Below are 461,373 nucleotides of genomic sequence, written 5' to 3' on the forward strand. Positions count from 1 at the left end.
GTGTCATTTTCACTTTGGCAGCAATGTCTTGCCCGATTGCAGGATGAGTTACCTGCCACAGAATTCAGTATGTGGATACGCCCTCTCCAGGCAGAATTGAGTGATAACACATTAGCACTCTATGCTCCTAACCGTTTCGTATTAGATTGGGTAAGAGATAAATACATCAATAATATTAATGAATTATTGAGTGATTTTTGTGGTTCTGATGTGCCTGCATTGAAATTCGAAGTAGGTAATAAACCGCAAATAACGCCAAGCGGTGCTTCAACGCATACCGCTGCAAATAAAACCATTTCGACACCAATAAATTCAACAATACGGCCTAGTTGGGACAATACACAGGTTCAACCTGAAATCGCCTATCGTTCAAATGTGAACCCTAAGCACACATTCAATAACTTTGTCGAAGGTAAATCAAACCAACTTGCTCGTGCCGCTGCCAGCCAAGTAGCAGATAATCCTGGCGGAGCTTATAATCCACTTTTTCTTTATGGTGGCACAGGATTAGGTAAAACTCACCTGCTTCATGCAGTAGGTAATAACATCATGGCGCGCAAAGCGAATGCCAAAGTGGTTTATATGCATTCTGAGCGTTTTGTCCAAGATATGGTAAAGGCGTTACAAAATAATGCGATTGAAGATTTTAAACGTTATTATCGCTCAGTAGATGCATTATTAATTGATGACATTCAGTTTTTTGCTAATAAAGAGCGTTCTCAAGAAGAATTTTTCCATACCTTTAATGCTTTACTCGAAGGTAATCAGCAAATCATTCTGACTTCTGATCGCTATCCTAAAGAAATTAATGGGGTTGAAGATCGACTAAAATCCCGTTTTGGCTGGGGATTGACAGTTGCGATTGAACCACCAGAATTGGAAACACGCGTTGCTATTCTGATGAAAAAAGCCGACGAAAATCAGATCCAATTGCCTGATGAAGTCGCTTTCTTTATTGCTAAACGCTTGCGTTCAAACGTTCGAGAGCTGGAAGGAGCATTGAATCGAGTTATCGCCAATGCTAATTTTACCGGTCGTGCAATTACCATTGATTTTGTTCGCGAAGCATTACGCGACCTACTCGCATTACAAGAAAAACTTGTCACTATTGATAATATTCAAAAAACCGTTGCAGAATATTACAAAATTAAAGTTGCTGACTTGTTATCCAAGCGCCGTTCCCGTTCTGTGGCGCGTCCGAGGCAAATGGCAATGGCATTAGCAAAAGAGCTGACAAACCATAGTTTGCCCGAAATTGGGGATGCCTTTGGTGGACGAGATCATACAACCGTACTCCATGCTTGTAGAAAAATTGAGCAACTACGGGAGGAAAGTCACGACATCAAAGAGGATTTTTCTAACTTAATCAGAACATTATCATCCTAATGCTATGAAATTTACTATTGAACGTGAACAATTACTCAAACCACTGCAACAAGTCAGTGGTCCACTTGGTGGGCGGCCTACATTACCTATATTAGGTAATTTATTACTGCAAGTTAGTGAAAATATACTTTCATTAACAGGTACCGATCTAGAAGTAGAAATGGTCGCAAAGGTAACACTAACACAACCAGGTGAAAGTGGTTCAATCACTGTACCCGCCCGTAAATTTTTCGATATTTGGCGTGGGTTACCCGATGGCGCAGAAATCAAGGTCACACTTGAAGGAGACCGTCTGCTTGTACGTTCTGGCCGCAGCCGTTTTTCGCTTTCTACTCTTCCTGCCGCTGATTTTCCCAACCTAGACGATTGGCAAAGTGAAGTCGAATTTGAACTGCCTCAAGCTACCTTAAAACGCCTAATTGAAGCTACCCAATTTTCAATGGCACATCAAGATGTGCGCTATTATCTTAATGGCATGCTATTTGAAACTGAAGGTCAAGAGTTACGCACTGTTGCTACCGATGGCCATCGTTTAGCTGTTTGTTCACTCAATATTGATAAGGATTTACCAACCCATTCAGTGATTGTTCCTCGCAAAGGGGTGGTAGAATTTATGCGATTACTGGATAGTAGCGACGAGTCACTTAAGTTACAGATCGGTAGTAATAATATCCGAGCTCATGTTGGTGATTTTATTTTCACCTCCAAACTGGTTGATGGCCGTTTTCCTGATTACCGACGTGTTTTGCCGAAAAATCCGGATAAAACATTGACCGCGGATTGTGATAAACTAAAACAAGCATTTTCACGAGCTGCGATTTTATCTAATGAAAAATTTCGCGGTGTTCGCCTTTATATAAGTGAAAATCAACTTAGAATTACCGCCAACAATCCCGAACAGGAAGAATCAGAAGAGATTGTTGATGTCAATTATCAAAGTCCGATGATAGAAATTGGTTTTAACGTCAGTTATATCCTCGATGTATTAAATACACTAAAATGCGAGCAGGTTAATTTGTTGTTGACTGATTCAAATTCAAGCGTACAAATCGAAGATGCGGCCAATAACGCAGCAGCTTATGTTGTTATGCCTATGCGTCTATAATATTCAAATTCTATGATGCTTTCGCGTTTACTTATCCGCGACTTTCGTAATATTGAAAGTGCGGATCTATCATTAGCAACGGGTTTTAATTTTTTGATTGGGCCAAATGGCAGCGGAAAAACAAGTATTCTTGAAGCGATCTATACATTAGGGCACGGCAGGGCTTTCCGTAGCATTCAAGCTGCACGTGTCATTCGACATGAACAAGATAATTTTGTTTTACATGGTCGTCTTGTTCCTTTAGCGCCGGAATCACATGAACTGACTTTGGGGCTAAGTAAAGATCGTAATGGTGATAGTAAAGTTCGCATTGATGGTAGTGATGGGCATAAAATTGCTGAATTAGCCAAATTATTACCAATGCAATTAATAACCCCTGAAGGTTTTACCTTATTAAATGGTGGCCCTAAATATCGTCGAGCTTTTCTTGACTGGGGATGTTTCCATAATGAACCTCAGTTTTTTGCTGCCTGGTCTGATTTAAAACGGCTATTAAAGCAACGTAATGCAGCATTACGCCAAGCAACACGTTATAATGAGCTTCGTCATTGGGACTATGAACTGATCCCGCTGGCCCATAAAATAAGCGAATGGCGAGCCAATTATATTGCAGGTATTGCGAAAGATATTGAAAACACCTGTAAACAGTTCTTACCTGAATTTTCACTTAGTATCTCATTTCAACGAGGATGGGATAAAGAAACTGATTATTCAGATATACTAGTAAGGCAATTTGAACGTGACCGAATGCTAACCTATACCGCATTAGGACCACACAAAGCTGACTTACGGCTCCGTGTAGGAGGAATTGCCGTTGAAGATATTTTATCCCGCGGGCAGTTAAAATTATTAATGTGCGCACTAAAATTGGCACAAGGTGAATATTTCACCCGACAGAGTGGGCAACGATGCTTATATCTATTAGACGATTTTGCTTCTGAGTTAGATAAGGATCGCCGTCAATTATTAGCCGAACGGCTTAAAGCGACACAAGCTCAGGTCTTTGTTAGCGCGATTACCATCGCGCAAGTTAAAGATATGTTAGATGGAAATAGCAGGATGTTTTGCGTAAAACATGGCAAAATAGAAGTTCAACCATAGGATCAGAAATTAGCGAGAAACGTTGATGTCGAATACATATGACTCCTCAAGTATCAAGGTATTAAAAGGGCTAGACGCGGTGCGTAAGCGCCCAGGCATGTATATCGGTGATACCGACGATGGTACAGGCCTTCATCACATGGTCTTCGAGGTTGTCGACAACGCTATCGACGAAGCCTTGGCAGGGTATTGTACCGATATTATTGTAACTATACATACCGATAACTCCATCTCTGTTCTCGATAATGGTCGCGGTATTCCAACCGATATCCATGAAGAAGAAGGCGTCTCTGCCGCAGAAGTCATCATGACGGTTCTCCATGCTGGAGGCAAATTTGATGATAATTCCTATAAAGTTTCAGGTGGCCTACATGGTGTTGGTGTTTCTGTCGTTAATGCCTTATCCGAAAAATTATCGTTGGTGATCCGCCGTGAAGGAAAAATCCATGAGCAGACTTACCAATTAGGTGTTCCGCAAGCACCTTTAACGATTGCCGGTGAAACTGAGGAGCGGGGAACTTATATTCGTTTCTGGCCAAGTTTGGAAACTTTCAAAACGGTTACCGAATTCGAATACGATATTTTGGCAAAACGGTTACGGGAGCTCTCTTTTCTCAATTCCGGCATCTCCATTCGTTTATTCGATAAACGTGATAATAAAGAAGACCATTTTCATTATGAAGGTGGAATTAAAGCTTTTGTAGAATATTTAAGCCGAAATAAAACCCCAATTCATCCCAGTGTTTTCTATTTTTCGGCTGAAAAAGAGGGTATTAATGTAGAAATATCCATGCAATGGAATGACGGCTTCCAGGAGAATGTTTATTGCTTTACCAATAATATTCCACAACGAGATGGAGGAACGCATCTGGTTGGTTTTCGTACCGCAATGACACGTACACTAAACAGTTATATGGATAAAGAAGGTTACCAGAAAAAAGCCAAAGTTAGTGCTACTGGTGATGATGCCCGTGAAGGTTTAATTGCCGTTGTGTCAGTTAAAGTTCCCGATCCAAAGTTTTCTTCACAAACAAAAGATAAACTGGTTTCTTCCGAAGTAAAAACCGTTGTTGAAACATTAATGAATGAGAAGCTGGTCGAATATCTATTAGAGAATCCTAATGACGCCAAAATCGTTGTTAGCAAAATTATTGACGCCGCCCGTGCCCGCGAGGCTGCTCGTAAAGCACGTGAAATGACTCGCCGCAAGGGTGCACTGGATCTAGCGGGATTACCAGGCAAATTAGCAGACTGCCAGGAACGTGATCCGGCGTTATCAGAACTTTATTTAGTGGAAGGTGATTCCGCAGGCGGCTCTGCTAAACAGGGACGTAACCGAAAAAATCAGGCAATTTTACCGTTAAAAGGTAAAATTCTTAATGTGGAAAAAGCCCGTTTCGATAAAATGCTCTCCTCACAGGAAGTCGCTACCTTAATAACCGCTTTAGGCTGTGGTATTGGACGCGATGAATATGATCCTGATAAATTACGTTATCATAGCATTATTATCATGACCGATGCCGATGTTGACGGCTCTCATATTCGGACATTATTATTAACTTTCTTCTATCGTCAGATGCCAGAAATCATCGAACGAGGCCATGTCTATATTGCGCAGCCACCTTTATATAAAGTGAAAAAAGGTAAGCAAGAGCAATATATAAAAGATGATGAAGCCATGAACGAATATTTGATCTCAATTGCATTAGACAATGCCGCTCTCTATACTAGCCCTCATGCTCCAGCATTGAAAGGCGAACCATTGGAGAAGTTGATTATTGAATATAATGCGGCGCAGAAAATTATCAAACGGTTAGAACGTGTCTATCCACTTGCTTTATTAAATAATCTTATTTATCAACCTACTTTGGTAGAAGATGATTTGAAAGATAAAGCAAAAGTAGAGGATTGGATCAACACATTAGTTAAACGTCTAACTGATAATGAAGAACATGGTAGTACTTATAGCTACCACATTAATGAAAATAGTGAGCGTCAATTATTTGAACCGGTTTTACGTATTAGAACCCATGGCGTTGATACCGATTACAATCTAGATTTCGATTTTATTCATGGTATTGAATATACTCGCATTACTAAAATCGGCCAGCTAATAGGCGATCTGATTGAGGATGGTGCGTATGTGGAAAGAGGAGAGCGTCGCCAGACTATTTCTTCCTTTGAAGATGCATTGAACTGGTTATCAAAAGAATCACGCCGTGGCTTAATGGTGCAACGCTATAAGGGATTGGGGGAAATGAATCCAGAGCAATTATGGGAAACAACAATGAACCCAGATACCCGCCGCATGATGCGTGTTACTGTTAAAGATGCGATCGCAACTGACCAACTGTTTACCACATTAATGGGTGATGCGGTTGAGCCACGTAGAGCTTTTATTGAAGAAAACGCATTAAAAGCCGAAAATATCGACATTTAATTTTAAATAATAAAATAAAAGCCCCATGCCTAACTTGGGGCTTTTTATTAAATAAAGTTATCTAATATTTTATAATATTTTTAACATACGGCGTAACGGTTCTGCCGCTCCCCATAATAGCTGATCACCAACTGTAAAAGCTGATAAATATTCTGGCCCCATATTTAATTTACGCAAACGTCCAATCGGAACATTCAGGGTTCCAGTCACTGCCGCAGGTGTTAACTGTTGAATGGTTAATTCACGTTCATTAGGAACAACACGAACCCAATCATTATGTGCAGCCAAAATTTGCTCAACATCAGCAATAGCAACATTTTTTTTCAATTTTAAAGTAAATGCCTGACTATGGCAGCGCAATGCGCCAATACGAACACATAAACCATCGACAGGAATAACATGACTAGCAGTATTTAAAATTTTGTTAGTTTCAGCCTGTCCTTTCCACTCCTCACGACTTTGACCATTAGGCAGTTGTTTATCTACCCAGGGGATCAAACTACCGGCTAATGGTGCACCAAAGGATTCAGAGCTGATTTTTCCACTACGCGTGAAGTCAGTGACTTTTTTCTCGATCGATAAAATCGCCGCCGCCGGATTTTGCAATTCATCAGCAACCTGGGAATGTAACTCACCCATTTGCAGTAATAATTCACGCATATTACGCGCGCCCGCACCAGAAGCAGCCTGATAGGTTGCGACCGAAACCCACTCAATCAAGTTTTCAGCAAATAAACCAGCTAATGCCATTAACATCAAACTGACCGTACAATTACCACCAACAAAGGTTTTTATCCCTTCATTTAAACCTCTATCAATATGTTGGCGATTAACCGGATCAAGAATAATAATACTCTCCTCTTTCATCCGTAACGAAGATGCTGCATCTATCCAATAACCTGTCCAACCAGTAGCACGTAGTTTAGAGTAAATTTGATCGGTATAGTCGCCTCCCTGACAGCTAATTATTACCTCTAATTCCTTCAGACTATCAAGATCTAAAGCATCTTGCAGTGTTCCTTGCTGTTGACCATAGTTTGGCGCCAGCTCACCATGCTGAGAGGTGGTAAAAAAAACAGGATTGATATTATCAAAATCACCTTCTTCAGCCATTCGTTGCAGCAATACAGAACCAACCATTCCTCGCCAGCCAATAAATCCAACATTTTTCATTTTTGTTATATCCAATCTGAACGTTGAAGCTCAAGTAAAGTTATCGTCATTTATAAACAATAATCGCAAATTGAAATCATTTTCGCCATTCATTAACACTAATTATTTAATAAATAAAAATCTATTTATAACTGATAAAAACAAAAACACCCCATATTAAGGGTGTTTTACTTAAAATAAAGGTAAACAACTTTATTGCGCGGATTGATGCCAATGAGATCTAAGATATGTTACTGCCTCTTGCGTTTGCGGAGAAGACTGGAGAAGTCCCTCTCTAAATAGGATCTCGCCTTTAATTTCCGGTAATTGATCGTTAAGATCGAGCTGCCTTTTTAGTTCCGGGACACCGCCGTCAAGAGACCAATCAGGCTCGACCTGAGATGGCACGCCAACTTTATACAATGCCATTCCAATATACAATTTAGTGTTAGTCGATTTCACCACATCAGCCCACCATTTTGCGATCACATCATATCGCACAATTTCGCGGGCAAAAGGCCAGTAAATCTGTGGGGCGATATAATCTAATAAACCTTCTTTTACCCATAATCGAGTATCGGCATAGGCTTTGTCATAAGTAGGTCCACCCGCCTTAGTATCGGAGCCTCGTGGATCATCAGAAATATTTCGCCAAACACCGCCAGGGCTAATACCAAATTCAATATTGGGTTTTAACGCACGGACTGTTGAAGAAACCTCTCGAATCAACAACAAAGTATTGTTTCTTCGCCAACTGGCTTTATCTAAAAATCCCTGACCATATCGTTGAAATGTTGCATCATCATTAAGTTTGGAGTTAGGTGTTTCATAATAGAAATAATCATCAAACTGAATTCCATCAATATCATAGTTTCTAACTATTTCAGCCACAATACTGGTGATCCAATTACGAACCTCTGGTAAGCCTGGATCAAGCACAAAACGGTCGTAGGCAGTACCTATCCAATCTTTATGTAAAACATAAACACTAGCAGGTGGAGAAGAAAGTGTCTTTTGCAGTGAAGCTATAGTTTCTGGCTGCGTATCCATTGAAACACGGTAGGGATTTAACCAAGCATGTATTTTTAAATTTCGCTTATGCGCCTCAGTAATAATAAACGCTAACGGATCATAACCTGGGTCTTTACCGACTACACCGGTAAGCATGTCAGACCAAGGGAGAATATGAGAACGATAAAGCGCTGTACCATCGGGTTTAACCTGAAAAAAAACGGTGTTAATGCCTATTTTTACTAAATTATCCAGTTTATCAGTTAGCTCTTTTTTCTGTACTTCAATTCTACGCTGATCTGAATCAAGGTTAACCGATGAAAGGGAGGGCCAATCAAGCCGAGATACGGTCGTTAACCATACCCCACGTACTGGTATCTCTGCTTTAATCGTTGTTTTCTGCTCATCAGCGACTTTTTTATTGTTACAACCAACGACTAAAAACAAGCAAAATAACGAAGTAATAAACCACCCTATCCCCTTTAATCGCAATCGCATCCTTCATTCCTTATTTTGTTATCGTTCAGAGCTCGATAAATTGTGAGTATTGTTTAATTGATGGTATTGTATTAATGACCTTATTAAATATAAAAATATTTATTTTCGGTAATCAATAACAAAAATAACTTAATAATAAAAGTTTAGCTTGCTATCTTTTAATCTTATAAAAAAACACATTAGAACAAAGCGCATTTTTCAATATAAAAATAGGTAACAAAATATAAAAAAACTATCTCGGACTATTATATACAATAATTTATGACGATAGCCTAAATATAGCTATTTAAACCCAACTCACTCTACAGTCACAGATTTGGCTAAATTTCTTGGTTGATCCACATCTGTGCCTTTGATTAAGGCTACATAATAAGATAATAATTGTAGTGGAATGGTATAAAAAATCGGGGCAATTAACTCTTCAACATGGGGTAATGGGATAATTTTCATATTTTCACTGTCAACAAAACCGGCGTCTTTATCAGCAAAAACATAAAGTGATCCTCCACGAGCACGAACTTCTTCTATGTTTGATTTAAGCTTTTCCAATAATTCATTATTCGGCGCAATAATAATCACGGGCATATCGGCATCAATCAAGGCTAGTGGGCCATGTTTCAACTCACCAGCTGCATAAGCTTCGGCATGAATATAAGAAATCTCTTTTAGTTTTAACGCTCCTTCAACCGCTATCGGAAATTGATCACCACGACCCAGAAAAAGAGCATGATTTTTATCAGAGAAATCTTCCGCTAAAACTTCAATCATTTTTTCTTGCGATAACATACTGTCAATACGAGCAGGTAGGGCGTGTAATGCCTGAACAATGTCTCGCTCAAGGGCAATATTTTTATCTTTCAAACGGCTCAGATAAGCAACCAACAATAATAAAACTGTCAATTGGGTGGTAAATGCTTTGGTGGATGCTACACCAATTTCTGCGCCGGCTTTTGTCATTAATGCAAAATCTGATTCACGAACTAAAGAAGAACCGAAAACATTACATATCGCCAACGATGCCAGATAACCAAGCTCTTTCGATAATCTTAATGCCGCTAAAGTATCGGCTGTTTCACCCGATTGAGAAAGGGTGATCAATAAACTATTTTTCCGCCGTGCCGGTTTGCGGTAACGGAATTCAGAAGCAATTTCTACATCACAAGGTATCCCCGCTAAAGATTCAAGCCAGTAACGGGCAACCATCCCAGCATTATATGAAGTCCCACAAGCAACAATTTGAATATGTTCAACCTGAGATAATAGATTTTGGGCTTTTTTATCTAATTCGGTAAAAATAACACTATCATGCTGATCAAAGCGACCTTCCAGGGTATTTTTTATTGCTAAGGGCTGCTCATAGATCTCTTTTTGCATATAGTGGCGATAAATTCCTTTATCTCCAGCATCATATTGAACATTAGATTCTATTGACTCTCGTTCAACTTCTATGCCTTGCTGATCAAAAATTCGCACTGTTCGACGAGTCACTTCAGCAATATCACCTTCCTCTAAATAGATAAAGCGACGTGTAACCGGTAAAAGCGCTAATTGATCAGATGCTAGAAAATTTTCACCAACACCTAAACCTATAATTAAAGGGCTACCCGAACGCGCAGCCACCAGTAGTCCAGGAGTACGGCTATCCATAATGACGGTGCCATAAGCGCCCTTTAACTGGGGGATAACACGCTGTACCACTTCAAGCAAAGTGCCACCTTTTTGTAATTCCCAATGGGTTAAATGCGCGATAACTTCAGTATCAGTTTCTGAAGTAAAAACATATTTTTGTTTTTTAAGTTTTTCACGTAGTTCTTGATAATTCTCAATAATTCCATTGTGAACAACCGCAATATATTCCGATGTATGCGGATGGGCATTTTTTTTGCTTGGCTGACCATGAGTGGCCCAACGAGTATGGGCAATACCTGTGCCACCAATCACCGCATGTTTTTCTACTTCATCAGCTAGGATCTGAACTTTACCGGTTTCACGTAATCGTGTCAGATTGGCTTTATCATCAACTACGGCTAAACCGGCAGAGTCATAACCTCGGTACTCCAGTCGACGAAGTCCTTCAATAAGAATTTCAGCTATATCACGTTGTGCTACTGCACCAACTATTCCACACATCGATTTTCATTCCAAAATAGAGGAGCATATTGCTCTTATGCTGTCGTAACCTGATTAATATATTCGGTTTTACCGTTCCCAAAGCCTGTAGATATTGGGTTTATTGTTTATAAAATAGATGATCAATCGTCATTATTATTTCTTTTGTGGCTATTTTTTTTTACTGGGCGTTGCCAATTGAGAATATGCCGCTGTTTGATACGACTGATAACGAGTTCATTTTCTTTAACATCGTGAGTTAAAGTTGTTCCTGCTCCAATAGTTGCCCCATCAGCAATGGTAACCGGGGCAATTAATTGCGTATCAGATCCAACGAAAACATTATCCCCAATAATGGTTTTAAATTTATTAGCCCCATCATAATTGCAAGTTATTGTTCCTGCGCCAATATTAACATCAGCACCAATTTCAGCGTCGCCTAAATAACTTAAATGGCCAGCCTTAGAGCCTACACCTAAAGCGGCGTTTTTAACCTCAACAAAATTACCAACATGCACTTTATCTGCTAGCCTAGTTCCCGGACGTAAACGAGCAAAGGGGCCAACAGTACAGGCGGTAGATAATTCTGCTCCTTCTATAACTGAGTAAGGGCTAATAATTGAATTATCATTGATAATACAATTTCTTAATATACAACCGGCATGAATATGTACATTATTACCCAGTACAACATTCCCTTCAATAATAACATTAGTATCGATAATTACATTACGCCCGTGCTTTAATGTCCCACGCAAATCAAAACGAGCAGGATCAATAATCATAACACCCGCTAATAATAATCTTTCTGCTTGTTCTTGTTGATAAATACGTTCAAGCGTTGAAAGCTGTAAACAGTTATTCACTCCTTCCATTTCACTCAATTTGATAGGATGAACAGCATTTATTTTACAACCTTCTTCATGTGCCAATGAAATGATATCGGTTACATAATATTCGTTTTGCGCATTGTTATTATTAAGCTTTTTCAGCCATCGTTTTAAATCACCACCATTAGCAACTAATATACCGGTATTAATTTCGTTAATTTTAGCTTGTTCTTCTGTTGCATCTTTTTGTTCAACAATACCAACTACTTCACCTCTTTCACGTATAATACGCCCGTAACCTGTCGGTTCATTAACAATTGCCGTCAATAAACCTATTCCGCCGTCGGGCTTAGCGTCTATTAATCGTTCAAGTGTTTCTTTTGTGATTAGTGGAGAATCACCGTAAAGCATGAGGATATCTTCATTATCAGCAAAATAAGGTGCTGCTTGCTGCATTGCATGCCCTGTTCCTAACTGTTCTGTCTGTAAGATCCAATTAACAGGTTGATTAGCTAAAGCTAATTTAATTAAATCAGCTCCATGACCATAAACTAAATGAATATTAGCTGCCCCAAGGGATAATGACGTGTCGATAACATGCTGCACCATTGGTTTGCCTGCCAGTGGATGTAAAACTTTTGGTAAGTCAGAATACATGCGGGTACCTTTCCCCGCCGCGAGGATCACAACACTTTTTGCGTTCATAGACATAAAAACCTAATAACTCCATCAGTTAGGTAAAAGTAAAACTATTTATTAAGCAAATTACTACATATTTCGTTCAAATAAAAAAGCTTACTATCTATATAATAGAAAAGGAGCGAAACATAAATAAATTGTCTCACTCCCTGTATTTACCTAATTTTTATAAAAATAATTGTAAAGAGACAACTATTTTTTTTAATAATTACTTGGGATTATCTCATTTTTTCATCAGCTCGATGACACGTAATTTAGCAATTGCTTTCGCTAATTCAGCCGATGCTTGAGCATAATCGACATCAGCATGGGCTTTACGAATATGCTCTTCCGCTTTACGTTTAGATTCTAATGCCTTAGCTTCATCCAAATCCTTGCCACGGATTGCTGTATCAGCCAGTACGATAACACCATTTGGTTGAACTTCAAGGATACCACCAGAAAGATAGATCAATTCTTCTTCACCAAACTGTTTAGTAATACGTATCATACCAGGCTTAATGGCAGTTAACAGCGGCGTATGTTGTGGATAGATCCCCAACTCTCCTTCGCTGCCTGTCACCTGGATTTTCTGGACAAGGCCGTCAAACATCTGCTTTTCAGCGCTTACCACAACCAGATGGTATGTCATTGCAGCCATATCAACCTCCCACCAGCGACATTATAAATTTTTCGCTTTTTCTACCGCTTCTTCGATAGTACCTACCATATAAAATGCTTGTTCAGGCAGATGATCATAATCACCATTCAAAATGCCTTTAAAGCCATGGATAGTATCTTTTAAAGAAACAAATTTTCCCGGTGAACCGGTGAAAACTTCAGCCACAAAGAATGGCTGAGACAGGAAGCGTTGGATTTTACGAGCACGCGCAACAACCAATTTATCTTCTTCAGACAACTCATCCATTCCCAGAATAGCAATGATATCTTTCAATTCTTGATAACGCTGTAAAATAGACTGAACACCACGTGCTACGTCGTAATGCTCTTGTCCTACAACCAATGGATCAAGCTGCCGACTAGTTGAGTCCAATGGATCAACCGCAGGATAAATACCTAATGACGCAATTTGACGACTAAGAACGACTGTTGCGTCCAAATGAGCAAAAGTCGTTGCTGGTGAAGGATCGGTCAAATCATCGGCAGGAACATAAACTGCTTGAACAGACGTAATGGAACCCGCTTTAGTGGATGTAATACGCTCCTGTAATACACCCATCTCTTCCGCTAAGGTCGGTTGATAACCTACTGCCGAAGGCATACGACCTAGCAAGGCCGACACCTCTGTTCCTGCTAATGTATAACGATAGATGTTATCGATAAATAACAAGACATCCCGTCCTTCATCACGAAACTTCTCAGCAATCGTCAATCCCGTTAACGCAACACGTAGACGGTTTCCTGGTGGTTCATTCATCTGTCCATAAACCAGAGAAACTTTATCCAATACATTTGAATCTGTCATTTCGTGATAGAAATCATTACCTTCACGAGTCCGCTCGCCGACACCGGCAAAAACAGAATAACCGGAATGCTCAATCGCAATATTACGAATAAGTTCCATCATGTTTACTGTTTTACCAACCCCAGCTCCACCAAATAATCCTACTTTACCCCCTTTAGCAAATGGGCAAATAAGATCCATAACTTTGATACCGGTTTCGAGTAATTCTGTTGAATTAGATAAATCTTCATAACTGGGAGCGGGACGATGAATAGCCCAACGTTCTTCTTCACCGATCTCACCTTTCATATCGATAGGATCACCTAGCACATTCATGATGCGCCCCAAGGTCGCTTTACCGACAGGCACTTCAATTGGGTGAGCTAAATCAACAACGTCTAAACCACGTTTTAAACCATCAGAAGTCCCCATCGCAATGCAACGAACGACACCGCCACCTAATTGCTGCTGAACTTCTAAAATTAGTTTTTCTTTACCATTTATTACCTCAAGCGCATCGTACACTTTAGGTACCGCATCTTGAGGAAATTCGACATCCACTACGGCGCCGATTACCTGGATAATCTTTCCAGTAGCCATCTTGAATCCTCTACGTAATTCGTAAACCTAACCATCAAACTGCGGCAGCTCCCGAAACTATTTCGGTAAGTTCCTGAGTAATGCTGGCTTGACGAGCCTTATTGTAAACCAACTGCAACTCCTTGATCAGGTTACCACCATTATCAGTAGCCGCTTTCATTGCTACCATTCGAGCAGCCTGTTCACTAGCTAAGTTTTCAACGACGCTCTGATAAACCTGTGATTCGATATAACGACGCAGCAGGGTATCAAGTAGTATCTTAGGATCTGGTTCATACAAATAATCCCAAGATTTCTTTTTCAATGTTTCATCATCACCCGCAGGTAGAGGCAATAATTGAGTAATCGTTGGTACTTGAGTCATGGTATTAACAAATTTGTTAGTTACCACATACAACTTATCTAGACGCCCTTCATCATATGCTTCTAACATAATTTTCACGGGTCCGATAAGATCAGACAGAGAAGGATCATCTCCCATTCCGGTTACCTGAGCAACGATATTACCACCCACCGAATTAAAGAATGAAACCGCTTTAGAACCAATTAAAGCCAGATCAACCTGAACACCCTTATCAGTCCATATTTTCATTTCTGTCAGTAATTTTTTAAATAAATTAATATTTAAGCCACCACATAAACCACGATCAGTTGAAACAATTAAATAACCAATACGTTTAACATCACGTTCTTTAAGATACGGATGTTTATATTCCAAATTACCTAATGCTAAGTGGCCAATTACACTACGCATAGTTTCTGCATAAGGACGACTAGCTGCCATACGATCCTGTGTTTTTCGCATTTTGGATGCAGCAACCATCTCCATCGCTTTAGTGATCTTTTGTGTGTTTTGTACACTACCGATCTTAGAACGTATCTCTTTTGCGCCCGCCATTTTCAGCTCCTCCTTATTAACCAAACGGTCTCAATAAAGGCCGAATAGAATTACCAGGATTGAGTTGCTTTAAAAGAATCGAGCAAGGCATTTAACTTGGCTTCGATTTCATCGTTATATTTACCTGTCTGATCAATTTCTTTCAGCAAGATAGAATGCTCACGAGTAGCATAAGCCAGCAATGACGTCTCAAAATCACCAATTTTTGCTAGTTCAACATCTTCCAGATAACCACGTTCAGCAGCGAATAAAGATAACGCCTGCTGCGCAACTGACATTGGTGCATACTGTTTTTGTTTCAACAATTCAGTAACTTTCTGTCCGTGGTTAAGTTGCTTACGGGTCGCATCATCTAAATCAGAAGCAAATTGTGAAAATGCAGCTAACTCGCGATACTGTGCCAACGCGGTACGAATGCCACCAGATAATTTTTTGATAATCTTAGTCTGAGCCGCACCACCTACACGTGATACTGAAATTCCTGGGTTAACTGCCGGGCGAATCCCCGCATTAAACAAGTTAGACTCCAAGAAAATTTGTCCATCGGTGATTGAAATAACATTAGTAGGTACGAATGCTGAAACATCACCTGCTTGCGTTTCAATAATCGGTAATGCCGTTAATGAACCCGTTTTGCCTTTTATTTCACCATTAGTAAATTTTTCAACGTATTCAGCATTAACACGCGCAGCACGCTCGAGTAAACGAGAATGGAGATAAAAAACATCACCCGGGTAAGCTTCACGTCCAGGAGGACGCCGTAGCAATAGCGAAATTTGTCGATAAGCAACCGCTTGTTTGGAGAGATCATCATAAATAATTAATGCATCCTCGCCACGATCCCTAAAATATTCACCCATTGCACAGCCAGCATATGGCGCAAGGTATTGTAATGCAGCAGATTCAGAAGCGGTAGCAACAACAACTATCGTATTCTTGAGTGCACCGTGCTCTTCTAGTTTGCGTACCACATTAGCAATAGTTGAGGCTTTTTGCCCAATTGCTACATAAATACATTTTATTTCTGAATCACGCTGATTAATAATGGCATCAACAGCTAATGCCGTTTTACCGGTTTGGCGATCACCAATGATTAATTCACGTTGACCACGTCCAATAGGAATCATAGCATCAACCGATTTGTATCCTGTTTGTACAGGTTGATCAACCGATTGACGATCAATAACGCCAGGTGCAATAACTTCAACGGCAGAGAACCCATCGTGCTCAACAGGCCCTTTACCATCAATAGGCTCACCCAGCGTATTAACAACTCGCCCAAGTAATCCTCTACCTACAGGTACCTCAAGAATACGACCTGTACACTTGACTTTCATACCTTCCGCTAAGTCGGCATAGGGTCCCATGACTACGGCACCAACTGAGTCACGCTCTAAATTCAGTGCAATAGCATAACGATTACCTGGTAATGCGATCATTTCACCTTGCATAACTTCAGCTAAACCGTGAATGCGGATGATCCCATCATTAACAGAAACAATTGTACCTTCATTGTGAGCTTCACTCACTACATCAAACTGAGCAATACGTTGCTTGATCAGTTCACTGATTTCGGTGGAATTCAGTTGCATATGCTCCAATCCCCTTAAGACTGCAAGACGTCAGTTAAACGCTCAATACGACCACGCACGCTACCATCAATAACCAGGTCTCCGGCGCGGATAATGACTCCTGCGATAACAGACTTATCAATTTTGCAATTCAGCTTAACTTTACGTGACAGACGTTTTTCCATCGCTGCAGAAATTTTAAATTGCTGTTTTTCATTTAGCTCAGTGGCAGAAATGACGTCAATATCAACGGTTGACTCCAGAAAAGCGCGTAATTGTATGAATTGCTTCAAAACCTCTGGTAACGTACTAAGACGCCCGTTTTCAGCCATAATGCGAATTAGATTTCGAACATGTTCATCGATTTCATCACCACAAATAGTGATAAATGTTTTCGCTAATGTTTCTGGCGCTATTGAACCAGAAAGCAGCTCACCTATTTGTTGATTACGGGTTGCTTCAGCAATAAAACTGAGCATATTTTGCCATTTATCAACACGCTGGTTTTCTACAGCAAAATCAAAAGCTGCTTTGGCATAGGGGCGAGCAACCGTAGTAATTTCAGACATGCCCCTTTCCTCCTTTACAGTTCGTTGACCAATTTATCAACGATGTCGCTATTAGCAGCTACATCAACGGAACGTTCAATTATTTTTTCTGCACCTGAAATTGCTAACATAGCAACTTGTTTACGCAACTCTTCACGTGCACGCTTACGCTCAGCATCAATTTCAATTTGCGCCTGAGCAACGATCTTGTTACGTTCAATTTCAGCCTCTGCTTTAGCCTCTTCAATCATTTGAACACGTTGCTTATTAGCTTGCTCAATAATGATTTGTGCTTCTGCTTTTGCTTTTCTCAGTCGTTCGGTCGCATCAGCTTTTGCCAAGTCCAAGTTTTTTTTAGCTCGCTCTGCAGAAGATAAACCATCAGCAATTTCTTTTTGACGTTTTTCAATCGCCGCCATAATTGGTGGCCATACATACTTCATACAAAACAAAACAAACAGGACAAATGCAATAGCCTGGCCGAGGATTGTCGCATTAAGATTCATCGCACAATACCTCTTTAAAAATTAACATATTAATGTTCTTTCCCATTTAGCTTGCGTTATCAAGCAACTGCGAACATCACATATAGCCCTAGACCAACAGCAATCATCGGAATGGCATCAACTAAGCCCATAACAATAAAGAACTGCGTACGTAATAGAGGAATCAAATCTGGCTGACGAGCAGCGCCTTCTAAGAATTTCCCCCCCAGGATGCCAATACCAATTGCAGCACCAATCGCTGCTAATCCCATCATTACAGCGGCAGCCATGTACAGCAGATCCATATTTAGGTTTTCCATGACAGTCTCCAGTTTGTTTCAGTTAAATAAAAAAATTTATTAGTAAGTTGAAATTAATGTTCTTCTGACGCCATCGATAAATAAACGATGGTTAGAACCATAAAAATAAAGGCTTGCAACGTAATAATCAGTATATGGAAAATCGCCCAGGGTAGGTTAAGTATCCACTGTGACCACCAAGGCAACAAAGCTGCAATAAGAATGAAGATCAATTCACCTGCATACATATTACCGAACAACCGTAAACCTAGTGATACCGGTTTAGACAGCAGACTAACACCTTCTAAAATCAAATTGATAGGAATGAAAATAGGATGATTGAATGGTTGTAAAGTTAACTCTTTCGTAAATCCACTTAATCCTTTCATTTTGATACTATAGAAAATGATCAAGATAAATACACCAATCGCCATTGACATAGTAATGCTTACATCCGCGGTTGGAACAACACGCAATGCAGGCAAACCCAGGTAATGTTCTCCGATATAAGGAAGCAAATCGATTGGCAACAAATCCATGGTATTCATTAATAACACCCAAACAAACACCGTCAAAGCTAAAGGTGCAATAACTTTGCTCTTACCATGATACATATCACGAACAGTATTATCGACAAAACCAATGACTATTTCTATTGCAGTTTGTAATTTACCAGGTACGCCACTGGTTGCATTAACAGCAATTTTTCTAAATAGCCACAAGAAGATAATTCCAAGGACAACTGAGAAAAAAAGCGAGTCAATATTTAACGTCCAAAACGTTGGATCATTGTTGTTATGGGGATCAACTAATTTGAAGGTACGCAGATCCAACTGAAGATTATTTAGATGGTGTCCTATGTAACTTCCCGCAGTCATCACTTCTCCTGATGCAGACATGATGTCTTTTACCCTTTTGTTGTTTAAAAATGATCACTATCTAATTACAGCTGGTGTAATGATGTGAATAATCAACATAGCTAAATAGGTCAAACCTAATGGCAAAAATGCTGCTTTAAATATACCCAAAGCAATTACCAATACAGTTATTGTTATAATAACTTTGACTCCCTCACCAATGGTAAAAAACCATGCAATGTGAATAGGAACATCTTTTTTCACTGCCTTTTGATAACGTATTAACAGCATAAATAAAGCATTAGGTAACCAACATGCGAACCCGCCCGCAAAAGCAGATAAGCCCCATTCTACACTATTCATGTAGAAAGCTATACTCAGGATTACAAGCGCCATTAACTGAAATAACAACAGTTTTAAAGCAATTTTACCGTTGTAGAGTGATACAGACATGACTCTTATATTTTCTCCCAGTATTTTGAATCTTAAATTGCAGAGTGCGTATAAAACTGCCTTTGCTCAAGAGTGTCAAGAGACAAAAACCTGCAAATTATACGACCCAAAAAAATGAATTCAATCTATAAGTAGCGAAAACGTGAACAAATATTTAAATTTTTCGATCCAACACGAAAATAAACAAATTTAAGTCAATTTAATTACCATTATTTAATTATATTAATTTTTAAAATATGATCTTTATCACATTTTAATGTGGTTAATTACTTACTTAAAAAGAAATAGAGTAAAAAAAATCGAAAAATCAAAGATAAAAAATTAACTCTGAAATACTAATTATTTTTTATTGAAAATAAATAGGAAAAATACATTTAGATATTTTTATGTAACTAATTAATAATAAGAAGAATACAATATAACTATTTTCCTTTTTGGTTACCTAAATGTAACAAAGAAGTTAATATTATTTGTTTTTAAAATTTTAATACAAAAAATAACAGTAACATTTAAAATTTTATTTTTTTGACTAAAAATGTCACTTTTTTTGATCAAAAACAAAATTAATTGAACCCTAAAATCACTAAATGTCGCTGTTCATGAAGGCCAGGTACATCCAACGAAATAATTTTATTTAGTTTAAAATTAGCAGGAAAAGTTGATATTTCACTTGCGGAAAGTGTACCTTTAAGTGCGTAGAATTGTCCTCCATTTTGCTTCGGAAGATGCTGACACCATGAAAGCATATCCTGTATTGAAGCAAATGCCCGGCTTATTATGCCATCAAATTTTTCTACCGGTTGGTACTGTTCAACTCGTTTTTGGATAGGCTCTATGTTTTTAAGCATCAATTCATGTTGTATTTGTCGCAAAAATCTGACCCGTTTTCCCAAACTATCTAACAGTGTGAAATGAGCATTGGGGCGAACAATAGCAAGTGGTATACCCGGTAATCCTGGACCTGTTCCTACATCAATAAATCGTTTACCAACAAGATATTTATCAACAATTATGCTGTCCAAAATATGACGAATAATCATTTGTTCAGGTGATCTAATTGAAGTTAAATTATATGCTTTATTCCATTTATTTAATAATTCAATATAGGCAATGAGCTGTTGTATTTGCTGATCGGTCAAAATAATATCTGTTTTATCTAATAAAGTTTTAAAATAGGTTACTAAGCTCATTTTAAGCACTCCGACGTAATAAACCTTGTTTTTTTAACCAGACTAATAATATGGATATTGCGGCTGGTGTAATACCTGATATACGCGATGCTTGACCAATAGAACTAGGTTTATGATCATTGAGCTTAGCAATGACTTCATTAGAAAGGCCGGTAATTTGCTTGTAATCTAAATTAGTCGGTAATGTTGTATTTTCATTACGGAGTTGTCTTTCTATTTCTTCTTGTTGACGAATAATATAACCTTCATACTTTACTTGAATTTCAACTTGATTTGTAACTTGAGGATCATCAATTGCAGGTGAAAAATATTTTAATGAAGTAAGTAATTTGTAACTCATTTCAGGACGTCGTAGTAAATCTTCGCCATTCGATTCTTTTGAAAGCGGAACAGCTAACACTTTATTAAGATCACTGATTTTATCTGAATTAGGATGTAACCAAAGGTTACGCAATCGTTGACGTTCTTGTTCTATTAATTCAACTTTACGACAAAATTTTTGCCAACGATTTTCATCAATTAAACCAAGTTGATAGCCTTTTTCAGTTAAACGAAGATCAGCGTTGTCTTCACGTAGCATGAGACGATATTCTGCTCGTGAAGTAAACATTCGATACGGTTCTTTAGTTCCTAATGTACAAAGATCATCAACTAAAACACCAATGTAAGCTTGATCACGACGAGGGAACCATCCCTCTTGTTCAAAAGCGTAACGAGCTGCATTAAGTCCAGCTAATAATCCTTGTGCTCCTGCTTCTTCATAACCAGTCGTTCCATTGATCTGGCCAGCAAAAAATAATCCTTTGATAAATTTACTTTCTAAAGTTGGTTTTAAATCCCGAGGATCAAAAAAATCATATTCAATAGCATATCCCGGTCGAATAATACGAGCATTTTCTAGACCTTTCATCGAATGTATAATTTGCATTTGTACATCAAAAGGCAAACTAGTAGAAATTCCATTAGGATAAATTTCATTACTTGTTAGTCCTTCTGGCTCAAGGAAGATTTGATGTGCTGAACGATCCGCAAACCGCATAACTTTATCTTCAATAGAAGGGCAGTAGCGAGGACCTATTCCTTCAATGATACCTGCATACATAGGACTGCGATCTAAGTTATCACGAATCACCTGGTGAGTTTTTTCATTGGTATAGGTGATGTAGCAAGGTAATTGTTGTGGATGTTGCTCCGCAGATCCAATAAAAGAGAAAATGGGCGTAGGATCATCACTAAATTGCGGCGCTAATTGGGTAAAATCGATAGTTCTTGCATCTATCCTAGGCGGTGTACCTGTTTTAAGTCGATCTACCCGTAGAGGCAGTTCTCTTAACCTATGCGATAGACCAATGGCAGGAGGATCACCAGCTCTGCCACCGCTATAATTTTCTAATCCTATATGGATCTTACCGTCAAGGAAGGTGCCTACGGTTAGTACAACAGATTTTGCGTGAAATTTTAATCCCATTCGGGTTATCACGCCAATAATTTTATCGTTTTCTACGATCAGGTCTTCAACAGCTTGTTGAAAGATCATTAGATTATTTTGATTTTCTAGTGCTGTCCTAATCGCTTGCTTGTAAAGTATGCGATCAGTTTGAGCTCTTGTTGCTTGTACTGCTGGCCCTTTACTTGCATTGAGCGTCCTAAATTGGATCCCTGCTTTGTCAGTTGCAATAGCCATAATGCCACCTAAGGCATCAATTTCTTTAACCAGATGTCCTTTACCTATTCCTCCGATAGCTGGATTGCATGACATTTGACCCAACGTATCAATATTATGGGTTAGAAGTAAAGTTTGCCGTCCCATACGAGCAGCAGCCATAGCTGCTTCAGTACCAGCGTGGCCCCCACCAATAATAATGACGTCAAATTGATCTGGGTAAAACATGTATGAACCTTAGTGTTAGATATGACTTGGGGAATGAATTTTACTCGAGTTTTGCAAAGAGGCAAGTTATATGACCCTTGCTTAATATAAATAAGATCTTTTTATTTAAAGATCTCTTTATTAGATCTTTTATTAGGATCGCGATCTTCTGTGGATAACCGTAAATACCCTAAGAAGATCATTATGTTGTTTATGATCTTTAGCTGTGAATGATAAGTGATCCTACTCCGTATAAGCTGGGATTAATATAGCTAGTTATACACAACGATTCCTAACATTTAAGCTTATACTCTGGATAACTACTGGTTACCCCCTACTTTTAAGCAAAGTTATCCACATTTATTTGGGTTTTATTTATTCAAAACGATAATATTATCTTTCCATTTTTCGATCCAAATTTCTGCGGGTTCTTCTGGCACATCATATTCTTGAATATCAATCTCTAATGGTTCTCCTACGCGTTTTGCATGATGATCCTTTAGTAGTTTATCTAATGTATGGATTGCCCCACAAAAAGTATCATATTCCTTGCTACCTATCCCTATCGCACCATAACTAATCTGGCTAAGATCCGGTTTTTCTTCGCTTATCTCTTTTGCTAAAGGTTGTATATTTTCAGGTAGATCTCCTGCTCCATGGGTAGAGCATACAATTAACCAAATACCTTTTGTTGGTAGATCTTTTAAGGATGGACCATAGGTGACTTCAGTGTCGAAACCAGATTTTTCCAATATTTCAGCAATATGTTCAGCCACATATTCAGCACTGCCCATAGTGCTACCTGTTATCAATGTTACTTTTGTCATTATGAACCTCATTATTTAAAACTATACTATTGTATGTTGTGAATGAGTTGGGATCTACCTGTGGATAATATGGTTATTATATTTTTTATGGATTAATAGTACGCATTATTGGATTTTGTAAAGAGATCAAGGTTTCAGTAGATTGGATCTCATCAATTGTTTGTATCTTGTTGATAAGTACGTCTTGTAATGAATCAATCGATCGACACATTACCTTGATAAATATACTATATTGTCCGGTTGTGTAGTAGACTTCAACCACTTCGTCTAGTTCATCAAGTTTTTTCAGGGCAGTATGATAGTCTTTTGCGCTTTTTAAAATAATGCCGATAAAGCAACAGACATCAAAACCTAGTCGTTTCACACTAATATCTACCCGCGTTCCTACAATGATCCCTGCTTGTTTCATTTTTTCGACTCGGACATGTATCGTACCAGGACTTACCGCAAATTTTTTAGCCATTTCAGCGTAAGGGATCCGTGCATTTTTCATTAGTTCATTAAGTATGTCACGATCCAGATTATCGATCTGATAATTTTCAACCATTTTAAAACACCATTTTTAGCGATTATCTATTTTTAAGGGATATATTTTGGATATTATAAATCATAATGACTTTTTTTTGTTAAGTATATTGAATTTGTGACCTGATCTATTGCTTAATCTGTATAACAAAGCAAATAATGCTACTGATTATGGGGTAAGAAAATGGAAAAGTCATTCATCGAAAAACAACAACAAATTAGTTTTGTTAAGTCATATTTTTCACGTTTATTAGAAAAAGAGTTAGCTTTAATTGAAGTTCAAGCACCTATCTTAAGTCGTCTCGGTGATGGGGTTCAGGATAACCTTTCTGGTCGTGAAAAAGCAGTGCAAGTTAAAGTAAAATCGATGCCAGATTCTGTTTTTGAAGTTGTACACTCATTGGCTAAATGGAAACGTAAAACGTTAGGCCGTTTTGATTTTAAACCCGGACAAGGGATTTATACACATATGAGAGCATTGCGTCCAGATGAAGAGCGTTTAACACCTATTCACTCTGTATTTGTAGATCAGTGGGATTGGGAAACAGTAATGCTTAAGGATGAGCGCTCTCTTGAATATTTAAAACAGACAGTAATTAAAATTTATCAAGCCATAAAGGAAACAGAGAAAGCAGTTAACACAGAATTTGGTTTAGAGTCATTCTTACCTGAGCAAATTCATTTTATTCATAGTGAAGAACTATTACAACGCTATCCTGATCTTGATGCTAAAGGAAGAGAACGTGAAATAGCTAAAGAATTAGGTGCAGTTTTTCTTATTGGTATTGGTGGAAAACTATCCAATGGTTTTGTTCACGATGTACGTGCTCCTGATTATGATGATTGGACAACACCTAACAGTGAAGGGTTTGCCGGTTTAAATGGTGATATTATTGTTTGGAACCCTGTATTACAGGATGCATTTGAAATTTCTTCGATGGGGATCCGTGTTAATACAGAATCCCTTATGCGCCAATTAGCAATAACGGGTCATGAAGATAGAATGTCTTTTGAGTGGCATCAAGCACTGGTAAAAGGCCATATGCCGCAAACAATAGGTGGTGGTATCGGACAATCTCGTTTAATAATGTTATTACTGCAGAAAAAGCATATTGGTCAAGTTCAATGTGGTGTCTGGTCAGCGGAAAGCCACGCAGTCATTGCTGATATGCTGTAATTATTTACAATAGCGTATTAATCGACTTTTTAGCCCGGTATCAAAATGCCAGATATAATCGAAAATGTTTAGGATACCGGGTTTTCCATATTTAGATAATGTAACAGCATGAAAGCGTTGTTGTTGAGTTTGGTGAATTTTTATTCTTTTTATTAAATTATCAGGTAGCCGTTGAGCAATAAAATCTGAAATTACAACCACATCTGAATCTTTCCATTGTTGTTGTTGCATTTTTTCTAAACATTTATTTAAACAGGCCGCTAAATCGGTTCCTCCACTAAATGTTTGATTAAGAAATTGCATTAATTGCTCTAATCCATCAATATTTAGTAAATCGTAATGAATAACTTCCATGGAAAATAGAATAATGTGACACTGACGGTTGTCATTCATGGCTATTTTCATTAAAGCAAGACAGAAAGCTTTAGCACAATGCTCATTAAATTTTCCCATTGAACCTGAAGTGTCAATGCATACAATGAATGGCCCTTTTAGTTGTTGTTGTTTTTGATGCTTAATAGTTGGACGTAATATTTTTCGTTGCTGCCAATTATCGCCTTGTAGCCGGTATGTGAGTAACTGTTTTTCGACTAATTTGCGATAAAATTCAAATTCAAGTTCTTCTAATCCAAGCAAAGCTAATTCACTTGGTAAAAGACGCAAAATATCATTACCGTGGTTTATACCACTAATTTGCTCTGGTATTTGGTCAGGTATTTTTTCCACAGAGATTATTGACTCTAACATTTGTTGTTGTTTTTGTTTAGATTTCAACGATTGGCTTCTACCTAAAAGTTCGGCTAATTTTTCTAATTCAGGTTGTTGTTGTAAAAAATGACTATACTGAATTAACAATTGAATATTATTAGAAGATTGCGTTAAAACTCCTTTACTGATATTCCATAATTTACCAGCAGAATGATTATTTTGATTAAAAATTTCTATCAAATTTCCGGTTAATTTCAATCGTTGCTCTAATTCAGCCAATAATTGTTCTTTTTCTTGCTCTAATATCAGTTTATTAAACGTTGTCACTTCAATAATAAGGTTAAGACGCCAACGTTGAATAAATAGCGATTGTCCAGCGGGATCATGAGATATTCTTTCCTGTAAGTAATTAGCTTCTTGCACAAAAGTAGAATCTATTTTTGTTAATTTATTAATAGTTACCGGAAGATTGCTAAAAAATTTTGTGGTATCAATGGCTAAATTTTGCTGATAAAGTGCAAATTCATCGGTTAATTTGATTGGCACCAAGGTCTCTTGCAATTGACGATATAAATTTTTTTTCCATGCTAAAAGATCATTTAATAAAATAGATTTTAGATTAGGATACTTTTCGAAAAAAATGACTAATTGAGGTGTGGCAAGTAATGTTAAAACAATTTCTTCTATTAGCTCCATCTCATTAATGGAGAGTAACATATCAATCGTAGTTATATTTAACATAGATTATTTGCTCATCATCTGCTTTCTTAATTGAGATAATTTATCTGTTAGAGTTAAAAAGCTTTGCTCAATAGTTGCTAGCCAATGATTTTCAATAAAAAAACAAGGCTGATGATGACTAAATAAAGATTTTTGTTGTTGAATTAAATGATTAAGTTGTTCAAGTTTTTCCAACCATTTATTATCTAATTTATTTTCATCCATTTTTTCGTTTAAATAAACTGTTGATGATTTTCTACTTGCATCCAGCACTTGCAATTGATTTTTGCTATTAACTTGCGCTGAAATTAATTGAGGATAACCAATGCCATTAAGTTGAGCAGAAATTTTTCCTTTGTTTAATGTATCGTTGATTGAACTCTTATCTATGGTAATAGAAATAACTTTTATATTATGTAAAACAAGCGGGGTATGTAAAAATAATGTTATGTTTTTTTCATTAATTTGCTTGGATACAGAATAATATGGAATGCGATTGAATAGACGATTTTCTTTCTTTAATTTAAAAGCGGTTTTATTGTTATTAATTTGAGTTGATTGCTGCCAATCATTATGTAGATCATCTATTTTTTTATTGATAGCTTGTTGTTGCCAACCTTCTTCTATTAATAATGTAGTAATTAATTGTGGCAATAGCTGAAGGCCTTGCAGATCATGCCAAAGGCAATCTTTAAATAAAATAATATCTAAAGGTGATATTGCATCACGCCCATTAAAGAAAGCGCTAGCTTGGAGTAAGTGAATCGCTTTTTTCCACCGCCGATCAGAAATATAAGGTGATGGAACTAAATTATCAATTTGTTGCCTTAATTGATAAATTATTTCAAAGCAATCATCAGGTAGTTTTATTTGGCAAATTTTTACTTGACATTCTTCATATTCTTCATTACTTATTTGTAGTTGTTTGGGAACAATATTTTCATTTTCTTCTTTTTTACTATTTAATAATGCCCTAAAATTCTGTTTTTTCTGAACCTTATTTAGCCATAAACGAATAAGCATACGATCATATAAAGCTTCAAGACTACTATCTGATTCTGGTAGCTCATTGGAAGCAGTCACAAGTAAGCGCATGGGAATATTTTCTTCGTGAAAGCCATTTCTAAACTTTTTTTCGTTAATTGCCGTTAACAGCGTATTTAATATAGCAGGGCCGGCTTTCCAAATTTCGTCAAGGAAAATAATTTCGGCATTAGGTAAATAGCCAGTCGTTAAACGCTGATAACGTCCTTCTTCTTTTAATGCTTGAATGGAAAGAGGACCGAAAATTTCTTCTGGCGTTGAAAAACGAGTCATTAGATATTCAAACGAATTAACAGTTTTAAAGGCTTGCTTTATCCGCCTGGCTATCATACTTTTAGCAATACCGGGTGGACCTAGTAGAAAAACACTTTCTCCGGATAATGCGGCTAATAAACAGAGGCGAATAGTATGCTGCCGTTCATATAGACCAGTTTCTAGGTAGTTACTCAATTGAGCGATGCGTTCAGCTAATTGCATATACTCTTCTCCTGTTAAAAAAGAATTATTGCAAATTAATTTATTGAATTTTAGTAAATGCAATAAAAAAAAATAAACATAATTTATTTTAGGTTTGTTCTATTTACATGAAATGTTTACTGTTGGGGATCTTTTTTATTAATTAAATTTTGTCCATCTTCTTGCTGTAACAGAATGAAAATAAATGAAGAAGAAAGCGTAATTATACCTATAGTAATAAATGTATAATGAAAATTATCAATATGATCACCATAAGGTAGCGACTCAAAAAAATGTAAAATTGCGGCGCTACTCGCAATACCAAAACTGATAGCAAGTTGTTGGGTTACAGCTAACAAACTATTACCAGAACTGGCATTGTTTTCAGTTAAATCCGCTAGCGTAAGTGTATTCATAGCTGTGAATTGAGTAGACATTGCTGCTCCCAGTAAAAATAAAGGAATTATCAAAAAATAAATTGGCATATTAGGTGATTGCAATGAAAATTGAGTAATAATTAAACCAATAATAAATGTTATTGTAAAAAGTGTTTTTTTATAGCCATAGTTAGTTAATATTTTTGTCACAACAGATTTTGCCGATATAGAGCCTATCGCCATTGGAGCCATCATTAAACCAGCTATAACTGCTGGGTGTCCAAATCCTACTTGTAACATTAACGGCATTAAAAATGGAATACAGCCTGTTCCTAAACGGGTCATAATGTTACCGGCTATGCCGATAGAAAATGTTCTTGTGCTAAACAAACTTAATGGAATAATTGAATAAGAGATTTTTCTTGCGTGTAATACATAAAGAAAAAGTAAAAAAATGCCGCCCATAATTATAATTAATGGTGCATAATTAGTTAATTTTTCGTTATTAAAAAAATCTAAACTCACCGTTAACATGACAATACTAGTACCAAAAAGAATAAACCCTGTAGTATCAAAGGTACGTTTAGGCATTTTAAAGTCAGGCATATGTTTTAGTGCATATAAAATACCTAATAAACCAATAGGAATATTAATAATAAATATCCAATGCCAGCTGGTATAAGTTACTAAAAGACCACCTAGTAAAGGTCCTAATATAGGTCCAACTAATCCTGGAATAGTAACAAAATTTAAAATAGGTAGTAATTCACTGCGTGGGTAAGCTCTCAATAATGCTAAACGTGCAACAGGCATCATCATTGCACCGCCTATTCCTTGAATGATGCGAGAAAAAACCAAAAATTCTAATGATAATGACATTGCAGATAAGAAAGATCCTAAAGAAAATAGACTAACTGCAAAGATAAAAATTTTTCTTGTACCAAAGCGATCAGCTAACCATCCACTGACAGGTATAAGGAGAGCAACGGTTAATGTATAACTTATTACAGCAGATTGCATTGCTAAAGGAGAATGATTAAGACTTTTAGCTATGTCAGGCAATGCAGTATTTAAAATAGTTGCATCTAGGCTTTGCATAAAAAAAGCCATTGCGGCTATAACTGGTAGGCCAAACATATTTTGTGTTGTTTTTAACATTTAATAACCTAAAAAATAAGGTAAACCAAAATAAATCAGATTTTAAAATAGATTATCTTTTATTTATTTTAGAAAATTATAGCACTAACAGATATCTAATGAACCATTACTTATATAACTTTGTTCTAGATAATTATTTCTAAATAATTACCACTAAAAATTTAAAATTACAGAGAGCTAAAGCATAAATAAATTGTTTTGTCGAAAAAAACAGCAAACAACTCAAGTTTACAAATTATTGCTTGCTAGTCACATAAAACTCCCTATAATGCGCCCCCACTGAGTCAGTATAGAACCAATCAGTTGAAGTGGATTTTAGCGACGCAGGGTAAAGAAAAGTAGAAATAACTACTTGACTTTACAGGTGAAAAGCGTAATATACGCCACCTCGCGACTCCGGTCGCACGCTCTTTAACAATTAATCAGACAATCTGTGTGGGCACTCGCAAGACATCATCAAAAACTATTTGAAGATTAAGTCTTGAAGAGTGACAAAACAGTTAATTCATATATGAACTAATAAGCAGTAACGTTATTTTGGGCAACGGTGAAGGCAGTAAAATGTCGACAAAGTAGCAAAAAAAAGCGTTACGGCCAGTAAAACATTCTTTGAGCATCAAACTTTTAATTGAAGAGTTTGATCATGGCTCAGATTGAACGCTGGCGGCAGGCCTAACACATGCAAGTCGAGCGGCAGCGGGAGAAAGCTTGCTTTCTTGCCGGCGAGCGGCGGACGGGTGAGTAAGGTATGGGGATCTGGCCGAAGGCGGGGGATAACCACTGGAAACGGTGGCTAATACCGCATAATCTCTAAGGAGCAAAGTGGGGGACCTTCTGGCCTCACACCTTCGGATGAACCCATATGAGATTAGCTAGTAGGTGGGGTAAAGGCTCACCTAGGCGACGATCTCTAGCTGGTCTGAGAGGATGATCAGCCACACTGGGACTGAGACACGGCCCAGACTCCTACGGGAGGCAGCAGTGGGGAATATTGCACAATGGGCGCAAGCCTGATGCAGCCATGCCGCGTGTATGAAGAAGGCCTTCGGGTTGTAAAGTACTTTCAGTCGTGAGGAAGGTGTTAAGGTTAATAGTCTTAGCAATTGACGTTAGCGACAGAAGAAGCACCGGCTAACTCCGTGCCAGCAGCCGCGGTAATACGGAGGGTGCGAGCGTTAATCGGAATTACTGGGCGTAAAGGGCACGCAGGCGGTTAATTAAGTTGGATGTGAAATCCCCGGGCTTAACCTGGGAATGGCATTCAAGACTGGTTAGCTAGAGTCTTGTAGAGGGGGGTAGAATTCCATGTGTAGCGGTGAAATGCGTAGAGATGTGGAGGAATACCGGTGGCGAAGGCGGCCCCCTGGACAAAGACTGACGCTCATGTGCGAAAGCGTGGGGAGCAAACAGGATTAGATACCCTGGTAGTCCACGCTGTAAACGATGTCGATTTGGAGGTTGTGGTCATGAACTGTGGCCTCCGGAGCTAACGCGTTAAATCGACCGCCTGGGGAGTACGGCCGCAAGGTTAAAACTCAAATGAATTGACGGGGCCCGCACAAGCGGTGGAGCATGTGGTTTAATTCGATGCAACGCGAAGAACCTTACCTACTCTTGACATCCAGCGAAGCCTTTAGAGATAGAGGCGTGCCTTCGGGAGCGCTGAGACAGGTGCTGCATGGCTGTCGTCAGCTCGTGTTGTGAAATGTTGGGTTAAGTCCCGCAACGAGCGCAACCCTTATCCTTTGTTGCCATCGAGTTATGTCGGGAACTCAAAGGAGACTGCCGGTGATAAACCGGAGGAAGGTGGGGATGACGTCAAGTCATCATGGCCCTTACGAGTAGGGCTACACACGTGCTACAATGGCGTATACAGAGAGAGGCGAGCCTGCGAGGGGAAGCGGAACTCAGAAAGTACGTCGAAGTCCGGATTGGAGTCTGCAACTCGACTCCATGAAGTCGGAATCGCTAGTAATCGCGGATCAGCATGTCGCGGTGAATACGTTCCCGGGCCTTGTACACACCGCCCGTCACACCATGGGAGTGGGTTGCAAAAGAAGTAGGTAGCTTAACCTTCGGGATGGCGCTTACCACTTTGTGATTCATGACTGGGGTGAAGTCGTAACAAGGTAACCGTAGGGGAACCTGCGGTTGGATCACCTCCTTACCGAGATAGATGGAATGTGAGTGTTCACACAGATTGTCTGATGAAATCGAGAGTAAAGCCAATCTAAGATTGACTGAAGACCTTGAAGTCCCCTTCGTCTAGAGGCCTAGGACATCGCTCTTTCACGGCGGTAACAGGGGTTCGAATCCCCTAGGGACGCCACTTCGGTGATTAGAAAGGCCGCACATCAATATTTTGGTGTGTTGTGAAGCTCATGCTGGCTTGCTATGGACTTTACTCAATAATGATTAAGCCAATTCAACGAGTTGGTTTAACAATTATGCTCTTTAACAATCTGGAACAAGCTGAAAATTGAAACACACATTATTGAGAAAAATAATGTGGAGAACTCTCAAACTCCAACGTGAAGTGTATTCGCTGTCAGGAAGGCAGGCATTATGAGCGAGCAGTCAGGAATTCGAGGCGGCCAGCGCGCAGCAAGCGCAGCGTACAAAGTACGTGAGCATTGCGAGCACTGCCCAACAAAGAATTGCTGCACGCGCAGCCATAACCTATCAGAATGATAGTGAAATAAAGACATCTTCGGGTTGTGAGGTTAAGCGAACGAAGCGTACACGGTGGATGCCTAGGCAGTCAGAGGCGATGAAGGACGTGCTAATCTGCGAAAAGCGTCGGTAAGCTGATATGAAGCGTAATAGCCGGCGATGTCCGAATGGGGAAACCCAGTGCATTAATGCACTATCGTTTGATGAATTCATAGTCAAACGAGGCGAACCGGGGAACTGAAACATCTCAGTACCCCGAGGAAAAGAAATCAACCGAGATTCCCCTAGTAGCGGCGAGCGAACGGGGAGCAGCCCAGAGTCAGCATCGATATTAGTATCAGGAGAAGGGTCTGGAAAGGCCAGCAATAAAGGGTGATAGCCCCGTATCCGAAGATGTTAGTATTGTGAGCTCGAAGAGTAGGGCGGGACACGTGTTATCCTGTCTGAATATGGGGGGACCATCCTCCAAGGCTAAATACTCCTGACTGACCGATAGTGAACCAGTACCGTGAGGGAAAGGCGAAAAGAACCCCGGCGAGGGGAGTGAAAAAGAACCTGAAACCGTGTACGTACAAGCAGTGGGAGCCCCACCACCAAAGTATTTCTGCACGCTGTTTGGCGGTTGGCGGAGGAGCGTAGCGACGCCCAACCAATCCAATCAAGCAGTGTAAGTCCCAACGAATCAAGGCGCGTGATTTAGATTGAATCAGGTAAAATCTGATTTAAGACGCATCAGGCCAATTGACTGGGATGGGGTGGGTTGCCGAAGGCAACCGCCGCAAAGTACGGAGTACTTTGGGGTGGGGTGACTGCGTACCTTTTGTATAATGGGTCAGCGACTTATATTCTGTAGCAAGGTTAACCGCATAGGGGAGCCGTAGGGAAACCGAGTCTTAACTGGGCGTTAAGTTGCAGGGTATAGACCCGAAACCCGGTGATCTAGCCATGGGCAGGTTGAAGGTTGGGTAACACTAACTGGAGGACCGAACCGACTAATGTTGAAAAATTAGCGGATGACTTGTGGCTGGGGGTGAAAGGCCAATCAAACCGGGAGATAGCTGGTTCTCCCCGAAAGCTATTTAGGTAGCGCCTCGTGAATTCATCTTTGGGGGTAGAGCACTGTTTCGGCTAGGGGGTCATCCCGACTTACCAACCCGATGCAAACTACGAATACCGAAGAATGTTATCACGGGAGACACACGGCGGGTGCTAACGTCCGTCGTGAAGAGGGAAACAACCCAGACCGCCAGCTAAGGTCCCAAAGTCATGGTTAAGTGGGAAACGAAGTGGGAAGGCTTAGACAGCCAGGATGTTGGCTTAGAAGCAGCCATCATTTAAAGAAAGCGTAATAGCTCACTGGTCGAGTCGGCCTGCGCGGAAGATGTAACGGGGCTAAACCATGCACCGAAGCTGCGGCAGCAACAGCAATGTTGTTGGGTAGGGGAGCGTTCTGTAAGCCGTCGAAGGTGGACTGAGAGGTCTGCTGGAGGTATCAGAAGTGCGAATGCTGACATAAGTAACGATAAAGCGGGTGAAAAACCCGCTCGCCGAAAGACCAAGGGTTCCTGTCCAACGTTAATCGGGGCAGGGTAAGTCGACCCCTAAGGCGAGGCTGAAAAGCGTAGTCGATGGGAAACGGGTTAATATTCCCGTACTAAGGGTTACTGCGAAGGGGGGACGGAGAAGGCTAGGCTATCCGGGCGACGGTTGTCCCGGTTTAAGCGTGTAGGTGGGTCGTGCAGGCAAATCCGCATGGCTATAACACTGAGGCGTGATGACGAGCCACCAAGGTGGTGAAGTAGTTGATGCCAAGCTTCCAGGAAAAGCCTCTAAGCGATAGGTAACCGTTAATCGTACCCCAAACCGACACAGGTGGTTAGGTAGAGAATACTCAGGCGCTTGAGAGAACTCGGGTGAAGGAACTAGGCAAAATGGTGCCGTAACTTCGGGAGAAGGCACGCTGGCGTTAGGTGAAGTGGTTCGCCCATGGAGCTGAAGCCAGTCGCAGATACCAGCTGGCTGCAACTGTTTATTAAAAACACAGCACTGTGCAAACACGAAAGTGGACGTATACGGTGTGACGCCTGCCCGGTGCTGGAAGGTTAATTGATGGGGTAAGCCGTAAGGCGAAGCTCTTGATCGAAGCCCCAGTAAACGGCGGCCGTAACTATAACGGTCCTAAGGTAGCGAAATTCCTTGTCGGGTAAGTTCCGACCTGCACGAATGGCGTAATGATGGCCAGGCTGTCTCCACCCGAGACTCAGTGAAATTGAACTCGCTGTGAAGATGCAGTGTACCCGCGGCAAGACGGAAAGACCCCGTGAACCTTTACTATAGCTTGACACTGAACATTGAGCCTTGATGTGTAGGATAGGTGGGAGGCTTTGAAGTGTGGACGCCAGTTCGCATGGAGCCAACGTTGAAATACCACCCTTTAATGTTTGATGTTCTAACTTAGGCCCGTAATCCGGGCTGAGGACAGTGTCTGGTGGGTAGTTTGACTGGGGCGGTCTCCTCCCAAAGCGTAACGGAGGAGCACGAAGGTTGGCTAATCACGGTCGGACATCGTGAGGTTAGTGCAAAGGCATAAGCCAGCTTGACTGCGAGCGTGACGGCGCGAGCAGGTACGAAAGTAGGTCTTAGTGATCCGGTGGTTCTGAATGGAAGGGCCATCGCTCAACGGATAAAAGGTACTCCGGGGATAACAGGCTGATACCGCCCAAGAGTTCATATCGACGGCGGTGTTTGGCACCTCGATGTCGGCTCATCACATCCTGGGGCTGAAGTAGGTCCCAAGGGTATGGCTGTTCGCCATTTAAAGTGGTACGCGAGCTGGGTTTAGAACGTCGTGAGACAGTTCGGTCCCTATCTGTCGTGGGCGAAGGAAGATTGAGGGGGGCTGCTCCTAGTACGAGAGGACCGGAGTGGACGCACCACTGGTGTACAGGTTGTCATGCCAATGGCATAGCCTGGTAGCTAAGTGCGGAAGAGATAACCGCTGAAAGCATCTAAGCGGGAAACTTGCCTCAAGATGAGTCTTCCCTGACAGCAATGTCCTATAAGGGGTGTTCGAGACGAGGACGTAGATAGGCTGGGTGTGTAAGCGTAGCGATACGTTGAGCTAACCAGTACTAATGACCCGAGAGGCTTAACCTGACAACACCGAAGGTGTTTTGAGAAGAGAGAAGAAATTTTAGCTTGTTCGGAGATTGACTCCTGTAGGAATTTACGTGAATGGCAGTGAGCTGGCGCTAGGTGCATACTGAGGTATGTGAATGAGGCGAAAGGCTGGCCGAGATAGCAGCGTAATGAAACAGGATAGCGAAAAAAGAATTTGTCTGGCGGCAATAGCGCGGTGGTCCCACCTGACCCCATGCCGAACTCAGAAGTGAAATGCCGTAGCGCCGATGGTAGTGTGGGGTCTCCCCATGTGAGAGTAGGGAGCTGCCAGACTTTAATTTAATGCTAATAGCTAAGGCTGTTAGTGAAATAAATATATGATAGAACAGTTTGGTTAGTCGTTATTTATCTATAAATTTAATTATTAATTCGATTAATGCACTGCTTAAACGTTCGATAGAATATAAATAGAAAAGAATTTGCTTAGTAGCTATAGCGCGGTAGCTCCACCTGATCCCATGCCGAACTCAGAAGTGAAATGCCGTAGTGCCGATGGTAGTGTGGGGTCTCCCCATGTGAGAGTAGGGAACTGCTAAGCTTAAAATATCAAGGCCACCTAATTAGGGTGGCTTTTCTATATATAAATAATAAATCTATGTTAATGAATAATATATTTTATATTTAAATTATATCTACTTTATCAACCATCTTTGTCAATATTTTTAGAGTTTATTATAAGTAATTGTCTAATCTAACAAGAAATATTGATCGAATCCTTTTCTTCTAATAATTTTTCGACAACACTAGGATCGGCTAAGGTGGATGTATCACCTAGATTATTTATATCGCCAGTGGCAATCTTTCTTAAAATACGTCGCATAATTTTACCTGAGCGAGTTTTTGGTAATGCATCAGTCCAATGAAGAATATCTGGTGTGGCTATTGGCCCAATTTCTTTACGCACCCAATTGCGTACGTCATTATAGAGTTCTGCTGAAGGTTCTTCACCTTGATTTAGTGTGATATAGGCGTAAATTGCTTGCCCTTTAATATTATGAGGAACACCAACGACGGCAGCCTCAGCAATTTTAGGAAAGGCTACAAGTGCAGATTCGATTTCGGCTGTACCTAGACGATGACCAGAAATATTTAAAACATCGTCAACACGACCAGTTATCCAATAATAACCGTCTTCATCGCGGCGAGCACCGTCTCCGCTGAAATACATACCTTTAAATAGTGAAAAATAGGTTTGTTCAAAGCGTTCATGGTCATCATAAATTGTTCTAGCTTGTCCTGGCCATGAATCCATAATAACAAGATTGCCTTCAGCAATACCTTCAAGTAAATGACCTAAATTATCAATAAGCGCGGGCTTAATGCCAAAAAACGGTAACGTGGCTGAGCCAGGTTTAAGTTCAGTTGCTCCCGGTAAGGGTAAAAGCATAAAACCGCCGGTTTCAGTTTGCCACCATGTATCAATAATAGGGCAATGGCTATTACCTATTTTTTTGTAGTACCATTCCCAAGCTTCCGGATTAATAGGTTCACCCACAGAGCCTAAAATTCTTAAAGAATTGCGTTGAGTACCTTCAATAGCTTTATCACCTTCGGCCATCAAAGCACGAATTGCTGTTGGTGCGGTATATAGAATATTTACTTTATGCTTATCAATTATTTGCCCCATGCGATTTATACTTGGATAATTAGGCACACCTTCAAACATTAGCGTAGTGGCGCCGTTGGATAGTGGACCATAAATTAAATAACTATGTCCTGTTACCCAACCTATATCAGCGGTACACCAATAAATTTCTTTCTCTTGATAGTCAAATGCGTATTTGAATGTGAGAGAAACATAAACTAAATAGCCACCAGAGGTGTGTAAGATGCCTTTTGGTTTGCCTGTTGAACCAGATGTATAAAGAATAAATAAAGGATCTTCTGCATTCATTTCTTCAGCCGGGCAGTCAGCGTTGAGTCCTTTAATAATTTCATGCCACCAGTGATCACGTTTTTCCTGCCAATCGATTTGATTACCCGTTCGCCTAAAAACAATAACATTATTAATCGTTTCGACAGTCTGGTTTTTTAACGCTTCATCAACATTTTTTTTCAGTGGTATAGTACGATTTGCTCTTAACCCTTCATCTGCTGTAATGATAAGTTTAGCTTTACTATCAGTAATGCGTCCTGCAATAGCTTCTGGTGAAAAACCAGCAAAGATAACAGAATGAATAGCGCCAATGCGCGTGCATGCTAGCATGGCGATAGCCGATTCAGGTATCATCGGCATATAAATAGCAACAACATCGCCTTTTTTGATACCTAGTTTTTTTAATGCATTGGCAAATAGACAAACATCATGATGAAGTTGGCGGTAAGTTATATGATAAGATTGTGATGGGTCATCGCCTTCCCAAATGATTGCAGTTTGATCACCACGTAATTGCAAATGGCGATCTAGGCAGTTAGTACTTAAATTTAAAGTGCCATCTTCAAACCATTGGATGTTAATGTGTCCCGGATCAAATGAAGTGTTTTTTACTTTGGTATAAGGTTTTATCCAGTCAACAATTTGCCCTTTTTCTCGCCAAAATGTATCAGGATCTTCAATTGATAATTGATAATCTTGTAGATACTGCATTTTATTAACTAAGGTATGTGCGGCAATTTTAGTAGGAATGGGGTACTTGAATGTTGATATCATATTTTTCTTCTCCTCATTTGAGGTAATCATATGCTATATAGCGATTAACTAAGCTTATGAGTAAGGATTTGTTTTTTTTTTGTGTTAGTGATCACGTAAATGTTGGTGCTATATTTTATATTTATTGTTTATTGATTAATTATTCTATTTAAATTTATTAAATTGATGTTTTTTGTCAAAATTTTTATTTGAATGTAATTAATATATGTATAGATAAATAAAAACCTTAAAAAATGTATTGTTTATAATTGTTTTCATTATGATGGCAATCCTTGTAAAATAAGTATTGATTGAAACATTTATTTTATATTTAAGTAACAGGAGTTAATGCAAATGAGCTATACATTACCTTCCCTGCCTTATGAATATGGGGCATTAGAGCCACATTTTGATGAAAGGACAATGAGAATCCATCATACCAAACATCATCAAACATATGTCAACAATACCAATGATGCGTTAAAAGATTTTCCTGAGCTTGCCAAACTTGATATAGATGATTTGATTCAAAACTTAGATAAAGTACCAGCAGATAAACGTACTTTTTTACGTAATAATGCAGGCGGTCATGCCAATCATAGTATGTTTTGGATTGGATTAAAAATTGGTACTGAACTACAGGGTGAGCTGAAATCGGCAATTGAACGTGATTTTGGTAGTGTAGAGAATTTTAAAGAAATTTTTGAAAAAGCGGCAGCAACTCGTTTTGGTTCTGGTTGGGCGTGGTTAGTCTTGAAATCGGATGGAAAATTGGCGGTTGTTTCGACAGCTAATCAAGATAATCCGCTAATGGGTGAGTCTATTTCTGGTGTTTCTGGTTATCCTATTTTAGGGCTTGATGTTTGGGAACATGCTTATTATCTTAAATATGAAAATCGTCGCCCTGAATACATTAAAGCTTTTTGGTCAGTTGTTAACTGGGATGAAGCTGCGAAACGTTTTGCGGAAAAAGCAAAATAACATTGACCTTATCCTGTTTGTTTCTTATCAATGTTAGTGGTGCCAGATTAGTTACTGGCCTACTAATATTTTTGGATAGCTAGTTGAAAATATAACAATAAAAATTACAAGGTACTGTTAATTGTTTATGTAATTAGTTAAAAAAATGATTAGTTTTACTAAATACTGTTTCCTTGTTTAATAAATAAAGATTAATTCTTATTTTATTATTTATTGTTATTAATTTTTTATAAATGATTTATTCTTAGTGTCAATCTCCCTCGTGTTTTACGGGGAGAAGAGAATTATTTTTTTATAGGATTAATAAAACCAATAGCGTCATAAACTTTATTAAGCGTTATTTGAGCGCGAGTTTCTGCTTTGCTAGCACCTTCCGACATAATATCATTCAATAATTTTTCGTTATTACGAAATTCATCAAAACGACTTTGGATATTTATTAACATATCTGAAACAGCTTCAGCAACGGTGTTTTTAAGATCGCCATACATTTTTCCAGCAAATTGTTTTTCTATCTCCGAGCTAGATGTATCTGTGACGCCAGAAAGGATATCTATCAGATTAGAAATACCCGGTTTATTTTCTGAGTCATAATAAACGCGTGGTGGCTCGTCAGAATCAGTAAGGGCACGTTTGATCTTTTTAGCTGCTGATTTAGGGTTTTCTAATAACGTTATGACATTATTGCGATTATCATCTGATTTTGACATCTTTTTTTGCGGTTCTTGTAGAGACATAACCCGCGCTCCTTTTTCCGGAATAAAAGGATCGGGTATAGTAAATATTTCACCATAGAGCGAATTAAAACGTTGAGCGATATCGCGGCTTAATTCTAAATGTTGTTTTTGATCGATACCAACCGGGACTTGGTTTGTCTGGTAAAGTAAAATATCGGCAGCCATCAATACCGGATAATCAAATAATCCAGCATTAATATTTTCAGCATGACGGGTTGATTTGTCTTTAAATTGTGTCATGCGGCTTAATTCACCAAAATAGGTATAACAGTTAAGAGCCCAGCTAAGTTGAGTATGTTGTGGAACATGGGATTGAACAAAAATAATGCTTTTTTTAAAATCGATACCGCAAGCAAGATATAAGGCTAACGTATCAAGCGTACGCTTTCTTAACTCTTTGGGGTCTTGACGGACTGTAATGGCATGCTGATCAACAATACAATAAATACAGTCATAATTATCTTGCATGTGAACCCATTGGCGTAATGCGCCAATATAGTTGCCGATGGTCAACTCCCCTGACGGTTGAGCCCCACTGAATACGATAGGTTTTTTGAAGTTATTAGTCGATTTTATCGGGGGTGTATTCATATTATGATTCCAGAATTGTAAAATGTGGTAGTCCTAACGCAGGAAGCAGATCGGCAAAGTTATCTAATACATAATTTGGTTTACTTAATGCGATAGATTCACCATAGTTATATCCATAAGTTAAACCCACACAAGGACAGCCAGCCGCTTTAGCAGCTAAGATATCATTATGAGAATCGCCGACAAATAATAATTGATTTTTATGTAGGCCAAATTTTCCCATTGTAAGATATAGTGGAGCCGGATGTGGTTTTTTCTTTTTTACGTCATCTCCACCTAATATTAAAGAAAAATAAGAATTAATTGCTAATTTTTTTAATAAAGGGTCAATAAATGGTGTTGGTTTATTGGTGACGATTGCCATTGGAAAGGGTTGTTTGGCTAATTCTGCTAATGTTTCTTTTACTCCAGGAAAAAGCTGACTACCTGTCATTACTGTTGTTGCATAAATTTTATCAAATAATTGACGAGTATTATTTTTAATTTTTGGTGTAATTTTAACATTTGCCCAAGTTAATGCGCGTTCTATCATAATATCAACACCATTACCAACCCAAGTGGAAACAAGTTCTTTACCGGCAGCTGGTAATTGCTGATTAATTAAAGCATGATCTAAGGCATTAGCTAATCCGCCAACACTGTCGACTAATGTTCCATCCAAATCAAATGCGATAGCTTGAATATCGGTTAATTTTTTAAATGTCATTAAATTGCCTCAGCTAACTTTTTACGCATAGCATCAATGACAGTTTTGTAATCTGGTTGATTAAAAATGGCAGAACCTGCGACAAAAGTGTCAGCTCCTGCATTTGCAACATTAATAATATTATTAACATTGACTCCGCCATCAACTTCTAGGCGAATATTATAACCATTACTATCAATCATTTTACGAACTTGACGCAATTTATTTAGGGTTTGTGGAATAAAAGATTGCCCACCAAAACCAGGATTTACCGACATAATTAGGATCATATCTAATTTATCTATCACGTAATCTAAAAAATTTAATGGTGTAGCAGGATTAAAAGCTAAACCAGCTTTACATCCGTTATCTTTAATTAATTGTAACGTGCGATCAATATGCTCACTTGCTTCAGCGTGAAAGGTAATATAGGTTGCACCAGCTTTAGCAAAGTCAGGAATTATTCGATCTACAGGTTTTACCATCAAATGCACATCAATGGGAGCCTTAATACCATAATCTCGCAATGCTTTACATACCATTGGGCCGAAAGTTAAATTTGGGACATAATGGTTATCCATAACGTCAAAATGGACAATATCAGCTCCAGCTTTAATTACTTTCTCAGTATCTTCACCTAAACATGCAAAATTTGCGGATAAAATAGAGGGGGCAATCAGAAAATCTTTCATTATTATCTCCGATTTGTTTTTTTACCTTTTGCGTTTTTTTTATAAGTAGGATTATAGAATGCCAAAAGTTCGTCGACTTTTCTACGAGCAAGGCTGTTACGACTAATTGTTCTACGTACTTTAACAACATTTAGCTTGGCGTGATGATACCATTCTCTAGTTGCTGGTGTATCATGATTTGATATTAATACTGGTATTCCGCGTGTTGATGATAAGTGATAAGCGATCTGAGCTAGATTATATTGTTCTTTGTTGCCAAAACTATTTGTATGATATGCGGTAAAATTAGCCGTATCTGAAAGAGGTGTATAGGGTGGATCGCAGTAAACAACAGCACTTTTGTTTACTGATAGCAATGTTTCTTGATAGGTTTGGCAGACAAAAATAGCTTTTTGCGCTTTTTCAGCAAACCAATAGAGTTCATCTTCGGGAAAATACGGTTTTTTATAACGCCCAAATGGAACGTTAAATTCCCCTTTCGAATTATAGCGACAAAGACCATTGTAGCAATGACGATTAAGATATAAAAATAGTTCACTACGACGCAGAGAATTATTACATAGGTTAAACTCAGTTCGTAAACGGTAGTATTGCTCTGGTGTATTAAATTCAGGGTTAAAAAGCTTACGTGAATGCTGTACAAATGTATCAGCATGATATTTTACAGTATTATATAAATTGATAAGATCATTATTAATGTCAGCTAGGATGTAAGCATTATAGTTGGTATTCAAAAATACTGAACCTGCCCCGACAAATGGCTCTACCAGACAATCACCTTCTGGTAGATATTTTTTAATTTCTTCTACCAGAAGATATTTACCGCCAGCCCATTTTAAAAAAGCGCGTTTTTTCTTCATGCCGCCAAATTTTATCTAAATGTTCCAGAGTTTTTGGTATATCTCTGTTTAGGACAGCATATTTGCGCCTAATGATTCTTTATTTTTGATCTTGCTTCACTTGCTGAAATTTTCTAACCCAGGGTTTTTTTTCCTGGACAGAAGTGGGCAAAGTTGAAATTGCATTTTTTGCTTCACTGATTGAGCGGTAATTACCATGGATAAGAACATACCATGGTTGTCCATTACGTACGGTCTTATAGATTTTATAATTAGTTAAGCGATTTTTTTTAGCAAATGCTTCTAGGGAGTCAGAACGGCTTGCGCTACTTAATTGTAGGGTGTAATTACTCGCTGGGGACGATAATAAATCACTACTATGGTTCGTATTTGTTCGAACTATGGGTTTTGTTTTTGTTTCGGGATTAGTTTTAATTGGTTCCACGATCTTAGGGGGGGTAGTCGAGGGAAGTATTGTTGCAGAAGGTGTTGATACTGGATTTTCAACCAGTTGTTGCTTTGTAGTCGGCAATGTTTGGCCCTGCCGTAAAGCATCAACAACGTCACCAGGAATTTCAATACGTTTACCTTGCCCTTGATTGGCTGGAGGCAAGGATCCTTCAGTCGGTGTATCACTAATTGAAGGCATGGTTACGTTTTGTGGTTGGCTTTGTTCTTGCGATAAAGGAGACTCATTTGACAGTGATGTTGATTTTGAAATATCGATGTTACGTTCAGTATTTGTTATAGAGGCATGTTCTTTCTCATGATCAGTTGGTGCTTTGAGTGCTGAGCTAATCGCGATAATGAGTAATAATAGAACCAAAACAGCGATACCTATCATGACATGTTGCCGAGAGGCTAGGTGGTGTTTAGATCCTTGCTGACGTGAACGTAATACAGGCCTATCTGAAGTATCTGGCCGGAAGTTACTCTGATCTTGAGGATCTCTTTCTGGTTTAAACTCGTCCATTTCCCCTCCCTTTAAGGTGAATGACCTCATATCATGGATAAAGATGATTTTTAATACAGTTTAATTCTAAAATACGGATATTTATTATAGTGTCACTATGGCTATCTTGCTATCTCAATCACGGTTTAATCTGTATGTAGGCATTGTTTAATTGCTTTTAAAACAACCTCATGGCTTATATTATTGTATAACTGTGCATTGCCAATAGATTTAGGTAGTACCAGATTAAGTTGATTATTAACTATTTTTTTATCTCTCATCATGTGGGGTAAATAAGCTTCAGCAGCCATTTTTGCTGGTCCTTGGGTAGGGAGATTTGCTTGCTTCAGTAAATTTAGAATGCGATGAGTATTATTATTATCAAATTGGCCAATTAACTCTGCAGTTTTTGCAGCCATCACAATACCTACAGCAACTGCCTCACCATGTAGCCAGGAACCATAGCCTAATTCTGTTTCAATCGCATGACCAAAGGTATGTCCTAAGTTCAATAATGCACGTTGTCCATTGGTTTCTTTTTCATCTAAAGCAATGATTTTTGCTTTCAATTCACAACAATGTCGGATGCAATAACATATTGTTTTTTCGTCAAATTCAAATAGTTTGCTAATGTTTTTTTCTAACCAACAAAAGAAATCATAATCTAGAATAATGCCATATTTAATAATTTCTGCTAAGCCAGAAGAGAATTGACGTACAGGTAATGTTTTTAGACTATCTAAATCAATAATAACCGATATTGGTTGATAGAAAGCACCAATCATATTTTTACCTAACGGATGATTGACAGCTGTTTTTCCTCCAACAGATGAGTCAATTTGAGATAGAAGTGAGGTTGGTGCTTGGATAAAACGAACGCCTCTTTGGTAGCAGGCGGCAGCAAATCCTGTCAAGTCACCAATAACTCCGCCCCCAAGGGCAATAAGTGTGGTACTTCGAGGATGATTTTTTTCCAATAAAGCAGTGAAGATCGTATCAAGAATAGCTAATGTTTTGTATTGTTCTCCATCAGGTAGAATGATCTCATCAACGTTGACGCCCATTTTTGTAAGAGTAGATTTTACTCTTCTAGAATAAAGGGTATGTAGCGTTTTGTTCGTTACAATCATCGCGTATTCGCCACTTTTAAGCGGCAAAAATGCGTCAGGTGAGTTAAGTAAACCAAAGGCAATGCTAATAGGGTAACTCCGTTCACCAAGTGTAACTGTCAATTTTTCCATATTGATTTTACCTTTATGGCATGGTCAATCAGTCATTCATATTGATTTATTGAAGTTAAATATTTTCCAATAATCCAATGATTTGGTTAGCCACTACTTTTGCACTTTGATCGTCGGTATGAATAGTAATGTCTGCGATTTCTTCATAAAGCGGATTACGTTCATGAGCGAGTTTTTCTAAAACTTCACGAGCAGGCTGATCTACTTGCAATAAAGGTCTTTTTTTATCGCGTTGAGTTCGTGCCATTTGTTTTTCAATCGTTGTTTCAAGATAAACGACTACTCCACGAGCAGACAGACGGTTGCGTGTTTCTTTTGATTTTACCGATCCTCCTCCTGTTGCTAGGACAATTCCCTGTTTTTCTGTAAGCTCATTGATAATTTTTTCTTCACGTTCCCGAAAACCTTCTTCGCCTTCCAAATCAAATACCCAACTCACATCAGCACCTGTACGTCGTTCAATTTCTTGATCGGAATCAAAAAACTCCATACTAAGTTGCTGCGCTAGCTGGCGACCAATAGTACTTTTTCCGGCGCCCATAGGCCCAACCAGAAAGATATTACGTTTCTCTGCCATGTTTTTGGTATTACTAAGATTATTCGTTAATGATAACCCGCCCCGCCAATCAAATTAGCAACGGGACCTATAATTGAAACCTCATGAGTATTGACATCTTTTCTTGCATATAAAAGCAAAAAAATCCCAAATACATTCAGTTTTTTCTGAATTATATCGGAAGGGCCTGTTTTTGGAACATAATTGATAGCAGTATTTCTTCACAGGTTTAAAATCCCAAATGTCGCGTAATACGTAATATACAGTATTACGAAGCTCAAGTATTCGTCTTTAAGTTTGTTTGCGCACTAAGTTTAACATCAATCAATTTGAAAACCACGCCGATATCTATACGGAATGCGTATTATTTGCTGCCAATTATGAATGATATTAAATTGGATATAAAAATTATCGCAATAGATTAGCTAAAAATGCAACTCTAATCGAACATATAAAGGTTTTATCATCGAGTGTACGCATTTAAATTGTTTATTTCGCTAAATAACTAACCTTGTAAGCTAAATCTTTCTTATCGTCAAATTTATAATCCATTATTCACAATAATCGGATGATTTTTGCTCTTTTTAGTGCTGTTTAGTATGAAGTTATATTATAAAAAATAATTATTGCTTACTATATTTTATTAAATATTAATTAATTTAGGTGTTATAAATATGACTAATTCTCTATGGTAAGTTTGTTTTCCATTTTTGGTGAATAACTGGCCAAATAAGGGAATGTCTGCTAGGTAAGGAATTTTTTGTTGTTGATTGTTTTTTTTCTGTTGAAAAATTCCACCTAGAATAAGTGTTTCTCCATGATTAATCGTAACTTGTGTTGATATTTCTTGTTTATTGATTGCAATATGTTGGTAAGTATTTGCTAGCAAACTAGTATTGGGGGTATTTTGACTAATTTTTAGCGATAGACGAACTTTACCTCCTCGCAAAATGGTAGGCGTGACTTCCATGCCTAATATTGCTTCTTTAAATTTTATCTGACTTCTATTGTTACTTTGAATGACATAAGGAATTTCAGTGCCTTGTTTAATGCTGGCAGATTGGTTATGAGAGGCCATTAATCTGGGGCTAGCAATGATAGATAGCTGATTTTCTTGTTCTAAAGCACTTAATTCCAGTGACAATAAGTGACTTTTAATTTTGGCAATATTAAAAGCGATATGCGGAATTGAAGATGGTGCTGGTTGATGAATATTTAGCCGGCTGATCCCGACGTGGTTCATTTTATCGGTACTGAGTTCCCAAAATATACCTAGTTCATATAAAGCCTCTCGACTTGTATTAATAATATAGGCTGTGATTTGTACTTGTTGTTGCGGTATATCAATTTTTTTTAACCAGGATTGAAGACGTTCAATGTGTCTCTGAGTATCTTCAAAAATTAAGTTATTGGTTTGTTTATCGGCAAAAACTTTTCCTTTTTTTGAAAGTAAGGGTGGATTATTTTGTGAAAGTTGAGATGCTAGTAATTCTGCTTCGGCATATTGCAGGGGATAACTTAGATAATGTATATCACTCTTTTCTTCAGGTATTGGTAGTGTATGAGTAACATTTTTTTCAATAATTTCTTCTCTTTTTGGCGGCGTAAATGGTTCTCTGGCGGCTATAGCGTTAACACTAAATAATGTTATTAATACTAGAATTAATATTAAATTAAGTAAATTCATTATGTTAGGCTTTTTGTTAGGGATGAAAGAATGAACTCACAATATAAATTATTTTTCTTTGGGGTTATTTTTAGCTGATGAATAAGAAGTAGTGGATGTGTTTTTTGTAAGCTTTCGATAAAAGCGATTAATTGATAGTAGCTTGCTAAAATTGTGAAATAGTAATCTACACGATTATTTTGGTTTTGTTGTTGCCAATGAATGAGTTTTTCACCTGAAGTCGGTAGCGGAAATTTGAATTGCGCAGAAACCAGAGGATCAGTCTGTATTGAAGTAAGTAAGTCTTTTATTTGTTGTTTTTTTTTGTTTATCAGAGTTTTTAATTTGCTTTTTGTTATGTTTTGTATGAGTTGTGTTTTTAATATATTGATATGCTGTCTGTTGTTTTTCCGTTGTTGATTCAATTCATCAATAATGAAAGAATTTTTTGACCAATAAAAAATAAAGAAAAAGAGAAAAATTAAAAAAAGCGTTAACCATTGTGGGATAAGTTGTTTCCATAATGGCCTATAAAACCATTCATATACTTTATTTTTTATCATGTTGTTTCTCCGTACGTAGCCACTTTGCATTTAATGTAGTTTTTTGAATATTTTGTGAGGTTAGTTGTATTGTTTGTAATTGGATTTGAGTTACTAACTTTTGCTCGCTTAATTGGCGCATGAACTGTAAAATTTCATGATAATCATGGCTATTTGCTTTAATTATTAATTCATCTCTTTGGCTTGAAAGCGCTTCTAACCAACTACCTGTTGGCAGAATATTCGGAATTTGTTGTAGTAAATAAAGCTGTTGTTTGTTGTGGTTAGCGATTTGAATTAACGTATTAAATTTTTCAGTCAATTGATTAAGTTGCTGTCGCTGTTGCTCAATGTTAACAAGCTGTTGTTCAATGGCAGCAATTTCTATATTTTCATTATCAAGTAAATATTGTTGATGAAGGTATTGCTGTTTATGCCTATCAATTATAAAAAACAGAATTAATATCAAACTTGAAATTTGTATAAAAAAGAGAGATAACCATACATAATAGCGTTGTTTAAGGCGTTTTTTCTGCCATGGCAGAAAATTAACTTGATACATCATTTATCTCCCTCGCGAAGTGCTAAACCTGCAGCAATCGCAAAATTATGAAAATCTTTTGGTAACTTGATAGAGTAATATTGAAAAGAATCTAACAGAGACCAAGTAGAAAAATGATGATGCTTTATATCGTTACCGAGGTAAAAAATAGTTTTAGGTTGTTGTTGAATTTCTTTAGGTAGTAATGATACCAGTTTTTCTATAGAGTCTACTTCAGTTATCTCAAGTGGTTGATAGTGTATTGATTGATATAAAGGACCAGCACATATCCACTCTTGTTGTCGCCGATAAATAAGCCAGGTGTTATCAGGAATAGAGGCTTTATGTGCTAAGTAACGAAGTGCATTAGGAGATATATCGATGACAGAAAGTGAAAAACCTACTTCATGTAATAATTCAGACCAAAAAACAATATCACTACGTCTAGTAGCACAAAGATATATTTGCTTTTGATAAATACGATAATCCAAAATAAGTTCACGGATGTCCATAGGAAATAGTGTTTCAGCTTTACTGTGGACGAGCCACCCAAGTTCTGGTTCAGTTAGTGTTATTTTTTCGGGTAAAAGAAAGTGAGATTTTAGGATTTGTAATGTGGATAAAGAGAATCTTGCATCACAATTATTAGGTAGTTTTTTGCACCATTGTTGCAGGATATTTTTTAACGTGGTTATACGAATATTTTGGGTTTCAGTATCTTGGGTTTTAGTGATTGGTAAAGAATGTTGCCAACATTCGCGAAGTTGCCAGCCATGTCTGTGTTGAGTAGCCGCCACAAGTTGAATTTTATTATGATGTATATCAAGGCCAATCTGCCATTTTTGTAAAAACATAGACGATTTCCCTATTGTTAATGTATAAAATTCCATATTCAAGGTAATTTCAAACATTTATACTAAGTATTCATTGTTTATAAACCACCCAATAAATTGTAAATGGGAATTTCAGGTGAAGATCGTAAAGTTTTTTCTTTTTTTTATAGTTTGTTGTCTTGTTTTGGGGGCTGGATCTATTTTTGGTTTGTACAAATATGTCGAATCAGAACTGCCTGATGTAGCAACATTAAAAGATGTTCGATTGCAAGTACCTATGCAGGTGTTAAGTGCAGAAGGTGAGTTAATCGCGCAATTTGGAGAGAAACGTCGTCTTCCATTGTCATTAAAGGAAATTCCCCCACTAATGATAAAAGCTTTTGTTGCGACGGAAGATAGCCGATATTATGAGCATCATGGTATTGATCCTATAGGAGTTTTTCGCGCTGTTTCGGTTATAGCTGCTTCCGGTCGTGCTTCGCAAGGGGCTAGTACAATAACGCAACAGTTAGCCAGAAATTTTTTCCTAAGCCGAGAAAAAACATTGATGCGTAAAGCTAAAGAGATGTTTTTAGCTGTCCGGATTGAGCAATTATTGTCAAAAGATGAAATTCTGGAACTTTATTTAAATAAGATTTATTTAGGAAATCGCGCTTATGGTGTAGGTGCAGCTGCTTATGTTTATTTTGGTAAGTCTGTAAATGAATTAAGCTTAAGTGAAATTGCGATGATTGCAGGTTTACCAAAAGCACCTTCTACTTTTAATCCCCTTTATTCCTATGAACGAGCGATAAATCGTCGCAATATCGTATTATTACGGATGTTAGAAGAGGGGTATATTACTCAACAGCAATATAATGAAGCAAAGCGTGAAAAAATTATAGCCACTTATCACGCACCAAAAATTTCGTTTTCAGCGCCCTATGTGGCAGAAATGGTTAGGCAAGAGCTCTATAAACGCTATGGTGAGAATGCCTATACCGATGGTTATAAAGTCTATACTACCATCTTCAGTAAAGATCAGATAGCAGCAGAGAATGCTTTGCGTAATAACTTAATTAATTATGATATTCGTCATGGTTATCGAGGAGCAGAAAAAACTCTTTGGACGCAGCAACAAACGCCTTGGACACATGAACAAATTAGTGAAAAACTGAAAAAAACACCTACTTATGGGCCATTAATTCCCGCCGTAGTTATTGCGACAAATAGAAATAAAGCTGAAGTTATAATGTCAAATGGTGTTTCTGTTGAGTTGGCAATCAATGGTGTTTCTTGGGCACGTAAATATATTTCTGATGAGCGACAAGGTGTAACACCTAAAACGGTTAACGAAGTTGTTAAAGTGGGAGAATTAATTCGTATAAGACAGGTTAAAGATAGTTGGTGGTTAGCGCAAATACCGGAAGCAAATTCGGCTTTTATTGCTCTCAATCCAATCGATGGCGCTATTGTTGCGTTGGTTGGCGGGTTTGATTTTGAGTTAAGTAAATTTAATCGAGTAACCCAGTCGTTACGTCAAGTAGGTTCCAATATTAAACCTTTTCTTTATACCGCAGCATTAGATAAAGGATTAACGTTAGCTTCCTTATTAAATGATATGCCTATTACTCGTTGGGATGCTGGAGCTGATTCAGATTGGCGACCTAAAAACTCTCCCGCCAAATATGCAGGCCCAATCAGTTTGCGGCAAGGATTAGGCCAGTCGAAAAATGTTGTGATGGTACGAGCTATGCGTGCTATGGGGGTTGATTATGCGGCGGATTATTTAAAACGGTTTGGCTTTCCTGAAGAAAATATTAATCGAACCGAGTCATTGGCATTAGGAGCTCCGTCATTTACGCCTATGCAAATAGTTCGAGGTTATGCCGTTATGTCTAATGGTGGTTACCTTATCGATCCTTATTTCATTAGTCGAGTTGAAGGGCTACAAGGTCAAATTGTGTTTGAAGCTAAACCCAAAATCGCTTGTCCTAACTGTAAAGATATAGCTGTTATTTATAATGATGTACCAAAAATTGAAGAAATAAATGCAGAATCTATTGAGAATATAGTTAAATCTACAACGCCTATGAAGGGTCTTGAACATAGAGTAGATATTAATAGTGAAACACCAATAACCGTTCAACAAGAAAAATATGCTCCACATGTTATTAGTACACCTCTGGCTTTTTTGATTAGTAATGCAATGATGACGAATATTTATGGAGAGCCAGGTTGGATGGGGACAGGCTGGCTTGCGAGAGATTTTAAGCGTAAAGATATTGGCGGAAAGACAGGAACGACTAATAGTTCTAAAGATGCCTGGTTTTCTGGCTATGGCCCTGATGTCGTTGCTACAGCTTGGATAGGCTTTGATGATAATAAACGCAGTTTAGGGCGTACTATTACAGGTGGTGAAGCAGGTGCAAAAAGCGCTCAACCTATCTGGAATGATTATATGAAAGTTGTTCTTGATGGAGTTGTTGAAAATAAAATACAACCTCCTGATGGAATTATTTCTATTACTATTGATAACAAAACAGGTAAATTAGCAACAAATAATTCAGTAAGTAAAAGTTTGGAATATTTTATTGAAGGAACTGAACCTAAAAAAGCAGCTATTCGAGAGGTAGGTACAATCGTTATTTCTGAAGATGGAAATAGTCAGGAACTTTTTTAACAGTAATAATATTCTTTAATTTTTGTCTTTGAAATTAGGGTTATTAGATAGACCCTATTTCATTTTACAATATTAGGACTTAATTGAGGTTAGCGAATATTTTTGAGATAACGCTGAGCATAAAATAATGCGCTAATATTTCTTGCTTCGTTAAAATCTTTAACATCGAGTAGTTGCATCATATTGTCTATTGGCCAACGAATTTGTTCTAGTGGTTCGGGTTCATCGCCTTCCAGTTTTTCCTCATAAAGATTTTGTGCAATGAATATATTCATTTTACTGGAAAAATAGGCCGGTGATATTGTTAGTTTTGCTAGTAATTCAATATGTTTTGCGCCATAACCAATTTCCTCTTTTAATTCTCTTATAGCAGCTTGTATGGCACTTTCCCCTTTATCAATTGCTCCTTTAGGAAATCCTAATTCATACTCTTCAATCCCAACAGCATATTCACGTATTAAAATTAGTTCGTTATTAATGATAGGAACAATCAGTACGGCTTCATTTATTGTCGGCTGCATTCGTTCATAAAGACGTTTAACGCCATTACTAAATTCAAGATCAACAGATTGGATACGAAAAAGTCTAGATTCAGCAATATTTTTTATATTCAGTATTTTGGGTTTTTTCATTTGTTTCATATACTGTGTCCCGGACAAATTTTGTTGAATAGATTATAACTTTTTATATTAAAGGCAAGGATAGGCTTTTGATTTTTTGCTGAAATCAATTGTCATTCAATCTATCTATTTAGTGATAATATATCAATAAATTTAATCAGAGTTGATTATTATAATAAGGGTGTTTTAGTAATATTTTTATTAAATTATTTATTAATTGAACTACTATGTTGTTAAAATAAATAATGTTAAATCGTAACTCATTGTTATTAATATTAAAAACAGAAAACTAGAATAGGAATTACCTTATTTAGAGCTAAGGAAAGGGTTGTTATTCTGCACAGGCATTATTCGTTACATCGGGGAAGAAATGAGCTTACCTTTTGTTATATTGGTTATTTTAATTATTTGCTTGTTTATATTAATTTTCTTTTTGTTTATGAAAGGAAAAAAAGGTAATGATGTAGATAGATTACCTTTCTTAATACATGCTAATTATCGCAAAATTACATCTGATGAATATCAGATAATTTGTGACTATCTTAAATATACCAATTCTGAACAAATCTTAATAAAGACAAAAGAGGCGACAATAAGAAAGTTATTTGATTTCCCTAAAAGAAATGCTTGGGTTTCTACGGGCTGTAATGCAATAACACGTTTTTCTTTAATCAACGAGCAAGATAATTTATGGCGCTATTTTATTGATTCTAAAGAAGTTCATTTACCCCGACAATTAGAACCTTACTTAACAACGCAGAATGTTATGGATGTTGTTGATACGGATACCTTACCACTTGTTATATCAGTAAATAATCATTTTTTGGCTGATTTTAAGCAAGATTTTAAACAATTTCATTTTGCTAGAGAAATAACATTTCCACCAGTTAATGCTTTAATTCAAGAAAGTGGTCAACAACTGGTAAAATTTATTAAGGTCAGAAAAGAGACGTTGGAAGAGTATAAGCTTAATCGATCGTTTAGTTTATGGGGCAGTGGTGTTATTTGTGTTGGGCTAATTGTTTGTGCACTTTCGTTATTTGTTATTGCTATTTTTTTTCCTTGGTTAATGTTGTTTGGTGGACTTACTTTTTTTGTTGGAGTATATCTTCTTTATCGACCATATATTTTTCGTAAGAGATATCAACAGGATATTCGTTGTGTAGTAGGTAAACCTAAACGATTGGGTTTATTCGGCGAATTTGATAAAGGTAAAAAACATAATATTTCATTGGCTGGAATCGATCTTATTTATCCATCTCATTGGGAGCCATTCCTGGAATATGAGATTAATCAAGCTATTAATATTGACATGTATGCAAACGGTTACGTTGTTCGTCAAGGACGTTATCTATCTTTACATGAGGAGGCTCGTCGTTACCCATATAAAAGATATGGCAAAAATTTAATGTTGATGATAACTAGTTTTTTCCTCATGTTACTTCTTCATTTTTATGAACCGGTGCAGTTACCAGCTAGGTTAATTTTTCATTGGCTTAATGGAGAAAATTATCGACATACAACAAATTATACCGAATTGGAAGTGATGCCGTTACAGATTGGTGATTATATTGCAGTTAAAGGTGTGGGTATGTGCTATGTACCCATTGATCTTATAGAGAAAGGGAATCGGTTTGATTTTCTCCCTTTTGATTGTTCCGGTATTTATTGGAATAATATAAGCCCCTCCCCTATACCTGAATCTGATATAGTTGAAAAAGTCTTTTCGCTTTCTACAACAGTTAAACAGCAGCTTTATTTTAATAATCTGGATCATAAAGTTAATCAGCAACTTAGACGCGAGATTATGAAATCTGGCATGAATTTGCTTGATAATTTTGCTGATATTATTTTAAAAACAAATTCATTATGCCCACTTAATAATGAGTGTTTTCGTTTAAAGAGCGCTTTAGTTAATTTAAGTGATACCTATGAATGGTCGGTACTTGTTGCTCGAGCTAAAAATGGAAAATTAGCAGGTACAAATGTGATATTGCGGCCAGGGGGAGCAGAAACCTTGGAAAAACTGGTTAATGAAACGACCTCCTTTTATATTAATAGAGAAATAGAAAAAGCAGCAGCATTATTGAATTCACCGCCACCTAGAGGTGTATTACTTATTAGTGAAGAAGGAAAACAGTTTGTCGATTTAGTTTCATTTCACACTCCTGTTATTGATTCTTATACTCCATTACAAAAATGGCAAGAGCTGCAAAAATTGTCAGATATTTTGATGCATACTCCTTTTGAAGCAGAAGGTATTATTACTAAATTATTTGTCGATGCAAAAGGTACGCGTCATATTATTTTACATAGTAAACCTAGTTCTATGTTACTTTTACGCTATATTAGTGCTTTTCTATTAAACTTGGTTTTAATGGCAACTTTTATATTGAATCTTATTCTGGTTATTACACGTAAACGTATAAATAAATGGCGATTAAAAAGTATTCGACAATATTATGAGCATTGTTTCAATATCGTTTCTTCCTCTGACCAGCAAAAAAATATTTAACGTAATGAATAGAATATGAAAATACAGTCAGATATGGATTTGATTATCCGTTTAGATAAATGGTTATGGGCTGCACGTTTTTATAAAACTCGCGCAATTGCTCGTAAAATGATTGAAGGTGGCAAAGTTCACTATAACGGGCAGCGAAGTAAACCGAGTAAAGTCGTTGAAAAGCATGCCATTATAAAATTAAGACAAGGTAATGATGAGCTAACTATAAAAGTATTGGCCATTAGCGATCAACGACGGGGCGCATCTGAAGCTAGAGCGTTATACCGTGAAACACAAGACAGTATTGTAAATAGAGAAAAATTGGCATTAGTGCGGAAGACCAACTCATTAACAATGCCAAATCCAGAACGTCGTCCTGATAAGAAAGAACGACGTAACCTAATTAAATTTAAGCATACAAATTTAAGTGAGTCATTTTGATGACTAACTTTAGCAATGAGAGAAAATATGTCTAAACATGACCAGTTACACCGTTTTTTGTTTGAAGATGATGCTGTTCGTGGTGAACTAGTTTCAGTTAATGAGACTTATAGAAAGATACTTCATCAACACAATTATCCGCCAGCAGTTAATTTATTATTGGGTGAATTGTTAGTTGCCACCAGTTTATTAACGGCAACTTTAAAATTTGATGGTGATATTACCATACAAATTCAAGGTGATGGCCCTGTAAAAATGGTGGTAATAAACGGAAATAATCATCAACAAATGAGAGGTGTTGCTCGTGTCGAGGGTTCAGTTACTAATCAATTATCATTAAAACAGATGGTTGGTCAAGGCTATATGGTGATCACGATTACACCAACAAATGGTGAGCGTTATCAAGGCGTTGTTGCATTAGAAAGTAGTACAATAGCAGAATGTTTGGATGATTATTTTAAACAATCAGAACAGTTGCAGACACGTTTATTTATTCATTCAGGTGAGATAAATGGCCAGCCTGCTGCCGGTGGAATATTATTGCAGGTATTGCCCTCTGCAAGTAGTGAAAGTCAGCATAAATTTGATCATCTAGTACAGTTAACCGCTACGATTAAGGGTGAGGAGCTATATACCTTAGAAACAAAGGAAATTCTTCATCGCCTTTATCATGAAGAAGATGTGACTTTATATGATCCACAGCCAGTCGCCTTTCATTGCAACTGTTCAAAAGAGCGTTGTGAAAATATTTTGCTATCTCTGCCTGATGAAGATATTGAGCATATATTACATGAACAGGGTGAAATTGATATTGAATGTGAATTTTGTGGGGCTGATTATCTGTTTAATAAACAAGATATAGAGGAATTGAAGCGAATTAAAAAACAACAGATTCATTGAGTCATCCGTGCTTATTTTATGTCGTAATAAAGGATATAAACACATTTTTTTACTGTAGCGTTGATCGTGCTCTAGATCGCATTTCTAGTTGAGAAAATAGTTTAGATGAAATTTATTGATTTTTATCGCTGTTAATTTCGAGTAAAAATTTATGATAGGTCCTAATTAAGGTTAAAATTCATTTAGGAGCATAAATTAATGAGTGCAAAAAAAAACATTACTCCAGAAGAGATGGCTAGGTATGGTATTCATCAAGTTACTGAAATCGTTTATAACCCAGGATATGAACAATTATTTGCAGAAGAAACAAAACCTTCTTTAAAAGGCTATGAACGCGGTATTGAAACTAACCTAGGCGCAGTGGCGGTTGATACCGGTATTTTTACCGGTAGATCACCTAAAGATAAATATATCGTTCGTGATAACGTCTCTATGAATACCGTTTGGTGGGCGGATCAAGGTAAAGGAAAAAATGATAATAAACCGATGACCGAAGCGGTTTGGAAATCATTAAAAGATTTGGTGACTAACCAATTGTCAGGTAAGCGTTTATTTATTATTGATGCTTTTTGCGGGGCGAATGCAGATACCCGTTTGAAGGTGCGCTTTATTACCGAAGTGGCTTGGCAGGCACATTTTGTCAAAAATATGTTTATTCGCCCTACTGAACAAGAATTGATTGATTTTCAACCAGATTTTGTTGTCATGAATGGTGCAAAATGTACTAATCCCAACTGGCAGGCTCAGGGCCTAAACTCAGAAAATTTTGTGGCGTTTAATTTGACTGAGCGTATGCAACTGATTGGCGGTACTTGGTATGGCGGTGAAATGAAGAAAGGATTGTTTTCTGTCATGAATTACTTGCTGCCATTAAAAGGCATTGCTTCGATGCATTGTTCAGCCAATGTTGGTGAAAAAGGTGATGTGGCTATCTTCTTTGGTTTGTCTGGTACAGGAAAAACAACCCTTTCTACCGATCCCAAGCGTAAATTAATTGGTGATGATGAGCACGGATGGGATGATGATGGTGTATTTAATTTTGAAGGTGGTTGTTATGCTAAGACAATAAATTTGTCTGAAGCGGCAGAACCTGATATTTATCATGCGATCAAACGTGATGCATTATTAGAAAATGTCACTGTTTTGACTGATGGTACTGTTGATTTCAATGATGGAACAAAAACAGAAAACACGCGAGTTTCTTATCCTATTTACCATATTAATAATATTGTTAAACCAATTTCTAAAGCAGGCCATGCGACGAAAGTTATTTTTCTGACAGCCGATGCTTTTGGTGTTTTGCCACCGGTATCTTGTTTGACGCCTGAACAGACTGAATACCACTTTTTGTCAGGTTTTACCGCTAAATTAGCGGGTACCGAACGCGGGATCACTGAACCAACACCCACTTTTTCAGCCTGTTTTGGGGCTGCTTTTCTGACATTACATCCTACTCAATATGCTGAAGTATTAGGTAAGCGTATGAAAGCCGCTGGTGCAAAAGCGTACCTGGTTAATACCGGTTGGAACGGAACCGGTAAACGTATTTCGATTAAAGATACTCGTGCAATTATTGATGCAATCTTAAATGGGGATATAGATAAAGCAGAAACTATAAATTTACCTGTTTTTAATTTAGCTATACCTACCAATTTGCCGGGAGTCGATAATAATATTTTAGATCCGCGTCATACTTATGCAGATAACAGCCAATGGGAAGTTAAAACTAAAGATTTAGCTACGCGATTTATTAATAATTTTGAGAAATATACTGATACCCAAGTTGGTGCTGCACTTGTGAAAGCAGGTCCTAAATTGTAATTTTTGATTAAAGGTTACTAATAATAAAATAAAAAGTGCATAGAATATAATTAAAGCTATGCACTTTTTATTTAATTGTGAATATGTGTTGCGGTATTAATGAATTGAAATCGGATGGCGAAAATTTTTTTTAAAGTTGTTTCTATGGCTTGCTGTTCTGTTATATCCGATAGTATATAAGTCAAAAAGCGGAGTTTATTAAAACATTTCGCTTTATAATGAAATCTTTATTAAGTACCCGCGATGATAAAATTGATTGGAAAATATTAAAAATAGAAAAGTGCTAAAAAAGTGCCAGCGCTAGGCTGGCATAAGTAAACACTGGAAGCAATGTGAGCAATGTCGTCCTTTCATATGATCCAAGAAAGGTTCATCTGAAAGTGTTTTAATGATAATAGTTATCACTATCATTTGTAAAGTGATTTTTTTAATATAAATGTAAAAAAATTATTTTCCATGCTAATTTATTGATAATAATCATATATTTTTATGATGATTTAAATTACAAACTTAAAACAATAATTTTATAGTTAGACAATAAATGAAAAATAGCGAGATCACTTTAGCTGACAATATCAATAATATTACTATAATAAAAGCGTTAGGATTTTGTCAGGTGTTGGGCGCATGCCCAAGCTGAACTCCATGCCCATTGAAAGTTATATCCCCCTAACCAACCAGTAACATCAACAACTTCACCAATAAAGTAGAGTCCGGTTACTTTTTCTGATTCCATTGTTTTTGATGAAATGCTACTCGTATCAACACCACCAAGAGTGACTTCTGCGGTACGGTAGCCTTCTGTACTATTTGGCTGTATCTGCCAGTTGTGTAACCCTTCTGCAATGGTGTTTATCTGACTTTTATTAAGTTGTTTTAACGAGTTATCTGGAATTTTTTTTAATATTTGTAGTGTCTCGATAAAGCGTTTAGGTAGATATTTTGCTAATAGGTTTTTTAACGATAGATTAGGATTAATGGTTTTTTCATGAGTTAAGTAGTTGATAAGATTAATATTGGGAAATAAATTAATACTTATATGCTCTCCTGGCTGCCAGTAACTTGAAATTTGCAAAATGGCTGGGCCTGATAATCCTCTATGCGTAAACAGAAGATTTTCTTGGAATGTCATTGCATTTTGTGAACTAACTTTTACTGAAATTGCAATACCAGAAAGTAATTGTAAAACGTCAAGCAGTGTCTTATGTAATGTGAAAGGCACTAAAGCTGCTCTTGTGGGGTGGATGTTATGTCCAAATTGCTCGGCTATACGATAACCAAAAGGAGTAGCCCCTAATTTAGGCATTGAAAGGCCACCGCTAGCAACAATTAATGCGTTTGAACTAATAACTTTTTCATTAACATAGACTAAAAATTTGTTATCTATTTTTTTTATCTCAGTTATTTTGCTTTGAAAACGTAAACTAACGCCAGCGGCTTTGCATTCAGTTAATAGTAAATCGACGATATCTTGTGCGCTATTGTCACAAAAAAGTTGACCTAATGTTTTTTCATGATAAGGGATATGACGTTTTTGTACTAATGCAATAAAATCCCATTGAGTGAAACGAGCGAGGGCTGATTTACAAAAATGAGGATTAGTAGATATATAAGCAGTAGGATCAATATAAAGGTTGGTGAAGTTGCATCGCCCGCCACCAGACATTAAAATTTTTCTACCCGCTTTTTTGCCATTATCCAGGACCAGTACTTTTAAACCTTTTTGACCCACATTGGCTGCACAAAATAGACCAGCCGCTCCTGCACCTATAATGATTACGTCAAATTTTTCCACAAAATTTCTCTTTTATCTGAAAAGATATTTATTAATAATACAAATAGCGCGTTTTTTATTAAATAGGGTAAAATATTTATTACGCTTTAAATTTGAGTAGACAAATGTCAGTAAGTGCTAAAAATCTACTTATCTTTTACTTTAGTAACTTAATGAAAGTAAAGAATATTTTTGTTTTATTTGTTTTTTTTGTCAATTAAAGTCAAAAAAGATGTAGATTTTGCTTCCACCGCTAACGATTGTCACTGATAATGCATTGAGTTCATATTCAACAAATTGGCTTAAGGTTTATGCTACATTTATTTACTGGTTTGGATTTCTACACCGGTCTGTTATTAATACTAGCGCTATTATTTGTGCTATTTTACGAAGCAATTAATGGTTTCCATGATACCGCAAATGCAGTAGCAACGGTTATTTATACTCGAGCAATGCGAGCTCAATTTGCGGTTGTTATGGCGGGTGTTTTTAACTTTTTTGGCGTTATTTTAGGTGGCTTAAGTGTTGCTTATGCCATTGTGCATTTGTTGCCAACAGATCTTCTCTTGAATGTAAGTTCTGCTCATGGTCTAGCAATGGTTTTTTCTATGCTATTGGCGGCTATTATTTGGAATTTGGGTACCTGGTATTTGGGATTACCGGCTTCGAGTTCACATACATTAATAGGTGCTATTATTGGTGTTGGTTTAACTAATGCCTTAGTGACCGACTCCTCTATAGTGGATGCATTAAACATCCCAAAAGTCATTGAAATTTTTCTTTCTCTAATTCTTTCTCCTGCGATTGGTTTTGTTATAGCAGGATTGCTGATTTTCTTTTTACGCCGTTATTGGAGTGGTACGAAAAAACGTCGTCGTATTCATTTAACACCGGCTGAGCGAGAGAAGAAAGATGGTAAAAGAAAACCGCCTTTCTGGACACGTACTTCATTGATTTTATCTGCGGTTGGCGTCAGTTTTTCTCATGGCGCTAATGATGGTCAGAAGGGTATTGGTCTTATTATGCTGGTATTAATCGGCGTGGCGCCAGCTGGGTTTGTGCTTAATATGAATGCTAGTGGTTATGATATAACTCGTACCCATGACGCAATAGTGCATTTACAACATTATTATGAAGAGCATCAGTCAGCAGTAAAACATATTGTTAATAAGTCACAACACGAGTCGGAATTGGAAATTTTAGATGAGAAATTCCATTGTGATAATTCACGTCCTATTAATGTGTTAAAACAGACATCACTGATGTTGACGGATATTCAAAGTTATTCAGCGCTTAAGCCTGAGCAACGTAGTCAAATGCGCCGATTATTAATGTGTTTATCTGATACGGCATTAGATGTAGCTAAACTACCTGAAACGTCCTCTTCCGATGCACGTTTTCTGCGTAACTTGAGTAACGATTTACTTAATACAGTAGAGTATGCACCACTGTGGATTATTATTGCCGTTGCTTTGGCGCTTTCTGTCGGTACCATGATTGGTTGGCAACGTGTTGCTATAACGATCGGTGAAAAAATAGGTAAAAAAGGTATGACTTATGCACAAGGGGTTTCTGCACAAGTGACTGCTGCAGTTTCTATTGGTGTTGCAAGTTATACTGGTATGCCTGTATCAACAACTCAGGTTCTATCTTCCGCTGTAGCAGGTACAATGGTTGTTGATGGTGGTGGTGTACAAGCTAAGACAATTAAAAATATATTACTGGCTTGGTTCTTTACATTGCCTATTTCTATTATACTTTCTGGTCTGTTTTATTGGCTATCATTAAAACTAATATAGACTCGTGAGCCAAGGTATATAACAAAAAAATAGTGATGCTTAATTATTTGGGCATCACTATTTTTGTTCGTTTAATAATATATTATCTATATAATTTTAATGTTATGTAAGCCGATTAAAATCCCCAAATAGCCCATATTAAACTGATAAAAACAATAATACTTAATCCACTAATTAACATAAATTGTTTGCGAATGCGTTCACAACGTAAAATAACCTCCGGATCGTGGTGATTAATATATTGCTTAGTATTAATGTATCCAATTAGTTTTATATGCTTAGTCCATTGGCCATGGGCTGTAAAGAATCCGTTGCCATCAACAGATTGATAGAGCAGGGGATCAGATTCCCGCAGAATAAAAAGTAATACTCGGATTGAAGAAAAATATCGCATCATATTTATGATGCAAAGTATACATAATGCCCAAAACCATGCATGCATATTAAGATAATGACCTCAAAAAATACAGATTTAGCCGCTGATATTGTTTTTAACAATCACAAAAGAGAATATTTGCTCATCAGTTGCCGGTTTATTTTAATTGTAGAATAATCTAACAACTTCACAAAATGACCCTTTGGGATTATTTTTATCGATTTAATTTTTATGATATGTATTTTTTAACGAATAATTAATGTCTTCAACACTATGATTTTTATGCTAAATTATGGAAAAATTAGCTGGTTTGGTCTATGCTAATTATTAGTAAGGAATCTATTTTTCATAATTTAATGGGTAAAATTTTTGTTAAACTATGTTCAAGGTGATATTTAAGTATCAGGTTTGATCGCTAAATATTTATCATAAAAACAGCTATTCTTTTGTAAGAGCGACGTTTGAAAGGAGCTAAATATGGCTTACAAACATATTCTTGTTACGGTTGATTTGTCCCCAGAGAGTAAAATTTTAGTAGATAAAGCTGTCTCCATGGCAAAACCTTATAATGCAAAAGTTTCTTTAATTCATGTTGATGTAAATTATTCTGATCTTTATACCGGATTGATTGATGTGAATCTCGGTGATATGGAGCAACGTATTACCAAGGAAACTCACCATGCATTGACCAAATTAGCAAAAGAAGCAGATTATAAAATTGAAAAAGAATTGAGTGGTCGAGGTGATCTTGGGCAGGTTTTGGTCGATGCAATAAAAGAATATAAGGTAGATTTAGTGGTTTGTGGTCATCATCAAGATTTTTGGAGTAAGTTAATGTCTTCGGCTCGTCAACTAATTAATACTGTTCATGTTGATATGTTAATTGTGCCATTAAAGGATAGTGATTAATAATACTTATTGATAATTCAATTTTTTCAATAAAAACACTTGATTAATCAAGTGTTTTTTTGTTGATCTCCGATAATTTAAATTACTTATATTTTGCCGGAAAATGTGATTAAGACACAAAAAATCTCATTAAAAATAGAGATAAATTAGTGATATATTCAATAAGTGAATTCACATATAGCAGGTCGTTCTGAAAAATAAATGTTAATAAGTATGAAAATATCTTAATTTATCTTTTAATCTAAGGAATTTTGTATGAAAGGTTGCTTATCTTTAGAGACATTTCTAACACCAATCCAATCACGTTATGCTGATCAACCTGAATTCTTACAAGCCGTGCAAGAAGTTTTTACTTCCTTGGCACCGTTTTTACGCGATAACCCTCAATATTGTGAGCAGGGATTACTGCAAAGAATAGTAGAGCCTGAAAGGGTGATTCAGTTTCGTGTTTGCTGGGTTGATGATAAGGGAAATGTTCAAGTTAATCGAGCCTGGCGGGTACAATTTAATTCGGCAATCGGTCCTTTTAAAGGCGGAATGCGTTTTCATCCTTCTGTTAATTTATCAATTTTAAAATTTCTCGGCTTTGAACAAACTTTTAAAAATGCGTTAACCACTTTACCTATGGGCGGCGGTAAAGGGGGCTCAGATTTTGATCCCAAAGGAAAAAGCCATGCAGAAGTTATGCGTTTTTGTCAGGCATTGATAACAGAGCTTTACCGACATTTAGGTCCTTATACTGATGTTCCTGCTGGCGATATTGGCGTAGGTGGGCGTGAAGTCGGTTTTATGACAGGTATGATGAAAAAGCTGTCTAACAACACTTCCTGTGTTTTTACCGGTAAAGGCATGTCTTTTGGTGGTAGCTTAATTCGACCTGAGGCTACCGGTTATGGTTTGGTTTATTTTACTGATGCGATGTTAAAACATCATGGTTTATCGTTTGAGGGAAAACGCGTATCTGTTTCTGGGGCGGGGAATGTTGCTCAGTATGCTATTGAGAAATGTATGTCATTAGGTGCTAAGGTGGTTACTGCTTCCGATTCAAATGGCACCGTTGTTGATGAAGCAGGTTTTACACCAGAAAAACTTAAACGATTGGAAGCGATTAAAAATCAATATGGTCGGGTTGAGGCATATGCAGAAGAGTTTGGTTTGACTTATCTTAAAGAAAAAAACCCATGGTCGGTACCAGTAGATATTGCCTTACCTTGCGCCACTCAAAATGAACTTGATATAGATGATGCAAAAATTTTAATTAAGAATGGTGTCAAGGTGGTTGCTGAAGGTGCAAATATGCCGACGACTATTGAAGCTACGGATGCATTTCTTGAGGCTGGTGTGCTGTTTGGGCCGGGAAAAGCAGCTAATGCAGGGGGAGTAGCAACATCAGGTTTAGAAATGGCACAAAATGCGGCCCATTTGAGTTGGACTGCAGAAAAAGTGAATACCCGTTTGAAACATATTATGTTAGATATTCACCAGCATTGTGTGAAATATGGTGGAGAAGATAAGCAGACTAATTATGTGAAAGGCGCAAATATTGCTGGTTTTGTAAAAGTGGCCGACGCGATGTTAGCGCAAGGCATCCTGTAACAAATTAATAGTCATTGAGCAAAATAAAATTAATTATATAGCTAAATAACGTAACATTCTGAATATTATTTTGTTTATTGTACATCGCCTGCAACTATCCTTTCAGGCGATGTTTTTAGTAAATATGTCGATTATTATTTATCTATCATCTCACGTATAGCGCTATTAATCTTCATTTAAACTCATATGTAGGCGATCAAATAAAGGTTTAAATAAGTAATTTAGTAGTGACCGTTCACCGGTACGAATAAAGACCTCTACTGGCATACCTGGTTTGATGGTTAACTGATTAAGGCGTTGACGATTTTTGTCATTTACTTGAACCTGTAATAAATAATAGGGCTCGCCAGTTTGCTCATTAAGTAGCCTATCAGCAGAGATCATCGTCACATTTCCTTCCACTTTGGGAGTTGTGCTTTGATTAAATGCAGTAAATTGTAACTCTACCGGTAAACCTAATTTTACTTGATCAATTAATTGTACCGGAACACGTGCATCAACTAATAGTGGTTGATCATCGGGAACAATCTCCATCATTTTTTGTCCGGCAACGATTACGCCGCCCTCAGTAAAAACTGACATACCAATTATGGTGCCAGCAACGGGGGCACGTATTTGTGCATTAGCTAGTATAAACTTCGCTTTAACGAGTTGGCTGTTGGTATGATTAATCTTAGTTTGTGTGTCAGCTAGTTGGGCATGAACGTCTTTTTGATATTCTTGTTGGAGTTTTTCGCTAAGCAGTTTTTGCTCTAATATTTGATGTTGTATTCGACTAATATCACCAAGTGTTTGTGCTAAATTACCATCAACTTCAGTATATTTATTTTCAGTTTCTAGTAATGTATTGCGAGCAATATAGCCATTTTTTTCTAATTCCCTTAATCCTTCTAATTGTTGCAATAACATTGTAAGCTGTGTTTTTTGGCTTTTTGCTTTTTGTTGTTGGGCATATAGAATAGCGTTTAATCCGGTTATTTTTTCTTTAATACCGGCCAACTCTAATTGTAAAACTTGATATTGGTTTTCCAGCAATTGTTGATTTAATTGAATAAGCTCGCTTACATCATGTTCTTTCATTTCACTTTGTAAAGCGGATGAGATAATTAACCGTTTTTTGCCCTGCTGTTCTGCTAATAAACGGGCTTCTCTAACTAACAATTCGTGGTATTGTTTTAGTTTTATATTGTATTCCGAATGCACTTCAACGGTATTGAGTGTTAAAAGAATTTGTCCCGCTTGTACTTTTTCACCATTATTGACGGAGAGTTGTTCGATGATCCCGCCATATTGATGTTGAATAGTTTTATGATTGCCTGCCACAATCACATTCCCTGATACAGGAACGCCTTTATCTAAAGGAGCGAGTGCTGACCATAATAAAAAGCCACCAAATCCAATAGTCACTAATGACCAGCCTAAGTATACAGCTCGTTTTTCATTACTGATTAATTTGTCTGTTAAGATAGGAGATGATTTGTGATATTTACCTTGTACTGACATATTTTTTTCCATTAATTGCTATTATTTTTACCGGTGAAATATTGAAGGATCATGTTGTTAGTTGTGAAGTTTTATGTTCATTTAATAACGTTTGTGGTGTTCCAAAACGAGGTGACATGCCGGCTTGTAAAATTAGAACATGCTCTACATATCTGATCAGAAAAGGGCGGTGGGTAATTATAATAAGGGTGCAATGTTGTTTTTTAAGTTCTTCAATCGCAAGGCACAGTGCTTTATCTCCTTCGCTATCAAGATTAGAATTAGGTTCATCAAGAATAATTAAACGTGGAAGGCCATAAATAGCACGCGCCAAAGCTAAGCGCTGTTTTTGTCCGCCAGATAAGCCACGGCCATACTCACCTAATCGTGTATCATATCCATTGGGTAAAGCCAGAATTAAGTCATGCACTCGGGCAATCTTAGCAGCACTAATCACTTTGTCTACATCAATTTCACCAAAGCGAGCAATATTTTCTGCTATTGTGCCATCAAATAATTGTATATCTTGCGGTAGATAACCAATGTGAGGCCCTAAAATTTCTCTATCCATTTGGTGAATATTTGCACCATCCAACCGAATGTATCCTAAGGTAGGTGGAAGCGCTCCGACAAGTATCCGCGCTAATGTTGATTTTCCTGCACCAGATGCGCCAATAATAGCCAATGTTTGACCAGCAGAGAGTGAGAATTGAATATCAAATAACAGCGGTGGATATTCAGGATCAGGACGATAAAGAACATTTTCAACGCTTAATTCGCCAGTTGGAGCTGGTAAGGTCATCACTTGTTTACGGGGGGGATGCTGTTTGAATAACTGATCTAAGCGTTGATAAGCCTGCTTAGCATTATTGTATTGTTTGCTAACTGCAATAAGTTGATCGATGGGACTGAGTACACGTCCCACCAGAATAGAACTGGCAATCATCATGCCGGCGGTTAATTCATTGTTAGTGACTAACCAGGCACCCATACCTAATACCAGGGATTGGAGCATTAAACGTGCTATTTTTGACCAGGCGCTGCTAGCTGAAGTTCTTTCGCTGGCTAAATTTTGATGGGATAAAAAAGCGTGATGGTAAGTTGACCAACAACGACGAATATTACCTAACATGCCCATTGCCTCGATTACATCTGTATTACGCAAGTGGGTAGAGGCTTGATTAATGGCTTTGCGTGCCATCAGATTGGCTTGCGCCAGTGGTTTATGAGTATAGCGTTGATTCAGCCAAGCGAGTAGGGAAATAAAGGTTGCACCACCTAAGGCTAGATATCCTAACCAGGGATGAAGTAAAAATACCACACACAGAAAAAAGAGAAACCAGGGAGCATCAAATAAAGCAAATAAAGCATTACCTGTTACGAATTGGCGTAATGTTGTTAGATCACTTAACGCTTGGCTGGCCTGTGAATCACTATATTTTAAGCTTTGCTCGTAAGCTGCATTGAATACCGATTGATTAACTGATAAGTCTAGACCTGTGCTAATACGTATAACAATCAGATTACGCACCCATTCGAGTATGCCAATAAATGAATAAATACAAATAACAAGAAGTGTCAACATTAATAACGTCATTTTATTATTTGACGCTAAGACACGATCATAAACTTGTAACATATAAATTGAGGGTGCGATCATCAGTATATTGATAATAGCGGTAAATATTCCAATACTATAAAACGCTTTTTTATATGTTTTTATTTCATTAATTAATATGTTGGTATTTTTAGTTTTTGAATTGTCTATCATATTATTCCCATTTTTATTTTTATAAGATCCAATCCTAATACCTATTATTTAAATAATTAAAATATTGGAAAATGCTTTGCATTTTCCAATGTATTTAAAATTAGTAATCGAAGTTATTTTTATTAGGTTATATTATCTATTCCTATATATACATAATCTCTTCAGAAATAATCATTCCATTATCATTGTCCGTACACTCATTAATCTCATCCTGATAACCAGCATAGCCTATATTCGAATGTTGTCTATAATAAGACACATTTTCATTAGATTGTTTGTTGGCTAATAGTTGATAGGAAGGGTAATAACTGGAAGATTGTTCATTATAAAGAATTTCAGTGGTAATTTCATAGTCTAAATTTTTATTTTTTACAAAATTAATTTTTTTATAATCAGTATATCCTCGATTTGTATCGCCAATATCACCATCACCTTGTTCGAACAATATTGTTTCATCAATAATATCAATTTGTGGAGAATAAGAAGCAAGAAAATCATTGTAACTGTAGTTATAATCAATGGAAAAGAAAATATCACCTTGAAAATTATGATGATCATTCGATAACATGCCAATTTCAGTGTCATTATGGAATATTTTTACTTTAGTGACATATTTTTGATTATCAGAACTTCTTAATATTTCATTATTTTTATCTCTCGGAATTTGATAATCATTTGGATCATATTTAAGTTTAAACAGAGTACCTTCTGTATATTGTTTAAAATCTATTAAGCCAATATTAAGATGCTTATTTGAATGATCTTTTTTTTCGTATTGGTGGGCAAAAATGGGATCGATAAGTCTATATTCATCGGGTATGTCAGTATATTCAGTACCCTCTTGGTCACAAACAGCTAATTTATAAGCATTATCTTTTTTTATTAACTTAAGATAAGTTATTTCCTTTGGTAATTGATAGCGAATGTTTTTACCATGATCATGAATAAATAAATCACTTCCATCAATAAGGTTATTGTTTTGGTCTCTTAACTCTTCATTAATATAAAATCCGATAGTTTTGAAATCATAAAATGCCTTATTTTCTTTATGGAGTACTGCTTTATGTACATCATCTTCTGTACTTGCACTGCCTTTATTATCTAATAATTCACCTTTCTTGATGGTGTGACCATGTTCTTTTTGAAAGGCTGAATATTGAGCAAATGTAGAATCCTTATGATTGTATATTTTAGTATTTTTAAGTTGTAAAACTGGAAGCTTTTCTTGATTAATATGAGTAATATTCGGACTTAGTAATTCGTTTTTGTGTAAATGCGAAAAATCAAAATAGGGATCGTTATTAACTGCTCTACCATCGATAAATGCGGCTTTATATTGTCCATCTTCATTTTCAATCGCTAGGTAAGCTTTGTTATCATAATTAACATGAAATCGTTGTAGGCCATTATGAAAAATAAACATTTCATTATTTTCTTGGCCTTCAATTTGTTTAAATATACCGCTTTCACAAAGTAATTCGCTAACTTTTTCCTCTTCATTATATAAAGATAATGCACTAGCCATACCATTACCTAGTTTTTTAACGCTGAAAATGGTATCTAAAGGTCTATTGGTTAAGTCCGTATTGGTGACTGTATTGGCATTAATCTCTATTAATTCAGCGATTATTGCATCTATTTTTTCATCAGTTATTGGTTCATTAGAGTTTTGTTTAGCGTATTTTGATTTTACAATTTGGTGTTGATATTGATATTCACTACTTTCAGTATAATTTTTACTACCGTCTTTATTGGTAAATATTAATTTAAATTCATTGTTATTTTTTTTAATTAATTTCAAATGGCGATAATCACTGTCTAAACTGATATCGATATGGATATTCTTTGCGGCTGAAGAGCAACGAATGTAATTACCAAAACCCATATATTCTACAGTAGCAAATTCTCCAACCAATTCTTTTGTTGTTAAATTTTTTATATTAGCGGTGTAATAATTTACATCTTTAATTTCACCATCTATTATTTCTTTTTTGCTAGCAATAAATCCACCTTTAGTTACTTCTAATGCATTTATTTTTTGCATGGCATTATCAGTATTATTTTCAGTAAGCCAATCTTTAAATTTATTATTTTCTTTTTTAATTTGATCTAAATATTGTTCTGGATTTTTATTATGTAAGATTTTTTTTAATAATTTAGGGTTCTTATCATTTAAATGCATTATAATAGCATGCCCTGCTTTATAAACCATGTCATTATCATAAAAGTTATCTGAATATTTTAATTCTAAAAGCTGAGTTATATTTTTGGTTTTTATTTCATCTTCAGTCAGATCAATGCTATTTGATTGCGAATTAAATTTTTTATCGGATAAATGCTCAATATACTCAGCAATACCTTCTGTTAATACAGTAGGCAAACTACCAGCATTAGGTATATTAGTATGAGTTAAATAGTGGGTAAATTCATGTTTAAGATTAAGAATGTTGCCTTGTTGATATACATAGATGGTTGGTGGGCTATCTAGGTTTTCTTTATAGAATTTACCTCCTTCAGTACCTAAACCTTTTTTTTCGCCATAATATTGGTAATCTTCTTTATTATCGAATATATATATTTTTAGTGGCTGTTGGCTTGGTTTAATATCTTCTAAATTAGCAAATATTTTAAAATTATCTACAGTTTGTTCAAGTTCTTTAATTATTTTATTTTGTTTTTTTATGGTGAGATTTTTATAATGAAGAATAACCTTTATTTTTCCTGTTATAGTTATTTCTTGTTTTGAATTGTTGGTGTCGAAATAATAATCAAATTTGTCCTGTTGTTTTATTTTATAATCCACAAATTATCTCCAATTACATTAACAAATATCCATTTAAACAGTAACATTTGTTAAGCTACATTTATTTTTGTGTTATTGCAAGTTTATTTTAATGTTTATAATATGAATATTATTTTTAAAAAATTTGTTTTTTTAGGGCTACATACGGTGAATATTTTTATAAAATTGTTAACAAATAGTAAGTTTCACTATTTATTAACATTTTTGGTTGTTAATTATTTTTATTAATATTTAACAGGATGAATCTGTTGAACATAAATAAATATCAAAACGATGATTTTTAGTTTTGATCGTCGTTTGTGGTGAGATTTCTGCGAGGGGGGATGAATAATTGGGTCGTTTAACAACAACACGGCGTTTAGCTATCGTCATTGCCGGAATTAAAAGGTTATCGGCATCTTCATCATTACCAACAAGAGATTGAAAAACGCGCATTTCTTTTTTTACTAAGGCACTTTTTTGTCGATGGGGGTACATAGGATCGAGATAAACCACATCTGGGGCGGGTGATAGCGTTGCTAATGCATTAATACTTGAAGCATGTAGCAATGTCATTCTTTGTCTTAACCAGCTTCCTATTTCAGCATCAGCATAACCCCGCTCTAATCCGTCATCAAGCAGTGCCGCAACAACCGCATGACGTTCATACAGCCGTACTTGACAGCCTAGGGCAGCAAGGACAAAAGCATCTCTACCAAGACCGGCAGTCGCATCAACAATAGTGGGTAAGTAGGATTTTTTAATGCCAACCGCTTTGGCGATAGCTTCATTTCGTCCACCACCAAATTTACGCCGGTGTCTCATTGCACCTGAAACAAAATCTACATAAATGCCGCCTAATTTAGGTTCGTCTAATTTTTTTAGCTGTAAATGCGCTGGTGTGAGTACTAATGCCATTAATGCAGTCGGTGAGTGTTTAAGTTGCCATTTATCTGCAATAGACGATAAGGCGCTTTGAGAAGCGCCGGGTTCACAAATTAATTGGATATCAATTGCCATTTATTCATTAATACCATAACTGTGTAACATTGCATCTAGCTTTGGTTTTCGTCCGCGGAAACGTTCAAAAAGTACCATGGGTTCCTCTGAACCACCACGACTTAAAATATTATCAAGAAATGCTAATCCAGTACTGCGATTAAAAATACCTTCTTCGCTGAATCGTGAGAATGCATCGGCGGCTAAAACGTCGGCCCATAAATAACTATAGTAACCGGCCGCATAACCACCAGCAAAAATATGGCTAAATGCATGCGGGAAACGACTCCATTCTGGAGACGGTACTACTGCAACTTGTTGTTTAACCGATTGTAAGGTTGATAAAATTTGTCCGCTTTTTTGCGGCGAATATTCTGTATGTAAACGAAAATCAAATAAGCCAAATTCTAATTGACGAAGAATAAACATTGCAGCCTGATAATTTTTGGCTGCTAACATATTATCTAACATTGATTTTGGTAATGGTTCACCAGTTTCATAATGACCTGAAATAAAAGCAAGTGCTTCCGGTTCCCAACACCAATTTTCCATAAATTGACTTGGCAGTTCGATAGCATCCCAGGGTACACCATTAATGCCAGCAACATCCGCTACTTCAATTTGGGTTAACATATGGTGTAAACCATGGCCAAATTCATGGAATAGGGTAATAACTTCATCATGGGTAAACAGCGCCGGTTTATCACCAATGGGTTTGTTAAAATTACAGGTTAGGTAAGCCACCGGTTTTTGTTCGCTACCATCGGCATGTTTTAATTTGCCTGCACAATCATTCATCCAGGCACCGCCACGTTTATGTTCTCGGGCATAGAGATCTAAATAGAAGCTACCGCATAAATCACCGCGTTCATCATATAATTCGAAGAAACGCACATCGGGATGCCATATCTCCACATCATGACGTTCTTTAGCTGTCAAACCATAAATTCTGTTAATCACCTCGAACAGACCGTTTATAACCCGTTGTTCTGGAAAATAGGCACGTAGTTGTTCATTATCAATTGAAAATTTATGCTGTTTTTGCTTTTCACTGTAATAACCCAGATCCCAGGGCTCAAGTTTTTCAATCCCGTAGTGATCCTTAGCAAATTGGGACAATTCAGCAAGCTCTTTTTCACCTTGGTGGTAAGCTCGCTGGGCAAGATCGGTAAGAAAATCTAGCACCTGTTTGGGTGATTCGGCCATTTTAGTGGCTAACGATTTTTCAGCAAAGTTATTAAAACCAAGTAATTGAGCTAATTCGTAGCGTAAGGCTAAAATTTCGTCCATAACCTCGCTATTATCCCATTTACCAGCATTTGGCCCCTGATCAGAAGCACGGGTGTTATAGGCATGATGCATTTCTTGGCGTAGCTCACGATTATCAGCATAAGTCATAATCGGCAGATAGCTTGGCATATCTAACGTGAATAACCAGCCTTCTTCTCCTTTAGAGTTAGCTAATGCTTTTGCTGCTAACAGCGCACTTTCTGGTATACCAGCAAGCTTGTCGCTATTTTTAATCAATTGTGTCCAACCCATTGTTGCATCTAGGACATTATTGCTAAATTTAGTTTTTAATTCGGCAATTCGAATAGCAATTTCGCCATAACGCTTCTTTTTTTCTACAGGTAAACCAATTCCGGATAACTCAAAATCACGTAACGTATTTTCAATCGATTTACGTTGTGCTTGATTGAGTTTATCAAATTCAGCACTATTTTTTAGTGACTTATAAGCTTGATAAAGGCCGGTGTGTTGCCCCATCCAGGTACTAAATTCTGATAGCATAGGTAAACAGTTATCATAAACTTGTCGTAACTCATCACTATTTTTTACTGCATGGAGGTGACTAACGGGTGACCAAGCGCGGGAGAGTCGGTTGTTAGCTTCTTCTAATGGTTGGCATAAATTGTTCCAGCTAAAGGTGCTATTTTCTTTAAGTATGGTCTCAATTGTCTGTCGATAGCCATTTAATACAGTGTTTACCGCTGGGATCACATCTTGCGGTGTGATGGTGTAAAAATGGGGTAACACCGATTTTGTTAGTAAAGGATTTGTCATAATAAAAACATCCTGTGATTAATTATCCTATTTGCTAGGTAAAATTAAATATATAAGAGATGTGATTAAGATATGGCCACATACGGCTGAGTTCAATATTAGGCTAGATATTTTATCTGATTTTTTGCGAGATTGTTTAAATACATAGGTTTAGAATTTCTGCAAATAGGATTATAATGATTACCAATTTTTCCATGGAAGATCATCGTCCCCGGTGGGGTGGCTGGACTTCAAATCCAGATGGGGCCGCCAGCGGTCCTTGGCAGGTTCGACTCCTGTGGTCTTCCACCAATTGAGTCAATCTAATTCTACTAATCTCTTATCAATATATCTATTTTTAATTCAACGGATATCAACTTAGTTCAACCTAAATCAATAGGTTTGTGGCGGCACTTTTGGGTATGTTTATTTTTTCGGAGAAAATCGGGGAAATAGTTATAAATCAATAAATAGTGTCACTCAAACCATACAAATTTCCTGTAAGGAAAGGGCTATATCTGTTAGTGAAACCTGGTGGTGCTAAATACAGGAGTATGGGATACCTCTTTTTAGGCAAAGGGGAATGATTAGCGTTTGAGGCTTATTGTGAAATCACGCCTAGTGCAAACAAGGAGAGAAAAAAGGATGCAGCAAGGAAGTTACTTGTTTCAGAAAGTAACCCTGCCCAGAAATTCATTTGCGTCAATATGCCTGCCTTTTTCAGTAAGAAAAACCGATACCATGTTTCTTTTCAAAATACACCTCAGTCCCTGTATACCAGTATTCTTTATAGGATACATTTATCTTTACTTATTTTTTGTTTAGGTGGCTAAGCTGAGGGATCCAGAGTGTATAGAATATCTGTTAATCTAACCCTTTGAGACTATTAAAATTAAATTTTCCTTTAGCTATACAGGAGCTCAGTTATTCAGGAATCTGTTCTGTACTCATCCAAACCGGATACCAAATAATCCGCCATCCTCGGTAGCATCAGTAAGGTGTGTGGGGAGTACATATTCCTGAAGATCGAAACCTTCAATAGCTTCCTTAAAAGCATCATCTTCATTCATTGTGACGATATACTGGAAACCGATCTCTTGCGCTATTTCAGCACCGAGGCGTAATGCACTGATCACCTGACGTCCATCAACACCATCGAATAAATGGCTATCGTGTATTAGAAATCCGGGTCCAGTCTGACGTTTGGTACACAAACGCATAAGCATCATATCAAAGCAAAATATTTGCATACTCTTAATACCTTTACTACGTTCTCCCTGCATAGGAAATCTGAATACAGGGCCATTGGATGTTTCATCGATGGTCATGCTACCAGCTGATTCGTACAAACGTTGAGATGTTTCTTCATAAGCTACAATAGCTTCTGCTAAGAGATCTTTTTGCTCAGTAAAGTCACGCCGCAGACGGATCATCAGACGATTACGTTCAATTTCGAGTTCATTCTTAGTTCCTTCAAGTTGCTCTGCAGCTTCAAAACGTTGTCGCAAGGTTTTTACTTCAGACTCCATTCTTCCCAGTTCACCCTGTAGTTTGAGAAATTGCTCTAATGCCCCATGACTACGGAGAATATTTAGAATTTCACTACGTCGGTGGTCAAGTTGTGCTTTTTTTGTATCACGTAATTCAATCCGTAATTTTGCTGCTTCTAGCTCACTGGAAAGATAATCTTTGCGGTTACGTATCACTGATTCGTGGAAATTTTTCACATCTTCATACTGGCGTTTAACTAACCCGGGAAGTATGAGACCAACTTCTTTATAAACCGCCTGTAAATCTTCATGATCAGGGGGAACTTCAGATGAAAGTGCATTTTCAAGATCACTAATTGCAGAAAAATCAAGCATATTAGCATTAGCTAATTCATTAAGCTGGTGAGTTAGTGTAGTACTCTCCATTTCCAATTCTCGGTATTCTGGCAATACGCAGAATACATCAATTTCTGAGCGAAGCTTTTTAAGGCGTGCTTCCTGAATAGTCAATTCAGTACGTAAATCAGCAGCTTTACCAATGATTGAGCCGAATACGCCGTTGCCTGCTGCTTTTTTAAGCTCAGCAAGGGTTTTTTCCCGCTCCCGAACAGTCTGCCAATCACGTGCAATTTGCCAGTCTAATCCGAGTAAAAACATTAGAGCCATCTGCATATCACCAGTACTCTGCATCGTGGCTTGCTTTTCTGGGCTCATAAAAGCGCCATTTGCTTGCCTGCGAGCAAAGTAGGAAAATAGAGATCTGAATGAAGGTGGTTTACTGCCAGCGGCTTTAGGGCTACTCAAACCAAATATTTGTTCTCCAAGAAGTGAGCACCACTCAGTAGGTGAGTATTTAATTTTTTCTGCGGATGGGGTCGTAACAAAAATTTTAGCCTTTGAACCACCGCTGCGTTCTACAACTGTAGATTCTGAGCTCAGATCAAAGTCTAGGCCAAACGTGTATTCAGCCAGTTCGGGAGTACGAAATATTGATTTTGGATCTGCTTCCGCTCCAAATAAAAAATGCACCAACTCAACAAAACTAGTTTTACCAGCACGATTACGCGTTTGCTTACTGGTGGCACCTTTCGTTTTTTGAGCTATCAGTATATTCAGTCCCGGCTTCAGCTCACCAATATTCTTGAAGCTCGGCAGCGTACTATAAATGTAATGAATCAAGCTGACCTCCGAGCCATAAGGCCATTTTCAAGTTCAATAGCTCCAAGAGTGTACAAAAGATCGAGAGCAAGCAAGAACCAGTCGTAGGTTATCTTTCTGGGTATAACTGTGATATCTGTATCAGGTATATTCAGCTCTTCCCAGATTGCAGAAACTGTCTTGGGGCAAGTAATCAATGTGAGGATTTGTGCGCCTACTGTTAATAATGCTCTGTCTTGTGGCAAATGTTTGGATGGCAGGATCATACTGTCCTCATTGCTTTTGCATCTTCAAAAATTTCACACTTATCAAACAGGTACGCCATAACAGCTAATACAGCCGCCTTATGCAACGGTGTTGTATTAGTGGTGCCTCCAGCCCATGCTTCTAAGCGACCAAATATCTCATCAGGGTGAAGTATTGGCGTCTGCTCTCGTAATAGTATGTATTCACGATTAAACGCTTGTGCAATTTGTTCACCATACGTTGGATTTCTCCAATTACCAAAAAACTGTGCAACAAGAGGTGATTTTTGCATACCAATTTTCAGAAAATCAGCAACTTCTTGAGATAAAAAATTAGCTTCAATCTTTCCTTGCGACACTTCTTTTACTTCTATTGTAGTTGGTGCCGACCTAATACTAATATGCGTAAGTACAGCTGCTAAGTCACTGAAACCCAGATTAACGTTGGCCTCCATTGTCAGTGAGGGCCCGAACCATGATTCAAGATCCTGCAGACTCAGTTGCCGAAACAGGAGCAGCATGTTCTCATATCCCCAATGACTGATCCTGATAGCTGGATTATTTTCTCTGAGCTCAGCTAAGACTTCAATTACGTGAGGACCGAGGCGTCCATCAGGAGCATTGTGGACAAAAATCCATTCGTCAAAATATTTTTCCCAGTGTTCTTTTGCACCTTTAAAATCTTCATTGATTTTCCTGATGGCTTCGGCCGCACTCAGTTCGTTAGGAGCATATAACTGGAACAGCATGCGCATAGAAAATAAATACCCGTCATTCTTTCGGTCACCAACATTACCCCAAGGGCGGCAAGCCATGAAATCGTCGTGATATACTTTCGACATTAGTTTTTCAAACAGATGCTGAAATCCATCCCCTTTGGATTCAAGGAAAGCAATACGAAAATCTTTTTCATAGTTAAGCTGTTGTATACGATCCATTCGTTTATATTCCGATCTTAATATTCACTGAATGTATTAAATAAAGACAGATATCCATAGTCTATGTCGTTATAAGAGATAGCACATCTAACGTATGTCTAAAAATACTTCCACATCTTTGTAGTATTTGTTTGCATATTCTTGTCTGTCTCAGTCCATATTGCTTTATTGTATGTTACTTTAGTTATTGCGTCATGGACTCTACTTCATATATTCAAAGCTTTTTCACTCAAAATTTTCTGCAGTTTTCTACGTCAAAGATCTGTGGTGAGATTCTTTTTTGTCTAGTATTCGGGGAATACTCGTCATAATCACTGACCAAGCGACACATAATCATCCATTATCCGCTCCAACCCCGAGTTTTCCAAGTCTTCCAACCAGCCATTCCCTCAGTTGTTTTTCCGTTTTCATCTTTCAAGATATTATTCAGCTAATCATCTTATGGAAAGCCTAGCAGCAAATATACCAAAACAACCACATCAGTTTGGGACGTAACTTAGAGTATTGGACGATTTAAACAGGCTAATTAGTTTATTAGCAAAAGAACGTTACCCAAGCCAGATGTATTTGTTAAGTAGAATGACTTCTAGCATCGGCTGATAGCGTAATAGTCAGTCATCAACCTCTAAGTTGATATACAATCAGATTGAATAGATAAGGGCTCAGGAAGCGTTTTACTGTGTATTAAGCGATACAGGTATACAAGGACAGCGGGTGTACTGCCGATATCAGGAAAGCGCATGTTAGCCATCCTCAGTTGGTGGTTGTTTTGAATAAGTGGATAACACATTCCCTGGCAAACAGCGAGTTTGGTAAAGCCATCCAACTAGAGTTGATAATGGCGTAGGCGAGCATGATATTTTTTAACGTTAATCTGATGTGATTTAAAGGTGGGCACTAATGTTGTAGCACGGGATCGTTATTCGTTGATTAAATTTTGGATTCAGTAATTCGATCCTGTAACCCGTTTTCAACTAGGCTCTTCAGCTAAAGAGCTACGACCTAATTTTATCGGCTTGAGGAATTCATTATCTTGCATGAGCTTATAAAACTATTTATCCAACCCTGTTAATTGGGAAATGAATTTCATATCAATAAATTAATCATTCAGAATAGAAGTAGATAATGATGTAGAGCTAAAATTTGTCATGAGGAATTTAATAGGTTAAGTCAGAAGTGATATCAATTGAGTTAAAGGGATATCATATTGCGTCATGACATCCTTTGTTTAGTAATTAATTATTGACTATATCCCACCATTCTATTTCCATCTTTATATGCTTTACTATAGTTTTTAACGAAATACGAGAAATCGTCAATCAAAAGTTAGGTTATTATTTATTGTGAGATTTATGTTTAACATTGTAGATCTTAACATTACTAAACAAACCACTATTTTCAATTAAGTTATCGCTGTGTTTAACCACAATTTTATTTTTAATAAAATAAATAAAAGTAAGCATATAACAATCCCTTATCTTAATAAATCAAAGAAATAATCAAATATTAACTTGTAATGAGTAAAAATAGTTATTTTCATTAACAATTTAGCCAGGTGACCAGTTTTAGTTGTTTATAAAACGCCAAATACATTGGGAAATGTGAAACTATGCACAAAAATAAACAAATAAAGAAGATAACGTATTAAAACCGTTATTTGCTCTAGGTTAATGATATGTATATAGATTTTTAAAAATACTAACGATAGCTGCCATTTTGTTCTGGGTTACTAATCGTGTTTCAAATTGGTAGTGAAAGTGAAAACTCTCAACTCTCAGAGGTTGTAACGCTACAACCTGAAAAACCTTCATATCTAATACTTCCCCGCACAAGTGAGGTTTGAAGATGCTTGATATCGTCGGTTAACTGAGCAAATACAAATGAAATGTTGAAATGCCAAATCGGCTTGAGAGGCAGTTTGTGGTTAGTCAACGATGGTTAAGTTTGGTGTGGTGGCTTCCTTTTCCAGATTGATTAGCGGTGTGTTGGTGATGTTGCCGCGCTCGTCCAGCATGATGCTGACAGCGAGCATGTAATAGATTGTTTAGGTGTTATGCGGCCGATTAGTAGGTAAGAGCGCCACTATACCAGCCGTAAGTATTAAGAAATGTTCTGGCATTAGCGGATAACACAAAGGTGTGAGTCGAAGTAGTAATTGCTGGGATAACAGTCTGATGGAACGTTTGTTACCAAGATTGGTGAGTGAACACCGCAGCGACTGATCAAACAAACTGGATAATTTGGGCTAACCATTACAGAACCTATGACGCAATGTATTTCATGTGATTGAGCATGCATCAGATTGATAAGTGTTTTTGCGATTAAGCAAATGTAATAACCACCTGCTATTTACTATCAACGAAAATCTAGCAATGCAGCGGAGTTACCCTTTCTCACAAAATATAAGGAAAAAATAGACCATGACACAATGGGTTGCGACTAAGTGGGAAAATGCGTTTTATTTGTCCGATAAATCATCTGATAACGCTGAAATTTCCAATACCCTTTTTTCAATAAAATTAACCGGTAAACTTAATCGTGAAATGTTTATGTTGGCTGTGTCCCACGCACTAAAGCAACCAAGCTTTCAGTGGACGTTTTTATGGCAAAACGAATTAATCAAACGTCAGGTAGAGGTGTCGACACAAGGTGAGTATTATGATTTTTCACAGCACCATTCACCGCAGCAGTCTGGCAAAGATAATCTTAATACACTTTACCAACAGCGATTGGTGCCTGGAGTGACGCCACTATTTAAATGGTGCTTATGCTATCTAGGTGAAAACGATCAGCAGATGGTGCATGTTTTAAATCTTGTCATTCATCATCTAATTATTGATGGCACTTCATTTCGTCAGCTTATGTGTAATGTCCAACGTTTTTATCAATTATTAATAGAATCTCAACCATTACCTGGATGGCCATCTCCAGCGTGTTATTTTACCAGTGAACAGCCAGAAAATAGTTTAACTCAATCAGAGTTGGCGTTGGCCGAACAACGTGCACAAGATTTAATCGGCCAACAATGTCAATTAATGCTACCCCGCAATGCGAAACAAAATGAAAAAGTAGAAAGTAAAACGTTATCTTTATCTGAATATATTGTGAAGGGTATTCAGGTTTTAGCTGACCAGCACAACGTAACTCGGCATATTATTTTACAGGCAATATTTGTTGGTTTACTTCACCGATTATCGGGTCAAAATGATATTTTCATGCTCTCACCAGTAAGTATGCGCCCACCCTCTCACCGGGAAGAAGGCGGATGCTGGGTCAACACGGTCATTTTAGGTCACCATTTTACCGCAGATTTGAGTTGGTCTAACCTCTTTGAACAAATCATTTTGCAACGCAAACACTGGAAAAAGGCAAAGCATATCCCTTTGGCAAATATCATTGGCGCGTTGCGTAAACAGAAAAAAGATCATTCATTTGAGCGGTTCAATCTGATGTTTGCTGAAACGGTTGCATTAAACCATACCTATCGTTTCAGTGATGGCGTCACTGTTTGTGAAAATTATGAATTTATCGAGAGCAGTAATGACCTGCAACTACTGTATTGCCAGGCAGAAAATGGTGAAATCCATTTACGTTTAAATATAGCGCCAAGTATTAATCAGGATGGGCTATTTAGCGCTTTTATGGCGCAATATCAATTAGCGTTAGATACGGTATTGGTAAATTCTGACCAGCATATCAGCGATTTGCAACTGCTTACGCCGAACATGATAGCCAATATACATCAACGTAATGCGACCACTGTAGCTTGGCCTGCCCATACGTTGGCACAACAATTCTATACCCATGTGTTAGAACAACCTGATCATATTGCGCTTATCGATGATGTGACCGGTCAAGAGTGGAGTTATGGCCAGCTTCATCATCTTGCTACCCATATCGCGACACATTTAAACACGACGTTTACTGATCCACGCCAAATGATTGTGATGTTGCATATTGAACCTCTGGCGCAGTTGGTGATTGCTATTCTGGCGGTGCAGTATGCAGGCATGATTTATTACTGTATTGATCGTAGTGCGCCGGAGGAGCGTAAAGCAGTAATGAAGGGGGTAGTACAGCCAGATTTATTGTTAGTTGATCAACCACAAATGTTTGCTCTAGCATTACCACAATTGGAAATTTCCCTCCTGCTAGAAGAAGCTCAAGCGTCGCTGCTTGCAGCCAGATCTTCCTTAGGCCAGAGACCGAAAGGGTCGGTCGAAGATCTGAGTCACCTAATTTTTACCTCCGGGACCACAGGCACGCCCAAAGGTGTGGCATTATCACACCGTTCAGTGATGAGTACTTTATATCAGCCGTTACATCTACCAATATCGCAGCGTGTTCTCTATTCCGCTAATGAAACCTTTGATTGTGCAACGCTACAGTTATGGTCAGCTTGGATTCATGGCGCGACGGTTATCACCCCGGAACGAAAAGCCATTGCTGATCCACACCGTATGCAGCAGCTGATTGTGAATTATCAACCGGACAATATTTTCTTAACGACGGGACTATTTGATAGCTACATGCAATCTGGTAAGGCCGCGCTTTTCTCAACCGTTAATACGTTGATTTTCGGCGGTGATGTTGTCAACCCTACAGCGGTGCGCGCTGCCCAGCAGGCCGGTATCAAAAATTTGTTTAATATCTACGGTCCGGCGGAAACTTGTGTTTACAGTTTTGCATATGCTGCATATGGCGAAATCAACGGCCCGGTTCCGCTTGGCTGGGTTTCCAATAATATGCAGGTCTATATTCTTGACTCGCACCAGCAACATGTTCCCGATGGTGCGATTGGTGAACTCTATTTTGCCGGGCAGGGATTAGCACGTGGTTACCATCATCGGCCAGATTTAGATAAAAATGCCTTTGTTGAAATTATCCTACCGGGCGCTAAGGAAGAAAAAGTTAGGGCTTATCGCAGCGGTGATTACGGTTACTGGAGCGAAGAGGGATTGATCTTTGTAGGTCGACGCGATGATCAGGTCAAAATCAGGGGCTATCGTGTTGAGTTAAAAGAGGTGCGCCTGGCACTGGAAGATGTACCGGGTGTTATTCTCGGTGTGGTAATTGCGCCGGGAGAAGCCGGTCATCGGCAACTACATGGCTTTTATATCAGTAATGATGCGTTGGATAGCAATCAAGTGCGTAGAGAGCTAGCTAACAAATTGCCAGAATATATGATTCCGCGGTATCTGCAACAAATTGAAAAAATGCCATTGACGGTGAACGGTAAATTTGATTTGCGTGCCTTAGAAGCGATGCGGGTGATTGAAAGGCCGCGAAACGACAAATTTATTGCGCCTCGTAATGACATTGAGATGAAACTGTATACGCTTTTTTCGCAGCTTTTTCTTAACGTGACGATTGATATCCATAGCCATTTTTTTGAACTAGGTGGTTCATCGCTGGATGCATTAAGGCTGGTAAATCTGGTTGAAAAAGAGATTGGCCAACTCCTTACTTTGACTGAATTAATTCGGTATCCAACTATTGAGCAACTCGCGGTTTTACTACGGACACGCGCTAGAGGTAGCCAACCACAAAATACGCGCGCAGAAAATTTAATGACCTTTCGTGACGGCAAGCGCCACCTTATCTGTATCCATCCAGGTGGCGGTACCGCTTATTGTTATCTCAAATTGGCTAATGCGCTCAATCGTGATCTCGGCATACATGGTATTCAGGCGCAAGGTTTAAAAGAGGGAGAGTCATTTTTACCCAGTTTTGATGCAATGGCAGACCATTACCTCACTCAAATTGAACATCTGATCAATCAACCGCATATACTATGCGGATGGTCATTAGGTGGGTTGATGGCATTATTAATGGCGCGCAAGCTTCAACAACGAGGCTTCCACCATAGCAAAATTATTATGTTTGATACCGGCTACCCTTATCCCGAAATGGTGCGTTGTATCCCACAAATGGGATTGGATGAATTTAAACAGAAACTATGTCGTTTTGATGGCATATTTCCAGATATTCGTGAAGAGGATATTGATCGTTATCACAGCTTATACAATCACCACCGTCTGTTACTTACCGGTATAACTGAGGTTCCCCATTTTTCTGGCCGTGCCTGGTTGATTCAGGTACGTGACAAAGAGTACACCTTTGATATTGAACGTGCTGCCGCATCCTGGCGCCAAGTTATCCCTCAGTTAATTGCGTTGCCTACCTCAGGTAATCATTGGTCGTTAATGGATCCACCCCACGTGCAAAAAGTGGCGGCGATGGTGGAAGATATCATGGCCGAACATTGTCAAGAGATGGTTGAGGATGTATGCCTATGAACATCGAAAAACCGCAGAATTTACTGGCTGCTTTTCACCATTGGCTGCAAACAACACCTGAGGCCGATGCTTGGGTCGATGCACAGCAGTGTTTGAGCTATCGTGAACTGGATGAGAAAAGTGCTATGTTGGCGGCCAAACTGGCTGTTTTGGTTGGAAAACCTGGCGATATTATTGTCCTGCATTTGGAAAAAGGTGCCGATATGGCGATAGCGATATTGGCTGTACTAAAGCTGGGGGCAAGTTATCTTTGTGTTGAACCCCATACACCTCAAGCCCGTTTAGAACAACTATTAGAGGATGTAGCGCCGGCGCTGGTGCTGACGTCATCTGTTATAAATTGTGCTGTACCGCAGACTATACACTGGGTTCATTACAGTCAGTTACCTAAAGCCAGTCCTGTCAGTACATTTCTGGGATACCATTCAATACCACAGGCATGTGCCTGCCTATTTTATACCTCAGGTACCACTGGAAAGCCGAAAGCAGTGGCTGTTAGTCACCAAGGGATCCTTCATATGGCCTGGCAGCCAGATTATGTCACTATCCTACCTGGTCAGGGGGTAGGCTCGGTTTCGACGCCCGCTTTTGATGCTTTCAGTTTTGATTTTTGGGCAGCGTTAACCAATGGGGCATATACAGTCATGCTCACGCCAGATATGCTCTGTTATCAGGGAACTGATAGTGACCTGAAGCCTGCTGCTGCGGTGGATGTACTATTTATTACCACTGCATTATTCCACTCATTAATATTAGGTTCAGCCCCTTTGCTGGCCTCGATAAGCTGCTTATTAGTGGGAGGAGAAGCGCTGAGGCCAAAAGCTGTTCGCCAGTTTTATCGTCAGTTTATGCCAAATCCACCCCAGCTGATCCAAGTTTATGGACCTACGGAATGCAGTACTTTTGCTACTGCTTGGCCAGTACCACAAGATTTCACTGGTGACCGACTGCCGATCGGGCAAGGGATAGGACAAACGCAGTGTTGGGTTTTGACACCGGAAGGGGAACTGGTTAGCGATGGCGAAAGTGGTGAGCTTTATCTTTCTGGCCCTGGTGTGGCTCTGGGCTATTACGCAGATGAGCAAACCACTCGTCAAAAGTTTGTCGATTGCCATTTTACGTCCACACCAATTTGTTGTTATCGCACCGGTGACAAGGCACGCTGGAACAATCAAGGTCAACTGGAGTGGTTGGCACGCATTGATAGTCAGGTCAAAGTTCGTGGCTTTCGCGTTGATCTTAATGAGTTGGAACAACATATTCTCTTGGCACCGAATATTGAAGCGGCAGTCGTGTTGACGCGTGAAAATGAGGTATCCATTGAGTTAGTGGCGTTTGTCAGTGGTAAAGCCGATCATCTAATAGATTTTCTTAAATCACGTCTTCCCAGCTGGATGCTTCCCCATGAAGTCCACAGCTTACCCGCTTTGCCATTGACACAAAATGGTAAGATTGATCGTCAGGCTTTATTTCAAACACTGACGATGCAAAATCAGTCAAAAGAGTTACAACTGGGTAGTGAACAGGATGCTGAGGCGGCACTGAGATCTCTGCTGCACCACGACAATTTCAACCCGCAACTTTCTTTAATAGATAACGGCGGTGATTCGCTGACGGCCATGAGAATGTTATCGGCCTGGCAAGTTCCAGCAGGGCAGGCGGTGGTGACAGCTGCTGAATTACTCTATAACACACCCGTCAGTAAGGTACTAGCTAGGCTACAGCCTGTTGCAGCACAGGCAACCATTACGTTTGATAACGATATTAGCCATGTGGCCTCGAGCGAACAATTGCGAATGTGGTTTATACAGCAGCGTGATCCCAGTCTTTATGCTTATGCAACCCCTTTTCTGTTTGAATTTCAGGGACTGATAGACGACAAATGCCTTGAACTGGCGTTAAATATACTGGTAAAACGCCATGGCGCTTTCCGCACTCGGCTTGAGTTTGACATAAATTCGCAACAATTATTGCAACGGGTTGTTCCGTACACTGATTTCACCCTTGTGCATCAACAAGTGAGCGATGATTGCTGGTCTAACTGGGCTAAAGCGTGGTTCAGACAACCTTTTCAGTTAGGTCAAGAGATTGCTCTGCGTGCTTGTTTACTCACCACAGATAGAGATCGGCAAGTGCTGTTGCTGAATATGCACCATGCGCTCATTGATGGTGAGTCGATGAATATTTTACTCCGTGAGCTGAGTCAGTGCTATGCGGCGCTACAGCGCGACCAACAAGTTGGGTTGGTTCCACTAAACTACTCACTATTACATCATACTGCCGCATTAAATCTTTATTATCAGAAAGATAGTTATAAGCAGAGTCTAAATTTTTGGCGGGAAAGACTGCCAGAGATACTAGCAATACGGCGACGCTATGGTTTAACTCCAGCTGCAGATATGGCGGGTGAGCGTCAGCAGCTAATCATCGACCCACAGACGACTCAGGCTATAAAAGTGCTGGCAAAAAAACAAGGGATGACACTAGCTGGATTGCTACTTAGTGTGTTGGGATGGTGCTGGGGACAGTGGCGAAAACAGAGTGCTGTCACTATCGGTTTCCCTGATGCCGGTCGTTTTTTGCCAAATAGTGAAAAAATCATTGGTATGCTAGTCAATACGCTGGTATGGCATGAACAGATATTGCCGGATGACACATTGGCTAGCTTCCTGGATCGTTCGGGGCAAGAGTTAAAAAATATTTTCCGCTATCACACGGTGAACTATGCAGACTTAACCGAACTGGCTTGCGCTATGCAGGCGGAGGGAAAATCCCTATTCGACCTGGTATTTGTTATGGAGAACACCGATTTTTCTTGCCTAGAATTGCCAGGCTTGAAGATAAAAGGCAGTGTACCAGACATCGGCAGTGCCAAATTTCCATTTTTGGTCTGTGTGACACCACAGGGGATGGCAACAGAAGTGATTCTGGAGTATCAGACGGCGTTGTTCAGTCGTGAGGAGGCCCATTTTTTTGCTAGCCAGTGGATCCGTCTGTTACAAAATTTAACCTGCGAGTCAGCTGTTATGAACACACTTTCAACCCAATTTTGCTTTCCCCCTTCATCCGCTGCCACTGTTATTGTTAATCAGGGACAGCAACAGGCGCTCACCTTTGATACGCTTCGAGTCTGGCTTGATCACCAGCGAAATCTGACTCCCAATGCTTTGGCCTTGGTCGATAATAATGGTGTGACGCTGACCTATTCCGACTTAATGGAACAGGTAGCGCGCATGGAAATATTTCTCAGTCAACAGTGGAAATTGCCCTATGGCAGTGTAGTGGCAATCCATGCTCATGCAGACCGGCACGCGATTATTGCCATTTTAGCTATGGCTAGTCGCGGTATCTGTTTTGTCGGGTTAGATGTAAACTACCCAGATAAACTTATTAACCATATTTTAACCACCGCTGGAATCGATGCGGTGATGGTGGATCAAGCTCATGCCGCTTCGCCGTTATTAATAGCTCAATCAAAATTGCCATTAATTCCGATTGATGGTTATTTGCAAGTTATAAATCAGTCACCGTTATCCCCTGATGAAGCGGTTAATGCAGATACTTTGATGTATAAGGTATATACTTCTGGCTCCACTGGGTTGCCCAAAGAACTGGCAGCACGCCACAGTCTGATGCTGAATATTGTTCAATGGCAAAATCGTATCGGGCTGGACAAACCAGCGCGTACCTTACAGTTTACCTCTCTCTCCTTTGATATTTCTCATCAGGAGATCTGCACTACGTTGTGTACTGGCGGGACACTGTTGTTAGCCCCACCCGCTTTTCGTCGTGACCATCAGGCTTTGCTGCGATTTATACAAACTGAGCGTGTTGAGCGCTTGTATATTCCCTATATCGTTTTGCAATCTTTAGCTGAGACTGCCCAGGCATTGAAAATTGAGCCTAATTGCCTTTGCGAAATAGTCAGTGCTGGAGAGATGCTTTTTTGTACTGAGGCGATTAAAAATCTGTTTCGTCAATCCCCCGGTTCCCGACTTATTAATATGTATGGTACTTCAGAAACTCACGTCGTCACCAGTTATACCTTGCAGGGTGAGCCAGATAACTGGCCAACAGCGGTTCCAGTCGGTTATCCGGCAGATAATTGCGGGGTGTATATCGTTGATGAAAGCAATCAATTGTTGGATGATCAACAACAAATCGGTCAGATTGCGATTACCGGGATGCACGTATGGCCCTGCTATCAAAATAATCCCAGCGCTAATCAGCAAAAATTCTGCCAGCTCTCACTGAACGGACAGCATCAGTTAGCTTATTTGACCGGAGATATAGGCCATTATGATAGCCAAGGGCGACTTAATTACCTGGAGCGGCTCGATCATCAAGTCAAAATTAATGGCTATCGAGTAGAATGCGGGCAGTTGGAAACACTACTGCTAGAAAGCGGCTATTTCCATTCAGTGGCAGTGATGGCGCAGCAAGGACAGTTGCTAGCCTATTTGCGTCTTAAATCACCAGAGACCCAAGTATCAACGACCGAGTTATATCAACGATTACAGCAGTGGTTGCCAGCCGGCGCTTTAAAAATGGAATTTCGTGTGGTAGATGCACTTAGTACGACTCCGAGTGGCAAAATAGACCGGGCGGGTTTAGCCAGGTTGTTATGGCACCCGCTACCAGATGATAATCTCAGCGTACAACACATTATCAGACGGCAAGCAACAAATCAGCGATCGGTGGCAGACTGGCGCTATTTATTAAGCCAGCTAATAGAGAAAGAGTTGGGTAGGAAACCTAGTAGTGAGCAGACTAAGTTTTTTGCCCTGGGATTAACATCGTTACGACTGATAAAAATCCATGTAGCGTTAATTCAGGCTGGCGCAACTACTCTCAAACTTAACGATCTGTTTGAGCATGCAAGTATTGATGAATTGAGCTATTTTTTAGCGGGTGAAACAATGACGCCGCCTTCTATCCTATCAACCGCAACGGAACAAACCAGGTTGACCGAAAGCCCAACAGACGAAAACACCATTGCGGTGATTGGAATGGCAATCAATGTCAGTCAATGTGCTGATCTGGCAACATTTTGGCATGCTGTTATGGATTCTCGCGAGTTGGTAGAGCGTGATAGATCGTTGCTTACTATTGGCAGCGATGATGAAGAGCGTAAAGTGGCAGTACGTTCATCGCTATCAGGCATTTTCGACTTCGATCCAAATTGGTTTGGTATTTCGCCACAAGAAGCAAAACGTATGGATCCACAACAGCGCCATATGTTGATGAGTGTAGTACAGGCGTTAGAAAATGCCGGCTATAGTAGCAGGGAAGATCTGGCGTCGGTTGGTATAGTGGCTAGTACAGGCGATGCATTTTACCAGCGCTGGTTAGAGCGGAGAAATTGCACTGAAAGTCGTAATAGCGATCCTTTTTTCTTAGGTTTATCTTATCAGAAGGATTTTGTGGCAACGAAAGTGGCTTATTACCTTGGCTTAGGTGGCCCGGCGCTAACGGTACAAACTGGCTGTTCAAGCTCTCTGGTGGCAGTGCATCAGGCATGCAATGCATTAAACATGGGTGATGCTGAAATGATGGTAGTGGCTGGGGTAAATATCGATCCAGATGCCGTGCAGGGGTATAAATGGGCGCCGGGCCATATCTTCTCTAGACAAGGTAGTACTAATCCGTTCAGTGACAATGCGGATGGCACGCTGACGACCAATGGGTGTGGCGTCGTGATCCTTAAACCATTGGCGGCAGCTCGGCGCGACAATGATCGCATTTATGCCGTTATCACTGGTAGTGCAATTAATAATGATGGTCGCGATAAGGCGGGATATACCGCGCCTTCTGTTGCTGGACAGGCAAAAGTGATTAGTTCGGCATTAACCCGTGCTGGAATAGCTGCCGATCGAATTGGTTATGTTGAAGCTCACGGCACAGCAACACCGCTGGGTGACCCGATCGAAATTGCTGCACTTAGCCGAGCATTCTCATCGACAACCCACAAAACAGGTTTCTGCCATATCTCGTCAGTAAAAAGTCAGCTCGGTCATGCCGGGCCAGCAGCCGGTATCTTAGGGTTGATCCGTGCTGCTTTAGCACTCTATCATCAGGTACTGCCTGCTAATGTAGGCTATCAACGTGCTAATCCATTGCTAGAAATAGATAAAACACCGTTTACTACCAGTGCCACCAGTCGCCAGTGGAAAAGTGATACACTACGTTATGCTGGCGTCAGTAGTTTTGGCATGGGTGGAACTAACGCGCACCTTATCTTGCGTGAGCCGCGGCAAGAAGAGCGCTGTTCGCATTCAGTTAAGCAACAAGGGAGCTGTCTGGCACCCTTCTCTGCCGCGACGCCACAGGCGTTACAACAGCTTATCGTTCAAGTGTTGAATGTCATGCGTACCTCTTCGCTGGATTTATCTACCCTTTGCGCACGTTTATCACTGCATAAACCGCAGCCAATACGCCATCTCGGTATATGGAACGATTTGGCTAAAGCGCAGGCAGAAATGGAAAGTTGGTTAACACAGGGACAAAACAATCAGCAGATATTACGGCGAATTGATAGACTGCAAAATAATCAGCAACTATCTCCTGCTCAGGCTCAGCAGTGCCGTGATTGGTTGCTGGACGAAGAAAGTAGTTGGCCAGTCAGCCGGGTCAATAATCATCCTGCAAGCTGGCAGTTTTCTACCACCAATTTTAACTTTGCTCCTTTTATGTTACTTCCTGCTGAGGTTCCGGCAAAACTAGCCACTAAACAGTGGCGTTACACGCCTTGCTGGCAAGTAGTAGCTCAACCTCAGATGACGGTCGCAGATCTCTGCCTGGTGATTGGCATATTGCCCGATAATGTACAGCTGACGGCACGTCAGGTGCTGGTGTTATCACCAGAAGAGAAACTCGACCATCTATTAAAACAGGCAGCAAACACTGCAGGAAATGTACAAATTCTGTGGGTTTCTTCTGTTGGTGAGAGCGCTGTTGAGCTGTTGTTAAATCTAACTCATGTCATACAGGCAGCTAGCCAGTGCCTGCCGAATCGCACGCTAGAATTGAATCTACTCACCGTCAATGCATTAAGTACGGCAGCAGGGGAAGTTATTCTCCCGGAACAGGCGATGTTAACCAGTGCACTGAATGTTATTATGCAGGAACACCCACAGATACATTGTGCACTTTTTGATTGCTGTGCTAATAGTCCTACTGTTGCTATCGGATATGGTCTGAGTCAGCATGGCATAGTATATGCACGGCGCAGCAAGCAATGGTTAAAGCTCAGCTATCAACCGCTGGTAGAGCAACCACTACATCAATTACCCATGCTTTTGCCATCAGGCACTTATGTTGTACTCGGTGGTAGCGGTGGTATCGGCCAAGCTTTAGTACAGGCAATTGCTGCCATTGCACCACATAGCCAATTTGTTCTTGTTTCACGCCGTGTAAATAAAGACCCGGTCACTTTACATTTAGCCGGTCAGTGTGAATACGAATCGCTGAGTTGCGATATCACCGACATAACCGAGGTGCAATCACTAACCAACTTGTTGCAAGCGCGTTATAACCATATACAGGGAATTTTACACTGTGCTGGCGTGCCAGCGGGTGCGCTTATTGCTCGTCACCAGTGTGTTGACGATTTCTCCGTGGTTGAGGAAAAAATTCGTAGCTGCGCAGCGCTGGAGATCCTACAAACACTGGAGCCACGTTGGATTATTTGCTCCTCCTCTATGTCAGCTATTCATGGTGGTGTTGGACAGCTGAGTTATGCTTGTGCTAACGGATATTTGGATGCGTGGGTAGCAGCTAAAGCCGCAAGCCAGCAAAATTGTTGCTATCGAACAATCAACTGGGATATCTGGCAGGATGGCGGTATGTCAATTCATGAACTTCCGGCTGGACTGCGTCGTCATGATAATCTGCTGCATTTGAGTATCGGTATCACTCGTCGTGAGGGGGCTGAAATGCTCTATCAAGCAATGAGTTCACCGCAAATCCAGCAGTTAGTATGCACAACGGGTTTTGCCGAATCCCGTTGGTTTTATCAACAACATATACCATCCCGTCCATCGGTGGTCGCCAGTTTTGATACCGCTGATAAATTTTCATTACCATTGATTAGAAAACTGTACGCGGAACATCTTGGTCTTGCAGAAAGTAACAATGACACTTCCTGGGAGAGTATGGGGGGTGACAGCATTCAGGCGCTAGAACTACTGGATGAGTTGAATAATAAATCGCCTCGCCCATTTACGCTTGCTGAATTTATGCAACTTGATACACCTGAGGCACTTTATCGTTTTATTACTGAGGATACGGCCAAACCAGCACAGCAGGTCAATAAGGTAGAACTGGCTCAGATCGTTTTACTTCACCCGATTGGCGGAGATCTATTGGCTTATCGGGAAATGTTGAAAATGCTGGATAGCCGGATCGGCGTTATTCAGATCCAAGATCCTATGTTAGGTGGACAGATACTTACCGAAGACACGCTTGTTGAACGAGCCGCGGTTTACTGCCGCCAGGTATTACCACAGCTGAAAGAAAATTGCCCTCTGATTATTGTGGGATGGTCATTTGGTGCGCTGTTAGCCTATCAGATGGCAGCTATGTCCGAACTCCAGAGCAAAAAACCGGTTTTAGTCATGCTAGATCCGCCTGCTGCCAGCGCATGGCAAACGCCACCAACGGATGACTCTCAACTGCATGGGTTTGCTAAGGAACTGAATTACAAACTGCATGACATTACTCTGCCACAGGTGAAACTTTTGATGATGGGGGAAGAGAGTGATGGATTAGACCTGTCACCCTTTACGCGAAATTATGTCGGCAATCTACTACAAGCTTTCCGGCGTAACCTCACTTGCCTACGTAGTTTCATTCCGAGTTGCCCGCCGCGAGTAATTACCTATCTGATTTATGCTAGTCAGAGCCAACAGGCGATGCAATTCTGGCGTCAGCAACTTAAAACAGCCGAGTGTATTTGTATTGAAGGTAACCACTACTCAATTTTGAACAGCAACAACGGGAAACAATTATTCAGTCAACTAAATCGAATTATCGCCAATGTCATCAACGATAGCGCCGTGACTACGTATTCGCCTATGCTCGAGCAGGCATTAACCTAACTTGCGAGGGATAGCCTTGCTTGCAAAACCAATGAATGTTGAAGGGAAAGTGCAAAACAAATCTGACAACATTGATTGGTTATGTAAAGAGTTTTGACCTTTGTGGCAAAGAGTGTGTGCTAGGTGCAGCTTTACCAATCGTACAGAAAAAAGAAAGGCTATTGGTTAAAAAAGTGTATTGGAAACAATATGACGCAAGCTGACGCGAAGAAAAGGTGGAGCAAAATTAAACCTTCACTGGAGATGAAAAATGGCTCACTTTTAAGTGGCTATTCATAATGGCGTAATTAATTGTTTTATAGATTTTTATTTTGGTTGTTATTAGCGATAGATTAGTTAAATGCTCACTTCAATCACGACTGGCTCTGCTCCACCTTTTATTCGCTATTTTGAGGTGGGGATGGTTATCCATTTACCTTGCTTACGTTACTGTTTGGTTAATTTTGATATTCGCTGTTATCAGGACGAATTATTTGCCTATTTTGCTATTCCTTTTCCTCAATCACTAAATTCCGCGGTGGTTAAACGTCGAGCAGAATATGTGGCAGTACGATATGCAACTAAAATACTGCTTCAAATTGAAGGATGTAATAACACACCCGGTATTGGGTGGGATCGCGCACCAGTTTGGCCATCAGGATGGTGTGGTAGCCTTTCTCATACCGATGGATATGCTATCGCGTTAGTGACGTCACAGGAAGCAGGCCTGATACCAGGCGTCGATATCGAGACATTCTCTTCGTTAACAATAAGAGAGACAGCAAATCTTTTTTCTTCTTTGGATGAACAAGCACTGCTGGTGGATAGTGGTATTGATTATGAAATCGCATTATTAATTACGTTTTCCGCCAAAGAAAGTTTATTCAAGGCACTCTACCCTGAAGTCAGACATTTGTTTGGTTTTGAAGCAGCCAGAGTTTGTAAAATAGAGGTTTTACATCAACGAATTACACTCGAATTGACCCAATCGCTCACTCAGTATCGAGCAAAAGGTAGCCAGATAGTGGGCTATTATATCTTGCGCGACAATCAGGTTATTACTTTCTTTGCCTGAAATATCAAGGTTATCTCTCAGGATAACAACGTTTATAGCTAGGTGTAAGTAAAAGAAATTTTTTAGGCAGTACTAATGGAGAGAAGAACCTAAATTAGTAACATTATTTAATATGCCTTGCGGGGGCAAGGCATATTAGTTATCGCATATTGAATCATTTTCCGTTGTTCACATCCCTTTTGTCAGACTAGATTTGGTTTAACGCTTTTTGCTTTTAAATCATTTTTCAGCTTATTAATTTGTGATGAGTATATCGCTGAACCCTTTTTTTCCTGAGTTCTTTGTTGATTAAAAAAACATATGCTTTGTGGTTAGTTTTACTTATTTTTTAGCCAGCCACGGTGATTTTGTACTCCAAAAAATGATATCGGCTCCGAGGTAATCTTCAGCAAATTGTACAAACTCGGCCTTGCTGAATGGCTTACCCGTCTTTTTATTTATGTAGGTTAAGGTTGGCTCCTGCACTGCCATGGCAACAAGGGCTAATTTATTTTTGTATTGATTGAAGAAGGGGTATGAGTTTTTCATTTGCGCCTTACGATTGGGGACAATATCAGGTCCACCGAGGCCAATGTCATGAGTACTGGCGAACTTGAATAATCGGCTCATATAATTTTTGTCATTGTTCCATTCGCACGGCCAGAAATTAACATATTGCACTACATGTGATTTGGTAAACACCTTTCGTGCAAAGGCGAGATTTTCTATTTCACTGGCGAAGTAGTTATCACAGGAAAATCCTTTAGGTAGAGCATTCTCATCTAAATCAATGGCAGTTTCAGGTAAGTTCACTCCATATATCTGGCCATCAAAACGCTTAGCAAGTGCAGCCAATAGCGCTTGATAACGATGACGTACCGCAGGATCCCATTGCTGTGCCACCCAACCAGAGCCTACCATATTTCCCTCACCTGGATTATCAAACTGTGGTGACACTCCACCGTTATAAATTGGATCATTCAACAGATAATCAGGAACGTAGCGGGCATTTGGTTCGAAAAATCGATCTTGAATCTGGATAAATAATTTTTTTCTAGCTTTCTTAAGGCGTGACAGATCCATTTCAATCTTCGAGAAGTCGTATTTGTCTCTTTCTGGTTCGAGTAAACGCCAATTGTAAACAATCTGTACGCCGTGAATATCGCTACGTTCTAAAATGGCTGATACCGATTCGAAATCATCGGAACTGGTATAAATGAAGTTTTTCGGTTCTTTAGCAAAGGTTGATAAGGGCGTTACGATAGTGAGGCTAACCGCTACGATGATGAGTTTTTTTCTCAATATCTTTTTGATGATAGTAAACATGATATCCACAAGTTCGTTACTTATAAGTCAAAATCTAGCACAAAGAACACGTGACGCGCTATGTTTTTAATTTGGGGCAACAGCCTTAGTTTAATGTGCAGAAAGAAGATGATTTATACGCGTATACAGCAAAGAAAATTCTGATTCTTATTGAACAAATAGCAATTAAAACATAACTATGAAAATTTATTATGTGAAATTTAACAAGAATATAAATATAAACATACTAAATAACTAAAGCTTATTATTGATTCTTGTGATCCTTATAAAACTCAATCGTCATTTTTAATCAAGAAAGATAACTGAAGAGTAATTGTTGTAATGGACAATCTAATAGCGATTAAGTAATTAATGAATATAAACGACAAATTTTTTAACAAACACAAAAGATATGCGAGTTCTTTTTTACTATTGCTTAGTGAATGGTAACCTCTTTTTTAGCTAATTTATTATAAAAAATATTTTATTATAATATTAGTGAATAATGTTTTTATTTTATATGTTAAAAATATAATTATTTTCAGCATAAATAACCAACTATTCATTTATGAGATGGATATTTCTTTACACTATTAATAGATTTTTGATAGGGTAATTTTACAATTTTACTTATTTCTTTAGTATGAAGTCGTTACATGATTGCTCATTTTTTATTCAATTGAGGCAAGTAAATTTATACTGTAAATTAAAATAGCGTTAAAAAATTCATAGCAAGAATATTTTTATTTTAGTGTCAGGGAGTGATTTTATGAGGGTTTTTTGCTGTTTTCTCATCGTAATGAAAACTTGTTTATCAATATTTAAACGTAAGCTTCTATTATATTTTCTCTTGATAAATAAATTATTAAATAATGTTATTCAGATTAATTATTTTGAAAATCTATTTTGTCTAGATGCTTTTCTATTAAATGATAAGCAAAATTATCAGGTTAATTCTGCTGGTGGGCAATATCAATGGATGCTTTTTACACTGATTAACGATGAAGACCCCTGTTCTGCCGATTAAATTTTTGCATTGGGGAGCAGTTATCTGGCTCTTTATTTGTTTGCTATTAATAGCATTATTAGCATTGTTACCGAATGTACGATTTAGTGACAATATTCTAACGTGGTTACCGCAAAAAAATTTAAACCATCCATCTCCTTCGCTTGATAATGATTTTATGCAGCCGGTCGAGCAACAATTACTATGGTTAATAAGTCCGGGAAAGCAGCCAGATTCATCGGTGGCAGAACATTGGTTAGCATTGTTGCGTTTAGAACCTGGTATTAGTTATGTTAAAGGCCCGATTAATACTCAACGACAGAAACAACTAGAAGGAAGCATACTTTCTCATTGTCGTAAAGATGAACAATTTCCAGCGGAACCAGTATTACAAAATCATAATAATGCTCATGCTCAGTGGATATTTTCTCAAATTTATGACGTTTTATCTGATAATTACAAAAATTCTCTTATTGATCCTCTAATAATAATGCCTAATACTTGGCAAAAATTAGCACAAAATACCAGTCAGTTATGTCTACAAAATGGCTGGATTATAATACAAGATTATCAAGGGCAATATTGGTATCTTATTTATGGAGAACTGATAGATTCGTCTTTTAATATGCATAGAATCGATCAGCTAGTAACAAATTTAGAAACCAAAGCGAAACAATTTACGGCTGATTATCCACAGGCACAAATTTTATCACGTGGTACTATGCTATATAGTGATTATAAGAGCCAGCAGATAAAAGAGGATATTTTTACTTTTGGCATTATTACCGTATTGGGAATGGGTTCACTAATCTTGGTTATTTTTCGTTCATTTCGTTCATTATTACTTTGTTTTTTATCAATTGGCATTGGTGCGTTAGTTGCAAGTATTACTACATTATTCGTGTTTGGTGAATTATATTTAATTACGTTAGTAATGAACATAAGCATCATAGGGCTATCGGTAGACTATTCTCTTTACTATCTCACAGAACGTATGGTTTATGGCCATCAAGCAGATCCTTGGCAAAGTCTTAAAAAAATACAAGCGACATTATTATTAGTACTTATTACTACTGTAACTGCTTATATTATTATGATGTTTACGCCTTTTCCTGAAATTTGCCAAATGATATTTTTCGCTGCAGTAAGTTTTATTGGCTCATATTTAACGGTTGTTTTTTGGTTTCCATGGTTATGTCGTGGCATACCAGTAAGAGCAGTACCCGCTAAAACTTTTATATTGTTCTGGTTTAGAGCTTGGCAACGATACAAAATGTTACGTATTGGATTACCACTTTTTGTTGGTATAGCGTCATTAGTTGGATTGGCAATGTTTAAAATTAATGATGATGTCTCTTCGCTTCAAGTGTTGCCTCCAGTGATTTTATCTCAGGAAACTATCATTAGTTTAACCACTAACAAGAGTGATCAAAAATGGTTTATGATCTATGGTGATAATTCTAAAGAAACATTCAAGCGTCTTAAAGCTTTTATTATGAAACTTAATATAGCGAAAAAACGTGGTTGGTTAACAAATTATCATCTTATTCCATTTGATTCAGAACAAAATCAATATCGCGATACGACCCTTGTTCGCAATCTTACTTTAACAGAAGACCAAGCCAATCATCGTACAGGAAATGTTTTAGAAAAATTAAAAATGACTTTAATGCTAAGTCAAATTGAGCAATATGCTGAAAATTCAATCAACGAGAGTTGGCGTCTGATATGGACAACTTTGGCAGATGGTAGAAATGGTATTTTGATTCCGGTAGATGGTGTTAACAATAGCGCTGCGCTTTCAGCCTTAGCTGAAGCACTTCCAGGGGTAGAATGGATAGATAGTAAAGCGGTTTTTAATGAAATATTTAGCCTATATCGTATGATTATTGCGGGGTTGTTATTTGCGGCACTTGGCGTGATTGCTGCTTGTATGATAGCTAAATTGGGTCTATGTCATGGGGTGATTAGTTTATTACCTTCAATATTGTCATTAGTCAGTAGCCTTGCCATGCTAGCGTTTACTGGACATTGCCTAAATATTTTTTCACTATTAGCTTTGGTTTTAGTGCTGGGCATTGGTATTAATTATACATTTTTTCTGACTAATGCAAATAATGAACCACTTAGTGCTTTATTTACGATTACTTTAGCTATGATGACAACACTTTTGACTTTAAGTGTACTAGTTTTTAGTAATAGCTTAACAATTAGTAGTTTTGGAATTGTTTTATGTAGTGGGATTTTTGTTGCTTATTTGTTATCACCCATGGTGATGTTTAAATGTAAAGAAAAAATTACTATAAAATTTAGTAGCTAACTCATCTTAATATTACTTTTTATTTATCATAAACTTATATTCTATAATCAGCTGCATCTAAAGACTGACGTCATAAATTTTATAACATTAAACTAATTTATAATTAGCTAAAACTGCATTAATGTTAAATTTTTGTTGACATAAATCTTTTTGCTAAGTAGATTTCGAATGCCGCAATGGTTATTTCATCGTTTCAGGAATTAAATTCATTTTATCTGGTTAGGAAAAGTTTTTATAGTATTGATACTTTGCGGTGTAAATAAAAGTTAAAGATCGCATGTTACTTAGAACGTATAATTTTTTATTATATTAATCTTTATTAGTAGTTATGAAGTAGGTATTTATTTAAAGAATGGAATTTAATATAGCATTTGTAGGTGTATACGGTAAATGTTCTAAAAATTATTTAGTTTGGGATAATTGATGGTTAGAAAATATTAAATTACATGTTTTCATAAAAATTTAGGGGGGTAAATAATGAAATATAAACAAATGACCCATCAGGAAGCTGTGAAAAGATGTTATGAACTTACACCACAACTGCGTGAATATGATGAATTTATGTACTTAAGCGTTCGCTGGCTTCCTTACACTATGTTTTTTCACCAAAAGAATTATCGATCAGCTGTGATTAATACCGATGAAATGGGCTTCCGAATAAGTAAATCATTTTCTGGTTGGGTTTCACCAACTAATTTTCCAACCGATGAATTAGTTAACATTGTTATTGGTGGTTCGACTGCAATGGGAACCGGAGCTACTTCGGATGCATATACAATTTCTTCGATACTTTCTAAGTTGACTGGAGAAATCTGGCTTAATTTTGGTGGTAGTGGATATAATTGTGTGCAGGAAGCAATTCTTTTTATGCTGAATCAGCATCGGTTTAAAAAAATAAAAAATATTATTATCTTAAGTGGTCTTAGTACATTAACTTTTGAGGGGCTTCCCGACGATTTTACCTCAGAATATGGTAAATATTATTATTCTTACGAACTGGTTCATTATATGAATAAATATAATGAAGATTTAACGTATGGAATGAATTCTAATGCGCTATGCGATAATAGTGCTGCAAAAAAGTTTATCCCAAGGCTTGCTGATAGATTAAATAATTGGCTTGATGATCTTGCTCAAAACCCAATGGAAAAGGAATATACTGATACCTACGTAGATATTAAGGAACGTATCAATCGAGCAGTTAAAATGACGGTTCAATCAGCAGTTCAGATAAAACAATTAGCCAAAAAGCATGATGCTAAAGTGTATTATATCCTTCAGCCACTATCTCGATGGAGCAAAGAGCAATTTCATAAAGAGGAAGAAGCGATGTTTTATGCAGTAAAGGCTTGTGCAAATAAGTTTTGGCAATTATTTGATCATTTATGTGCCTTAGACTTACATAAAAAGTATTCCTCACAGCTTGAAGCGGGTTGCCAAAAAGAAAACATACCTTATTATGATATGAATTTTTTAATGAGACTATCACCTAAAATTCACGATAATATTTATGTTGACCACCTTCATTTTAATAATTTAGGATATGGAGAGCTAGGAAGGTTAATTTATGAAAAAATTCTTAATTAAATGATGGAGATTTTCAGCAATATTCATGTTATTTTATTTTTAATAATAGAAAATAATTAAATTAGTCTATTTTATGTTAACTATTAATATATTTATATGATTTTCAATGTAGTATTAATTATGAACATCTCTTTTATCAAAAGATAGAACAGAAATTCCTTATATAGTCAGCTACATGACATCTTGTCTTTTCGTGAAGTTATGTCTTTTTGACGAGCAAATTTATTTACTGATATATTGTGTCGCCTTGTTGTCGATCTTAATAATGCTTACAGCAAATATAAGATAGTATTAAAAAGTAATTGGTTAAAAAATATTGTCGACTGAAGAGAAAATAAAGCTCTTTTCTGCCTGCATAAAGAATAAATTTGTTCCATACAATAGGGTTCAGAATATAGTTAGGCAAAAATATTTTCTTAAATTTTGAATAGATCTATCAAGTTATTCCATGTTTAATTGAAAAATTGGTTATTTTGTTAGTGCAAATTGATTTGGCAATTGCTAGATTTGGAAATTAATCCCATTAGTATTGTTGGTTCCATTTCCACGTAGTAATTATCTTATTACTACTATAAATAACAAATTTTTGCTAATCAAAATGCCTCACCTACTTGGAAATAAAAGCCAGTACTATTGCGACCCATACCAAAATCTAATCGAATATTCATTCTAGGTTTAAATTCGAATCGATAGCCTATACCAACAGTGGGTAACCATTGATTAGCGCCTAGTTTTGATGGTGAGTCACTAAGTGTGCCTGCCCCAATCCAACCAACGATACCATGGCGCCAATCTAACTTGCGACGATACTCTAATTGGGTAGTAAAGACATTATTATCACGATAACGCCCTTCATAATAACCTCTCATCTGATTTGCATTACCTAATAAAGAGAGATGATCCCAAGGAACTGAACCTGAAGTAAAACGGGCATAATTATCAACGGCTAAAACGCTATTTTCTGATAGTGTGTAATAGGCAGAATATTGTAACTGTGTGCTTTGAAAACGATTGTCGCTAGCTAGTTCTGGAGAAAAATAGCTATATATAACTTCAAGGGCTTGACCATGTCGGGCGTTAGGTAAGAAATCACGTGAATCATAATTGAAATGGGCACTAATTCCAGAACTACGTATAGAGCGACCACCTACTGTTTTGGCAAAATAATTTTTACCACGTTCATCTAAATCACTAGCATTGAGTGATGAAAAATCCCAACCTAACCCTATATAAGTGTTATCGACTATGCGATAAAGTACTCTTGGCCTGATAGCAAATTCTTGAGATTTATATTCCACTTTGTTGTGGTCATTTTTACCGGCAGAATAACCTTTTCCCCAATAGTAGGTGGGGATATTATTTACCGTACCGGAAATAAATAAACGCCATTGTTCTGCAGATAAAAAATTATAATTATTAAAATTTAGTCCGAAAGCGCCAGTCGCTGATGCAAATCCACTTACACCTAATGATGAAGGTTGACTAATTTTATCATTTTTATCAATACGATATAAACCAACTAATGCTACACCAACGCCGACGCTCATTTCTGGTGTATAAAAAGGGCCTGGCAATAATCCCCAGTCGATAGTTTTAGTTTCATCAAAACGGTTTGCTCCACCCAACTTTTCAAGCTCGCGATCGATATTTTGTCGTTCGGGCAAAATGTTGGCGTTGGCCGTCGTCGACACAGCAAGTAAATTAATTAAAATTAATCTTATGATGTTACGATAGAAACTCATTAAAAAACTCAGCTCCCCTGGGAAATAAAGTCATTACGGCTATTATTGGCGCCGATTTTAGAAAAAATATTACAATTAGTATTAATCCAAGCCTTACACTTATCGTTATAATTTGATTTATTTTCTAGATATTATGCGATTTTGTAGTTGGTTTCTGAGCTTTTTATGTGGTGTTTTTATATTGTGTCACTAAAGTTCGAAAAACATAATGATGACGATGATATAGGGATTTTATCACATTATCAAACATTCTAACTTAGTGTGGCATGTTATTGTGAATATTTAATTAAAAATAGGTAATAATATTGCCAGAATGATAAATTTATTATTGCGGGCAAAATTAACTTTCAATTAATAGTGAAATTTTATTATTATGTTATAAATAATTTTTTTTAATTTTATTGGTGAGCATTTAATTAGCACAAATATTACAAAATTTTTTTGTTTTATTTATTACTATAAATAAACGGATGTTTATAATTTTTTATTGTTAATTAATAAAAAGAGTTTAATAAATGATGATGGCTTAAACTTTTTTGTTCGTTACAGGAGTCTAAAAATTGACTAATCGTTATATCAAATATATCACAAAAAATATAGATTTTATCAATAGTAATCAGGCTAATACCATTTTCGTAACGTGATAATTGTTGTTGTGATATGCCAAGGTTAACCGATAATTCTTTTCCTGTCATTCCATTATATTTTCTGATTTTTTTAATTTTTCTACCTAATAAACAAGCTATCTCTTGGCGTCTTTTCATCAAGTGCTCCAATTAATATTGGGTTTATTTTAATTCTAATTAATCGTCTAAGAAAATAAATATGGAAAAATATTTGGAAATCAGAAAATAAATTATCTGATTTCCAGATAAAAATTAGCAAAAAAATATTATATATTTTAACTTAGGTTAAAAAATTACTAATTATAAAAAATAAATCAAATTAGAATAGATATGTCATTCCTAACATGATGTCATGGCTATGTAATCTGGACTCTAGATTGCCTTTTATATTTATTGGACCTAGATTTGTTACACCATTTGTTTTGGTTTTTCCAGCATTGATATAACGGTAGCTAAGATCTAAAGCCAGATTACTATTAATATCATATTTTACACCCGCACCAATACTCCAGGCAAAATTATAATTGACTTTTTTACCCGACAGTAATTCAACGTTATTGTTCTGATAATCAGCACTAATATTCGCAGTTCGATTATTTTGCGCAACACCCACGCCAGCTAAGACATAAGGTGTAAATTGGCTACTATTCTCTAAATCATAAATTGCATTTACCATTAAAGTATTGATTTGAATTTTATCTTTCATTTCTATATCTAAGGGCTGACTTGCAATTTCTGCACCAGTTGAACCATTTTTTTTCAGATTACTTCTGGCAGTAAAATCTAATTCCACTCTGACCGGCAATTGAAACATAGGTTTAAAGTTATAACCTAATGCAATTCCGCCTCCTAAGGCACCAGAAGGAATATTATCTAATTTTCCACTTTCATCAAAGATGTTATTACTATTCATTGCAGCAGAAATTGAACCCGTAGATTTTGTTGATTGTACAACAGAGCCACCAATTTTACCGGTGACATACAATCCTGTTTGGTCTGCTGCATTTACCATGGTGGCAGGCAATCCCGTTATTAAAAATAAAACAAGACACTTTTTCATACAATGATTTCTCCGGTTTAATTGATATCAGAATATATTAATAATCAACTGACTAACCTTTCTAAATTAATCAGAATAAAGCCTGTAAATAATGATCAGAAATAATCAAGTATGCTCTGATTAACTATTATTATATGGCTTATATTTTTTATTATGTTGAGTAATTTTTGTCACATGAAAATTACTTAGCGGTAATATAAAGTTAACTTGATGAGATTTAAACAAGAGTACTCTCAAAAATAAGAAAATAGAAAAATGGAATATGTTGTTTTTTAGTCAGAGATAATCATGATTAATTAGAATCATTTTTTTTATGAGTTAAAGCTTCTAATTGGAACAATAAGGTTTTTATAGCCTCATTGTTTTTTATATCAATGCTATTTTTTTTAATTAAATTTTCAATTGAAGATATTAAATTCGCTATGGTATGATTATTATTTTGTAAAGCTGCTCCTTTCATTCGATGTAAATAGTAGTTGATATTATTCGTATCATTCATAGTGCTAGCTAAACTTAAGTTTTTAAAATCTACGGTTAATATTTTATAAAATAGTTCATCGTTATTATTAGTATTAATATTTTCAGATAGCTCTTCTATATTAGAATTTAAATAACTCCATTTAGTTAAACATATGGCTAAGTCTTTTAATGTTATCGGTTTTGATAAAATATCATTGCCACCATGATTAATGAATTGTTCAATATGCTGATTGCTGGTATTCGCAGAGATGGAAATTATTGGTGTAGTAACCCGATTTTGTATTTTTTCTAAATTTCTTATTGTATTACATACTTCATATCCCGTCATGTCAGGCAGAAAACTATCTAATAGTACTAAATCATAATAATTTTCTTGTTTGAATTTTTCTATTGCATCATTACCATTTAATACATATTCCCAATCACAGTTTAAAATATCTAATTGCTTAGTGATAACATCAATATTATATATATTATCATCAATAATAAGAATCGATAATTTACTTAGTGTACTGATTTTTTCGATACTTATTTCTTCATCTTTATTAATATTTATTATTTCATTAGATTTATCAGCTGGGATAACAATTTTTATTTCTGTACCAATATTTTTTATACTTTTAATTGATAAATCAGCCTTCATAATCTTAGAAAATTTTTTGCAGATGAATAATCCAAGACCACTACCCGTTTGATTATAATTTAATTGTTTATTGGCATCTTGAAACCATGGTTGGAAAAGTTTTTTTTGTTTTTTTTCATCGATGCCTATGCCAGAGTCTTTTATTAATAAAAATAATTTATTTTTTGTATATTTAGCAGTAAATAAGATATATCCTTGTTCTGTAAATTTTATTGCATTAGATATGATATTTCGCATGATTTGACGTAATTTATCAGAATCAATATTAATATATGTTTTTTCAGGAATAAATGATTTATAAATTAAATCTATTTTTTTTGATTCAGATAAAGGAGTAAATTCATTTTTTGTTTCAATAAGTAACTTATTGATATCAATTGTTTTGTTGTTTAATTTTAGTTCTTTTGCTTCTAATTTAGAAGCATCTAATACATTATTTAGAAATGATAGTAAAGCTACGGATGAATTACTTGAGATAGTTGTAAACTTCTCCAGATCCTTATTTTTTAATTTCAATTTTAATATTTCTAGTGATGCTATGATTGCATTTAATGGTGTACGAATTTCATGACTCATCATAGAGATAAAAAGTGATTTTGATAATTCATTATTTTGAGCTGATATTTGCGCTTTTCTGATATAAAAAAGTAATGTTAATAGGAATAAAAATATTAAAATAGCGGTAATTATTTCAAGATAATAATATTTTAATATCATATTAAATGGTGGTGCGGTGATATCTAATTCATCAATCCATTTTTTATATATTTCATCACTTCGTTTGGCAGAGATACTATTTAGCGATTTATCAATAATTGATTTTAATATTGGCATATCGGATGAAATAGCCATAGTGATATTGGTGTTTAATTCAGGAATAACACCGGAAAAATTTAAATGATTGGCATAATATTTGTGGACCAGAGGCCAAAATATAAGGTTTGGACCTATAACGGCATATGCATCACAGGTATCACACAGCTGATTTAAGCTTGAAATTGCATCTTCTTCTGGGATTAGTATTATCTGGGGGTAGTGTTCTTTTAAAAAAGCTTCATAAGAACTATTTCTTTTTACCACAACTTTTTTCCCATCAAGTTGATGAGGTGTAAACATAGATGGTGCATCTGGTCTTGTGACGATTACTGCTGAGGTGAAGATATAGGGATAGCTTTGTAACCATTTTTTATCATTAGACGTTTTACTAATAAAATTAGCAATAATTTTTATATTTTTTTCTTTTTGATCACGATAGATAAATTTTAATCCGGTTTTTTTTTCTATTTCATTTAAATATTCGCGAGATATGCCATGATGAACATTATTATCAATATACTCTATTCGATTATTAGGAATGATAGTATAATAAATGACAGGGTTATGCTTTAACCAATCCCGTTCAATTTGATTAAATTCTGTCGCTAAAGTAGTAGTCGGTAAAATTAAATTAAAAATTAGGCTAATTAATTTAAATTTTTTCATTTTTCAATATTTCGTCTTTTATAATAAATAATTGATGATCGGCAGTTAAACCTAATTTTCTAAGTGCGGTTTGTTTTTGTCCACTTATTGTTTTTATACTGCGATTATATTTTTGGGCAATCATTGAAACAGTTAAACCATCGAGAAAACAGCGAATTACTTCTAACTCTTTTTTAGATAAATCAGAAACGGAGACATTTGATAATATAGAGTTTGGTGAATTATCAGTGATACTTTCATAGTGAAACTCAAGTTTTTTTAAACTGTCAAATACCTGATTAAAATAATATTTTCCTTTATATATCGCATCTACTGCATTTATTAGCTGTTGCTTTTTAGCATTTTTTTTACTTATAAAACCTTTTGCGCCACATCTGAAAATTTGTCCTATTATGGCAAGATCTGAATAGGCAGATATAACTAATATTTTTAATTTGTTATATCTTTTATGGAGATCCTTTATCAGGGTAAGTCCATCTAAATCTTCAGGTGATAAGGCATAATCCATGACTATTATATCAGGTGTATTGGCAGCTAAATATTTTTTTAAGTCATGAGAGTTTGTGTAACTATTTAATACTGAAACATGAGTTGATTCCAGTTCTTTTTCTATGCCTGATAAAATTATAGAATGATCATCAAGTACAACTACTTCTATTTTTTTCATACACATCCTTTACAGTAGCAGAAACTGGAATAGTTTTAAGAATGTCACTTTTCTATTTTAAACAAAATCTTCAATAATTAATTTTTAATTATAATGGAAAAATAACTATTATAAACAAATTATTATATTTTTTTTAATAATGTTTTAAGTAGATTGTTAAATGGGTAATTATTGACGTGAGAGACAGCCCCCAGCTTTAATAAGAAATTTTATTATTTTAACACTTAAAAAATAATCAAAATGTTGCTAATTTAGACTGTGATTTATCTAGATGGAATTATAAATTTAAATATTTTCTTCATTGTTAATTTGTTAGCTGAAAATTAATTAAACATATTGCTATAGAAGTAGAATTTATTTAGGAACTTGAAGAAATTAAGAATTGTTAAACCTATTTTATACTAAGTAAATGATTTAGTGTTATAGAACATATTTTTAAGTTATGTAACAATAAAAAACTATTATGTTAAAATACAATGCCTAGTTATGTATTAATTACCTTAGGGTAAGAAATAGAAAATTATTTTGTTAGATTATTATAACTTCACTTTATTTTTTAGAAGGTTATAGTATTTTAGCTATTTAATAATTAATCCTCATTTAACATAGAAAAAAGCCCTCTATAATAGAGGGCAACAAAGACAGGGATGGTGTCTATGGCAAGGAAAAACTTCAATGATTACTTGCTACTTATTGCTACTTATTGCTAAGTTTGTTACGAAATACTCAATACTTTGATCGTGATAGCTGTTTTTGATGTTGTTTCTCCAGTATCATTTTTTGATCGTGTGTTAATAATTTATAAAATTGATGATAAATACGAGCCATCTCAATTTGTTGTTCAACAATTTCTTGTGACAATTTTTCTGCTGTTGCGCGAAAAGCGACTTCATCAAAAATATCTGCTGTCATTAAATCATGTAAAGTTTCTCTTTCTTGTCGTGAAACTTTCTTTTTAAAACTTTGTTGCCGCTGTGAAGCCATCAGGTCACGCATTTGCTGGCGTTGTCTCTCGCTTAATGTAATACCTTTTATTAAAGGAACAAATATATCATAGGGATTACATAGCTTGTCTCTTGTTATGTTCCGCTTAGAAATAGGGCTATCATGTTTTACAGCCTGTATTTGTTCGGCGGGTTGTGTTGCTGCTAAATTAACATCTGCTGTTTCGGCTAAAGCCGATGTTGAGCCAACAATAAATAGCGATGATGTAAAAGTTATCATTGCCCAGTGACGCATTAATAATTTACTCCCGCCCTCTTTGGATAAAAATGTTAATATTATACTAACTATATCCGTGTGGTTGAAAACAAGCGTCAGAGCATGTAAAAGAACGTAAAGTCATGGCATCGCGGCGATTCTTGTCGTATTTTGCTCTTGGAGGATATGACTAATGCATAAAATCTTACTTGTTGATGATGACCGCGAACTGACTTCGCTGTTAAAAGAATTACTTGAAATGGAGGGCTTTAGTGTGATTATCGCCTATGATGGCGAACAAGCATTAACGCTTCTCGATTCAACAATTGATCTACTATTACTTGATATCATGATGCCCAAGAAAAATGGTATTGATACATTAAAAGAGATACGTCGACAATATCAAATTCCGGTGATTATGTTAACCGCTCGCGGCAGTGATTTGGATCGTGTTCTTGGTTTGGAATTAGGAGCAGATGATTATTTACCTAAACCATTTAATGATCGGGAATTAGTTGCACGTATACGAGCCTTACTAAGGCGCTCAAATTGGAGTGAGCAAAGTCAGGATAATCTTAATTCGTCAATCTGTCAGGTAGATGGTTTACAGTTGAATCCAGGACGGCAAGAAGCCAGTTTTAATGGAAAGGTTCTTGATCTCACTGGAACAGAGTTCACTTTACTCTATTTATTAGCACAACATCTTGGTCAAGTTGTTTCCCGAGAACATCTTAGCCAAGAGGTTTTAGGGAAACGTTTAACACCGTTTGATCGTGCTATTGATATGCATATCTCAAATTTGCGGCGTAAATTACCTGAAAGAACCGATGGTTTGCCTTGGTTTAAAACTCTACGTGGACGAGGATATTTGATGGTTTCAGCGACATGATAAATAGTTTAACAGCCAGGATATTTGCCATTTTTTGGTTTACGCTGGCTTTAGTATTGATGTTGGTGTTGATGGTACCTAAGCTTGATTCAAGGCAAATCACACCGCTGCTGGAGAGTGAATACCGTCAAGGTATTATGTTAGAACAGCATATAGAAGCTGAGTTAGCTGGCGACCCGATTAATGATCTTATGTGGTGGCGCCGGCTCTCTAACGCCATTCAAAAGTGGGCTCCTCCAGGTCAGCATCTTATTATGGTGACTAGTGAAGGGCGGGTTATTGGTGCTATGCCTAATGAAATGCAGGTAATTCGTAATTTTATTGGGCAATCAGATAATGCAGATCATCCGAAAAAGAAAAAATATGGTCGGATAGAGATGTTAGGGCCCTTTTCAATTCGTGATGGGGAAGATCATTATCAACTTTATTTGGTTCGACCTGCTAGTAGTCCCCAGTCTGATTTTATAAGTTTACTTTTTGATAGACCATTTTTGTTACTAGTTGCCACGATGTTGATTAGTGCTCCCTTATTGTTATGGTTAGCGTGGAGTTTGGCAAAACCGGCTAGAAAATTGAAAATGGCCGCAGATGATGTTGCTAATGGCAATTTACGTCAACACCCTGAATTGGAGTCTGGGCCCCAGGAGTTTTTGGCGGTAGGAAACAGTTTTAATCAGATGATTAGTGCGTTAGAAGGAATGGTTAGTGCGCAACAGCGTATGATTTCTGATATTTCCCATGAGTTACGCACCCCATTAACACGCCTACAATTAGCGACCGCATTACTACGTCGCCGACATGGCGAGAGTAAAGAGTTAGAACGGATTGAAACTGAAACGTTGCGTCTTGATGGTATGATTAATGATTTGTTGGTACTGTCACATAGTCAGCATAAGAATGAAATATTGAGGCAAAATATAAAAGTTACCGATCTTTGGAATGATATTTTGGATAATGCCACTTTTGAAGCCGAACAAATGAACAAAACACTGAATGTTACGGCTCCGCCTGGTTCTTGGACGATTTATTGTAACCCTCCTGCCTTGGGTAGCGCATTAGAGAATATTGTTCGCAATGCCTTACGTTATTCCCATAACCGTATTGAAGTTGCATTTAAAGAAGAAAATCAAGGTATTTTGATTACAGTAGATGATGATGGTCCAGGAGTGTCAAAAGAAGATCGAGAAAAAATCTTTCGTCCATTCTATCGAACTGATGAAGCGCGAGATAGGCAATCTGGCGGGACTGGTTTAGGGCTAGCGATTGTCGAAACAGCGGTTTTTCACCATAAAGGGTGGGTAAAGGCCTCGGATAGCCCATTAGGTGGGTTACAATTAAGGATTTGGTTACCATTGCATGGGCGTTAACTGTTTTAAGTGGAAAATTGTAACAGTTAATAATGTTTTCAATAGTATTGAGTTTGTAATTAATTGAAAATATATTAGTATTATTAATGAGTTAAGGGAGGTTCTTTACTGAAAGGCAGGCTTGTTATCGTGACTGTTAGCCATATTTTAGCTTCTAAAAGTGTAGATTAAATTAGTTTAATGAAGAAAAAAGTTGAAAGATAGCTTAAAAGATAATAACTATTTTATTTTTATAGTTAGATTAGATAAAAAATAACTATCTTATTCTCTTTATGTTTTATTCCTTTTTATAATAAATTGATTTTAAAGTGAATTTCTATTTGATTTGCGTTAAATCATAATTGCTTGAAAAAATGATTATATCTTTATAATGTATTAATAATTAATATATTATTCTGCTGAAATAACATTTTAGTATTTTTTGTCTTACTTGTTTCAGAATATTTCATAATGTAAACTATTTTATCATATTAGCATTAATGGCATTTGATCATGTTATGAATTAAAATCCTGCCCTCAGGCTGTAAGCTACGGAGATTATACCACCTAGCTTATAGTTGTATTTATAACTAGTTAAATGTATTGAATGATTTAATTACTTATAACTATGGGTTGTTGCTCATAATTTAGGTGATAAAGATAGCTAATTGTTTAACAGCAGCAAATTTCTAGAGTGATAATTAAATTGGTTAAAAAAACCGTGATAGCTCTGGTTTGAGCTAGGGTTTGCAAATTCAATGCGGTAAACATTAAACACATATCTAACATGGCCCATTAAATCTCTTAGCATTAAGTTTATGTTAGGGGGCAAAGATAGCTTAAGACAGTTAACTTGTTATCAAAAATGGTTTTGCAGAAGATTAGTAATGATAAAAATAATTTTTTAATGATGAGTAAATCAAAGTTTATCATATCAGTAAGTGATAAAGTAAACGGTAAGAATGTAGATTGAGGCCTAAGACCACTTAATGCATACTCTGTAAGGCTTAGGAAATAGCAAAATCATATAACTTTTTTATAAAAAAAGGATTGATATTCAAAAGGATATATGATTGATAAGGTTAAAGATGGTGCTCTGGGAACCGATAATCCAGTGCGGTAGCTATGAATGATTACTTCTTTGCTTAGTTCTAGTTCTAACTATAATAATTGGTTTTGTGGCTAAAATTATTCAACGTAAACAATATCAAATTAATAGGTATTGTTTGATAGAGGAAAAAGTGGGCGAGTATGTTTATCATAGCTGGAAAAAATAATATCGCTGTACATACTTTGAATTTATTAAAATTTAAATACAATATTAAGGATATAGCTGTTGTTGTTAATAAGACAGATAATGGAATTAATGATTGGCAATATTCATTAAAAAAACGCGCTAATGAATTAGATATCGCAATATTGACTTTAGAAGAAGCGGAAAAAAGAGCAACAGTTTTTTTGTCACTTGAATTTGATAAGTTAGTAAAAATAGAAAAATTTAAAACGAAGCGTCTTTTCAATATACATTTTTCTTTATTACCTAAATATAAAGGAATGTATACTTCAGTTTGGCCAATTTTAAATAATGATAATAGCGGTGTTACATTACATTTCATTGATAATGGTATTGATACTGGGAAAATTATTGATCAAATAGATTTTTCAATTGAAAATAATTACACATCAAAAGATGTTTATTTAAATTATATTGACTATGCTATTCAATTAATAGAAAAAAATTTAAAAAATATTATTGCAGATAATCTTGATGGTTATCCACAATCAGTTGAATATTCTTCTTACTATTCAAATAAATCTATAGATTTTTCCAATAAAAATATAAATTTTTACCGTACGGCATGGGAAATAGGCAGGTATATTAGAGCCTTCTCTTTTAGAAATTATCAACTGCCAGTACACAATAATGTAGTGTATTGTAATTATGAAATTACTTATGAACGTTCATCGGCTTTACCAGGAACTATGCTTGAAAATAATCAGTTCACTTCAAAATTTTCTACGATTGATTATGATATTGTTCTATATAAAGACAAGTTAGAGCTGGTTTTTCAATTATGTCAACAAGGTAATTTAGGTGAATTAAAGAAATATATTCGTAATATATCAAGTATTAATGATAGGAATCAACAATCATGGAGTTTGTTAATGATTGCTGCCTATAATGGTTATTATGATATAGTTGCTTATTTAATAGAAATGGGTGCAGATGTCAATGCTACTAACTATAAAGGTACTACCGTATTAATGTATGCAAAAGAATATGCTTTAAGAACAGGCAATAAGAAATTATTCGATTATTTACTTATGCTAGGTGCCAATGATAAAAAAGTTGATATGTATTATAAATTTTTAACAGATTATTTAAATAACAAAGAAAGGCATTTTTTATATTCCAATAATTAAGCAATAATTTTCTAAATTAATCATAGTAGTATTTAATTACAATTAGCGTAAGAGAAAAATAATGAATTTAGTGCAATATATCAATTTCCCTCCCTTAGGTGATGATAGAGGCTCACTTGTTGCATTAGAAGAAAATAAAACAATCCCTTTTAATATAAAAAGAGTTTATTATATTTTTGGCACCCAGTTAGGGGTATCTCGTGGTTTTCATGCTCATAAAAATTTAAAACAAGTGGCTGTATGCGTCACTGGCAAGTGTCGAATGACTTTGGATAATGGAAGAGATCGAATAGATATTGTTTTAGATTCACCAACCAAAGGTCTTTTAATTGAAAATAATATTTGGCGTGAAATGCACGATTTTAGCCCTGATTGTGTACTATTAGTGTTAGCAAGTGAACATTATGATGAGGCAGATTATATCCGAAATTATGATGATTTTTTATCCTTAGTATTATCTTAACTTAATTTACATTATTATTTGTTTAAAATAAAAATATGAGAATAATATATGGATGATAATCAACTTATTCATTTTTTAGATCTAAAAAAAATAAATGAAACCTATGAGAATCAATTAATAGAGGCTGCAATTAAAGTTATTAGATCTGGATGGTATATACAAGGAACAGCAGTCAACGCTTTTGAAAAAGAATTTGCCCAATATTGTGGTACTAAATTTTGTATTGGTGTAGCTAATGGGTTAGATGCATTGACGCTAACACTGCGTGCATGGAAAGAGCTGGGTAAATTAAAAGAAGGTGATGAGGTTATTGTTCCTGCTAATACTTATATCGCTAGTATTCTTGCTATCACTGAAAATAGACTTATACCTATTCTTATTGAGCCTAATGAGAACAGTTATAATATTGAACCGACGAGAGTAGAACAAAAAATAACCAATAAAACTCGTGTAATTCTCCCGGTACACCTTTATGGCCAATGTTCTGATATGTTAGCCATCATGGATATTGCCAAACGCTATGATCTGCTGGTATTAGAAGATGCTGCTCAAGCTCATGGAGCTAGTATTAAAGGCAAAAAAGTTGGTAGTTGGGGTCATGCCAGTGGGTTTAGTTTTTATCCAGGAAAGAACCTGGGTGCATTGGGTGATGCGGGAGCGGTCACTACTGATGATGAAGAATTGGCGCAAGTTATTCGTGCATTAGCTAATTATGGCAGCCATGTTAAATATGAAAATATTTATCAAGGCGTAAATAGTCGATTAGATGAATTACAGGCTGCTTTTTTGTCAGTAAAGTTGAAGTATCTGGATAAAGAGACAGAGTATAGACGGAATATTGCCAGAAATTATTTGGAAAAAATTAAAAATCCCGCTATAAAACTTCCGACAATCAGTAGTAAAGAAGAGCAAAGTCATGTCTGGCACTTATTTGTGATAACTTGCGCAGAAAGAGAAAAATTAAAAAAATATTTATTAGATAATAATATTCAAACAGTGATGCATTATCCTATTCCACCGCATAAACAATTAGCTTATTCACAGTGGAATAATTTAAGTTTGCCAATTACAGAGCAGATCCATCAGCAAATTTTGAGCCTGCCGATTAGTCCTGTCATAACGGACGAGCAGGTTGAAAAAATAATATCTGTCTGTAACAATTTTTCAAATAAATAAAATGACACTAATCAAAACATCAATACTCAGTTTGATAGCAACTTTTTTTAGGATGTTATCAGGTTTAGTAATAAATAAGGCTGTATCAGTATATATAGGTCCTACTGGACTAGCAGTTATTGGACAATTTCAAAATTTTAGTCAGATAGCATTAATTTTATCGCAAGGAGCTATAAACAGTGGTGTAGTAAAATATACGGCCGAATACAGAGAAGAAGAAAAAAAATTATCAATATTGTTTAGTACAGCGTTAAAGATTAGTTTGTTTTCCTCATTAACAGTTGGCATATTATTAATAATATTTTCTTCCTATTGGGCAGTTCAGGTACTATCAAATATAGATTATGCATTTGTTTTTATTTTATTTGGTATAACAATAGTTCTATTTGTCGTTAATAATTTGTTTTTATCTATATTAAATGGATTAAAAAAAATAAAATATTATATAAAAATAAATATAATACAAAGTATTTATTCTTTGATTTTTACCAGTTTGTTTATTGTGTTATTAGGATTAAAAGGCGCACTGATTGCACTTGTTACTAATCAGTCTATTATATTTTTCATATCATTGTTTTTAATAAATAAATATAAATTGATAAACTGGCATTTTTTTACTCAAAACATTGATAAAGGGATGGTTAAGCGGTTAATTGCTTTTTCAATAATGGCAATTACTTCTGCAATCTTGGTACCATCATCACAATTTATTGTCCGTAATTATATTAGTTCAACACAGGGACTGGAACAGGCTGGGTATTGGCAAGGTGTTTGGTATGTATCAACAACATATCTATTAATAATCACGACTACTTTAAGTGTTTATTACTTACCTAGATTGTCAGAAATAAAAAATTATATAGAATTAAAAAGAGAAATATTACAGGGCTATAAGATATTGTTGCCATTAACCATTTTTTTGGGAGTTATAATTTATTGTTTAAGAGATCTTATAATATTTGTTTTATTTACAAGTAACTTTGAACCAATGAAGCCTTTATTTACCTGGCAAATTATTGGTGATGGTTTTAAAATAGCCTCATGGTTATTAGCTTATATAATGTTAGCAAAGGCTATGACTGTTATTTATCTAATAACAGAAATTATTTTTTCTCTTGGATTTGTTTTTTTATCAATAATATTGGTAGATAATTTTCATACTATAGGTGTTACTTATGCCTATTGTCTTAATTATATTATTTATTTTATTGTGATATTGATAATAATAACTATAAAATCCAAAAGTAGTGGAATTTTATGACTTTTTATATTAATTAGAGTAATAATATAGGATATAAGCTATATAATGAAGAAGAAAAAATCTGTTCTTATATATGGAGAATACAGTGGATATGGAAAATCATTAGTTAAGGGTTTTTTAGATTTAGGTTATCATTCTGAAGTATTTAGTTTATTTGGCGATGGTTTTAAAAAAATAAATGGTGATTTTCAATTAAAAGGGAAAAGTCGTTTTACTAAACTGTTCTCATTATTGATGCTTATACCAAAAATGTTACGCTTTAAAAATATCTTGATAATGAACCCTGCTTTTTTTAGATTCGGCCTTCTGGGTCCGTTTATATTATTTTTATTTAAAATTACAAATAAAAGAATAATTTTGTTATGTTGTGGTGATGATGTTGAATTTATAAAGCGAGGTAAATTGAAACAGATCGAGAACTGGCCTTACATAGATATTGAGTTACCAGAACAAAACTATTATAGCAAGAAAAGTGATATTTTTATTAATAATATTATTGCATTATGTGCATATAAGATTATTCCGGCAATGTATGATTATAGAAAAGCTTGGATACTATCTAAATTTGCAGATAAGGTTACCGTAACTATTCCCCTTGCCTGTGATGGTGAAATATTACCAATAAGAGAAATAAAAGATAAAATTGTTATCATGCATGGAGTAAATAGAGAGGGATTTAAAGGAACGTCTATAATTAGAAAAGCTGTAGATAAAATAAAAAAAGAATATGGTAATGAAGTGAAAATTTATTATCCTGAAAGACTCCCTTTGGATGAATATTTAAAAATATTAGAAAAAGCAGATATTTCAATAGATCAGACGAAATGTAATTCTTATGGAATGAATGCTATATATTCCATGTTATCAGGTCATATTGTTTTAGCGCCAGCAAATAAATATTTTTGTAATGATTTGAATATAAAAAAATGCCCAGTGGAATCTATTAGTAATAATGTTGATTCTATTTATTTAAAATTGAAAGAACTGATTGATAATCGTGAGACGTTATTACAAAAAAAAATAGATTCTCAGAAATATGCAATTGAAATGCATACTCCTGTGAGAGTGGCGGAAAAAATAAGTAAATATCTTATATAACTTTATCTATTTATTAATGTTATTCCATTAGTTCATAATAGAAATTTTTTTAAAAGGGTTAATTGTAAATTCCATCATTGGTAAGATAAAGAATGAGTGATAATATTAAATCATCTGATATTGATTTTGTTTTAATTTGGGTGGATGGTAATGATCCTAAATGGCAACAAAGTCGTAAAAAGTATGATGTTGAAAATAAATTGGATACAGGTAATCATATTTCACGCTATAGGGATTGGGATAATCTTCGTTTTTGGTTTCGGGGAGTTGAGTTATTTGCGCCATGGGTTCGAAAAATTCATTTTGTTACTTGTGGACATTATCCTGCATGGCTAAATAAAAAGTGTGATAAATTAAATTTAGTTAGGCATTCCGATTATATTGATAATAAATATTTGCCTACCTTCAGTGCGAATCCAATAGAAATAAATTTACATAAAATTGAAGGCTTAGCTGAGAGATTTGTATTTTTTAATGATGATTGTTTTTTGTTAAAAAATATAGAAACTGATTATTTTTTTAAAAATGATTTACCTAAAGATCAAATGATTTTTAATGTTATTACCGGAAATGATATACAAGAATTAATGCCTCATTTTTTGATTAATAATAATCAAATTATTAATAAATATAATAATAAAAAATTTTTTATTAAAAGGAATTTATTTAAAGTATTCAATTATAAATACGGTTTGGATATATTTAGGAATTTTAGTTTATTAATGTGGCCTAATTATACTTCTTTTACTTATCCTCATTTAGCACAGCCTTTTTTAAAGCAGACGTTTATTGATGTTTGGCAAAAGGAAAAACTATTTTTGGATTCTATTACATCCCATAAATTTAGAAATGCCATGGATGTAACTCAATATTTATTCAGAGATTGGCAATTAGTTAATGGACTATTTCATCCAACTAAATTTAAGGGTAAAAGAAAATCTTTATTCCTTAACAGTGATAAGGATGTTCAAGAGGCATGTGATATAATAAAAAATCAAAAATATTATGATATATGCATTAATGATAGTGTTAGGTTAAATAATTTTAATGAAAATAAAGAATTAATTAAATTAGCTTTTAATAAAATTTTACCAAATAAGTCAGTATTTGAATTATGATATTCTCTTTTTTTCTATATAATAGTATTGTTTTCTTAGCTACTTTTTTTGCTTGGCTGTCAGAAAGATATAAATCAAAAATTTTTTATATTATCTCTTTTTTGATTGTTTTTATTCCATCAGCAATAAGAGAAAACATTGGTGGAGATTATAATGGATATGTTAATTATTTTAATAATATCTATTCGATTAATTATTTGGAACCTGTATTTACTTTATTAATTAAATTTATAAGATTATTTAGCGTCAATAGCCAATGGTTATTTGCCATAGTTGCTTTTATTACATATTATTTAATTTGGTTTTTAGCTGCTAAATTCAGGAAAAAATATATTATCATATTATCTTATCTATTGATTTTATATTTAAGTAGTTATTCTGGAATAAAATTGGGTCTAGCTCTTACATTATGTTTATTAGGGTTATATTATTTATGTATTAATTGTAAAATAAAATATATTATTTTTATGTTATTAGCCGTAGGTACACATTATTCTACTTTTGTTATTTTTATTATTAGTTTTTTTTATAAAATTCGATTAACATATGTAAAACTGATATTTATTTTTATTGGGTTAATAGTAATAGCATTTTTACCAATGGCTGATATTATATTAAATTCACCATTACTTAAGTTAACTCAATATTCAAATTATATTAATTCTAGATTTAATAGTAGTGTCACTATTTCATTATTAGGGTATATGTCACTTTTGTTAATACCCTTTATTATATTAGTAAATTATTTTTTAGAAAAATATTTTTTAATCCAAAAACAAGCTCAAGATTTTAATTTTACCAATTTGTCAATAATACTGTTAATTGGTTTTGTTTTTTCTGTTATATTGTCTGGGGAAATGTATATTTTTACTCGATTTAGAGACTTGTTTTCTATATATTTAATATTTTGTATTATGTATATAACTAACTTTAATTTAATTAAAATAAAATTAAATATGTTTACAGTAAATGTCAGCTATATAATTTGTGCATTACAACTTTTAGTATTTGAACGTTCAATTTATTTTGCGACATACTATATTACTACTGGATTAAGAATAAACCCCTATCAGACTTTTTTAACTCATTATTTTAATTGAATATTTTTATAATGGGTTATCGAGTGAGTATTATAGAATGAAGTCAGTATCTTTTATTATTCCAGCATTGCGTAATGCTGGTCCAGTCATTGTTGTTAAAGGTATTATAGAATTTATCATTGCAAATCATAAAAATATGGTGATTAACGTGTTCTATTTAGATAGAATAGAACCTGAATTGTCATTTGGAGTGAACTGTTATCATATTGAAGATAAAAAGAATATTAGTAAACTTTTTAATAGTGATATAGTGCATTCACATTGTTTACGACCTGATTTATACGTTTTTAAGAATCGCAGTAAAATTAAAGGAAAATGTTTATCAACGCTGCACACTGATATATATAAAGAATATAAAAATAATTATAATAGTATATATGGATTTATTTTGGAATGGGTGTGGGTTAAATTAATTTTGTCAAAACATGATAATATAATCTGTTTGACTGATTGTATGCGAAGAAAGTACGATAAAAAGATAAAAGAAGCTGAGTTAATTACTATTAATAACGGCAGGAATATTGATAAAAATATAGGTTTAAATCGATTAGAATTATCAAAGGAAGAAAAAGAAAAAATATCTTTTTTTAAAAAAAATTATAAAACTATAGGTAGTGTTTCTGTATTATACAAGCGAAAAGGTTTGGCTCAAGTTATTGAATCTTTAGAAAAACTGTCTGATTACTGTTTTGTAATAATTGGTTCTGGCCCGGAAGAGGAAAATTTAAAAAAATTAGCTGATAAAAAAGGTGTTTCTGATAGATGTTTATTTTTAGGTTCTAAAAAAGATGGAAAATTATTTTATTCTTTATTTGATATAGCTATTTTTCCTGCTTTATCTGAAGGTTTTGGATTATCGTTGATTGAGGCACTATATTATTGTTCTTGCGTTTGTTCCGATATTGATACCTTTAATGAATTATTTAATGTAGATGAAGTTAGTTTTTTTCAGTTAGGTAATATTACTAGTTTAGAAAATGCAATACGATATGCAGATAAAAATAGAGATGAATTTATAAAAAAAGCATATAGTAAATATCTTTCACATTACACTGCGGATATAATGGGTAACCATTATTATAAATTATATCTCCGATTAATGGATTCGTAAGTGCTTTTTTTCATAAATTTTAATAATAGATATGTTAAACTGAAACATAAAATATTTTAATAATTTTTAATATAATAATTATTGAAATTTAAACATTAAGTTTTGATGTTAGAAACAATTAGTCTGTATTATTTATAAATAGTTATTACTATAATCTTTTGAGTTAAATTATGATCCCATTCTCAGTACTATTATCTATATATAAAAATGAAAAACCACAATTTTTATTTGATTCTTTAAATAGTATAATAGAGTTACAGATATTAAAACCAAATGAAATCATCTTAGTTAAAGATGGTTTATTATCAAAAGAATTAGATGAAGTTATATTATTTTGGGAAAATAAATATCCTAATATTATAAGAGTAATTAATTTAGATGTGAATATGGGATTAGGCAAAGCATTAAATGAAGGATTAAAATATTGTTCAAATTCATGGGTATTCCGTATGGATACTGATGATATTAGTGTGCCAGATAGATTTTTAAAACAGCTCATATTTATTAAAGATAATCCAGATATAGTACTATTAGGTTCAGGAATAGAAGAGGTTAACCGATCGCTAACAGTTTCCTTCGGCTATAAATCTGTTCCAATTACATTGATTGAAATAAAAAATTATTTAAAGAAAAGAAATCCTTTTAATCATGTGACAGTTGCATTTAATATCAATGCTATTCGATCTGTCGGCGGCTACCAACATCATTTATATATGGAAGATTATAATTTATGGTTAAGAGTAATTGCAGCAGGATATAAAGTGGCTAACATTGATGAACCGCTCGTTAAAGTAAGAACTGGAGATTCGATGGTTAGTCGAAGAAGGGGATTAGGTTATATCAAAAGCGAATTTCAGTTAGCTAAATTGAAAGTTAATCTGGGTTTTGTTAGCCCTTTATCATCTGTTTGGATTTTTTTCTTACGAAGTTTTCCTAGATTATTACCCACCTTTATTTTGTCCAAAATATATAAAAGATTAAGAAAGTAGAAGGATATTTATGCTAACAATCCTCGGAGGTTCCGGTTTTATCGGTACCCGTCTTGCTAATCAATTAGCATCACAGCACATTGACTTTAAAATTATTGATATTAATAAAAGCCAAGCGCATCCAGATAAATGGGTATTTGGCGATGTGACTAAAGCAGAAACCCTATTGGAGCCATTAAAAGACGCTTCCATTATTATTAATCTAGCGGCGCAACATCAAGATAATGTTCATCCTATCAGTCTCTATTATGACGTGAATGTGGAAGGGGCGAAAAATGTTTGTCAGGTTGCTGAACAATTAAATATTAAACAGATTATTTTTACTTCTTCGGTGGCGGTATATGGTTTTGTTGAACAAGAAACCGGCGAAGATGGTAAATTTCAGCCATTTAATGATTATGGTAAATCAAAGTTAGCGGCGGAGCAGGTCTATGATAGTTGGCAAGCTAAAGATAGCCAACGGACATTAGTGACTATTCGGCCTACTGTGGTTTTCGGTGAGGGTAATCGCGGTAATGTTTATAATCTATTTAGGCAAATTGCTGCCGGGCGTTTTTTGATGATTGGTTCAGGTAATAACCAGAAATCGATGGCGTATGTGGAAAATGTGGCTGCATTTTTATATTTTGTCACTAAATTAACAGCTGGTCGTCATATTTTTAATTATGTTGACAAACCTGATTTCACCATGAATCAGTTAACAGAAATTATTTGTCTGGCATTACACAAACAGAAATCTAATCTACGTATTCCTTTTTCGCTGGGCCTTTTGGCAGGTTATTGTTTTGATCTGCTCGCTAAAATAACGGGTAAAAATTTTCCTATTAGTAGTATTCGGGTGAGGAAATTCTGTGCGCGTACGCAATTCAAATCTAATACTATCGCTGAAACGGGATTTGAAGCGCCGTTAACCTTGGCAAAAGGGATAGAAAATACCGTTCAGTTTGAGTTTAAAACATCATTAGATTGATAAAAAACTTTTTGCTTAGTTAAACGCAATTGAAAAACTTAACAGTAGCGATGACTATGTTAGAATACCGCGCTTATTGTTGAGGGCTGTATGTTAAACATCGTTTTATTTGAACCGGAAATTCCACCCAATACTGGCAATATTATTCGTTTGTGTGCTAATACCGGTTGTCAGTTACATTTAATTGAACCGTTAGGTTTTACCTGGGACGACAAACGTCTACGTCGTGCTGGATTAGATTATCATGAGTTTGCTAATATTCAGCACCATCATGATTACTTTGCTTTTCTAACCTGTGTAGGCTTGTCTCAAGAGCATGGTCAGACACCATCTGGTAACCGATTATTTGCTTTAACAACCAAAGGAATGCCGAGCCATAGTAGTGTGGCATATCAGCCGGGTGATTATTTAATCTTCGGACCGGAGACGCGCGGTTTACCTGCTTATGTTCTTGATGCACTGCCAACTAGTCAAAAGATCCGTATCCCAATGTTAGCGGATAGTCGCAGTATGAATTTGTCCAATTCCGTTGCGGTGGTGGTATTTGAAGCATGGCGCCAGTTGGATTACTCAGGTGCGTTGTTGCGTGAGTAGCTTTATTGTTCACCGTTTGGAGATGGTTAGATACCCTCACCAAAACCATGGATTGAATTGCTAAAGTTTTGATCCATATCCAGCGAAGGTTTTTTGCTCTTTGGCGTTCCGACTTTGCGCGCCGGTACTCCCGCCACGGTAGTGTGCGGCAGCACAGCATGAAGTACTACGGAACCCGCGCCAATTTTGGCGCCCTTGCCAATTTCTATATTGCCTAAAATTTTTGCTCCTGCTCCGATCATCACCCCTTCACGAACTTTAGGATGCCGATCTCCTTCAGTTTTTCCAGTTCCACCGAGCGTGACCGATTGCAATATTGACACGTCATTTTCCACTACCGCTGTTTCACCGATAACGATACCGGTTGCGTGATCAAGCATAATGCCGTAACCAATACGAGCAGCAGGATGGATATCAACCGCAAAAGAGACAGATATTTGGCTTTGCAGATATATTGCTAATGTCTTGCGGTCTACCTTCCATAACCAGTGGCCGATGCGATAAGCCTGTAAAGCATGAAAGCCTTTTAAATATAATAAAGGGATTGAATATTTGTCGACGGCCGGATCACGTTGCACGATGGCTTTAAGATCACGTGCTGCATAAGCGATCATTTGTTTATCGTTTTTATAGGCATCTTGAATGATCTCTCGAACAGCAATCGCCGGCATAATCGGGGTAGCTAACTTATTGGCTAGTATATAGCTAAGCGAATCACCAAGATTGTCATGTTTGAGTAGTGTTGCATGAAAAAAACTGGCTAATATTGGCTCACAATTGGCAAAAGTTTTACCTTCTTGTTTAATTGCCGTCCAAATCTCTTCAAGTTCTTGTCGTGACATATTCACACTCTGATATTTTAATAATTAAAAAGCACCTGTATCATTCATTTCATCTTTAGTTGCGCGGCTAAGTAATGTATTTGCCGCTTCGAGTACATTTTTATTACCGTATAGAACTTGATAGATTTGCTCGGTAATTGGCATTTCTACGCCAACACGTTGCGCTAATGCACGGACTTCTTTGGTATTTAAGTAGCCTTCAACTACCTGACCAATCTGTTTTTCTGCCTCTTTAGTTTGCATGCCTTGGCCGAGTAGCATGCCAAAGCGGCGATTACGCGATTGATTGTCGGTACATGTCAAAACCAGATCGCCTAAACCAGCCATTCCCATAAATGTAGAGGGTTGGGCACCCATAGCGACGCCTAAACGGCTGATTTCGGCTAATCCTCGGGTGATCAGAGCTGTGCGAGCATTGGCGCCATATCCCATACCATCAGACATACCCGCACCAATCGCAATGACATTTTTGACTGCCCCTCCTAACTGAACACCGATCATATCTGGATTTTTATAGACGCGAAAAATTTTTCCACAATGAAAAAGTTGCTGTAGCTCTTCACCAAATTGCGCATTAGAGGCGGCTACCGCAATGGCTGTCGGTAAACCGGCAGCTAATTCTTTGGCGAAGGTTGGGCCAGAGAGGACAGCGAGTGGAATTTTGTCACCGAGTATTTCGCGGGCAACGTCTTGTAACAGGCGCCCAGTACCATGTTCTAACCCTTTTGTTGCCCAAATAATGCGTGAGTGTGGCGTCAAGTAAGGTTGGATATTTTGCAAAACTTGATTAAAAACATGACTTGGGACGACGATCAATATATTGCTACTCGCGGTTATTGCTGTCTTCAAGCAAGCTTCAGGTAACAAATTGTCTGGGAATGGAACGTCAGGTAAAAATGCGTGGTTGCAGCGGTCTTGTTGTAATTTTTTAATGTGCTGAGGATCATGTCCCCAAAGTAAAACGCTGTGGCCATTACGGGCAAGTGTAATGGCTAATGCGGTGCCATAAGAGCCGGCACCGATAACTGTCATCGAAACAGTGTTCATTAAGCTTCCTGATGATTTGCCGAATTTTCAGTTTGGGCGGTATGCTGTTGTTGTAGATAGTTCATAAACAAGGCATCAAAATTAACAGGTGCTAAGTTTAGTTGAGGAAAAGTTCCACGGCTAACTAAATTGGTAATACATTCGCGCGCATAGGGAAATAAAATATTTGGGCAGTAAGCGCCTAAACAATGAGCCATTTGGCTTTGTTCGATACCATCGATAGAAAATATGCCAGCTTGTTGCACTTCGCAAAGGAAAGCAGTTTCATCAGCGACGGTGGCGGTAACAGTGACGCGTAAGATAACTTCATAAACATGCTCGGCCAATTCACTAGACGAGGTGTCTAGATCTAATTTGACTTCGGGTTGCCACTCTTGCTGAAAAATATTAGGCGCACTTGGTGTTTCAAATGAAATATCTTTGGTGTAAATTCGCTGGATCTGAAATACCATCTCTTCATGACTTTGTTCTGACATAATGTTAATTACCTTTTAAATGTCCTTATGATATTGAATTGTATAAACATAATTTCTAATGTGTCCGATGAATTACTTTTTACCGCGGGCTAGAGGTAAATTTTCGTTAGACCAGCCTGTAATTCCTTCTTTTAGAATAAAGACACGTTCAAAACCATATTGCACCAGTTGTTCAGCAGGTTTAGATGCTTCCATGCCATTTGTTGAGACAACAATAATGGGGTTTTGCTTATGTTTTTCCAATTCTCCGATATTATTGTCTTTAATTTCTGATGGAGTCAGGTTAATTGAATCAATAATGTGTCCTTTACGAAAATCGTCACGGGAACGTAAATCAATAGTGACCGCTTCTTCTTTATTAATCAGTTGTATCGCTTGGGCACGGGTGATGTTTTTTGTTTTGGCGAACAAGCCCTTAAAGGTTAAAATAATCACAATGATCAATAAAGCGATCCAGGCCAGACTGAGTATTGGATGCCGGCTAATAAATTGCATGATTTCTTGCATCATGTGGGGTAATTACTCCCGTAGTTAATAATAGATAGATCTAGTTTGCAAAGTATACCTTTGTCGCTGCGCAATTACAGCCAATTTGCATAAATTGGCTAGAGTTTTTTTGCAAATAGGGTTTATACCGGTGATATTTGCTATCGATATCCGTTAATTGGTACCCCTTAAAAGGTAGCTGAATGAAAGCAATATTAATAATAACCTATAGTTATTTTGTGATTTGTTGTATAAATGAAGAAATTAAGTTTTTTCAGTATTATCCTAAAAGAAGCAAAAATGTTTACTAATCATAGTAATTGTCAATAATTTTAAGTGATATTGTTTCAGGATGCTGAACTAAGATGAACAATACCAGCCGATATGGTTCAATCCTAATCCTTTTGGCTCTACTAAAGAGAGTAGTGGTTAAGCCGTTACTCTTTGTCTCGCTATTTTTTATCTTGCCATCGATTACCATTGCTAATCCTATCAGTGACAATAAAGTAAAACTGAAAGATCTGTTATCAAATATTGCCGAAAAAGAGAAAAGTGTTAAACAGCAGCAAGCTGAGAGAAACCATTTACTTGATCAATTGAAAAGTCAGGAAAAAAATATCGCTGCGGCTGGACGTGCATTACATGAAACACGTAAAAAACTTTCGCAGTTAGCAAAAGAACTAGCTCAATTAAATGAAAATATTAGCCGTTTACAACAGCAAAAACAGATCCATGAATCATTGTTAGCTAAGCAGCTTGATGCCGCGTTTCGATTAGGCCAGCAAAAAGGGATTGAATTGTTATTTAAAGGTGAACAAGGGCAACGAGAAGAGCGTATTCTAGCCTATTATAGCTACTTAAATGAAGCTAGACAGCAAACGATTATTAAATTGCAGCAAACCACGACCTTACTCGCTGAGCAGAAACAACAGAAACAGCAAAAGCAATTGGCACAGAAAAAAAACTTAGCCAAACAAGATCAAGAAAAGAAAGCGCTCGATTCGGCCCAGGATGCTAGAAAGAAAACCCTGTTATCGTTGGAATCGACGCTAAAAGCGGATCAAAAAAGTTTGGCGGTGATGAAACGTAATGAAACACTGTTGCGTAGTAAAATTGCCAAGGCTGAGCGAGACGCAAAAGTTAGGGCGGAAAGGGAAGCGAAAGAGGCAGCGCGTATTAGAGCAAAACAACGGCAGGCGCAGCAAAAAGGAACCACTTATCGTCCAACCGAAGATGAACGGGCTTTGATGGCGCGTACTGGCGGTTTAGGCCGTCCTGTTGGTCAAGCTCTGTGGCCAGTTCACGGCCAGATCCTACATCACTATGGTGATAGTATTTCCGATGAATTACGCTGGAAAGGGATGGTGATCAATGCCGCTGAAGGAACAGAGGTTAAAGCCATTTCTGCTGGCCGTGTTTTACTTGCTGATTGGCTACAAGGCTATGGTTTGGTGGTAGTTATTGATCATGGTCAGGGAGATATGAGTTTATATGGTTATAACCAGAGTGCATTGGTGAATGTGGGTCAACAAGTTCGCTCAGGTCAGCCGGTTGCGTTAGTGGGTAGCAGTGGTGGACAGCAGCGCTCCTCGCTTTATTTTGAGATCCGCCGTCAAGGTAAAACCGTTAATCCACAGCCTTGGTTAGGGAGATAACCGTGCTAAAACGGATTGTTTTGATAATCATGGCGCTAATGTTACTTGTCAGTGGACAAGTCAATGCTGGCAAATTGGCCATTGTGATTGATGATATTGGTTATCGTAAAAAGGAAGACAATCAGATATTAGCTTTGCCGGTGGTAATTTCTATTGCCATTTTACCAGACTCTCCTTATGGCAGAGAAATGGCCGAAAAAGCTAATCAACAAGGGCGAGAAATTTTAATTCATATGCCCATGAAACCGATTAGCCAGCAACCACTTGAAAAAAACACCTTAACACCGCAGATGAGTGCCAGTGAAATAGAGCAGAGAATTGTCGCTGCCATTAAGCAAGTACCTTATGCTAAAGGTATGAATAATCATATGGGTAGTGCGATGACGGCTAATTTAATGGCTATGAAAAATGTTATGCAAGTGCTCTCGCATTACGATCTCTATTTTCTTGATAGTGTGACGATAGCAAACACCAAGGTCAATGAAGCAGCTAAAATTTTTGCGCTGCCAACCTTGCGTCGCAATGTTTTTTTAGATGATGTAAAAACAGAAGCACAAATTCGTAAACAGTTTGCCCATGCTATTTCATTAGCTCGTAAGCAGGGTAGTAGTATTGTTATTGGCCATCCTTATCCTTCTACCATTGAAGTATTACAACAAACATTATTTGAGTTACCTAGCGATATTGAACTGGTGGCGGTTAGTACGCTGCTTAGCAATAGGACAAAAGATAAATTAGTTAATCGAACGATTAAACATAATCCAGAGAAAGCGCCAGCGCAGCCCGTGGAATTGCCGAAAGTCGTCATCGGTTACTGCAAAATATCGCCAGTAACAAAAGCATTATCAGGTATTGATTTAATGATATATATTGTGGATGCTATTTATCATGATCCTGACTTTAAAAAATTATTTACTGAACAGAGAAAGCCACTGTTTGGCAAAAAAATTTCCTCATCCCCATAAAATAATACCTGACAACCATAACACATCACTTTGTTGGTGTGAAAAGACGCGTCATGATATTTTTTTCTATATCTTTAATAAATAATAGGAAATTGCGCTGACTGGTTCTGCTGTGATTTATTTTAATGTAGAAGCTAATTGAGAAACTTATTGAGGATTCTAACTGCTTTGTTACCTCTGGTTAGTTATCCGATTTAGATAAATCCTATGAGTTACTGTGGTTAACCCGGGATAAATGTTATTATCAGATCAATATAAGCAACAATGATCTCGATTGAATAGAGGTAAATCCAATGATCATAGTCACGGGTGGTGCTGGTTTTATTGGCAGCAATATTGTTAAAGCACTGAATGATATAGGACGTAATGACATTCTGGTGGTCGATAATCTTAAAAATGGGGCTAAATTTGTCAATTTAGTCGATTTAGATATTGCAGATTACATCGACAAAGAAGATTTTATCGCCAGTATTATGGCTGGTGATAATCTGGGTGATGTTGAAGTGATTTTTCATGAAGGCGCTTGTTCATCAACTACTGAGTGGAATGGTCAGTATATGATGAATAATAACTATGAATATTCGAAAGAGTTACTTCATTACTGTATTGAACGTGATATTGCGTTTTTGTATGCTTCTTCAGCTGCGACTTATGGTGGGCGTAGTGAGTATTTTATTGAAGAGCGGCAATATGAAAAGCCATTGAATGTATATGGTTATTCCAAGTTTTTATTTGATCAATATGTTCGCAAAATTTTACCGCAAATCACTTCACAGGTATGTGGATTCCGCTATTTTAATGTTTATGGTCCACGTGAAGGTCATAAGGGGAGTATGGCAAGCGTCGCTTTCCATTTAAATAGCCAGATAAATCAGGGGCAAAAGCCAAAACTTTTTGCAGGTAGTGAAAAATTTAAACGTGATTTTATTCATGTGAGTGATGCAGCGGCAGTTAATTTATGGTGTTGGCAAAATAAAATCTCCGGCATATTTAACTGTGGTACCGGTAAGGCTGATTCTTTTCAGGCGGTGGCCGATGCGGTAATCGCTTTTCATCAAGAAAAAGATCTCTCAGTAGAATACATTGCCTTCCCAGATAAATTAAAAGGTTGTTATCAGGCATTTACCGAAGCCGATCTGAGTAAATTACGCGCTGCAGGTTATGATAAACCGTTCAAAACCGTAGCGGAAGGGGTTGCTAATTACATGCAATGGTTAAATTGCGATGATTAAATGGAAATAGCATGAAGATATTGGTCGTTGGCCCTTCATGGGTGGGTGATATGATGATGTCGCAGAGTCTTTATCGTACTTTGAAGACCCTACACCCAGAGGCAGAAATTGATGTTATGGCACCTGATTGGTGCCGGCCACTATTAAATAAAATGCCCGAAGTCAACCAGGCCATATCGATGCCTTTGGGTCATGGTCGTTTAGCTATCAGTGTACGTCGTCAGCTTGGTATTCATTTACGTACTCAACGTTATGATCAAGCCTATATTTTACCCAATTCTTTTAAATCTGCGCTGGTGCCTTTTTTTGCTCAAATACCTATACGTACAGGATGGCGCGGTGAGATGCGTTATTGGTTGCTGAATGATATTCGTGTATTAGACAAAGCCGCTTTTCCGCAAATGGTTCAGCGATATGTTGCTTTGGCTTATAAAAAAGATTCAGTTAATAACGCCGATGAGCTCCCTAAACCGATTTTATGGCCGCAGCTTTCCGTGACAGAAATGGAAATTAGCCAGAGTAAACGGATTTTTCATATTCCCGCGCCGCTACCTATTATTGGCTTTTGCCCAGGTGCAGAATTTGGCCCAGCTAAACGCTGGCCCGCTTATCATTATGCTGAGTTGGCGCAATTACTGGTTGCTGCTCACGGTTATCAAATTTTAATCTTAGGTTCGCAAAAAGATCATCATATCGGTGAAGATATTCGACAATCGCTTTCTGCCGATTATCAGCAGCATTGTTTTAATCTAGCCGGTAAAACAACCCTTGAGCAGGCGGTTAATCTATTGGCATCTTGTCGAGCGGTGGTTAGTAATGATTCAGGCTTAATGCATATTGCAGCAGCATTAAATCGACCGCTGGTTGCGCTTTATGGGCCAAGTAGCCCTGATTTTACGCCTCCTTTATCAAATCGGGTAGAAATTATTCGTTTAATAACTGGCTATCATAAAGTTAGGAAAGGGAGTGGAGAGAGTGGTTATCATCAAAGTTTGATTGATATAAAACCTGAACGCGTGATGACCGCATTAACTAAGTTATTGGCGGAGAGTCAGTAACAATGAAAGTGTTGATCGTTAAAACCTCGTCGATGGGTGATGTATTACATACTTTACCCGCACTGACTGATGCAGTTAGACACTATCCTGATGTCCAGTTTGATTGGGTTGTTGAAGAAAATTTTGCCGAAATTCCACACTGGCATTCTGCCGTTAAGCGAGTCATTCCGGTAGCTATTCGACGATGGCGAAAAAACTGGTTGGCAAAATCTGTCAGGCAGCAAAGAGCATTTTTCCGTGCTCAATTACAACAGCAAAAGTACGATGCGGTGATCGATGCACAAGGACTATTGAAAAGTGCTTTTTTAATCACACGCTTAGCTCGTGGTGTAAGCCATGGTTATGATTGGAAAAGTGCTCGCGAGCCGCTAGCAAGTCTATTTTATGATTATCGCTATCGCGTCAATAAACAGCAACATGCCGTTGAGCGTATCCGACAATTATTTGCTGAGAGCTTACATTATAGTAAGCCGACTATTGTCGGTGATTATGGTATTGCACCCTATTTTTCACCACCAGTTTTGGCAAAGGAAAACGCTGCTTACATTATTTTCTTCCATGCTACCACACGTGACGAAAAGCATTGGCCTGAATCTCATTGGCGACAATTGATCACCGCTGTACAAGCGAAAGGATTAACGGTTAAATTACCGTGGGCAACGGCTCTGGAACATCAACGTGCCTTAAGGCTTGCCGCCGGTTTTAAGCATGTGGAAGTTTTACCCAAACTTTCATTAAACCAATTAGCTCAACAGATTGTCGCAGCCAAAGCAGTCGTTTCCGTTGATACAGGTTTAAGTCATTTAACTGCCGCACTGAGCAAACCGAATATTACCCTCTATGGCCCGACCGATCCGGGATTAATTGGCGGTTATGGTGAAGCACAACAAGCCATTATTTCTGCTGATGGCAATATGGCAACCATTGAACCTAATGATGTCTATCAACGATTAATTTTAAAAATCGATAGTAAATAGTGAAAACGATTATTTTTTGAAAGATGAAATTTAGTCAAATAAAGGTAGCTTAATCGATTAACTTGAAGCTAGCTTTAGCAAAATTGTTAGGTTGGGACTAGGATGGGTAAAAACGATGTGACAATGAAAATGTTTTTCGTATTTCATTGTCACGTGGTTTTTAATAATTGTTTTTTTCTGGCGCAATAAATCCTAAGCACATGGATTGCGGATCAGCGCTTGGTTCTGACTGGTAAATAATCGCTTCTTTTTCAATAGTAAATTGTGGCCAATGTTTTGACATCCGAGTAAAATTTTCTTGGCTGCAATCTTTACCTTTTCGCCCTAATAGTAAAGCACCGTGTTTTTTGATTGTTTCAGCGGTAATATCGCGATAATAAACATTCGGTGGCTGAGCTTCACTGGTATCCCAAGGCTGGATAGTGTGCGGCCTATCAGAAGCATAAATAATAAACCATTGATAAAGATTATCTTCGCCACCAACATATTTTAATGGTTGGCCATATTTTTGCCGCCAGCGCTGTTGTCCTTCTGCCGTGAGTGCTTTAATACCGATCATTTTCTGGCCAGCGCCACGAATATTATAATTTAACACTAGGCAGTAACCTAAAAAGATCAGGCCGCCAATAATAATCAAGCCAAAAAATGTCTTTCGTAATGATTTCTTCGGTTGGACGGAGATAGAACCAATCAACAAGGGTGCCGCAATCATCATAAATGGTTGCAGCCATTCTGTCATCCTCCCTCCATCATGAAACAAAAACCAACCGAAAATTACGGCTAAGGGAAGTAGCAAAATAATGTTAACTAATTGATTAGGTTGCTCTTTAGGCCAGCTAATTTTACCGCCTAATAGATAGAGAATAATAGTGGCAATAATTAATGGATAGAAAACAGATAATGTTGAACTAACAACATGGAGGTTAAATCCTTGGTCGATCTGTGAATCAACCCATTTAAAGGCGGAAAAATCATTTTCTATTAACCAGAAAAGATTAGGTAAGATCAAGGCAAACCAAAGTGCAATTGCAATATAAAAAAATGGTTGTTGGTAACTTTTTCGCACCTTAGGCACGAAAAGGGTTAATAAAAAAACGGTGCCAACAAGGGCCAACGTTGAATATTTACCCATTGTCGCTAAGCCAGACACCAGTGCAAAGGCAAGCCACCATTTAGGATGATCATAGACAGCACGTAGGAAGAAGAGCAGCACCCAAGGCCATAGCGTGACCAGAATATAGTTATCATTATAAGGGATGATATCAAAATTAATGATGCCTGATAAATTGAGTATCAATAATGCAAACCAAGCTAATTCAATATTGTTGCTGAGGCGGTAAGCCAACTGCCATACGCCTATCATACCAATCGATATACCAACAAAATGAATAAAATACCAATAAAAACTGTAGGAAAGATTTAAGTAGATGGCGGGCCACATAACGACACCAACAAACCAAGGGTTTTTAGGGGAACCCCATTCGCCATTCATTCCCCAGTTAACCGCTTCAACAGCGTCGTAAGGTACAGTTGGATCTAAAGAATAACTTCCACAAATCCATAAAATTGCATAAACCGACACCCACAAGTAAAGCAATATTTTTGAGTTTGTACTAAATAAAGGCATATTATTTTTCATCGTCAGTTATAAAATTGGTGGGTAAAAAATCCCATTTATTTGAATTAAACCAGTAACACTATAATGAAGAAAAAATAAAATATGTAGTATTTGTTAAGTTATTACTGTTTAGTTAATTATCATAAACGCTATTTCGCTATGGGGTTTAGCGATATTAATATATTAATAATACTCGTATTTAATGGGTTACTGGGGGCAGGTAGGGTTCCAGTAGTTTTAGTAATTTTTGCAATGCCCCTTGATTCTCATGTAAAACTTCTGCTGCTTGACGACCATGGTATAGACGGTAATCTTCATCCTTGAGCAAATGGGAAACAGTAAGAATTAAGGATTTACTATCATTAACGGTAATAAGGCCATCTGCTTGTTTTAGTTTGGTACAAATATCTTTGAAATTGAAAGTATAAGGTCCCATTAAAACTGGCAGAGCATGTGCGGCTGCCTCTAAAGGATTATGCCCGCCTTTTTTGACTAAACTACCGCCAACAAAAGCGAGATCTGCAATACCATAGAGTAACATGAGTTCACCCATCGTATCGCCGATAATAACTTGAGTATCTGTATTAGGAAGGAGGTTTTCACTACGGCAAATATAGCGTAATTTAGCTTTTTGGGTTAACTCTTTTGCCTTTGCAAAGCGTTCCGAATGGCGAGGAACAAGAATCAGTAACAAGTCGGGAAATTGTTTTAAGAGTTTAGTATGAGCCTGCAAAATAATTGACTCTTCTCCTTCATGAGTACTGGTAGCAATCCAAACTGGACGATGTGGAGCCCATTGTCGGCGTAATGTTATAGCTTTTACGGCCAATTCAGGGGTGACAGAAATATCAAACTTTAGACTACCTGTAACATACAAATTTTTTCTTGCTAAACCCAGCTTAATAAAACGTTCGCCATCTTCTTGGTTTTGTGCTGCTATTAAGGTGATTTTTTGCAATAGCTTTTGGATAAAATAACCCAATTTTTGATAACGTGCCGCTGAACGTTCAGATAGACGGGCGTTAGCAATAATTAATGGAATTTTACGTTGTCTTAATTGAAAAATAAGATTTGGCCATAGTTCTGTTTCCATAATAATAGTTAATTTAGGATCGGCATGATTAAGAAAACGGCGTACAGAACCAGCTAAATCATAGGGTAAATATACATGTTGAACATCATCACCAAATGCTGATAAAACACGTTCTGAGCCTGTTGGGGTCATGGTTGTAACGGTAATTGGTAGTGTTGGATAATGATGGCGTAATGCTCTAACTAACGGAACAGCTGCTAACGTTTCTCCTACTGAAACAGAATGTAATAATATACCGCCGGGAATTACCTTACCATTACAAAAACCATATCGTTCACTCCAACGTTTGCGATAAGCGGGGGATTTGCGACTACGCCATAATAAACGTAACCAAATAATAGGTTGAATAAGGTAAATAAGTATTTGATATAGACGTAATAACATTCTATCACATTGACTGATTGAGATTAGCACTATAGTAGCATATTGCACATAAGAAAGTGCAATGAATATCTATTTAAATAGCGTTTTTATTCATCATTAAAGATAAAAATTTTTTAAAATTTTGTTAATTAATTTAAATTAAACTAGTGATTAACTAAAAATATAATAGTAATTATTATTTATTTTCAAAAGATAATAATTTATAGCTATTCTTATCAATGATAAGGATTTATTTTGTCAGCATAATTGTTCAATATGCTTAAATAATACGATAATATGTGTTCAGTTGCTCGTTATTAGTGAAAAGAACTTTATGAAAAACAAAGCAATTTACCCCGGTACTTTTGATCCTATCACTTACGGTCACTTGGATATTATAGAGCGTGCCGCCTTAATATTTGAGCAGGTAATATTGGCTATCGCGGATAGTTCACGTAAAAATCCGATGTTTACCCTCGATGAACGTATTGTGTTTGCTAAAGAGCAGACAAAGCATTTAACTAATGTTGAAGTAACTGGGTTTTGTGAGCTCACGGTAAATTTTGCGCAAAAACACCAAGCTAATATTTTGATTAGGGGTGTGCGATCTGTGTCAGATTTTGAATATGAATGTCAGTTGGCAAATATGAATAGTCATCTAATGGCTGATCTGGAAACTATCTTTTTATTACCTTCGCCGAAGTTATCGTTTGTTTCTTCTTCTTTGATTAAAGATGTCGCCAGACATGGTGGTGATGTTTCATCTTTTTTACCAGAGCCAATAGCAAAAGCCATGTTGCAAAAAATTGAACAATAAAAACGAATTACGCTTAAGTTTATTTTTGGCAGTTATAGCAGAAAAAAGTACTGCGTTGTCCTAGTTTTATTGATTCAATCAGTTGACCGCAATATGAACAAGCTTCACCTTTTTTACCATAAACAAACAGTTGTTGAGCGAAATAACCTGGTTTTCCATCTGATTGTAAAAAATCTTTCAATGTTGTCCCCCCCTGCTTTATTGAACGCTGCAGGATCTGTTTGATCTGGATAACTAAATTATCTATCTCTTTTCTTGTTAGTGAATGGGCGGCTCTGGTTGGCAAAATTTTGGCAGCAAATAGCGCTTCATTGGCATAAATATTACCCACTCCAACCACTATCTTATTATCCATTAACCAAGGTTTGATGGCGGTTTTTTTATTTTTTGCTCGTTGGTAAAGATAATCTGCATTAAAGTCGGTAGAAAGGGGTTCCGGTCCTAAATGGAAAAGAACCGGGCAATTATCCAGGTCATTAGTCCATAACCAGGCGCCAAAACGTCTGGGATCGGTATAACGCAATATTTTGCCATCGGCTAGAACCAAGTCGATATGATCGTGTTTTTCGGCTAATTGCTCTTTTGTTAAAATGCGTATACTACCTGACATACCTAAGTGAATAATTATCCAGCCATGCTGGAGTTGAATGAGTAAGTATTTAGCACGCCGTTTAACACTTAAGACTGATTGGTTGGCGATATGTAAAATTTCTGTCGCAACCGGCCAGCGTAATTGGCTATTGCGTACTATGCTATATTGTATTTTATTACCAACCATATAGGGCTCAATTACACGTCGGCTGGTTTCAACTTCAGGTAGTTCTGGCATAGTTTCCTTAATTATGTAACTAGTCGTTAATCTTAATACATACTACTGTATCTTGTGTTGCTTAGTCGATAGAATAGCATGCATTAATATGTTATCTGGAGTAGAAATGAAGGTTATCCCTATAATTAATAAACTATTTAATTGTCGCTCTTATTGGAATTTAGGGATAGTATTTTTTTTTATTGCTATTTATTTTCTTGATGGGGTTACGCGTTATAAGCATGGCTTAGCAGGATTAATTTATCTTACTGCGATTGTCTATTTAATTAAAGATAGAAAGTGCGTTTTCAGTATATTTAAGAATAATTTATTTTTGTCTTTACTGTTTTTTGTTATAGCAATGCTTTATTCATTAATTATCTCTAAAGATGTTAACATTTCATTAAAGGCTATTAATAAAGGTGTTATTGAAAAATTATTTATTACCGCAGTAGCTATTGCCATTGTTCTCTATCAAGAAAAAAAAGAGCATATAACTAAGCTATTGATTTTTTCTTTAATTTTATCTATTTTGCCATTAGCTATTAAGGAAATTCTGCAATATATTGACGAATATCAACAGGATATCCTGCCGTTATCAGCATTTGAACATCGATATATTTCCGATTGGTTAATTTTTATTCTACCCGCTTTACTCTGTTTTTGGTTTTATAAAGGAGTGAAAAATAAAATCTTATTTTTCTTGCTTTCGGTTACTTTTGTTGCTATTGCAATCGGGACATTACAACGTGGTACTTGGTTATCTATTGCGGTAATATTTTTTATCTGGTGTATAGTAAAAAAAGAGATTAAGTTACCCAGCTTTGCTGTTATTGGCCTAAGTGTCTTGTTATCCTATTTGGCAATGATTAATCAAGGTCAGTTTGATAAATTATTTTATAAATTAGAACAGACAAATAGCAGTCATCGATATGATAATGGTACTCAGGGTTCAGCCTTAGATCTTATTAAAGAGAATCCAATAATAGGTTATGGCTATGGAGAGCAATTATTTTATAAAATTTATAATGAAAGAGTAAACGATTATCCTGACTGGATTTTTAAACAATCGATTGGGCCTCATAATACAGTTTTGTCAATTTGGTTTGCCGCTGGAATATTTGGACTAGTAGCTATCTTCTATCTTTTTATTTCGATTTTTATACACTTATTTAATGGATATCGTAATAATACGGTAAAAGACGGTTTTTTGATCCTGATGTTAATATTTATTGGCGATATAATTGTTAGGGGTTTATTTGAAACGGTAAATGTTTCAAATATGGCTATTATAATAGGAATAGCATTATCACTAAATAGTGATGAAAAATTGATTAATTAGCTAAACTAAAGCACCTATCTATGAGGTGCTTTAAGATTATTTTTTTAATAGTTTATATTTAATTAAGCATAAAAAACCTTGCATATATTTATGTTGTAAAAATAGATGCTTGTATTTTTCTTGCAGCTCCGTTCTCTTTTCTGCCATTTTTAATGGCTGATCTTTCCACGGTGAGTGAATATATGAATTGAAAAAAAATTGACTGGCAGGGTAATTAATACCCCAAGTATGCCAGGGTTTTGTAACGCCAGTATAGTGGATAAGAATGGTGCTATTTGTAATGGTATTTTTGTATTTGGACAAATCGTGATAAGCCAATTCATTTTTCAACTTATATATACAGTTATAATCGCGACATAAATAGATATTTTGCGTCTGAAATAATATATTTAGGGCATCTTGATCAAGATATTTTAATTTACCGAAATTTGTTTTTCCTCGTACCAACTCTAATGATTTTTTGGAAAAATCATTCTCAATCCATTTCTGTAAATTCACATAGATTACGCCGGCATTAAAATATTTGCCATTTAAATCGGCTAAATTTAGTCGAGTAGCACTTGATTGCTGCATGCTGTCAACATCGAGTACAACAGCGGCAAAACAATCAGCTAAATTTAGCTGAAATAATTCTTTTAGGCTGTCTTTACAAATAACATCAGCATCTAGATATAAAATAGCGTTTATGTTAGTACTCAAATATTCAAAAGCGATTAGCCTAAAATAGGTGGCGTAAGACCAGAAGTCTGAGGTTGATAGTTGTTTTAATTCTTCAGCATCTAGTAGGTAGATAATTATATTAGAATTATATTTTGCTATCATTGTTTGAAAACGTTGTATATACCCGTCATCAATATAATCAGTGAATAGATGAAAATTGAAATCTGTATCAGTATTATTAATTAATACGGAATTAATTGATATCGCTGCACCAAGTAGAAAATTTTTATCGACACCATAAGCAATGTTAAAATTTTTATTATTTTCAGTAAGCTTTTTTTTCCCCGCAATATTAAATTTTTGTTTTATAAAATGCCTCATGATAAACATAGCCCTTTAACTCTTTTAAAGAGAATTCTAAATTTTGCTAAATAGTAGTGAGTATAATTCTTTAAACCTTCGTGGTATTTTTTTTGTTTGAATTTATGTTTAGCGCAATATCTTAAAAGATGTACGCTTTCTGCTTTTAATAGCGGTTTATTTTGCCAGGGGGAGGCATTTTTTGCTTTTATAAAGGGTTGGGAAAAGGGAGATATTGCCCATTCATGCCATGGCTTGGTCGAGCCAATATAGTGAATAAAAATTGTATCAAGAGCAAAAGCATCATGTTTAACACTTTGCAGACCATAATTTATACTATATTGAGTATTATATTTTTTTGCCAAATAGATTACTTTATTTGTTAACAGAATGTTTAAAACATCTTGATCTAGAAAAGAGAGTTTATTTCTTAACGTATTATTTTTAAGCAGTTGCATTGCCTGTGTTGAAATATCTTCTTCTGCCCAGCGAATAAGATTAATCAGTAAAAATCCAGCATTAAAATATCCTTGTGAAATATTTGCTATTTCTAATTCGGATGCTCTTTTTTGCCACCATTTTTCATCTTTTTCTGTTACAACTGCAGCAATTTCATTATTATTGAATTGAATTTTCTGTAATTTATCTAAATTATTATTACATATGATATCTGCATCTAAGTATAAAATTTTGTCTATTTTATTTGTAAAATAGTCAGCAATGATGAATCTAAAGTAGGTGGCATAGGACCAGTTTCTAGTGCTGGGCAATGATTTTAAGCTCTGATCGTTAACTAAATAAATATTTATTTCAATTTTATATTGCCGCGCAAGGGTATCGAATAGCGCTTCTTGCTCAAAATCAAAATAATCGGTAAATATATGGAAACAGTAATTAATATCAGAATTGTGCAGCGCAATTGATGTTATTGAAATTCCGCAACCGTATAAAAAATTTTTATCTACTCCATATGCAATATGGAATTTTGGGTGACAATCATCATGCATATTTTGCGTTAAGCAGAGTTTTTGTGTAATAACTTTGTGCTTGTCAAAATACATGTACTATACCCATCTTTATAGAATCTTTTATAAAAACAAAACGTTTAGAGTTATAATCCTCTCCTAACGGTTCTTTCTTTTATTTTTTCTGCTTTAATATTAGCGCTGAATATTAATTTTTGTTCATTATTAAGGATATTTCTTAAACTATCACAAAAATAAATTTGCATAAAACGAAAAATATCTCGTTGCGTTAATCCAATGTTTAGTGAAGAAAAATATAACCCAATCAAATCCTTATCTTTCCAACGTTTTGGTACACATTGCCGTATTTGGGCGCGATGTAAGTCAATGATTGAAATTTTTAATTTTTTTTCATCGCCGTCAAAAGGCAAATGTAATAAAAAATGGCAAATATAGCAATCGCGATGATTGACACCACATGCATGCATTTTACGCACTATTTCAGCCATTCGACAAATTAATGTTTTTTTAGTACTAAATTTGGGGGCTGAATTTTTCCAATTTACGCAGTACTCTTCTAAGCTAATGGTTGGAATAAGCGCTTCGGTAATAATGAATGACTTACGGCATACAGGATTAATTCCTTTTTGGCCGAAAGCTTTACCATGCATCGTATTAATGCCTGCCTCAGCTAAACGATGGATGGCTTTCCATTCTCTATCCGCGCCTAATACTGGTGTTCGTAAAGAAAATAGGTTTTTTAGTATTTCTTTTAAAGTAGTGCCATAATGAATTTTGAGAAAATAACTCTTTGCATTAAGCGTAAAGCATAATGTTTTGCGTGTCTCTAATTGACGAAAAATTTTACCATCTAATTTTTCTATTTCAATAAAAGGATCTTTATCTTGCCATAAGTTTTTAAAAGGTTGTTTTAGTTCAAGCATGCTGGCATCCCAAAATAATATCTGCAGCTTTTTCAGGCAAACTATATAAGTCTTGAGTATCAGCAAAGTGGCGTGCAGACTTCGCCCATTTATTTAATAGAGACTTATTAGCTAAACTTGTTGCCAAAGCATTATTAAGATTTTTTTGTCTATAAGGTTCATTTATTACTATGCCACAATCCGCGTGTTTGATATAGGGCGCATAGCCACAAATCTCTGTTGTAATGACGGGTAAACCCGCTGCGATAGCTTCGATTAATACTATGCCGGCAGCTTCTTGATAGGCAGGATGAATTAATAGATCAGCAGCAGCCATCAATTCAGCTATATCATTACGCCCATGAAAAAATAAAACTTGCTTATCTATAGCCAGTTTTTTTGCTAATCGTTGATAGCGGGTAGGTGAGTCTTGCCCTACCACCATTAACATAGTTTTATTTTTTATGCTGTCAGGCAAGGAAGCTATTGATTTAAGTGTTCTATCTACACCTTTACGTTTAAAATCTGAACCAACTTGCAATAAAAGAAATTGATCTTTAGAGATGGCATTTTTTTTACGATATATCTCTTTTGCGTTAGTAATTTGCTGGTCATATTTTCTACTGAGATCAATGCCCGGTGGTAGCAGATAAAAACGTGCGTCAGGTGTTTTGTAATGTTTTTTAAAGTCATCAACTTGATGTTGGGTCAACATTAATAATTTAGTGTGACTGTTTACATCAAAGACCGCTTTTTCATAAGCGATATAATGCTTGTACCGTTTGGTCAGTTTATAAAAAAAGCCTTTTTCATTTTCAACTTTTTCTGCATAACAAACATCTGCTGCATAATAAATATCTAATCCTGGCATCTTATTAAAACCAACAATAACATCAGCAGGATGTTGGGTTAAATGTATTTTGACCTGATGATAAAATGCTTCATTATGCCCATGATTTGTATATGCTTTAACAGGGAGGATGATAACGTTAATATGAGCAGGAATTTCACCATCCCATACCATTGTGTAAACACGTATTTGATGTCCGCGTTTTTGGCAAGCAGAAAGGATCTGGATGAAATCTCTTTGTAGTCCACCAAAAGGAAAATATTTATATAAACAAAATGCAATTTCCATGGCGTTATATCTCTATCTCAGATTTAATGGTTTGTATATCCATTGGTAACATTTTTTTTGTAGCGGCGATAATATCTTTAGCGGGAATTATTGATAGATACTTTTTATTACGATCACGCTCATGTCGTTCTGGCATTTTTTCATAATTGCCAGCCCAAATTTGAATAACGTTTTTACTCCATGGTTTCCAATATTGATGATCTGTAGCACCGAATAAGCAAATAATAGGGGTTTCTAATGCTGCCGCAATGTGCATTGGTGCTGAATCTACACCGATAAATAAAGCGGCATGACTAATTAGAGCACCTAATTCTGAAAATGTTGTTTTTCCTGCAAATTCTGTAACGGGTGATTGACGACATTGTTGTGCAATATTAGCCACACAGGTCAGGTCATCTTTACTGGGACCTGATGTTAGTATAACTCGATATCCTCTAGATTGTAGATTATCAATCACTTCCGCAAATTTTTCATCATCCCAGCACTTAAATTTTTGTCTAGCTGTTGGTTGGATAACAACATAACTACTATGTACACCTAGAGAAATTAATTGATGATTAATTTTTTCCCAGTCAGTTGGTTGGTAAGTCATTGTTGTACTGGAATACAAAGTTTTAAGTTGAAGAGGTTCTAAAATAGAGAGATTTTGTTCAACAACATGTTTTCCCGTTGGTTTAACAATATGTGTAAAACTTCTAGTCCAATAATTTGTATCTCTATGATTGAATTGATGAGAAATTTTTATCTTGGCAGGAATACATCTTACCAAAAAAGGCACAATCCATTGATCGGCTAAATTTATAATTAAATCATAATGATTTTTTCTTAATTTATTGATTAATATAATAAAATTAACTAATTTGGCTATATTGTTATTTTTTTTGTTTTTAATGCCATAAAGTGCATGAATTTCTCTATTCTCAGACAAGATTGGTATTGTATCTTGATAGAGAAGAATATCAATTTTAGCGGCTGGATAATTTTTTTTGAGTGTGCTAATGACAGGTGTTGTCAACAACATATCTCCATGAAATCGCATTTTAATGATCAGAATTTTTTTAAATTGTTTATCCACTTGCTACAGTCACTCTTGAATTGTTTGTTTATAAGTTTATCTGATTTTTGACCAATGTTATCTCTATAAATTCAACAAATTTAAGATAGTTAATTTTATTAGAATAGTCTAAAGGGTTACCTTTTTAGCCTTGAAAATAATCTTTATTTTAAAAATTTTTAGTAGATTTGAAAAAATAATAAAAATTTGAAGTTGTACAAAGTAAAGGATTTTAAATATTATCAATGAATTTAACAATAAGATTACTGATTTGTAATTTACTATATGTTATTTTTTACTACACATAATGGTATGTGACTATTTTTAAAAAGAAATATCATAAAATATTTTTAGCGTGTTCGGTTCGATAGTGGTGAGAGATTATATCTGGGTAGTATAAAAGTTAAGATAAGTCGATGGTATAAAATAGTTTATTATAACAAAAAAATTGAATGATTTTTGTTATTCCTCAGCCTTTTGTTAACAGTTTGAATAATTATAGTAATAATTTTTTAAATTACTGATTATCTCATTTCAGATAAAAATTTTGGATGGTTATTTTATTATCCCGAAAAATTGTGCTTCTCAAGCGTCTAAATGATGTTTTATTCAAAGAAAAATTATATGAATATATGAGCTCAAATTTAATAAATAAAATAATAGAATTTTTTCTTTTTTGATAATTATTTATATTCGCTAAGATTTTCAAAAGGTTATTTATTATATTAACGAAAAAATTTTTAATTGATTATAATACAAAATTAATAAAGATATTTGCTACTGAGGCATTAATTAAAATTTTATTGTTATTCATAATGTTCATAGCATTGTTCGGCTCTCAGTCTGTATTCCTGGCGTACAGTATTGAAAATACGTCTAATAGTTACTTTTCTCTTTACTGATGTAAACACATGATAAAATATTTAGGTCGGCTGTTTTCTATATAATCGATTAGACATCTATCAATCAGCAGTTTGGTTGTCGATGTTCTTTCATTAGAGGTAATACGCTCTTGTCTAGGTCGTTTATATTTTATCTTAATTATCAAAAAAATACATTGGACTATTACTATTATGCTACCTACAGTAGTAACAATTACTATCGATAAATTAATAAATACCTGATATCAGAGAAAGCCGAGAATTTAAGCTTACTTAAATCGTGACTAACCAATTTAATTGGTTTTACTGACCCAAAGGCTAAAATGTCTTAATATTTTTAATAATGGAACTTTATGACAGCTTTTCTTAGGTGGCATACTTTTAGTCAGTGAGAATAACTTATATGTATTTTAACCCATTAACAGTTTATTTCTTGATTAAAAAGAAGTAAAAAATATAAAAAGTGAGATGTAAATTTCTCAAATGAGGGCGCAGATCTTACTGTGAATAAAATAGAACAGAATGGAATGAATAAAATGCGAATAATATAAAATTCTCTTTTATACACCAAAGATACTATGCAAAAAAACCCAGCTTGCGCTGGGTTTTTTATTAAAGAAGTTATTTAATTTTAGCTTCTTTATAAATCACATGCTTACGAACAACTGGATCGAATTTTTTCATTTCCAATTTTTCAGGCATAGTGCGTTTGTTCTTCGTTGTAGTATAGAAGTGGCCTGTACCTTCAGAAGAAACTAGTTTAATTTTATCGCGAATACCCTTAGCCATTTTTAAGCTCCTTAGTATTTCTCACCACGGGCGCGAAGTTCAGCAAGAACTGCGTCGATCCCTTTTTTATCGATTATACGCATGCCTTTTGCTGACACACGAAGCTTTACGAAACGTTTCTCAGACTCAACCCAGAAACGGTGAGAGTGCAGGTTTGGCAAAAAGCGGCGTTTAGTTGCATTCATTGCGTGTGAGCGGTTATTACCACTCATCGGGCGCTTACCAGTAACTTGACAGACTCGTGACATGTCTATTTCTCCAAAAATCTAATCAGCTCGAGCTCTATGTCGGGAATGACTGCCTCGTCAGACTTAGGAGCCTATCTCAGCAAATTTTCTTAATATAAAAAACAACTTAACTTCAGTAAAAACTCACTGAGATAGGCCCTTCTTGTCAAACCCGAGATCCTAAAAGGTGGCGTAGTATACGCCCTCTAGCGTTTTCACTCAAGCCCAGAACTAATAAAGTTGCTATTTATTAGTCAAAATATGGTACTAGAGTAGTCCAAGCTCAACAAATGAAAGGCATTTCTTATGGGTGATGACAAAATGGTCAAGTAATTTTATGTCTATCAAACGGCAAGCATTGGCGATTCTTTCGGTGACAACTTTATCAGCTAAACTGGGTTCTGGGTTACCCGATGGATGATTATGCGCTAGAATAATGGATACCGCATTTACTTTAACAGCCTGTCTTAAAATTTCTCTTGGATGTACCTCTACTCGATTTATGGTACCTTTAAACATTTCTTCGTAGCAGATAATTTGATTTTGGTTGTTTAAGAATAATACAATAAAAATTTCTCTATCTTGTCCAAGATAAAAATCAAGTAGATATTTTTTCAAGTGCTTAGGGCTTCTCATAATACTTTGATTAATAAGTTGTTGTGTAAAAAATCGTTTAGCTACTTCACCAATCGCTTGTAATTGTGAATACTTACACACCCCCAGTCCTTTATGTGCTGAAAATTGTTGATAATCAGCCGTTAATAGTTTGTGAAGCGAACCAAATTCTTTTAATAAGTTTTCTGCTAGCATTAAAACCGGAAATCCAGGCAACCCTGTGCGAAGAAAAATGGCCAAAAGCTCTTTGTCACTTAATGATGATGCCCCATAAGCTAAAAGCTTTTCTCTAGGTTGAAGTGCATAATTTATTTCGTCCATATGTTTTTCCTATCTATTTCCCTATCGCTTTAACAGGTTATAGTATGCCAAAATATGCGCCAAAATTTTCTAGCGTAGTTGCGTAGTGTTTTGCAAAAAAGTTTTTTTATGGATAAAAATTGATGCTATTCTCACCTAAACTTCAGCTTATGGTAATATCAGTAAATTCATCATTTGAATTTGGATAGATATGATGGCAGAACTTACAGGTAAAAATATCGTACTTGGCGTTAGTGGTGGTATTGCAGCTTATAAAACTCCGGAATTAGTTCGTCGTTTGCGTGATCATGGTGCAATTGTACGTGTGGTCATGACGAATGCCGCTAAATCTTTCATTACACCGTTGACACTACAGGCTGTTTCGGGCTATCCAGTTGCTGATGATTTATTGGATCCTGCCGCAGAGGCGGCAATGGGTCATATTGAATTAGCTAAATGGGCGGATTTAATTATTTTAGCGCCTGCAACCGCAGATTTGCTTGCTCGTTTATCTGTTGGTATGGCTAATGATTTATTAACAACGGTCTGTTTAGCTTCAAAGGCAAAAATAGCTGTTGTACCAGCAATGAATCAACAGATGTTCCGCGCTAATATTACTCAGCAAAATATCGCAATACTTAAAGAGCGCAATGTTTTAGTTTGGGGCCCTGATGAAGGTAGTCAAGCTTGTGGTGATGTTGGCCCAGGTAGAATGCTAGATCCGTTAGCTATTATCGAGTTAGCTGAGAATAGTTTTCAGCGTAAGCATGATATGGTAAACCTGCATTTAGCAATTACGGCGGGGCCAACCCAAGAGGAAATCGATCCCGTTCGTTTTGTTACTAATCATAGTTCGGGAAAAATGGGTTTCGCGATAGCACAAGCGGCTGCAGAGCGAGGCGCTAATGTAACACTTATTACCGGTCCAGTTAATTTATCAACGCCAATAGGCGTTAAACGTATTAATGTTGTTAGTGCGTTGGAGATGTATAATCAAGTACATAATATAATTGATAAACAAGAAATTTTTATTGGATGTGCTGCAGTTGCTGACTATCGACCAAAAGCGTTTGCAAAAGAAAAAATTAAAAAGCAGGCAGATGAAATTACTCTGACATTGGTAAAAAATCCTGATATTGTGGCAAGTGTTGGTAAATTGACTAAAAATCGTCCTTATGTTGTTGGATTTGCAGCAGAGACACAAAATATGGAAGAATATGCTCGTAATAAACGTATCCAAAAAAATCTGGATCTTATTTGTGCAAATGATGTTTCATTAACTGATCACGGATTTAATTCAGAAAGCAATGCTCTGAGTTTATTTTGGGAAGATAAAGAGATACATTTACCACATAGTCATAAATTAGAGCTTGGCCACCGTTTACTCGATGAGATACTTCAACATTATGAAGAAAAAAATAGACATTAAAATTCTTGATCCTCGTGTAGGAAATGAATTTCCTTTGCCCACTTATGCGACAGAAGGATCTGCTGGATTAGATCTGCGAGCTTGCTTAGATCAGGCTATTCAATTAGAACCAGGACAAACTAAGCTATTACCTACAGGATTAGCAGTACATATTGCAGATCAACAATTGGCTGCGGTTATTCTTCCTCGTTCAGGTTTAGGACATAAGCATGGTGTAGTGTTGGGAAATTTAGTCGGTTTAATCGATTCTGATTATCAAGGTGAATTGATGGTTTCGGTCTGGAATCGTGGTGATAGAAGTTTCATTATTGAACCGGGTGAGCGTATAGCACAAATGGTTTTTGTACCAATTGTTCAAGCTGAGTTTGAGCTTGTACAAGATTTTGAAACGACAAAACGTGGTAGTGGTGGTTTTGGTCATTCAGGCCGCCAATAATATCTTGTTATTTATGAATATTGTCAATTTGTTAATTTTTTTGCTTTATAAATGATGAAAAGCAAGGATTGCGTGGTCTGTTTTGTTGTTTTATCAGGGGTCTTGTTTAGCCATGGCAGGAAAAGAGATAGCAAAGAAGAAAAACAGGCGTGAAGAAATCTTGCAGGCGCTTGCGCAAATGTTGGAAACGAGTGATGGCAGCCAGCGCATTACCACCGCTAAGTTGGCAAGTCATGTTGGTGTATCTGAGGCAGCACTTTACCGACATTTTCCGAGTAAGGGAAAAATGTTTGATAGCCTTATTGAATTTATTGAAAATTCTTTAATTTCACGTATTAATCTGATTCTGCAAGATGAGAAAGACACCATTAGGCGTATTCGATTGATTTTAATGTTGATACTCGGTTTTGCGGAGAAAAATCCTGGATTAACACGAATAATGACGGCACATGCGTTGATGTTTGAGCAGGTTCAGTTACAAGATAGGATTAGCCAATTATTTGAACGTATCGAAGCGCAATTTAGACAGGTTTTAAAAGAAAGAAAAATACGTGATAAGCAAAGTTTTAGTTATGATGAGAGTTTATTAGCATCTCAATTATTAGTGTTTTGTGAGGGTATGTTATCACGGTTTGTACGTTCAGAGTTTCGGTATTACCCAACTAAAGAATTTGATGCACGCTGGCCTATGATTTTGGCGCAGCTACAATAATTAATTGTACTACTCACTCCGCCTGATATTTGGGCGGAGTTTTTTTTATGCTAGTGGGTTAAAAAATTACTAATTTTTTATTTGGTAAGAGGGGTGGTGGTACCATAGTTCTCACGATAAGTTTTCATCGTAGCCAAATGGGTTGACATATTCGGATTTTCACTTAAATAATCAATTAAATCATTCAAAGTGATAATAGAAAATACTTGGCATTTAAATTTTTTTTCGATTTCTTGCACGGCTGATAGGTTCTTTTCACCTTTTTCCTGACGATCTAGACTTAATATAACCGCGCTAAGTTTAGCTTTATGTCGTTTAATTATTTCTGCAGATTCTTTAATTGCCGTTCCTGCTGTAATAACGTCGTCAACGATCACAACATTTCCTTTTAATGGACTACCGACTAATTCTCCACCTTCTCCATGTTTTTTAACCTCTTTACGGTTGAAACAGTAAGGTTTATCAAAGTGATAATGTTCAGATAGTGCAACCACCATTGTTGTTACGATCGGGATACCTTTATAGGCTGGACCAAAAATAATGTCACAAGCAGGATTATGATCCATAAACGCTTGGGCATAAAAATGACCTAGTGCAGCTAAATCTTTCCCTGTATTAAAGAGGCCAGCATTGAAAAAATAGGGGCTCTTGCGACCAGATTTCAACGTAAATTCACCAAATTCCAATGCTTTTTTTTTCATGGCGAGTTTAATAAATTCGCGCTGATAGCCTTTCATTAAATTTTCCTCTTTAATTATTTTCTTTTAATTCAACAGCTATAAAAGACAGCTAGTAAGATGTAACAGTTTATTATTCTAATGCTTCTTTCTGTGCGGTAAAAATGGTTTGTAAGCCATTTTTTGCTAAAGAAAGTAGCGATAGCAGTTCCTCATGACTAAATGGTTCACCTTCGGCAGTACCTTGAATTTCGATCATTTTACCATTATCCATCATGACAACATTCATATCTGTTTCTGCGACAGAGTCTTCACTATATTCTAGATCACAAATAGGTTTGCCATCCACTATACCGACAGAAACCGCAGCAACCATCGATTTAAGCGGACTTTTTTTCAATTTTCCTTCTGCGACCATTTTATTTAATGCATCAGTTAAAGCGACACAGGCACCAGAAATTGCAGCGGTACGAGTGCCTCCATCAGCCTGGATGACATCACAATCTAGTGTAATGGTATATTCCCCTAATTGTTTTAAATCAACAGCAGCGCGTAGAGAACGTGCGATAAGGCGTTGTATCTCCATGGTGCGACCTGTTTGTTTGCCTTTTGCCGCTTCGCGTATATTACGAGAATTTGTTGCCCGTGGTAACATACCGTATTCCGCTGTTATCCATCCTTGTGATTGGCCTTTTAAAAAGCGGGGGACGCCTTCATCAATTGTGGCGTTACATAATACTTTGGTATCACCAAATTCAATCAAAACAGAACCTTCCGCATGTTTAGTATATTGGCGGGTGATTTTTATAGGGCGCACTTGATCAGCTTCTCTATTCTCTCGACGCATGGTGTTATCTCCGTAGTTAAATAATGTTGGTGGCGCATTATACGTTCTTCGATATTGAATGCCTATCCTATGCTTTCACTCAAGGTTATAATCTAATTTTTATTTATAGGAACGAAATATGATCCATAGTATGACCGCTTTCGCACGACGAGATATAAAAAGTGAATGGGGAAATGCGGCTTGGGAGCTGCGTTCCGTTAACCAACGTTATCTTGAAACTTATATTCGTTTGCCGGAACAATTTAGAAGTCTGGAACCGGTGATTCGTGAGCGTCTACGTGCCAGATTAACACGAGGGAAAGTAGAGTGTAGTTTACGTTTTGAACTTAGCTCACATCAGCAGAGTGAATTAGTCCTGAATGAAGAGTTAGCTAACCAATTGATCAGAACTGCTAACTGGGTAAAAAAGAGTAGTGGTGAAGGCGAAATAAATCCATTAGAAATTCTTCGCTGGCCTGGGGTTATGTCAGCTCAGGAGCAGAATTTGGATGTTATTTGTACACATTTACTTAAAGAGTTAGAACTTGCTTTAGATGATTTAATTCTCAATCGGGAAAGAGAAGGCAAGATGCTAAAGATAATGATTGAGCAACGGCTAGATGCTGTTTGTCTGCAAATTCAAGACGTTCGTCGTCAAATGCCTGAGATTTTAAAATGGCAGCGTGAGCGCTTACAAACAAAATTAGAAGAGGCAGAAATGCAGATAGATAATAATCGATTAGAACAAGAACTAATCATGTTAGCCCAACGTATTGATGTTGCAGAAGAACTTGATAGGCTGGATGCTCATGTTAAAGAAACACGTAATATTCTTAAAAAGCAAGAAGCTGTCGGCCGTCGGTTGGATTTTATGATGCAGGAATTTAATCGTGAAGCAAATACCTTGGCCTCTAAGTCTATTAATAGCCAAGTGACTAATTCTGCTGTTGAATTAAAAGTATTAATAGAACAAATGCGTGAGCAAATCCAAAATATTGAGTAGCATTACATAGCGATTCACAAAAAATTATAAGCCAGAAGATACCTTGTACTGACTGGCTTTTTTACTATCGGAGTATGGTAGAAAGAAACACAATTTTAGTTGAACATTACATTTTAATCGTTATGGGGGGTTACGAGAAGGTTATTCTTGGATTGCATAAACAGTATTTGAATTACACTACAGGTAAGTTGTCTATATTATCAATCTATACCACTAATAAATATGAGAGGTTCGATACATGGTTCAACACACCAGCCATTTAAGAAATAAAAAGAATTGATGAATCTGGTATTAATTTGGTCGGTTAAAGAGCTTTCTAAGCTGCTAGAATATTCGAAATACCATCATTTACGCCTGTTTTAGAATGAGCGAAAAATGCCTATTCCCATATAGGACACAATCTTGAAGACCATTTAGAAGATATTCTCGATACGGTCAATATTGGCTCAGGTGCACAACAAAATTAAAGGATACAATACTGGCTCGCTATTGCTTGAGGTCATATCTTTAATGAAAGGAATAAGCACTCAGTATTTTTTGTTACCATGACTTTTCTCGACCACTATGGTATCCAGGATCTATGATAATACGTTCGAAAACTTAATGGTAGAAGCGACTATGGGAGCAAAACTGTTGAATAGTTGGCACGCTAGTTACGTGAGTACATAAATTGTATTGATTTAAATGGTTGAATAGTCATTGTCTAGCATGTCGTTAATCAAATCATATAATTAATCAAAAATTAGCTTAGTAAAAATATATTAAATAATATTGCTAAGCCTCTATTCAGTATTCTAAATCATACCAGTTTATTAAGTTAAGGGGATTTTCTAAAATTGTTAGCATGGTTAAATTACGCACTTGCGTTGCTATTATGGTGTTTTTTGTAAAAAATTATTAATTAGTGACATTGTATTAAAAAATTTAATTATGAAAAGCGTCTATCGGAAAAATGTTACTTATTTAGCACATTTATTTTCATAAAGATTAAATATTCTTAATGTTTTTGTATCGTAAAATCCTTAGATAATTTGAATATGTGGGATATTCAATATATAACTGAGTGAAGTTTACAGCGCAATTGATATGCAGTTTAAATAGATTTTTAGAATGAAATATGGCTAATTAGCCGATATGTTGATTTTATTATAAATAAATTTGTAAGCAAAAGTTTATTTCTTTGTTAAGGTTAATATATTGATATATAAGTGAAAATTAAAGTTTTAAGCAAGAAAAAAGAATTATTAATAGCAAATTATGATGAAAAAAAGCTATAAAGCCAGTAGAGACATCTTGCTTCTACTGACGATATGGCTTTATGATATTAAGAAATAAATTTCCCTGGTGTTGGCCAACTTGGCAGCCTGACCTTAAATGAGGTCAGGTTTTTTTATTGTTTTTATATAAATCTAGTAGTGACTTTACCTTTTTTTATACTTCGATTGTAGTTAGACTTAAGTCTAGTTTTGCACTATACTTTTGTCTTTACACGGAAGTTGATTGTTTTACTTAGAAGGTAATATTTAGATGTCAGGGTTATTTTATGGTGATGAAAGGATCGATAACTCAATAAAAAGTTATTTAGATAGAAAATTAGCTATTTTTGGGGATTTCAAATATGCCTATACTGTTTTAAATAAGAAAGACCCAATGCAAATGTTAATCATCTCAAATTATCCACCAGAATGGCTTGAGATATATAAGCGAAAGCATTATCAACAAATAGATCCAGTAGTTTTATCTGCTCTTAATAGGATTTCTCCTTTTGCTTGGGATGAGAATTTCTCTGTTAGTGATTTAATTGGTTTTGCGAAGATTTTTAATATCTCAAAAAATTACAATGTTATGAATGGTTATACTTTTGTGCTTCATGATTGTAATAACTACCTTGCTGCATTGTCGATTTTGATGGATGAAGAGAACGTCATGGATATAGGAGAGAAGATAAAAAAGAATAGGGGTGATTTGCAAATGCTTTTGGTAACTGTTCATGAAAAGTGCACCTCTCTATATCGAGAGATGACTCAACACGCCTACTGTAATCCAGTAGGTGGAAAAGATTTATTTTCACCACGCGAAAATGAAATTTTATATTGGTCTAGTATAGGTAAAACCTACTCGGAAATTGCAACCATACTAGGTATAAAATTGGGTACAGTAAAATTTCATATTGGCAATGTTGTGAAAAAATTAGGCGTTGTCAATGCTAAGCATGCAATACGGCTTGGCGTCGAATTACAGCTCATTAAGCCTGTCTCCAAATGATGGATATATTAACGGCCATTGTTTTAATTTATTATTAATAAGACTGTCATAATGGTTCCTTATTTTTCCAATTAGTTGATTTTGGCTTTCAGAGTCTACAGGTAAAAGCATTAAATACACTTTTTCATTTTTTTCCGATATACCTTGTTCGACGATTGAAATACCCCAACCTGAACGCTCTAAAATTTTTAACATTGCGTGACTAACAATTGTGAGAATTCCATCATATTCACATTTTTTGGCGTAGTTAAGCATTGCTAAAAATAAAATAAAACAGACGGGATCTTTATTGTAATTTCCATTGCGTGTTTGATTTTTGGCCACAAAAAAGCGGCTTGATTCAATATAATTTCCTTTAGGAAGATTAAGATGTTTAAAAAAAGGCGCAAATGTGCCTGTAATCATATTAGGAAATTGCATTTCAATAAATCTGACACTACAGATAATGTTGTTATTTCTTACACCAAATAGATAGTTAGTCTTGTCATTATCGTATTCATCAAACTCCATGCCATTAATACAATTGACTGCCCAGTTAAGCCGATCTTTAAATGTTTCCTTTCTTAACGTAAATAATTCTTTTGATTTTTTTTCAGTCAAAAGGTTATAGTTCACATCGAATATTTCTAACATTTTTTCTCCATTATTTCATTTACTCGCAGATCCTATATTTAAAATTACTAAAATATTTCTATCTAGCGATACTATTTTTCGATTCCCACTATGGGTAACAATGCCTATTATATTTTGCCTTCTCTATAATTTTTTGTACACTAGTGATGTTAAGTTTATATGTGAGTTTTGCGATGGAACTAACTGACATATAAGGAATATTTTTGATGAAGTGTAAGTCGTAAATGTAGATTAATCAGACAGTTTTTAATTAAAGGTTAAAAATTTTTATAGATGAAGTTAGCTATACTAAAAAGACATAAAAAGCGTTTTATTGATAGCGTTGGTGTTAAAAAGTATTCTATATATTTGTAGTATAAAAAAATTAAAGTATTTATTAAGATAACTGAATTATCCGCTAAATATATATTTTATTAACATAGTGATTAGAAATTTTTTTATTTAATTATTTTAATGAGAGTATTTGCAATATTTATAATAAATTTCACCTTTATCAAAGAAAGTTAATAATTAAAGCACACGGGAAAAGTTTTATCGTATAATGTAGTAAGCCGCATCAATTCAACCCGCCAGGGTTATAAGTAAAATAAATGATATGGTTTTTATACATATGGCAATATATTAAATCAGAGGTCACCATGAATAAAAAAGGAATAAAAAGAGTTGGCGTTTTAACCAGTGGTGGTGATGCGCCAGGAATGAATGCTGCTATTCGTAGTGTAGTGCGAATGGGACTCTCTGAAGGTTTAGAAGTTTATGGTATTTATGATGGCTATATGGGGCTTTATGAAAATCGTATAAAAGAACTTAACCGTTTTAGTGTTTCTGATATTATTAATCGTGGCGGCACTTTCTTAGGCTCTGCCCGTTTTCCTGAATTTCGTGATAGTGAGAAGGTAAGAGCCCAAGCTATTGATAATATGAAAAAACATAATATTGATGCCTTGGTTGTCATTGGTGGAGATGGTTCTTATCGTGGTGCAAAGAAGATCACTGAAGCGGGCTTCCCTTGTATCGGTGTACCCGGAACGATTGATAATGATGTTGCCGGTACTGATTATACAATTGGTTATTTTACCGCTTTGGATACCATTGTTGAGGCAATTGATCGTTTACGTGATACCTCAACTTCCCATAAACGTATTTCGATAGTTGAAATAATGGGGCGCCACTGCGGTGATTTGACTTTATCTGCGGCGATTGCTGGAGGCTGTGAGTTTGTAGTATTGCCCGAAATACCTTTTGATAAGGAAGAGTTACTAACAGAAATTAAATCTGGCTTAGCAAGAGGTAAACGTCATGCGATTGTTGCTATTACTGAACATATTTATGATGTTAATGAATTGGCAAAATATATTGAAAAAGAAACGGGTCATGAGACACGGGCAACTGTTTTAGGTCATATTCAGCGGGGTGGTAGCCCAGTAGCGAGTGATCGTGTTCTGGCATCCCGTATGGGCGCTTATTCTATTCAGTTACTTTTACAAGGATATGGTGGTCGCTGTGTTGGTATCCAAAATGATAAACTTGTTCATCATGATATTATTGATGCCGTTGAAAACATGCAACGTAAGTTTAAGCAGGATTGGTTAGATACGGCGAAGAAACTTTATTAACTTTCTTGAACGGATTGTAAGCGGTAAAGTTGCGATATAAGCCTCATAAATTTATGAGGCTTATATGGTTTTATTGCGTAATGGTTGGATGTTTAGTTAGCCATTGTGTTATGCGCTGTTTCTCATCATCATTGAGCCACATGCCTAATTTAGTTCTACGCCAGATGGCATCATCTAACTCTGTAACCCACTCATTTTCGACTAAATAACGTAATTCAGCTTCATATAAATTATGTCCAAAAGCTTCACCTAGATCTGATAACGATTGTGCTTGGTTTAAGATCAAATTGCTGTTACTACCGTAAGTACGGGCATATCGCAATGCAATTCCTTCTGGTAACCATGGATAGCGTTTACGTAATAGTTGAGCATAACCATCACGATCATAACCTTCAATATCACCACCAGGTAGTGTTGCTTCTTTAGTCCATGCTTTGCCAGTATTAGGGTAGTAATGCGCTAATTTATCGACAGCATGTTCTGCAAGTTTACGATATGTGGTTAATTTACCACCAAAAACAGATAATAAAGGTGCTTTTCCTTGTTCATCATGGATATCAAGTGTGTAATCACGTGTAATAGCTTGAGGTGAATCAGATTCATCATCACATAATGGACGTACCCCAGAATAAGTCCAGACAATATCTTGCTGGGTTAACTGTTTTTTGAAATGATCGTTGTAAACTTTTAGTAAGTAATTAATTTCATTATTATCAATGTGAACATCTTTTGGATCACCTTGGTATTCGACATCGGTAGTACCTATAATAGAAAACTCGTCCATCCAAGGAATAACAAAGACAATACGGTGATCTTCATTTTGTAAAATATAAGCTTGTGATCCGTCGTGGACACGAGGTACAACAATATGGCTACCTTTAATTAGTCGGATACCGTAGGGAGATTTTAATTGTAACCCTTCATCAAAGAAAGATTTAACCCAAGGTCCAGTTGCGTTTACTAATCCTTTTGCTTGCCAAGTTTCTTTTTTACCCGTACGTAGATCTTCTGCTTCCACGACCCAGAGCCCGTTCTCACGCCAGGCTCTCGTCGCTTTAGTACGAGTTCGAACTTCACCTTTATGTCTGATAACTTCTTGTGCATTGAGGACGACTAAGCGTGCATCATCTACCCAACAATCTGAATATTCAAAACCTTTTGTTAATTCTGATTTTAAGACAGAGTTTTTACCAAATTTTAGTCCTTTACTGCCAGGTAGACTGGTACGTTTACCTAGGTGATCATAAAGGAAAAGGCCAGCACGGATCATCCAGGCAGGGCGAAGATGAGGTTGATGAGGTAGGCGAAAACGCATAGGAAAAGCGATATGGGGAGCAAGCTTAAGCAAAACTTCACGCTCGGCCAGGGCTTCACTAACTAAACGAAATTCATAATGTTCTAAATAGCGCAATCCGCCGTGGATCAGTTTGGAACTAGCAGAAGAAGTTGCGCTAGCAAGATCTTGAGCTTCTAGTAGTAATACTGATAATCCTCGACCAGCAGCATCAGCGGCAATACCAGCACCATTTATACCACCACCTAGCACAATTAAATCTTTTATTTCCATGCGTCCCCCAATGTTCGAGATTGCTCAAATATGTTCGTTTTCGCTCACAATTTTAATCAAATTAGATTCGAAAGCCAACTATTATTAAGCGGAAAAAACCATTAAATTGATGCTATTTATCGTTTGATAGAAAAATAGTTCAAAAATAGCAAACTAATTTAGAAAATGAGTATTAATCTGGAGAGAATATGAGCTTATAAAGAAGTATAGCCACAGAACAGAGCAGGAAATGAGAAAATTTCCTGCGATAAGGGGAATATTAGCATATTTCAAGGGTTACATTATGATGCTCAATCATTTTTTGGATATTTGCAGGAGGAGCTTTATCAGTAAAGAGATAATCAATCATCTCCATACTGCCTAGGTTAACCATTGCATTACGACCAAATTTTGAGTGATCAGTGACCAGCATAACGCAACGAGAATTTTCAATAATTGCTTTTTTTGTCCGTACTTCATGGTAGTCAAATTCGAGTAATGAACCATCCTCATCGATACCACTAATGCCTAAAATACCAAAGTCAAGACGGAATTGAGATATAAAATCTAATGTTGCCTCACCAACAATTCCTCCATCACGGCTACGAACTTCTCCTCCTGCTAAGATCAAACGAAAATCTTCTTTTGGCATAAGTAGGATTGCAACATTAAGATTATTAGTGACGATCCTTAAATTTTTATGATTTAGCAAAGCAAAGGCGACAGCTTCTGGTGTGGTACCGATATCGATAAATAGTGTAGCCCCATTAGGAATTTGGCGCGCAACATGTTGGGCAATCCGTTCTTTTTCGTTCGACCACATTATTTTGCGATCATGGTAAGCCGTATTAACAGAACTCGAAGGAAGCGCGGCACCTCCGTGATGGCGCTGAATTTTATTTTTTTCCGCCAGTTCATTGAGATCACGACGAATAGTTTGTGGGCTGACATTGAAATATTCAACTAACTTTTCAGTACTTACATAGCCTTGAATACGGGCAAGTTCGATAATGGCATTATGGCGTTGAGTTTGCTTCACAAAAACCTCAAGTATCACTATATATATTGGTTATGTTTTGTATTATCTGGTTTATGTCTATTATCCCATAATCCCATTAATAAACCGATAATTAGACCGGCAGTGTGTGCCGTGTTAGCTATCTTCATGCCAAAAATATCAAAGTAACCAAGAAATAACCATAAAACAGCAAATATCATTAAACCTCGAGGAATAGAAATACCTTTTGCTGGGTGACGTTCACCGGTTAACCAAACGTAACCTATTAACGAGAAAACCACGCCGGAAAGGCCACCAAAAGCAGAGCCACTAAAGAGCGATTGTCCCCAATTACTAAAAAGAGCTGATACAATAGTAATGACAAATAGCTTACCTGTACCCAATTGGCGTTCTACTTGACTACCTAAATACCACCACCACATTAAATTAAATAAAATATGCATTAATGAAAAATGGAGTAAGGCAGGAGTGAATATTCGCCAGATTTCAGTGTATTGAGTATTTGATGGCCAAGCAAGATAAGCCATTACGGCGTCATTACCGGAAATTAACATCCAAATATAAATAAAAATTGCTAAAAAGAAAACGATGATGGTTAGTGGTCCAGATTGTTTTTTTAAATAATCGAAAGTAAGATAATTACGGTAGCCAAATTTTTTATCAATATGTCCAGTTTGCCAACTTGCCGCCTGATAACGGGAGTTAAGAGGATCTTGCATAAACAGTTTTAGTTCTTGTTGCGCTTGCTCGAACTTATTTTCATCCTGCAACCAGAGATCAAAGAATTTCCCTTGTGGTTCAGCGCGCATTTCAATAACAATGTTTTGCATTGCCATATAATCAATAAATGCTTGTGCTAATCTAGGATTAGCTATAGAAATTAAATGGATCATAGCCTGTTATATCGCTTAAGAGAGTGAATTGATAGTGTGTGGATATTCTCTCGACCATACTTCAAAACCACCGTTTATGCTATAAACAGTTTCAAAGCCGGTATTAATCAAATATTGTGCTGCGCCTTGGCTACTATGGCCATGGTAACATATTACCATTACCGGTGTGTCAAAGTCTGTTTGCGCAATAAAGTTATTCAAGGTCTCATTTGTAAGATGGTAAGCACCTGTAATATGGGCTGAATGAAAACTTTGTGGGTCACGAATGTCGACCACTATGCTATTACCTGTTTGCCAAAGTTTATAGGCTTGTTCAACTGTAATTAATTGAAAATTATCCATAGTAATCTGTGCTATATTATTTTACGTTTGGAAAAACAAGATACTCTTTATACTCTTAAAGAGTATCTATCTTTAGCAAAAAGGGGTAATTATTTTAATAATAAGAGTGATCACCGCGCTGATGTTCAGTTAAATCTTTCACGCCTTTCAATTCGTCTGGAAACATATTTAGCAACTGCTTTTCAATACCTTCTTTTAAGGTGATATCGACCATTGAACAGCCATTACAACCTCCACCAAATTGTAGGATGGCATATCCATCATCAGTGATTTCCATTAATGAAACCCGTCCTCCATGGCCAGCTAACTGTGGATTAATTTGTGATTGAATAACATATTCAACTCGTTCAATCAATGGGGCATCATCAGCAACTTTCCGCATTTTAGCATTAGGTGCTTTTAAAGTAAGTTGAGAGCCTAATTGATCCGTTACAAAATCAATTTCAGCTTCTTCCAGAAAAGGTGCGCTAATTTCATCAACATAGGCTGATAGTTTAGCAAATTTAAGTTCAATATCAGTCGATTCGATAGCATCAGGTGGGCAATAAGAGACCCCACATTCTGCAGAAGGTGTGCCAGGATTGATAACAAATACGCGAATTTGTGTACCAGGTTCTTGATTTGCCAATAGTTTGGCAAAATGAGCTTGTGCTGCTTCAGTAATATTAATCATCGTCGATGCTCAACTTTATCATTTTAGTATGTTTATCATACGCTCTTTTCATTACTTTCTACAAGGTTCTGCATATTGCCCAGGCTTGGACTGAGTTTGCGCCAGCACTAATGAGTAATTTAGCCACTTCGTTCATCGTTGTCCCTGTTGTTATGACATCGTCAAGTACGGCAATATGGCGATCTTGAAACGATTTTTTTATCCTAAAAGTGTTACTAAGATTTTGTTTGCGTTTTTTAGCAGAAAGTTGAGTTTGTGGTAGTGTAGCACGAGTGCGAGTAATTGAATTAGTCTGATATTGGCATCCTAACCAATAAGCTAATTGCATAGCTATTAAACTGGCTTGATTAAATCCACGTTGCCAATGTTTACCATGATGAAGCGGTATTGCTATTATGATATCTGGTTTGCGCCAGCGTTGTTGGCGATACCCTTGTTGCCAATAAAGTAGAAATAAGCGCGCAAGAATATAGGCGATTTGAGGAATTTTTCCAAATTTGTACTGCTGTATTAGCTTACTCAATGGTGGCATATAGGCAGTAATGGCAACAAGATTGTGCCAATAGGGTGGCGTTTGTAAGCAGCGACCACAAGTAAGGGTGAATTGTTCGATGGGTAAAGCACAGCGATGACAAACTTGTTTTAGATAAGGCAAGTGTTTTAAACAGTAGTGACAAATGCCATGAAAGCGATATTTTAGTGTTTGGTGGCATAGCCAACAGTATCCAACCATTGTTAACATAATGATGTCCTTTTTTATAAATATAAAGAGAGAATAACTATGACGACACTGTTTTGGCAGCAGTCGGGTAAAGGAAAACAAGATATTGTGCTATTGCACGGATGGGGATTAAATGCAGAAGTTTGGCGTACCATTGAAGTGGAATGTGGTTCCCATTTTCGTCTGCATCTTGTTGACTTACCTGGCTATGGTCGTAGTAATCTTTTTCCGCCGATGTCGTTACAACAAATGGCAGAAGTCATTTGGCAAAAGGCGCCGAAGCAGGCTATTTGGTTAGGTTGGTCTTTAGGCGGATTAATTGCCAACATCATTGCTCTTAACCATCAAGTTGAAATTGCGGGTTTAATAACCGTGGCTTCGACGCCATGTTTTAGTCAGCAAGAAAACTGGCCAGGTATTAAATCGGTGGTGCTAACAGGCTTTGAACAACAATTACAGGCTAATTTTCATCGTACAGTAGAACGTTTTCTGGCATTGCAAACATTGGGCACTAAAACAACGCTTGAAGATATACGTTTATTAAAAACCGTGTTACTGAAACAGCCGTTACCTTCCGTTGCTGTGCTAAACGCAGGTTTAGAAATTTTGCGGACAACTGATTTACGGCAATCTTTATTAACGCTAAATAAGCCTTTTTTGCGCATTTATGGTGATCTTGATGGTTTAGTGCCCAGAAAAGTCGTACCAATAATAGATGGATGGTTACCAAATTCGCACTCGGTGATAATAAAACATGCTGCCCATGCCCCTTTTATTTCCCATCCTAAGCAGTTTATTCAACTGTTAGTGGATTTCTCTAGCCAATTGGAGAAATAAATATGGTGAGTCAGAATAGAATTAAAAACGTTATTTATGCTAATAAAGTAAGCGTTAATTTATCAAAAATTAACGCTTACTTGCATAAATCAGAGAGTAGTCACTTGATAAATTTTTAGGTTACACTTTTTTGTTTCAGGGCATAACTTACAACTATAACCCGTCAAACAGGATGATTGATCAATTTGTTCTAATTTTCCCATGGCGGTTAATTTATCTAACATAGCTTCAATCATAGGTAATGACGCAGAGTATTTCTGACTAATTTGGTAAGCATCCGTTCTACCATACAGCGCAACCATATCTCTGACTTGCAATAAACTGATCATCTAGCTCCTCCTAATGACATGAGCCACGTTCACGGTGGTTACATTTGTGGACATTATGATTAAGTTTTAGTGTTATGCGTTTACGTGAATGGCGCAACAATGTGATTAGCAGCAGGTTAAAGACGACGAGCAAGCCAATAACCACGGCACTATACTGTGGATGTTGTGAGAAAGTTGCTATTTGGTAGAACAAGGCAGAGACTGAATAAGCGACATTCAAGCCCCATAGAATAGAAAACGTCATCCAGCTTCGATTTGTTTCGCGGGCAATAGCGCCTAATACAGAAATGCAAGGAACATAAAGTAGAACAAAGATTAGATAGCTATAGGCAGATAAAGTCGATCCGAATCGTGCCGCCATGGCGCCCATTGTACTGTTATCCATCTCACCATCACCTTTACTTGCTTCAATAGGATTGGATAAGACACTTAAGCTAAATGTTTCTTTCAGGCTATCCCAAGTTTCATTCACGGCATCCTTTAATTCATCTAATAAATTAAATTGCTCGGCATCAAAAGGTGCTTGGGTAATATTTTCGGCGGTGTACAGGGTATTCAATGTACCGACAACAACTTCTTTAGCTAATGCGCCTGTAATGAGCCCAACGGTTGCTTGCCAATTATTATCGTTGATGCCAATAGGTTTTAGTAGCGGGGTAACGGTTTTACTTACTGACGCTAATGCTGATTGGTTAATGTTATCAACAACCTTACCGGATAAAGAAAAACTATTAAGTGCCCCGATAATCATACTAGCAATAATAATTACTTTTCCTGCTCTTAACACAAAACCTTTCAGTCTTTGCCAGGTCTGTAATAGTAATGTCTTTAAGTGTGGTACATGGTAGACCGGTAATTCCATGATAAAAGGCGAGGAAGCGCCCCGTGCAATAGTATATTTCAATAATAACCCGGTTAGGATAGCAATAATGATACCTAATAAATAAAGAGAAAAAACAATACTTGCCCCATTTTTGCCAAAAAAAGCAGCTGCAAAAACAGCAAAGATAGCTAATCTTGCGCCACAAGACATAAAAGGTGCCATCAAAATGGTGATTAATCGTTCACGCGGGGTATCTAATGTCCGTGCTCCCATGATAGCTGGCACATTACAACCAAAACCGACAATCAAAGGAACAAAAGATTTGCCAGGCAGACCTAGCGCTTGCATCAGCCTATCCATGACAAATGCCGCGCGTGCCATATAACCTGAGTCTTCCAATATAGAAAGGAATAGATACATTAAACCAATTTGAGGAACTAAAGGTAATACCGTGTTGATACCTCCGCCTACCCCTTGGGCAAGGAAAACCGTCAGCCATTGTGGTAAATTAAAAGTATGGCCAATCCATTGAATTCCATGAATGAAAATGGCTTCTGAGCCACCTTCAAAGAGGGGTTGTAATGCACCACCAATATTGATAGCAAGTATAAACATTAAATACATGATAAAAAGAAATGTAGGCAGCCCAAGCCAGCGATTAAGGACGATCTTGTCAATAAATTGCGTTAAGGTATTAGGTTTTGCCGTTTCAGTATTAATGACTGCTTCGCAAATGGTTGCAATAGTTTGGTAGCGTGCATCAGCGATGATAAGTTCAGGCTCTTCAGGTTGTTGGGACTGCAAATGTGCTTTGATTTTACCTAATTGATCAGCGGGAATAGCGGTACGTTCGAGGCTATATATATCGCCTTCTAATATTTGTAGTGCTAACCAACGGCGCTGTTGATGACTGAATTTATTATGGTCGATAATTTGAGTTAATTTTTCTACTTCAGTGAGCAAAATATCGGGATAGTGGATGAGGGTTGCAATAAGATTATTACTATGTTGATCAATCGCTTGTTTTAATTTACCAATACCTTTTGCGCGAGTCGATACTAGAGGGATAACAGGGCAACCTAGGCGTGTTTGTAGCTCATCAATATTAATGTGAATATTTTGGTTTTCAGCAATATCCAACATATTAAGTGCGACAATACACGGTATACCTAATTCAATAAGTTGTATTGTTAGATAAAGATTACGTTCAAGGTTAGCGGCATCGATAACGTTGATCAACATATCCGCTTCGCCACTCAGGATGAAATGACAGGCAATTTGTTCATCGAGTGAGGTTTGTTCTGAAATCGTGGTTAATGAATAGGTGCCAGGCAGGTCAACTAATTCAATATCATATTCCGCGGTTGCAAAGCGGCCAACTTTTCGTTCAACGGTGACACCAGCCCAATTTCCCACACGTTGGCGAGCGCCTGTTAATTGATTAAAGAGTGTTGTTTTACCAGCGTTAGGGTTGCCAATAAGGCCAATAGTTAATGATTTCATAGTCCTGGGGTCAGATGAGTAATAAGCAATAGGCTATTTAATTATCATAAAAATATTTTTATACCGCTTAGTTGCCGGCATCGTCTAAATTTAATAGTGCAAGATCTTTTTTTCTTAAGATCAAGTTCATACGGCGAGTTTCTATTTGAATAGGATCACCAAGCGGCGCTATACGAATAACGCTAAAAAAAGATCCAGGTAACATGCCTAAAGAGAGTAACTTCTGACGGTAAGCTGGATTTATTTCTGTTGAAAATCCGACAATTTTGTATCGGTGATTAGGAAGAATTGGCATAGACACTTCCACTATAAAGCCCAAAAAACAAAGATACCGTAAATGGGTACCAGACGAATAGCAAATTTAATAAGAAATATTATCATTATCACATTAATAATGATAATCATAATTATGTGCTACTCGAATTAATTTAGCGCTTTTTTTAAATGACAGCAATTGATATTGATCAATAGTTCCCTAGTGAATGAACTATTGGCATTAAAATTAGTGTTAATTCATTATTTTTTATTAAAAAAAACGATTTTCTAAAATTGAATAGGGTAATAGCCTGATGCTAGATCAGACTATTAGTTATATACATATTGACTATTCGCGCTTTTTATTTAGTGCTGCCGCCAGCGCATCACCCATAACACTATTACCTAATAGCGTATTGTTTGGTTGGGATGTTTTAGTTGAACTGGCTGAGGGGGTATTTCTGCCTGTTTGTTGTTTATTACGATGTTGTGGTGTATCTACTGTTTTCTCATCTAGGCGCATGGTTAGCGCAATTCGTTTACGGTTTAAATCAATATCGATGACTTTAACGGTAATAATATCCCCTGCTTTGACTAAAGAATGCGGATCTTTAATAAATTTATCGGACAGAGAGGAGATGTGTACTAAACCATCCTGGTGAACGCCAATATCGACAAATGCACCAAAATTGGTCACATTAGTTACCGAACCTTCTAATATCATGCCTACTTTAAGATCTTCCATTGCTTCAATGCCATCGACAAAAGAGGCTGTTTTAAATTCTGGTCGCGGGTCTCGTCCAGGCTTTTCTAATTGTTTTAAAATATCAGTTACTGTTGGAATACCAAATTTGTCAGTAGTAAACTGTTCTGGTTTGAGATTATTGAGTACGCTAGTGTTACCCATAATCGTTTTCAAGGGTTGCTTAGTGGTTAATAAAATTTTTTCTACAACCGGATAAGCTTCGGGATGAACTGTTGAGGCATCGAGAGGATTATTCCCTGTCATAATGCGTAAAAAACCCGCACACTGCTCAAAAGCTTTTGTGCCAAGACGCGTAACTTTCAATAGTTGTTTGCGGTCATTAAAACGCCCGTGTTCGTTACGCCAATTAACGATATTTTGGGCAATTGTTTTACTTAGCCCTGCAACATGTGAAAGAAGAGCAACAGAGGCGGTATTGAGATCGACACCAACTGCGTTTACACAATCTTCGACTACCGCTGCCAATTTTTTAGCGAGTAAAGTTTGATTAACATCATGTTGGTATTGGCCAACACCAATTGATTTAGGATCGATTTTTACTAATTCCGCTAACGGGTCTTGTAAACGGCGAGCAATAGAGACTGCTCCACGTAAAGAGACATCGAGAGTAGGAAATTCTTGTGCCGCTAACTCAGAGGCTGAGTAAACTGAAGCGCCAGATTCACTAACGATCACTTTCTGTGCAGTAATATTTGGGTACTGTTTTTTAACTGCGGTAAAAAAGCGTTCCGTTTCACGCGAAGCAGTACCATTACCAATGGCGACCAAGGCAACTTTATATTTCTCACATAAGGATGCAATAGTTGCTGCAGATTTTGTTGCTTGACCGGTGTGAGGATAAATAGTGTCGGTAGTAATGAGTTTGCCTGTCGCATCAACAATGGCAACTTTAACGCCAGTGCGTAAACCAGGATCTAATCCCATAGTGGTATGCATACCGGCAGGCGCTGCCATTAAAAGGTCATGTAGGTTACGTGCGAAAACATGAATCGCTTCTTCTTCTGCTTTTTCACGCAAGGTACCCATCAATTCTGTTTCAAGGTGTAACAGAATTTTGACTCGCCATGTCCAACTAATAACGGCTTTTCGCCATTTATCTGCTGGTGCATTATTTAGATGTAGGCCATAGTGGCGGGTAATAATTTCTTCACAATAACTTTCTTTTGGCGATGGTTCAAATTGTGGATCGGCATTAAGTGATAATTGTAAAATACCTTCGTTACGGCCACGAAACATGGCAAGTGCTCGGTGGGATGGGATATGCGCAATAAGCTCATGGTGATCAAAATAATCGCTAAATTTTGCCCCTACTGTTTCTTTACCTTCGATAACTTTGGCTGTTAAGTGGGCATTTTTCCACAAATAATCACGAATTTTGCTAAGTAAATTTGCATCTTCAGCAAAGCGTTCCATTAGAATATAACGGGCACCATCAAGTGCAGCTTTAGTGTCATTAATATTTTTTTGTGGATCAATAAAGGTTTCGGCTATCTGTTCTGGTATCTGCTGGGGGTCATTCCATAATTGTTCCGCGAGTGGCGCTAAGCCAGCTTCAATTGCTATTTGGCCTCGTGTACGTCGTTTGGGTTTATAAGGTAAATAGAGATCTTCGAGCTCAGTTTTACTAAAAGTGTTATTAATCGCTTCAGCAAGTTCAGCGGTAAGCTTTCCTTGTTCATTAATCGACTTTAGAATAGTTTGGCGGCGCTCGTTTAATTCACGTAAGTAACTTAAACGCGTTTCAAGTTTACGCAGTTGGTTATCATCGAGCCCGCCTGTGACTTCTTTACGATAGCGGGCAATGAAAGGAACGGTATTTCCTTCATCAAGTAATGTAATAGCTGAAAGTACTTGTGCTGGCGTTGTATCTAATTCATATGCAATAATTTTGCTTAAGGATTTATTCATCATTTTAGTTTCTTCAATACTTAAATAGGACGCAATTAACTGCTTATGTGCACATTTATACGTGTTGAAAACAATAATTTCCAGTTAACATTATATTTGGATATTAGAACCTGATGTAGTCAACAAAAACTTTTTTTGAATTATATATAGTAATTAGTTTAAATTAAGGTTAATCATACTGAGTTTTTATTGTGAAAAATAATTATATTACTCGTGAAGGCTGGAACAACCTCGAAAAAGAGTTGAAGTTTCTTTGGCGAGAGGAGCGTCCGAAAGTCACCCAAGCTGTATCAGAGGCCGCGGCGCTTGGTGATCGCTCAGAGAATGCCGAGTATATTTATGGTAAAAAACGATTACGAGAAATTGATCGACGTATTCGATTTTTATCTAAACGTCTTGAAGTATTAAAGATAGTTGATCCCGATCCTCGGCAGGAAGGTAGAGTTTATTTTGGTGCTTGGGTAAAAGTACAAGATGAAAATGGTGTTATTAAAGTTTTTCGCTTAGTTGGAGCCGATGAATTTAATCCGATTAAAAAATGGATTTCTATTAATTCACCCGTGGCAAGGGAATTATTAGGTAAACAAATTGATGATGAAGTTACGGTGAATACGCCAAATGGTATTATTACTTACTGGATACTGGAAATTAATTATCAAGGGATTGAGTTGTAAATGATATAAAATTAAAAAGATCAATAAAATGTAAATATTAATTTAAAAAAGTCTAATAGGAATTAGTTATATTATTATATGGTCTTATTTGTTATTAAGGCACTATATATAGGGATCTTAAAAATATTTATGGAGTCAAAAAATGCAAGAAAATTATAAAATTCTTGTTGTGGATGATGATATGCGTTTGCGCTCTTTACTGGAGCGTTATTTAACTGAACAAGGTTTTCAAGTACGTAGTACTGCTAATGCCGAGCAAATGGATCGTATTTTGACACGTGAATCTATTCATTTGATTGTATTGGATTTGATGTTACCTGGTGAAGATGGCTTATCTATTTGCCGTCGTTTAAGAAGTCAAAATAATCCTATTCCGATTATTATGGTAACAGCAAAAGGTGAAGAGGTAGATCGGATAGTTGGGTTAGAAATTGGGGCGGATGATTATATACCTAAGCCATTTAATCCTAGAGAATTATTGGCTCGTATTCGTGCCGTATTGCGACGTCAGGCAAATGAGCTGCCGGGTGCGCCGGCACAGGATGAGGCGGTAATTCGGTTTGGTAAATTCAAATTAAATCTAGGAACAAGGGAAATGTTTCAAGATGATGAGTCTATGCCATTAACTAGTGGTGAGTTTGCTGTTTTAAAAGTACTGGTCTCTTATCCACGTGAGCCTCTATCTCGCGACAAACTGATGAGTCTTGCTCGCGGGCGTGAATATAGTGCGATGGAGCGTTCGATAGATGTGCAAATTTCACGTCTACGTCGAATGATTGAGGATGATCCGACTCACCCACGTTATATTCAAACGGTTTGGGGATTGGGTTATGTATTTGTGCCGGATGGTAATAAAGCATGAAACGATTGCGTTTTTCCAGACGTAACACGTTTTCTCGTTCATTATTTGTTATTGTTACTTTACTGTTTGCTAGTTTAGTCACCAGCTATTTGGTTGTACTTAATTTTGTTGTGATGCCGAGTCTTCAGCAGCTCAATAAAGTCTTAGCCTATGAAGTGCATACGTTATTAACAGAGAAAATTGAATTACAAGATGGAAATGCAATTTTGATGCCTCCATCATTTAAGAAGAAAATCTATAAAGAGCTAGGTATTAATTTTTATACTAAGTCACTTGCTATGGAGAAAGGCTTACGTTGGGCGAGACATTATGAGGAATTAAGCCAACAGATGGCGGAATATATGGGTGGCAAGGCGGATGTTCGTCTTGAAATCGCAAAAGAGCATCCTTTTCTATGGTTAAATTCTTACCTTGCCCCAAATGTATGGATACGACTTCCTTTAACTGAAATAGGACAGAATCAGTTCGCTGTTGTATTTCGTTATACACTGGCTATCTTTTTAACTATTTTTGCTATTACATGGCTTTATATACGTTATCAGAGTAGGCCATTATTTGTGTTAGAAAACTATGCCAAGCAAATGGGAAAAGGAGTCATGGTTCCAGCAATCAAGGAAGAAGGTTCATTAGAAATACGTTATGTCATCCGCGCTTTTAATCGCATGTCATCAGGGATAAAAATGCTGGAAAATGATAGAACGATATTAATGGCCGGCGTGAGCCACGATTTGAGAACGCCGTTAACACGGATTCGGTTAGCGACAGAAATGATGAATGAAAAGGATCAGTATCTCGCAGAATCAATTAACAAAGATATTGAAGAGTGTGATGCTATCATTGAGCAATTCATGGACTATATACGTACAGGTCGGGAAATGAATATGGATTTTTGTGACTTGAACAAAGTCCTACTTGAAGCTGTTAATGCTGAGAGTAGTTTCCTGCCTAATATTGAGACGCAGATTAGTTCATCACCAATCATTATTAATGCTAATGTAATTGCTATTAAACGAGCAGTAACCAATATGCTGGTTAACGCTTTCCGCTATGGCAATGGTTGGGTAAAAGTCAGTAGTGGTGTAATAAAAGATCATGCCTGGTTTCAGGTTGAGGATGATGGTGCAGGAATTAAAAAAGAGAGCATTCAACATCTTTTTCAACCTTTTGTGCAAGGCGAAAGAGCAAGGAGTAATGGTGGTACAGGACTAGGATTAGCAATTATTCGCCGAATTATTGATGCTCATGATGGTGAAATTATTATAGATAAAAGTAAACGGGGAGGATTATCTATACGGGCAACTTTACCATTAATGGAAAAATAAAAATTTATATTTTTATTTAGCCGTAATTTAACGGAAAATTTTTATTATATTTTATGAAATCATATAATTCTTTGATTTTAAAAATTTATTATATCTATTTTTAAAGCTATATTATTTAAATAAATTGGATATTAATTTAACGGTCATAAAACTGTCATAAATAATACATCTTTCTGTCATCTAACTAACCTATTTTTTCCTCGTATTTTTTTAACTCGCTACAATTAACAGAGTAATTTGTTTCTCTTTCATCCCAAATAGGAGGGATTATGAAATTGATGCGTTCTATCATCGTTAATGTTATAGCCATGTTCTCTTTGACGACAATGTCAGTTTATGCAGCGACTAGTCTTACTGGCGCTGGTGCCACATTTCCTGCACCGGTTTATGCAAAATGGGCGGATAGCTACCAAAAACAAACGGGCGATCAGATTAACTACCAGGGGATTGGTTCATCCGGTGGGGTAAAACAGATTATAGCTAAAACAGTTGATTTTGGTGCTTCTGATGCACCTTTAAGTGATGAAAAACTTCATCAAGCCTCTCTTATTCAATTTCCAACTGTGATTGGTGGCGTTGTTCCAACGGTCAATATTGCCGGTATTCAATCTGGACAATTGGTATTAGATGGCAAAACATTGGCTAACATTTATCTAGGTATCATTAAAAAATGGAATGACCCAAAAATTGTTGAATTAAATCCGGGTTTAAAATTACCGGCACAAAATATTACCGTTGTCCGCCGTGCTGATGGTTCAGGAACGACTTTTGTTTTTACCAGCTATCTAGCCAAAGTAAATGCTGACTGGAAAAATAAGATTGGTACAGGTTCTACCGTTAGGTGGCCAACGGGCATTGCTGGAAAAGGTAATGAAGGTGTTGCTGCTTTTGTTCAACGTCTACCTGGCGCAATTGGTTATGTAGAATATGCCTATGCTAAACAGAACAAATTAGCTTATACCAAATTAATTTCTGCCGATGGGGAAGCCATTGCGCCAACCGCAAGTAGTTTTAGTGCCGCTGCAAAAAAGGCAGATTGGACTAAAACATTTGCGCAAGATCTCACCAATCAAGCAGGAAAAAATGTATGGCCAATTACTTCGGCAACTTTTATCTTATTACATAAGAAACAGAAAAATATTGCGAAGGGAAAAGCCATATTAGCATTCTTTGACTGGGCATATGACAAAGGCGCTGACCAGGCTAAGGCTTTAGATTATGCGACATTGCCGAATGAAGTTGTGGCACATATTCGGGCAGCATGGAAAAGTAATATAAAAGATGCTAATGGTAATCCTATATACTGAATTGAGTGTGACATCAGCAGAAAGTAAAAATCGCGCTCTAATATAAATGAATGATTATCCCCTTTTATAGAAGGGGATTAAAATGAGAAAAAATAATGGCTGAGAAATTAACGACATATAAAGCACCGGGGAAAAAAGGTGATCTCATTTTTGGTGCTCTCGTTAAGTTAGCTGCATTAATTACACTATTAATGTTAAGTGGAATTATTATTTCTTTGATTATTGCATCGTGGCCGAGTATTGAAAAATTTGGTTTTTCTTTTCTTTGGTCAAAGGTTTGGGATGTCCCTGCTCAGGAATTTGGGGCATTAGTAACCATTTATGGCACGGTAGTAACGTCATTAATTGCCTTGATCATTGCGGTACCGGTCAGTTTTGGCATTGCGCTATTTTTAACAGAATTATCACCAAATTGGTTAAAGCGACCGCTAGGAATTGCGATTGAACTATTGGCGGCCATACCGAGTATTGTTTATGGCATGTGGGGATTGTTTGTTTTTGCGCCGCTATTTGCCACTTATTTTCAAGAGCCTGTTGGTAATGTTTTGGCAGGAATACCGATTATAGGTGAATTATTTTCAGGTCCGGCTTTAGGTATTGGTATCTTAGCTGCTGGCGTGATCCTGGCAATTATGATTATTCCTTATATAGCTTCAGTGATGCGGGATGTTTTTGAGCAGACGCCAGTTATGATGAAAGAATCTGCTTATGGTATTGGTTGTACGACGTGGGAGGTTATTTGGCATATCGTATTACCCTATACGCGTAATGGCGTGATTGGCGGTGTGATGTTAGGGTTAGGACGAGCTTTAGGGGAAACGATGGCAGTCACTTTCATTATTGGTAATACTTATCAGTTAGATAGCTTTTCACTTTTTATGCCAGGAAATAGTATTACCTCCACGTTGGCAAATGAATTTGCTGAAGCGGAAAGTGGATTACATACTGCTGCATTAATGGAGTTAGGCTTAATTTTATTTGTTATTACCTTTATCGTGCTTGCGTTTTCTAAATTGATGATTATGCGTTTGGCCAAAAATGAAGGGCGCTAACATGTTGACGACAGATACCACAAAAACTATCGATATTAAACAACGTCAACGTCGTCAGGCATGGCGGAGACAAAAAAATCGGATTGCACTATTGCTCTCGATGATCACAATGGCATTTGGTCTGTTTTGGTTAATTTGGATCTTATTTACAACATTAACCAAAGGAGTAGAAGGCATGTCTTGGAATTTATTCACTGAAATGACGCCGCCACCAAATTCTACTGGTGGGGGATTAGCTAATGCTATCGTAGGTAGTGGTTTGCTGATTTTATGGGCCACGGTGCTAGGTACACCACTTGGCATTATGGCCGGTATTTATTTAGCCGAATATGGGCGTCGTTCTTGGCTGGCGGAAATTATTCGTTTTATTAATGATATTTTGCTTTCTGCACCATCAATTGTGGTTGGATTATTCGTTTATATGATTGTTGTTGCCAGAATGCAGCATTTTTCTGGTTGGGCTGGTGTTATTGCTCTGGCGTTGTTACAGATCCCGATTGTTATTCGAACAACGGAAAATATGCTAAAACTTGTGCCAGATAATTTGCGTGAAGCAGCTTATGCTTTAGGTGCACCAAAATGGAAAATGATTTTATCCATTACCTTAAAAGCGTCTGTCTCAGGGATTATTACCGGAGTATTACTTGCCATTGCTAGAATTGCTGGTGAAACAGCGCCTTTATTGTTTACCTCACTTTCCAATCAATTCTGGAGTACCGACCTTAGCGAACCGATTGCTAATCTACCAGTAACTATATTTAAATTTGCAATGAGTCCATTTTCAGAATGGCAGCAATTAGCTTGGGCAGGTGTTTTATTGATTACTTTATGTGTATTGTTAATCAATATTTTAGCGCGTCTATTATTTGCCAAGAAAAAATATTAGTTCTTTAGTAACAGATGACAAATTTAAGAGATAAATTGATGATTAAAGTTAACGATAGGGTAGAAAGTAAAATTCAAGTTCGTGACTTGAACTTCTACTATGGCAAATTTCATGCGCTAAAAGATATTTCGTTAAACATTGCAGAGAATAAAGTAACGGCTTTTATTGGCCCTTCAGGCTGTGGAAAATCTACCCTTTTACGTACATTTAATAAGATGTATGAACTCTATACTGAACAGCATGCAGAAGGTGAAATTTTGCTGGATGGTGCCAATATTTTGACCGATGAACAAGATATTGCCTTATTACGCGCTAGAGTAGGCATGGTTTTCCAAAAGCCTAAGCCTTTTCCGATGTCAATCTATGACAATATTGCTTTTGGGGTGCGTTTATTTGAGAAACTTTCTCGCGCTGAAATGGACGAACGTGTTCAATGGGCGTTGACTAAAGCCGCCCTTTGGGAGGAAACAAAAGATAAACTTTCGCATAGTGGCTATAGTTTATCAGGCGGTCAGCAGCAACGGCTATGCATTGCTCGTGGTATTGCGATCCGGCCAGAAATATTGCTATTAGATGAGCCTTGTTCAGCACTTGACCCTATCTCAACAGGGCGTATTGAAGAGTTGATAAATGAACTGAAATCGGAATATACCGTGGTAATGGTCACTCATAATATGCAGCAGGCAGCACGTTGTTCCGACTACACAGCATTTATGTATCTAGGTAAATTGATTGAATTTAATGATACAGATACTTTGTTTACCACACCTACAGTAAAACAGACTGAGGATTATATTACTGGCCGCTACGGTTGATATAGGGTATTACCATGGATAATTTAAATTACAACAAACATATTTCCGGCCAGTTTAATGCTGAGTTGGAGCATATTCGTACTGAATTAATGAAAATGGGTGGCTTGGTAGAAGAACAACTTAAAAATGCCATTGAAGCTTTACATAACCAAGATCAGGATTTGGCAAAAAAAGTGATAGAGGGTGATCAAAAAGTCAATATGATGGAGGTAGCAATTGATGAGGCATGTGTGCGCATTATTGCTAAGCGGCAACCTACTGCCAGTGATTTACGTTTAATTATGGCAATCTCGAAAACCATTGCCGAGCTTGAACGTATTGGTGATGTAGCTGATAAGATTTGTGAGGTTGCATTGGAGAAGTTTTCTGAGCAACATCAATCGTTACTTGTCAGTCTGGAAGCACTTGGCGGGCATACTATTCAAATGTTACATAATGTGTTGGATGCGTTTGCCCGTATGGATTTGGATGCAGCAATTCAGGTTTATCTGGAAGATAAAAAAGTTGATGAAGAGTATGAAGGTATTGTTCGCCAACTCATGACTTATATGATGGAAGATCCTCGCACTATTCCTAGTGTATTAACAGCCTTGTTTTGCGCGCGTTCTATCGAGCGAATAGGAGATCGTTGCCAAAATATTTGTGAATTTATTTTCTATTATTTAAAAGGGCAAGATTTTCGTCATTTAGGTGGGGATTTTGTGGAAAAAATGTTGACCAAAGGCAGTCATTAACACGTTTTTCAGCCCATTATTCGATGATTATTTTTAGCTTATCGTTATTCTATTTTTGAATAAATATAGATTTTTATATTATTTCCTGTTCTAACTGTGAATTGATAATTTGATTTGAATAAATATACAAAAATTTACAGTAAGGGGTAATAGTGAAATGAAATCCAATCTTATTGCAACTGTATTATCTGTCGCATTAGCCTTGGTTGCTGGGTTGGCAAAAGCAGATAAATTGGACAGTATCAAAAAATCCGGTGTGATCCGTATTGCTGTTTTTGATAGTAATCCACCTTTTGGTTTTATTGATGCTAAAACTAAAAAATTGGTGGGTTATGATATTGATATCGCTGAAGCGATTGCCAATGATTTTGGTGTTAAATTAGTATTACGTCCAACTAACCCAGCGAATCGAATACCTCTATTGACTGGAGGTAAAGTGGATCTGATTGGTGCTAATTTTACTATTACCAATGAACGGGCTAAACAAGTTGATTTTTCAATTCCTGATTTTGTCACTGGACAGAAGTTTATCGCACGTATTGGGGTATTAAAAACGCCTGATGACATTATTCCTTTACGTATCGGTGCGGATAAAGGAACAGTGCAGGAAATTACCCTACGTGAACGCTATCCCAATACTAAAGTAATATCTTACGATGATACTCCACTTGCTTTTGCAGCATTACGAAATGGCAATGTACAAGCTATTACTCAAGATGACGCCAAACTGGTTGGTTTATTGGGGAACTTACCAGCAAAAATTAAAGCAGATTATGAGATTTCACCTTTTAGTCTTACACGTGAATATCAGGCATTAGCAGCCGCTAAAGGTGAAACGAATTTGATCAATGCAGTAAATAATACTTTATTAAAATTAGAAAAAAGTGGTCAGGCGGAAATAATTTATAATCGTTGGTTCGGGCCAGCAACGAAAGCAGCACTACCACGTGGTGATTTTAAATTTGCGCCATTAGAAAAATAAACAATATTATTTTTTAATAAAAATACCTAAATGAGTAACTTCATCATAAATAGGTTATATCAATGTTTGAATACTTTTTTTCTACCCAGCCATTAGCACCTGAGTATCTTGATTGGATTTGGCAGGGTTTACTCATTACTATTTGGATCTCATTTTGTGCCATAGCCTTCTCATCCCTGTTAGGTTTTGTTGTCGTTGCTGCTAGAGATAGCCATGTCATTTTTTTGCGTTGGTTGGCAATGATTTATATCTCACTATTTCGTAATACCCCATTATTAATACAGCTTTTTTTTTGGTACTTTGCTGTTGGAGGAATATTACCGGAATCAGTTATGCAATGGCTAAATACACCACATCAACTCACTATTCTCAGTATTCAGTTAGCATGGCCATCATTTGAGTTTTTGGCTGGTGTGATTGGGTTAATTCTCTACTCTACCCCTTTCATTGCTGAAGAATTAAGAGCTGGTATCTATGGTGTAAAGCAAGGGCAAAAATTTGCTGCATTAGGATTAGGTTTATCTGGCTGGCAAGCCATGCGATATGTTGTTTTGCCCCAAGCGTTAAAAATCGCGATGCCGCCTTTGCTGGGGCAGTATATGAATATTGTGAAAAATTCTTCCCTAACTATGGCAATAGGTGTTGCTGAACTTTCTTATGTTTCTCGTCAGATTGAAAGTCAAAGTTTACAAACCTTTACGGCATTTGGCGTGGCGACAATCCTTTATATTGCCATTATCGCTGTGATGGAAGCCTGGGGACAATGGCGTCAGCAGCGCCTATTAATAAAGGGACATTAACATGAATTTTGCAGTCATTACTGAAAATTGGCGCTATCTGTTATTTGGTACATTTCCTGATGGCCCTTTAGAAGGCGCAGCACTGACACTGTTAATAAGTTTATTAGCAGGAGGTATCTCTATTTTTCTTGGCATTGCTGGTGGAATTGCATTAGCAATGTTAAAAGGTTGGTGGGCAAATTTATTGGCAGCTGTGTTAGGTTTTTTTCGTGCTATACCTGTCATCATGTTGATTTTCTGGAGTTACTTTTTATTACCTGTTTTATTAGGCACGGATATTCCTGAATTGACGACGGTAATTTGTGCTTTAACTTTGATCGCGTCAGCTTATTTGGCACATGGAGTAAAAGCCGGTATTTTGGCGATTGGACAGGGGCAGTGGCAAGCGGGGATGTCGTTAGGTTTTACCCGTTGGGCGGTATTATGGCATATTATATTGCCGCAAGCGTTACGGATGATGCTCCCCTCCTTTATTAATCAGTGGATTGCATTAATTAAAGATACTTCATTGGCTTACATTGTCGGAGTGGCAGAATTATCATTTTTAGCAACTCAAGTGAATAATCGAGAAATGATCTATCCAATGGAAATTTTTCTATTTGTTGCCTTAATCTATTTCATTATGTGTTTTTCACTTGAGATGATAGCAAATCAAGTCTTACGTCGTTTAGAGAAAAATCGGTCGTCACTGGCTCCCTTGTCTGGCAAACAACTAAAACAGTTGGCTTTCCTATAGTGTCCACTATTTTATTTTTTTCCTTATTTAGAGATAAATGAAAGATTGGTAACAAATAGTGATTTATTCGTTGGAATTTATGCCACTCTCTTTTTGATTCCGCTAAGCTTTATTTTCAGAGTGATTACTGAATTGAATACTCATGCACATTATTATGTCAGATAATTGTTTTTCTTTTTTCTATTTTATAATTAACTATTTGAATTAGTTTTATTGTAGGATAGAGCAAAAAAACTTTTTTTATTATTAGGCTATGTATATGAACAAAACAGATCCGATCAGACAACAGAGTCTGCTTCAGCGCATGTTTAAATTACAAGAACATGGCACGACAGTTCGAACAGAAATCATTGCCGGATTGACGACATTTTTGACAATGGTTTATATCGTTTTTGTTAACCCGCAAATTTTATCAATGGCGGGAATGGATATTAAAGCTGTTTTTGTCACTACCTGTCTAGTTGCGGCATTAGGTAGTATTATGATGGGCATCGTGGCCAATCTACCGGTTGCTGTCGCTCCTGCGATGGGATTAAATGCCTTTTTTGCTTTTGTCGTTGTTGGTGCCATGGGATATTCCTGGCAAGTAGCAATGGGGGCAATCTTCTGGGGAGCTGTTGGTTTATTTCTCTTAACGCTTTTTCATATTCGTTACTGGATTATTGCCCATATCCCCTTAAGCTTACGGGTTGGTATCACGAGCGGTATTGGTTTATTTATTGCCCTGATGGGATTAAAAAATGCGGGCATTATTGTTGCTAATCCGGATACCCTGGTAGCAATTGGTAATTTTTCTCAATCTAATGTGTTATTGGGTATCTTAGGATTTTTTATCATTGCTGTGTTAGCGGCTCGTAATATTCATGCTGCCGTCCTTGTTTCTATTGTAATCACCACGATTATTGGCATGATTATTGGTGATGTCCGATATAATGGTTTATTTGCGTTACCACCTAGCATCATGACAGTGGTTGGACATGTTGATATGCTTGGCTCATTAGATATTGCTTTATCTGGCATTATTTTCTCTTTCATGCTAATTAACCTTTTTGATTCTTCTGGAACTTTAATTGGTGTTACCGATAAAGCGGGCTTGGCTGACAAGACGGGTAAATTTCCACAGATGAAACAAGCGCTTTATGTTGATAGTTTAAGCTCAGTCGCCGGCAGCGCAATGGGAACATCTTCAGTCACTGCCTATATTGAAAGTAGTTCTGGGGTAGCGATAGGTGGGCGTACTGGATTAACCGCAATTGTGGTTGGTTTGCTATTTTTATTAACCATTTTTATTTCACCGCTAGCCAGTATGGTACCTGCCTATGCAACAGCTGGCGCACTGATCTATGTTGGTGTTCTGATGACATCGAGTCTAAAGCGTGTTAAGTGGCATGATTTAACCGAGTCAGTGCCCGCTTTTATCACAGCAGTTATGATGCCTTTTAGTTTTTCAATCACTGAAGGTATCGCGTTAGGTTTTATTGCTTATTGTGTAATGAAAATAGGGACAGGACGGTGGCGTGAGATTGGTTTGGCAGTCGTTATTGTTGCACTATTATTTGTTGCAAAAATTATTTTGGTTGATGCGTAATAGCATTAATCAATTAACTGGATAATGAATTTATTTAAATCACTTCGGTAATAATTTTATCGAAGTTTTTATTTATTCTAATTTTAACTTAGCTAGTATAAGGCATCTATATATCATACTATTGTGTTAAATTGAGTATTAAAAATCCGCAATGAGAGAAATGAAGTTATGTCGGGGCACAAGAAAAAACCAGCTGTAAAAGCAGCAAATAAAATGAAAAAAAACCGTGAATCGCTAAATTTAGCCAGCCGAGAACGAAAAAAACAGAAAAAAAAGCGTGGCCACGTAGCAGGTAGCCGTTATCAAGATAGAACTGACGCGCAAAATAGCAATCATCCGTTAATGGAGAAAGATCCTCGTATTGGCAGTAAGAAACCGATATCACTATTGATTGATGCTAAAGAAGAAAAAGACTTAAATAGCAACAAGCCAAAAATAAGCAAGATAGAAAAATCAATATTATCACCAGAAGAAGAGTTGGCATTATTGGAAAATGACGAGCGTCTAGCCACGTTGTTAACTCATCTTGAAGAAGGTAAAACATTAGCCAAAGAGGAAATGGCTTACGTAGATAAACAACTGGAGCGAATTGATTCCTTGTTGAAAATAGTTGGTATTGAGCTTGAGGACGAAGAAGATGATGATAAACCGGATGATATTATGCGGCTTTTGAGAGGGAAGTAAGCATTGTTTATCCCATGATTATTTAATCGTAAAAAAGCCTGTTATTACCAAATAAAATAGTAATATTAGTTGCTGATTAGGCATAAAAACTTATCAGTCATGATTTTTGATTAATATATTATTTGCATTAAATTAAGATAATTTTTTATCGCTTTAGATGGTAGTAAGAAATAGAGTAATGTGAGTTTGGCTATAAGATAGAAGATAGCCATTTTTGAAGGATAAAAATATGTCAGAGCAGAGTATTATTTGGGATCTTTCCCTCATTCAAAAATATAACTATGCTGGGCCCAGGTATACCTCTTATCCTACTGCATTAGAATTTAACCACAACTATAGTGATAGTGATTTTACGATTGCCGCCAGTCGCTATCCTGACAGGCCACTATCTCTTTATGTACATATTCCGTTTTGTCATAAGCTGTGTTATTTCTGTGGCTGTAATAAGCTGGTGACTCGCCATAAACATAAAGTAGATAACTATCTGCTGGTTTTAGAAAAAGAAATTATAAAACAAGCGAGATTGTTTACCAACCGAACTGTGATCCAAATGCATTGGGGCGGAGGAACACCAACCTATTTGGATAAATCCCAGATCAGTCAACTAATGGCAATGTTAAAATCACACTTTAATTTTGCCGCGGATGCCGAAATATCAATTGAAATTGATCCGCGAGAAATAGAATTGCATGTTATTGATCACTTGCGGTGTGAGGGTTTTAACCGCCTGAGTATGGGCGTGCAGGATTTTAATAAACAGGTACAAAATTTAGTTAACCGTCAGCAGGATGAAGCGTTTATTTTTGCTTTGATGCAACGTGCACGTGAGGTGGGGTTTAACTCTACCAGTATTGATTTAATTTATGGTTTACCTAAACAGACAGCGGAAACTTTTGCTTTTACTTTAGAGCGAGTATTGGCACTTTCGCCTGATCGTTTAAGTGTTTTTAATTATGCCCATATGCCTCATCTCTTTGCTGCACAACGCAAAATTAAAACCCAGGATCTACCTACAGCAGAACAAAAACTGGCTATTTTACAGCAAACGATTTTCACCTTGACACAAAATGGTTACCAATTTATTGGTATGGATCATTTTGCTAAACCTAACGACGAATTGGCTATCGCACAACGTAATGGCGTCTTGCATCGTAATTTTCAGGGCTATACCACCCAGCAAAACTGTGATCTACTGGGATTGGGCGTATCAGCAATTAGTATGTTAGGTGATCATTATGCGCAAAATCAAAAAGATTTAAACGCTTACTATCAGGCCATTGAAAATCATCAGCATGCATTATGGAAAGGTTTATCCTTGACACAGGATGATTGTATTCGGCGTGATGTTATCAAAACTTTAATCTGTAATTTTCAGCTGGCTTACAGTGATATTGAAGAGCGCTATCAAATTGATTTCAAGGATTATTTTTTTGTAGATCTACAGTTATTACAACCGATGATAGCAGATGGCTTAGTGATTGTTGGTCAAAGAGAGCTACAAATTACCGCTAAGGGTCGATTGTTGATCCGTAATATATGTATGTGTTTTGATATTTATTTGCGCAACCAAATGCGTCAACGTCAATTTTCACGAGTGATATAGTTGATTAAAGGGGATAGCATAGTTGTATATTGCAGCTCTTTTTTACTACGACATACCAAATTCTTTCAACTTACGGGTAAGAGTATTTCTCCCCCAGCCGAGTAAGCGAGCGGCTTCTTGTTTATGACCTTTGGTATAGGTTAAAGCACATTCAAGCATGGTACGTTCAATCTGCGGCAATACTTGCTCTAGTAAATTTTGTCTATTATTTTCGAGCGCTATTTTTGTCCAATTAGCAAGTGGATCAAGCCATTTTTCGCTATTTGTCGCTAGTGTCTTTTTAGGTGAATAAAGAAATTGTTGATTTTGTTGCAGATCGCTTGGCAGATCTTGCGGTAATATCATTTGGCTGGAAGACATCACAGTAAGCCAACGACAGACATTTTCTAACTGGCGCACATTACCCGACCAAGGTAAAGACATTAAGATCGTTTCTGTCTGAGGCGCCAAAATTTTGCTCTCCACACCAAGTTGTTGCGCTGTCTGGTGGAGGAAATGGCGGGCTAAATGCGGAATATCTTCAGTCCGTTCGCGCAATGGTGGCAGAGGAATACGGATGACATTGAGACGATGAAAGAGATCTTCTCTAAATTTTCCTTCTTGTACTAATTGTTCAAGGCATTGATGGGTAGCGGCAATGATACGGACATCAACTTTAATTGGTATATAACCACCAACTCGATAAAACTGGCCTTCAGCCAATACGCGTAAAAGGCGGGTTTGAATATCAAGTGGCATATCACCGATTTCATCGAGAAAAAGTGAACCGCCATGCGCTTGTTCGAAACGTCCCTGCCTGACCTGACTGGCACCAGTAAAAGCGCCTTTTTCATGACCAAATAACTCAGATTCAATTAGATCTTTAGGAATAGCTGCCATATTTAGCGCAATAAAGGGCCCAGTTGCTTTAGGGCTATGACGATGAAGTGCATCCGCAATTAACTCTTTACCGGTGCCAGACTCACCATTAATAAGTACACTAATTGAGGAGCGAGATAAGCGACCGATAATTCGATAAACTTCCTGCATGGCCGGTGCTTCACCAATAATTTTGCTGACAGGAGCCGCTGGTGGAGAATTTGATCCGGTATTTGGTTGTTGATTGCGATAATAATTAAGTGCGCGTTTAACTAACGATATCGTTTCGTCAATATCGAAAGGTTTTGGCAAGTAATCAAAAGCACCTTGTTGATAGGCATTAACTGCCGTATTTAGATCTGAATGGGCAGTCATAATAATAATCGGTAATTTAGGATGGCTCTGTTTAAGTCGTGTCAACAGCGTTAACCCATCGTTATCTGGCATATGTATATCGGAAATTAAAACATCCGGACAGGTTTTTTCTAATGCTGTCAATACACTTTGGATATCCTCAAAGCTAGTACATTCCATGCTGGCATTGTTTAACGCGCGTTCTAAAACCCAACGAATGGCACTATCATCATCAACGATCCACACCTTACCTTTTTGCATATCAGTTACCTAATTTTTAATAGGAAGATAAATCGAAAATTGCGTATGGCCAGGCCAACTAGAAAATTCGATTCTGCCAGCATGCTGGTCAATAATATTTTGTGCAATTGAGAGTCCTAAACCATTGCCACCTTTATGATGACTTACCATCGCATAGAACAGCGTATCTTGTATCTGTGATGGAATACCCGGGCCATTATCTTCAATATCGATACGGGCGGCAAGCCGATACGTTTTTCCGTGTAATGTCACATGAAATGCTGTGCGAGTCCGCATAGTCAAGGTTCCGCCGTTTTCTTCCATTGCTTGTATCGCGTTTTGGCTTATATTGAGTAACACTTGTTCAATTTGCTCGGGATAGTGTGGAAATTCAGGTAAGCTAGGATCATAGTCTTTTATTAATTTAATATTTTTCGGTAGTGTCAGTGATATCAAATGGTAAGTACGTTCAACAACCTGGTGGATACTTTGTGTTGTTTTCGCGCCGGGATGTTGAGGGCCGAGTAGACGATCAACGAGATTGCGTAAGCGATCGGCTTGCTCAATAATAACTTGGGTATATTCTAGCTGCTCAGGTTCAGAAAGGGTTTTGGCTAACAGCTGTGCTGCGCCACGTAAACCACCTAACGGGTTTTTTATCTCATGGGCTAAAGTTCGGATTAAGTCACGTGATAGGATTTGTAATGATTGTTCTTGCTCTAAACGGCGATAGTGATTGACTGGCAAAAATTCTAATAGAATAAAGCCTTGTGAAATGGGCTGCGCACTGATAATCACGTTATAAGAGTGATTATTGATAACCAGAGTGACTTCATTATCGGTAAAACTTAGATTTTTTTTTATTTTTTTTTGCATTAAATCCATATCAAGCGAACAATAATCAAAAAGTATTGGTAACGGTGTACCCAGCAATTTTCTTGGATTAGCTAAAAAAAATTGGCGGCTAGCATGATTAGCGTATTGGATGATGAGTTTATTATCCAGTAATAGAATATTATGCAACAAGCAATCTAAGATATGATCGGCAATGGGTAATATATCAATTTTCACGTAGTTTTACTCCTGCACCTTTTTAGTGCATATTAACATATTTGAGTATAAACCAAGTATTTTTGTTCAATAAATAGGCAGAAAAAACCTCATCAAAAGATGAGGCAATATGACACAATAAAAAAACCAGCGGAGAATGGATTATCAGACGCTGTAGTACATTTCGAACTCTAATGGATGAGGTGCCATCTGAATACGTTGAACATCATTTTTTAATAAGTTGATATAGGCGTCTATTGTTTCATCAGTAAATACTTCACCACGTTTCAAAAATTCGCGATCAATATCCAACGCATGTAGGGCTTCTTCCAGTGAACTAGCAACAGTTGGGAGCTCTTGTGCTTCTTCCGCAGGTAAATCATATAAATTTTTATCCATCGCTTCGCCGGGATGAATTTTATTCATAATTCCATCGAGACCTGCCATTAATTGTGCAGCAAAAGCTAAATAAGGATTAGCCGCCGGATCGGGAAAACGAACTTCAATCCGTGATGCTCTCGGATTGGCAACCATTGGAATGCGAATAGAAGCTGAACGGTTACGCGCTGAATAAGCCAACATTACCGGTGCTTCGAAACCAGGCACTAGACGCTTATAGGAGTTGGTGGTTGGATTAGTAAAGGCATTTAAAGCACGCGCGTGTTTAATAATACCACCAATGTAATAAAGGGCTGTTTCAGACAGCCCACCATATTTATCACCGGCAAACAAGTTGGTGCCATTTTTTTCCAGCGACATATGACAATGCATGCCAGAGCCGTTATCACCAACAAGTGGCTTTGGCATAAATGTCGCTGTCTTGCCAAAAGAATGAGCAATATTATGTACTACGTATTTGTATATTTGTGTTTCATCGGCTTTTTTGGTCATGGTATTAAAACGGGTAGCGACCTCGTTTTGACCTGCGGTGGCAACTTCATGGTGGTGTGCTTCGACAATTAAGCCCATTTTCTCCATGGTGGAACACATGGCGGAGCGCATATTTTGTGAGGAATCAACGGGCGGGACAGGAAAATACCCCCCTTTAACGCTTGGCCGATGACCTTTATTGCCATCTTCATAGTGTGCGCCAGAATTCCAGGCTGCTTCGATATCATCGATATGATAATAAGCACCAGAAATATTGTTGCCGAAGCGAATATCATCAAACACAAAGAATTCAGGTTCAGGTCCAAATAATACCGTATCGGCGATGCCGCTACTTTGTAAGAAATTTTCGGCGCGTTTAGAAATTGAACGTGGATCTCGTTGGTAGCCCTGATGGGTATTGGGCTCTAGGATATCACAGCGAATAATTAAGGTTGAATCACTAAAAAAAGGATCTAGCACTGCCGTCCCGGGATCAGGCATAAGCATCATATCTGATTCATTAATTCCTTTCCAACCGGCAATAGAGGAGCCGTCAAACATTTTTCCCTCTTCAAAGAAATCTTCATTAATTTGGTGAGCAGGAATAGTGATATGTTGCTCTTTACCTCTGGTATCGGTAAAGCGTAGATCAATATATTTAACATGGTGCTCTTTGATCATGGATAAAACATGCTCAACAGACATAAAGCTTCTCCTGATTGGATCCTATTTTGAACGATAGCGCCAAAAAGTTTCATTAAAGTGGTTAATTAATCATTAAGCGAAAATCATGCCAAATTATTTATAACCGAGAATAAAAGCTTTTTGAATGATTTTTTAGTAAATAATCATAAATTGAATAGTAAATTGCACTATTTATGTGCGTTTTAGGCACCTTAAACGCACAATGATGGTGCAATAAACGACAGGAACAGTAACTTAGCTTATTTGATTTTCTATGTAGTAGTTTATTTTTTCAAACAAAAATGAGATATCATTTGTGAAAGTAATTCAATTGTTGGTTTTATATATTTAATTTCAATAAATTCATCCGGTTGATGCGCTTGTTCTATTGAACCAGGCCCTAATATTAATGTCGGACAGCGCGTTTGAATAAAAGGTGCTTCGGTACAGTAATTAACGGTTCGTGCTTTCGTATTTAATAAATTTTCAATTATTTTCAACATCTTATGATTTATAGGGCATTCAAAACCTGGAATAGCAGGATGTAGTTCCTCAATAGTAATGCGATTAGGCCAACGATGGTTAATCGGTTCAAGCGTGGCATGCAATAATTCATCCAAATTTTGTAGTGATAGACCAGGTAGTGGGCGAATATCGATATGTAATTCACAACAGCCACAAATTCGATTTACTGCATCCCCGCCATGAATATGGCCAAAATTCATTGTTGGGTAGGGAATAGCAAATGCCTTGTGATGGTAATCAGTTTTTAGTCTATTTCTAAGCATAATTAACTGACTAATGGTTTCATGCATCAATTCAATCGCATTGATACCCTGGGCTGGATCACTTGAATGGCCTGATTGACCGGTAATACGGATGGCATTGGCAATATGCCCCTTATGAGCGCGAATGGGTTGCAGTGAAGTTGGCTCGCCAATAATCGCTAATTCAGGCTGAATTTCAGCAGTTGTAGCAAAAATAACGTGCCCCTGCCATGGTGGTTTCTTCATCAGCAGTTGCCAAAATATAGATGGGATGTTGTAGCTGATGAATATCGATATTGCGTAAAGTATCAATAATAAAAGCAAAAAACCCTTTCATATCCGCGCTGCCTAAACCATATAACTTGTTGCTATATTCCGTTAATTGGAAAGGATCTTTTGTCCAGCGCCCGTCATCAAAAGGAACCGTATCAGTATGCCCACAGAGTAGTAATCCCCCCTCTCCTTGGCCAAAAGTTGCCAGTAAATTGAATTTATGGCGAGTTTCTGGCACTGGTTGAATGGTGATTTTTCCACCTAGCGTCTTTAGCCATTCTGCCAGTAGATTAATTAATGCTTCATTACTTTGATCGCGTCTTGCATCGACAGAACTAATTGATGGTATGGCAATTAATTGACGATATAACTCAATAAATGTCGGGAGTTTCGCTTTCACTGCTACCAGCCTTAATGACTAAAATTTCAATACTCATGCATTTCTTTGAATAAAAATACAGTAATTAATATTAGTTCAGTGTACAAGATTTATTAATGAGAATGTTAATGATACTAATTTTTCCTTTTAATCCATAACCCCAATATATACATGAAAAAGGAAAATTAATGGTGTATAGGTTCGTCGTTATAATATATATTGCGATATAAAGATTTTATTTAAGGATATAAAAAAATTTGCCATAACGTAATAATACTATTAATAAAATAATTATCGCAATGGATCGATTCAAATTAAGTAATGGCAATTAATTTGACCATAAGAGTTCAGACAAGCCTTTATTAGTGATGTACCCAATCGATGCTTAGTGAGTCTGAATATTCTGTAAATATGGAGTTGAGGCTGTGTTTTATGGTCGCAAGTTAGTTGTGCAATTTTAGCAACTCAGCAGAATCAGTCATTGGCGATAAACAACTCATCATGCAACCGTTTAATTTCATTGCTTTTATCTATGAATTACAAAAATAAATTTTATTGCTGAATTTTTTCGTTGATAGGAAAACTGGATCCATTATGATGAATAGATAGGTTGATTCTATCAAATTTATATTTAGGGAAGGAATAGGCATGAATATTCGTGATTTGGAGTACCTTGTAGCATTAGCTGAGCATAAACATTTTCGGCGTGCTGCAGATGCCTGCCATGTTAGTCAACCGACCCTAAGTGGTCAAATTCGTAAATTGGAAGACGATTTAGGTGTTATGTTACTAGAGCGAACAAGCCGAAAGGTTTTGTTTACTCAGCAGGGATTATTATTAGTTGAACAAGCTAGAACAGTACTGCGAGAAGTTAAAATATTGCAGGAAATGGCTTCCTTACAAGGTGAAAGCATGTCAGGTCCGTTACACATAGGATTAATTCCTACCATTGGCCCTTATCTTTTGCCTCACATCATTCCAGAATTACACCGTTTATTTCCTAAACTGGAGATGTATTTACATGAAGCACAGACACACCATCTGTTAGCGCAATTAAATAATGGTAAACTGGATTGTGCAATATTAGCGCAAGTGAAAGAGACTGAAGCTTTTATTGAAATTCCTCTCTATGAGGAACCTATGCGATTAGCCATTTATGAAGGGCATCCGTGGTTCAATCGTAAGGAAATTGAGATGCAAGAGCTTGTTGGGCAGAAATTACTCATGTTGGAGGATGGTCACTGTTTACGTGATCAAGCGATGGGATATTGTTTTCAGGTTGGAGCCAAAGATGATACCCACTTTCGAGCCACCAGTTTGGAAACATTACGTAACATGGTGGCAGCCGGCAGTGGTATAACACTTTTGCCAGATTTATCGGTGCCGAAAGAGATAAAACGTGATGGCGTCTATTATCTTGATTGTATTAACCCTGTTCCTTCACGTTCGATTGTTTTAGTTTATCGCCCTGGTTCACCGCTTAGAAGTTGTCATGAACAATTTGCTGAGGCAATACGTAAACAAATGCAGCGATACTATAGTAAAAATTAATTGTTTACTTACTTCTAATATTGGGTTCTATTTGGTTAAAACAGACGGTTCAATCCATTTAGCGCAGCAACCCGAAATGCTTCTGCCATAGTTGGATAATTGAAGGTAGTATTAACGAAATATTCAATAGTATTACCTTCACCTTTTTGCTCCATAATTGCCTGTCCAATATGAATAATTTCTGCTGCACGCTCCCCGAAGCAGTGAATACCTAAAATCTTTAATGTTTCGCGATGAAATAGAATTTTTAAACTGCCTACATTCATCCCTGCTATCTGTGCTCTGGCTAAGTGTTTAAATTGGGCGCGCCCGACTTCATAAGGAATTTTCATGGCAGTCAATTGTTGTTCGGTTTTACCGACAGAACTGATTTCAGGAATGGTGTAGATCCCGGTTGGAATATCCTCAATTAAATGGGTATCACCGTGACCTGTTGTTATTGCACGGGCTGCGAGACGACCTTGATCATAAGCTGCTGAAGCTAAACTGGGATAACCAATAACATCGCCGACAGCATAGATATTTTCATTATGAGTACGATAGGTAGCGTCAACTTTAATCAGACCTCGATTATCAATAGGAATAGCGATATTTTCTAAATTTAGATTATCGGTATTTCCTGTACGGCCATTAGCATATAATAGACAATCGGCTTTGACTTTTTTACCTGATTTCAGATGAATAATTACGCCATCATCTGTTCCTTCGATTTTTTCATATTCTTCATTATGGCGAATAACAACACCATTATTCCAAAAATGGTATGATAAAGCATCTGACATTTCTTGGTCTAGAAACGAGAGAAGGTGATCACGAGTATTAATAAGATCAACTTTTACCCCTAACCCTCTAAAAATTGAAGCATATTCACAGCCAATTACCCCTGCACCATAAATAATAACATGACGGGGTTCATGATTGAGTGTTAAAATCGAATCGCTATTGTAAATGCGTGAATGCTGAAAATCGACATCGGGTGGACAATAAGGACGAGAGCCGGTTGCGATAATAATTTTTTCAGCATATAGCGTATCGTCAGTACCATCATTATAAAGAACTTTTACGGTATGTTCGTCAATGAAAGAGGCTTCACCAGCAAACATATTACAACCATTCCGTTCGTAAAATCCTTGTCGCATATGTGTTTGTTGATTGATTACGGTTTCGGCTTGTTTAAGAATGTCGGAGAAAGAAGAGCGTAAAAGTCGGGACTTATCGCTATATAATGGATTTTGATTAAATTCGATAATTCGGCTGACTGCATGCCGAAGTGCTTTAGAGGGAATGGTTCCCCAGTGGGTACAACCACCACCAATTTTATTATAACGTTCAATGACGGCAACTTTTTTCCCTTGTTTTACCAACCCCATTGCTGCGCCTTCTCCCCCGGGGCCGGAACCAATAACGATAGTATCAAATTGAATCTGTGGCATTCGGTATAACCTATATTATGTAAATACGAATAGACAACTCACATTAACATTATCTTCTTTAATCATGCTTAAATATAAGATTCAGGCTTTACATTTTAATAAATAAACAGAAATTCCTTATATACTAGTTAAACTTAAGAACACTGCAAATCTGTTAAAATTTGGTATAGTGGTCTAGTTGCATTATTATCGAAGAGGTATATTAATTACTGTGAGTAATATTACAGGCATTAGAGCAAAGCAGAAAGAAAAAACGCGTCGTTCTCTGATAGAAGCGGCTTTTAGTCAATTGAGTGCTGAGCGTAGCTTTACTAGTCTCAGCTTACGTGAAGTTGCGCGAGAAGCAGGTATTGCACCCACTTCTTTTTATCGACATTTTCGTGATGTTGATGAATTAGGATTGACCATGGTTGATGAAAGCGGGCTCATGCTCCGTCAATTAATGCGTCAAGCTCGACAGCGAATTGCAAAAGGTGGTAGTGTCATTCGAACATCTGTTGCTACTTTTATGGAATTTATTGGTAATAATCCGAATGCCTTTCGGTTATTGCTGCGTGAACGTTCAGGCACATCGGCTGAGTTTCGTGCTGCAGTTGCCAGAGAAATTCAGCATTTTATTGCTGAATTGGCCGATTACTTGCAACAGGAAAGTAGTATGCCTCGATATTTTACTGAAATACAAGCAGAAGCCATGGTTACTATTGTATTTAGTGCGGGGGCTGAAGCATTAGATATTGAGCAGGAAAAAAGGCAACTTTTGGAAGAGCGGTTAGTTTTACAACTTAGAATGATCGCTAGAGGCGCCTATTATTGGTATCGTCGCGAACAGGAAAAACATAATATCAAATTATAAATAATTTTTTGCAGTAAACTCCAAATTGCAATTATTTATTATTATTTTCTATATTAGCTTTTTAAATGGTTTTTAATATTATAAGTATTAGAGAGATATTATTTATATTAATATTATTTAATATTTATTTTAACAGTAAAATTATATTCGCCATCGCTAGATAGATTCTTTGCTATTATGACTTATAAAACGCCATATTTTTAATGGCGTTTCTCTCTCATTTAAATATCTTTATTCTCAAGTAAAACTCCACACTCAATATGGTGGGTATAAGGAAATTGATCGAATAATGATAATCGATGAATTTTATGGGTTTTATTAAGTATATTTAGATTGTGACAAAGTGTATTGGGATTACAGGATATATAAAGAATACGTGGATATTTTTGTACTAATTCAAGTGTTTTTTCATCTAAACCACAACGAGGAGGATCAATCAAAATTGTCTTACATTTATAACTCATTAAATCAACATCCTCGAGGCGTCTAAACTGACGTTCACCTTGTATTGCTTGGGTGAAATCTTCTGCTGACATGCGAATAATTTTTACATTATTAATTTTATTAGCTTCAATATTATATTGAGCAGCAGTTACTGATGGTTTGGCAATCTCAGTTGCCAGTACGCGATTAAAATTTTGCGCTAGTGCGATAGAAAAATTACCATTTCCACAATAAAGCTCAAGTAAATCTCCTTTTGCGTTTTTAGTACAATCAATTGCCCATTCTAACATTTTGATATTTATTCCGGCATTGGGTTGGGTAAAACTATTTTCAATTTGGCGATAAATAATTGACTTACCAGCAATAGGTAATACCTCATCAATATGATCCTGTTCTAATATAATTTTTGTTTTTGCCGCGCGTCCGATGAGCTGTATATCAAAACCTTGATTAATTAAAGCGATACGTAATTGTTTAGCTTGTTCAATCCATTCCTCATCCAAATTTTTGTGGTAAATTAACGAAACAATAATCTTATTACTTAATGTTGATAAATAATCTACTTGGAAAAGTTTATAACGTAAAACAGATTTACTTTTAATTAAGGGAATTAAGGCAACCATCATTTGATTAATTAATTTACAAGCAACAGGAAATTGATCAATTCTTATACGTTGTTTAGTTGTTTGATCAAACATTATATGAAATAAATCTTGTCCTTCATGCCAGAGGCGAAATTCAGCGCGCATTCTATAGTGGGAAAAATCAGAACGAAAAATTTCTGGCTTAGGTGCATTATAAGGCAGCATAATACTGTTTAAATATTTAATTTTTTCTGTTAACTGCGAGTTGTATTGGGTAATTGATAAATTATTTAGCATGTATTCAGATTCATATTATAAAAAATTTTCTATCGTGAGATTGTAGGGAAAGAGAAAGAGATGTCTAGCTTTGATGCACGATTTATGGATCCTAGTTAAAATAGTTTTCCTAAGCTTATTTTTCCAATATTGATAGTAAGAGTCGTAAAATTTTAGGCCATCGATATTGGAAGGTAATGCAAAAATAAAAATAAGTTATAATATTGTCTTAAAACAAGTGGGCAGTTATACAACTGCACATGGATTTATTCAATCTAATATTACTGTATAATTACTCATGACTATTTTTACTAACAATTCTCTTATCAGCATATTGTTCATTATTGTGATGAAATGAATGAAAAATGAAATAAAAAAAGTAACCTCTGCTCAGTTGAAAACGGCTCGGCCAACTATTCTAATTTTTGATTCTGGTGTTGGTGGGTTATCTGTTTACCGTGAAGTCAGACAATTATTGCCAGATCTACACTATATTTATGCTTTTGATAATGATGCTTTTCCTTATGGAGAGAAGAGTGCCGAATTTATTATTGAACGTATTATTCGCTTCATCGATCAAATTCAACAAAAACACGCATTGGCAATAGCAATTATTGCTTGTAATACGGCAAGTACGGTCAGTCTACCTATTTTAAGAGCACATTTTCAATTTCCAATTATAGGCGTTGTTCCCGCAATAAAACCAGCAACTAAATTAACACGTAATGGTATTATTGGATTATTAGCAACCAAGGCGACTGTTAGTGGAAACTATACTAGAGAGCTTATCGACCGATTTGCTGTTGATTGTAAAGTTGAGATGATTGCCTCATCAGAATTAGTCGAATTAGCAGAAAAAAAACTTCATGGTCAAATAATCTCAAAAGAAACATTAGTGCGCATTGTAAAACCGTGGTTAAAAATGAAAGAACCTCCTGACACCATTGTGCTCGGTTGTACACATTTCCCGTTATTATCGGCAGAACTAAAAGAAGTGTTGTTTGACGGAACCAGACTCATTGATTCTGGCGCAGCAATTGCTAGACGAGCGGTTTGGTTAATCAATAATCATCCAAATCTGATTTTAACAAAAAATAGAAATATCGCTTATTGCACTAGAATGGATGTTGAAGCTGAAAAGCTTATCCCTGTATTGATGAATGAAGGTTTTAATCAGTTAGAAAAAATTTCTATTTAAGCCGATTTGTCGAAATATAAACCAATTAGACAATTTTTTTTAAATAACGGTTGCCAGCGGCGTAAAACCGCCTATAATGCGCTCCCACTGGTTGAGAATAAACAATTACATTTTTAATCAGTGATAAAAAAGAAAAGTAGAAATAACTACTTGACTTTACAGGTGAAAAGCGTAATATACGCCACCTCGCGACTCCGGTCGCACGCTCTTTAACAATTAATCAGACAATCTGTGTGGGCACTCGCAAGACATCATCAAAAACTATTTGAAGATTAAGTCTTGAAGAGTGACAAAACAGTTAATTCATATATGAACTAATAAGCAGTAACGTTATTTTGGGCAACGGCGAAGGCGGTAAAAGGCCGACAAAGTGGCAAAAAAAAAGCGTTACGGCCAGTAAAACATTCTTTGAGCATCAAACTTTTAATTGAAGAGTTTGATCATGGCTCAGATTGAACGCTGGCGGCAGGCCTAACACATGCAAGTCGAGCGGCAGCGGGAGAAAGCTTGCTTTCTTGCCGGCGAGCGGCGGACGGGTGAGTAAGGTATGGGGATCTGGCCGAAGGCGGGGGATAACCACTGGAAACGGTGGCTAATACCGCATAATCTCTAAGGAGCAAAGTGGGGGACCTTCTGGCCTCACACCTTCGGATGAACCCATATGAGATTAGCTAGTAGGTGGGGTAAAGGCTCACCTAGGCGACGATCTCTAGCTGGTCTGAGAGGATGATCAGCCACACTGGGACTGAGACACGGCCCAGACTCCTACGGGAGGCAGCAGTGGGGAATATTGCACAATGGGCGCAAGCCTGATGCAGCCATGCCGCGTGTATGAAGAAGGCCTTCGGGTTGTAAAGTACTTTCAGTCGTGAGGAAGGTGTTAAGGTTAATAGTCTTAGCAATTGACGTTAGCGACAGAAGAAGCACCGGCTAACTCCGTGCCAGCAGCCGCGGTAATACGGAGGGTGCGAGCGTTAATCGGAATTACTGGGCGTAAAGGGCACGCAGGCGGTTAATTAAGTTGGATGTGAAATCCCCGGGCTTAACCTGGGAATGGCATTCAAGACTGGTTAGCTAGAGTCTTGTAGAGGGGGGTAGAATTCCATGTGTAGCGGTGAAATGCGTAGAGATGTGGAGGAATACCGGTGGCGAAGGCGGCCCCCTGGACAAAGACTGACGCTCATGTGCGAAAGCGTGGGGAGCAAACAGGATTAGATACCCTGGTAGTCCACGCTGTAAACGATGTCGATTTGGAGGTTGTGGTCATGAACTGTGGCCTCCGGAGCTAACGCGTTAAATCGACCGCCTGGGGAGTACGGCCGCAAGGTTAAAACTCAAATGAATTGACGGGGGCCCGCACAAGCGGTGGAGCATGTGGTTTAATTCGATGCAACGCGAAGAACCTTACCTACTCTTGACATCCAGCGAAGCCTTTAGAGATAGAGGCGTGCCTTCGGGAGCGCTGAGACAGGTGCTGCATGGCTGTCGTCAGCTCGTGTTGTGAAATGTTGGGTTAAGTCCCGCAACGAGCGCAACCCTTATCCTTTGTTGCCATCGAGTTATGTCGGGAACTCAAAGGAGACTGCCGGTGATAAACCGGAGGAAGGTGGGGATGACGTCAAGTCATCATGGCCCTTACGAGTAGGGCTACACACGTGCTACAATGGCGTATACAGAGAGGCGAGCCTGCGAGGGGAAGCGGAACTCAGAAAGTACGTCGAAGTCCGGATTGGAGTCTGCAACTCGACTCCATGAAGTCGGAATCGCTAGTAATCGCGGATCAGCATGTCGCGGTGAATACGTTCCCGGGCCTTGTACACACCGCCCGTCACACCATGGGAGTGGGTTGCAAAAGAAGTAGGTAGCTTAACCTTCGGGATGGCGCTTACCACTTTGTGATTCATGACTGGGGTGAAGTCGTAACAAGGTAACCGTAGGGGAACCTGCGGTTGGATCACCTCCTTACCGAGATAGATGGAATGTGAGTGTTCACACAGATTGTCTGATGAAGATTGAGCAGAAGGTATCATTAGGCTTGTAGCTCAGGTGGTTAGAGCGCACCCCTGATAAGGGTGAGGTCGGTGGTTCAAGTCCACTCAGGCCTACCAAGATTGCTGGCAGATATTGCCTAAAGGCGAAGTTAGCGGGAAGGAGTAATGATACAAGAATCTTAATGGGGCTATAGCTCAGCTGGGAGAGCGCCTGCTTTGCACGCAGGAGGTCAGCGGTTCGATCCCGCTTAGCTCCACCATATTGCAAGATAAAACTAGATAAAAAGTTATTCAGAGCAGGCTGGCAACAGTATGCTGCGAATAATAATGCTCTTTAACAATCTGGAACAAGCTGAAAATTGAAACACACATTATTGAGAAAAATAATGTGGAGAACTCTCAAACTCCAACGTGAAGTGTATTCGCTGTCAGGAAGGCAGGCATTATGAGCGAGCAGTCAGGAATTCGAGGCGGCCAGCGCGCAGCAAGCGCAGCGTACAAAAGTACGTGAGCATTGCGAGCACTGCCCAACAAAGAATTGCTGCACGCGCAGCCATAACCTATCAGAATGATAGTGAAATAAAAGACATCTTCGGGTTGTGAGGTTAAGCGAATGAAGCGTACACGGTGGATGCCTAGGCAGTCAGAGGCGATGAAGGACGTGCTAATCTGCGAAAAGCGTCGGTAAGCTGATATGAAGCGTAATAGCCGGCGATGTCCGAATGGGGAAACCCAGTGCATTAATGCACTATCGTTTGATGAATTCATAGTCAAACGAGGCGAACCGGGGAACTGAAACATCTCAGTACCCCGAGGAAAAGAAATCAACCGAGATTCCCCTAGTAGCGGCGAGCGAACGGGAGCAGCCCAGAGTCAGCATCGATATTAGTATCAGGAGAAGGGTCTGGAAAGGCCCAGCAATAAAGGGTGATAGCCCCGTATCCGAAGATGTTAGTGTTGTGAGCTCGAAGAGTAGGGCGGGACACGTGTTATCCTGTCTGAATATGGGGGGACCATCCTCCAAGGCTAAATACTCCTGACTGACCGATAGTGAACCAGTACCGTGAGGGAAAGGCGAAAAGAACCCCGGCGAGGGGAGTGAAAAAGAACCTGAAACCGTGTACGTACAAGCAGTGGGAGCCCCATCACTCAAGTGCCTCGGCAGTTGGGTGATGGCATACCATCACAATAACAGCGCAGGCTTTGCCAACAAGGTTGTTCGGTTTTTTCAAGCCGCAGCGCAGTGTACCTAAAAGTACACGAGCAGCGGAAGTTAAAAAAGCGGACAAGATTGGCCGCAAAGACAAGCGGGACATTTGAGGATGGGGTGACTGCGTACCTTTTGTATAATGGGTCAGCGACTTATATTCTGTAGCAAGGTTAACCGCATAGGGGAGCCGTAGGGAAACCGAGTCTTAACTGGGCGTTAAGTTGCAGGGTATAGACCCGAAACCCGGTGATCTAGCCATGGGCAGGTTGAAGGTTGGGTAACACTAACTGGAGGACCGAACCGACTAATGTTGAAAAATTAGCGGATGACTTGTGGCTGGGGGTGAAAGGCCAATCAAACCGGGAGATAGCTGGTTCTCCCCGAAAGCTATTTAGGTAGCGCCTCGTGAATTCATCTTCGGGGGTAGAGCACTGTTTCGGCTAGGGGGTCATCCCGACTTACCAACCCGATGCAAACTACGAATACCGAAGAATGTTATCACGGGAGACACACGGCGGGTGCTAACGTCCGTCGTGAAGAGGGAAACAACCCAGACCGCCAGCTAAGGTCCCAAAGTCATGGTTAAGTGGGAAACGAAGTGGGAAGGCTTAGACAGCCAGGATGTTGGCTTAGAAGCAGCCATCATTTAAAGAAAGCGTAATAGCTCACTGGTCGAGTCGGCCTGCGCGGAAGATGTAACGGGGCTAAACCATGCACCGAAGCTGCGGCAGCAACAGCAATGTTGTTGGGTAGGGGAGCGTTCTGTAAGCCGTCGAAGGTGGACTGAGAGGTCTGCTGGAGGTATCAGAAGTGCGAATGCTGACATAAGTAACGATAAAGCGGGTGAAAAACCCGCTCGCCGAAAGACCAAGGGTTCCTGTCCAACGTTAATCGGGGCAGGGTAAGTCGACCCCTAAGGCGAGGCTGAAAAGCGTAGTCGATGGGAAACGGGTTAATATTCCCGTACTAAGGGTTACTGCGAAGGGGGGACGGAGAAGGCTAGGCTATCCGGGCGACGGTTGTCCCGGTTTAAGCGTGTAGGTGGGTCGTGCAGGCAAATCCGCATGGCTATAACACTGAGGCGTGATGACGAGCCACCAAGGTGGTGAAGTAGTTGATGCCAAGCTTCCAGGAAAAGCCTCTAAGCGATAGGTAACCGTTAATCGTACCCCAAACCGACACAGGTGGTTAGGTAGAGAATACTCAGGCGCTTGAGAGAACTCGGGTGAAGGAACTAGGCAAAATGGTGCCGTAACTTCGGGAGAAGGCACGCTGGCGTTAGGTGAAGTGGTTCGCCCATGGAGCTGAAGCCAGTCGCAGATACCAGCTGGCTGCAACTGTTTATTAAAAACACAGCACTGTGCAAACACGAAAGTGGACGTATACGGTGTGACGCCTGCCCGGTGCTGGAAGGTTAATTGATGGGGTAAGCCGTAAGGCGAAGCTCTTGATCGAAGCCCCAGTAAACGGCGGCCGTAACTATAACGGTCCTAAGGTAGCGAAATTCCTTGTCGGGTAAGTTCCGACCTGCACGAATGGCGTAATGATGGCCAGGCTGTCTCCACCCGAGACTCAGTGAAATTGAACTCGCTGTGAAGATGCAGTGTACCCGCGGCAAGACGGAAAGACCCCGTGAACCTTTACTATAGCTTGACACTGAACATTGAGCCTTGATGTGTAGGATAGGTGGGAGGCTTTGAAGTGTGGACGCCAGTTCGCATGGAGCCAACGTTGAAATACCACCCTTTAATGTTTGATGTTCTAACTTAGGCCCGTAATCCGGGCTGAGGACAGTGTCTGGTGGGTAGTTTGACTGGGGCGGTCTCCTCCCAAAGCGTAACGGAGGAGCACGAAGGTTGGCTAATCACGGTCGGACATCGTGAGGTTAGTGCAAAGGCATAAGCCAGCTTGACTGCGAGCGTGACGGCGCGAGCAGGTACGAAAGTAGGTCTTAGTGATCCGGTGGTTCTGAATGGAAGGGCCATCGCTCAACGGATAAAAGGTACTCCGGGGATAACAGGCTGATACCGCCCAAGAGTTCATATCGACGGCGGTGTTTGGCACCTCGATGTCGGCTCATCACATCCTGGGGCTGAAGTAGGTCCCAAGGGTATGGCTGTTCGCCATTTAAAGTGGTACGCGAGCTGGGTTTAGAACGTCGTGAGACAGTTCGGTCCCTATCTGTCGTGGGCGAAGGAAGATTGAGGGGGGCTGCTCCTAGTACGAGAGGACCGGAGTGGACGCACCACTGGTGTACAGGTTGTCATGCCAATGGCATAGCCTGGTAGCTAAGTGCGGAAGAGATAACCGCTGAAAGCATCTAAGCGGGAAACTTGCCTCAAGATGAGTCTTCCCTGACAGCAATGTCCTATAAGGGGTGTTCGAGACGAGGACGTAGATAGGCTGGGTGTGTAAGCGTAGCGATACGTTGAGCTAACCAGTACTAATGACCCGAGAGGCTTAACCTGACAACACCGAAGGTGTTTTGAGAAGAGAGAAGAAATTTTAGCTTGTTCGGAGATTGACTCCTGTAGGAATTTACGTGAATGGCAGTGAGCTGGCGCTAGGTGCATACTGAGGTATGTGAATGAGGCGAAAGGCTGGCCGAGATAGCAGCGTAATGAAACAGGATAGCGAAAAAAGAATTTGTCTGGCGGCAATAGCGCGGTGGTCCCACCTGACCCCATGCCGAACTCAGAAGTGAAATGCCGTAGCGCCGATGGTAGTGTGGGGTCTCCCCATGTGAGAGTAGGGAGCTGCCAGACTTTAATTTAATGCTAATAGCTAAGGCTGTTAGTGAGATAAATCGGGTGGTGCGGTAGTTCAGTTGGTTAGAATACCGGCCTGTCACGCCGGGGGTCGCGGGTTCGAGTCCCGTCCGCACCGCCACCTATTTAGGGGCGTAGTTCAATTGGTAGAGCACCGGTCTCCAAAACCGGGTGTTGGGAGTTCGAGTCTCTCCGCCCCTGCCATTTATAGCTTTATAGATAGTGTTATTAAATATCAAAAAACCCAGTTTAACTGACTGGGTTTTTGTCTATGAGCCGTCCAAAACTATATTCTTATCTTAATATTCTAATTTTTATTTATTAAAATTGATAGATTTTGTCCTATCATTTTATTTTTGCTAGATATTATAGACAAAAAACGATCGTAGTTTTTTTGTACTTTTTTGCCTTAATAAATATTTTTTGTTAATGATTAGTTATGAAACTAGAAGTTTATATTTTTACTTATTCATAATTAGTTATTCCTCAATAGGTATTTTTACTAATTTATTAATAAACGTTTCTTGTTCATTATTTTGTAACCAAATAGCATAAATTGGTTTGCTGTAGATAACTTTCGATAGTGTTTCTAATTCATGATGTTGATTAAGCCAATGAATGGGTAAAACAGCGGCAGATTTGGTTGGATATAATAGTTCCCGTGCAAGATTAGCTGATGTTGTTAGCAGTGTAGGCGAATTTTCAAGTAAAGATGATTTTTCAGTGGTATTGAAATCAGCACTCCAGTCAAGTTTGATAAGATTGAATTTCGATAAAGTTAAATTTTTTTTATTTGTCATCAGTTGTAATTTTATTTCACCAATGATAGCGCTTTCAAACTCATCCATTTTTGGTGGTTCGATCGCAATAAGTAAATCAAGTTCGCGTGAATGCAGTTGTTTTACTAAAGATTGTCGTGTTGATATTCTACATTCTAGATGAAACTCTTTATGTTTTTGATAAATAAGTTGAATCCAATTTGTTAAGCATCCTTCCCATAGTGATATTGTCGAGCCTATTGAAAATTCTGTTTGTAATGATTGATGAGAAATTTCTTTTTTAGCTTGTAGCCAGGTATTTATTAACGATTTAGCGTAGGGGATCAAGCGTTCGCCTGCCGCAGTTAAACGAATATTATTGCGATGACGAGCAAATAAAACGGTCCCTAATTGAGTTTCTAATTGGCGTATTCGAAAACTTACCGCTGATTGTGTTAGGTATAACGATTCGGCTGCTCGACCAAAATGTCGGGTTTTACTAACTTCTAAAAAAGTTTTTAATAATTCAGTATCCACAGCAATCTCCAAAATTTTTAATCTTAACGATTTAAATGTTTTGTTTTACAGAATGCAATTGCTAACTAATACTCCGCGCCATAATGAGTTGACATTAGAGAGGTAGGAGTGTGTTAGATGGCAGAAAGCTTTATCACGACTAATCGTTTTTTTGATAATAAAAATTATCCTCGAGGTTTTTCTCGTCATGGTGATTTCACCATTAAAGAAGCTCAGTTGTTAGAACGTTGCGGTCAAGCTTTCAATGAACTTGATTTAGGTAAGCGCCAACCTCAGACAGAAGAAGAAAAACTTTTTGTTGCTATGTGTCGCGGTGAACGCGAACCTGTGACACCAGAAGAAAAAGTATGGTCTAAATATATGTCTCGTATTAGCCGACCTAAGCGTTTTCATACCTTATCAGGAGGTAAACCACAACTGGATCCTTCAGAAGACTATACCGATACTGATGATTAATATCATCATAGATCTAAAAAAAGGGGTTTTAATACCCCTTTGTTATGCAATTTGTTTTTGTAACTGAATAAGTAGCTTATCCATACTGCGATAGCTAATTGCTTCAATAATATCAATTTTTTCAATTTGTTGTTGCTGTTTTAAATCAGCAATAGTTCGTGAAACTTTCAATATACGACCCCAAGCTCTGATTGAGAGGCCAAGTTTATTTAATGTTGTTTCTAAAAAAAGAGCGTCATTCGGTTTTAGTTTACAAAAAAGTGTGGCTTCTTTGCTATTTAGTTTTGCATTAATTTTACCCGAACGTTCAATTTGCTGTTTTCTTGCTTGTATAACACGTTGTTTTATATCGAAACTGGTTTCATTCGTTGGTGTAGAATGGCTTAATGTACCTAGTGGTAAAAGTGGTACCTCTATAGAGAGATCAAAACGGTCTAAGAATGGCCCAGATATCTTTGCTAGATAACGGAGGATCTGTTTTGGGTTGGCTCGGTTATATATACCTTTATAGTGACCCATAGCGCTGGGATTTAAAGCGGCAATAAGTTGAATATTAGCTGGAAAATTAACTTTAGCTTTTGCACGTGAAATTGCTATTTCACCAGATTCTAGTGGTTCCCTAAGTGCATCGAGCACTTTTCGTTCAAATTCGGCCAGTTCATCAAGAAATAAAATACCATTATGAGCTAAAGATATTTCCCCAGGTTTGGGTAAACTGCCGCCACCGATCAATGCTGCCATAGAAGCACTGTGATGAGGAGCTCTAAATGGCCGTGTAAGCCATTTTTCGTTATCAAATGAAATATCACACAAACTTTTTATTGAAGCTACCTCTAGCGCTTCTTGATTGGTGAGATCAGGTAAGAGAGTAATTAGGCGGTTGGCAAGCATGGTCTTACCTGTGCCTGGTGGCCCAATCAATAAAAGATTATGTCCTCCTGCGGCTGTGATCTCTAATGCGCGCTTGGCGTGCTGTTGACCAATAACATCATTGATATCTGTTATGTTAGTGTGCTTATGGTTGGTAATAGGCATTTCTTGATTGTGAGGTAAAGTATTTTGATCATGTAAGAAATGACAAACAGCGAGTAAATGTTCACAAAAATAGACACTTTCTGTTGGTAACAAATTTAATTCATTTGCGTTTTCTATCGAAGTAATCAATTTACGTTGATTTTTTAATGCAGCTTGTGCTGCGGTGATTACCCCTGTTATTCGACGAATTTGGCCAGAAAGTGCTAATTCGCCAAGGAATTCGAATTGATTTAATTTTATCGATGTAATTTGTTCCGATGCCGCTAAAATGGCAAGTGCGATAGCTAGATCGTAACGCCCGCCTTCTTTTGGCAGATCTGCAGGCGCTAAATTGATGGTTATTCTTTTAGATGGATACTGAAAACCACTATTTATTAAAGCACTTCTAACACGATCACGGGCTTCTCTTACAGCTGTTTCAGGCAACCCTACCAGAGTAAGTCCAGGTAGTCCATTACTAATATGTGCCTCAACTGTTACTCGCGGTGCATGCATACCAATTGAAGCTCTGGTGTAAATAACAGCTAGTGCCATATTGCCTCCCTAAAATGTCATATTACTATTTTCTTTGTTAGTAAATTAAGCACAACTAGGTTTTAGTGAATATGAGAAGGTTGTTAGAGAAGTGCCCGAAACTTTTACTTTTGTTGTAATTTTTTAGGACGGTGCTGTCATTATTTATAATAAAAAACGGCTATTAATTAATTTAAAATGATCTGGATTATTAATCTATGCATAACTAATAAAATGAAACTAATCGTTTTATACAAAACCAAATAATATTTGTATTTTAGTGTAACTGTCTTTATTATTTGAATTTTATAGTTTTTTATTTCAATTATTTTTTAAAGCTGTTAAATAATTTCATTATGAAAGAAATTTATTGATTCTAATCGTCATTTTTTATTTTTCGATAAAAAAATAAAATAACTATTGTCAAATCAGTGTCAACGTGTTAACACTAAATAAGTAAATAAATTATCGAGATCAAAGAACGAATATTATGACGAATGTGTTTGCCCTAATAATTAACCTAATTATTGTGAGCGTGGTGGTGATTATTCCACCGTGCGGGGCAGCACTTGGAAGAAGAAAGGCAGAATAACTAGCCAGATTTCACAAGAACCCCGCACCGAAAGGCGCGGGGTTTTTTTTTAGCTTTAAATTTGTGTTAGTTACCGGTGAGAGTTCAGAAAAATAAACAAATACATTAGGTTGCTGGAGTAAAACAATGAATGGAGCGCAATGGTTAGTTCAGGCATTAATTAGCGAAGGGGTTGAACAGATTTTTGGTTATCCTGGGGGAGCCATTATGCCTGTTTATGATGCTTTGTATGATAGTGATTTGCAGCATTTGTTATGTCGTCATGAGCAAGGTGCTGTTATGGCTGCAATTGGTTATGCAAGAGCAACGAATAAACCAGGAGTCTGTATCGCAACATCAGGGCCAGGAGCAACAAATTTGATCACAGGCTTAGCTGATGCATTATTAGATTCAGTGCCTATCGTTGCCATAACAGGACAGGTTGCTTTGGAGTTTATTGGCACAGATGCCTTTCAGGAAGTTGACGTTTTAAGTCTCTCGTTAGCTTGTACTAAACACAGTTTCTTAGTGGATTCTGTTGAGATGTTGCCACAGGTTATTACTGAGGCTTTCAATATTGCGACAACGGGGCGCCCAGGACCCATCTTAATTGATATACCCAAAGATATACAGTTACAAACAACCCATTTGCTGCCCTATTTTATGCCAGCTGAAGAAAAATCATTTTATTCTGCCAATCAATTAGCAACCGCATGTGAAATTATGCAGCAAGCGAAGCAGCCTATTTTGTATGTGGGTGGTGGGATTGGTATGTCAGGAGCGGTCGCTGAGTTGAGAGATTTTATTGCTATCACCGGATTACCCACTGTTGCTACGTTAAAGGGACTTGGTGCTGTCACACCAGATGAGCCTCATTATTTGGGGATGTTAGGTATGCATGGTAGCAAAGCGGCAAATTTTGCTGTACAGGAATGTGATCTATTGTTGGCGGTAGGCGCAAGATTTGATGATCGTGTGACCGGCAAATTGAATACATTTGCGCCTAATGCCAAAGTCATCCATTTAGATATAGATCATGCTGAATTGAATAAATTGCGTCAGGCGCATGTTTGTTTACCCGGTGATGCAAAACTATTGTTACCACAATTAGCTCGTCCATTAAATATTGCATCATGGCAAGCCAAAGTAAGCGCATTGAAAAGCGAATATGAATGGAATTATAACCATACTGGGGAAGCTATCGATGTCCCTGCTTTGTTAAAACAAATCTCAGAACGTATGCATGTAGATACGATAGTTACAACAGATGTAGGACAACATCAGATGTGGACAGCACAGCATATGACATTTCGAGCACCGGAAAATTTTATTACCTCAAGTGGATTAGGTTCAATGGGATTTGGCATTCCTGCCGCAATCGGCGCTCAGTTAGCTCGCCCTAATGCAGCGGTTATCTGTATTTCAGGTGATGGTTCTTTTATGATGAACATTCAGGAATTAGCTACCATAAAGCGCCAACGATTAGCGATCAAAATTGTGCTTATCGATAACCAACGTCTGGGTATGGTACGTCAATGGCAAGAATTATTTTTTCAACAACGCTACAGTGAAACCCAGTTAACGGATAATCCAGATTTTATTGCATTAGCAGCATCATTCGATATTGCCGGTCAGCGTATTACGCAAACATCAGAAATTAACGACGCACTGGATAGATTATTTAGTCATGCTGGCCCTTATTTGCTACAGGTATCTATTGATGAGTTAGAAAATGTTTGGCCGTTGGTTCCTCCTGGCGCCAGCAATGAAAAAATGATGGAGAAACCCTTATGAGACACTATCGATTAAATATTGAAGCGCGCTTTCGACCAGAGATTTTAGAGCGCATTTTGCGGGTAACTCGTCATCGTGGATTTCAGGTTAATACAATAAGTATGAATCAAGTATTGGATAGAAATAACGTTAGCATTGAAATAACGGTTAATAGTCAGCGTCCACTGAATCTACTTTGTTCGCAGTTAATTAAATTGGTAGATGTTTTTGATATTGAAATCAAGCAACAAGCTGTCAAACAATCAATCGTAATGTAAGGTAAAAAAATGACAAAAAAGGCAGATTATATTTGGTTCAACGGAGAAATGGTGCACTGGGCGGAAGCAAAGATACATGTTATGTCTCACTCTTTGCATTATGGTACTTCGGTTTTTGAAGGTATTCGCTGTTATCACTCTCATCAAGGCCCAGTAATTTTTCGCCATCGTGAGCATATGCAGCGTTTACACGATTCAGCAAAAATTTATCGCATGCCTTTAAACCAAAGCGTTGATGAATTAATGGTAGCCTGTCGCGAAACCATTCGTAAAAATAAGTTAGTTAGTGGCTATATTAGACCACTCGTTTTTATTGGTGATGTTGGTATGGGAGTTAATCCACCACCAGGTTATAAAACGGATGTCATTATTGCGGCTTTTCCATGGGGAACGTATCTAGGTGAAAAAGCACTAGAACAAGGTATTGATGCGATGGTTTCGTCTTGGCATCGCGCCGCACCCAATACCATCCCGACAGCGGCTAAAGCCGGTGGTAATTATCTATCGTCTTTACTGGTAGGTAGTGAAGCGCGTCGTCATGGCTATCAGGAAGGCATAGCGTTAGATGTTAATGGTTATATTTCCGAAGGTGCGGGTGAGAACCTATTTGAAGTTAAGGATAAGGTACTTTTTACACCGCCATTTACCTCGTCAGCACTACCAGGCATCACACGTGATGCAATTATCAAATTAGCCACTGAATTGGGATTTGAAGTTCGTGAACAAATGTTATCACGTGAATCGTTGTATCTGGCGGATGAAATTTTTATGACCGGTACTGCAGCTGAGATTACGCCAGTTCGTAGTGTTGATGGTATTCAAGTCGGGGTTGGTCATTGTGGCCCAGTAACTAAACGTATCCAGCAGGCTTTTTTTGGTTTATTTGACGGTTCGACAAAAGATAAATGGGATTGGTTAGATCCTGTCAATAGTTAGTTCAAATTGATAGATGTTTATTGGCGACTCGTTCTCGTCAATTTTTATACCAAGGGAGCAAAAATGCCGAAATATCGTTCTACTACAACGGTCAATGGCCGTAATATGGCTGGTGCAAGAGCACTTTGGCGGGCAACCGGAATGACCGATGCTGATTTTGGCAAGCCAATTATTGCGGTTGTCAATTCATTTACGCAATTCGTCCCTGGACATGTGCATCTACGTGATCTTGGTCAGTTAGTGGCTAAACAAATAGAAACTGTTGGCGGCGTGGCAAAAGAGTTTAATACTATTGCGGTTGATGATGGTATTGCAATGGGGCATGCCGGTATGTTGTATTCGCTGCCGTCTCGCGAGCTTATTGCTGATTCCGTTGAATATATGGTTAATGCTCATTGTGCCGATGCGATGGTCTGTATTTCTAATTGTGACAAAATTACACCAGGCATGCTGATGGCAGCATTGCGCTTAAATATTCCGGCTGTTTTTGTATCGGGCGGCCCGATGGAGGCAGGTAAAACCAAACTTTCTGATCAGATTATTAAACTTGATTTGGTCGATGCCATGATCAAAAGTGCGGATCCGACTGTGAGTGATCAAGAAAGTGAACAAATCGAACGTTCAGCTTGCCCAACATGCGGCTCATGCTCAGGCATGTTTACTGCTAATTCAATGAACTGTTTGACCGAGGTATTAGGATTATCTTTGCCTGGTAACGGTTCTTTATTGGCGACGCATACCGATCGTAAACAGCTGTTTTTGGCTGCCGGTAAACGTATTGTTGAGATCACGAAAAAATATTATGAGCAGGATGATGACAGTGTTTTGCCACGTAATATTGCCACTAAAGCGGCATTTGAAAATGCGATGACACTCGATATTGCAATGGGAGGATCGACGAATACGGTATTACATTTATTAGCGGCAGCTCAGGAAGCTGAGGTTGATTTTACTTTGGCAGATATTGATCATTTATCACGTAAAGTACCACATTTGTGTAAAGTAGCACCCAGTACGACCAAATATCATATGGAAGATGTCCATCGGGCCGGTGGGGTGGTCGCTATTTTAGGTGAGTTAGATCGCGCGCAATTACTTAATCGTCAGGTAAAAAATATTCTTGGTTTAAATGTCGAGCAAATGTTAACGCAGTATGATGTCATATTGACGCAGGATGATGCGGTGAAACAGATGTACGCTGCAGGGCCGGCCGGTATTCGTACTACCCAAGCATTTTCACAAACCTGCCGTTGGCCATCCTTAGATCTCGATCGTCAAACAGGATGTATTCGCAATTTAGCGCATGCTTATAGCCAGGATGGCGGATTGGCTGTTTTATTTGGTAACCTGGCAGTCGATGGCTGTATTGTCAAAACCGCAGGAGTTGATGAAAATTGCCTGACATTTCGTGGTTCAGCCAAGGTGTTTGATAGTCAAGAGGAGGCGGTAGCAGCAATATTGAACGGCAAAATTGTTGCTGGAGATGTAGTGGTAATTCGCTATGAAGGACCGAGAGGAGGGCCAGGTATGCAGGAAATGCTTTATCCTACGTCTTATCTCAAATCAATGGGATTAGCCAGTAGTTGTGCATTAATTACTGATGGCCGTTTTTCTGGTGGTAGTTCAGGATTATCCATTGGCCATATTTCGCCAGAAGCGGCAAGTGGTGGTTTGATTGCCTTAATTGAAGATGGCGATATTATTGATATTGATATTCCCGCTCGCAGGATTGCCTTAAATATTGATAACACATTATTAGATCAACGTAGACAATCTGAATTGCAACGTGGCGACAAAGCATGGATGCCACGCAAGCGTAAACGTAAAGTTTCATTTGCCCTACGCGCTTATGCTGCATTGGCAACAAGCGCAGATAAGGGAGCGGTGCGTGATAGAGCTAAGCTAGGAGGATAAAATGGTGATGTCTTGTTTGCAGAGTTCACCTTCAGCTGCGGATTATTTAAGCGCAGCATTAAAGGCACCCGTTTATCAAATTGCACAAGTCACCCCATTACAGGAGATGAAAAAAATCTCTGAGCGGTTTGATAATACAATTTTGGTTAAGCGTGAAGATCTGCAATTAATGCATAGTTTTAAGCTACGTGGCGCTTATAACATGATTGCTAGTTTGTCAGCCGAGCAGCGAGCGAGTGGTGTTATTACCGCTTCGGCTGGTAATCATGCACAAGGTGTTGCGTTATCTGCCAGTCGGATGGGGATCCCGGCACTAATTGTGATGCCATTAGCTACATCAGATATCAAAGTTGATGCTGTTCGATGTTTACAGGCTGAGGTGTTTTTATATGGGGCGAATTTTGATGAGGCAAAAGCAAAAGCGATTGAAATTGCGCATCAGAAAGGATACACCTATGTGCCACCGTTTGATCATCCGGCAGTGATTGCAGGTCAAGCAACAATAGCGATGGAATTATTACAACAAGCTCCTCACCTTGATCGTATTTTTGTGCCCGTTGGCGGCGGAGGATTGATTGCTGGTATCGCGACCCTGCTCAAACAACTAATGCCTGATATTAAAATTATTGCTGTTGAGCCCGAAGATGCGGCTTGCCTCAAAGCCGCTTTAGCAGCGGGTCATCCGGTAGATTTACCTACTGTGGGTTTATTTGCTGAAGGGGTAGCCGTTAAGCGTATTGGCGATGAAACTTTTCGTCTATGTCAAAAATATCTCGATGATATTATTACGGTTAATAGTGATAATATCTGTGCTGCCATTAAAGATTTATTTGAAGAGGTACGCGCTGTAGCAGAGCCAGCAGGTGCATTGGCGTTGGCCGGTTTGAAAAAATATGTTCAGCAGCATGGTATAAAAGGTGAACGTTTAGCCCATATTTTATCGGGCGCCAATATCAATTTTCATGGCTTGCGTTATGTTTCAGAACGTTGTGAATTAGGCGAACAACGAGAAGCATTGTTAGCTGTTACCATTCCCGAGCAAAAAGGCAGTTTTTTGCGCTTCTGCCAAATTTTGGGTGAGCGTAGTGTGACAGAATTTAATTATCGTTATAACGACATAAATTCAACGCAAGCGTCTATTTTTGTTGGAGTTCGATTAAGCTATGGGGTTGATGAATGTGCTGATATTGTTGCAGATTTACGGCGAGCCGGTTATGGCGTAGCTGATCTTTCCCTTGATGAAATGGCCAGGCTTCATGTACGTTACATGGTGGGCGGACGTCCGTCAAAGCCACTCAATGAGCGGCTATTAAGCTTTGTCTTTCCAGAATCTCCCGGCGCGCTACTGAAGTTTTTATTAACGTTAGGTACCTATTGGAATATTACACTTTTTCATTATCGTAGTCATGGGACAGACTATGGACGTGTTTTGGCGGCCTTTGAGGTGTCTGGTCCAGAAGCCCTTTTTGAGCGTCATCTAGCTGCATTGGGTTATGAATATCGTGATGAAAGCAATAATGCCTCATACCAATTCTTTTTAGCGCCGCCAAGCCAATTATTGACTGCGCAAAGTGGCATCAGGCAGCAATTGCCAGAATACCCGTATTAATGGTTCATTAAGGCGTTTTTTTAAAACACAAATACCAATATCAAACGGTTCAACCAGTGAAATAGGGTCAAGTTGCCAAATACGATTGCGGACAGATTCTGGGCAATTATCAACGACCACTTTGGGTATTAATGCAATACCGCAACCGAGTGCTACCATCGATACAATAGCTTCATGGCCGGACACGGTAGCATAAATTACTGGATTATTAATAGTATGGCGTTGAAACCAAAGCTCTATTCTTTTGCGGGTAGGTCCATGTTCAGGCAGAATAAAAGGGATCTGTTGCCAGTTCGGTTGCGGTTGTGAAACTTGTTGCCGAATTGTGCCAGCAAGTGATGGAGCTATCAAGACGAGAGGAATTTCGCCTAATTTGTTAAATAACATATTATCAGGTAATTTTTCAGGTCTAGCGGCAATCGCCAAATCGGCAGCTTGTCTAGCAACGTTATTGACGGCATCCGCTGCGTCGCCAGTGGTTAATTTAATTTCGATTAAAGGATTTTCTAACCTAAAGTTATCCAGGATCTTAGGTAAATGACTATAGGCGGCAGTGACTGAGCAAAAAAGGCGTAATTCGCCGGTCAATAAGGCGCTCTGTTGGTTAAGTGAGTGGCGAAGTTGCTGATATTGAAGCAGTGTTTGTTGGGCAAATTGTTTAAATTGTTTTCCTGCCTCGGTGAGGCCTACTCTTCTATTATCACGCATAAATAAAATATGACCAAAACTTTCTTCCAGTCGTTGTATTTGGCGAGATAATGTTGATGGACTGATATGCATTGCATTAGCCGTGCGTCCGAAGTGACAGCTATCAGCTAGATGTAAAAATAGCTTTAGATCGCGAATATCCATCATGCCTCCTGTGATAAAAAGTGATAAATTAATATTGCAATTCTTGCAACATGTTATTTTAAATATATCAATTTACGCAATATGTTTGATCACATATAGTCATCATAGCGATACTTTTTTGTTAAGTAATCTGACAATAAAATAATTGAAAATATACCATAACATACTGAAGTTATAAGGGAAATTAATCAATGGCTAATTATTTTAATACCTTAAATCTGCGCCAACAATTATTACAATTAAGTCAATGCCGTTTTATGGCTCGTGATGAATTTGTTGATGGGTGCGGTTATTTAAAAGACAAAAAAGTTGTAATTGTTGGCTGTGGGGCGCAAGGTCTTAATCAGGGATTAAATATGCGCGATTCCGGTCTGGATATTGCCTATGCATTGCGTAAAGAAGCTATTGATGAAAAGCGCCCTTCATGGTGTAAGGCGATAGAAAATGGTTTTACCGTGGGTAGTTATGAAACATTAATTCCGCAAGCGGATTTAGTTATCAATTTAACACCGGATAAACAACACTCTGCCGTCGTGCAGGCCATTCAACCATTAATGAAGCAGGGTGCTGCACTAGGTTATTCTCATGGTTTCAATATTGTTGAAATGGGTGAGCATATCCGCCATGACATTACCGTTGTTATGGTTGCGCCAAAATGTCCAGGAACTGAAGTTCGTGAAGAGTATCTGCGAGGTTTTGGCGTTCCAACGTTGATTGCCGTTCATCCAGAAAATGATCCGCAAGGCGAAGGGATAAGTATTGCTAAAGCATGGGCAGCTGCCACAGGCGGTCATCGCGCTGGTGTGCTTGAGTCCTCTTTTGTGGCTGAAGTAAAATCAGATCTGATGGGTGAACAGACTATTTTATGTGGCATGCTACAAGCCGGCTCATTGCTTTGTTACGACAAAATGGTTGCCGAAGGTATCGAGCCGGGTTATGCGGGAAAATTATTACAATATGGCTGGGAAACGATCACCGAAGCATTAAAACAAGGTGGCATTACGCTCATGATGGATCGTTTATCTAATCCGGCTAAATTGCGGGCATTTGCATTATCTGAACAACTAAAAACAATTATGGCGCCATTATTTCAGCAACATATGGATGACATTATGTCCGGCAAATTTTCAGCGACAATGATGGCAGATTGGCAAAATAATGATAAAGATTTACTCACTTGGCGGGCAGAAACAAGGCAAACGGCGTTTGAAAATTATCCAGCCTATGAGGAAGAAATTTTAGAGCAAGATTATTTTGACCATGGTCTTTTGTTAGTCGCGATGACCAAAGCTGGCGTTGAATTAGCCTATGAGACTATGTTGCAAGCAGGTATTGTCTCAGAGTCTGCTTATTATGAATCGTTACATGAATTACCATTGATAGCGAATACCATTGCGCGTAAGCGTTTATATGAGATGAATGTCGTTATTTCCGATACCGCAGAATATGGTAATTATCTATTCTCTTTTGCAGCAATTCCTTTGCTGAAGGATTTTATGGCGGCTTTACAGCCAGGCGACTTAGCAAAAAATATGCCTGTTATCCACATTGACAATAGACAACTACGGGAAGTCAATGAAGCGATCCGTAATCATCCTATTGAAACCATAGGTAAAAAGCTGCGTAATTATATGACTGATATGAAACGCATTGAAGCTGTTACATTAAGATAGCATTCCACGGTGATTTTATTGTCTCTGCTATTGATAGGATAATGGTACAGTTACGTAACTTTTAAGTTTGTCCATTATTCGATTGAAGTTAGAGAGCAGATGCGAAGTCAGAGTGTGATGCAAACGGGCAAAGATTTTCCATTTGCTACAACAATACAAACCTTTATCGGGTATTGCTATATACCCGATAAAGGGAGTTCTAAGCTAAAATACCTGTCGATATAGTCAGAGCTTTACGAGTAGAAAGGACATTTTAAGCGATATGACAGAACATTCACTGATCGTGATTGACGCATCTTATTAACACAATGAGCAGCAAAAAACGACACTAGAGTGATGGATGGAATAATAAGAAAATAAAAAATGTAACCAGATAGACAATCTTTTATCTAGTACCGTAAATGATTTACATAAGCAATTTGATGTTAGTTATATCATTCATTTCACCGAGATGTTAATTTGAAATTCGCCTACTCCATCACCATCGTGATCCAATATTAATTTTGTTAGATTTTCTTCTTTACTGTAACTAAGTAATATTTCATTTTTTACTGCTAGTAAAAAGAGCGACTAATTGAATAGCAACAAATTTATCATTAGAGTCTATGTTAAATGTGGAAATATCAATTTTATCTTTACCCATCTCAAAATCGGTAATGGTATCTGGCGATTGAGACAAAGAGTCATCTATTGATAAGTAGCTAAAGGTATCATTACCCTCACCACCGGTTAATCTATCAGCGCCGCTATCGCCAAATTATCATTACCACTACCGCCGAATAATATATCGTTCCCCTTACCACCAGATAATTTATCATCGCCGTTATTACCAAATAATGTATCATTATCATTACCACCCGGTAGATTATCGTTTTTATCAGTACCTTGGAGTATTAAATTATTTAGCATTTAAGTATTCCCTTTATTGAGTTGTAACTTAATAAATTAGAAATTAGGTTAAAAATATTCATAATTTTTGCCGCATTTGATCGGATTTTTCAAATTTTGATCTTTTTAAAAAGAGGGAGCTAACGGGTAATTGTGACAAGCACCCGCTTTTAAGTAATAACTACAATGCTAGTTTTGCAGCCATAGTTAATTCAAATTTACTCTAAGTTTTAGCTAGCGATAAATCAACAGTAATAATTCGTTAACTAATTGTTTTTAAGCTTTTTTACTAGCCGTATGAAATAGCGGTGGAAAAATGTACCCTGATTTTTCATCATACAATGGGTTTGAAACTTTATGCCGAATTTGAGTTTTCAACAATGATATTTTAATAACTAAATAGCGGGTTTTTTATGCCATTTTTTACTTATCTGCTTTCTGATACAATTTTATCTTATGACAAATAATGGAAAATGCTCATTTAACACCCTATGCGATTAAATTACAATCAACAACAAGCAGTCGAATATGTTGACGGCCCCTGTTTAGTCTTGGCTGGAGCGGGGTCAGGTAAAACCCGGGTTATTACCAATAAAATTGCCTACCTAATTCGTCAGCGTGGCTATTTACCGCGTCAGGTGGTGGCGGTCACTTTCACCAATAAAGCGGCTAGAGAAATGAAGGAGCGTGTTGGGCAAACCTTAGGGAAAAAAGAGACTAGAGGATTAATGGTTTCCACTTTTCATACCTTAGGATTGGAAATTATTAAACGCGAGCATGGTGCATTAGGCATAAAGGCCAATTTTTCATTATTTGATGAACACGACCAAATGGCTCTACTGAAAGAGCTGACCTTTGATTTACTGGAAGAAGATAAAGATCTATTACGGCAATTGGCGTCAACAATCTCTAACTGGAAGTGTGATCTATTAACTGCCAGCCAAGTGGTGGCACAGGTAAAATCGGAACAAGAACATCGGTTCGCTGAATGTTATCGGCGTTATGAATTACATTTATCAAGTTGCAATGTGGTTGATTTTGATGATTTAATTACTAAACCGACTCGTTTACTGGCTGAGAATGAAGAGGTACGTTCGCGTTGGCAGCAAAAGATCCGTTATCTGCTAGTGGATGAATATCAAGATACTAATACCAGCCAGTATCAACTGGTTAAATTGTTGGTAGGTAAACGAGGACGTTTTACTGTTGTTGGTGATGATGATCAATCAATTTATTCCTGGCGTGGTGCCCAACCGCAAAACTTAGCGTTACTTAAAACTGACTTCCCTCAGCTTAATGTGATCAAACTGGAGCAAAATTATCGCTCTTCTGGCCGTATTCTGAAAGCAGCTAATATATTGATTGCTAATAATCCACATGTTTTTGATAAAAAGTTATTTTCTGAATTGGGTTATGGTGAAGCATTAAAAGTTATCACCGCTAACAATGAAGATCATGAGGCAGAGCGTGTGATCGGCGAATTAGTTGCCCACCATTTTGTCAATAAAACTCAGTATAAAAATTATGCTATTTTATACCGCGGTAACCATCAATCCCGGTTATTTGAAAAATTATTATTACAAAACCGTATTCCTTACCGTATTTCCGGTGGAACTTCGTTTTTTTCACGTGCAGAAATTAAAGATATTTTAGCTTATTTGCGAATACTGACTAATCCTGAAGATGATAGCGCCTTTCTCCGTATAGTTAATACACCTAAACGTGAAATAGGACCGAAAACAATCCAGAAATTAGGTGAATGGGCGATTTTGCGCCAAAAAAGCCTGTTTGCAGCCAGTTTTGATGTCGGCCTTGAACAAACACTAACGGGTCGTGGCTTGACGGCATTACAACATTTCACTCATTGGTTAGCTGAGATTGCCCAACGAGCAGAACGCGAGCCACTGCTTGCGGTTAGAGATCTCCTACATGACATTGATTATGAAAGTTGGTTATATGAAACATCAAATAGTAGTAAAGCGGCTGAAATGCGGATGAAAAATGTTAATCAACTATTTGGCTGGATGGATGAAATGATCAATGGCAATGATATTGATGAGGCGATGACGTTATCTCAGGTTGTATCACGTTTTACCTTGCGGGATATGATGGAGCGTGGAGAAACAGCCGAAGATTTAGATCAGGTGCAATTAATGACTTTGCATGCTTCTAAGGGACTTGAATTTCCTTACGTTTTTTTAGTCGGTATGGAAGAAGGATTATTACCCCATCAAACTAGTATTGATGAAGATAATATCGATGAGGAACGCCGGCTTGCATATGTCGGCATAACCCGTGCTCAGCGAGAGTTATTTTTTAGCCATTGCCGAGAGCGACGGCAATATGGTGAGCTTATTCGACCGGAGATTAGTCGCTTTTTACATGAATTACCGCAAGATGATTTGATTTGGGAGCAAAATAAAAAAATAGTAACCGCCGAGCAGCGAATGGAAAAAGGGCAGTCTGCGATTGCTGATATCAGAGCCAGATTGGGGTTAAATAAAAAATAAATTTTGCTAACTAAAATAGATTGAGCTTATTGTGTTAATTCAGTTTGTTCTTCTAGTAGCAAAGGCCAATTGATATTACTTTGCCATTGGATTTCTTGCTGTAAATTTTCATAACAGAGCGGATGTTCCAATAACCATTGATGGGGTAATGTAAGGATTAAGGTTTCTTTACTTGCTCTAAGACGTAATAACGGCATGGTATTGTCACGACGTGGAAGAGTAAAAATAATCGCCAGTCTTAAAAGCCGACAAAGAAGAATAGCATGTTGGACAGGGATCGCATTTTGTTGGGTTAGTTCTGTTAACTCAATCGGGCCAGTTTGGTTTTTAAGTAAGGTCGCTAATAAGCGTTTTTGCGTAAGTGTATAACCTGGCATATCAAGATGACTGATGAGATAATGGGCATGGTTAGTAACATGACGAGCATCAATACTTAAGCCAATTTCATGCAGCGCGCTGGCACCTTTTAATAGCTCATCAACTTGGTGATTATCACGATAAAAGCTTTTCTTTAATTGTGAATAAAAATATTCTGTTAGCCTCTTTACCCGGTTAGCCTGCTCAATATCAACTTGAAAACGATGTTGAATATTGGCAAGTGTAACTGCGCGTATATTCTGTTTTGCAGGCAAATCAAGCATGTTATAGATTAACCCTTCACGCAATGCCCCGCCTGCTAATATCATATAATCGATTTTCAATTCTGCAAATATGGCAATTAGAATAGCTAAACCACTGGGAAAAACCAGTGCTCGTTCTAGCGTTAATCCTTTGATTTCCAATTCTTCTAATTTTCCAGAGGTGATCGCCGCTTTTTTTAACAATTGTAATTTATCTAGCGTAATACGCTCATCCATGCCAGCAGCCAGCATAATTTCTTGAATAGCCTGTATTGTACCTGAAGCCCCGACACAAATTTGCCAACCTTGCTTAATAAGTCGGCTCGCGCTAGGTTTAATAATCTTATGGGCGGCAGTTTCAGCTTGTGTGAAATTTTCTTCGGTCAAATTGCGATCATTAAAATAGTGTTCAAGCCAAGTAACACAACCCATATTAAGGCTAACAAGTTGACTATGTTTAACATGGGTACCGGTAATGATTTCAGTACTGCCACCGCCGATATCTATCACTAGTCGTTTATCTGAACCGCCAGTGGTATATGCTACCCCTTGATAAATGAGTTGAGCCTCTTCTTCACCAGTAATAATTCTGATGGGATGCCTTAGAATACTTTCTCCTTGCTTAATAAAAAGGTCAGCATTCTTAGCGAGACGAAGGGTTGCTGTAGCAACAATTTGCACTTGTTCAGTCGGAATATCTTGTAAATACTCGGAAAAAAGATGCAAACATTGCCAGCCACGATCCATTGCTTGTTGAGATAAATAGTTACTTTCATCAAGACCAGCGGCCAGTCTGACTTTACGCTTTATGCGGGCAAGGGTTTGTACATAACCAGAAATTTCTCTTACTACTAACATATGAAAGCTGTTAGAACCAAGATCGATTGCTGCGTAAAGCGATGATTTTAACATATGTTTATTAACTCGGACGTTTGCGATTGTTGCGTGAATTGTTCTGTCGGTTTTGGCTACTATTGTTACGACGTGTTCCGCTAGCGCGTGGACGACGACGTGGTTTTGGCGTCGGTAAATCTTGTAATAATGCCTCACTGTTGTATTTGCTGACCGGGATTTGATGCTGAATATACTCTTCAATAGCCGGTAGATTTAAAGAATACTCTTCACAAGCCAAACTAATCGAATGACCACTTTCACCCGCGCGCCCAGTACGACCAATACGATGGACATAATCTTCACAATCATCAGGTAAATCGTAATTAAATACATGCGTGACAGATGGAATATGTAAACCTCTAGCGGCAACATCTGTGGCAACTAAAATATCTAAATGGCCTTGAGTGAACTGTTCAAGAATACGTAACCGTTTTTTTTGTGCCACATCGCCGGTCAGTAAGCCAACACGGTGACCATCAGCAGCAAGATGTGCCCAAATATCTTCACAGCGATGTTTGGTATTAGCAAAAATTATACATCTTTCGGGCCACTCTTCCTCGATTAATGTTTGTAACAGACGCATTTTTTCTTCATTAGAAGGATAGAAAAGCTCTTCTTTAATGCGATGACCTGTTTTTTGTTGAGGTTCTACCTCAATATATTCGGGTTGATTCATTTGTTCAAATGCCAGTTCTTGAACACGATAAGAAAGTGTTGCGGAAAAGAGTAAATTCAAGCGTTGGGTGGCGGGTGGCATTCGACGAAATAGCCAACGAATATCTTTAATAAAACCAAGATCATACATGCGGTCAGCCTCATCAAGTACAACCACCTGAATGAGTCCTAAATGAATATGGCCTTGTTTAGTATAATCGATTAAGCGCCCAGTCGTACCGATGAGAATATCTACTCCCGATTGGAGTACATGCAGTTGTTCGTCGTAGCCATCACCACCATAAGCTAAACCCATTTTTAAGCCTGTTATAGCGGCTAATTCTTTTGCATCAGTATATATCTGAACCGCTAATTCCCGTGTAGGAGCCATAATTAGCGCTCTAGGTTGATTAACTTGACGTTCTGTATTTGTTGGATGTGTTAGTAAATAATGAAATGTTGAGGTAAGAAAAGCCAATGTCTTACCCGTTCCTGTTTGTGCTTGCCCCGCAACATCACGGCCTTCGACAGTAAAAGGCAATGTTGACGCTTGTATCGGCGTACAATTATGAAAGCCATTTTTATTAAGGGCTTCAATAACTTTAGGGTGTAGGGCGAAGTCTATAAACTTCTTTTCTGTCAAATGTGTTTTACTCATAGTGTGTTAGAATATCAGTTAACGGTTGCTTTATGAAAGAAGATTGTTTGAAATAAAGCAAACATGGTTAAATTAATGTTAGACTGAAACGACATAAAAACTTGATCCTTGGAGTATCGCAATGAGCGGCAAAGTTATTCATCTATCTGGTGTTGATTTTGAAAAAACAATCAAAGATGCAAAAAAACCAATATTAGTTGATTTTTGGGCTGAATGGTGTGGCCCTTGTAAAATGATCGCCCCTATTTTAGACGAAATTGCTGATGAATATACAGCTAAATTGGTTATTGCCAAATTGAATGTTGATGAAAGTAGTGATATAGCTACTAAATATGGTATTCGTAGCATTCCTACTTTAATGCTTTTTAAAAATGGCGAGAAGATTGGCCAGCAAGTTGGTCTGCTGTCTAAAACTCAATTAAAAGAATTTTTAGACAAAAACATCTAACTTTGCCATATAATACTAACAGCAGGCGTTTAGTAGGCCAATATTTTTCTCAATTTCTTGTTAGACGTCTGCTTTTTATGCAATTCATAGCTAGACGTCTGCTTTGAAGCATGGTAACTTAGCGCCATTACTTAATATGATACGCTTTTTTATCTTAATGTGTACATATTGAATATGCTATTGTATAGACATATTTGTTATCTCTGGATAATCTATATCCTACAATGGTTTGAATTCCATTGACTCCCATAGAGATAGTTCTTTTAGACAGACATGTTCCATTTGTTATTTGCTTGGTGCTGTTGTGTAGGGCCTAAGAAGTATAAAGTGAGATTTTCTCATCAACTTTGAGATGAATTCTTATAGTCTTATTCTGTCTTTGCTGTATAAAGAGTGTTATCTAAGGTAGTAAATTAACAAATTACTGCTACTACATGAATTTATATCCTAATGAAATTGATATATTCATCAAGAATCGTTAAGGTTTTTGTATTTTTATTTAAACAGGCATTTAGAGATTGCTATACTATTTATTGTTCATAGTTCAAAAAATATACCCCGAGTTTAAGAACCCACCATTATGAATCTTACCGAATTAAAAAATACGCCGGTATCTGAATTGATTACTCTTGGCGAAAGTATGGGGCTAGAGAACCTAGCCCGCATGAGGAAACAGGATATTATTTTCTCGATTTTGAAGCAGCATGCGAAAAGTGGAGAAGATATTTTTGGTGATGGCGTGCTAGAAATTTTGCAGGATGGATTTGGATTCCTTCGTTCTGCTGACAGCTCTTATCTAGCCGGTCCTGACGATATTTATGTTTCTCCCAGTCAGATTCGTCGCTTTAATCTACGAACGGGAGATACCATATCAGGAAAAATTCGTCCTCCTAAGGAAGGAGAACGCTATTTTGCCCTACTAAAAGTTAATGAAGTTAATTTTGATAAACCTGAAAACGCCCGTAGTAAAATCCTGTTTGAAAATCTGACACCGCTACATGCTAATAACCGTCTACGTATGGAGCGTGGCAATGGGTCAACAGAGGATTTGACAGCTCGTGTTTTGGATTTGGCCGCACCGATTGGGCGTGGGCAGCGTGGTTTGATTGTTGCTCCACCAAAAGCAGGTAAGACCATGTTATTGCAGAATATTGCAGCTAATATTGCCAATAACTATCCAGACTGTGTTTTGATGGTGTTGTTAATTGATGAGCGACCCGAAGAAGTGACCGAAATGCAACGTCTAGTTAAAGGTGAGGTCATTGCATCAACCTTTGATGAACCTGCATCCCGTCATGTTCAGGTTGCTGAAATGGTAATAGAAAAAGCTAAACGTTTAGTTGAACACAAAAAAGATGTCATCATTCTTTTAGATTCGATTACGCGTCTTGCTCGTGCTTACAATACAGTAGTTCCTTCCTCTGGGAAAGTATTAACTGGTGGGGTGGATGCAAATGCATTGCATCGTCCAAAACGTTTTTTTGGTGCTGCACGTAATGTAGAAGAAGGTGGAAGCCTAACTATAATTGCTACAGCACTAGTTGATACTGGCTCTAAAATGGATGAAGTGATCTACGAAGAGTTTAAAGGCACCGGAAATATGGAGTTACATTTGTCGCGGAAAATAGCGGAAAAACGTGTTTTCCCTGCGATTGATTATAATCGTTCCGGTACGCGTAAGGAAGAATTATTAACCTTACCCGATGAGTTACAGAAAATGTGGATATTGCGTAAAATTATTCATCCTATGGGTGAAATTGATGCAATGGAATTTTTAATTAATAAATTAGCAATGACGAAGACTAATGATGAATTTTTCGATTTCATGAAACGTTCTTAAGTTGCTATTGTTTAATGATTTATTGAAAAACGCCACTTTTACGTGGCGTTTTATTTTGTTTGTTTTTATTATCCAGTAGTCTCTATTTTGGTATAGATTTTGCTTATTAATAAGCGGTACAAGATGATAGAAATGTTTCGTTATTGTTACATATACGCTAACTTAAAGTACACTTATAGTCTATACATGGAAATGGATGCAGTGGATGATGTCTAAAAAAATTATAAGAGAGTAAATATTGTGCACACACTAGATTTACTAATCGATGTTTTTTGGGTTTTCTTGTTTTCGTTGATCTTTATATTTATTGCGAGAAAAGTGGCAAAAAGATTTGGTCTGGTAGATGAACCTAATCATCGAAAAACACACCAGGGAGAAATTCCTTTGGTTGGTGGCATTGCGGTTTTTTTTGGTATTAGTTTAGCATTCATGATTACAAACGAATATATTCCACATAAATGGTTGTATTTGATTTGTGCTGGGATTTTAGTATTTGTTGGTGTATTAGATGATCGTTTTGATATTAGTGTTAAAATTCGAGCAACTATTCAAGCGATTGTTGCGCTTGTCATGATTTATTTTGCAGGTCTAACGTTAGATAACTTAGGCTATGTCCTTGGTCCATGGCAAATAAAATTGGGGCCTTTAAGCTATTTGACGACGTTATTTGCTGTTTGGGCAGCTGTTAATGCTTTTAACATGGTTGATGGTATTGATGGTCTGCTTGGTGGGCTTTCTTGTATTTCCTTTGCTGCGTTAGGTATTTTGCTTTATCAAAATGGCAATATGGCATTAGCTTTTTGGTGCTTTGCTGTTATTGCTGCCATTCTTCCTTATATATTCCTGAATTTAGGTTTATTAGGAAAGCGCTATAAAGTGTTTATGGGAGATGCAGGTAGTACATTAATTGGTTTCACCATTATTTGGTTGCTTTTGATGTCGACACAAGGTGAGCATCGTTCAATTAAACCAGTGACTGCCCTTTGGATTATTGCTATTCCTTTGATGGACATGATTGCCATTATGTATCGGCGTCTTCGTAAAGGAATGAGTCCTTTTTCACCCGACAGACAACATATTCATCATTTGATTATGCGTTCAGGTTTTACTTCAAGCCAGGCTTTTATCTTAATTACTTTAGCGGCAACTATTTTAGCAGCGATAGGCATGATCGGTGAACGTTCAAGTTTTATTCCTGAATGGGTGATGTTGGCATTTTTTTTGCTTATATTTGCTATCTATGGCTATTGTATTAAACGTGCTTGGAAAGTGGCACGTTTTGTGAAACGAGTTAAACGTCGGATGCAACGTACAGCAAAGTAAATAAACAAATGTTTAAAGGAGTGTCATACCAGTGACAAAATCAGAAACACAACCCAAACCTAATTCTCACTTACAGTCTGTTGAATATGAGTTAGATATCAGAAGGTTATTTTGTTCGCTATGGCAGGGAAAAATATGGATTATCTCCTTAGCATTTATTTTTGCGACTGTTGCATTGATCGTTTCTTACATGATGCAACAAAAATGGAGTGCTAATGCTGTCACTGATTTACCTACAGTTAATAATTTAGGAGTATATTATTCCCAACAGCAATTTTTGCGAAATTTGGATTCGCATATTAATGAAGCGCAAGATAATCAGTTGCCAACCATTGCGAATCAGGTTTATCAGGAATTTACTGCTCAAGTTGGTTCTTATGATACCCGCCGAGAATTTTGGTTAAATAGTGATTACTATAAAACACGCATGGAAGGAAATGCTAAGGCTGATGCTGTATTACTTGATGAATTAATTGATAATATTCAATTTACCCCGCAAGATAACAACAAGATACTTCATGATAATATAAAATTAGTGGCTGAAACGGCTTCTGATGCGAATCAATTACTACGTGAATATATTTCTTTTGCCAATAAGCGAGCTACTTTTAATCTTAATGAGCAAATTAAAGGCGCCTGGGCAGCAAAGGAGCAATCTTTTAAAACATTAGTTAAACGTCAGGAAATGGTCGCAAAGGCCAGTTATGAACGGCGTTTAAATAACCTACAGCAATCGTTAAAAGTTGCTCAAAAGCAAGGCATTTCACGTAATAAAGTCGATGTCCCGATTGATCAACTACCTGATTCAGAAATGTTTCTATTAGGTACTTCCTTATTACAAGCACAAATTGAGACATTACAGGCAACTGGGCCTAATTATGATGAAAGCTATGATCAAAATATAGCGATGTTAGCGACATTAAATGTAGAACCCGTTCTCGAGAACAATTTTCAAACTTACCGCTATTTAAGAACGCCAGAAGATCCTGTTAAACGTGATAGTCCCCGTCGAGTGTTAATGATGGTCATTTGGGGAATGATTGGTAGCTTAAGTGGGGTCGGTGTTGCATTGTTAAGACGCAAAACCTAATTACTAGCTATACATACAACAATAGGGGACTTCAACAAACTATTAATATGTTGAAGGTAAAATCATTATTGAAGATACATCTCATTAGTAGATGAAGTTAAAATAAAAAAGAGAGTCACTGTGAAAGTGTTGACTGTGTTTGGTACTCGTCCTGAAGCCATAAAAATGGCTCCACTTGTACATGCTTTGACAAACGATAAGGCTTTTGAGTCGAAAGTTTGCGTAACTGCTCAACATAGAGAAATGTTGGATCAGGTATTGCACCTTTTTGAGATCGTACCTGATTATGATTTAGATATTATGACTCCAGGCCAAGATTTAACTGATATTACTTGTCGTATTCTTGAAGGGATGAAACCCATATTGCTATCTTTTAAACCTGATGTGGTATTGGTTCATGGTGATACGGCAACCACGATGGCGACCAGCCTCGCTGCCTTTTATCAGCGTATTCTGGTTGGTCATGTTGAAGCTGGATTACGTACTGGTAACTTATATTCTCCTTGGCCAGAAGAAGCCAATCGTAAAATTGCCAGTCATCTGGCTATCTATCACTTCGCACCTACCGAGTACTCACGAAGAAATTTACGAGGCGAGTCGATCCCTGATCATCGCATTTTTGTTACTGGTAACACGGTAATAGATGCATTGTTCTGGGTACGTAATAAAGTGATGAATGATGCCACAATACAGGCAAGCCTTGCCGCGCAATACCCTTTTCTTGACCAAAATAAAAAGATGCTGTTAGTTACAGGACATCGGCGGGAAAGTTTTGGTAGCGGATTTGAACGTATTTGCCATGCATTAGCTGAAATTGCTAGAAATCATGCGGATGTTCAAGTTGTCTATCCGGTTCATTTCAATCCAAATGTCAGTGAACCAGTACAACGAATTTTGCAGGGTATTAATAATATAATCTTAATTGATCCACAGGATTATTTACCTTTTATTTATTTAATGAATAACGCTTATTTGATCCTGACAGATTCAGGGGGTATTCAAGAAGAAGCGCCAGCTTTAGGTAAGCCTGTATTGGTGATGCGTGATACTACTGAGCGTGCAGAAGCGGTTAAAGCTGGTACGGTACGTTTAGTCGGTACACAAACAGAAAAAATTGTTCAAGCCGTAACGCAATTATTAACGGATGAAAATACTTACCAGAAAATGAGCCGTGCACATAATCCTTATGGTGACGGTAAAGCTTGCCTGCGAATTCTTGAAGCGTTGAAAACAAATCAGGTGACATTATGAGTTTTGAAACTATTTCTGTTATAGGTTTAGGTTATATCGGTTTACCTACCGCCGCCGCTTTTGCTGCTCGACAGAAAAAAGTGCTTGGGGTTGATGTTAATCAACATGCGGTTGATACGATAAATCAAGGCAAAATTCATATTGTTGAGCCAGATTTAGATAAGACGGTAAAAACAGCAGTAGAAGCTGGTTATTTGAAAGCGTTTAACACACCTCAGAAGGCGGATGCGTTTTTAATTGCGGTTCCTACACCGTTTAAAGATGATCATAAACCTGATCTCTCTTATGTTATGGCAGCAGCAAAATCAATTGCTCCGTTTTTAAAAAAAGGCGATTTAATTATTCTAGAGTCTACCTCACCGACCGGAGCGACGGAGCAAATGGCAGAGCAACTGGCTGCTATACGTACTGATCTGACATTTCCACAGCAACAAGGTGAAAATTCAGATATTGATATTGCTTATTGCCCTGAGCGTGTTTTACCAGGTAAGGTCATGGTTGAGCTGATCGAAAATGATCGCGTTATTGGTGGTATGACAATGAAGTCATCCCAACGAGCCAGTGAATTGTATAAAATTTTCCTGGCAGGTGAATGTGTGCTCACCAATGCGAAAACGGCAGAAATGTGTAAATTGATAGAAAATAGTTTTCGTGATGTGAATATTGCTTTTGCCAATGAACTGTCTTTTATTTGTGCCGAGCAAGGGATCAATGTTTGGGAACTAATTAGTTTGGCCAATCGTCATCCACGGGTCAATATTTTACAACCGGGCCCTGGTGTTGGAGGCCATTGTATTGCTGTTGATCCCTGGTTCATTGTTGCTCAGAATCCAAAGCAAGCCCGTTTGATACATACTGCGCGTTTAGTGAATGATAGTAAGCCAGTTTGGGTTGTTGAGCAGATCAAGACAGCATTAGCGGATTGTGTTACTGAGACAGGTAAACTGGCAAATGAAATTAAAATTGCCTGTTTTGGTCTCGCTTTTAAAGCGGATATCGATGATTTACGAGAAAGTCCCGCTATGCAAATTACTAAAATGATTGTCGATTGGCATAGGGGCTCCACTTATGTAGTAGAACCCAATATTGATGAGTTACCAAAAGTATTGAATGGCCATTGTCAATTGGTTTCTACTGAAGTTGCCATTGCTAATGTAGACATTATTTTGTTGCTGGTTGACCATCAACAATTTAAGGCAATTAATGGTGAACAAATCCCGCAAAAATGGGTGATTGATACAAAAGGAGTTTGGCGTTGAAACGTATTTTAGTGACAGGAGGGGCTGGATTTATTGGTTCAGCAGTCGTGCGTCATATCATTGAGCATACAGACGATAGTGTGCTAGTTGTTGATAGTTTGACTTATGCCGGTAATCTGGAATCGTTAGCGTCAGTGATAGAAAGCCCTCGTTATGCTTTTGCCCAGATAAATATTGGAGATAGACCGGCAATTGATAAAATTTTTGAACAATATCAACCTGATGCTATTATGCATCTAGCGGCAGAAAGTCATGTTGATCGCTCGATTGATGGTCCAGCTGCCTTTATCGAAACCAATATTGTCGGCACTTATCTTTTATTAGAGGCTGCTCGCAACTATTGGAATCATTTAGACCAGCAGAAAAAACAGTTATTTCGCTTCCATCATATTTCTACCGATGAAGTTTATGGCGATCTGCATACAACTGAGGGGCTATTTACCGAAACAACCTCTTATGCACCGAGTAGCCCTTATTCTGCTTCAAAGGCTTCCAGTGACCATTTAGTTAGAGCTTGGCAGCGTACTTATGGCTTACCAACATTGGTGACCAATTGTTCTAATAATTATGGCCCCTATCACTTTCCTGAAAAATTAATTCCATTGATGATATTGAACGCGATAGCCGGTAAATCATTGCCTGTTTATGGTCAAGGAGAACAGATCCGTGATTGGCTGTATGTTGAAGATCATGCCCGTGCATTGTACTTAGTCATCAGTCAAGCAGATGCAGGTAAAACTTATAATATCGGCGGGCATAATGAGCGTAAAAATATTGATGTGGTAAAAACAATTTGCGATCTGCTAGAAGAATTACGTCCGGTTAAACCGAATGGAGTGATTCATTATCGTGATTTAATTACCTATGTCACTGATCGTCCAGGTCATGATATACGTTATGCAATTGATGCTAGCAAGATAGAGCAAGAGTTGGGATGGAAGCCACAAGAGACCTTTGAATCGGGTATGCGTAAAACCGTTGAATGGTATTTAAGTAATGAAACTTGGTGGCGTCATGTGCAAGATGGTTCATATGCCGGTCAACGTTTAGGTATTGCCAAATAATTGAAAACGAGGAAAAGTGATGAAAGGCATTGTTTTGGCTGGTGGTTCTGGAACTCGTTTGTATCCCATTACACGCGGTGTCTCAAAACAACTATTACCTATTTATGATAAGCCGATGATTTACTATCCGCTTTCGGTACTTATGTTGGCTGGCATCCGAGAAATATTGATTATTTCGACACCTGAAGATCTGCCTGATTATCAGCGTTTGCTTGGCGATGGTGATGCTTTCGGTGTTCATTTCAATTATGCCATACAAGCTTCGCCTGACGGCTTAGCGCAGGCATTTTTGATCGGTGAAAGGTTTATTGGAGGGGATGCTTGCTGTTTGATATTAGGTGACAATATCTATTTTGGGCAGGCTTTTAGCGGTAAATTAAAAGCTGTAACGGCTCGTATGTCAGGGGCAACGATTTTCGCTTATCAGGTGATGGATCCTGAACGTTTTGGGGTGGTTGAATTTGATGAGCAATCTAAAGTGCTCTCTATTGAAGAGAAACCACTGCGACCTAAATCTAACTGGGCGGTTACTGGGCTCTATTTTTATGATAATCAAGTCGTTGACTTTGCAAAACAAATTAAACCTTCGCCACGTGGAGAGCTTGAGATCACTTGTCTGAATCAAATGTATCTTGAGCGTGGTCAACTAAATGTTGAGCTATTAGGCCGCGGATTTGCCTGGCTAGATACCGGCACTCATGACAGCTTGATTGAAGCGAGTATGTTTGTACAAACCGTTGAGAAAAGGCAAGGATTCAAGATCGCTTGCCTAGAAGAAATCGCATGGCGTAACGGCTGGTTGACTGATGAACAGGTTAGAAAATCAGCGGAAAAACTGGCGAAAACCGGTTATGGTCAATATTTACAGGATTTGCTGCATGTCTATCCACGCTAATATTGAAATACTCAGCTGGGAAAGTGATTTTTTTAAACGTAAAACGGCAAAATTGCATTTTACACCTGATGCACCGGTTGTTTCATTAGATCAATTAGCCGACTACGATATTGTGCAAGCCAAAATTGCGACCGCTGATACTGAACTGATTGACGCAGTGTTAGCGATGGGTTTTTGGTTGGTAGAAGGGGAAGTCGATTTTTGTCTAAATATTGCTAGCCGCGTAAAAAATCACAGTTTAGGTATAGCTGTGGCGGTTGTAAAGGATATTGAATTATTGAAAAGTATTGCTGCTACAGCTTTTTCACATAGCCGTTTTCGCACACCCTGGTATCGATTGGCAGATAATGCCCGTTTTTATTCTATTTGGCTTGAAAAAGCCGTTAAAGGCACTTTTGATGACGTCTGCTTGTTAGTCAAGAATGTGCAAGGAGAGATTCAGGGCTTTGTTACAGTAAGAAAAATAGCCGTGGAAAAAGAGGCGCGGATTGGTTTATTAGCCACTGCTCCAGCTCATCAGGGTAAAGGGGTTGGTAAACAATTACTAACAGCAGCATGCCAATGGTGTGAGCAGCAAGGGATAGAGCAACTAAGGATAGCGACGCAAATCAGTAATATTGTCGCTATGCGTCTTTATACACAAATGGGTGCACGAATTGAAAGCACCGCTTATTGGTTATATCGAGGACGACATGATCCCATTTAATAAACCACCGATTATTGGTACTGAATTAGGTTACATGCAAGAAGCTATGCAGAGTGGCAAGTTATGTGGTGATGGGCACTTTACTCAGCGTTGCGAAAAGTGGCTGGAAAGCCATTTTCAATGTCCGAAGGCGCTGCTAACCCCTTCTTGTACAGCAGCTTTGGAAATGGCGGCGATTTTGCTGGATATTAAACCTGGTGATGAAGTTATTATGCCAAGTTTTACCTTTGTTTCTACCGCTAATGCATTTGTGCTAAGGGGAGCGACGATTGTATTTATCGATATCCGGCCCGATACCATGAATATGGATGAAAATAAAATTGAAGCGGCGATCACCGCCAAAACTCGCGCCATTGTCCCTGTTCACTATGCTGGTGTGGCTTGTGAGATGGATACCATTATGGCATTGGCAGAAAAACACCATCTTTATGTGGTTGAAGATGCCGCTCAAGGTGTTATGTCGACTTATAAAGGGAAAGCGCTTGGCACGCTAGGTCATATTGGTTGTTATAGTTTTCATGAAACGAAAAATTACTCTTCCGGTGGTGAGGGTGGTGCTGTATTGATTAATAATCCTTCGCTTATTGAGCGAGCAGAGGTTGTGCGGGAAAAAGGCACGGATCGCAGTCAGTTTTTCCGCGGGCAAGTTGATAAATATACCTGGCGAGATATTGGTTCCAGTTATTTAATGTCAGATCTACAAGCGGCTTATTTATGGGCGCAATTGGAGCAGGCGGAAAAGGTTAATCAGCGTAGGTTAGATTTATGGAAAAACTATTATCAAGCACTTAAACCTTTAGCTGAAATTGGTAAGCTAGATTTACCTGTTATACCCCCAGATTTGCAACAAAATGCCCATATGTTCTATATCAAACTGAAAGATATTAAACAAAGAACAGCATTTAATAAGCATATGCAAGCAGTGAATATTTTAACGGTATTTCACTATGTTGCTTTACACTCCAGCCCAGCAGGCCATAAATTTGGTCGTTTTCATGGTGATGATTGTTTTACGACGAAAGAAAGTGAACGTTTAGTTCGTTTACCAATGTTCTATAATCTTACCGATGAAGAACAGCACCAGGTAATCAAGCAAATCCGATGTTTTTTTGCGTGATATGTCATTAGCTAAAGCGTCTGTATGGACAGCGATTTCAACCTTGATAAAAATTGGGGCAGGGTTAGTCGTTATCAAATTGTTGGCTGTTTCTTTTGGTCCGAGTGGTGTTGGTCAAGCAGGAAATTTCCGTCAACTGATTACTGTACTTGGTGTTTTATCGGGTGCAGGGATCTTCAATGGTGTGACCAAATATGTTGCCGAATACCATCAGACACCCACAAAATTAACTGCTGTAATAGGCACTTCATCATCCATTATTTTGGGTTTTTCAACTCTATTAGCGCTTATTTTTTTACTATTTAGCTCATTTATTAGTCTGGCTCTATTTGGTCATACACATTATCAAACGGTTATTTGTGCCTTAGCATTGATACAAATGGGGATTGCGTATGCGAATTATTTTCTGGCTATATTAAAAGGTTTCCGTGATGCCAAAGGTAATGCGCTATCGATTATTATTGGTAGTTTAGCAGGAGTGATTGCTTACTATTTTTGTTTTAGATTAAGTGGTTATCAAGGAGCGCTAATAGGATTAGCTTTAGTTCCTGCATTGATTGTTGTGCCAGCAGCGATCATGATTTTACACCATAAACAACTCAATTGGTCGTTTTTAAAACCAAATTGGAATAAGGCTATTGCTCATCACTTAGCTAAATTTACCTTAATGGCGTTAATAACTTCAGTAACGTTACCGGTTGCCTATATTATGATGAGAAATTTATTGGCTGAGAGATATAGTTGGGATGAGGTGGGTATTTGGCAGGCAGTGACTAGTATTTCAGATGCTTATTTACAGTTTATTACTGCATCTTTTACCGTCTATTTATTGCCAACTTTAGCTAAATTGCAGCATAGAGATGAGATTAGTGCAGAAATTTTTAAAGCGCTAAAGTTTGTTTTACCGGCGGTAGCGTTAGCTAGTTTTACCGTATGGCTATTGCGAGATGTGGCAATTTGGTTGCTTTTTTCCGATAAATTTCTCGCCATGCGCGATCTTTTTGCTTGGCAGTTGATTGGTGACGTATTGAAAGTCGGCGCTTATGTGTTCGGTTATTTAGTTATTGCTAAGGCAGCATTACGATTTTACATTTTAACGGAAGTGACTCAATTTGCGTTGTTAACTGGGTTTGCTTATTGGTTAATACCTGCTTACGGCGCTTTAGGTGCTGCCCAGGCCTATATGGCAACTTATATCGTTTATTTTATGCTTTGTAGTGGCATATTCTATCTTTACCGCAGGCGGACATGAAAACCTTAATCCATGTATTAGGCTCTGACATCCCACATCATAATCAGACAGTGTTAGCATTTTTTAATGATGTTTTATCTTTGTCAATGCCATCACGAGAAAAGAGACAGTTTATGGTTGTTAGTCGTGATCTCACGCTAGCATCACACTATCCACGTCTTCACATTCAGCAATTTGATAATAAAAAAGCAATCGCTAAAATTATCGCTAAGCAAGCAAAAGCAAGTAGAAATTGCCAATTCTTTTTTCATGGTCAATTTAATGTATCTATCTGGTTAGCATTATTGTTTGGCAAGATCCGTCGACAACAATTTTTATGGCATATTTGGGGCGCTGATCTCTATGAGGACTCAGCTGCATTGAAATTTAGATTATTTTATTATTTACGGCGTCTGGCATTTAAACGGGTAGGGCATGTTTTTGCTACCCGAGGAGATTTAAATTATTTTTCTCATTCAAATCCAGCGATAGCAACATCTTTGCTCTATTTTCCAACCAAAATGGATCCGGCCTTAACCGTTTATGAAAAATCGATTAACCAAACCGATAAAGTAACAATTTTGGTTGGTAACTCAGGTGATCAGTCCAATCGACATATTGAAGCATTACAGGCGATCAAAAAGCAATTCGCTGATCAGCCAGTTGAAATTTTTGTTCCTATGGGATATCCCGATAATAATCAGATGTATATTGCAGAAGTCGCTCAGGCAGCGGAAAATTATTTCCCTAATGGCGAAGTGATAATTATTAAGGAAAAAATCGCTTTTAATGATTATCTCACTTTACTGCGTTGTTGTGATCTAGGTTACTTTATTTTCAAAAGACAGCAGGGTATCGGCACATTGTGCTTATTAATTCAGTTTGGAATTCCTTTTATTATTAGCCGTCAAAATTACTTTTGGCAGGATCTTATCGAGCAAAATGTCCCTTTTCTATTTTATGATGATCAATTAGATGAACGACAACTAGCTGCTATTCGACAAAAAATGATCTTAATTGATAGAAGCCAGGTAGCCTTTTTTAATCCTAATTTTATTAAAGGGTGGCAAGCTGCATTGACATCGATAGGAGAGCAGTAATGACTTTAGCGGAATTTGGTGGCTTATCGATAGTCTATTTTATCTCTCTAATATTAATTTTGGCGCTAACTTATCGAGAATTTCGGCGCGTACGTTTCAATTTTAATATCTTTTTTTCTTTACTTTATTTATTAACATTCTATTTTGGTTTCCCATTAACGGGATTACTTGTTTTTCAATTTGATGTTAATGTGGTACCAACCAATGCATTATTGAATGCACTGCTCTCATCTATCAGTTTTTATATTGTTTATTATATTGCTTACAAAACCCGCTTGCGAAGTGGTGTTCAGCAATCTAAACAGCCATTATTCACTATGAATGGGGTAGAAACACGGTTAACGTGTTTCTTGTTGATGTTTATTGCTATTATGACCGTGGCAATATTTTTCATACAAAATGGCTTTTTACTGTTTCGTTTACAATCCTATAGTCAGATTTTTTCTCGTGAAGTTTCTGGTGTGGCATTAAAACGTTTTTTTTATTTCTTCATCCCGGCAATGTTGATTGTCTATTTTTTAAAGCCGACTCAGTATCGCTGGTTATTTTTTCTACTTAGCACGGTTCTTTTTGGGATACTCACTTATCTGGTTGTGGGTGGAACACGGGCTAATATTATTATTGCCTTTGCACTTTTCCTATTTATCGGCATCATCCGTGGCTGGATTAATTTATGGATGCTAACTATTGCCGGTGTTATCGGCATTGTTGGCATGTTTTGGTTAGCATTAGAGCGTTATGGGTTGAATGTTCGTGGCGCGGAGGCTTTTTATACTTTTCTTTATTTAACCCGTGATACCTTTTCCCCTTGGGAAAATTTGGCACTATTGCTAGATAACTATGGCAAAATTGAATTCCAAGGATTAGCTCCTATTGTACGTGATTTTTATGTTTTTATTCCCAGTTGGTTATGGCCTGAACGACCTAATATGGTATTGAATTCAGCTAATTATTTTACCTGGCAAGTGCTTAATAATCACTCTGGTTTAGCCATATCGCCAACATTAATTGGTTCTTTAGTCGTGATGGGCGGTGTTGTTTTTATTCCTATAGGCGCGATTGGCGTTGGTATGATTATTAAATGGTTTGATTGGCTTTTTGAAAAAAGTAAGCTTGAAACCAATCGTTATAAAGCCGTTATTCTGCAAGCTTTCTGTTTTGGCGCTATTTTTAATATTATTGTCCTTGTCCGTGAGGGTGTGGACTCTTTCGTGTCACGAGTTGTGTTTTTTGGTCTGGTATTTGGACTTTGTTTGTTTATGGCGAAACTTATTTATTGGTTATTTGCCAAAGCTGGTTTAATTCGCATATATATCACCAATGATTGTAAAAAATAAACTAAATAATAGCTACTGGAGTAAAGTATGAAGCAAAAAGTGATCCCGAAATATGATATTCGAGGTCATCTTATTTGGGGTTTCCATAATATAACTCATTTCCTCAATTATCTGTTTTCTGATCAACAGGTTAAGCGTGGAACATTAGTGGCTATTAATGCGGAAAAAATCCTAACAGCAGAGCAAGATCGTGACTTAAATACACTTTTAGCTGAAGCGGAATATCTGTATGCCGATGGGATTAGCATTGTCAGAGCGATTCGTCGTAAATATCCACAAGCAAAGGTTTCACGTATTGCGGGTGCTGATTTGTGGGAAGCCTTGATGGAAATCGCAGGTCAAAAGTCTGTACCCGTATTTTTGGTAGGTGGAAAAGCGAAAGTTCTTAAACAGACCGAAAATAAACTTCGCACTCAGTGGCAAGTGAATATTGTTGGTAGTCAAGATGGTTACTTTAAGCCTGACCAACGTAAAATATTATTTAATCGCATAAAGGCCAGTGGTGCGAAAATTGTTACAGTAGCGATGGGTTCACCAAGGCAAGAAATTTTTATCCGAGAATGTCGGCAAGTTTATCCTGATGCACTTTACATGGGAATAGGTGGTACTTATGATGTTTTTACTGGACATATAAAACGCGCACCTAAATTATGGCAACGATTAGGATTGGAATGGTTATATCGATTGCTTGCTCAGCCAAGGCGTATCAAAAGACAGATAAAATTATTGCGCTTTTTAGCTTACTATTATGGTGGCAAACTTTAGACATTTATTTGTATATTATTTCTATTGCAATAGCTCGCTTTGACAGCTAATGAATGGCAATTCCATCTGCTAGATCTTCTTTAAAATAGGTTTTTTAGCTTACAATTGTTTTTTCATTGTTGAGCAATTACCACTATTTTGATTACATTTATAAATTTTTATTTCGTTATTATTAAAAACATGTTTTCATTACGGAACTATTATCTGTCATTTTGACCATGAAGGTCATATGGTATTAAGTGATTATTGAAAGGGCAGGAAATTGCTATGGGGAAACCGGAACAAGGCCTCAGTCGTGGCCTTGAAGCGAGGCATATTGAACTTATTGCATTAGGTGGAACAATTGGTGTTGGTTTATTTATGGGATCCGCCAGTACGTTAAAATGGGCAGGACCTTCTGTATTACTGGCTTATATTGTTGCTGGATTATTTGTTTTTTTTATTATGCGCTCAATGGGAGAAATGTTGTTTCTTGAACCCGTTACTGGCGCCTTTGCCTCGTTTGGATATAAATATTTGAGCCCATATTGGGGATGTTTAACGGCATGGGGTTATTGGTTCATGTGGGTCGCTGTTGGGATATCAGAGATCACAGCGATTGGTGTCTATGCGGAATTTTGGTTTCCTGAGGTGCCACAATGGGTTTTTGCGTTGATTGCGGTTGTACTTGTTGCACTAGCTAATCTGGCCGCAGTGCGTTTGTATGGTGAATTGGAATTCTGGTTTGCTATGATCAAGGTTACCACGATTGTTGTGATGATCTTGATTGGATTAGGACTGATTTTTGTTGGTATTGGCAATAATTTTGAACCAATAGGTTTAGCCAATTTGACTGAGCATGGTGGCTTTTTTGCTGGTGGTTGGCAAGGCTTTTTATTTGCGCTTTGTATTGTAGTGGCCTCTTATCAAGGTGTTGAATTAGTTGGTATTACTGCGGGCGAAGCGAAAAATCCGCAAGTCACATTAAAAAAAGCGATTAATAATATTTTATGGCGAATCTTAATTTTTTATGTTGGTGCTATTTTTATTGTTGTGACGTTATTTCCTTGGACAGAGATTGGTCAAAATGGTAGTCCATTTGTGCTAATGTTTGCCAAAGTAGGCATTGTTTCGGCAGCTGCAGTGATTAATTTTGTAGTACTTACAGCGGCATTATCAGGCTGTAATAGTGGCATGTATAGTGGCGGGCGTATGATTTATGCTTTAGCGCAAAATGGTCAACTGCCAAAATCTTTATTGAAAGTGACAGCAAATGGTGTGCCAGCACGGTGCATAATGCTAACAATTTTGTGTCTTATTGTTGGCTCAGGTCTCAACTATATTATCCCTGATCCACAAGCAGTTTTTGTTTATGTTTATAGTGCGAGCGTATTGCCTGGAATGATACCTTGGTTTGTTATTTTATTGAGTCAATTGCGTTTTCGGCAAGTGCATCAACAGCAATTAGCCCAACATACTTTTAAATCGGTATTGTTTCCTTACGTGAATTATTTGACCTTGCTTTTTTTGGTGTGTGTACTTGTTGGCATGGCGATTAATCCCGATACGCGTTTGTCATTAATTGTGGGTGGCGTGTTTTTATTGATTGTTTCTGTGATCTATTTTTTGAATCATATTTTTTGCCGTAAAACGATGAAAAAATGATTAGCAATAGCCTGTTTAACTGGCTAAAAAATGATGATAAGGTTAATTTTTTGATTGAAATGTATAAAGCATAAGCAAATAACCTTTTTATTTAAAAAATCACTGGACAGCATGCTATTAAATCCGTACTATCCTCACCCGCAACGGCGTTAAGCGCCCGTAGCTCAGCTGGATAGAGCGCTGCCCTCCGGAGGCAGAGGTCTCAGGTTCGAATCCTGTCGGGCGCGCCATTTACTGCGTGCTCTGCTACGGTGTAGTGGATTAGTGTTGTATTCAATAAATTGAATTTTTAAAGATTCTATGGTGGCTATAGCTCAGTTGGTAGAGCCCCGGATTGTGATTCCGGTTGTCGTGGGTTCGAATCCCATTAGTCACCCCATATTTGTTTTATGCAGTTTGCGAGGGTGGCGGAATTGGTAGACGCGCTAGCTTCAGGTGTTAGTATCCTTACGGATGTGGGGGTTCAAGTCCCCCCTTTCGCACCATAATATAAATAAGTTTTAAAAGTTATATAAAAAACATTATTAAAACAGAACTTGTTTTTTTCGGCGAGTAGCGCAGCCTGGTAGCGCAACTGGTTTGGGACCAGTGGGTCGGAGGTTCGAATCCTCTCTCGCCGACCAAATTTAAAAAAACCCTGCACACTATTGCAGGGTTTTTTCTTTTGTAGCCCCAGCGTGTCACAATGGCAATCCCACAATATTTAATCCGTGTCAGTTTTATTTTTTGTGCCCAGCATCGCGCATTCCTGCGGATGAAAGTCTCGTCATAAGCTGATCACGGCAAATCAAGTAGAGCACAACTGTTTGCGGGCGACCAAATGTCGAAATGACGTTCTCACATAATCTCAATTTTTTGAACCGCTCGGTGCGGCCCACATTCTGGTTGGTCTAGAAGCGGATTGGCTAGATATCTAGTTGTCCCTATGCCGTTGATACCCTTATATTCAGCTAAACAAATGAGTGTGGATAAATCAGTTTATATTCATTATCTGACAATGCCGATTGCCACATTTTTATAGCGAAAAATGGCATAATTGTATTTAAAATGTTGTTTTTTTTGTATTTATAAAGGTTTGTCGTGTTTTAACAACAAAATTAACTTTTAATGTCTCCATAAAGAGACATCTTATTACATGAAAAATAAAGAAAAAATATAAATATTTCTATAACGTCTCTAAAGAGAGACAGTTTAGCAATGCGTATTGTGGGTTGTGACAATCAAAGTAAGTAAAATCATTTTGTTAAAAGGCAATCAATGATTGATTGATGAATATCTGTTCATCAATAGGGATAAAAAGAGTGTCTTTGAATATAAAAATGATATCTGGCATGAATTATGCTTTAGATAGAGTGTAGATGCTCATCCAGCTTCTTGTGATTGCGTTTCGCATCATAAACTATAGGATGACGCAGAGCCAATTTAATGTGCCTATTGTCCACGTTATCGATGCAATAATATCCATCACCAACCGGACGCAACGTTGAGTGAGGCACAAGCCGTCTGTAGACCTGATTGTATTTTGACACCTATCTTTTGATGGGTGTTTTTTTATTATTTAACAAAGCTAAAATTCTATCCAATGGGAATCATTGAATGGGATCATTGAATGGGATCATTGATGCCATTTAATTTAGATAGCTTTATGTCAAAAATGTCAAATTAATCGATGAAAGTAAAAAGCCCCTGAAAGTTAGAGGCGAGGTCAAAACAATACAGAAGAGATAGCTATCAATTTACATGCTTTAATGAAAAAAGTAAGCCATGTTGGCGAATTTGTGCAGCTTCTTCAGCTTTATGTTGTTTATCTAAAGCATCAGCAAGCCAAGCAAAGTCGTGAGCATCAGGGCGTTGTGCTAAAGCAGACTTAAGGTATTTTTCCGCTTCTTGCCATTCAGCATGCTGTAATGCAAGTTGACCTAACGTACTATTTAGTAAGGGAGTGGCACCATTTGACTGTTTTATTAGATTGTGCAGGATTTTATTCATTGCTTTGCTATCGCTGATTTGTAAACGAGGGACCAGCAATAAAAGATGTTCATCATATTGCTGTTTTAGTCCATCAGTAATAATTTTTTCAGCTGCTTCACTATCGTCACATTCAATAAGGCGAGCAGCCACGATCGATTGTAGTACCGGATCATGACGTATTTTACGTCCTTGAGACCGCCACCAATCTTTTAGATTTTCGCTGCCACCTTCAGCCGTATATTGATTAATCAAACCTTTATAGGCATCTTTGCGTAATTTATCGATCTCTTCTGCACTATATAACTTTTCTTTTTGCATAATAGGCAAAAGTTCAATAAGCGCTTGATAAGCCCCGGACCGCTGATAGGCTTGTTCTGCCATTCTTAAGACTTCAGGGTGGCGCGGTGCCTGATCCAGTAATTTGTCGACACCGTGACGTGCTGCGTAAATTTTATCTTCGGCAAGTTGTATACGGACGCGCGTAATATCAACAGGAAGTTGATGATTGCCCGCGACTTCAGCTGCGCGCTCAAGGTACTGATTGGTACGATATTCATCGCCGCGTTGTTGAGCAGCTTCGGCTGCCAGTAGATAGTTTACAACGGGTTGTTCTGCATAGTCAGCATGACGTGTCAGTAGTTTTTCAACTTGTGAAAAATCACCTTCCACTAATTTTAGTAATGCTTTTTGCGTTTGATTATGTGCTTTATGATATTTACGGCCTTTTAGCCAATTATGGGTAAATGATGTCGTGCCACGAATACGACGATAGCACCAGCCAAGAAAACAGAAGATAAATTGTAAAATAATAAAACAAATGATTAAACCGGTTACACTGGTTTCAATATCGTAGTTGTTGGTTTGAATTAGTACATAACCTTGGTGCCCTGCGACAATGGGACCAATAATAATGCCAGCAATCAGTACAATAAAAAGGATCAGTACTTTTATCATGCAGTTCTCTCCTGCGCGGTTTTATTGCATGGCTTCACCGCCTCTTCTGTTGGTGTAGGGGGCACTATTTTTATGTCTTGATTTTTTTTCTTTTCATTGGTTGGTTGAGTTTTATGCGGTATCGGTGTTGCAGAAGAAGGGATTTGTCCTTGAATACGTTTTTGTAACGCTTTATCGAGCAGTAATAAACTTTTTAATTCGCCAGGAATATCCATCGTAATAGGTTGTTCAATTAGCTTATCAACTTCGGTAAGGAAGGCTTTTGTTGCTGCGTCGTTGGTATTGAAGTAGATCCGGATCCAAGTTGAAACTTGCTCTAAAGATTGTTTGTAAATTTGCTCTTGATAACGAGGTACGGCTTGGGCGGCAATCAGTAGTTGTGCTCGAATATTAGCGCGTAGGTAAATATCCTGATTAGGGGCAAGTAAAGGAGTCTCATGAGAATCTCTACGACGAATGGTAATAAAATTTTTACTAAAACTTTTCCAACTTTGGCTAAGATTTTGTTTCCAATCAGTAATATTGTCGGAAAGTTCGGTACTATCTTCATCCATGGGTTTACCATCCGGGGCACTATCATTTATGCGTAAATTATCGATATCACTGCTCAACTGATTAAGTCTTAAAATTATTCCGTCATAATCAATTTGGGTAATGGCTGATAGCGCACTGATATCACTGTTAATCGTTTTTCGGATCTCAATTAAATTAGGATCATTCATTTCTGCTAGGCTTGAATCAGCACTTTTTAATAAGGCAATTGCCGTAACGGGATCATAGTCATTCCAAAGTTTTCGGCCAGCCATTTTGGCCAAGAAATCAGCTTGGGCAAGTAACCAGCGTTTTACATCTGTACTTGAAAGCGTTGTGATTTGTGCTTGTAATTCTTCAACCCGCTGTTCAAGTTGTTGCTCATATTCTTTCTTATCTAACTGGGTAATACGCTGAGATTCAGCTAATTGGTTAATTTGCTGTTTTTCTGTTTCTTGTTGACGTAGTAGTTCACTTATTTGTTGTTGTAGTTCGCTGCTTTCATTGACTATTTGTTGATGCTTTAGATTAAGATAATAATAGAAACAACCACCCAGTATGATAATAAGTACGATAGTAATTATACTAGCAAACAGACCAGAACGCTTTTGCCTATAAGAGGTACCATTTTTGGCTGTAGATTGCGTTGCTGTTGTTGAGGCATTTGATGTGTTTTCATTTGCCGCATTTGGTTTATTCTGTTCCGTCATAATTAATATCTCAATATCGGTTTATATTAATGCCTGAATTAAAGCATCATTATTAGCACTTTTGGCTACTTTTACTGATTGCCATCCTAATTGGTAAGCAGTACTAGCCAAACGTTCACTGACAACAATTAAATGGCGAGAAAGAAACCAAGGTTTAACATCATCTGTAATTAAGTTAAATAATAAATGCAACATTTCGCCACTGGTAACAATAATTGTTCTAATATTTGCCTGTTGCCATTGCAACTGTAAAATTTGTCGATCATATTTTATTGGTTGACGTTGATAACACTCACAATAATCAATATGGCTTCCGCGCGATTTTAATGTGGTGGCGAGTAGTTCACGTCCACCGTTACCCCGCAATAACAAAGATTTTTTGCCTAATAGTGATTGTAAACCAGGTAATTCAAGTAATGTTTCACTCGTTTCACCTTCTTGAGATAGTTGAATAGGCAAATTAGTTAATTGGTGAAAAGCGGATGCTGTTGAGTGCCCTATACCATAATAGGATAGCGTATCAGGCCATTTTCGTCCTGTTAAATGAAGAGCTGAATTAGCATGCCAAACTGCGTTTGGCGATAAGAAAAAAACCCGATCACCGTTAGTTAGCTTGGCTAATTTAGTCGGTAGAAGGGCCAGTTCATTACCGGGTATAATTTTAATCAGTGGGGCATGAAAGGCCTTTTTTCCTAATGACCTAATACGTTGAACAAGTTTTTCACCGCTGGGGTTTGGTCTGGTGACCAATATACTCATCGAGAAAATGCTCCTGGGAAAATTTTGTTAAGAATTTGTTTGGCGCCATTATTGAGTAACTCTTCAGCAAGTTCAATACTCATTTGTTGAGTATCTTCAGGCCTAAAAGATCTTTCTGCACGAATAATTTGACTACCATCGGGCGTACCAACCAGTGCTCTAAGCCAAATTTGTTTATTTTGCCAAATAGCATAGCAACCTATTGGGACTTGGCAGCCACCTTGCAATCGATTATTGACGGTTCGTTCTGCTTGAATACAGATAGCCGTATCATGATGATGTAACGGCGCTAAAAAATGTTGTGTATGGTGGTCATCAAGACGGCATTCAATACCAATTGCGCCTTGGCCAACAGCAGGTAATGAGTGCTCTGGTGGCAGAGGCATACGTATCCGTGTTTCTAAATTAAGACGTTTTAGACCAGCCACAGCGAGAATAATACCATCATATTCCCCATTGTCTAATTTACTCAGCCGTGTTCCCACATTACCACGCAGATCTTGAATAACTAAGTGGGGATAAGTATGACGTAGCTGGCATTGGCGACGTAGGCTTGATGTTCCAATAATACTCCCAGCTGGAAGCGTAGCAAGGGAATCATACTGATTGGATACAAAAGCATCACGAGGATCCCCTCGCTGGCAAATAGCCATTAATCCTAAGTTATTAGGAAAGGTAGCGGGAATATCTTTTATGGAATGAACAGCAATATCCGCTCGATTTTCTAGTAGTGCATTTTCTAATTCTTTGACAAAAAGCCCTTTGCCACCAATTTTAGCCAGGGGAGTATCAAGTAGGATATCACCCTGAGTACTCATGGGAATAAGTTCGATCGTTAGTGTTGGATGATGTTTTTCTAGTTGTGTTTTTACGAAAATCGCTTGCCACATTGCTAATGGACTTTTCCTTGTTGCGATACGCAGTGTTTGTATTGACATGTTTTTATTTTTCTTAGGTAGTTAGATTATGAGTGAATTATAAAGGAAAGGTAGCCAGTTTTAACATTTTGGTAAGTTTTTTTCCAGTTATAGCTGAGCACTTAATAAATATAGCTAATGTATAGTACAGCTTGTAGACAGTAAAAAGGAGGGTTACAATGGCGGCAAAATGATTTTTTGTTATTGAATGTAAGCAAATAAAAACATATTTAATTAAATTTTTTATATTTATCTGAATATTTATCATGGGAAATAGTTATAAAAAATTTAATAAGAAAATTTAACTAATTGTTTTCTTTTTTTATATGGATCATCTATTTGAAATTCTTAGAAACGAAAAAAATTTTTTATGTAAAAGAATGGAAAGCATTTAGTGTGAAAAATAAACAGTTGACGTAGAGGTAATGTACTTTACGCTTTGGGTACAAAATGTTAAATTGATCACGTTTCTAGCAACCTATTCCAAAAGCTTATCGCTGTTATCGTTCCCTAATAATAAAGGAACCAATGACTGAGTTAAGGTTATTCATTTTTTAAAATTAATTCAGGCAAAACTTTTGTATCTTTATATTGAGACACTGAAGCAAAGATTGGATGCGATCAATCAATTACGACTGGAACGAGCATCATCTTCTATGAATGAAGCGTTCAAGCATGTATATGGATTGCTACCAGTTTTATTAAATTATCATCATCCTATGTTACCTGGTTATATTGAAGGTAATGTACCTACTGGTGTCTGTTTTTTTGCGCCTGATACTCAACAAATTAATTGGTTAAAGCAGTTTGAGGCATATCTCTTTTGTGAACTACCTTCACAACAAACTAATGGTGAATTACCTATTACAGGTATTTATTCCATGGGAAGTACATCATCAATCGGGCAAAGTGATGTTTCTGATTTGGATATTTGGGTATGTCATCAATCGTGGTTAGATCAAGAAGAAAGACTACTTTTACAAAAAAAATGCACATTAATTGAGCAATGGGCATCCTCGCTTGGTATAGATGTTACTTTCTTTTTAATTGATGAAAATCGTTTTCGCCACCATACGAGTGGTAGCCTAAGTGGCGAAGATTGCGGAACGACACAACATATATTACTGTTGGATGAATTTTATCGTACAGCGGTTCGTATGGCTGGGAAACGTTTACTATGGATGATGGTACCGGCAGAAGAAGAAACCAATTACGATGAATATGTTTTATTGTTGTATGCACGAGGAGTCTTAACCCCAAATGAATGGTTAGATTTAGGTGGCTTAGGCGAATTATCAGCTGAAGAGTATTTTGGTGCAAGTTTATGGCAACTGTATAAAAGTGTTGATTCTCCTTATAAAGCTGTGCTGAAAAGTATTTTACTTGAAGCTTATTCCTGGGATTATCCGTGTGGTATGTTGCTTGCAATGGAATTTAAGAAACACTTGCATGCAGGAGAAATTGTTTCTTATGGCCTAGATGCCTATTGTTTAATGTTAGAACGTGTTACGCGTTATTTGATAGAAATCGGTGATTTTAAGCGTCTTGATTTGATTCGTCGCTGTTTTTACCTCAAAGTTTGTGAAAAATTGTCGGGTGAAAACAATAACTCTGCGAGTGATGGTTGGCGAAGGCATGTATTATCACAGCTTGTTACTTCATGGGATTGGAGTACAGAGCGATTAAATATCCTCGACAAGCGAAATTATTGGAAAATAGAGCAGGTTCGAGATGCGCATAATGAATTACTTGATACCATGATGCAAAGTTATCGTAACCTTATTCGCTTTGCACGTCGTAATAATTTACGAGTGAGTGCAAGTCCACAAGATATTGGCGTGTTGACGCGGAAGTTGTATGCAGCCTTTGAAGTATTACCAGGCAAAGTCACTTTGGTTAATCCGCAAATTTCGCCAGATTTATCTGAGAGTCATCTCACTTTTATTTATGTTCCTGCCGGGCGCGCGAATCGCAGTGGTTGGTACTTATATAATAAGGCGCCGACGATAGATTCTATCATTGGACATCAACCGTTAGAATATAACCGTTATCTTAGTAAATTAGTGGCCTGGACTTACTTTAATGGTTTATTGACAGAACAATCTCATATTTATATTCATAACGGTGGATCACAATGTGATGAAAATAAATTACATCAATTTGTTAATGATATAACCACAAATTTCCCTACTCGCTTACAGGCTCCCACACCAAAAGCTTTATATAGCCCCTGTGAAATTCGCCACTTAGCCATTATTGTTAATTTAGAGAAAGATCCGACAGCGGTGTTTTCTGATCAAATAATCCATTTTGATTTACGTAAATTAGACATATTAAGTTTTGGTGATCCACCACAATGCTTAGTCAGCAGTATTGATCTACTGTATCGCAACTCTTGGAATGAGGTGAGAACACTACATTTCTCCGGTGAGCAATCTATGTTGGAAGCATTAAAAACTATTTTGGGCAAAATGCATCAAGATGCTGAGCTACCAGATGTGGTTGAAGTTTTTTGTTATAGCCAACATATGCGAGGGTTGATTGGTACACGTGTTCAACAGCTGGTTTCAGAATGTATTGAACTCCGTCTCTCAAGCAGTTGCAATGACTCGGGGCGTTTCAAGGCATTACGTATTGCAGGTCAAACCTGGGGATTATTTTTTGAGCGGTTGAATGTTTCAGTGCAGAAATTGGAAAATGCGGTCGAATTTTATGGTGCAATTTCTAATAATAAATTACATGGTTTACCGATAAAATTGAATGTCAAAGAAACTTATCATCTACCTTTAGTTGTTGATGGTTATGCCAGTGAAGGGATTGTACAATTCTTTTTTGAGGATACAGAAGATAATCATGGTTTTAATATCTATATTTTAGATGAAAAAAATCGGGTAGAAATTTATTCACATTGTGAAGGAAATAAAGAAGAACTTGTTAGGGATGTAAGCCGTTTTTACTCATCATCACATTATCGTTCTACCTACCGTACAAATTTAGTCAATTTTAATTTACCGCAATTTTACCAGATAATAAAAGTAGAAGATAAAAATCAAGTCATTCCTTATTTGTCTGGCTCATTTTCTAATTCACAGTTCAATGAAAATGTCTGTCGTGAAGAATCAGGCGTTAGTTTTTATATACATTAATAATAAAGAATGATATTTGTTTTTTTTAGTTGTTAGAGATCAAATGAAAATGGTTCACCACTTTGTTCACTAATCGCATAGGCTAATATTTGGATAAAATTTTTATTGCTGCGAGCACAATACCAATTGTCTGTCTTATAATTAAAGTGGTAACCCCCTGAGCGCGTAGCTAGCCATATTTGATGGAGTGGTTCTTGGCGGTTGATAATAATTTTACTGTCATTTTCGAAGCTTAGCGTCATAATACCGCTATGGGTTTCGCAATCGATATCATTATTACCATCATATTGATCAAGTTGTTCTTCTATTCTATCCATCAATTTATCAACCAATTGATGAAATTCTGTGTCTGTCATCTTCAATTTCCTATTTGCTTTTTTGTGCCTAACTGCGATTATAGATTATAAAGGATAATGATTTAAGAATGCAGACTTTAACATAATGAAAAAATTAATTTGGCTATTTATGATATCGATATTATTAACCCTACTTTCTGCCTGTGGTTTGAAAGGGCCACTCTATTTTCCAGCAAAAACAACAGCTGAACAAAAGGCTGAAAGTACGATATCGTCTAAAGAGACAGAACATCAATCGATACAGACAGACACACTTCACCAATAGATTAATGAAAAAATAGTCAATTGATTATGATGGAGTAGAAAATGCAATTCTCCAAAATGCATGGTTTGGGTAACGATTTTATGGTGGTAGATGCTGTTACTCAAAATGTTTATTTTTCTCCTGAGCTTATTTGTCGTTTATCAGATCGACACAGGGGGATTGGATTTGATCAGCTTTTAGTTGTTGAAGCACCTTATGATCCTGATCTTGATTTTCATTATCGTATTTTTAATGCCGATGGTAGTGAAGTGGCTCAATGTGGTAATGGTGCTCGTTGTTTTGCGCGTTTTGTTCGGCTTAAAAAACTGACAAACAAACGCGATATTAAGGTAAGTACTCAATCCGGTAGATTGACATTATCGGTAGCAGAAAATGAAGATGTTTGTGTCAATATGGGAGTTCCTGAGTTTGAGCCAAATAAAGTACCTTTTAAAGCGCAAAAAGCCGAGAAAACTTATATAATTAGAACTCAACAACAAACAATATTATGTGGAGTCGTTTCTATCGGCAACCCTCATTGTGTATTACAGGTTGAAGATATTGACACGGCTGAAGTGGCTTTATTGGGACCGATGCTTGAAAAACATGAACGTTTTCCTGAGCGGGCTAATATAGGCTTTATGCAGGTTATTGATCATGAACACATTCGATTACGTGTACATGAACGTGGTGTAGGAGAGACACAGGCTTGTGGAAGTGGTGCCTGTGCTGCTGTTGCTATCGGTATTCAGCAAGGTTTATTAAGAAAAAGTGTCCGTGTTGATTTACCTGGTGGCATGCTAAAAATTCGTTGGAATGGATTGGGTCATCCTCTGTTTATGACAGGCCCAGCGACACATGTTTATGATGGTGTTATTCATTTCTAGGTTTTGTTTGGTTAAAAGGTCTTTTATTATGGATAAAAAAGAAGCAGCATTTGATCCTCAACCTCTGTTAGATGATCAGACTGTCGTGGAATATCTGAAAAGCAATCCTCATTTTTTTATTCGCAATGCCGCTACTGTTGAACAGATGCGGGTTCCTCATCCTGTTCATCACGCGGTTTCATTAGTTGAATGGTCTATGAAGCGTCAACGAGTTTGTATCCAAAATCTAGAGCAGGATATGCAACTCTTGGTTGAGCAGGCTCGCAATAATGAAATACTCTTTAATCGACTGTTAAAATTGGTTATTCAGCTATCAACGGCAGATGACTTTGCCGATTTTCAGCAACGTTTATATGCCTGGTCAAGAAGTTTTGGTTTGAGTGGTGCTTATATTCGTTTGTTTAGTGATTGTTGGCAGCTAGGTGTACCGATGGATGCACAAAAAGTTATGATTTCACGTCAAGCTTTTGAGCCTGTCCGTATTCAGCGATTTGGTGAAAAAAATCACTATCTTGGTACGTTAAATAATCCCGAAATAATGTTATTAATGCCAGACGCAAATCATGTTGGTTCGGTGGCTGTTTCTTTATTAGGACTTTATGGTAATTTAGGGATGGTGATCTTTACTAGTCGTGATATCCAACATTATCAAAAAGGTATGGGAACGACCATGCTTGACCATTTAGCCAAATTATTACCCGATCTGCTTTTGCGCTGGGTAACACGGGCATGAATGCAACACGGCAAAGCTTGCAGCAACAAATTGACGATTTTTTACGTTACTTACGTGTAGAACGGCAGCTAAGCCCAGTGACGATTATTAATTATCAACGTCAGTTAGCCGTATTAGTGGATATGGCTATAGATATGAACATCAATGTTTGGACACAATTAGAGACATCACATGTTCGTATGATGGTTGCAAAGTGTCGCCGGCAAGGATTGCAGGCCGCGAGTCTTGCTTTACGTCTTTCGTCATTAAGAAGTTTTTTAGATTGGTTAGTTGGGCAGGGCATAATAACCGCTAATCCAGCTAAGACAGTCAGAACACCAAAAAATAAACGTCATTTACCTAAAAATATCGATGTAGATGAAGTCAATCAGTTGCTAAATATTGATTTAGCAGATCCTTTATCTGTACGTGATCGAACCATGTTGGAAGTAATGTATGGTGCAGGATTACGTTTATCTGAGCTGATTAATTTAAATTGCCAACATTTGGATTTACAAAGTGGTGAAGTTCGCGTTATGGGAAAGGGTAGTAAAGAGCGGAAAGTACCATTAGGACGTATAGCTGTAGAATGGTTAATTCGCTGGCTTGAGATGCGTCAGCAATATGCTAGGCAAGACGAGGCGGTTTTTATCTCAATACAAAGAGGCAAACGCATTTCTGCTCGTAATGTACAAAAGCGTTTTGCGTTATGGGGAATTCGTCAGGGGGTTAGAAGTCATATTCATCCTCACAAACTTCGTCACTCTTTTGCCACTCACATCTTGGAATCAAGCGGAGATTTGAGGGCAGTTCAAGAGTTACTTGGACACGCTAATCTTTCTACCACCCAAGTTTATACTCATCTAGATTTTCAGCATTTAGCCAAGGTTTATGATGTGGCTCATCCAAGGGCAAAAAGGGAGAAACCTTGAATGCGCATTTATCGGCAATTAGCGCCTATTGCAGCGATTACTTTTGATTTGGATGATACACTGTATGATAATCGTCCTGTTATAGATAAAACGGAACAGGAGCTGTTAAATTTTATTCGTTGCTATGACTATCGCTTTAATAAGCTTCAATTTGCTGATTTAAAGAACTATCAAACGTTAATTGTTAATCAGTATCCTGAAATTTATCATGATGTCACACAGTGGCGTTGGTTAGCAGTGAAAGCGTTGCTCTGTCATTATGGTTACGATCGAGAAGGATCTGCTAGTGGTGCTGACGATATAATGGCACACTTTTCTTATTGGCGTAGTCAAATCGTCATCCCAGAATTAACCCACAAAACTTTATCTACCTTAGCCGAAAAAGTCCCACTAGCGGCCATTACTAATGGCAATGCAGATCCTTATGCTTGCGGATTAGGCGATTATTTTCAATTTATTTTAAAAGCGGGGCCAGATGGACGCGCTAAGCCGTTTAGTGATATGTATTATCTTGCCGCGCAGAAATTTAATATTGTATTGGATAAAATTTTGCATGTAGGTGATGATTTAACAACGGATATTCAAGGGGCTTTACACAGTGGCATGCAAGCTTGTTGGATCAATACTAATAATAGCAACTTACTAACCGCCAATAAGAATGACATATTGCCTCATGTTGAGATAACCGGTTTGGCTTCACTCATTACGCTGGTATAATCTTCTTATCTGGTTAAAAACACAGTAGTGATTCATTGACTGCACTCTTAATTTAATGGTAACCATGAACGCCTCATATTTACTTGAAAACTTAAATGATAAGCAACGCGAAGCCGTTGCGGCACCTAGAACGAATATGCTAATACTTGCCGGCGCTGGTAGTGGTAAAACACGGGTACTTGTTCATCGAATAGCTTGGTTACTGGCGGTTGATAAGGTTTCGCCTTTCTCTATTATGGCAGTGACGTTTACCAATAAAGCGGCGGCTGAGATGCGTCATCGTATCAATGCGTTATTAGGTGGCGATCAAGGCGGTATGTGGGTAGGAACTTTCCATGGCCTGGCCCATCGCCTGTTGCGCGCTCACTACTTGGATGCCAATTTACCGCAAGATTTCCAAATCTTAGATAGTGATGATCAATATCGCTTATTACGTAGAATTATCAAAGCCCTCAATTTAGATGAGAGTAAGTGGCCACCACGTCAGGCTATGTGGTACATCAACGCAAAGAAGGATGAAGGATTAAGGCCCCAGTATATTGAGAGTTATGGTAATCCAACTGAAGCAACTTGGTTGCGAGTTTATCAGGCTTATCAGGAGGCGTGTGATCGGGCCGGATTAGTTGACTTTGCTGAACTTTTATTGCGTGCCCATGAGTTGTGGCTGAATAAACCACATATACTACAACATTATCGTGATCGCTTTACCAATATTCTGGTTGATGAATTTCAAGATACTAATAGTATCCAGTATGCCTGGATACGTGTTTTGGCCGGTGATACCGGTAAGGTGATGATTGTTGGCGATGATGATCAGTCAATTTATGGTTGGCGTGGCGCGCAAGTAGAAAATATTCAACGTTTCTTGCAAGATTTTCCGGCAGCGGAAACTATTCGGCTGGAACAAAATTATCGTTCGACTAATAATATCTTGAAGTCGGCTAACGCATTGATTGCAAATAATAATAATCGATTAGGGAAAAATCTCTGGACAGAAGGGGCTGATGGTGAACCTATCTCGCTTTATTGTGGCTTTAATGAGTTAGATGAAGCGCGTTATGTAGTTAGTCGCATTAAGCAATGGCATGAGAAAGGTGGCCATTTAAAACAGTGTGCGATTCTTTATCGTAGCAATGCCCAATCACGTGTACTTGAAGAGGCCTTGTTGCAGTCTTCAATGCCTTATCGAATTTATGGCGGCCAACGCTTTTTTGAGCGGCAAGAAATTAAAGACGCGCTCTCTTATTTACGTTTGGTTGCCAATCGCAATGATGATGCATCATTTGAACGAGTGGTTAATACGCCCACTCGCGGCATAGGAGAACGAACATTAGACACTGTTCGTCAGGCGGCACGCGAGAAACAACTCACGCTTTGGGAAAGTTGTGAATATTTATTAAGAGAGAAAGTCCTTGCCGGCCGGGCGGCGGGGGCAATTGAACGGTTTCTTGAGTTAATTGATGCATTGGCTAAAGAAACGATGGATATGCCGTTACATGTTCAAACTGACCGAGTGATCCGCGACTCAGGTCTGCGGGCAATGTATGAGCAGGAAAAAGGTGAAAAAGCGCAAGCGCGTATTGAAAACCTTGAGGAGTTAGTCACTGCTACTCGTCAATTTAGCTATCAAGAAGAAGATCAAGATCTCATGCCACTACAAGCATTTTTGTCTCATGCTGCGTTGGAGTCGGGTGAAGGGCAGGCGGAGCTACATCAGGATGCCGTTCAGTTAATGACGCTACATTCGGCAAAAGGTCTAGAGTTCCCATTGGTCTTTATTGTGGGTATGGAAGAAGGTATGTTTCCAAGTCAAATGAGTGCGGAAGAGAGCGGACGGCTGGCAGAAGAACGACGGTTAGCTTATGTTGGATTGACTCGAGCAATGGAGAAATTGACGCTGACTTATGCGGAAAGCCGTCGATTATATGGTAAAGAAGTTTACCATCGTCCTTCGCGTTTTATTGCTGAATTACCCACAGAATGTATCGAAGAAGTTCGTTTACGTGCAACGGTTTCACGTCCAATTAGCCATCAACGACTTGGTACCCCAATTAATCAGAATGATAGTGGATATGCATTAGGTCAACGGGTGCGTCATCCTAAGTTTGGTGAAGGAACTATTATTAATTTGGAAGGAGATGGTGAGCGTTGTCGCTTGCAGATAGCATTTCAGGGCGAAGGGATTAAATGGCTGGTTGCCGCTTACGCCAAATTAGAGTTGCAATAACTGAACACATTATTGCTTGCAGGATCTAGTATTTTTGTGACTAATTAATCCTCTATTTATTTTACTATTTGGGGTTCTAAAGGAGGCGCCATAATATGCTGCTGGCATTTAAATTAGACAACCATCGTTTGTCTCGTCTGGAACTTGATGAAGGTGAAAAACTGATAGATGCTGTATGGATTGATTTAATGGAGCCTGATGAGAAAGAGCGGCAAACAGTACAAACTGAATTGAAACAATTATTAGTAACCCCATCTGAATTAACCGATATTGAAGCTTCGGCTCGTTTTTTTGAGGATGAAGATGGTTTACATATTCATTCATTTTTTTATTATCAAGATAGCGATGAACATGTTGGTAATTCGACAGTTGCTTTCACTTTTCGTGATGGTCGCTTATATACGTTACGGGAGCGTGATCTGCCGGCTTTTCGTTTGTATCGTATGCGTTCAAGAAGTCAAAAACTGATCGATGCTAATGCTTATGAGTTATTTTTAGATTTATTTGAAACTAAAATTGAACAACTTGCTGATGTAATAGAAAATATTTATAGCGTTTTGGAATCGTTAAGCCGAATTATTCTGGAAGGTAAACAAGGTGATGAACTTGATAGTGCGCTTTCTAATTTAGCGGAACAAGAAGATATTGGCTGGAAAGTGCGATTATGTTTGATGGATAGTCAACGAGCATTAAATTTTTTGATCCGCCGGGCAAGATTGCCGGCAGGTCAGTTAGAGCAAGCAAGAGATATTTTACGTGATATTGAATCACTGTTACCCCATAATGAATCGCTATTTCAAAAAGTAAACTTTCTTATGCAAGCAGCGATGGGTTTTATTAATATTGAACAGAGTCGTATTATTAAAATTTTCTCCGTTGTTTCTGTGGTTTTTTTACCGCCAACGCTGGTGGCGTCCAGTTACGGTATGAATTTTGAATTTATGCCTGAATTAGGATGGCGTTTTGGCTATCCGGCAGCAATTATATTGATGATTATCGCCGGGCTGGCACCCTATCTTTATTTTAAACGTAAAAATTGGCTCTGAATTTATCAGACGATGAAAGAAAACTTGAATACAGCGAAAGGCCAACTTGATAACTTAAGCTTCATATAGCGTTTATTTAATATAGATTTTATGGTTTGCTAGCTTGGTTATTTTAACCCACTAAGTAAGTGGCTATGCCGGTTGCGATATGTTTATTTTCTTCATTATGCAATTCGGCTCGGGCAACGGAGATCTTATTACCCGTGCGAATGATTTTTCCACTAGCAATAAATTTTTTACCACGACCAGGATGCAAATAATTAATATTTAAATCGATGGTGCCAATCGTTGATAAGCGTTTTCTGAGCGCTTCTTTTGAAAATGATGTCATTCGGTTTAATACATTACCAATGCAAACTAAGCCGCTGGCAACATCTAATACTGAAGCAATGACACCACCATGTAAGATCTGCTGTTCAAAGTTTCCTATCAATTCTGGTTTATTGTTAAAAACTAACTTGATCTGTGTTTTATCAAAGCATAACACCTCAAGACCTAATAATTGGTTGAACGGCATCTCATGAATAAATTTTGCAATGATAAGTTTCTGTGCATCGTCAAATGTAAAGGTAGGCGTATTCATAAATATTCTCTTATTATTAGATATTATGTTAATTAATGGTTGATACTATGCAAAGATTAACGGTTTTTCTATGATTTGATGCATAAACTGGCAAAAATAAATAGTTATTTAGTACGGAGTGATCTTTTTTCTTTTAACGTTTTATTTTTTAGCGGAAACTAATGAGATGCTGTAATTCTTATCAGAGTCAGGTAGCATATATTTATTTACCGCTTTTTATCAAAATTGATTAGTCACGTTTATTAAGGATACCAGTGTCTACTGCGGAAATTATCAATATTACATCCCCGGCTCGGCAAGTGTTGCAGCAGATTTTTGGTTATCAGCAATTTCGGCCAGGCCAAGAACAAATTATTAATACTATACTTACAAATCAAGATTGTTTGGTCGTCATGCCAACTGGGGGAGGAAAATCTCTCTGTTATCAAATACCTGCTTTAATTTTACCCGGCTTAACAATAGTGGTTTCCCCCCTAATTTCATTAATGAAAGATCAAGTTGATCAGCTTTCTCAGTATGGTATTGAAGCTAGTTATCTTAATTCAAGCCAAACTGGGCAACAGCAAAAGCAGGTTATTGAGTATTGTCGACAAGGCAAAATAAAATTACTTTATATTGCTCCAGAACGGTTGGTTATGGATAATTTTCTTGATCAATTGCCAAAATTAAATCCGGTTTTATTGGCTGTCGATGAAGCCCATTGTATTTCACAGTGGGGACATGATTTTCGTCCTGAATATCAAGCATTAGGGTTATTGCGGCGTCGCTTTCCACAGTTACCGGTTATTGCCTTAACCGCCACTGCGGATCAAACAACGCGTAATGATATTATTCACGGGCTTGAGCTGTGTGAACCACTTGTCCATATTAGCAGCTTCGATCGACCTAATATTCGTTATACTTTAGTAGAAAAATATAAGCCTCTTGATCAACTTTGGTTTTTTATTAAAGGACAAAAAGGTAACAGTGGTATTGTTTATTGCAATAGTCGCAGTAAAGCGGAAGAGACAGCTGAGCGATTGCATAAACGCGGTTTAAGTGCGGCGGCTTATCATGCTGGTCTTGATAATACGCAACGCGCCAAAGTACAGGATGCTTTTCAAAAAGATAACTTGCAAGTGGTGGTAGCAACGGTGGCATTTGGTATGGGAATTAATAAGTCCAATGTCCGTTTTGTCGTCCATTTTGATATTGCCCGTAATATAGAATCTTATTATCAAGAAACGGGAAGAGCTGGGCGTGATGGCTTAGCTGCAGAGGCAATCTTATTTTATGATCCTGCTGATTTATCTTGGTTGCGTCGTTGTTTAGCTGAAAAGCCGGCCGGACAATTGCAAGAGATTGAACGTCATAAATTGAATGCTATGAGCGCTTTTGCCGAGGCGCAAACCTGTCGCCGACTAGTATTGTTAAATTATTTTGGTGAAAATCGGCAGCAACCTTGTGGTAACTGCGATATTTGTTTAGATCCACCGAAACGGTATGATGGCCTAATTGATGCTCAGAAAGTACTTTCTTGTATTTATCGAACAGGGCAGCGTTTTGGTATCGGCTATATTGTTGACATTTTGCGCGGTGCGAATCATCAACGTATTCGTGAATTTGGCCATGATAAGTTGCCAGTTTATAGCTTAGGTAAAGAACAGAGTCATGAGCATTGGGTGAGTGTGTGTCGGCAACTTATACATATGGGGTTAGTGAGCCAAAATATTGCCCATTTTTCAGCATTACAATTAACAGAAGCTGCTCGACCTGTATTGCGTGGCCAGGTGCCATTACAGCTGGCTGTTGCTAGAGTCTTATCGAAAAAAAGCCGTAATCAGCAAAATAAAAACTACCAAAGCCATTACGATAAAAAATTATTTGCTAAATTACGTCAATTGCGAAAAGTCATTGCGAATGAAGAAAATATTCCACCTTTTGTTGTTTTTAACGATGCCACTTTAATAGAGATGGCGGAGCGATATCCTGTCCAGCCGAATGAATTACTATTGATTAATGGTGTAGGCCAAAGAAAATTAGCGCGCTTTGGAGAAGCATTCATGACATTGATTCGTGATCATCTGGCTGGTTTTGAATGAATTTAGGAGCAATTATGACGCCTGACATGCTAAAAGCGAGTTGGCTGACGCGTGAATCTCAGTTTTTAGCTTTTGCTAATGGCCCGCTTTTAGATTTTTGGAAAATGCGTGATGAAGCAGAATTTATTGGCGTCGATAATATCCCTATTCGTTATGTAAAACTTTGTTCGGCTCAGCATGATAAAGCGATTGTTATTTTGCCCGGACGTAGTGAAAGTTATGTAAAATATCCTGAAGTTGCTTATGATTTTTATCATCTTGGTTATGATATTTTTATCATAGATCATCGTGGACAAGGTCGATCGGGAAGAATGTTGGCCGATCCTCAAAAGGGACATGTCGAAAAATTTACTGATTATATTGATGATTTTGAATCTTTTATCACCCTTGAGATTAAGCCACGATACTATTCACGTCGTTATGCACTCTCCCATTCAATGGGAGGGGCTATTCTCGGTGGCTATCTGTTAAGAGATAGTCTGACTTTTAATGCCGCGGTTTTATGTGCTCCGATGATGGGCATTAATTTACCGGTCTCACGTTGGTTGGCAAATTTTATCATTCAATGTGCAGAGGCGAGCGATAATACCCGTGATGATTATGCAGTATCAACCGGTAAATGGCAGCCATTACCCTATATTATTAACATATTGACCCATAGCTATGAACGTTATCGGCGTTATTTACGTTATTATGCCGATTATCCTGAATTACGTATTGGTGGTCCAACTTATCATTGGATCGGAGAAAGTCTACAGTTTTGCACTAGTTTAATTGAAAAAGCGGGAGAAATTGAGGTTCCGCTTATGCTATTACAAGCGAGTGAAGATAAGGTTGTTAGTAATCGGGATATTCAGAAATTTTGTATCGCTCGACAAAAAATGCAGATGGGAAGAGAGGAAAAGCTACCTTTAATTATAGAAGGGGCAGACCACGAAATATTATTTGAAAACGATGTGTTACGTGCTATGGCACTTAATGCAATTTGTGATTTTTTTGATCAACATTGATTAACCAAGGAAAAACAATGACGTATTCTGTTGTTGCTTCAGATTTAGATGGTACTTTACTATCTCCTGACCACACTTTACCGCTTTATACAAAAGAAACGTTAAAATTATTAGCAGAAAAAAATATTCATTTCATTTTCGCTACGGGTCGCCACTATATTGATGTTGATCAGATCCGTAATGGGTTAGGTATTAATGCTTATATGATCACATCTAATGGTGCTAGGGTACATAATACTAATGGCGAGCTTATCTTAAAGCATAATCTTGATCCTAATATTGTTCATGAGCTCTGTCTAATGGAGTTTGATAATCCAAATATTCTGACAAACTATTATTCTAGCAATAATTGGTTAATTAATCGGGAGAGCCCAGAACAAAAAGCATTTTTTCAAGAGTCTATTTTTCACTATCAACTTTTTGAGCGCGATAATTTTTCTACGACCGATGTGAGCAAAGTCTATTTTACTTGTGAAGATCATCAGCAATTATTGCGATTACAGGAACAAATAAGAAATCGTTGGGGCGACAGTGTCAACGTTAGTTTTTCGTTACCAAGTTGTTTAGAGGTTATGAATGGTAGTGTTTCCAAAGGAAATGCACTAAAGCAGGTCGCGGATTTATTAGGCTATACTTTGCAGGATTGTATCGCTTTTGGTGATGGAATGAATGATTATGAAATGTTAACGATGGCGGGAAAAGGCTGCATTATGAAAAACTCACATCAATTATTGCGAGATAATTTACCCGATATGGAAATAATTGGTTCTAATGAAGAAGAAGCCGTTTCTTATTACTTGCGTCGACTTTATAGTGGTATTTAAATATTTGCTGCAGATAAAAACCATCTAAATTGAGGTTACGAAAATTCACTTTAGAAAAAAACAAAATAATTTATTATTAATTTGCTAAAGTGATTTTGTTTTTTAATTATATCAACAAGTCAATTAATAATGAATTTTTAAAATTTATTATGACTTATATTTATATTATGGAAAATAAATTGCTTAAATCTATTTTTGCTTTTTATAGTGCGAAATAAAGGGATACTAAGATTAACTATTATCTTAGTATAATTTTTGAAGCGTTAGTTATAAAAAGGAGCTGGCGATATGAGAAAATTAATTCTGGTATTTACGCTAGGAATATTGAGTTATGGTTCTTTAGTCTCTGCTGATATAACAAATACAAAATCTAATGTAATAACGCAATTACAGCAATTAGCTGAACAAGGTAATGATAAAGCACAGTATGAATTGGGGGAAAAATATTTTCGTGGACAAGGAATTTCTCAAGATTTCAAACAGTCTGTTGTTTGGTATTTGAAATCTGCTGAATTAGGTAATGCAGATGCTCAGTTTAGGCTCGCGACCATGTATGTTAATGGTTTTGGTGTCAGGCGTAATTATGATCAGGCAATAGAATGGTACCAAAGGGCAGCAATCCAACAGCATGTTCGTGCGCAAAGCAATATGGCTACTATGTATGCTCATGGATTAGGTGTGAAACGAAATTTACCAGAAGCGGCATATTGGTTTGAGCAAGCATCAAAAGGGGGTTATGCATTGGCACAATTTAATTTGGGATTAATGTATAGTATTGGCAACGGTGTGATAAAAGATTACAAAAAAGCCGTCTATTGGTTCAAGCACGCCGCAAAACAGGGGTATGCTAAAGCTCAGGATCGTTTAGGTGTCATGTATGCAGAGGGATACGGTGTTAATAAAGATAATAAAAAGGCCTATGCATGGTTAGCTACTGCCGCTTGTAATGGTAATAAAGAAAGTCAAAAATTTCATGATAAGATCGGAAAATTATTTTCTGTTAAAGAAATGAAGGCAGCAGAGGCATTAGCTGAACGTTATATTAAAAAGTACCCCACCCCAATTGATTAAAAATAAATTAATTACTAGATTAAATTCGTTATATATTAAAATTATATTATATTTATTTTAAAAATAAACATGATATATTTGGTTTAAATTTTATGCGATTTATTCCTATTATTTAATGGCGAAAGTTCATTGCAATTTATAATTCTCCTGCTTTTCTTGCCGGATTGCGCCTGGCTCTATTTTTTGTTGTACTTTTTAATAGGTTATTACTGGCTATATCAATTCGGGCTTGAAAGGGAGGAAACGGTAGCGTGATCCCATGCTGTGCAAAACCGATTAATATATTTTGATGAACTTCATGGCGGGCTGGCATCCTATGCCCCATTTCTGCCGCATAGATACGTAATTCAAAGATTTGAATGCCTTGTTGTAAATCAACTAGATATACCTCAGGTGCCGGGTTAGTTAAAATCATCGGCGTTTTCTCAGCAGCATTCAGTAAGATCTGACTGATCTCGGCACTATCTATATCTGCGGGTGCTGGAATGGTTAAAACAATACGCGTGATGGTATCGGATAACGACCAGTTAATAAATTGCTCGGTAATAAATGCTTTATTAGGAACAATAATTTCTTTGCGATCCCAATCTGTCAAAGTTGTCGCCCTAGTATTGATTTTGGTAATGCTACCTGTTAAGTCACGGATAGTGACAGTATCGCCAATACGAATTGGTTTCTCAAATAAGATCATTAAACCTGAAATGATATTGGTAAAGATTTCTTGTAGACCAAAACCTAGTCCAACACCCATGGCAGCAATTAACCATTGTAGTTTTGACCACTCAATCCCAAGCATCGAAAATGCAACTAAGCTACCTATAAGAGCAATAGTATATTTAGTTAAAGTGGTGATTGCATAACCTGTCCCCGGAGTTAAATCAAGGTGTTGTAACAGGGCGAGTTCCAATAATGCCGGTAAATTTCTAATTAGTTGTGCAGTAATTATAATAATAAGAATAGTAATAAAGAGAGAACTGAGGGTAATAGGTTGAATGGTATCTACACCATTTATCGTGGTAGTTACATTCCAAAGCCGGACATTTTCTAGAAAAGAGAACGCTGAATGTAGCTCAGACCAAATTAAAATCAGTGAGACTAACGCTATCATAGTGAGAATAGAACGCACTAGCCCTAAAGATTGGGCACTGATTGTATCTAAGTCAATTGTACTTTCTTCGATATCAACTAAGGCTTCACCACTACTATTAATATTACTATTATTGTCACCTTCATTTTTTGCTCGTTGAGCGAGAATGTCAGCGCGCCGCTGTTTTGCTCTTTCGAAAGCAATTTTACGCCGTTGGATAGACATCCAGCGGCGGATAATGTGATAAATAATCAGTAAAAAAAACCAGATTGCAACAGAGGTTTCTAGCCTAGCTAAAAGTTCTTCGGATGTTGAAAGATAACCCAAGAGTGCCGCAACCGCAGAAAAAATTGGTGCTATGATCAGTAATAACCACAATAAATTGCTAATTGCATTCTCGCCTGAGCCGTGGCGATCTAAATAAAGTGGTACGCCAACCCGTTTGAGGTTATGGGTAATTAGACTTAGCGCAATACACAGTAATAAGAAGCAAAGTCTACCTAAGCTTGGGGCAAATTCACGGTCATTGTAATATTCAAACGTAATCAAGGCCATCATCAACGGCACTATGACAAAAACTGATAGTTGATAATAACGCATTGCTCTTTTTACGTTTTCTTCTGACCAACCAAAATGAGAAACAAACAATCCATTTGGCAGTGCAAAAGTGGCACTAATCATAAAAACCCATAAAACCGGTGTTGTCGCTCTCACCCCTGAGCCAATAGCTGTGGCCATTGGCAATTGCCAGGCGCTTTGTAGGCCGTAACCAATCGCTGACCATAAAATAGGTAAAGGAAGTGCAATGAGAATAGACCAAAATACGGTTCGTAAGGTTAGCGCAAAGCGATCCTGGGTTACTTTACCGATACGTGTGCTCGCGCGAAGAAGAAAATTATTGTAATGCTGATGGGTACTAATGCTAAAGATGACGATAGCAACAGCAGCGAGCAGGTATAATAAGCTATCCTGGCTGGCGAAGATAACGCTAATTGCTCCACTCAGTTGAGATAGCGTATCTAACGATAGTAAGCGAGTCAGATCTTTTACTATCGTAATTGGATAGTTGAGATTTATAGGATCGGTATCTGCGATCCAAAACATATAACGATGGGTCGCATCTTTGATATCTGTTAATGCATCTGTTAACTGGGTTGCTGCAACGTTGAGCTTGGTTAATTCCAATATTTCACTGTCATAACCAGAAATTATTGAGCTTAATAATTCTTTCCGAGTTTGGACGAGTGACTCATAAATTTGCGTCTGTTCTGCTGTGAAATTTTTTGTTTCGGCTTGCTTTTCCTCGTTCTCTTTATTGTTGGGGTTGAGATTTTCCAACATATCTTGGTACTTAAGGCGATCAATACGCTTGTTGACGATTTCTCTGTCAATTTGCTGATTTTTTGGAATTTCTGGCAAATGGTATAACTGCGCGCGTAATGCTTCACCCAAAGTAGTTGAACCACTTAACCATTGGGCTTGCTCGCGAATTGTGCCAAGAGCTTGACGAACGGTTAGTATATCACTGGAAGTCTGGCGTTGCCTTTGTTCAATATCATTTATTCTGTATGCTTGTTCATTAAGCCGTTGTGATAATTTACGGTTTAGTTGCAATTGTTCTGTTAAAAATTTAGGAAGTTCCCCGCCTTGAGCAGCAAGCATTTCAGTGTGTTTAAGTGCCAATTGTGCTTTCTGTTGGCGCTGAAAGTTTAGATGATTTCGCAGTTGTTGAAGCTCTTGATCAATTTGCTGATAACGTTTTTTAAAAAGCTCAATGCGTAAGCGTGCAATTTCTTGGCGATTATTGGCTGAAAGCTGTGCTATTTCTAGTTCATTGGTTTTTGACTTTCTTGCCGTGACTTCTGTTTGCGCTAAATTATATTGTGCTTCGGCTAAAGGAGAAACCGGAACAGGCAGGGATTCCAGTCTTACTATAGAGTCAGAAAGCAGGCGGCGAGCCTCTAATAATTGTTGAGGTAATGTTACAAGAGAGTCGCTGATTTCACGATTTCTATCCTGTTCTTGCTGAATTTGTCTGCCTTGCTCAAGTAATTGACTACTAGCCTGAACAATACGTTGCTCTAGTTCCAGAATAGTTATATTGGTTGGTATAGTAACTGTTTTATTACTCTCAATAAGAAATTGTTGTTGTAATTCTTTTATGATTTTGGGGAAATCATCAATGGCTTCTTGATAAGCGCGGGTTTTTTTTTCTGATTCTTGCGCCTCTGATAACCAATTAAGCGCAACTTGTAATGCCTGAATAATCTCTGCATTTTTGGCATTTTTATTTGCTTCAAGTTGTTTAATCTCTTTTTTAATCTGTATTTCATCAAGATTAATCGCTGCAAATACAGGTAATGTGGTGAATAAGAGACTAAATAGCATGCAGACTATCAGGCGCACAATATGATTCCTCAGATAAAATTATTCAGATCCATCTATTAAATTATGTGGACTAGTATGTTCCCCAGTATTTGCATAAATTGATTCTGCTAATAATTCACCTACTCGAGTGACGGTTCCTGGCTCTAATACAGAATTAAGTTTAATGTGGTTAGATTCAAACAAATTGATAACGGTTGAACCCAGTTTGAATTTTCCCATTTCTTCGCCTTTTTTCAGATAAACGGCTCCTGTCTTATCTTTTTCTGGGTAAGTCCAGCGTTTGATAATCCCTTCGCGTTCACTATTGACGCAGCCACACCAGATAGTATCTATGCTTCCGACAATTGTTGCACCTATTAGAATTTGTGCCATTTTCCCAACCGGCGTGTCAAAAATACAGATTAGACGTTCATTACGAGCAAAAAGATTGGGAACATTTGTTGCAGTCAGTTGGTTAACGGAAAAGAGATCACCAGGAACATAAATCATTTCAGTTAGTAAACCGTCACAAGGCATATGGACCCGATGATAGTCACGTGGAGATAAGTAAGTAGTTACAAATGCCCCATTACGAAATTTATCGGCCAGTATATAATTACCGGCTAATAATGCCACTAAACTATAAGAATGGCCTTTAGCTTGTAAGATCTGATCATCTACAATTAATCCTAATTGGCTTATTACACCATCGGCAGGTAGGGCAAGTTGGTTGCTGCCTACAACAATAGGACGAATATTTTCTTTTAATGGGCGAGTAAAAAATTCATTAAAGGTAGAATAAGCTGAAAATTCGCTTTCTTTTGCTTCCGTCATATCAACTTTATAAAATTTGGCAAAAAGCTTAATCATTAACTGAGTGAATCCAGCCGCTTTTTGATCTGCCAGCCAACCAGCTAAATGTGTTAGCCCTTGTTTTGGTAATAGATATTGTAGTTTGATCTTTATTTTTTCCAGCACATTAACCTCTAGCCTGATTCTAATGTTATTGGGTTGTAATCAAAAAAGATAGTTATTGTACCTATGCTTTTTATGAATTCCAGAGTTATATTTATAACTATTTATTATCTATAAAAGATCTACGGGGTTTTATTTGTTCCATGCTTGCTAAAATACGATGATAATTTTCAAAACGTGATTTTGCTATTTTTTCAGCGGTTACTGCTTGTAGTAAAGCGCATCCAGGATCATCTAAATGCTTACAATCACGAAATTTACAGTATCCCAAGTATTGCCTAAATTCGACAAACCCTTTAGTTATTTGTTCCTTTGTCAGATGCCATAAGCCAAACTCACGGATACCTGGTGAATCGATAAGATCGCCTCCTTTGGCAAAATGATAAAGGCGCGCAGTTGTGGTTGTATGTTGACCTAATCCTGAATTATCAGATACTTGGTTGGTTAAAATTTTTTCTTCATTATTAGGTAGTAAGTTGTTTATCAAACTAGACTTACCAACACCTGATTGTCCAACAAAAATAGATATTTTTCCTATAAGGATCTCAATAAGCGTATCAATTCCTTCATTAGTATGGCTAGAGACCTCTAAAACTTCATAACCAATATTATGATAAAGTTTTATTACTTTACTTATCTCTTTTCTGTTCTCTATATTGAGCAGGTCAATTTTATTTAAAATAATAATTGGTGCAATATTAAGTGTTTCGCAGGCAACTAAATAACGATCAATAATATTTAATGATAATTGAGGTAAGATTGCTGAAACAATGATCGCTTGGTCGATATTAGCCGCGATCGGCTTGAGTCCGTCATAGTAATCGGGGCGAGTCAAGAGAGATGTTCGTTCATAGACTGCTTCAATGACACCGTTAACTTTTATATTAGATTGCTGATATAGCGCGGGGCGCCAAATAACACGATCACCTGTGACTAATGAATGAATTGTTCTACGAATATTGCAGCGTTGAATGTCACCTTCATTTGTCTCGATATCTGCATGCTGACCAAAACGGCTAATAACCAATCCGTCTTGGGGAATGCCAAGCTGATTATCATCAATATCTTGCTGAGATTGTTTTTTTAGCTTAGTTTGATGGTTTGCATCTATTCGGCGTTGTTGGCCTTTGGTAAATTTCTTTTTAGCCACCTGACCTCACTAGTTTTATTGGTTTGTTAATTGAGTTCATTATCAAGAGTTATCGTAGTTGTGCTTTTAAGAAGCTATCATACACTAAGTATTGCATGCTATCAGTTTAGAATGGAACCCAGGATATAACATGGTAAATCGTGAGAACAATTTAATTTGGATAGATTTGGAAATGACAGGATTAGATCCAGAACAGGATCGTATTATTGAGATCGCAACAATCGTCACTGATTCCAATCTGACAATTTTATCCGAAGGACCAGTAATTGCCATTCATCAATCGGCGCAACAGTTATCTCTTATGGATGAGTGGAATATTAAAACGCATACTGAAAGTGGGCTGATTGATAGAGTTAAATCTAGTCAATATGATGAAAAAAAAGCAGAGTTAGCCACAATAACTTTTTTAGAAAAATGGTTACCTAGGGGCGTTTCACCTATTTGTGGTAATAGTGTTGCTCAAGACCGACGTTTTTTATTCAAATATATGCCTGAGTTGGAAAAATATTTCCACTATCGTTATTTAGATGTTAGTACCCTAAAAGAGCTGGCTCGCCGTTGGAAGCCTGATATATTGCCCGGTTTTACAAAAAGGAATACCCATCTGGCTTTAGAAGATATACGGGAATCTATTGCAGAATTAGTTTATTATCGCCAACACTTTATCAATCTTTAAGTCGAGTTATTATCATGCTGATTATGAGCGATTTGCTGTTTTAATCAGCATTTAGATTAAAAATAGATTTTTTATGGCTAAAAGTACTTGTCTGTTCGGCAATTTTTCGTATAATTCGCAACTCATAGTGATTGGTAATATTGTTGTTATAAATATGCGGGAATAGCTCAGTTGGTAGAGCACGACCTTGCCAAGGTCGGGGTCGCGAGTTCGAGTCTCGTTTCCCGCTCCAATATTGTATTTATTTTTATCTCTTATCAGCATTTTCTTATGCGGGAATAGCTCAGTTGGTAGAGCACGACCTTGCCAAGGTCGGGGTCGCGAGTTCGAGTCTCGTTTCCCGCTCCAAATTCTCCTTTATCGTAATTAACTTAAAGATCTGTGATATAATTTATTGTTTTTTTACATATTTTTCATTCTGTCCGCTTCTTCGTCACTCAAAGTTTAGTGGCCATTTATACCTATTTTGTTGGTGAATTTTATTTTTCTGTTTGGATTTTATTTAATTATAAGAATAAAATTTTATGTTGCACTCTGATAAAAACCGTCTATTTTTAAATAGGAGATTAGCTACTGAAAGAAGTCACAGTCTTGCTTCATAGTCAACAATTATATAGCTAGTCCAGATAAAATTTATTTGAAAATCGGGCACATAGGACTTGCAAATCGTATCTGCTAGGCATAGAATTCCACTCCCCCAATTTTGAAGTAGGTGTTACGGCATATACTTTATCAGTGAAGTGAACCATGTGGTGTCATTCTTGGCAGGGAAATTGTTTTCGTATTTAAAATGTATTTTAGGTGAATTGATGTTGTTAGCTACATTAATCTTAGAAATTTTATGGCTAAAGCTGCTACATTTTCTTAGTTAAAATGTTTTAATAACTTATTCATTTACAATTGAATTTTGGTTATGGCACACCGTGTCTCTTTTGCTTTGTTGCACAGAGTTATCCACAGGCAAATACATTTTTTTATCGCTATCACTATTGATACTTTTCTTCATAAATATCATTTAACCTATTGAAAACATTTTAAAAAATATTTATATTTTTTGATGATTGATTATATAATTATTTTTTTATGATCAATGCATTTTTATTTTATACACAAGTAAAATTGAAGTATCTAACTCTTGAAAATATTGATGTTAGTCACTAGATATTGCACGCAAGACGCTATTATTATTTGGATAAGGTTTTATTTATAATAGAAGTATCATTTTATTGATATATTTCAAGGTGTAACTAGGTAGAGCAATATAATATTTTTTAATTAGCGGATATTTATCTATGTTTTGATATAATATAGTGCTTTCTTGGTCATGTAAAAAAGCTTCTCTCAACTAAATAATTTTAATTGTTTAAGACAAAAATATTTCATGGTTTTATTTGACGAAGTCTGTTTTATAATTATTTGCAATAATTTTAGATGATAAACGCTAATTATTTGATATTAATGAAAAATTTTGTATGTTTATTTTTATATAAATTTGTTCAGATCAAACGATAGAATATTGATAAAAGTAACCAACTAAAAGAGATTAATTAGTTAAATCATAAGCATATGATGTAAGTTTTATTGGCAAAAATAACATTAAATATCGCTATAATATTCGGTAAGTAACAGTATTTTGTGATATATTTTATGAGTTAAACTATTAAATAAAAAATTACAAAAAATGGCAATATTTTTATGAAAGAACTTATATTATTGCTTGCTAATGAAAAAGCAACAATAGCTTTAGGGCATCGTTTAGCTCATCTTTGTAACCAACGTTTTATTCTTTATTTATATGGCGATTTGGGTGCAGGGAAAACGACTTTTAGTCGCGGTTTTTTGCAAGGTTTAGGTTACCAAGGGCATGTAAAAAGTCCAACTTACACGTTAGTTGAATCGTATTTATTGGCTCCTAATCCCGTTTACCATTTTGATTTATATCGTTTAACTGATCCTGAAGAGCTTGAGTTTATGGGTATCCGTGATTATTTTGATTGGCAGGCAATATGTTTAGTGGAATGGCCAAAGAAAGGTGAAGGGATATTACCATGCGCTGATCTTGAACTCTATCTATCATATGACAATAATGGAAGACAAGCACGCTTTGTCGCGTTATCAACATATGGGGAAATGTTATTAGAAAAATTGTCGTAATAGGAATACTAATCATGATGACGACTTCGATGATTAATATAATAAAAAGATGGCAAACTCATGTATTTCTTTTATTAATGACAATGATATTACTTAACAACTTGTTGTCTAGTGCACAGGCTGCAACTTTATCCAATATTCACGTCAATGATAATTTATCCGAAGCAAAAGTCACTTTACACTTTGCTGGAGGTAATCCAGAGTACCGCTTTTTTCCACTCCATGAACCTGAGCGTTTAGTTATCGATTTTCGTCAATCTGATCAGGTAGCTGGATTGCCAATGAAGTTTATAAATAATAATTTGGTTAAAGGGGTTCGTACTAGTCAGCCACCAAATAGTCAGTATCAACGTATTGTTATCGAACTGACAAATGCTGTGACAGCAAGTGCGGTGGTTGAACAAATAAATCATCATTATCAAATAGTTTTTACGTTAAAGAATAGTCGTGATGGCGCGTCACAGTCTCAGATATCTCAGCCAGCAACTGAAGTAACCAATAAATCGCTAGCAATTAATTCACAAACTGAGAAAAAATTAGTCAATTACTCTCCGGCCTCCTCAATATATAAAAATTTACCTAAAGGAACCCGGCAAGTTGTCGTGGCAATTGATGCTGGGCATGGTGGTAAAGATCCAGGCGCAATTGGGCAAAATGGTCATCGAGAAAAAAATATAACAATGAGTATCGCGCGTAAATTAGAGAACTATTTAAAGACGGATCCGATGTTTAAGCCAGTGATGACTCGCAATGGCGATTATTTTATTTCTGTAGCGGGTCGTTCAGAAGTGGCGCGACAAAAAGCAGCTGATATGCTTGTTTCAATTCATGCTGATGCAGCACCTAATAATCGTGCTCGCGGTGCTTCTGTTTGGGTGCTTTCTAATCGAAGAGCGAATAGTGAATTGGGTAATTGGCTTGAACAACATGAGAAGCAATCTGAATTATTAGGTGGTGCAGGTGATGCGTTAGCTAATGGTGCAGATCCATATCTTAGCCAAGCTGTTTTAGATTTGCAATTTGGCAATTCCCAGCGTGTAGGTTATTCTGTCGCGGTAAAAGTACTGAGAGAATTAAATAAAATTGGTAATATCCATAAATATGATCCGGAACATGCTAGTCTTGGTGTACTCCGTTCTCCTGACATTCCCTCTATTCTTGTGGAAACAGGTTTTATTAGTAATATTTCTGAAGAACGTCTTTTAGTTTCCGATGATTATCAGGAACGTTTGGCAATAGCTATTCATCAAGGATTACGCAATTATTTTACCCAGCACCCCTTACAAGCAGCGCCAAAATGATGGAATACGGCAGAGGTTATTATGTCAACAATACAAATTCTTTCTCCTCAGTTAGCTAATCAAATTGCTGCAGGTGAAGTTGTTGAACGTCCATCATCGGTTGTGAAAGAGTTAGTCGAAAATAGTCTTGATGCTGGCGCTAGTCGTATTGATATTGAAATTGAGCGTGGTGGTGCAAAGCTTATCCGTATCCATGATAATGGTAGTGGTATTGCCAAAGAAGATTTAACCTTAGCGTTAGAGCGACACGCTACTAGCAAAATAGCTACGCTAGAAGATCTCGCCGCTATTATGAGTATGGGATTTAGAGGAGAAGCGCTAGCTAGTATTAGTTCAGTTTCTCGTTTAATACTAACTTCACGCGTCGAGACACAAACAGAAGCCTGGCAAGCTTATGCTGAAGGGCGTGAGATGAATGTTACGCTAAAACCTGCTGCTCACCCAATAGGAACAACAGTTGAAGTTCTTGATCTGTTTTATAATACACCAGCTCGACGTAAATTTTTACGTACAGAGAAAACCGAATTTAGCCATATTGATGAGGTGGTACGTAGAATCGCTTTAGCGCGTTTCGATGTTGCAATCAACTTGCATCATAATGGTAAATTAGTTCGCCAATATCGTGCGACAAAGAGTGAAGAGCAATATGAACGACGTCTGGCGGCTATTTGTGGCAGCAGTTTTATGCAACATGCGTTGAAATTATGTTGGCAACATGGTGATTTAGCAATAAAAGGCTGGATAACTAATCCCTATTTAGGCAAGACTGCTGAAATTCAATATTGTTATGTTAATGGCCGCATGATGCGTGATCGATTAATCAATCATGCCATTCGCCAGGCCTATGCTGATCGTCTGCCAGATGAGCAGCAAGCTGCTTATGTTCTTTATTTAACGATTGATCCTCATCAGGTAGATGTTAATGTTCATCCAGCCAAACAGGAAGTCCGTTTTCACCAAGCAAGATTGGTGCATGATTTTATCTATCAGGGTGTGAACACGGTACTAAGCCAACAACAAAACCAAAAACAATTTAATCAAGTAACTGTTAGTTTAAAACAGGAAAGTCATCCTGTTTTAGGATTGCAAAATCGGTTAGCTGCGGGTGAAAATTTTTTTTCCTCAGATAATTCAAAACAGGGTTTAGTTGTTGAAGAGCAAAAAGCGCAAGTAATAACAGAATTAAGGGCGAGTAACCAAATTTCGCCATCTGAAACGACATCATTTTCTTGCTACAATAATGGAAAAATAACCAAAAAAACCTATAACAAAAAACAGGGTGAGCTTTATCAGCAATTGATGCAAAATGAGGCATGTAAACAAGAAAAAATCCCACTTTTTCCAGAGCGAAAACCCATAAAAACTGAAAAATTGGCAGTAAAATCGGTTTTTGTTGAAAAAAATGATAAAAATTATACATTTGGTAAAATACTAACAATTTATTCTAAAAATTTCGCATTTATTGAATCATCATTTGGAATAGGTTTGTTATCATTAGCGGAAGCTGAGCGATATTTGAAACGAAGTCAATTAATTCCTACTGATAAAGGATTAAAATCTCAGCCGTTACTTATACCAATAAAGCTCGCATTAACAGAAAAGGAAATTGAAACTTTTTATCGAGTAAAGGTATTATTAAGTACATTAGGTTTTGACATCAATATTTCTCATAATAAAGCCACAATTAGTGCTGTATCTTGTCCCTTGAGATCGCAAAATTTGGCTGAATTATTTCCAAAACTGTTGAAATATCTTGCTCAAAATACTTCTTGTCAGGTGAAGGAATTAGTTGTTTGGTTAGCAGATCATTTAGTAAATGAAAAACAAGTATGGACGGTTGCACAAGGGGTACAGTTACTAGCGGATCTTGAGCGGGCTCACCCTGAATTAGTTAAAGAACCACCGAAAACATTACTACAACTAATTGATTTTGAATCGGTGATAATGGCTTTAACTCATGAGTAAACAAATTTTTCAACCTAAACCGCAAGCGATTTTTATAATGGGGCCTACGGCGTCGGGAAAGACAGCATTGGCAATGGCATTGTGTCAAAAATTACCCGTTGAAATAATTAGTGTAGATTCTGCATTGATTTATCGAGGTATGGATATAGGAACAGCAAAACCAACACTGGAAGAGCAACAAATTGCGCCACACCGATTGATTGACATTTTGGATCCGTCACAGTCGTATTCTGCGGCAGACTTTCGTCGTGATGCTTTAGCTGAAATGGAAAAAATTGTCGCTTCAGGTCGTATTCCCTTACTCGTTGGAGGGACTATGCTATATTTTAAAGCGTTACTAGATGGGTTGTCACCCTTACCTTCAGCCGATGTTACAATTCGGGCAGAAATTGAATTGCAAGCGAAGCAATCTAGTTGGGGGGCAATTCATAAACGTTTGCAAGAGGTTGATCCTATATCGGCAGCTAGAATCCATCCTAATGATCCGCAACGATTGTCTCGTGCCTTGGAGGTTTTTTTAGTTTCTGGAAAGAGCCTGACAGAATTGACTGAAATTGTAGAAGCAGAATTACCTTATAATGTGTTACAGTTTGCGATTTCACCGCAAGATCGTAAAATTCTTCATCAACGTATCGAGATGCGTTTTCTACAAATGTTGAATGCGGGTTTTGAGGATGAAGTTAGCGCTCTTTATGCTAGGGGAGATCTCCATCAGGATCTACCTGCTATTCGTTCTGTTGGTTATCGTCAGATGTGGTCCTATTTGTCTGGTGAAATCAACTATGATGAAATGGTTTATCGTGGTATATGTGCAACACGTCAATTGGCTAAACGTCAAATTACATGGTTAAAAGGATGGAAAAACGTGCATAGACTCGATAGCGATGATATTAAGGGAGCACTTAACACAATATTGCATCTTATTAGTGCATAGGTTTGCTATTTATGTACAATTGGTAGTAAAGGCACAATTTTTTGAGTAGTTAATTTTTTCGAACCATAAAAGGTTCTTAGTTAAAAACAACAAAATAAGGAAAATAGAGAATGGCTAAGGGGCAATCTTTGCAAGATCCGTTCCTAAACGCGTTACGTCGTGAAAGGGTTCCGGTTTCCATTTATTTGGTCAATGGCATCAAATTACAAGGTCAAATCGAATCATTTGATCAATTTGTTATTTTACTGAAAAACACAGTAAGCCAAATGGTATATAAGCATGCTATTTCTACTGTAGTACCTTCTCGTCCTGTATCTCACCATAGTAATCAAGGGGGTAATACAGGCCTAGGTAATTACAATACAGGTAATGTGGCAGTTCCACAGGATAGTGATGCGACTGAATAATACAGTTAATTATCTGAACAAAAAAATACAGATAAAGGGAACTTTATCTGTATTTTGCCTGTTTGGTATTTTTTAAGTCTAAGGAGTTGTACTTTTGTTTGATAGACATGAAGGTGGGGAATTAGCTGTTCTTGTGCATGTTTTTTTCGCTAATGAAAAAGATACTGAAAACCTCATTGAATTTGAATCATTAGTCATCTCTGCGGGCATTAAGCCAGTACAGATAATCACAGGTAATCGCAAATCACCCCAGGCTAAATATTTTGTTGGCGAGGGTAAAGCGGAAGAAATCGCGGCAGCAGTTAAAGTCAGTAATGCCGATGTGGTTCTTTTTGATCATACTTTAAGCCCTGCCCAGGAAAGAAATCTTGAGCGATTATGTCAGTGTCGAGTTATTGATCGTACGGGTTTAATTTTAGATATATTTGCACAGCGCGCCCGAACCCATGAAGGTAAACTACAAGTTGAATTAGCTCAGTTAAGGCATATTTCTACCCGTTTGGTACGTGGTTGGACTCATCTTGAACGACAAAAAGGGGGGATCGGCCTACGTGGACCTGGTGAAACTCAACTTGAAACGGATCGTCGATTGATCCGAGGTAAAATTCGGCAAATCCTTTCTCGGTTGGCAAAGGTTGAAAAGCAGAGAGAGCAGGGTAGACAAGCAAGAAGTAAAGCGGGTATTCCCACCATATCATTGGTAGGTTACACTAATGCAGGCAAGTCTAGTCTGTTTAATCAAATGACAAAGTCTGAAGTGTATGCTGCAGATCAATTATTTGCGACGTTAGATCCTACATTACGGCGTATTGATATAGATGATGTTGGAGCGATAGTGTTGGCTGATACTGTCGGTTTTATTCGTCATCTTCCTCACGATCTTGTTGCTGCATTTAAAGCAACATTGCAGGAAACACGTGAAGCCAGTTTATTATTACACGTTGTTGATGCTGCGGATAACCGTATGGAAGAAAATATCCAAGCAGTTGAAAGTGTATTAGAAGAAATTGAGGCTAATAAAATTCCAGCACTGTTAGTCATGAATAAAATTGACATGTTGAATGGATTTATCCCCCGTATTGATCGCGATGAGAATAATGTCCCTATTCGGGTCTGGCTCTCAGCCCAAACCGGTGAAGGAATTCCATTATTATTACAGGCGCTGACAGAACGTCTTTCTGGTGAAATTGCACACTATGAATTGCGATTACCGCCAGAAGCGGGTCGTTTACGCAGTCGGTTTTATCAACTTCAGGCAATCGAGTATGAAGAAATGGATATAGATGGCAGTATCATGCTTGAAGTGAAGCTGCCTATTGTTGACTGGCAAAGACTTTGTAAGCAAGAACAACCTTTACTTGAGTACATTGTTAAGTCAACATATTGAATGTGGTCAATAAATTGAACAAATTAAGAGTAAATATTTTACTCTTAGCCCTGAAAAACCAATCATAACGAATGGAGCTATAACATGGCGTGGAATCAGCCCGGTAATAACGGACAGGACCGCGACCCGTGGGGAAGCAGCAATAGCGGCAACTCCAGTGGTAAGAAAGGTAATCGGAAAAAAGGGACAACTGATCTTGATGATCTGTTCCGCAAGTTAAGTCGCAAACTTGGTGGTTTAGGTGGGAATAATAAAGACAGGAATGGTTCGAGTAATCCAAATGGCATCAATATAAACGGCCGTTTTATCGCAATTATTATTGCAGCAATTGTGATTATTTGGGCTGCAAGTGGTTTTTATACGATAAAAGAGAGTGATCGTGGCGTTGTATTTCGTTTTGGTAAATATAGCCATACTGTTGAACCGGGTTTAAATTGGAAGCCAAATTTTATTGAAAAAGTCATTCCGGTTAATGTTGAAACCATACGTGAACAAGCGACTAGTGGTATGATGTTAACTTCGGATGAAAATGTTATTCAAGTAGAAATGAACGTCCAGTATCGAGTAACGGATCCTGCTCAATATTTATTTAATGTTACTAACCCCGATAATAGTTTACGTCAGGCAATAGATAGCGCAGTACGTGGAATTATTGGTCAATCAGCAATGGAACAGGTGCTGACGACGAAACGTGCTTTTATCCGTGATGAAACACAAAAAGAGTTAGAAAATACGATAAGACCTTATAATATGGGTATAACGATATTAGATGTTAACTTCCAAGCTGCTCGTCCACCGGAAGCGGTTAAAGCGGCATTTGATGATGTTATTGCAGCAAGAGAAGAAGAGCAGAAGACCATTCGTGAAGCGCAAGCTTATCGTAATGAAGTCCTACCATTAGCGAAAGGTAATGCGCAGAAATTGATTGAAGAAGCGACTGCTTATAAGTCAAGTGTGGTTTTCAAGGCTGAAGGTGAAGTAGCCAGTTTTGCCAAAATGTTGCCGGAATATCGAGCGGCTCCTCAAATTACTCGTGAGCGTTTATATATTGAGACAATGGAGCGGGTACTAGGTAATACGCGTAAGGTCATTGTTAACGACAAGAGCAATAGTATGTTAGTGTTGCCGTTAGAGCAAATTCTACGCAATGGAAGCAAAAATAATGCAGCAGATGTACAAAAAATAACGCCACCAAAAGTTATTCAGCAATCAGATATTTCTACTGAATCGCCTTATTCGTATAGCTATGGAACGCGGGATAATGCTCGAGGCAGTAATTCAGCTCGTGTAGGGAGACAATAATCATGCGTAAATCAGTGATTGTTATTATTGTTGCTGCATTAGTTGTGTTGTATATGTCAATTTTCACAGTTCAACAGACAGAGAGAGGCATCATTCTACGCTTTGGTAAGGTGGTACGTGATGGTGACAATAAACCTATTATTTATGAGCCAGGTTTGCATCTCAAAATACCATTTATTGAAACGGTAAAAATGTTGGATGCTCGTATTCAGACATTGGATGTTCAGGCAGATCGCTATCTGACTAGAGAAAATAAAGATTTAATGGTTGATTCTTATTTAAAATGGCGAATTACTGATTTTAGTCGTTACTATGTTGCGACCGGTGGCGGCAATCCTTATCAAGCTGAAACCTTACTGAAACGTAAATTTAGTGATCGGCTGCGTTCAGAATTTGGCCGTTTAAATGTGAAAGATATTATTACTGATTCTCGCGGACGCTTAACCGTCGATGTACGTGATGCACTTAATAAAGGTTCAGATACTGAAGCGACAAAAGAGGCTGATCAGGCTATTGCCTCGGCAGCAGCCCGTTTTGATAAAGAGATCAAAGGTAATTCGCCAGTTGTGAATCCAAACAGCATGGCGGCATTAGGGATTGAAGTTGTCGATGTTCGTATCAAACGTATTGAATTGCCAAGTGAAGTTTCGGAAGCGATATATCAGCGTATGCGTGCTGAACGAGAGGCTGTAGCGCGTCAGCATCGTTCACAGGGTCAAGAAGAAGCAGTGAAGATCCGTGCTGCAGCAGATAAAACCGTGACCGAAACATTGGCTGAAGCGGAGCGCACTGCGTTGAGATTACGCGGTGAAGGTGATGCGATGGCGACTAAACTATTTGCTGATGCATTTAATCAAGATCCTGATTTCTATGCTTTCATTCGTAGCTTACGGGCATACGAGAAGAGTTTTAGTAAAAATGGTGATGATGTGATGGTATTAAGTCCAGATACAGATTTTTTCCGCTACATGCGAGCACCAACTAAACAAAGAGCGGTACAGTGATCATTTAAAAAATAAGCAAAATGATTGCCAAATGACTCTGGATAAGCCCGCATTAGGCGGGCTTTAATGTGTTAAGATTGTGATGAAAAGAGGTATTGGTATTATAAAAATTGCTGGCAGCTAATGATTGAAATGGTAGAATTCTTTTTTAAGCAATCGAGTGAATTTTGAAATGGGTAAAAACGTTGTCGTATTAGGTACTCAGTGGGGTGACGAAGGTAAAGGCAAAATAGTCGATTTACTAACTGAACGCGCTAAGTATGTTGTTCGTTATCAAGGTGGCCATAATGCTGGTCATACTCTTGTGGTAAATGGTGAAAAAACTGTACTCCATCTTATCCCATCAGGTATTCTGCGTGAAAATGTCATAAGCGTCATTGGCAATGGTGTCGTGTTAGCACCTGATGCATTAATGGATGAAATGAAAAAATTAGAAGCGCGTGGCGTGCCAGTGCGTGAACGACTCAAAATTTCAGCAGCTTGTCCATTAATCTTGCCCTACCACGTTGCTTTAGATAACGCGCGTGAAAAAGCGCGCGGCGCGAAAGCGATAGGCACGACCGGCCGGGGCATTGGACCGGCTTATGAAGATAAAGTTGCCCGCCGTGCAATACGTGTTGGTGATCTGTTTAATAAAAAAACGTTTCCAGTCAAACTTAAAGAAATTGTTGATTACCATAATTTTCAATTAGTGAATTATTATAAAGCGCCTGCAATCGATTACCAAAAAACATTAGATGATATTATGGTTATTGCCGATATTTTGACGGCGATGACCGTTGATGTTGCTGATTTGTTATATAAAGCGCATCAAAAAGGCGAATTAGTGATGTATGAAGGGGCACAGGGAACATTGCTGGATATTGATCATGGTACCTATCCCTATGTGACTTCATCAAACACAACGGCGGGTGGTGTTGCTACAGGCTCTGGCTTAGGTCCGCGCTATATTGATTATGTTTTAGGCATATTGAAAGCTTATTCTACCCGTGTTGGTGGAGGTCCTTTCCCAACCGAGTTATCCGATGAAACGGGCGAATACCTGCGTGAAAAAGGGCAGGAATTTGGTGCAACAACCGGTCGTTGCCGCCGTACCGGCTGGTTAGATATTGTTGCTATTAACCGAGCTGTTCAAATCAATTCACTTTCTGGTTTCTGTTTAACTAAATTAGATGTATTAGATGGTTTGGATGAAGTGAAACTTTGTATTGCTTATCGCAAACCAGATGGGACTGAATTGACAATAACACCATTAGCGGCAGAGGAATGGGAAGGTTTAGAGCCGATATATGAAACGTTACCAGGCTGGAGTGAAAGTACTTTTAGGGTAAAAGAATATAATCAATTACCTAAAGCAGCAATTGATTATATTAAACGGATTGAGGAATTAACCGGCATCCCGATAGATATTATTTCGACCGGGCCTGATCGTGCTGAAACAATGATATTACAAGATCCTTTTGATGTATAATTTTACCTCTAAATAATATCGCTCAATGAGTGACGCCTGAACATTCAGGCGTTATTTTTATATCGATTAATTCATGTTACCGAATTTACTGAGCAATTTTGCTTAATAGGATGAAAATTTACATAATAGATATAACCAAATGAATTAATGTCAAAAAAGTGTCCTTCCATTTTTGTTTTATAACCAGAGGTTGATGTGCAGTTAACAAGTTTTACAGATTATGGCTTAAGAGCATTGATTTATATGGCGTCATTACCTAAGGATAAAATGACTAATATTACTGAAGTCACTAATGTTTACGGTGTCTCACGTAACCATATGGTAAAAATTATTAATCAATTAAGCCGAGTTGGACTTATTGCTGCGGTGAGAGGCAAAAATGGGGGTATTTATTTAGGCAAGCCAGCTGATCAAATTCGGATCGGTGAGGTTGTTCGTCTGTTAGAGCCCCTGGCATTAGTCAATTGCTGTAGCGATTATTGCCATATTACCTCTGCTTGTCGATTAAAACAGATATTAAATCAAGCGATTGATCATTTTTTAAATGAATTAGATAAATATACACTGGCTGATCTAATAAAAAATAACGAGCCACTGTATAAGTTACTGTTAAAATAAACAATAGACCTAGTGTATTTGTAGGTATATTAATCGATATAGTAGCGGAGGTGGGTGATGGCAAAAGATCCATATAAAGACCGAGAGGCTGAGAAATATCATTCACCAATTGCAAGTCGTGAATATATCTTAGAGGTATTAGCAAAATTTACTACACCTGTGAGTCGACAGGAAATCGCTCGAATATTAAAGTTAACCAAAGAAGAAGAATTAGAGGCCTTGCGTCGCCGTTTACGTGCTATGGAACGTGATGGACAATTAGTATTTACTCGTCGTCAATGTTATGCCTTACCTGAACGCCTTGATTTACTCAAGGGTTCTGTTATTGGTCATCGTGATGGTTTTGGTTTTTTACGCGTAGAAGGGCAGAAAGAAGATTTTTACCTCTCTTTGGAAGAAATGAGAAAAGCGCTGCATGGTGATGTTGTGCTAGCTCAGCCATTGGGCAAAGATCGGCGTGGACGTACAGAAGTTCGCATTGTTCGAGTGCTTGTTCCACGCAATAATCATATTGTAGGACGTTATTTTTTAGAATCTGGCATGGGATATGTAGTTCCTGATGATAGTCGCCTATCTTTTGACATTTTGATCCCTAAAGAACAGGTTAACGGTGCCAGGATGGGAAATGTGGTTGTCGTTGAGATGACAACCAGGCCAGCACGCCATACTCAGGCAGTAGGCAATATTGTTGAAGTATTAGGCGAAAGCATGGGTACTAACATGGCGGTAGAGATTGCATTAAGAACCTATGAAATCCCTTATCGTTGGCCGCCACAAGTTGAGAAACAAGTTGCTGATTTATCCGAACAGATCCCTGCTTCAGCAAAGAAAGGGCGAGTAGATTTATGTCATCTACCTTTAGTCACGATTGATGGTGAAGATGCCCGGGATTTTGATGATGCAGTTTATTGTATGCCAAAAGAAGACGGTGGTTGGTGCTTGTGGGTCGCAATTGCAGATGTTAGTTATTATGTACGACCACAAACGGCTTTGGATAATGAAGCGGTTAGTCGGGGAAATTCAGTCTATTTTCCATCACGGGTGATCCCCATGTTGCCTGAAATTCTTTCTAATGGATTATGTTCATTAAACCCTGAAGTCGAAAGACTTTGCATGGTATGTGAAATGCAGTTATCGGCGGAGGGGCAAATTACTTCATCTAAATTCTATGAAGCGGTGATGCGTTCTCATGCCAGATTGACTTATACCAAAGTTTGGAAAATTTTACAGGGTGATGAACAATTACGTCAACATTATCAAGATCTAGTGCCACATCTAGAACAACTTCATCGATTATATCAAGCGTTAGATAGCGCGCGCGTGAAACGAGGCGCTATCTCTTTTGAATCTGAAGAAGCAAAATTTATTTTTAATGCAGAAAAACGCATTGAACGGATAGAGCCGGTTGAACGGAATGATGCGCATAAATTAATTGAAGAATGTATGATTTTAGCCAATATCGCTGCCGCACGTTTTGTTGAGCGGAATAAAGAACCTAGCTTGTACCGTGTCCATGATAGGCCCAAACAAGAGAGTATTGTAAACTTACGGACGGTATTTAGTGAATTGGGTTTGACATTGCCGGGTGGTATGAAACCTCAGTCGGCTGATTATGCCAAAATCATGGACGAAGTCGCCGAACGTCCGGATCATGAATTGCTGCAAACAATGATTTTGCGTTCAATGAAACAGGCTATTTATGATCCTGAAAATAGAGGACATTTTGGCTTAGCATTAAAATCTTATGCTCATTTCACTTCACCGATTCGTCGTTATCCTGATTTAGCCCTACATCGTTCGATTAAATATCTTTTATCTGCACTACATGGAAACAATCAACATCGCTCGACGCCAACCGGTGGTTGGCATGCTGATACTAATGAAATGTTGCAATTAGGTGAACGTTGTTCAATGACAGAACGGCGGGCTGATGAAGCGACAAGAGATGTTGCTGATTGGTTGAAATGTGATTTTATGCAAGATCAAGTTGGCAATGTATTTACTGGCATTATTACCAGTGTCACTGGTTTTGGTTTTTTTGTCCGTTTAAAAGATCTTTTTATTGATGGTTTGGTGCATGTCTCTTCACTGAATAATGATTACTATCGCTACGATAATGTAGGACAACGACTTATTGGTGAGTCTTCGGGTATGGTTTATCGCCTTGGTGATGAAGTTGAAATTAGCGTTGAAGCGGTACATATGGATGAGCGCAAGATCGATTTCGCGTTGATATCAACTTTACGCAAGGCAAAAAATCCAGGTAAGACAGCAAAAGAAAAAGCCAAAAAGCAATTTAAAAAAGCAATTTCAACTAATGGCCAGCTAGATCACAGCCAAGACAAAAATTTTGAATCTAATAGTGCATTTGTTAAACCTAATAAGAAAGGCAGCAAGAACGCTAAAAAAGCAGATAAGAAAGGGAAAAAGGTTTCTGATAAGAGCACAAAAATTACTGCAAAATTGAAAGCAAAAAAGGTGCGCAAAAAAGCACAAAAAAAATCTTAGTTATTTTTATTAATGTTTTTTCATTGGCAGTGGTTGACTATCTTTAAGAGTTATTTAAGTAATTGATAAATTTATGAGTGAAATTATTTATGGTATTCATGCAGTGCTTGCACTGCTGGAACGCGATCCTTCGCGTTTAAAACAAGTTTATATACTCAAAGGGCGTGAAGATAAACGTTTATTGCCGATTATTCATCAGCTTGAAAAATTGGGGATTATCATCCAGTTAGCTAATCGTCAATGGATGGATAGGCAGACAGAAAACGCTGTTCATCAAGGTATTATTGCCCAGGTAAAACCTGGGCGGCAATATCAAGAGAGTGATTTAGATATTATTATTTCTCAGGTGCAATCACCCTTTTTGCTTATATTAGATGGTATTACCGATCCACATAACTTAGGTGCTTGTTTACGTAGTGCAGAAGCCGCCGGTATTGATGCGGTTATTGTACCAAAAGATAAATCTGCTCAGCTCAATGCCACCGCTAAGAAAGTTGCCTGTGGCGCAGCAGAGAGTATGCCATTAATTCGGGTTACCAATCTTGCACGGACGTTACGTCACTTGCAGCAGCAGCATATCTGGATTGTTGGTACCGCAGGTGAAGCCAATCATACTTTATATGAGAGTAAATTAACCGGGGCTATTGCATTGGTGATGGGCGCAGAAGGTGAAGGTATGCGTCGATTAACAAGGGAACATTGTGATGAACTGATTAGTATTCCAATGGCAGGTGTGGTTTCGTCTCTAAATGTTTCTGTTGCGACGGGTGTTTGTTTGTTTGAAGCAGTACGTCAACGGCGTAGTCAGTGAGAAAAACGCCAGATCATTGATAATCTTGGCAGATTACCGGCTTCAATTCAATATGCGATAAGTGATGATTTAATCTAATACTTGAGTTTTAACTAAAGGATAGGTATAGTTACGCGTCAATTTTTCAGCCGCAATTAAATAAGTTCCTTGCCTCCATGGGATGCGGTTGACCCTGACAGGAGGCTGATTAATCCGTAAGGAGCAAAACTCATGCGTCATTACGAAATCGTTTTTATGGTTCACCCGGACCAGAGCGAGCAAGTTGCAGGTATGATTGAGCGTTATAGTGGTTCTATTACCGAAGCGCAAGGTCAAATCCATCGCTTGGAAGACTGGGGTCGCCGTCAATTGGCTTATCCAATCAATAAATTGCACAAAGCACACTATGTTCTGATGAATGTTGAAGCGCCGCAAGAAGTGATTGATGAGTTAGAAACAAACTTCCGCTTCAATGATGCCGTTGTCCGCAGCATGATTATGCGTGTTAAGCATGCGGTTACTGAAGCTTCTCCAATGGTTAAAGCCAAAGACGATCGTCGCAGTCGTGATTTGGTTGATGAAGACCTGGAAGGAATTGAGGGAGCTGAGGATTCTGAAGAGTAATTTTGGTTGTGAATACTAATCGATTGGTGCTGTCAGGCAAAATTTGTAATGCACCGATAAGAAAAGTCAGTCCAGCTGGAGTTCCACACTGTCAGTTTGTGCTAGAACATCGTTCACAGCAGCAGGAGGCCGGTTTTGATCGGCAAGTATGGTGTAGAATAACCATTATCGCCAGCGGACAAAAATTACAACAGTTTACTCACAGTATAACGGTCGGTAGTCGGATCACTGTTATAGGTTTCATTAGCAGCCATCAGGGCGCTAATGGCTTGAATAAATTAGTGCTTCATGCCGAGCAGATTGAATTGATAGATTCTGGAGACTAGCCAAATGGCACGTTATTTCCGTCGTCGTAAGTTCTGCCGTTTCACAGCGGAAGGCGTTCAAGAGATTGATTATAAAGATATCGCAACGCTAAAAAACTATATCACTGAAAGTGGTAAAATTGTACCAAGTCGTATTACTGGTACTCGTGCAAAATACCAGCGTCAGCTCGCTCGTGCGATCAAGCGCGCGCGTTACCTGTCTCTGTTGCCATATACTGATCGTCATCAGTAATTGGTATAGTCCATTAACGACTTAGAGAGGATAAGGTAATGGAAATTATTCTACTGGATAAAGTAGCAAACCTGGGTAGCCTGGGTGATCAAGTTGATGTTAAAGCGGGTTATGCGCGTAACTTTTTAGTTCCACAGGGAAAAGCTGTTCCTGCAACTAAAAAGAATGTTGAATTTTTTGAAGCACGTCGTGCTGAATTAGAAGCTAAATTAGCCGACGTTCTGGACGCTGCAAAAGCGCGCGCTGAGAAAATTAATTCATTAGCAACAGTAACCATCGCTTCTAAAGCTGGTGATGAAGGTAAACTGTTTGGTTCTATCGGGACTCGTGATATTGCTCAGGCAGTCACAGCTGCCGGTGTCGAGGTTGCGAAAAGCGAAGTTCGCTTACCAAATGGTGTATTGCGTACTGTTGGTGAACACGAAGTTCATTTCCAAGTGCATAGTGATGTATTTGCAAAACTGAATGTGAATATTATTGCTGAATAATTGCTTTCTGAATTATCAGGCACAAATAAAAACACCAGCCAATGCTGGTGTTTTTATTTCTATTTTTGTGGGCTAAATCATCATTGCAATCAATTAATAGTATAAAGTTAATAACTTTACATTAGTATATCTGCTACAGTTAAGGGAATTTCTGGTTGGTAGTAGATAATTTTAATTCATGAAATTGCCACTGTTCATCAATTATTATTTATAAATATTATTTTTGGAATAAAGTCTATTTTTCAAATTAAAGTCCGATCTGTCGGTTTTTAGTATTAAAAAATTAATGAATTGATATAAAATTATAATATTATTTTTGACTAAAATTATTTTATACGGTTATTTACCGGTTTATTTGTGACTGTTATTCTTTATTATTATTTAATAAATAGGTGCTGTTATGACAGATCAGGCATTTGATTCAATTGAAACTCAGGCAAGTTATGGCATTGGTCTTCAAGTTGGTCAACAGCTTTTAGAATCAGGTCTGGAAGGCATTCAGCCAGAAGCTTTACTTGCGGGCTTATGTGATGCATTAGATAGTAAAACGCCAGTTGTTCCTATTCAAGCCTTGCATAGAGCATTACGTGAAATCCATGAACGTGCGGATGCGCAGCGGCGTAAATTCCAGCAAGCGTCGGCAGTTGAAGGACAACAGTTTCTGCATAACAACCAGCAACGTGAAGAAGTCAAGACGACAGAATCAGGATTACAATTTAGTATATTAAAACAAGGTGAAGGACCGATCCCGGCTAAAGCAGATCGGGTTCGTGTGCATTATACTGGTCGATTAATCGATGGTACGATTTTTGATTGTTCAAGGGAACGAGAACAACCAGCAGAATTTCCTGTTAACGGTGTTATTCCTGGCTGGATTGAAGCGTTGACATTGATGCCTACTGGCTCAAAGTGGGAACTTTATATTCCACATAATTTGGCTTATGGTGAACGTGGTGCTGGCGCCGCTATTCCGCCTTTTAGCACGCTAATTTTCGAAGTTGAATTACTCGAGATTATATAATTAAGTTTTACTTTTCATCGAATTAGTTGGTTTATAAATAAGCTAATCCAATAAATAATTTATGCCGTTTTCCGAGATATATTATGCTTGAGCAAATATGTGATTTGGCAAAAGAAGCGGGTAGAGCAATTATGACTATCTACGAAAGTGGACAACAGCTTTCTGTTAAGCACAAAAAAGATAGCTCACCGGTGACTGAAGCCGATCTCATTGCTCACCAAATTATTAAAACTGGATTGGCAAGTATAACACCGCACATTCCACTACTCTCTGAAGAAGCTCCACCGGCTTGGCAAGAGCGTTGTCATTGGGAGTGTTATTGGTTAGTCGATCCACTTGACGGAACTAAAGAGTTTATTCAAAGGAATGGTGAATTTACCGTTAACATTGCTTTGATCAAATCGGGTTCTCCTGTTATGGGAATTATTTATGCGCCAGCAAAAAATGCGCTTTTTGCTAGTGAGCATGGCAAGGCATGGAAAATAGTGGATGGTGTAAAACAATCACTTCATGTTGCTAATGGGTATCCCCCGCTGATTATCATTAGCCGCTCTTATCAGGATAAAGAATTGGCCGATTATTTAGCGCAATTGGGGCAGCATGAAGTTATGGTGATGGGCTCTTCATTAAAATTCTGCCTCATCGCTGAAGGTAAAGCACAGCTTTATCCGCGATTTGGACCCACTCATATTTGGGATACTGCCGCAGGACATGCGATCGCCCAGGCGGCAGGTGCTAAAGTGACAGATTGGTATGGTAGAACATTAGACTATTCCCCTAGAGAATCATTTATTAATCCGGGATTTAGAGTGTCAATATTCTGATGGTTTAATTAATTATTTTTTAATTGTGTTTCAATCAGTTTGATAACTTTGTTTGTCTCTTCAGATGTTAGTGCGCCATCTTTAGCAAATAATACATTACCATTTTTATTTAATACGATGATGGTAGAACTCTTGGGTTTTAGCCGCCAGGTTTTTTTAACTACACCATTATTATCAACAATGATTTGAGAAAACGGGAATTCTCGTTTGCTGTCTTCAATACTACTGCGGACAAAAAAACCGGTTCCAAGGATTGTATCATCAGTATTTATTATTGTCGTTGTCTGATATTTTTTCTGATCAAATTTCTGTTGTTTAATTGCCTCTATTAATGGTTCATTGAGCTCTTTAGCGGAAAGACGCCCGGCAATATGTAGAATTGTTCTTACTTTGCCAGCAAGTCCTTTGCTGCTCCAATCTTGATAAATCAGCTTACCATTTTCGTTCAACAGCAGTTCACCTCGATCGGTAACAGTTACAGTAGGCACTGGCTTATTGATTTCGAATGTAGCAGTTAAGGCAGAGATAGGGAGAGTTAATAAAATTACTATTGCTATGATCTTTTTTAACATAGTGCTCCTCGTTAATTTTTTCTAAACTGGTTATTGATGATTGTCATCGTTTATTAGCATAGTCAATCTTAAATATAATGTCTTTACTACAGAGAGCGGCTCTAGCACATACAGCAAAAGTTGTTAAGACATCAAATGAAAAATATTGTAATAATTATTCAAAACTATTTAACCAGTTATCATGTTATGTAAAATCGTTAAATCTTATTGGAAAAGGAGAACTAAAGCTTGTAACGAGAGTCTATGACTATAAAATGTGTCATGAATCACATTTTTGTGACTTCAAGATCAACAAAGGGGAGGAAAAAGTTGAATGAAGATTTTTCACCGTTATAACCCACTGAAGATTGCGCGTTACGTTAAAATATTATTTCGTGGTCGATTGTATATCAAAGATATGGGAGTATTTGAATTTGACAAAGGAAAGATATTACCCCCTAGAATTAAAGATAAGCGGCATTTCAACATAATGAATGAAATTAATAAAGAAGTCCTTATCCTCCAGACAGAAATAGGTTAACTCGTCTGATAAGTGGTGCGCCACATCCTCAGTGGCGCAAATAAAATATTAATTAATCATGACATAACGGTTTTAATACATAAGTTTTGCTTCAGAACAGATTAGCAAAAAGTATTTTACCATTCCTCATTCTACTCGCTTCATGTTAGATTGGATGTTTAGCAACCGCATTTTATTTTGTGGCTGGCATTTGATAATTTGGTTTTGGCTATGCAAACAGCGATGTTTTGATTGCGATAAAGATTATAATTTTGAAGAAAATTAAATTTATATGTACATTTTTGTTAAAAGATTGAAGTAGTATAGATAACTTATCAGCTTATCAACACTAGTTGATGGAACATATCAATCTCAAAGAAGAGAAAGGTTTTCTCCTATGCAAAAAACTGTGTTAGCACTACTTATTAGTCTGTCTGCTCTGACAACTTCCTCCTTTGCTGTTGCCCAAGGCGTTACTTACGGCGAACAAAAAATCACACTGACTGATTCCATTTCTCCAGGTAATGATTTTTATCAGTATGTTAATCAGGATTGGATAACCCATGCAAAAATCCCAGCTGGAATGTCACGCATTAATTCCTTTGTTGAGTTATATCTCAAAACAGAAAAACAGCTGCAAGCACTGATAAATAAACTTGAAGTTCAACCGGAAAATGAGCTTAATCATAATCAACGCAATATTCGTAATCTTTATCGCAGCTATTTGAATGAAACGGCGGTTGAAAAAGCAGGTTTAATGCCGGTACAAAATGCGCTTAATAATATCAAGCAGGCAAGAACTCATGCTGATATTACTAATCTAATGGCAAAACCGGGTTATATGCCATTTATTTCCTATTGGGTTGGGTTGGATGCAAAAGTACCTGATACTTATGTTCTTTATCTAGGACAAGGGGGTTTAGGCTTACCTAATAGAAATTACTATCTGGATAAGACTAAACAGATGGAGACTATCCGTCAGGATTATGTCGCTTATATTGCCACTATTTTACAATTAGCTGGAGAAAAAGAAACGCAATTAAAGGCTAAACAAATTTTTGCGTTAGAAAAATCGTTGGCAAAAGTCCATTGGACACCAGAAGCTGCACGTGAAACGTTGAAAAATTATCATCCAATGTCGCTTAGCCAACTGAACAAGTTTACGCCAGATTATCAATGGCAAGGTTTTATTCAACAATGGAAACTTTCAGAAGAACAACTGGCCAAAGTTATCGTAGAAAATGACAGTGCAGTTCAGCAACTGGCTAAAATATTGTCTAATACCCCGGTATCTACCTTACAAAACTATTTACTTTTCCATTATCTGAGTAGTAAAGCCAATTACCTGAATGAAGCTTTTTCTGATGCTCGATTTAATTTTTATTCAAGCCAATTAAATGGTATTAAACAACAGCGTTCTCGTAAAGAACGAGCATTAGAAATTGTTAATAAACTACAAGGGGAACCATTGGGGCAGCTTTATGTTGCAACTTATTTTGATCCTGAGGCTAAAAATAAGATCCAAAATTTGGTGAGCTATGTCAAAGGGACTTTTAAAACCCGTTTGCAAAATAATGACTGGATGGATAAACAAACCCGCCAGGAAGCACTAAAAAAGCTTAACCAATTTACCGTTAAAATTGGTTACCCTGAAAAATGGCATGATTTTAGTACGCTGCACTTGCAACCAGACACATTATTCGACAATTATCTGCAAGTACAAAACTGGCTCTATCAAGATAATATGAGCAGGATCGGTGAAAAAGTCAGGAAGTGGGAATGGGGGATGACGCCACAAACAATTAATGCTTACTATAATCCCGTTCAAAATGAAATTGTTTTCCCGGCAGCTATTTTGCAAGCGCCATTTTTTGATCAAAAAGTTGATCCTGCTTATAACTATGGTGCCATTGGTGCTGTGATCGGGCATGAAATGGGACATGGCTTTGACGATCAAGGCCGTCTTTATGACGGAACTGGGCAATTAAGAAACTGGTGGTCAGCGGCTTCACAGCAGCATTTTAAAGAAAAAACCGCCAAACTTATTAAGCAGTATAATGGGTTTAAAATTGATGGTTTAACGGTTAACGGTGAACTCACTCTAGGTGAAAATATTGGTGATCTCGGTGGGTTAAATATTGCCCTCAATGCTTATAAGCAATTTTCTAAAGAACATTATCCGAATGGTGAACCGCCGATTATCGATGGAATGACGGGGTTACAACGCTTCTTTATCGCTTGGGCGAGAACTTGGCGGGAGTTAGCGAATAAAGAGTCCGAGCGTAATAAGATTATGACTGATCCCCATAGTCCGAATCCCTATCGTGCCAATGGCGTGGTACGTAATATGGATGATTGGTATGCAGCCTTTAAGGTAGAAAAAGAGCATAAGCTTTATTTGGCACCTAAAGAGAGGATCCATATCTGGTAGACTTCAATATCAGGCTCTAAAGCATAGAGCCTGATAAACTTGCTGCTTTTGGGTAATAACATTAGTAAGCACTTCATTTGTATAATCGCAAACATAAATGATATGCGACATTCAACTATGAGGTGAATTAATAATGGATAAATCAATCACCGTTGCCTGTGTACAGGCAGCTCCGGTATTTATGGATTTGGCAGGAACTATCGATAAAACTATCGATTTAATAAGAGAAGCGGCACGTAAGGGGGCAGAACTGATCGCTTTTCCGGAAAATTGGCTACCTGGTTATCCCTGGTTTCTTTGGTTGGACTCACCTGCCGCATTAACCCCACTGGTTTATCAATATTATCAAAATTCTTTAGTATTAGGCAGTGAACAAGCAAAGCGTATCGCTTCGGTTGCTAGAGAGAATAATATTTGGCTGCTATTGGGTTTGAGTGAAAGAGATCATGGTACGCTTTATATGGCTCAATGGCTTCTCAGTAATACTGGAGAAACGATCGGTGTGCGGCGAAAACTTAAACCGACCCATGTGGAGCGCACTCTATTTGGTGAAAGTGATGGTTCATCGCTAAAAACATTTACCACTCAGTTAGGCGTGATTGGGGCATTGTGTTGTTGGGAACACATTCAACCATTAACGCGATATGTTATGTATGCTCAGCATGAGCAAATTCATATTGCGGCTTGGCCTAGTTTTAGCCTTTATCGCGATGCAACAGCGGCTTTGAGTCCGGAAGTTAATGTCGCGCTTTCACGATCCTATGCAGTTGAAGGGCAATGTTTTGTTATTGCGCCGTGTGCTATTGTGTCAGAGCAGATGATTGAACAGTTATGTACAGATGAGACTAAGCGGAACTTGTTAAAAGTAGGTGGTGGTTATGCGCGTATATTTGGTCCTGATGGCAGTGAGCTAACAACACCTCTGGCAGAAAATGAGGAAGGACTACTGTTGGCTACGCTCGAACCAGCCGCAATTACTTATGCCAAAGCAATCGCTGATCCGGTCGGCCATTATTCACGCCCAGACGTGACTTGCTTACTATTTAACCCTGCGGCTAACCTTCCGTTAGCAACTAAAACGGCTTCCTTTATTGCCTTAACAGATACAAAACAGATTGTATTGCCCGGGAATGAAGAAGTTCAGACTAATTAGAATATTCAGACTATTATTTGAATAGATGTAATGATGAATTCTAATATATCCACTTGACCGCATTTAGCTGTTTTAGCAATGATATAATTACCAAATTTTGTGGTTACTTGGTAATTATTTTTCAGTCTACCCCCTATTTATATCCCTTTCTAAAATTTTTATGAAAAGAAATTTTTTGCATTTCGTTTTTTCGAAAGAAAGTTGCTATTTTTAATAAGGTATTTGGTACAAAAATTTTGGCTTAACGGTATAAAAATAAATAACCAATAGTGTTATTAGTTAAAAATGTTTTAGCATGCTATTCAACTACTGTTATTGCGCCTAAATCGAGAGTTAAAGATTGCATTATTTATTATTAATATCTTGTATATCTTGTTTAATTTAACCAAAATGAGTGAGTTTTTATCGTTATTTTCCATTAGGAGTTGGCGTGCCAAGATATTCTTTGCTTTGTTTTCTTTGTATGTCGATGGTAGTGCCTATTGCCAATGGTGCCAATCTTCGTTTAAAAGTTGAGGGTTTGACAGGAGAACTTGAAAAAAACGTTCGTATTCAGCTCTCGAGTATCACTCAGGATGAAATTGCCACTGATGGTCGTTTTCGCGTGAGAGTTGATAAAGCAATTCGTTTAGGGTTAAGGCCGTTAGGTTATTATGAACCCACTATTGAATTTTCTTATCAGGAATTTCAACCACCTTCTCGACCCGTTTTAACCGCGAAAGTTGATCCTGGAAAACCGGTTCATGTGGCAGATGTAAAGATAACACTAAAGGGAGCGGCCAAATATGATAAAGACTATGCGGAAATGATAGCCCGTAATACGCCCCCAAAAGGAATTATTCTTAATCATGGCGATTATGAAGATTTGAAACAGGGCTTTAGTCGCCTGGCAGTCCGTAAAGGTTATTTTGATGCAGAAATGGAAAAAAGCCAGTTAGGTGTCTCATTAGCTCATCGAGCTTCTTACTGGATATTTGATTTCAATAGTGCTGAGCGTTATCGTTTCGGCGCTATCAAATATGAAGGCGCACAAATTCGCGAAGATTATTTAAATAATATTGTTCCTTTTAAGCAAGGAGACTATTACGCTTCTGAGCAATTGGCTGAATTCAATCAACGGTTAGTCAGTACGGGTTGGTTCAATTCCGCCATTGTTACACCTGATATTAATAAAGCACGTGAGAAAGGCACGCATATTCTGCCAATGGATGCAGTACTAACGCCTCGTGCGCGTAATCATGTTGAATTAGGTGGTGGTTATTCCACCGATGTAGGACCTCGAGTCAAAGCTACTTGGAATAAACCTTGGATTAATTCTAGAGGACAGAGCTTTACTTCCAGCCTTAGTCTTTCTCAACCTGAACAAATTATTGATGCAAGTTATAAAATTCCACTCAAAAAGAGTCCCTTAGAACAATATTATGCCGTTCAGGCCGGTTTCAAACGTACTGACTTAAATGATACCCAGTCTGATACGACAACCCTCAATTTATTAAGGAATTGGGATTATTATCAAGGTTGGCAATATGGTGTTAATTTGCGCTGGAGTCTAAGCCATTTTACCCAGGCAAATGTAACCAATACTACTATGTTGTTGTATCCTGGCGTCAGTCTTAGCCGCATGCGACAACGAGGTGGCGCTATGCCCTATTGGGGGGATAGCCAGCGATATACTATTGATATTTCTAATACTACCTGGGGTTCAGATATCGATTTTATTGTATTACAAGCGCAAAATGTTTGGATAAGAACACCCTGGAAAGGGCATCGTTTTGTTGTAAGAGGCCATCTGGGTTGGATAGAAGCTAATCGATTTGACAAAGTCCCTCCCGATTTACGTTTTTTTGCTGGTGGTGATCGCAGTATTAGAGGTTATGGTTATCAAAAAATTTCCCCTACTAATGACCAAGGAAAATTGACCGGTGCTTCCAAATTAGCCGTCGGCTCACTGGAATATCAATATAATGTGACGGGCAACTGGTGGGGTGCCATATTTGTTGATGGTGGTGAGGCAGTCAATGATTTTAATAAGGATGATTTTAAAGTCGGCGCTGGCGTTGGTATTCGCTGGGTTTCACCAGTTGGGCCAATTAAACTGGATATTGCTGCACCGGTTGGTGATCCTGATCATAGCAAAGTACAATTTTATATTGGATTAGGTGCTGAGCTATGAAATGGATAAAAGGTATTAGTCTGGCTCTATTGTTTTTGTTATTAATATTATTAACGATGATTGGTTGGATAGTTACCACACAATCAGGCTTACATTTTGCCCTTAATACAGCCGTGCGTTGGTTGCCAGGATTAGAAATTGCGACCATTTCCGGCGGCTGGAGTGATTTGAATTTGCAAGGAGTTCGTTATCGAACCAAGGGTATTAATGTTGATGTTGATAAATTTAATCTTTCACTCCAAGTTAACTGTTTAAAACGTTTTCAATTGTGCGTTAATAATATTTCAACTGAAGGCGTCAATGTTAAGATTGATAGCAAAGCCTTTCCATCAGCCAAAGAGCAAGCCAGCTCAAAACCCTTAACTAAATCGTCGACGCCTTATCCTATTTTATTAAATCAGTTAATCTTAAAAAATATCAGTATCCAGCTTGATAACACCCAGGTTTCACTGGCTGAATTAACCATGGCAGCTGATTGGCAAGCTAATCTATTGACAATTAAACCAACGACAATTAATGGATTAGTGATTAATTTGCCAAAAACCTCAGTGGCAGCAAATAAAGCGACAGAAAAAACAGTGACAAAAACCCCTAATGAGGTAGCAGATAAAACACCTGCTGAAACATTAAAAGCCCTGTTTGCTGAGCCCTTATTGGCTAAATTACCTGAAGTCGTGTTGCCTATTGATATTAATATTGAGCAGATCCGAGGGATAAACTGGCATTTAGCTGGTGATACTAAAGTAGTGATTGAGAATTTGACATTAATAGCTAGCGTACAAAATCAGCAGATAGCTATTAAGCAATTTGATGTTGTGGCGCCTGAAGGCAAGATTACTCTCACCGGTGATGCTAATTTGGTTCAGCAGTGGCCGGTCAATATAACCGCTCAAGCCGTATCCTATCTGGATAATCTTAAAGGCCAACAAGTTAATTTGAAACTAGAAGGGGCTTTATTACAACAGCTTAAATTAATGTTAAGTTTAACAGGTCCCATCAAGGCTAATTTGGTCACAGAAGTAGCCTTATCACAGGCAGGATTGCCAATTCAATTAACCCTAGAAAGTCAGCAACTAAATTGGCCACTGCAAGGCGAGCCCAAATATAGTTTAAAGGATCTGCGTTTACGTATGAATGGTAAGATGATGGGTTATGATCTCTCATTGCGAACCAATATTGATGGACGGGATGTGCCACCGACCTTATTAACGCTTGATGCTAAAGGGAATGAACAACAGTTTCGTTTAACGAGTTTGCGATTGAATGCATTGCAGGGAAAAACAGAATTAAGCGGTATTATTGATTGGAGTAAAGCAATAAGTTGGAATGGGTTATTAACTTTATCCAATATTAATACCGCAAAACAGTGGCCACAATGGCCAGCTAAATTGCAGGGCAAAATCGTCATGACAGGTAGTGTACATGGGGGTAGCTGGCAATTAAAAGTCCCTGAAATTACCTTGGATGGTAATGTAAAAGGTAATTTATTACGCACCCGCGGACAGATAAGCGGCAATGCCGCAGGTCAATGGAACATTCCCGTGTTCAATATTTTACTCGGCCGCAACAAATTAGCTATTAATGGACATGTGAATAACAAATGGCAACTGGATGGAATAGTTGATGCACCTGGTCTCGATGGTGTATTACCTGGTTTAGCGGGTGTCATAAAGGGACAATTAAAATTACGAGGTGATTTAAAGTCACCACAATTAATGGTTGATCTCGCAGCTCGTAAGGTTAAATGGCAAAATAACTTAGCTATTGATAAAGCAATTATTCAAGGTGATATCCGTTCTGATAAACAGATCCATGGTCAGTTAACCGTTGCTATTCATCAGTTGAAACAGGCAGATTTAGTTGTGCACAATTTCAACCTAGATGCTAAAGGTGATGAACAACAGCATAGCGTTAAAATGATTATCGATGGGAAACCCATTTCGGGTCATTTAACCCTAAAAGGCCGTTTTGATCGACAGAAAGCGTTATGGCAAGGCATGTTAGATAATACATTATTTAATACACCGATTGGTGAATGGCAATTAAGTCGGCCAGTAGCGATTGAGTATGCTAATCAACAACAGGAAGTCACGCTGTCCCCTCATTGCTGGTTAAATACTAAAGGGCGTTTTTGTCTGTCTAAAACGGCTAAAATTGGTAAATCAGGTAATGTAGATATTCTACTACAGCAGTTTGATTTAGCGCTGCTCAAACCCTTTTTGCCCGCTGAAACTCAACTCACTGGCAGTTTTGATGGTGATGCAAAAGTGAGTTGGTATGCGGATGGTCGTTCGCCTCAGGCAAAAGTAAATTTGCTTGGCAATGGTGTGAAAATCAAGCAATTGATTGAAGGATCATGGTTACCCGTTGAATTTCAAACGCTAACATTAAATGCAGACATGAGTAATGGTAAGGCGGTATTACAGTGGTTAATACAAATTAACAATAATGGTAAATTTTCAGGCAATATACGGATTGACGATCCGGAACAAAGTCGTAAATTATCAGGTAGTGTTAATATTGAAAATATTACATTAGCATTAATTCGTCCAGTTCTAAGTAAAGGTGAAGGGTTAGATGGCAATCTGAATGCCGATTTAAGGTTAGCTGGCAATATGAAGCAGCCGCTATTAAATGGTAATTTGGCACTTTCTAATGTGACAGCAAAAGGACACTGGTTTCCATTTGATATCAATCAGGCTTTCCTCAAACTGAATTTTATGGGAACTCATTCTCAATTAACAGGACGTATTAATACACCAGAAGGTTATTTAAAGTTAACCGGAGAGGCGGATTGGCGTAATATTAAAGCTTGGCAAGCGAGAGTTTCCGCCACAGGTAATAAATTGCGGATAACATTACCGCCAATGGTTCGTATTGATGTGGAACCGGATATTGTTCTTGAAGCTACACCTAATTTATTAAGTCTCAATGGTAATGTAAATATTCCTTGGGCACGGATTACGGTACAAGAATTGCCGGAATCAGCAGTAGGCGTTTCATCAGATGAAGTGATGTTAGACGCAAATTTGCAGCCAATAGAGAAAAAAGGTATATCAATACCAATCTTAACTAATCTACAGATTAAAATTGGCAATGATGTTCGTCTGGATGCATTTGGTTTAAAAGCTCGATTAACAGGAATGTTAAAAGTTATCCAAGATAAACAAGGATTGGGTTTAAATGGCCAGATTAATATTCCTGAAGGACGATTTCATGCATATGGGCAAGATCTTATTGTACGGAAAGGACAAATTTTATTTTCTGGTCCCATTGATCAGCCATTCTTAAATGTAGAAGCGATCCGCAATCCAGAGAGTACCAATGATAATGTGATTGCGGGTGTAAGGGTTACAGGTTTGGCTGATAAGCCAAAAGCAACGATTTTCTCTGAGCCAGTTAAATCGCAGGAAGAAGCGCTATCTTATTTGCTTAGAGGTGAAGGGTTAGATAGTAGTGGTGCAGATAGTACCCATATGGCTGCTTTGCTGATTAGTATGGGAGTTTCCAAAAGTGGAAAATTATTGGGAAGTATTGGTGAAACATTTGGCGTTTCCGACTTAGCATTAGATACTCAGGGGGTTGGTGACAAATCTCAAGTTGTAGTGAGCGGTAAGATAACTAATGATTTGCAAGTTAAATATGGTGTAGGGATATTTAATTCTCTTGCTACATTAACGCTACGCTATCGTTTGATGCCAAAATTGTATCTAGAAGCTGTGTCTGGCGTTGATCAGGCACTCGATCTGCTTTATCAGTTTGAGTTTTAATTATGCGTATAATTGTTTATGGTAGTTTAAGACGTAAACAGGGAAATCATCATTGGATGACCTATGCTCAGCTGTTAGGAGAGTATAGGTTGGAAGGTTATGAGATTTATGACTTAGGTTATTACCCTGCAGTAATACGTGGTGAAGGGACGATAGAATGTGAAGTTTATCGTATTACACCGTCGATTTTGACTGAGCTTGATGAATTAAAAAGGAATTCCCAAGATTATGAGAGAGAGTTGATATCTACACCTTATGGTAATGCATGGATCTATCTTTATAAACTTCCGGTAGATGGTTTACGGCGAATTGAAAGTGGTGATTGGCTAAAACGTGATGGAAAAAGCAAATAAATTTTTCTAACTAGATCCCATTTATTAATAAAGGGGATCTGTTAAATCTATATGATGTTTATTTTTTAGCTGCGCGTTCAAAAGAAGAAAGAATTTCAGCTTTTGCCGCATCAACATTTTCCCAACCTTCCACTTTTACCCATTTGCCTTGTTCTAAATCTTTATAGTGTTCAAAGAAATGTTTAATTTGAGCGCGTAATAATTCAGGCAAATCGTTAATATCTTTAATGTGATCATATTCTTTAGTTAATTTAGAATGAGGCACAGCAACTAATTTTGCATCTTCACCGGATTCATCGGTCATTTTTAATACACCGATTGGGCGACAACGGATTACTGCTCCTGGTTGTAGCGGATATGGTGTCGGAACCAAAACATCAACAGGATCGCCATCTAGTGAGAGAGTATGATTGATATAACCATAATTACAGGGATAAAACATAGCAGTCGACATAAAACGATCGACAAAGATGGCGCCGGATTTTTTATCTACTTCATATTTTATCGGATCAGCATTGGCTGGAATTTCTATAATGACATAGATATCTTCAGGCAGTTCTTTCCCTGCCGGTACGTTATTTAGGCTCATAAAAAATGTCCTTTATTTAAAGCTAAAAATTGACTAGCGGCTATTATAGCCGTAAACGAAAGAAAAACTCACTATCAGATAGGATCTTATTATAAAAATAATCTTAACAATAAAGGCCGGATCGATTGCCTTTATTGTGTTGATAGGGCGTTATTCATTAACTGAAAACTCAAGCATAAAGCTTTCTGCTTTCTCTACCATAGATTTTGTTCCAACGAAGAAAGGTACACGTTGATGTAGCTGTTCTGGAACAATATCTAAAATCCGATTAGTACCATCACTTGCTTTACCTCCCGCCTGTTCGGCTAAAAAGGCGATTGGATTACATTCATATAGCAAGCGTAATTTACCTTTAGGATGACTTGCTGTACTTGGATAAATATAAATACCACCTTTTAGTAAATTTCGATGAAAATCTGCCACTAGAGAGCCAATATAACGGGTGGTATAAGGGCGAAATGTAGCGGGATCTTGTTCCTGGCAATATTTTATATATTTTTTTACCCCTAATGGAAATTTACTATAATTTCCTTCATTGATTGAATACATATTACCTTGTGTCGGAAACATTACTTTTTCGTGAGATAGACAGAAGACGCCCAGAGAAGGATCATAGGTAAAGGCATGCACGCCATAACCGGTTGTATAGACCAGCATGGTTGAAGAGCCATACACAACGTAGCCGGCTGCGACTTGTTGATGGCCCGGTTGTAAAAAATCTGCTTTAGTAACCGGTTGCCCAATCGGTGTAATGCGGCGATAAATAGAGAAAATAGTTCCTACAGAAACATTTACATCAATATTTGATGAACCATCTAATGGATCCATTAATACAACATATTTGGCATTTTCTGCCCGATCACCATCAAAAATAACGATTTCGTCTTCTTCTTCAGAGGCAATGCCAGCAACCTCTCCTCGCGCTTTCAAAGCAGCTTTTAATTTTTCATTCGCGTATAGATCAAGTTTCATTTGAACTTCACCTTGAACATTAGAGGCACCACTTACGCCTAAAATATCCACCAAGCCGGCTTTGTTAATATCGCGGTGAATGATTTTTGCACCTAATTTAATTGCTGACAATAATGCAGTAAGTTCACCAGTAGCATGAGGAAAATCATGTTGTTTTTCAACGATAAATTCGTCTAATGTTTTCATGACCAAGATCCTGAGTCAAATTTTATAGAAGTTTTTTAAGGAATTGTGTTCCTTGTGTGCGTGCAGTTTAGCCAAATTAGGCCAAGATTAATAGTTGGATTATTTTTGTTAGTTAAGATAGCAATTCATTTCATATTATCGCGCTAATCAGCGCGATAACTTTGACTTTTACAACTCTTGTTCAAATAAATTTAAGATGGCTTCATAAAGTCGTTTGGTGGTAAATCCCAGAGTTGGGGTAGAAAAAATAGTATCATCGCCAGCGATGCTACCTAAAATTCCTTCTGAAGTTCCTAAAGAATCCAATAAACGAGCAATGAGTTGTGCAGCGCCAGGACTAGTACGAATAACTACAATTGATTCATTGTAATTAACATCTAATACCAAATTTTTTAGCGGGCTAGTTGTTGTAGGAACTACCAGTTCAGCGGGTAGGCAATAAACCATTTCCATTTTAGCATTACGGTTACGCACCGCGCCAAACTTAGTCAGCATTCTAGAAATTTTTGATTGGTTTATATTTTCAAAGCCTTGCTCTTGAAGTGCTATAACAATCTCACTTTGTGAACTAAATTTCTCTTCCTTGAGCAGAGCTTTAAAAGCTTTCACGAGATCTTCTTGTTTAGAAGAAGCATACATAAATCACCTTTTTCAAGACGTTAAGTAGGGCGATATTATGTATAAAGGTGAATTTTTATGCAACAAGGAGTCTAGCTATAGTGCTATGAAAATAATAAAAATAGCAATAATAAAAATTATTTGTTAGTTATTTGTCTACTTTGTGGAAATTGAAGATAATTTTTTGTTTAAAAATGATGTTAATTGTAAAAATCACCCTTGTGTCTATACCTTATGCTGCTACCTAAGCAATATTAAAAAAGTGTCCCTTATCGCATTAGTCGGTAAGGATTTTATTTAAAATGAAAGAAAAAATTTACAAGTCTTATCTATTAACAACTATTAATCGTAATTAATAGACTGTCGTATAAATAACGTATGTAATAGATTGAAAGTTTTAAGCCATTTCGAAGTGTCATCATATAAAGGAGTATCAGCATGAAATTAGCTATTCTTGGGGCGGCAGGTGGTATCGGTCAAGCACTTGCTCTTCTTCTTAAAAACCAGCTTCCATCAGGCTCAGAGCTTTGTCTTTATGATATTGCTCCTGTGACCCCTGGTGTTGCTAAAGATTTAAGCCATATTCCAACAGATGTAAAGGTAATTGGTTTTGCTGGTGAAGATCCGACACCTGCACTTGACGGTGCTGATGTAGTATTAATTTCAGCAGGTGTTGCCAGGAAACCGGGAATGGATCGCTCAGATTTGTTTAATATCAATGCCGGTATCGTGCGTAATCTGATTGAAAAAGTTGCTCATAGCTGTCCTAAGGCGTTAATTGGTATTATTACTAATCCGGTTAATACCACCGTTCCGATAGCAGCAGAAGTATTAAAAAAAGCTGGTGTGTATGATAGAAATCGACTATTTGGGGTAACAACCTTAGATATTATTCGTTCTAACACTTTTGTTGCTGAATTAAAAGGTAAAAAACCGCAAGAAATTGAAGTGACGGTTATTGGAGGCCATTCTGGCGTAACGATTCTACCGTTACTCTCTCAAATTCCAACGGTTAACTTTACTGAACAGGAAGCCGAGGAGCTAACTAAGCGTATTCAAAATGCGGGTACTGAAGTGGTTGAAGCAAAAGCGGGTGGCGGATCAGCGACACTTTCTATGGGACAAGCTGCCGCACGGTTTGGTTTATCATTAATTCACGCTTTAAATGGTAAAGAAAATATAATTGAGTGCGCTTATGTAGAAAGTGATGGTGAATATGCGCGATTTTTTGCTCAGCCAATACGTTTAGGTAAAAATGGTATTGAAGAAAGATTACCTATTAATATTATGAATACACATGAAAAAAATAAATTGGAAAATATGTTAGTGACACTCAATAAAGATATTAAATTAGGCGAAGATTTTATTAATAAATAATATTATTAACTTCATTAAATAATAAACCGCAGATATGAGTCTGCGGTTTTTTTTATAATTTATTCGTTATTTTTATTAGTAGGCTGACGAATATTTCGTTCTAATAATTCTCCTGTATTGAAATCGTAATAACGGCTGGGCCATATTTCAGAAGGATGAAGGTTTAAAAAGTTTGCAATTATCCATTCTCCTTTTGGCCAGGGCCGAGATAAAGCATTGGCTAGGGTTGAAGAGCTTAAACCTGCTTGTCTTGATATAGCTGCTAACGTTGTTCCGCGTTTTCTTAGCGCTGCAATAATATCCGCAGGATGCCAATCAGATTTCTGTGAAATCATTTTTAATCCTTTTTCTATTAAATATATTGCTGTATTAGTGGTATAAATAACAGATAGTTCTCACATGTATTTCGAACTAGAACTTGTTATTAGAAATAAAATAACATTTTTTTTCTTTAATAGTTTCTTATTTTTTTCTTAAAAATCTCTTTTTTGAACTTGATTACAAAAAATAGAGAAATTTTACAGATATTTTAGGAAATATAGTGAGGTTCTCTTCAATTTATTAGGAGTGTAAATAATTAATTCTAGTTATATTAATTCAGTATAATAGAATGGCAAAAATAAAAATCTTTAATTCATATTAATTCCTTAGAATTAATAGTTATAAAATAATTTGTCCGATATTAATAGAAAAAAAATTAGTTAATAATGATAGTAAAAAGGAGAACAATATTTGCAAGACATAAAAAAAGAAATAACCCTGCGATTTTATTCAATGATTTTTCTATGTTTAAGAAATTTGGAGGATTTTAAAAGAAAAACATAATCAAGAAAGCCACCATTTTTAACAATTAGATTTGCAGAATTAGGTTATGTATTAATACCAAAAGTGATGCGAGAAAATTATGAAAAAAGAATGGTATACCGCGAAAGAACTCGCTGGATTGGTTGGTTTGCCTTCATCACCACAAGGTATCAACCTAATGGCTCGCAGGGAAGGTTGGGAGCAACGTCGAAAACGTGGAGTCCAAGGCAAAGCTGTTGAATATCATGTCAGTAGTCTGCCTGAAGATGTATTTAATGTATTATCGCTAAATGATAACTCTATTGATTATCGTGGCAAAGGAAAACGACAAGATGCTTTTTTAATTTGGGTCGAAGCTTATAAACAATTAACAAAAAAAGAGCGTGAAAAGATTATTAAATTTATTTTACGGGAAGGATTGGAAAAGTTAATTGGTTATATCAATTGTTGTGAAGTGATATTAGTGGAAGAAGATCACTCTGGAACAGGATGAGCTGTTCCAGAGAAGTTTTATTACGAGGGGCGTTGAACGGAAATGCAAGCCAAGCTGATCAGAGCATCTTTATAAGATGTATCAGGTAAGATATCGAGAGCTTTAATCGCTTTATCGGCTTCCTCACTAGCTCGGTCGCGGGTATATTCAAGAGAGCCACAGCGTTTCATGGTAATTAATATAGCACTAAGTAAATGGCGCCCATTACCTTTTTCTATTGAGTTACGAATAAGTGCGGATTCTTCTGCGGTGCCTTTTTTCATTGCATGAAGTAGAGGTAGTGTTAACTTTCCCTCATCTAAATCATCGCCGATATTTTTGCCAATAGTAGTACTATCCGCGTCATAATCCAAAAGATCATCAATCAGCTGGAAGGCAGTACCAAGATAACGACCATAATCACGTAAGGCTTGCTGTTGGGTTTCATTGGCCCCTGATACTATTGCTGAAGCATGTGTCGCTGCTTCAAATAGGCGTGCAGTTTTACTATATATTATTTGCATATAGGTACTTTCGGTGATGTCTGGATTATTACAATTAATTAATTGTGAAACTTCACCTTCTGCGATGACATTTGTTGCATCAGACATCAGTTTTAAAACAGGCATAGAATCAAGCTCTGTCATCATTTGAAATGAACGGGTGTAAATGAAGTCTCCTACTAATACACTGGCAGCATTACCGAAAACAGCATTTGCTGTTTTTTTACCGCGCCGCAGGGTCGACTCATCAACAACATCATCATGTAGTAATGTTGCGGTATGAATAAATTCAACCAATGCTGCTACATTAATATGCTTTTTTCCTTCATAACCTAGGGCTTTTCCAACCAGAATAGCAATCATGGGCCGAATTTTTTTTCCGCCACCACTAATAATATAGTGACCTAGTTGATTAATGAGGTGGACATCTGAATTTAATTGATTCAAGATTGCTTTATTAACCGCTTCCATGTCTTTTGCGGTTAGATTGATAATTGATTCTAAATTCATTTTATAAATTCTTTTATCAATTTGGTTTTACCTAAACATAATATTTAGTCATGTGTTCTTGTGTTGTTAATCTGTCACCGATTGTACTGTAAAATTAATTACAAATGAACGGCTAAGGAATAAATACACTTTATAAAGTAGATTTTTTATTATTAGATTGAATTCTAGGCTTGTCTTCTGATGCTTTTTTGCGTAGAATTCGCGCCCTATTGTGAATATTTATAAAATGCACTCTGAAATCAAATATGCTAAGGGAGTGTGTTAAGCGGAGTTTATATGTACGCGGTTTTCCAAAGTGGTGGTAAACAACACCGAGTCAGCGAAGGCCAAACAGTTCGCCTGGAAAAGCTAGACATTGCGACAGGTGAAACTGTTGAGTTCGATCAAGTATTGATGATCGCCGACGGTGATGATATTAAAATCGGTGCTCCTGTCGTTGAAGGCATCAAAGTTAAAGCTGAAGTTATTGCGCATGGTCGCGGTGAGAAAATTAAAATTGTTAAATTTCGTCGCCGTAAACATAGCCGTAAACAACAGGGCCACCGTCAGTGGTTTACTGATGTTAAGATCACTGGTATTGCTTAAGAATTAGGAGAGCAGATTAATGGCACATAAAAAGGCTGGCGGCTCAACGCGTAATGGTCGCGATTCCGAAGCAAAACGCCTAGGTGTAAAACGTTTTGGTGGTGAGTCTGTGTTGGCAGGTAGCATTATTGTTCGTCAGCGTGGTACTAAATTCCATGCTGGTAGTAATGTTGGTTGTGGTCGCGATCATACCCTATTTGCATTGGCTGACGGAAAAGTTAAATTTGAAATTAAAGGACCAAAAAATCGTAAATATGTCAGTATCGAAGCTGAATAAGTTTTTTTGATCTTTAAATAGAGTTTAAAAAAGCCCTGCAAATTTGCAGGGCTTTTTATATTACCTTATGTGATACCATCTCTGGGTAAAACTACCATCTAGCGTATAATGTCTAGTATGCGGAGAAAAGATAATGAAATTTGTTGATGAAGCCAAAATATTAGTTATAGCTGGCGATGGTGGCAATGGCTGCGTTAGCTTCCGCCGTGAAAAATATATCCCTAAGGGCGGGCCTGATGGTGGAGATGGTGGAGATGGTGGAGATGTTTACCTGTTGGCTGATGAAAATCTTAATACGTTAATTGATTATCGATTTGAGACCATCTTCCGAGCTGAACGGGGACAGAATGGCCAAAGTCGTGATTGTACAGGCAAACGTGGTCAAGATAACACCATTAAAGTCCCGGTTGGCACGCGGATACGTGACTTTTCAACCAGTGAAATTGTTGGTGATATGACCCGTCACGGGCAGCGTTTAATGGTTGCGAAAGGGGGATTTCATGGTTTAGGTAATACTCGATTTAAATCATCAGTCAACCGTGCTCCCCGTCAAAAAACCATGGGAACGAAAGGAGAAACAAGAGAATTGCTACTTGAATTGATGTTACTTGCTGATGTAGGCATGCTAGGTATGCCAAATGCGGGTAAATCGACTTTCATTCGCTCAGTCTCAGCAGCAAAACCCAAAGTTGCTGATTATCCATTTACTACTTTGGTACCGAGTTTGGGTGTAGTACGTATGGATAGTGAGCAAAGCTTTGTTATTGCAGATATTCCCGGTTTAATTGCGGGAGCAGCAGAAGGTGCTGGTCTTGGAATTCGTTTCTTAAAGCATTTGGAACGCTGCACGATACTTCTGCATCTTATTGATATTTGCCCTATTGATGGTTCTGATCCGGTAGAGAATGCCAAAATAATTGATGCAGAACTGGAAAAATATAGTGAAAAATTAGCACAAAAACCGCGGTGGTTAGTTTTTAACAAAGTTGATCTTTTGACCACTGAAGAGGCAAATGACCGCGCAAAAACCATTATTGAAGCATTAAAATGGCAAGATAAGTATTATCAAATTTCTGCAGTAAATCAGCTAGGTATTAAAGCGCTTTGTTGGGATATTATGACGTTTATGCAAGCCCATCCTAAAAATATATCGGTAGATAATACCGGAACAGATAAAGCTGAATTTATGTGGGATGATTATCACAAAGAACAACTATTGGATAATAAAACGGATCTGGATGATGACGATTGGGATGAAGACGATGAAGAGGGAATCGACTTCATTTATAAGCGTTAATTAATGCGAATTATTTTTTAGCGGGTATCGAGTAGATACCCTTTTGTTTCTTTTAGTAATTGCGATAAAGATCTTTATAGAGATGGCCTTCAAACCGGACAAGCGGAATACGGCGACTATTATATTGTGCTGGTGGTAAGCTATAAGCTGAAATAAACTGTACAAAAGCGATACGCTGACCACTTTGTGCGGTAATGAAGCCGACGAGATTATATACTCCTTGCAATGCACCGGTTTTAGCAGAGACCTTACCATTTACGCCGGCATTGTCTAAGCCCCCACGATAACGTAGCGTGCCATCATGACCAGCTAATGGTAACATAGCAATAAAGTTTAGTTGACTATCATGTTTAGCAATATATTGCAAAATAGACATCATAGCTGTTGGTGTAATTAAATTGTGGCGAGACAGCCCTGAGCCATCTACCATAGTCGTATTAGCTAAGTTAATATTGGCTTTTTGTTTTAAAATCTGGCGGACAGCATCGGAGCCAGAAGACCAAGTACCTGGGACACCATAATATTCACGGCCTATGGTTCTAAAGATCGCATCAGCTATCATATTATCAGATTTTTTTAACATTATTGTTAACAAATGATGTAGTGGTTTAGATTTTGTTGTGGCCAAGATATTTCCTGCTATGGTAGGCAAGTGGCGCCGTTTAATATGCCCGGTGATCGTTATCTTGGCATCAGTCAGGCTATTTTTTATAATGGCTCCTGCATAGCTTGCGCCATTTTGAATGGCAAATGCTAATGGTAACGGTTCAGCGCGTTGAATTAAGCAACCAGTTAGTATATAACGGTTTAGTTCTCCTGGTATAACGTCTAATGCACAATAACGTGCATCAGTAGAACCTTTTGCTAGCGTAATAACTTGGCTGAACATATTAATAGGGTAAAAAGGGGCAGTATGAACATAAGCAATATCGCCAGGTTTCTGACCACTATGTAAAGTGACTGAGAAACAGTTTTTATCGATAATAGCGGCGCTTGGTGGAGCACTAAAACATTGTGTCATATCATTCCATACCCACCCAGGAGCCTTATCTTGGCCAGCGAAGGCTGATATATCAATAATTAAATCGCCATCAATTTGTTCAATGCCTAGCTGCTTTAATTCAGCTACCATATTGCGAATTTGTTGGCGTGTTAAGGTTGGATCGCCTGTGAAGCGTACAACTAAATCACCATTTAAACGATGGCCGATAATTTTTCCTTCAGTTTCAAAATGGGTGACAAATCGATAATCGCTACCTAATTGAAGCAATGCAGCTAATGCGGTAATAATTTTTTGAGTACTTGCAGGCAAAGCCATTTGTTGGCTATGGTAATCAATCAACGGAGTATCACTCCCCACTTTTTGTGCGATAAAAGCGAGATTTGTGCCTGCAGGCAGATAATTAATATAGGTTTCAATTGGCGCTGATAGCGCCTGATTGAATATGAAAAGTAGGTTAAATAACCAATATGATCTTCCCATTTTTTTTAAAAAAGCCATAAGTGCAGTATATAAAAGTAGACATAATACACATACTAAAGTGTAATGCAGAAAAAAGTAAACGGTGACCTAGCATTAAGTGTGAGTTAGAATGGTTAATTAAATGATAGAATAATAAAGTTGCAAATTAATAGTTAACAAGGTTTACCCCTTTTTTGTTTGCCTAGAATGTTGTTTTGTCAGAAGTGCTAATTTGCTTTAATGACAGAAAAATCAGGAAGATATTTAATTTTTTATTTAGGAAAGAATCAGAGGCATTTATTAATGAAACAGATTCCAATGACGGTACGTGGCGCAGAAAAGTTGCGTAAAGAGTTAGAATTTTTAAAGAATATCCGCCGTCCTGAAATTATTGCTGCTATTGCAGAAGCTCGTGAACATGGTGATTTGAAAGAAAATGCAGAATATCATGCAGCGCGTGAGCAGCAAGGGTTTTGCGAAGGGCGTATCCAAGAAATTGAGGCTAAATTGTCTCATGCGCAAGTTATTGATGTAACAAAAATGAAAAATGAGGGTCGTGTAATATTTGGCGCGACAGTCACGGTATTTAATGTAACGACAAATGAAGATCAGATTTATCGTATTGTGGGTGATGATGAAGCTGATATCAAAGAAAATCTCATTTCTGTTAATTCACCAATAGCTCGAGGCTTGATCGGTAAGACTATGGATGATGTTGCAGTCATCACTACCCCTGGCGGTGAAGTTGAATATGAAATTTTGAAAGTGGAATATATTTGATTTTCCTTTTATCTTAAAGCGTTATATTCTTGAGTTAATTTTAAAATAAAAGTAAAAGAGGCCAATATGGCCTTTTTTACCCTGAAATGAGATGGCATTTTTGTATAAATGTAGAAGACTTATTTAGGTAAAATGATCTTGTGTGTTTCAGAAGGACGATAGAGTATCAAGATTTTACCAATAATTTGTACATTGATAGCATCGGTTTCTCTAACAATAGCGTTTGCTATCAAATTTTTGGTATCTCGATCTTCACTCGCTATTTTGATTTTGATAAGTTCATGATATGACAAGGATTGTTCGATTTCAGCTAAAACACCTTCAGTTAAACCATTGTTACCTATCATTACAACAGGGTTTAGATGATGAGCAAGGCTTTTTAGATATTGTATTTGCTTTTTATTAAGAGTCATTGTTTTTTGCTTTAGTGGGATTGAAAACGGTACATTCTACCGCCATCTTTTAGTTATCACCATAAATTCTATAATTTTGGTATAGCGAAAATGGCAAAGATAGATGTTATTTTATAAGTATAGTTGGAAAAACAATGGCTAATAAAAAGCGTTCAGCAAGCTCTAGTCGTTGGCTACAGGAACATTTTAGCGATAAATACGTTCTTCAAGCACAAAAAAAAGGGTTTCGCTCACGTGCATGGTTTAAATTGGATGAGATCCAGCAGAGTGATAAAATATTTAAACCTGGTATGACCGTTGTTGATTTGGGTGCAGCGCCTGGAGGTTGGTCTCAATATGCAGTAAGTAAAGTTGGCCTGACGGGGCGGGTTATTGCATGTGATTTATTACTAATGGATCCCATCGTTGGTGTTGATTTCTTGCAAGGAGATTTTCGAGATGAGCAGATATTAAAGGCATTGCTTGAACGCGTTGGTGATAAAAAAGTCCAGGTTGTTATGTCGGATATGGCTCCCAATATGAGTGGGACACCTGCAGTCGATATTCCTCGCTCCATGTATCTGGTTGAGCTAGCGTTGGATATGTGTCGTGATGTACTGGCTACCGGCGGAAGTTTTATTGTTAAAGTATTTCAGGGAGAAGGCTTTGATGAATATCTGAGGGAAATTCGCTCTCTATTTTTAAAAGTTAAAATTCGTAAACCAGATGCTTCGCGGTCACGTTCACGTGAAGTGTACATTGTAGCGACAGGACGCAAATTATAGTACCCTGTACGTTATTTATTTAACATAGTTGTAATGAAGAGGTTCATCCCTTGAGTGACATGGCGAAAAACCTGATTCTCTGGGTAGTCATTGCGGTAGTCCTGATGTCTCTATTCCAGAGTTTTGGTCCTAGCGATTCAAATAGTCGCAGGGTGGATTATTCTACCTTTATGAATGAGTTAACTCAGGATCAGATACGTGAAGTGCGCATTTCTGATCGTGAAATTAGTGTTAAGAAAACGGATAACAGTCGTTATACGACTTATATTCCAGTAAGAGAGGATCCAAGATTGTTGGATACCTTGCTTGAAAGGCATGTCACTGTCATTGGTGAACCACCTCAAGAGCAAAGTTTCTTAGCAACTATTTTCATTTCCTGGTTCCCAATGTTATTACTGATTGGGGTTTGGATCTTTTTTATGCGTCAGATGCAGGGAGGAGGTGGCAAAGGTGCTATGTCCTTTGGTAAGAGTAAGGCGCGCATGCTGACAGAAGATCAAATTAAAACAACTTTTGCTGATGTTGCCGGTTGTGATGAAGCGAAAGAAGAAGTGGGTGAATTAGTTGAATATCTGCGTGAGCCTGGACGTTTTCAAAAATTAGGTGGTAAAATTCCTAAGGGAATTTTGATGGTAGGACCACCGGGAACGGGTAAAACTTTATTGGCAAAAGCGATTGCTGGTGAAGCAAAGGTTCCTTTTTTTACTATCTCCGGCTCAGATTTCGTCGAAATGTTTGTTGGTGTTGGTGCTTCTCGCGTTCGCGATATGTTTGAGCAAGCCAAGAAAGCAGCGCCTTGTATCATCTTTATTGACGAAATAGATGCTGTTGGTCGTCAACGTGGTGCAGGTTTGGGAGGAGGACACGATGAACGTGAACAGACTCTTAACCAAATGTTGGTAGAGATGGATGGATTTGAAGGTAATGAAGGTATTATCGTTATTGCTGCTACCAACCGCCCCGATGTGCTAGATCCGGCATTATTGCGTCCTGGACGTTTTGATCGGCAAGTTGTTGTGGGTCTACCTGATGTACGTGGTCGTGAACAGATTTTGAAAGTTCATATGCGCCGTGTACCTTTAGATCCTAGTGTTGATGCTTCGGTATTGGCACGAGGCACACCCGGTTTTTCTGGTGCAGATTTAGCTAATTTAGTTAATGAAGCCGCCATTTTTGCGGCGCGCGGAAATAAGCGTGTTGTCACTATGGTGGAATTCGAAAAGGCAAAAGACAAGATCATGATGGGTGCTGAACGTCGCTCTATGGTCATGACAGAAGAACAAAAAGAATCTACTGCTTATCATGAGGCTGGTCATGCAATTATAGGACGTATTGTTCCAGAGCATGATCCTGTTCACAAAGTGACAATTATCCCGCGTGGTCGTGCGTTAGGTGTCACATTCTTCTTGCCAGAAGGTGATCAAATTAGTGCGAGCCGGCAAAAGCTAGAAAGTCAAATTTCTACCCTTTATGGTGGCAGGTTAGCGGAAGAAATTATTTACGGTTCAGAAAAGGTATCTACTGGTGCCTCAAACGATATTAAAGTAGCAACTAATCTTGCCCGTAACATGGTGACGCAATGGGGTTTTTCTGAGAAACTAGGACCATTGCTCTATGCTGAGGAAGAAGGTGAGGTTTTCCTAGGCCGTTCGGTTGCTAAAGCTAATCATATGTCAGACGAAACTGCGCGAGCAATTGATGAAGAGATCAAGGCAATTATTGATCGTAATTATAAACGGGCTCGTCAGATTTTGAATGATCATATGGATATTCTGCATGCGATGAAGGATGCATTAATGAAATATGAAACCATTGATGCACCTCAAATTGATGATTTAATGAACCGCCGTCCAGTCAGGAAACCAGCTGGCTGGGATGATAATGATAGTAGTAATCCTACTGCAACATCCTCATCACAAGGAGAGTCAGAAAAGAATATTTCTGCCGCCCAGGGTGAAGATAGTGTGCATGGAAATGATAATGGTAGTAACACAGAGAATCGTTAATGCTCATCGTTTCTCTATGTGAAATGAATAAATAATTGAAACCCCAGGATAGCCTGGGGTTTTGTTTGGTTGAGTAAGGTAATTATGAAAATTACTGCCCGAAAAATAGAGCTTGATCTTAATCATCCTATTGTCATGGGAATATTAAATGTTACTCCAGACTCTTTTTCTGATGGTGGTATATACAATCGTTACGACTATGCGCTCAAGCATGCAGCTAGTATGGTTGACCATGGTGCGGCAATTATCGATATTGGTGGTGAATCGACTCGTCCAGGTGCTAGTGAAGTTAGTTTACAGCAAGAACTTGACCGGGTTATCCCAATAATTGAAGCCGTAACTGACCGTTTTGATGTTTGGGTTTCTGTTGATACATCGAAAGCTGTTGTCATGGCAGAGGCAGCCAGAGCAGGTGCGCATATTATTAATGATGTTCGGTCGTTACATGAGCCGGGTGCATTAGAAGCCGCAGCTGCAACAGGGTTACCTATCTGTATTATGCATATGTTAGGTCAACCTAAGACAATGCAACAAACACCTGATTATAAAAATGTGGTTGCAGAAGTAAAACAGTATTTATCAGATGAAATTGACCGCTGTAAAGCGGCTGGCATTGCGAAAAGTCGTTTGATTATTGATCCAGGTTTCGGTTTTGGTAAAAATTTGGCGCATAATTATCAATTATTAGCAAAATTGAATGAATTTCATGCTCTAGGAGTGCCGCTACTAGTTGGTATGTCGCGTAAATCTATGATCGGTGAATTATTAGATGTACCACTAGAGGAACGGCTTATTGGCGGTATCGCATGCGCTGTTATCGCAGCTATGCAGGGAGCACAGATTATTCGTGCGCATGATGTGAAAGAAACTGTACAGGCTATGAAGATTGTTCAAGCAACCCTTTTAATAAAGGAAACAGATGATTATGAGTAAGCGCAAATATTTTGGCACCGATGGTATTCGTGGCAAAGTAGGAGAAAACCCCATTACCCCTGATTTTGTTTTGAAATTGGGTTGGGCAGCGGGTAAAGTTTTAGCGCGGCATGGTTCTCGTAAAATAATCATAGGTAAAGATACACGCATTTCAGGTTATATGTTGGAGTCATCTTTAGAAGCGGGTCTTGCAGCAGCTGGATTATCTGCTGCATTTACAGGTCCTATGCCAACACCAGCAATTGCTTATTTAACACGTACATACCGTGCTGAGGCGGGTATAGTCATTTCTGCTTCTCATAACCCCTATTATGATAATGGTATTAAATTCTTTTCGATTGATGGAACTAAGTTACCTGATGACGTAGAAGAAGCAATAGAAGCTGAGATGGAGAAACCTCTTACTTGTGTAGAATCTGCCGAATTAGGACGAGCGAGTCGTATTGTTGATGCTGCTGGGCGTTATATAGAGTATTGCAAAGGGACGTTTCCCAGTGACCAAAGTCTAAGTGGATTAAAAATAGTTTTAGACTGTGCTAATGGCGCAACATATCACATTGCACCGAATGTTTTAACTGAGCTTGGTGCTGAAGTCATCGCAATTGGCTGCGAACCAAACGGACTGAATATTAATCAGGGCTGTGGGGCGACTGACGTTGCGCTGCTGCAAAAACGTGTTGTAGCAGAAAAAGCGGATATTGGCCTTGCGTTTGATGGTGATGGTGATCGGCTAATAATGGTTGATCATCGGGGCAATAGGATAGATGGCGATCAAATTCTTTATATTATTGCTCGCGATGCACTTCGACAAGGTCAATTGCATGGTGGTGTTGTTGGCACTTTAATGAGTAATATGGGGTTAGAATTAGCCTTGCAACAGTTGGATATACCTTTTATCCGGGCAAAAGTCGGCGATCGTTATGTTCTCGAAAAATTACAAGAACAAGGATGGCGGCTTGGTGCTGAAAATTCAGGTCACATTATTTTGTTAGATAAAACAACAACAGGTGATGGTATTATCGCTGGTTTACAAGTTCTAAGTGCCATGATCCGTAATAATACGAGCCTTTATGATCTTTGCCGAGAGGTGAAGTTGATGCCTCAGGTATTGGTAAATGTGCGTTTTTCTGGTAGCCATAATCCATTGGTTACAGAAGATGTTTTAAATGTGGTAAATCAAGTGGAAAATGACCTAGCAGGTAGAGGGCGGGTTTTATTGCGTAAATCAGGTACCGAGCCTTTAATTCGCATCATGGTGGAAGGTGAGAATGAAAAACAGGTTACTGCAATGGCTAATCGTATTGCTGAAGTGGTCAAGCAAGTAAAATAGATCATAATATTTTTAGAAAAAATCATATGGTTGTATAAGTATTGTGTTATTTTTCACAGTTGTCTTCAGGTAACGATTTTTGTTGTTTTTTTCTACAAATAGTACAATGAGATAAAAATAATCTTGCTTGTCAGCTAAGCTTTGGTTAGTATTCAAAGCCGCTCCTTAAAGTAACGACGTAAGGAGCAAGCTGCAGTAGATAGGTTTTCCCAAACTTTATTGTCAAATAGGTAGTTAGCTATGTACATAACCCTTTTGGTTATCTTTTTATTAGTCTCAATTGCGCTGATTGGTATGGTCATGTTGCAACAAGGGAAAGGTGCTGATATGGGAGCTTCATTCGGTGCAGGCGCTTCTGCAACATTATTTGGTTCATCAGGATCAGGTAATTTTATGACGCGGATGACGGCTATCTTTGCAACATTATTCTTTGTTATCAGTTTAATTTTAGGGAATTTAACCTCCAATAAAAGTGTGACTGGCAGCAAATGGGAAAACATTGGTGAACCGGTTAAAGTTGAGAAACCAGCTGGAGTACCTACAGCGCCTGTAGCACCAACAAGTGATATCCCTCATTAATTAAACAACAGTTTGTGTAGTGAGGCGGTTTTGTCAAAAAAATTGTCTTACTGGTGTGCCGAGGTGGTGAAATTGGTATACACGCTACCTTGAGGTGGTAGTGCCTATAAAACGGGCGTACGGGTTCAAGTCCCGTCCTCGGCACCATTTTAAAAGATAACTTGCGTTTCGCATATTATCAGCGTAAAATTTGCGAAGTTTTTCGAACGCGGGATGGAGCAGCTTGGTAGCTCGTCGGGCTCATAACCCGAAGGTCGTCGGTTCAAATCCGGCTCCCGCAACCACTTCTTAGCATGTGATCTATCTCAGGCGTTTTATTGGATTATTTTCGTTTGGAAGAGTGCTGAGTCAGGGGTTAAACCTACTGGCAGTGTATAGGGTCCAGTTGCATAAAGCCCCGGTTTTCGGGGTTTTTTGTTATTTAAAACAGAATTACTGGGCTTTTAGCCCTTTTTTTATGTCTGGGGGTGGGGTTTGTCCACATTAGAGCAAAAATTAACATCGATGATTTCAGTGCCGGTAGAAGCATTAGGTTTTGAATTTGTTGGGCTGGAATTTATTCGAGCACGTGTTTCGACATTACGCGTTTATATTGATAATGAAAATGGTGTTACTGTTGATGATTGTGCCGATGTTAGCCACCAGGTCAGCGCAGTACTGGATGTTGAAGATCCGATCTCAGTGCTCTATAACCTGGAGATATCTTCACCAGGACTTGAGCGCCCACTTTTTACTGTTGCACACTATCAGCGTTTTATTGGTAAAGAAGTGAATTTAATATTAAGAATAGCAATGCAGAACCGTCGTAAATGGCAAGGTATAATTAAGGCTGTTAATGACGAAATGATTACGGTTACTGTGGATGGCAAGGACGAAGTGTTTGCACTAAAAAACATCCAGAAAGCTAACCTGGTACCCCACTTTTAATAAAGTTCAATGAGGCAACTAGGATGAATAAAGAAATTCTGGCTGTTGTGGAAGCGGTTTCTAATGAAAAATCTCTTCCTCGCGAAAAAATCTTTGAGGCGCTTGAAACCGCATTAGCAACAGCTACTAAGAAAAAATATGAACAAGAGATTGATGTTCGCGTTAATATTGATCGAAAAACGGGAGATTTTGATACATTTCGGCGTTGGTTGGTAGTTGAAGAAGTGACGCAGCCAACACGCGAAATTACATTAGATGCGGCAAAATTTGAAGACTCAGAGATTAAATTAGGCGATTATGTAGAGGATCAAATAGAGTCTGTTACGTTTGACCGCATTACCACTCAAACTGCAAAACAGGTTATTGTTCAAAAGGTACGTGAAGCTGAGAGAGCAATGGTTGTTGAACAATTTCGTGAGCATCAAGGTGAAATCATTACCGGAGTGGTAAAAAAAGTAAATCGTGAAAATATTACGTTAGATTTAGGAAATAATGCCGAAGCGGTAATTTTGCGGGAAGATATGTTACCACGTGAAAACTTTCGCCCAGGTGACCGTGTGCGTGGTGTATTGTATGATGTACGTCCAGAAGCACGTGGGGCGCAGCTATTTGTTAGCCGTTCTCGTCCTGAAATGTTAGTGGAATTATTTCGCATAGAAGTACCTGAAATTGGTGAAGAAATTATAGAAATTAAAGCTGCTGCGCGTGACCCAGGATCGCGGGCAAAAATTGCCGTAAAAACGAATGATAAACGCATTGATCCAGTAGGCGCTTGTGTTGGAATGCGTGGCGCAAGGGTGCAAGCAGTATCAAGCGAACTTGGTGGTGAGCGTATTGATATTGTTTTGTGGGATGATAATCCTGCACAATTTGTGATCAATGCGATGGCGCCAGCTGATGTTGCTTCTATTGTCGTTGATGAAGATAAATGTACGATGGATGTTGCCGTTGAAAGTAGTAATTTGGCTCAGGCAATTGGTCGTAATGGACAAAATGTTCGCTTAGCTTCTCAGTTACTAAAAAAGCATCGTGGAGATGACAGATGGGAATTGAATGTCATGACTGCGGAAGAACTTGAAGCTAAACATCAAGCAGAGGCACATGCATCTATTAATTCTTTTGTGAAGCATCTTGATATTGATGAAGAATTCGCTACTGCTCTCGTTGAAGAAGGTTTTTCTACATTAGAAGAATTAGCTTATGTACCAATCAACGAACTATTAGAAATTGAAGGACTTGATGAGACAACGATTGAAGTTTTGCGTGAAAGAGCGAAAGCAGCGCTGACGACATTAGAATTGGCTCAAAAAGAGAGTATGGGGGATAATCAGCCAACTGAGGATCTGTTAAATCTACCAGGTATGAATCATGTTTTAGCAATGAACCTAGCTGCTCATGGTATTTGTACATTGGAAGATCTTGCCGAGCAGGGGATCGACGATCTGAGAGATATTGAAGAAGGGCTGAATGATGAACAGGCTGGTGAAATTATTATGGCTGCGCGCAATATTTGCTGGTTTGGCAACGATCCAAAATAATTTGTAGCAGGAAGGAACAGAATGGCAGATGAAACTGTAAAATCATTGGCAGCAGAGATTCAAACTTCAGTTGAACGCCTGGTACAGCAGTTTGCTGATGCCGGAATAAAGAAAACTGAAAATGATGCTGTTACTCAAAATGAGAAAGAAACTTTACTTGCATACTTAAATCGTGAAGATGGGACTACAGGTAACCAGACTGGCAAATTAACACTCCAGCGAAAAACTCGCAGCACACTAAGTGTTCCTAGTACAGGCGGAAAAAGTAAATCAGTCAATATTGAAGTCCGTAAAAAGCGCACATATGTTGACCGCGATGCATTGGAAAAAGCAAAAGCTGAAGAGCAAGTGAAGCAAGAAGCGGAAGAGCAAGCAAAGCGCGAAGCAGAAAAAAAAGCAAAACGTGAAGCCGAAGAGAAAAAAGCGAAACGTGAAGCAGCTGAAAAAGCCAAGCGCGAAGCAGCGGAAAAAGAGAAAGTGAAACAAAGTAAAAATAATCAAAAAACAGCTAAATCGAATCAAGATTCGGCTGCTTATACTGAAAAACAGCGTCGCGAAGCTGAGGCAGCAGAGCTTAAGCGTAAAGCTGAAGAAGAGATGCGACGTAAGGTTGAAGCTGAAGCTAAACGAGTTGCTGAAGAAGCGCGCCGGATGGCAGAGGAAAACTCCAATCGTTGGAGTAGTAATGATGAAGTGGAAGATAATGTAGATTATCATACCACGACTTCTCGTCATGCTCGTGAAGCAGAAGACGAAAATGATGCCCAAGAAGAAGGCCGTCGCGCCCGAAATCGAGGCGGGAAGGCTACTCGGCAGAAAAAAAATAATAAACATTCTGAGAAAGCTGATCGCGAAGAAGAGCGAGCGGTTGGTCGTACGAATAAAACCAAAGGTAAACAGAAAAAAACCAGTTCATTACAGCAAAGTTTTACAAAACCGGTCGCGGTGATTAATCGTGATGTTGTTATTGGTGAAACCATCTCGGTTGCTGAATTAGCGAATAAGATGGCAGTCAAAGGCTCTCAAGTTGTCAAGACTATGATGAAAATGGGCGCGATGGTGACCATTAATCAGGTTGTTGATCAAGAAACAGCGCAACTTGTGGCAGAAGAGATGGGGCATAAAGTCATTTTGCGTCGTGAAAATGAGCTGGAAGAAGCGATTTTAAGCGATCGTGATACCGGTGAAGCAATCGCAGAACCACGAGCGCCAGTTGTAACGATCATGGGACATGTTGACCATGGTAAAACTTCATTACTTGACTATATTCGTTCGACTAAAGTGGCATCGGGTGAAGCCGGCGGGATCACACAGCACATAGGTGCTTATCATGTTGAAACAGATAAAGGCATGATTACCTTTTTAGATACACCAGGACATGCTGCATTTACTTCAATGCGTGCTCGTGGTGCTAAAGCAACCGATATTGTTGTTTTGGTTGTTGCGGCGGATGATGGTGTTATGCCTCAGACGATAGAAGCTATTCAGCATGCCAAGGCCGCTAATGTGCCTGTTGTCGTTGCAGTTAATAAAATTGATAAACACGAAGCTGATCCTGATCGCGTTAAGAATGAACTATCGCAATATGGTATTGTGGCTGAAGAGTGGGGTGGTGAAAACCAATTTATCAATGTATCTGCCAAAAAAGGGACAGGTATTGATGAATTATTAGAAGCTATCTTATTGCAAGCTGAAGTATTAGAACTGAAAGCGGTTCGTACTGGTATGGCAAGTGGTGTTGTCATCGAGTCGTATTTGGATAAGGGTCGTGGTTCGGTTGCGACTATTTTAGTTCAGGAAGGCACCCTTAATAAAGGTGACATTGTACTATGTGGTTTTGAGTATGGCCGTATTCGTGCAATGCGTAATGAATTAGGCGAAGATATTCAGTCTGCTGGGCCATCAATTCCAGTTGAAATTCTCGGGTTATCAAATGTACCTTCAGCAGGTGATGAAGCAACGGTTGTCCGTGATGAAAAGAAAGCACGTGAGGTTGCACTTTATCGTCAAGGTAAATTCCGGGAAGTGAAATTGGCGCGCCAGCAGAAGTCAAAACTTGAAAACATGTTTGCAGACATGGAAGATGGTAAGATTTCTGAGTTAAATATTGTATTAAAAACCGATGTACAAGGTAGCTGTGAAGCCATTATTGATTCATTGCAAAAACTGTCAACTGATGAAGTGAAAGTAAAAATTATTGGTTCAGGTGTTGGTGGTATTACAGAAACGGATGTTACATTGGCTGCTGCTTCTAATGCGATCATCATTGGCTTTAATGTTCGCGCCGATGCTGCGGCAAGACGTATTGTCGAGAGTGAAAATTTGGATCTGCGCTACTACTCCGTTATTTATAGTCTTATCGATGAGATCAAACAGGCGATGAGTGGTATGTTGGCGCCTGAATATAAACAGCAAATTATCGGATTAGCGGAAGTGCGTGATGTCTTTAAATCACCTAAATTTGGTGCAATTGCTGGTTGTATGGTTGTTGAAGGCATAATTAAGCGTAATAATCCTATCCGTGTATTACGGGATAATGTGGTTATTTATGAAGGTGAATTGGAATCATTACGTCGCTTTAAAGATGATGTTAACGAAGTACGCAATGGTATGGAATGTGGTATAGGTGTGAAGAATTACAATGATGTTCGTGTTGGTGATATGATAGAAGTATTTGAAGTCATTGAAGTGAAACGTTCTATTGATAATTAATACCCCCTTTACTGTTGCTTATTAAAAGGCCATAACATCAGTTATGGCCTTTTAACTAAAGAGTTATAGATAACCATTTAGATCTTACATATTGGTTATCGATTGTGACGATGGCATTAATTCTATGATGAGAAATAATATTTAACAGTTATTATGTATTTTATATAAAAATCAAAAAGATATAACTATTGAATTTTATTTTTCTAATATATATGTCATAATAATGAATGGTTATTATATTTTAGATTTACCCCTGTGAGGAGATATCATAATGGCAAGAGAGTTTGGTCGTGCTCAGCGTGTTGCTCAGGAAATACAAAAAGAGATCGCCATTATTCTGCATCGAGAAATTAAAGATCCACGTGTTAAAATGGCTACTGTTTCAGGAGTGGAAGTTTCTCGTGATCTGGCTTATGCCAAAGTGTTCGTGACTTTTTTAAATATATCAGCTCAAGAACATGAAACAGAAATGGTTAAAAATGGTATCAAAGTATTGAATGGTGATATGGCGAAACATATTCGTTCTTTGCTGGGTAAAGCAATGCGTTTACGTATCGTTCCTGAATTAACTTTTTTTTATGATAACTCTTTGGTTGAAGGTATGCGTATGTCTAATTTAGTTAGCAACGTGATCCGTGATGATGAAAAACGCCGTCATACTGCCAAAGATAAAGAGAGGAAGTAATGAGGCGTCGTCGCGGTCGTGAAGTTCACGGGGTATTGTTATTAGATAAACCGGCAGAACTTTCATCTAATGATGCTTTGCAAAAAGTACGTCGGTTATTTAATGCTAAAAAAGCAGGTCATACCGGCGCACTCGATCCTTTGGCAACCGGCATGTTACCGATTTGTCTGGGTGAGGCAACAAAATTTTCTCAATTTTTACTTGATTCGGATAAACGCTATCGTGTTGTTGCTCGTTTAGGACAGCGTACTGATACTTCAGATGCGCATGGCAAAATAATTTGTCAACGTCCGATCGAAATAACCCAGCGGCAACTTGATAAGGCATTAGATAAATTTCGTGGTAATTTAATCCAAGTACCGTCTATGTATTCTGCGCTTAAATATAAGGGTAAACCACTTTACGAATATGCCCGTCAAGGTATTACTATTGAACGTGAAGGCCGCCCAATTACTGTTTATGATTTACAATTTGAGCGTTGGCAAGAGAATGAATTGGAATTAACAATTCATTGTTCAAAAGGGACTTATATACGGACTATTATTGATGATTTAGGTGAATTGTTGGGTTGTGGTGCTCATGTGATTTATCTAAGGCGCTTACAGGTAGCTACTTATCCTAGTGAACGTATGGTAACGCTAGAGCAACTATATACTCTTAAGCAGCAAGTGGAATTAGGAACAACGTCCCTAGAGGAACAATTAGATCCTTTATTATTACCTATCGATACCGCGGTTAGCCATTTTCCGGTAGTCAATATTTCATCGATTGTTGCAACCTATTTTAAACAAGGGCAAGCAGTTGTTGCTAATCATCGATTTTCCGAAGGTAATAAAGTTCGCGTAACAGAAGGTGATATTGATAAATTTATTGGTATTGCTGAGATAGATGAACAAAATAGGATAGCCCCTCGTCGTTTAGTCGTGGAAAGTGTCTGATAGGATTTAGATGTTATCTTGCGTTATGATTGATTGAAGCGTAAAATAGGTGAGCATTTGTTCGGGAAGGCTGAATTAGAGATCGGCTTTCCTTATGTTTAATGGAAAATTTGGAGTTATTTTATGTCTCTAAGTACTGAAGCAAAAGCGCAAATTATTGCAGACTATGGTCGTGATAAAAATGATACGGGTTCTAGTGAAGTTCAAGTTGCTCTATTGACTGCGCAAATCAATCATTTACAAGATCACTTTGCAGAGCATAAGAAAGATCACCATAGTCGCCGGGGCTTGTTGCGTATGGTTGCTCAGCGCCGTAAACAATTGAACTATCTGAAGCGTAAAGATGTTGCTCGTTATACCGGACTTATTGAGCGCTTAGGATTACGTCGCTGATTAGTTGGTTTCAAAAGAAAAGGGGCCTGAGGCCCCTTTTCTGCTAGAAAGCGTAAAAAATTTTTAGAATTGGTTTACACTTACAAAATAATTTTAGGAAATAGATTTTTGCCAATTTATTTCTAAAGAAAGTGAGCTTCTATAGCTACAGCCGGTTCGCGCGGCTAATGAGAATGCTGATATTCACAAGATGAATAAAAATATTCAGTATTGTCATTAGTCGTGAGGATGTAGCAAGAAGGGAAATATTGGTGTTGTTATATAAATAATCAGCTATTAAAAGGGTATTATTTTGCTTAATCCTATTGTTCGTAAATTTCAATATGGCCAACATACCGTCACTATCGAAACGGGTATGATGGCGCGTCAAGCGACTGCTGCGGTTATGGTTAATATGGATGATACAGCCGTATTTGTCACTGTTGTTGGGCAGAAAAAAGTGAAAGAAGGGCAGGATTTCTTTCCTCTGACCGTTAACTATCAAGAGCGATCTTATGCTGCCGGTCGAATTCCCGGTAGTTTTTTTCGTCGCGAAGGTCGTCCTGGTGAAGGTGAAACACTGATTGCTCGGCTAATTGATCGTCCACTCCGTCCCTTGTTTCCAGAGGGATTTTTCAATGAAATACAAATTATTGCTACGGTTGTCTCTATTAATCCCCAAGTGAATCCAGATATTGTTGCTATGATTGGTGCATCTGCTGCATTATCTATATCAGGTATTCCCTTTAATGGTCCAATTGGTGCAGCGCGTGTTGGTTATATTGATGACCAGTATGTTTTAAATCCCACCGTTGATGAATTGAAAAGCAGTCGCTTAGATTTAGTTGTCGCAGGCACGTCGAGTGCGGTACTAATGGTAGAGTCTGAGGCTGATCTATTGACGGAAGAGCAGATGCTTGGTGCGGTTGTTTTTGGTCACGAACAGCAACAAATCGTGATTGAGAATATTAATGCCTTGGCAGCGGAAACGATTAAAGAAAAATGGGATTGGCAGCCAGAAGCGATTAATGAAGAATTACATAGTCGTATCGCTGAATTAGCTGAACAGCGTTTGGGTGATGCTTACCGTATAACTGAAAAACAAGAACGTTATACTAACGTTGATGCAATTAAAGAAGATGTCACTAATACACTTTTGGCAGAAAATGAATCTTTAGATGTTGCAGAAATAAACGATATTCTTTCCGGTTTAGAAAAAAAAGTCGTCCGTACTCGGGTGTTAAAAGGTGAACCGCGAATTGATGGTCGAGAAAAAGACATGGTACGTGCCCTTGATGTACGTACTGGCGTATTACCTCGTACCCATGGTTCAGCTTTATTTACGCGCGGAGAAACTCAGGCGTTGGTCACGGCCACGCTCGGTACTGAACGTGATGCGCAAGTTATTGATGAACTTATGGGTGAGTATACCGATCGTTTCCTATTCCATTATAATTTCCCACCTTATTCAGTGGGTGAGACAGGCATGGTCGGTTCGCCAAAACGTCGTGAAATTGGCCATGGACGTTTGGCTAAGCGTGGAGTATTGGCGGTTATGCCGAACCAATCAGAATTTCCTTATACTGTACGTGTAGTGTCTGAAATTACCGAATCTAATGGCTCTTCTTCAATGGCTTCCGTTTGTGGGGCATCACTAGCATTAATGGATGCTGGTGTTCCAATTAAAGCAGCGGTCGCTGGTATTGCAATGGGGTTAGTGAAAGAAAACGATGATTATGTTGTGCTTTCCGATATCTTGGGTGATGAAGATCATTTAGGCGATATGGATTTTAAAGTTGCAGGTAGTCGTGAAGGTATTAGTGCTCTGCAAATGGATATCAAAATTGAGGGCATTACACGTGAAATTATGCAAGTTGCATTAAATCAGGCAAAAGGGGCTCGTTTACACATTTTAACAATTATGGAAGAAGCGATTAATCGCCCCCGTGAAGAGATTTCTGAATTTGCACCACGAATTCATACTATCCACATTAATCCTGACAAGATCAAAGATGTGATAGGAAAAGGTGGTTCTGTCATTAGAGCATTAACGGAAGAGACCGGTACTACGATTGAAATTGATGATGATGGCACCGTAAAAATTGCTGCAACCGATAGTTCTAAAGCAGAAGCGGCTATTCGTCGTATTGAAGATATTACCGCAGAAGTTGAAGTGGGTCGTGTCTATCAGGGCAAGGTCACACGTATTGTTGATTTTGGTGCTTTTGTTGCCATTGGTGGTGGCAAAGAAGGGTTGGTGCATATCTCTCAGATAGCAGAAAAGCGTGTTGAAAAAGTTACTGATTACTTACAGTTAGGTCAGGAAGTACCGGTTAAAGTACTGGAAATTGATCGGCAGGGTCGTATTCGCCTTAGTATTAAAGAGGCGGTTTCTACAGAAAAACCGGCTGAAACGGAAACACAGATTTCTGCAGAATAATTTGACGTAAGGCTCGATGTCCTGTAAAAAGAGCACCTACTCAGTTTTTTAATAGCTGAGTCTCCGGTAATTGTGGGGATTGACGGGATATATTGATTAGTTTCTGTCTTTGGGAGAAGGAAATGAATTCTTTTCTGCGCTGGCTTTATACTGCTGCTATTGTTTTTGTTGTCGGTTGCAGCAGTGGAAACTGGCGTAAAAGTGAAGTTTTTGCTATCCCATTGCAACCCACATTGCAACAAGAAGTAATATTGGCTCGTATGGAACAGATCCTTGCGAGCCGGTCATTGTCCGATGATGAATATGCACAGCTTTTATATGAACGCGGTGTATTGTATGATAGTCTCGGATTAAGGGCGCTAGCGCGTAATGATTTTACTATGGCGCTAGCTATACGTCCTGATATTCCGGAAGTTTTTAATTTCCTAGGAATATATTTTACACAGGCAGGCAATTTTGATGCTGCCTATGAAGCGTTTGATTCTGTTTTAGAGCTTGATCCAACTTACAATTTCGCGCGCATGAATCGGGGTATTGCACTGTATTATGGTGGGAGATATCGATTGGCGCAGGGTGATCTGCTGGCGTATTATCGACAAGATCCAAATGATCCTTTCCGCAGCTTATGGCTTTATTTAGTGGAGAAAGAGATAGAACCAAAAATGGCACTAGCCAATTTGTTATCTCGTTATAACCAAGCGGAAAAAGGGCAATGGGGCTGGAATGTAGTTGAATTCTATTTAGGTAAAATCAGTGAAAAAACATTGATGGTTCGTCTGAAAGAGAATTCAACAGATAACACTTCGCTCGCTGAGCATCTTAGTGAAACTAACTTCTATTTAGGTAAACATTACCTAAGTCTGGGGGATAATGATAGCGCTATAGCGTTATTCAAGCTTACGGTAGCTAGCAATGCACATAGCTTTGTTGAGCACCGCTATGCTCTGTTGGAACTGGCTTTGTTAGGTCAGGCACAAGACGACCTTTCAGAATCAGGCTAACAGTAGCGACGAACATATCATCACTGCTTTTTTTAAGTCTTCATCGATTGTGATGAGGGCTTGTTGTTCGTTTAATAACATAATTTGAGCCAGTTCACATTTTAAATGAAAATGACCGAAATTTTTTTCGCAGAGTTATGTAAACTGGCCGCCATAATGAATGAGGCACTTTTACATGACTAATGAGACTGAAATCTCTTTTGCTGATTTAGGTTTATCAACACCAATTCTTTCTGCACTAAATGACCTTGGTTATGAAAAACCATCGCCAATCCAGCAGCAATGTATCCCCTATTTATTAGACGGGTGTGACGTATTAGGTATGGCACAAACTGGTAGTGGTAAAACAGCAGCTTTTAGTTTACCGCTATTACATAATATAGATATCACATTGAAAGCCCCGCAAATCTTAGTGTTGGCACCAACACGTGAGTTAGCCGTACAAGTTGCGGAAGCCATGAGTGAATTCTCCAAACACATGCGTTCAGTCAATGTGGTAGCACTCTATGGTGGGCAGCGTTACGATTCGCAGTTACGCGCACTAAGACAAGGTCCGCAAATTGTAGTGGGAACACCAGGTCGCTTATTAGATCACTTGAAACGTGGGACATTAAATTTATCCCATTTACGTGGCTTGGTTCTTGATGAAGCGGATGAAATGTTACGCATGGGGTTCATTGAAGACGTTGAAAATATTATGAGTCAGATCCCAAGCGAGCATCAAACGGCACTGTTTTCTGCCACCATGCCGGAAGCGATCCGTCGTATTACTCGTCGCTTTATGAAATCACCAAAAGAGATCAGCATTCAATCCAGTGTGACGACGCGCCCAGACATTACCCAAAGTTACTGGTCTGTCTATGGTATGCGTAAAAATGAAGCATTGGTTCGTTTTTTGGAGGCGGAGGATTTTGATGCGGCAATTATTTTTGTGCGCACTAAAAATGCTACATTAGAGGTTGCTGAAGCGCTTGAACGTAGTGGCTATAATAGTTCGGCATTAAATGGCGATATGAATCAAGCTTTACGTGAGCAAACATTAGAGCGTTTGAAAGATGGCCGTCTTGATATATTAATTGCCACTGATGTGGCAGCACGTGGTCTAGATGTTGAACGTATTAGTTTAGTTGTCAATTATGACATACCGATGGATGCCGAGTCTTATGTGCATCGAATTGGTCGTACCGGTCGAGCAGGCCGAGCTGGGCGCGCTATTTTGTTTGTGGATAATCGTGAACGTCGACTATTACGCAATATCGAACGTACCATGAAGCAGCCAATTACCGAAGTTGAATTACCAAGTGCGGCGGTTTTAAGTGAGCGTCGCCAAGCTAAATTTGCTGAAAATATTCAAAAGCAATTAGAAAGTGGTGACTTAGAGAAATATCGTGCATTACTGACTAAATTAGTTGCTAATGATGAACTGGATATGGAAACTTTAGCTTCTGCGCTATTAAAAATGGCGCAAGGTGATCGGCCGTTAATATTGCCACCTGATCCTGTTCGTCGTGCAAAACGTGAATTTAATTCGCGTGATGAGCGTCGTCGCAGTAATAGTAATGGTGCTTCGGAGCGTAGTCCGCGTCGCGAGCGTCGTGATGTTGGTGATATGGAATTGTACCGTATTGAAGTTGGTCGTGATGATGGCGTAGAAGTTCGCCACATTGTCGGTGCAATTGCTAACGAAGCGGATATTAGTAGTCGTTATATTGGTAATATTAAGTTGTTTGCCTCGCACTCAACGATAGAGTTACCAAAAGGAATGCCAAATGAATTACTTAATCATTTGACACGTACACGTATTTTGAATAAACCAATGCAAATGCAATTGTTAGGTGAAGCACAACCGTTTGAACGTCGCGGCAATGGACAACGTAATGGTGGTGAATTACGTGAGCGAGGACGTCGCTTTGGTAACGAACGTCGTAGTGAGCGTGAACAGTTCCGTGGACGTAATGAAGGACATAATAACGCTGGATTACGTCGTCGTAGTAATCAAAATATCTAATGTAATAAGATTAATATCTTATTTGACGCCAAAAGCTGAATTCAATTGAATTCAGCTTTTTGTTTATTAAAACGACATCAACCAAATCAACATAATCCTAACACCTCTTTGAATACTTTTAGATAGCGACCGCTGATCGGAATTGGTTGACCATTACTTAATACTAATTTTGCCTAACTATTTTCAGCAAAAGTGTCGTGGTCCAAAAAACAGCAGCTGCGGCTGCCCAACTTTTTCATGTACCTCCCTCGACGATTGCAAGGTAATTGGCAAAGCAGCCACTTACCATGCAAAGGCCTTAGCATGTTTTAAATTCCGTTTTCTGAACAAATGCTTATCAGGGCGTCGTTAACGCAAAGCGTTACAATGGTAAAGGGTATTAAGAGACTTATGCTAAAAGATGTCAATTTTATCTTTATAGATGAAATTAAATATCATCTATTGATAAATATTATTTCGTTATATTATTCTTATCAACTTAACAGGATGTTAAAAATAACGTTACAATTGAATAAAGCGAATATAGGAAGCTATGAAACGGAATTTATTGAAATATCGCCTTTTTTCTCTCGTTGTTTTACCCCCTTTCGCCGCGTCAGCTTCACACCTAAAGCCTGAGAATGCAGATAGATTGTTGCAACAGCAGGCGCAGCAGCAACAAGCTCAACAACAGCAATTGGCAGCCAGGGCACCGGATCTACATTTGTCTGTGCCGATGGTTAAAACCACATTACTGTTTCCAGATGAAAAACCGTGCTTCAGGCTTGAACAAGTCAGCGTGACAGGGCAAGCGGCGTTACCGCATTGGGTTCCCGTGCAACGTTTAGCGGATCAAGCTATCGGCCATTGTCTCGGCGTGAAGGGTATTAATTTACTTGTCACTAATATCCAAAATCGCTTAATCAGCCATGGTTGGATAACCACTCGGGTACTGGTGACAGAGCAAGATTTATCCTCTGGTGTATTGAAATTGGTGGTGATGCCGGGGAAAGTTCAAAAAGTTCTATTGACAGAAGACTCATCAAAATACACCACCTTATATACGGCGATGCCTGCCCGTCGAGGTAATTTATTGGATTTACGTGACATGGAGCAAGGTTTAGAAAACTTGCAACGTCTATCGACCGTACAAGCTACACTGGAAATGGTGCCGGGCGATGGGCCTGGAGAAACTCAAATTGTCATCAGGCGTCAGCAATCACGTTTCTGGCATGCCAGTGCATGGATGGATAACACGGGGGCAAAAAGCACAGGCAAACACCAGGCTGGTGTGATGTTGGCGCTCAATAATCCAACATCGCTAAGTGATCTTTTCTATATTGCGGCAACGCGTGATTTAAGCTTTTCGAGCAGTAAAGACAGCACTAACTACAGCGCTCATTACTCGCTACCATTTGGTTATTGGCAGTTTGCCACCAACGTCAGTGACTATAAATATACCCAAACAATTGCCGGATTCAGTGATGATATTCAATATCGGGGTAAAAGCAAAAGTCTCAGCCTGCAATTAAGCAATGTGCTCTATCGCGATGCCACTGCCAAAATGACAGTGACGTATGATGTGAATTTACGCGAAACGCGTAACTTGATTTATGATACCGAAATTGAAAATCAAAAACGCCGGACGACTTGGTGGAAATTGGCACTTAATCATCAGCAATATGTCGGACGAGCGACACTAACGGCGCGTGTGAGCTATCAACATGGTACGCGCTGGTTTGGTGCCATGCCGGCGTTTGAAGAGTCTCGTGACCGTGATTCAATGGATTATGCAACGGCACTGGCTAAAGTCATCCAATTTTCAGCGTCAGCCAGTGTCCCCTTTATGCTTGCCAACCACGTATTGCGCTTTGACAGCCAATATTTACGCCAAATTAGTCACACCCCACTCACCCCACAAGACCAGTTTAACATCGGTAACCGCTGGACAGTTCGCGGTTTTGATGGTGAGCGCACGCTGAGTGCGGATAGGGGGTGGACAGTACGTAACAGCTTGTCTTGGGTAATACCAGTACCGGATCAGGAGCTCTATCTAGGAGCTGATTATGGTGAAATTGGAGGAAGAGGGGCTGATTTCAACCTCGGTACACACCTTGCAGGAGGCGTTATCGGTTTGCGTGGCGCGATAAGCCCTGCCAATTTGAGTTATGACTTCTCTGTTGGTATGCCATTTTCTAAACCGGATGGATTTAAAACCGATCCGGCGACATTGGCTTTTTCTGTAAACTGGAATTACTAAGGCTAATCAGGATGAATAAATTATTTTATCGTTTAATTTTTAATGTCGCGCGCCAAATGGTGATGGTCGTTGCTGACATTATCACTGGTCACCGTACCGGCCCGGTAGGCCAAACAGAAAATTCCATGGAAAAAGCCACAGATAGCCGCCTGCGTTGGGTCATTAAATCCATCACCACCTCATTATGGTTAACCTTCGGCATGGTGAGTTTTAATGTGCAATCCTCTACTATCCAAGCAGATAGCAATGCACCGGCTAACCAGCAGCCAACGATTGTCAACAGCCAAAATGGCTTACCGCAAATCAACATCCAGACACCCAACCGTGATGGCGTTTCACGCAACCAATACCGTCAATTTGATGTTGACCATAAAGGTGCGATCCTCAATAACAGCAGTACCAATGTGAATACTCAGCTTGGTGGCATTATTCAAGGTAATGATTGGTTGGCAAAAGGGCAAGCTAAAATCATCTTGAATGAAGTCAATAGCCGTGACCCAAGCCAGCTCAATGGTTTTATTGAAGTTGCGGGTAAAAAAGCGGATGTCATTATTGCTAACCCAGCAGGGATTACCTGTAATGGCTGTGGTTTTATCAACGCCGACCAAGCCTTACTATCAGCGGGTAAGACTCTGATAGAAAATGGCAAAATTAAAGGTTTCGCAGTTGATAAAGGCAATATAAATATTGCTGGAAAAGGTTATAACGGCAATGATATTAACTACACTGCCTTAATTGCTCGCTCAGTAAAAATTAATGCCAAATTACACGCTAAAGATCTGGTGATCACCACGGGTAAAAATCAGCTCGCAGCTGATGGCAAAACGATCCTTAAAACCGATCATTCAGCGCAGGATGAACCCCCTGAATTTGCTCTCGATGTCTACGCACTCGGGGGTATGTATGCTAATCGGATAACCATGCGCGGCACAGAGCATGGCGTTGGAGTGCGTAATGCCGGCCATATTGCTGCTCAAGCGGGCGATATTTCCTTATCTGCTGATGGTAAAATTACTAATGTGGGGGCTATCATCGGCAACCAACATTTAGCGATTAAAAGCCAGCAAATGGTTGCTAACGGTGGCACACTAATGGCTGAGCAACATATTAATTTAACCGCTAAAAATGCGATTAACAACACAGAGAAAGGCCAAATCGTCGCGGGTGAAAATATTGTTGCCCATGCTGAGTGGATTAACAGCGATTATGGCACACTGGTTGCTGCCGGTGTGGATAGCAAAGGGAAATTAACCAGCACGGGCTCACTGATGGTTAGGGGCCAAAAAACGGTTGCACTACAAGGTAATATTGTTGCTAAACAAAATATAGTGCTGACTGGCAGTGCAATTGATTTATCTGGCTCCGCTATCAAAGCGAAAGCAATGATATTGACCGCTACCGAAGCAAATATTGACACAAAACAAGCCAATATTTTGGTTGATAATAAAGCGCTATTGACGGCGAAAAAAGGGCTTGATAATCAAAAAGGTCAGCTTGTTGCCAATCAAATAGTGCTAATTAGCCCTGAGTTTATCAACAACCGACAAGGTAAATTAATTCAACAAAGCAGATTTGATAATCGATGGCACACCCGTACCTTGCACAATCAGCAGGGAGAAATCAGCCTGGCAGGCGACACCAATATAGTAGTTAATGAACTGGATAATCAATCGGGTCGTCTGTTGATCCGTGCTAGTAAGTTGGATATTGATAGCCAAATACTGAATAACCAGCATGGTCATCTAACCACTACTGGCAAGGATGCTACTCACATTAAAGCCAACCTGCTTACCGGCCAACAGGGTGAGATCCTAACGAATGGCGCACTAAAATTAAAGAGCCAATCAATTAACCTCGATCAAGCAACCACGCAAGCTAAAAATATTACTATTCAAGGGCAAAACCTGTCACATCAAGCTGGGCAGATGCGGCAAACAGGTGCAGAAACAGGCCAGATCACACTGAGCGAAACCTTAAATAATCAATCAGGCAATATCAGCAGCCAAGGTGATCTAACGCTTAATATTAATAAACTTGAAAACCAGCAAGGGACAATAATTACCGAAAAAACGGCTTCATTAAGCGTGGTTGCCCGACAAAGTATTGATAATAGCCAAGGCAGCCTGATTGGTGAAAAAAATGTTTTTTTAAATACCCTGGCGCTGACGCACGATGATGGAAAATTAATCAGCAACCAAGCAGATATGCTAATTCAGACTCAGATGCTGCAAGGACGGCGTAGTAACATTTCATCCAACGGGCAGCTGCGGTTAACTGCTACAGAGGTTGATCTGACGGAAGCGAATACTCAGGCTGATAATATCCAATTTATAGTCAATAGCCTGAACCATAACCGAGCGAGCTTAACCCAACTGGGCGAACAGCAAGGTTCAATTCAGGTTGCTCAGCAGTTGACCAATCGTGCTGGGGATATCAGTGCTAATGGTTCATTTGTGATTAAAGCCAAACAGCTGGATAACCTGCAAGGTAAATTGATCACTAAGCGGGGAGATTTGGAGCTTATCATTAATGAGGATATCAATAACCAGGCGGGTTTGATTACCGCTGAACAGTTATTGATGATGAGTAATCAAGCACTGTTCAACCACCAGGGTCATCTACAAGCAACCAACATTGATATTAATACTCATCAACAACAGTTTGATAATAGTGAAGGCAGATTGCATGCTCTGAAAAAACTCACCTTACACTCGGGTAAGCTTGCAAATCAGCGAGGTGTTATTCAGTCAGGCAGTAACATGCTGATTGATACCCACGGTCAGCAACTGAGTAATAGCCAAACAGGTGATCAGCAAGGTATTGATGCCCAAGGCAGCTTATCTATTTATAGTGGCGTGTTAAAAAACCAACAGGGTCGCATTTTTGCCAGGCAACAACTGAATATAGACAGTCAAGGGTTAGATAACCGCCAAGGACTGGTGACTAGTCAGTCAGACATCAAGCTGAACACCACCCAGTTTGACAACAGTCAAGGGACTATTAAAGGGCAATTAATCACCCTTGATACCCATGGGCATTCCTTAACCAACCTGGCGAAAACAGATGAGCAAGGTATCTTTGCCAGCCAACGACTAGCCTTAAAGATCGGCGAATTAATCAATTATCAAGGACATATTCAAGCCAATGATATCGCGTTAGATACGCAGCAAAAGCGGGTTGATAATCGCCAGGGAGAAATTATCGCCGACAATACCTTGGATGCCAAAATCGGTGAGCTTCAAAATGTACAAGGGCGAATACAAGCGGCTAAAAAATTGCAGCTTAATAGTCACGGACAACTAATTAATAATAACCATAGCCAGGCAACCGGCGGGATCTTAAGTGGTGGTAGTTTATCGCTCGAAAGTGGCAAATTGAGCAACCAGCATGGACAGATCCAAGGCGCACAGACCACGAAGTTAATGACCTTACTGCTTGATAACCAACAGGGGCAAATCTTTTCTGCTAATGCATTTTCAATCGATACGCAACAACAACCGCTATTGAACCAAAAAGGCATTCTGGAGGGGAAAGGACAGGTTGAATTGCAATTGGGTGATTTTATCAATTCACAGGCAATTATTCAGGGCAAGGAAGGACTGAAGATTGATGCACTGCGTATTGATAACCAAAATGGTACCCTGTTGAGCCAATCAATAATGAATATAAACGGGTTAGCGCTAAATAATAGCCAAGGGCTGCTCAAGTCACAGCAAAATACAGCGCTATCCATCAAGCAGAATATCGACAACCAGCAAGGCCAAATCTTATCTGCCGCAGATTTAACTATTCATGGGCAAGCGATAAACAACATTAAAGGCGTGATCCAGGGGCTTAATTATGTGGCGTTATGGGCACAAACGCAGATTGATAATAGCCAGGGTTGGCTCAAAGCGAATAAAAAATTGCTTATCAGCAGTCAAAAAATAACTAATCTAGCGACAGCCCAGGCGGGCAAAGGGATCGAAGGCCAGCAAATATCACTCGATAGCGATAGTTTGCATAACCAAGGCGGTGTAGTGCGTGCTGCTCAAACGCTGGATGCTATTATCCGCCAACAACTGGACAATAGCCAAGGCATGCTATCGGTCGGTAGCCAACTGAATATCAGTGATGATGGCAACGGTCAAAAATTGCGCTTAGCCAATCAGCAAGGCGTCATGGTGAGTGATGGCTCGGCAACCATCATCGCTAACCAATTAGCCGGCGCGGGTAAGCTTAGCGCGCAAAAAGAGTTATCCCTTTCCCTAAGTCAATGGTTTGAAAATCAAGGCTATATTCAAGCCGGTGAGCGCCTGGTGGCCAACTTTAAACAAGGTTTTAGCAACCATGGCTTATTATCCAGCTTAGGTGATTTACTGCTTACCAGCCCAATGGTGATTAATAACCTGTCAGGCGAAATTAATGGGCAAAAGAGCCATATTAGCGTGAGTGGCAATATGCGTAATAGCGGCTTAATTGATGGTGGATTAACCCATATCAGCGCCCAATCCCTCGATAACATCGGCAGCGGTAGAATTTACGGTGATTTGCTCGCGCTTGCTGTTTGGCGCTTGATTAATGATAAACAGGCAGACAAATCTGCTGTTATTGCCGGCCGCAATGCAGTCAATATTGCTGTTGGCGACTTATTAAATCGCGACCATGCGCTGATTTATAGCGAGGGTAACCTGGTGATTGGCCAGGCATTAGATCACCAACTGCAGGCTACCGGCCGCGCGCAGAGTGTCAAAAACCACAGTGCTAATATTGAAGCCGCCGGTGATCTGATACTAGCCACTGAGCGGCTGGAAAATAAAGATATCCATTTACAACTCTCGGATCAGCCGCTTGAAGTGAGTCGTGAACATTTTAATTGGTTTGATTTTGGTAATGGCCGACGTTACAAAATTGCGCCACGTAATGGTAATCAAACTCGTCATGCTATTAATGATGATGGCACATTAAACCTAGACGTGGGGATTGATTATGAAAGTTCTAACCGCTGGCGCATGTTTGAAAATGGCAACTGGACCAAGTATTTCTATGAATATGACTATCAGCGTATCACTTATAAAACGCAGCTCATTAACCGTGATCCTGCGTTGATCACAAGTGGCAAGCATCTCACCCTGGATGGCCAGCAACTTAATAATGAAAATTCACAGGTAGTGGCTGGGCAAAATTTGATTTTAACCGGTGAAGAACTCAATAACCAAGAAACGCAGGGTGTGCTTCGCATCACTGAAAAGGGTGATACTATCTATCGTTATAAAGGTGGCGGTAAATGGAAAACGCGCAGTAACCACTCTCAATATCAAGGTGTCAATAGCGAACAAAGTTTATCATTCAATCTAATCGAAGTGACGGAACAGGCCGGAGAGATTAACAAGCCCCAGCTAGATGCCGCTAAGGTAAATAAACTGACTGAACAAACAGATGCGACTGCTGATGCCGATCTGGCGCCGCATTTTGTTGCTAATATTGCTCAGCAAGCCTTAAAAGATCAGCCGAACAGACCGTTGGATCTGCCGGCTCAGCAGACAGCCGTCATTCAGTTGCCAGCAATCAGCGGCAAAGTTGATTTTACTACTGATAAATCCGTTGACTCATCACCAACCATTTTGGCTAGTGTGATCAAAACCATAGAGCCAAATATTAAACTGCCAGATAACAGTCTGTTTAAGTTGACACCGGATAGCGACAGCCAATATCTGATTGAAACCGATCCCCGTTTTACCCACCATAAAAAATGGTTATCGAGTATCGAGGTTGTTACTCACGCGCAGCTGCATAAGCGGTTAGCTGATGGTTATTATGAACAGCGTTTAGTGCGCGAGCAACTGATGGAACTCACCGGTCAACGGCGACTGGCTAACTATCAAAGTGATGAACAGCAATACCGAGCGCTCCTGACCAGCGGGGTAGCTTATGGTGAGCGGTATAATTTGACACCGGGTATTGCCTTATCGCCAGCGCAAATGGCTAATCTCACCAGCGACATGGTGTGGATGGTGAATAGAGAGGTGTTGTTGCCAGATGGTCGTATTGAGAAGGTCAGTGTTCCACAGCTGTATGTGCGCGCTCGCCAGGGGGATTTAAATGGCAATGGAGCACTGCTGGCAGGAGGCAATGTTTCTGCCGATATCACTGCTAAGCTGTTAAATAGTGGTGAAATCGCGAGTCGTCAATTGACTGATCTGCAAAGTGAAACTATTCATCACAGTGGGCGTATGCAGGCTAAAACAGTTCAGCTTAAGGCATTAAAAGATATCCAAAATCTGGGCGGCGAAATTGGCGGCGCAGACCGCGTTTCATTAGCCGCCGGCGGTGATATTCGTAGTGAAACGGCGCAACTTGGCGATGGCCAATCGTCATTGCTAGATCGCCCAGCCAGTATTTATATAACGGGTGATAATGGTCAGCTGACGTTAAAAGCCCGCCAGGACATCAAGCTGATTGCCAGCCAAATTGCTAATTTGGGCGCGGGTGGCAAAACGGATATTCAGGCCGGGCAAAATATTCAGTTAGCCACCCGTAATGTGCGTTCAGCTTTCGATTATACGCGCAATTCCAACAACTATTATCGGGGTGAAAACGCCACGGAAATTGGCACCCATATCCAAACGCAAGGTGATTTAGCCTTATCGGCAGGGCAGGATTTATCAGCACGTGCTGCCAATCTATCAAGCGGTGGAGCGCTCTCTTTCAATATCGGGCGCGATATCCATATCACCTCAGGTGTTGCAAGCAGCGACTATGCTAAGCACAGTAAACATACCGATAAAGGATTTTTATCGAGCACCACCACCGAAAGGCACCATCAACTGACTGAACGCAGCGCCATTAGTAGTCGCTTTAGTGGTCATTCTATCAATGCGACGGCGGGCAATGAGATAGATATTCATGCTAGTAATCTATTTGGCACCAACAGCGTCACGCTAAAGGCGGGTGCTCAACTCAATGTGAGCACGTCAGATGAAACGTTGCATGAAACCCATATATCGAAAACCCACAACTCAGGTTTAATGAGCACGGATGGGCTGGGTTTCAGCTTAGGCGCAAACCGGCAAAAAATCACTCATGATACGGATAACACGCAGAAAAAAGGCAGCGTGATAGGCAGTATGGCCGGTAATGTAACCTTAACTGCGGGCGCGCAAGGGACGATTGCAGGCAGTGAACTGATTGCAGCAAAAGATATCACTATCACCGGCAGCGATGTGACTATCACTGCGGCAGAAAATAGCCGCACCGATATCAGCCGGCTAACCACTCAAGCCAGTGGTTTAACGCTTTCATTGGGGGGAACAACCGGCAGTGCCCTTGATAGCATGGTGCGCACGGCAAAATCGGCTAAACAAGAAGAGGATAGCCAACTGGCTGCCCTTAAAGGGATGAAAGCGGGATTACAGGGGGTGCAGGCGGGGCAAGCGGCTCGCTTGGCGGCAGCGCAAGGTAAAATGCCTTCTGTGGCTATCAATCTGTCTTATGGTCGCCGCTCGTCACAATCCACCATCAAAACAGAGCAAAACACGGCGTCGGGTAGCCGTTTAAGTGCGGGTGACAATCTTACGCTGACGGCAACGGGCAGGAAAGAAAGCAGCCAAGGACAGTTAACGGTTGAAGGCAGTCAGTTGGCTGCGGATAAAAACATTAGCCTGCTGGCCAAAAATAATATCGACCTGATAAGTGCCAGCAATCGGCAAAAAGTAAATAGTAAAAACGCCAGTCAAGGTCTGTCAATGGGTATTGGCTATGGTACAGACGGTTGGAGTGCTAACGTTGGGGCTAATAAAAGCCAAGGGTTTGAAAAAGGAAATAGCCAGTTTTTCACTGATAGTCAACTCAATGCTGGCCAGCAGCTAACAATGGAAAGTGGTCAGGACACGCGCTTAACCGGCGCGCAAGTGAGCGGTGAAACGGTTAAAGTGGATGTTGGTGGTGACCTGAGGTTAACTAGCCAACAACTTATCGATAAATATGCTGCCAAACAGACCAGTTCAAGCCTGGGCGCGAGTATTAGCCAGGGCGGCGGCTCACTGAATGTGTATGCCAACAAAAGCGAGCTGCACAGTGACTATCAATCGGTCGATAAACAAACCGCTATCAATGCCGGTCAAGGCGGTTTTGCTATTAGGGTGGGCAAGCACACGCAATTGGATGGAGCCGTGATTGGCAGCACGGCCGGGGCGGATAAAAATAGACTCGACACGGCCACATTAGGTTTTAGGGATAGCACCAACCGCGCTGAATATAAGGTGGATAGCCAAAGTGGCGGCTTTAGTTCAGGCGGCGCCACGGTGGGTGAGCAGTTTGTTACCAATGCAGCGGGTTCGTTGCTGACCAATATGAATAACCAAGGCAAAGCGAGCAATACCACCCACTCAGCGGTGTCGGAAGGTCAACTCATTATTCGCCACCAGGACAAGCAGCAACAGGCTGTGGCAGAGCTGAGCCGTGATGTGGACAAGGCGCATGTAAAACTGAAACCGATTTTTGACAAACAGCAAGCGCAAAAACGGATCGAACGAAATCAGCTGCTAGGAGAGTTAGGTCAGCAGCTTACCGATATTGCGGTGACGGAAGCCACGATTAGGGCGACGCAAGAAGTCAACAAAAACCCGATGCCCCCGAGTGATAAGGAACGCAAGGTTGCGAGGAAAGCGCTAAAAGAACAAGGAGTTGAAACCAATGACCCAACTGTTATTGATAACTACATCTATAAGCAAGCTATCCAGGCAACAATCAATGGTTCAGGCTGGGGTGTCGGCGGCAGCAACCGCCGCATCGTCGAGGCGGGCACCGCCTTAATTCAAGGCCTGGCCAATGGTGATGTGAACCAAGCGGTAGCGAATGCCAGTGCGCCCTATATTGCCAATCAAATCGGCCAGCATATTGGCGAAGATAACAAAGCCGGTCGCTTGGCCGCCCATGGAATTGCTAACGTTGCATTAGCGTTGGCAAAAAATGAAAATGCAGGCGCGCAGTCGCTGGGCGCAATGACAGCGGAGGCGGTTGGTATGTTGTCGGTCGCCCTGTATAAGAAAGAAGTTAGCCAACTGACAGAAGACGAAAAATCGACCGTCAGCGCATTTGCCAGCTTATCGGCAGCTATTGCCGGCGGGTTGATTGGAGGAGATAGCCAAAGTGCAGTAAACTCAGCTCAGGCGGGGAAGGCGTCGGTTGAGAATAACTTTTTGAGCACCAATCAATTAGAAAACTTTGCTCATAAAGCAAGGACTTGTGTTGGTGATGAATGTCAGAAAGTTATTCGAGACATGGTGGATACCAATGTTCGTCAACAGGAAGAAATCAAGGCTGTTTGTTCGACATCACCTGAACAGTGCCAGCAAAAATATGGTTACCTAGTTGAGCAATGGGAAGCGTTTGATACAACGATTAAGAACCTTGCGAAAGATAAATCGTTGGCTGATGAGTTTCGTAATTATATGCCTGCAGCCTATATGTTGGGCATGGAAGCGGAAGGTATCACTGTTGAACATGGCTGGACAAAGCGTTTTGAAGCAATGGGGTTCGATGCTGAAACGGCACAAATGATAGCAACAACACTTCCGGCTATGATAAATGGAGCAAGTGGAAAAGGTGGTAAGGGAACAACCGGTAAACAAACAAATACTTCTAAAGTGGAAGCAGAGAAAAAAGCTTTAGAAAAAATAGGTAGAATCTCTAAAAACGCAAAAGGTCTCAGTCAAAAGGAAGCTAATTCTGTTTATAATAAACAGTTGATTAAGAATGCAGAGAAAATCTCAACGGCTAAACCCGGTCAGCAAACAGCAGTACCGAGGGATCTAAATGAACAAACATTTTGGAAGGAAGTACAAGCTAATCCAACGCTGGGGAGTAAATTGTTGGGTATGAATAAAGACCCTCGTTTTCCAGCATCTGCAGGCTTTCAAAAAATGGAGGCAAAACATAGGCTTCCTGATGGTCAAACAATAACCATACACTATCAGTACAATTCAACTACTGGTAAAGCATATGATATGAAAATTATTACATCTCAAAGGGTTCAACAAGATCCGAAACAAGTTATAGATACAATAAAGGATAAAATTAAATGAGAATACTAGAATCGGATGGCTCAATTGTTGATATTTTTGCTATATATTGGTTTGGTGATGAAACCTATTTTTACGGAATGCCTAAGAATTATGGTGGGTTACAGGCATATAAAGCTGATGAAGTGACGGTTATTGATAATAAAATCGATTTTAAAACAGTTTTCTTTTCAAATGATGACGCTAAAAGTGTTCATCACTGGGCTTTAATCGAAGAGTCATTATTAGATGATTTACTTGAGCTAGATGAAACTGCCTATAAAAGATTTTTAGATATATTAAAATCTGAAGGGCAATTAGATGATAACTTTTATTAATGGTAGGAGACCCAACCGCACACTGGGCTCTCCCTTAACCGCCCTCACTCCCCCTCAGCCAGCCGGATAATAAGTTGTCCGGCCTGGCGGGTGAGGGTGTAGTGGTTACCGACAGTAAACCCTAATTTATTCAGCCAGTTACCGCTAATTACCATCTGTGGACTGGGGTTGGGTTTACCGCGGTTAGGTGAATAACCCACTGTATAGTGTCTGGATTTTGCCGCTTTATCTTTAGCTGACTCGGTTTTTACCCTACAATCGCCTCTAGCCATCGTGACTACCTCCATTAGTTGCGTGGTTAGCGGTGGTTCCGTGCTTCAACACGGGATCGCCGCATCTGTTTTACATCTTACTTCTTGGTGCTCGCTCTATTGTTGTTACGGGCAAAACGGTTAGCATCGTGTTTTAAAATCAATGACTCCAGTAACACTCTTGCTACTTCTTTCTCTTCCGGTGTGAATTGGCTGATGGCTTCAAATTGCAAACGTAGTTCTTCATCGGGATTACGTTCATTCTCGTCAAAAACTAGCGTATCTGCGCTTACAGAAAGTGCACGAGAGAGCTTGCGGATAATCTCCAGTGTGGGTTGTACTTCGTCAGCTTCATAACGCCGAATCATTGTTACGTGACAACCGGCTTTCTCCGCTAGTGCAGCCTGAGTAAGCTTACGATCTTTACGTAGGGTTGCCAGACGTTTACCAAAGTCCATAGAAATTACTCGTCAAGGAAACAGAGCTAGCATTTTAACCCCCCTTATTTAAAATGACGCTTAAATATACCATATGTGCATTTAAAAAGAAACCATAAAAGGTTGCCGGAAAGATTTTAAAATGAACTTTTTATTCTTCTCATCCCTGAATTTGATAGCGATGAATTGAAACGCACGGTATCTTTATTTAAATGCGACGCTTAAAATACACCATATATGCATTTATAAAGAGTCCATTAAAGCGTATTGACAAGGTTTTAAAAGGAACTTTTATGCCCCGCATCGCAAAATCTGAACTCGATGAACTCAAATGTACGGTATCTTTGTTGTTATTGGTGAAATTGCAGGGGCATACAGTGAAAAAAGCAGGGCAAGTACAGTGTGCTGCGTTGTCCGTTCCAAGACGAAAACACGCCCTCGATGGTGATTAATCCGACTAAAAATCTGTATCACTGTTTGGTTGTGGGCGACGGTTTTGGTGATTGACTGGTAGATATAACCGGCAGTGCCCTTGATAGCATGGTGCTCACTGCAAAATAACCAAGGTAAAGCGAGCAATACCACCCACTCAGCGGTGTCGGAAGGTCAACTCATTATTCGCCACCAGGACAAGCAGCAACAGGCTGTGGCAGAGCTGAGCCGTGATGTGGACAAGGCGCATGTAAAACTGAAACCGATTTTTGACAAACAGAAAGCGCAAAAACGGATCGAACAAAATCAGCTGCGAGGATGTCAATCAGGCAGCAACATATAGCTATCTTCATCTATTGGAGTCGGTTCCGGTAGGGGGCGAAATGATACACTAAGCATGAGTGCGTTCCCGGCGAACAATTTCAGTGACCGTATTTTTACTTATTCCCAGCTCTTTCGCTATCCAACGATAACTTTTTCCCAATGTGACTAACTCCATCACTTTTGGTGATAATCGGCCTGACTTGGGGCACTCTCCTTTTTCGCGGCTGTAGTGGCCAAATTCAGTATGCCACTACAGTAAATCAATTTTGCATAGCGTAGACGTTTATGTTGTGCGCAAGAAAAACCGGACACTTTTTTGAAAGAGTTTTACTAACCATCCAAGCGATATTAAATAAAACACATATTTGTTGGAGTAATAATAGTAATAAATCAAAGACATACCTAGTTAATCCAGTAAAAAACACATTTCATGGTATCGCATAACTGGATGAGCGAGACTAAAATTGAATGGTTACCAGCCAAATATGCCTAGGATAAAGATTAGATTGTGCTTGTAGTAAAGGTATATCGTCTGCTTTATGCGATTTAGCGCACGAATTTATTAACAACTTACATTTTAAAAGCGCATACTGAATTGTTTGTTAATTGCAAACAGTATAGTTGCACATAAAATAGTTAAGGTATATTAAAGTTAATATGAAAAGAAGAATATCATTTTTAGTGCTAATCATGCTGATCGTTGTTGCGATTGCAGTGTTACTTTATACACAAAATAAGCACCTTTTATTACAAGGGGAAGTGGATGCGCCTGAAGTCATCGTGACCTCTAAAGCGAGGGGACGCGTAATTGAGCGTCATATTGAACGCGGTGATATGGTAAAAAAAGGCCAATTATTGATCACCTTGGAAAGTCCAGAATTGCAAGCGCAACTAGCGGCATTGAGCGCAGTACGTGATCAAGCTAAAGCGCAACTTGATTTATCCTTAAACGGTACTCGCGAAGAGACCATACGCAATGTTCAAGCGGTATTAAAACAGGCCCAATCTCAGTATACCAATGCAAATAACGAATATATTAGATTGAATAATTTATCGGGTAAAGGCTATGTTTCGGCTAATGAATTAGATAAAGCACGGCGGGCCAAAGATGTCGCTTTTCATCAGGTAAATAGTGCTCAGGCGCAATTAGATGAAGCTAAAAATGGTGATCGCATTGAATTGCGGAATAAATATGCCGCTGCATTACGACAAACCGAGCAACAAATGATTGAGTTACAGGTGCAAGTTGATGATTTACTTGTTAAAGCGCCGGTTGATGGTGAAGTTGGCCCTATACCGGCTGAAGTTGGTGAATTATTTAATGCCAATAGCCCATTGCTAACACTTGTTCGTTTACCGCAGGCCTACTTTATCTATAATTTACGCGAAGATATTATGGCTTATGTTCGTAAAGGCGATAAGGTATCGATACGTGTTCCTGCTTTGCAAGACAAAATTATTACAGCGGAGGTACGCTATATTGCCCCGATGGGAGACTATGCAACTAAACGTGCAACACGAGCAACAGGAGATTTTGATTTAAGAACATTTGAAGTACGCCTTTATCCACTAGAGCCTATTGATGGACTGCGTCCTGGTATGAGTGCACTGTGGGCTTGGGATAAATAGGTGTTTTTATGACCATAAAAGCGATATGGCCTAATTTTAGGTTTGCTTTTAATCAAGAAATCCAGATTGCTATTCGTAGCCCGATCCTACATTGGCTAAGTTGGATATTCCCATTACTGCTATTTATATTAGTAAGCGCTAACTTTTCTGAAGGAACCTTGTTAAATCTTCCTGTTTCAGTCGTTGATCATGATCATAGTCTACTGTCAAAAAAGTTAATTCGTAATTTAAATGCAGCGCCACATGCTGATATTAAAGCGATTGATGGCACACTTAATACTTCGTTATTAGGTTTAGGCAGCGCTAAAGATTATGCTTTGCTCTATATTCCTTATCATTTTGAAAAGGATGTTCTTACGGGTCGGCAACCGACAGTCAGAATGTATTACAATGCCTTATTTTATGCCTCTGGTAGTTATGCTATTCAAGATTTTAGCGGGGTAATTGCAGAATTGAATGCACAATACCGTCCGATATTAGCTTCATCGATGGGGCGCAACATACCTCCCTTGGCTAGAGTTAGCCTGTCTTATGATAGTTTGTTTAACCCTAGTGGAAACTATATCTATTATCAGCAATTTGCCGCTACCATTCATATGTTACAACTGTTTGTTATCACTTGTACTATCTATGTTATGTCGCGTGGAACAGCATTATTAACCAACAAAACATTTATCAGTGCATTATTAGGCAAACTGGCGCCTTATACGCTGTTTTTTACCACATTATTATTAATTGAAATTGCTGCACTCTCTTTTTTCTTTGACGCGAGGGTTGCAGGTAACCCATTTTACCTTTTTTTGGTGGGCTTTTTTTATGTAACGGCTGCTCAAAGTATTGGTATGCTGCTGTTTGTTTTTACCAAGAGTATTTTTACAGCTTATAGTTTGATCGGAATGTTAGTCAGTATTGCACTGGCTTTTTCCGGTTTTGCGATGCCAATAATGGCAATGGCTTGGCCGGCACAGATCGTGGCAAATATTCAACCGCTTACCCATGCATTAAATGTGATGTTTGATATTTTTCTGCGAGAAGTTTCTTTGCTACGTGTCATACAAGTCTGTTTAATATTGTTACTTTATCCTGCTATTTGTGCCCTTTTGATCCGTAATCGCCTGTTAACAAGGTTAAGAATGCAGGAGGCATTTTGATAAAACAATATTTGATAACTTTTTATCGGGTATTACTTGGCATGTTGGCAAAGCCTATGTGGTTATTGTTGTTGGTTTCATTATCAATAATGAGTTTGGTTTACATTCGGCCAGTATTGTGGGGTTTGCCGGTAGCGATTATTAATCAAGATCATAGTTCTGCTAGCCGTTTACTCATGGATCGATTGGATACGATACCGAAAATAAAATTACACAGTTATGATAATTTGGCCAGCGCAAGGGCTGATATGCGTGAACGAAAATTGTTTGCCATTATTCTTATCCCTATCGATTTTGAAAAAAGTTTACTAAATGGTAAAAATATTACCGTACCGGTTTATGGTGATGGTACTAACCGACTTGCCAGTGGGCAAATACAGCAAGAAATTTCCTCCGCTTATCTTCAGTTATTAAACGAATATAATACTCAACGGCTTAGAAATGCAGGATTTACTGATCAACAGGCTAGTACATTATTAACACCTATTAAAGGAATAACAGACCCTTTATTCAATCCAGGCCCGAGTTTCGCTGCGATTGTTTTTCCAGGTTTATTGGTCATGTTATTACAACACTCACTATTAGTCGCTTGTGTGAAAGCCTATATTGACGTTCACAAAATGGCAAACGGCAAAGTCTCTACTGCTGTTTATCTAGGTGCATGGTCAGCGTTGCTGCCTATTTGGTTATTCTTGTCGGCTATTTTTTTTGCGCTCTGGCCTTGGGTATTAGGTTACCGACAAGAAGCGCCACTTTATCAGCTTTTGATCGTCACTTTACCGTTCTTATTGGCTGTTTTGGCATTAGGTAAGTTTGTTACCGAATTTTTACGTAGTGTTGAAATGATTTATCTGACACTGGCTTTTCTAACCACGCCGGTATTTTATATTTCAGGCGCCATTTGGCCATTACAAGCAATGCCCGATTGGGTAAGAATGGTGGCTTATTCTTTACCATCAACCTGGGCAATAAAAGCGATAGCGGGTATTAATCAACTTGATTTAAGTTTATCTGACGTGGGTATTGATATCGTGATGATGCTAATGTTAGGCACAATTTATGCATTGCTGGGCATATTGATCAATATGCTACGTAGTGGTGAACTGCGCCAGTTCAGCCACCATGTGCGTTATCTATTGAAAAGAAAAAAACGTTCTTAATTTTTTATGGTATAAGCGATAAACCGGCTGCACGTCGCCAATAACCGTTGCAATTTAAATCATTAGTTAATGTTAGTGGATACTCACCTTGTTGATTGGCTCTAAATTGTTCCAAAATGGTGAGTGAATCTAGATTTTCGGCAGAGATGCGGACAATATCGACTAATCCGGCCATTGAAGTTTGTTCATTGCCTAGATTATAACAGTAGCCACTTTGCGTCTGAATGCCATTAAGGGTAAAGAGTAACTGATTTTCCTGTGAAAAGACTTTTCTGCCCTGGGGATATTTTTCGCAACAAGTCTCACAGTTATCTTTATGGCGATTTTCTGAGCGGGCAGTAAAGCAGCGAGCTGATAGTGCCAGTGGTAAATGCCCATAGCCAAATACTTCGACTTCAAACTTGTGGCGAAATCCTAGCTGTTCACATTGATAAAGCAGATCTTGTAACCAATCACGAGAAAGTTCAAGCGGTAAACACCAGCGTATCATGCCTTGGCGATAGAGTAGTCGTAATGCATAAGCATTGTAGCAATTGAGTCCATATCCTGCCATAAAGGGTATTTTTTGCTCAATAAGCTGATTAACCACACCGAAATCGTGCGCTTCCACTAAAAATTCACCATTGTCGACCAATTTAGCGATTTGTCTAAGTTCGGCCGCGCTTTGCAATAAAGACAAGCTAGAGATTACCACTTGTTTACCATGTAAAGTTATTTCTTTTGCCAGTTCAAGCCAGTCAGCTACTTGCATTTCCCGACGTTTACTACACACCGTTTCACCGAGATAAATAATATCTGCGCTACTATTAATCGCATGTTGATAAAACTGAATTAATGTTTCTTTTGACCAATAATAAAGTACCGAACCTAAGGAATATTTCATTTTTTTGCCTTATCTTACTGCCATTTACGATGATAAGCTCCTAAGGTGGTCTGTTGACCTTCGGAGAGATTTTCCAATACATTCATCCAGTTTTGATTGGTGATGAATTTTTTAGGATCATTTTTGCAATGATCAATAGCTTGTCGCCAGATATGGGTCACATCGCCAACATAAGTTGGGCTTCGTTGGCGGCCTTCAATTTTGACAGCGGCAATATCTGCCAGCATTAATTCTGGTAACAATTCCAGCGTATTTAGGCTGGTAGGCTCTTCTAAAACATGAAATTTTTTTCGATTGATACAGTATCTTCCTTTACAAAGAGTCGGGTAACTTGCATTTTCATTATTTGAATAGCAATCGATTAAAATATTATTTAAGCGTGACTCCATACCTTGGTCGGTTTGTTGCCAGCGTACAAATCGGGCTGGTGAACAAGCGCCTACGGTATTTGGTGATTCTCCTGTCAGGTAAGAAGAAAGATAACAGCGTCCTTCTGCCATGATACAAAGGCTGCCGAAAGCAAAAACTTCCAATGCGACAGGGCTAATTTTGGCTAATTGTTTGACTTGATGTAAAGACAGAACACGAGGAAGAACGATTCGTTGGACAGCGAAATTACGGTGATAAAATTGAATCGCCGCAATATTTGTCACTGAAGCTTGAACCGAAACATGACGTTCAATATGGGGATATTTATTAGCAGCATATTCTAAGATAGCCAGATCAGCCTGGATTAAGGCATCAACACCGATTTCCGCTGCCATATCAACGGCGGATAGCCAGCGATTAAAACCATTCGGGTGAGCAAAAGTATTGATAGCAACATGTAATTTGCAAGCATGATCATGAGCATATTTGACTGCTTCAACTAATTTTTTTTCGCTAAAATTTAAACCAGCAAAATGACGTGCATTAGTATCGTCTTTAAAACCAATATAGACCGCATCAGCGCCATTATCGACAGCTATTTTTAAGGCAGGTAGATTGCCTGCAGGACATAATAATTCCATAGGTGATCCTAGCGTATAGTTAGATGTCTATCGATTGTAGTCAAGGTGTAATATTGCTGTTTTGACTTAAACCAGATTACTTTCTTTTGTGAATTGATTTTGCTAGATGGAGCATAAAATTGAATGGGATTAATTGATTGTTGGTTAAATTTTGATGTGGATTCAAAGATATTAATTAATAATTTGGCAGAATGGATTATTATCATTAATGCTTAAAAATATATCATAAAAGTGTAAGAGGAATTTGGATCGTGTTAAAGAAAATTCGTCAGCAGATTATCCAACAAGGACCTAAATTGATGCGTTTACCATTAAAAGTTACGCCTTTTATCATAGAGCGTCAAATTCTGGAGCAATTACTCAGCTGGCAATTTCAGCAGGCATTAAACGATGGTGAACTGGATTTTTTGCACAATAAATGGCTAAAAGTTGAAGTACTTGATGTGCAACTTGTTTGGTACATTAGCTTGCAGGCAGGTAAAATCATTGTTAGTAAAAATCAACAAGCAGATGTTAGTTTTTGCAGTGGGGCGAATGATTTAGTTTTAATTGCAGCGCGGAAAGAAGATCCTGATACCTTATTTTTCCAACGTCGCTTACACATAGAAGGCGATACAGAGCTTGGTCTGTATGTAAAGAATCTGTTAGATGCCTTTGAATTAGAGACAATGCCTGCAATTTTACGCTTTGGTTTATTGCAATTAGCTGATTTGATTAAACTAGTACAAAATGAAAGTATTGATTATAAAGAGCGTGCATTATCATGCTAATTCGCGTTGAAATTCCGGTTGATGCGCCAGGCATTGATCAATTATTACGCCAATCATTTCCCACCGGGGCTGAGGCTGATTTGGTGCAAAAATTGCGTCAGGACGGTTTATTTGTATTGGAAATGGTGGCTACTGATGATAAAGGACAAATTATTGGTTATATCGGCTTTACCTTAGTTGATGTCAATGGTGATAAGGAGTGTCAATGGGTGGGATTAGCGCCATTAGCTGTTAATAGCGCTTATCAGCGACAAGGTATCGGAGCAAAATTGGTTTATGACGGATTAGATAGTCTAAACGAATTTGGTTATAAAGCGGTAGTGGTGGTTGGTGATCCGAACTATTACCGTCGTTTTGGTTTTACACTGGCTAAGGAGCATGGACTTACATGTAAATGGTCTGGAATGGAAGCCTATTTTCAAGTTTATGCGTTAGAGAATGGTAATTTAGCCGATTATGCAGGGCTAGTTAATTTTTCATCTTATTTTGATGATTGCTAATTTAGCAAGATAGCCAACCAGATCTAAAGGTTGGTCTGCGACAAGTTGCTCTTTTTGTACTTTGGACAATTGTTTTATTTGATATTCTAAGGACAATGCGTCTGAATGGCTGGCTAACTGGCATTGGTATACTAACAAAAGAGGCGCTTTACCTCTTAACGCTTTAGCCCCTTTGCCTAAATGATGTTGTTGCAAGCGGCGCGCGATATCGGTGCTGATGCCAGTATAAAGCGCATTTTGTCCATTTCTGATCAGATAAACTGACCAAGGCTTTTTCGTCATATCGGATTGATTCAATTAGATTTTTAGTTAAGTTAATAGAAAGATTCTCTACCTATTTTGTCGTGATAATGTACCCTAATAAGGCGTGTAAACGCTATTTTAACCAAGTTAAAACAATTATTTTTATATGTTATTCATTTTTTTTGAAAGACAGCAACAAAAAAAACTAATCCAAAATTTTAACTAGTGCCTATACTATGATCTATATCACAGGAATAACCAATAATATTTCTGAATGATAATAATCAATTAAGGAGTTTATGATGAAAAAATTACCAGCTGCTTTAATTTTGGTTTTAGGTGCGTTGTCATTTGGTGCAATGGCTGATCAGGCAAAAGAAGTAGTAGAATTCCCTGCTCAACAGCCAATGGGAACTGTATCTGTTGTTACCGGAGAAACACCTACTAGTGCCGTTGAACAGTTAGCTGAAGAAGCTACCAAAAGAGGGGCAAATAGTTATCATGTTACCTTTGTAGCTTATACACAAAATAAAGTACAAGCTAATGCTAGAATCTATGGTAACAGTCAAGTTACTGCGCCAGTTTATAGATAATTGGTAGTATAAGTTATCGGATGATGATGGCAGCTTTGATTTTTTGATAAAAACACGCTGAAGAATTATTTTTCAGCGTGTTTTTACTTAAGGAGATATATTATCCACTATGTTTGCTGATCAACCATCATTGACTATTATGCAACAATACCTTTCACGTCAGCATGTTTTTTCGCTATTCACCTCTTTTCAATCAGATAGTTGGCCTGCTATCTGTTTTTATATCTTCAAAGCCCAAACGATGTCGTTATATTTTCTGACCGAAACGACTACTCGTCATGGTGAGTTAATGCTTAAAAACCCAATTGTAGCCGGAACTATTTGTTGTCAAAGCAAAACCGTAGCCAACATTCAAGGGATACAATTTATTGGTAAAGTCCATTCCCTAACTGGCAAACAAGAACAGCAAGCCAGGCAAGATTATAATCGGCGATTTCCGGTCGCTATGGCGGCCAGTATCCCTATCTGGCAATTATCTTTACAACAGATCAAAATGGTCAATAATAAGTTAGGTTTTGGCACTAAACTGATTTGGCATCGTGATAGTTAACCTAATTTATGGATCACTTGATTATGACTACCTCGCCATAATAGATTGGGTTCATGAAGCGCTTGAATGAATTTACCATCGACTAATACATCAAGATAGTTAACGACGGCGCGTTGATTAGCGGTTAATTGGTCAAGGGTATAACCGGTCCACAGCCAAATATCTTTATCTGGGCATTCAAGTTTGATGCGTTTAACCAGCTGTAAAACTGCTGCTATATTTTGTGGATGCAGTGGGTCGCCGCCAGAGAGGGAAAACCCCTGACGAACGATCCTCTGGTCTTGCAGATCAGTAATAATTTGATCTTCTACTGCTTGGGTAAACGGTTTACCAGAGTCAATTTTCCAGGTGCTTTTATTGTAACAACCTTTACATTGATGGAGACAACCCGCGACAAATAACGTACAACGTGTTCCTGGGCCATTAACCACATCAACCGGGTAATATCGATGATAGTTCATAATGTTATCCAAGTTGACCATTTTTTAAGTGTTTAACGCGTCGTTTAACTTCTTCTTGTTTACCGCTATTGAATGGTCTGGCATCGGGGCTACCAAGATAACCACAAACACGGCGAATAACCGAAACGCGGGTTGGATCATGATTATCGCAAGATGGGCAGACAAACCCTTTACTAGTACAGGCAAATTCACCCGTAAATCCACATTCATAGCACTCGTCAATCGGGGTATTGGTACCATAATAGGGAATATGATGATAGCTGTAATCCCAGACATCTTCTAATGCTTTTAAGTTATGTTGTAAGTTTGGATATTCACCGTAGCAGATAAAACCACCATTAGCTAACGCTGGGTAAGGTGCTTCAAAGTCAATTTTATCGTAAGGATTGACCTGTTTTTCAACATCCAGATGAAAACTATTGGTATAGTATCCTTTATCAGTAACACCCTCGATTAAACCAAATTCAGCCACATCTAAGCGACAAAATCGGTCACATAAATTCTCACTGGGTGTACTATATAAGCTAAATCCATAGCCAGTCTCAGCTTTCCAACGATCTGTTGCTGCACGCAGCTGTTTAATGATCTGATAGGCTTTTTGCCGCAGAGCTTCATCATCAAAAACATGTTTTTGTGTGCCATAAAGTGCATTGATTGTTTCATGCAGACCGATATAACCTAAAGAAATCGATGCACGACCACGTTTAAATATTTCAGCAATATTGTCTTCCGCTTGTAAACGAACGCCACAGGCACCCTCCATATAGAGAATAGGGGCGACACGCGCTTTGACATTCTCTAGTCTGGCGATACGCGTCATCAGCGCTTTTTTGCTAATTGCCAATCTGCTATCTAGGATTTGATAAAATTGTTGTTCGTTACCTTTAGCCTCAATGGCTATCCGAGGCAAGTTAATACTGATCACACCGAGATTATTACGTCCTTCATGGATAGCTTGGCCTTGCTCTTCATAAACGCCTAAAAAACTGCGACAACCCATCGGAGTTTTGAAGGAGCCTGTGACATTGACCACCTGATCATAGTTAAGAATATCTGGGTACATCCGTTTGCTGGCACATTCTAGTGCTAGTTGTTTAATATCGTAATTTGGATCGCCATATTGGTGATTGATCCCCTTACGGATAGCAAAAACTAATTTTGGAAATACCGCGGTTTTACGATTTTTACCTAGTCCAGCTAAACGATTTTCTAAGATCGATTTTTGGATTAATCGCGACTCTTTTGAGGTTCCTAAGCCAAATCCAAAGGTAACAAAAGGTGTTTGACCATTTGCGGTGTGCAGTGTGTTGACTTCATATTCTAGTGATTGAAAAGCGTCATAACACTCTTTTTCTGTTCTGCTGTCAGCGTAGCCCAATTGATCGGCAATTTGCCATTCTTTGGCAATTTTTAAGTGTTTTTTATAGCTCGCCTGGACAAATGGCGCTAGTACTTCATCGATACGATTAATTGTTGTACCACCATAAATATGGCTGGCCACTTGGGCAATAATTTGTGCCGTCACGGCGGTGGCGGTTGAAATCGATTTAGGTGGCTCAATTTCAGCATTACCCATTTTAAAACCTTTGGTTAACATCCCTTGCAAATCGATTAGCATACAGTTAAACATTGGGAAAAAGGGTGAGTAATCAAGATCATGATAGTGAATTTCACCACGTTCGTGTGCCATAACGACATCACGCGGTAAAATATGTTGTTTAGCGTAGTGCTTAGCAACAATGCCGGCTAATAAATCGCGTTGAGTTGGAATAACCTTACTGTCTTTATTTGCATTCTCATTGAGTAACGAAACATTACTTTGCTCAATCAAGCCGCGAATTTCGTGATTAAGGCGACTACGTTGTTCTCTGGCAATATCCCGTTCATGGCGATATGCAATGTAATTTCTGGCCAGATCTTTATAACGACCGGCCATCAGTTGATTTTCAACCGCATCTTGGATTTCATGAATATCAACGGTTTGGCGGTTGCCTAATTGTTGTTCGACGACTGAGGCGACAACTGCACAATATTGTTCATCGCAAATCCCAGTGGCAGTGGCTGCACGCATGACGGCTTCTTTGATCCGATTTTTGTCAAAAACGACCTGACAACCATCGCGTTTAATAACTACTGTTTTCACAATAGGCTCCTCCAATAGTTATCCACAATTTAATCACAGTTAATGATGCAGCATTAATTTGTGGATAAACCTGTCTATAAATTCTATATATAGTGCTTTACTATATATTAAAGCACAATATATAGTATCTAACGTTTATTTAGCAGGACTTTTCTTGATCTAAAACAAGGAAATTGGATGTTGTTTGTTTTTTAGCTAAATGTTAATAACAACAGCGAGGTTTAAGTAGCTAATTATTTAAAAATCTTTATAGAAAAAGTTTCTATAAAGATTTCGTTAAGTAAATGGTTAACTCCCTGGTGCTGACTAGGTTTCATTAGCCATAACCAAAGTGAGTGAAATTTATTAGCGAATAGCTATCGCTTCAATTTCTATGCGAACATCTTTTGGTAAGCGAGCAACTTCGACGCAAGAACGAGCAGGATAAGGCGCATTATGTTTGTTAAAAAAAGCTTCATAAGTAGCATTTACACTCGCAAAATCATTCAGATCTTTAACAAAAACGGTAGTTTTAACAATATTAGCTACATTGAGACCTGCTTTCTCTATAATAGCTTGAATGTTTTCCAGTGACTGTGTTGTTTGAGCAGTAATGTCGTCAGCTATTTCACCGGTTTTTGGATCAACAGGAATTTGGCCGGATGTAATAATCATGTTGCCAAGATCAACACCTTGTACATAAGGGCCGATAGCTGCTGGCGCGTTTTCAGTTTTAATTTCGTAGGACATAAGTTGTTCTTTACCTTGTAGTCTAAAAGTTAATCATCAATTTACTAGCACTACTAACTTAGTGGTCGACATAAATGAGTGTTATATAATACCGCATTACATATTATTAATTACCGCATGTCGATCAAAGGTTTTTTCACAATATTTGCATGTTAGAATGACTTCATTATGCCGCTGTTTAACGTTAAAACTGCTACTGACGGGCTCATTATGGCTAATGCAATTACTGTTAGGGCAGATCAAAACCGCATCAATTTGTTCAGGTAAGCTAATTAATAGCTTTTTTTCCACTTTATAGTCTTTAATACAGTTAACGGTGGCATGGGGGGCATACATAGCCAGTTCGTTTGCTTGTTCAGGTGTGAGAAAGGTATTTTCAATTTTAATTAAATCTTTTTTACCTAAGTGATTAGAAGGTAGATTTAAACCTATAGTAATACGTTGATCCGTTTGCGTTAATTTAAATAGCGAAAGTAATTTAAAACCCATTTGGGCAGGGATATGGTCGATAACAGTGCCACAGCTAATTGCTTCCACTTGTAATTTATGGTTATTTGCCATAATAGAATGCCTCAGAAATTAATAGTTTTGTTTAGTATCAACGCTAAAAGTGCTTGTCGTGCATAGATACCATTACCAGCTTGCTGAAAATAGTAAGCATGAGATGTTTTATCAACATCAGTAGTAATTTCATCAATACGTGGTAGAGGATGTAAAACTTTCATGCCAGGTTTAGCGGTGGTTAATTCATGGCTGGTTAAAATAAATTGGGCTTTAACATTGGCATATTCTGAAGGATCTAAACGCTCTTTTTGCACTCGTGTTATATACAGAATGTCCAGTTTTGGTAATACCGCTTCTATGCTGTCATGTAAGCTATAAGTTATCCCTTTTTCTTCTAACAGATGTAGGATATGGGCTGGCATGGCTAAAGCTTCAGGCGCAATAAAATAGAAATGATTATTGTCAAATTTCGATAATGCTTGGGTTAATGAATGAACGGTTCGGCCATATTTCAGATCGCCAACCATCGCAATATGTAAATTATTTAAACTGCCTTGGCTCTCTTGAATGGTGAACAGATCGAGTAGCGTCTGTGTAGGATGTTGATTGGCGCCATCACCGGCGTTGATGACCGGTATTTTACCTGCAAACTGAGCTGCTAAACGTGATGCGCCTTCTTGTGGATGGCGGATAACAATGGCATCAACATATTGGCTAATAACCGATATTGTATCTGCCAGGGTTTCGCCTTTTTTTCCTAACGAAGTATTATTGCTATCGGAAAACCCCACCACAGAAGCCCCTAAGCGGTGAATAGCGGTTTCGAAAGAAAGGCGTGTACGGGTGGAGGCTTCAAAGAAACAACTGGCAATCACTTTATGTTTTAGCAGCTCCGGTTGGGGATGTTGCTTTAGTGATGTAGCAACTTCAAGTACAGCGAGTAGATCTTCACGTTTTAAATCATTTATCGAGATTATGTCTCGAAGATACAACGGATTAACCATCGTGTTGTTCCTCCTTTCTTTATGCCATATCTAATTGTTATGCCAAAAAAAAGCCCCTCATTGAGGGGCTTGAATAAATAGGGTTGGTCGAGGAGGAAATGCAATAACTAAATAGCCCATTGGCAGCAATGCATATATTGATTCTTTTAAGCATTGGTTATGCATTTTTTCTCCCACAAAAATTGTGGCGCATTATACGCCGCTCTGTCAGTATAGCAAGTGATGGCGGAAAAAAATTGATAAAATTTTTTAAAAATACAATGCATTGAATTCAGATGAAATTTTTTGCAGCCTAACAAAATAATTTTTGCTAGTCGTATTGAGGCATTTTTTGGCAAAATTAGCCAATAATGCTTAGCTGTAAATAATTTGGGTGATGGTTTTTTTTGGTGATTTACCAATCAGAAATAATTTTATTAATCAACCTTTTTTTGTAGATATTCACGCAAATAATTATAAACAGGTTGCTATTGATTAAACATAACTCTGTAATTTTCCTCATTTTTTTAGATTTAAGTCATATTCAAAGCATGATCATAAAAAATCCAAATCAATCCGGATATAAATTTCTTTGTTGTAATAGTAGCTCTCCTTCGTTGGCTATGGGAGAATGCAAAAGTTACTGTCATATTAATACAGAGGGAGCGCGACATGGTTAATAAAAAAGTACTAGGAGAGCAGCAGGAAGATACCCGTTTGGATGTTGAAAATGTAGCGACGGATAGCAGTGATCCTAATGTGTTTTATGAAATAGAGCATTACCTTTCAGCTGAAGAGTTGATGTCGTTTAAAAAAGCCTTAACAGAACAGCAAATTTCCACAGAAAATTTGTTACTAGAAAAAAAAGCAGTCGCAGAGCAGCGAGCAGAAACGCATTCAATCATTGAAGAATTATTGGAAGATGGTAGTGATCCGAATGCTCTGTATGAAATAGAACATCACTTTTCGGCCAAAGATTTTAAATTACTGGAAAAAGCGGCAATAGTGGCATTTAAATTAGGTTATGAAGTGCACGATGCTGAAGAGCTAGAAATTGAAGATGGTACGGTATTGATGTGTTGTGATGTTTATCGGGATAGTCCGCTTGATGCAGAATTAATTAATAAGCAAGTTGTGCAATTGATGATGTTAACGGAAAAAATTGGCATTAACTACGATGGTTGGGGGACTTTCTTTGAAGACCCTAATTATGATGATGCAGAAGAAAAGCCCGTTGAACCTAAGGCATTACATTAGAATCAAATTGTTAGAATGGAAAGGACAGGGATTATCAATCAGTTGATAAAGCGGATTAAGCTGAGTAAGTACTGGTTAGAGTAAGTTTGTGAGTCAACAGCACTGATACACAAGATAGCAGTGCTGTTGCTTATTCAAAGTGAGCTAATAGTTACTTTTTGATTAGTCAGTTTTTGTTTTGCTGCTAAATGGACTGCTAGGCGTTCACGCTCTTTTTCAACAACAGCAGCTGGTGCTCGGCCGACAAAGCTATCATTAGCTAATTTTTTTTCAATTGCTGCTATCTCTTTGGTCAATTTATCCAGCTCTTTATCTAGCCGCGTTAATTCGGCATCTTTATCGACGAAATCTGCCATTGGGATCAACACTTCAGCGCCATCTATCAGTTTAGTCACAGCAAGGGGTGTTGGTTGCATTTCATCCAAAACAGTAATAGCGCTAAGACGAGCCATTGCTTGAATAAAATTCAGATTTTCTGTCACACGTCGTTTTGTTGCATGGTTAGCGCCGCGTAATAGCAGATCTAATGATTTAGCGGGTGAAATATTCATTTCTGCCCGAATATTACGTACAGCGATAATGAGTTCTTTTATCCATTCCAAATCATGGCGTGCTGCTTCATCAACCTTGTCGGCTGCAAAGATTGGAAAAGGCTGTAACATGATAGTGTCTTCTTGAATGCCCTTAACCACTTTCACCCGTTGCCAAATAGTCTCGGTAATAAATGGAATAATAGGATGTGCCAGCCGTAATAAGCTTTCTAGTATTTCAATCAAGGTATAACGTGTCGCACGAATTTCTGCTTCATTTCCCTTATGAATTGCGGGCTTAGACAGTTCTAAATACCAATCGCAAAATTGGTTCCAGGTAAATTCATACAAAATATTGGCCGCGATATCAAAGCGATAAGAATCCAGTGCTTCACGGTACAGTTTTACCGTTTGGTTAAATTCTGCCATGATCCAGCGATCAGCCAGCGAAAAAATCATTTCTCCACCATGCTGACCACAATCTTGTCCTTCAGTATTCATCAAGACATAACGACTCGCATTCCAAAGTTTATTACAGAAATTGCGATAACCAGTAAGGCGTTTCATATCCCAATTGATGTCTCGCCCGGTCGATGCTAATGCTGCCAGCGTAAAGCGTAGAGCGTCGGTACCATGCGCTTCAATGCCTTGTGGATATTCTTTGCGCGTACGTTTAGCAATTTTTTCGGCTAATTGGGGCTGCATCATATTGCCAGTCCGTTTCGTCAGTAGATCTTCCAAGGAAATACCATCGATCATATCAAGCGGATCGATGACATTGCCTTTGGATTTTGACATTTTTTGCCCTTCTTCATCGCGGATCAATCCTGTCATATAGACTTTTTTAAAAGGAATTTGCCCTTGGCCATTTTCATCTTTGATGAAATACATTGTCAGCATGATCATGCGGGCTATCCAGAAAAAGATAATATCAAAGCCACTGACCAACACATCCGTTGGATGGAAAGTTTTTAACGCCTCGCTATTTTCTGGCCAACCTAATGTTGAGAAGGTCCAAAGACCGGAAGAGAACCAAGTATCTAATACATCTTCATCCTGATGTAAACTAATCTCAGCACTGAGATTGTTCTCTCGACGCACTTCATCTTCGTCATGACCGACATAGACATTACCGGATTCATCATACCAAGCGGGAATTCGATGCCCCCACCATAATTGGCGTGAAATACACCAATCTTGGATATCCTGCATCCAGGAAAAATACATATTCTCATACTGTTTAGGAACAAACTGAATACGGCCATCTTTTACCGCCGCAATGGCTTGTTCTGCTAATGGTAGAGTACGAACGTACCATTGATCAGTCAGCATAGGTTCAATAACAACGCCACCACGATCGCCATAAGGAATAGTAAGTTGATGTGGCTTTATGGCAACTAATAAACCTAGTTTTTCTAATTCGCTTACCATTGCCTTACGAGCAGCAAAGCGCTCTATTCCTTGGTAGGATGCAGGGATTGTCGTTGAATAAATTGTGCTAAGGTTGCCAGCGCTGTCAAATACTTCAGCTTGTTGGCGGATATGTCCATTGAAATCGAAAATATTGATCATTGGCAACTGGTGACGTTTACCCACTTCATAGTCGTTAAAATCATGCGCTGGGGTGATCTTCACACAGCCGGTGCCTTTTTCCATATCGGCGTGTTCATCACCGACGATAGGAATACGACGATTAACCAAAGGTAGTAAAATTTGTTTGCCAATTAAATTCTTGTAGCGTGGATCGGCGGGATTAACTGCCACGCCCGTATCACCAAGCATGGTTTCTGGTCGAGTAGTCGCAACAACTAAGTAATCTTGGCCATCTGCGGTTTTTACACCATCAGCCAGGGGATAACGTAAATGCCACATAAAACCGTTAACTTCTCGATTTTCAACTTCTAAATCAGAAATAGCGGTATGCAGTTTAGGATCCCAGTTGACTAATCGTTTGCCTCGATAAATAAGATCATCTTGATAGAGCCGAATAAATGCTTCTTTTACTGCTTTGGAGAGGCCTTCATCCATGGTAAAGCGTTCACGTTGCCAATCAACAGAATCACCCAGCCGTCGCATTTGCTGAGAAATATTACCGCCTGACTCTGCTTTCCATTGCCATATTTTTTCAATAAACGCTTCTCTGCCATAGTCATGGCGAGTTTTATTCTCTTCAGCGCCAATTTTGCGCTCAACCACCATCTGCGTGGCGATCCCCGCGTGATCTGTGCCACTTTGCCAAAGTGTGTTTTTCCCTTGCATGCGCTGGTAGCGAATTAAGGTATCCATGATTGTTTGCTGAAAAGCATGCCCCATATGCAGGTTACCGGTCACATTTGGCGGAGGTATCACGATACAAAAACTCTGTTTGCTGTTATCACCGTGCGGTGCAAAATAGCCATTCTTTTCCCAGTGTGCATATAAAGGTTGTTCAATTGCAGCTGGCTGATAAGTTTTGTCGAGCGATGGCTCAGACTGAGTTTGATTTGCGGGTTTCTTTTCCATCTTGCTTCGTTATTTATTAAGTTGTTGGTGGTGCTGCCATGATCAAATTAAACCCCATAGTGCGATAAGTTTTGTATCGTTCACGCGCCAACTGTTTCAAATGTTCATCAGTAGGTACAAAGTCTATCACTTCATGGAATGTTGTGGCAAAGTCTGCAAATGTTGATTGTAGATTTATCAATATATCTCTTGCTGAGCTACCCCTTTTTGTTGGCCAACAAAGCTCAACAGGTGCGCCATAGCGAGGGCCTTCACCGGCTAAATTATGTGGGACAAATTGATAAGGTTCTCTTTGCCAAAGTATTTCATCCAATTTTTCGGCTTGTATTTGCTCCTCACAAGCAATTAAAACACGTTTACCTATCCGCCAGTTTTCTGCTGCTAGCTGACAGGCTAACCATTCATGACTTTCAAGTTCTGCTTGTGAAGATAGCTGCTCTATTAAATAGAAAGTTGCTTTTTTCATCGCATTACGGTTATGGGAAAAGGGTATTGCTTACAATACCCTATTATTAAATTCACTGGTGCGATTTTTCGTCACAGTTTATATAAGCACGATTTAACAGAAATTGAGCAAGTAATGCTACAGGACGGCCTGTTGCTCCTTTGGTTTTTCCAGATTGCCAAGCTGTTCCTGCAATATCTAAATGTGCCCAGTGATATTTAGTGGCAAAACGCTCTAGGAAACAGCCAGCGGTAATTGCACCACCCGAACGGCCTCCTATATTAGCAAGATCAGCAAAGTTTGATTCTAACTGCTCATAGAATTCTTCTGCCAGAGGTAGTTGCCATGCTTTATCGCCTGTTTGCTTAGCGGCACTAAGCAATTCATGGGCTAAAGGATTATGATTTGACATTAATCCACTATAGTGATTACCAAGTGCAATAATACAGGCTCCGGTTAAAGTTGCAACATCAATTACCACATCAGGATCAAAACGTTCTATATAAGTTAGTGTGTCGCAAAGAACTAATCTTCCTTCTGCATCGGTATTGAGGACTTCTACTGTTTGTCCTGACATGGTAGTTAAAATATCACCAGGTCGATAAGCTTTACCGCTTGGCATATTTTCACAACCAGCTAATACGGCAATAACGTTAATCGGCAGTTTTAGTTCAGCAACAAAGCGCATAACGCCATAAACAGTTGCGGCTCCGCACATATCATATTTCATTTCGTCCATGCCATCGGATGGCTTAATAGAAATCCCGCCAGAGTCAAAAGTTAATCCTTTACCGACCAACACAATCGGTTTAGCCGCTGGTTCGTTACTTCCTTTGTATTCCATAATCGACATTAGCGATTCATTTTGTGAGCCTTGGCCAACGGCTAAATAAGCATTCATCGCTAGCTCTTTCATCTGTTCTTCGCCAATTACTTTGGTGGTAAGATTTTGATAATTGTCGGCTAACTGACGTGCTTGTGAAGCTAAATAGGCAGCATTGCAAATATTGGGCGGCATATTAGCCAGATCTTTTGCTGACTTAATACCTATCGCTACCGCAAGGCCGTGTGAAATAGCGCGCTCGCCATTGGCTAAATCGCGGCGTGTCGGGACATTAAAGACGATTTTACGTAATGGTCGTCGCGGCTCGCTCTTATTGCTTTTAAGTTGATTAAATACATATAACGTTTCTTTGGCGGTTTCTACTGCTTGGCGAACTTTCCAATAATTATTGCGGCTTTTTACATGCAATTCTGTTAGAAAGCAGACGGCTTCCATTGAGCCGGTTTCATTTAAGGTATTAATTGTTTTTTGGATAATCTGTTTATATTGACGCTCATCGAGTTCACGTTCTTTACCGCATCCAACTAACAGAATACGTTCAGATAATATATTAGGAACATGGTGAAGTAATAGCGTTTGGCCAACTTTACCTTCCAGTTCTCCGCGGCGTAGTAAGGCACTGATATAGCCGTCACTGATAGTATCCAGTTGTTCGGCTATAGGGGATAAGCGGCGAGGTTCAAATACCCCAACAATAATACAGGCGCTACGCTGTTTCTCTGGGCTACCGCTTTTTACACTAAACTCCATGCATTCTCCTGAATTTTAAAGACAAAGATTGATACTATCGCTAAAATTAACGAACAGTATAAATTTACCTTATGAAATAGCTGCTTTATGTTAAACTAACCCAATGGTTTACGGATAGTAATAGGTAACGATTTAGCATATTCTGTTTGGTGTTCCAATAGTTAATGCTACATTTATCATCATGATACATTGTAACGATTAAGAAAACCAAAATATTGTACGTAACTGTAACTATACGATGAAGTTAGCTATTTTGCTGCAAAAAACAAGTTTTTCACAGGTGTAATTAGTGTGATTATAATTCGATATTTAGTTAAGGAAACGCTGAAAAGTCAAGTTGCAATACTTTTTATCCTGATTTTAATTTTTTTTAGTCAGAAAACAATCAATATATTAAGTTCAGCGGTTCAGGGAAATATTCCTTCCGATTTAGTTTTTCCTCTGCTGGGGCTTGGTATCCCTGAAATGGCACAATTGATTTTGCCCTTAAGTCTATTTCTTGGACTGTTAATGACCTACAGTAAACTCTATATCGATAGTGAAATTACTGTCATGCATGCCTGTGGCTTAGGTAAAAAGGTCTTAGTCATAGCAGCTTTAATTCTGGCATTATTTACCGGCCTGATTGCGGCCGTCAATGTAGCCTGGATGTTACCTTGGTCGGCAAAATATCAAGAGCAGGCATTAGCTGATGCGCAAGCCAATCCTGGTTTAGCTCATATGGTTGAAGGGCGATTTAAAACAACCAAGGATCAAAATATTGTTCTGTATATTAGTAATGTAAAAGGCAAGAATTTTACTGATGTCTTTATGGCACAATTACGGCCGGCTAATAACCAGCGCCCTTCCGTGGTAATTGCAGAAAGTGGACGTATCCGAGAGGATCAAAACGGTAATCAAATCGTGGTATTAGATAAAGGAACTCGCTATGAAGGTACTGCGTTATTACGCGATTTTCGCATAACGGATTTTAAAGATTATCAAGCGGTGATCGATCATAAAGAAACGGCAGTGTCAGGTGATAAAATCGAGCAAAAGGATATGTTGCAATTGTGGCATGCCACAGATGCTGAATCAAAAGCGGAATTTCATTGGCGTTTAACATTGGTGGTAGCGGTACTAATTATGGCCTTGATGGTTGTGCCATTAAGTGAAGTTAACCCCAGACAGGGCCGAGTCTTAAGTATGTTACCCGCCATGTTGCTTTATTTAATTTTCTTTCTATTACAAAGTACTTTGCACTCTAATGCAGAAAAAGGTGAAATTGATCCCAGGATAACCATGTGGCTAGTTAATGCGGCTTTTCTACTATTAGCGATCATATTGAATATTTGGGATACCGTTTTTATGCGTCGACTACGTGCTAAGTTCTATAAAGGAGCCGCCTGATGTTTGGTGTATTAGATAAATATATTGGGCGTACAATTCTCTCCTCGATCCTAATGACCCTTTTTATGTTGGTGTCATTATCAGGCATTATTAAATTTGTTGAGCAATTAAGAAAAGTTGGTGATGGTGACTTTACCACCTGGAGCGCAGGGGTTTTTACTTTATTAACTGTTCCCAGAGATATTGAAGTATTTTTTCCGATGGCGGCACTGTTAGGCGCATTACTTGGCTTGGGAACCCTGGCAACTCGTAGTGAATTAGTGGTAATGCAGGCGGCTGGTTTTTCTCGCTTACAGGTTGCGATGTCAGTGATGAAGACCGCGATACCTTTAGTGATCCTAACGATGGTTATTGGGGAATGGGTTGCCCCTGCAGCGGAGCAGTGGGCGCGTAACTATCGGGCGGAAAAAATTGTTGGCCGCTCATTAATGGTGACAGATCGTGGTTTATGGGCTAAAGATGGTAATAATTTTATTCATATTCAGCGTGTTATCGATCAAAATGAAATAAAAGAAGTTTCCATCTACCAATTTGATGCGCAGAAGAAACTGCAAGCGGTCATTTTTGCTGCTTCAGGTCGTTATAATTCTGATACTCACCAATGGCAATTGTCACAAGTAGATAAATCATTGATTAACAATGAAAAGGATATTACTGGCTCACAGAGTTTATTGATGGATTGGAAAACCAATCTAAACCCAGAAAAATTAGGGGTGGTTTCTCTGGAGCCGGATTCTTTAGCAATAAGAGGCCTATATAAATACGTTAAATATCTTAAGGAGAGCGGGCAAGAAGCGTCAGTCTATCAATTAAGTATGTGGAAGAAAATCCTATCACCGCTTTCGGTCGCTGTTATGATGTTAATGGCGCTGTCATTTATTTTTGGGCCGCTGCGAAGTGTTACAATGGGGGTAAGAGTATTGATCGGTATTTCTGGCGGATTTATTTTTTATTTGCTCAATGAGGGTTTTGGTAATCTAAGTTTAGTCTATGGTGTTCCGCCACTCATAGCAGCAATGTTACCTAGTGTACTATTCCTTGGATTTAGCATTTTATTATTAATGCGGCGGCAATAATGCGCTTTTACAACATGGCTAGGTATAATCCGTTACCATGCTGAAAAAAATTTATTGCCTATTGTTTGGTTTAACCATGATCAGGACTTTCTAGCAGTTTTTTAACCAGATTTACCGCAAAATCTTGTTTAGTTGGCTGGAAAAGATCGTTATTGTGATTGATGGTGAGAGCCGCGGTTAAATCATTGACACCTTTGGTTAACCGACTAAATTTACTCCCTTTTTTGCGCGAAATCACCGCAAATATACCAATGCGTTGTTGTGGGATCATGGTCATATAGGTATTAAAACCCCCACCGCCACCGGTTTTTTGATAAATGCCGGGAATGCCATCTCGTGGATTCATATAAACCCATCCAAGGCCAATACCATCGGCATGCCCAGCAACGTCCATCCCTTTTATGTCGGTAAGCATATCGCGAGCAAAATAGATCGCTTGTTCACGTTGAGCGGTTTGTTTACTAACTTGGGGATGGGTTGACAGAAATTGTTGCATCCATCTTTGCATATCAGCTGGTGTTGAATAAACACCTCCACTGCCGGCGGCAGCTAAAGTACTAATACATGGACTGGATTTATAACCGACCATTAGGCGAGAACATTGATAGGTAGTTGGTGTAAAAGTTGTATCATACATTTCGGTTGGTAGGGTTATTTTTTCGGCAAAAAGTTGTTTATAAGATTTTCCTGCTGCTTTTGCCAAAGCATCTGCTAGTAGATCATAAGCCAGATTAGAATAGGCGGCTTTCGTTCCTGGTAAACACTTAATTTTTGCCTTTTTCAACCATGCCCAACGATTTGTCTGGGTTGGCCAAACAAATACCGGCCGGCCGATTTTACCGCCAGGTTGTTCCCTGGGTAAACCGCTGGTATGACTAGCCAGGTGATATAATCGAATTGGTTCTTTGCCATTATAAATTGGGATATGAGTACCGAAATAGCTGTAGTTTTGTAGTGGATCAGTAATTCGTAATTTTTTATCCGCTTCTAATTTGATCATCACTGCACTGGTCATCAATTTTGTTAATGAAGCAATGCGGATCAATGAATTAGGGCCAGGGGTTTTTCGGCTACCTGGAGCAGTTTCACCATAATAACGGGTGACTATCTGATCATTGTCGATAACAACGATTGCCATCCCTTGTGGATTTGTTTCAGTAAAAATTTGGCTAGCAAAACGATCTACTAAATCAGTCGTTTTTTCAGTAGTGGGTTGATGACGATTAAGAATTTCCAGTGCTGTTGGCGAAGATGATGCAGTTTTGGCTGATGGAAATTTTGTTACTGTTGTCGATGACGAGCAACCAGTGAGTGATATAAATAGAGTAAAGGCTGAAAAGAATTTTAGGCAAAATGGTTGCATTCTTAATAAACCAATATGAATAAATTTTTTAAACAATCGCCTGATAAATGTTCAATTTTCATTAAAGCCTTTGCCAGGCACCTAAATAAAAATCAATTATGTTATCGATGCTATACGTTCTATATACTATAACACTCTAATTATAGAGAAATTATGAATATAAGCTACAAAACTATTCTCTGATGTTCTATTGTTAGCATAATAATCTGAAAAATAGATCAATAAAAGAGTAGTCATAAAATACTACTCTTGATTATTCAAACGAAGATAAAGCTGGGATTAACGTAAAAAGCTTTTGGCGCTATCTTGCATCGCATTGATGGTACTGCTTAGAATTTTAACGAAGTTATCATAGTTAGCATTGGCCGTATTGTAACGTTGTGACAACTCATCTAGCATGGCTTGATAATCTTTTTTAGTCGTATCAATTGCAGTGTTGATTAGATTGAAACGTGCCTGGGAGATCTCTAGTCTGTCTGTGGTTTTTTTTTGCAGATTTTTCACTACTTGAATAACACGCGTTAATGGTTGGGGATCAATTTTTATTTTAATTGTAATACCTGTTGTTAAACTTTTTGCATTGATTTCTGCTAAATCAGGCGCTTCAATCAAGGTGCCAGTAACTTTTTGTTCAAAGGATTGGCGATAGCTTTTCATTAGTGCTAAAGCTTGTGCTTCGGTGTAACGCACACCGCTATTATCGCCGACTTTTTGATAATCATCTTTTGCCAGTTTAGTAAATTTAATTTCTTGTTGATAAATAATCGCATCAGGTTCTTCTTGCAATAATTTAGTGCGTAATTGCTTTAAATCCTCCAGCATTTTCTTCTGCTTAAAAGTAATAAAGTTATCTTTTGAGCTTTCGCTGACGTAATTACTGACATCAGAAAGTGAGCCGCTAATCTGCTGAAATTTTTCCATACTGTTTTTAAATATATCGCGGTAACAGTGCAGATAACTCTTCTTGGCATCGCTAATGGTCTGTTTAATATCATTAAACAGCACCATTAATGAATTATAATTATTTTCTGTTAATGTTTGTTGCTGTTGTGTAAGTTGTTGTGCTGTAGGTAATAACGCATTACGTGACTGATAATAACTTTTGCTAACAGGAGGGGGATTTTTATCAGATAATAGTCGAGCAAGGTTAGTTTGGCCGCGATCTGTTAGCGTCTTACCTTTTTCTACTAATGCTTCGCCTTTTTTTATTAGCGCCTGATCTTTAATTATTCTTCCATATATTATATTTTGCGTTCCATTTTCTATCTCTTTATTGCCATTTTTTATATCGTTGAGCGCACTTTGTGTGGCAAAAAGATACGCTTTTTGTTTGTTTTGTAATGCATCATTTTGGTTATTATCGCTAAGATCATATTCGATTGTCTCAGACAGTAAAATAGTTAATTCTGATGGTAAGATAGGTGAAATATTATTATTCAATGCATTATTATTTAATGAAATATTAGCATCGATAACTGCATGACTAGAGTCATTATGTTTTATCTCAGTAGAAAATGCAGCCGAGTGTGGTGTTGAATTTGTTAAAATTACCATAAAAATTTCGTCTAGTTATTGTTCATTGAATACGTGCTAACGTTAAGCTCTAATATTACCTGAGATGGTGGATACGGTTTGTTGGCTATATTCGATCATCTTATTGAGAATTTGCATCATTTTATTCTTTACCTCTTCATTGATATTTTCTTCCCGTTGATGGGTTTCGCCGGTAGCATTATTAATTTGTTGCTCAGTTTCTAAAATACGCTGGTTACCCTGTTCTTTAATTTGCCCAGAAGCTAAGGGCTGCTGAGTCATTTGGCTGATTGGGTTTGATAAGTTGCTGACGGCATTTCCGGCTATCAGTGAGCTATTTTGAGGACTGCCAATAGTGTTGCTGGTAGTTTGCGACAGCCCTTTAAGACTGATCCCTGCACCGGCGATTGTCATTCCCAGATTTAAAGAGCTACCGGCGATAGCACTTGTCAATAGTGAGCCGGCTTCTGTGTATTTACTGTCTTTAACTTTTTCGCTGGATTGTAATGTGGTAATTTTAAGTTTATCGCCACTTTGACGGCTTTTGGCGTTAAGTTCTCTTAATGTTGCTGATATTTTATTAAGTAGCGCTAGTAATTGCACATCACTAGTACCTAATAAATTCATTACTATAGGCGGTGATTTTTCTAAACGATCGATTAACGCCTCGGCATCTTTTTCCACTGTTGGTGGTGTGAGAAGTGGTAAATTGGTTTGATTGATTTGTTCTTTGGTTGTTTGTTCAATCTGCTGTTGTGCTGTTTTGCTAGCCAAGATCTGAGAGGCTATTTTGTCAGACGTTGAGTTAGGTTCTGTAATGTTTTTAACATCCAATGGAGTTATTGGCGCAACAGAATGTTTAGTGATTGCAGGAGTAATAGTTGTCATGATTAAGTCCTTTTTATACCATGGTGTTTAAGTTATGAGTAATATATTTACCGGTATGTAGGCTTTGGCTGCCCATTTCGCCAATTTTGCGCATTAACTCAGCCAAAGTTTCCATCTCCTTGGCAAAGTTATCCATCACTTGGTTGAGCAGTTTATCCAGTTGAGCCATTATTTGGTTAATGACCGTTAAATCGCCTAACCGTTTGATAACATCAGCTTCTAAATTTGCAGCGTGGAGATTTAAGCCGGCACTAGTATTAGCATTAACAACAGAAAGACCGATTAAGCTTTTTTGTACCATTGAGGTATTGATATATTGAGCCAATTTATTTTTCATGTTACTGATTAATGTATTATTGATAGTTTTATCCAGTAAGTTATTGCATGCTTGTTTGATAGCAATAGCAATCATTTTGCTGGTATCGTTACCGACGATGCGTGCTAAGTTACTCAATAGATTGTTGATCATTTTATCCAATAATTGATTTAGGGCGCGTTTAAGCTTATCAGCGATAATTTTACCAATCATTTTACCCGCCACACTGGCTAATTTAGCTGAGCCAATGGCAGCAGCAATCATTGTCACTGCAACAATAATCGTGGCGACAATGTCGGTTATCTCTTTGGCCTGTTTTTTCAGTTCGGCGATTTCACTTTCTGATGCTCCATTTAATTTAGCTTCACTAACCGCGATTTGGCATAGAAAGTCAGAGATCGATTCTGCTATTTTCATCATTGCTTCACCGACTGGCGCTAATGCTTTATTCATAAAAGAGCCCCCACCGGCTGCCTGACAGATGGTATCCGCGGCCAATAAGGCGATCCCGATCGCGGCTAAAGCCAGGCTGGCACCACCAGTAAAAGCAGCGGCCACAACACCAACCGCTGCAATTAACCAGGAAAAAATTTGGCTACCAATCGCCATCCATTTACGCGCTTCTTCTGCTTTACGGATTTTTTCATCAATATCCTGTGCGCGTTTTTCTGCCTGGATTTCAGTCATGCGTTGCATTTCTTGCAAAATTTCTCGTTGGCTATTCATGCTCTCCAGTGTAAGTGAGCCAAGCAACTCACGCATTTTTGCCATCAGATAAGTGAGTTTGGCGCTGCCTTGCAGATGCTGTGATTCCAGTTCGATTAATGTTTTAAAGGTGGCTAGTTTTAAACTGAAAATACTTTTTTCAGCTTCATTCAGTTGCTCGGCGATGTCAGTGTCATTTTTAAGATTAGCCAGTCGATCACGCTGATCTTCTGTATCACGCACCAGGCTTTTATAAGCGCCTTGGGCGTAAGAGATAGAGCGTAATGTCCGCTCATCATAATCCATCGAATAACGCATAGCGTTATACCATTCTGTACCGATAATACCGTTGTCACGCCATTTCTTATTGGTTTGACTAATGCTATCACTAAAAATAGGTTTCAGACGATTATGTTCAATACCTTGGCAGAATTGTTTAATGGCGAGTTTTTTTGGTTAAGTTCATCAACAGATAATTTGGCATTAGTTAAATCTAACTTCAACCATGGAAACTCTTCTTCTAACAGTTTGCTCATCTTTTGTCGATCGGTGAGCCGATTTTTTCCGGCGATAGCTTGTCTAAACCGCTCACTGAGCCCATGATTTTCAAAGAGATTGTCCAGTGCATTAGCATCAGCTTTAGTTTGTTCATGTAACCCACTTGCGACACGTAGCCAACTGTCAATAAAATCATCTCGATGCTGATTGAGGTTTTTTTCAACTTGTAGGTAGATGTGTTCAACTTTTTTAGCTTGTTGAATCTGATGATTCAACTGGGCTTGAATTTTCCATTGGGTAAGATTTTCGCGTAGATTTTTGATCTCATTTTTACCGATCAATTGTTGATATTGTTTCATTAATAACAGTAATTGAGCATTATTATCTGCGGTAGATAAAGAATTATCTGTGGGTGGAGTAAGGATCGGTATATTTTTATCAGATTGATTTTGACTGGCAGTTTTTTTTTGTTCGTTTTCAATTACACTATTGACTTGTTGAATGATATTTTTTTGTAGCGTGGTTAATTGGTTGACCAGATTATTATCCGCGCTTATATCTTGCTTTACAGCAGTAAAAGGATGTGCTTTGTTAGCTGTTAATCGGTTAATTTCTACCATCTTTAGGTCATCCTTGATTATCGTCATTTGATGGAGAGGTTGTTAAGAGTTCAAGATAGGCTTGCGCTCTATTCTTTAACTCTTGATCGCTGCTATGTTGATAAACTTTCTGAAAGCAGTATTTAGCTTTTTCTTTTTCACCGATAATAAGATTACATTGTCCACCGTAGAACATTGGGCGGTAGTCATTATCCCCATGTACATAAGCCAGCGCGTAGAGATCAAGCGCTGTTTCATACTGTTTTTGTAGCTGTTTAACCGCTCCTAATCCCATAATGTAATCGCTATTATTGAAATCATATAAGCAGAGAAAACGAAAAAAGGTTTCAGCTTCTTCTAATTTACCTTGTTGATAAAAATCATATGCAAAGCGGTAAACACCATCCATCAGTTCAGCGGGTATGCCTTCTAAATCCTTCAAGCTGGCACCTTGCTGTAGGGCTTCTGTTACCAGTTCAGTATACTCATCCAATTGAACATCGGTGTTATTATCATTTCGGTTGGTCGTATTTTGCTGTTCCATAGCATCTTCTCGCTTTATTTATAACAGAGTAAAGGAATTTAAGCGGTTTAACTTGCAAAAATCCGCCAAGTTAACAAAAGCATTAAGGTTTTTGCTCACTGTTTTCTGTCTCTATTGGTGAATTTTCCAGTATGGCGGCCATTTCAACCTGCTTTAACCAGATAAAAATATCAATCACATCAAGTAAATCCTGTTTTACTACGGTTTCGTATAATCTGTAGCGGTGATAAATTTGGCGTGCCAGTTTGACGTTACGCACAATTGGGATACCTATCTCTTTGGCATAGGCTTGTACCGCCAGTGCATATTGGTTCGCCATGCGAACCGCGACTAGCGGTAATATGCTGTTATCAGGATCAAAATAGATACCAATGGCAATATGAGTCGGATTGGCTAATATCATTGATGATTGTGCTATTGCTTGTTTAGTTTCAGCGTTGAGTAGTTCTTGATGAGCACCGCGACGGGCCGATTTTATTTCTGGATTACCTTCGTTTTCTTTGTATTCCCGTTTTACTTCATGCTTTTCCATTTTCATCTCGCTGTGATGGAGAAAATATTCACACAGGGCATCTAGAAACAAGATAGGGAGTGAAAATAGCAGAAAAAATGAGACAAATTTCAGCGTTAAAATACGCCAATCATAAATAATATGCCAAATCGTTTTTCGTTGGGTGAATAATAGTGTCGATTGGTATGATTGAATAAAAAAATAACAGCTACTAATAAAAATAGCTAAAAATAGTAATGCCTTGAATAGGTTTTTGAGAGCCCGTTTATCCACGAGACGTTTTATTCCTTGCACGATATCCAGTTTTTTAAAATCTAACTTAATAGCCTCAGTTGCCAGAATAAATTTTGACTGAATCAGTGATGGAATAATGGCCGCTAATGCACTGATAAATATCACCGGTAGCACAATCGATAAAAATAACGAAATTAATGCATTGATAAAACTTTGCGGGTTAATATTGTGAGGATTTAATAAAATATGCTGATAAAAATAAATAAATTGATCAAATTCGAGATAAAACCCTAATACACAGGTGCCAGCAAAGTAGGCACAACCGGAGACTAAATCTTTGCTTTTAAAGGATTGACCTTTTTTAGCTGAATCACGTAATTTTTTGGCCGTTGGTTTTTCTGTTTTTTCTGCCATCAGTTGCCCACTATAATTATTGCTGAAATTGAAGGTGGGAGCGCTGAAATAAGTGCTTGAGGTAGTGTCGTATTAAACAGAATAAATAGTAGGCCAAAAGCAACGATACTTTTAAGAGTCAATGATAAAGAGAAAGCATTTAATTGCGGGCAAAATAGTGAATAAACGCCCAATCCGATTTCTAGCATAAACAATGCGATTAATATCGGAGCTGACAGGGTTATTGCTAACAAAATGAAACGAGTTAACCATTTCCCTAAGGCGAATAAATCAACATGATTAATTGGGCGACCGATAGGCAGTTGTTGATAACTTTCGATTATTGTTGCGACAAATTCAATCATGCCGCCTTGATTGAGAAACCATGCAACACAGAACATATTGATTAATGATGCGAGTGAAGAAGATTCAGATCCAGTCGTTGGATCAAGCATATCACCAATACTGGCTCCCCTTTGGTTATCAATAAATTCACCTATCGCTGAGGCTAGCCAAAAAGGTGTCGCCATTAAGATGCCCATAGTTAAACCGATGAAGAGTTCAACAACAAATAACGCAATAAATTGGCTGGTTGATTGCCATGTTGGGATGACTATCAATGGTGATAAACAAAGGGTAAGTAATAAAATGATAATCCCTTTTAAGGATAAATTGGTTAGTATGCGATCACTTAAAAAAGGCAACATAAAAAATAGTGGCGCCAGACGGGCAAAAATTAGTAAATAATTGAGTAATAAATTTTGTAGCGCTAAATAAAGTTTCATCATCGCACTCAGATCCCTGCGCTGAAACCAAGATTAAACATTTCAGTGGCATAAGCGATAACTTTTTCCGTTAACCAACTGGCTTGCATTAATAAGCAGATAAAAACGGCCACTAGTTTTAAACCGAAAGGTAATGTTTGCTCCTGGATCTGGGTAACGGTTTGTAATAACCCAATAATCAAACCAATAGCGGTAGCGACCAGCACAGGTAATAATGACAGGATCAGGATCAAATAAAGCCCTTTACTCATTGCATAACTCATATCCATATTATTTGACTGCCATTAAGTCTAAGTATTGCGAAATTAGCCCTTTTGATAATAAAGACCAACCATCCATGGCAACAAATAACACCAGTTTAATGGGTACCGATAGGGTAATAGGGCTCATCATCATCATGCCTAAAGCGAGTAGAATGCTTGATACAACTAAATCAATGACCACAAAAGGTAAGTAAAGATAAAAGCCGATAATAAATGCGCTTTTAATTTCACTCAGGGCATAGGCGGCTAGTAAAGGAATAAGAGAGCCATTTTCCATCGAGTTATCGATTTGATTTTCTGGTTGGGGAACACGTTCTTGCGCGGCGACAAAAAATTTAATCAGTTCTGGATCGGCATATTTATGTAGATATTGACGATAATCCTGTAAACTTTCATCTAAAAACTGATCAAGTAGCACTGGATCAGTAAAAGCATGGGGATTTTCTGTTTGATAATTAACACTATAGTGATAAAAATTTTTGGCCAATGGTGCCATGATAAACAGTGACAAAATTAAAGCAATTGCATTTAACACCATATTGGATGGTACTTGCTGTACCCCTATGGCATTCCTTACCATGACAAACACAATAGAAAACTTTAAATAACAGGTTCCTGCTGCAATCAAAAAGGGAAGTAGTGTGGCAATTGACAGTAGGATGATGATAGAAACAGGATTATCTGTCATGGTGGCTAACCTTCTTGCTTGCTAGATAACAGTGTGTGTAATTCAACAGCAAGTTGTTCACCGACCTGAATCAATTCGCCTTTGGCAAAAATTTGGCCGTTAATTTCTAAAGCGATTGCACAATGTGCATCACTATTAAGTACAAGTTGTGTGCCACTTTGCCAGGATTTTATGGTATTCAAACTAAAGGTCTGCCGCTGTAAAATAAAATTTACTTTCAGCGATAACTGGTTTAAATCAAAAATAGCCGGAGAGGATTCGGAGCTGGCATTATGATCATCCTGATCAGTAACAATGGGTTGAGCTAACATAATATTTCCTTGAGGTTGCCAGGTGTAGTGAAATAACGGTATTGTTTCCACGCTAAGATAGGTTTGGGATTGTTGCAGTAATAAAATATCTCCCGTTTGTAAAGTGTGAAAAAGTGGCTGTTTTAGTCGACTATAACCAATAGAAAATCTAACCTGTAAGGGTAAGTTGGCATAGCCGTTCTCCTTTAGAGGTGCAGTACCATTGGCATCAACAATCAATATCTGGCCTAATGAGCTCGTTATTCTAATCGCATCAATCGGTTGTTGCAGGTAGTCAAACTGGGTGACTTGAATTTCAAATTCACCTAATTGCGGAATTAAGATAGTGGTAAGTTGTTCTTGTAACAATTCAATTAGATAGCTGGCCGGAATAGAAAGCCAGGGCAGTGGCGCTAACATCGTTAAGTACTGGCTGAGTGCAATCTCAATCGGTAAATAAACGGTTAACTGTAATTTCGGTTGTTGTAACAGTAAGATGAAGCAGTAGCTATCAGTAATAATCTCTTCACCGGGATAATGCGCTGAAAGTGCGATAAATGCTGGTTTTTTATCTGCATACCTGCTGGTTCTAAGTGATAATTTGCCCTTCATGATGATTCATCACCTGATTCATCACTGTTATTGAGTGTGATATTGAACGTGTCAAATAAGGATACTGCCGATGGAGATGCCTTTCGTTTAAATGGCGTTGAAGTATCGACATAACATGGCTATTTGATGCCATAAGTTGAAGATGGTGATTAGCAATCCGATAAATATCAACGTGATGAGTACCTTGCCATTGAGTGAATGTGTAACGTAATTCTGCTTCAGGCAATGAATGGTTAAATGACATAGCAGTTGTTGCTGTTTTGGCGGGAAGCTCTGCCGTTATGTCACTTTGATAACTGGCTGCCGTTGGCGGGGTTGGCCAGCTAGCAAAAGGAGATGAACTGTCGCTATTAGCTAAGTTATTACTATTATCGGTAAGTGATTGGCAATTTTCTTGCTCTGCTAGTTCTATGTTATTTAACTCATTTGTAATCGTTGGCGGTAAGTCGTCTTCTTTTACCGTTTTATGACTAGCACTTTTCAAATCAGTATCACCCGCGGTTAAAAATAATTTAGCAACGGTCTCTTCCTCGATTGGTACAAGTCTATCGTTATCATGATGTTTGGCGGCCGTGGTCAGTTTGATTTTTACATTAATTTGTTGGGTTTCCTCGGGATCACTGATTAGAGTCTGTTTTTCTATCGTTCGCTGATTAATCGGATAGCTTTTTTGATCGGTATCGACGGTTACCGAATGAGGCTGGCAGCTTGAGCGAAAGAAATTTGTTGTTTCAGTATTGGTGAAAGGTAGGTTAATAGGAATCACTAACTCAGTGGCAAGCAACTCTTGTTGTTCTTGTTGTTGATCATAAATCGTTATTTCAGTTGGTAGCGCGCTAATAAGAATGGATTGTAATAAGGTTAATTTTTCATCAATTGCTTTTGATAAATAGGTATTATTTATCTGTGCATTATGGCAATCCGATGAAGAAAAGGTAGTGCACGGATTATCTGGTAAATAAGATGAACTACTAATAATCTGTTGGGGTTGATGAGTATCAATATTAACCATAAATTGCTAATTCCTGTAATTGTATCTCTTCTCGCGAAGCGGTTTTTAAGCGATGGCATTTTTTTGCCTGCTGATAGCAATGCTTTAATTTTTTCTCTTTTTTTATCAAGTTGTATTGCTGCTGTTGAAGCAAATTTTTTTGTTGATCCAGTTGGGTTATCTTCTGTTCAATTAATGCTATTTCTGCCTGCACTTGATTCGTTTGTGCTTTGACTATCGCTTGCTTCCTTTTACTGTCAAACAAGGCGTTATAGGCTAATTGCCCGATAGGCTCTAATGTTTTGGCTTGTTCGATTAGTTGAGTAAATAAAAAACAAGCTTGTTGATGCCGTTGTTGTTCATTGGTTATTTCTCTATTAATTTGGACGATGGCTAACGCTAATCTAGTTTGTTTTTGTTGTAGTAATTTGAGCGGAGTTTCAAATTTACGCCACGATGCCATAAAGCTCCTTAAGCGATTGAGAAAACGAACAAGATTGATGCCATGATTGCTGTAGAAATTGCTCGATGGCACTTTTCTTCTTGATAACTTGGTCATGATCATGATTTTCTCCAGCGCGATACTCCCCCAATTCTTGTAAGAGTTTTAGTGATGCTAATTGGGTAAGATAATGACGAAAATCTCGTGCAGCGGTTTGCTGCTGTTGCTCAGTGATTTGTTGAAACAGACGGCTGGTACTGCGTAAAATGTCGATGGCCGGGTAATGTCCTTGTGCTGCTAATTGTTGAGAAAGGTAAATATGGCCATCGAGAATAGAACGTATTTCATCGCCAATCGCATCGGGTTCTTCTTCATTTTCCAATAAAATGGTATAAAAAGCGGTTAATGTGCCTTTATTATTTTAATAATCTATTGATTTTTAAAATATAATTAATTTTAATTGCCACAATTTGACCACAGCTTTAGTGGGCTTTATCCTATTATGAGCTCACTTATAGACATTAAATGTAAAGTGAAGATTCATATCAAAAATAAATTATTTATATCGTCGTGATTTATATTTGGTATTATTTGCTTATCTCTTAATCGAGAGGATCAAACATTTATGAATCAAAATACTCCACAAGTTATTCCCAAGGGTTATTGGTGTGATGCAAAAGGTAGGCTGATCCCTGAATCTATTATTAAAGACATTGACAAGGAAAGAGACACATTAGTTTCTGATTTAGTTAAACAGGCTAAATCTGTTAGTCATGATTTAAGCAAGTTTAAATTTCGTGCTTTTTCGGATATTCAGGCACTCATTGACTTGTCTGGTGAGAAATATGGTGCCGCTATGGGTGGCAAGAAGGGTAATATCACGCTGTATTCCTTTGATGGTCGCTATAAAGTGCAAAGAGCGATGCAAGACCGGATCGCCTTTGATGAACGCTTACAGGCGGCCAAACAGCTTATTGATGAATGTCTAGCGGATTGGACAGAGGGTGCCCGCCCTGAAATCCATGCTATTATCAGTCAAGCATTTGCTACCGATAAAGAGGGTGAAATCAATACAGCGCGCGTCTTAGCATTGAGACGACTGGAAATAGAGGATGAACGCTGGAAAAACGCCATGAACGCAATCAGTGAAGCATTGCAGGTAGTGGGTAGTAAATCTTACATTCGTATTTATGAACGGATTGGCAATACAAATCAGTATCGGCAAATTGCTTTAGATATTGCAGCTGTTTAATCCCAATAAATATTTTTTGATAAGTTATAGCTGATGTTTATCTTTTAATAATCATAAATTATAATAGTTACTAATTTTTATTTAAAGATTAGTAACTATATTTATAAATTTAATAAATAGTGATTACAAAATATTGGTTCTTTATTCAAAAAAACACAGTGTTTAAATTGTCTTAAATTAGCATATGAAGTATTTATTTCTTCTAATTCACCTAATTTTAAGTTATTACTATTAAATATTTTTACATCAATTGAACGAATATATTGATTATATTTTTCAGAAAAATTATGAAAATTATTTCCTATATAATATATTATTAATATGGTTTGCCTCACTCCCGATGGATTATAATCTATTATTAATTTTTTATAATGAGAATTTATATAATTTACATTTAAAGACTTTAATTTCATTGCTTCAATGATACAGTATAATTTAGCCCTATTTAAAATTATTAAATCTAATTCACCACTATTGTTACCTGTCTGTGATTTACCTTCACGAGTTTGATCTCTTATAACATATTTTTTTAATTCAAGTTTTTCTTTGACAAAGTCATTCAGTTCATCTTCTTTTTTAGCACGATAACTTTTCCTTGATAGTATATTTAAAATAAATTGAATATCGTTGTTTAGTTGTGTATAAGATAAAAAGCTACCAGATAGATATTCAGGTAGACCATACCATAATTGTTGTATATGACAAAAGTTAAAAAGATGAATTTCTTTATTCTTTAATTTCTCTAAATAATCAGTAAAATCATTATTATCATAAGCTAGATAACTTTTATTAAAAGTTGTTGTGGCGTTTTTAGTTATTTGAAACATTAATTCATTAATTTTATTATCTTCATTATTATTCAATTCACACTCTAATAACTTACCCTTATTTGCTCTTAAAAGAGTGAATATAGCTTTAATTATTTCGAAATTTTCAGGACTATTTTCTTTAATTCTATAATAGTATTCACATTCTAATATACCAAAGTTATCAATTAAAATAATTGCTCCTGAACTTACTAAGTAACTACTAAAAAATGGATTAGATATGTAATTTTCCATAAATTTAGGACAAATACAATGTGAATGATTCATTTTATTAAATCTCTTTACACTTTTTCATTTTTTCTAATTTCATAGATTGAATAGCTAACGTATCATTTATTTCTACATCCATAAAATCTTTAGGATAAGAAATATCACCATTTGAATTAATAGATATTTTTTTTAATTCACTAGATGTATTTTGACCATTTCTTTCAACATGATAAATTGCAGTGTCATCTAAAGTTAATCTATTTTCTTTATCAACAATTCTTAATCTTATTCTTCTGATAATGGTTTCGCTATGTGTTTCTATCAAAAATCTTTTTTTATCATCTAATGCTATATTTATTAGTGCATCAATAAGCCATGCTTGCATTCTTGGATGTAAATGGATTTCTGGCTGTTCAATTATAGTTAACGAATTTTTTGGAGAAAGAAAACATTGTACTAATATTGGCAGTGCCTGTGAAATTCCAAAACCAACATCGGTCAATTCTAAATCTATAGATGAGTTTTGATTGACTACAATTTTATGTATAATATCATTTACTTTTATAATTCTAATCTCTATATTAAATTCTAAAAAAAGATCATTTATTTTATCAAGGATAGTAGGATTATTTTTTAGTACTTCAGCAAGTTCTGTACCATTAGAAGAGTCAAGTTGTTCATGATGAATAGATTTATCCAATAAATAGTATCTTTGAGGAAATGCTCTTAACGGAGTAACATGGTTTACTGCATTATCAACAAAACTGGATATTAAATTATCTATTGAATATTTAATAATCATAGTTAAATAAAGAGATATGTAATTATTTGTTTTTTTTATAAAAGTTGATGGGTGAAATATATTCGTATCTATGTCTTTTACTATATGAAAATTATTTAGATTAATTTGATTATAAAATTCTTTTTTTGAGCTATGCAATACTTTGTTTTCAATCAATTCTGAAAATAAAGTTGTTTTGTTTTTTTTATTATCAATGCATATTATTAGTTCATTTTTTGAGTTGAATAATTCTATTTTTTTTATTTCTAGTTTCTTTTTCGAGTTTTTATATTCATATTGATAAGATATTTTTTTTGCAGAAAGATTTTTGGATGATATATTTATTATTTTTGTTAAGAAATAATTTATTTTAGATGTAGACATGTCATTTAAATGACTTAATATTTCATTATAAATTACTTTATCTTTGTTTTTGAATTTATCTATATTATTATGGCAAATATTAATTGCTAGCTTTAAAAAATTATTTAACTTTACTAAATTTTCTTCTTTGAGTATAGAGTCTCTAAAATAAAAAATTTGCATTTTACGAATGAAGTTTTTATGTTTTTTAAAATTTTCTTTTGATATTTTATCTAGTTTTACATTATTTTCATATATTCGAGATACAATTCTAGCTATTTCATAGTGTGACATAATCAATTCTTTTTTTAACTCATCAATTAACACTTCTATGTTTTTAGTGTTATTTACTTCAATAGAAAAAGACATTTTATTATTTTTGTCTTTATTTTTTAGTATATTTAATGCCTCTCCCATTACGATTCTTTTACCATTCAATCTTAATACAGAATCAAATGTATGAGTAGATTCACATGTTTGAGATAACAATAAGATTGAATTTATTATAGCGCTTTTGCCACAACTATTTGCACCTAGTAGTATGGAGATGGGTTTTAGTTCCAAATCGAAATAATCAAATGCTTTATAATTTTTGCTACAAAATTTGTCTATCATAAAGATCCTCCAAGATATTAACTATAAAACAATAGATAAATGACGCAATAATATTTATTATTTTTTGTGATTTAATTCCCATCTATATTAGCTATACTATATTTTTTAAAGTTTTTTATTAAAAAATATACTATTTAATGTTTTCATTGATGGAAATATTTTAATTAATTAGATAATGCTTTAAAATATAAACATAATATTTAATATTTCATAACAAATAGCTATTTATTTTTATATATAAAAATTTCATTTACTAATAAATAAGTGATTATCTCTCTAAATGATGATCAATGATTTTAAAATGATCACCATACTTATTCAGACAGTGGATAGTCGGCTGATGAGGTAGGGAATTGGATTCTTCCTCTTTTTCGATGTTCTGTTCGCCCTTTTTCTCAATTTCATCCGGTGCCAGTGGTCGTCGGATAATAGCGTAAAGACTCTCCAGTGTTTTAAAGGTACAGGAGCACTCAATATTTCTGCACTGATGATAGCTCTCTTTAGTTGTTTTAGACGCATAATAACTGGAACGCACATGCGCCGTTTCACCGCAAACAGGACATCGCATCGCCATAGATAAGCTCGCTCTTAGTTAATTAAATCACTTAAGTGATTCTATTGTTAATAATAACAGCATTTAGGCTTTTTTAGAAAGATGTGCCTTTTTAGTTTCCCAGGGTGTTGGCTGATATTGCCGGTCAAGATAGACGTTATCGTCCAGTTGAAAATTGATTTCCAAAGGCAGCGCTTTTATGTCATCACCGCTTAAATCCGTCTGCCAGTGGGTCATCAGCTTGTGAGTAAAATTATTAAACATGACCTGTTTATCATTGACGCCCTCATAAACACAGGATAGCCCCGCTTTACGGGTTTCATTCACATTAAGGGCATAGTAATAAAAACGCATCACACTATTTAAAGTCTGACCATGTTCACGCATAAAGTGTTGAAACAGATAGTCGGCATAATGGGTAAGCAGTTCACTGCGTGCATCGATTAACTGACCGGCCGCAATGCCAAGTTGATGCTGGTAGGGAGTGATGTCTTTTTCTGTGGCCGCAATCAGTTTGTCGAACTCTTCTAGCGTCTCTTTAGCTAACACGCATTCTGTGCGTAACGCTTTCATTGGTTTGGTCATTTCACCCTTATTTTGGTGAAAGAGCTGGCGCCATTGTGCATTGTTCGCTTTGAGTGTTTTTTCTGTTTCGGCTTTTCTGTTTTTAATCTGTTTAATTGTATTTTCTTTTTCAGCTAAAACCTGTCCGGCCTGTTTATAAGCCTGTTCTTTTTTCCTAAAGTCCGCCACATAAGGTTGAAGGGTGGCAGGTAATTCGCTATGGCTGGTCATGATGAAATCTCGAAGGGATATTTTTTCGCATTGTGCGGCTAACAATACAAAAAAGGTATCAACCGGATTTGTATGATGAATATTACAATAGGGGAACTTTCGTTAACGGAGTAGTGATAATGATAGAGATAAATATTGATGGCAAAAGTGTGACATTGAGTGAACAGGAGGCTTTTTCCCTGTGTCAAAAAATTCAACAGGAATTAACCGAGCCACTTAAAAATGGACGCGTGCATACCTTTGGCCATAGCACAATTCACATCAGCCAGAAAAGTAACCCTTCCGATAGCGTTCTGACCGACTGTTAATCACGGACAAAAGACTGTCTGAACAGTAAATAGCGACCTGACAAGGTGGCTATTTTTTATGGTTTTCTCCTCTCTGATAGCCTTTGTATTACTTCCTGTCATATCACATCGATAATGTTGTTTTTCTGTTAATGCTAAAAATCACAAAATCTCAGGGGGATGGGGGGTACGTCGGAAAACCCTTACAATCCTTACAACCGGTAAAACAGGGTCTAACTTATTGAAAAATAACAAACTGAATGTAAGGATAAAACCCTTACAAACGCTTACTAAATCCTTACAGTCAATAAAATCAATGAGTTAGTTATTTTAGTTGTAAGCGTTTTTAATCCTTACACGTAAGGGTTTTGTAAGCCTTTTGTAAGGGTTTGCGTGATGAGAATAATTATTTAAAAACAGTAAGTTATTGGTTATTTTTTCAGTTGTAAGGATTGTAAGGGTTTTCCGACATATACCCTAAAATTTTGAAGTCTATTAATAATGATTAAAAAATAAACTTAAATGATTTATTTTTGTTATTTATTTATTATTTTTTTGTTTTTGACAGTAATTTGACCATGATGGCCTAAAAACCACTTATTAAGGTTAAAACATGAACAAAAATGTCTAGGCTCAGGGGCACAAATATTGGCGTGTATAAAAGTGCAAGTTTTTGCGTAATTTTGCGTAATTTTTTTGCACTTGTTAACCGCAAGGTAGGCCAGATATAGTCTTGGTTTACGACGGTTATGCAGGTGCATAGAAAACGCTACATTTAGTGGGCAGGCGTGGCGGGGCTATGACTGCGATTTTCTACGTTTTTTTATCATTCGCTGCGCAAAATTTCGATATCAAAAGAAAATGTTGTTTACTAAAAACGATGAATGGTTATTTGTGAATATTAAATCTATTAGGGTGACTTGATGAAAAACAAAAAAATAATTCAATTTTATTGTGCAATTAAAACGGCCATAAAATAAAAAACGATTAACATTTAATATCATAATTTTATTTTACTTTAATAAATATAAATTTATATTATTTTTAACATAAGTACAATGATTTTTTAAATATAACAATTTGTTACTTAAGTGAAATTTATTTATCATGGTTTTTATTTTTAATTAAATGGGAAAGTATAAAATATTATGTGAACATAAAAATGAAGAATTTAAAAAGTTCTTTAATTAAATTTCTTGAAAACAAGTTTTCTTTATTTTTTATTTCTGGAGGTTGTTATGAGTTCATCTAATATTTGGGATGATTTTTATCGCCTAACTCATTTAAGTATTGATTTTCCAAATTCAGTTAATAATAAAGCTGCAATTTATGGTAATGGTAGGAATCAAGTAGAGGTTATGGTTACTCTACGCATAGTAGATAAAAATCTTTCACCTATTTTATTAAAAGAAAATGATGTAAAAGAACATATTTTTCTTTGTGACTTTTTTTCGGGTAATGACCTGAAATCGGGCTGGAAAATATCCGACAAAGATAATGGATATAATAAAGTGATTGAATATATCCAACGTGCTGATAGTCAAAATGAAAAAATTGAAGTAATGGATGATGGTTTTATTAGTATCCATAAGTTTGTTTCCTGTGACAGACAGGATAATGGAGTTGTTATTGCCGGTGGTGTTGACATTCCCGGTGTAGGTAAATTTAATACTTCTCAATTTGGTACATCGACCAAAAATGGGCCAAATGGCAAAGAAGGCAATGAATTTAAAAACCCGAAAAACATTACCATTACTGCTAGAGAACCCATTCGTTACAGTGATAAAGATAATATTACGATACAAACAGGTATATTATCTGAAATTGCTGATTTAAATTATCAAACTTTTTATTCTAGTAACTCTCCTTCTTCCTATAAGGGAAAAATGATGAGTTCGATTATTAAAATTCTTCCAAGTAAAGAAACTGGCGTAAATAATTTTTTTAAAGAACATGTTATTTCTTATTATCCAATAAAAAATAAGGATATAAGTCAGGAAATGCATGTTGTAAGAAGTCCACAGGTTTTTAAATGTTTTTCTATCTTTAAAGAGCCTCATTATCCTTGTGCGGTTATTGGAAAATATCAGGAAAATAGTTATCAGGTGAATTTATGGTATTCAATGAACGATATTATCGATATTGATGGCTTTTATATACTTGATGATAAGAATAGTAATTATCCTACTAAATATCTATGTAATCCAAAAGTAAAAAAAGAATATATCGATGATAAAAACGGTGCTGTTAACTTAATTTTATATAAGAATACCATTCCGGTTACCAGTAATTTATATCAACAAGGTTGGAAAGATTTAGTTAATAACCCTGTCATTAAGGTTGTTGATAGTTTTGGTAATGAAGGAAATATCGAATTAACATTCGATAACAAAGATCACTTTGATGTACCGGCTATTGTTTAGTTTAAATTGAGTTTTTAAACACAATAAAAAAGCCCTGTCTATCAGGGCTTCGTTAAACAGGGTAGCATCATTCAGGCTGTCCGCTTTTCAAAAATCCAGCATTCAACCACCTCGGGTTTTTTTAGTGTGCTGCCAATGGGTAACGAGGTATTATAATTAGCATTGACTCTACTTCGCATACTTTTGGTGCGTATAAATTTCCGCACCTTGCCCATTTTAAGCCGTTTTTTCATGGCCACAATATCCAGGAAAGGCTGCCGCTTTTCACTGGCAACCTGTGCCAGTTGATTGAAGTTAACGGCATAAATACCTGCTTTGCTGGCATGATTGACGCCGAAAACACCTTCACTGTCCAGATAATCAAACATTGCCCAAAACTCATTAATATCGTCCGGGTCTTCCTGCACGGCTTTAACCCGTTCTCTGGCCAACTGAACGATAAACGCACGGGTCGCTTCAATCCGTTGTGGGGTGATTGGGATAACCTGAGGCAGCATTTCCAAGAAGGCAATAATTTGCGCATGATTACGGGCAATACGGGTATGATTGATTGCTGGGTCAGCATATAGCTGTTGGTCAATAACTTCATAACGCTGACAGGCTTGATTAAAAATGGTCTCGGCTTTTATCAATGCTTTAGGGACAAAGCCCGACAGGGACTCAATAGCATAACGCTCCAGACGAATAGCGGCCGCTTTGGTGATGGCGGTATGATGGTTTTTATCGGTAGACAGATGAATCAAGCGCTCAGGGATGGCGGTGTCTTCGGTTAAAATTGGGGCATTCTGCGCAATCACAATCGCCCCTCTAAAAATCAGCTCTTCGGTGTCATTACTGCCCCCTTTGCGCCCGACACTGCGTAATAGTCCACTGTCATAAATGTTTTTCAGTTCATTCCAGTCAAATGCCCGTAGTTTGGCATTACCCTGATTACGGTCACTCTCAATTAAGCACACCGGCAGGTTACTGACCTGTGCAAAACTGCGGGCACGTCCGGCTGCGGTAGCCTTCGATGGGTCAAAGCCTTCATAGTTCTCACGGCCAAATAAGCGCCACATAAATTCAAGTAAGGTACTTTTTCCGGTACCCGGTTCACCAAAGATTTCTAAAAAGGGATAGGTCTGTAAATGTTCCCGGATTTGTTCAGCAAATAGTGACCCTAACCAGAAGGCCAGCACCACGTAGCCTTTCACCCCAAATGCCAGCCATAAATCATCAATCCATTGGGTGGTAAACTGCTCGAAATTGAGATTGAGCCGTAAAGCCGGTTGAGAGGCCAGTGTTTTAATGTCTAACTTATCGAGGGAAAAATAATCTTCCTGATTAAGCGAATAGGCTCGGCCATTTTGGATGGCCACCTGATTAAAAATATAGGCATTAACTACCCGGTTATAACCGATATAGTTTTGGGTTTTCACTTCCTTGATAAGCGGTAAGGACCGTTTCAGTATTTTATCCAGTTGTTGGGTGTTACCGGTATAGACGGCTCCTTTAGCAATATGCAGTAACCGTTTTTTAAATTCAGAGGCGCTGGTTAGTTGTGCTGCGGTAAAAGTAGATTTCACCGGTGGCAGACTGCGGGGAAAATCAATATTCAGGTAGTACCAGGATTCGTCGGTCTCTTCGGATTTTTGAAAATAAAGCGGGGTTGGGTAACAGTTGGCAATTTCGGTCACCGCGCCGGATTCCTGCAAGGCTTTTTTCCGGGCAGCGGCTTCGGATAAATGCGGGTCTGAACTCTGGATACGCTCTACGGCTTTCATATGACGTTCAACATCCAGTTTAAACCAGTACAGGCGGTTATCATGTTCAAAGTCGAACTCATGGCGCTCGGTGTGCTGAAACAGCAACAGCGCTTTATCAGAGGCGCTTTTGGCCAGCAATAAATCCCCATAGTAACGGTAACGAATTAAATCTCTACGCGTTAACTGGCCTTTGAGGTGTAAATCATTCCAGTCATACTGCTCACCCCTTTCAGCCGGTCGGGCAGCAGTAGCCGCCCAGCCCGCCTGCTGGCTGCGTGCCACGTATTTTAGTATGGCGTTTTCGCCGGCCTTACCATTATCCAGTGCCCAGACCAGTAAGGGCGGTTTTTTATCGCCCAGTGCGGCTCTGAGCGCCTGTAACGACTGTTCCGGGTAATTGTGGCAACTCATCAGTGACACCGCTACACAGCCATTTTGGGCAAGACTTATTGCATCAAAAATACTTTCCGTTAGCCAGATTTCACTGGCCGTCACCAAGTCCTGTTGGGGTAGCTGCCACCAGACCCCTTTATAGCGGCCAAAAAAGTTAGCTTTGCGGTCAAAGCGGTCAGGCTGGTCAATAATCCGCTCCCAGTAAGCGCCATTGGGTAAGGCAAATTTTACCGTTGCAGCCCCCAGCCCTTTAGCGTGATAACTGGATTCGGTATACAACCCTTTAAGTGGTACAATGTCTAACCCACGTGCTTGTTGTAAATAAGCATCCGCCGCTGCATGCGGGGCGTATTCTGTTTTCGGGTAATGGGCTGACCAGTTATCAAAAATCTCAGGGTAAAGGGATTTAACCATAAATTCCGCCCCACATTTATTTTCACGGCCACAGCGTAATACAAAGGGTTTCTCTGCTGAGGTAAATAATTCCCGCTTTTTGCAATTCGGACAGACCCCTTGGCGTAAATAACCATTTTGTTGTTTAAACTGGAAATCGTGCAGTAATTTTGGTATAATTAAATCTGCAAAAATATGACAGTTCATACGTAAAACTCCTCTAAGCGCCTTATTGTCCAAGGCGCTTTTCTTTTAGATTTTTATTAATTTATTCAGGAAGCGAAAAATTTATTTTTATTTATTAACCGTCACATTAACGTTATTTTCCTGTCGCTCAATATCCAGGCCATGCCGGGATAAATGAATAGTTGAGGTGATGGTTTCGGTTTCCTGATAAATGAGGTGGAATAAATACCCGATAGCGGTATTTTGATAACAGGTAATCGATTCAGACTGACAATCAAATAATGACGACAACATATTGGTCAGTTTTTTTATCTCATTAATTTTATATACGGATTCTTCTTCAATAATATGATGTGCGGTAAAATGCCTGCGTAACGGGGGTTGCGTTGCCATGACTGACCTCATCTTAATACGTTACAGGTAATGCCCGTATTTTTCATCCCGCGCCGATGATGGGAGCGGACAGGCATAACGAAACAAAATGTTAATGTCATCAAACTGGATAGTTTCAGCGGTTTTTTTATAAATTACCTGAAACCATGCCAGTGGAATTTCAGAATATAACTGTGTCTGGCTGTCGACCAAGCACACTTCATAGTGAGAAACGGCTTTTTTATCCGTGAGGTGTTTATATCCCAGCGTGTACACTTTCCGGCCGGTTTTATGACTCTGATAGACTTCACCGTATTTAGGTAACATAAAAAGACTCAATGTAGTGTCCGGTTAGCATAAAGGGGATATTTTTTCACCGAATCTGGGCTGACGATTTCACTGCTGATAATGTGAATCTGTTTACAGCCGGACAGATAGAGAAACATGATTGCCCGAAGGCCGGCCTGCGTTTCAAAACACGCCTCAACCAAAAAGTGCCATGTTTTATTTTTGCCGCCGGGTAAACAAGCAGTAATTTCAAAATGAAATAACGACGTCATCTCACCTCTCCTTACACCGGGACTTTGCCGGCAAAGACGCTAAACATGTGCATGGCCATAAATCTTTTAGCCGTTGGATAATCAGGGGCAATGACGGTCTGCTTTTCGGGGCGCTCTGCTTTATTATTCTGCTGTACAAAGAAAGACCATTTGAAGAGACCTGAATAGTCAGCCGGTAAAAAATGCCAGGTAAAATGCTGGGTAATTATCATATGAGTTTCCTTTAATTAGTGTTCATGCTGGCGAATAAACTCTTCTGCTTTATATTTGGCGCGTAAATAAAGGGCATACAGATTTACTTCACGCTTTGCCCCGCGTTTACGCTGAATAATGGGAAGCGTACCGTTATCACATTGTGTCCTAACGGTTCCTTGTTTTACGCCAATTCGCTGAGCGTAAGCTGAGATAGGTTCAGAAACTTTATCACCATAGGGATAATCGGAGGGGAAGATCACAGGAGCACGAATCCGATCAGGTTTTATGTGTTTCCTTTTCTTCATTTCAGTCATCATGTACTATTTCCTAATGAACGCAGTTTTACGCAATTTCAAATAATTTCAGGGTTGTAATAACTACCCCTGATATGATTTTAGGGTTGGGATTACTACCATGTCAACTAATATTGGTAAAAAAATTAGAATAATTAGAGAAAGTGAAAGATTAACTAGAGATCAATTTGCTGATTTAACAGGCATTCCTGCTAGTGCTCAGAAATTTTATGAAACAGGCAGAGTTGAGAGTATTGGTAGCGAAACATTAATTAAGATAACGACACACCCACAATTTACAAAGTATACACTTTGGCTCATGACTGGAAAAACAAATGAAACAGCGGGGCAGATAGCTCCATCTCTCTCCCCTGATGGGCAAAAGAGAATCAAGAACTTATTAAAGGCGTCAAATGTTGGAAAATGATTAAAAAAATCATGATACAGCATCAAATAAAAATAGCTTGGGGGAATGGTGGTATTTGTGGAGGTAAGGAGTTTAATTTGTGAGCATTAAATCTACTGGAAGCGGTTATCTTGTCGATATTCGTCCAAATGGACGCAATGGAAAACGATTCAGGAAAAAATTCGCGACTAAATATGAGGCAATGCAGTTTGAAAAATGGATACTGGCAACACACCATAGTAAAGAGTGGTTAAGTAAACCCACAGATAGGCGAGATTTATCCAGTCTTATTGATTTATGGTGGAAGTTTCACGGTCAACTGATGAAATCCGGCCATTCTAATTTATTAAAACTCCAGCGTATCAACAGAGGAATGGGGTTTCCTTCTGTTAACCATATTAATGCGAAAACGGTTTCAGAGTATCGTATTAATCGAATAGGCCAGGGTGTAAAGCCGAATACGATGAATCGGGAACTTGAGGCATTAAGTGGTATGTTTGCGGCATTGATTGATGCGGGTCACTTTAAAGAAAAAAATCCCATCAGAGAAATTTCCCGATTAAAAACATATGAACATGAAATGGGTTATCTAACAAAAGAACAGTGTAAACAGTTGATAAGTAAATTAAGCGATAACGAACAGTTAGCAGTGAGATTATTTCTTTCTACGGGAGCAAGATGGAGCGAGGTGATCAAATTATCAAAGCATCATATTAAGTGCGATCGGGTTACTTTTATTAATGCAAAAAATGGAAAAAACAGAACTGTTCCGATATCAGAATATTTGTTTAATATATTGCATCAATCAACTAAAGAATTTTTATTTTCAGATATTAACTATTTTCTTATTCGGGATGCGATACATTCAGTTGCACCAGAGCTGCCGAAAGGTCAAGCTGTTCATGCCCTTAGGCATACTTTTGCAAGCCATTTTATGATGAATGGCGGAAATATTCTCACTCTCCAAAAAATTCTTGGTCATTCCAATATTCAACAGACGATGAAATATGCGCATCTTTCGCCTGATTATCTTTTTGAGGCGGTAAAATTTAGTCCTCTTGCGGATGAAGAAAAGAATCAGGAACAGTAATTAATTTTGATCCACATTTTGTCCACTTTAGTCACGCTATACTAAGTAATTCAATGCAATATAAAGCATTTAATTTATTGATTTTAAAGTAACTATTTGATTTTCTATTTTTTATAATGGCAGTTAATGCGCCTTTTTGTGTATTGCCAGGCCGCTCAAGTAAGGAGGGGAGTTGTTCAACAACCGAAGCGGGGAAACCTTTGCGAGCAGGCAGCTCACCCGAAGCTAAGGCAACATCACGTAAGGCACGGCAATAGCGGGTAATTGAATCGATAAAAAGAATGACATGTTTATTTTGATCACGAAAATATTCTGCTACGGTGGTAGCCACTAAAGCGGCATTACAGCGATCAACGGCTGGCTGATCGGAGGTTGAACTAATAAGAATCGTTCGACTGCCACGAGGTGAGCGTTTTAATTCATCAACAAACTCAGTAACTTCTCGGCCTCTTTCACCAATCAATGCGATAACGAAGATATCAGCTTGCGCATAGTTAATTAGCATATTCATTAATATGGTTTTGCCACAACCCGCGGCGGCAAAGATGCCTAATCTTTGTCCTACACCGCACGTTAATAACCCATCAATCGCGCGAATACCGGTGGCAAAATAGTTAGTGATAGGTTTTCTGCTTAAGAAATCTGGCGCGTTGGTATTAACTGAGCGTCGACAGCTAGTAGCATTCGATGCTATTGGCGGCGCAAAGCGTAAGATGGGGTGCCCTGCAACATCTAACATGGTTCCTAATAACGTTTCATTTAGTTGAATAGAGAGTGTATGGCCTGTTGGCTCAATGGCTGTTGTTAAAGAAAGTCCATGGGAAGAACCCATTAAGCTAAGTAATGTTTGTTGGTGGTGAAAACCGATCACTTGAGCTTGCCCGATAGTTTGCGGGCTGCCAGGATAGGGTTTTAATAAGCAAATTTCGCCAATAAACACTTTTTTTAATGGCGCCTCAATCATGTTTCCCTGAATGCGTACCGGATAGGCAGCAGGATAAAAGGGTATAAAGTTGATGTTCATTGCCAGTTAACCAATCAATAATTTGTTGATATTGAGCATATATTGAAAAAAATTGTCGATGGCTTCGGCAAATTGCGTCGCATTTTCTATTGCTGTGGTTGAGAAGTTTGCTCGTAACTCAAGTATATTTTCATCATTGAGAAAATAAGCGGGTTGCCCTGGATAAAAAAAAGACAAATGGTTACTTATTATGCATGCCAATAAAGGTTCACTTAGTTGTCGAATAACATTGGGCTCTACATATCCCAGGTTAGCCCATATGATGGGTAAATCATTTACCATAGCGATATGAATATCAGGTAACTCTTCTAATTCAAGCGTGATAGTAGAATGATTATTGAGTTGATGTCCTTGAGGAAATAAATCCGGTTTTCCCATTGTTTTGATTGCATCTGTGACAAGTGAAGCAAGATCCATTTGCATAATTCAGTCCTTGAATTGATTAAATTGTTTTTATGATATTGACCTCAGTTCCTTCCGTGATCTCGGCAAAAGAGAGCACATTGATACCAGGATAATGTGTTGCTAAAATTTTTGTTATAAAACGACGTACATCGACTGAGCAGAGTAAAACTATCTTAGGGGTAATATAATTCTCTTTAATTGCGACTAATAACCTATCTTGTACCAGATCCAATTGAGCAGGTTCGAGATTTAAAAAAGAGCCAGCCGAAGTTTGTCGTATTCCTTGCCGAATAATTTCTTCCAGCTCTGCTGAAACGATTAGTACATGTAATTTTTGTTGAAAGATAAAACTAGCTGTAATGTAACGTGCTAAAAGTGTTCGAATTTGTTCAACTAACATAATCGGATCTTTTTCTTTAGGGCCCCATTGCACCAGCCCGCCTAAAATTATCTTAATATTACGAATCGATATCTGTTCTTGTAGTAGCCGTTGTAATACTTCGGTAATACGTTGGATCGATACATGGCGATAACACTCTTTCAATAATTCAGGATATTTCCTTTCTAATTGATCTAATAAATCTTTCGTTTCTTGAATACCAAAAAACTCGCTGATATTACGAGTTATCACCTGACTGAAGTAACAGTAAAACTCGCTAATATCACTTGCAAACAGATAGCCTAGCGGTTCTAATTTATTTTTCTCTTCTTGCTGTACCCAGTAGTAGATTTCACCTTGTTTCTGGGTTATTTGGTTTTTAAGACCCAACTGACTAAACTCACTGGTTTTATTAAGCACCCGATAACTTTCAAAGATAATATGAAACTCTTCGCTTTTAACTTCATTGACTAAAATAATGACCTTATAGGGCTCTAATTTGGCAGAATAATTAATAATAAATTCAGGTAATAACAAACCATATTGGATTAAAATCTGATTTTTTAACCACTGGGTTAATCGATTATTTTCAATATAATCTTTATGTTGCTCAGAGATTGAAATAATCAATGGCACCGCTTCATGATAAGAGATATCCTCATTAGATTCAGATTGAACATTATTTTCTCTATTATTAATACTACTATGTTGACTACTAATTTTTTTCTGATTTTTAGCTATTTTTTTATTAGCTAAGGTTTTTCTTAAATAGGAGGCGCTGATTAATATTGATAGCAAAATAAATATCAGGGTTGGAAAGCCAGGTAAAAAACCCATAATAAACGTTAAAACTGCGGTAATAATTAGAGAAAAATCATGGGAAAACAGCTCTTTGATAATATTTTGACCCAAATTTTTCTGCGTACCTCCCACTCTGGTGACAATAAAACCGGCACTAATTGAGATCAGTAAAGCCGGGATTTGGGCGACTAATCCATCACCGATGGTTAGCATGGTATAAGTTGTCAATGCTTCGTTAAAACTAAAGCCCATCTGTATCATACCAACAGAAATGCCGCCTAAAAAGTTGACAAAAATAATCACAATGCCAGCAATAGCATCTCCCTTAATAAATTTCATGGCACCATCAAATGCACCGTATAATTGACTCTCTTGTTCAAGCTCAATGCGGCGGTGCTTGACACCCTCATTGTCAATAATGCCAGATTTTAAATCAGCGTCGATGCTCATCTGTTTACCCGGCATGGCATCAAGCGAAAAACGGGCAGCAACTTCGGCCACTCGTTCAGAGCCTTTGGTGATTACAATAAATTGCACTACGGTTACGATAGCAAAGATCACCAATCCCACGACTAAGTTGTCACCAATCACAAATTGACCAAAGGAAGTAATAATGTCGCCGGCATCGGCATCGAGTAAAATCAGGCGGCTAGTGCTAATAGATAATGCCAGTCGAAATAAGGTAGTAATCAACAACAGAGCGGGGAAACTGGTGAAATGAATGATCTTGGTAATATAGAAAGAGCTCATTAATACTAATAGTGAAATGACAATGTTTAAGCCGATCAGCAGATCAACAATATAAGTCGGCAGTGGCAGTATTAGCATGGCAATCACTAAGATCATGATGCCAAGTACGATAAGTTCCGGCTTGTTTCTAATTTGCAACAAAACTGATTGCAACATATTGCGTTCCCTGCTTTGAAAATTAAAGACGACTTAAGCTTTTTTCTTTTTGATAAAGTAAATCAAGTAATGAAAGTAATTGTGACAAGGTTTTTTCCCTGATCTCAGGGCTTAAGTAGATTTCTATGGTTATCGCTTTAAATGCTGCTATCAGTTGTTGAAGCAATAAAATGTGTTGAGTGATAACAATAGTTAGCTGTTTATTAGCAATAATATCTTGAATGATCATCATCATCGCTTCAGGATCACTTAATCCCTTAATAAAAATGGGTAACCAACACCCTTGAGCATCTGGCTGTATTAAAAAGGGTAGATTAGAGCAGTAAGCGTAAAAGATTTTGTCAGCAGAAGAGAGTTGTTTGATTCTTCCTAGAGATGATAAATAGTCAGCAAACTCGGGCATAAAAAAGCAACTGGGCGACAATGCTTGCATATCACAGAGTAATGACTGCAAAACAAAATCAATAATTAAAAAACGTTTATCATAGCCATATTGATTAACCCATTCCTCATAAAACCATAGCGGCTCAATATCTTGGCTAATGAAATCGCGGTATAACTGGCGGAGTTCCATGGCGCTTAAGGCCGTTTGATAACTAAATTGTTTAGCTTTTAGCGCAATATTGATACCTGCACGGGTTGTTTTTGCTCGTTGATGACTACCCTGGCAAAGTGAATTGATCTCGGCTTCAATTTCAAGGGCCAATGAGGCAGAAAAATAACGCCGGCGTAAAAGCTCCTTTAGCACTGAGACAAAGTCACTATCATCAGGGAAAAATTGGCGCAGTAAGGCTAAAATATCGGCTAACTTATTTTTTTGATTGTTTAATAATTTTATTGCTATGGCCAGTTTTTTATCTGCATTATCTTCCAAAATACGGCTATTTATGTCACTGCTATCGTGCTGTTTCTTTTGTAGATCTTGTCGGCGATTAAATTGACTCATTGCCATTGACATATCATCCATAATATCTAACAGCTGGTGGTGGTGATTTACTACTGTTGCTGTAGGTTTGGTTGTTTCAATGTCAGATGAGTGTTGCGTCTTTGGCTGCTGGCGTAACAAAACTGATGAGTTAATTTTATTGATGTCTACCATTTTTATTACCTATTCTCTTCATTGATATAAGTATAAAGTAGGTCAATAGCCGCCTGGGTTTGAGCATCAACCGGTTTAAATGGATTTTTGCCTAACGAATCATTCAACAGATTTTTTCCCTTAACCAATCTGGGCTGCAGCATAAAAATACGCACCATTTTTTTATTGGTTGTACTGCTAAAACGAAATAAACCACCTATCCATGGGATATCGCCAAGTAATGGGATCTTACTCTCACTGGAATCAATATCTTCTCTAGTATAACCACCAATCAGCAGGCTATCGCCTTGGGCAACACGAGCCACTGTACTGATATTGGTGCGATTAATGACAGGCAACGCATCGATTTTTTCTGTTTCACCGCTGTTGGTTTTTTTTTCAGCGCCATCTTCCAAATTGATAACCATCTCAATTTCATCACCGGTAGGCGAAAGGCGAGGGACGACACTTATCATTGTGCCAAATGTGGCTGACTCTAACGTGGCAATACGTTCTCCACGTATTTGAGCATAGAAGGTGGTGCTATTATCAAAGATCGCAGGTGTATTTTCTTGCGTTAGGATTATAGGACGGGAAACCATATGGGCACTTCCTTCCATACTCATTGCCCGTATTTTGGCTAAAAAATGTATCCCGGCTGCTGCACTAATATCGCTGGTATTAAGTAAAAAGTTACCATCTTTAGAGTGATAACTGCTTTGCCAATCAATGCCTAGCCGATCCGCTTCGTGTTTAGCAATATCGATGATCCACAATGACAGCTCAACTTGCCGTTTCGGTTGATCAAGACGTTGGATCATTTCATTGATCAATTGAATACCTTGAATACTGCCCTTGGCTAATAGACTGTTAGAACCGGGTAATGGTACTAATTCGATCGATTCTTTGCCAACACGAGTAACAAAGGAGGGTTCTGGTTCATATTGTTCGTCAATGTTTGTGATTTTTTTGTCCGTTTGGCTTGCTGTTTGCGTGTTGGATTGAAAAAGTTGTTGTAGAACGCTACTGATGCCAGGTAAGACTAATTTTTCCCCCCGGATAGAGTAGCTTCTATCGTTGACAAAGGTATTTTTTAAAGCAAAGATGTGAACATAATCATTACCAAAGCGCTTTTCTTCAATAATATCCTGTTTTAATTGTAGTGCTTCTTGATCTAGATATTCTGCCGCAGCTTGAACCAGTTTCACATAAATTGGCGGCCCAGAGACATAAAAGGTTTTATTATTGCTACCTCCGCGTAAAGGATAACGTGGATCGTAAAGCCCAATGGCATGTAAATATTCTTTTACGCGCTTAAAATCGATCTTTTTCAGATTAAGCATCTGTTGTTTCATTTCACTGCCATCGTAAATATAAATGACATTACCATCATTAAAATAGATAAATGCCATGCGACGGACGAAGGTATCAAAAGCGGTTCTCGGTGACGAAACATCAAATCGACCTGAAATTCGTTTCTTTTTTACTGCTGAACTGAGAATAAAAGGTTTATTCAATTTATCGGATAATACGTCAAAAAATTGTTCAACCCGACTATCAACCGCAATAAATAGATCATTGTCCGGTTCGATTTTATCTTTAAGTAAAACATCGTCTTTTAAATTTGAAAATGTCGTTGCTTGATTAGGAAAAACAATCAATAAAAAACAACATGAAACGATGGCCTGCAATAACGGGCTAATCTTCATAGAATGACTTCCTTATCAATCTAAATGACTTAGGTGTGGCACCAAAAATAACTTTTATCTCTTTTGATAGATGTGAAGCGGAACTAAAACCGTAATCCAGAGCGATATTGGTTAGGGGTTTATTTTTTAGAATTATTGATAAGATTGCTGAAGTAGCGCGCCATGAACGTAACTGTTTTTTACCACAGAGACCTAAATATTGATGACAAAGGCGCCGAAAATGGGTCTCTGAAACGCCATACTTCAGGCGAATTTCCGTTATATTATTAACATTTTGTTTCATTTGATTAAGTAGGTGACGGGTTATCCAGTAGCATTCATGATTTCTCATCGCTTCAATTAATGGCTGCAATTGAGTTTTATAAGGGGTTAGCAGTGAATTGATGAGTAAAGTTTGAATATCCTTTCCCGCGCAAGCATCGAGAATATACATGTGATTTTTAGTAATTACTGATTGATTAGAATAATTGGGAAGATTGTGGTTAGCTAAAGCATAATCGATGTAAGCAACCAGTTTTATACAAGAAAAAATATCTGCTTTTTCTATTGTCCAGTGGTTATGGCTAGGTTCTATTGCTGAAACTTGTTCCAGGGATAAAAATATTTGTTTATCAGTTAAATGATAATATTGATTCTGTTTGTCTTTTACAATCCCAAATGAATTATTAGGAATATATAAAAATAAAAAATATTTAATGTTTATATTATTAATATCTATTTTATTTTTAGGTATAAAATAATTCATATATTCTTTCCCTGATAAATCTAATTTATAATATAAGTAAGTTTTATAATATGATGTTTAACTTGTTAGCTTTAAATTTTTTGTTAAAATGATACACTACTCTTCATAAGAAAAAAAATATAAATATATAAATAAAAAAATCAAATTTAGTCTTTGATGTATTTTTTTTATTTATAATTTTTCAAGATAAATAATGATAAAGGTATATTAAATATTTTAATAATTTCAATATAGATAAATTACATGAATATAAATGATAACTATGTGATTCGTTTTTTTACTGGGAAACTCAGTGGTATGTTTTTTTCGTTAATACCCGGTCACTATCAAATTATTGTTGGCAATGAACAAAGTATTCGACAATGGTCAGAACAACATAATAATAAAAACGATAACGATTTTATACAACTTTATGTCCCACAAATCAGCAAAATAAGTTGATTATAATTGATGTTATTTTGCCTAATCTAGATAACCAACGGGATAGTTTTTGCTATAGTATAAATGAACAAAATAAGCCGGCTAAGTCATTTGAAACTAAATTCAATTACCCAACTTTCTGGCAAAAAATACCACTATTTGCGATAAAAAAAGTTGATGAAAAATGGTGTGATGAGTGTGAGAATTTGTCGTGTTTAATTGAGAAATCCCATAAATCAAATAAAAATTACTTGCTAAAAATAGCAACCACTTTTTTATTGCTTGTCTTATTTTTATTCTGTTATTATGTATTCTCTTATGAAGTCAATATTAATAAAAAATCTTTATTTTCTAGAGGAGTAATTAATCACTCACAATCATTTAATTGTGAGCAATTTTTGAATAAAACAAATAATATAAAAAAAATTGTTGATGAAATTAATAATTTAATTCTTAATAAAGAATATTTTTATTTCCATATAGTAAATTATAATAGTGTTTCCTTTATTTATCAGAATAAAAAAACTAAAGAAATGATTAAACAATTATTGAATAAATATCAGCCATGTCAATTTAATGTGAATGCTATTTTATTATCTGATTTAATTAATTATGTGGATAATGAAATTTTAAATAGAGTAAAAAGTTATAAATTATGGTTATCTGAGAAAGGATTAATTATTCAATTGGGTGAAGTGCTTACGGAAGACGCAATTTATCAGTTGAAATTGCAATTAAAACCTTACCAGACTCAACTAGGAAAAAATTTTTTCCAATTTCTATTACCTGAAGAGCAGGAAACTGAAGCAGAAAAAACGCAACTTAAAAGTACCAAGGGATATATTTTTGTTCAGCCGGAACACCGATACTTTCCCGCTGGTTAGATATTAACATTATTGGAAAGGAGCGCCTTTTATGGCAATCGAAAAAAGTACGATTGGAAATATACTTGAAAAGACTAAAACGAAATCTAATGAGTATCAAGCAGATATTAATAATGCTGTTGCAAAATTGAAGCAAGATCCATCTAATTCAGCAGATTTGGCTGCATTTCAGGCAGCGATGGCAGGATACAGTGTTTTACTGAACTACATGTCAACGACCATTAAGACACACAAAGAGAATGCACAGACTATATTGGGTAATATGCGTTAAGGATAGATGATGAATATTAATAGCATAAGTAATATTTCTGCCATGACTGAATCTGTTGAAGGGGAATCGATGACGTTACAACAAGTCATTAGTCAGGCATATCAACAACATTATCAAGTTGAACAGCAAGTTATTGATACATTGCAAACAGACGATCTCTTTTCACTGCTTGCTATACAGCAAACTACACATGATTATCAGCTGGAAATGTCATTGTTGAGTACCTTAGCACGTAAGGCATTAACAACCGTTGAAACAGTTATAAAGGCGCAATAACCGTGACAACACTCTTTCGCCATATGCACGCTTTTATCACGCTATCTCTTCTCATTTTGCTTTTATCTGGTTGTCATGATGAAGCATTACTTAATTCGCTGAATCAACGACAGGCAAATGAAGTACTGGCAGTTTTGCAAAAACATCACATAACGGTCAGCAAAAGTGCACAAGGAAAAGGGCTCTATAAAATTAATGTGGCGAAAGAGGATTTGCCTGCTGCGGTACAGCTATTACAAGAATATCAATTACCTTCGCCAGAACGGCTTGAGATTTCCCAATTATTCCCAGCTGATGCCTTAGTTAACTCACCACAAATTGAGAAAGCCAGGTTAATTTCAGGTATTGAACAGCGGCTTGAACAATCTTTGATGGCACTGGACAAAATAGCTGATGCGTGTGTCCATCTTAGTTACCCTATTGCAACTAATAGCCGTAGTCAGGCACCGATGAAAGCCTCAGTGATCGTATTTTATCATGATGAAAACCAAGATATTGATGAATTAAAATTGGGTATAAAAGCATTTATTAAAAATGCGATCAGTGAATTGGAGCCGCAATATATTACGGTGTTCTTAATTCATAAAATATCACCAACAATTCCTTCTTATGCTGAAAAAAACGTATCTGGCGGAGCATATTACTTATATATTCTATTACTCTTTATCATAATAATAGTGGGTGGCCTGATCTATTGGGGCATTAAACGTCGATCAGCAACCTCAGCTCAACAACAATGAAACAACAAACTTTTAATTTGATAAAAACAATAATGTATCAACCAGCCAGTTATATTCATCACTCATTTGGTTACCCTCCCTATGATAAGTTAACGATGGCGGAAAAACGGATCTATGATCAACAGGTAATAGTGCGCTTTCAATTGCCAACTGCGCTCGATTTTGAACTTAATGATAACTTACCCGTACAGTTATATATTAATTATTGGTCGAGGCTACCCATAGCCGCTTTGTATTTAGGTGGTTTATATCAATCGCCGCAGTTGATGATCGCCAATCAACTCAAACAATTGCCAGAGCCATTCAGACAATTTTTATCCTGGGCCCGATTGCTGTTACCGCCGCAAAAACAACAAATTGTCCCGCTAATCGCCTCATCCTATTCACCAGATGAACTAACCAAATGTGGTATGTCGGCAATGATACCATTAATTGAAAAATGTTCTTTGACATTAGCTGCCCGCTTTAGTCTACTGTTTAATAAAAATTACCCACAGCGGCAAGCCAGTACTGTTTTACCAGTTAATTACTCATTATTAAAAGCAACGCTTAATTATGTTACCTACACGACCTGAAAAATTATTGACTCAAGCGATTGATAATGTCTTGATCCGCGCTAAGTTCAAACAGAGCCATGATTATCATGAGCGACTGATCAGCCAGGCTAAAAAACAGGCGAAGAAAATAATTATTGCCGCGCAGACAGAAAAAGAAAAAATATTTAACCAGGCCAAAATTCACGGTTATTGCCAAGGTATCAACCAGACATCTACTGCGTTAGCCATATTTATTCAGGCATATCAAACCCTAAATCACACCCTTTACAACGATATAATTAAACAGATAGAGCAAACATTAATTCAATTTCTATTAACCGAACCGGTGATTGAACAACTGCTACTTAATCTAATGGCTAAAATTGACCTACAACAGCAAAGCAAAATTTATCTACCAGAAAAACTGGCAACCGCATTCTCTGAACGCTGGTCAGACAAATTTAGCAATATAAAACTCACTAGCCACAAAGAAAACGGCATAATGCTAGAAATGGGTAATGAAATTCTCTACTTCTCGCCGGAAAAAAGTGTTACCGAAATGATGAAAAACATCATCGCCGATAAACAGATCGCCGCCAGCAACCAGCAGCAAATAGAGTGCATCACTGAATTGAAAGAAAACTTAGCCAAAACGCTACAACAACAGTTTGAGCACTATCTGACAGCCAGCGAGCAAAGCTTGCCCAAAACAGATAGATGATTGCTTTTTAAGCACTTAACCCAACCGGCCAACAATAACAGTTGCGCCTGACGAGATGACAAGTATAATAGCGCCGTTTTCCACAATTCTCCCTCAATGCCGAAGTGGCGAAATTGGTAGACGCAGTTGATTCAAAATCAACCGCCTTCGGGTGTGCCGGTTCGAGTCCGGCCTTCGGCACCATAAGCATGTTTTTTACCATCTATTACTGTCTACAAATACCCATAAAACCATTATAAATAAACAATTCTTAGTATTTTTACGTCTACATTAATCTATTGCAATCCATCTGCAAATGGGGGCATAATTGGGGGCACCATGAATGCGATTTCAAATGTGCCCCTAAAATGAAGCTTAAATCAAGACAAATAGAGACCGCAAAACCTAAAGAGAAAACGTATAAATTAGCCGATGGTGGAGGATTATATTTAGAGATTACTCCCCGTGGCTCAAAATACTGGCGTATGAAGTATCGTCGTCCTATAGATAAGAAAGAGGACAGGTTAGCTTTTGGCGTATATCCGACAATATCTTTAGCTGATGCTAGAACTAAGCGGGATGAAGCCAAGAAATTACTCTCAAAAGGAGTTGACCCTAAATTAGAACAAAAAGGGGCACAATATGAATCAATGGGTGCATTCACTTTTGAACATATAGCTCGTGAATGGCATAGAAACAATAAAAGATGGGGTGAGATACATAAAAATAGAATCATGCGTAGCCTTGAGCAATATATTTTTCCGCATATTGGTAATCATGATGTTCGTTTCTTAAAAACAAGTGATTTATTAACCCCGATTAAAGCAGTTGATTTTGATGGAAAACATGATGTTGCACAGCGATTACAACAGCGAGTGACGGCTATTATGCGCTATGCTGTCCAAAATGATATTATTGAACAAAGCCCTGCTAATGATATGTCAGGCGCTCTTGCTACAGTCAAGTCGCATCATCATCCAGCACTACCTAATAACCGTTTAAGTGAATTCCTAGATAGACTATTTTCTTATCATGGTCGTTTGATTACCCGTCTAGCAGTTGAGCTTACCTTGTTAACATTTGTCCGTTCCAGTGAGATACGGTTTGCACGTTGGGAAGAAATAGATCTAAACAAAGGTATATGGAATATTCCGGCAGTAAGAAAACCGATTGAAGGTGTTAAATATTCTCAACGTGGAATGAAAATGAAAACAGATCATCTTGTACCATTAAGTCATCAGGCCATATTAATAATTAAGAAATTACATGATTTTAGTGGCAATGGTGAGGTGATGTTTCCCAGCGAACGTGACCCTAAAAAAGTCATGAGTGAAAACACCGTAAATAATGCTCTTCGGGCAATGGGCTATGACACAAGAACAGAAGTGTGCGGTCATGGATTTAGAACTATGGCTCGAGGGGCTATGGGTGAATCTGGCTTATGGAGTGATGATGCAATTGAACGACAATTAAGCCATATTGAAAGAAACAATGTTAGAGCTGCTTATATACACACATCTAAGCATTTGGAAGAACGCAGGAAAATGATGCAATGGTGGGCTGATTACTTGGATGCAAACAGGGATATGTATATAACCCCTTATGACTTTGCTAAAAAACACCCAAAATAATTTATCAGCTAACAACCAGAGCCCGCCAAGAAAAGGCTAGTTTTTTATACCTAAAATACTGTATTCAACATTTTTAAAACAGTAATAAAAAATATATAAGCAAAGCTTAGTAAGATAAATCTTAATATTAGCTATGACTTTACCGGAGTAGACCACGATAGACTATGTGGATAATTGATGCTCACATTTTGTTTTTTACAATCGTGAATTTTTATTTTATAGTGTATAATATAGCTATCTGTACAGCAGTAGATGTGTGCGGACTTTGTTATTTAATTCAATGCACTGTAAAAGTGTGCTATAGCTCTTTATAATCTGGTATTCCGCCCTTGTGGAATAATATTAGTATCTAGTTCTTTAATAATTTCTGCTCCTTGAAAACGGGAGCAATAATATGTCCTTACATTAGGGCATTTATTTATGTTTTGCGGCACGGTATGTGCTTTCCTGTTGAGGAGCGATGCAGTCAGATCATCAGTTGAAGCAGGAACACTTGAAATGATTCAGACTATGGTCTGAACGTAGTAGGAATCCTCGTTCTTTAGGACGGGGAGAATGTCAAAACAACTATATTCATATCTTAATGAAAATTAATATTTTCATCTAGTTAGTCATTTATATCGTAAAATGTGTTTATTAATGGTAAACACCACAAAATATCTCTAATTAAATAAAATTTATGTAATTAACCCTATGCATTTATGCATTAGGGTTTTTTGCGTATCGATTTCATATCACATGAAGGATAATCCTATGAATAAGCTTATTCGACTTTCTGAGGTTTTACATCGAACTGGCTATAGTAAGGCTTGGATTTATAAGTTAATTAAAGAAAATGAATTCCCACAACAAGTAAAAATTGGGGCTCGTTCTATTGCTTTCATTGAGTCAGAAGTAGATGAGTGGATTGCTAATAAAATTGCCGCTTCTCGTACTGGTGAGTTAACTAATAATTAACGCTGTTTCCTCATGTAATTAAAGAAATTACACAAATCAATTAAGGTATATTTTTCTGTTAATAGAACATCAGTCAACGCCTGACAAACTCATGGCGTGGCGATTAATGCGTTATAGTATGATTGCCATGCAAAAACACCTAGAGGCCGGACATAGGGAATTTCCTATCGTTTTTCCTGTCCTATTCTATTATGGGAGAGAAAAGCCCACATTCATACAGTACGGATTGGTTTGATTGTTTTCGTGGGTGAGATATCGCAGAAAAGATATATACAAAACTATTTAAGCTAGTTGATGTGACAACGCTTGATGACGGTGAAATTATGCAGCACAAGCGGATCGCGCTATTAGGTTTGCTACAAAAACATATCTGATGGCGAGACATGACTGAATTCGTGAATGAAATTGTAAAACTGTTATTGTATAATTATTATACCGATAATCAAGTTATTACCATGTTTAACTATCTCATTCAAGAAGGAAACGCTCAAAAACCAATGGAATTTATTACTGAGATAGCTAAACAGTCAGAAAAATATGAAGGAGCACTTATGACCATTGCTCAACAAATTGAAGAAATTGGAATACAAAAATAACATTTTCTTAATGTATATATAATTAAGAAGGGCACAAGAAACACAAGCCCTAAGAAAACTTATTAACAACAAAATAAACCCGCTTAAAAAATTCATATACCAAATCATCTTGATAAACATTCTTTTCATCAAAAAACTACTTAAATAGCTTAAATATTAAGCGTTTTTGATATTGATTATTAATTCATAAAACATAAATCAAGGAGGAATTATGTTAAACATTAAGAATTTTTTTAAATCTATAAAATTTAGTTGTAACCCTAATTTTAACTCTAATAATACGATCATTAACGACAATTCAACTAATTACATAACAAACAATTATTATACTGGAAAAGAAACAGAGATAAAAACGAAACCCGAAAACTGCGTAGTGCGTACAAAACAAAATACACCTACGCAATAAAAAGATTAAAGTTTACGTTGTCGATCAATTGGTTTGCCTTTGCTATCAAAATAGCGACTTGGCCAGATTTCAGAAGGATGAATACCTAAACGATTGGCAATGATAAACTCAGCTTCTGCCCAGGGTGTCAAAAAAACATTTTCTAATTCAAGAAGTTTACAGATAGTTTTATTGGCAAGCGCATCTAACGTGGTTCCACTTTTAAGTAATGCAGAAATAATCTCTTTTCTCGTCCAGTCTTTCTTAACTTCAACCATGCCTGTCACTCTTCTCTCTATGTGGTGGCGATCCAGACAGGGTTAGCAGACTGGGACTTATTCCAGCGAGCCTTCCGGCTCCCCTGCCTGAACCGCCATATCAATGATAGAAGGCGATAGCAAGTTGAACACTGGTAAACATGCTTACCAGTGTATAAGTCCTCAAGGCTGCTAAACCTTGATCACTGGAGTTCTTCCAGTGACTTTATTACATTAATAGATTTATGGATATTACTCAACAATCAATTATAAATCTGTTACGCTGATAAGTAACGCTAAGACGGAAAACACCTAATGAGCAAAAAATTTACGCCTACACCTCATGATACAATTTTTAAGCAATTTCTTAGTGAAAAAGAGACGGCCAAAGAGTTTTTTGAAATCTGGTTACCAGACGAGATAAAGTCAGTCTGTAATCTAGAGACAATCCGTGCCGAATCAAGTTCATTTATCGATGAAGAAATGAAAAATTACCAGAGTGATATTCTCTACTCTGTCAATACCAAAAGGGGAAAAGGCTATTTATATCTTTTGATTGAGCACCAATCTACGCCTGATAAGCTCATCGCATGGCGATTGATGCGGTATAGTATGGCCGCCATGCAAAAACACTTGGAAGCGGGTCATAAAAAATTACCATTGGTGTACCCGATATTATTTTATGCTGGCGAGAAAAGCCCACATCCACATAGTACCTACTGGCTGGATTGCTTTAACGATAGTGAACTTGCTGAGAAGATATATACAAAACCATTTAAATTGGTTGATGTAACGACGCTTGATGACGGTGAAATTATGAAACACCGTCGGATAGCGTTACTGGAACTCGTACAAAAACACATTCGACAACGTGATATGTCAGAATTATTGCACGAAATTGCCAAATTATTGTCGTATGATTATTATACAGAAAAACAAGCTGTGACAATGATGAATTACTTGATTCAAGAGGGTAACGCCAAGAATCCAATAGAATTTGTCACAGATATTGCTAAAAATTCAGTGAAACACAAAGAGGCGCTTATGACGATTGCACAAGCACTTAGGCAAGAAGGACGCAAAGAAGGAATTCAAGAAGGGATGGAAAAAGGAAAACTTGAAGAAAAAACGGCTATTGCATATCAACTTATTAAAAACGGCGTAAATTCTGAAATCATTAAGTTGTCAACAGGACTTACCGATGCAGAATTGAATAAGTTAGAGAAAAAACGTTAATTTTCATTAGCTAATCAGTTGACAAAAAAAGATTTAAACTGTTATATTTGGATTGTCACCCCTCATGGGTGATCAGGTTTGATAGCCTGAGTACTAGAGCGGGTATGCCGCTTAAAATAGCGGTTTTTTTATGTCCGTAATAACCACAGCTACACACCTAATAATCAATGGTGGGGCGTAGCGGGGGAGCTGAAAAGCTCGCCGGCTTCTCTAGTTCCGGTCTATCAATCCTGTTACGTCTCGCCACCCCGTTTGATAGCGGGAGCGAGGTTCTTATGAACTTACTAGAGAGGCCGTAACTATGGTTACTACCTGTATTGAAAATTACCCTAAATTTATCGATACCTACTGGATTATTCCAAACCACTCAAGCAAACCCGCAACAAAAGCATCACTAACGCAAGACACGTTAAATTTACTTAAAACCTACTCAAATGCCCGTCTAATCTGGTCAGGTCGTTTACCTGTTCGGATGGTGGCAGCATGAAAACGATTGATATAAGACAACTTAAGAACCTCAATGATTATTTTCCAGAATTAACGCCTGATCAGCTTGAAACGGGTATGCTGTTTTCGATGGGAATATCGAAAAAAGAAATTGCTTTTCATCGTTCAGTGACCTATTCCACAGTTAATAAAATGCTTGACACAATTAAACAAAAATTTGAGGTAGGTTCGCTCACTCAATTGTTGTCTGTTTTTCAGTCAAGATTATACTTTATTATCTTAATTAAAATTACACAACAAGTTGAAAATTAAACAATATTAATAAACCAGGGCTCAATAAAAAGTTGAGCCTTATTTGTTTTCACTTATCACAAATTCAATATGACTATGAGATTAACTGGCTTTACTGCCAGCGGTATTGCTTTACCTGAAATTTACGCCGGTGACAAATGGCAGGATAAAAAAGGTGATTTGTTGCCGTGTATTTATCCTTATTCACGTTTTATTAACGCGTTTCAGGCAGTGGAGAACACGCACCAATGAAAAAAGCACCTAATGTTAAAAAACTGCCAAAAGACCCGCTGTCTGAGGCAATTATTTTTGCCGGTGATGAAGCATGGACACACGCGAAAAACTGGCAGAAGGATAATCCGGCAAACGATGAGATACCGCCCGTAGTGCTGGCTGAAAAGCAACTGGCGGAACTGGATGACCTGATAATTGTGAATCAGGGACAACGGTATGCCAGTGTATATCGTGCCGGAACACTAACGCAGGAGCAGACAACGGCGATTGCAACAAAGCTGGCATTAGCTGGCGTCAAGAAAGCGCTATTTTACGCTGAGGACTATGCGTTACTGGAGGACTGGACTTCACAATTACCCCGTCTAAAAAGCGATGCTGAAAGGGGTAATAGCCTTGTTGTTAAAGCGCCATATGAAGAAATTAACCTGTTACAGATGGCAGACAATGAAAAAGCCTTATTACTGGCGGCACGTTATGAAGGGCTTGCCATACATCCTGACAGCGAAGCCTTTTATCGCTACGTCTCAGGCGTATGGGAAAAAATTTCACCGCTTGAACTGAGTCGTGAAATGGGAAACATCTATCGTCAATATAATACCAACTTTAGCAAACGAGCGGTGAATAATGTTGTGGAGGCATTGAAGATAATTGTCCCTGTATTGGGTGAACCCTGTAAAAATGTGATCCCTTTTGTTAATGGTGTTTTTAATATTGAGACAAAAGAGTTTTCACCACACCAGCCGGATAACGGGTTATTAAATCATAATAGGATTGAATACAGATCCGCCACGTCGAATGAGAATTTGCTCGATCATGCACCAAACTTTCACAAATGGTTAAGTGACACCGCGGGCAGAGACGCACTTAAGATGCAGCGTATTTTGGCTGCGTTATTTATGGTACTGGCTAACCGCTATGAGTGGCAGTTATTTCTTGAGATAACAGGGGAAGGGGGCAGCGGGAAAAGTGTATTTACACAGATAGCAACCTTGTTAGCGGGTCAGCACAATACCGCCAGTGGTAATATGGCGGCGCTCGATAGTGCGAGAGGTCGTGCGCAGTTTGTCAATAAGAGCATGATTACTTTACCCGATCAGCCCAAATACACAGGGGAAGGAACGGGGATAAAAGCCATAACGGGGGGTGATGCTGTTGAAATTGACCCGAAACATGAGCACCAATATACCGCGATATTAAGAGCGGTTGTCATCGCAACAAATAATACCCCGATGATATTTACTGAACGGGCAGGCGGTATAGCGCGTCGTCGGGTGATTTTCCAGTTTAACCACCGCGTCAAAGAAGAAGATAAAGATCCTGAACTGTCTGAAAAAATATCGGCTGAAATTCCGGTGATCGTTCGTCAGTTATTAGTGAATTTTGCTGATCCAGAAAAGGCCAGACGGTTATTACTGGCGCAGCGGGACAGTGAAGAAGCACTTGAAATAAAGCAGAATAATGATCCCCTTTACGCTTTCTGCGCTCACTTGAAAAAACTAGCGGAGTGTACCGGTATGCTGGTGGGTAATCGTAATATGCCTTTCTACCCAAGAATTTACGTTTATCACGCTTATTTATCATTTCTTGAGGCGAATGGGTTTGATAAACCGATGACGCTAAATAAATTCTCAGAAGGGATGAAAATTGCGATGCGCGAATTTAACCACGATTACCGGCGGGAGAAAACAAGGAAAGGATTTATTACTAATGTTGATCTTTCAGAAAGTGCAGAGGAATGGTTACCACAGACATCTTCTAAAACTTTTAAATAGTTTTTTATAAAAAAGGGCTTAAGGTATTCACGGTATTCACGGTTGTAAAAAATATTTTATTAAACAATGAGATATACTGTGAACACCTTTGTTTTAAAGTGTTCACAAGTATTCACGGTGTTCACACTATTGGTGTTTGTTTATTGTTATTATTTTAATTTTTTTTAACATAAAAGGTGAACACTGTGCACACCCTGTGATGACGGGTATTCACACTATAACTAATTGTGATTTAATGATTTTATTGTAACCGTGAACACGGTGAATACCTTGAGAGCCATTTCCTAAAAACGCAACGTAAAAACCCCATTTTTGATTAGAATGAATGGATTATAACGGAATAAAGAAAGAGTTAGTAAAATATCTACTAAATTTTTAGCAAGTGTTAAGATTTAAAAAAACTCAAGCATATTGAAGGTTTTTCCGTCATCACTACGCGAGGGAAAATTATGAGTTCAAAAGAAAAAACCAAGAAAAAAAGAGGTGCGCCTACCCTATACAAAGAAGAATATGCAGAGCAGTCTAGAAAAATATGCTTATTGGGCGCTACAGATAAGCAGATAGCTGATTTTTTCGAAGTCTCAGAACGGACACTTAACTATTGGAAAAAAGTGCATCCTGAATTTTTGCAGTCCTTAAAAAAAGGGAAAATTTTAGCAGATGCGGAAGTGGCCGAATCTTTGTACAAAAAAGCAATTGGATTTCAATATACAGAGAAAAAAATAAGAATCGACAGCGAAGGAAAGAAAATAGTTGCAATATACGAGCGTCAATCATTACCTGATACAATAGCTATGTTTTTTTGGCTAAAAAACAGACATTCTAAATATTGGCGAGAGAAGAAAGATATTCCAACAGAAAAAGATAACTTTGTTTATATTCACAACTCTTTACCCAATACCAAATGAATAGGATTAAAATCGATCAAAATTAGGTAACAAAAATTCATTTGGGGGCATAAAAAGGGGCATAATTAAATGACGTTATAAAAATAAGTTTATATTTCATGATAATAAACTATTATTCGAGTCCGGCCTTCGCACCATAAGTGTGTAAATGTAAGTTAGGTGGTTTTTTGTGTTTGGGATCCAGTAGTTACAAGTTTCTTCTCGCTTTTTCATCTAATACCTATCAATCTGGTTCAACCTATATCAACCCCCTGTGGCTGTATTTCTCTTCGATAACATTTGTATATTAATTTTGAGGTGACGGTGTTAAAGAATATGGCATATATCGATATGCAACTTTATGCAATTAAACTAGAAAACAAAACTGACTAGATTGCAAATAATGATGCTTTATTCTTTTATATTGTCGGCTTTTTACCCTAGTGGAATAGATCAAAAGTGAGAGTCGAAATCGCGCTGGTTTTTGTGGGTTTGGGGTTGGGGCGATGGGTTATTAGGGGATGTGAGTTCAATATGCGTAGTCTATATTCAGGCACCATATTTTTCAATGGCGTTATTAGGATCAGTTGCATAGTTTACCCGAAATATAGGATTGGATTTGCTTATGCAAAAAAGTGCAGTTGCGCTAATGCTAATGATTAAAGTGTTAATTAAATCAATAGGCATAGTTATTTTCCTGGGGCAAAGTTTCAAGGTTGTGTAATCGATACATCATAACGCAGGAAAAGTATTTCAGTCATCAGAAGAAACCCACATTAATAAATTATTGCCAACAGAAATTAGTTTACTTATCAACAATATCAAAAATAAACTTACATTTTTCCTTTATATATAGTTTCATATTTTCTATTTCTTTTTTACTATTTATTAATTTATTGTCTAGCTTAGTTACAGAACTCTCATGTAAAGAAATTATTTCATAAAGGCATGATATATTATCCAGCAATACCTTTTCTTTATTTCTAATATCAAGAAGATATACTTCATTCTCTGTTGCATAAGATATCTTAACTTTAAAATAACTTTCTTTTTTTATTCGTATAGCAATCCTCCGTTCATCTGGAAATATTCTTAGAATAGCAAGATGGATTTCTTTTAATGACAAATATTTTCTATATTCTTGACGTCTACGCTCATAGTAAGAGTCATTTCCATAGTATAAATAGCTAATATAAACATCATTATTATCACTTTCTGATATATGTGGCTGATAAGGATTTTCTGCACGAAGCTTAAATGAGTCCACAGTGATTTCATAGCCATCGTCGACTTTGTCGATTAAAGAACTTTCATCAAAATCGGCTTCTGTTTTATCTAAAATATATGTACCCACTTACTCCTCCTCCCTGTGCTTAATTTAATACGCGTTATGAATCAATCATTCAAACGAATTATAATTCATTGAATGTTAAAAGATCACCAACCAACGTATCGAAGAACTTAACTATTTCCGTCATTTTATCTTCTTGTTTTTTTACAAGAGATGCATGGAAATCAATCAATCTGGTGTAAGCAAGTTGTTTTTCCAACGGAGGTACAGGAATCCTGAGTGTAGATAAGGTACTTTGGCTGATATTCTGAATATTCGCTCCCTTGCCCCCACTCAACATCTGCTGTTTCATTGAAGGTGTACGGAAAAGAAAATTAAGATATTCTGGGATAATTTCAGGTTTCTCTATTCTGAAACGGATACAAAACCCACTAAATGTTACTTTTGCTTTGTTTGGATAAACAGTAAGACATCTCCCAACCAAGGCTTTATTACCATTAGAACGGACAAAAACGATATCACCATTTTTCAAAAGATAATCATCAGCAGGAAGATTGTTTAATTTAATTTCACCGATATTGTACATAGAGTTAATTGTTGCCAGTGATTTAAAATCACCTACTCCAAGACATTTAAGAGTCGTTCCTGATTCACCTTTCGAGAAATTCATTCCATTTTTAAAAGAACCATATTCTAATAAAAGAGAAGTATCCCATCCCTTCGGATTCGTTACCGGATCACCAAACATCTCCAAAAACGTTGCCCGTAAAAAATCATCAGCTAATTTTATGGCTTGCTTGCGTTTTTGGCGGATATTATCAGCTTTATCGAGAATATTGCTTATTTTTTTCTGTATATTTTTTTCGGGCAGAGGGATGGATAAGTTTAACAAAAAATTTTTACTAACATGAGGAATTGTTGCCCCTGTACAATGCTTTCTAATTTCTCGAAACTTAGATTTTAAAAAATATCCGACATAACGTGTTTCAATATCATATTTAGGATTTATTCTCAGTCTTGCCAAAGTGCTTCCAATTTTACCTATCAACCCATAGCCAACAGTCCCAGCATTAGCTCCATCCCATGCGATAATGAGATCATTAGCTGTAACTGTAATCCCATTTAGGTCATCGGTAAAAACTAAATTATTATTATTTCTCAAATCATCTATCTGGATATATCTATGGCTTGTAGATGAAGGAGACTGAGAAATAGTATATTTTTTCCCTTTTGAAACTGTAAGAAAACTTCCCAAGGGCATTATTTTTATTGAACTCACAGCATCCCCTCCAGCTCATTCAAATCCGCTAGGATCTCTTTTTCCAGCTCTTTTAACCGCTGTAGTATCACTTTTGGATCTTCATATTCCTCCACTTGATACACGATTTCTTTATAACGGTTAATTGATAGATCGTATTTCTGCGCGGCTAAATCTTCTTTTGGCACTATAAATGCTGCTTGTGTGCGATCTTTAAAATCAATATCAGTATCAATGCCTTCCGGGTATTGCTGTTTCAGTAATGAGGTAAATTTTTCGCCCATAAAGTTATCAACTGGCAGTCCGCGCAAAGTACGATAGTGTTTCCAACTGGCTAGCAGATGCGGCAGGTCGTTATCTTTTATCGGATTACGCTTGTCATCTAGGCTGTAACCGTCATTTTGCAGGTCGTAGAACCAGACTTCATCCGTTTGCCCACCTTTGGTGAAGATGAGGATTGCTGTCGCTACGCCAGCGTAAGGTTTAAAGACGCCTGAGGGCAGGTTGATGACGGCTTCTAGCTGGTTATCCTCTACCAGCGTTTTACGCAGTGACTGATGCGCCTTGCTAGAGCCAAATAGTACGCCCTGCGGCACAATGGTCGCGCTGCGTCCGCCCACTTTCAGCATTTGTAGGATCCGCGCCAGAAACAGCAGCTCGGTTTTTTTGGTTTTTACCATTGCCGATAGGGTAGGATCAATATCCTCTTCATCCAATGAGCCAGTAAATGGCGGGTTTGCTAGGATCAGATTAAAGGCGTTTTTACTGGATTGTGGGAAGTTGCTGCTGAAGCTCTGGCTCATGGTGTCCTGATAGTGGATGTCCGGCTCTTCCACACCATGCATAATCAGGTTCATGGCGGCGATGCGCAGCATGGTAGTATCAAAATCGTAGCCGTGGAACATGTTGTTATCCACATGGTTACGCCACTGCGTCAGTAAATCGCCGGTAAATATTTTTTGTTCTTCCAGTTCGCCACGTTCATTGATACCTTTTTCGGTATGGATCGATTCTAGTGAGCTGTATTTTTCCAGCAAATATTCATAGCTGGTTGCCAGAAAACCACCGGTGCCACAGGCTGGATCACAAATTGTCTCACCACGCGCTGGGTTAGGCTCCATCATTTCCACTATGGTGCGGATAATGTGGCGCGGCGTGCGGAACTGGCCATTGATCCCGGCAGTCGTGAGTTTGCTTAATAGGTATTCATAGAGATCGCCTTTGGTGTCGCCTCGATCCAACGGCAGGTTTTTGATCACTTCAACAGCTTTCGTTAATAGCGATGGTTTAATGATCTCCAGACGGGCATCTTTCATAAAGTTACCCAGCAGCGTTACCTTCATACCATCAGTTTGGCCAAGTTGGCGGAAATGCTGGAATACGCCGTCGCGTACCACTTCCATCATCTCATCCGAGCCAAGGTTACTGTAGTGGCTAAAACGAAATTCCTGTTGCAGAGGGGAAAAGCGTGGTTTGAAATCAACATTAGCAATTTTTTTGCGTTTTTCGTCTCTTTGCTCTTGCGTATCTAGCATGCGGGAATACATTAAATAGGTGATCTGTTCGATAACGGTCAGCGGGTTGGTGATACCACCGACCCAAAAATCTTCCCATAGCCCGTCAATTTTACTTTTTAAGTCACCAGTAATCATTTATTAGTATCAATCCTGTTATAAATACAAAAACCCCGTTGCCGGGGCTTGCCATGAACGCATTATAGCGTCGCTACGTCGGTCACAACAGCCAATTCTTCGATTATCTTTTGTAGTCGAGTGATCTGTGACGAGTCCGGAAACACGCCTGTAACGCCTTCGTTGTGAATGTGGGTAAAGGGTTGCTCAAAAAGCTGTCTCATCTCGATTGTACCGTAATCGCGAATATGATTTTTTAGCAGAGACAAGAAGCGTAGCTGTTGGCTGGTTAAATTGCTATCAGCAGCAAATTGCGCAAAACGGCTCTCTACCGCCTCATTGTCCATACCGATAATGGTTCGTAGTAGTTTATCCAGACTGGCGGTTGTCTGTGGGTAGAACGCTTTCAGTGCACGGATATCGATATTGGGGTTCTGAATTAGCACCAGTTTTGCTAGTTCATCCAGCTCGTTTGGCGTTACTGGTTCGCCGTTGCGAATTTTTTTCAACACTGGATTTTGCTGGAACAATGGCTCGAGCGCGCCCTGAACCTGCTGGCGATAAAGCTTAAAATCAATCGAGCGAATATTGGTTTTGCGGGTTTCGGTCTGTATCAGGTTGGCATCTTCCGTAATATCTACCTGTATTGAAGGGAATTTTGCTATCTCATCTCTCTCCATCAAATGCATAAGGCCGCGCAGATGAATGCGGATATCTTCTAGTTCCTCTAGGCTGGCTTTCTTCCACCAGCCCAAATTACGGAGTTGGTTAATGCGTTGTCCTTGCTGCTGTACTTGGGCCAGGTGTGGCGGTAACCGCTCCACTTTCTCCACGATTGCAGGCCAAAGCATATCTAACTCTTCCGGATTGGTATAACGGGCGGTTTGTGCCGCCAGAATGTCCATATCAAAATGCATAGCTTCGCTTTGACCGCGAACATCCACCCATTGCATCAAAGGTGCTAGAACAGAAAGCAGATCCTGCTGCGTTTTAGGCGAAAGCTGACGCAGGACTTTTTCATCGCTGTACTGCGCTTTCTGTTGCCATTTTTCATGGACTGCAATCGACTTTTCATCCAGAGAATTGATCTGCTGACGAAGTTGATGGGCAACCAGATCTACCGCCTGCTTGTCGAATTTACGCTGGGCTGCAGCGCCCAACATTACCCATGCCTCGAAGCGTTTTTGCGCTAAAGATTTTGTCGGTTTGACCTCGGCCTCTTCGCTGTGCAGTTCGTGGTAGTCGAAGTTGCCCCAGTGATCGAAGATGCGAAATTTTTGTTTATCCAGTGACTTGCCGTTGTCGTCATTGCCGTACAGTCCTGGACAAAGGCGCGTACCGCGACCAATCATCTGCCAGAACTTCACTTTTGATTTAACCGGTTTGGCAAAGACCAGATTTACAATTTCCGGGACATCAATACCGGTATCGAGCATGTCAACGGAAATGGCGATGGTGAGCTCTTTATTGGTACTTTCGTCGAGACCTTTAAAATCATCGATCAGTTGCTCGGCACGGGGATCGTAGTTATCAATCACCTGGCAGAAACGTCCGGCAAACTGTGGGTACATTTCATCGAATAATTCATTGAGTAGCAGAGCATGCTTATGGTTGCGTGCAAAAATAATGGTCTTACCGGGTAATTGGCTATCTAGATCTTTCAGTCCATTTTCCATCAGGTTGCGCAGAATATAGCGGTTGGTATCTTTGTTGTAGATTGCCTCATCTAGCGATTTTCCTTCAAACTCCAGCGTGTTGGGATCAATACCTTGTTCTTCCAGTTCACGGATTTGCTGATCGCTCAATTTTTCCCGTTTAATGCCTTCGCGCAGAAATTCTGTCGTGTGCGTGACAACCTCATAAGGCACCAAGTTGTTATCAGCAATGGCATCTTCTAGGCTATAGTTCGCAGTAGGAATACGTCCTTCACAGCCGAACAGGCCGAAAGTCGTTTTACTCACCATATCGATTGGCGTTGCCGTTAGCCCAATTTGGAGCGCATCGAAGTACTTGAACAGATCACCGTAGACGTTATAGATAGAACGGTGGGATTCATCGGCAATGATGAGGTCGAAATAGCCCACATCGAAATGGTCCATAATTTTCATCATGCCGGGATAGGTAGCGATGTAGATCCTAGCATTCTGCCGGTCTGCTTTCTTCGATTTACCAACTACATACAATGGCTCACTAGTAAACTGATTGAAGGCATTTGCCGCCTGTTTACGTAACTCTTTACGGTCGCAAAGAAATAGAACACGTTTTACCCAGCGAGCATCAATCATCTGCTTGCTGAGCGCAATTGCTACACGAGTTTTACCTGTGCCGGTGGCCTGAACGATTAACGACTGACGATATTTATTGGTGAAACGTTCACTGACGCGGGCGATGGTTTCCAACTGATACAAACGCCCTGCCACCGCGTTGCCTTCGTTATCTTTAACGTGTGACACACTATTTAACGGTAATCGTGTTTCGCGCTGCTGGATAAGATATTGCAGACTCTCCTTACTATAAAAGCCAAATACCCGGCGCGGTGGATAACCTTGGGTTTTATGATCGTCCCATAGCCATATGTCGTAACCATTGGTGTAGAAGATAACTGGGCGCTGGCCATATTCTTTCTCCAGCCAATCGGCGTATAGCCTAGCCTGAATTCGCCCCTGTTCGGCATTTACGTTAGTTTTTTTGGCTTCGACTACAGCCAATGGTTTATGTGCTTCATCCCACAATACATAATCTGCATAGCCATCACCGGTTGATGTCGGTTGCTCTTTGACAGGATGTTCTTGGGTCACCTGATCAGTATTTTTGAGTTCTTCCCCTACATCCCAATTGGCTGCCAGCAGGCGAGAATCTATCAGTCGGCGGCGAGTTTCTGCCTCATCTATAGAGAGAATATCGGCAACATGCTGGTTGCGATTTTTGGCTTCATTCAGACGTTGGGTGAGAAGCTCAGCCTTTTCCTGCTCTTGCTGTAGGGCGCGTTGCAATGCCAACTCACGCTCACGACTTTCATTCTGCGCTATGATAGCTTGTTCCAGTCGTTTTTCATCAGCACGCGTAAGTGATTGAGTTAACGGAGGAAGAGTAAATTTAGGGCTGTCATCAACATTGCCGTTTGCATAGCGGACATAGAGCCAAATGCCTAACAGATATGCTTCTTTGAGTAGCCAGTAGGTATCTTTGGCTTTAATGCGTCCGCCGTGTGCAGCACGGTTACCATGGATACGCAGAGCATCCATTTTTATGATGATGGCTTCTGGCATCATGCTGGTAAATATATTGGCGTTCATTAGGTCGTACAGATTTGCCTTAAAACCTTCAGGCAACCGCTCCTGACGATACAACCAACGCACCATCAATTCTGTGTAGTTACGTAGCTTCACAAGACAGCTTTCAGGATCGGAGTGAACATATCGTTCGGCGGTAAATCCGAGTTCAGCCAGTTCTGGCCACTGGCTACGCAACATTTCAAAATTGAGAGACTGCTCCATCAATTATTGCCTTATGTCGAGGATATAACAGGATTTCTGGAAAGAATATCACATTCAATCGGCTGGTTAGGGAAGTATATAACACATCTTCCTAATCATGGAAGAAGGTAGGGTACTTTTTATTATGACTGGTGGTTTCACTAAAGCTGAAATGGAAGAGGTTGGTCGTGACTAAGTCTCTCCGATTGATTTGATTAATGGTGACTAGCTAGTTGATCAATATAAAGCGCTATCTCTAGAGGGTAACACCGGTGCAAGTAGAGCGGTTACAGTATCAGCAGATTAGTTTATATATATATCGATATAACTGCATCATGCCGCCTTAGCAACCTAAAACTAAAACCCAACCCACATCCCCCTCCGCCCTGATCAAAAAGAGATCAAATCATTAAATTGGGTTGAGTATTGCCATTTTTTAGCCATCAAAAAGCTAACTTTTATTTAATTATGCGAGATAAAAAATAAAGGTATTGGAGCAGGTATTTTGTATCGAGTTATATAGTACTGTTAATTAACAAATCAATTTGTTAGATAAGCAGTGTTATATATATCGTAAAGATGAATATCCAGAAATTTCTTTTTGCCATGGTTATTATAAATATGATGTTATTAATAAATTTTTTTAAATTAAAGAAATAAATTATATTTAATTTGATTAGAGAAAATAAATAATAAATATAAGTTATAATAAAGATTAATTATTAATCTTTATTATTTTTATTTTTTGTGGTAACGAATTTAATAGCTAGGCTATTTTTTATAATATAAATAGAAAATTTAAATAGCCAAAAGCAATAATATGCATTTTAGCTATTAATTTATAAATAATTATATTAATTTTATTATGTTTTTATGCTCTACATACACTACAGTGTAAAAATATGAAAGCGATAAAAAGAGAACACTTTTAGATGATTATAAATAAGATGTATAGCTTGGTTTTTTATCCGTTAAATATTTTAATGTTTTTCTTATCTCTTTTTGCATAGTCAAATCTATTTCATAACACATTGTATCCTCTGCTTTTTCCGAGGCGCTAGCAATAACTCTTCCTCTTGGATCAATAATCCGACTACCACCAAACAGATTTATATTATTTTCATTTCCCCAGCGATTGACTGCCACTAAATGGGTTGTGTTTTCTAACGCACGACAAGCGGTGTTTATATACCAAATATCTTTGTCTTTTTCTGACCAAGCTGATGGCATGAATAAAATATCAGCCTTTTTAGTTGCCAGAGTTCTGGCAACTTCGGGAAATCCAGCATCGTAACAAATCATGATTCCTATACGGCAGATACCAATATCAAAAACCGGCAAGCTATCACCGGGCGTAAACCATAGTTTTTCATAATGGAATAGATGCATTTTTCGATATACAGCCAACCAGTTTTCTCTATTGGGTATCCAAATACCGGCAGAATTATAAATTTTACCGGTTGTATCATCGCGTTCTATAAAACCACAAATAATGACTAAATTAAGTTTGCTGGATAATTGGCTAAATAGCTTATCTGTCTGTTCATTTTTGGTTTCACTAAGTGAATAATATTGTTCTCCTAGTATTGATGGTGAATATCCAGTAGTCGCTAATTCAGGAAAACAAATAATTTGCGCATTGTTTTCCTTAGCCTTATAGCAATGATGCTCTAAACATTGTAAATTTTTATCTTTGTCACCTAAAATTGCGTCCGTCTGAGCTATTGTAGCTTTGATCATTTTTTATCTCTTTGGGTATTTTATTGAAAAAATTCTTTAAAATAGATAAGCAGAAATATATCACAGCAGAGATAAATATCGAGTTAACTGATGGGATACCCATAGTTATGGTCATCCCAGCGATAGAGCCTAGCGCCCAGGCAATAATGGAAGCGTAATTTATCAATGGTGTTGCAGCATTATTTGGTAGCTTGCCTTCTCTACGCGTTGAATCAAGCAAATCTCTATTAGTGCGCAGGATATAGTAGTCAGTAAGCATAATCCCAGCTATCGGTGGGAAAATAACGCCAGCTATTATCAAAAATTCAACAAAATTGTCTAAAATACCGATAACGGTAAAGAAAGTTCCTATAGCACCAGCGATTAGCGTCAATATAACATAATTGGTTTTCTTGCCAGTTAGACACTCAATAACATTGCTCATGCTAAGAGAGACACTATAAAGATTAATATCATTTATTTTAACCACTGCCAGAATGGTACAAATTACGCCGATCCAACCTGCATTTTGAATAAGGATGTTCACTACATCACTTGTACCCATCGCTTTAGCGATCAATATAGAAACACCATTGACGATAAATTCCCCAACAATGATGGAAATTGTTAACATCCAAAAAACATCTTTTGAATTCTGACAATATCGGCTGATGTCAGGGGTTACTAGTATTGCGACAATACATCCACCGGCGACCATGGTTGCCCCAGCGCTTAAGGTCATCGTGTCCTTTTCTGCTGGAATAATATTGATTAATTCTTTAATGTCGATTGTCGTTAACGTATTCAATGTCACCCAAATCATAACAACAAAAAATAAAGGTACCGCTATTTTGGCGGTTAGACTTAATCCTTTGAATCCGTAAGCAACTAGTACGGTAATAAATATGCCTGAAATTGTGGCACACCAGCCGAAATCAAGCTTGCCGTTTAATACATATTCTAAGGCTTTGGCACAAACACCATTTTGTACACCGAACCAGCCGAGCGAACTTATTGCGATAGCAAAGCCAATCATAGTAGAGCCTATTCGGCCAAAGCCGCACCATCTTGACAGCACACTGGTAGGTAATCCCTCCCGGCATCCTATAAGACCCAATCCTAGACCTATAAATTCCAGAATTAAGCTACCCAGTAGCGTTGCTAACATTGCCTGCCAAAATGTCATTGCGTGGCCTAATGTTGCACCCAGGATAAACTGCGATAATGAGGTATTGGCACCGATACGAATTAAAACAACAGAAAATAAATCAGAGCGTGCTGAAGGTGGAATCCTTTCAAGGGAGTGTTCTTTATCCATGTCTATATTTCTCTATATTATTTAGTCAAATAAATAGCTGCGCGGTCTGAGGAATCGCATCGGTACTTTATTATGAATATTTTTATTAATACAATATTCTATAAGTTGCTCCCGAAAGCTAATCCCCAATTTTTGGTAGATAGATTGTAATTTATTGCTAACGGTATGATGACTAACACAAAGCATTTTAGAAATTTCTTTTGGGTTAAATGAATGGGCAACCAGAAACATAATTTCTAATTCTTTTTTGGTAAATTTAGTTTCAATAAGAGTATCTGTTGTGCCATGAATTTTACCAAAATTTTTAAATTTCCTAAAAGGTAATAATTCCATCTTTCTTGAATGAAACATAACGCCAACACATTTTCCATCGATAATAAACGGAAATTTTTCACAAACGTAAGGTTGTAATAATGAATCTTCGCCATAAGGATAAATATCAATGGAAATGATATTTCTTTTCTGTTTTAGTGTTTCAAAATCATGGACTTGAAAGTATTCTGAGAATTCAGCAATGGGATGGGGTATTTCGCCATCACTTTTGCCGTATAAGTTAAAATTGGTAGGTAAATTAAATAATCTGTAGTTTTGAGGATTACTATAAAAATGAATAGATTTGTCGCCGTCAAAAATTTTTATTCCCCATGGATCGCTATTGTTTTCAAACATAGCAATCAGCTGAGGTGATATTTTCACATCCATTATTTCCTCCCGCCGATAGGACTCAATAATACTCATGAATTACCTATAAATAATCTATTTATTCCTTGTAGGATAGCGTCTTAATATAAATAAATTCTGGACATAATGGAAATTTTTCTAATAAATTATTTGTTTATTATTGCAGCAAATTAATGTAATTATTTGTTTTTATTAATTAATTTTTTTATTAAAACAGTTAATCGAGCATTAGTCATATTAATGAGTTTGTCTGAACAATCAAAATAATATATTGCACAAATTTTAGCCATATAAATACCTATCTAATAAGCAATATGAATAAAAAAATAATGCGCTCGCCGATTAAAAAATAGCAATAAAAAGTCACTATCTATTACCTTTAGCAAGAGCAGATTACGGCAAAATTTAGTTTTTTATTATCTGCAATACCGATGGAAATAAAATATTAACTAAAAACTTATAAACAAATATTAAAAAATCACTCATTGCAAGTGTGCAGTGAAATAGTATTGTGCCAATCTCTTCTTAATAAAATAATGGCTAATTGCGTAAATTTGAAATAACGTTATTTGTGAAGAATGGAGCAGTTGGTTATTTTGTTTATTAGCTAAAACTGAATAAAAACCAGACAAAATCAATATGAGGGAATTAATTTAGCGGTTGATACCAATAGGCAACAAAAAAATAGCTCAACGAAAAATAATTATATGATAGTTAGGTAAGCTCTGTTTGAGGTTGGTTTTTTGTGCTAATTCTGAGTTAGATTTGTTTCATGGCACAGTTGAATGTCAGAGGTGCAAAGGAATATTGCTTGTTTTTAATCTTAATTTTTTAGTTAAGTAAGAATGATATTAAATAACTGACTTATTCAAAATAATCCGTATCTATTTTCGGTAATTTTATTATTCTGGAACTTACGCCAATTTCATTATCCATCATTAAGTTTACTAAACGGTTACCATCAACAAGTACCATTCCTTCAACCGATTTTGCAAAGTTTAAAGCGTGTATCGTGAATGAGGATGTGGTAATAAATATTCCTCTTTTGGCTTTTTGCCCCGCAAGGGCACCATAGAAGGTTTGTAAATCAGGCCTACTAACAGTAGATTGCCAGCGTTTAGCTTGCACATAGATTTTTTCTAATCCAAGTTTATCTAATGAAATTATTCCATCAATGCCACCATCCCCGCTACTACCAACGCGCTGTAAATCCTCACGATTAGCGCCATAACCGAGTTGATGGAGAATGTCGAGAACAATGATCTCAAAGCGGTTAGGAGAGATTTGTAGTAGGTTATTAAGTAGTTCTTCAGCAACTGCATGACGAATTTCTTGATAGGCATCATCAAGTCGATCATCAGGGCTGCTGGTTTCATAAGCAGCAATTTTTGTTAAAGAAGGAATATCATTATTCAATGAAGCAATATCTGCATTTTTTTTAAGTGAAATATCGACAAAATCGAAAGTAATATGATCGACCAGTTTTTTATCTAAAGGAGTGGGGTGTTGCTCAGCCCATTGAAAACCTTTGTCGGTTAAACACCATTTTCCACGGGATAGGCTTTGAGAAAGTCCGGCTCTTTTCAGACGATCGTGTGCCCATCCAGCTCGGTTTTTATAAATGAGTTGACCACTGGCAATAAATTCAGAACGTTGTTCATCGTTTAGCCCTAGAAAATCAGCAGCGTATTCGTGTACCTCTTTTGCCGGCAGCCCGTGTGGATACTTTTGTAAAACTCTCAATACAGGCTCAATGAATTTGTCATAAGTAGGTACTGACATAGAATCCTCTTAACTAACATGTCCGATAGAAATAGCTGATAATCGATAGTTTGATGTCCAATTTCATTGGTTATAGCATATATAATTTTACTATTTGCACACTAAGGCCAACTATTATTGGCCGGTGATTGCTTCCAAGAACTAAAAGGTCATTATATAGTTAGCAATGCCAGCTAAAAAATCGATCTACTTTTTCATCTTATTTATAAGTCGCCGAGCCAGTTATTTTACTCTGGTAGAGGTAAGCTAACCAGTAAAATAGATCAATTTCTCTCATTATATTGCAGTAATAATAGCCGTAATGGCTGTTAATAATACGGCCAGCAAGTAAGGTATTATTTTTGCGAAGAGGGGAATCAACCACAGCAGCATCCAAAAAAACGGTGAGCCAGGCTCACCGTTTTACTATTATGCCAGCATAAAATCGCTTTCTTTGACAACGCCATAGATATCCAGCGCAAAGTCGGGAATGTCATCATTGTCAGCATTTAAGTACAAGTGACTTATCTTAAGCTGTGAATCATAAGTCAATTGCATTTCTCCTGTTTTTTGCGGAAGGTGGTCGATGAAATGGGGGGCAATACGGTAATGGTCAGAATTAAGCAATATAATGGCAGACAGATCAATTTTATCAATGCCGGTTTCAAAATCCATGATTATATCTGGATTGTCGAAAGGGGAATCTTCGATGCTGGCAAAAACAAAGGTATCTTTGCCGCTGCCATTGCCCATTTTTTGCGCTTTTTGTTCATTGTAATAATAAGAACTATTATTATCTCCGGTATTATTATCAATAATCTGGTTAGTACTTGTTGATTGCTTACAGTAACCGTAGTTGTTGTTATTGCAATAACCTTGTTGATAGGAGTAAGCGGCATTATAAAACATATTGTTGCCGTAATATTGCCAAGGCGAGTTATAGCTATAAGTAAAGCCATTGAACATTGGTGCTGAATAGTATGATGAAAGATAACCATTATTGTTGCACGATGGATTTGTCCAAGGACAGTTAGAATTTCCGTTGTATCCTCCCCATGGTGAGGTTGTCCAGCAAGGATTAGTGACCTCATTATCACAATAATCCTCTACTGGCTGTTCATCATCATCACCATTGTGCTGTGCATCATCATCACCATTGTGCTGTGTATCATCACCATTGTATAACACGGTCTCTTCTACCTCGATAGCTGGCAGGTCAACTGTTTTTGTATTTGGTACGACATCGTTACGATTGCCACCCCATAATATATCTCTACCTTTGCCGCCATAGATAATATCGTCACCTTTACCCCCTTCAAGGGTATTGTTAGCATCGTTGCCGACAATCACGTCATTACCCAAACCGCCTATCGCATTTTCAATCGTGGTGTGCTGCGCGATGGAAACATTGGCTTTTAAGCCTCCGACATCGGAAAAAGAACCTTCATTTAAGTTAATGCGTTGATTTTGGGAATATTTGGAAAAATCTAGGGTGTCGATACCGCCGCCGTCCCAGACACAAAAAACTGCTTTCTGGTTACTATCGGTGAGGGTATAAAAATCTCTATCGGTGTTAGAGTTGAACCCGTAAATGTCATGGCCAGTTCGGGTGGAGGTGTTGGCGCCATGAATTTTTTGGATGGCGGCAATATCATGCATCAGTGGCGCAGCAGAGTAATAGGTCTTGTTATAGATATATTGATTGTCAGTCTCTATATAATTGTAATTTGCGCCAGTTTTAGTTTCGTCCCAATAGCTCATCACGCTGTATTGGAGTGAGTCTTCTTGATACCGCGCATTGTATTCATAACCACCGTTCATGGAGTTATATGTTCCGGGATGACTCAGTCCTAATGCGTGTCCTAGTTCATGAATATAAGTATGACGTCCATGATTGCCTAGTGTCGGAAGTTTGTTGTCATTCAGATCGGTATTGAGCCAGATTTTGTTATTGATGTCCGAATTGAAAAAAGAGTTTCCGCTGAAATACATTGGACCATAAATTGTAACACCACTATTAGAAGCACCATGATAATTACCGAAAGTGATCATGGCCTTTTCCGCCGAATCGACTTTAACCAGTTTTATATTAGCCACATCTTCCCAGGCTTGTAAGGCAAGTTTGGCTTGCTGCTGTTGATAGGCATTTAGACCTTCCGGAGCAGGATAATGACTATAATAATATAGATTGGAGTAGTCTTTTTCCCTTAGTTCAGTCGAATCAGGAAAAGTGTAAGTAATAGTTAGCGGTTCACTGTTTGTATGTTTTTTTGTCCATTCTTGATTATAAGCGTCTCTTAATAATTGTTCTGCCGCTTTATCGATATCGTAAGATGGTTTGTTGTTGTTAATTAATTTAGCATTATTTTTTTGATAATTAAGTAAATTTTTAACGCTGTTCCACCCTTTATTTTTTCCATATAAGAAATTATCCATAATTCTAACTGTCTCCAATTTATAAATTAAAAACTATTAATTTTGATTGCTCCCTTTCGTGCTTATGAGGTTTCTTATTTTATGATTATTGCTATTGATAAGCAGTAATCTAGAACCTTTTTGCTTTCTGTTTATAGATTTGAATGTTTAAAAATCGTTATTAAAATGCGCTATTAATAGTTTAATTACGATCAACCTAGTGGCCGGTTAGTTATCGCATAAGCCACCGTTAGCGAATAAAAACTTATCATCAAATTCTTTCTGTTTTTAGATTAAAATAATATCTTTTTTATCCTATTGAATAACAAAATGACCACACTGGTCAGACCTTATTTTATTTTATTAATCAATGGGTTATAACTAAAAAAATCACCTATTTAGTGTATGGTTATTGTTGTCAGGCTTGGGGATTGGTTAAATTGAATAAAAATTGACATATAAAATGACTGCGGATTTAATTTTATTATGGATAATAATCTGTAACATTATTGCAATAAAAAAGTCGTTCAGCCGACGAGAAAATTTTTCCGAATCCTCTGGCAGATTCGGAAAAAAACTAAATCGCTAAGCCGCCATAGTAAAAAATGACCAATAGTAGGGTTAGGATCAGGGTACTGGTATTGAGCCGATGCCATTCTTTGGCAAAAATACGGCCGATAACCAGAGTCACAAAGCCAAACATAAGCCCCGTTGCTATATTGCAAGTGAAAACAATAAAAACCGCACACACTAGGCCAGACATGGTGTCAACAAAATCGTTGAAGTTGAGTTTTGATACATTCTGTAGCATCAGCAAGCCAATATACATTAGCGCTGGCGCCGTGGCGTAATGCGGAATTAACAGTGATAGCGGCGCTAAAAATATCATCAATAAAAAAAGCATACCAACCATCACGGCGGTTAAGCCGGTTTTGCCGCCAGCGGCTGTGCCTGCGGTTGATTCTAGATATACCGCAGCGGGGGATGTGCCCATTAAGCCAGCAAAAATCGCACTTAGCGAATCAACAGTAAATGCTCTTCCGCCATTGATAACTTTATCATTCTTATCGAGTAAGTTGGCTTGACTGGCTACTGCGCGTAGGGTGCCTGTCGCATCAAATATGGCGGTGATAATAAGGGCTAATGCATAGGGTAACATTTGCGGCTGTAAGGCAGCACCAATGTTCAGGCTAAAAGTTAGTGATTGTCCACTATTATCTGTCAGTTTGGGTAGGGCAAATAAGCCTTGAAATTGGATGTTGGGATCAAATATTAGTCCGACAATAGAGATGCCAACAATTACCAATAAAATGCTGCCTGGGATGCGGTGTTTTTCTAGACCAAAAATAATAGCCAGACCCACTAGTGACATAATGGCAGGGAATGAGGTAAAAGCGCCAAGGGCAACCGGTAATCCCGCTTGCAGATTTTTGCTAATTAATCCAACGCCATTAGCGGCAATAAGTAGAATAAACAACCCAATGCCGATACCGGTGCCATGAGCAATACCTTGCGGTAAATTGCGTAATATCCAGGTACGGATGCCGGCAATTGAGATAATGGCAAGAAAAACCCCCATAACGAAAACAATGCCAAGTACAATTGGAATGCTAATTTGTTGTCCTAGTACCAGACTAAAAGCGGTAAAGGCGCACATTGAAGTGGTGCAGCCGATAGCCATCGGTAAGTTTGCCCATAGCCCCATCAATAATGAACCGAGACCGGCAACTAAACAGACGACAGTGAAGGTGGTGTCAGGTGGAAAACCAGCCTGGCTCAACATGTTTGGAATAACGATCACCGAATAAACCATGGCTAGAAAAGTGGTGATGCCCGCTAAAATTTCCTGGCGAACATTGCTGTTACGTTCAGTAATTTGGAAAAATGTTGCCAGGGTTGTTGCCGTCTGGGTTTCGCTTGGTGCCTCCGGTAAATTGGCAGACATAGTAATGACCTCTTATAGTGATTAGCTGAAAGGCAATAAGTTTGCGAGTGAATGATTTAACGTGACGATTAGCTGTTTTAGGCCGGCTTTGATAATCCCGTTGGCTTGTTTGAGCCAATAGGCTTAGGATGGTAATTGTGATTAATCGGAGCGCATGAGTGATGATGGAGATTGAATCATCTAGGTTATTTTTATCCATCGTAGCAGACCTATTTTTTATTGTAACAATAAGCTTTAGCTGATTTTGTGGCGCCTTGGTGAGCAAACAATGACAATATTCGCCTGTTACTGCTATTTGTCAGCTAAGTAAAGCAAATTAAAATAGTTAATTTATTATTGTATGGTGAGTGAGAGGCTGTTTGAGCAGCCTCAATCAATTACAATTTCCCTAAAGCAGTTAATATTTTCTCTGGTGTAAAAGGCCAATCCCGCAACCAAATATTACAGGCATAATGGATCGCAGTGGCAATAGCCGGTGCGGCGCCATTAACACCAATTTCAGAGATAGATTTGGCGCCAAACGGGCCGACCGGGTCGTCACTGGGAACTAAAAAAGCACCAAAGTCAGCCGGTAGATCACCGATTTTGGGTGCACCGTAGCTACGGAGATCCCGTGTTAAGGGAATACCTTGACTATCATATTGGATCTCTTCGGTTAGGCTGTGGCCGATGGCGCGTAATGTTGCACCATAGATTTGACCAAGTGCTAAGTCTGGGTTAATCGGGGTGCCACAATCGAGTAGGGCATAGAATTTGTTAAGCCGAATTTGGCCAGTGCGTAGATTAACCGCGACTTCGGCAAAATTGGCACCAAATGGAAAGGCAAAATCATTGGTGACATAGCTGGCAGTTGCTACCAGTACACCAAATCCAGTGCCGGTTTCCGCTTGATGGGCGATTTGGCCATAACTGATTTGACCTTGTTTACCACGGATGATACCTGGATGTACCAAAGTAACATCTTCTTTGGGCTCGTTAAGGATTTGAGCGCCGTAAAAAAGTATTTTTTCGCGTAAGTTTTCCGCCGCTTTTTTGGCCGCATTACCTGAGAAACAGGTACCGGATGAGGCGTAAGCTCCTTTATCAAATAGAGCGTGATCGGTATCGCCAGAAATGACATGGATTTCGCTCAGCGGGCAGCATAATACTTCGGCACACAGTTTTGCCAGCACGGTATCTAAACCGGTACCAATATCGGCACCGCCAGAATGAACAATAAAGGTGCCGTCAGATTCTAGCTTGATCATGCAGTTTGCCTGATCAATTTCGGGAATACCCGATTTTTGCATAATGATGGCAACACCTTTACCAACCCGCCAATCGCCGGCAACGGGTTTTCGCCCGTGCCAGTCAATTAATTGGCGTCCTTTAGCCAAGATCGGTGCTAAGGCACAACTGGCAGCAGTTGGTGCATTGGTGGGTGTTTTTCCTTCGCCAATGGCACCGAGGATCTTCAACTCTTGACCTTCTTGGACCCGATTACGTTCAATCATATCCAACTGATCAATGCCTAATTTCTCCGCCAATTCAGCCATCGCCATCGTGAGCGCATAATTACCTTTTGGCGCACCATAGCCTTGATAGGCACCTGCCGGGCAGATATTACTGTAGTAAGTGGTGACTTGAAAATTAACATTATCACAGGGGTAGAGTGGCAGTGATAGCGCCGGGCCATTACTGGGTACGGTTAGCGCATGATTGCCATAGGGACCAGTATTGGCGCGGAAATTCATGTCAATCGCAGTAAGTTTTCCATCCTTGGTAGCACCCAGTTTAACGGTTACCTTTGCCACATGGCGTGAGGTATTAGCAATAAACTCTTCTTCACGGCTATAACGGAAGTAGACCGGCCTACCGGTGACATAGGTAGCCCAGGCACAAACTTCTTCTAACAGTATATCTTGTTTGGAACCAAAGCCGCCCCCGACTCGTTCTTTAATGACATGGACTTTATGCTGTTTTAGCCCAACGATACGTGCAACTTGGCGACGTAGGTGCCAGGGGACTTGAGTGGAGGCATGGATCACTAAGCGATCACCGTCCATATAGCTATAGCAAATGTGCGGCTCGGCAGGACATTGCTGTACCTGTTTAGATTGATAGGTACGTTCGATAATCACATCAGCTTTAGCAAATCCGTCAGCAATATCACCGATGCTACCATGAATACTGGCCGCAATATTGTTGACCGGGCGGGCACCGATCGGGAAGTTGATAAACATCTGCTCGCCACGTTTTATGGCGTGTTGATTTTGTTGTGCCAGATCAGCGGGAGCACCGTTGATATAGACAACCGGTTCATCGTGGACAATTGGGGCATCTTCCGCCATTGCTTCGTCAATTGAGATGACCGGTTTTAATACTTCATATTTGACGTCAATAAGTTTTAGCGCTGCTAGGGCAATCTCCTCATTTTCTGCGACGACGGCAGCTACCCGATCGCCAACATGGCGTAGTTTTTTGCCAAACATTCGGCGGTCAAGGGGCGAGGGTTCCGGCGCGCTTTGTCCGCCAGGGGTGTAGTAGATATCTGGACAGTTAAGGTAGGTAATGACATGGATCACACCAGGTAATGCTTCGGCTTTGCTGACATTAAGTTGACTGATGACCGCATGGGCATGAGGACTGCGTAGCATTTTTATTACACAGGCGTTGTGGGCAATGCGATCTTCGACATAGCAGGGTTTAGCTTGCACCATTTTCGCTGCGTCTGTTTTAGGATGGATTTTGCCGATTAAGGTCAAATCGTTGCGGAAAATAGGAGCAACGGTTATCTGGTGAGCAGGATCGAGCAGCCGTTTTTTGGCTAAATCAACAACCGTATAAAACTGTTGGTAACCGGCATCACGACTGAATAAGCCAGACAGTGCGTCATCGATCGCTTCACGATCAGGATCAGCAATGCGATTTAGTAGATCAGTGATGATTAAGGCTGCCGCAGGATCATTGTAACCAGATTGCACAATGCCGACATCGATCATGGCTTGCTGCACAATACTCAATTGATCCCAACTACCGAGTGATTCCGCCGTCATAATGGTGGCGTTATCCAGTTGAGCGGCGATCAGTAGTGAAGCATTATGAATGGTATGATTAAATAAGATAGCATCAGAGCCAGCAAAGCCAAATCCGTCATCACTATTACGGACTGAATGCATGCCAAGATTGAAAAGCAGTTGCTGAACATTGTCACCTGCTCTGCATTCCAATTCTTTGAGGCAGCCATTTAGCGTGAAACGAACCATCATTTGCTTCTCTCCTCTTTTTGCAGGCAATCGGTCAACAGATCAGTGATTAAAATACCGGCAATGTAACGTTGGTATGCTGCACTTCCTAACAAGTTATCTACTGGCCGAATGGCATTACTGATCGCCTTTTCCAGCTCTGCTCCTTGTAATGCTAATGATTCGATAGCAGGTAAGCGGCGCGCTTTTTCACCGACACCATCTAGGGCAATGCGGTATTGTTGCTTATCGGTGATAGCCACTGCTGCCGTAATCACTGTCCAACCGGCGGCTGAGTGACTGATTTTGCGGGTGGCACAATGGCGAAAAGGTTTTTTGATAATAATTTCACTTAATAGTCGATCATCGGGGGTGGCTAAATAATCTTCCAGGCTTAAAATTTGCCCATCGGCACAGACTACTTCTGTCTCTAACACTAGTAAAACCGGAAGTAGTACAGATTCTGTTTGTTGAGCGGCGATCTCGCCGCCGACAGTAGATTGGTTGCGTAGATGGCGAGAGTAGATAAACCCTAATGCATCATACAGTGCTTGAGGAATAGAGGGCATATCGCGTAATTGCTGTAACTTGGTTAATGCGCCAATACGTAATGTGCCATTATCCCAATCAACATTATTCATCGGCAAGTTTTGTAGCGAAATGGCTATTTTGTGTTCAGTTTTTGTCGGGGTGGCGTTTAATTTGCTGCCACCAGCAAACCAGACCGCTTGATGTTGAAAACGGCGTTTAAGATCCATTGCCTGTTCAATGGTGGTTGGTCGGAAAAATTGCTCAATCATAATCCACCTGTTAATCGCTTTTTTTGTTGTGTTAGGTTTTTTATTTCAGTGTGTCCATGCGCTGCCACAATTTAGCGGCAACTTTTTTGGCTTCAGCGTAAATAGGTTGATGATCGAAAGTAAATTGTCGATTTTCATAAACAATAACACCGTCTATCATTACGCTATCAACACTGGCCGAACTTAAGCCAAAGGCCAGATGTCCTGGGATATTTTCTGCTTGCAGTGGTGTGGGTGCTGCATAATCGCAAATGGTTAAGTCAGCTTTATAACCACTTTCTAGTCGGCCAAATTGGGCATTGAAGTTGCGTGCCAGTAAGGTATTACCACTCCATAGATAGCGAGTAAAACTATCTGGCCATAGCTTTCCACCGGCATCGCGATGTTTAAAAAAGGCAAATTTCAACTCTTCAAACATATCTGAACCGATGCCATCCGTGCCTAAAGCGACATTATGATAATTAGCTAATTGCGCGTTATAGCCGACATGATTATTCATATTAGAGCGGGCGTTATGCACCAGAAAAGCATCATTTTGGTTGAGGATCTGAATATCGTTGGGCGACAAATAGAGCCCGTGAGCAATTAAGGTTTTGTGATCGATAAGATCGTATTCGGCTAAACGGAGTAAGGGATCTTTACCATATTTATCATGGCTATGGGAGACATCATAGTGATCTTCTGCCACGTGAATGTGCAAACCGCGTTGGGTTTCTTTGATGGCGCTTTGTAATAGACCAAGCCCGTCATTAGATACGGTAAATGGAGCATGAGCACCAATGTGGGCTTCTACCAGATAACGTTCTTTGCCTTTCGTGCTATCAATATATTTGGCGAAGTTAATATTTTCTTCGACTCCAGCCTCAAGCTCGGCTAGCCCACCATTACGATCAGTAGTTTCAAAGCAGGTCATGCCGCGTAATCCGGCTTTTAAAAAAGCGTTGCGTAAAGTGTGTAGCGATCCATGAATAAAATTAGGTGAGGCGTGATGGTCGATAACGGCAGTACAGCCACTTTTAATCGCTTCCAGTGCGGAAATTAGGCCACTATAGTAAAGTGCTTCTTCATCCAACACTCTATCCAGTCGCCACCATAGATTTTTTAAAGTAGAGATAAAATCCGGGCAGGGGGGGATTTGCGCAAGGATGCCACGGGATAATCCAGAATAGAAATGATTATGAGCGCAGACAATACCAGGCATAACAATGCGGCCATTCATCGGTTTAGTTTTTGCTGCTGAAAAACGGGCAGTCAAATTGGGGCCGATAGCCAAAATTTCGCTATCCTTGATGGCGATATCAATATTTTCTCTTATCTGGGCAGGCTCAAATTCTATCGCGGTGGCATTTTTTAAAATTAACATGATCAGGCCTCCACATGAGTTAATAGATATTGATGGTGTTTGTGTACGTGGCTAATGATTTGACACATGTCGTGCAGTTCGGGCGGTATCTTTTGAAATTGGCTGTCATTATTGATGCGTAATAGCCAGGTTTGGCTGTTGAGTCGAACAGAGATGCGATCGCCTTCGGCCCAAAAACCAGGGTTAGTGCTATTAATAAAGTCCTCTTCCAGGCTAAAAATAGTCAGCTTATCTCGGTATGGTTTACCTTGCCAAGGACAGAATTGCGCACAATTACCACACTCATTGCACATGGCATCTAAATGCAACGTTTGGTAGCGATTTTGAAAGCCAGGTATCGCAATCGAAACATTGGCGCGATTTGGGCAGACATCAACACACTTACTGCAAATATAATTACATTCCAGACAGCGATTGGCTTCCTGTTCAACGAAAGCTTCACTGTGTTGTTGGTCAATTAGGGTGACGGAAATTTGACCTTTACGCTGATAAAGATGTTGCGGATCAACATTACTCCAGTACTTATTACCATGATGGCTATAAATATTTTCTCGCCGTAAAATGGTATCGACAGCACGACGGGCGGTACTGATCGCTGCAACAATGGAAGAAGGCCCTTGTTGCACATCGCCGATTAAAAATACGCCGGATTGCGTAGTTTCTCCGCTCACCAGATCAATAGCCGGCTTGCCATCTTGAGCGAGTGGAACGCCCATTGCGGCTAGCATTTGGCTATCTTGTTGCTCACCTATTGCGGTAATTATGCTATCAATTTTTAAGCTGGTGGTTTGTTCGGTTGCCACTGCCTGACGACGCCCGGAGCTATCAACTTTACCTAAAGTCATCAATCTGACCGTCAATTTACCATCAATAGCGAAATGTTCAGGATTGGCAAGGAACATAAATTTTACGCCATCAGCTAAAGCTTCTTCATATTCCTCTGGCCAGGCGGGCATTTCGGCTTTTGAACGGCGATAGATGATAGTGACTTGTTCTACATCCGGTATGCGCAGTGCTGCCCGGGCACAGTCCATGGCGGTATTACCGGCACCAATTACCGCCACATGTTTGCCCATCTTCGGGGTAAAACCACGATTATAGTCACGCAGGAAGGGTAGAGATGGGTAGATGTGATGATTTTCACCAGTCAGTTTGATACCACTGTTTTTGTCGGTGCCAACGCCAATCAACACATAATGAAAGCCAGCCGCTTTCAATTTCTCCACGGTTAGATCAGGCTGACAGCCAAATTCAAATTTGACACCGTGTTCAGCAATAAAGTTGATATCATGCTCGATAAGTTCTGCCGGGATGCGAAATTGCGGGATAATATTTTTTACTACGCCTCCGGCATTGGACTCTCGTTCATAAATGGTTACTGGATAGCCTGCTCGGGCTAAAAAATAGCCGGCACTGAGGCCAGCAGGGCCGGCACCGATTATGGCAACCGGATGACGACTACCCGTACCGGCCGGTTTATGCCAACGCTGTTTATACTCCTGCCAGCCTTTTTCTAACGCAATTTTTTTCAGTTGACGAATATTTAGCGCACTATCATAGTCCAAGCGAGTACAATTGTATTGGCATTGATGATCGCAAATATGACCGGTAATGGCCGGTAGCGCGTTGCGTTGGTAGATAAGTTCTAACGCATCGGTATAACGCTTTTCACCTAATAAACGGATATATTCAGGGATATCCTGTTTAATTGCACAGGCATTAACACAAGGCGCCACATAGCAATCTGTTAATGGCAAAGAGTTATCAATATTGATCTGTTGGTTGGCTTTCCACTCTTTTTGGCTATAAGCCATATTAATGGCTTGTTTTGCCAATTTGTCTAATCGTTCTACATCAATTTTTTCTGCCTGCCAGGCAGCGCTATCGGTTAATTGTCGTAGGCATTCCGTCATACGGAGATAGCCACCTGGTTTTAATAGATCGGTTGCCATGGTGATGGGGCGAATGCCGGTAGCAAAAATATCACGGATATTGATTTGGCTAGCACCACCTGAATAGGAGATAGGCAGCATGCCATCAAAGGCGCGGGAAAGAACCGCCGCGACATTGATTGATAGTGGAAACAGTGCGCGGCCGGACATATACATCTCTTCGCCGGCCAGTTTACCTTTATGATTGATAACGCCTAAGGTATTAGTCAGTTTGACGCCAAATCCTAACTGTTTTTCACTGGCCAATGCCATTAACCGCTGTAACATGGCCAGGGCTTGTTCCAGTTGTAGATCGTGCTGGAATGAAGCCTCTTTTAGGCCGATATAATCAAAACCGCAGCTATCGAGGATTTCTCTTACTCGTTGATAACCCAGTAGAGTGGGATTGAGTTTGACAAAAGTATTGAGCTTTTTATCTTGCAACATATAACGGCAGATAGCTTCGATTTCATCAGGTGGGCAGCCGTGCATGGTAGAGAGGGTGACACCACTTACCATTTGAGCGGGAATAGTGTCAGCTAATTTTGTCAGTGCAGTTTGGCGATGTTCGGTAGCCAATTGATGAATAAAATCGGCCTCTTCGATCCATGACTGTAATAACTGCCGGTAGCGGTTAAAGGTGGGATGACGAGATGCATCCATCATGCTATCGATAAATTGCTGCATAGCCGGTTGCTGAATACCGGCTAAATCGTAACCGACACTCATATTAAATATAAAGGATTTTGCTTCGCCGGTTTTACGGGGCTCAAAAATGGCTTCGAGTAGATGCAGAATAAACCAGGCTTTGAGATATTCATCCCAGGCTTTAATGAGCGTAAATTCAGTTGACCACTCAGTATTGAAACATTCATCTTCCGCATCGATACAGGGTTTATCTATTTCTAATTGATCGAGGATTTGCACGGTTTTCAGTTCGATAAAGCGGCCGCCAGTTAACCAAGAGACAATAATATTTTGGGCAAGCTGGGTATGTGGTCCGGCAGCCGGTCCAATTGGCGTGGTACAAGTTTCACCAAACACCTTAATTAATGGATATTGATTTTGCTGACGATAAAATTGTTGTTTGTGAATACCAAATATTGATTGGTTTTGTTGGTATTCATCAAAGATGCGCTTCAAAAGTTTATCGAATGGAATTGGGCGCATGATATCTCCCATGAGACTCTCCTTGCTGCGATTTAATTGGGAAAATAGACAGATAGTTGTCATAAACTTTGCAACAATCACGCCAGAAACCAATAACCGAGGAATGGTTAATAAGAAATGTGATTAATATCTAATCTTGTTTTTTATTTGTGAAATAACTCACGCTCAAACAAATAAGAATGATAATCAATAGAAAATAGCCAAGTTCGGCAGATAGTTATCTATTTCATAATTCTCAAAAAAATAATTTCACTATCACTTTGATAAACCTAACGGGCTACAGATGTATTATTGCCCTTAAACAGAGCCAGCCAGATTTTCTATTGTGCGTAACGCCAAATAAATCTCCGGAGTATCAATATCTGCGATTATTGCCGGTTGATTCAGATCTATATATTGCCACTGACCCTTGCGTACAGCTTGCTGCATAGAGCGACAATCGGTTTGTCTTACCGCCCTATTAAGACAATGACGGGATAATAAAACCGGATGACCCGGTGTTTTTTGATAGCGAGGGATCAGCGCATAAGCACCGCGTTGGCACCAAATTTGCTGAAATATAGTGTTAGTTAGACAAGGCATATCACCGTGGGTAATAAAGCAGTAGTCACTATTAACAGCCTGAGCGCCGGCTCTAATCGAGCTGAATAGCCCCTGCTGATAATCGGCATGATAAATTAAACTGATTGCTGGGTGTTGTTGATAGCGCGCCATCAATTCTTCAGCCCGATAGCCAATCACCAGAATAATGTGAGAACAGAATGCTAATGCATTTTTGATACTGGCATCAAGTATTGTTCCATGTTGCCAGGGTAACATCATTTTCCATTGTCCCATACGAGAAGAAAGACCGGCAGCCGGAATAATGCAATCAATAGTTTTGCTGATTTGTGCCGGTTTTTTGGTTAGTTGCGTAAGCGGGATAGCAGATCTATTCATTTTAATGGACTCCTAAGCAATGCCACAGGCCAATATACCCGAACCGCTCACGATGTTTTGTGATAGAACATTGAACTCATCCTCTGTGGTTATTAGTTTGATTGGTGCAGGGGGTAAAACCAGTACGCTATTTTGGCTGGCGCGGCAATTTTCTGTTTTAGGTAAAAAAGTGATTATCAGTACTACCACAAGGATGTATTTGCCTGATGAAAATATTCCCCTATTAATATGTCGCGATCCGGCTCAGTTGCCTGCGGCGGCTTTTGCCTCACCCATTTGTGCGTGTTATGCCGCTTGGCAAGCCAGTAGTGGCAAAGTGCGTGGTTTTTCCCCACAACAAATCGATGCTCTGGGTGAGCGATATTACGCGGATATCTTACTGATCGAAGCCGATGGTTCGCGCGGTCTGCCATTAAAAGCGCCTGCTTTGCACGAACCTTGCATACCGGTTAGTAGTCGCTGCGTAATTGCCGTAACAGGAGGACAGGTTTTAGCCAAACCATTAGGCCCTGACAATGTACAGCGCTGGCCTCTATTTGCTTCCATAACGCAAATTGAACCAGGAGATAAAGCAGATATTGCGGTATTTGAACATTTTATTCGGCATCCGGCAGGAATGTTTAAAAATGTTCCACTGCATGCCCAGCGTATTTGGTTAATTAACCGTTTTTCTCAATCTGAGAATTTTATCACTAACCAATTATCTGCATTGTTACTAACAACAGGACTAGATGCGATTTGGTTGGGAGCAGTCAGGGAGTCTCCTCCTATCAGGAATGTATTGCAGCGTCAGTGAAATTGAATGGATAACTCATTGAGGTAGGTATGAAAATTTTTGTCGAAGCAGCAAAACTGGAGCAGCAGAATCGCCCTTTTGCTATGGCACAAATTATTGAAAGTCGAGGTTCTACGCCGCGCCATTCTGGGCAAATGTTAGTACTCGATGATGGCAGTGTGATTGGAACGATTGGTGGTGGGATGGTAGAGCGTAAAGTGATTACTGAAGCCCTGTTAGCGTTGGCAGAGCGTAAGCCGCGTATTTTTCATGGTCGAATGACCCGTAATGGTCAGCATGCGGTTGGCAGTGATTGTGGTGGCTCAATGTCAGTTTATATTGATGTTCATGGTTTAGCTAGCCGTTTAATCTTGATTGGTGCTGGCCATGTTAATCGTGCTATCGCCCAAACGGCTGCTGCTTTAGATTTTGAAATCGTGGTGCTGGATGTTTATGCCGATAGCCTTAATGCTGCTTATTTTCCAACCGATAGCAAGTTATTGCAGGTAGCGTCTTTTAACCAAGGGATCGAGCAATTAGCTATTAAAGCGGATGATTATGTGGTGATTGCGACTAATAGCCAAGATTGGGAAGCGCTATCATTGTTGATCCACTTACCCGTCAAATATCTTGGGCTTTTAGCCAGCCGTAGAAAAATACATACCTTTACTCGACAATTATATGAACAAGGGCTGAAGGCAAGTCAATTGGCTCACCTTCATGCGCCTGTTGGTCTCAATATTGGCGCAGAAACGCCGGCAGAAATTGCTATTAGTATTGTCGCTGAAATGTTGCAAATTAAACATCAAGCCGCCGGTGGCTCAATGAAGTGCAGTACTTTTCCTTATCGTCAGCGGGTAGTTATTCGGGGTGCTGGCGATATTGCAACAGGCGTTGCGTTGCGTCTTTATCATGCTGGTTTTCACGTCATTATGTTAGAGGTTGCATACCCTACAGTTATCCGCTGTACGGTGGCTTTTGCTCAGGCTATCTATGCCGGAGAAATGACGATTGAAGGTGTGAAGGCTAAACATGTTACTAGACCGGAGGATGTCGATCCGCTTTTGCAGCAGGGAATTATTCCCATCTTGATTGATGCAGATGCTAGCCTATTACCCGCTTTGCAGCCCGATGGTGTAGTCGATGCCATTTTAGCTAAACAAAATCGAGGAACCCATCGAGCAATGGCGCCGGTGACGATTGCTTTGGGGCCCGGTTTTGAGGCGGGTAAAGATTGTGATGCGATTATAGAAACCAATCGCGGACACAATCTAGGGCGAGTGATTTACCAGGGATCAGCACAAGCTAATACCGGTGTGCCAGGCAATATTAATGGCCATACCACGCAACGTGTTGTGAGAGCGCCGGTCGCCGGTGTTATGCATCGTCGTGTTAATATTGGTGATATTGTTAATGTCGGTGAAGATATTGCTTATATTGATGATACCCCAATTAAAGCACCATTAAGTGGCCTGGTTCGTGGTTTATTAAATGATAATTTAGCGGTGACGGCAGGGTTTAAAATTGGCGATATTGATCCTCGTGGCGCCGCAGTCGATTTTACTGCCGTGTCGGATAAAGCGCGCGCCATCGCGGGCGGGGTGTTAGAAGCATTGATGGCCTTGATGGCAAAACCGGTTTAGTTGCTAACGGATTAAGATAGCCAACTATGATTAAGGGCGCATAGCGCCCTGTAAGAGGATAACCGGTTCGGTTATAGGCAAACAATTGTACCTGTTTTTCCTTCAATCCCTTGTTTGGCTTTATTTAGAACGGTAATTAACGTTTCACGTCCAGGCCGACTACAGGCGAAAGAGAGGGCAGCTTCAACTTTGGGTAGCATTGAACCTTTGGCAAAATGTCCCTCATTGATATAGCGTTGCGCTTGGTCTAGATTAAGTCGTTCCAGCCATTTTTCATTATGTTTGCCAAAATTAATTGCTACTTTTTCTACCGCCGTCAAAATAATTAACATATCCGCATCGATCATTTCGGCTAATTTAGCACTTGCCCAGTCTTTATCAATGACGGCACTTACACCGCGTAAATGATTGCCTTCACGCACCACTGGTATCCCACCACCACCAACGGTAATAACGACCTGTCCAGCATTGAGTAAGGCTTTGACGGTTTCTTTCTCAATGATAGCGATCGGTTTAGGTGAAGCAACCACCCGACGATAGCCTCGTCCAGCATCTTCTTTTAGATGATAGCCATTAGCTATCAATTTTTCAGCTTCTTGCTGAGTGAAAAAAGAGCCAATCGGTTTAGTGGGATCAAGGAAAGCCGGATCGTCGGCGGCAACTTCAACTTGGGTAATAATGGAAGCAACGGGAATGGCTAAACCACGATTGAGTAACTCTTCACTTAATGCATTTTGTAGATCGTAGCCAATATACCCTTGGCTCAATGCCACACATACCGACATAGGTAACATCGGCGTGTGAGCGGCTGTTTTAGCCGCTGCTTCAAATGCCCGGTTGATCATGCCGACCTGTGGCCCATTACCGTGAGTAATGACCACTTTATGTCCCTGCTCGATCAAATCGGCAATAGCCTGTGCGGTGGTTTTTACGGCGACCATTTGTTCGTCTAATCCATCACCTAATGCATTACCGCCCAGGGCAATGACGATTGTTTTTTTCATAATATTCATTATTCCTGTTATTTATGGTTATTTACTATCAGGGAGGTGTCGGTTATACAGCAAGGGTTAGCTTATCTGGAAGGGTTGGCGATGTAAGAATTGTCCCCAACCTGCACTGCCTATAAATTGTCCTTGACTGAAAACCGGTTTTCCTCGTGATAGGGTATGGAGGATTGCTCCTTGGCAAACCATTTGTTCATATGGGCTGTAATCAGCGTTATCATGTAACTCTTCATGACGAATAGTGGTGCGTTTATCGGCTGCAATGATAACTACATCAGCATCTGAACCGGGGGCAAGGCAACCTTTGCGTGGCCAGAGGCCGAATAATTGAGCGGGTTTGCTGCTGGTTAGTGCGACAAAGCGTTCTGGACTAATGCGTCCACTCATTACACCGGCAGAAAAGAGTAATAACAGCCGATTTTCTACCCCAGGTAGCCCGTTTGGGCAGCGGCTAAAATTGCCTTTAGCGAGCTCAAGTCGTTGCCAATAAGGAAAAGTACAGTGATCGGTTGCAACTACATCAATGGTGCCATCACTAATACCACACCATAATGCATCTTGTTCACGAACATTGCGTAGCGGTGGCGTGAGAATAAATTTCATCGCATCATCACGCAGATATTGGCGTTCATCTAGCAGCAGGTATTGAGGACAGGTTTCTATCCATACTGCCCGCTGGTGGGCTTTAGCCAGGCGTAAATAGTCGAGTCCAAGACCATTAGATAGATGCACAATATACAAGGGGGCATTGTCAGCCAGTTGTGCCAGGTTGATTATGCGGGCGATAGCCTCCGCTTCACATTCAGGTGGTCGACTAAGGGCGTGATAACGGGGTGCAGTCTGACCGGCAGCAAGAAATTGGTTGCGTAGATAGTGAATAACGGCATCATTTTCTGGATGAACGGTGGTTAATGCGCCAGCTGTTTTCAATTGTTTTAATGCTTGTAATGTATCACTATCATTCAACTTATATTGATAAGTCAGATAAAGTTTAAAGCTACTAATTCCATCTTCAACCATCGTAGGAATTTCATCGATAATCGCTTGATCAATATGTTGGATAACACCATGAAAACTATAATCGATAACCGCTTTGTTGGCCGCATATTGATGGTAGGTTTCCAGTTGATGATGCAAGCAACATCCTTTTGGGCCAAAACCCATATGATCGATGATGGTGGTGGTGCCACCGCAGGCAGCTGCACGAGTACCGGTAAAAAAATCGTCACAACTACGCGCGAGCCCAGTATCAATATTGAAATGAGTATGGGCATCAACGCCACCAGGCATCACATAACACGCTTTAGCTTGAATAACCTCGCAAGGTTCTGATGGGATAATATTGGGGCTAATTTGTTTGATAAGACCGTTTTCGATTAGAACATCACTTTGCTGTTGTCCATCAGCATTGACCACAATACCATCTTTGATCAGTAGGTTCATGCGCAAACTCCATAATCAGCCCTAATGCAGCGTCATTAGGGCTAAGCGAGTAAAAGGATTATTTTTTCAATTCAGATAGATAGGTTAGCGGAATTGAAGCATACATTGCGGCGCAAGTAACCAGATGTTCTTTCCAGGTTTTTTCGTTAGGCGCATGGGCCTCAGCCTCTTTACCTGGACCAAATCCGATCACTGGAATACCATGGCGCCCCATAATCGATACACCATTAGTTGAGAAAGTCCATTTATCTACCACCGGTTGGCTATGGAATAAGCCTTGCCAGGCCTTACTGAGGGTTTTTACTGTAATATGATCTTCTTCTACTTTCCAGGTAGGGAAATAGCAGTCAGTTGGATAAACTAAACCAGTCCAAGACGGGCGTTCATAGCGATACATGGAAACCGTCGCTTTGGTCTCCTTAACCGATGATAAGGCGCGGATCTCTTCTAATGCTCCTTGCCAAGTTTCACCCCAAGTTAATCGTCGATCAATTGAGATAGCACAGCTATCGGCGACCGCACAGCGACTCGGCGAGGTATAAAAAATTTCCGACACTGTAAGTGTTCCTTTACCCAAGAACTCATCATTACCTAGCTGTTGGGTGAGTTGTTGTAGTTCTATCAATATTGGGCCCATTTTGAAGATGGCATTATCACCACGTTCTGGAGCGGAGCCGTGGCAGCTGAGCCCTTGAACCTCAACGCGAATTTCCATCCGTCCACGCTGTCCACGATAAATTTGGCAATCTGTTGGTTCGGTACTAACGACAAACTCGGGTTTTATACCTGATTCTTCGATGATATATTGCCAGCAGAGACCGTCGCAATCCTCTTCTTGCACCGTACCCGTTACTAGCAGCGTGTATTGGTCATCCAGGCCAAGATCTTTAATAATTTTACCGGCATAAACCATCGCTGCCATGCCGCCTTCTTGATCCGATGCGCCACGGCCGCCAATAATATTTTCTGTCTCCATACCTTGATAGGGATCGAAAGACCAATTCTTAACATTACCTATCCCGACCGTATCAATATGTGCATCCATCGCAATCAAATGAGGTCCATGGCCAATATAACCAAGAATATTGCCCATTGGGTCGATATCAATTTTATCAAAACCCACTTTTTCCATTTCTTGTTTAATTCGGTGGATAACTTTTTTTTCATCACAACTTTCACTAGGAATAACGATCATGTCACGCAGAAAACGGCTCATGTCATCTTTATATTTTTTGGCGCTATCCAGAACTTTATCGAATGGAACTTGCTTAACCATGTTGTTTACTCCCGTTATAAATTCCTATTTTTCAGCAATCATAAGATGCGTTTTAAAGGTCGTGCCTTATGCTAATGATGGGTGTTTGCCTTGCCAGACGACTTCGCGGTAGTGTTTAACGTCTGTATCCCCTTCGGTATTGATTAGCAATACAACGGCATCTTTAGTTAGTGCTAATTTTTCTCTTAACGCATCGCGTTGTGGGTGGTAATGCACCGCTGCCAATACCCCTAAACCGACTGCACCCGATTCGCCGGATATAATGCGCGGATCTTTTTGGTATGGGTTACCCAATACACGCATGCCGAGGGCAGCGACGGCATCTTGGCAAGAGAGAAATTGGCGGGCGCAGTTACGTAGTACCGTCCAGCCGAGTGGATTGGGCTCACCACACGCTAACCCGGCCATAATTGTTGGCATATCGCCATCAACATTTACGATCTCGCCTTTTATACCGGAACGATATAGACAGTTAGCTAACTCAGGTTCAGTCACGACCGAATGCAATTGGTTAGCATCATAGACATCAGCCAAATAACCGAGTACGCCGCCGGCCATGGCACCAACGCCAGCTTGCAGAAAAACATGGCTCGGTCGAGAGATCCCCATTTGGTTCATTTGCTCGACCGCTTCATCGGCTAAAGTGGTATAGCCTTGCATGATCCAGGTAGGAATTTGGCTGTAACCTGGCCAGGCAGTGTCTTGAATAACTTGCCAGCCATGCCTTTTGGCGGTTTCCATTGTCATGCGGACGGTATCGTCATAATTCATATCGGTGACGATACACTCGGCACCAAGCGCCAGAATATGCTCAACCCTCTCCTGGGCTGAACCTTTGGGCATATAAATAACACTGTGCTGACCGAGTTGTTGGGCGGCCCAGGCAACACCACGCCCATGGTTACCGTCCGTTGTAGTAGTAAAGGTTATTTTTTCTGTCAGACTGTTTTTTAACTTTTCGAAAGAGAAATCATCGATATTAATATGGTATTTTTCACACAATAACTGGGCGATAGCATAGGTACTGCCCAACATTTTAAACGCATTCAGGCCAAAGCGTTGCGATTCATCTTTGACCAATATTTTGTCAACTTGAAACAGCTTTGCCAGTCCCTCTAGCGAATAGAGTGGTGTTGGTTGATAGTTGTCTATCTTTTGATGAAAATTCCGCGCCTTACGTGCTGCTTTACGCGAAAATAAGTCGGATTTTTCACCAGTAAAGAAGCGATTTTGCGCGATATCTAACTTTAATGCAGAAATTGACATAGCCAACCTTATTTATTCATGAAAATACTTTTATGCTGTTAGCAGCCAATAAATGGCCGGACAGCAGCATTATTTGACGCGTTTGTCAGCGTCTTTTATTAATTGCTCGAGGATCAAATCAGGTTGAGCGAATTTTCGTGCTAGGATCATGGCGGAGATGATATAGGGTTTCCAGCTAGCTTCTTTATAAGTCGCAATGCGATATTTTTCGAATACCCCTTCGGTGACTTCCCCTTCTCGGCAGGAAACACCAGAGATATCTGCCGGTAAGCAGTGCATATAGAGTGCTTTGCCGTTATGAGTAAGTGCCATCATTTCTTCTGTGCAGTGCCAGTTTTTATGATTCGCATTTTGCGCTAAGCAATGTTTTTCTAATGCTTTTAAGCCATCATGATCACTGTTTCGTAATAATGTTGTGCGTTGTTCCATCACTTTATAAGGTGCCCAAGATTTAGGGTAAACAATGTCCGCATCTTTGAAAGCTTGTTCCATACTATTAACCTGACGGAAAGTTCCGCCTGATGCTTGGGCATTGTTTTGCGCGACGGCGACAACTTCAGGAATAAGTTCATAACCTTCAGGATGGGCTAATGTTACATCCATACCAAAACGCGTCATTAATCCAATAATACCTTGGGGGACGGATAGTGGTTTGCCATAACTGGGTGAATAAGCCCAGGTCATGGCAATTTTTTTGCCCCTTAGGTTTTCCAGCGAGCCAAAGTGTTCACGTAACCAGGCTAAATCAGCCATTGATTGGGTTGGATGATCAATATCACATTGTAAATTAACTAACGCTGGACGTTGTGGTAGTACACCTTGTTGATAGCCTTCATCCAATGCGTCACCGACTTCACGCATATAAGCATTGCCGGCACCAAGATACATATCATCTCGAATCCCGATGGCATCGGCACAGAAGGAGATCATATTGGCAGTTTCACGAACTGTTTCACCATGGGCAATTTGCGATTTACCTTCGTCTAAATCTTGTTGGGTTAACCCTAACATATTCAATGCGGAAGCATAGGAGAAACGGGTTCGAGTGGAGTTGTCGCGAAAGATAGAAATACCTAAGCCATTGCGGAATACATTGGTTGCAATATTATCTGACCGCAGGGTTTTGAGTATGGCGGCAATATTTAGCACCTGAATTAACTCATCCTGACTTTGTTCCCAAGTCAACAAAAAATCTTTTTTGTGAAGGTTGGAGTGCAGTGCTTTGATATCCTTGAGCAATTTATTAATTGTTTTCATCATAAAATCCTAATTTAAAATAGCTAGTCAGATAGCGAATATGCTGTGCAGAACTAAGCCAAGGATCTGCATAAGCTATTGAAGTGATATCAATAAGCATGCCAATTTTTTAGCGTAAAATAAGAAAGGAGAGTTGATAGATAATAGCGTGATAATAATCACAGATAATGATTATTAAGGTAAGGGAATGAAAGCAAACAATAAATTTTTGCGTTATTGCTAGTATTTCCAGATTGATATTTCATGTACTGTATAGATGATAACTCTATCATTAAGAAATGATTCTATCCTTAATCAGGATCGGAGGCTAAAAATGACATCGTTGGCGATAAAATAAATAAAAAAATTAATTAAAAAATAACAGAGTTATCTTTATTAATATGTTCATTGAAATAATAAAAAACAATAAAATTACAATTTATAAATATAAATTTAATTTTTAATTATCGATATTTATTAATTCATAATGATAATTTTGATACAGAATTATCATTTTAATAATGAGCCTTGATATTTTACGATGGACGGTAATCGGGAAGAATCATTTTCTATCATTTAGGCTATAGGGAGCGATGTGATGTTATTGCACATGCCCTATAGTTTATTAATTACGATATTAGTTGTGTAATAATTTAGAACATAAGGAAAATGATCATGTTGGGTGTAAGTTCTCAATCTACTTTAATGCAGATCCAACCAACTATCCTGCGATTTACGAAAGTTCTTTCCCGTGTATTACAACTTGAAGTTGAAATTGTAGACGGTGCTTTAAGACGTGTGGCTGGATCAGGGCCTTATGGAAAGTATTTAGGGCAGAAGCTGGAACGAAATTCGCGTTTGTTACGTTACGTCATGCAAACTGGAAAAGAAAAGGTTGTCATCCAATCTCGCTTGGATCCATTGTGTGACGATTGTGAAAATAAAGTAAATTGTAAGGAAAAAGCGTTTTTAGGCACACCAATATTTTTCCAGGATGTTTGTGTCGGGGTAATCAGTTTGGTGGCTTTTACTCATGAGCAGCAGGAAAGAATAAAACATAATTTACATGAATTTTCTGATTATGTGCAGCATATTTCGACAATTTTTATTTCAAAATTATTAGACGAACAAAGTGGTGTAAATCATACCAGTAAAGCATTAATGACCTTAATTGATAATATTGATCAGGGGGTTTTGATATTAAGTAGTCGGAATAAATTAAAATTCGCCAATGCTATTGCACTTAATATACTCAATCTCAATTATGAAAAGATGATCGGCAAGACATTTACCATTCGGCCGCTAATTTATCAGGAAAGTGTTAACGGTGGTCATATGCAATATGTGATCTCTTGCGGAGATATATCAGAAATATTAACAGGACAACTACATAATATACAAGATTATCAAATATTTTTAATGGCTTTTCATCAATTACCGCTTTATGCCAATTCTGCATTTGAATCTGATGAGCCCCACATTGAGCATCTGGTTGGTGAATCACCACCAATGCGTAAATTGAAAAAATTAATTAGCCGTATTGCGCCTAGCCCTTCTAGTGTTTTGATTACTGGTGAAAGTGGTACTGGTAAAGAGGTGGTTGCCAGAGCGATTCACAAATTAAGTCATCGTAGTAACAAAGCTTTTATTGCCATCAACTGTGCCGCTATTCCAGAACAGCTACTGGAAAGTGAGTTATTTGGCTATGTTAAAGGAGCCTTTACCGGTGCTTCAACTAATGGTAAACAAGGATTAATTCAGGCGGCTAACCAAGGAACACTGTTTTTGGACGAAGTCGGCGATATGCCACTGGTTATTCAGGCAAAGTTATTACGTGCAATCGAGGCGCGTGAAATTCAGCCAATTGGTGCCAGTAAAGCGATTGCGGTAGATATTCGAATTATTTCGGCCACCAATCAAAATCTAGAAAAATCTGTTCGTGAGGGCAAATTTCGCGAAGATCTCTATTATCGTTTGAATGTTATTCCTTTAGCTTTGCCACCATTACGAGAGCGTCAGGGAGACCTGCTATTACTTATTCACTATTTTCTTAATCTCCACACTAAGCGTCTTGGGCTCGTGTATCCAGGGGTTTCACAAGAGGTGTTAGAGTGTCTCAAAGTTTATCATTGGCCAGGAAATTTACGTGAACTGAGTAATTTGATGGAATATTTAATTAATGTTACTTCTTCGGGAGATGTTATTGATATTGCATTACTTCCTCCCAATTTGGTGAGTCATCGTAAAAATGATTTTAAGGTTGAGACAGTAGTTGTTGCCAATATAGAGGAAAAGGAACAAGCTATTGATGGTGCGATTGTACTTGAAGATATGGAAAAACAGCTGATCCGTGAAGCCTTAAGCCGTTATGGCAGTAAAAAACAAGCCGCAAAAATGCTTGGCATTGGTATTGCTACTTTATACCGTAAGATCAAGCGCTATGAGTTGACATCTGGCTAGCGAAAATGGGCTATGGTATGAATTTAAAAATACCATGCCCAGAGATAACTTATTCGCAGTGTTGAATAGCGTCCACGATCATTTGGTAACCGGTACAGCGACATAGATTACCGGCTAATCCATGTCGTATTTGCTTAATCGTTAATGGCTTGGTGCGCGGTTTGGCTAAAAAAGCAGTCGTTGCCATAATTAGGCCAGGCGTACAGAAGCCACATTGAACAGCACCCGTATTGGCATAGGCTTGTTGTATTTTTGATGCGACACCGTTAGCTAATTCGCCTTCTACGGTGCGAATGGTTTTATTTTGAGCCCAGATAGCTAAGTAGAGGCAGCTATCGATGGCGGTGTCATCGACGAGCACAGTGCAGGCACCACATTCACCGACCTGGCAGCCTAATTTAACGCTAAGTAAGCCTTCTGCCCGTAACACCTCTGCCAGTGACATTGCTGGTGATAGAGTCAGTTGACGATGAATGCCATTAATATGACAATCGATCGTGGTTAACGTTTTGGCATTCATATAATTTCCCCTCCTGCGCGCATAACAGCTACATTTATGACTCGCTCGGTTAAAGTGTGGATCAGATGTAAGCGAAATTCTTTTTCCGCCCGCCATGATGTTCTTGGCGAAACATCGTGGCTCACCGCTTTACCAATCGTAACCAGCGTTTGCCGGGTGAGTGGTTGGCCGCGAGCAGCTTCTTCAGCATGCTTACAGCGTATCGGCGTTGGTGCAGCGACAGCAAAAGCTAGTTTGAGTTGTTGAAATTTCCCCTGTTTAATGTCACAAAGGGCAGAACAACCAATAGTGGCGATATCCATCGCATCGCGCATAGCATATTTGAAGCTGGCGGCACCTTTGTCGCGATAATTTTCAGCTTTAAAATGAAAAGCGGTTAAAATCTCATTGGCAGCTAATGCGACTTTTCCAGGCCCAGTATGAAAGCCATTAATTGAGGTATAACGGCTCCCTTCTGGTGAAGCAATTTCCAGTGTTGCATCGTAGATAAGGGATGGACAAGCGGAATCGGCGCTGGGTGCGCCATTACAAATATTACCACCGAAGGTAGCGACATTGCGTATTTGCGGGCCAGCGATCATGCTAGCGGCTTCAACCAGCGCTGGAAGATGTTGCTGAGCAATTGGATGATTGATTAATTCATTGAAAGTCGTACCCGATGCAATACGAATATTACCCGCCTGATCACACTGTATACCGCGTAATTCTGGCAAATCATGAATATCAATAATATGCTCAAAGTGTGAATTAAGGTGATGTAATTGGATCAAAACATCTGTTCCACCGGCCAATAATCGAGCCGTAGGATTTTTTTCTAACAAGGCTACCGCGTGAGAGATATTGTCAGCACGGTGATAATTTTTAATGTCATACATAAATCTAACCTCTGATCAGCCCGGCTTGAACAAATTCGCGAAACAATCTTTTCGGTGTGATAGGGAGAGAGTTAATCGCAATACCTGTAGCCATTCGTAATGCATTACGGATGGCCGGCGCAGGCGAAATGATCGGCGGCTCGCCTAGTGATTTATGCCCGTATGCTGATTGTGGTTCATAGTTGTCGATAAAAACACATTCCAGTTCCGGTAGATCCAGCATGGTGGGCATTTTATAATCAAGTAAATTAGCATTGCGGACAATACCGCTTTTTTCATCTACGATCAGTTCTTCATATAGAGCCCAACCAATTCCCATTCCCATGCCACCATGGACTTGTCCTTCAGCCAGCTTAGGATTAAGAATGCGGCCAGAATCATGTAGGTTAAGAATACGATTGATAGTCACCTTACATAGTGGAATATCCACCGTTAAATCGACAAAAGTACAGCCAAACGCCGGCGGATTATTGGTTGTTTTACAGGAGGATTCAGCAGAAAGTTGTCCCCCTAATTCCGGATTGTAAAAAGTATCCATTGCGACATCGGCAACCGACATGAGAATTTTTTCAACTTGGTTGAGAGAGACAATATTGCCATTAATAATGGTGAGCTCGCTCTCTGATTGACTGAGAATTATGGCGGCATGTTGAACAATTTTTTGCCGTAATGTTTGGGCGGCTTCTTGTAGTGCCGGCGCGGTAACATAACTTTGTCGGGAACTAAATGCGCCAGGATCAAAGGGGGTTATATCGGTATCCTGAGTTGAAATAACATTGATCATATTAACAGGCATGCCCAATGTTTCTGCTACCATCTGAGCAAAAACGGTGTCTGAGCCTTGGCCTATTTCGGTGGCGCCTATTTGTACATTCACAATACCATCTTGATTTAATAGTAGGCGGGAACTAGCAATTTCAACCCCGGCAGGCCAGGTATTAGAGGTATAACTAAAACAGGCAACGCCAACACCACTACGAATATCACCGCTCATTTGCTCACAGGCCGTTTTACGCGCTTGCCAATTAAATAGTTCGCGTCCTTTGGTCAAACACTCAATTATGCCTGCACTTTGGATAATGGAGTGATTAATTGGGTGGCTGTCTCCGGTGCGAGCCGCGTTAATAAGTCGGATCTCTACTGGATCGATGCCTAACTTAGCAGCCGCATCATCAAGTAGTGATTCTAATGCAAAAGTGACTTGAGGAGCGCCATAACCACGCATAGCACCCGCTGAGGGTAGATTGGTATAGCAAGTAGTTGCCTGGTAGCCAAATGCACTGCGTGGGTATAAGTAAGCAACTTTATTCGCGGCGGCGCCAGCAATTGAGTGGCCATGTGAAGCATAAGCGCCGGTATTGGATAAGACATCCAATTGATATCCTTTCAGGACTCCGTCGCTGGTGATGCCTAATTCAGCATCGATCCGAAAGGCATGTCGGGTGCGTGAAGCATAAAAACACTCTTCGCGCGAAAGCATTACTTTTACTGGCGCACCACCTAGTTTTAGGGTTAAAAACGCGGCCATCGGTTCTTCTAATACGTCTTGTTTGTTACCAAAACCACCACCAACATGCGGCTTGATAACACGTATTTTAGACCATGACATATCCAGTGCTTGCGCAACGATACGACGCACAATGTGTGGGATCTGGGTACTGGAGACAATAATAATACGATCGGATTGTTCCATCCAAGCAAAGCTGGTTACACTCTCCATGTGACAATGTTGCACAATCGGGGTGGTAAAACGTCCGCTAAATTGATGTTGGGATTTTTCTATCGCTGGTACAGGTTCATTAGCAGTGATTTGACTCTGTTTAAGCAGGTTGCCATTACTATGAATATTTATTGCATCAGCGGCTTTAGCGGATTCCGGGCAGGTAATAACCGGCAATTCTTCATAGGTTATTTTTACCGCAGCAGCGGCTTTTTCTGCGGTGAGCTCATCCCGAGCGACAACAATAGCAATGCCATCACCAAAATGGCGTACATGGCGAGTTAACAATAAACGATCGGCTATATCGCGTTTTTTCTCATCAAGTGTCCAGGCATGTCCGGCAGTAGCGAAAGGGATCTGGGGAACATCATGCCAGGTAAAAATATTGACTACGCCAGGTAACGCTAATGCCTGACTATAGTCGATTTCAGTAACAAAGCCATGGGCGATGGTGCTGCGGACATATTTAGCATAGAGCATGCCAACCATCGATATATCATCGGCATATTTTGCTCGCCCTGTTACTTTTGTCAGAGCATCGATACGCAAATAAGATAAGCCGAGTTGCATCTCCTCGAACTTTTCCTTTTTTTTTAACATTAGCTATTTCTCCTGTTGAGAAAAATCAAACTGATCAATGTCAATACGCAATATGTATGCCATTATGTAAATTAAGCTTATTGCAGAGATAAGATTGAGATGCAGATAAAATTCTAGAGTAAATTTTGTTAGAGTAATAAGATAAAGCGGTAATAAAATAATGTCAGCATTTTCATATTGAGAAAGAAAGTATTATTTTGATAATCTTTTCATAGCCTATTATTTTATTTATCAATTAATAAATATTAAATCATTTGATTATATTTTAATAAATTTGTTCTAGATTATTATTTTGTAATTAATTTGTTATTATTACTTCAAGATTGCTTAAATTATCTTGTTTATTATTTGCTGTTCGTCGTTGAAAATATTTTTTATCAAAATTGATTAAATGATAATTTATGGTGAAATTTTCTTAGATAAAAGTCATTTTTTTAGAAATAGATCAAAGAATATAACAATAACAATTTTATTATATTAATTAAAATTAAAACGATAAGGATGAATGTTTTGATTAAAATTAATCAATTCAATAAGAAGATAGCAAATAAAATATTATTGAATGATATTAATCTAAATATCCCACAGGGTGAAATCCATGCCTTATTAGGTGCCAGTGGCGCAGGTAAATCGACTTTATTACATTGTATAAATGGTTTAGAGCTCACCGGATGTAATGGCAAACTTGAATGTAATCATATTAATGTTATGAATTTATCCGGTTTATCTTTACGTCGTTATAGAAAAAACATTGGCATGATTTTTCAAGATTTTGCCTTAATGCAAAGAAAAACGGTTATTGAAAATATTATGCTACCGATGCAATGTTGGAATATTGCTCCTACCATAAGAGATAGTCGAGCAAAAGAGTTACTGGCGTTAGTTGGCTTAGAAAATAGGTCGCAATATCGGCCAGCAGCATTATCTGGTGGTCAACAGCAGCGAGTAGCAATCGCGAGGGCACTCGCCTTACAGCCAAAGGTGTTATTATGCGATGAGGCAACATCAGCTTTAGATCCGATTACTAGCCATGCTTTACTTAAGCTTATTAAACGTATTAATCGTGTTTTAAATGTCACAATTATTATGGTGACTCATCAATTAGATATAGCGAAGCGTATTTGTAACAGTATGTCAATTATTGAAAATGGAAAAATAACGCTTTCAGGCACCACAAAAAATATTTTTGTCACCGAACCGCCTGCATTAAGACGACTTGTCGGGCTTGAAAATATTGACATAAAGCCAGGTGAAACCGGCTTTAAATTAATGATAACGGATCATAGTAATGACGGATCCATTATTATTGATTTATTCAATATTATTGGTAAAAACTTTAAGATGCTGTTTTTGCGCTCAGAATATTTATTAAATGAATTGATTCATTTTTATTATCTATCAATAAAAAATGAATTTTGTCATAAAGCTAAAGATTTTTTTACCATTAACGGAATATGTTTTAATACCATAGATTAACAATTTTATATTATTTGACTATTATGCAGGTCGAAAATATGTTTCTTAATATCACAACTACCCAAGTTTTCAATTATCTACCGTTAATTATTTTGCCTGCCATTTTAGCAACATTAAAAATGTTATTTTTATCGCTAATATTAGGTTTAATTATCGGTTTTTTTATTGGTGTTTTTCTGGTTTTATTTTCACCTGATGGGTTAATGCCAAAAAAAATTATCTATTATTCTCTTAATGGTTTGGTCAATTTTGTCCGCTCCTTTCCGGTTATTATTTTAATTGTTGTACTTATTCCATTTACCCGTTTTATTATTGGTACCTCTGTCGGTTGGCAAGCGGCAGTTGTACCTTTAACCATATCGGCATTTTGTGCGATTGCCAGATTAATTGAGAATTCATTACTTGAAGTCGATAAAAAAGTCATTCTGGCAGCAAAATCTTTTGGCGCCAGCAATCGGCAAATTATATTTAATGTCATGTTAATCGAAGCGTTACCTGCCATTTTTTCCAATCTGGTTTTTTCATCAATTCAAATATTGGCAAATACCACTTTAGCTGGTGCGGTTGGTGCAGGTGGTTTAGGGGCGATGGCCCTGACTTTTGGTTATCAACGTTTTGATGAGATTATGATGTATTCGATAGTGTTAGTTTTAACGATTTTGGTCTTCATTATACAAAGTGTCGGTAGTCATCTTTATAAAAAATTAAAATAATGTTTTTTATTAAAAATTATAGTTAAGGAAGGTTTTGTGAATACACAAAATATGTGGCTGGAAGCGATGCTTGATCTTTCACGTCAGCCAGTTGGTATTCGTTTTTTATACAATGATGAGCTTTATAACCGCTGTGAAACAGCAGAAGCCTCAGCGCCTTTACCCTACTGTTTGGCAGTAAGAAATGCGTCACTTGGTACAGCTTGTAAACTTAATATCAAAAAAATGGCTTGCCTATCAGGCGCGCGAGCGCTGGGTATTTTAAAATCGGATGAAGATATTATTAGCCTTAATGATATTAGTTCCGGCCATCGAAGTTACCAAATGGGACTCTATGCTAATTATGCGATTAGCCATCAAGTTGCTAAGGATATGGTATATTGTCAGCATCAGGTACCAGGCATTGAAATTAAACCACTCTCTTTATATACAGAATCTCATCCCGATGTGGTTATTATTGTCACTAATTCTTTAAATATGATGCGGATCGTGCAAGGCTATGCTTATCACTTTGGTCAATTAAAGAATACTAAAGTTACCGGTAATCAAGCAATATGCCAAGAATGTACCTCTTATCCCTTTGAACGGGATCAGGTTAATTTCTCCTTTCTATGTTCTGGCACGCGCCATGTCGCAAAGTGGCGCGAAGATGAGATTAGTATCGGTATTCCTTTTCATTATCTCGATAAGATTATTGATGGCATTTGTAAAACGGCCAATCCAATGGATAGCAATAAAGCAAAAAAAATGATATTGCAGAAAACCGCTAAGTATGGTTTGTCTGATCAAATAGATATAAAGCTAGGTAATAACTATTACACGGGTGGATATGGTACCTTGGAATATCATAGACGCAAAAATAATCAAATTATAAAATAGTCTTGCTAAGAGAATTTACAATGAAGAAATTCATTTATACGCTTGTTTCAATAGTTATTGTTCTGTTTATATCAGGTCGTTATCTTGGATCAATAGTGAAAGGTTCAGATACCAACAACCTATTACAAAAGCGAATCGCCTGTAGCGGAATTTTTTGTGATATTGTCGATTTTGGCGCAGGCGTGATGGCTGAACACGGTATTCGAACTGAACGTGTTTTTATGGATAATGCCGTAAATATTTTACATGCTGTTAATGATGGTAGCGTGGATGCTGCATTAGGGGTACACGAAAAGTTTTTAGCCTATTTTAACGAAAAAAATAATGCCAATTTGGTAATGGTTAAACCGTATCCATTCACAACTGGAATTGGGTTATATTCAGAAAAATACCACACGCTGGCGGATTTTCCTGTCGGCGCTAAAATTGCCATTATGAATGATGCCATGAATATGGATCGCGCGCTCACCATGCTACAACAGGCCGGTTTAATTATATTGGATGCTAATAAGAAAAGTAATTACAGCCTGTTGGATATCATAGCGAATCCGCGCAAAATTACCTTTATCGATGTGGATCAGACACAAACCGTTAGTGCGTTACCGGATCTAGATGGTGCAGTGGCTTTTTTCACTCACATCTATAATGCCGGCAAACAGGTTAATTCCTATATTATTCGTGATAAAGATGCTCAGCAATTCCCAATAGGATTTGTGGTTAATAGTCAGAATGCTAAGCAACAATGGGCAAAATTTCTGGCTGACAGTCTACGTACCAAGTCAGTGCAAGAAAGCGTACAAAATAATTTTAATGGTGTATTCGATTATTACTAATATTCAAAACGTCAGTTTGTCGTAGGGATATCTGTTATTGGTTTTAGCTAACAGTAGAAATAATAATATCACGCAACGACTGATTTATAGTTTCAATCATCGCCGATGGCCAATTTGAATTGGCCATGCTTTCTTTCTTTTGAACACCGCTCTATTAGGAAAACCAAGCTAGGTAAATCAGCTAGCGGTTAAAAGTAGGTGGTAATTTGGTTATCAACTGGCAGGTTGTTGGGAATTTTTTAGCCATATCTGCCTCGTTTAAACGCATTCTACTTTGGTAGTTAATAAATAAATTCATATGGTGTTGGTTAATAAAAATATCCTTACCACTAAAATTAGGCGATGCTAACATGTTTAATTGCGACCATTTCTTATTTTGACTTTCATTGCCCACTTTCCGCTCAGCAGAAAAATAGTCTCTTACGGTGTAAACATTTTTGCTCATAAGCTGATATTTGGGCAGATCAGCTAACATAATATCGTAATATTGTAACATTTCTTCATCAGTCAACGAGAGGGTATTGTTAAGTTTAACCCCCCAAGATGTTAATTGTTTTTCAACTAAACAACGAACAATTTTGCCAGGCTCGGTAAAATCTGTTGGCTGATTGTATATATTGTCACCGGTTTCTGACCCATTACCTACAACAGTCGCATGGCGACCAGGCATAGCATAAAAGGCAATTTTACCGCTAACATCTAAATTATTGGTCATGACCGGTGTAAAACCCAGTGAGGCTTCATGGCGAGCATAGACCACATAATAGTCATGGACATTGAATTTAATCTTGGTGCGATGTTCAGCAAACTGAAATAAACCTGGCACAGGATCGATGGCAAATATATTAACCTTGATATGAGATAATTTAGGATCTTCAGCCATCGCATTTGCCATCATATGGCAGGTTACCCCGCCACGACTCCAGCCGACTAAATTAACCACCTCGATGGGTTGACTATTTGTGGTGCGGATCTGGAACTGTTTTTTTTGCGCGATGTAGCCTGGTTGTTGAGCAAAGAACGAAGGATCCGCTTTCAGCACAGCCAGCGCATGTGCGACGTTATTTTCCCATCCCTTGCCAAGCAGTTGTCCCATAATATTATGATGGTTACCAGGTTTTACCCATTTTTCCTGTTCTTGTAAATTTCCACTACCCGGTCCATCGACAATAGTCCAACTATAAAACTCTTGTGCAACCATATTTTTTGCTAAAGTGGAAATTAATTCACCGGCATGAAAAATCCAAGCACCATTTTTATCTTTATCCTCGATGACAGCATTCGGTGTACTGTCGTTGCGATTTGAACCAGTACCACAAAAAAATAGGGTAAATATAGACATTTTTTTATCCTGTATCAGTCAGTATGAGATCATAATGATGGTTATCCATGGCAGATAAAGATGCCCATCAGCGCGATATAAACAAATGGTTAATTTGTGTGAGCAAGGTGTTGTCGTTAGCCATATTTTTGCAAAATGCATTTTGTCATCCTTAAGAATGCTAAGAATGGCTTTTACTGGGAGATTGTTTGTTTTATTTAATAACTATGCGAATACATTACAAATATATTGGCTCGAGGACATCATGGTTTAACAACGTTATTCTGCTATAAGTTTTAAGCTAAAATAAAAATTTTTTGCTAATTCTTTTTTAGCTGGAATACCTTTAATGCTATTTTGTAAATAGCAGGTATTAAGTCACTGGTTGGCAAATAAACGTTGAATTAGGTCGAAATGTAACGTTAAGGGTTAACATGTCAATTTGTTGCGGTTGACTAATGACATACCAACTTGAATGGCTGTAAAACATAAAATTAAAGGCATTTGGATGGTTGAGCGTACCATATTGGGCAAAACTGAAGGTATGAATAAGCTTGCTGTCACTGGTATTGGCACTAATAAAGGCGTTTATTTTTGTATTATTAGGATGTTGATTATGAAAAACACGAATAAAGTCTTTATCTTCACTGATTGGCGAATTTGCTATATCTAAAGAACAACCGTTCATTGCTGGGGTAAAAATAAAGTTGTGTATAGGATTAATACGCGGAACATCAACGAAGCCACAATATTCTGTTCCTTGATTAAATGGACACCAATAGGCATCAATAGCACTACCATTATTTAAGTGCGGATTGGATAATGCTAATTCAAAGGTATTTTGCTGCTTATTATGAATTTGTAAATCGAATGATGCTTTTTTATTCTTATCACACTCTTCAATCCATTTTTTTTGTTCCAATGTGCCGGCAGAAGAGAAAGCTCTTTGAAACCAAATAATGTTGTTTATTGTATTATTGGCGATAAACTGTAGGGGGTTAGATTTAAATTGGTCGTTATAGTTATGCATTGCCAGTTCCTATTTATCTTTTTTGGGTTTTGTACTTAAATAAAAAGATATTTCTGCTGTCCTGATGATTTAAAAACTCTACAACAGATAATGTGGATATAGTAAAATTATTAGTCTTAAATAGTTATAATCAACATCCTATTTACGGTTGTTTAGTTATATAAAGTTATTATTTGCTAATATTTGATTATGTTTCTGTATTATATTTATTTAGCTATTATTCTGGATAAATAATATTATTTTCCTCAGATAGTGGAAATATATTTTTATTATTTTTTTATTGTAATTTATTAACAATAATAATTTATAAAATTATTATTGGCATTTAACTATAAGGTTTAATTTAAAATAGTACTATCTTTTTATTGGCTAAGATAATTTTATTTAATTATTTTTGACTAGTCAGAAATGACTTTTTTTGCTCTTGTGACTAGTACGAAAATAGCAGCATAATTATTTTAAATTTTATTTAAAAAACAACTTGTTATTTGTTTTTTTGCTTTTTTGTGGTGATTAAAATTATTGTTTATAATTACAGAATATGCGATCTTCTGAACTAAAGAGTTAATTGATAAATAAAATTAAATGAGAAAGTGTTTGCTAAGAATAATATCAATGAAATAAGAAATAATTAATTTATCGCTTTTTGATTTTATCTGGTGGTGTATCCATATCCTATCCACCTCCCAATATTTATATTTATGGTAATAGCACAATGAATACACAACATAAACTTAATAGAGTAAGGCCTCCTCGCGTTCAGATTACTTATGATGTTGAACTGGGTGGTGATGTCGAAGAAAAAGAATTGCCTTTGGTTATTGGTGTGATTGGTCAATTTTCCGAACAATCATTACCAATGCGTGAACGTAGTTTTATGCATATCGATAAAGATAATTTTAATGCGGTGATGGAAGGCTTAACACCCTCACTTTCCCTGCAAGTGGAAAGTGTTTTACCGGAAACAGAAGGTTATCTGAATGTCGATTTGCAATTTAAATCGATAGCAGACTTTTCGCCAGAAAGTCTAGCGCAGCAAATAGAGCCCTTGCGCCAATTATTAGAAATACGCAGTAAATTAAGCGATCTAAAAGGGCGGGCACTGAGTAATGAAAAACTGCGCGATCGCTTAGCAGAAATTATGACTGAGCAGCAACAAAAGGCTTCTTCAACCGGTCAAGCTGAAGTCGAACCGAAGACAGATGATACAACGCCAAAGACAGATGCACCGCAAACTGATCAAGGGGAGAAATAAACGCAATGGAACAGCTTTCACAAGAACAAGGCACACCACCACAACCGGCAGTTACTGGTGATTTACTGGAACAAATTATTGATGCAACGCAAGCAGTAAGGCGAGATGTAGATCGTTCACGAGTAAAGGAGCAGTTAGGCCACTTTCTGTCTGAAGTCACTGCCGGTTCTTTAGTTGTTTCCGGTGATTTGATTGACAGTATTGAAGTTCGTATTGCCGCGATTGATGAAATTTTATCTGCCCAATTGAGTAAAGTTTTACATCATGCTGAATTTCAACGTTTAGAGTCTTCTTGGACTGGGCTAAAAGGGTTGCTGGATAAGAGTGAAACGGATAATACGCGTATTCTTATGCTTAATGCTACCAAGGCCGAGTTAGTCAAAGATTTTAAATCGGCCGCTGATTTTGATCAATCGATGTTGTTTAAGAGTGTGTATGAAAATGAATACGGTACTTTTGGTGGTGAGCCTTTCTCAGCCTTTGTCGGTGATTTTGAGTTTGATAATACGCCAGAAGATTTGTATCTATTAGAACAGATATCTCATGTTGCCGCCGCTGCTCATGCACCATTTCTCAGTGCGGCTAGTGCTGGCATGATTGGCTTAAATGATTTCAGTGAATTACCCCGTCCCCGCGATCTGTCAAAACTGCTGGAGACATCGGATTATCTGCGTTGGAAACGTTTTCGCGATTCTGATGATTCTCGCTATGTTGGATTAACCATACCGCATGTAATTGGTCGATTGCCTTATGGTGCAAAGACTGTTCCGGTTGAGCAATTCTGTTTTGAAGAACAAATTGAAGAAGATAATAACAATAGTTATTTATGGGTCAATGCTGCCTATTCGCTAGCTGGATGTATGGTAAAAGCATTTGAGCAATATGGTTGGTGTGCCGCTATTCGGGGTATTGAAGGCGGTGGATTAGTTGAGGCATTACCAACTCATCATTACGTTTCAGTGACTGGTGAAAAAAAATTACAGTGTCCGACCGAAGTTGCTATCTCCGATCGACGTGAAAAAGAGTTAGCCGAAATGGGTTTTATTCCTTTGGTTTATTACAAAGGAACGGATTATGCCGCTTTTTTCTCAGTTCAATCACCGAATAAACCAAGGAAGTATAAAACCGAATTAGCGAATGCCAATTCTAAGTTATCCACGCAATTGCAGTACATCATGACGACGTCGCGTTTTGCGCATTATTTGAAAGTCATTGTACGCGATAAAGTGGGCAGTTTTATGTCACGCACTGAGTGTCAGACTTATCTACAAAACTGGATCAACCAATATATTGTTGGCTCCGATACTGTTGGCGCCGAAATTAAAGCGAGTCATCCATTGCGTGAAGCCAGGATTGAAGTGCTTGAAGTACCTGGCTCACCAGGAACTTACCGCGCAGTGGCTTATTTACGTCCGCATTTCCAATTGGAAGGTTTAAGCATGTCATTGCGTTTGGTCGCTGATTTGCCGCCATCATCGGCTGCATAAGTATTTTTTAATAATAAAGTGAAGGGAGTTATTTGTTATGAGTACAGGTATTTTCTTAAATCTAGGTGACATTAAAGGCGAGAGTACAGATAAGAATCACAAAGATTGGCTTGAATTGCGCAGTGTTAATTTTGGTATTTCTAACAATGCGCAAATCGCTTCGAGTGGGGTAAGAAAACTGAATAAAGGAACGGCGAATTTCAGTTATATACATTGTACTAAAGTCATGGATGTCAGCTCAATAAAATTATTGTCTGCCGTTGCACAGGGTAATTTCTTAAAAAATGTCAAACTCAGTATTTGTACCATGTTTGAGAACGAGCTTCATCCCTATGCTGAATTGGAAATGGATGAATGCATGATCTCAAGTATTTCTGAGAATGCGGAAAAGGAAGGCGGCTATCCCTATGAAAGTTTCACGATTGTGTTCTCTAAAATCAAATGGACTTTCACACCACTCAATGCTGATGGTAAGAAAGGTAATAAAGTAGGGCCAGAAGGTTGGGATCTACTGCAAAATACTAAACAGTAATATTCACTGCCGCTTGAATTAAACAAGTTGCGGGCTCACAAGTCCGGCAACTTGTTATCTGACTAAAGGCTTATTTTTTCTCATCGGGAGGGGGACATAAATGCAAGCACAAGCCATACCATCGTTCTTATATCGTTTACATGATGATTTCCCGCATGAGGAAGAGTTTGAGATAAAAAATAATCAGCGACAAGCTGCGATCGATTCATTGGTCTCTGATTTAAATATGTTATTTTCATCACGCCCTCTGTCAGGCAGCTTAGATGTTTATGATGAACTTGAGCGTTCAATATTAAATTATGGCGTGATTGACGTGGTTGACGTCGATATTTTGCATGATGATCGCATTGAATTACTGAGAAAAAATATTTATCAATCTCTGGTGCTATTTGAACCGCGCTTACAAGACATAACCATAAAATTACAAAACAATTCGCCGGAAAATATTATTTTTTGGGTGCAAGGACTATTTTGGGGGCAGCGCATCGTTTTTTCTGTCAGCTGGAGTAGTGTCGCCTATAGCTACTCTGTTTTTTGGGGAGAATAACAATTTCATGTTACTACCACAAAAAACCTTAGACTATTACAACCGAGAATTAAGTTATCTAAGAAAATATGGGGTGGCTTTTGCGCGTCGTTTTCCTAAAATTGCGCGTCGATTAGGGTTAGCGGAAGGCATGTCTGAAGATCCACATGTTGAACGTTTGGTGGAATCTTTTGCTTTTTTAACAGCGCGTATTCATCAGAAAATTGATGAAGATATGCCTGAATTGAATAATGCCATGATGGAGATATTAGCGCCCCAATTTATGCGCCAAGTGCCATCCGTCTCTTTAGTACAATTTCAGCCTGAGCCAGCAACTTCTGGTATAACGGGCGTTTTATCTGTTCCTCGCCACAGTTTTTTAACTGCTAAGCCAGTCGGTGATGTGCTCTGTCGTTTCCGTACGGTTTATCCGGTAGAAATCTTACCTATCGATTTATGTGAAGCATCACTTAAACAAGATCCCTATGATCGAAATTTTATATTAACGTTACGTTTTATCACCTGGCCAGGTGCCAAGTTTCAAGCGCAATCTATTCGTTTATATTTACATGGCACACCAGTGATTACGCATAGTTTATATGAGCTTTTATTATCTCAGATCGATGAATGGCAATGTTATGTTGACCAACAACCGGTAACAACAACCGCCGATAAGATTCAAGCGATAGGCTTTGAAGAAGCAGACTGCCTCTGTGCAGATGATATGGCTATCAGCCCTGTTCATCATTTATTACGTGACTATTTTAGTTTGATAGAAAGATTTTTATTTGTTGAATTACCGTTACCGAAATGGGAGCTATTGTCTGGTGAGTTTCACTATCGCTTTCGGTTAAAAGATTGTCACACTTTACGCCGCCTTGAACGCAATTGTGACAAAGTTAATGTCGAAACATTTCGTATGAACTGTAGTCCGATAGTAAATTTATTTCCTCATCAGGCTGAGCCACTGACCTTATCGGATAGTGAAAGTGAATATCTTATTCAACCTGATGCGCGCCGTCCTTTAAGTATGGAAGTTTATAATATTCGATCGGTAGAAGTTTTTCAGCGCAGTAAAGAAAAAGAACATAACAGCAGCATAAAAGTAAAAGCGCTCTTTGGTATTGAACATCATGAAGAGCGAGGCATACCCTCTTTATATTGGCAGACAACTCAAAGAGCCTCAATGCTGCCAAATGATCAAGGTATTAATACCTTTATTGGCTTTGCAGATTTGCGTGGTAAGCGTCATATTCCGGCGGTAGATGTCGTGATGTTAAAAATTATGTGCACTAATCGCGACTTACCACAGAAATTAAGTAACGGCAATTCAGAGGGCGATTTTGATGCTGAGTTTGCGTTACCCGGTGTAAAAGTTATCGGATTAATCCGCCCACGACCGCCATTACGGCCACAATTAGATGCTGCGCAAAATTGGCGGATGGTGGCACAGCTCAATCTTAATCATATGTTACTTTCACAGGATGAAAGTGCGCAACGACTACGAGAAACGCTAGAGCTATATAATTTACAGAATGATATGGCGGTATCGCGTTTGATAGCATTACTGAGTTGTATCACGATTAATCCCATATCTGTCAGGTTAGATCCGGCTGATCCCTACTCTTTTGCCAAAGGGCTGGAGGTGACGCTGACATTCCAATCTCAAGCCGAAGAGTTTGTTGATTTTTATCTCTTTTGCTGTGTGTTAGAAAGATTTATTGCGCTGTACGCGCCAATCAATAGTTTTACCCAAGTCGTTACTTGCTTATCCGGTGTTACTCATAGTGTCAAGCGTTGGCCTAGGCGTTGCGGAAGAAGGGTATGGCTATGACTTTTTCCCTGCTCGGTGGTAGTTTTTACCAAAATGTGCGTCGTCTATTAAATAAGTGTCTTAGAAAAGGACGTCAGGTGAGCTTACCTGATGATGTGGTACGTTTTGAATCGGTATTGACCTTAGATGCACCAGAGCGGGAAGTTGAGAGTCTTACGGTTGATGAGCCAACGACAGAGGAGACAACTTATTGTATGGCCGTCAACCATTTTGGTTTATTGGGCACCCATGGTGCTTTGCCGTTACGTTATACCGAATGGTTGATTGATCGGCGTTATCGTTATGGTGATGATTCGGCTAAAGCGTTTCTTGATGTCTTCAATCATCGTCTGCTGAGTTTACGTTTTCAAGCCTGGCAGAAATATCGCTTATATGTCGATGCTGAATTAAATACTAAGCGACAGTTACCTGCTGTTATTGCTGCAGTGACCGGCTTATCTGCCGAACAAATGGCCTACTTACCGGCGGCAGATATGAGCGGCTTATTGTCGACATCTGTACGTTCTTTAGTCAATTTGGAACGGTTGCTGCAACGTGAATTTCAACTGGCTGTTAAAATCCAGCCATTTTATGGCTGTTGGCGGAAGGTGACAACTGAATATCAGGCTATTTTAGGTGGTTGTCGTTTAGGTGAAGCCCCGGTCATAGGACAATATTTTTGGGATATTCAGTCCCATTTTCTGATCCAATTTACCTACTCAAAATCTCAGCAATGGGAAAAATTTCTGTCCAATAGCGACGTTTATAGTCAGTTGAACCAGCGGATCGCTTTATTCACCGGCGGCATATTAAGCTTTTCTTTAGAACTGTTAGTGGCCTTTAAGGGGACGGGTATAACATTAGATGGTCAATTTAATTTAGGAAAACATGGTTATCTGGGAAATGAGGCTCGATCAGCAGCTACCAGACTTTATATAACACCGATTAATTAAAACAGAATATTATGTTATTAGCTCAAAATAATCGATATTTACAGTTGCTGGGCGCCATGGGTGATAGTGCCGCCTTAAGTAAAGTTGAAGGAGCGGAGTATTTATCTCATCCCTATTTGTTCACACTAGAGCTTTATTCAGACAAAAAATTTGCTGATTTGCAAAGTTATGTCGGTCATCCGCAGGGGTTAAGGATTGGTGACAAGCGGGATGCTCGTTATATCCATGGTGTGATCACCAAACTACAGCAAAGTGGTCATAGTGAAGCACTTTATCGTTATAAAGCGCAGTTAGAGCCTTGGTTAGTTTTGTTAATGAGTACGCTCAATTCACGCGTATATCAGGACATTAATGTGCCGGATATGGTGTGCGATATATTAAAAAAACGCGGTTTTAGCGATGTTCGGTTAAATTTGAGTTATTCATATCCAAAACGTGAATTTTGTATGCAATACCGTGAGTCAGATTTTGATTTTATTATGCGTCAATTAGCCTCGGCCGGTATTTTTTATTATTTCAGTCATGAAAAAGATAAGCATCTATTAGTGTTGGCTGATCATCCTAGTGCCTTTTCGCGCGCGCCCTTATCAACATTGCCTTATCAAACATTAAGTGGTCAGCCTCAATTTATGGGATTGCGAGCCTGGTGTGCTAGCCGCAAGGTGATCCCGGCTAGTGTAGAAATGAGCGGTTACAATATCAAAAACGCGGTACCGGTGTTTGCCAGTGCTAAAGCCCGTGGTGACTATGCCGTCAATGATAAGCTCTCTATCTATGATTTTGCCGGACTTGAACAACAACAACAATTAAATGCGCGCGCCGCTTTATATATGGAGCAGTGGGAATCGCAGGCGGGATATCTAGAAGCAGTAAATAGCTATCCGGCATTGCAAGTTGGCCAGAGATTTACCCTGCAAGGTGATCCTGCTGTTGATGGTAATTATGCTGTTAGCGGGCAACAGTTAGTGGCAGAAAGTAATCTGGATAGTCATGAACAACAATTTTCATCGCGAGTCACTTTATTGCCGGCAGATAAAGCTTGGCGTCCTTCATTGACAAAACAACGTCCAAGTATTGCGGGAGTGTTATCTGCTCAGGTGGTTGGCCCTGCCCAGGAGGAAATCCATGTTGATGAAATGGGCCGAATAAAGCTCCAGTTCCATTGGGACAAAGAACATAAGAAAGATGATAACAGTTCGTGTTGGATCCGCGTTAGTCAATTGGGTAATGGTGTTCGCTTTGGTACGCAATTCCTACCCCGTGTTGGTAGTGAAGTATTAGTCAGTTTTGTGGATGGTGATCCTGATTATCCGATTGTGGTAGGTACGGTGATGAATGGTGCCAAAATGCCCCCTTTTTCATTACCTGAGCAAAAAACCCAAAGTGGCCTTACAACAAGAAGTAGTCGAAAAGGCAATGTTGAGCAGGGGCATCAATTATGTTTTGAGGATAAAAAAGGCGAGGAATTTATTTTAATTCACTCGCAAAAAGATTTGCAATGGCAGGCAAATAACGATTTATCCGCCGTTATTGAGCGAGATGTGCGATGGGAGATCAAAGGAAAACAGGATGTTTTAATTGATAAAGGCAACGATAGTTTAACGTTAAGCAAAGGTAATAAAAATCATACGCTCAATAAAGGAAACTTTGTCACATTACTCAATAGTGGCAATTACAGTTTGAATGCTAAAGGTGGCAAAGTCGACATCTCGGCAGGACAAGCTTGCACTATTACTGCCAAACAGAAAATTGAGTTGCGTGTGGGAAACAGTTCATTGTCGATTACGCCTGCCGGTATCACTGTAAAGGGGCCGGTAATCAATATAAAAAGTGACGGGATGCTGAAAATGACGGCCGCTAGCACCACAGTGGAAGGAACCGGAATGTTAACGCTGAAAAGTAATGGTATGACAAAACTCAGCGGTCTGGTGGTACAGATTAGTGCTTCAACCATTGCGATGTTAAAAGGGTTATTGACCAAAATTGGTTAATAGCACGGTTGTTAATCTTAGGGAGCCATCATGGTAAAGCTAAAACACTGTCAATTATCGCCTGTAGCGGAGCAAATATTACAGCCATTTGCCTCTCATAATCAAAATTTACAGGCTTTACGTGAGGATGCCGCATGGACCGATATGGTGTTTTATACCGTGTTTATGCTGCCATATCGTCAGGCGCTTGATTTGGCTCTGGCATTTATTGGCCACGTTTATGAACGTGAATTGGTGCAAGAACAGAGAATATTATTACAACATGCCAGAGATTGGCGCTCACGTGGTGGCGATCAACTCCGTCATCAACTGTTTGAACAAGCAGAGGCGATAGGGTTTGATAATCCGATTGCCGGGTTGGTGCTATCCATTTTCCTGAGTGAAGGCAGTGTCACTGCGCCTGACTTGGATGCAGTTACTGCTTCTCCATGGCAGGCAACGCAAGCGTTAGCCAGTGTTTTGTGTCTAATCTTACATTTTTATAGCCATGATAACGTGTTGCAGGATAAATATGTCGAGCAATTTTTTATGCTAGCTCAACGATATTTGATCCAATTGACACCGGATACTGATCTCGGTCGGAAGAACTATTTTTATCAGGAAACGACTACATAAGGAGAATAATCGATGCCAATGATGCCTGCTGCACGAACGGGTGATTTACATGTTTGCCCAATGGTTTCACCCGCTATACCGCCGATCCCGCATGTTGGTGGCCCAATTATCCCCCCGGGCGTACCGACCGTCTTAATCGGTGGTTTACCTGCCGCCACCATAGGATCAATGTTGGTCTGTGTTGGGCCGCCAGATACTGTCGTGATGGGTAGTTTAACGGTGTTAATTGGTGGTCGCCCGGCCGCTCGATTAGGTGATCTGTGCGCTCATGGTGGCGTTATTACCACCGGTTATCCCTTGGTCATTATTGCTTGATGGAGAGAAACATGGAGCTGACAGTACTTGACTTTGATCGCTTGATGTTGAAGCACTCTGATGAGCTACCGGCAGGAGAAAACATTGAATACCAGCCGATATTTGAGCAGATAAATCAGGCACGAGAAAGTGATGATGATCTACAGCTAGAAGATATGTGGTCTTGTGAAGTTCGGCAAACCGATTGGCGTCAAGTTTCGCTGCTTTGTACTGAAGTGTTGGAAAAGCATAGCAAAGATTTACAGATAGCTTGCTGGTTAACCCAAGCACAAGCTAAATTGCATGGTTTGGCGGGAATGGCGGTTGGTGTCGCATTAATTAGCCGTTTATGTGAAACATTTTGGCCGATACTTTGGCCTAAATTGGATGAAGAAGAAGGTGGCTATGGGCCGGATATCCGACTAGCGCGATTAAATTGGTTAGATAATCGATTAAGTCACCTATTGCAGGATTGGCCACTGACTGATGACGGTAAGTTGAATGTTAGGCAGTGGGCTCGAGTACAACATTATGAACATAGTGTTGCTGTTAATACTGAAGTTAGAAAGCCGCTCCAGGATGATGGTTATTTCGGTATAGCTGATTGTGAAGAGAGTATTCGCCATACGTCGTCATCCCATGTCAATCATCTGCTCGAGCAAATTCAGACGTTACAAACCTCGCTGCTGACGCTACAGACAATATTGAAAAATTTTTGTGGTGAAAATGTCATTGTTATGAGTGATAGCTTACGCCAGGTAGAGGAAGTGCAAAGCTTATTGTCCCGCTTTTATCAAGATCGGTTGCCACAAGCGATAGTTGAAGAACAGCAGCATGAGCAAATCAAAACAGATAGTGATACACAATTGAATAATCCATCACTCAACCGCCCCTATTCGCACCTGGAAAATAGAAAACAGGCGATAGAGCAGATGTTAACCATTGCACAATATTTTCGTAGTAATGAACCGACCAGCCCAGTCCCTTATTTATTAGAACGGGCGGCCAGTTGGGCAAATATGGAAATAGCGCAATGGTTAGCGGAAATGTTAGTCGATAACGATTCGACACTAAGGGATATGATGAGAGTGATTAAAGGGTCAGAAAATTAATCTAAGTGGGATGAAGACATGAATCGAACCAAAATTTGCCTTCGTTTGCTAGTCATATTGGTTCTAATGGGAAATGTTACGGGTTGCAATTCACCTTATTCTACCGAACAACAACGTCAAACAGCGATCGAACAAGCGTTAGCCACCTTTGCTA

376 protein-coding genes, 15 tRNA genes, 7 rRNA genes and 2 pseudogenes (1 of these 400 only partly in view) are annotated in these 461,373 nt (G+C 38.3%); 223 read left to right on the forward strand and 177 right to left on the reverse strand.

Annotated features, from left to right (window positions below):
- Genes dnaA through gyrB form a run of 4 tightly spaced genes read left to right on the forward strand, consistent with a single transcriptional unit; the run spans position 1 to position 6,032 of the window.
- On the forward strand, positions 1–1,386 hold the full coding sequence (gene dnaA, locus QE177_RS00005) for a chromosomal replication initiator protein DnaA (RefSeq protein ID WP_180559098.1): 1,386 nt from the start codon (positions 1–3) through the stop codon (positions 1,384–1,386).
- Positions 1,387–1,390: 4 nt separating this feature from the next.
- Positions 1,391–2,491 (forward strand): DNA polymerase III subunit beta, encoded by a 1,101-nt coding sequence (gene dnaN, locus QE177_RS00010; RefSeq protein ID WP_280550708.1) that lies wholly within the window; start codon positions 1,391–1,393, stop codon positions 2,489–2,491.
- A 12-nt stretch (positions 2,492–2,503) separates the two neighbouring features.
- Complete coding sequence (recF, locus tag QE177_RS00015) at positions 2,504–3,592, forward strand: DNA replication/repair protein RecF (RefSeq protein ID WP_280550710.1); 1,089 nt, start codon at positions 2,504–2,506, stop codon at positions 3,590–3,592.
- Positions 3,593–3,617: 25 nt separating this feature from the next.
- Entirely contained in the window at positions 3,618–6,032 is a 2,415-nt protein-coding gene (gene gyrB / locus QE177_RS00020; RefSeq protein WP_280550711.1) for a DNA topoisomerase (ATP-hydrolyzing) subunit B, read from the forward strand.
- Between the two features lie 69 nt (positions 6,033–6,101).
- On the opposite strand, the gene asd (QE177_RS00025) is transcribed toward gyrB, so the two are convergent.
- From asd (QE177_RS00025) to asnC, 17 genes are all read right to left on the reverse strand, one after another.
- Positions 6,102–7,205: an aspartate-semialdehyde dehydrogenase gene (gene asd / locus QE177_RS00025; protein ID WP_280550713.1), complete on the reverse strand. Its 1,104-nt coding sequence runs from the start codon at positions 7,203–7,205 to the stop codon at positions 6,102–6,104.
- Between the two features lie 192 nt (positions 7,206–7,397).
- Positions 7,398–8,693, reverse strand: coding sequence for a glycoside hydrolase family 10 protein (locus tag QE177_RS00030; protein WP_280550715.1), 1,296 nt, complete (start codon positions 8,691–8,693; stop codon positions 7,398–7,400).
- Between the two features lie 297 nt (positions 8,694–8,990).
- On the reverse strand, positions 8,991–10,823 hold the full coding sequence (gene glmS, locus QE177_RS00035) for a glutamine--fructose-6-phosphate transaminase (isomerizing) (RefSeq protein ID WP_280550716.1): 1,833 nt from the start codon (positions 10,821–10,823) through the stop codon (positions 8,991–8,993).
- Between the two features lie 122 nt (positions 10,824–10,945).
- Positions 10,946–12,343, reverse strand: coding sequence for a bifunctional UDP-N-acetylglucosamine diphosphorylase/glucosamine-1-phosphate N-acetyltransferase GlmU (gene glmU / locus QE177_RS00040; protein WP_280550717.1), 1,398 nt, complete (start codon positions 12,341–12,343; stop codon positions 10,946–10,948).
- A 211-nt stretch (positions 12,344–12,554) separates the two neighbouring features.
- Positions 12,555–12,971 carry a F0F1 ATP synthase subunit epsilon gene (locus QE177_RS00045; protein WP_026822419.1) on the reverse strand — a complete coding sequence of 139 codons (417 nt, stop codon included), beginning with the start codon at positions 12,969–12,971 and terminating at the stop codon, positions 12,555–12,557.
- A gap of 21 nt (positions 12,972–12,992) precedes the next feature.
- A complete protein-coding gene (atpD, locus tag QE177_RS00050; RefSeq protein WP_280550720.1) occupies positions 12,993–14,375 on the reverse strand; it encodes a F0F1 ATP synthase subunit beta in 1,383 nt (460 codons plus the stop codon).
- A gap of 34 nt (positions 14,376–14,409) precedes the next feature.
- A complete protein-coding gene (atpG, locus tag QE177_RS00055) occupies positions 14,410–15,273 on the reverse strand; it encodes a F0F1 ATP synthase subunit gamma (RefSeq protein WP_280550722.1) in 864 nt (287 codons plus the stop codon).
- A gap of 50 nt (positions 15,274–15,323) precedes the next feature.
- Positions 15,324–16,865 carry a F0F1 ATP synthase subunit alpha gene (gene atpA, locus QE177_RS00060; RefSeq protein ID WP_280550724.1) on the reverse strand — a complete coding sequence of 514 codons (1,542 nt, stop codon included), beginning with the start codon at positions 16,863–16,865 and terminating at the stop codon, positions 15,324–15,326.
- A 14-nt stretch (positions 16,866–16,879) separates the two neighbouring features.
- Positions 16,880–17,413: a F0F1 ATP synthase subunit delta gene (gene atpH / locus QE177_RS00065; protein WP_280550725.1), complete on the reverse strand. Its 534-nt coding sequence runs from the start codon at positions 17,411–17,413 to the stop codon at positions 16,880–16,882.
- Positions 17,414–17,427: 14 nt separating this feature from the next.
- The gene (gene atpF / locus QE177_RS00070; RefSeq protein WP_280550727.1) at positions 17,428–17,898 is read right to left on the reverse strand and encodes a F0F1 ATP synthase subunit B; all 471 of its coding nucleotides are present in this window, start codon (positions 17,896–17,898) and stop codon (positions 17,428–17,430) included.
- Between the two features lie 59 nt (positions 17,899–17,957).
- Positions 17,958–18,197 carry a F0F1 ATP synthase subunit C gene (atpE, locus tag QE177_RS00075; protein ID WP_000429386.1) on the reverse strand — a complete coding sequence of 80 codons (240 nt, stop codon included), beginning with the start codon at positions 18,195–18,197 and terminating at the stop codon, positions 17,958–17,960.
- Positions 18,198–18,250: 53 nt separating this feature from the next.
- On the reverse strand, positions 18,251–19,075 hold the full coding sequence (atpB, locus tag QE177_RS00080) for a F0F1 ATP synthase subunit A (protein ID WP_280550735.1): 825 nt from the start codon (positions 19,073–19,075) through the stop codon (positions 18,251–18,253).
- 36 nt (positions 19,076–19,111) lie between these two features.
- A complete protein-coding gene (gene atpI / locus QE177_RS00085) occupies positions 19,112–19,486 on the reverse strand; it encodes a F0F1 ATP synthase subunit I (RefSeq protein ID WP_280550737.1) in 375 nt (124 codons plus the stop codon).
- A 563-nt stretch (positions 19,487–20,049) separates the two neighbouring features.
- On the reverse strand, positions 20,050–20,676 hold the full coding sequence (gene rsmG, locus QE177_RS00090; protein WP_280550739.1) for a 16S rRNA (guanine(527)-N(7))-methyltransferase RsmG: 627 nt from the start codon (positions 20,674–20,676) through the stop codon (positions 20,050–20,052).
- Position 20,677: 1 nt separating this feature from the next.
- The gene (mnmG, locus tag QE177_RS00095; protein WP_280550741.1) at positions 20,678–22,567 is read right to left on the reverse strand and encodes a tRNA uridine-5-carboxymethylaminomethyl(34) synthesis enzyme MnmG; all 1,890 of its coding nucleotides are present in this window, start codon (positions 22,565–22,567) and stop codon (positions 20,678–20,680) included.
- 350 nt (positions 22,568–22,917) lie between these two features.
- Entirely contained in the window at positions 22,918–23,373 is a 456-nt protein-coding gene (mioC, locus tag QE177_RS00100; protein WP_280550742.1) for an FMN-binding protein MioC, read from the reverse strand.
- Between the two features lie 85 nt (positions 23,374–23,458).
- The gene (gene asnC / locus QE177_RS00105) at positions 23,459–23,920 is read right to left on the reverse strand and encodes a transcriptional regulator AsnC (RefSeq protein WP_280550743.1); all 462 of its coding nucleotides are present in this window, start codon (positions 23,918–23,920) and stop codon (positions 23,459–23,461) included.
- A 162-nt stretch (positions 23,921–24,082) separates the two neighbouring features.
- On the opposite strand from asnC, the gene asnA reads away from it, so the two are divergent.
- Positions 24,083–25,075: an aspartate--ammonia ligase gene (gene asnA, locus QE177_RS00110; protein WP_280550744.1), complete on the forward strand. Its 993-nt coding sequence runs from the start codon at positions 24,083–24,085 to the stop codon at positions 25,073–25,075.
- On the opposite strand, the gene viaA is transcribed toward asnA, so the two are convergent.
- The 3 genes from viaA to mdtD all read right to left on the reverse strand — a co-directional run bounded on the left by viaA (position 25,076) and on the right by mdtD (position 29,538).
- Complete coding sequence (viaA, locus tag QE177_RS00115; protein WP_280550746.1) at positions 25,076–26,524, reverse strand: ATPase RavA stimulator ViaA; 1,449 nt, start codon at positions 26,522–26,524, stop codon at positions 25,076–25,078.
- Positions 26,525–26,527: 3 nt separating this feature from the next.
- Positions 26,528–28,024 carry an ATPase RavA gene (gene ravA, locus QE177_RS00120; RefSeq protein ID WP_280550747.1) on the reverse strand — a complete coding sequence of 499 codons (1,497 nt, stop codon included), beginning with the start codon at positions 28,022–28,024 and terminating at the stop codon, positions 26,528–26,530.
- Between the two features lie 116 nt (positions 28,025–28,140).
- On the reverse strand, positions 28,141–29,538 hold the full coding sequence (gene mdtD, locus QE177_RS00125) for a multidrug transporter subunit MdtD (protein WP_280550749.1): 1,398 nt from the start codon (positions 29,536–29,538) through the stop codon (positions 28,141–28,143).
- Between the two features lie 625 nt (positions 29,539–30,163).
- Here mdtD and QE177_RS00130 point away from each other — a divergent pair.
- The 5 genes from QE177_RS00130 (at position 30,164) to rrf (QE177_RS00150) (ending at position 35,929) form a co-directional block, all read left to right on the forward strand.
- A 16S ribosomal RNA gene (locus QE177_RS00130) occupies positions 30,164–31,705 on the forward strand.
- A gap of 87 nt (positions 31,706–31,792) precedes the next feature.
- Positions 31,793–31,867 (forward strand) — tRNA-Glu (locus QE177_RS00135).
- Positions 31,868–32,259: 392 nt separating this feature from the next.
- Positions 32,260–35,367, forward strand: a 23S ribosomal RNA gene (locus tag QE177_RS00140).
- A gap of 181 nt (positions 35,368–35,548) precedes the next feature.
- Positions 35,549–35,664: ribosomal RNA gene (rrf, locus tag QE177_RS00145) — 5S ribosomal RNA — on the forward strand.
- A 149-nt stretch (positions 35,665–35,813) separates the two neighbouring features.
- Positions 35,814–35,929, forward strand: a 5S ribosomal RNA gene (gene rrf / locus QE177_RS00150).
- The 16S, 23S and 5S rRNA genes sit together here with 1 tRNA gene alongside, the layout of an rRNA operon.
- A gap of 153 nt (positions 35,930–36,082) precedes the next feature.
- Here rrf (QE177_RS00150) and acs read toward each other — a convergent pair.
- Entirely contained in the window at positions 36,083–38,041 is a 1,959-nt protein-coding gene (gene acs / locus QE177_RS00155; RefSeq protein ID WP_280550750.1) for an acetate--CoA ligase, read from the reverse strand.
- Positions 38,042–38,374: 333 nt separating this feature from the next.
- On the opposite strand from acs, the gene sodA reads away from it, so the two are divergent.
- The gene (sodA, locus tag QE177_RS00160) at positions 38,375–39,001 is read left to right on the forward strand and encodes a superoxide dismutase [Mn] (RefSeq protein WP_280550752.1); all 627 of its coding nucleotides are present in this window, start codon (positions 38,375–38,377) and stop codon (positions 38,999–39,001) included.
- Positions 39,002–39,285: 284 nt separating this feature from the next.
- Here sodA and trpS read toward each other — a convergent pair whose 3' ends face one another.
- The 11 genes from trpS to pilM all read right to left on the reverse strand — a co-directional run bounded on the left by trpS (position 39,286) and on the right by pilM (position 48,897).
- On the reverse strand, positions 39,286–40,329 hold the full coding sequence (trpS, locus tag QE177_RS00165) for a tryptophan--tRNA ligase (protein ID WP_280550754.1): 1,044 nt from the start codon (positions 40,327–40,329) through the stop codon (positions 39,286–39,288).
- A gap of 1 nt (position 40,330) precedes the next feature.
- Positions 40,331–41,035 (reverse strand): phosphoglycolate phosphatase, encoded by a 705-nt coding sequence (locus QE177_RS00170; protein ID WP_280550756.1) that lies wholly within the window; start codon positions 41,033–41,035, stop codon positions 40,331–40,333.
- Entirely contained in the window at positions 41,035–41,706 is a 672-nt protein-coding gene (rpe, locus tag QE177_RS00175; protein ID WP_280550757.1) for a ribulose-phosphate 3-epimerase, read from the reverse strand. Before rpe ends, QE177_RS00170 begins: the two co-directional genes overlap by 1 nt.
- A 2-nt stretch (positions 41,707–41,708) precedes the next feature.
- The gene (gene dam, locus QE177_RS00180) at positions 41,709–42,566 is read right to left on the reverse strand and encodes an adenine-specific DNA-methyltransferase (protein ID WP_280550759.1); all 858 of its coding nucleotides are present in this window, start codon (positions 42,564–42,566) and stop codon (positions 41,709–41,711) included.
- A gap of 79 nt (positions 42,567–42,645) precedes the next feature.
- Entirely contained in the window at positions 42,646–43,518 is an 873-nt protein-coding gene (locus tag QE177_RS00185; RefSeq protein WP_280550761.1) for an SPOR domain-containing protein, read from the reverse strand.
- Positions 43,519–43,643: 125 nt separating this feature from the next.
- Complete coding sequence (gene aroB / locus QE177_RS00190) at positions 43,644–44,738, reverse strand: 3-dehydroquinate synthase (protein WP_280550763.1); 1,095 nt, start codon at positions 44,736–44,738, stop codon at positions 43,644–43,646.
- A gap of 55 nt (positions 44,739–44,793) precedes the next feature.
- Entirely contained in the window at positions 44,794–45,315 is a 522-nt protein-coding gene (aroK, locus tag QE177_RS00195) for a shikimate kinase AroK (protein ID WP_280550764.1), read from the reverse strand.
- A gap of 622 nt (positions 45,316–45,937) precedes the next feature.
- Positions 45,938–46,981, reverse strand: coding sequence for a secretin N-terminal domain-containing protein (locus tag QE177_RS00200; protein WP_280550765.1), 1,044 nt, complete (start codon positions 46,979–46,981; stop codon positions 45,938–45,940).
- Positions 46,981–47,523: a hypothetical protein gene (locus QE177_RS00205; RefSeq protein WP_280550767.1), complete on the reverse strand. Its 543-nt coding sequence runs from the start codon at positions 47,521–47,523 to the stop codon at positions 46,981–46,983. Before QE177_RS00205 ends, QE177_RS00200 begins: the two co-directional genes overlap by 1 nt.
- A complete protein-coding gene (locus QE177_RS00210; RefSeq protein WP_280550768.1) occupies positions 47,510–48,067 on the reverse strand; it encodes a PilN domain-containing protein in 558 nt (185 codons plus the stop codon). The genes QE177_RS00205 and QE177_RS00210 overlap by 14 nt, the downstream gene beginning before the upstream one ends.
- Positions 48,064–48,897, reverse strand: a complete 834-nt coding sequence (pilM, locus tag QE177_RS00215) for a pilus assembly protein PilM (RefSeq protein WP_280550770.1) — start codon at positions 48,895–48,897, stop codon at positions 48,064–48,066. The genes QE177_RS00210 and pilM overlap by 4 nt, the downstream gene beginning before the upstream one ends.
- A 115-nt stretch (positions 48,898–49,012) precedes the next feature.
- On the opposite strand from pilM, the gene mrcA reads away from it, so the two are divergent.
- Entirely contained in the window at positions 49,013–51,538 is a 2,526-nt protein-coding gene (gene mrcA, locus QE177_RS00220) for a peptidoglycan glycosyltransferase/peptidoglycan DD-transpeptidase MrcA (protein ID WP_280550772.1), read from the forward strand.
- A gap of 89 nt (positions 51,539–51,627) precedes the next feature.
- Here mrcA and nudE read toward each other — a convergent pair whose 3' ends face one another.
- Positions 51,628–52,179 (reverse strand): ADP compounds hydrolase NudE, encoded by a 552-nt coding sequence (nudE, locus tag QE177_RS00225; protein ID WP_280550773.1) that lies wholly within the window; start codon positions 52,177–52,179, stop codon positions 51,628–51,630.
- A gap of 349 nt (positions 52,180–52,528) precedes the next feature.
- On the opposite strand from nudE, the gene QE177_RS00230 reads away from it, so the two are divergent.
- The 4 genes from QE177_RS00230 (at position 52,529) to pckA (ending at position 57,826) form a co-directional block, all read left to right on the forward strand.
- The gene (locus tag QE177_RS00230; protein ID WP_280550775.1) at positions 52,529–54,673 is read left to right on the forward strand and encodes an IgaA/UmoB family intracellular growth attenuator; all 2,145 of its coding nucleotides are present in this window, start codon (positions 52,529–52,531) and stop codon (positions 54,671–54,673) included.
- Between the two features lie 15 nt (positions 54,674–54,688).
- Positions 54,689–55,105, forward strand: coding sequence for a ribosome-associated heat shock protein Hsp15 (gene hslR / locus QE177_RS00235; protein WP_280550777.1), 417 nt, complete (start codon positions 54,689–54,691; stop codon positions 55,103–55,105).
- A 27-nt stretch (positions 55,106–55,132) separates the two neighbouring features.
- Entirely contained in the window at positions 55,133–56,005 is an 873-nt protein-coding gene (hslO, locus tag QE177_RS00240) for an Hsp33 family molecular chaperone HslO (protein ID WP_280550779.1), read from the forward strand.
- A gap of 198 nt (positions 56,006–56,203) precedes the next feature.
- Positions 56,204–57,826 carry a phosphoenolpyruvate carboxykinase (ATP) gene (gene pckA / locus QE177_RS00245; RefSeq protein WP_280550780.1) on the forward strand — a complete coding sequence of 541 codons (1,623 nt, stop codon included), beginning with the start codon at positions 56,204–56,206 and terminating at the stop codon, positions 57,824–57,826.
- A gap of 601 nt (positions 57,827–58,427) precedes the next feature.
- Here the strand turns inward: pckA and QE177_RS00250 are convergent.
- On the reverse strand, positions 58,428–59,621 hold the full coding sequence (locus QE177_RS00250) for an NAD(P)/FAD-dependent oxidoreductase (RefSeq protein WP_280550781.1): 1,194 nt from the start codon (positions 59,619–59,621) through the stop codon (positions 58,428–58,430).
- Between the two features lie 290 nt (positions 59,622–59,911).
- On the opposite strand from QE177_RS00250, the gene pitA reads away from it, so the two are divergent.
- Complete coding sequence (gene pitA, locus QE177_RS00255) at positions 59,912–61,399, forward strand: inorganic phosphate transporter PitA (RefSeq protein ID WP_280550782.1); 1,488 nt, start codon at positions 59,912–59,914, stop codon at positions 61,397–61,399.
- Between the two features lie 115 nt (positions 61,400–61,514).
- Here the strand turns inward: pitA and uspB are convergent, their stop codons facing one another.
- Entirely contained in the window at positions 61,515–61,841 is a 327-nt protein-coding gene (uspB, locus tag QE177_RS00260; protein ID WP_280550783.1) for a universal stress protein UspB, read from the reverse strand.
- Between the two features lie 411 nt (positions 61,842–62,252).
- Between uspB and uspA the strand changes: the two genes are divergently transcribed.
- Positions 62,253–62,684: a universal stress protein UspA gene (uspA, locus tag QE177_RS00265; RefSeq protein WP_280550784.1), complete on the forward strand. Its 432-nt coding sequence runs from the start codon at positions 62,253–62,255 to the stop codon at positions 62,682–62,684.
- A gap of 255 nt (positions 62,685–62,939) precedes the next feature.
- Positions 62,940–64,280: an NADP-specific glutamate dehydrogenase gene (gdhA, locus tag QE177_RS00270; protein WP_280550785.1), complete on the forward strand. Its 1,341-nt coding sequence runs from the start codon at positions 62,940–62,942 to the stop codon at positions 64,278–64,280.
- A 165-nt stretch (positions 64,281–64,445) separates the two neighbouring features.
- Here gdhA and QE177_RS00275 read toward each other — a convergent pair whose 3' ends face one another.
- The 5 genes from QE177_RS00275 to prlC all read right to left on the reverse strand — a co-directional run bounded on the left by QE177_RS00275 (position 64,446) and on the right by prlC (position 73,378).
- Complete coding sequence (locus QE177_RS00275; protein ID WP_280550786.1) at positions 64,446–65,783, reverse strand: HlyD family type I secretion periplasmic adaptor subunit; 1,338 nt, start codon at positions 65,781–65,783, stop codon at positions 64,446–64,448.
- A 49-nt stretch (positions 65,784–65,832) separates the two neighbouring features.
- Positions 65,833–67,533 carry a type I secretion system permease/ATPase gene (locus tag QE177_RS00280; protein WP_280550787.1) on the reverse strand — a complete coding sequence of 567 codons (1,701 nt, stop codon included), beginning with the start codon at positions 67,531–67,533 and terminating at the stop codon, positions 65,833–65,835.
- Between the two features lie 142 nt (positions 67,534–67,675).
- On the reverse strand, positions 67,676–70,336 hold the full coding sequence (locus tag QE177_RS00285) for a hypothetical protein (RefSeq protein ID WP_280550788.1): 2,661 nt from the start codon (positions 70,334–70,336) through the stop codon (positions 67,676–67,678).
- Between the two features lie 231 nt (positions 70,337–70,567).
- Positions 70,568–71,335 (reverse strand): 16S rRNA (guanine(1516)-N(2))-methyltransferase RsmJ, encoded by a 768-nt coding sequence (gene rsmJ / locus QE177_RS00290; RefSeq protein WP_280550789.1) that lies wholly within the window; start codon positions 71,333–71,335, stop codon positions 70,568–70,570.
- Entirely contained in the window at positions 71,336–73,378 is a 2,043-nt protein-coding gene (gene prlC / locus QE177_RS00295; protein ID WP_280550790.1) for an oligopeptidase A, read from the reverse strand.
- A 196-nt stretch (positions 73,379–73,574) separates the two neighbouring features.
- Here prlC and QE177_RS00300 point away from each other — a divergent pair.
- Positions 73,575–73,669: transfer RNA gene (locus tag QE177_RS00300), tRNA-Sec, on the forward strand.
- Positions 73,670–74,304: 635 nt separating this feature from the next.
- On the opposite strand, the gene QE177_RS00305 is transcribed toward QE177_RS00300, so the two are convergent.
- From QE177_RS00305 to QE177_RS00315, 3 genes are read right to left on the reverse strand one after another with little or no spacing between them, the layout of a single operon-like run.
- A complete protein-coding gene (locus QE177_RS00305) occupies positions 74,305–76,026 on the reverse strand; it encodes an ABC-three component system protein (protein WP_280550791.1) in 1,722 nt (573 codons plus the stop codon).
- Positions 76,023–76,271 (reverse strand): ABC-three component system middle component 6, encoded by a 249-nt coding sequence (locus tag QE177_RS00310; RefSeq protein ID WP_280550792.1) that lies wholly within the window; start codon positions 76,269–76,271, stop codon positions 76,023–76,025. The genes QE177_RS00305 and QE177_RS00310 overlap by 4 nt, the downstream gene beginning before the upstream one ends.
- On the reverse strand, positions 76,268–77,188 hold the full coding sequence (locus tag QE177_RS00315) for an ABC-three component system protein (protein WP_280550793.1): 921 nt from the start codon (positions 77,186–77,188) through the stop codon (positions 76,268–76,270). Before QE177_RS00315 ends, QE177_RS00310 begins: the two co-directional genes overlap by 4 nt.
- A gap of 2,420 nt (positions 77,189–79,608) precedes the next feature.
- On the opposite strand from QE177_RS00315, the gene QE177_RS00320 reads away from it, so the two are divergent.
- From QE177_RS00320 to QE177_RS00330, 3 genes are all read left to right on the forward strand, one after another.
- Entirely contained in the window at positions 79,609–83,487 is a 3,879-nt protein-coding gene (locus tag QE177_RS00320) for a non-ribosomal peptide synthetase (protein ID WP_280550794.1), read from the forward strand.
- Positions 83,484–92,585 carry a non-ribosomal peptide synthetase gene (locus QE177_RS00325; protein WP_280550795.1) on the forward strand — a complete coding sequence of 3,034 codons (9,102 nt, stop codon included), beginning with the start codon at positions 83,484–83,486 and terminating at the stop codon, positions 92,583–92,585. Before QE177_RS00320 ends, QE177_RS00325 begins: the two co-directional genes overlap by 4 nt.
- 340 nt (positions 92,586–92,925) lie before the next feature.
- Positions 92,926–93,639, forward strand: coding sequence for a 4'-phosphopantetheinyl transferase superfamily protein (locus tag QE177_RS00330; protein ID WP_280550796.1), 714 nt, complete (start codon positions 92,926–92,928; stop codon positions 93,637–93,639).
- Positions 93,640–93,960: 321 nt separating this feature from the next.
- Here QE177_RS00330 and QE177_RS00335 read toward each other — a convergent pair whose 3' ends face one another.
- The gene (locus QE177_RS00335) at positions 93,961–94,944 is read right to left on the reverse strand and encodes a hypothetical protein (protein WP_280550797.1); all 984 of its coding nucleotides are present in this window, start codon (positions 94,942–94,944) and stop codon (positions 93,961–93,963) included.
- A 980-nt stretch (positions 94,945–95,924) separates the two neighbouring features.
- On the opposite strand from QE177_RS00335, the gene QE177_RS00340 reads away from it, so the two are divergent.
- Positions 95,925–98,249, forward strand: coding sequence for an MMPL family transporter (locus tag QE177_RS00340; protein WP_280550798.1), 2,325 nt, complete (start codon positions 95,925–95,927; stop codon positions 98,247–98,249).
- 477 nt (positions 98,250–98,726) lie between these two features.
- A complete protein-coding gene (locus tag QE177_RS00345) occupies positions 98,727–99,836 on the forward strand; it encodes an SGNH/GDSL hydrolase family protein (protein WP_280550799.1) in 1,110 nt (369 codons plus the stop codon).
- 593 nt (positions 99,837–100,429) lie between these two features.
- Here QE177_RS00345 and QE177_RS00350 read toward each other — a convergent pair.
- The 6 genes from QE177_RS00350 to QE177_RS00375 all read right to left on the reverse strand — a co-directional run bounded on the left by QE177_RS00350 (position 100,430) and on the right by QE177_RS00375 (position 107,775).
- Positions 100,430–101,578 (reverse strand): BamA/TamA family outer membrane protein, encoded by a 1,149-nt coding sequence (locus QE177_RS00350; RefSeq protein ID WP_280550800.1) that lies wholly within the window; start codon positions 101,576–101,578, stop codon positions 100,430–100,432.
- Between the two features lie 494 nt (positions 101,579–102,072).
- The gene (locus QE177_RS00355; RefSeq protein WP_280550801.1) at positions 102,073–102,342 is read right to left on the reverse strand and encodes a helix-turn-helix transcriptional regulator; all 270 of its coding nucleotides are present in this window, start codon (positions 102,340–102,342) and stop codon (positions 102,073–102,075) included.
- 181 nt (positions 102,343–102,523) lie between these two features.
- Entirely contained in the window at positions 102,524–103,264 is a 741-nt protein-coding gene (locus QE177_RS00360) for a porin family protein (protein WP_280550802.1), read from the reverse strand.
- A gap of 292 nt (positions 103,265–103,556) precedes the next feature.
- Positions 103,557–105,869 carry an ATP-binding protein gene (locus tag QE177_RS00365; protein WP_280550803.1) on the reverse strand — a complete coding sequence of 771 codons (2,313 nt, stop codon included), beginning with the start codon at positions 105,867–105,869 and terminating at the stop codon, positions 103,557–103,559.
- Positions 105,856–106,536, reverse strand: coding sequence for a response regulator transcription factor (locus tag QE177_RS00370; RefSeq protein ID WP_280550804.1), 681 nt, complete (start codon positions 106,534–106,536; stop codon positions 105,856–105,858). The genes QE177_RS00365 and QE177_RS00370 overlap by 14 nt, the downstream gene beginning before the upstream one ends.
- A gap of 726 nt (positions 106,537–107,262) precedes the next feature.
- Positions 107,263–107,775: a Spy/CpxP family protein refolding chaperone gene (locus QE177_RS00375; RefSeq protein WP_280550805.1), complete on the reverse strand. Its 513-nt coding sequence runs from the start codon at positions 107,773–107,775 to the stop codon at positions 107,263–107,265.
- 154 nt (positions 107,776–107,929) lie between these two features.
- On the opposite strand from QE177_RS00375, the gene cpxR reads away from it, so the two are divergent.
- The 13 genes from cpxR to trmL all read left to right on the forward strand — a co-directional run bounded on the left by cpxR (position 107,930) and on the right by trmL (position 122,275).
- Entirely contained in the window at positions 107,930–108,625 is a 696-nt protein-coding gene (cpxR, locus tag QE177_RS00380) for an envelope stress response regulator transcription factor CpxR (RefSeq protein WP_032115780.1), read from the forward strand.
- Entirely contained in the window at positions 108,622–109,992 is a 1,371-nt protein-coding gene (cpxA, locus tag QE177_RS00385) for an envelope stress sensor histidine kinase CpxA (protein ID WP_280550806.1), read from the forward strand. Before cpxR ends, cpxA begins: the two co-directional genes overlap by 4 nt.
- A 1,230-nt stretch (positions 109,993–111,222) precedes the next feature.
- Positions 111,223–112,395, forward strand: a complete 1,173-nt coding sequence (locus tag QE177_RS00390) for a formyltransferase family protein (protein WP_280550807.1) — start codon at positions 111,223–111,225, stop codon at positions 112,393–112,395.
- A 61-nt stretch (positions 112,396–112,456) separates the two neighbouring features.
- Positions 112,457–112,858 carry an FdtA/QdtA family cupin domain-containing protein gene (locus QE177_RS00395; protein WP_280550808.1) on the forward strand — a complete coding sequence of 134 codons (402 nt, stop codon included), beginning with the start codon at positions 112,457–112,459 and terminating at the stop codon, positions 112,856–112,858.
- 48 nt (positions 112,859–112,906) lie between these two features.
- Positions 112,907–114,034 carry a DegT/DnrJ/EryC1/StrS family aminotransferase gene (locus tag QE177_RS00400; RefSeq protein ID WP_280550809.1) on the forward strand — a complete coding sequence of 376 codons (1,128 nt, stop codon included), beginning with the start codon at positions 112,907–112,909 and terminating at the stop codon, positions 114,032–114,034.
- 52 nt (positions 114,035–114,086) lie between these two features.
- A complete protein-coding gene (locus tag QE177_RS00405; protein WP_280550810.1) occupies positions 114,087–115,295 on the forward strand; it encodes an O-antigen translocase in 1,209 nt (402 codons plus the stop codon).
- A 45-nt stretch (positions 115,296–115,340) separates the two neighbouring features.
- Positions 115,341–116,393, forward strand: a complete 1,053-nt coding sequence (locus tag QE177_RS00410) for a hypothetical protein (protein ID WP_280550811.1) — start codon at positions 115,341–115,343, stop codon at positions 116,391–116,393.
- Positions 116,394–116,485: 92 nt separating this feature from the next.
- Entirely contained in the window at positions 116,486–117,511 is a 1,026-nt protein-coding gene (locus QE177_RS00415) for a stealth family protein (protein WP_280550812.1), read from the forward strand.
- On the forward strand, positions 117,508–118,611 hold the full coding sequence (locus QE177_RS00420) for an EpsG family protein (protein ID WP_280550813.1): 1,104 nt from the start codon (positions 117,508–117,510) through the stop codon (positions 118,609–118,611). Before QE177_RS00415 ends, QE177_RS00420 begins: the two co-directional genes overlap by 4 nt.
- 37 nt (positions 118,612–118,648) lie before the next feature.
- A complete protein-coding gene (locus QE177_RS00425; protein WP_280550815.1) occupies positions 118,649–119,722 on the forward strand; it encodes a glycosyltransferase family 4 protein in 1,074 nt (357 codons plus the stop codon).
- A gap of 170 nt (positions 119,723–119,892) precedes the next feature.
- Positions 119,893–120,711, forward strand: coding sequence for a glycosyltransferase (locus QE177_RS00430; RefSeq protein WP_280550816.1), 819 nt, complete (start codon positions 119,893–119,895; stop codon positions 120,709–120,711).
- 10 nt (positions 120,712–120,721) lie between these two features.
- Positions 120,722–121,681: an NAD-dependent epimerase/dehydratase family protein gene (locus QE177_RS00435; RefSeq protein ID WP_280550817.1), complete on the forward strand. Its 960-nt coding sequence runs from the start codon at positions 120,722–120,724 to the stop codon at positions 121,679–121,681.
- 90 nt (positions 121,682–121,771) lie between these two features.
- On the forward strand, positions 121,772–122,275 hold the full coding sequence (gene trmL / locus QE177_RS00440) for a tRNA (uridine(34)/cytosine(34)/5-carboxymethylaminomethyluridine(34)-2'-O)-methyltransferase TrmL (protein ID WP_280550818.1): 504 nt from the start codon (positions 121,772–121,774) through the stop codon (positions 122,273–122,275).
- A gap of 26 nt (positions 122,276–122,301) precedes the next feature.
- Here trmL and cysE read toward each other — a convergent pair whose 3' ends face one another.
- The 4 genes from cysE to QE177_RS00460 form a co-directional block, all read right to left on the reverse strand.
- Positions 122,302–123,117, reverse strand: a complete 816-nt coding sequence (gene cysE / locus QE177_RS00445) for a serine O-acetyltransferase (RefSeq protein WP_280550819.1) — start codon at positions 123,115–123,117, stop codon at positions 122,302–122,304.
- 24 nt (positions 123,118–123,141) lie between these two features.
- Positions 123,142–124,164, reverse strand: coding sequence for an NAD(P)H-dependent glycerol-3-phosphate dehydrogenase (gene gpsA / locus QE177_RS00450; protein WP_280550820.1), 1,023 nt, complete (start codon positions 124,162–124,164; stop codon positions 123,142–123,144).
- Positions 124,164–124,640, reverse strand: coding sequence for a protein-export chaperone SecB (gene secB, locus QE177_RS00455; RefSeq protein ID WP_280550821.1), 477 nt, complete (start codon positions 124,638–124,640; stop codon positions 124,164–124,166). The genes gpsA and secB overlap by 1 nt, the downstream gene beginning before the upstream one ends.
- Positions 124,641–124,712: 72 nt before the next feature.
- On the reverse strand, positions 124,713–125,150 hold the full coding sequence (locus tag QE177_RS00460; protein WP_280550822.1) for a rhodanese-like domain-containing protein: 438 nt from the start codon (positions 125,148–125,150) through the stop codon (positions 124,713–124,715).
- Between the two features lie 341 nt (positions 125,151–125,491).
- Here QE177_RS00460 and envC point away from each other — a divergent pair, with 341 nt between their 5' ends.
- The 5 genes from envC to rfaC all read left to right on the forward strand — a co-directional run bounded on the left by envC (position 125,492) and on the right by rfaC (position 131,013).
- Positions 125,492–126,781 carry a murein hydrolase activator EnvC gene (envC, locus tag QE177_RS00465; protein ID WP_280550823.1) on the forward strand — a complete coding sequence of 430 codons (1,290 nt, stop codon included), beginning with the start codon at positions 125,492–125,494 and terminating at the stop codon, positions 126,779–126,781.
- A gap of 29 nt (positions 126,782–126,810) precedes the next feature.
- Positions 126,811–127,746: a divergent polysaccharide deacetylase family protein gene (locus QE177_RS00470; protein ID WP_280552179.1), complete on the forward strand. Its 936-nt coding sequence runs from the start codon at positions 126,811–126,813 to the stop codon at positions 127,744–127,746.
- Between the two features lie 293 nt (positions 127,747–128,039).
- The gene (gene rfaD / locus QE177_RS00475; protein WP_280550824.1) at positions 128,040–128,978 is read left to right on the forward strand and encodes an ADP-glyceromanno-heptose 6-epimerase; all 939 of its coding nucleotides are present in this window, start codon (positions 128,040–128,042) and stop codon (positions 128,976–128,978) included.
- Between the two features lie 11 nt (positions 128,979–128,989).
- The gene (gene rfaF, locus QE177_RS00480; protein ID WP_280550825.1) at positions 128,990–130,036 is read left to right on the forward strand and encodes an ADP-heptose--LPS heptosyltransferase RfaF; all 1,047 of its coding nucleotides are present in this window, start codon (positions 128,990–128,992) and stop codon (positions 130,034–130,036) included.
- Between the two features lie 2 nt (positions 130,037–130,038).
- Positions 130,039–131,013: a lipopolysaccharide heptosyltransferase RfaC gene (gene rfaC / locus QE177_RS00485; RefSeq protein ID WP_280550826.1), complete on the forward strand. Its 975-nt coding sequence runs from the start codon at positions 130,039–130,041 to the stop codon at positions 131,011–131,013.
- A 160-nt stretch (positions 131,014–131,173) separates the two neighbouring features.
- Here rfaC and QE177_RS00490 read toward each other — a convergent pair whose 3' ends face one another.
- Both QE177_RS00490 and waaA read right to left on the reverse strand, forming a co-directional pair.
- On the reverse strand, positions 131,174–132,640 hold the full coding sequence (locus QE177_RS00490; RefSeq protein ID WP_280550827.1) for a glycosyltransferase family 39 protein: 1,467 nt from the start codon (positions 132,638–132,640) through the stop codon (positions 131,174–131,176).
- Between the two features lie 190 nt (positions 132,641–132,830).
- Entirely contained in the window at positions 132,831–134,108 is a 1,278-nt protein-coding gene (gene waaA / locus QE177_RS00495) for a lipid IV(A) 3-deoxy-D-manno-octulosonic acid transferase (RefSeq protein WP_280550828.1), read from the reverse strand.
- 313 nt (positions 134,109–134,421) lie between these two features.
- On the opposite strand from waaA, the gene coaD reads away from it, so the two are divergent.
- The gene (gene coaD / locus QE177_RS00500) at positions 134,422–134,904 is read left to right on the forward strand and encodes a pantetheine-phosphate adenylyltransferase (RefSeq protein ID WP_280550829.1); all 483 of its coding nucleotides are present in this window, start codon (positions 134,422–134,424) and stop codon (positions 134,902–134,904) included.
- Between the two features lie 19 nt (positions 134,905–134,923).
- Here coaD and mutM read toward each other — a convergent pair whose 3' ends face one another.
- Positions 134,924–135,733: a bifunctional DNA-formamidopyrimidine glycosylase/DNA-(apurinic or apyrimidinic site) lyase gene (mutM, locus tag QE177_RS00505; RefSeq protein WP_280550830.1), complete on the reverse strand. Its 810-nt coding sequence runs from the start codon at positions 135,731–135,733 to the stop codon at positions 134,924–134,926.
- A gap of 106 nt (positions 135,734–135,839) precedes the next feature.
- Here mutM and rfaL point away from each other — a divergent pair, with 106 nt between their 5' ends.
- Positions 135,840–137,054 carry an O-antigen ligase RfaL gene (gene rfaL / locus QE177_RS00510; RefSeq protein ID WP_280550831.1) on the forward strand — a complete coding sequence of 405 codons (1,215 nt, stop codon included), beginning with the start codon at positions 135,840–135,842 and terminating at the stop codon, positions 137,052–137,054.
- 36 nt (positions 137,055–137,090) lie between these two features.
- On the opposite strand, the gene QE177_RS00515 is transcribed toward rfaL, so the two are convergent.
- From QE177_RS00515 to radC, 8 genes are all read right to left on the reverse strand, one after another.
- Positions 137,091–138,095: a glycosyltransferase gene (locus QE177_RS00515; protein WP_280550832.1), complete on the reverse strand. Its 1,005-nt coding sequence runs from the start codon at positions 138,093–138,095 to the stop codon at positions 137,091–137,093.
- Entirely contained in the window at positions 138,092–139,135 is a 1,044-nt protein-coding gene (locus tag QE177_RS00520) for a glycosyltransferase (RefSeq protein WP_280550833.1), read from the reverse strand. The genes QE177_RS00515 and QE177_RS00520 overlap by 4 nt, the downstream gene beginning before the upstream one ends.
- A 50-nt stretch (positions 139,136–139,185) precedes the next feature.
- Complete coding sequence (gene rfaP, locus QE177_RS00525) at positions 139,186–139,983, reverse strand: lipopolysaccharide core heptose(I) kinase RfaP (RefSeq protein WP_280550834.1); 798 nt, start codon at positions 139,981–139,983, stop codon at positions 139,186–139,188.
- On the reverse strand, positions 139,976–141,100 hold the full coding sequence (locus QE177_RS00530; RefSeq protein ID WP_280550835.1) for a glycosyltransferase family 4 protein: 1,125 nt from the start codon (positions 141,098–141,100) through the stop codon (positions 139,976–139,978). Before QE177_RS00530 ends, rfaP begins: the two co-directional genes overlap by 8 nt.
- Positions 141,101–141,104: 4 nt before the next feature.
- Entirely contained in the window at positions 141,105–142,175 is a 1,071-nt protein-coding gene (rfaQ, locus tag QE177_RS00535) for a lipopolysaccharide core heptosyltransferase RfaQ (RefSeq protein WP_280550836.1), read from the reverse strand.
- A gap of 1,481 nt (positions 142,176–143,656) precedes the next feature.
- Complete coding sequence (gene rpmG / locus QE177_RS00540) at positions 143,657–143,824, reverse strand: 50S ribosomal protein L33 (RefSeq protein WP_026821921.1); 168 nt, start codon at positions 143,822–143,824, stop codon at positions 143,657–143,659.
- An 11-nt stretch (positions 143,825–143,835) separates the two neighbouring features.
- Positions 143,836–144,072 carry a 50S ribosomal protein L28 gene (gene rpmB, locus QE177_RS00545; protein WP_026821920.1) on the reverse strand — a complete coding sequence of 79 codons (237 nt, stop codon included), beginning with the start codon at positions 144,070–144,072 and terminating at the stop codon, positions 143,836–143,838.
- Between the two features lie 246 nt (positions 144,073–144,318).
- Positions 144,319–144,987 carry a DNA repair protein RadC gene (gene radC, locus QE177_RS00550; RefSeq protein ID WP_280550837.1) on the reverse strand — a complete coding sequence of 223 codons (669 nt, stop codon included), beginning with the start codon at positions 144,985–144,987 and terminating at the stop codon, positions 144,319–144,321.
- A gap of 193 nt (positions 144,988–145,180) precedes the next feature.
- On the opposite strand from radC, the gene coaBC reads away from it, so the two are divergent.
- The 3 genes from coaBC to slmA all read left to right on the forward strand — a co-directional run bounded on the left by coaBC (position 145,181) and on the right by slmA (position 147,543).
- A complete protein-coding gene (coaBC, locus tag QE177_RS00555; protein ID WP_280550838.1) occupies positions 145,181–146,395 on the forward strand; it encodes a bifunctional phosphopantothenoylcysteine decarboxylase/phosphopantothenate--cysteine ligase CoaBC in 1,215 nt (404 codons plus the stop codon).
- Positions 146,373–146,831, forward strand: a complete 459-nt coding sequence (gene dut / locus QE177_RS00560) for a dUTP diphosphatase (RefSeq protein ID WP_280550839.1) — start codon at positions 146,373–146,375, stop codon at positions 146,829–146,831. The genes coaBC and dut overlap by 23 nt, the downstream gene beginning before the upstream one ends.
- Positions 146,832–146,943: 112 nt before the next feature.
- Positions 146,944–147,543 carry a nucleoid occlusion factor SlmA gene (gene slmA / locus QE177_RS00565; protein ID WP_026821916.1) on the forward strand — a complete coding sequence of 200 codons (600 nt, stop codon included), beginning with the start codon at positions 146,944–146,946 and terminating at the stop codon, positions 147,541–147,543.
- Between the two features lie 77 nt (positions 147,544–147,620).
- Here slmA and pyrE read toward each other — a convergent pair whose 3' ends face one another.
- Positions 147,621–148,280: an orotate phosphoribosyltransferase gene (pyrE, locus tag QE177_RS00570; RefSeq protein WP_280550840.1), complete on the reverse strand. Its 660-nt coding sequence runs from the start codon at positions 148,278–148,280 to the stop codon at positions 147,621–147,623.
- Positions 148,281–148,353: 73 nt separating this feature from the next.
- On the reverse strand, positions 148,354–149,067 hold the full coding sequence (rph, locus tag QE177_RS00575; RefSeq protein ID WP_280550841.1) for a ribonuclease PH: 714 nt from the start codon (positions 149,065–149,067) through the stop codon (positions 148,354–148,356).
- 118 nt (positions 149,068–149,185) lie between these two features.
- On the opposite strand from rph, the gene QE177_RS00580 reads away from it, so the two are divergent.
- Together QE177_RS00580 and QE177_RS00585 are read left to right on the forward strand one after the other, a co-directional pair.
- Positions 149,186–150,049, forward strand: a complete 864-nt coding sequence (locus QE177_RS00580) for a YicC/YloC family endoribonuclease (protein WP_280550842.1) — start codon at positions 149,186–149,188, stop codon at positions 150,047–150,049.
- Positions 150,050–151,576: 1,527 nt separating this feature from the next.
- Positions 151,577–152,314 carry a LuxR family transcriptional regulator gene (locus QE177_RS00585; RefSeq protein ID WP_280550843.1) on the forward strand — a complete coding sequence of 246 codons (738 nt, stop codon included), beginning with the start codon at positions 151,577–151,579 and terminating at the stop codon, positions 152,312–152,314.
- Here QE177_RS00585 and QE177_RS00590 read toward each other — a convergent pair.
- Positions 152,285–152,947 carry an acyl-homoserine-lactone synthase gene (locus tag QE177_RS00590; protein WP_280550844.1) on the reverse strand — a complete coding sequence of 221 codons (663 nt, stop codon included), beginning with the start codon at positions 152,945–152,947 and terminating at the stop codon, positions 152,285–152,287. The two genes, QE177_RS00585 and QE177_RS00590, sit on opposite strands and share 30 nt — an antisense overlap.
- 638 nt (positions 152,948–153,585) lie before the next feature.
- Here QE177_RS00590 and pfkA point away from each other — a divergent pair.
- Positions 153,586–154,563, forward strand: a complete 978-nt coding sequence (gene pfkA / locus QE177_RS00595; RefSeq protein ID WP_280550845.1) for a 6-phosphofructokinase — start codon at positions 153,586–153,588, stop codon at positions 154,561–154,563.
- Positions 154,564–154,633: 70 nt separating this feature from the next.
- Here the strand turns inward: pfkA and glpD are convergent, their stop codons facing one another.
- The 6 genes from glpD to gntX form a co-directional block, all read right to left on the reverse strand.
- Positions 154,634–156,130, reverse strand: coding sequence for a glycerol-3-phosphate dehydrogenase (glpD, locus tag QE177_RS00600; RefSeq protein WP_280550846.1), 1,497 nt, complete (start codon positions 156,128–156,130; stop codon positions 154,634–154,636).
- A gap of 259 nt (positions 156,131–156,389) precedes the next feature.
- The gene (locus QE177_RS00605; RefSeq protein ID WP_280550847.1) at positions 156,390–157,148 is read right to left on the reverse strand and encodes a DeoR/GlpR family transcriptional regulator; all 759 of its coding nucleotides are present in this window, start codon (positions 157,146–157,148) and stop codon (positions 156,390–156,392) included.
- A gap of 17 nt (positions 157,149–157,165) precedes the next feature.
- Complete coding sequence (gene glpG / locus QE177_RS00610; RefSeq protein ID WP_280550848.1) at positions 157,166–158,020, reverse strand: rhomboid family intramembrane serine protease GlpG; 855 nt, start codon at positions 158,018–158,020, stop codon at positions 157,166–157,168.
- A 15-nt stretch (positions 158,021–158,035) separates the two neighbouring features.
- Complete coding sequence (glpE, locus tag QE177_RS00615) at positions 158,036–158,362, reverse strand: thiosulfate sulfurtransferase GlpE (protein WP_280550849.1); 327 nt, start codon at positions 158,360–158,362, stop codon at positions 158,036–158,038.
- Positions 158,363–158,456: 94 nt separating this feature from the next.
- Positions 158,457–159,035: a Fe-S biogenesis protein NfuA gene (gene nfuA / locus QE177_RS00620; RefSeq protein WP_026821904.1), complete on the reverse strand. Its 579-nt coding sequence runs from the start codon at positions 159,033–159,035 to the stop codon at positions 158,457–158,459.
- Positions 159,036–159,093: 58 nt separating this feature from the next.
- A complete protein-coding gene (gntX, locus tag QE177_RS00625) occupies positions 159,094–159,777 on the reverse strand; it encodes a DNA utilization protein GntX (RefSeq protein WP_280550850.1) in 684 nt (227 codons plus the stop codon).
- A 39-nt stretch (positions 159,778–159,816) separates the two neighbouring features.
- Here gntX and bioH point away from each other — a divergent pair, with 39 nt between their 5' ends.
- Positions 159,817–160,593 (forward strand): pimeloyl-ACP methyl ester esterase BioH, encoded by a 777-nt coding sequence (gene bioH, locus QE177_RS00630; RefSeq protein WP_280550851.1) that lies wholly within the window; start codon positions 159,817–159,819, stop codon positions 160,591–160,593.
- A gap of 89 nt (positions 160,594–160,682) precedes the next feature.
- On the opposite strand, the gene QE177_RS00635 is transcribed toward bioH, so the two are convergent.
- The 4 genes from QE177_RS00635 to QE177_RS00650 all read right to left on the reverse strand — a co-directional run bounded on the left by QE177_RS00635 (position 160,683) and on the right by QE177_RS00650 (position 166,180).
- Complete coding sequence (locus QE177_RS00635) at positions 160,683–160,922, reverse strand: FeoC-like transcriptional regulator (RefSeq protein WP_280550852.1); 240 nt, start codon at positions 160,920–160,922, stop codon at positions 160,683–160,685.
- Between the two features lie 10 nt (positions 160,923–160,932).
- The gene (gene feoB / locus QE177_RS00640) at positions 160,933–163,248 is read right to left on the reverse strand and encodes a Fe(2+) transporter permease subunit FeoB (RefSeq protein ID WP_280550853.1); all 2,316 of its coding nucleotides are present in this window, start codon (positions 163,246–163,248) and stop codon (positions 160,933–160,935) included.
- A 67-nt stretch (positions 163,249–163,315) separates the two neighbouring features.
- Entirely contained in the window at positions 163,316–163,543 is a 228-nt protein-coding gene (feoA, locus tag QE177_RS00645; RefSeq protein ID WP_280550854.1) for a ferrous iron transporter A, read from the reverse strand.
- A 309-nt stretch (positions 163,544–163,852) separates the two neighbouring features.
- Positions 163,853–166,180, reverse strand: a complete 2,328-nt coding sequence (locus QE177_RS00650; protein ID WP_348519917.1) for a Tex family protein — start codon at positions 166,178–166,180, stop codon at positions 163,853–163,855.
- Positions 166,181–166,365: 185 nt separating this feature from the next.
- Between QE177_RS00650 and greB the strand changes: the two genes are divergently transcribed.
- The 14 genes from greB (at position 166,366) to hemN (ending at position 180,222) form a co-directional block, all read left to right on the forward strand.
- Positions 166,366–166,851, forward strand: coding sequence for a transcription elongation factor GreB (gene greB, locus QE177_RS00655; RefSeq protein WP_280552181.1), 486 nt, complete (start codon positions 166,366–166,368; stop codon positions 166,849–166,851).
- 142 nt (positions 166,852–166,993) lie between these two features.
- Complete coding sequence (gene ompR, locus QE177_RS00660) at positions 166,994–167,713, forward strand: two-component system response regulator OmpR (protein ID WP_280550855.1); 720 nt, start codon at positions 166,994–166,996, stop codon at positions 167,711–167,713.
- Positions 167,710–169,035, forward strand: a complete 1,326-nt coding sequence (gene envZ / locus QE177_RS00665) for a two-component system sensor histidine kinase EnvZ (RefSeq protein WP_280550856.1) — start codon at positions 167,710–167,712, stop codon at positions 169,033–169,035. Before ompR ends, envZ begins: the two co-directional genes overlap by 4 nt.
- Before the next feature lie 269 nt (positions 169,036–169,304).
- Complete coding sequence (gene pstS / locus QE177_RS00670) at positions 169,305–170,342, forward strand: phosphate ABC transporter substrate-binding protein PstS (RefSeq protein ID WP_280550857.1); 1,038 nt, start codon at positions 169,305–169,307, stop codon at positions 170,340–170,342.
- A 95-nt stretch (positions 170,343–170,437) separates the two neighbouring features.
- Positions 170,438–171,394 (forward strand): phosphate ABC transporter permease PstC, encoded by a 957-nt coding sequence (gene pstC / locus QE177_RS00675; protein ID WP_280550858.1) that lies wholly within the window; start codon positions 170,438–170,440, stop codon positions 171,392–171,394.
- A 1-nt stretch (position 171,395) separates the two neighbouring features.
- On the forward strand, positions 171,396–172,280 hold the full coding sequence (gene pstA, locus QE177_RS00680; protein WP_280550859.1) for a phosphate ABC transporter permease PstA: 885 nt from the start codon (positions 171,396–171,398) through the stop codon (positions 172,278–172,280).
- 38 nt (positions 172,281–172,318) lie between these two features.
- Positions 172,319–173,095, forward strand: a complete 777-nt coding sequence (gene pstB / locus QE177_RS00685) for a phosphate ABC transporter ATP-binding protein PstB (protein WP_280550860.1) — start codon at positions 172,319–172,321, stop codon at positions 173,093–173,095.
- Between the two features lie 14 nt (positions 173,096–173,109).
- On the forward strand, positions 173,110–173,829 hold the full coding sequence (gene phoU / locus QE177_RS00690) for a phosphate signaling complex protein PhoU (protein ID WP_280550861.1): 720 nt from the start codon (positions 173,110–173,112) through the stop codon (positions 173,827–173,829).
- Between the two features lie 157 nt (positions 173,830–173,986).
- Complete coding sequence (locus QE177_RS00695) at positions 173,987–174,811, forward strand: ABC transporter substrate-binding protein (RefSeq protein ID WP_280550862.1); 825 nt, start codon at positions 173,987–173,989, stop codon at positions 174,809–174,811.
- 62 nt (positions 174,812–174,873) lie between these two features.
- Positions 174,874–175,611, forward strand: coding sequence for an amino acid ABC transporter permease (locus QE177_RS00700; protein WP_280550863.1), 738 nt, complete (start codon positions 174,874–174,876; stop codon positions 175,609–175,611).
- A gap of 1 nt (position 175,612) precedes the next feature.
- Positions 175,613–176,347, forward strand: a complete 735-nt coding sequence (locus QE177_RS00705; RefSeq protein ID WP_280550864.1) for an amino acid ABC transporter permease — start codon at positions 175,613–175,615, stop codon at positions 176,345–176,347.
- 259 nt (positions 176,348–176,606) lie between these two features.
- Entirely contained in the window at positions 176,607–177,935 is a 1,329-nt protein-coding gene (locus QE177_RS00710) for an NCS2 family permease (protein ID WP_280550865.1), read from the forward strand.
- 213 nt (positions 177,936–178,148) lie between these two features.
- On the forward strand, positions 178,149–178,619 hold the full coding sequence (gene yihI / locus QE177_RS00715; RefSeq protein WP_280550866.1) for a Der GTPase-activating protein YihI: 471 nt from the start codon (positions 178,149–178,151) through the stop codon (positions 178,617–178,619).
- 229 nt (positions 178,620–178,848) lie between these two features.
- On the forward strand, positions 178,849–180,222 hold the full coding sequence (gene hemN / locus QE177_RS00720) for an oxygen-independent coproporphyrinogen III oxidase (RefSeq protein ID WP_280550867.1): 1,374 nt from the start codon (positions 178,849–178,851) through the stop codon (positions 180,220–180,222).
- A gap of 45 nt (positions 180,223–180,267) precedes the next feature.
- Here the strand turns inward: hemN and glnG are convergent, their stop codons facing one another.
- From glnG to argE, 4 genes and pseudogenes are all read right to left on the reverse strand, one after another.
- On the reverse strand, positions 180,268–181,695 hold the full coding sequence (gene glnG / locus QE177_RS00725) for a nitrogen regulation protein NR(I) (protein WP_280550868.1): 1,428 nt from the start codon (positions 181,693–181,695) through the stop codon (positions 180,268–180,270).
- A gap of 9 nt (positions 181,696–181,704) precedes the next feature.
- A complete protein-coding gene (gene glnL, locus QE177_RS00730) occupies positions 181,705–182,745 on the reverse strand; it encodes a nitrogen regulation protein NR(II) (RefSeq protein ID WP_280550869.1) in 1,041 nt (346 codons plus the stop codon).
- Between the two features lie 144 nt (positions 182,746–182,889).
- Positions 182,890–184,299 carry a glutamate--ammonia ligase gene (glnA, locus tag QE177_RS00735; RefSeq protein WP_280550870.1) on the reverse strand — a complete coding sequence of 470 codons (1,410 nt, stop codon included), beginning with the start codon at positions 184,297–184,299 and terminating at the stop codon, positions 182,890–182,892.
- Positions 184,300–184,562: 263 nt separating this feature from the next.
- Positions 184,563–185,718: pseudogene (gene argE / locus QE177_RS00740) on the reverse strand (acetylornithine deacetylase).
- A gap of 627 nt (positions 185,719–186,345) precedes the next feature.
- On the opposite strand from argE, the gene oxyR reads away from it, so the two are divergent.
- Positions 186,346–187,248, forward strand: coding sequence for a DNA-binding transcriptional regulator OxyR (oxyR, locus tag QE177_RS00745; protein WP_280550871.1), 903 nt, complete (start codon positions 186,346–186,348; stop codon positions 187,246–187,248).
- Positions 187,249–187,283: 35 nt separating this feature from the next.
- Here oxyR and sthA read toward each other — a convergent pair whose 3' ends face one another.
- Positions 187,284–188,681 carry a Si-specific NAD(P)(+) transhydrogenase gene (gene sthA, locus QE177_RS00750; protein ID WP_280550872.1) on the reverse strand — a complete coding sequence of 466 codons (1,398 nt, stop codon included), beginning with the start codon at positions 188,679–188,681 and terminating at the stop codon, positions 187,284–187,286.
- A gap of 220 nt (positions 188,682–188,901) precedes the next feature.
- On the opposite strand from sthA, the gene fabR reads away from it, so the two are divergent.
- Positions 188,902–189,534, forward strand: coding sequence for an HTH-type transcriptional repressor FabR (gene fabR, locus QE177_RS00755; protein ID WP_280552182.1), 633 nt, complete (start codon positions 188,902–188,904; stop codon positions 189,532–189,534).
- 221 nt (positions 189,535–189,755) lie between these two features.
- On the opposite strand, the gene trmA is transcribed toward fabR, so the two are convergent.
- Positions 189,756–190,859: a tRNA (uridine(54)-C5)-methyltransferase TrmA gene (gene trmA / locus QE177_RS00760; protein ID WP_280550873.1), complete on the reverse strand. Its 1,104-nt coding sequence runs from the start codon at positions 190,857–190,859 to the stop codon at positions 189,756–189,758.
- 337 nt (positions 190,860–191,196) lie between these two features.
- Between trmA and murI the strand changes: the two genes are divergently transcribed.
- From murI to QE177_RS00800, 8 genes are all read left to right on the forward strand, one after another.
- Complete coding sequence (murI, locus tag QE177_RS00765; RefSeq protein ID WP_280550874.1) at positions 191,197–192,036, forward strand: glutamate racemase; 840 nt, start codon at positions 191,197–191,199, stop codon at positions 192,034–192,036.
- A gap of 424 nt (positions 192,037–192,460) precedes the next feature.
- A 16S ribosomal RNA gene (locus tag QE177_RS00770) occupies positions 192,461–194,001 on the forward strand.
- A 66-nt stretch (positions 194,002–194,067) separates the two neighbouring features.
- Positions 194,068–194,144: transfer RNA gene (locus QE177_RS00775), tRNA-Ile, on the forward strand.
- A gap of 67 nt (positions 194,145–194,211) precedes the next feature.
- A tRNA-Ala gene (locus QE177_RS00780) sits at positions 194,212–194,287 on the forward strand.
- A gap of 343 nt (positions 194,288–194,630) precedes the next feature.
- Positions 194,631–197,705 (forward strand): 23S ribosomal RNA (locus QE177_RS00785).
- 181 nt (positions 197,706–197,886) lie between these two features.
- A 5S ribosomal RNA gene (rrf, locus tag QE177_RS00790) occupies positions 197,887–198,002 on the forward strand.
- Between the two features lie 47 nt (positions 198,003–198,049).
- A tRNA-Asp gene (locus tag QE177_RS00795) sits at positions 198,050–198,126 on the forward strand.
- Positions 198,127–198,133: 7 nt separating this feature from the next.
- Positions 198,134–198,209 (forward strand) — tRNA-Trp (locus QE177_RS00800).
- A gap of 275 nt (positions 198,210–198,484) precedes the next feature.
- On the opposite strand, the gene hdfR is transcribed toward QE177_RS00800, so the two are convergent.
- Positions 198,485–199,300: an HTH-type transcriptional regulator HdfR gene (hdfR, locus tag QE177_RS00805; protein WP_280550875.1), complete on the reverse strand. Its 816-nt coding sequence runs from the start codon at positions 199,298–199,300 to the stop codon at positions 198,485–198,487.
- Between the two features lie 117 nt (positions 199,301–199,417).
- Here hdfR and QE177_RS00810 point away from each other — a divergent pair, with 117 nt between their 5' ends.
- Positions 199,418–199,756, forward strand: coding sequence for a DUF413 domain-containing protein (locus QE177_RS00810; protein ID WP_026823483.1), 339 nt, complete (start codon positions 199,418–199,420; stop codon positions 199,754–199,756).
- A 42-nt stretch (positions 199,757–199,798) separates the two neighbouring features.
- Here QE177_RS00810 and QE177_RS00815 read toward each other — a convergent pair whose 3' ends face one another.
- Positions 199,799–201,325 carry a YifB family Mg chelatase-like AAA ATPase gene (locus tag QE177_RS00815; RefSeq protein WP_280550876.1) on the reverse strand — a complete coding sequence of 509 codons (1,527 nt, stop codon included), beginning with the start codon at positions 201,323–201,325 and terminating at the stop codon, positions 199,799–199,801.
- A gap of 469 nt (positions 201,326–201,794) precedes the next feature.
- On the opposite strand from QE177_RS00815, the gene QE177_RS00820 reads away from it, so the two are divergent.
- From QE177_RS00820 to ilvA, 6 genes are all read left to right on the forward strand, one after another.
- A complete protein-coding gene (locus tag QE177_RS00820) occupies positions 201,795–201,896 on the forward strand; it encodes an IlvGEDA operon leader peptide (protein ID WP_135677408.1) in 102 nt (33 codons plus the stop codon).
- Positions 201,897–202,022: 126 nt separating this feature from the next.
- Positions 202,023–203,669: an acetolactate synthase 2 catalytic subunit gene (ilvG, locus tag QE177_RS00825; protein WP_280550877.1), complete on the forward strand. Its 1,647-nt coding sequence runs from the start codon at positions 202,023–202,025 to the stop codon at positions 203,667–203,669.
- Positions 203,666–203,926, forward strand: a complete 261-nt coding sequence (ilvM, locus tag QE177_RS00830) for an acetolactate synthase 2 small subunit (RefSeq protein ID WP_280550878.1) — start codon at positions 203,666–203,668, stop codon at positions 203,924–203,926. The genes ilvG and ilvM overlap by 4 nt, the downstream gene beginning before the upstream one ends.
- 9 nt (positions 203,927–203,935) lie before the next feature.
- Complete coding sequence (locus QE177_RS00835; RefSeq protein WP_280550879.1) at positions 203,936–204,862, forward strand: branched-chain amino acid transaminase; 927 nt, start codon at positions 203,936–203,938, stop codon at positions 204,860–204,862.
- A 63-nt stretch (positions 204,863–204,925) separates the two neighbouring features.
- Positions 204,926–206,776, forward strand: coding sequence for a dihydroxy-acid dehydratase (gene ilvD / locus QE177_RS00840; protein WP_280550880.1), 1,851 nt, complete (start codon positions 204,926–204,928; stop codon positions 206,774–206,776).
- A gap of 1 nt (position 206,777) precedes the next feature.
- Positions 206,778–208,385 carry a threonine ammonia-lyase, biosynthetic gene (gene ilvA / locus QE177_RS00845; RefSeq protein ID WP_280550881.1) on the forward strand — a complete coding sequence of 536 codons (1,608 nt, stop codon included), beginning with the start codon at positions 206,778–206,780 and terminating at the stop codon, positions 208,383–208,385.
- Here the strand turns inward: ilvA and ilvY are convergent.
- Positions 208,332–209,237 (reverse strand): HTH-type transcriptional activator IlvY, encoded by a 906-nt coding sequence (gene ilvY / locus QE177_RS00850; RefSeq protein ID WP_280550882.1) that lies wholly within the window; start codon positions 209,235–209,237, stop codon positions 208,332–208,334. The two genes, ilvA and ilvY, sit on opposite strands and share 54 nt — an antisense overlap.
- 191 nt (positions 209,238–209,428) lie before the next feature.
- On the opposite strand from ilvY, the gene ilvC reads away from it, so the two are divergent.
- Complete coding sequence (gene ilvC, locus QE177_RS00855; protein WP_280550883.1) at positions 209,429–210,910, forward strand: ketol-acid reductoisomerase; 1,482 nt, start codon at positions 209,429–209,431, stop codon at positions 210,908–210,910.
- A 541-nt stretch (positions 210,911–211,451) separates the two neighbouring features.
- Here the strand turns inward: ilvC and QE177_RS00860 are convergent.
- Both QE177_RS00860 and QE177_RS00865 read right to left on the reverse strand, forming a co-directional pair.
- Positions 211,452–211,604, reverse strand: a pseudogene (locus QE177_RS00860) (M10 family metallopeptidase C-terminal domain-containing protein); the annotation flags it as partial.
- A gap of 35 nt (positions 211,605–211,639) precedes the next feature.
- The gene (locus QE177_RS00865; RefSeq protein ID WP_280550884.1) at positions 211,640–211,819 is read right to left on the reverse strand and encodes a hypothetical protein; all 180 of its coding nucleotides are present in this window, start codon (positions 211,817–211,819) and stop codon (positions 211,640–211,642) included.
- Between the two features lie 470 nt (positions 211,820–212,289).
- Between QE177_RS00865 and rep the strand changes: the two genes are divergently transcribed.
- Entirely contained in the window at positions 212,290–214,308 is a 2,019-nt protein-coding gene (gene rep, locus QE177_RS00870) for a DNA helicase Rep (protein ID WP_280550885.1), read from the forward strand.
- A 26-nt stretch (positions 214,309–214,334) separates the two neighbouring features.
- Here the strand turns inward: rep and gppA are convergent, their stop codons facing one another.
- Positions 214,335–215,840, reverse strand: coding sequence for a guanosine-5'-triphosphate,3'-diphosphate diphosphatase (gene gppA / locus QE177_RS00875; protein ID WP_280550886.1), 1,506 nt, complete (start codon positions 215,838–215,840; stop codon positions 214,335–214,337).
- A gap of 7 nt (positions 215,841–215,847) precedes the next feature.
- A complete protein-coding gene (gene rhlB / locus QE177_RS00880) occupies positions 215,848–217,134 on the reverse strand; it encodes an ATP-dependent RNA helicase RhlB (protein WP_280550887.1) in 1,287 nt (428 codons plus the stop codon).
- Positions 217,135–217,255: 121 nt separating this feature from the next.
- Between rhlB and trxA the strand changes: the two genes are divergently transcribed.
- From trxA to QE177_RS00975, 19 genes are all read left to right on the forward strand, one after another.
- The gene (gene trxA, locus QE177_RS00885) at positions 217,256–217,582 is read left to right on the forward strand and encodes a thioredoxin TrxA (RefSeq protein WP_280550888.1); all 327 of its coding nucleotides are present in this window, start codon (positions 217,256–217,258) and stop codon (positions 217,580–217,582) included.
- 580 nt (positions 217,583–218,162) lie between these two features.
- Positions 218,163–219,422, forward strand: coding sequence for a transcription termination factor Rho (gene rho / locus QE177_RS00890; RefSeq protein ID WP_026822640.1), 1,260 nt, complete (start codon positions 218,163–218,165; stop codon positions 219,420–219,422).
- 240 nt (positions 219,423–219,662) lie between these two features.
- Positions 219,663–220,745, forward strand: a complete 1,083-nt coding sequence (gene wecA / locus QE177_RS00895) for a UDP-N-acetylglucosamine--undecaprenyl-phosphate N-acetylglucosaminephosphotransferase (protein ID WP_280550889.1) — start codon at positions 219,663–219,665, stop codon at positions 220,743–220,745.
- A gap of 31 nt (positions 220,746–220,776) precedes the next feature.
- The gene (wzzE, locus tag QE177_RS00900) at positions 220,777–221,835 is read left to right on the forward strand and encodes an ECA polysaccharide chain length modulation protein (protein ID WP_280550890.1); all 1,059 of its coding nucleotides are present in this window, start codon (positions 220,777–220,779) and stop codon (positions 221,833–221,835) included.
- 120 nt (positions 221,836–221,955) lie between these two features.
- Positions 221,956–223,086 carry a UDP-N-acetylglucosamine 2-epimerase (non-hydrolyzing) gene (gene wecB, locus QE177_RS00905; protein WP_280550891.1) on the forward strand — a complete coding sequence of 377 codons (1,131 nt, stop codon included), beginning with the start codon at positions 221,956–221,958 and terminating at the stop codon, positions 223,084–223,086.
- The gene (gene wecC / locus QE177_RS00910) at positions 223,083–224,345 is read left to right on the forward strand and encodes a UDP-N-acetyl-D-mannosamine dehydrogenase (protein WP_280550892.1); all 1,263 of its coding nucleotides are present in this window, start codon (positions 223,083–223,085) and stop codon (positions 224,343–224,345) included. Before wecB ends, wecC begins: the two co-directional genes overlap by 4 nt.
- Positions 224,336–225,409, forward strand: coding sequence for a dTDP-glucose 4,6-dehydratase (gene rffG / locus QE177_RS00915; RefSeq protein WP_280550893.1), 1,074 nt, complete (start codon positions 224,336–224,338; stop codon positions 225,407–225,409). Before wecC ends, rffG begins: the two co-directional genes overlap by 10 nt.
- Positions 225,410–225,428: 19 nt before the next feature.
- Positions 225,429–226,304, forward strand: a complete 876-nt coding sequence (gene rfbA, locus QE177_RS00920; RefSeq protein ID WP_280550894.1) for a glucose-1-phosphate thymidylyltransferase RfbA — start codon at positions 225,429–225,431, stop codon at positions 226,302–226,304.
- On the forward strand, positions 226,288–227,010 hold the full coding sequence (rffC, locus tag QE177_RS00925; RefSeq protein WP_280550895.1) for a dTDP-4-amino-4,6-dideoxy-D-galactose acyltransferase: 723 nt from the start codon (positions 226,288–226,290) through the stop codon (positions 227,008–227,010). Before rfbA ends, rffC begins: the two co-directional genes overlap by 17 nt.
- Positions 226,997–228,127 carry a dTDP-4-amino-4,6-dideoxygalactose transaminase gene (gene rffA / locus QE177_RS00930; RefSeq protein ID WP_280552183.1) on the forward strand — a complete coding sequence of 377 codons (1,131 nt, stop codon included), beginning with the start codon at positions 226,997–226,999 and terminating at the stop codon, positions 228,125–228,127. Before rffC ends, rffA begins: the two co-directional genes overlap by 14 nt.
- A 1-nt stretch (position 228,128) precedes the next feature.
- Positions 228,129–229,379 carry a lipid III flippase WzxE gene (gene wzxE / locus QE177_RS00935; RefSeq protein WP_280552184.1) on the forward strand — a complete coding sequence of 417 codons (1,251 nt, stop codon included), beginning with the start codon at positions 228,129–228,131 and terminating at the stop codon, positions 229,377–229,379.
- Positions 229,376–230,458, forward strand: a complete 1,083-nt coding sequence (locus tag QE177_RS00940) for a TDP-N-acetylfucosamine:lipid II N-acetylfucosaminyltransferase (RefSeq protein WP_280550896.1) — start codon at positions 229,376–229,378, stop codon at positions 230,456–230,458. The genes wzxE and QE177_RS00940 overlap by 4 nt, the downstream gene beginning before the upstream one ends.
- Positions 230,458–231,795, forward strand: a complete 1,338-nt coding sequence (gene wzyE / locus QE177_RS00945; protein WP_280550897.1) for an ECA oligosaccharide polymerase — start codon at positions 230,458–230,460, stop codon at positions 231,793–231,795. The genes QE177_RS00940 and wzyE overlap by 1 nt, the downstream gene beginning before the upstream one ends.
- 27 nt (positions 231,796–231,822) lie before the next feature.
- On the forward strand, positions 231,823–232,560 hold the full coding sequence (gene wecG, locus QE177_RS00950; RefSeq protein WP_280550898.1) for a lipopolysaccharide N-acetylmannosaminouronosyltransferase: 738 nt from the start codon (positions 231,823–231,825) through the stop codon (positions 232,558–232,560).
- Positions 232,561–232,827: 267 nt separating this feature from the next.
- The gene (locus QE177_RS00955) at positions 232,828–234,204 is read left to right on the forward strand and encodes an amino acid permease (RefSeq protein WP_280550899.1); all 1,377 of its coding nucleotides are present in this window, start codon (positions 232,828–232,830) and stop codon (positions 234,202–234,204) included.
- 153 nt (positions 234,205–234,357) lie between these two features.
- Positions 234,358–234,434, forward strand: a tRNA-Arg gene (locus tag QE177_RS00960).
- 73 nt (positions 234,435–234,507) lie between these two features.
- Positions 234,508–234,583: transfer RNA gene (locus QE177_RS00965), tRNA-His, on the forward strand.
- Between the two features lie 19 nt (positions 234,584–234,602).
- Positions 234,603–234,689, forward strand: a tRNA-Leu gene (locus QE177_RS00970).
- A gap of 61 nt (positions 234,690–234,750) precedes the next feature.
- Positions 234,751–234,827 (forward strand) — tRNA-Pro (locus tag QE177_RS00975).
- A gap of 1,108 nt (positions 234,828–235,935) precedes the next feature.
- On the opposite strand, the gene hemY is transcribed toward QE177_RS00975, so the two are convergent.
- Genes hemY through hemC form a run of 4 tightly spaced genes read right to left on the reverse strand, consistent with a single transcriptional unit; the run spans position 235,936 to position 240,067 of the window.
- Positions 235,936–237,129, reverse strand: a complete 1,194-nt coding sequence (gene hemY / locus QE177_RS00980) for a protoheme IX biogenesis protein HemY (protein WP_280550900.1) — start codon at positions 237,127–237,129, stop codon at positions 235,936–235,938.
- Positions 237,126–238,370 (reverse strand): uroporphyrinogen-III C-methyltransferase, encoded by a 1,245-nt coding sequence (gene hemX, locus QE177_RS00985; protein WP_280550901.1) that lies wholly within the window; start codon positions 238,368–238,370, stop codon positions 237,126–237,128. The genes hemY and hemX overlap by 4 nt, the downstream gene beginning before the upstream one ends.
- Before the next feature lie 21 nt (positions 238,371–238,391).
- The gene (gene hemD / locus QE177_RS00990) at positions 238,392–239,129 is read right to left on the reverse strand and encodes a uroporphyrinogen-III synthase (RefSeq protein WP_280550902.1); all 738 of its coding nucleotides are present in this window, start codon (positions 239,127–239,129) and stop codon (positions 238,392–238,394) included.
- Positions 239,126–240,067 carry a hydroxymethylbilane synthase gene (gene hemC / locus QE177_RS00995; protein ID WP_280550903.1) on the reverse strand — a complete coding sequence of 314 codons (942 nt, stop codon included), beginning with the start codon at positions 240,065–240,067 and terminating at the stop codon, positions 239,126–239,128. The genes hemD and hemC overlap by 4 nt, the downstream gene beginning before the upstream one ends.
- A gap of 557 nt (positions 240,068–240,624) precedes the next feature.
- On the opposite strand from hemC, the gene QE177_RS01000 reads away from it, so the two are divergent.
- Complete coding sequence (locus QE177_RS01000; RefSeq protein ID WP_280550904.1) at positions 240,625–243,192, forward strand: class I adenylate cyclase; 2,568 nt, start codon at positions 240,625–240,627, stop codon at positions 243,190–243,192.
- Positions 243,193–243,224: 32 nt separating this feature from the next.
- Here QE177_RS01000 and cyaY read toward each other — a convergent pair whose 3' ends face one another.
- Positions 243,225–243,548, reverse strand: coding sequence for an iron donor protein CyaY (gene cyaY, locus QE177_RS01005; RefSeq protein ID WP_280550905.1), 324 nt, complete (start codon positions 243,546–243,548; stop codon positions 243,225–243,227).
- Between the two features lie 85 nt (positions 243,549–243,633).
- Here cyaY and QE177_RS01010 point away from each other — a divergent pair, with 85 nt between their 5' ends.
- The 7 genes from QE177_RS01010 to corA all read left to right on the forward strand — a co-directional run bounded on the left by QE177_RS01010 (position 243,634) and on the right by corA (position 250,313).
- Positions 243,634–243,813: a lipoprotein gene (locus tag QE177_RS01010; protein WP_280550906.1), complete on the forward strand. Its 180-nt coding sequence runs from the start codon at positions 243,634–243,636 to the stop codon at positions 243,811–243,813.
- A gap of 41 nt (positions 243,814–243,854) precedes the next feature.
- Positions 243,855–244,679, forward strand: a complete 825-nt coding sequence (gene dapF, locus QE177_RS01015; RefSeq protein WP_280550907.1) for a diaminopimelate epimerase — start codon at positions 243,855–243,857, stop codon at positions 244,677–244,679.
- 28 nt (positions 244,680–244,707) lie between these two features.
- A complete protein-coding gene (locus QE177_RS01020; protein ID WP_280550908.1) occupies positions 244,708–245,412 on the forward strand; it encodes a DUF484 domain-containing protein in 705 nt (234 codons plus the stop codon).
- The gene (xerC, locus tag QE177_RS01025) at positions 245,409–246,323 is read left to right on the forward strand and encodes a tyrosine recombinase XerC (protein WP_280550909.1); all 915 of its coding nucleotides are present in this window, start codon (positions 245,409–245,411) and stop codon (positions 246,321–246,323) included. The genes QE177_RS01020 and xerC overlap by 4 nt, the downstream gene beginning before the upstream one ends.
- Positions 246,324–247,040 carry a 5-amino-6-(5-phospho-D-ribitylamino)uracil phosphatase YigB gene (gene yigB, locus QE177_RS01030; protein ID WP_280550910.1) on the forward strand — a complete coding sequence of 239 codons (717 nt, stop codon included), beginning with the start codon at positions 246,324–246,326 and terminating at the stop codon, positions 247,038–247,040.
- A 55-nt stretch (positions 247,041–247,095) separates the two neighbouring features.
- Positions 247,096–249,267, forward strand: coding sequence for a DNA helicase II (gene uvrD, locus QE177_RS01035; protein WP_280550911.1), 2,172 nt, complete (start codon positions 247,096–247,098; stop codon positions 249,265–249,267).
- A 95-nt stretch (positions 249,268–249,362) separates the two neighbouring features.
- On the forward strand, positions 249,363–250,313 hold the full coding sequence (gene corA, locus QE177_RS01040; RefSeq protein ID WP_280550912.1) for a magnesium/cobalt transporter CorA: 951 nt from the start codon (positions 249,363–249,365) through the stop codon (positions 250,311–250,313).
- A gap of 112 nt (positions 250,314–250,425) precedes the next feature.
- On the opposite strand, the gene QE177_RS01045 is transcribed toward corA, so the two are convergent.
- Positions 250,426–250,896 carry a thioesterase family protein gene (locus tag QE177_RS01045; RefSeq protein ID WP_280550913.1) on the reverse strand — a complete coding sequence of 157 codons (471 nt, stop codon included), beginning with the start codon at positions 250,894–250,896 and terminating at the stop codon, positions 250,426–250,428.
- A 254-nt stretch (positions 250,897–251,150) separates the two neighbouring features.
- Between QE177_RS01045 and recQ the strand changes: the two genes are divergently transcribed.
- The 4 genes from recQ to QE177_RS01065 all read left to right on the forward strand — a co-directional run bounded on the left by recQ (position 251,151) and on the right by QE177_RS01065 (position 255,882).
- Positions 251,151–252,977: an ATP-dependent DNA helicase RecQ gene (recQ, locus tag QE177_RS01050; RefSeq protein ID WP_280550914.1), complete on the forward strand. Its 1,827-nt coding sequence runs from the start codon at positions 251,151–251,153 to the stop codon at positions 252,975–252,977.
- Positions 252,978–252,991: 14 nt separating this feature from the next.
- Positions 252,992–253,987 (forward strand): lysophospholipase L2, encoded by a 996-nt coding sequence (gene pldB / locus QE177_RS01055; protein ID WP_280550916.1) that lies wholly within the window; start codon positions 252,992–252,994, stop codon positions 253,985–253,987.
- Positions 253,988–254,004: 17 nt separating this feature from the next.
- Positions 254,005–254,811, forward strand: a complete 807-nt coding sequence (yigL, locus tag QE177_RS01060; RefSeq protein ID WP_280550917.1) for a sugar/pyridoxal phosphate phosphatase YigL — start codon at positions 254,005–254,007, stop codon at positions 254,809–254,811.
- A gap of 288 nt (positions 254,812–255,099) precedes the next feature.
- Complete coding sequence (locus QE177_RS01065) at positions 255,100–255,882, forward strand: tetratricopeptide repeat protein (protein ID WP_280550918.1); 783 nt, start codon at positions 255,100–255,102, stop codon at positions 255,880–255,882.
- Positions 255,883–256,018: 136 nt separating this feature from the next.
- On the opposite strand, the gene mscM is transcribed toward QE177_RS01065, so the two are convergent.
- From mscM to rsgA, 3 genes are all read right to left on the reverse strand, one after another.
- Positions 256,019–259,375, reverse strand: a complete 3,357-nt coding sequence (mscM, locus tag QE177_RS01070; protein WP_280550919.1) for a miniconductance mechanosensitive channel MscM — start codon at positions 259,373–259,375, stop codon at positions 256,019–256,021.
- A gap of 21 nt (positions 259,376–259,396) precedes the next feature.
- On the reverse strand, positions 259,397–260,314 hold the full coding sequence (asd, locus tag QE177_RS01075; RefSeq protein WP_280550920.1) for an archaetidylserine decarboxylase: 918 nt from the start codon (positions 260,312–260,314) through the stop codon (positions 259,397–259,399).
- A 97-nt stretch (positions 260,315–260,411) separates the two neighbouring features.
- Positions 260,412–261,461, reverse strand: coding sequence for a small ribosomal subunit biogenesis GTPase RsgA (rsgA, locus tag QE177_RS01080; RefSeq protein ID WP_280550921.1), 1,050 nt, complete (start codon positions 261,459–261,461; stop codon positions 260,412–260,414).
- A 130-nt stretch (positions 261,462–261,591) separates the two neighbouring features.
- Between rsgA and orn the strand changes: the two genes are divergently transcribed.
- The 21 genes from orn (at position 261,592) to cysQ (ending at position 281,493) form a co-directional block, all read left to right on the forward strand.
- Positions 261,592–262,137: an oligoribonuclease gene (orn, locus tag QE177_RS01085; RefSeq protein WP_280550922.1), complete on the forward strand. Its 546-nt coding sequence runs from the start codon at positions 261,592–261,594 to the stop codon at positions 262,135–262,137.
- A 156-nt stretch (positions 262,138–262,293) separates the two neighbouring features.
- A tRNA-Gly gene (locus QE177_RS01090) sits at positions 262,294–262,369 on the forward strand.
- Between the two features lie 40 nt (positions 262,370–262,409).
- Positions 262,410–262,485 (forward strand) — tRNA-Gly (locus QE177_RS01095).
- Between the two features lie 1,347 nt (positions 262,486–263,832).
- The gene (tsaE, locus tag QE177_RS01100) at positions 263,833–264,291 is read left to right on the forward strand and encodes a tRNA (adenosine(37)-N6)-threonylcarbamoyltransferase complex ATPase subunit type 1 TsaE (protein ID WP_280550923.1); all 459 of its coding nucleotides are present in this window, start codon (positions 263,833–263,835) and stop codon (positions 264,289–264,291) included.
- Between the two features lie 14 nt (positions 264,292–264,305).
- A complete protein-coding gene (gene amiB / locus QE177_RS01105; RefSeq protein ID WP_280550924.1) occupies positions 264,306–265,592 on the forward strand; it encodes an N-acetylmuramoyl-L-alanine amidase AmiB in 1,287 nt (428 codons plus the stop codon).
- Positions 265,593–265,613: 21 nt separating this feature from the next.
- A complete protein-coding gene (gene mutL, locus QE177_RS01110) occupies positions 265,614–267,557 on the forward strand; it encodes a DNA mismatch repair endonuclease MutL (protein WP_280550925.1) in 1,944 nt (647 codons plus the stop codon).
- Positions 267,550–268,491, forward strand: a complete 942-nt coding sequence (gene miaA / locus QE177_RS01115; protein WP_280550926.1) for a tRNA (adenosine(37)-N6)-dimethylallyltransferase MiaA — start codon at positions 267,550–267,552, stop codon at positions 268,489–268,491. The genes mutL and miaA overlap by 8 nt, the downstream gene beginning before the upstream one ends.
- A gap of 110 nt (positions 268,492–268,601) precedes the next feature.
- The gene (gene hfq / locus QE177_RS01120) at positions 268,602–268,898 is read left to right on the forward strand and encodes an RNA chaperone Hfq (RefSeq protein WP_026821863.1); all 297 of its coding nucleotides are present in this window, start codon (positions 268,602–268,604) and stop codon (positions 268,896–268,898) included.
- A 94-nt stretch (positions 268,899–268,992) separates the two neighbouring features.
- Complete coding sequence (hflX, locus tag QE177_RS01125; RefSeq protein ID WP_280550927.1) at positions 268,993–270,285, forward strand: ribosome rescue GTPase HflX; 1,293 nt, start codon at positions 268,993–268,995, stop codon at positions 270,283–270,285.
- A gap of 84 nt (positions 270,286–270,369) precedes the next feature.
- Positions 270,370–271,587, forward strand: a complete 1,218-nt coding sequence (gene hflK / locus QE177_RS01130; protein ID WP_280550928.1) for an FtsH protease activity modulator HflK — start codon at positions 270,370–270,372, stop codon at positions 271,585–271,587.
- Positions 271,588–271,589: 2 nt separating this feature from the next.
- Complete coding sequence (gene hflC / locus QE177_RS01135) at positions 271,590–272,591, forward strand: protease modulator HflC (RefSeq protein WP_225506817.1); 1,002 nt, start codon at positions 271,590–271,592, stop codon at positions 272,589–272,591.
- Positions 272,592–272,763: 172 nt separating this feature from the next.
- The gene (locus QE177_RS01140) at positions 272,764–274,062 is read left to right on the forward strand and encodes an adenylosuccinate synthase (protein WP_280550929.1); all 1,299 of its coding nucleotides are present in this window, start codon (positions 272,764–272,766) and stop codon (positions 274,060–274,062) included.
- A 195-nt stretch (positions 274,063–274,257) separates the two neighbouring features.
- The gene (nsrR, locus tag QE177_RS01145; protein WP_280550930.1) at positions 274,258–274,680 is read left to right on the forward strand and encodes a nitric oxide-sensing transcriptional repressor NsrR; all 423 of its coding nucleotides are present in this window, start codon (positions 274,258–274,260) and stop codon (positions 274,678–274,680) included.
- A gap of 57 nt (positions 274,681–274,737) precedes the next feature.
- A complete protein-coding gene (gene rnr / locus QE177_RS01150; protein WP_280550931.1) occupies positions 274,738–277,188 on the forward strand; it encodes a ribonuclease R in 2,451 nt (816 codons plus the stop codon).
- A 73-nt stretch (positions 277,189–277,261) separates the two neighbouring features.
- Positions 277,262–277,999 carry a 23S rRNA (guanosine(2251)-2'-O)-methyltransferase RlmB gene (gene rlmB / locus QE177_RS01155; RefSeq protein ID WP_280550932.1) on the forward strand — a complete coding sequence of 246 codons (738 nt, stop codon included), beginning with the start codon at positions 277,262–277,264 and terminating at the stop codon, positions 277,997–277,999.
- A 210-nt stretch (positions 278,000–278,209) separates the two neighbouring features.
- The gene (gene rpsF, locus QE177_RS01160; protein ID WP_026821855.1) at positions 278,210–278,602 is read left to right on the forward strand and encodes a 30S ribosomal protein S6; all 393 of its coding nucleotides are present in this window, start codon (positions 278,210–278,212) and stop codon (positions 278,600–278,602) included.
- An 8-nt stretch (positions 278,603–278,610) separates the two neighbouring features.
- Positions 278,611–278,928 (forward strand): primosomal replication protein N, encoded by a 318-nt coding sequence (priB, locus tag QE177_RS01165; RefSeq protein ID WP_026821854.1) that lies wholly within the window; start codon positions 278,611–278,613, stop codon positions 278,926–278,928.
- 4 nt (positions 278,929–278,932) lie between these two features.
- Positions 278,933–279,160, forward strand: a complete 228-nt coding sequence (rpsR, locus tag QE177_RS01170) for a 30S ribosomal protein S18 (protein ID WP_000135199.1) — start codon at positions 278,933–278,935, stop codon at positions 279,158–279,160.
- A gap of 38 nt (positions 279,161–279,198) precedes the next feature.
- Positions 279,199–279,648 (forward strand): 50S ribosomal protein L9, encoded by a 450-nt coding sequence (gene rplI / locus QE177_RS01175; protein ID WP_280550933.1) that lies wholly within the window; start codon positions 279,199–279,201, stop codon positions 279,646–279,648.
- A 400-nt stretch (positions 279,649–280,048) separates the two neighbouring features.
- Positions 280,049–280,669, forward strand: a complete 621-nt coding sequence (locus QE177_RS01180; protein WP_280550934.1) for an FKBP-type peptidyl-prolyl cis-trans isomerase — start codon at positions 280,049–280,051, stop codon at positions 280,667–280,669.
- A gap of 83 nt (positions 280,670–280,752) precedes the next feature.
- Entirely contained in the window at positions 280,753–281,493 is a 741-nt protein-coding gene (cysQ, locus tag QE177_RS01185) for a 3'(2'),5'-bisphosphate nucleotidase CysQ (protein ID WP_280550935.1), read from the forward strand.
- An 8-nt stretch (positions 281,494–281,501) separates the two neighbouring features.
- Here the strand turns inward: cysQ and QE177_RS01190 are convergent, their stop codons facing one another.
- On the reverse strand, positions 281,502–282,065 hold the full coding sequence (locus QE177_RS01190) for a YtfJ family protein (RefSeq protein ID WP_280550936.1): 564 nt from the start codon (positions 282,063–282,065) through the stop codon (positions 281,502–281,504).
- Positions 282,066–282,378: 313 nt separating this feature from the next.
- Between QE177_RS01190 and QE177_RS01195 the strand changes: the two genes are divergently transcribed.
- The 6 genes from QE177_RS01195 (at position 282,379) to QE177_RS01220 (ending at position 292,444) form a co-directional block, all read left to right on the forward strand.
- Positions 282,379–282,585: a DUF1107 domain-containing protein gene (locus QE177_RS01195; protein ID WP_026821849.1), complete on the forward strand. Its 207-nt coding sequence runs from the start codon at positions 282,379–282,381 to the stop codon at positions 282,583–282,585.
- 376 nt (positions 282,586–282,961) lie between these two features.
- Positions 282,962–284,995 carry a M13 family metallopeptidase gene (locus tag QE177_RS01200; protein ID WP_280550937.1) on the forward strand — a complete coding sequence of 678 codons (2,034 nt, stop codon included), beginning with the start codon at positions 282,962–282,964 and terminating at the stop codon, positions 284,993–284,995.
- Between the two features lie 133 nt (positions 284,996–285,128).
- On the forward strand, positions 285,129–286,148 hold the full coding sequence (locus tag QE177_RS01205) for a carbon-nitrogen hydrolase family protein (protein ID WP_280550938.1): 1,020 nt from the start codon (positions 285,129–285,131) through the stop codon (positions 286,146–286,148).
- Positions 286,149–286,578: 430 nt separating this feature from the next.
- Positions 286,579–288,321 carry an autotransporter assembly complex family protein gene (locus tag QE177_RS01210; protein ID WP_280550939.1) on the forward strand — a complete coding sequence of 581 codons (1,743 nt, stop codon included), beginning with the start codon at positions 286,579–286,581 and terminating at the stop codon, positions 288,319–288,321.
- On the forward strand, positions 288,318–292,091 hold the full coding sequence (locus QE177_RS01215; protein ID WP_280550940.1) for a translocation/assembly module TamB domain-containing protein: 3,774 nt from the start codon (positions 288,318–288,320) through the stop codon (positions 292,089–292,091). Before QE177_RS01210 ends, QE177_RS01215 begins: the two co-directional genes overlap by 4 nt.
- A gap of 2 nt (positions 292,092–292,093) precedes the next feature.
- Complete coding sequence (locus QE177_RS01220; protein WP_026821846.1) at positions 292,094–292,444, forward strand: gamma-glutamylcyclotransferase; 351 nt, start codon at positions 292,094–292,096, stop codon at positions 292,442–292,444.
- A 58-nt stretch (positions 292,445–292,502) separates the two neighbouring features.
- Here the strand turns inward: QE177_RS01220 and ppa are convergent, their stop codons facing one another.
- The 3 genes from ppa to argR all read right to left on the reverse strand — a co-directional run bounded on the left by ppa (position 292,503) and on the right by argR (position 294,830).
- Positions 292,503–293,033: an inorganic diphosphatase gene (gene ppa / locus QE177_RS01225; RefSeq protein ID WP_280550941.1), complete on the reverse strand. Its 531-nt coding sequence runs from the start codon at positions 293,031–293,033 to the stop codon at positions 292,503–292,505.
- 150 nt (positions 293,034–293,183) lie between these two features.
- Complete coding sequence (gene fbp / locus QE177_RS01230) at positions 293,184–294,191, reverse strand: class 1 fructose-bisphosphatase (protein WP_280550942.1); 1,008 nt, start codon at positions 294,189–294,191, stop codon at positions 293,184–293,186.
- Positions 294,192–294,359: 168 nt separating this feature from the next.
- Positions 294,360–294,830, reverse strand: coding sequence for a transcriptional regulator ArgR (argR, locus tag QE177_RS01235; RefSeq protein ID WP_026821843.1), 471 nt, complete (start codon positions 294,828–294,830; stop codon positions 294,360–294,362).
- A gap of 417 nt (positions 294,831–295,247) precedes the next feature.
- On the opposite strand from argR, the gene mdh reads away from it, so the two are divergent.
- On the forward strand, positions 295,248–296,186 hold the full coding sequence (mdh, locus tag QE177_RS01240; protein ID WP_280550943.1) for a malate dehydrogenase: 939 nt from the start codon (positions 295,248–295,250) through the stop codon (positions 296,184–296,186).
- 59 nt (positions 296,187–296,245) lie between these two features.
- Here the strand turns inward: mdh and QE177_RS01245 are convergent, their stop codons facing one another.
- Complete coding sequence (locus QE177_RS01245; protein ID WP_026821841.1) at positions 296,246–296,521, reverse strand: helix-turn-helix transcriptional regulator; 276 nt, start codon at positions 296,519–296,521, stop codon at positions 296,246–296,248.
- Positions 296,522–297,090: 569 nt separating this feature from the next.
- On the opposite strand from QE177_RS01245, the gene QE177_RS01250 reads away from it, so the two are divergent.
- Positions 297,091–297,483: a DNA-binding protein gene (locus QE177_RS01250; RefSeq protein ID WP_026821840.1), complete on the forward strand. Its 393-nt coding sequence runs from the start codon at positions 297,091–297,093 to the stop codon at positions 297,481–297,483.
- A 20-nt stretch (positions 297,484–297,503) separates the two neighbouring features.
- Here the strand turns inward: QE177_RS01250 and ispB are convergent, their stop codons facing one another.
- Entirely contained in the window at positions 297,504–298,475 is a 972-nt protein-coding gene (ispB, locus tag QE177_RS01255) for an octaprenyl diphosphate synthase (RefSeq protein WP_280550944.1), read from the reverse strand.
- Positions 298,476–298,751: 276 nt separating this feature from the next.
- On the opposite strand from ispB, the gene rplU reads away from it, so the two are divergent.
- From rplU to cgtA, 3 genes are all read left to right on the forward strand, one after another.
- A complete protein-coding gene (gene rplU / locus QE177_RS01260) occupies positions 298,752–299,060 on the forward strand; it encodes a 50S ribosomal protein L21 (RefSeq protein ID WP_026821838.1) in 309 nt (102 codons plus the stop codon).
- 19 nt (positions 299,061–299,079) lie between these two features.
- Positions 299,080–299,337 carry a 50S ribosomal protein L27 gene (rpmA, locus tag QE177_RS01265; RefSeq protein WP_026821837.1) on the forward strand — a complete coding sequence of 86 codons (258 nt, stop codon included), beginning with the start codon at positions 299,080–299,082 and terminating at the stop codon, positions 299,335–299,337.
- 133 nt (positions 299,338–299,470) lie between these two features.
- The gene (gene cgtA / locus QE177_RS01270) at positions 299,471–300,634 is read left to right on the forward strand and encodes an Obg family GTPase CgtA (protein WP_280550945.1); all 1,164 of its coding nucleotides are present in this window, start codon (positions 299,471–299,473) and stop codon (positions 300,632–300,634) included.
- A gap of 52 nt (positions 300,635–300,686) precedes the next feature.
- On the opposite strand, the gene dacB is transcribed toward cgtA, so the two are convergent.
- A complete protein-coding gene (gene dacB, locus QE177_RS01275; RefSeq protein ID WP_348519918.1) occupies positions 300,687–302,117 on the reverse strand; it encodes a serine-type D-Ala-D-Ala carboxypeptidase in 1,431 nt (476 codons plus the stop codon).
- 282 nt (positions 302,118–302,399) lie between these two features.
- Here dacB and greA point away from each other — a divergent pair, with 282 nt between their 5' ends.
- A complete protein-coding gene (gene greA, locus QE177_RS01280) occupies positions 302,400–302,876 on the forward strand; it encodes a transcription elongation factor GreA (RefSeq protein ID WP_026821834.1) in 477 nt (158 codons plus the stop codon).
- Between the two features lie 119 nt (positions 302,877–302,995).
- Here the strand turns inward: greA and yhbY are convergent, their stop codons facing one another.
- On the reverse strand, positions 302,996–303,289 hold the full coding sequence (gene yhbY, locus QE177_RS01285) for a ribosome assembly RNA-binding protein YhbY (protein WP_280550947.1): 294 nt from the start codon (positions 303,287–303,289) through the stop codon (positions 302,996–302,998).
- 134 nt (positions 303,290–303,423) lie between these two features.
- Here yhbY and rlmE point away from each other — a divergent pair, with 134 nt between their 5' ends.
- The 19 genes from rlmE to QE177_RS01380 all read left to right on the forward strand — a co-directional run bounded on the left by rlmE (position 303,424) and on the right by QE177_RS01380 (position 334,139).
- On the forward strand, positions 303,424–304,053 hold the full coding sequence (gene rlmE / locus QE177_RS01290) for a 23S rRNA (uridine(2552)-2'-O)-methyltransferase RlmE (RefSeq protein WP_280550948.1): 630 nt from the start codon (positions 303,424–303,426) through the stop codon (positions 304,051–304,053).
- Positions 304,054–304,112: 59 nt separating this feature from the next.
- Positions 304,113–306,059 carry an ATP-dependent zinc metalloprotease FtsH gene (gene ftsH / locus QE177_RS01295; protein ID WP_280550949.1) on the forward strand — a complete coding sequence of 649 codons (1,947 nt, stop codon included), beginning with the start codon at positions 304,113–304,115 and terminating at the stop codon, positions 306,057–306,059.
- Positions 306,060–306,143: 84 nt separating this feature from the next.
- Positions 306,144–306,992 (forward strand): dihydropteroate synthase, encoded by an 849-nt coding sequence (folP, locus tag QE177_RS01300; protein ID WP_280552185.1) that lies wholly within the window; start codon positions 306,144–306,146, stop codon positions 306,990–306,992.
- On the forward strand, positions 306,985–308,322 hold the full coding sequence (glmM, locus tag QE177_RS01305; protein WP_280550950.1) for a phosphoglucosamine mutase: 1,338 nt from the start codon (positions 306,985–306,987) through the stop codon (positions 308,320–308,322). Before folP ends, glmM begins: the two co-directional genes overlap by 8 nt.
- A 240-nt stretch (positions 308,323–308,562) precedes the next feature.
- Complete coding sequence (gene secG / locus QE177_RS01310; RefSeq protein ID WP_280550951.1) at positions 308,563–308,901, forward strand: preprotein translocase subunit SecG; 339 nt, start codon at positions 308,563–308,565, stop codon at positions 308,899–308,901.
- Between the two features lie 57 nt (positions 308,902–308,958).
- Positions 308,959–309,048: transfer RNA gene (locus QE177_RS01315), tRNA-Leu, on the forward strand.
- A 60-nt stretch (positions 309,049–309,108) separates the two neighbouring features.
- Positions 309,109–309,185: transfer RNA gene (locus tag QE177_RS01320), tRNA-Met, on the forward strand.
- 190 nt (positions 309,186–309,375) lie between these two features.
- Positions 309,376–309,828, forward strand: a complete 453-nt coding sequence (gene rimP / locus QE177_RS01325) for a ribosome maturation factor RimP (protein ID WP_026821828.1) — start codon at positions 309,376–309,378, stop codon at positions 309,826–309,828.
- A gap of 23 nt (positions 309,829–309,851) precedes the next feature.
- Complete coding sequence (gene nusA, locus QE177_RS01330; protein WP_280550952.1) at positions 309,852–311,366, forward strand: transcription termination factor NusA; 1,515 nt, start codon at positions 309,852–309,854, stop codon at positions 311,364–311,366.
- A 21-nt stretch (positions 311,367–311,387) separates the two neighbouring features.
- A complete protein-coding gene (gene infB / locus QE177_RS01335) occupies positions 311,388–314,078 on the forward strand; it encodes a translation initiation factor IF-2 (RefSeq protein ID WP_280550953.1) in 2,691 nt (896 codons plus the stop codon).
- Positions 314,079–314,349: 271 nt separating this feature from the next.
- Positions 314,350–314,763 (forward strand): 30S ribosome-binding factor RbfA, encoded by a 414-nt coding sequence (gene rbfA / locus QE177_RS01340; protein ID WP_280550954.1) that lies wholly within the window; start codon positions 314,350–314,352, stop codon positions 314,761–314,763.
- A complete protein-coding gene (gene truB / locus QE177_RS01345; protein ID WP_280550955.1) occupies positions 314,763–315,701 on the forward strand; it encodes a tRNA pseudouridine(55) synthase TruB in 939 nt (312 codons plus the stop codon). The genes rbfA and truB overlap by 1 nt, the downstream gene beginning before the upstream one ends.
- 123 nt (positions 315,702–315,824) lie before the next feature.
- Positions 315,825–316,094, forward strand: a complete 270-nt coding sequence (gene rpsO / locus QE177_RS01350; protein ID WP_180558499.1) for a 30S ribosomal protein S15 — start codon at positions 315,825–315,827, stop codon at positions 316,092–316,094.
- Between the two features lie 292 nt (positions 316,095–316,386).
- Positions 316,387–318,513: a polyribonucleotide nucleotidyltransferase gene (pnp, locus tag QE177_RS01355; RefSeq protein ID WP_280550956.1), complete on the forward strand. Its 2,127-nt coding sequence runs from the start codon at positions 316,387–316,389 to the stop codon at positions 318,511–318,513.
- A 122-nt stretch (positions 318,514–318,635) separates the two neighbouring features.
- Positions 318,636–319,514, forward strand: coding sequence for a lipoprotein NlpI (gene nlpI, locus QE177_RS01360; protein ID WP_280550957.1), 879 nt, complete (start codon positions 318,636–318,638; stop codon positions 319,512–319,514).
- A 175-nt stretch (positions 319,515–319,689) separates the two neighbouring features.
- Positions 319,690–321,522, forward strand: coding sequence for a DEAD/DEAH family ATP-dependent RNA helicase (locus QE177_RS01365; RefSeq protein ID WP_280550958.1), 1,833 nt, complete (start codon positions 319,690–319,692; stop codon positions 321,520–321,522).
- A 532-nt stretch (positions 321,523–322,054) separates the two neighbouring features.
- On the forward strand, positions 322,055–323,761 hold the full coding sequence (locus tag QE177_RS01370; protein WP_280550959.1) for a ShlB/FhaC/HecB family hemolysin secretion/activation protein: 1,707 nt from the start codon (positions 322,055–322,057) through the stop codon (positions 323,759–323,761).
- Between the two features lie 11 nt (positions 323,762–323,772).
- On the forward strand, positions 323,773–333,825 hold the full coding sequence (locus QE177_RS01375) for a hemagglutinin repeat-containing protein (protein ID WP_280550960.1): 10,053 nt from the start codon (positions 323,773–323,775) through the stop codon (positions 333,823–333,825).
- Positions 333,822–334,139: a hypothetical protein gene (locus QE177_RS01380; RefSeq protein WP_280550961.1), complete on the forward strand. Its 318-nt coding sequence runs from the start codon at positions 333,822–333,824 to the stop codon at positions 334,137–334,139. Before QE177_RS01375 ends, QE177_RS01380 begins: the two co-directional genes overlap by 4 nt.
- 44 nt (positions 334,140–334,183) lie before the next feature.
- Here the strand turns inward: QE177_RS01380 and QE177_RS01385 are convergent, their stop codons facing one another.
- Together QE177_RS01385 and QE177_RS01390 are read right to left on the reverse strand one after the other, a co-directional pair.
- Entirely contained in the window at positions 334,184–334,411 is a 228-nt protein-coding gene (locus QE177_RS01385) for a SymE family type I addiction module toxin (protein ID WP_280550962.1), read from the reverse strand.
- A gap of 77 nt (positions 334,412–334,488) precedes the next feature.
- The gene (locus QE177_RS01390; RefSeq protein ID WP_280550963.1) at positions 334,489–334,848 is read right to left on the reverse strand and encodes a helix-turn-helix transcriptional regulator; all 360 of its coding nucleotides are present in this window, start codon (positions 334,846–334,848) and stop codon (positions 334,489–334,491) included.
- Positions 334,849–335,120: 272 nt separating this feature from the next.
- Between QE177_RS01390 and QE177_RS01395 the strand changes: the two genes are divergently transcribed.
- From QE177_RS01395 to QE177_RS01420, 6 genes are all read left to right on the forward strand, one after another.
- Positions 335,121–335,279, forward strand: coding sequence for a hypothetical protein (locus tag QE177_RS01395; protein ID WP_280552300.1), 159 nt, complete (start codon positions 335,121–335,123; stop codon positions 335,277–335,279).
- The gene (locus QE177_RS01400; protein WP_280550964.1) at positions 335,230–335,334 is read left to right on the forward strand and encodes a CHC2 zinc finger domain-containing protein; all 105 of its coding nucleotides are present in this window, start codon (positions 335,230–335,232) and stop codon (positions 335,332–335,334) included. The genes QE177_RS01395 and QE177_RS01400 overlap by 50 nt, the downstream gene beginning before the upstream one ends.
- Positions 335,335–335,353: 19 nt before the next feature.
- On the forward strand, positions 335,354–335,602 hold the full coding sequence (locus tag QE177_RS01405) for a hypothetical protein (protein ID WP_280550965.1): 249 nt from the start codon (positions 335,354–335,356) through the stop codon (positions 335,600–335,602).
- A gap of 638 nt (positions 335,603–336,240) precedes the next feature.
- Entirely contained in the window at positions 336,241–337,212 is a 972-nt protein-coding gene (locus tag QE177_RS01410; RefSeq protein WP_280550966.1) for an efflux RND transporter periplasmic adaptor subunit, read from the forward strand.
- Positions 337,213–337,220: 8 nt separating this feature from the next.
- A complete protein-coding gene (locus QE177_RS01415; RefSeq protein WP_280550968.1) occupies positions 337,221–338,363 on the forward strand; it encodes an ABC transporter permease in 1,143 nt (380 codons plus the stop codon).
- Positions 338,363–339,523, forward strand: coding sequence for an ABC transporter permease (locus QE177_RS01420; protein ID WP_280552186.1), 1,161 nt, complete (start codon positions 338,363–338,365; stop codon positions 339,521–339,523). The genes QE177_RS01415 and QE177_RS01420 overlap by 1 nt, the downstream gene beginning before the upstream one ends.
- Positions 339,524–339,527: 4 nt before the next feature.
- On the opposite strand, the gene QE177_RS01425 is transcribed toward QE177_RS01420, so the two are convergent.
- Positions 339,528–340,406, reverse strand: a complete 879-nt coding sequence (locus QE177_RS01425; protein WP_280550969.1) for a U32 family peptidase — start codon at positions 340,404–340,406, stop codon at positions 339,528–339,530.
- A gap of 14 nt (positions 340,407–340,420) precedes the next feature.
- Positions 340,421–341,416 (reverse strand): peptidase U32 family protein, encoded by a 996-nt coding sequence (locus QE177_RS01430; protein WP_280550970.1) that lies wholly within the window; start codon positions 341,414–341,416, stop codon positions 340,421–340,423.
- 251 nt (positions 341,417–341,667) lie between these two features.
- On the opposite strand from QE177_RS01430, the gene QE177_RS01435 reads away from it, so the two are divergent.
- Both QE177_RS01435 and QE177_RS01440 read left to right on the forward strand, forming a co-directional pair.
- On the forward strand, positions 341,668–342,186 hold the full coding sequence (locus tag QE177_RS01435) for an SCP2 domain-containing protein (RefSeq protein ID WP_280550971.1): 519 nt from the start codon (positions 341,668–341,670) through the stop codon (positions 342,184–342,186).
- Positions 342,180–342,686, forward strand: coding sequence for an N-acetyltransferase (locus QE177_RS01440; RefSeq protein WP_280550972.1), 507 nt, complete (start codon positions 342,180–342,182; stop codon positions 342,684–342,686). Before QE177_RS01435 ends, QE177_RS01440 begins: the two co-directional genes overlap by 7 nt.
- Here QE177_RS01440 and QE177_RS01445 read toward each other — a convergent pair.
- Positions 342,663–342,968: a GIY-YIG nuclease family protein gene (locus QE177_RS01445; protein WP_280550973.1), complete on the reverse strand. Its 306-nt coding sequence runs from the start codon at positions 342,966–342,968 to the stop codon at positions 342,663–342,665. The genes QE177_RS01440 and QE177_RS01445 overlap by 24 nt on opposite strands.
- A 263-nt stretch (positions 342,969–343,231) precedes the next feature.
- Here QE177_RS01445 and QE177_RS01450 point away from each other — a divergent pair, with 263 nt between their 5' ends.
- Both QE177_RS01450 and QE177_RS01455 read left to right on the forward strand, forming a co-directional pair.
- Positions 343,232–343,522, forward strand: a complete 291-nt coding sequence (locus QE177_RS01450; protein WP_280550974.1) for a DUF1471 domain-containing protein — start codon at positions 343,232–343,234, stop codon at positions 343,520–343,522.
- Between the two features lie 109 nt (positions 343,523–343,631).
- Positions 343,632–344,072, forward strand: a complete 441-nt coding sequence (locus QE177_RS01455; RefSeq protein WP_280550975.1) for a YhbP family protein — start codon at positions 343,632–343,634, stop codon at positions 344,070–344,072.
- On the opposite strand, the gene nrdG is transcribed toward QE177_RS01455, so the two are convergent.
- From nrdG to pyrB, 5 genes are all read right to left on the reverse strand, one after another.
- Entirely contained in the window at positions 344,069–344,533 is a 465-nt protein-coding gene (gene nrdG, locus QE177_RS01460; RefSeq protein WP_280550977.1) for an anaerobic ribonucleoside-triphosphate reductase-activating protein, read from the reverse strand. The two genes, QE177_RS01455 and nrdG, sit on opposite strands and share 4 nt — an antisense overlap.
- 4 nt (positions 344,534–344,537) lie before the next feature.
- The gene (gene nrdD / locus QE177_RS01465; RefSeq protein ID WP_280550978.1) at positions 344,538–346,676 is read right to left on the reverse strand and encodes an anaerobic ribonucleoside-triphosphate reductase; all 2,139 of its coding nucleotides are present in this window, start codon (positions 346,674–346,676) and stop codon (positions 344,538–344,540) included.
- A 345-nt stretch (positions 346,677–347,021) separates the two neighbouring features.
- Positions 347,022–347,405: a RidA family protein gene (locus QE177_RS01470; RefSeq protein WP_280550979.1), complete on the reverse strand. Its 384-nt coding sequence runs from the start codon at positions 347,403–347,405 to the stop codon at positions 347,022–347,024.
- A gap of 96 nt (positions 347,406–347,501) precedes the next feature.
- Complete coding sequence (gene pyrI, locus QE177_RS01475; RefSeq protein ID WP_280550980.1) at positions 347,502–347,966, reverse strand: aspartate carbamoyltransferase regulatory subunit; 465 nt, start codon at positions 347,964–347,966, stop codon at positions 347,502–347,504.
- An 11-nt stretch (positions 347,967–347,977) separates the two neighbouring features.
- Positions 347,978–348,913 (reverse strand): aspartate carbamoyltransferase, encoded by a 936-nt coding sequence (pyrB, locus tag QE177_RS01480; protein ID WP_280550981.1) that lies wholly within the window; start codon positions 348,911–348,913, stop codon positions 347,978–347,980.
- A 780-nt stretch (positions 348,914–349,693) separates the two neighbouring features.
- On the opposite strand from pyrB, the gene rraB reads away from it, so the two are divergent.
- On the forward strand, positions 349,694–350,149 hold the full coding sequence (rraB, locus tag QE177_RS01485) for a ribonuclease E inhibitor RraB (protein ID WP_280552187.1): 456 nt from the start codon (positions 349,694–349,696) through the stop codon (positions 350,147–350,149).
- Between the two features lie 134 nt (positions 350,150–350,283).
- Here rraB and QE177_RS01490 read toward each other — a convergent pair whose 3' ends face one another.
- The 3 genes from QE177_RS01490 to pepA are packed head-to-tail and all read right to left on the reverse strand — an operon-like array spanning position 350,284 to position 355,220.
- A complete protein-coding gene (locus QE177_RS01490) occupies positions 350,284–353,181 on the reverse strand; it encodes a valine--tRNA ligase (RefSeq protein WP_280550982.1) in 2,898 nt (965 codons plus the stop codon).
- Positions 353,182–353,197: 16 nt separating this feature from the next.
- On the reverse strand, positions 353,198–353,647 hold the full coding sequence (locus QE177_RS01495; RefSeq protein WP_280550983.1) for a DNA polymerase III subunit chi: 450 nt from the start codon (positions 353,645–353,647) through the stop codon (positions 353,198–353,200).
- Positions 353,648–353,699: 52 nt separating this feature from the next.
- On the reverse strand, positions 353,700–355,220 hold the full coding sequence (gene pepA, locus QE177_RS01500; protein WP_280550985.1) for a leucyl aminopeptidase: 1,521 nt from the start codon (positions 355,218–355,220) through the stop codon (positions 353,700–353,702).
- Positions 355,221–355,511: 291 nt separating this feature from the next.
- On the opposite strand from pepA, the gene lptF reads away from it, so the two are divergent.
- Together lptF and lptG are read left to right on the forward strand one after the other, a co-directional pair.
- Positions 355,512–356,609 carry an LPS export ABC transporter permease LptF gene (lptF, locus tag QE177_RS01505; protein WP_280550986.1) on the forward strand — a complete coding sequence of 366 codons (1,098 nt, stop codon included), beginning with the start codon at positions 355,512–355,514 and terminating at the stop codon, positions 356,607–356,609.
- Entirely contained in the window at positions 356,609–357,685 is a 1,077-nt protein-coding gene (gene lptG / locus QE177_RS01510) for an LPS export ABC transporter permease LptG (protein WP_280550987.1), read from the forward strand. Before lptF ends, lptG begins: the two co-directional genes overlap by 1 nt.
- Positions 357,686–357,755: 70 nt before the next feature.
- Here the strand turns inward: lptG and ampH are convergent, their stop codons facing one another.
- From ampH to QE177_RS01580, 14 genes are all read right to left on the reverse strand, one after another.
- The gene (gene ampH, locus QE177_RS01515) at positions 357,756–359,048 is read right to left on the reverse strand and encodes a D-alanyl-D-alanine-carboxypeptidase/endopeptidase AmpH (RefSeq protein WP_280550988.1); all 1,293 of its coding nucleotides are present in this window, start codon (positions 359,046–359,048) and stop codon (positions 357,756–357,758) included.
- Between the two features lie 279 nt (positions 359,049–359,327).
- Positions 359,328–360,602 (reverse strand): IpaD/SipD/SspD family type III secretion system needle tip protein, encoded by a 1,275-nt coding sequence (locus QE177_RS01520; protein ID WP_280550989.1) that lies wholly within the window; start codon positions 360,600–360,602, stop codon positions 359,328–359,330.
- Positions 360,603–360,644: 42 nt separating this feature from the next.
- Positions 360,645–361,469, reverse strand: coding sequence for a hypothetical protein (locus QE177_RS01525; protein WP_280550990.1), 825 nt, complete (start codon positions 361,467–361,469; stop codon positions 360,645–360,647).
- 13 nt (positions 361,470–361,482) lie between these two features.
- Positions 361,483–362,808 carry a type III secretion system translocon subunit SctE gene (gene sctE, locus QE177_RS01530; protein ID WP_280550992.1) on the reverse strand — a complete coding sequence of 442 codons (1,326 nt, stop codon included), beginning with the start codon at positions 362,806–362,808 and terminating at the stop codon, positions 361,483–361,485.
- A gap of 83 nt (positions 362,809–362,891) precedes the next feature.
- Positions 362,892–363,608 carry a hypothetical protein gene (locus tag QE177_RS01535; RefSeq protein WP_280550993.1) on the reverse strand — a complete coding sequence of 239 codons (717 nt, stop codon included), beginning with the start codon at positions 363,606–363,608 and terminating at the stop codon, positions 362,892–362,894.
- Between the two features lie 7 nt (positions 363,609–363,615).
- A complete protein-coding gene (sicA, locus tag QE177_RS01540; protein ID WP_280550994.1) occupies positions 363,616–364,131 on the reverse strand; it encodes a type III secretion system translocator chaperone SicA in 516 nt (171 codons plus the stop codon).
- A gap of 82 nt (positions 364,132–364,213) precedes the next feature.
- Positions 364,214–365,290, reverse strand: a complete 1,077-nt coding sequence (locus tag QE177_RS01545) for an EscU/YscU/HrcU family type III secretion system export apparatus switch protein (protein ID WP_280550995.1) — start codon at positions 365,288–365,290, stop codon at positions 364,214–364,216.
- Positions 365,290–366,057: a type III secretion system export apparatus subunit SctT gene (gene sctT / locus QE177_RS01550; RefSeq protein ID WP_280550997.1), complete on the reverse strand. Its 768-nt coding sequence runs from the start codon at positions 366,055–366,057 to the stop codon at positions 365,290–365,292. Before sctT ends, QE177_RS01545 begins: the two co-directional genes overlap by 1 nt.
- 5 nt (positions 366,058–366,062) lie before the next feature.
- A complete protein-coding gene (gene sctS / locus QE177_RS01555; protein ID WP_280550998.1) occupies positions 366,063–366,323 on the reverse strand; it encodes a type III secretion system export apparatus subunit SctS in 261 nt (86 codons plus the stop codon).
- A gap of 1 nt (position 366,324) precedes the next feature.
- The gene (locus tag QE177_RS01560) at positions 366,325–367,005 is read right to left on the reverse strand and encodes an EscR/YscR/HrcR family type III secretion system export apparatus protein (RefSeq protein WP_280551000.1); all 681 of its coding nucleotides are present in this window, start codon (positions 367,003–367,005) and stop codon (positions 366,325–366,327) included.
- Positions 367,006–367,010: 5 nt separating this feature from the next.
- Entirely contained in the window at positions 367,011–367,907 is an 897-nt protein-coding gene (locus QE177_RS01565) for a FliM/FliN family flagellar motor switch protein (RefSeq protein WP_280551001.1), read from the reverse strand.
- On the reverse strand, positions 367,885–368,919 hold the full coding sequence (locus QE177_RS01570; RefSeq protein WP_280551002.1) for a hypothetical protein: 1,035 nt from the start codon (positions 368,917–368,919) through the stop codon (positions 367,885–367,887). Before QE177_RS01570 ends, QE177_RS01565 begins: the two co-directional genes overlap by 23 nt.
- Complete coding sequence (locus tag QE177_RS01575) at positions 368,912–369,361, reverse strand: hypothetical protein (RefSeq protein ID WP_280551003.1); 450 nt, start codon at positions 369,359–369,361, stop codon at positions 368,912–368,914. The genes QE177_RS01570 and QE177_RS01575 overlap by 8 nt, the downstream gene beginning before the upstream one ends.
- The gene (locus QE177_RS01580; protein ID WP_280551004.1) at positions 369,345–369,722 is read right to left on the reverse strand and encodes a hypothetical protein; all 378 of its coding nucleotides are present in this window, start codon (positions 369,720–369,722) and stop codon (positions 369,345–369,347) included. The genes QE177_RS01575 and QE177_RS01580 overlap by 17 nt, the downstream gene beginning before the upstream one ends.
- A 243-nt stretch (positions 369,723–369,965) precedes the next feature.
- Here QE177_RS01580 and QE177_RS01585 point away from each other — a divergent pair, with 243 nt between their 5' ends.
- On the forward strand, positions 369,966–370,592 hold the full coding sequence (locus QE177_RS01585) for a DUF3164 family protein (RefSeq protein WP_280551005.1): 627 nt from the start codon (positions 369,966–369,968) through the stop codon (positions 370,590–370,592).
- A 101-nt stretch (positions 370,593–370,693) separates the two neighbouring features.
- Here the strand turns inward: QE177_RS01585 and QE177_RS01590 are convergent, their stop codons facing one another.
- The 4 genes from QE177_RS01590 to QE177_RS01605 all read right to left on the reverse strand — a co-directional run bounded on the left by QE177_RS01590 (position 370,694) and on the right by QE177_RS01605 (position 374,736).
- Positions 370,694–371,686, reverse strand: coding sequence for a hypothetical protein (locus QE177_RS01590; RefSeq protein ID WP_280551006.1), 993 nt, complete (start codon positions 371,684–371,686; stop codon positions 370,694–370,696).
- Between the two features lie 4 nt (positions 371,687–371,690).
- Positions 371,691–373,388: an AAA family ATPase gene (locus tag QE177_RS01595; protein WP_280551007.1), complete on the reverse strand. Its 1,698-nt coding sequence runs from the start codon at positions 373,386–373,388 to the stop codon at positions 371,691–371,693.
- A 268-nt stretch (positions 373,389–373,656) separates the two neighbouring features.
- Entirely contained in the window at positions 373,657–373,956 is a 300-nt protein-coding gene (locus tag QE177_RS01600; RefSeq protein WP_348519922.1) for an ogr/Delta-like zinc finger family protein, read from the reverse strand.
- Between the two features lie 69 nt (positions 373,957–374,025).
- Positions 374,026–374,736, reverse strand: coding sequence for a hypothetical protein (locus QE177_RS01605; RefSeq protein WP_280551009.1), 711 nt, complete (start codon positions 374,734–374,736; stop codon positions 374,026–374,028).
- A gap of 119 nt (positions 374,737–374,855) precedes the next feature.
- Here QE177_RS01605 and QE177_RS01610 point away from each other — a divergent pair, with 119 nt between their 5' ends.
- Both QE177_RS01610 and QE177_RS01615 read left to right on the forward strand, forming a co-directional pair.
- The gene (locus QE177_RS01610) at positions 374,856–375,044 is read left to right on the forward strand and encodes a hypothetical protein (protein ID WP_280551010.1); all 189 of its coding nucleotides are present in this window, start codon (positions 374,856–374,858) and stop codon (positions 375,042–375,044) included.
- 1,217 nt (positions 375,045–376,261) lie between these two features.
- Entirely contained in the window at positions 376,262–377,446 is a 1,185-nt protein-coding gene (locus tag QE177_RS01615; protein WP_280551011.1) for a hypothetical protein, read from the forward strand.
- 71 nt (positions 377,447–377,517) lie between these two features.
- On the opposite strand, the gene QE177_RS01620 is transcribed toward QE177_RS01615, so the two are convergent.
- The 6 genes from QE177_RS01620 to QE177_RS01645 all read right to left on the reverse strand — a co-directional run bounded on the left by QE177_RS01620 (position 377,518) and on the right by QE177_RS01645 (position 381,607).
- Positions 377,518–380,184, reverse strand: coding sequence for a toprim domain-containing protein (locus QE177_RS01620; RefSeq protein ID WP_280551013.1), 2,667 nt, complete (start codon positions 380,182–380,184; stop codon positions 377,518–377,520).
- A gap of 87 nt (positions 380,185–380,271) precedes the next feature.
- Positions 380,272–380,556 (reverse strand): hypothetical protein, encoded by a 285-nt coding sequence (locus QE177_RS01625; RefSeq protein ID WP_280551014.1) that lies wholly within the window; start codon positions 380,554–380,556, stop codon positions 380,272–380,274.
- Between the two features lie 21 nt (positions 380,557–380,577).
- Positions 380,578–380,874 (reverse strand): hypothetical protein, encoded by a 297-nt coding sequence (locus QE177_RS01630; RefSeq protein ID WP_280551015.1) that lies wholly within the window; start codon positions 380,872–380,874, stop codon positions 380,578–380,580.
- Positions 380,871–381,095 (reverse strand): hypothetical protein, encoded by a 225-nt coding sequence (locus QE177_RS01635; protein ID WP_280551016.1) that lies wholly within the window; start codon positions 381,093–381,095, stop codon positions 380,871–380,873. The genes QE177_RS01630 and QE177_RS01635 overlap by 4 nt, the downstream gene beginning before the upstream one ends.
- An 11-nt stretch (positions 381,096–381,106) precedes the next feature.
- Positions 381,107–381,307, reverse strand: a complete 201-nt coding sequence (locus tag QE177_RS01640) for a hypothetical protein (RefSeq protein ID WP_280551017.1) — start codon at positions 381,305–381,307, stop codon at positions 381,107–381,109.
- Positions 381,308–381,322: 15 nt separating this feature from the next.
- Complete coding sequence (locus QE177_RS01645; RefSeq protein WP_280551018.1) at positions 381,323–381,607, reverse strand: DNA-binding protein; 285 nt, start codon at positions 381,605–381,607, stop codon at positions 381,323–381,325.
- A gap of 97 nt (positions 381,608–381,704) precedes the next feature.
- Here QE177_RS01645 and QE177_RS01650 point away from each other — a divergent pair, with 97 nt between their 5' ends.
- Both QE177_RS01650 and QE177_RS01655 read left to right on the forward strand, forming a co-directional pair.
- Entirely contained in the window at positions 381,705–382,010 is a 306-nt protein-coding gene (locus QE177_RS01650; RefSeq protein ID WP_280551019.1) for a helix-turn-helix transcriptional regulator, read from the forward strand.
- Positions 382,011–382,128: 118 nt separating this feature from the next.
- Positions 382,129–383,079, forward strand: coding sequence for a tyrosine-type recombinase/integrase (locus QE177_RS01655; protein ID WP_280552188.1), 951 nt, complete (start codon positions 382,129–382,131; stop codon positions 383,077–383,079).
- 31 nt (positions 383,080–383,110) lie between these two features.
- On the opposite strand, the gene QE177_RS01660 is transcribed toward QE177_RS01655, so the two are convergent.
- From QE177_RS01660 to QE177_RS01685, 6 genes are read right to left on the reverse strand one after another with little or no spacing between them, the layout of a single operon-like run.
- Positions 383,111–384,103, reverse strand: a complete 993-nt coding sequence (locus tag QE177_RS01660) for a hypothetical protein (protein WP_280551020.1) — start codon at positions 384,101–384,103, stop codon at positions 383,111–383,113.
- A gap of 6 nt (positions 384,104–384,109) precedes the next feature.
- Entirely contained in the window at positions 384,110–384,526 is a 417-nt protein-coding gene (locus tag QE177_RS01665; RefSeq protein WP_280551021.1) for a type III secretion protein, read from the reverse strand.
- Between the two features lie 19 nt (positions 384,527–384,545).
- Complete coding sequence (locus QE177_RS01670) at positions 384,546–386,594, reverse strand: EscV/YscV/HrcV family type III secretion system export apparatus protein (protein ID WP_280551022.1); 2,049 nt, start codon at positions 386,592–386,594, stop codon at positions 384,546–384,548.
- Positions 386,595–386,616: 22 nt separating this feature from the next.
- Positions 386,617–387,693 (reverse strand): type III secretion system gatekeeper subunit SctW, encoded by a 1,077-nt coding sequence (sctW, locus tag QE177_RS01675; protein ID WP_280551023.1) that lies wholly within the window; start codon positions 387,691–387,693, stop codon positions 386,617–386,619.
- A 5-nt stretch (positions 387,694–387,698) separates the two neighbouring features.
- Positions 387,699–389,381 carry a type III secretion system outer membrane ring subunit SctC gene (gene sctC / locus QE177_RS01680; RefSeq protein ID WP_280551024.1) on the reverse strand — a complete coding sequence of 561 codons (1,683 nt, stop codon included), beginning with the start codon at positions 389,379–389,381 and terminating at the stop codon, positions 387,699–387,701.
- Positions 389,371–390,126 (reverse strand): helix-turn-helix domain-containing protein, encoded by a 756-nt coding sequence (locus tag QE177_RS01685; protein ID WP_280551025.1) that lies wholly within the window; start codon positions 390,124–390,126, stop codon positions 389,371–389,373. The genes sctC and QE177_RS01685 overlap by 11 nt, the downstream gene beginning before the upstream one ends.
- A 243-nt stretch (positions 390,127–390,369) precedes the next feature.
- Between QE177_RS01685 and QE177_RS01690 the strand changes: the two genes are divergently transcribed.
- The 13 genes from QE177_RS01690 (at position 390,370) to QE177_RS01750 (ending at position 397,137) form a co-directional block, all read left to right on the forward strand.
- Positions 390,370–390,567 carry a hypothetical protein gene (locus QE177_RS01690; protein ID WP_280551026.1) on the forward strand — a complete coding sequence of 66 codons (198 nt, stop codon included), beginning with the start codon at positions 390,370–390,372 and terminating at the stop codon, positions 390,565–390,567.
- The gene (locus tag QE177_RS01695) at positions 390,564–391,430 is read left to right on the forward strand and encodes a hypothetical protein (protein ID WP_280551027.1); all 867 of its coding nucleotides are present in this window, start codon (positions 390,564–390,566) and stop codon (positions 391,428–391,430) included. Before QE177_RS01690 ends, QE177_RS01695 begins: the two co-directional genes overlap by 4 nt.
- Positions 391,431–391,461: 31 nt before the next feature.
- Positions 391,462–391,701 (forward strand): EscF/YscF/HrpA family type III secretion system needle major subunit, encoded by a 240-nt coding sequence (locus tag QE177_RS01700; RefSeq protein ID WP_280551028.1) that lies wholly within the window; start codon positions 391,462–391,464, stop codon positions 391,699–391,701.
- Between the two features lie 9 nt (positions 391,702–391,710).
- The gene (gene sctI / locus QE177_RS01705; RefSeq protein ID WP_280551030.1) at positions 391,711–391,977 is read left to right on the forward strand and encodes a type III secretion system inner rod subunit SctI; all 267 of its coding nucleotides are present in this window, start codon (positions 391,711–391,713) and stop codon (positions 391,975–391,977) included.
- Positions 391,978–391,979: 2 nt separating this feature from the next.
- Complete coding sequence (gene sctJ, locus QE177_RS01710; protein WP_280551032.1) at positions 391,980–392,717, forward strand: type III secretion inner membrane ring lipoprotein SctJ; 738 nt, start codon at positions 391,980–391,982, stop codon at positions 392,715–392,717.
- Positions 392,714–393,292 (forward strand): hypothetical protein, encoded by a 579-nt coding sequence (locus tag QE177_RS01715; RefSeq protein ID WP_280551033.1) that lies wholly within the window; start codon positions 392,714–392,716, stop codon positions 393,290–393,292. Before sctJ ends, QE177_RS01715 begins: the two co-directional genes overlap by 4 nt.
- Complete coding sequence (locus tag QE177_RS01720; RefSeq protein WP_280551034.1) at positions 393,273–393,974, forward strand: hypothetical protein; 702 nt, start codon at positions 393,273–393,275, stop codon at positions 393,972–393,974. Before QE177_RS01715 ends, QE177_RS01720 begins: the two co-directional genes overlap by 20 nt.
- A 98-nt stretch (positions 393,975–394,072) precedes the next feature.
- A tRNA-Leu gene (locus tag QE177_RS01725) sits at positions 394,073–394,157 on the forward strand.
- A 164-nt stretch (positions 394,158–394,321) separates the two neighbouring features.
- On the forward strand, positions 394,322–395,584 hold the full coding sequence (locus QE177_RS01730; RefSeq protein ID WP_280551035.1) for an integrase arm-type DNA-binding domain-containing protein: 1,263 nt from the start codon (positions 394,322–394,324) through the stop codon (positions 395,582–395,584).
- A 753-nt stretch (positions 395,585–396,337) separates the two neighbouring features.
- Positions 396,338–396,541 (forward strand): AlpA family transcriptional regulator, encoded by a 204-nt coding sequence (locus QE177_RS01735; protein WP_280551036.1) that lies wholly within the window; start codon positions 396,338–396,340, stop codon positions 396,539–396,541.
- 91 nt (positions 396,542–396,632) lie between these two features.
- The gene (locus QE177_RS01740) at positions 396,633–396,776 is read left to right on the forward strand and encodes an Rpn family recombination-promoting nuclease/putative transposase (protein WP_280551037.1); all 144 of its coding nucleotides are present in this window, start codon (positions 396,633–396,635) and stop codon (positions 396,774–396,776) included.
- Between the two features lie 61 nt (positions 396,777–396,837).
- Entirely contained in the window at positions 396,838–396,915 is a 78-nt protein-coding gene (locus tag QE177_RS01745) for a hypothetical protein (RefSeq protein WP_280552189.1), read from the forward strand.
- A 9-nt stretch (positions 396,916–396,924) separates the two neighbouring features.
- The gene (locus QE177_RS01750; protein ID WP_280551038.1) at positions 396,925–397,137 is read left to right on the forward strand and encodes a hypothetical protein; all 213 of its coding nucleotides are present in this window, start codon (positions 396,925–396,927) and stop codon (positions 397,135–397,137) included.
- 411 nt (positions 397,138–397,548) lie between these two features.
- Here the strand turns inward: QE177_RS01750 and QE177_RS01755 are convergent, their stop codons facing one another.
- Complete coding sequence (locus QE177_RS01755; protein ID WP_280551039.1) at positions 397,549–397,800, reverse strand: helix-turn-helix domain-containing protein; 252 nt, start codon at positions 397,798–397,800, stop codon at positions 397,549–397,551.
- A 294-nt stretch (positions 397,801–398,094) separates the two neighbouring features.
- Here QE177_RS01755 and QE177_RS01760 point away from each other — a divergent pair, with 294 nt between their 5' ends.
- From QE177_RS01760 to QE177_RS01785, 6 genes are all read left to right on the forward strand, one after another.
- Complete coding sequence (locus tag QE177_RS01760; RefSeq protein WP_280551040.1) at positions 398,095–399,015, forward strand: Rpn family recombination-promoting nuclease/putative transposase; 921 nt, start codon at positions 398,095–398,097, stop codon at positions 399,013–399,015.
- A 301-nt stretch (positions 399,016–399,316) separates the two neighbouring features.
- Positions 399,317–399,502 carry a hypothetical protein gene (locus QE177_RS01765; protein WP_280551041.1) on the forward strand — a complete coding sequence of 62 codons (186 nt, stop codon included), beginning with the start codon at positions 399,317–399,319 and terminating at the stop codon, positions 399,500–399,502.
- On the forward strand, positions 399,499–399,774 hold the full coding sequence (locus QE177_RS01770; RefSeq protein ID WP_280551042.1) for a transcriptional regulator: 276 nt from the start codon (positions 399,499–399,501) through the stop codon (positions 399,772–399,774). Before QE177_RS01765 ends, QE177_RS01770 begins: the two co-directional genes overlap by 4 nt.
- 69 nt (positions 399,775–399,843) lie before the next feature.
- Positions 399,844–400,005: a hypothetical protein gene (locus QE177_RS01775; RefSeq protein WP_280551044.1), complete on the forward strand. Its 162-nt coding sequence runs from the start codon at positions 399,844–399,846 to the stop codon at positions 400,003–400,005.
- Entirely contained in the window at positions 400,002–401,759 is a 1,758-nt protein-coding gene (locus QE177_RS01780; RefSeq protein ID WP_280551047.1) for a primase-like DNA-binding domain-containing protein, read from the forward strand. Before QE177_RS01775 ends, QE177_RS01780 begins: the two co-directional genes overlap by 4 nt.
- Positions 401,760–402,208: 449 nt before the next feature.
- On the forward strand, positions 402,209–402,667 hold the full coding sequence (locus QE177_RS01785; RefSeq protein WP_280551048.1) for a terminase: 459 nt from the start codon (positions 402,209–402,211) through the stop codon (positions 402,665–402,667).
- Positions 402,668–403,451: 784 nt separating this feature from the next.
- Here the strand turns inward: QE177_RS01785 and QE177_RS01790 are convergent.
- The 15 genes from QE177_RS01790 to QE177_RS01860 all read right to left on the reverse strand — a co-directional run bounded on the left by QE177_RS01790 (position 403,452) and on the right by QE177_RS01860 (position 429,568).
- A complete protein-coding gene (locus tag QE177_RS01790) occupies positions 403,452–404,000 on the reverse strand; it encodes a hypothetical protein (RefSeq protein ID WP_280551049.1) in 549 nt (182 codons plus the stop codon).
- 58 nt (positions 404,001–404,058) lie between these two features.
- Positions 404,059–405,216, reverse strand: a complete 1,158-nt coding sequence (locus QE177_RS01795) for a restriction endonuclease subunit S (RefSeq protein ID WP_280551050.1) — start codon at positions 405,214–405,216, stop codon at positions 404,059–404,061.
- A complete protein-coding gene (locus QE177_RS01800; RefSeq protein ID WP_280551051.1) occupies positions 405,213–406,847 on the reverse strand; it encodes a class I SAM-dependent DNA methyltransferase in 1,635 nt (544 codons plus the stop codon). Before QE177_RS01800 ends, QE177_RS01795 begins: the two co-directional genes overlap by 4 nt.
- Positions 406,848–406,909: 62 nt before the next feature.
- Entirely contained in the window at positions 406,910–410,323 is a 3,414-nt protein-coding gene (locus tag QE177_RS01805) for a DEAD/DEAH box helicase family protein (RefSeq protein ID WP_280551052.1), read from the reverse strand.
- 915 nt (positions 410,324–411,238) lie between these two features.
- Entirely contained in the window at positions 411,239–412,042 is an 804-nt protein-coding gene (locus QE177_RS01810) for a nitrilase-related carbon-nitrogen hydrolase (protein ID WP_280551053.1), read from the reverse strand.
- Positions 411,999–413,339: a cytosine permease gene (locus tag QE177_RS01815; RefSeq protein WP_280551054.1), complete on the reverse strand. Its 1,341-nt coding sequence runs from the start codon at positions 413,337–413,339 to the stop codon at positions 411,999–412,001. Before QE177_RS01815 ends, QE177_RS01810 begins: the two co-directional genes overlap by 44 nt.
- Positions 413,340–413,360: 21 nt before the next feature.
- The gene (locus QE177_RS01820; protein ID WP_280551056.1) at positions 413,361–414,041 is read right to left on the reverse strand and encodes a helix-turn-helix transcriptional regulator; all 681 of its coding nucleotides are present in this window, start codon (positions 414,039–414,041) and stop codon (positions 413,361–413,363) included.
- An 843-nt stretch (positions 414,042–414,884) separates the two neighbouring features.
- Positions 414,885–415,802 carry a restriction endonuclease gene (locus tag QE177_RS01825; protein WP_280551057.1) on the reverse strand — a complete coding sequence of 306 codons (918 nt, stop codon included), beginning with the start codon at positions 415,800–415,802 and terminating at the stop codon, positions 414,885–414,887.
- Between the two features lie 408 nt (positions 415,803–416,210).
- Positions 416,211–418,217, reverse strand: coding sequence for a M10 family metallopeptidase C-terminal domain-containing protein (locus QE177_RS01830; RefSeq protein WP_280551059.1), 2,007 nt, complete (start codon positions 418,215–418,217; stop codon positions 416,211–416,213).
- A gap of 556 nt (positions 418,218–418,773) precedes the next feature.
- Positions 418,774–420,141 (reverse strand): NCS2 family permease, encoded by a 1,368-nt coding sequence (locus QE177_RS01835; protein ID WP_280551060.1) that lies wholly within the window; start codon positions 420,139–420,141, stop codon positions 418,774–418,776.
- 377 nt (positions 420,142–420,518) lie between these two features.
- Positions 420,519–423,389, reverse strand: coding sequence for a molybdopterin-dependent oxidoreductase Mo/Fe-S-binding subunit (locus QE177_RS01840; RefSeq protein ID WP_280551061.1), 2,871 nt, complete (start codon positions 423,387–423,389; stop codon positions 420,519–420,521).
- On the reverse strand, positions 423,386–424,165 hold the full coding sequence (gene ygfM, locus QE177_RS01845; RefSeq protein ID WP_280551063.1) for a molybdopterin-dependent oxidoreductase FAD-binding subunit: 780 nt from the start codon (positions 424,163–424,165) through the stop codon (positions 423,386–423,388). Before ygfM ends, QE177_RS01840 begins: the two co-directional genes overlap by 4 nt.
- A gap of 40 nt (positions 424,166–424,205) precedes the next feature.
- Positions 424,206–425,528, reverse strand: coding sequence for a putative aminohydrolase SsnA (gene ssnA / locus QE177_RS01850; protein WP_280551065.1), 1,323 nt, complete (start codon positions 425,526–425,528; stop codon positions 424,206–424,208).
- A gap of 2 nt (positions 425,529–425,530) precedes the next feature.
- On the reverse strand, positions 425,531–428,641 hold the full coding sequence (ygfK, locus tag QE177_RS01855) for a putative selenate reductase subunit YgfK (RefSeq protein ID WP_280551067.1): 3,111 nt from the start codon (positions 428,639–428,641) through the stop codon (positions 425,531–425,533).
- A gap of 285 nt (positions 428,642–428,926) precedes the next feature.
- Entirely contained in the window at positions 428,927–429,568 is a 642-nt protein-coding gene (locus QE177_RS01860) for an NTP transferase domain-containing protein (RefSeq protein ID WP_280551068.1), read from the reverse strand.
- A 19-nt stretch (positions 429,569–429,587) separates the two neighbouring features.
- Here QE177_RS01860 and yqeC point away from each other — a divergent pair, with 19 nt between their 5' ends.
- Both yqeC and yqeB read left to right on the forward strand, forming a co-directional pair.
- Positions 429,588–430,364, forward strand: coding sequence for a selenium cofactor biosynthesis protein YqeC (gene yqeC / locus QE177_RS01865; protein WP_280551070.1), 777 nt, complete (start codon positions 429,588–429,590; stop codon positions 430,362–430,364).
- Between the two features lie 29 nt (positions 430,365–430,393).
- The gene (gene yqeB, locus QE177_RS01870) at positions 430,394–431,986 is read left to right on the forward strand and encodes a selenium-dependent molybdenum cofactor biosynthesis protein YqeB (RefSeq protein WP_280551071.1); all 1,593 of its coding nucleotides are present in this window, start codon (positions 430,394–430,396) and stop codon (positions 431,984–431,986) included.
- A 71-nt stretch (positions 431,987–432,057) separates the two neighbouring features.
- Here yqeB and arcC read toward each other — a convergent pair whose 3' ends face one another.
- From arcC to ygeW, 5 genes are all read right to left on the reverse strand, one after another.
- On the reverse strand, positions 432,058–432,990 hold the full coding sequence (gene arcC / locus QE177_RS01875) for a carbamate kinase (protein WP_280551074.1): 933 nt from the start codon (positions 432,988–432,990) through the stop codon (positions 432,058–432,060).
- Positions 432,991–433,056: 66 nt separating this feature from the next.
- Positions 433,057–434,436 carry a dihydropyrimidinase gene (gene hydA, locus QE177_RS01880; protein WP_280551075.1) on the reverse strand — a complete coding sequence of 460 codons (1,380 nt, stop codon included), beginning with the start codon at positions 434,434–434,436 and terminating at the stop codon, positions 433,057–433,059.
- 58 nt (positions 434,437–434,494) lie between these two features.
- Positions 434,495–435,712, reverse strand: coding sequence for a YgeY family selenium metabolism-linked hydrolase (locus QE177_RS01885; RefSeq protein ID WP_280551076.1), 1,218 nt, complete (start codon positions 435,710–435,712; stop codon positions 434,495–434,497).
- Between the two features lie 66 nt (positions 435,713–435,778).
- The gene (gene dpaL / locus QE177_RS01890) at positions 435,779–436,978 is read right to left on the reverse strand and encodes a diaminopropionate ammonia-lyase (protein WP_280551077.1); all 1,200 of its coding nucleotides are present in this window, start codon (positions 436,976–436,978) and stop codon (positions 435,779–435,781) included.
- A gap of 69 nt (positions 436,979–437,047) precedes the next feature.
- Entirely contained in the window at positions 437,048–438,235 is a 1,188-nt protein-coding gene (ygeW, locus tag QE177_RS01895) for a knotted carbamoyltransferase YgeW (protein WP_280551078.1), read from the reverse strand.
- Positions 438,236–438,889: 654 nt separating this feature from the next.
- Between ygeW and QE177_RS01900 the strand changes: the two genes are divergently transcribed.
- On the forward strand, positions 438,890–440,674 hold the full coding sequence (locus QE177_RS01900; protein ID WP_280551079.1) for a sigma 54-interacting transcriptional regulator: 1,785 nt from the start codon (positions 438,890–438,892) through the stop codon (positions 440,672–440,674).
- Between the two features lie 49 nt (positions 440,675–440,723).
- Here the strand turns inward: QE177_RS01900 and xdhC are convergent, their stop codons facing one another.
- The 3 genes from xdhC to xdhA are packed head-to-tail and all read right to left on the reverse strand — an operon-like array spanning position 440,724 to position 444,359.
- A complete protein-coding gene (gene xdhC / locus QE177_RS01905; RefSeq protein WP_280551080.1) occupies positions 440,724–441,194 on the reverse strand; it encodes a xanthine dehydrogenase iron sulfur-binding subunit XdhC in 471 nt (156 codons plus the stop codon).
- Entirely contained in the window at positions 441,191–442,069 is an 879-nt protein-coding gene (gene xdhB, locus QE177_RS01910; protein WP_280551081.1) for a xanthine dehydrogenase FAD-binding subunit XdhB, read from the reverse strand. The genes xdhC and xdhB overlap by 4 nt, the downstream gene beginning before the upstream one ends.
- A 4-nt stretch (positions 442,070–442,073) precedes the next feature.
- Positions 442,074–444,359, reverse strand: coding sequence for a xanthine dehydrogenase molybdenum-binding subunit XdhA (xdhA, locus tag QE177_RS01915; RefSeq protein WP_280552190.1), 2,286 nt, complete (start codon positions 444,357–444,359; stop codon positions 442,074–442,076).
- A 540-nt stretch (positions 444,360–444,899) separates the two neighbouring features.
- On the opposite strand from xdhA, the gene QE177_RS01920 reads away from it, so the two are divergent.
- The 4 genes from QE177_RS01920 to QE177_RS01935 are packed head-to-tail and all read left to right on the forward strand — an operon-like array spanning position 444,900 to position 448,290.
- Entirely contained in the window at positions 444,900–445,865 is a 966-nt protein-coding gene (locus QE177_RS01920; protein WP_280551082.1) for an ATP-binding cassette domain-containing protein, read from the forward strand.
- 38 nt (positions 445,866–445,903) lie between these two features.
- Positions 445,904–446,578, forward strand: coding sequence for a methionine ABC transporter permease (locus tag QE177_RS01925; RefSeq protein ID WP_280551083.1), 675 nt, complete (start codon positions 445,904–445,906; stop codon positions 446,576–446,578).
- Between the two features lie 36 nt (positions 446,579–446,614).
- Entirely contained in the window at positions 446,615–447,457 is an 843-nt protein-coding gene (locus QE177_RS01930) for a DUF169 domain-containing protein (protein ID WP_280551084.1), read from the forward strand.
- A 20-nt stretch (positions 447,458–447,477) separates the two neighbouring features.
- Entirely contained in the window at positions 447,478–448,290 is an 813-nt protein-coding gene (locus QE177_RS01935; protein ID WP_280551085.1) for a MetQ/NlpA family ABC transporter substrate-binding protein, read from the forward strand.
- Positions 448,291–448,471: 181 nt separating this feature from the next.
- On the opposite strand, the gene QE177_RS01940 is transcribed toward QE177_RS01935, so the two are convergent.
- Together QE177_RS01940 and QE177_RS01945 are read right to left on the reverse strand one after the other, a co-directional pair.
- Positions 448,472–449,632 (reverse strand): hypothetical protein, encoded by a 1,161-nt coding sequence (locus tag QE177_RS01940; protein WP_280551086.1) that lies wholly within the window; start codon positions 449,630–449,632, stop codon positions 448,472–448,474.
- A 352-nt stretch (positions 449,633–449,984) separates the two neighbouring features.
- Positions 449,985–450,641: a hypothetical protein gene (locus tag QE177_RS01945; protein ID WP_280551087.1), complete on the reverse strand. Its 657-nt coding sequence runs from the start codon at positions 450,639–450,641 to the stop codon at positions 449,985–449,987.
- Positions 450,642–451,356: 715 nt separating this feature from the next.
- Here QE177_RS01945 and tssB point away from each other — a divergent pair.
- The 11 genes from tssB to QE177_RS02000 form a co-directional block, all read left to right on the forward strand.
- Positions 451,357–451,896: a type VI secretion system contractile sheath small subunit gene (tssB, locus tag QE177_RS01950; RefSeq protein ID WP_280551088.1), complete on the forward strand. Its 540-nt coding sequence runs from the start codon at positions 451,357–451,359 to the stop codon at positions 451,894–451,896.
- Positions 451,897–451,901: 5 nt separating this feature from the next.
- Positions 451,902–453,383: a type VI secretion system contractile sheath large subunit gene (gene tssC / locus QE177_RS01955; protein ID WP_280551089.1), complete on the forward strand. Its 1,482-nt coding sequence runs from the start codon at positions 451,902–451,904 to the stop codon at positions 453,381–453,383.
- Positions 453,384–453,420: 37 nt separating this feature from the next.
- Positions 453,421–453,915 (forward strand): type VI secretion system tube protein Hcp, encoded by a 495-nt coding sequence (locus QE177_RS01960; RefSeq protein ID WP_180558949.1) that lies wholly within the window; start codon positions 453,421–453,423, stop codon positions 453,913–453,915.
- A 100-nt stretch (positions 453,916–454,015) separates the two neighbouring features.
- Positions 454,016–454,462 carry a GPW/gp25 family protein gene (locus QE177_RS01965; RefSeq protein WP_280551090.1) on the forward strand — a complete coding sequence of 149 codons (447 nt, stop codon included), beginning with the start codon at positions 454,016–454,018 and terminating at the stop codon, positions 454,460–454,462.
- Between the two features lie 7 nt (positions 454,463–454,469).
- A complete protein-coding gene (tssF, locus tag QE177_RS01970) occupies positions 454,470–456,275 on the forward strand; it encodes a type VI secretion system baseplate subunit TssF (protein WP_280551091.1) in 1,806 nt (601 codons plus the stop codon).
- Positions 456,266–457,207 carry a type VI secretion system baseplate subunit TssG gene (gene tssG / locus QE177_RS01975; protein ID WP_280551092.1) on the forward strand — a complete coding sequence of 314 codons (942 nt, stop codon included), beginning with the start codon at positions 456,266–456,268 and terminating at the stop codon, positions 457,205–457,207. The genes tssF and tssG overlap by 10 nt, the downstream gene beginning before the upstream one ends.
- 11 nt (positions 457,208–457,218) lie before the next feature.
- The gene (gene tssI / locus QE177_RS01980) at positions 457,219–459,198 is read left to right on the forward strand and encodes a type VI secretion system tip protein TssI/VgrG (protein WP_280551093.1); all 1,980 of its coding nucleotides are present in this window, start codon (positions 457,219–457,221) and stop codon (positions 459,196–459,198) included.
- A gap of 30 nt (positions 459,199–459,228) precedes the next feature.
- On the forward strand, positions 459,229–459,813 hold the full coding sequence (locus QE177_RS01985) for a hypothetical protein (protein ID WP_280551094.1): 585 nt from the start codon (positions 459,229–459,231) through the stop codon (positions 459,811–459,813).
- 12 nt (positions 459,814–459,825) lie between these two features.
- Positions 459,826–460,128 (forward strand): PAAR domain-containing protein, encoded by a 303-nt coding sequence (locus QE177_RS01990; RefSeq protein WP_280551095.1) that lies wholly within the window; start codon positions 459,826–459,828, stop codon positions 460,126–460,128.
- A gap of 11 nt (positions 460,129–460,139) precedes the next feature.
- On the forward strand, positions 460,140–461,219 hold the full coding sequence (tssA, locus tag QE177_RS01995; RefSeq protein WP_280551096.1) for a type VI secretion system protein TssA: 1,080 nt from the start codon (positions 460,140–460,142) through the stop codon (positions 461,217–461,219).
- Between the two features lie 18 nt (positions 461,220–461,237).
- On the forward strand, positions 461,238–461,373 hold the 5' end (the start) of the coding sequence (locus QE177_RS02000) for a type VI secretion lipoprotein TssJ (protein WP_280551097.1). The gene runs 512 nt beyond the window's last position; the window shows 136 of its 648 coding nt (coding positions 1–136); the start codon lies at positions 461,238–461,240; its stop codon lies off the right edge, out of view.

The organism is Arsenophonus sp. aPb (assembly GCF_029873475.1).
GTDB lineage: Bacteria > Pseudomonadota > Gammaproteobacteria > Enterobacterales > Enterobacteriaceae > Arsenophonus.

Bases quoted from the DNA above. Each gene is read 5' to 3' on its own strand.
- QE177_RS01835 (WP_280551060.1), bottom strand. From the start codon at position 420,141: ATGTCTGCCAATTTACCGGAGGCACCAAGCGAAACCCAGACGGCAACA.
- QE177_RS01490 (WP_280550982.1), bottom strand. From the start codon at position 353,181: ATGGAAAAGAAACCCGCAAATCAAACTCAGTCTGAGCCATCGCTCGAC.
- radC (WP_280550837.1), bottom strand. From the start codon at position 144,987: ATGGACGAAATAAATTATGCACTTCAACCTAGAGAAAAGCTTTTAGCT.
- QE177_RS00185 (WP_280550761.1), bottom strand. From the start codon at position 43,518: ATGGACGAGTTTAAACCAGAAAGAGATCCTCAAGATCAGAGTAACTTC.
- QE177_RS01365 (WP_280550958.1), top strand. From the start codon at position 319,690: ATGACTAATGAGACTGAAATCTCTTTTGCTGATTTAGGTTTATCAACA.
- QE177_RS00430 (WP_280550816.1), top strand. From the start codon at position 119,893: ATGATCCCATTCTCAGTACTATTATCTATATATAAAAATGAAAAACCA.
- QE177_RS00435 (WP_280550817.1), top strand. From the start codon at position 120,722: ATGCTAACAATCCTCGGAGGTTCCGGTTTTATCGGTACCCGTCTTGCT.
- rpmB (WP_026821920.1), bottom strand. From the start codon at position 144,072: ATGTCACGAGTCTGTCAAGTTACTGGTAAGCGCCCGATGAGTGGTAAT.
- pstC (WP_280550858.1), top strand. From the start codon at position 170,438: ATGGCTGAGAAATTAACGACATATAAAGCACCGGGGAAAAAAGGTGAT.
- dam (WP_280550759.1), bottom strand. From the start codon at position 42,566: ATGAAGAAAAAACGCGCTTTTTTAAAATGGGCTGGCGGTAAATATCTT.
- yhbY (WP_280550947.1), bottom strand. From the start codon at position 303,289: ATGACTCTTAATAAAAAGCAAATACAATATCTAAAAAGCCTTGCTCAT.
- hfq (WP_026821863.1), top strand. From the start codon at position 268,602: ATGGCTAAGGGGCAATCTTTGCAAGATCCGTTCCTAAACGCGTTACGT.
- bioH (WP_280550851.1), top strand. From the start codon at position 159,817: ATGACGACACTGTTTTGGCAGCAGTCGGGTAAAGGAAAACAAGATATT.
- QE177_RS01690 (WP_280551026.1), top strand. From the start codon at position 390,370: ATGAATATAAATGATAACTATGTGATTCGTTTTTTTACTGGGAAACTC.
- QE177_RS00335 (WP_280550797.1), bottom strand. From the start codon at position 94,944: ATGTTTACTATCATCAAAAAGATATTGAGAAAAAAACTCATCATCGTA.
- QE177_RS01900 (WP_280551079.1), top strand. From the start codon at position 438,890: ATGTTGGGTGTAAGTTCTCAATCTACTTTAATGCAGATCCAACCAACT.
- rph (WP_280550841.1), bottom strand. From the start codon at position 149,067: ATGCGTCGAGAGAATAGAGAAGCTGATCAAGTGCGCCCTATAAAAATC.
- dapF (WP_280550907.1), top strand. From the start codon at position 243,855: ATGCAATTCTCCAAAATGCATGGTTTGGGTAACGATTTTATGGTGGTA.
- atpH (WP_280550725.1), bottom strand. From the start codon at position 17,413: ATGTCTGAAATTACTACGGTTGCTCGCCCCTATGCCAAAGCAGCTTTT.
- rpsF (WP_026821855.1), top strand. From the start codon at position 278,210: ATGCGTCATTACGAAATCGTTTTTATGGTTCACCCGGACCAGAGCGAG.
- glpG (WP_280550848.1), bottom strand. From the start codon at position 158,020: ATGATCCATTTAATTTCTATAGCTAATCCTAGATTAGCACAAGCATTT.
- hslR (WP_280550777.1), top strand. From the start codon at position 54,689: ATGAAAATACAGTCAGATATGGATTTGATTATCCGTTTAGATAAATGG.
- glnG (WP_280550868.1), bottom strand. From the start codon at position 181,695: ATGCAAAAAGGTAAGGTGTGGATCGTTGATGATGATAGTGCCATTCGT.
- atpG (WP_280550722.1), bottom strand. From the start codon at position 15,273: ATGGCGGGCGCAAAAGAGATACGTTCTAAGATCGGTAGTGTACAAAAC.
- QE177_RS01825 (WP_280551057.1), bottom strand. From the start codon at position 415,802: ATGTCAGTACCTACTTATGACAAATTCATTGAGCCTGTATTGAGAGTT.
- ilvC (WP_280550883.1), top strand. From the start codon at position 209,429: ATGGCTAATTATTTTAATACCTTAAATCTGCGCCAACAATTATTACAA.
- aroK (WP_280550764.1), bottom strand. From the start codon at position 45,315: ATGGCAGAGAAACGTAATATCTTTCTGGTTGGGCCTATGGGCGCCGGA.
- QE177_RS00425 (WP_280550815.1), top strand. From the start codon at position 118,649: ATGAAGTCAGTATCTTTTATTATTCCAGCATTGCGTAATGCTGGTCCA.
- pstA (WP_280550859.1), top strand. From the start codon at position 171,396: ATGTTGACGACAGATACCACAAAAACTATCGATATTAAACAACGTCAA.
- QE177_RS01775 (WP_280551044.1), top strand. From the start codon at position 399,844: ATGACTATGAGATTAACTGGCTTTACTGCCAGCGGTATTGCTTTACCT.
- QE177_RS01785 (WP_280551048.1), top strand. From the start codon at position 402,209: ATGAGTTCAAAAGAAAAAACCAAGAAAAAAAGAGGTGCGCCTACCCTA.
- pfkA (WP_280550845.1), top strand. From the start codon at position 153,586: ATGAATAAAAAAGGAATAAAAAGAGTTGGCGTTTTAACCAGTGGTGGT.
- QE177_RS01765 (WP_280551041.1), top strand. From the start codon at position 399,317: ATGGTTACTACCTGTATTGAAAATTACCCTAAATTTATCGATACCTAC.
- QE177_RS01595 (WP_280551007.1), bottom strand. From the start codon at position 373,388: ATGATAGACAAATTTTGTAGCAAAAATTATAAAGCATTTGATTATTTC.
- QE177_RS00940 (WP_280550896.1), top strand. From the start codon at position 229,376: ATGAAAACCTTAATCCATGTATTAGGCTCTGACATCCCACATCATAAT.
- hemX (WP_280550901.1), bottom strand. From the start codon at position 238,370: ATGACGGAACAGAATAAACCAAATGCGGCAAATGAAAACACATCAAAT.
- QE177_RS01885 (WP_280551076.1), bottom strand. From the start codon at position 435,712: ATGGTTAAGCAAGTTCCATTCGATAAAGTTCTGGATAGCGCCAAAAAA.
- feoB (WP_280550853.1), bottom strand. From the start codon at position 163,248: ATGAAATCATTAACTATTGGCCTTATTGGCAACCCTAACGCTGGTAAA.
- QE177_RS01985 (WP_280551094.1), top strand. From the start codon at position 459,229: ATGGTAAAGCTAAAACACTGTCAATTATCGCCTGTAGCGGAGCAAATA.
- hemY (WP_280550900.1), bottom strand. From the start codon at position 237,129: ATGATAAAAGTACTGATCCTTTTTATTGTACTGATTGCTGGCATTATT.
- rplU (WP_026821838.1), top strand. From the start codon at position 298,752: ATGTACGCGGTTTTCCAAAGTGGTGGTAAACAACACCGAGTCAGCGAA.
- QE177_RS00210 (WP_280550768.1), bottom strand. From the start codon at position 48,067: ATGATGTATCAAGTTAATTTTCTGCCATGGCAGAAAAAACGCCTTAAA.
- QE177_RS00490 (WP_280550827.1), bottom strand. From the start codon at position 132,640: ATGCCTTTATTTAGTACAAACTCAAAAATATTGCTTTACTTGTGGGTG.
- QE177_RS01495 (WP_280550983.1), bottom strand. From the start codon at position 353,647: ATGAAAAAAGCAACTTTCTATTTAATAGAGCAGCTATCTTCACAAGCA.
- glpE (WP_280550849.1), bottom strand. From the start codon at position 158,362: ATGGATAATTTTCAATTAATTACAGTTGAACAAGCCTATAAACTTTGG.
- QE177_RS01440 (WP_280550972.1), top strand. From the start codon at position 342,180: ATGCTAATTCGCGTTGAAATTCCGGTTGATGCGCCAGGCATTGATCAA.
- prlC (WP_280550790.1), bottom strand. From the start codon at position 73,378: ATGACAAATCCTTTACTAACAAAATCGGTGTTACCCCATTTTTACACC.
- yqeB (WP_280551071.1), top strand. From the start codon at position 430,394: ATGAAAATTTTTGTCGAAGCAGCAAAACTGGAGCAGCAGAATCGCCCT.
- ilvG (WP_280550877.1), top strand. From the start codon at position 202,023: ATGAATGGAGCGCAATGGTTAGTTCAGGCATTAATTAGCGAAGGGGTT.
- rfaF (WP_280550825.1), top strand. From the start codon at position 128,990: ATGAAGATATTGGTCGTTGGCCCTTCATGGGTGGGTGATATGATGATG.
- nusA (WP_280550952.1), top strand. From the start codon at position 309,852: ATGAATAAAGAAATTCTGGCTGTTGTGGAAGCGGTTTCTAATGAAAAA.
- glmU (WP_280550717.1), bottom strand. From the start codon at position 12,343: ATGTCTATGAACGCAAAAAGTGTTGTGATCCTCGCGGCGGGGAAAGGT.
- QE177_RS01190 (WP_280550936.1), bottom strand. From the start codon at position 282,065: ATGTTAAAAAAGATCATAGCAATAGTAATTTTATTAACTCTCCCTATC.
- QE177_RS01750 (WP_280551038.1), top strand. From the start codon at position 396,925: ATGACTGAATTCGTGAATGAAATTGTAAAACTGTTATTGTATAATTAT.
- QE177_RS01840 (WP_280551061.1), bottom strand. From the start codon at position 423,389: ATGATGGTTCGTTTCACGCTAAATGGCTGCCTCAAAGAATTGGAATGC.
- mdtD (WP_280550749.1), bottom strand. From the start codon at position 29,538: ATGTTAAAAACAACACAAAATATGTTTGGCCTACCAGTTATAGCCGCA.
- folP (WP_280552185.1), top strand. From the start codon at position 306,144: ATGAAAATTACTGCCCGAAAAATAGAGCTTGATCTTAATCATCCTATT.
- QE177_RS01010 (WP_280550906.1), top strand. From the start codon at position 243,634: ATGAAAAAATTAATTTGGCTATTTATGATATCGATATTATTAACCCTA.
- mdh (WP_280550943.1), top strand. From the start codon at position 295,248: ATGAAATTAGCTATTCTTGGGGCGGCAGGTGGTATCGGTCAAGCACTT.
- mnmG (WP_280550741.1), bottom strand. From the start codon at position 22,567: ATGTTTTACCCAGATCAATTTGACGTCATTATTATTGGTGGGGGCCAC.
- pyrE (WP_280550840.1), bottom strand. From the start codon at position 148,280: ATGAAAGGCTATCAGCGCGAATTTATTAAACTCGCCATGAAAAAAAAA.
- secG (WP_280550951.1), top strand. From the start codon at position 308,563: ATGTACATAACCCTTTTGGTTATCTTTTTATTAGTCTCAATTGCGCTG.
- xdhB (WP_280551081.1), bottom strand. From the start codon at position 442,069: ATGTATGACATTAAAAATTATCACCGTGCTGACAATATCTCTCACGCG.
- gyrB (WP_280550711.1), top strand. From the start codon at position 3,618: ATGTCGAATACATATGACTCCTCAAGTATCAAGGTATTAAAAGGGCTA.
- ravA (WP_280550747.1), bottom strand. From the start codon at position 28,024: ATGCAATTAGCTGAACGCATCGCTCAATTGAGTAACTACCTAGAAACT.
- QE177_RS01410 (WP_280550966.1), top strand. From the start codon at position 336,241: ATGAAAAGAAGAATATCATTTTTAGTGCTAATCATGCTGATCGTTGTT.
- cysQ (WP_280550935.1), top strand. From the start codon at position 280,753: ATGCTTGAGCAAATATGTGATTTGGCAAAAGAAGCGGGTAGAGCAATT.
- ilvY (WP_280550882.1), bottom strand. From the start codon at position 209,237: ATGGATATTCGCGATCTAAAGCTATTTTTACATCTAGCTGATAGCTGT.
- ygfM (WP_280551063.1), bottom strand. From the start codon at position 424,165: ATGATTGAGCAATTTTTCCGACCAACCACCATTGAACAGGCAATGGAT.
- ilvM (WP_280550878.1), top strand. From the start codon at position 203,666: ATGAGACACTATCGATTAAATATTGAAGCGCGCTTTCGACCAGAGATT.
- hflK (WP_280550928.1), top strand. From the start codon at position 270,370: ATGGCGTGGAATCAGCCCGGTAATAACGGACAGGACCGCGACCCGTGG.
- QE177_RS00045 (WP_026822419.1), bottom strand. From the start codon at position 12,971: ATGGCTGCAATGACATACCATCTGGTTGTGGTAAGCGCTGAAAAGCAG.
- QE177_RS00705 (WP_280550864.1), top strand. From the start codon at position 175,613: ATGAATTTTGCAGTCATTACTGAAAATTGGCGCTATCTGTTATTTGGT.
- QE177_RS01245 (WP_026821841.1), bottom strand. From the start codon at position 296,521: ATGATTTCACAGAAATCTGATTGGCATCCTGCGGATATTATTGCAGCG.
- glmM (WP_280550950.1), top strand. From the start codon at position 306,985: ATGAGTAAGCGCAAATATTTTGGCACCGATGGTATTCGTGGCAAAGTA.
- hslO (WP_280550779.1), top strand. From the start codon at position 55,133: ATGTCTAAACATGACCAGTTACACCGTTTTTTGTTTGAAGATGATGCT.
- glpD (WP_280550846.1), bottom strand. From the start codon at position 156,130: ATGGAAATAAAAGATTTAATTGTGCTAGGTGGTGGTATAAATGGTGCT.
- sctI (WP_280551030.1), top strand. From the start codon at position 391,711: ATGAATATTAATAGCATAAGTAATATTTCTGCCATGACTGAATCTGTT.
- ftsH (WP_280550949.1), top strand. From the start codon at position 304,113: ATGGCGAAAAACCTGATTCTCTGGGTAGTCATTGCGGTAGTCCTGATG.
- QE177_RS01925 (WP_280551083.1), top strand. From the start codon at position 445,904: ATGTTTCTTAATATCACAACTACCCAAGTTTTCAATTATCTACCGTTA.
- QE177_RS01945 (WP_280551087.1), bottom strand. From the start codon at position 450,641: ATGCATAACTATAACGACCAATTTAAATCTAACCCCCTACAGTTTATC.
- QE177_RS01220 (WP_026821846.1), top strand. From the start codon at position 292,094: ATGCGTATAATTGTTTATGGTAGTTTAAGACGTAAACAGGGAAATCAT.
- pyrI (WP_280550980.1), bottom strand. From the start codon at position 347,966: ATGGCAAATAACCATAAATTACAAGTGGAAGCAATTAGCTGTGGCACT.
- QE177_RS01470 (WP_280550979.1), bottom strand. From the start codon at position 347,405: ATGTCCTACGAAATTAAAACTGAAAACGCGCCAGCAGCTATCGGCCCT.
- QE177_RS01390 (WP_280550963.1), bottom strand. From the start codon at position 334,848: ATGGACTTTGGTAAACGTCTGGCAACCCTACGTAAAGATCGTAAGCTT.
- infB (WP_280550953.1), top strand. From the start codon at position 311,388: ATGGCAGATGAAACTGTAAAATCATTGGCAGCAGAGATTCAAACTTCA.
- QE177_RS00030 (WP_280550715.1), bottom strand. From the start codon at position 8,693: ATGCGATTGCGATTAAAGGGGATAGGGTGGTTTATTACTTCGTTATTT.
- gpsA (WP_280550820.1), bottom strand. From the start codon at position 124,164: ATGAACACTGTTTCGATGACAGTTATCGGTGCCGGCTCTTATGGCACC.
- oxyR (WP_280550871.1), top strand. From the start codon at position 186,346: ATGAATATTCGTGATTTGGAGTACCTTGTAGCATTAGCTGAGCATAAA.
- ilvD (WP_280550880.1), top strand. From the start codon at position 204,926: ATGCCGAAATATCGTTCTACTACAACGGTCAATGGCCGTAATATGGCT.
- wzyE (WP_280550897.1), top strand. From the start codon at position 230,458: ATGACTTTAGCGGAATTTGGTGGCTTATCGATAGTCTATTTTATCTCT.
- wecG (WP_280550898.1), top strand. From the start codon at position 231,823: ATGAAGCAAAAAGTGATCCCGAAATATGATATTCGAGGTCATCTTATT.
- miaA (WP_280550926.1), top strand. From the start codon at position 267,550: ATGAGTAAACAAATTTTTCAACCTAAACCGCAAGCGATTTTTATAATG.
- QE177_RS01780 (WP_280551047.1), top strand. From the start codon at position 400,002: ATGAAAAAAGCACCTAATGTTAAAAAACTGCCAAAAGACCCGCTGTCT.
- QE177_RS01730 (WP_280551035.1), top strand. From the start codon at position 394,322: ATGAAGCTTAAATCAAGACAAATAGAGACCGCAAAACCTAAAGAGAAA.
- QE177_RS00230 (WP_280550775.1), top strand. From the start codon at position 52,529: ATGAGCTTACCTTTTGTTATATTGGTTATTTTAATTATTTGCTTGTTT.
- rpmG (WP_026821921.1), bottom strand. From the start codon at position 143,824: ATGGCTAAGGGTATTCGCGATAAAATTAAACTAGTTTCTTCTGAAGGT.
- QE177_RS01415 (WP_280550968.1), top strand. From the start codon at position 337,221: ATGACCATAAAAGCGATATGGCCTAATTTTAGGTTTGCTTTTAATCAA.
- QE177_RS01205 (WP_280550938.1), top strand. From the start codon at position 285,129: ATGGATAAATCAATCACCGTTGCCTGTGTACAGGCAGCTCCGGTATTT.
- rlmE (WP_280550948.1), top strand. From the start codon at position 303,424: ATGGCTAATAAAAAGCGTTCAGCAAGCTCTAGTCGTTGGCTACAGGAA.
- sctT (WP_280550997.1), bottom strand. From the start codon at position 366,057: ATGATGAAACTTTATTTAGCGCTACAAAATTTATTACTCAATTATTTA.
- wecC (WP_280550892.1), top strand. From the start codon at position 223,083: ATGAGTTTTGAAACTATTTCTGTTATAGGTTTAGGTTATATCGGTTTA.
- mioC (WP_280550742.1), bottom strand. From the start codon at position 23,373: ATGACAAAAGTAACATTGATAACAGGTAGCACTATGGGCAGTGCTGAA.
- fbp (WP_280550942.1), bottom strand. From the start codon at position 294,191: ATGAAAACATTAGACGAATTTATCGTTGAAAAACAACATGATTTTCCT.
- ampH (WP_280550988.1), bottom strand. From the start codon at position 359,048: ATGCAACCATTTTGCCTAAAATTCTTTTCAGCCTTTACTCTATTTATA.
- QE177_RS00585 (WP_280550843.1), top strand. From the start codon at position 151,577: ATGTCAGGGTTATTTTATGGTGATGAAAGGATCGATAACTCAATAAAA.
- secB (WP_280550821.1), bottom strand. From the start codon at position 124,640: ATGTCAGAACAAAGTCATGAAGAGATGGTATTTCAGATCCAGCGAATT.
- QE177_RS01740 (WP_280551037.1), top strand. From the start codon at position 396,633: ATGGCGTGGCGATTAATGCGTTATAGTATGATTGCCATGCAAAAACAC.
- QE177_RS01065 (WP_280550918.1), top strand. From the start codon at position 255,100: ATGAGAAAATTAATTCTGGTATTTACGCTAGGAATATTGAGTTATGGT.
- QE177_RS00350 (WP_280550800.1), bottom strand. From the start codon at position 101,578: ATGAGTTTCTATCGTAACATCATAAGATTAATTTTAATTAATTTACTT.
- trxA (WP_280550888.1), top strand. From the start codon at position 217,256: ATGAGCGGCAAAGTTATTCATCTATCTGGTGTTGATTTTGAAAAAACA.
- rlmB (WP_280550932.1), top strand. From the start codon at position 277,262: ATGAGTGAAATTATTTATGGTATTCATGCAGTGCTTGCACTGCTGGAA.
- rnr (WP_280550931.1), top strand. From the start codon at position 274,738: ATGGCAAAAGATCCATATAAAGACCGAGAGGCTGAGAAATATCATTCA.
- QE177_RS01180 (WP_280550934.1), top strand. From the start codon at position 280,049: ATGACAGATCAGGCATTTGATTCAATTGAAACTCAGGCAAGTTATGGC.
- recF (WP_280550710.1), top strand. From the start codon at position 2,504: ATGATGCTTTCGCGTTTACTTATCCGCGACTTTCGTAATATTGAAAGT.
- uvrD (WP_280550911.1), top strand. From the start codon at position 247,096: ATGGTAACCATGAACGCCTCATATTTACTTGAAAACTTAAATGATAAG.
- rfbA (WP_280550894.1), top strand. From the start codon at position 225,429: ATGAAAGGCATTGTTTTGGCTGGTGGTTCTGGAACTCGTTTGTATCCC.
- pldB (WP_280550916.1), top strand. From the start codon at position 252,992: ATGACGCCTGACATGCTAAAAGCGAGTTGGCTGACGCGTGAATCTCAG.
- QE177_RS00330 (WP_280550796.1), top strand. From the start codon at position 92,926: ATGCTCACTTCAATCACGACTGGCTCTGCTCCACCTTTTATTCGCTAT.
- QE177_RS01670 (WP_280551022.1), bottom strand. From the start codon at position 386,594: ATGTTGCAATCAGTTTTGTTGCAAATTAGAAACAAGCCGGAACTTATC.
- hemN (WP_280550867.1), top strand. From the start codon at position 178,849: ATGTCAGAGCAGAGTATTATTTGGGATCTTTCCCTCATTCAAAAATAT.
- QE177_RS01600 (WP_348519922.1), bottom strand. From the start codon at position 373,956: ATGCGATGTCCTGTTTGCGGTGAAACGGCGCATGTGCGTTCCAGTTAT.
- sctS (WP_280550998.1), bottom strand. From the start codon at position 366,323: ATGGATATGAGTTATGCAATGAGTAAAGGGCTTTATTTGATCCTGATC.
- QE177_RS01545 (WP_280550995.1), bottom strand. From the start codon at position 365,290: ATGGCAGAAAAAACAGAAAAACCAACGGCCAAAAAATTACGTGATTCA.
- sodA (WP_280550752.1), top strand. From the start codon at position 38,375: ATGAGCTATACATTACCTTCCCTGCCTTATGAATATGGGGCATTAGAG.
- QE177_RS01700 (WP_280551028.1), top strand. From the start codon at position 391,462: ATGGCAATCGAAAAAAGTACGATTGGAAATATACTTGAAAAGACTAAA.
- waaA (WP_280550828.1), bottom strand. From the start codon at position 134,108: ATGTTATTACGTCTATATCAAATACTTATTTACCTTATTCAACCTATT.
- QE177_RS01020 (WP_280550908.1), top strand. From the start codon at position 244,708: ATGGATAAAAAAGAAGCAGCATTTGATCCTCAACCTCTGTTAGATGAT.
- atpE (WP_000429386.1), bottom strand. From the start codon at position 18,197: ATGGAAAACCTAAATATGGATCTGCTGTACATGGCTGCCGCTGTAATG.
- glmS (WP_280550716.1), bottom strand. From the start codon at position 10,823: ATGTGTGGAATAGTTGGTGCAGTAGCACAACGTGATATAGCTGAAATT.
- QE177_RS01990 (WP_280551095.1), top strand. From the start codon at position 459,826: ATGCCAATGATGCCTGCTGCACGAACGGGTGATTTACATGTTTGCCCA.
- xdhA (WP_280552190.1), bottom strand. From the start codon at position 444,359: ATGCAACTCGGCTTATCTTATTTGCGTATCGATGCTCTGACAAAAGTA.
- cpxA (WP_280550806.1), top strand. From the start codon at position 108,622: ATGATAAATAGTTTAACAGCCAGGATATTTGCCATTTTTTGGTTTACG.
- sctW (WP_280551023.1), bottom strand. From the start codon at position 387,693: ATGGTAGACATCAATAAAATTAACTCATCAGTTTTGTTACGCCAGCAG.
- QE177_RS00410 (WP_280550811.1), top strand. From the start codon at position 115,341: ATGAAGAAGAAAAAATCTGTTCTTATATATGGAGAATACAGTGGATAT.
- rbfA (WP_280550954.1), top strand. From the start codon at position 314,350: ATGGCAAGAGAGTTTGGTCGTGCTCAGCGTGTTGCTCAGGAAATACAA.
- cpxR (WP_032115780.1), top strand. From the start codon at position 107,930: ATGCATAAAATCTTACTTGTTGATGATGACCGCGAACTGACTTCGCTG.
- nudE (WP_280550773.1), bottom strand. From the start codon at position 52,179: ATGAAACAAATGAAAAAACCCAAAATACTGAATATAAAAAATATTGCT.
- coaBC (WP_280550838.1), top strand. From the start codon at position 145,181: ATGGCAGAACTTACAGGTAAAAATATCGTACTTGGCGTTAGTGGTGGT.
- rffA (WP_280552183.1), top strand. From the start codon at position 226,997: ATGATCCCATTTAATAAACCACCGATTATTGGTACTGAATTAGGTTAC.
- rsmJ (WP_280550789.1), bottom strand. From the start codon at position 71,335: ATGGCAATTGATATCCAATTAATTTGTGAACCCGGCGCTTCTCAAAGC.
- QE177_RS00355 (WP_280550801.1), bottom strand. From the start codon at position 102,342: ATGAAAAGACGCCAAGAGATAGCTTGTTTATTAGGTAGAAAAATTAAA.
- QE177_RS01660 (WP_280551020.1), bottom strand. From the start codon at position 384,103: ATGAACATCAACTTTATACCCTTTTATCCTGCTGCCTATCCGGTACGC.
- trpS (WP_280550754.1), bottom strand. From the start codon at position 40,329: ATGAATACACCCCCGATAAAATCGACTAATAACTTCAAAAAACCTATC.
- QE177_RS01560 (WP_280551000.1), bottom strand. From the start codon at position 367,005: ATGACAGATAATCCTGTTTCTATCATCATCCTACTGTCAATTGCCACA.
- QE177_RS00340 (WP_280550798.1), top strand. From the start codon at position 95,925: ATGAAGACCCCTGTTCTGCCGATTAAATTTTTGCATTGGGGAGCAGTT.
- tssI (WP_280551093.1), top strand. From the start codon at position 457,219: ATGTTATTAGCTCAAAATAATCGATATTTACAGTTGCTGGGCGCCATG.
- nfuA (WP_026821904.1), bottom strand. From the start codon at position 159,035: ATGATTAATATTACTGAAGCAGCACAAGCTCATTTTGCCAAACTATTG.
- QE177_RS00700 (WP_280550863.1), top strand. From the start codon at position 174,874: ATGTTTGAATACTTTTTTTCTACCCAGCCATTAGCACCTGAGTATCTT.
- QE177_RS01425 (WP_280550969.1), bottom strand. From the start codon at position 340,406: ATGAAATATTCCTTAGGTTCGGTACTTTATTATTGGTCAAAAGAAACA.
- viaA (WP_280550746.1), bottom strand. From the start codon at position 26,524: ATGTTAAATATAACTACGATTGATATGTTACTCTCCATTAATGAGATG.
- QE177_RS00710 (WP_280550865.1), top strand. From the start codon at position 176,607: ATGAACAAAACAGATCCGATCAGACAACAGAGTCTGCTTCAGCGCATG.
- QE177_RS01720 (WP_280551034.1), top strand. From the start codon at position 393,273: ATGTTACCTACACGACCTGAAAAATTATTGACTCAAGCGATTGATAAT.
- yihI (WP_280550866.1), top strand. From the start codon at position 178,149: ATGAAAAAAAACCGTGAATCGCTAAATTTAGCCAGCCGAGAACGAAAA.
- QE177_RS01375 (WP_280550960.1), top strand. From the start codon at position 323,773: ATGAATAAATTATTTTATCGTTTAATTTTTAATGTCGCGCGCCAAATG.
- trmL (WP_280550818.1), top strand. From the start codon at position 121,772: ATGTTAAACATCGTTTTATTTGAACCGGAAATTCCACCCAATACTGGC.
- ssnA (WP_280551065.1), bottom strand. From the start codon at position 425,528: ATGTTAATTTTAAAAAATGCCACCGCGATAGAATTTGAGCCTGCCCAG.
- QE177_RS00810 (WP_026823483.1), top strand. From the start codon at position 199,418: ATGGCAGAAAGCTTTATCACGACTAATCGTTTTTTTGATAATAAAAAT.
- QE177_RS01820 (WP_280551056.1), bottom strand. From the start codon at position 414,041: ATGGATGTGAAAATATCACCTCAGCTGATTGCTATGTTTGAAAACAAT.
- aroB (WP_280550763.1), bottom strand. From the start codon at position 44,738: ATGGAAAAATTGACAGTTACACTTGGTGAACGGAGTTACCCTATTAGC.
- QE177_RS01760 (WP_280551040.1), top strand. From the start codon at position 398,095: ATGAGCAAAAAATTTACGCCTACACCTCATGATACAATTTTTAAGCAA.
- xerC (WP_280550909.1), top strand. From the start codon at position 245,409: ATGAATGCAACACGGCAAAGCTTGCAGCAACAAATTGACGATTTTTTA.
- rfaP (WP_280550834.1), bottom strand. From the start codon at position 139,983: ATGCTTGAACTAAAACAACCTTTTAAAAACTTATGGCAAGATAAAGAT.
- QE177_RS01385 (WP_280550962.1), bottom strand. From the start codon at position 334,411: ATGGCTAGAGGCGATTGTAGGGTAAAAACCGAGTCAGCTAAAGATAAA.
- acs (WP_280550750.1), bottom strand. From the start codon at position 38,041: ATGATATCAACATTCAAGTACCCCATTCCTACTAAAATTGCCGCACAT.
- QE177_RS01635 (WP_280551016.1), bottom strand. From the start codon at position 381,095: ATGACGTCGTTATTTCATTTTGAAATTACTGCTTGTTTACCCGGCGGC.
- pyrB (WP_280550981.1), bottom strand. From the start codon at position 348,913: ATGGTTAATCCGTTGTATCTTCGAGACATAATCTCGATAAATGATTTA.
- QE177_RS01535 (WP_280550993.1), bottom strand. From the start codon at position 363,608: ATGGTAGAAATTAACCGATTAACAGCTAACAAAGCACATCCTTTTACT.
- QE177_RS01590 (WP_280551006.1), bottom strand. From the start codon at position 371,686: ATGAATCATTCACATTGTATTTGTCCTAAATTTATGGAAAATTACATA.
- pitA (WP_280550782.1), top strand. From the start codon at position 59,912: ATGCTACATTTATTTACTGGTTTGGATTTCTACACCGGTCTGTTATTA.
- QE177_RS00460 (WP_280550822.1), bottom strand. From the start codon at position 125,150: ATGATGCAAGAAATCATGCAATTTATTAGCCGGCATCCAATACTCAGT.
- QE177_RS00205 (WP_280550767.1), bottom strand. From the start codon at position 47,523: ATGATAAAAAATAAAGTATATGAATGGTTTTATAGGCCATTATGGAAA.
- QE177_RS00315 (WP_280550793.1), bottom strand. From the start codon at position 77,188: ATGGATCGTATACAACAGCTTAACTATGAAAAAGATTTTCGTATTGCT.
- rhlB (WP_280550887.1), bottom strand. From the start codon at position 217,134: ATGAGTAAAACACATTTGACAGAAAAGAAGTTTATAGACTTCGCCCTA.
- asnC (WP_280550743.1), bottom strand. From the start codon at position 23,920: ATGGTTGAAAATTATCAGATCGATAATCTGGATCGTGACATACTTAAT.
- QE177_RS00420 (WP_280550813.1), top strand. From the start codon at position 117,508: ATGATATTCTCTTTTTTTCTATATAATAGTATTGTTTTCTTAGCTACT.
- murI (WP_280550874.1), top strand. From the start codon at position 191,197: ATGAAAAATGAAATAAAAAAAGTAACCTCTGCTCAGTTGAAAACGGCT.
- uspB (WP_280550783.1), bottom strand. From the start codon at position 61,841: ATGCATGCATGGTTTTGGGCATTATGTATACTTTGCATCATAAATATG.
- QE177_RS00815 (WP_280550876.1), bottom strand. From the start codon at position 201,325: ATGGCACTAGCTGTTATTTACACCAGAGCTTCAATTGGTATGCATGCA.
- ompR (WP_280550855.1), top strand. From the start codon at position 166,994: ATGCAAGAAAATTATAAAATTCTTGTTGTGGATGATGATATGCGTTTG.
- rpmA (WP_026821837.1), top strand. From the start codon at position 299,080: ATGGCACATAAAAAGGCTGGCGGCTCAACGCGTAATGGTCGCGATTCC.
- QE177_RS01810 (WP_280551053.1), bottom strand. From the start codon at position 412,042: ATGATCAAAGCTACAATAGCTCAGACGGACGCAATTTTAGGTGACAAA.
- rep (WP_280550885.1), top strand. From the start codon at position 212,290: ATGCGATTAAATTACAATCAACAACAAGCAGTCGAATATGTTGACGGC.
- QE177_RS00865 (WP_280550884.1), bottom strand. From the start codon at position 211,819: ATGCTAAATAATTTAATACTCCAAGGTACTGATAAAAACGATAATCTA.
- QE177_RS00695 (WP_280550862.1), top strand. From the start codon at position 173,987: ATGAAATCCAATCTTATTGCAACTGTATTATCTGTCGCATTAGCCTTG.
- argR (WP_026821843.1), bottom strand. From the start codon at position 294,830: ATGTATGCTTCTTCTAAACAAGAAGATCTCGTGAAAGCTTTTAAAGCT.
- QE177_RS00470 (WP_280552179.1), top strand. From the start codon at position 126,811: ATGGCGCTAATGTTACTTGTCAGTGGACAAGTCAATGCTGGCAAATTG.
- mutM (WP_280550830.1), bottom strand. From the start codon at position 135,733: ATGCCAGAACTACCTGAAGTTGAAACCAGCCGACGTGTAATTGAGCCC.
- QE177_RS01380 (WP_280550961.1), top strand. From the start codon at position 333,822: ATGAGAATACTAGAATCGGATGGCTCAATTGTTGATATTTTTGCTATA.
- tssA (WP_280551096.1), top strand. From the start codon at position 460,140: ATGGAGCTGACAGTACTTGACTTTGATCGCTTGATGTTGAAGCACTCT.
- QE177_RS01605 (WP_280551009.1), bottom strand. From the start codon at position 374,736: ATGACCAGCCATAGCGAATTACCTGCCACCCTTCAACCTTATGTGGCG.
- rho (WP_026822640.1), top strand. From the start codon at position 218,163: ATGAATCTTACCGAATTAAAAAATACGCCGGTATCTGAATTGATTACT.
- cysE (WP_280550819.1), bottom strand. From the start codon at position 123,117: ATGTCACGACAAGAACTTGAAGAGATTTGGACGGCAATTAAACAAGAA.
- rpe (WP_280550757.1), bottom strand. From the start codon at position 41,706: ATGAAAGATTTTCTGATTGCCCCCTCTATTTTATCCGCAAATTTTGCA.
- wzxE (WP_280552184.1), top strand. From the start codon at position 228,129: ATGTCATTAGCTAAAGCGTCTGTATGGACAGCGATTTCAACCTTGATA.
- QE177_RS00390 (WP_280550807.1), top strand. From the start codon at position 111,223: ATGTTTATCATAGCTGGAAAAAATAATATCGCTGTACATACTTTGAAT.
- corA (WP_280550912.1), top strand. From the start codon at position 249,363: ATGCTGCTGGCATTTAAATTAGACAACCATCGTTTGTCTCGTCTGGAA.
- hflC (WP_225506817.1), top strand. From the start codon at position 271,590: ATGCGTAAATCAGTGATTGTTATTATTGTTGCTGCATTAGTTGTGTTG.
- QE177_RS00395 (WP_280550808.1), top strand. From the start codon at position 112,457: ATGAATTTAGTGCAATATATCAATTTCCCTCCCTTAGGTGATGATAGA.
- QE177_RS00280 (WP_280550787.1), bottom strand. From the start codon at position 67,533: ATGATAGACAATTCAAAAACTAAAAATACCAACATATTAATTAATGAA.
- QE177_RS00370 (WP_280550804.1), bottom strand. From the start codon at position 106,536: ATGAAAAAAATAGAAGTAGTTGTACTTGATGATCATTCTATAATTTTA.
- atpD (WP_280550720.1), bottom strand. From the start codon at position 14,375: ATGGCTACTGGAAAGATTATCCAGGTAATCGGCGCCGTAGTGGATGTC.
- atpF (WP_280550727.1), bottom strand. From the start codon at position 17,898: ATGAATCTTAATGCGACAATCCTCGGCCAGGCTATTGCATTTGTCCTG.
- pilM (WP_280550770.1), bottom strand. From the start codon at position 48,897: ATGTTTTTACAAAAATGGCAGATTGGCCTTGATATACATCATAATAAA.
- QE177_RS01815 (WP_280551054.1), bottom strand. From the start codon at position 413,339: ATGGATAAAGAACACTCCCTTGAAAGGATTCCACCTTCAGCACGCTCT.
- QE177_RS00170 (WP_280550756.1), bottom strand. From the start codon at position 41,035: ATGACATTTAAAAAATTAACCGATATTCAAGCTATCGCATTTGATTTG.
- asnA (WP_280550744.1), top strand. From the start codon at position 24,083: ATGGAAAAGTCATTCATCGAAAAACAACAACAAATTAGTTTTGTTAAG.
- QE177_RS01830 (WP_280551059.1), bottom strand. From the start codon at position 418,217: ATGGATAATTTCTTATATGGAAAAAATAAAGGGTGGAACAGCGTTAAA.
- QE177_RS01665 (WP_280551021.1), bottom strand. From the start codon at position 384,526: ATGCAAATGGATCTTGCTTCACTTGTCACAGATGCAATCAAAACAATG.
- QE177_RS00320 (WP_280550794.1), top strand. From the start codon at position 79,609: ATGACACAATGGGTTGCGACTAAGTGGGAAAATGCGTTTTATTTGTCC.
- rfaC (WP_280550826.1), top strand. From the start codon at position 130,039: ATGAAAGTGTTGATCGTTAAAACCTCGTCGATGGGTGATGTATTACAT.
- dpaL (WP_280551077.1), bottom strand. From the start codon at position 436,978: ATGTCAATTTCTGCATTAAAGTTAGATATCGCGCAAAATCGCTTCTTT.
- tsaE (WP_280550923.1), top strand. From the start codon at position 263,833: ATGAAAGAACTTATATTATTGCTTGCTAATGAAAAAGCAACAATAGCT.
- lptG (WP_280550987.1), top strand. From the start codon at position 356,609: ATGTTTGGTGTATTAGATAAATATATTGGGCGTACAATTCTCTCCTCG.
- QE177_RS01370 (WP_280550959.1), top strand. From the start codon at position 322,055: ATGAAACGGAATTTATTGAAATATCGCCTTTTTTCTCTCGTTGTTTTA.
- QE177_RS01430 (WP_280550970.1), bottom strand. From the start codon at position 341,416: ATGGAATTATTATGTCCTGCAGGCAATCTACCTGCCTTAAAAATAGCT.
- sthA (WP_280550872.1), bottom strand. From the start codon at position 188,681: ATGCCACAGATTCAATTTGATACTATCGTTATTGGTTCCGGCCCCGGG.
- QE177_RS00345 (WP_280550799.1), top strand. From the start codon at position 98,727: ATGAAATATAAACAAATGACCCATCAGGAAGCTGTGAAAAGATGTTAT.
- xdhC (WP_280551080.1), bottom strand. From the start codon at position 441,194: ATGAATGCCAAAACGTTAACCACGATCGATTGTCATATTAATGGCATT.
- phoU (WP_280550861.1), top strand. From the start codon at position 173,110: ATGGATAATTTAAATTACAACAAACATATTTCCGGCCAGTTTAATGCT.
- uspA (WP_280550784.1), top strand. From the start codon at position 62,253: ATGGCTTACAAACATATTCTTGTTACGGTTGATTTGTCCCCAGAGAGT.
- QE177_RS01645 (WP_280551018.1), bottom strand. From the start codon at position 381,607: ATGATGACTGAAATGAAGAAAAGGAAACACATAAAACCTGATCGGATT.
- hemD (WP_280550902.1), bottom strand. From the start codon at position 239,129: ATGAGTATATTGGTCACCAGACCAAACCCCAGCGGTGAAAAACTTGTT.
- orn (WP_280550922.1), top strand. From the start codon at position 261,592: ATGGTAAATCGTGAGAACAATTTAATTTGGATAGATTTGGAAATGACA.
- QE177_RS00650 (WP_348519917.1), bottom strand. From the start codon at position 166,180: ATGATGAATAAATCCTTAAGCAAAATTATTGCATATGAATTAGATACA.
- QE177_RS00835 (WP_280550879.1), top strand. From the start codon at position 203,936: ATGACAAAAAAGGCAGATTATATTTGGTTCAACGGAGAAATGGTGCAC.
- QE177_RS00530 (WP_280550835.1), bottom strand. From the start codon at position 141,100: ATGGAAATTGCATTTTGTTTATATAAATATTTTCCTTTTGGTGGACTA.
- QE177_RS01860 (WP_280551068.1), bottom strand. From the start codon at position 429,568: ATGAATAGATCTGCTATCCCGCTTACGCAACTAACCAAAAAACCGGCA.
- QE177_RS01940 (WP_280551086.1), bottom strand. From the start codon at position 449,632: ATGTCTATATTTACCCTATTTTTTTGTGGTACTGGTTCAAATCGCAAC.
- nrdG (WP_280550977.1), bottom strand. From the start codon at position 344,533: ATGAACTATCATCGATATTACCCGGTTGATGTGGTTAATGGCCCAGGA.
- QE177_RS01200 (WP_280550937.1), top strand. From the start codon at position 282,962: ATGCAAAAAACTGTGTTAGCACTACTTATTAGTCTGTCTGCTCTGACA.
- QE177_RS01715 (WP_280551033.1), top strand. From the start codon at position 392,714: ATGAAACAACAAACTTTTAATTTGATAAAAACAATAATGTATCAACCA.
- QE177_RS01615 (WP_280551011.1), top strand. From the start codon at position 376,262: ATGAGTTCATCTAATATTTGGGATGATTTTTATCGCCTAACTCATTTA.
- QE177_RS01455 (WP_280550975.1), top strand. From the start codon at position 343,632: ATGTTTGCTGATCAACCATCATTGACTATTATGCAACAATACCTTTCA.
- coaD (WP_280550829.1), top strand. From the start codon at position 134,422: ATGAAAAACAAAGCAATTTACCCCGGTACTTTTGATCCTATCACTTAC.
- cyaY (WP_280550905.1), bottom strand. From the start codon at position 243,548: ATGACAGACACAGAATTTCATCAATTGGTTGATAAATTGATGGATAGA.
- hemC (WP_280550903.1), bottom strand. From the start codon at position 240,067: ATGTCAATACAAACACTGCGTATCGCAACAAGGAAAAGTCCATTAGCA.
- QE177_RS00520 (WP_280550833.1), bottom strand. From the start codon at position 139,135: ATGTATTTTGACAAGCACAAAGTTATTACACAAAAACTCTGCTTAACG.
- pstB (WP_280550860.1), top strand. From the start codon at position 172,319: ATGATTAAAGTTAACGATAGGGTAGAAAGTAAAATTCAAGTTCGTGAC.
- atpA (WP_280550724.1), bottom strand. From the start codon at position 16,865: ATGCAACTGAATTCCACCGAAATCAGTGAACTGATCAAGCAACGTATT.
- sicA (WP_280550994.1), bottom strand. From the start codon at position 364,131: ATGGAACAGCAAAATACGACCAACCGAAATGATAATAACACCGATGTT.
- yigL (WP_280550917.1), top strand. From the start codon at position 254,005: ATGACGTATTCTGTTGTTGCTTCAGATTTAGATGGTACTTTACTATCT.
- QE177_RS00365 (WP_280550803.1), bottom strand. From the start codon at position 105,869: ATGAAAAAATTTAAATTAATTAGCCTAATTTTTAATTTAATTTTACCG.
- sctE (WP_280550992.1), bottom strand. From the start codon at position 362,808: ATGCGTTATTCGATGGATTATGATGAGCGGACATTACGCTCTATCTCT.
- QE177_RS01625 (WP_280551014.1), bottom strand. From the start codon at position 380,556: ATGGCAACGCAACCCCCGTTACGCAGGCATTTTACCGCACATCATATT.
- glnA (WP_280550870.1), bottom strand. From the start codon at position 184,299: ATGTCTGTTGAGCATGTTTTATCCATGATCAAAGAGCACCATGTTAAA.
- QE177_RS00820 (WP_135677408.1), top strand. From the start codon at position 201,795: ATGACGAATGTGTTTGCCCTAATAATTAACCTAATTATTGTGAGCGTG.
- QE177_RS01805 (WP_280551052.1), bottom strand. From the start codon at position 410,323: ATGGAGCAGTCTCTCAATTTTGAAATGTTGCGTAGCCAGTGGCCAGAA.
- QE177_RS00405 (WP_280550810.1), top strand. From the start codon at position 114,087: ATGTTATCAGGTTTAGTAATAAATAAGGCTGTATCAGTATATATAGGT.
- trmA (WP_280550873.1), bottom strand. From the start codon at position 190,859: ATGCTAAATAATTTATCAATTACCCAATACAACTCGCAGTTAACAGAA.
- QE177_RS01575 (WP_280551003.1), bottom strand. From the start codon at position 369,361: ATGGCATCGTGGCGTAAATTTGAAACTCCGCTCAAATTACTACAACAA.
- QE177_RS00400 (WP_280550809.1), top strand. From the start codon at position 112,907: ATGGATGATAATCAACTTATTCATTTTTTAGATCTAAAAAAAATAAAT.
- pstS (WP_280550857.1), top strand. From the start codon at position 169,305: ATGAAATTGATGCGTTCTATCATCGTTAATGTTATAGCCATGTTCTCT.
- arcC (WP_280551074.1), bottom strand. From the start codon at position 432,990: ATGAAAAAAACAATCGTCATTGCCCTGGGCGGTAATGCATTAGGTGAT.
- rffC (WP_280550895.1), top strand. From the start codon at position 226,288: ATGTCTATCCACGCTAATATTGAAATACTCAGCTGGGAAAGTGATTTT.
- ppa (WP_280550941.1), bottom strand. From the start codon at position 293,033: ATGAGCCTAAATAACGTACCGGCAGGGAAAGAACTGCCTGAAGATATC.
- envC (WP_280550823.1), top strand. From the start codon at position 125,492: ATGAACAATACCAGCCGATATGGTTCAATCCTAATCCTTTTGGCTCTA.
- QE177_RS01685 (WP_280551025.1), bottom strand. From the start codon at position 390,126: ATGAATTATTTTATACCTAAAAATAAAATAGATATTAATAATATAAAC.
- rraB (WP_280552187.1), top strand. From the start codon at position 349,694: ATGTCGTTTAAAAAAGCCTTAACAGAACAGCAAATTTCCACAGAAAAT.
- QE177_RS01525 (WP_280550990.1), bottom strand. From the start codon at position 361,469: ATGACAACTATTACTCCTGCAATCACTAAACATTCTGTTGCGCCAATA.
- gntX (WP_280550850.1), bottom strand. From the start codon at position 159,777: ATGTTAACAATGGTTGGATACTGTTGGCTATGCCACCAAACACTAAAA.
- QE177_RS00590 (WP_280550844.1), bottom strand. From the start codon at position 152,947: ATGTTAGAAATATTCGATGTGAACTATAACCTTTTGACTGAAAAAAAA.
- QE177_RS01640 (WP_280551017.1), bottom strand. From the start codon at position 381,307: ATGATAATTACCCAGCATTTTACCTGGCATTTTTTACCGGCTGACTAT.
- dut (WP_280550839.1), top strand. From the start codon at position 146,373: ATGAAGAAAAAAATAGACATTAAAATTCTTGATCCTCGTGTAGGAAAT.
- QE177_RS01395 (WP_280552300.1), top strand. From the start codon at position 335,121: ATGCCCCGCATCGCAAAATCTGAACTCGATGAACTCAAATGTACGGTA.
- QE177_RS00325 (WP_280550795.1), top strand. From the start codon at position 83,484: ATGAACATCGAAAAACCGCAGAATTTACTGGCTGCTTTTCACCATTGG.
- truB (WP_280550955.1), top strand. From the start codon at position 314,763: ATGAGGCGTCGTCGCGGTCGTGAAGTTCACGGGGTATTGTTATTAGAT.
- QE177_RS01965 (WP_280551090.1), top strand. From the start codon at position 454,016: ATGCAAGCACAAGCCATACCATCGTTCTTATATCGTTTACATGATGAT.
- pepA (WP_280550985.1), bottom strand. From the start codon at position 355,220: ATGGAGTTTAGTGTAAAAAGCGGTAGCCCAGAGAAACAGCGTAGCGCC.
- ilvA (WP_280550881.1), top strand. From the start codon at position 206,778: ATGGTGATGTCTTGTTTGCAGAGTTCACCTTCAGCTGCGGATTATTTA.
- rpsR (WP_000135199.1), top strand. From the start codon at position 278,933: ATGGCACGTTATTTCCGTCGTCGTAAGTTCTGCCGTTTCACAGCGGAA.
- QE177_RS01620 (WP_280551013.1), bottom strand. From the start codon at position 380,184: ATGAACTGTCATATTTTTGCAGATTTAATTATACCAAAATTACTGCAC.
- envZ (WP_280550856.1), top strand. From the start codon at position 167,710: ATGAAACGATTGCGTTTTTCCAGACGTAACACGTTTTCTCGTTCATTA.
- rsmG (WP_280550739.1), bottom strand. From the start codon at position 20,676: ATGAGCTTAGTAACCTATTTTAAAACTTTATTAGATAAAACAGATATT.
- nlpI (WP_280550957.1), top strand. From the start codon at position 318,636: ATGAATTCTTTTCTGCGCTGGCTTTATACTGCTGCTATTGTTTTTGTT.
- tssB (WP_280551088.1), top strand. From the start codon at position 451,357: ATGAATACACAACATAAACTTAATAGAGTAAGGCCTCCTCGCGTTCAG.
- QE177_RS01960 (WP_180558949.1), top strand. From the start codon at position 453,421: ATGAGTACAGGTATTTTCTTAAATCTAGGTGACATTAAAGGCGAGAGT.
- pckA (WP_280550780.1), top strand. From the start codon at position 56,204: ATGAGTGCAAAAAAAAACATTACTCCAGAAGAGATGGCTAGGTATGGT.
- QE177_RS01565 (WP_280551001.1), bottom strand. From the start codon at position 367,907: ATGAAGGGCAAATTATCACTTAGAACCAGCAGGTATGCAGATAAAAAA.
- QE177_RS00200 (WP_280550765.1), bottom strand. From the start codon at position 46,981: ATGAATTTACTTAATTTAATATTAATTCTAGTATTAATAACATTATTT.
- sctC (WP_280551024.1), bottom strand. From the start codon at position 389,381: ATGAAGATTAGCCCGTTATTGCAGGCCATCGTTTCATGTTGTTTTTTA.
- QE177_RS00275 (WP_280550786.1), bottom strand. From the start codon at position 65,783: ATGTCAGTACAAGGTAAATATCACAAATCATCTCCTATCTTAACAGAC.
- cgtA (WP_280550945.1), top strand. From the start codon at position 299,471: ATGAAATTTGTTGATGAAGCCAAAATATTAGTTATAGCTGGCGATGGT.
- QE177_RS01735 (WP_280551036.1), top strand. From the start codon at position 396,338: ATGAATAAGCTTATTCGACTTTCTGAGGTTTTACATCGAACTGGCTAT.
- ispB (WP_280550944.1), bottom strand. From the start codon at position 298,475: ATGAATTTAGAATCAATTATCAATCTAACCGCAAAAGACATGGAAGCG.
- atpI (WP_280550737.1), bottom strand. From the start codon at position 19,486: ATGTCTGTATCACTCTACAACGGTAAAATTGCTTTAAAACTGTTGTTA.
- QE177_RS01045 (WP_280550913.1), bottom strand. From the start codon at position 250,896: ATGAATACGCCTACCTTTACATTTGACGATGCACAGAAACTTATCATT.
- QE177_RS01800 (WP_280551051.1), bottom strand. From the start codon at position 406,847: ATGATTACTGGTGACTTAAAAAGTAAAATTGACGGGCTATGGGAAGAT.
- QE177_RS00515 (WP_280550832.1), bottom strand. From the start codon at position 138,095: ATGAGGCATTTTATAAAACAAAAATTTAATATTGCGGGGAAAAAAAAG.
- QE177_RS00360 (WP_280550802.1), bottom strand. From the start codon at position 103,264: ATGAAAAAGTGTCTTGTTTTATTTTTAATAACGGGATTGCCTGCCACC.
- QE177_RS01520 (WP_280550989.1), bottom strand. From the start codon at position 360,602: ATGGTAATTTTAACAAATTCAACACCACACTCGGCTGCATTTTCTACT.
- QE177_RS01570 (WP_280551002.1), bottom strand. From the start codon at position 368,919: ATGGTTAATATTGATACTCATCAACCCCAACAGATTATTAGTAGTTCA.
- QE177_RS01650 (WP_280551019.1), top strand. From the start codon at position 381,705: ATGTCAACTAATATTGGTAAAAAAATTAGAATAATTAGAGAAAGTGAA.
- feoA (WP_280550854.1), bottom strand. From the start codon at position 163,543: ATGCCAATTCTTCCTAATCACCGATACAAAATTGTCGGATTTTCAACA.
- QE177_RS01450 (WP_280550974.1), top strand. From the start codon at position 343,232: ATGAAAAAATTACCAGCTGCTTTAATTTTGGTTTTAGGTGCGTTGTCA.
- rpsO (WP_180558499.1), top strand. From the start codon at position 315,825: ATGTCTCTAAGTACTGAAGCAAAAGCGCAAATTATTGCAGACTATGGT.
- greA (WP_026821834.1), top strand. From the start codon at position 302,400: ATGAAACAGATTCCAATGACGGTACGTGGCGCAGAAAAGTTGCGTAAA.
- yqeC (WP_280551070.1), top strand. From the start codon at position 429,588: ATGCCACAGGCCAATATACCCGAACCGCTCACGATGTTTTGTGATAGA.
- rplI (WP_280550933.1), top strand. From the start codon at position 279,199: ATGGAAATTATTCTACTGGATAAAGTAGCAAACCTGGGTAGCCTGGGT.
- QE177_RS00375 (WP_280550805.1), bottom strand. From the start codon at position 107,775: ATGCGTCACTGGGCAATGATAACTTTTACATCATCGCTATTTATTGTT.
- dnaN (WP_280550708.1), top strand. From the start codon at position 1,391: ATGAAATTTACTATTGAACGTGAACAATTACTCAAACCACTGCAACAA.
- yigB (WP_280550910.1), top strand. From the start codon at position 246,324: ATGCGCATTTATCGGCAATTAGCGCCTATTGCAGCGATTACTTTTGAT.
- QE177_RS01585 (WP_280551005.1), top strand. From the start codon at position 369,966: ATGAATCAAAATACTCCACAAGTTATTCCCAAGGGTTATTGGTGTGAT.
- amiB (WP_280550924.1), top strand. From the start codon at position 264,306: ATGATGACGACTTCGATGATTAATATAATAAAAAGATGGCAAACTCAT.
- atpB (WP_280550735.1), bottom strand. From the start codon at position 19,075: ATGTCTGCATCAGGAGAAGTGATGACTGCGGGAAGTTACATAGGACAC.
- tssF (WP_280551091.1), top strand. From the start codon at position 454,470: ATGTTACTACCACAAAAAACCTTAGACTATTACAACCGAGAATTAAGT.
- QE177_RS01935 (WP_280551085.1), top strand. From the start codon at position 447,478: ATGAAGAAATTCATTTATACGCTTGTTTCAATAGTTATTGTTCTGTTT.
- QE177_RS01250 (WP_026821840.1), top strand. From the start codon at position 297,091: ATGAAAAAAGAATGGTATACCGCGAAAGAACTCGCTGGATTGGTTGGT.
- dacB (WP_348519918.1), bottom strand. From the start codon at position 302,117: ATGGGAAGATCATATTGGTTATTTAACCTACTTTTCATATTCAATCAG.
- QE177_RS00955 (WP_280550899.1), top strand. From the start codon at position 232,828: ATGGGGAAACCGGAACAAGGCCTCAGTCGTGGCCTTGAAGCGAGGCAT.
- QE177_RS01445 (WP_280550973.1), bottom strand. From the start codon at position 342,968: ATGACGAAAAAGCCTTGGTCAGTTTATCTGATCAGAAATGGACAAAAT.
- slmA (WP_026821916.1), top strand. From the start codon at position 146,944: ATGGCAGGAAAAGAGATAGCAAAGAAGAAAAACAGGCGTGAAGAAATC.
- QE177_RS00310 (WP_280550792.1), bottom strand. From the start codon at position 76,271: ATGATCCTGCCATCCAAACATTTGCCACAAGACAGAGCATTATTAACA.
- rfaD (WP_280550824.1), top strand. From the start codon at position 128,040: ATGATCATAGTCACGGGTGGTGCTGGTTTTATTGGCAGCAATATTGTT.
- gppA (WP_280550886.1), bottom strand. From the start codon at position 215,840: ATGTTAAAATCATCGCTTTACGCAGCAATCGATCTTGGTTCTAACAGC.
- rfaL (WP_280550831.1), top strand. From the start codon at position 135,840: ATGAAGGTTATCCCTATAATTAATAAACTATTTAATTGTCGCTCTTAT.
- mutL (WP_280550925.1), top strand. From the start codon at position 265,614: ATGTCAACAATACAAATTCTTTCTCCTCAGTTAGCTAATCAAATTGCT.
- QE177_RS00635 (WP_280550852.1), bottom strand. From the start codon at position 160,922: ATGATCAGTTTATTGCAAGTCAGAGATATGGTTGCGCTGTATGGTAGA.
- QE177_RS01770 (WP_280551042.1), top strand. From the start codon at position 399,499: ATGAAAACGATTGATATAAGACAACTTAAGAACCTCAATGATTATTTT.
- ygeW (WP_280551078.1), bottom strand. From the start codon at position 438,235: ATGAAAACAATTAATAAATTGCTCAAGGATATCAAAGCACTGCACTCC.
- tssC (WP_280551089.1), top strand. From the start codon at position 451,902: ATGGAACAGCTTTCACAAGAACAAGGCACACCACCACAACCGGCAGTT.
- gdhA (WP_280550785.1), top strand. From the start codon at position 62,940: ATGAAAGGTTGCTTATCTTTAGAGACATTTCTAACACCAATCCAATCA.
- QE177_RS01195 (WP_026821849.1), top strand. From the start codon at position 282,379: ATGAAGATTTTTCACCGTTATAACCCACTGAAGATTGCGCGTTACGTT.
- hydA (WP_280551075.1), bottom strand. From the start codon at position 434,436: ATGAACCTACTGATCAAAGATGGTATTGTGGTCAATGCTGATGGACAA.
- QE177_RS01610 (WP_280551010.1), top strand. From the start codon at position 374,856: ATGATAGAGATAAATATTGATGGCAAAAGTGTGACATTGAGTGAACAG.
- asd (WP_280550713.1), bottom strand. From the start codon at position 7,205: ATGAAAAATGTTGGATTTATTGGCTGGCGAGGAATGGTTGGTTCTGTA.
- QE177_RS01215 (WP_280550940.1), top strand. From the start codon at position 288,318: ATGAAATGGATAAAAGGTATTAGTCTGGCTCTATTGTTTTTGTTATTA.
- QE177_RS01140 (WP_280550929.1), top strand. From the start codon at position 272,764: ATGGGTAAAAACGTTGTCGTATTAGGTACTCAGTGGGGTGACGAAGGT.
- QE177_RS01755 (WP_280551039.1), bottom strand. From the start codon at position 397,800: ATGGTTGAAGTTAAGAAAGACTGGACGAGAAAAGAGATTATTTCTGCA.
- QE177_RS00415 (WP_280550812.1), top strand. From the start codon at position 116,486: ATGAGTGATAATATTAAATCATCTGATATTGATTTTGTTTTAATTTGG.
- ygfK (WP_280551067.1), bottom strand. From the start codon at position 428,641: ATGGGAGATATCATGCGCCCAATTCCATTCGATAAACTTTTGAAGCGC.
- QE177_RS00580 (WP_280550842.1), top strand. From the start codon at position 149,186: ATGATCCATAGTATGACCGCTTTCGCACGACGAGATATAAAAAGTGAA.
- tssG (WP_280551092.1), top strand. From the start codon at position 456,266: ATGGCTATGACTTTTTCCCTGCTCGGTGGTAGTTTTTACCAAAATGTG.